Origin of the sequence: Mucilaginibacter sp. R-33, from assembly GCF_049949235.1 — a bacterium.
Taxonomy (GTDB): domain Bacteria; phylum Bacteroidota; class Bacteroidia; order Sphingobacteriales; family Sphingobacteriaceae; genus Mucilaginibacter.
Window position 1 is genome coordinate 2,710,561 of the sequence record NZ_CP188089.1, and the last position, 461,373, is coordinate 3,171,933.

Annotated in this window: 383 protein-coding genes and 3 tRNA genes (2 of these 386 cut by a window edge); 154 read left to right on the forward strand and 232 right to left on the reverse strand. The window is 43.1% G+C overall.

Annotated elements, in window-relative coordinates:
* From ACP26M_RS11315 to ACP26M_RS11325, 3 genes are all read left to right on the forward strand, one after another.
* Nucleotides 1-749 carry the 3' portion of a sensor histidine kinase gene (locus ACP26M_RS11315; protein WP_426588909.1) on the forward strand. 643 nt of this gene lie to the left of the window's left edge, so the window shows 749 of its 1,392 coding nt (coding positions 644-1,392); the start codon falls outside the window, past its left edge; the stop codon is at nucleotides 747-749.
* Between the two features lie 62 nt (nucleotides 750-811).
* Nucleotides 812-1,189, forward strand: coding sequence for a response regulator (locus tag ACP26M_RS11320; RefSeq protein ID WP_426588911.1), 378 nt, complete (start codon nucleotides 812-814; stop codon nucleotides 1,187-1,189).
* Nucleotides 1,189-2,232: an adenylate/guanylate cyclase domain-containing protein gene (locus ACP26M_RS11325; RefSeq protein ID WP_175489916.1), complete on the forward strand. Its 1,044-nt coding sequence runs from the start codon at nucleotides 1,189-1,191 to the stop codon at nucleotides 2,230-2,232. Before ACP26M_RS11320 ends, ACP26M_RS11325 begins: the two co-directional genes overlap by 1 nt.
* Before the next feature lie 302 nt (nucleotides 2,233-2,534).
* Here ACP26M_RS11325 and ACP26M_RS11330 read toward each other — a convergent pair whose 3' ends face one another.
* A complete protein-coding gene (locus ACP26M_RS11330; protein WP_274989141.1) occupies nucleotides 2,535-3,413 on the reverse strand; it encodes a YitT family protein in 879 nt (292 codons plus the stop codon).
* A 12-nt stretch (nucleotides 3,414-3,425) separates the two neighbouring features.
* On the reverse strand, nucleotides 3,426-4,001 hold the full coding sequence (locus ACP26M_RS11335) for an HD domain-containing protein (RefSeq protein WP_426588914.1): 576 nt from the start codon (nucleotides 3,999-4,001) through the stop codon (nucleotides 3,426-3,428).
* 119 nt (nucleotides 4,002-4,120) lie between these two features.
* On the opposite strand from ACP26M_RS11335, the gene ACP26M_RS11340 reads away from it, so the two are divergent.
* Entirely contained in the window at nucleotides 4,121-5,356 is a 1,236-nt protein-coding gene (locus tag ACP26M_RS11340; RefSeq protein WP_426588916.1) for a dicarboxylate/amino acid:cation symporter, read from the forward strand.
* Between the two features lie 54 nt (nucleotides 5,357-5,410).
* Nucleotides 5,411-6,025, forward strand: coding sequence for a trimeric intracellular cation channel family protein (locus ACP26M_RS11345; protein WP_426588918.1), 615 nt, complete (start codon nucleotides 5,411-5,413; stop codon nucleotides 6,023-6,025).
* A gap of 346 nt (nucleotides 6,026-6,371) precedes the next feature.
* Here the strand turns inward: ACP26M_RS11345 and ACP26M_RS11350 are convergent, their stop codons facing one another.
* The 7 genes from ACP26M_RS11350 to ACP26M_RS11380 form a co-directional block, all read right to left on the reverse strand.
* The gene (locus ACP26M_RS11350) at nucleotides 6,372-8,654 is read right to left on the reverse strand and encodes a GH92 family glycosyl hydrolase (protein ID WP_426588920.1); all 2,283 of its coding nucleotides are present in this window, start codon (nucleotides 8,652-8,654) and stop codon (nucleotides 6,372-6,374) included.
* A 103-nt stretch (nucleotides 8,655-8,757) separates the two neighbouring features.
* Complete coding sequence (locus tag ACP26M_RS11355) at nucleotides 8,758-10,260, reverse strand: RagB/SusD family nutrient uptake outer membrane protein (RefSeq protein WP_426588922.1); 1,503 nt, start codon at nucleotides 10,258-10,260, stop codon at nucleotides 8,758-8,760.
* A 25-nt stretch (nucleotides 10,261-10,285) separates the two neighbouring features.
* Nucleotides 10,286-13,687, reverse strand: coding sequence for a TonB-dependent receptor (locus ACP26M_RS11360; protein ID WP_426588924.1), 3,402 nt, complete (start codon nucleotides 13,685-13,687; stop codon nucleotides 10,286-10,288).
* A 275-nt stretch (nucleotides 13,688-13,962) separates the two neighbouring features.
* A complete protein-coding gene (locus ACP26M_RS11365) occupies nucleotides 13,963-15,156 on the reverse strand; it encodes a FecR family protein (RefSeq protein ID WP_426588926.1) in 1,194 nt (397 codons plus the stop codon).
* A 100-nt stretch (nucleotides 15,157-15,256) separates the two neighbouring features.
* A complete protein-coding gene (locus ACP26M_RS11370) occupies nucleotides 15,257-15,853 on the reverse strand; it encodes an RNA polymerase sigma factor (protein WP_426588928.1) in 597 nt (198 codons plus the stop codon).
* A 176-nt stretch (nucleotides 15,854-16,029) separates the two neighbouring features.
* Nucleotides 16,030-16,581 carry a pyridoxamine 5'-phosphate oxidase family protein gene (locus ACP26M_RS11375; protein ID WP_426588930.1) on the reverse strand — a complete coding sequence of 184 codons (552 nt, stop codon included), beginning with the start codon at nucleotides 16,579-16,581 and terminating at the stop codon, nucleotides 16,030-16,032.
* 183 nt (nucleotides 16,582-16,764) lie between these two features.
* Nucleotides 16,765-17,778: a threonine aldolase family protein gene (locus ACP26M_RS11380; RefSeq protein ID WP_426588932.1), complete on the reverse strand. Its 1,014-nt coding sequence runs from the start codon at nucleotides 17,776-17,778 to the stop codon at nucleotides 16,765-16,767.
* Nucleotides 17,779-17,857: 79 nt separating this feature from the next.
* Between ACP26M_RS11380 and ACP26M_RS11385 the strand changes: the two genes are divergently transcribed.
* Complete coding sequence (locus ACP26M_RS11385) at nucleotides 17,858-18,505, forward strand: hypothetical protein (RefSeq protein ID WP_426588934.1); 648 nt, start codon at nucleotides 17,858-17,860, stop codon at nucleotides 18,503-18,505.
* A gap of 326 nt (nucleotides 18,506-18,831) precedes the next feature.
* Complete coding sequence (locus ACP26M_RS11390) at nucleotides 18,832-19,416, forward strand: fasciclin domain-containing protein (RefSeq protein ID WP_426588936.1); 585 nt, start codon at nucleotides 18,832-18,834, stop codon at nucleotides 19,414-19,416.
* Between the two features lie 67 nt (nucleotides 19,417-19,483).
* On the opposite strand, the gene ACP26M_RS11395 is transcribed toward ACP26M_RS11390, so the two are convergent.
* From ACP26M_RS11395 to ACP26M_RS11425, 7 genes are all read right to left on the reverse strand, one after another.
* Entirely contained in the window at nucleotides 19,484-20,017 is a 534-nt protein-coding gene (locus tag ACP26M_RS11395) for a GNAT family N-acetyltransferase (protein WP_426588938.1), read from the reverse strand.
* Nucleotides 20,018-20,031: 14 nt separating this feature from the next.
* Complete coding sequence (locus tag ACP26M_RS11400; protein ID WP_426588940.1) at nucleotides 20,032-20,517, reverse strand: hypothetical protein; 486 nt, start codon at nucleotides 20,515-20,517, stop codon at nucleotides 20,032-20,034.
* A 262-nt stretch (nucleotides 20,518-20,779) separates the two neighbouring features.
* Nucleotides 20,780-21,688, reverse strand: coding sequence for an alpha/beta hydrolase fold domain-containing protein (locus ACP26M_RS11405; RefSeq protein WP_426588942.1), 909 nt, complete (start codon nucleotides 21,686-21,688; stop codon nucleotides 20,780-20,782).
* Nucleotides 21,689-21,735: 47 nt separating this feature from the next.
* Entirely contained in the window at nucleotides 21,736-22,188 is a 453-nt protein-coding gene (locus ACP26M_RS11410) for a DoxX family protein (RefSeq protein WP_426588944.1), read from the reverse strand.
* A 29-nt stretch (nucleotides 22,189-22,217) separates the two neighbouring features.
* Nucleotides 22,218-22,505 (reverse strand): MafI family immunity protein, encoded by a 288-nt coding sequence (locus tag ACP26M_RS11415; protein WP_426588946.1) that lies wholly within the window; start codon nucleotides 22,503-22,505, stop codon nucleotides 22,218-22,220.
* A gap of 10 nt (nucleotides 22,506-22,515) precedes the next feature.
* Nucleotides 22,516-22,998, reverse strand: a complete 483-nt coding sequence (locus tag ACP26M_RS11420; protein ID WP_176624065.1) for an NADH-quinone oxidoreductase subunit B — start codon at nucleotides 22,996-22,998, stop codon at nucleotides 22,516-22,518.
* A complete protein-coding gene (locus ACP26M_RS11425) occupies nucleotides 22,991-23,608 on the reverse strand; it encodes an NADH-quinone oxidoreductase subunit A (RefSeq protein ID WP_426588949.1) in 618 nt (205 codons plus the stop codon). The genes ACP26M_RS11420 and ACP26M_RS11425 overlap by 8 nt, the downstream gene beginning before the upstream one ends.
* Here ACP26M_RS11425 and ACP26M_RS11430 point away from each other — a divergent pair.
* On the forward strand, nucleotides 23,607-24,821 hold the full coding sequence (locus ACP26M_RS11430; protein WP_426588951.1) for an NAD(P)/FAD-dependent oxidoreductase: 1,215 nt from the start codon (nucleotides 23,607-23,609) through the stop codon (nucleotides 24,819-24,821). The genes ACP26M_RS11425 and ACP26M_RS11430 overlap by 2 nt on opposite strands.
* Before the next feature lie 480 nt (nucleotides 24,822-25,301).
* Here ACP26M_RS11430 and ACP26M_RS11435 read toward each other — a convergent pair whose 3' ends face one another.
* Entirely contained in the window at nucleotides 25,302-26,183 is an 882-nt protein-coding gene (locus tag ACP26M_RS11435) for a glycosyltransferase family 2 protein (RefSeq protein ID WP_426588953.1), read from the reverse strand.
* A 192-nt stretch (nucleotides 26,184-26,375) separates the two neighbouring features.
* Here ACP26M_RS11435 and ACP26M_RS11440 point away from each other — a divergent pair, with 192 nt between their 5' ends.
* The 3 genes from ACP26M_RS11440 to purE all read left to right on the forward strand — a co-directional run bounded on the left by ACP26M_RS11440 (nucleotide 26,376) and on the right by purE (nucleotide 28,581).
* Complete coding sequence (locus ACP26M_RS11440) at nucleotides 26,376-26,765, forward strand: hypothetical protein (protein ID WP_090524856.1); 390 nt, start codon at nucleotides 26,376-26,378, stop codon at nucleotides 26,763-26,765.
* Between the two features lie 65 nt (nucleotides 26,766-26,830).
* Nucleotides 26,831-27,970: a 5-(carboxyamino)imidazole ribonucleotide synthase gene (locus ACP26M_RS11445; RefSeq protein WP_091210454.1), complete on the forward strand. Its 1,140-nt coding sequence runs from the start codon at nucleotides 26,831-26,833 to the stop codon at nucleotides 27,968-27,970.
* 113 nt (nucleotides 27,971-28,083) lie between these two features.
* Nucleotides 28,084-28,581 carry a 5-(carboxyamino)imidazole ribonucleotide mutase gene (purE, locus tag ACP26M_RS11450; protein ID WP_426588956.1) on the forward strand — a complete coding sequence of 166 codons (498 nt, stop codon included), beginning with the start codon at nucleotides 28,084-28,086 and terminating at the stop codon, nucleotides 28,579-28,581.
* A gap of 175 nt (nucleotides 28,582-28,756) precedes the next feature.
* On the opposite strand, the gene ACP26M_RS11455 is transcribed toward purE, so the two are convergent.
* Nucleotides 28,757-29,320 (reverse strand): YqgE/AlgH family protein, encoded by a 564-nt coding sequence (locus ACP26M_RS11455; RefSeq protein ID WP_176624059.1) that lies wholly within the window; start codon nucleotides 29,318-29,320, stop codon nucleotides 28,757-28,759.
* 109 nt (nucleotides 29,321-29,429) lie between these two features.
* On the opposite strand from ACP26M_RS11455, the gene pdxH reads away from it, so the two are divergent.
* From pdxH to ACP26M_RS11470, 3 genes are all read left to right on the forward strand, one after another.
* Entirely contained in the window at nucleotides 29,430-30,077 is a 648-nt protein-coding gene (gene pdxH / locus ACP26M_RS11460) for a pyridoxamine 5'-phosphate oxidase (RefSeq protein ID WP_426588958.1), read from the forward strand.
* Nucleotides 30,074-30,571 (forward strand): NADH-quinone oxidoreductase subunit C, encoded by a 498-nt coding sequence (locus ACP26M_RS11465; RefSeq protein ID WP_426588960.1) that lies wholly within the window; start codon nucleotides 30,074-30,076, stop codon nucleotides 30,569-30,571. Before pdxH ends, ACP26M_RS11465 begins: the two co-directional genes overlap by 4 nt.
* Before the next feature lie 192 nt (nucleotides 30,572-30,763).
* The gene (locus ACP26M_RS11470) at nucleotides 30,764-31,960 is read left to right on the forward strand and encodes an NADH-quinone oxidoreductase subunit D (RefSeq protein ID WP_426589716.1); all 1,197 of its coding nucleotides are present in this window, start codon (nucleotides 30,764-30,766) and stop codon (nucleotides 31,958-31,960) included.
* Nucleotides 31,961-32,152: 192 nt separating this feature from the next.
* Here the strand turns inward: ACP26M_RS11470 and ACP26M_RS11475 are convergent, their stop codons facing one another.
* Together ACP26M_RS11475 and ACP26M_RS11480 are read right to left on the reverse strand one after the other, a co-directional pair.
* Entirely contained in the window at nucleotides 32,153-33,244 is a 1,092-nt protein-coding gene (locus ACP26M_RS11475) for a S1C family serine protease (RefSeq protein WP_413321719.1), read from the reverse strand.
* 12 nt (nucleotides 33,245-33,256) lie between these two features.
* Nucleotides 33,257-33,826: an RNA polymerase sigma factor gene (locus ACP26M_RS11480; protein WP_426588963.1), complete on the reverse strand. Its 570-nt coding sequence runs from the start codon at nucleotides 33,824-33,826 to the stop codon at nucleotides 33,257-33,259.
* 327 nt (nucleotides 33,827-34,153) lie between these two features.
* Here ACP26M_RS11480 and ACP26M_RS11485 point away from each other — a divergent pair, with 327 nt between their 5' ends.
* The 3 genes from ACP26M_RS11485 to ACP26M_RS11495 all read left to right on the forward strand — a co-directional run bounded on the left by ACP26M_RS11485 (nucleotide 34,154) and on the right by ACP26M_RS11495 (nucleotide 35,298).
* A complete protein-coding gene (locus ACP26M_RS11485; protein WP_090524841.1) occupies nucleotides 34,154-34,357 on the forward strand; it encodes a hypothetical protein in 204 nt (67 codons plus the stop codon).
* Between the two features lie 178 nt (nucleotides 34,358-34,535).
* Nucleotides 34,536-34,742, forward strand: coding sequence for a hypothetical protein (locus ACP26M_RS11490; RefSeq protein ID WP_090526183.1), 207 nt, complete (start codon nucleotides 34,536-34,538; stop codon nucleotides 34,740-34,742).
* Nucleotides 34,743-34,854: 112 nt separating this feature from the next.
* Nucleotides 34,855-35,298, forward strand: coding sequence for a hypothetical protein (locus ACP26M_RS11495; RefSeq protein WP_426588966.1), 444 nt, complete (start codon nucleotides 34,855-34,857; stop codon nucleotides 35,296-35,298).
* A 77-nt stretch (nucleotides 35,299-35,375) separates the two neighbouring features.
* On the opposite strand, the gene ACP26M_RS11500 is transcribed toward ACP26M_RS11495, so the two are convergent.
* Together ACP26M_RS11500 and ACP26M_RS11505 are read right to left on the reverse strand one after the other, a co-directional pair.
* On the reverse strand, nucleotides 35,376-35,831 hold the full coding sequence (locus ACP26M_RS11500; RefSeq protein ID WP_373614117.1) for a PA2169 family four-helix-bundle protein: 456 nt from the start codon (nucleotides 35,829-35,831) through the stop codon (nucleotides 35,376-35,378).
* Between the two features lie 82 nt (nucleotides 35,832-35,913).
* On the reverse strand, nucleotides 35,914-36,081 hold the full coding sequence (locus ACP26M_RS11505) for a hypothetical protein (protein ID WP_175489913.1): 168 nt from the start codon (nucleotides 36,079-36,081) through the stop codon (nucleotides 35,914-35,916).
* A 361-nt stretch (nucleotides 36,082-36,442) separates the two neighbouring features.
* Between ACP26M_RS11505 and ACP26M_RS11510 the strand changes: the two genes are divergently transcribed.
* From ACP26M_RS11510 to ACP26M_RS11535, 6 genes are all read left to right on the forward strand, one after another.
* Complete coding sequence (locus ACP26M_RS11510; protein ID WP_090524834.1) at nucleotides 36,443-36,667, forward strand: hypothetical protein; 225 nt, start codon at nucleotides 36,443-36,445, stop codon at nucleotides 36,665-36,667.
* A gap of 97 nt (nucleotides 36,668-36,764) precedes the next feature.
* Entirely contained in the window at nucleotides 36,765-38,267 is a 1,503-nt protein-coding gene (locus ACP26M_RS11515) for an ATP-binding cassette domain-containing protein (protein WP_426588969.1), read from the forward strand.
* A 134-nt stretch (nucleotides 38,268-38,401) separates the two neighbouring features.
* The gene (mqnC, locus tag ACP26M_RS11520; protein ID WP_176624050.1) at nucleotides 38,402-39,526 is read left to right on the forward strand and encodes a cyclic dehypoxanthinyl futalosine synthase; all 1,125 of its coding nucleotides are present in this window, start codon (nucleotides 38,402-38,404) and stop codon (nucleotides 39,524-39,526) included.
* Nucleotides 39,527-39,591: 65 nt separating this feature from the next.
* Nucleotides 39,592-40,143, forward strand: coding sequence for an SMC-Scp complex subunit ScpB (gene scpB, locus ACP26M_RS11525; RefSeq protein ID WP_321559630.1), 552 nt, complete (start codon nucleotides 39,592-39,594; stop codon nucleotides 40,141-40,143).
* A 140-nt stretch (nucleotides 40,144-40,283) separates the two neighbouring features.
* Nucleotides 40,284-40,475 (forward strand): hypothetical protein, encoded by a 192-nt coding sequence (locus tag ACP26M_RS11530; RefSeq protein ID WP_426588972.1) that lies wholly within the window; start codon nucleotides 40,284-40,286, stop codon nucleotides 40,473-40,475.
* 85 nt (nucleotides 40,476-40,560) lie between these two features.
* A complete protein-coding gene (locus ACP26M_RS11535; RefSeq protein ID WP_426588974.1) occupies nucleotides 40,561-41,682 on the forward strand; it encodes a GNAT family N-acetyltransferase in 1,122 nt (373 codons plus the stop codon).
* Between the two features lie 23 nt (nucleotides 41,683-41,705).
* On the opposite strand, the gene ACP26M_RS11540 is transcribed toward ACP26M_RS11535, so the two are convergent.
* Nucleotides 41,706-42,047 (reverse strand): helix-turn-helix domain-containing protein, encoded by a 342-nt coding sequence (locus tag ACP26M_RS11540; RefSeq protein WP_426588976.1) that lies wholly within the window; start codon nucleotides 42,045-42,047, stop codon nucleotides 41,706-41,708.
* Nucleotides 42,048-42,357: 310 nt separating this feature from the next.
* Here ACP26M_RS11540 and ACP26M_RS11545 point away from each other — a divergent pair, with 310 nt between their 5' ends.
* Nucleotides 42,358-42,765 carry an Rrf2 family transcriptional regulator gene (locus tag ACP26M_RS11545; RefSeq protein ID WP_321559632.1) on the forward strand — a complete coding sequence of 136 codons (408 nt, stop codon included), beginning with the start codon at nucleotides 42,358-42,360 and terminating at the stop codon, nucleotides 42,763-42,765.
* A 53-nt stretch (nucleotides 42,766-42,818) separates the two neighbouring features.
* Nucleotides 42,819-43,460 carry an NAD(P)-dependent oxidoreductase gene (locus ACP26M_RS11550; protein ID WP_426588978.1) on the forward strand — a complete coding sequence of 214 codons (642 nt, stop codon included), beginning with the start codon at nucleotides 42,819-42,821 and terminating at the stop codon, nucleotides 43,458-43,460.
* A gap of 136 nt (nucleotides 43,461-43,596) precedes the next feature.
* On the opposite strand, the gene prmA is transcribed toward ACP26M_RS11550, so the two are convergent.
* The 6 genes from prmA to mce form a co-directional block, all read right to left on the reverse strand.
* Nucleotides 43,597-44,433 (reverse strand): 50S ribosomal protein L11 methyltransferase, encoded by an 837-nt coding sequence (gene prmA, locus ACP26M_RS11555; RefSeq protein WP_426588980.1) that lies wholly within the window; start codon nucleotides 44,431-44,433, stop codon nucleotides 43,597-43,599.
* A gap of 55 nt (nucleotides 44,434-44,488) precedes the next feature.
* On the reverse strand, nucleotides 44,489-44,959 hold the full coding sequence (locus ACP26M_RS11560; RefSeq protein WP_090524816.1) for a hypothetical protein: 471 nt from the start codon (nucleotides 44,957-44,959) through the stop codon (nucleotides 44,489-44,491).
* Between the two features lie 136 nt (nucleotides 44,960-45,095).
* Nucleotides 45,096-45,860, reverse strand: coding sequence for a triose-phosphate isomerase (gene tpiA, locus ACP26M_RS11565; protein ID WP_426588983.1), 765 nt, complete (start codon nucleotides 45,858-45,860; stop codon nucleotides 45,096-45,098).
* Nucleotides 45,861-45,976: 116 nt separating this feature from the next.
* The gene (locus ACP26M_RS11570; RefSeq protein WP_426588985.1) at nucleotides 45,977-47,161 is read right to left on the reverse strand and encodes a GlmU family protein; all 1,185 of its coding nucleotides are present in this window, start codon (nucleotides 47,159-47,161) and stop codon (nucleotides 45,977-45,979) included.
* Nucleotides 47,162-47,225: 64 nt separating this feature from the next.
* Complete coding sequence (locus ACP26M_RS11575; RefSeq protein ID WP_090524811.1) at nucleotides 47,226-47,474, reverse strand: type B 50S ribosomal protein L31; 249 nt, start codon at nucleotides 47,472-47,474, stop codon at nucleotides 47,226-47,228.
* 276 nt (nucleotides 47,475-47,750) lie between these two features.
* A complete protein-coding gene (gene mce / locus ACP26M_RS11580; protein WP_426588987.1) occupies nucleotides 47,751-48,155 on the reverse strand; it encodes a methylmalonyl-CoA epimerase in 405 nt (134 codons plus the stop codon).
* A gap of 110 nt (nucleotides 48,156-48,265) precedes the next feature.
* Between mce and ACP26M_RS11585 the strand changes: the two genes are divergently transcribed.
* The 3 genes from ACP26M_RS11585 (at nucleotide 48,266) to ACP26M_RS11595 (ending at nucleotide 50,463) form a co-directional block, all read left to right on the forward strand.
* The gene (locus ACP26M_RS11585; protein WP_112655203.1) at nucleotides 48,266-49,477 is read left to right on the forward strand and encodes an IscS subfamily cysteine desulfurase; all 1,212 of its coding nucleotides are present in this window, start codon (nucleotides 48,266-48,268) and stop codon (nucleotides 49,475-49,477) included.
* A gap of 111 nt (nucleotides 49,478-49,588) precedes the next feature.
* On the forward strand, nucleotides 49,589-50,002 hold the full coding sequence (gene iscU, locus ACP26M_RS11590; RefSeq protein WP_426588990.1) for a Fe-S cluster assembly scaffold IscU: 414 nt from the start codon (nucleotides 49,589-49,591) through the stop codon (nucleotides 50,000-50,002).
* A 134-nt stretch (nucleotides 50,003-50,136) separates the two neighbouring features.
* On the forward strand, nucleotides 50,137-50,463 hold the full coding sequence (locus tag ACP26M_RS11595) for a HesB/IscA family protein (protein WP_090526181.1): 327 nt from the start codon (nucleotides 50,137-50,139) through the stop codon (nucleotides 50,461-50,463).
* A gap of 116 nt (nucleotides 50,464-50,579) precedes the next feature.
* Here the strand turns inward: ACP26M_RS11595 and ACP26M_RS11600 are convergent, their stop codons facing one another.
* Together ACP26M_RS11600 and ACP26M_RS11605 are read right to left on the reverse strand one after the other, a co-directional pair.
* A complete protein-coding gene (locus ACP26M_RS11600; protein ID WP_426588992.1) occupies nucleotides 50,580-51,410 on the reverse strand; it encodes a nuclear transport factor 2 family protein in 831 nt (276 codons plus the stop codon).
* A gap of 270 nt (nucleotides 51,411-51,680) precedes the next feature.
* The gene (locus tag ACP26M_RS11605) at nucleotides 51,681-52,277 is read right to left on the reverse strand and encodes a short chain dehydrogenase (RefSeq protein ID WP_426588994.1); all 597 of its coding nucleotides are present in this window, start codon (nucleotides 52,275-52,277) and stop codon (nucleotides 51,681-51,683) included.
* 147 nt (nucleotides 52,278-52,424) lie between these two features.
* Here ACP26M_RS11605 and ACP26M_RS11610 point away from each other — a divergent pair, with 147 nt between their 5' ends.
* Nucleotides 52,425-54,335, forward strand: a complete 1,911-nt coding sequence (locus tag ACP26M_RS11610; RefSeq protein ID WP_426588996.1) for an AMP-dependent synthetase/ligase — start codon at nucleotides 52,425-52,427, stop codon at nucleotides 54,333-54,335.
* Nucleotides 54,336-54,549: 214 nt separating this feature from the next.
* Nucleotides 54,550-55,752 (forward strand): DUF763 domain-containing protein, encoded by a 1,203-nt coding sequence (locus tag ACP26M_RS11615; protein WP_426588998.1) that lies wholly within the window; start codon nucleotides 54,550-54,552, stop codon nucleotides 55,750-55,752.
* Here ACP26M_RS11615 and ACP26M_RS11620 read toward each other — a convergent pair.
* On the reverse strand, nucleotides 55,744-56,277 hold the full coding sequence (locus tag ACP26M_RS11620) for a DUF4142 domain-containing protein (protein ID WP_426589000.1): 534 nt from the start codon (nucleotides 56,275-56,277) through the stop codon (nucleotides 55,744-55,746). The genes ACP26M_RS11615 and ACP26M_RS11620 overlap by 9 nt on opposite strands.
* 444 nt (nucleotides 56,278-56,721) lie before the next feature.
* Here ACP26M_RS11620 and ACP26M_RS11625 point away from each other — a divergent pair, with 444 nt between their 5' ends.
* The 4 genes from ACP26M_RS11625 to ACP26M_RS11640 all read left to right on the forward strand — a co-directional run bounded on the left by ACP26M_RS11625 (nucleotide 56,722) and on the right by ACP26M_RS11640 (nucleotide 62,827).
* On the forward strand, nucleotides 56,722-57,366 hold the full coding sequence (locus tag ACP26M_RS11625; RefSeq protein WP_090524795.1) for a response regulator: 645 nt from the start codon (nucleotides 56,722-56,724) through the stop codon (nucleotides 57,364-57,366).
* Nucleotides 57,367-57,460: 94 nt separating this feature from the next.
* Nucleotides 57,461-59,371: an AAA domain-containing protein gene (locus ACP26M_RS11630; RefSeq protein ID WP_426589002.1), complete on the forward strand. Its 1,911-nt coding sequence runs from the start codon at nucleotides 57,461-57,463 to the stop codon at nucleotides 59,369-59,371.
* Nucleotides 59,372-59,458: 87 nt separating this feature from the next.
* Nucleotides 59,459-61,786 (forward strand): family 20 glycosylhydrolase, encoded by a 2,328-nt coding sequence (locus ACP26M_RS11635; RefSeq protein ID WP_426589004.1) that lies wholly within the window; start codon nucleotides 59,459-59,461, stop codon nucleotides 61,784-61,786.
* A 3-nt stretch (nucleotides 61,787-61,789) separates the two neighbouring features.
* Nucleotides 61,790-62,827, forward strand: a complete 1,038-nt coding sequence (locus ACP26M_RS11640; protein ID WP_426589006.1) for an LLM class flavin-dependent oxidoreductase — start codon at nucleotides 61,790-61,792, stop codon at nucleotides 62,825-62,827.
* Here the strand turns inward: ACP26M_RS11640 and ACP26M_RS11645 are convergent.
* On the reverse strand, nucleotides 62,824-63,609 hold the full coding sequence (locus tag ACP26M_RS11645) for an alpha/beta fold hydrolase (protein WP_426589008.1): 786 nt from the start codon (nucleotides 63,607-63,609) through the stop codon (nucleotides 62,824-62,826). The genes ACP26M_RS11640 and ACP26M_RS11645 overlap by 4 nt on opposite strands.
* Before the next feature lie 99 nt (nucleotides 63,610-63,708).
* Entirely contained in the window at nucleotides 63,709-65,484 is a 1,776-nt protein-coding gene (locus ACP26M_RS11650; RefSeq protein WP_426589010.1) for a glycoside hydrolase family 9 protein, read from the reverse strand.
* Nucleotides 65,485-65,817: 333 nt separating this feature from the next.
* Between ACP26M_RS11650 and ACP26M_RS11655 the strand changes: the two genes are divergently transcribed.
* The gene (locus tag ACP26M_RS11655; RefSeq protein WP_176624006.1) at nucleotides 65,818-66,159 is read left to right on the forward strand and encodes a hypothetical protein; all 342 of its coding nucleotides are present in this window, start codon (nucleotides 65,818-65,820) and stop codon (nucleotides 66,157-66,159) included.
* Between the two features lie 45 nt (nucleotides 66,160-66,204).
* Here ACP26M_RS11655 and ACP26M_RS11660 read toward each other — a convergent pair whose 3' ends face one another.
* Nucleotides 66,205-67,992 carry a beta-N-acetylhexosaminidase gene (locus tag ACP26M_RS11660; RefSeq protein WP_426589012.1) on the reverse strand — a complete coding sequence of 596 codons (1,788 nt, stop codon included), beginning with the start codon at nucleotides 67,990-67,992 and terminating at the stop codon, nucleotides 66,205-66,207.
* 323 nt (nucleotides 67,993-68,315) lie between these two features.
* On the opposite strand from ACP26M_RS11660, the gene ACP26M_RS11665 reads away from it, so the two are divergent.
* A complete protein-coding gene (locus ACP26M_RS11665) occupies nucleotides 68,316-69,866 on the forward strand; it encodes a hypothetical protein (protein WP_426589014.1) in 1,551 nt (516 codons plus the stop codon).
* 90 nt (nucleotides 69,867-69,956) lie between these two features.
* Here the strand turns inward: ACP26M_RS11665 and ACP26M_RS11670 are convergent, their stop codons facing one another.
* The 7 genes from ACP26M_RS11670 to ACP26M_RS11700 form a co-directional block, all read right to left on the reverse strand.
* On the reverse strand, nucleotides 69,957-71,369 hold the full coding sequence (locus ACP26M_RS11670; protein ID WP_426589016.1) for an efflux transporter outer membrane subunit: 1,413 nt from the start codon (nucleotides 71,367-71,369) through the stop codon (nucleotides 69,957-69,959).
* A 67-nt stretch (nucleotides 71,370-71,436) separates the two neighbouring features.
* A complete protein-coding gene (locus ACP26M_RS11675; RefSeq protein ID WP_426589018.1) occupies nucleotides 71,437-74,637 on the reverse strand; it encodes an efflux RND transporter permease subunit in 3,201 nt (1,066 codons plus the stop codon).
* A 24-nt stretch (nucleotides 74,638-74,661) separates the two neighbouring features.
* The gene (locus tag ACP26M_RS11680; protein WP_112655393.1) at nucleotides 74,662-75,807 is read right to left on the reverse strand and encodes an efflux RND transporter periplasmic adaptor subunit; all 1,146 of its coding nucleotides are present in this window, start codon (nucleotides 75,805-75,807) and stop codon (nucleotides 74,662-74,664) included.
* A 416-nt stretch (nucleotides 75,808-76,223) separates the two neighbouring features.
* Complete coding sequence (locus ACP26M_RS11685) at nucleotides 76,224-76,826, reverse strand: TetR/AcrR family transcriptional regulator (protein WP_090524775.1); 603 nt, start codon at nucleotides 76,824-76,826, stop codon at nucleotides 76,224-76,226.
* Nucleotides 76,827-76,967: 141 nt separating this feature from the next.
* Nucleotides 76,968-77,483 (reverse strand): DinB family protein, encoded by a 516-nt coding sequence (locus tag ACP26M_RS11690; protein WP_426589021.1) that lies wholly within the window; start codon nucleotides 77,481-77,483, stop codon nucleotides 76,968-76,970.
* Between the two features lie 95 nt (nucleotides 77,484-77,578).
* Nucleotides 77,579-78,739, reverse strand: a complete 1,161-nt coding sequence (locus tag ACP26M_RS11695; RefSeq protein WP_426589023.1) for an MFS transporter — start codon at nucleotides 78,737-78,739, stop codon at nucleotides 77,579-77,581.
* A 71-nt stretch (nucleotides 78,740-78,810) separates the two neighbouring features.
* Nucleotides 78,811-78,981 carry a hypothetical protein gene (locus tag ACP26M_RS11700; RefSeq protein WP_175489912.1) on the reverse strand — a complete coding sequence of 57 codons (171 nt, stop codon included), beginning with the start codon at nucleotides 78,979-78,981 and terminating at the stop codon, nucleotides 78,811-78,813.
* Nucleotides 78,982-79,221: 240 nt separating this feature from the next.
* Here ACP26M_RS11700 and ACP26M_RS11705 point away from each other — a divergent pair, with 240 nt between their 5' ends.
* Complete coding sequence (locus ACP26M_RS11705; RefSeq protein WP_426589026.1) at nucleotides 79,222-80,388, forward strand: putative sensor domain DACNV-containing protein; 1,167 nt, start codon at nucleotides 79,222-79,224, stop codon at nucleotides 80,386-80,388.
* Between the two features lie 152 nt (nucleotides 80,389-80,540).
* Here ACP26M_RS11705 and ACP26M_RS11710 read toward each other — a convergent pair whose 3' ends face one another.
* From ACP26M_RS11710 to ACP26M_RS11745, 8 genes are all read right to left on the reverse strand, one after another.
* Complete coding sequence (locus ACP26M_RS11710; RefSeq protein WP_426589028.1) at nucleotides 80,541-80,813, reverse strand: hypothetical protein; 273 nt, start codon at nucleotides 80,811-80,813, stop codon at nucleotides 80,541-80,543.
* Nucleotides 80,814-80,968: 155 nt separating this feature from the next.
* On the reverse strand, nucleotides 80,969-83,101 hold the full coding sequence (pnp, locus tag ACP26M_RS11715; protein WP_090526179.1) for a polyribonucleotide nucleotidyltransferase: 2,133 nt from the start codon (nucleotides 83,099-83,101) through the stop codon (nucleotides 80,969-80,971).
* 127 nt (nucleotides 83,102-83,228) lie between these two features.
* Complete coding sequence (gene rpsO / locus ACP26M_RS11720) at nucleotides 83,229-83,507, reverse strand: 30S ribosomal protein S15 (protein WP_090524765.1); 279 nt, start codon at nucleotides 83,505-83,507, stop codon at nucleotides 83,229-83,231.
* Nucleotides 83,508-83,897: 390 nt separating this feature from the next.
* Complete coding sequence (locus tag ACP26M_RS11725; RefSeq protein WP_426589031.1) at nucleotides 83,898-84,854, reverse strand: adenylyltransferase/cytidyltransferase family protein; 957 nt, start codon at nucleotides 84,852-84,854, stop codon at nucleotides 83,898-83,900.
* Nucleotides 84,855-84,961: 107 nt separating this feature from the next.
* Nucleotides 84,962-86,764: a M61 family metallopeptidase gene (locus tag ACP26M_RS11730; RefSeq protein WP_426589033.1), complete on the reverse strand. Its 1,803-nt coding sequence runs from the start codon at nucleotides 86,762-86,764 to the stop codon at nucleotides 84,962-84,964.
* Nucleotides 86,765-86,927: 163 nt separating this feature from the next.
* Entirely contained in the window at nucleotides 86,928-89,588 is a 2,661-nt protein-coding gene (locus ACP26M_RS11735) for a glycoside hydrolase family 2 protein (protein ID WP_426589035.1), read from the reverse strand.
* A 12-nt stretch (nucleotides 89,589-89,600) separates the two neighbouring features.
* Complete coding sequence (locus ACP26M_RS11740; protein ID WP_426589037.1) at nucleotides 89,601-90,455, reverse strand: ROK family protein; 855 nt, start codon at nucleotides 90,453-90,455, stop codon at nucleotides 89,601-89,603.
* 7 nt (nucleotides 90,456-90,462) lie between these two features.
* Nucleotides 90,463-91,701, reverse strand: a complete 1,239-nt coding sequence (locus tag ACP26M_RS11745; RefSeq protein ID WP_426589039.1) for an MFS transporter — start codon at nucleotides 91,699-91,701, stop codon at nucleotides 90,463-90,465.
* Nucleotides 91,702-91,930: 229 nt separating this feature from the next.
* On the opposite strand from ACP26M_RS11745, the gene ACP26M_RS11750 reads away from it, so the two are divergent.
* From ACP26M_RS11750 to ACP26M_RS11760, 3 genes are read left to right on the forward strand one after another with little or no spacing between them, the layout of a single operon-like run.
* Nucleotides 91,931-92,971: an AI-2E family transporter gene (locus ACP26M_RS11750; RefSeq protein WP_426589041.1), complete on the forward strand. Its 1,041-nt coding sequence runs from the start codon at nucleotides 91,931-91,933 to the stop codon at nucleotides 92,969-92,971.
* 5 nt (nucleotides 92,972-92,976) lie between these two features.
* The gene (locus tag ACP26M_RS11755) at nucleotides 92,977-93,909 is read left to right on the forward strand and encodes a cation diffusion facilitator family transporter (RefSeq protein ID WP_426589043.1); all 933 of its coding nucleotides are present in this window, start codon (nucleotides 92,977-92,979) and stop codon (nucleotides 93,907-93,909) included.
* A 35-nt stretch (nucleotides 93,910-93,944) separates the two neighbouring features.
* Nucleotides 93,945-94,268 carry a phosphoribosylpyrophosphate synthetase gene (locus ACP26M_RS11760; protein ID WP_426589045.1) on the forward strand — a complete coding sequence of 108 codons (324 nt, stop codon included), beginning with the start codon at nucleotides 93,945-93,947 and terminating at the stop codon, nucleotides 94,266-94,268.
* A gap of 107 nt (nucleotides 94,269-94,375) precedes the next feature.
* Here ACP26M_RS11760 and ACP26M_RS11765 read toward each other — a convergent pair whose 3' ends face one another.
* The 9 genes from ACP26M_RS11765 to ACP26M_RS11805 form a co-directional block, all read right to left on the reverse strand.
* Nucleotides 94,376-95,497, reverse strand: coding sequence for an XrtY-associated glycosyltransferase XYAG1 (locus ACP26M_RS11765; protein ID WP_426589047.1), 1,122 nt, complete (start codon nucleotides 95,495-95,497; stop codon nucleotides 94,376-94,378).
* A 254-nt stretch (nucleotides 95,498-95,751) separates the two neighbouring features.
* Nucleotides 95,752-96,312, reverse strand: a complete 561-nt coding sequence (locus ACP26M_RS11770; RefSeq protein WP_426589049.1) for an inorganic diphosphatase — start codon at nucleotides 96,310-96,312, stop codon at nucleotides 95,752-95,754.
* Nucleotides 96,313-96,795: 483 nt separating this feature from the next.
* The gene (locus tag ACP26M_RS11775; protein ID WP_426589051.1) at nucleotides 96,796-99,780 is read right to left on the reverse strand and encodes a glycoside hydrolase domain-containing protein; all 2,985 of its coding nucleotides are present in this window, start codon (nucleotides 99,778-99,780) and stop codon (nucleotides 96,796-96,798) included.
* A gap of 189 nt (nucleotides 99,781-99,969) precedes the next feature.
* Nucleotides 99,970-100,986, reverse strand: a complete 1,017-nt coding sequence (locus ACP26M_RS11780; RefSeq protein WP_426589053.1) for a c-type cytochrome — start codon at nucleotides 100,984-100,986, stop codon at nucleotides 99,970-99,972.
* Between the two features lie 10 nt (nucleotides 100,987-100,996).
* Entirely contained in the window at nucleotides 100,997-102,397 is a 1,401-nt protein-coding gene (locus ACP26M_RS11785) for an aryl-sulfate sulfotransferase (RefSeq protein WP_426589055.1), read from the reverse strand.
* A gap of 87 nt (nucleotides 102,398-102,484) precedes the next feature.
* A complete protein-coding gene (locus tag ACP26M_RS11790; protein WP_426589057.1) occupies nucleotides 102,485-104,005 on the reverse strand; it encodes a RagB/SusD family nutrient uptake outer membrane protein in 1,521 nt (506 codons plus the stop codon).
* A gap of 41 nt (nucleotides 104,006-104,046) precedes the next feature.
* Nucleotides 104,047-107,112, reverse strand: coding sequence for a SusC/RagA family TonB-linked outer membrane protein (locus tag ACP26M_RS11795; protein WP_426589059.1), 3,066 nt, complete (start codon nucleotides 107,110-107,112; stop codon nucleotides 104,047-104,049).
* Nucleotides 107,113-107,707: 595 nt separating this feature from the next.
* A complete protein-coding gene (locus ACP26M_RS11800) occupies nucleotides 107,708-109,057 on the reverse strand; it encodes a Gfo/Idh/MocA family protein (RefSeq protein ID WP_426589061.1) in 1,350 nt (449 codons plus the stop codon).
* A 25-nt stretch (nucleotides 109,058-109,082) separates the two neighbouring features.
* Complete coding sequence (locus tag ACP26M_RS11805) at nucleotides 109,083-110,396, reverse strand: DUF3472 domain-containing protein (RefSeq protein ID WP_426589063.1); 1,314 nt, start codon at nucleotides 110,394-110,396, stop codon at nucleotides 109,083-109,085.
* Between the two features lie 417 nt (nucleotides 110,397-110,813).
* On the opposite strand from ACP26M_RS11805, the gene ACP26M_RS11810 reads away from it, so the two are divergent.
* The 4 genes from ACP26M_RS11810 (at nucleotide 110,814) to ACP26M_RS11825 (ending at nucleotide 115,733) form a co-directional block, all read left to right on the forward strand.
* Complete coding sequence (locus ACP26M_RS11810; protein WP_274989221.1) at nucleotides 110,814-111,839, forward strand: LacI family DNA-binding transcriptional regulator; 1,026 nt, start codon at nucleotides 110,814-110,816, stop codon at nucleotides 111,837-111,839.
* A gap of 82 nt (nucleotides 111,840-111,921) precedes the next feature.
* Entirely contained in the window at nucleotides 111,922-113,007 is a 1,086-nt protein-coding gene (locus ACP26M_RS11815) for a phosphotransferase enzyme family protein (RefSeq protein ID WP_426589066.1), read from the forward strand.
* A gap of 115 nt (nucleotides 113,008-113,122) precedes the next feature.
* Nucleotides 113,123-114,982 (forward strand): DNA topoisomerase III, encoded by a 1,860-nt coding sequence (gene topB / locus ACP26M_RS11820; protein WP_426589068.1) that lies wholly within the window; start codon nucleotides 113,123-113,125, stop codon nucleotides 114,980-114,982.
* Nucleotides 114,983-115,121: 139 nt separating this feature from the next.
* On the forward strand, nucleotides 115,122-115,733 hold the full coding sequence (locus ACP26M_RS11825; RefSeq protein WP_426589070.1) for a hypothetical protein: 612 nt from the start codon (nucleotides 115,122-115,124) through the stop codon (nucleotides 115,731-115,733).
* Between the two features lie 66 nt (nucleotides 115,734-115,799).
* Here the strand turns inward: ACP26M_RS11825 and xth are convergent, their stop codons facing one another.
* The 3 genes from xth to ACP26M_RS11840 all read right to left on the reverse strand — a co-directional run bounded on the left by xth (nucleotide 115,800) and on the right by ACP26M_RS11840 (nucleotide 117,942).
* Nucleotides 115,800-116,579 carry an exodeoxyribonuclease III gene (xth, locus tag ACP26M_RS11830; protein WP_426589072.1) on the reverse strand — a complete coding sequence of 260 codons (780 nt, stop codon included), beginning with the start codon at nucleotides 116,577-116,579 and terminating at the stop codon, nucleotides 115,800-115,802.
* Between the two features lie 112 nt (nucleotides 116,580-116,691).
* On the reverse strand, nucleotides 116,692-116,883 hold the full coding sequence (locus ACP26M_RS11835; protein WP_354482021.1) for a hypothetical protein: 192 nt from the start codon (nucleotides 116,881-116,883) through the stop codon (nucleotides 116,692-116,694).
* A gap of 42 nt (nucleotides 116,884-116,925) precedes the next feature.
* Nucleotides 116,926-117,942, reverse strand: coding sequence for a hypothetical protein (locus ACP26M_RS11840; RefSeq protein ID WP_426589074.1), 1,017 nt, complete (start codon nucleotides 117,940-117,942; stop codon nucleotides 116,926-116,928).
* Nucleotides 117,943-118,125: 183 nt separating this feature from the next.
* Here ACP26M_RS11840 and ACP26M_RS11845 point away from each other — a divergent pair, with 183 nt between their 5' ends.
* The 7 genes from ACP26M_RS11845 to ACP26M_RS11875 all read left to right on the forward strand — a co-directional run bounded on the left by ACP26M_RS11845 (nucleotide 118,126) and on the right by ACP26M_RS11875 (nucleotide 126,879).
* The gene (locus ACP26M_RS11845) at nucleotides 118,126-118,974 is read left to right on the forward strand and encodes an ATP-binding cassette domain-containing protein (RefSeq protein WP_426589076.1); all 849 of its coding nucleotides are present in this window, start codon (nucleotides 118,126-118,128) and stop codon (nucleotides 118,972-118,974) included.
* Nucleotides 118,967-119,737: a hypothetical protein gene (locus ACP26M_RS11850; RefSeq protein ID WP_426589078.1), complete on the forward strand. Its 771-nt coding sequence runs from the start codon at nucleotides 118,967-118,969 to the stop codon at nucleotides 119,735-119,737. The genes ACP26M_RS11845 and ACP26M_RS11850 overlap by 8 nt, the downstream gene beginning before the upstream one ends.
* A gap of 11 nt (nucleotides 119,738-119,748) precedes the next feature.
* Entirely contained in the window at nucleotides 119,749-120,156 is a 408-nt protein-coding gene (locus ACP26M_RS11855) for a GntR family transcriptional regulator (RefSeq protein WP_426589080.1), read from the forward strand.
* Entirely contained in the window at nucleotides 120,140-120,877 is a 738-nt protein-coding gene (locus tag ACP26M_RS11860) for a hypothetical protein (protein WP_426589082.1), read from the forward strand. The genes ACP26M_RS11855 and ACP26M_RS11860 overlap by 17 nt, the downstream gene beginning before the upstream one ends.
* A 17-nt stretch (nucleotides 120,878-120,894) precedes the next feature.
* Complete coding sequence (locus ACP26M_RS11865; protein ID WP_426589084.1) at nucleotides 120,895-121,782, forward strand: ABC transporter ATP-binding protein; 888 nt, start codon at nucleotides 120,895-120,897, stop codon at nucleotides 121,780-121,782.
* A gap of 22 nt (nucleotides 121,783-121,804) precedes the next feature.
* On the forward strand, nucleotides 121,805-125,443 hold the full coding sequence (locus tag ACP26M_RS11870; RefSeq protein WP_426589086.1) for a hypothetical protein: 3,639 nt from the start codon (nucleotides 121,805-121,807) through the stop codon (nucleotides 125,441-125,443).
* A 407-nt stretch (nucleotides 125,444-125,850) separates the two neighbouring features.
* Nucleotides 125,851-126,879 carry a LacI family DNA-binding transcriptional regulator gene (locus ACP26M_RS11875; RefSeq protein WP_426589088.1) on the forward strand — a complete coding sequence of 343 codons (1,029 nt, stop codon included), beginning with the start codon at nucleotides 125,851-125,853 and terminating at the stop codon, nucleotides 126,877-126,879.
* A gap of 202 nt (nucleotides 126,880-127,081) precedes the next feature.
* On the opposite strand, the gene ACP26M_RS11880 is transcribed toward ACP26M_RS11875, so the two are convergent.
* Complete coding sequence (locus ACP26M_RS11880; RefSeq protein WP_426589090.1) at nucleotides 127,082-127,846, reverse strand: DeoR/GlpR family DNA-binding transcription regulator; 765 nt, start codon at nucleotides 127,844-127,846, stop codon at nucleotides 127,082-127,084.
* A 151-nt stretch (nucleotides 127,847-127,997) separates the two neighbouring features.
* Between ACP26M_RS11880 and ACP26M_RS11885 the strand changes: the two genes are divergently transcribed.
* Genes ACP26M_RS11885 through ACP26M_RS11895 form a run of 3 tightly spaced genes read left to right on the forward strand, consistent with a single transcriptional unit; the run spans nucleotide 127,998 to nucleotide 131,903 of the window.
* Nucleotides 127,998-129,578: a glycerol-3-phosphate dehydrogenase/oxidase gene (locus ACP26M_RS11885; protein ID WP_426589092.1), complete on the forward strand. Its 1,581-nt coding sequence runs from the start codon at nucleotides 127,998-128,000 to the stop codon at nucleotides 129,576-129,578.
* Nucleotides 129,579-129,632: 54 nt separating this feature from the next.
* Nucleotides 129,633-131,147 carry a glycerol kinase GlpK gene (gene glpK / locus ACP26M_RS11890; protein ID WP_426589094.1) on the forward strand — a complete coding sequence of 505 codons (1,515 nt, stop codon included), beginning with the start codon at nucleotides 129,633-129,635 and terminating at the stop codon, nucleotides 131,145-131,147.
* A gap of 24 nt (nucleotides 131,148-131,171) precedes the next feature.
* A complete protein-coding gene (locus ACP26M_RS11895; protein ID WP_090524686.1) occupies nucleotides 131,172-131,903 on the forward strand; it encodes an MIP/aquaporin family protein in 732 nt (243 codons plus the stop codon).
* A gap of 78 nt (nucleotides 131,904-131,981) precedes the next feature.
* On the opposite strand, the gene ACP26M_RS11900 is transcribed toward ACP26M_RS11895, so the two are convergent.
* The 5 genes from ACP26M_RS11900 to ACP26M_RS11920 form a co-directional block, all read right to left on the reverse strand.
* Entirely contained in the window at nucleotides 131,982-133,817 is a 1,836-nt protein-coding gene (locus ACP26M_RS11900) for an alkaline phosphatase (RefSeq protein ID WP_426589097.1), read from the reverse strand.
* 58 nt (nucleotides 133,818-133,875) lie between these two features.
* On the reverse strand, nucleotides 133,876-135,390 hold the full coding sequence (locus ACP26M_RS11905) for a RagB/SusD family nutrient uptake outer membrane protein (RefSeq protein WP_426589099.1): 1,515 nt from the start codon (nucleotides 135,388-135,390) through the stop codon (nucleotides 133,876-133,878).
* 33 nt (nucleotides 135,391-135,423) lie between these two features.
* Nucleotides 135,424-138,783, reverse strand: a complete 3,360-nt coding sequence (locus ACP26M_RS11910; RefSeq protein ID WP_426589101.1) for a SusC/RagA family TonB-linked outer membrane protein — start codon at nucleotides 138,781-138,783, stop codon at nucleotides 135,424-135,426.
* 110 nt (nucleotides 138,784-138,893) lie between these two features.
* Nucleotides 138,894-139,832 carry a FecR family protein gene (locus tag ACP26M_RS11915; RefSeq protein WP_176623923.1) on the reverse strand — a complete coding sequence of 313 codons (939 nt, stop codon included), beginning with the start codon at nucleotides 139,830-139,832 and terminating at the stop codon, nucleotides 138,894-138,896.
* Between the two features lie 48 nt (nucleotides 139,833-139,880).
* Nucleotides 139,881-140,489, reverse strand: a complete 609-nt coding sequence (locus ACP26M_RS11920) for an RNA polymerase sigma factor (protein ID WP_176623921.1) — start codon at nucleotides 140,487-140,489, stop codon at nucleotides 139,881-139,883.
* 186 nt (nucleotides 140,490-140,675) lie between these two features.
* Here ACP26M_RS11920 and ACP26M_RS11925 point away from each other — a divergent pair, with 186 nt between their 5' ends.
* Nucleotides 140,676-141,329, forward strand: coding sequence for a FadR/GntR family transcriptional regulator (locus tag ACP26M_RS11925; protein WP_176623919.1), 654 nt, complete (start codon nucleotides 140,676-140,678; stop codon nucleotides 141,327-141,329).
* A 56-nt stretch (nucleotides 141,330-141,385) separates the two neighbouring features.
* Complete coding sequence (locus tag ACP26M_RS11930) at nucleotides 141,386-142,618, forward strand: MFS transporter (protein WP_426589104.1); 1,233 nt, start codon at nucleotides 141,386-141,388, stop codon at nucleotides 142,616-142,618.
* A 126-nt stretch (nucleotides 142,619-142,744) separates the two neighbouring features.
* Here ACP26M_RS11930 and ACP26M_RS11935 read toward each other — a convergent pair whose 3' ends face one another.
* From ACP26M_RS11935 to ACP26M_RS11965, 7 genes are all read right to left on the reverse strand, one after another.
* Nucleotides 142,745-143,515, reverse strand: a complete 771-nt coding sequence (locus ACP26M_RS11935; RefSeq protein ID WP_426589106.1) for a 3-keto-disaccharide hydrolase — start codon at nucleotides 143,513-143,515, stop codon at nucleotides 142,745-142,747.
* 129 nt (nucleotides 143,516-143,644) lie between these two features.
* Nucleotides 143,645-145,609, reverse strand: a complete 1,965-nt coding sequence (locus ACP26M_RS11940; protein WP_426589108.1) for a hypothetical protein — start codon at nucleotides 145,607-145,609, stop codon at nucleotides 143,645-143,647.
* 12 nt (nucleotides 145,610-145,621) lie between these two features.
* Nucleotides 145,622-147,457 (reverse strand): family 16 glycoside hydrolase, encoded by a 1,836-nt coding sequence (locus ACP26M_RS11945; protein ID WP_426589110.1) that lies wholly within the window; start codon nucleotides 147,455-147,457, stop codon nucleotides 145,622-145,624.
* Between the two features lie 141 nt (nucleotides 147,458-147,598).
* Nucleotides 147,599-151,168 (reverse strand): VCBS repeat-containing protein, encoded by a 3,570-nt coding sequence (locus ACP26M_RS11950; RefSeq protein WP_426589112.1) that lies wholly within the window; start codon nucleotides 151,166-151,168, stop codon nucleotides 147,599-147,601.
* Between the two features lie 98 nt (nucleotides 151,169-151,266).
* Nucleotides 151,267-153,006, reverse strand: a complete 1,740-nt coding sequence (locus tag ACP26M_RS11955; protein ID WP_426589114.1) for a RagB/SusD family nutrient uptake outer membrane protein — start codon at nucleotides 153,004-153,006, stop codon at nucleotides 151,267-151,269.
* Nucleotides 153,007-153,032: 26 nt separating this feature from the next.
* Nucleotides 153,033-156,233, reverse strand: a complete 3,201-nt coding sequence (locus ACP26M_RS11960; protein WP_426589116.1) for a SusC/RagA family TonB-linked outer membrane protein — start codon at nucleotides 156,231-156,233, stop codon at nucleotides 153,033-153,035.
* 419 nt (nucleotides 156,234-156,652) lie between these two features.
* Entirely contained in the window at nucleotides 156,653-157,939 is a 1,287-nt protein-coding gene (locus tag ACP26M_RS11965) for an esterase-like activity of phytase family protein (protein ID WP_426589118.1), read from the reverse strand.
* A gap of 207 nt (nucleotides 157,940-158,146) precedes the next feature.
* Between ACP26M_RS11965 and ACP26M_RS11970 the strand changes: the two genes are divergently transcribed.
* Together ACP26M_RS11970 and ACP26M_RS11975 are read left to right on the forward strand one after the other, a co-directional pair.
* Nucleotides 158,147-159,709: a M20/M25/M40 family metallo-hydrolase gene (locus ACP26M_RS11970; RefSeq protein WP_426589120.1), complete on the forward strand. Its 1,563-nt coding sequence runs from the start codon at nucleotides 158,147-158,149 to the stop codon at nucleotides 159,707-159,709.
* Between the two features lie 7 nt (nucleotides 159,710-159,716).
* The gene (locus ACP26M_RS11975; RefSeq protein ID WP_426589122.1) at nucleotides 159,717-160,814 is read left to right on the forward strand and encodes an alginate lyase family protein; all 1,098 of its coding nucleotides are present in this window, start codon (nucleotides 159,717-159,719) and stop codon (nucleotides 160,812-160,814) included.
* A gap of 46 nt (nucleotides 160,815-160,860) precedes the next feature.
* On the opposite strand, the gene ACP26M_RS11980 is transcribed toward ACP26M_RS11975, so the two are convergent.
* The 3 genes from ACP26M_RS11980 to msrA all read right to left on the reverse strand — a co-directional run bounded on the left by ACP26M_RS11980 (nucleotide 160,861) and on the right by msrA (nucleotide 163,268).
* Complete coding sequence (locus ACP26M_RS11980; protein WP_426589124.1) at nucleotides 160,861-161,892, reverse strand: class I fructose-bisphosphate aldolase; 1,032 nt, start codon at nucleotides 161,890-161,892, stop codon at nucleotides 160,861-160,863.
* Between the two features lie 249 nt (nucleotides 161,893-162,141).
* Entirely contained in the window at nucleotides 162,142-162,660 is a 519-nt protein-coding gene (gene msrB, locus ACP26M_RS11985) for a peptide-methionine (R)-S-oxide reductase MsrB (RefSeq protein ID WP_426589126.1), read from the reverse strand.
* Entirely contained in the window at nucleotides 162,660-163,268 is a 609-nt protein-coding gene (gene msrA, locus ACP26M_RS11990) for a peptide-methionine (S)-S-oxide reductase MsrA (RefSeq protein ID WP_426589128.1), read from the reverse strand. The genes msrB and msrA overlap by 1 nt, the downstream gene beginning before the upstream one ends.
* A 153-nt stretch (nucleotides 163,269-163,421) precedes the next feature.
* On the opposite strand from msrA, the gene ACP26M_RS11995 reads away from it, so the two are divergent.
* The 4 genes from ACP26M_RS11995 (at nucleotide 163,422) to ACP26M_RS12010 (ending at nucleotide 166,156) form a co-directional block, all read left to right on the forward strand.
* Nucleotides 163,422-163,976 (forward strand): DUF1543 domain-containing protein, encoded by a 555-nt coding sequence (locus tag ACP26M_RS11995; protein WP_426589130.1) that lies wholly within the window; start codon nucleotides 163,422-163,424, stop codon nucleotides 163,974-163,976.
* 12 nt (nucleotides 163,977-163,988) lie between these two features.
* Nucleotides 163,989-164,858, forward strand: coding sequence for an AraC family transcriptional regulator (locus ACP26M_RS12000; RefSeq protein WP_426589132.1), 870 nt, complete (start codon nucleotides 163,989-163,991; stop codon nucleotides 164,856-164,858).
* 70 nt (nucleotides 164,859-164,928) lie between these two features.
* Complete coding sequence (locus tag ACP26M_RS12005; protein WP_426589135.1) at nucleotides 164,929-165,579, forward strand: HD domain-containing protein; 651 nt, start codon at nucleotides 164,929-164,931, stop codon at nucleotides 165,577-165,579.
* A 70-nt stretch (nucleotides 165,580-165,649) separates the two neighbouring features.
* Nucleotides 165,650-166,156 (forward strand): hypothetical protein, encoded by a 507-nt coding sequence (locus tag ACP26M_RS12010; RefSeq protein WP_426589137.1) that lies wholly within the window; start codon nucleotides 165,650-165,652, stop codon nucleotides 166,154-166,156.
* Nucleotides 166,157-166,212: 56 nt separating this feature from the next.
* Here ACP26M_RS12010 and ligD read toward each other — a convergent pair whose 3' ends face one another.
* From ligD to ACP26M_RS12030, 4 genes are all read right to left on the reverse strand, one after another.
* Nucleotides 166,213-168,939, reverse strand: coding sequence for a DNA ligase D (ligD, locus tag ACP26M_RS12015; RefSeq protein WP_426589139.1), 2,727 nt, complete (start codon nucleotides 168,937-168,939; stop codon nucleotides 166,213-166,215).
* 7 nt (nucleotides 168,940-168,946) lie between these two features.
* The gene (locus ACP26M_RS12020) at nucleotides 168,947-169,123 is read right to left on the reverse strand and encodes a DUF3606 domain-containing protein (RefSeq protein WP_426589141.1); all 177 of its coding nucleotides are present in this window, start codon (nucleotides 169,121-169,123) and stop codon (nucleotides 168,947-168,949) included.
* Between the two features lie 496 nt (nucleotides 169,124-169,619).
* Complete coding sequence (locus tag ACP26M_RS12025; protein WP_426589143.1) at nucleotides 169,620-170,915, reverse strand: sugar MFS transporter; 1,296 nt, start codon at nucleotides 170,913-170,915, stop codon at nucleotides 169,620-169,622.
* Nucleotides 170,916-170,946: 31 nt separating this feature from the next.
* The gene (locus tag ACP26M_RS12030; protein ID WP_426589145.1) at nucleotides 170,947-171,591 is read right to left on the reverse strand and encodes a carbohydrate-binding family 9-like protein; all 645 of its coding nucleotides are present in this window, start codon (nucleotides 171,589-171,591) and stop codon (nucleotides 170,947-170,949) included.
* A gap of 252 nt (nucleotides 171,592-171,843) precedes the next feature.
* Between ACP26M_RS12030 and ACP26M_RS12035 the strand changes: the two genes are divergently transcribed.
* Nucleotides 171,844-173,187: an FAD-binding protein gene (locus tag ACP26M_RS12035; RefSeq protein ID WP_426589147.1), complete on the forward strand. Its 1,344-nt coding sequence runs from the start codon at nucleotides 171,844-171,846 to the stop codon at nucleotides 173,185-173,187.
* 88 nt (nucleotides 173,188-173,275) lie between these two features.
* On the opposite strand, the gene ACP26M_RS12040 is transcribed toward ACP26M_RS12035, so the two are convergent.
* From ACP26M_RS12040 to ACP26M_RS12060, 5 genes are all read right to left on the reverse strand, one after another.
* On the reverse strand, nucleotides 173,276-173,692 hold the full coding sequence (locus ACP26M_RS12040; protein ID WP_426589149.1) for an RNA recognition motif domain-containing protein: 417 nt from the start codon (nucleotides 173,690-173,692) through the stop codon (nucleotides 173,276-173,278).
* A gap of 511 nt (nucleotides 173,693-174,203) precedes the next feature.
* Nucleotides 174,204-175,028, reverse strand: a complete 825-nt coding sequence (locus tag ACP26M_RS12045; protein WP_426589151.1) for a DUF4097 family beta strand repeat-containing protein — start codon at nucleotides 175,026-175,028, stop codon at nucleotides 174,204-174,206.
* Between the two features lie 11 nt (nucleotides 175,029-175,039).
* A complete protein-coding gene (locus ACP26M_RS12050; protein ID WP_426589153.1) occupies nucleotides 175,040-175,906 on the reverse strand; it encodes a hypothetical protein in 867 nt (288 codons plus the stop codon).
* A gap of 13 nt (nucleotides 175,907-175,919) precedes the next feature.
* Nucleotides 175,920-176,735, reverse strand: coding sequence for a HEAT repeat domain-containing protein (locus ACP26M_RS12055; protein WP_426589155.1), 816 nt, complete (start codon nucleotides 176,733-176,735; stop codon nucleotides 175,920-175,922).
* A gap of 12 nt (nucleotides 176,736-176,747) precedes the next feature.
* The gene (locus ACP26M_RS12060) at nucleotides 176,748-177,296 is read right to left on the reverse strand and encodes a sigma-70 family RNA polymerase sigma factor (RefSeq protein ID WP_199719685.1); all 549 of its coding nucleotides are present in this window, start codon (nucleotides 177,294-177,296) and stop codon (nucleotides 176,748-176,750) included.
* Nucleotides 177,297-177,477: 181 nt separating this feature from the next.
* Between ACP26M_RS12060 and ACP26M_RS12065 the strand changes: the two genes are divergently transcribed.
* Nucleotides 177,478-177,840, forward strand: coding sequence for a SnoaL-like domain-containing protein (locus tag ACP26M_RS12065; protein WP_426589157.1), 363 nt, complete (start codon nucleotides 177,478-177,480; stop codon nucleotides 177,838-177,840).
* 83 nt (nucleotides 177,841-177,923) lie between these two features.
* Here ACP26M_RS12065 and uxuA read toward each other — a convergent pair whose 3' ends face one another.
* From uxuA to ACP26M_RS12210, 29 genes are all read right to left on the reverse strand, one after another.
* Complete coding sequence (uxuA, locus tag ACP26M_RS12070) at nucleotides 177,924-179,117, reverse strand: mannonate dehydratase (protein ID WP_426589159.1); 1,194 nt, start codon at nucleotides 179,115-179,117, stop codon at nucleotides 177,924-177,926.
* A gap of 636 nt (nucleotides 179,118-179,753) precedes the next feature.
* Entirely contained in the window at nucleotides 179,754-181,424 is a 1,671-nt protein-coding gene (locus ACP26M_RS12075) for a hypothetical protein (RefSeq protein ID WP_426589161.1), read from the reverse strand.
* A gap of 369 nt (nucleotides 181,425-181,793) precedes the next feature.
* Nucleotides 181,794-183,092 carry a sensor histidine kinase gene (locus tag ACP26M_RS12080; RefSeq protein WP_426589163.1) on the reverse strand — a complete coding sequence of 433 codons (1,299 nt, stop codon included), beginning with the start codon at nucleotides 183,090-183,092 and terminating at the stop codon, nucleotides 181,794-181,796.
* A complete protein-coding gene (locus tag ACP26M_RS12085) occupies nucleotides 183,076-184,449 on the reverse strand; it encodes a sigma-54-dependent transcriptional regulator (RefSeq protein WP_426589165.1) in 1,374 nt (457 codons plus the stop codon). Before ACP26M_RS12085 ends, ACP26M_RS12080 begins: the two co-directional genes overlap by 17 nt.
* A gap of 21 nt (nucleotides 184,450-184,470) precedes the next feature.
* Nucleotides 184,471-185,661 (reverse strand): ABC transporter permease, encoded by a 1,191-nt coding sequence (locus tag ACP26M_RS12090; protein ID WP_188831624.1) that lies wholly within the window; start codon nucleotides 185,659-185,661, stop codon nucleotides 184,471-184,473.
* A gap of 31 nt (nucleotides 185,662-185,692) precedes the next feature.
* Entirely contained in the window at nucleotides 185,693-186,928 is a 1,236-nt protein-coding gene (locus ACP26M_RS12095; protein ID WP_426589168.1) for an ABC transporter permease, read from the reverse strand.
* Nucleotides 186,929-186,953: 25 nt separating this feature from the next.
* The gene (locus tag ACP26M_RS12100; protein ID WP_091175395.1) at nucleotides 186,954-187,619 is read right to left on the reverse strand and encodes an ABC transporter ATP-binding protein; all 666 of its coding nucleotides are present in this window, start codon (nucleotides 187,617-187,619) and stop codon (nucleotides 186,954-186,956) included.
* 119 nt (nucleotides 187,620-187,738) lie between these two features.
* On the reverse strand, nucleotides 187,739-189,196 hold the full coding sequence (locus tag ACP26M_RS12105) for a TolC family protein (protein ID WP_426589170.1): 1,458 nt from the start codon (nucleotides 189,194-189,196) through the stop codon (nucleotides 187,739-187,741).
* A 330-nt stretch (nucleotides 189,197-189,526) separates the two neighbouring features.
* Nucleotides 189,527-190,771: an efflux RND transporter periplasmic adaptor subunit gene (locus ACP26M_RS12110; RefSeq protein ID WP_426589172.1), complete on the reverse strand. Its 1,245-nt coding sequence runs from the start codon at nucleotides 190,769-190,771 to the stop codon at nucleotides 189,527-189,529.
* A 452-nt stretch (nucleotides 190,772-191,223) separates the two neighbouring features.
* Nucleotides 191,224-192,006: an NIPSNAP family protein gene (locus ACP26M_RS12115; RefSeq protein WP_426589174.1), complete on the reverse strand. Its 783-nt coding sequence runs from the start codon at nucleotides 192,004-192,006 to the stop codon at nucleotides 191,224-191,226.
* Nucleotides 192,007-192,038: 32 nt separating this feature from the next.
* Entirely contained in the window at nucleotides 192,039-196,229 is a 4,191-nt protein-coding gene (locus ACP26M_RS12120) for a two-component regulator propeller domain-containing protein (protein WP_426589176.1), read from the reverse strand.
* A gap of 317 nt (nucleotides 196,230-196,546) precedes the next feature.
* On the reverse strand, nucleotides 196,547-197,317 hold the full coding sequence (locus tag ACP26M_RS12125; protein ID WP_090524609.1) for a 3-keto-disaccharide hydrolase: 771 nt from the start codon (nucleotides 197,315-197,317) through the stop codon (nucleotides 196,547-196,549).
* An 18-nt stretch (nucleotides 197,318-197,335) separates the two neighbouring features.
* Entirely contained in the window at nucleotides 197,336-198,211 is an 876-nt protein-coding gene (locus ACP26M_RS12130) for a sugar phosphate isomerase/epimerase family protein (protein ID WP_090524607.1), read from the reverse strand.
* Nucleotides 198,212-198,261: 50 nt separating this feature from the next.
* On the reverse strand, nucleotides 198,262-199,155 hold the full coding sequence (locus tag ACP26M_RS12135) for a hydroxypyruvate isomerase family protein (RefSeq protein WP_354481910.1): 894 nt from the start codon (nucleotides 199,153-199,155) through the stop codon (nucleotides 198,262-198,264).
* Between the two features lie 2 nt (nucleotides 199,156-199,157).
* Nucleotides 199,158-200,408, reverse strand: coding sequence for a nucleoside permease (locus ACP26M_RS12140; RefSeq protein WP_090524604.1), 1,251 nt, complete (start codon nucleotides 200,406-200,408; stop codon nucleotides 199,158-199,160).
* Between the two features lie 34 nt (nucleotides 200,409-200,442).
* Nucleotides 200,443-200,886, reverse strand: coding sequence for a c-type cytochrome (locus ACP26M_RS12145; protein WP_090524602.1), 444 nt, complete (start codon nucleotides 200,884-200,886; stop codon nucleotides 200,443-200,445).
* 142 nt (nucleotides 200,887-201,028) lie between these two features.
* On the reverse strand, nucleotides 201,029-202,336 hold the full coding sequence (locus ACP26M_RS12150) for an MFS transporter (protein WP_090524599.1): 1,308 nt from the start codon (nucleotides 202,334-202,336) through the stop codon (nucleotides 201,029-201,031).
* Nucleotides 202,337-202,767: 431 nt separating this feature from the next.
* Nucleotides 202,768-203,820, reverse strand: coding sequence for a sugar phosphate isomerase/epimerase family protein (locus ACP26M_RS12155; RefSeq protein ID WP_176623863.1), 1,053 nt, complete (start codon nucleotides 203,818-203,820; stop codon nucleotides 202,768-202,770).
* Nucleotides 203,821-203,846: 26 nt separating this feature from the next.
* The gene (locus ACP26M_RS12160) at nucleotides 203,847-204,998 is read right to left on the reverse strand and encodes a Gfo/Idh/MocA family protein (protein ID WP_426589181.1); all 1,152 of its coding nucleotides are present in this window, start codon (nucleotides 204,996-204,998) and stop codon (nucleotides 203,847-203,849) included.
* 150 nt (nucleotides 204,999-205,148) lie between these two features.
* Nucleotides 205,149-205,715, reverse strand: a complete 567-nt coding sequence (locus ACP26M_RS12165) for a gluconate 2-dehydrogenase subunit 3 family protein (RefSeq protein ID WP_090524595.1) — start codon at nucleotides 205,713-205,715, stop codon at nucleotides 205,149-205,151.
* Nucleotides 205,716-205,839: 124 nt separating this feature from the next.
* A complete protein-coding gene (locus ACP26M_RS12170) occupies nucleotides 205,840-207,267 on the reverse strand; it encodes a Gfo/Idh/MocA family protein (protein ID WP_176623861.1) in 1,428 nt (475 codons plus the stop codon).
* Nucleotides 207,268-207,303: 36 nt separating this feature from the next.
* Nucleotides 207,304-208,983, reverse strand: a complete 1,680-nt coding sequence (locus ACP26M_RS12175; RefSeq protein ID WP_090524591.1) for a GMC oxidoreductase — start codon at nucleotides 208,981-208,983, stop codon at nucleotides 207,304-207,306.
* A gap of 270 nt (nucleotides 208,984-209,253) precedes the next feature.
* Entirely contained in the window at nucleotides 209,254-210,969 is a 1,716-nt protein-coding gene (locus tag ACP26M_RS12180; protein ID WP_426589184.1) for a GMC oxidoreductase, read from the reverse strand.
* Nucleotides 210,970-210,972: 3 nt separating this feature from the next.
* Complete coding sequence (locus ACP26M_RS12185) at nucleotides 210,973-211,584, reverse strand: gluconate 2-dehydrogenase subunit 3 family protein (RefSeq protein WP_426589186.1); 612 nt, start codon at nucleotides 211,582-211,584, stop codon at nucleotides 210,973-210,975.
* Between the two features lie 180 nt (nucleotides 211,585-211,764).
* Nucleotides 211,765-212,679, reverse strand: coding sequence for a TIM barrel protein (locus ACP26M_RS12190; RefSeq protein WP_426589188.1), 915 nt, complete (start codon nucleotides 212,677-212,679; stop codon nucleotides 211,765-211,767).
* A 16-nt stretch (nucleotides 212,680-212,695) separates the two neighbouring features.
* Nucleotides 212,696-214,225, reverse strand: a complete 1,530-nt coding sequence (locus ACP26M_RS12195) for a TolB family protein (protein WP_426589190.1) — start codon at nucleotides 214,223-214,225, stop codon at nucleotides 212,696-212,698.
* 569 nt (nucleotides 214,226-214,794) lie between these two features.
* Nucleotides 214,795-215,865 carry a fatty acid desaturase gene (locus ACP26M_RS12200; protein WP_426589192.1) on the reverse strand — a complete coding sequence of 357 codons (1,071 nt, stop codon included), beginning with the start codon at nucleotides 215,863-215,865 and terminating at the stop codon, nucleotides 214,795-214,797.
* Between the two features lie 256 nt (nucleotides 215,866-216,121).
* Complete coding sequence (locus ACP26M_RS12205; RefSeq protein WP_426589194.1) at nucleotides 216,122-218,026, reverse strand: tetratricopeptide repeat-containing sensor histidine kinase; 1,905 nt, start codon at nucleotides 218,024-218,026, stop codon at nucleotides 216,122-216,124.
* A gap of 52 nt (nucleotides 218,027-218,078) precedes the next feature.
* On the reverse strand, nucleotides 218,079-218,645 hold the full coding sequence (locus ACP26M_RS12210; RefSeq protein ID WP_274989303.1) for an acyl-CoA thioesterase: 567 nt from the start codon (nucleotides 218,643-218,645) through the stop codon (nucleotides 218,079-218,081).
* Nucleotides 218,646-218,773: 128 nt separating this feature from the next.
* Here ACP26M_RS12210 and ACP26M_RS12215 point away from each other — a divergent pair, with 128 nt between their 5' ends.
* Together ACP26M_RS12215 and ACP26M_RS12220 are read left to right on the forward strand one after the other, a co-directional pair.
* Nucleotides 218,774-221,563: a TonB-dependent receptor domain-containing protein gene (locus ACP26M_RS12215; RefSeq protein WP_426589197.1), complete on the forward strand. Its 2,790-nt coding sequence runs from the start codon at nucleotides 218,774-218,776 to the stop codon at nucleotides 221,561-221,563.
* A 68-nt stretch (nucleotides 221,564-221,631) separates the two neighbouring features.
* Nucleotides 221,632-222,348 (forward strand): hypothetical protein, encoded by a 717-nt coding sequence (locus ACP26M_RS12220; RefSeq protein WP_426589199.1) that lies wholly within the window; start codon nucleotides 221,632-221,634, stop codon nucleotides 222,346-222,348.
* Nucleotides 222,349-222,489: 141 nt separating this feature from the next.
* Here ACP26M_RS12220 and ACP26M_RS12225 read toward each other — a convergent pair whose 3' ends face one another.
* Complete coding sequence (locus ACP26M_RS12225; RefSeq protein ID WP_426589201.1) at nucleotides 222,490-222,993, reverse strand: FKBP-type peptidyl-prolyl cis-trans isomerase; 504 nt, start codon at nucleotides 222,991-222,993, stop codon at nucleotides 222,490-222,492.
* Between the two features lie 12 nt (nucleotides 222,994-223,005).
* Nucleotides 223,006-225,027 carry a thioredoxin domain-containing protein gene (locus tag ACP26M_RS12230; RefSeq protein ID WP_426589203.1) on the reverse strand — a complete coding sequence of 674 codons (2,022 nt, stop codon included), beginning with the start codon at nucleotides 225,025-225,027 and terminating at the stop codon, nucleotides 223,006-223,008.
* 228 nt (nucleotides 225,028-225,255) lie between these two features.
* Between ACP26M_RS12230 and ACP26M_RS12235 the strand changes: the two genes are divergently transcribed.
* Entirely contained in the window at nucleotides 225,256-227,220 is a 1,965-nt protein-coding gene (locus ACP26M_RS12235; protein ID WP_426589205.1) for a M1 family metallopeptidase, read from the forward strand.
* Nucleotides 227,221-227,450: 230 nt separating this feature from the next.
* Here ACP26M_RS12235 and ACP26M_RS12240 read toward each other — a convergent pair whose 3' ends face one another.
* Nucleotides 227,451-228,329, reverse strand: a complete 879-nt coding sequence (locus ACP26M_RS12240) for an IS3 family transposase (protein WP_426589718.1) — start codon at nucleotides 228,327-228,329, stop codon at nucleotides 227,451-227,453.
* On the reverse strand, nucleotides 228,260-228,649 hold the full coding sequence (locus ACP26M_RS12245; RefSeq protein ID WP_426589207.1) for a transposase: 390 nt from the start codon (nucleotides 228,647-228,649) through the stop codon (nucleotides 228,260-228,262). The genes ACP26M_RS12240 and ACP26M_RS12245 overlap by 70 nt, the downstream gene beginning before the upstream one ends.
* 351 nt (nucleotides 228,650-229,000) lie before the next feature.
* Here ACP26M_RS12245 and ACP26M_RS12250 point away from each other — a divergent pair, with 351 nt between their 5' ends.
* Nucleotides 229,001-229,360 carry a response regulator gene (locus ACP26M_RS12250; RefSeq protein WP_373614209.1) on the forward strand — a complete coding sequence of 120 codons (360 nt, stop codon included), beginning with the start codon at nucleotides 229,001-229,003 and terminating at the stop codon, nucleotides 229,358-229,360.
* Nucleotides 229,361-229,370: 10 nt separating this feature from the next.
* Here ACP26M_RS12250 and ACP26M_RS12255 read toward each other — a convergent pair whose 3' ends face one another.
* A complete protein-coding gene (locus ACP26M_RS12255) occupies nucleotides 229,371-229,874 on the reverse strand; it encodes a hypothetical protein (RefSeq protein WP_426589210.1) in 504 nt (167 codons plus the stop codon).
* A gap of 152 nt (nucleotides 229,875-230,026) precedes the next feature.
* Here ACP26M_RS12255 and ACP26M_RS12260 point away from each other — a divergent pair, with 152 nt between their 5' ends.
* The 3 genes from ACP26M_RS12260 (at nucleotide 230,027) to ACP26M_RS12270 (ending at nucleotide 233,367) form a co-directional block, all read left to right on the forward strand.
* On the forward strand, nucleotides 230,027-232,312 hold the full coding sequence (locus tag ACP26M_RS12260) for an ATP-dependent helicase (protein ID WP_373614211.1): 2,286 nt from the start codon (nucleotides 230,027-230,029) through the stop codon (nucleotides 232,310-232,312).
* Nucleotides 232,313-232,479: 167 nt separating this feature from the next.
* The gene (locus ACP26M_RS12265) at nucleotides 232,480-232,848 is read left to right on the forward strand and encodes a helix-turn-helix domain-containing protein (protein WP_373614212.1); all 369 of its coding nucleotides are present in this window, start codon (nucleotides 232,480-232,482) and stop codon (nucleotides 232,846-232,848) included.
* Between the two features lie 219 nt (nucleotides 232,849-233,067).
* Nucleotides 233,068-233,367, forward strand: a complete 300-nt coding sequence (locus ACP26M_RS12270; protein WP_373614213.1) for a hypothetical protein — start codon at nucleotides 233,068-233,070, stop codon at nucleotides 233,365-233,367.
* 27 nt (nucleotides 233,368-233,394) lie between these two features.
* Here ACP26M_RS12270 and ACP26M_RS12275 read toward each other — a convergent pair whose 3' ends face one another.
* Nucleotides 233,395-234,825, reverse strand: coding sequence for a tetratricopeptide repeat protein (locus tag ACP26M_RS12275; RefSeq protein WP_373614214.1), 1,431 nt, complete (start codon nucleotides 234,823-234,825; stop codon nucleotides 233,395-233,397).
* 568 nt (nucleotides 234,826-235,393) lie between these two features.
* On the opposite strand from ACP26M_RS12275, the gene ACP26M_RS12280 reads away from it, so the two are divergent.
* The 6 genes from ACP26M_RS12280 (at nucleotide 235,394) to ACP26M_RS12305 (ending at nucleotide 239,066) form a co-directional block, all read left to right on the forward strand.
* Nucleotides 235,394-235,555: a hypothetical protein gene (locus ACP26M_RS12280; RefSeq protein ID WP_175489905.1), complete on the forward strand. Its 162-nt coding sequence runs from the start codon at nucleotides 235,394-235,396 to the stop codon at nucleotides 235,553-235,555.
* Between the two features lie 229 nt (nucleotides 235,556-235,784).
* Nucleotides 235,785-235,937: a hypothetical protein gene (locus tag ACP26M_RS12285; protein ID WP_426589214.1), complete on the forward strand. Its 153-nt coding sequence runs from the start codon at nucleotides 235,785-235,787 to the stop codon at nucleotides 235,935-235,937.
* A gap of 72 nt (nucleotides 235,938-236,009) precedes the next feature.
* On the forward strand, nucleotides 236,010-237,059 hold the full coding sequence (locus tag ACP26M_RS12290) for a hypothetical protein (protein ID WP_426589216.1): 1,050 nt from the start codon (nucleotides 236,010-236,012) through the stop codon (nucleotides 237,057-237,059).
* Nucleotides 237,060-237,119: 60 nt separating this feature from the next.
* Entirely contained in the window at nucleotides 237,120-237,287 is a 168-nt protein-coding gene (locus tag ACP26M_RS12295; RefSeq protein WP_426589218.1) for a hypothetical protein, read from the forward strand.
* 167 nt (nucleotides 237,288-237,454) lie between these two features.
* On the forward strand, nucleotides 237,455-238,825 hold the full coding sequence (locus tag ACP26M_RS12300; RefSeq protein ID WP_426589220.1) for a dipeptidase: 1,371 nt from the start codon (nucleotides 237,455-237,457) through the stop codon (nucleotides 238,823-238,825).
* A gap of 103 nt (nucleotides 238,826-238,928) precedes the next feature.
* The gene (locus ACP26M_RS12305; RefSeq protein WP_188831604.1) at nucleotides 238,929-239,066 is read left to right on the forward strand and encodes a hypothetical protein; all 138 of its coding nucleotides are present in this window, start codon (nucleotides 238,929-238,931) and stop codon (nucleotides 239,064-239,066) included.
* Between the two features lie 63 nt (nucleotides 239,067-239,129).
* Here the strand turns inward: ACP26M_RS12305 and ACP26M_RS12310 are convergent, their stop codons facing one another.
* Nucleotides 239,130-239,585: an N-acetyltransferase family protein gene (locus ACP26M_RS12310; protein WP_426589222.1), complete on the reverse strand. Its 456-nt coding sequence runs from the start codon at nucleotides 239,583-239,585 to the stop codon at nucleotides 239,130-239,132.
* Between the two features lie 5 nt (nucleotides 239,586-239,590).
* Entirely contained in the window at nucleotides 239,591-240,688 is a 1,098-nt protein-coding gene (locus ACP26M_RS12315) for a mandelate racemase/muconate lactonizing enzyme family protein (RefSeq protein WP_426589720.1), read from the reverse strand.
* Between the two features lie 205 nt (nucleotides 240,689-240,893).
* Between ACP26M_RS12315 and ACP26M_RS12320 the strand changes: the two genes are divergently transcribed.
* The 3 genes from ACP26M_RS12320 to ACP26M_RS12330 all read left to right on the forward strand — a co-directional run bounded on the left by ACP26M_RS12320 (nucleotide 240,894) and on the right by ACP26M_RS12330 (nucleotide 245,005).
* The gene (locus ACP26M_RS12320; RefSeq protein ID WP_090524547.1) at nucleotides 240,894-241,634 is read left to right on the forward strand and encodes a DUF4290 domain-containing protein; all 741 of its coding nucleotides are present in this window, start codon (nucleotides 240,894-240,896) and stop codon (nucleotides 241,632-241,634) included.
* A gap of 267 nt (nucleotides 241,635-241,901) precedes the next feature.
* Nucleotides 241,902-243,209 carry a UDP-N-acetylglucosamine 1-carboxyvinyltransferase gene (gene murA / locus ACP26M_RS12325; RefSeq protein WP_426589225.1) on the forward strand — a complete coding sequence of 436 codons (1,308 nt, stop codon included), beginning with the start codon at nucleotides 241,902-241,904 and terminating at the stop codon, nucleotides 243,207-243,209.
* Nucleotides 243,210-243,442: 233 nt separating this feature from the next.
* Nucleotides 243,443-245,005: an ArnT family glycosyltransferase gene (locus ACP26M_RS12330; protein WP_426589227.1), complete on the forward strand. Its 1,563-nt coding sequence runs from the start codon at nucleotides 243,443-243,445 to the stop codon at nucleotides 245,003-245,005.
* A gap of 99 nt (nucleotides 245,006-245,104) precedes the next feature.
* On the opposite strand, the gene ACP26M_RS12335 is transcribed toward ACP26M_RS12330, so the two are convergent.
* Together ACP26M_RS12335 and ACP26M_RS12340 are read right to left on the reverse strand one after the other, a co-directional pair.
* Nucleotides 245,105-245,479, reverse strand: a complete 375-nt coding sequence (locus ACP26M_RS12335) for an NTF2 fold immunity protein (RefSeq protein WP_426589229.1) — start codon at nucleotides 245,477-245,479, stop codon at nucleotides 245,105-245,107.
* A 116-nt stretch (nucleotides 245,480-245,595) separates the two neighbouring features.
* Nucleotides 245,596-246,957, reverse strand: coding sequence for a cystathionine beta-synthase (locus ACP26M_RS12340; protein ID WP_426589231.1), 1,362 nt, complete (start codon nucleotides 246,955-246,957; stop codon nucleotides 245,596-245,598).
* Nucleotides 246,958-247,127: 170 nt separating this feature from the next.
* On the opposite strand from ACP26M_RS12340, the gene ACP26M_RS12345 reads away from it, so the two are divergent.
* Nucleotides 247,128-253,013: a carboxypeptidase-like regulatory domain-containing protein gene (locus tag ACP26M_RS12345; protein WP_426589233.1), complete on the forward strand. Its 5,886-nt coding sequence runs from the start codon at nucleotides 247,128-247,130 to the stop codon at nucleotides 253,011-253,013.
* Between the two features lie 70 nt (nucleotides 253,014-253,083).
* Here the strand turns inward: ACP26M_RS12345 and ACP26M_RS12350 are convergent, their stop codons facing one another.
* The 4 genes from ACP26M_RS12350 to tig all read right to left on the reverse strand — a co-directional run bounded on the left by ACP26M_RS12350 (nucleotide 253,084) and on the right by tig (nucleotide 257,969).
* A complete protein-coding gene (locus ACP26M_RS12350) occupies nucleotides 253,084-253,941 on the reverse strand; it encodes an AMP nucleosidase (RefSeq protein WP_426589235.1) in 858 nt (285 codons plus the stop codon).
* Between the two features lie 92 nt (nucleotides 253,942-254,033).
* Nucleotides 254,034-255,272, reverse strand: coding sequence for an ATP-dependent Clp protease ATP-binding subunit ClpX (gene clpX, locus ACP26M_RS12355; RefSeq protein WP_090524534.1), 1,239 nt, complete (start codon nucleotides 255,270-255,272; stop codon nucleotides 254,034-254,036).
* Nucleotides 255,273-255,445: 173 nt separating this feature from the next.
* The gene (locus ACP26M_RS12360; RefSeq protein WP_112574025.1) at nucleotides 255,446-256,174 is read right to left on the reverse strand and encodes an ATP-dependent Clp protease proteolytic subunit; all 729 of its coding nucleotides are present in this window, start codon (nucleotides 256,172-256,174) and stop codon (nucleotides 255,446-255,448) included.
* Between the two features lie 436 nt (nucleotides 256,175-256,610).
* Nucleotides 256,611-257,969: a trigger factor gene (tig, locus tag ACP26M_RS12365; RefSeq protein WP_426589238.1), complete on the reverse strand. Its 1,359-nt coding sequence runs from the start codon at nucleotides 257,967-257,969 to the stop codon at nucleotides 256,611-256,613.
* A gap of 241 nt (nucleotides 257,970-258,210) precedes the next feature.
* On the opposite strand from tig, the gene ACP26M_RS12370 reads away from it, so the two are divergent.
* Nucleotides 258,211-258,402: a hypothetical protein gene (locus ACP26M_RS12370; protein WP_176623810.1), complete on the forward strand. Its 192-nt coding sequence runs from the start codon at nucleotides 258,211-258,213 to the stop codon at nucleotides 258,400-258,402.
* 33 nt (nucleotides 258,403-258,435) lie between these two features.
* On the opposite strand, the gene ACP26M_RS12375 is transcribed toward ACP26M_RS12370, so the two are convergent.
* The 6 genes from ACP26M_RS12375 to ACP26M_RS12400 all read right to left on the reverse strand — a co-directional run bounded on the left by ACP26M_RS12375 (nucleotide 258,436) and on the right by ACP26M_RS12400 (nucleotide 263,111).
* The gene (locus tag ACP26M_RS12375) at nucleotides 258,436-259,419 is read right to left on the reverse strand and encodes a c-type cytochrome (protein ID WP_426589241.1); all 984 of its coding nucleotides are present in this window, start codon (nucleotides 259,417-259,419) and stop codon (nucleotides 258,436-258,438) included.
* A gap of 90 nt (nucleotides 259,420-259,509) precedes the next feature.
* Nucleotides 259,510-260,232 (reverse strand): head GIN domain-containing protein, encoded by a 723-nt coding sequence (locus tag ACP26M_RS12380; protein ID WP_426589243.1) that lies wholly within the window; start codon nucleotides 260,230-260,232, stop codon nucleotides 259,510-259,512.
* Nucleotides 260,233-260,348: 116 nt separating this feature from the next.
* Nucleotides 260,349-260,957, reverse strand: a complete 609-nt coding sequence (locus tag ACP26M_RS12385) for a GIN domain-containing protein (RefSeq protein ID WP_426589245.1) — start codon at nucleotides 260,955-260,957, stop codon at nucleotides 260,349-260,351.
* 339 nt (nucleotides 260,958-261,296) lie between these two features.
* Nucleotides 261,297-261,761 (reverse strand): SRPBCC family protein, encoded by a 465-nt coding sequence (locus ACP26M_RS12390; RefSeq protein ID WP_426589247.1) that lies wholly within the window; start codon nucleotides 261,759-261,761, stop codon nucleotides 261,297-261,299.
* Nucleotides 261,742-262,083: an ArsR/SmtB family transcription factor gene (locus tag ACP26M_RS12395; RefSeq protein ID WP_426589249.1), complete on the reverse strand. Its 342-nt coding sequence runs from the start codon at nucleotides 262,081-262,083 to the stop codon at nucleotides 261,742-261,744. Before ACP26M_RS12395 ends, ACP26M_RS12390 begins: the two co-directional genes overlap by 20 nt.
* 428 nt (nucleotides 262,084-262,511) lie before the next feature.
* Complete coding sequence (locus ACP26M_RS12400) at nucleotides 262,512-263,111, reverse strand: GIN domain-containing protein (protein WP_426589251.1); 600 nt, start codon at nucleotides 263,109-263,111, stop codon at nucleotides 262,512-262,514.
* Nucleotides 263,112-263,613: 502 nt separating this feature from the next.
* Here ACP26M_RS12400 and ACP26M_RS12405 point away from each other — a divergent pair.
* Nucleotides 263,614-264,831, forward strand: coding sequence for an IS110 family transposase (locus ACP26M_RS12405; RefSeq protein WP_426589253.1), 1,218 nt, complete (start codon nucleotides 263,614-263,616; stop codon nucleotides 264,829-264,831).
* 240 nt (nucleotides 264,832-265,071) lie between these two features.
* Here the strand turns inward: ACP26M_RS12405 and ACP26M_RS12410 are convergent, their stop codons facing one another.
* Entirely contained in the window at nucleotides 265,072-266,967 is a 1,896-nt protein-coding gene (locus ACP26M_RS12410; protein WP_426589255.1) for a RecQ family ATP-dependent DNA helicase, read from the reverse strand.
* Nucleotides 266,968-267,220: 253 nt separating this feature from the next.
* Nucleotides 267,221-268,357, reverse strand: a complete 1,137-nt coding sequence (locus ACP26M_RS12415) for an alpha/beta hydrolase (RefSeq protein ID WP_426589257.1) — start codon at nucleotides 268,355-268,357, stop codon at nucleotides 267,221-267,223.
* Nucleotides 268,358-268,707: 350 nt separating this feature from the next.
* Between ACP26M_RS12415 and ACP26M_RS12420 the strand changes: the two genes are divergently transcribed.
* The 3 genes from ACP26M_RS12420 (at nucleotide 268,708) to ACP26M_RS12430 (ending at nucleotide 274,436) form a co-directional block, all read left to right on the forward strand.
* The gene (locus ACP26M_RS12420) at nucleotides 268,708-271,722 is read left to right on the forward strand and encodes a SusC/RagA family TonB-linked outer membrane protein (protein ID WP_426589259.1); all 3,015 of its coding nucleotides are present in this window, start codon (nucleotides 268,708-268,710) and stop codon (nucleotides 271,720-271,722) included.
* A gap of 31 nt (nucleotides 271,723-271,753) precedes the next feature.
* Nucleotides 271,754-273,346, forward strand: a complete 1,593-nt coding sequence (locus tag ACP26M_RS12425; RefSeq protein ID WP_426589262.1) for a RagB/SusD family nutrient uptake outer membrane protein — start codon at nucleotides 271,754-271,756, stop codon at nucleotides 273,344-273,346.
* Nucleotides 273,347-273,407: 61 nt separating this feature from the next.
* On the forward strand, nucleotides 273,408-274,436 hold the full coding sequence (locus tag ACP26M_RS12430) for a SusE domain-containing protein (protein ID WP_426589264.1): 1,029 nt from the start codon (nucleotides 273,408-273,410) through the stop codon (nucleotides 274,434-274,436).
* Between the two features lie 280 nt (nucleotides 274,437-274,716).
* Here ACP26M_RS12430 and ACP26M_RS12435 read toward each other — a convergent pair whose 3' ends face one another.
* Nucleotides 274,717-276,003, reverse strand: a complete 1,287-nt coding sequence (locus tag ACP26M_RS12435) for a citrate synthase (protein WP_426589266.1) — start codon at nucleotides 276,001-276,003, stop codon at nucleotides 274,717-274,719.
* A gap of 132 nt (nucleotides 276,004-276,135) precedes the next feature.
* Here ACP26M_RS12435 and ACP26M_RS12440 point away from each other — a divergent pair, with 132 nt between their 5' ends.
* Nucleotides 276,136-279,417, forward strand: a complete 3,282-nt coding sequence (locus tag ACP26M_RS12440; RefSeq protein ID WP_426589268.1) for a PAS domain S-box protein — start codon at nucleotides 276,136-276,138, stop codon at nucleotides 279,415-279,417.
* Between the two features lie 321 nt (nucleotides 279,418-279,738).
* On the opposite strand, the gene ACP26M_RS12445 is transcribed toward ACP26M_RS12440, so the two are convergent.
* Together ACP26M_RS12445 and ACP26M_RS12450 are read right to left on the reverse strand one after the other, a co-directional pair.
* The gene (locus ACP26M_RS12445; protein ID WP_426589270.1) at nucleotides 279,739-280,272 is read right to left on the reverse strand and encodes a DUF3347 domain-containing protein; all 534 of its coding nucleotides are present in this window, start codon (nucleotides 280,270-280,272) and stop codon (nucleotides 279,739-279,741) included.
* Nucleotides 280,273-280,279: 7 nt separating this feature from the next.
* Nucleotides 280,280-281,527, reverse strand: a complete 1,248-nt coding sequence (locus tag ACP26M_RS12450) for an ABC transporter permease (protein WP_426589272.1) — start codon at nucleotides 281,525-281,527, stop codon at nucleotides 280,280-280,282.
* A gap of 261 nt (nucleotides 281,528-281,788) precedes the next feature.
* Between ACP26M_RS12450 and queA the strand changes: the two genes are divergently transcribed.
* On the forward strand, nucleotides 281,789-282,838 hold the full coding sequence (gene queA, locus ACP26M_RS12455; protein WP_426589274.1) for a tRNA preQ1(34) S-adenosylmethionine ribosyltransferase-isomerase QueA: 1,050 nt from the start codon (nucleotides 281,789-281,791) through the stop codon (nucleotides 282,836-282,838).
* A gap of 302 nt (nucleotides 282,839-283,140) precedes the next feature.
* Nucleotides 283,141-283,869 (forward strand): 2-C-methyl-D-erythritol 4-phosphate cytidylyltransferase, encoded by a 729-nt coding sequence (locus tag ACP26M_RS12460; protein ID WP_426589276.1) that lies wholly within the window; start codon nucleotides 283,141-283,143, stop codon nucleotides 283,867-283,869.
* Between the two features lie 41 nt (nucleotides 283,870-283,910).
* Here the strand turns inward: ACP26M_RS12460 and ACP26M_RS12465 are convergent, their stop codons facing one another.
* The 3 genes from ACP26M_RS12465 to ACP26M_RS12475 all read right to left on the reverse strand — a co-directional run bounded on the left by ACP26M_RS12465 (nucleotide 283,911) and on the right by ACP26M_RS12475 (nucleotide 285,032).
* Nucleotides 283,911-284,060: a lmo0937 family membrane protein gene (locus ACP26M_RS12465; protein WP_110585189.1), complete on the reverse strand. Its 150-nt coding sequence runs from the start codon at nucleotides 284,058-284,060 to the stop codon at nucleotides 283,911-283,913.
* A gap of 107 nt (nucleotides 284,061-284,167) precedes the next feature.
* Nucleotides 284,168-284,389 (reverse strand): DUF2795 domain-containing protein, encoded by a 222-nt coding sequence (locus ACP26M_RS12470; protein WP_002996718.1) that lies wholly within the window; start codon nucleotides 284,387-284,389, stop codon nucleotides 284,168-284,170.
* 73 nt (nucleotides 284,390-284,462) lie between these two features.
* Nucleotides 284,463-285,032, reverse strand: coding sequence for a cob(I)yrinic acid a,c-diamide adenosyltransferase (locus tag ACP26M_RS12475; RefSeq protein WP_426589281.1), 570 nt, complete (start codon nucleotides 285,030-285,032; stop codon nucleotides 284,463-284,465).
* 240 nt (nucleotides 285,033-285,272) lie between these two features.
* Here ACP26M_RS12475 and ACP26M_RS12480 point away from each other — a divergent pair, with 240 nt between their 5' ends.
* Complete coding sequence (locus ACP26M_RS12480) at nucleotides 285,273-286,298, forward strand: chitinase (protein WP_426589283.1); 1,026 nt, start codon at nucleotides 285,273-285,275, stop codon at nucleotides 286,296-286,298.
* A 73-nt stretch (nucleotides 286,299-286,371) separates the two neighbouring features.
* Nucleotides 286,372-286,995, forward strand: a complete 624-nt coding sequence (locus ACP26M_RS12485) for a hypothetical protein (protein WP_426589285.1) — start codon at nucleotides 286,372-286,374, stop codon at nucleotides 286,993-286,995.
* Nucleotides 286,996-287,131: 136 nt separating this feature from the next.
* Here the strand turns inward: ACP26M_RS12485 and ACP26M_RS12490 are convergent, their stop codons facing one another.
* From ACP26M_RS12490 to ACP26M_RS12510, 5 genes are all read right to left on the reverse strand, one after another.
* Nucleotides 287,132-288,781, reverse strand: a complete 1,650-nt coding sequence (locus ACP26M_RS12490) for a serine hydrolase domain-containing protein (protein WP_426589287.1) — start codon at nucleotides 288,779-288,781, stop codon at nucleotides 287,132-287,134.
* A 58-nt stretch (nucleotides 288,782-288,839) separates the two neighbouring features.
* Nucleotides 288,840-289,655 carry a helix-turn-helix domain-containing protein gene (locus tag ACP26M_RS12495; RefSeq protein ID WP_426589289.1) on the reverse strand — a complete coding sequence of 272 codons (816 nt, stop codon included), beginning with the start codon at nucleotides 289,653-289,655 and terminating at the stop codon, nucleotides 288,840-288,842.
* A 66-nt stretch (nucleotides 289,656-289,721) separates the two neighbouring features.
* Nucleotides 289,722-290,462, reverse strand: a complete 741-nt coding sequence (locus tag ACP26M_RS12500) for an ABC transporter ATP-binding protein (RefSeq protein WP_426589291.1) — start codon at nucleotides 290,460-290,462, stop codon at nucleotides 289,722-289,724.
* Between the two features lie 140 nt (nucleotides 290,463-290,602).
* Nucleotides 290,603-290,893 (reverse strand): Asp-tRNA(Asn)/Glu-tRNA(Gln) amidotransferase subunit GatC, encoded by a 291-nt coding sequence (gene gatC, locus ACP26M_RS12505; protein WP_176623769.1) that lies wholly within the window; start codon nucleotides 290,891-290,893, stop codon nucleotides 290,603-290,605.
* Nucleotides 290,894-291,029: 136 nt separating this feature from the next.
* A complete protein-coding gene (locus tag ACP26M_RS12510) occupies nucleotides 291,030-291,785 on the reverse strand; it encodes a lysophospholipid acyltransferase family protein (RefSeq protein WP_426589294.1) in 756 nt (251 codons plus the stop codon).
* A gap of 37 nt (nucleotides 291,786-291,822) precedes the next feature.
* Here ACP26M_RS12510 and trpS point away from each other — a divergent pair, with 37 nt between their 5' ends.
* From trpS to ACP26M_RS12555, 9 genes are all read left to right on the forward strand, one after another.
* Nucleotides 291,823-292,818, forward strand: a complete 996-nt coding sequence (gene trpS, locus ACP26M_RS12515) for a tryptophan--tRNA ligase (RefSeq protein WP_426589296.1) — start codon at nucleotides 291,823-291,825, stop codon at nucleotides 292,816-292,818.
* A 127-nt stretch (nucleotides 292,819-292,945) separates the two neighbouring features.
* Nucleotides 292,946-293,560, forward strand: coding sequence for a deoxynucleoside kinase (locus tag ACP26M_RS12520; RefSeq protein WP_188831585.1), 615 nt, complete (start codon nucleotides 292,946-292,948; stop codon nucleotides 293,558-293,560).
* Nucleotides 293,561-293,571: 11 nt separating this feature from the next.
* Nucleotides 293,572-294,306: a 3-deoxy-manno-octulosonate cytidylyltransferase gene (gene kdsB / locus ACP26M_RS12525; protein WP_426589298.1), complete on the forward strand. Its 735-nt coding sequence runs from the start codon at nucleotides 293,572-293,574 to the stop codon at nucleotides 294,304-294,306.
* Between the two features lie 250 nt (nucleotides 294,307-294,556).
* Nucleotides 294,557-295,693, forward strand: a complete 1,137-nt coding sequence (locus ACP26M_RS12530; protein ID WP_426589300.1) for an FIST signal transduction protein — start codon at nucleotides 294,557-294,559, stop codon at nucleotides 295,691-295,693.
* A gap of 3 nt (nucleotides 295,694-295,696) precedes the next feature.
* The gene (locus ACP26M_RS12535) at nucleotides 295,697-297,229 is read left to right on the forward strand and encodes an ATP-binding protein (RefSeq protein ID WP_426589302.1); all 1,533 of its coding nucleotides are present in this window, start codon (nucleotides 295,697-295,699) and stop codon (nucleotides 297,227-297,229) included.
* 196 nt (nucleotides 297,230-297,425) lie between these two features.
* Complete coding sequence (locus ACP26M_RS12540; RefSeq protein ID WP_426589304.1) at nucleotides 297,426-299,036, forward strand: CTP synthase; 1,611 nt, start codon at nucleotides 297,426-297,428, stop codon at nucleotides 299,034-299,036.
* Nucleotides 299,037-299,058: 22 nt separating this feature from the next.
* Nucleotides 299,059-300,906, forward strand: a complete 1,848-nt coding sequence (gene yidC / locus ACP26M_RS12545) for a membrane protein insertase YidC (protein ID WP_426589306.1) — start codon at nucleotides 299,059-299,061, stop codon at nucleotides 300,904-300,906.
* Between the two features lie 225 nt (nucleotides 300,907-301,131).
* Nucleotides 301,132-302,496, forward strand: coding sequence for an exonuclease domain-containing protein (locus ACP26M_RS12550; protein WP_426589308.1), 1,365 nt, complete (start codon nucleotides 301,132-301,134; stop codon nucleotides 302,494-302,496).
* Nucleotides 302,497-302,644: 148 nt separating this feature from the next.
* Nucleotides 302,645-303,181 carry a pyridoxamine 5'-phosphate oxidase family protein gene (locus ACP26M_RS12555; protein ID WP_426589310.1) on the forward strand — a complete coding sequence of 179 codons (537 nt, stop codon included), beginning with the start codon at nucleotides 302,645-302,647 and terminating at the stop codon, nucleotides 303,179-303,181.
* Between the two features lie 100 nt (nucleotides 303,182-303,281).
* Here the strand turns inward: ACP26M_RS12555 and ACP26M_RS12560 are convergent, their stop codons facing one another.
* Together ACP26M_RS12560 and ACP26M_RS12565 are read right to left on the reverse strand one after the other, a co-directional pair.
* A complete protein-coding gene (locus ACP26M_RS12560; protein ID WP_426589312.1) occupies nucleotides 303,282-305,267 on the reverse strand; it encodes a prolyl oligopeptidase family serine peptidase in 1,986 nt (661 codons plus the stop codon).
* A gap of 39 nt (nucleotides 305,268-305,306) precedes the next feature.
* Nucleotides 305,307-307,280, reverse strand: coding sequence for a prolyl oligopeptidase family serine peptidase (locus ACP26M_RS12565; protein WP_426589314.1), 1,974 nt, complete (start codon nucleotides 307,278-307,280; stop codon nucleotides 305,307-305,309).
* Nucleotides 307,281-307,462: 182 nt separating this feature from the next.
* Between ACP26M_RS12565 and ACP26M_RS12570 the strand changes: the two genes are divergently transcribed.
* The 5 genes from ACP26M_RS12570 (at nucleotide 307,463) to ACP26M_RS12590 (ending at nucleotide 312,656) form a co-directional block, all read left to right on the forward strand.
* Nucleotides 307,463-308,611, forward strand: a complete 1,149-nt coding sequence (locus ACP26M_RS12570) for an exo-alpha-sialidase (RefSeq protein WP_426589316.1) — start codon at nucleotides 307,463-307,465, stop codon at nucleotides 308,609-308,611.
* 145 nt (nucleotides 308,612-308,756) lie between these two features.
* Entirely contained in the window at nucleotides 308,757-309,413 is a 657-nt protein-coding gene (locus tag ACP26M_RS12575) for a hypothetical protein (protein ID WP_426589318.1), read from the forward strand.
* Nucleotides 309,414-309,467: 54 nt separating this feature from the next.
* Complete coding sequence (locus ACP26M_RS12580) at nucleotides 309,468-310,388, forward strand: ABC transporter ATP-binding protein (RefSeq protein ID WP_426589320.1); 921 nt, start codon at nucleotides 309,468-309,470, stop codon at nucleotides 310,386-310,388.
* On the forward strand, nucleotides 310,381-311,634 hold the full coding sequence (locus tag ACP26M_RS12585) for an ABC transporter permease (RefSeq protein WP_426589322.1): 1,254 nt from the start codon (nucleotides 310,381-310,383) through the stop codon (nucleotides 311,632-311,634). The genes ACP26M_RS12580 and ACP26M_RS12585 overlap by 8 nt, the downstream gene beginning before the upstream one ends.
* A 95-nt stretch (nucleotides 311,635-311,729) precedes the next feature.
* A complete protein-coding gene (locus tag ACP26M_RS12590; protein WP_426589324.1) occupies nucleotides 311,730-312,656 on the forward strand; it encodes an exopolyphosphatase in 927 nt (308 codons plus the stop codon).
* Between the two features lie 14 nt (nucleotides 312,657-312,670).
* On the opposite strand, the gene ACP26M_RS12595 is transcribed toward ACP26M_RS12590, so the two are convergent.
* The 3 genes from ACP26M_RS12595 to ACP26M_RS12605 are packed head-to-tail and all read right to left on the reverse strand — an operon-like array spanning nucleotide 312,671 to nucleotide 315,142.
* Complete coding sequence (locus ACP26M_RS12595; protein ID WP_426589326.1) at nucleotides 312,671-313,003, reverse strand: hypothetical protein; 333 nt, start codon at nucleotides 313,001-313,003, stop codon at nucleotides 312,671-312,673.
* Nucleotides 313,000-314,397 carry a radical SAM protein gene (locus tag ACP26M_RS12600; protein ID WP_426589328.1) on the reverse strand — a complete coding sequence of 466 codons (1,398 nt, stop codon included), beginning with the start codon at nucleotides 314,395-314,397 and terminating at the stop codon, nucleotides 313,000-313,002. Before ACP26M_RS12600 ends, ACP26M_RS12595 begins: the two co-directional genes overlap by 4 nt.
* The gene (locus ACP26M_RS12605) at nucleotides 314,390-315,142 is read right to left on the reverse strand and encodes a prolipoprotein diacylglyceryl transferase (protein ID WP_426589330.1); all 753 of its coding nucleotides are present in this window, start codon (nucleotides 315,140-315,142) and stop codon (nucleotides 314,390-314,392) included. The genes ACP26M_RS12600 and ACP26M_RS12605 overlap by 8 nt, the downstream gene beginning before the upstream one ends.
* 111 nt (nucleotides 315,143-315,253) lie before the next feature.
* Between ACP26M_RS12605 and ACP26M_RS12610 the strand changes: the two genes are divergently transcribed.
* From ACP26M_RS12610 to ACP26M_RS12620, 3 genes are all read left to right on the forward strand, one after another.
* Nucleotides 315,254-317,239, forward strand: a complete 1,986-nt coding sequence (locus tag ACP26M_RS12610) for a M1 family metallopeptidase (protein WP_426589332.1) — start codon at nucleotides 315,254-315,256, stop codon at nucleotides 317,237-317,239.
* A 635-nt stretch (nucleotides 317,240-317,874) separates the two neighbouring features.
* Entirely contained in the window at nucleotides 317,875-322,572 is a 4,698-nt protein-coding gene (locus ACP26M_RS12615) for a T9SS type A sorting domain-containing protein (RefSeq protein WP_426589334.1), read from the forward strand.
* Nucleotides 322,573-322,588: 16 nt separating this feature from the next.
* On the forward strand, nucleotides 322,589-322,789 hold the full coding sequence (locus ACP26M_RS12620; RefSeq protein WP_426589336.1) for a hypothetical protein: 201 nt from the start codon (nucleotides 322,589-322,591) through the stop codon (nucleotides 322,787-322,789).
* Nucleotides 322,790-322,837: 48 nt separating this feature from the next.
* On the opposite strand, the gene ACP26M_RS12625 is transcribed toward ACP26M_RS12620, so the two are convergent.
* The 6 genes from ACP26M_RS12625 to ACP26M_RS12650 all read right to left on the reverse strand — a co-directional run bounded on the left by ACP26M_RS12625 (nucleotide 322,838) and on the right by ACP26M_RS12650 (nucleotide 326,661).
* Complete coding sequence (locus ACP26M_RS12625; protein ID WP_426589338.1) at nucleotides 322,838-323,503, reverse strand: DUF4136 domain-containing protein; 666 nt, start codon at nucleotides 323,501-323,503, stop codon at nucleotides 322,838-322,840.
* A gap of 265 nt (nucleotides 323,504-323,768) precedes the next feature.
* A complete protein-coding gene (locus ACP26M_RS12630; protein ID WP_426589340.1) occupies nucleotides 323,769-324,341 on the reverse strand; it encodes a Maf family protein in 573 nt (190 codons plus the stop codon).
* Between the two features lie 178 nt (nucleotides 324,342-324,519).
* Nucleotides 324,520-325,041, reverse strand: a complete 522-nt coding sequence (locus ACP26M_RS12635) for a KdsC family phosphatase (protein WP_090524424.1) — start codon at nucleotides 325,039-325,041, stop codon at nucleotides 324,520-324,522.
* 151 nt (nucleotides 325,042-325,192) lie between these two features.
* Nucleotides 325,193-325,435, reverse strand: coding sequence for a Fe-S cluster assembly protein IscX (iscX, locus tag ACP26M_RS12640; protein WP_091171429.1), 243 nt, complete (start codon nucleotides 325,433-325,435; stop codon nucleotides 325,193-325,195).
* A 91-nt stretch (nucleotides 325,436-325,526) separates the two neighbouring features.
* The gene (locus ACP26M_RS12645) at nucleotides 325,527-325,859 is read right to left on the reverse strand and encodes a 2Fe-2S iron-sulfur cluster-binding protein (RefSeq protein WP_090524420.1); all 333 of its coding nucleotides are present in this window, start codon (nucleotides 325,857-325,859) and stop codon (nucleotides 325,527-325,529) included.
* Between the two features lie 19 nt (nucleotides 325,860-325,878).
* Nucleotides 325,879-326,661, reverse strand: coding sequence for a Rossmann-like and DUF2520 domain-containing protein (locus ACP26M_RS12650; protein WP_426589344.1), 783 nt, complete (start codon nucleotides 326,659-326,661; stop codon nucleotides 325,879-325,881).
* An 82-nt stretch (nucleotides 326,662-326,743) separates the two neighbouring features.
* Here ACP26M_RS12650 and ACP26M_RS12655 point away from each other — a divergent pair, with 82 nt between their 5' ends.
* Nucleotides 326,744-327,664, forward strand: a complete 921-nt coding sequence (locus ACP26M_RS12655; protein WP_426589346.1) for an alpha/beta fold hydrolase — start codon at nucleotides 326,744-326,746, stop codon at nucleotides 327,662-327,664.
* Between the two features lie 30 nt (nucleotides 327,665-327,694).
* Entirely contained in the window at nucleotides 327,695-328,411 is a 717-nt protein-coding gene (locus tag ACP26M_RS12660) for a hypothetical protein (protein ID WP_426589348.1), read from the forward strand.
* Here the strand turns inward: ACP26M_RS12660 and ACP26M_RS12665 are convergent.
* The 3 genes from ACP26M_RS12665 to ACP26M_RS12675 are packed head-to-tail and all read right to left on the reverse strand — an operon-like array spanning nucleotide 328,405 to nucleotide 332,011.
* Complete coding sequence (locus tag ACP26M_RS12665) at nucleotides 328,405-329,118, reverse strand: phytanoyl-CoA dioxygenase family protein (protein WP_426589350.1); 714 nt, start codon at nucleotides 329,116-329,118, stop codon at nucleotides 328,405-328,407. The two genes, ACP26M_RS12660 and ACP26M_RS12665, sit on opposite strands and share 7 nt — an antisense overlap.
* A gap of 10 nt (nucleotides 329,119-329,128) precedes the next feature.
* Nucleotides 329,129-331,591 carry a cytochrome c biogenesis protein CcsA gene (ccsA, locus tag ACP26M_RS12670; protein ID WP_426589352.1) on the reverse strand — a complete coding sequence of 821 codons (2,463 nt, stop codon included), beginning with the start codon at nucleotides 331,589-331,591 and terminating at the stop codon, nucleotides 329,129-329,131.
* Between the two features lie 9 nt (nucleotides 331,592-331,600).
* Nucleotides 331,601-332,011, reverse strand: a complete 411-nt coding sequence (locus ACP26M_RS12675; protein ID WP_090524409.1) for a cytochrome c maturation protein CcmE — start codon at nucleotides 332,009-332,011, stop codon at nucleotides 331,601-331,603.
* 203 nt (nucleotides 332,012-332,214) lie between these two features.
* Here ACP26M_RS12675 and ACP26M_RS12680 point away from each other — a divergent pair, with 203 nt between their 5' ends.
* On the forward strand, nucleotides 332,215-332,337 hold the full coding sequence (locus ACP26M_RS12680) for a hypothetical protein (RefSeq protein ID WP_354481778.1): 123 nt from the start codon (nucleotides 332,215-332,217) through the stop codon (nucleotides 332,335-332,337).
* Between the two features lie 62 nt (nucleotides 332,338-332,399).
* Here ACP26M_RS12680 and ACP26M_RS12685 read toward each other — a convergent pair whose 3' ends face one another.
* From ACP26M_RS12685 to ACP26M_RS12710, 6 genes are all read right to left on the reverse strand, one after another.
* Nucleotides 332,400-333,836, reverse strand: a complete 1,437-nt coding sequence (locus tag ACP26M_RS12685) for a Glu/Leu/Phe/Val family dehydrogenase (RefSeq protein ID WP_426589355.1) — start codon at nucleotides 333,834-333,836, stop codon at nucleotides 332,400-332,402.
* Between the two features lie 152 nt (nucleotides 333,837-333,988).
* The gene (locus tag ACP26M_RS12690; RefSeq protein ID WP_426589357.1) at nucleotides 333,989-334,198 is read right to left on the reverse strand and encodes a CcmD family protein; all 210 of its coding nucleotides are present in this window, start codon (nucleotides 334,196-334,198) and stop codon (nucleotides 333,989-333,991) included.
* A gap of 1 nt (nucleotide 334,199) precedes the next feature.
* Nucleotides 334,200-334,874: a cytochrome c biogenesis protein CcsA gene (ccsA, locus tag ACP26M_RS12695; RefSeq protein WP_426589359.1), complete on the reverse strand. Its 675-nt coding sequence runs from the start codon at nucleotides 334,872-334,874 to the stop codon at nucleotides 334,200-334,202.
* A gap of 82 nt (nucleotides 334,875-334,956) precedes the next feature.
* Nucleotides 334,957-335,667: a hypothetical protein gene (locus tag ACP26M_RS12700; RefSeq protein ID WP_426589361.1), complete on the reverse strand. Its 711-nt coding sequence runs from the start codon at nucleotides 335,665-335,667 to the stop codon at nucleotides 334,957-334,959.
* A gap of 79 nt (nucleotides 335,668-335,746) precedes the next feature.
* Nucleotides 335,747-336,931 (reverse strand): carboxypeptidase-like regulatory domain-containing protein, encoded by a 1,185-nt coding sequence (locus ACP26M_RS12705; RefSeq protein WP_426589363.1) that lies wholly within the window; start codon nucleotides 336,929-336,931, stop codon nucleotides 335,747-335,749.
* A gap of 193 nt (nucleotides 336,932-337,124) precedes the next feature.
* A complete protein-coding gene (locus ACP26M_RS12710; protein ID WP_112652098.1) occupies nucleotides 337,125-337,808 on the reverse strand; it encodes a heme exporter protein CcmB in 684 nt (227 codons plus the stop codon).
* A gap of 92 nt (nucleotides 337,809-337,900) precedes the next feature.
* Between ACP26M_RS12710 and ACP26M_RS12715 the strand changes: the two genes are divergently transcribed.
* Nucleotides 337,901-338,386: a methylated-DNA--[protein]-cysteine S-methyltransferase gene (locus tag ACP26M_RS12715; protein ID WP_426589366.1), complete on the forward strand. Its 486-nt coding sequence runs from the start codon at nucleotides 337,901-337,903 to the stop codon at nucleotides 338,384-338,386.
* On the opposite strand, the gene ACP26M_RS12720 is transcribed toward ACP26M_RS12715, so the two are convergent.
* The 9 genes from ACP26M_RS12720 to ACP26M_RS12760 all read right to left on the reverse strand — a co-directional run bounded on the left by ACP26M_RS12720 (nucleotide 338,383) and on the right by ACP26M_RS12760 (nucleotide 348,840).
* Entirely contained in the window at nucleotides 338,383-340,311 is a 1,929-nt protein-coding gene (locus ACP26M_RS12720; protein WP_426589368.1) for a response regulator, read from the reverse strand. The genes ACP26M_RS12715 and ACP26M_RS12720 overlap by 4 nt on opposite strands.
* Nucleotides 340,312-340,339: 28 nt before the next feature.
* Entirely contained in the window at nucleotides 340,340-340,927 is a 588-nt protein-coding gene (locus tag ACP26M_RS12725) for a chemotaxis protein CheB (RefSeq protein WP_426589370.1), read from the reverse strand.
* Nucleotides 340,917-341,747: a CheR family methyltransferase gene (locus tag ACP26M_RS12730; protein WP_175489898.1), complete on the reverse strand. Its 831-nt coding sequence runs from the start codon at nucleotides 341,745-341,747 to the stop codon at nucleotides 340,917-340,919. The genes ACP26M_RS12725 and ACP26M_RS12730 overlap by 11 nt, the downstream gene beginning before the upstream one ends.
* 2 nt (nucleotides 341,748-341,749) lie before the next feature.
* Nucleotides 341,750-345,208, reverse strand: coding sequence for a response regulator (locus ACP26M_RS12735; protein ID WP_426589373.1), 3,459 nt, complete (start codon nucleotides 345,206-345,208; stop codon nucleotides 341,750-341,752).
* 88 nt (nucleotides 345,209-345,296) lie between these two features.
* On the reverse strand, nucleotides 345,297-345,731 hold the full coding sequence (locus ACP26M_RS12740; protein ID WP_176623693.1) for a hypothetical protein: 435 nt from the start codon (nucleotides 345,729-345,731) through the stop codon (nucleotides 345,297-345,299).
* A gap of 9 nt (nucleotides 345,732-345,740) precedes the next feature.
* The gene (gene gldC / locus ACP26M_RS12745) at nucleotides 345,741-346,073 is read right to left on the reverse strand and encodes a gliding motility protein GldC (protein ID WP_090524371.1); all 333 of its coding nucleotides are present in this window, start codon (nucleotides 346,071-346,073) and stop codon (nucleotides 345,741-345,743) included.
* An 8-nt stretch (nucleotides 346,074-346,081) separates the two neighbouring features.
* The gene (locus ACP26M_RS12750; protein WP_090524369.1) at nucleotides 346,082-346,348 is read right to left on the reverse strand and encodes a hypothetical protein; all 267 of its coding nucleotides are present in this window, start codon (nucleotides 346,346-346,348) and stop codon (nucleotides 346,082-346,084) included.
* A gap of 8 nt (nucleotides 346,349-346,356) precedes the next feature.
* Complete coding sequence (locus ACP26M_RS12755) at nucleotides 346,357-347,709, reverse strand: DEAD/DEAH box helicase (protein WP_176623691.1); 1,353 nt, start codon at nucleotides 347,707-347,709, stop codon at nucleotides 346,357-346,359.
* A 246-nt stretch (nucleotides 347,710-347,955) separates the two neighbouring features.
* Nucleotides 347,956-348,840, reverse strand: a complete 885-nt coding sequence (locus ACP26M_RS12760) for an NAD(P)H-binding protein (protein ID WP_426589376.1) — start codon at nucleotides 348,838-348,840, stop codon at nucleotides 347,956-347,958.
* Between the two features lie 80 nt (nucleotides 348,841-348,920).
* On the opposite strand from ACP26M_RS12760, the gene ACP26M_RS12765 reads away from it, so the two are divergent.
* Both ACP26M_RS12765 and ACP26M_RS12770 read left to right on the forward strand, forming a co-directional pair.
* Nucleotides 348,921-349,367 (forward strand): winged helix-turn-helix transcriptional regulator, encoded by a 447-nt coding sequence (locus ACP26M_RS12765; RefSeq protein ID WP_090524359.1) that lies wholly within the window; start codon nucleotides 348,921-348,923, stop codon nucleotides 349,365-349,367.
* Between the two features lie 65 nt (nucleotides 349,368-349,432).
* Nucleotides 349,433-350,767: a dihydroorotase gene (locus ACP26M_RS12770; protein ID WP_426589378.1), complete on the forward strand. Its 1,335-nt coding sequence runs from the start codon at nucleotides 349,433-349,435 to the stop codon at nucleotides 350,765-350,767.
* A gap of 166 nt (nucleotides 350,768-350,933) precedes the next feature.
* Here the strand turns inward: ACP26M_RS12770 and ACP26M_RS12775 are convergent, their stop codons facing one another.
* From ACP26M_RS12775 to ACP26M_RS12790, 4 genes are all read right to left on the reverse strand, one after another.
* A complete protein-coding gene (locus ACP26M_RS12775; protein WP_373614263.1) occupies nucleotides 350,934-351,392 on the reverse strand; it encodes a GyrI-like domain-containing protein in 459 nt (152 codons plus the stop codon).
* A 94-nt stretch (nucleotides 351,393-351,486) separates the two neighbouring features.
* Entirely contained in the window at nucleotides 351,487-351,909 is a 423-nt protein-coding gene (locus tag ACP26M_RS12780; protein ID WP_373614264.1) for an SRPBCC family protein, read from the reverse strand.
* A complete protein-coding gene (locus ACP26M_RS12785; protein ID WP_090524351.1) occupies nucleotides 351,897-352,352 on the reverse strand; it encodes an EVE domain-containing protein in 456 nt (151 codons plus the stop codon). Before ACP26M_RS12785 ends, ACP26M_RS12780 begins: the two co-directional genes overlap by 13 nt.
* A gap of 122 nt (nucleotides 352,353-352,474) precedes the next feature.
* A complete protein-coding gene (locus ACP26M_RS12790; protein ID WP_426589382.1) occupies nucleotides 352,475-353,422 on the reverse strand; it encodes a helix-turn-helix transcriptional regulator in 948 nt (315 codons plus the stop codon).
* Nucleotides 353,423-353,475: 53 nt separating this feature from the next.
* On the opposite strand from ACP26M_RS12790, the gene ACP26M_RS12795 reads away from it, so the two are divergent.
* The 3 genes from ACP26M_RS12795 (at nucleotide 353,476) to ACP26M_RS12805 (ending at nucleotide 355,970) form a co-directional block, all read left to right on the forward strand.
* A complete protein-coding gene (locus ACP26M_RS12795) occupies nucleotides 353,476-353,916 on the forward strand; it encodes a DUF2007 domain-containing protein (RefSeq protein ID WP_090524347.1) in 441 nt (146 codons plus the stop codon).
* A gap of 149 nt (nucleotides 353,917-354,065) precedes the next feature.
* Nucleotides 354,066-355,076 carry a N(4)-(beta-N-acetylglucosaminyl)-L-asparaginase gene (locus ACP26M_RS12800; protein WP_426589384.1) on the forward strand — a complete coding sequence of 337 codons (1,011 nt, stop codon included), beginning with the start codon at nucleotides 354,066-354,068 and terminating at the stop codon, nucleotides 355,074-355,076.
* Between the two features lie 147 nt (nucleotides 355,077-355,223).
* Nucleotides 355,224-355,970: a copper homeostasis protein CutC gene (locus tag ACP26M_RS12805; protein WP_426589385.1), complete on the forward strand. Its 747-nt coding sequence runs from the start codon at nucleotides 355,224-355,226 to the stop codon at nucleotides 355,968-355,970.
* 125 nt (nucleotides 355,971-356,095) lie between these two features.
* Here the strand turns inward: ACP26M_RS12805 and ACP26M_RS12810 are convergent, their stop codons facing one another.
* From ACP26M_RS12810 to ACP26M_RS12820, 3 genes are all read right to left on the reverse strand, one after another.
* Nucleotides 356,096-358,936, reverse strand: a complete 2,841-nt coding sequence (locus ACP26M_RS12810; protein ID WP_426589387.1) for a TolB family protein — start codon at nucleotides 358,934-358,936, stop codon at nucleotides 356,096-356,098.
* A gap of 356 nt (nucleotides 358,937-359,292) precedes the next feature.
* Entirely contained in the window at nucleotides 359,293-359,508 is a 216-nt protein-coding gene (locus ACP26M_RS12815) for a hypothetical protein (RefSeq protein WP_426589389.1), read from the reverse strand.
* Between the two features lie 85 nt (nucleotides 359,509-359,593).
* Nucleotides 359,594-360,859 carry a metallophosphoesterase gene (locus ACP26M_RS12820; RefSeq protein WP_426589391.1) on the reverse strand — a complete coding sequence of 422 codons (1,266 nt, stop codon included), beginning with the start codon at nucleotides 360,857-360,859 and terminating at the stop codon, nucleotides 359,594-359,596.
* A gap of 563 nt (nucleotides 360,860-361,422) precedes the next feature.
* Here ACP26M_RS12820 and ACP26M_RS12825 point away from each other — a divergent pair.
* Nucleotides 361,423-362,283 (forward strand): glycoside hydrolase family 16 protein, encoded by an 861-nt coding sequence (locus ACP26M_RS12825; RefSeq protein ID WP_426589393.1) that lies wholly within the window; start codon nucleotides 361,423-361,425, stop codon nucleotides 362,281-362,283.
* A gap of 110 nt (nucleotides 362,284-362,393) precedes the next feature.
* Complete coding sequence (locus ACP26M_RS12830; RefSeq protein WP_426589395.1) at nucleotides 362,394-362,594, forward strand: hypothetical protein; 201 nt, start codon at nucleotides 362,394-362,396, stop codon at nucleotides 362,592-362,594.
* An 89-nt stretch (nucleotides 362,595-362,683) separates the two neighbouring features.
* Here ACP26M_RS12830 and ACP26M_RS12835 read toward each other — a convergent pair whose 3' ends face one another.
* A complete protein-coding gene (locus tag ACP26M_RS12835; protein ID WP_175489897.1) occupies nucleotides 362,684-362,830 on the reverse strand; it encodes a hypothetical protein in 147 nt (48 codons plus the stop codon).
* 799 nt (nucleotides 362,831-363,629) lie between these two features.
* Between ACP26M_RS12835 and ACP26M_RS12840 the strand changes: the two genes are divergently transcribed.
* Nucleotides 363,630-364,118 (forward strand): VOC family protein, encoded by a 489-nt coding sequence (locus ACP26M_RS12840; RefSeq protein WP_090524326.1) that lies wholly within the window; start codon nucleotides 363,630-363,632, stop codon nucleotides 364,116-364,118.
* A 17-nt stretch (nucleotides 364,119-364,135) separates the two neighbouring features.
* Here ACP26M_RS12840 and ACP26M_RS12845 read toward each other — a convergent pair whose 3' ends face one another.
* The 4 genes from ACP26M_RS12845 to ACP26M_RS12860 form a co-directional block, all read right to left on the reverse strand.
* A complete protein-coding gene (locus ACP26M_RS12845; protein ID WP_112652120.1) occupies nucleotides 364,136-364,345 on the reverse strand; it encodes a hypothetical protein in 210 nt (69 codons plus the stop codon).
* Between the two features lie 12 nt (nucleotides 364,346-364,357).
* Complete coding sequence (locus ACP26M_RS12850) at nucleotides 364,358-364,573, reverse strand: hypothetical protein (RefSeq protein WP_090524321.1); 216 nt, start codon at nucleotides 364,571-364,573, stop codon at nucleotides 364,358-364,360.
* 85 nt (nucleotides 364,574-364,658) lie between these two features.
* Nucleotides 364,659-365,060, reverse strand: a complete 402-nt coding sequence (locus ACP26M_RS12855; protein ID WP_426589398.1) for a hypothetical protein — start codon at nucleotides 365,058-365,060, stop codon at nucleotides 364,659-364,661.
* Between the two features lie 20 nt (nucleotides 365,061-365,080).
* Nucleotides 365,081-365,656 (reverse strand): RNA polymerase sigma factor, encoded by a 576-nt coding sequence (locus ACP26M_RS12860; protein WP_243770747.1) that lies wholly within the window; start codon nucleotides 365,654-365,656, stop codon nucleotides 365,081-365,083.
* A 237-nt stretch (nucleotides 365,657-365,893) separates the two neighbouring features.
* Here ACP26M_RS12860 and ACP26M_RS12865 point away from each other — a divergent pair, with 237 nt between their 5' ends.
* Nucleotides 365,894-366,373 (forward strand): Lrp/AsnC family transcriptional regulator, encoded by a 480-nt coding sequence (locus ACP26M_RS12865; protein ID WP_090524317.1) that lies wholly within the window; start codon nucleotides 365,894-365,896, stop codon nucleotides 366,371-366,373.
* Between the two features lie 6 nt (nucleotides 366,374-366,379).
* On the forward strand, nucleotides 366,380-367,336 hold the full coding sequence (locus ACP26M_RS12870; protein ID WP_426589401.1) for an EamA family transporter: 957 nt from the start codon (nucleotides 366,380-366,382) through the stop codon (nucleotides 367,334-367,336).
* Between the two features lie 161 nt (nucleotides 367,337-367,497).
* On the opposite strand, the gene ACP26M_RS12875 is transcribed toward ACP26M_RS12870, so the two are convergent.
* Nucleotides 367,498-368,505, reverse strand: a complete 1,008-nt coding sequence (locus ACP26M_RS12875; protein ID WP_426589403.1) for an ABC transporter ATP-binding protein — start codon at nucleotides 368,503-368,505, stop codon at nucleotides 367,498-367,500.
* A gap of 172 nt (nucleotides 368,506-368,677) precedes the next feature.
* Between ACP26M_RS12875 and ACP26M_RS12880 the strand changes: the two genes are divergently transcribed.
* Nucleotides 368,678-368,887: a hypothetical protein gene (locus tag ACP26M_RS12880; RefSeq protein ID WP_090524308.1), complete on the forward strand. Its 210-nt coding sequence runs from the start codon at nucleotides 368,678-368,680 to the stop codon at nucleotides 368,885-368,887.
* A 4-nt stretch (nucleotides 368,888-368,891) separates the two neighbouring features.
* Here ACP26M_RS12880 and ACP26M_RS12885 read toward each other — a convergent pair whose 3' ends face one another.
* Complete coding sequence (locus tag ACP26M_RS12885) at nucleotides 368,892-369,779, reverse strand: ChbG/HpnK family deacetylase (RefSeq protein WP_426589405.1); 888 nt, start codon at nucleotides 369,777-369,779, stop codon at nucleotides 368,892-368,894.
* Nucleotides 369,780-370,073: 294 nt separating this feature from the next.
* Nucleotides 370,074-370,538: a hypothetical protein gene (locus ACP26M_RS12890; RefSeq protein WP_139159911.1), complete on the reverse strand. Its 465-nt coding sequence runs from the start codon at nucleotides 370,536-370,538 to the stop codon at nucleotides 370,074-370,076.
* 354 nt (nucleotides 370,539-370,892) lie between these two features.
* Between ACP26M_RS12890 and ACP26M_RS12895 the strand changes: the two genes are divergently transcribed.
* Nucleotides 370,893-372,458: a M20/M25/M40 family metallo-hydrolase gene (locus ACP26M_RS12895; RefSeq protein ID WP_426589408.1), complete on the forward strand. Its 1,566-nt coding sequence runs from the start codon at nucleotides 370,893-370,895 to the stop codon at nucleotides 372,456-372,458.
* Nucleotides 372,459-372,689: 231 nt separating this feature from the next.
* Here ACP26M_RS12895 and ACP26M_RS12900 read toward each other — a convergent pair whose 3' ends face one another.
* The 3 genes from ACP26M_RS12900 to ACP26M_RS12910 all read right to left on the reverse strand — a co-directional run bounded on the left by ACP26M_RS12900 (nucleotide 372,690) and on the right by ACP26M_RS12910 (nucleotide 374,618).
* Nucleotides 372,690-372,827 carry a hypothetical protein gene (locus ACP26M_RS12900; protein WP_167516184.1) on the reverse strand — a complete coding sequence of 46 codons (138 nt, stop codon included), beginning with the start codon at nucleotides 372,825-372,827 and terminating at the stop codon, nucleotides 372,690-372,692.
* 141 nt (nucleotides 372,828-372,968) lie between these two features.
* Nucleotides 372,969-373,532, reverse strand: coding sequence for an RNA 2'-phosphotransferase (locus tag ACP26M_RS12905; RefSeq protein ID WP_426589410.1), 564 nt, complete (start codon nucleotides 373,530-373,532; stop codon nucleotides 372,969-372,971).
* 24 nt (nucleotides 373,533-373,556) lie between these two features.
* Nucleotides 373,557-374,618: a helix-turn-helix transcriptional regulator gene (locus tag ACP26M_RS12910; RefSeq protein ID WP_426589412.1), complete on the reverse strand. Its 1,062-nt coding sequence runs from the start codon at nucleotides 374,616-374,618 to the stop codon at nucleotides 373,557-373,559.
* A gap of 306 nt (nucleotides 374,619-374,924) precedes the next feature.
* Here ACP26M_RS12910 and ACP26M_RS12915 point away from each other — a divergent pair, with 306 nt between their 5' ends.
* The 4 genes from ACP26M_RS12915 (at nucleotide 374,925) to ACP26M_RS12930 (ending at nucleotide 379,185) form a co-directional block, all read left to right on the forward strand.
* Complete coding sequence (locus ACP26M_RS12915; protein WP_426589414.1) at nucleotides 374,925-376,379, forward strand: RtcB family protein; 1,455 nt, start codon at nucleotides 374,925-374,927, stop codon at nucleotides 376,377-376,379.
* A 113-nt stretch (nucleotides 376,380-376,492) separates the two neighbouring features.
* Nucleotides 376,493-377,143, forward strand: a complete 651-nt coding sequence (locus ACP26M_RS12920; protein WP_426589416.1) for a hypothetical protein — start codon at nucleotides 376,493-376,495, stop codon at nucleotides 377,141-377,143.
* A gap of 220 nt (nucleotides 377,144-377,363) precedes the next feature.
* On the forward strand, nucleotides 377,364-378,293 hold the full coding sequence (locus ACP26M_RS12925) for a hypothetical protein (RefSeq protein WP_426589418.1): 930 nt from the start codon (nucleotides 377,364-377,366) through the stop codon (nucleotides 378,291-378,293).
* A gap of 148 nt (nucleotides 378,294-378,441) precedes the next feature.
* Nucleotides 378,442-379,185: an AAA family ATPase gene (locus ACP26M_RS12930; RefSeq protein ID WP_426589420.1), complete on the forward strand. Its 744-nt coding sequence runs from the start codon at nucleotides 378,442-378,444 to the stop codon at nucleotides 379,183-379,185.
* A gap of 20 nt (nucleotides 379,186-379,205) precedes the next feature.
* On the opposite strand, the gene ACP26M_RS12935 is transcribed toward ACP26M_RS12930, so the two are convergent.
* Nucleotides 379,206-379,799 (reverse strand): dihydrofolate reductase family protein, encoded by a 594-nt coding sequence (locus ACP26M_RS12935; protein WP_426589422.1) that lies wholly within the window; start codon nucleotides 379,797-379,799, stop codon nucleotides 379,206-379,208.
* Between the two features lie 309 nt (nucleotides 379,800-380,108).
* On the opposite strand from ACP26M_RS12935, the gene ACP26M_RS12940 reads away from it, so the two are divergent.
* The 5 genes from ACP26M_RS12940 to ACP26M_RS12960 all read left to right on the forward strand — a co-directional run bounded on the left by ACP26M_RS12940 (nucleotide 380,109) and on the right by ACP26M_RS12960 (nucleotide 385,321).
* A complete protein-coding gene (locus ACP26M_RS12940; protein WP_426589424.1) occupies nucleotides 380,109-380,906 on the forward strand; it encodes a hypothetical protein in 798 nt (265 codons plus the stop codon).
* 349 nt (nucleotides 380,907-381,255) lie between these two features.
* Nucleotides 381,256-381,858 carry an NUDIX hydrolase N-terminal domain-containing protein gene (locus ACP26M_RS12945; protein WP_426589426.1) on the forward strand — a complete coding sequence of 201 codons (603 nt, stop codon included), beginning with the start codon at nucleotides 381,256-381,258 and terminating at the stop codon, nucleotides 381,856-381,858.
* A 233-nt stretch (nucleotides 381,859-382,091) separates the two neighbouring features.
* Nucleotides 382,092-382,271 carry a hypothetical protein gene (locus ACP26M_RS12950; protein WP_426589428.1) on the forward strand — a complete coding sequence of 60 codons (180 nt, stop codon included), beginning with the start codon at nucleotides 382,092-382,094 and terminating at the stop codon, nucleotides 382,269-382,271.
* A gap of 80 nt (nucleotides 382,272-382,351) precedes the next feature.
* Nucleotides 382,352-383,791, forward strand: a complete 1,440-nt coding sequence (locus ACP26M_RS12955) for a tetratricopeptide repeat protein (protein WP_426589430.1) — start codon at nucleotides 382,352-382,354, stop codon at nucleotides 383,789-383,791.
* Nucleotides 383,792-384,184: 393 nt separating this feature from the next.
* Entirely contained in the window at nucleotides 384,185-385,321 is a 1,137-nt protein-coding gene (locus ACP26M_RS12960; protein ID WP_426589432.1) for a glycoside hydrolase family 76 protein, read from the forward strand.
* Nucleotides 385,322-385,406: 85 nt separating this feature from the next.
* On the opposite strand, the gene ACP26M_RS12965 is transcribed toward ACP26M_RS12960, so the two are convergent.
* Nucleotides 385,407-385,742, reverse strand: a complete 336-nt coding sequence (locus ACP26M_RS12965) for a hypothetical protein (RefSeq protein ID WP_090524273.1) — start codon at nucleotides 385,740-385,742, stop codon at nucleotides 385,407-385,409.
* A 162-nt stretch (nucleotides 385,743-385,904) separates the two neighbouring features.
* Between ACP26M_RS12965 and ACP26M_RS12970 the strand changes: the two genes are divergently transcribed.
* Both ACP26M_RS12970 and ACP26M_RS12975 read left to right on the forward strand, forming a co-directional pair.
* Complete coding sequence (locus ACP26M_RS12970) at nucleotides 385,905-386,060, forward strand: lmo0937 family membrane protein (RefSeq protein WP_112652139.1); 156 nt, start codon at nucleotides 385,905-385,907, stop codon at nucleotides 386,058-386,060.
* Between the two features lie 124 nt (nucleotides 386,061-386,184).
* Entirely contained in the window at nucleotides 386,185-386,505 is a 321-nt protein-coding gene (locus ACP26M_RS12975; RefSeq protein ID WP_426589435.1) for a hypothetical protein, read from the forward strand.
* Here the strand turns inward: ACP26M_RS12975 and ACP26M_RS12980 are convergent, their stop codons facing one another.
* On the reverse strand, nucleotides 386,506-387,192 hold the full coding sequence (locus tag ACP26M_RS12980) for a DUF2461 domain-containing protein (protein WP_426589437.1): 687 nt from the start codon (nucleotides 387,190-387,192) through the stop codon (nucleotides 386,506-386,508).
* A 190-nt stretch (nucleotides 387,193-387,382) separates the two neighbouring features.
* On the opposite strand from ACP26M_RS12980, the gene ACP26M_RS12985 reads away from it, so the two are divergent.
* Together ACP26M_RS12985 and ACP26M_RS12990 are read left to right on the forward strand one after the other, a co-directional pair.
* On the forward strand, nucleotides 387,383-388,174 hold the full coding sequence (locus tag ACP26M_RS12985; RefSeq protein WP_426589439.1) for an NIPSNAP family protein: 792 nt from the start codon (nucleotides 387,383-387,385) through the stop codon (nucleotides 388,172-388,174).
* A 104-nt stretch (nucleotides 388,175-388,278) separates the two neighbouring features.
* Nucleotides 388,279-388,452 (forward strand): hypothetical protein, encoded by a 174-nt coding sequence (locus ACP26M_RS12990; RefSeq protein WP_426589441.1) that lies wholly within the window; start codon nucleotides 388,279-388,281, stop codon nucleotides 388,450-388,452.
* Between the two features lie 322 nt (nucleotides 388,453-388,774).
* On the opposite strand, the gene ACP26M_RS12995 is transcribed toward ACP26M_RS12990, so the two are convergent.
* The 3 genes from ACP26M_RS12995 to ACP26M_RS13005 form a co-directional block, all read right to left on the reverse strand.
* Nucleotides 388,775-388,848 (reverse strand) — tRNA-Cys (locus ACP26M_RS12995).
* 5 nt (nucleotides 388,849-388,853) lie between these two features.
* Nucleotides 388,854-388,926, reverse strand: a tRNA-Ile gene (locus ACP26M_RS13000).
* Between the two features lie 13 nt (nucleotides 388,927-388,939).
* A tRNA-Pro gene (locus ACP26M_RS13005) sits at nucleotides 388,940-389,013 on the reverse strand.
* A 712-nt stretch (nucleotides 389,014-389,725) separates the two neighbouring features.
* On the opposite strand from ACP26M_RS13005, the gene ACP26M_RS13010 reads away from it, so the two are divergent.
* The 3 genes from ACP26M_RS13010 to ACP26M_RS13020 all read left to right on the forward strand — a co-directional run bounded on the left by ACP26M_RS13010 (nucleotide 389,726) and on the right by ACP26M_RS13020 (nucleotide 393,981).
* The gene (locus tag ACP26M_RS13010) at nucleotides 389,726-391,297 is read left to right on the forward strand and encodes a TROVE domain-containing protein (RefSeq protein ID WP_426589443.1); all 1,572 of its coding nucleotides are present in this window, start codon (nucleotides 389,726-389,728) and stop codon (nucleotides 391,295-391,297) included.
* A gap of 855 nt (nucleotides 391,298-392,152) precedes the next feature.
* The gene (locus ACP26M_RS13015; protein ID WP_426589445.1) at nucleotides 392,153-392,905 is read left to right on the forward strand and encodes a nucleotidyltransferase domain-containing protein; all 753 of its coding nucleotides are present in this window, start codon (nucleotides 392,153-392,155) and stop codon (nucleotides 392,903-392,905) included.
* The gene (locus ACP26M_RS13020) at nucleotides 392,905-393,981 is read left to right on the forward strand and encodes a DNA polymerase beta superfamily protein (protein ID WP_426589447.1); all 1,077 of its coding nucleotides are present in this window, start codon (nucleotides 392,905-392,907) and stop codon (nucleotides 393,979-393,981) included. Before ACP26M_RS13015 ends, ACP26M_RS13020 begins: the two co-directional genes overlap by 1 nt.
* A gap of 214 nt (nucleotides 393,982-394,195) precedes the next feature.
* Here the strand turns inward: ACP26M_RS13020 and ACP26M_RS13025 are convergent, their stop codons facing one another.
* From ACP26M_RS13025 to ACP26M_RS13035, 3 genes are all read right to left on the reverse strand, one after another.
* Nucleotides 394,196-396,505 (reverse strand): GH92 family glycosyl hydrolase, encoded by a 2,310-nt coding sequence (locus ACP26M_RS13025; protein ID WP_426589449.1) that lies wholly within the window; start codon nucleotides 396,503-396,505, stop codon nucleotides 394,196-394,198.
* 144 nt (nucleotides 396,506-396,649) lie between these two features.
* Entirely contained in the window at nucleotides 396,650-397,321 is a 672-nt protein-coding gene (locus ACP26M_RS13030; RefSeq protein WP_426589451.1) for a basic secretory protein-like protein, read from the reverse strand.
* A gap of 342 nt (nucleotides 397,322-397,663) precedes the next feature.
* Nucleotides 397,664-398,695 carry a LacI family DNA-binding transcriptional regulator gene (locus ACP26M_RS13035; protein ID WP_426589453.1) on the reverse strand — a complete coding sequence of 344 codons (1,032 nt, stop codon included), beginning with the start codon at nucleotides 398,693-398,695 and terminating at the stop codon, nucleotides 397,664-397,666.
* A 399-nt stretch (nucleotides 398,696-399,094) separates the two neighbouring features.
* Here ACP26M_RS13035 and ACP26M_RS13040 point away from each other — a divergent pair, with 399 nt between their 5' ends.
* Together ACP26M_RS13040 and ACP26M_RS13045 are read left to right on the forward strand one after the other, a co-directional pair.
* Nucleotides 399,095-400,423 (forward strand): APC family permease, encoded by a 1,329-nt coding sequence (locus tag ACP26M_RS13040; RefSeq protein ID WP_426589455.1) that lies wholly within the window; start codon nucleotides 399,095-399,097, stop codon nucleotides 400,421-400,423.
* Nucleotides 400,424-400,425: 2 nt separating this feature from the next.
* The gene (locus ACP26M_RS13045) at nucleotides 400,426-401,583 is read left to right on the forward strand and encodes a trans-sulfuration enzyme family protein (protein ID WP_426589457.1); all 1,158 of its coding nucleotides are present in this window, start codon (nucleotides 400,426-400,428) and stop codon (nucleotides 401,581-401,583) included.
* 64 nt (nucleotides 401,584-401,647) lie between these two features.
* On the opposite strand, the gene ACP26M_RS13050 is transcribed toward ACP26M_RS13045, so the two are convergent.
* The 21 genes from ACP26M_RS13050 to ACP26M_RS13150 form a co-directional block, all read right to left on the reverse strand.
* On the reverse strand, nucleotides 401,648-403,597 hold the full coding sequence (locus ACP26M_RS13050) for a sigma 54-interacting transcriptional regulator (protein WP_426589459.1): 1,950 nt from the start codon (nucleotides 403,595-403,597) through the stop codon (nucleotides 401,648-401,650).
* A gap of 3 nt (nucleotides 403,598-403,600) precedes the next feature.
* On the reverse strand, nucleotides 403,601-405,913 hold the full coding sequence (locus tag ACP26M_RS13055; protein ID WP_426589461.1) for a tetratricopeptide repeat-containing sensor histidine kinase: 2,313 nt from the start codon (nucleotides 405,911-405,913) through the stop codon (nucleotides 403,601-403,603).
* 289 nt (nucleotides 405,914-406,202) lie between these two features.
* Nucleotides 406,203-407,531 carry an ATP-binding protein gene (locus ACP26M_RS13060; protein ID WP_426589463.1) on the reverse strand — a complete coding sequence of 443 codons (1,329 nt, stop codon included), beginning with the start codon at nucleotides 407,529-407,531 and terminating at the stop codon, nucleotides 406,203-406,205.
* A 1-nt stretch (nucleotide 407,532) separates the two neighbouring features.
* Nucleotides 407,533-408,486, reverse strand: coding sequence for a DUF4157 domain-containing protein (locus ACP26M_RS13065; protein ID WP_426589465.1), 954 nt, complete (start codon nucleotides 408,484-408,486; stop codon nucleotides 407,533-407,535).
* A gap of 7 nt (nucleotides 408,487-408,493) precedes the next feature.
* A complete protein-coding gene (locus tag ACP26M_RS13070; RefSeq protein ID WP_426589467.1) occupies nucleotides 408,494-409,477 on the reverse strand; it encodes a tetratricopeptide repeat protein in 984 nt (327 codons plus the stop codon).
* Nucleotides 409,474-413,058: a DUF4157 domain-containing protein gene (locus tag ACP26M_RS13075; protein WP_426589469.1), complete on the reverse strand. Its 3,585-nt coding sequence runs from the start codon at nucleotides 413,056-413,058 to the stop codon at nucleotides 409,474-409,476. The genes ACP26M_RS13070 and ACP26M_RS13075 overlap by 4 nt, the downstream gene beginning before the upstream one ends.
* Nucleotides 413,055-414,542 carry a contractile injection system tape measure protein gene (locus ACP26M_RS13080; RefSeq protein WP_426589471.1) on the reverse strand — a complete coding sequence of 496 codons (1,488 nt, stop codon included), beginning with the start codon at nucleotides 414,540-414,542 and terminating at the stop codon, nucleotides 413,055-413,057. Before ACP26M_RS13080 ends, ACP26M_RS13075 begins: the two co-directional genes overlap by 4 nt.
* A gap of 9 nt (nucleotides 414,543-414,551) precedes the next feature.
* Entirely contained in the window at nucleotides 414,552-418,742 is a 4,191-nt protein-coding gene (locus ACP26M_RS13085) for a hypothetical protein (protein WP_426589473.1), read from the reverse strand.
* A gap of 18 nt (nucleotides 418,743-418,760) precedes the next feature.
* The gene (locus ACP26M_RS13090; protein WP_426589475.1) at nucleotides 418,761-421,472 is read right to left on the reverse strand and encodes a hypothetical protein; all 2,712 of its coding nucleotides are present in this window, start codon (nucleotides 421,470-421,472) and stop codon (nucleotides 418,761-418,763) included.
* Nucleotides 421,469-424,768, reverse strand: a complete 3,300-nt coding sequence (locus ACP26M_RS13095; protein WP_426589477.1) for a baseplate J/gp47 family protein — start codon at nucleotides 424,766-424,768, stop codon at nucleotides 421,469-421,471. The genes ACP26M_RS13090 and ACP26M_RS13095 overlap by 4 nt, the downstream gene beginning before the upstream one ends.
* Nucleotides 424,769-424,777: 9 nt before the next feature.
* Nucleotides 424,778-425,200, reverse strand: a complete 423-nt coding sequence (locus tag ACP26M_RS13100) for a GPW/gp25 family protein (RefSeq protein WP_426589479.1) — start codon at nucleotides 425,198-425,200, stop codon at nucleotides 424,778-424,780.
* Between the two features lie 3 nt (nucleotides 425,201-425,203).
* Complete coding sequence (locus tag ACP26M_RS13105; RefSeq protein ID WP_426589481.1) at nucleotides 425,204-425,494, reverse strand: PAAR domain-containing protein; 291 nt, start codon at nucleotides 425,492-425,494, stop codon at nucleotides 425,204-425,206.
* Between the two features lie 9 nt (nucleotides 425,495-425,503).
* Nucleotides 425,504-427,255, reverse strand: a complete 1,752-nt coding sequence (gene vgrG, locus ACP26M_RS13110; protein ID WP_426589483.1) for a type VI secretion system tip protein VgrG — start codon at nucleotides 427,253-427,255, stop codon at nucleotides 425,504-425,506.
* Nucleotides 427,256-427,261: 6 nt separating this feature from the next.
* Entirely contained in the window at nucleotides 427,262-427,933 is a 672-nt protein-coding gene (locus tag ACP26M_RS13115; protein WP_426589485.1) for a CIS tube protein, read from the reverse strand.
* Nucleotides 427,933-428,115 carry a DUF5908 family protein gene (locus ACP26M_RS13120; RefSeq protein ID WP_090524169.1) on the reverse strand — a complete coding sequence of 61 codons (183 nt, stop codon included), beginning with the start codon at nucleotides 428,113-428,115 and terminating at the stop codon, nucleotides 427,933-427,935. The genes ACP26M_RS13115 and ACP26M_RS13120 overlap by 1 nt, the downstream gene beginning before the upstream one ends.
* Nucleotides 428,116-428,119: 4 nt before the next feature.
* On the reverse strand, nucleotides 428,120-428,578 hold the full coding sequence (locus tag ACP26M_RS13125) for a phage tail protein (protein WP_091171169.1): 459 nt from the start codon (nucleotides 428,576-428,578) through the stop codon (nucleotides 428,120-428,122).
* A gap of 2 nt (nucleotides 428,579-428,580) precedes the next feature.
* Nucleotides 428,581-429,012, reverse strand: a complete 432-nt coding sequence (locus ACP26M_RS13130) for a phage tail protein (RefSeq protein ID WP_090524162.1) — start codon at nucleotides 429,010-429,012, stop codon at nucleotides 428,581-428,583.
* A 105-nt stretch (nucleotides 429,013-429,117) separates the two neighbouring features.
* On the reverse strand, nucleotides 429,118-431,109 hold the full coding sequence (locus ACP26M_RS13135) for a phage tail sheath C-terminal domain-containing protein (protein WP_426589489.1): 1,992 nt from the start codon (nucleotides 431,107-431,109) through the stop codon (nucleotides 429,118-429,120).
* Between the two features lie 11 nt (nucleotides 431,110-431,120).
* The gene (locus tag ACP26M_RS13140) at nucleotides 431,121-432,575 is read right to left on the reverse strand and encodes a phage tail sheath family protein (RefSeq protein ID WP_090524157.1); all 1,455 of its coding nucleotides are present in this window, start codon (nucleotides 432,573-432,575) and stop codon (nucleotides 431,121-431,123) included.
* 18 nt (nucleotides 432,576-432,593) lie between these two features.
* On the reverse strand, nucleotides 432,594-433,778 hold the full coding sequence (locus ACP26M_RS13145) for a hypothetical protein (RefSeq protein ID WP_426589491.1): 1,185 nt from the start codon (nucleotides 433,776-433,778) through the stop codon (nucleotides 432,594-432,596).
* Between the two features lie 39 nt (nucleotides 433,779-433,817).
* A complete protein-coding gene (locus ACP26M_RS13150) occupies nucleotides 433,818-434,480 on the reverse strand; it encodes a DUF4255 domain-containing protein (RefSeq protein ID WP_426589493.1) in 663 nt (220 codons plus the stop codon).
* A 331-nt stretch (nucleotides 434,481-434,811) separates the two neighbouring features.
* Between ACP26M_RS13150 and ACP26M_RS13155 the strand changes: the two genes are divergently transcribed.
* Complete coding sequence (locus ACP26M_RS13155; RefSeq protein ID WP_426589495.1) at nucleotides 434,812-435,408, forward strand: FMN-dependent NADH-azoreductase; 597 nt, start codon at nucleotides 434,812-434,814, stop codon at nucleotides 435,406-435,408.
* A 276-nt stretch (nucleotides 435,409-435,684) separates the two neighbouring features.
* Here the strand turns inward: ACP26M_RS13155 and ACP26M_RS13160 are convergent, their stop codons facing one another.
* Nucleotides 435,685-436,806 carry a metallophosphoesterase family protein gene (locus tag ACP26M_RS13160; protein ID WP_426589497.1) on the reverse strand — a complete coding sequence of 374 codons (1,122 nt, stop codon included), beginning with the start codon at nucleotides 436,804-436,806 and terminating at the stop codon, nucleotides 435,685-435,687.
* A gap of 142 nt (nucleotides 436,807-436,948) precedes the next feature.
* Here ACP26M_RS13160 and ACP26M_RS13165 point away from each other — a divergent pair, with 142 nt between their 5' ends.
* On the forward strand, nucleotides 436,949-437,470 hold the full coding sequence (locus ACP26M_RS13165; RefSeq protein ID WP_426589499.1) for a protease: 522 nt from the start codon (nucleotides 436,949-436,951) through the stop codon (nucleotides 437,468-437,470).
* A 195-nt stretch (nucleotides 437,471-437,665) separates the two neighbouring features.
* Here the strand turns inward: ACP26M_RS13165 and ACP26M_RS13170 are convergent, their stop codons facing one another.
* The 5 genes from ACP26M_RS13170 to ACP26M_RS13190 all read right to left on the reverse strand — a co-directional run bounded on the left by ACP26M_RS13170 (nucleotide 437,666) and on the right by ACP26M_RS13190 (nucleotide 444,288).
* The gene (locus ACP26M_RS13170) at nucleotides 437,666-438,082 is read right to left on the reverse strand and encodes a TIM barrel protein (protein WP_426589501.1); all 417 of its coding nucleotides are present in this window, start codon (nucleotides 438,080-438,082) and stop codon (nucleotides 437,666-437,668) included.
* Complete coding sequence (locus ACP26M_RS13175; RefSeq protein WP_426589503.1) at nucleotides 437,994-438,602, reverse strand: sugar phosphate isomerase/epimerase family protein; 609 nt, start codon at nucleotides 438,600-438,602, stop codon at nucleotides 437,994-437,996. Before ACP26M_RS13175 ends, ACP26M_RS13170 begins: the two co-directional genes overlap by 89 nt.
* A gap of 3 nt (nucleotides 438,603-438,605) precedes the next feature.
* Complete coding sequence (locus ACP26M_RS13180; protein ID WP_426589505.1) at nucleotides 438,606-439,463, reverse strand: sugar phosphate isomerase/epimerase family protein; 858 nt, start codon at nucleotides 439,461-439,463, stop codon at nucleotides 438,606-438,608.
* Nucleotides 439,464-439,589: 126 nt separating this feature from the next.
* Entirely contained in the window at nucleotides 439,590-443,030 is a 3,441-nt protein-coding gene (locus tag ACP26M_RS13185) for a ThuA domain-containing protein (protein WP_426589507.1), read from the reverse strand.
* 382 nt (nucleotides 443,031-443,412) lie between these two features.
* A complete protein-coding gene (locus tag ACP26M_RS13190) occupies nucleotides 443,413-444,288 on the reverse strand; it encodes an AraC family transcriptional regulator (protein WP_354481593.1) in 876 nt (291 codons plus the stop codon).
* Nucleotides 444,289-444,507: 219 nt separating this feature from the next.
* Here ACP26M_RS13190 and ACP26M_RS13195 point away from each other — a divergent pair, with 219 nt between their 5' ends.
* From ACP26M_RS13195 to ACP26M_RS13240, 10 genes are all read left to right on the forward strand, one after another.
* Nucleotides 444,508-445,737: an enolase C-terminal domain-like protein gene (locus ACP26M_RS13195; RefSeq protein WP_426589510.1), complete on the forward strand. Its 1,230-nt coding sequence runs from the start codon at nucleotides 444,508-444,510 to the stop codon at nucleotides 445,735-445,737.
* Nucleotides 445,738-445,746: 9 nt separating this feature from the next.
* Nucleotides 445,747-446,511, forward strand: a complete 765-nt coding sequence (locus tag ACP26M_RS13200) for an SDR family NAD(P)-dependent oxidoreductase (RefSeq protein ID WP_426589512.1) — start codon at nucleotides 445,747-445,749, stop codon at nucleotides 446,509-446,511.
* Nucleotides 446,512-446,567: 56 nt separating this feature from the next.
* Nucleotides 446,568-447,824, forward strand: a complete 1,257-nt coding sequence (fucP, locus tag ACP26M_RS13205) for an L-fucose:H+ symporter permease (protein WP_426589722.1) — start codon at nucleotides 446,568-446,570, stop codon at nucleotides 447,822-447,824.
* A 391-nt stretch (nucleotides 447,825-448,215) separates the two neighbouring features.
* A complete protein-coding gene (locus ACP26M_RS13210; protein WP_426589514.1) occupies nucleotides 448,216-450,204 on the forward strand; it encodes a GDSL-type esterase/lipase family protein in 1,989 nt (662 codons plus the stop codon).
* Nucleotides 450,205-450,397: 193 nt separating this feature from the next.
* The gene (locus ACP26M_RS13215; protein WP_426589516.1) at nucleotides 450,398-453,715 is read left to right on the forward strand and encodes a SusC/RagA family TonB-linked outer membrane protein; all 3,318 of its coding nucleotides are present in this window, start codon (nucleotides 450,398-450,400) and stop codon (nucleotides 453,713-453,715) included.
* A gap of 25 nt (nucleotides 453,716-453,740) precedes the next feature.
* A complete protein-coding gene (locus ACP26M_RS13220) occupies nucleotides 453,741-455,651 on the forward strand; it encodes a RagB/SusD family nutrient uptake outer membrane protein (RefSeq protein ID WP_426589518.1) in 1,911 nt (636 codons plus the stop codon).
* 48 nt (nucleotides 455,652-455,699) lie between these two features.
* Nucleotides 455,700-456,938 (forward strand): DUF5000 domain-containing lipoprotein, encoded by a 1,239-nt coding sequence (locus ACP26M_RS13225; RefSeq protein WP_426589520.1) that lies wholly within the window; start codon nucleotides 455,700-455,702, stop codon nucleotides 456,936-456,938.
* Nucleotides 456,939-456,965: 27 nt separating this feature from the next.
* The gene (locus tag ACP26M_RS13230; protein ID WP_426589522.1) at nucleotides 456,966-458,195 is read left to right on the forward strand and encodes a DUF4998 domain-containing protein; all 1,230 of its coding nucleotides are present in this window, start codon (nucleotides 456,966-456,968) and stop codon (nucleotides 458,193-458,195) included.
* 95 nt (nucleotides 458,196-458,290) lie between these two features.
* Nucleotides 458,291-459,598, forward strand: a complete 1,308-nt coding sequence (locus ACP26M_RS13235) for an alpha-L-fucosidase (protein ID WP_426589524.1) — start codon at nucleotides 458,291-458,293, stop codon at nucleotides 459,596-459,598.
* 31 nt (nucleotides 459,599-459,629) lie between these two features.
* Nucleotides 459,630-461,373, forward strand: the 5' portion of a protein-coding gene (locus tag ACP26M_RS13240; RefSeq protein WP_426589526.1) for a glycoside hydrolase family 95 protein. It continues 596 nt past the right edge of the window; 1,744 of the gene's 2,340 nt are visible here — the first part of the coding sequence; it begins with the start codon at nucleotides 459,630-459,632; the stop codon falls past the right edge of the window.

Consider the following 461,373-nt stretch of genomic DNA (forward strand, 5'->3'; position numbering starts at 1 on the left):
AAATTCAGAACCCGCTGAACTTTGTAAACAATTTTAGCGAAGTAAGTATCGAACTGCTTGAGGAGCTAAAGGACGAGGTACTTGATAAACTGCCCGACGACGTAAAGGAAGATGCCGGCGATATTATTAACGACATTACCCAAAACCTAAGTAAAATAAACCAGCACGGCAAGCGTGCTGATGCCATTGTCAAAGGGATGCTGCAGCATTCACGTGCTACAACGGGTAAAAAGGAGCCCACAGATATCAATGCGCTGGCAGATGAATACCTCCGCCTGAGCTATCATGGCCTGCGTGCCAAGGATAAATCATTTAATGCCGGCATGAAAACCGGCTTCGACCCCGACCTGGGTAAAATAGAAGCTATTCCGCAGGATTTGGGCCGCGTACTGCTTAACCTGTTTAACAATTCGTTTTACTCAGTAACCGAAAAGAAACGGGTTTTGGGAGAAGGATACGAACCAACCGTAACAGTTAATACCAAAAGGGTAAAATCGCCATCGGGTGTTAATATGGTGCAAATTACGGTGGAAGATAATGGTACGGGCATCCCTCAAAAGGTTCTGGATAAAATTTACCAGCCCTTTTTTACCACCAAGCCTACCGGGCAGGGCACCGGGCTCGGCCTTTCTATGAGTTATGATATTATTACCAAAGGGCATGGCGGCGAACTTAAGGTTGAAACGGCCGAAGGCGAATTTGCGCGGTTTGTAATTTGCATACCTGTTGGCAATATTGCTCAAAGTTAAACGCCCGTAATTTTTGCGTTTAACCAAAATAAAACCACACAAAAATTTAACTTTGAAGTACTATGAAAATACTTGTTGTTGACGACGAGGCCGATGTTCAACCCTTGTTTTTACAACGTTTCCGGAAAGAGATCAAAAGCGGCGGGATAGAGTTCAACTTCGCACTATCAGGTGAAGAGGCCCTTCATTTTTTGGAAGACCACCACTCACAGGTCATACTAATTTTATCTGATATCAATATGCCGGGTATGAGCGGACTTGAACTATTGCGCAACATCAGGCAGCATTACGAAAAACCACCGCCGGTAGTGATGATGATTACCGCTTACGGCGATGATGAAAACTATAAACAATCAATGGAACTTGGAGCCGACGACTTTTTAACCAAACCACTTGATTTTAATAATTTGAAAGACAAACTTAAACACTTAGAACAATAATGGCCAAGATACTGGTAGTAGATGACGAGCAGGACCTGGAATTACTGATCAGGCAAAAATTCAGGAAAAAGATACGGGAAGGCGTGTATGAATTTGTATTTGCCCAAAATGGTTTTGAAGCGTTAACTCAACTGGCCTCCCACCCCGATATTGATGTAGTTTTAAGCGACATCAATATGCCTGAAATGGATGGACTAACCCTGCTTACCAAACTGCCCGATGCTAATCCTATATTAAAAGCAGTGATGGTTTCTGCATATAGCGATATGGATAATATCCGCACGGCCATGAACCGCGGCGCATTTGATTTTGTTTGCAAGCCCGTAAACTTTGAAGATCTCGATATTACCATTGAGAAAACTTTACAACACGTTATCGAACTTAAGAAAACCATGCAGGCCATTAAGGAGAACAATATCCTGCGGATGTATGTGGATGAAAATGTACTTAACTTCATGACCCATAAGGAGTTTGAGAACAGCCTTTTGAGTAATGAAACTATCGAGGCAACTGTGCTATTTATTGATATCTGCGGCTTTACCGCCATAACCGAGCATGTTGCCGCCAATACGGTTGTAGGTATGATCAATAAGTACTTTGATGTAATGGTACAGGAGATCATTGCCCAAAACGGTCATATTGATAAGTTTATGGGTGATGCCGTAATGGCCGTTTTCCGCGGTGAATATCACCTTGACCGCGCTATTGACGCAGCCCTCGCTGTTCGCGATAAAATGCACGAGGCCGATGAAATCCAGGCGGGTGATAAAACTTTCAAGCCTTCTGTTTCTATCGGTATCAATTCGGGCGAGATGATCTCAGGCAATATTGGTTCGGCCACATTAAAGCGGCTCGATTATACAGTAATTGGCGATGCGGTTAACCTGGCCCAGCGCCTCCAAACCGTGGCACAAGCCAACCAGATCATTGTAAGCGCCGATGTTTATGAGCAGGCAAAAGGCTCTTTCGCCCTTACTAAAATTGGCGAAGTAAGTTTGAAGAATAAATTAAAGCCTGTTGAGATTTACGAGGTGATTGATTAATAAAAATAACTACCGCGGGTTTAGCATAGCGTAACCCGTGTAGCATCATTGAAGTTTCCAACTTCATCCATCCCATCACTTAAACTATAGATAACGAACACATGGCGAGAATCGGCCGTTGTTGGTGTTCTAATCTTTTGCGCTTAAGCCGGAAGCTTAAGTAATGCCCACTCCGGGTTACGCTCCGCTAAACCCGATGTAGTTTTGTTATTTAACAGCAATGCCATCCTTTTGGGATGGCATTGCTGTTTTTCGCGGTAAACGCGACTTATAACTTGAAACTAAATACTTAGAACTTCCAATTAATGATCCCTTACCTTCTTCTTCAACACCCCACCTGCGGCTTCCTTAATACTACTTGTAAAAACGAATGCCTTTGGGTCAATGCTATGTACGAGGTTTTTTAACCTGCGTACTTCCAAACGGGTTACTACCGTAAAGATGATATCAACCGGTTGATGAACATCAAAACTTTCTTTCATAAAGCCACGTTCACCTTTGTAAATGGTGATCCCCCGACCGAGTTCCATCACAAGTCTTTCTTTAATAATCTCACTTTGGCCCGAAATGATATTTACAGCCGTATACTCCTCTAATCCGTCTATTACAAACGTTATTGTTCGTGATGCAGTGTAATAAGTTAAAATAGAATATAATGCTGTTTGTAAACCCAACTCAACAGCCGCTATCAGGAAAATAATAATATTGATACCTAAAATAATCTCGCTAATGGTGAAACTACTCCGTTTTAAGGTATATAAAGCTAATATCTCGATACCATCCAACGCGCACCCTCCACGAATGGATAGCCCCACGCCCAGGCCCATAAATACACCACCAAAAATAGACACCAATAGTTTATCCTGAGTTATAACCGGGTATTCTATAAATTGCAAACACAGCCCAAGTCCGATTACGCAGGCAAGCGTTTTTAGTGCAAATGATTTATTAACCTGGAACATTCCCATGATAATAAAAGGGATGTTGGCTATGATGATTACATAAGCTATGTTGAAATGATATAGCTCGTGAAGAAGAAGAGAAATACCGGTTACCCCTCCATCAAAGAAGCTGTTAGGTACTAAAAAACCTTTTAGGGCGAACCCGCAGAATAAAATGCCGATAATTACTGTTACTACGTCTTTTAAAATTTCTTCAATTTTTAAACCCGGTTGTGTCATTAATAGCAGTATTTAAATTTTTGCTGTGATAATTTTCAAATGCTCGTTTTTACCTTCAGCCCTGAGCCTGAGTGCTATTTGGGTGAAGTAATGATGGCTTTGCAGGAACTTCACCTGCTGCCTGTCCCACTCCAATTCCGATTCAAGGTGATCTGTAATTACAAGTTCCGAAAATAACCTTTTACTGAGGATAAAAAAATCATTTCGGCCCAAATAATCCAAATCGGCATCACAAATTATCTGGCCTAAATGATTGTGAGGGTTTTGCGGCATTTTGGTTGCCATAATAATATCGCAAACCTGCTCAATTTCATCATAGGTAAAACCAAATTTCGGCAAATAAAGTCGTGCGTTTTTGCAGGAACCAACCTCGTGATTCACCTGGCCGAACAAAAAACCTGAATCATGATAGTAAGCGGCCGTAAGTAATAAATCCAACTCGCACCCGTTCACCCCCTCGCCTGCTGCAATCTGCTTCGCGGCGGTATAAACGTCAATTGCATGGTCGGCATTATGATAATGAAAATGTTCGGGGAGTTCTTTCTTTATTTTGTCGAGGATAAAGTCCCCGGCTTGTTCTACTTGCATTCAGTATTTATAATAGGCGCTAATATATTAATTTGAGAGATACTGATATTAGCAAAATTCAAAACCGCGAAGACATATTACCATGCCTCTGCGCTGCACAAATTAATTATCTTAGCACAATGAACAGCTGGTTTAAAAACTACAAAGGCATCATCCTATTAATAACAGGCATTATCATTGGCAGTATCGCCGGAGCTGTTTTAGGCGACAAAGTAGCCGTGCTCAAACCCATCGGTGATATTTTCCTGAACCTGCTGTTCACTGCCGTTGTGCCGCTGGTTTTCTTTGCCATAGCATCGGCTATTGCTGCATTAGACAGCTCACAAAGGCTGGGGAAACTGCTGGGCGTTACTTCACTGGTGTTTGTATCAACAGTGATAGTCGCTGCTATCGTGACTATTATCGCCATCTGGATCTTCCCAATCCATCAACACCTCGTGGCCAGCCCAATTACCGAAACCATCACTAAAAAACCTTTTGGCGATCAGCTAACCAGCCTCTTTACCACGAGCGAATTTTACCAGCTGTTATCGCGCAAAAGCATGCTGGCCATGATCATTTTTGCGGTGATCACCGGGTTTGCTACCCTGCATGCGGGCGAAAAAGGCAAAGCGTTTGCCGGCTTTCTGCATAGCGGCAACGAGGTGTTTAAGAATATCTTTAGTCTTATCATGAAAATCGGCCCTATTGGCCTGGGCGCTTATTTTGCTTACCAGGTTGGTGTGTTCGGTCCGCAGTTGTTTGGCGGTTACGCGCGTTCCATGGCTTTATATTACGGCGTTGGTGCGTTTTATTACCTTGCAATATTCAGTCTGTATGTTTTTATCGCAGGTGGTGTTAGCGCGTTTAAGCGATACTGGAAAAATAATATTATCCCATCGGCTACAGCAGTAGGAACTTGCAGCAGCATCGCTACCATCCCGGCCAATTTGGATGCCGCTAAAAAAATGGGAATCTCTGATGCTATTGCAAATATTACTATCCCGCTTGGCGGCACTTTGCATAAAGATGGTTCAAGTATCTCATCTATCGTAAAAATGGCTGTAGTGTTTGCGTTGTTTGGTAAAAGCTTTGACAATGCCGAAACTATTATCATTGCCCTTGCCATGACAGTTTTGGTGAGCCTTGTTGAAGGCGGTATACCCAATGGCGGTTACATAGGCGAACTGCTATTTATTTCGGCCTATGGGTTTCCACCCGAAGCGCTCCCCCCTGCCATTATTATTGGTACGCTGGTTGACCCAATGGCCACATTGTTGAATGCAACCGGCGATACGGCCGCTGCCATGCTGGTAGCCCGGTTTACGGAAGGGAGAGGCTGGATGCCCCCTAACCCCCTAAAGGGGGAACTGTAGATGTTTCAATTATTGTTTATATATTGCCTTATATAAACCTTTAACACTACCTATATGCTTCACATCCTTTACATTATAGCTATTATTGCCGAAGCCATGACGGCGGCACTCTCTGCAGGTAGGCGTGATATGGACTGGGTTGGTGTTTGTATCATAGCCTGGGTTACGGCATTAGGCGGCGGCACTGTTCGCAACATACTGTTTAATCATTATCCCATGAGCTGGGTCGAACATCCCGAATATTTGGTTATCACTGCAGTAGCAGCGATAATGGCCGCCATTATTGCCCGCCTCATGACCAAAATGAAAACGCTGTTCCTGTACCTGGATGCTTTAGGCCTGGTAGTATTTACTATTATAGGTTGCCAGATAGCGGAGCAGATTGATCTGCCCTGGCTTATTATTTTACTAAGCGGTATGATAACCGGGTGTGCGGGAGGTGTGCTGCGCGATGTATTGTGTAATGAAGTACCTTTGCTGTTCCGTAAGGAGGTTTACGCCAGCGCGTCCATTGTTACCGGGGCGTTTTATTTAGGGATTGAACATTTAGGTGCTCCTGCCGGGATATCTATTGTAATAGCTTGTGGTATTGGCCTGGCACTGCGTCTGCTTTCTATCAAATACAACTGGCAAATGCCTAAATTTGTTTACAGAGAGGAATGGCATTAATTCTTGATTTCGGAATTGGGATTTTCGATTTCGGATTTAGCTTTACGTCAGCTGAAAGCTGATACCATAGTTCACCACGGGCTGAAAGCCCGCGGCAGTAGCCGTTTAACAACCAATGCGAGGATTTACCTCGCCTTTGCTGTTTTAAATCTAAAACGTCATTGCGAGTATCCATCAGGGGAAACCTGAAAAAAAACGTGATGACGTGAAAAATCTTACTTGATAACCAGCTATTTACGATCACGTCATTATAAGGTACGAAGCAATCCCCGATTAGTAGAGCGGCTATGCAGATTCCTCTGTATAGTTTGGGATTGCTTCGTTCCTCGCAATGACGAAATATTTATTATTTCTCTGTACTCAACGAATACGGAACATCGCTCACCTTCACACCTCTTGTTTTATTAGGCATAGGCGCCATATTAAAGTTAAGCACCGCGCCTTTTTTAAGCTCTGAGTGGCTTAACCAGGTATAATCATATGGTTTGCCGTTAACAGTTAAACTATTGATATATTTATCAGCCGGGCTGTTGTTAGCTGCATTGATCACTACGGTTTTACCATTCTCCAGGTTAAGGGTAACCTTTTTGAACAACGGTGTACCTAATACATACTGATCACTGGCCGGAGTTACCGGGTAAAAGCCCATAGCCGAGAACACATACCATGCCGATGTTTGGCCATTGTCCTCATCGCCACAATAACCATCCGGAGTAGCTTTGTATAACTTCGCCATAGCATCACGCACATGGAACTGGGTTTTCCATGGTTCACCTGCATAATTGTACAAGTAAATCATATGTTGAATAGGCTGGTTGCCGTGGGCGTATTGCCCCATATTCATGATCTGCATTTCGCGGATCTCATGAATGGTCTCGCCGTAATAGCTATCGTCAAACACCGGTGGCATGCTAAATACCGAATCCAGCTTGGTAATAAATTTCTGACGTCCGCCCATTAAATCAATCAGGCCCTGCATATCCTGGAAAACGCTCCAACTGTAATGCCAGCTATTACCTTCGGTGAAGGCATCACCCCATTTAAACGGGCTGAATGGTTTTTCAAAAGTACCATCCTGGTTTTTACCACGCATCAGTTTTGTTTCCGGATCGAACAGGTTTTTATAGTTCATGGCACGTTTTTTATAAATGCCAATCTCTGATTCGGGTTTGCCCAGTGCCTTGCCTAATTTATAAATCGCAAAATCATCATATGCATACTCTAAAGTACGGGCTGCGTTTTCATTGATCTTAACATCGTAAGGCACGTAACCCAATTTGTTATAGTACTCAACTCCCTCTCTGCCTGTAGCCTGCGGACCGGCATTATTTGCGCCGTGCACCAAAGCTTCCCACAAAGTACTGATATCATACCCGCGTAAACCTTTCAAATAAGCCTCAGAAACCACCGAAGCCGAATTATTACCGATCATCACCGCAGAATACCCCGGGCTCGACCACTCAGGCAACCAACCACCTTCTTTATAATCATTGATGAGGCCTTCCTGCATTTCTTTATTGATGGATGGATAAACCAGGTTCAGGAAGGGATATAGCGCCCGGAAGGTATCCCAAAAGCCGGTACCGGCAAATTTATAACCCGGGAATACTTTACCTGTCGATGCGCTATAGTGTACAATCTTGTTATCCTTATCTATCTCATACAATTTGTTCGGGAAAAATACCATGCGGTAAAAGCATGAGTAAAAGGTACGCATCTGATCAACAGAGCCGCCTTCAACCTGCAGGTGGTTTAGGGTTTTGTTCCAAACAGCTTTTGCCTTTTGACAAGTTACATCAAAGCTGTCTTTACCCTGCTCACGCTCCAGGTTCAACTCGGCCTGTTCAATGCTGATGAATGATGAAGCTACGCGCAAATGAACCTTTTCGCCTTGCGTAGTTTTAAAACCTATCAGAGCGCTTGCATGTTCAGCTTTTAGCTCCAGGCCATCAGCTTGCGTAGTATCGCTGAAAGTATGTGCATAGGTGATTGGCTTATCCACATAAATAACAAAATAGTTTTTAAAGTTTTTAAGCGGGCCGCGCGCATATTTGGTTGAATAGCCTACAATCTTCTTTTGATCGGGCATGATCTTTACGTATGAGCCTTTGTTCAGTGCATCAATAACGATAAAGGAGCTATCAGTTTTAGGATAAGTAAACCTGAACTGTGCCGAACGCTCAGTTGGAGTAATTTCGGTAGTTACATCATGATCGGCCAGGTACACACTGTAATAGTATGGTTTGGCAGTTTCGGCTTTGTGTGAAAACCAGCTTGCCCTTTTATTTTGGCCTACTACTGCATGTTTGGTAACCGGCATAATGGCAAACTGCCCGTAGTCGTTCATCCATGGTGATGGCTGGTGGGTTTGTTTAAAACCGCGGATCTTGTGCGCATCGTAAGTATACGCCCATCCGTCGCCCATAACACCGGTTTGCGGTGTCCAGAAATTCATCCCCCAGGGAAGGGCAATAGCGGGATAAGTGTTACCATTTGAAAGGTCGTAGTGCGAGTCGGTACCCATCAACGGATTGATGTATTCAACAGGATCGGTAACCTTATTTACCTGCTGAGCAAAAGTACCGGACGCCAACAACACTGATGTGATAAGTACCAGGGCTTTCTTCATTGTTTAAATATTTGATTTTTGATGAAACGTTTTACCAAGCCGTAAATATAAAAGACTGGCTTGATATAGCCAGTCTTTTAAGTGTATTATTTGCATTATACAATTACCAACCCGGATTTTGGGTTAATTTACTGTTAGTGCTGATTTCACGCTGTGGTATAGGCCACAGGTAATATTGAGTTTTAAAGGTTACGCCCTGCTCTGTTTGCGAAGCGGTAGGGTCGGCAAAAGTGTTTGATTGCGGCAGGTAGGCCATATGGGTACGCTGCATATCAAAGTATGCCTTATTTTCATAAGCGAGTTCATGGTAGCGCTCCCTCCAGATTGCCTGGCGGAAGGTATCTTTGGTTAAATTACTCAGCGGCGCAAGTTTAGCACGTGCACGGATAGCATTAACCGCGGCATAAGCTTCAGCAGTTGGCCCGCTTACCTCGTTAGTTGCTTCTGCATAGATCAACTGAGCTTCGGGCAAACGCAATAAAGTCCAGTTCTCATCACTTCGACCGCTTTGAGCAGCACTTTCAACATGGAAGTACTTATAAAGCGCATGTTCGCCAAACTGAATGATGTTGCCTGGGTTACCATATTGAGGATAGCTTGAGAAATAAAACTGGCGTTCCTGTGTGCGAAGGTCGCCCGCCTCATAACTTGCCACAAACTGATTGGTAGGGATCATAGCGCCAAGGTGATCTCCATATGCACCAACCAACAGGTTAAACGGAATAGTTAATTGAGGAATAGCATTAGTTTGAGTACCCACCAGGTAATTGATCTGGAATATTAATTCCTGCTGATTTTTGTGCGCATTATCATGCAAGAATGCATAGTCAGAAAACAAAGAGTACCAACCTAAAACAGGCTCAATTTCTGATGCTGCCTTAGCATAGTTTTCGGTTTGTTTTAGCGGGAAGCCTGCTGTTGTTAAGTAAACGCTGGCCAATAAGGTTTTAACAGCCCCCAATGAAACGCGCCCCGAAGCGTCAGTATTCGGCATGCCTGATGCTTCGGCTGCCTGTAGATCGCTGATGATTTGTTTATAAACATCGGCCACAGGTGTACGTGAAGGATACAGATCAGGGCTGCTCACTGTTTGCGACGCGGTAATCAGCGGAACATCGCCATATAAACGCACCAGGTGGTAGTAATAAAATGCCCTGAAAAAGTAAGCTTCACCTATCAGTTTCTTTTTTAAGCCATCATCCATAGGTGATATGCCAGGGATCTTTTCAATGGCAAGATTTGCATTGGCGATACCTTTGTAGCAGTTGTACCATACTGTTTCAAAACCGGGATTAACCGCATCTGTACGCTGATGGATTACGTTACCATTGTTTACGCTCTGTCCTAACGAAGTGGCATGGCCGGCAAACAACTCCAATGTAATAAAAGGGCTTTCACCATAAGCATCTCCATTTTGAAAAAAATACATTACGTTATACAAACCGTTTACAAAGGTTAGGGCCTGGTTTGAGCTGACAAAATAATTATCCTTAACAAAGTTGCTCCTATTTTTTTCATCAAGATATTTTTTGCAACCACTGCCTGTAGCTGCAGCAAGGATAAGTAAAAGACCACCTACCCGGTATTTTTTAAAGTTAAATTTCATAATATGATGTTTTAACATTTTTTAATTAAAGACTAACATTAACACCTAACAGGAAAGTACGTGGTTTTGGATAATCATAAAACTGGATACCCTGTGTAAAGTTGCTTGAGGCATTGTATGTTGATACCTCTGGATCATAACCGGTGTATTTGGTTATCAGGAACAGGTTTTGTGCCTGCGCATAAACCCTTAAACGGCTTAACTTTAACTTTTTAAGAATATTGTCATTAAAAGTATAACCAAGTGTTACCGCCCTGCCGCGAATAAAATTACCGCTTTCAACTTTGGTTGAATAAATTTCGGTTTGATAACGCACATAAGCAGGCCTGCTTTCGGCAATGCTGGTATTTTGGTTAGTCGGTGTCCAGGCGTTAAGTACGGTAGCATAGCTGTTTGCCTGACCAGTGCGGTCCTGGCCCGAGTGGCGGGTAAGGTTCATGATCTGATTACCGTAATTAAATTGCAGATCAACACCCAGGTCAACGTTTTTGTAGCGGAAGTTGTTGCTGAAAGTACCATAACCATCAGGTATTGATTTACCTAATACCACTTTATCGTCAGCGCTAACTTTGCCATCGCCATTGGTATCCTGTATTTTCAGGTCGCCTGGTAACAAGCCATATTTAGCAGCTTCGGTCGCCTCAGCAGTTCCCCAGGTTCCAAGCACTTTGTAACCATAAAAACTACCGGCCGGAAGACCAACCCGCATCAGGTTAAATTGCGAAAGGAAGGTTGGAGCAAGGAAGATATCATCATTAGATGCACCTAACTGCAGGATCTTGTTTTTCAGGAAAGAAATATTAAATGTAGAATTCCAGGTAAAATCCTGTGTTTTTATAGGAGTAGCATTGATCGTGAACTCGAGACCTTTGTTTTGCAGCTTACCTATATTTTTATATACGGTTTGAAAGCCGCTTGTTTCTGGCAGCGGTGCATTTAAAAGCAATGCTTTTGTCTTTTTCAGATAAGCATCTGCTTCAATGTTTAAACGATTGTTAAACAAGCCCAATGAAAAGCCTAAATCATACTCCGCAGTTTTTTCCCATTGCAAATCCTCGTTACCTATCGAGGTTTGCGTAGTACCTACCGCACTGTTGCCGCCAAAGGCGTAGCCAACTGTATTAATATTTGCGAGTGAGCGATATTCACCAATTTCGGAATTACCGGTTAACCCGTAGCTCAGCCTCAATTTCAGATCTGATATAGTTTTATTATCCTTTAAGAAATCTTCCTGAGATACGCGCCATGCAAATGCAGCAGAAGGGAAAAAGCCGTACTTTTTGTTAGTACCAAAGCGTGAGGAGCCGTCTTCGCGCCCCGTTAAAGTTAACAGGTATTTCTCGTTGTAGTTATAGTTCAATCTGGCAAAAAACGACTGCATTTGCCATGCATCATAATCAGACTCTGGTTTATTAGGTACAATACCGGCAGATAAGTTATAATACTCATAAAAATCATCAGACAATGTACCTGTTGATCCTTTTAAACGAAGTTGCTGATAGTTTTGACGTTCGGCACCTGCAACAAGGTTTATAGTATGTACCTTGTTAAAGGTTTTGTTGTAGGTAAAATAGTTTTGCCATTGCCAAAACGTCCTGTTAAACTCCTCTATCGAAGCCGAGCTATAGCTTTGTCCTGCAACAGGGCCGCCAACAAGCCCGCTTTGAGAAGCCGGGTTATAATTAGCAGATGTAGTTACACCCAAAACGCTGCGGAATTCAAGCCCTGGCAATAGGTTTAAATTTAAATAACCATTACCGCTGAAGATACGGTTGCGGGTAAGAGATTGAATTTCGTTAGCTTGTGCTACCGGGTTATCACCGCCTTCAAGGTTAGGATAATCAGTACGTTTACCATAGGTTCCGTCAGGGTATCTAACAGGAATAAAAGGCACCATCTCAATTAACATACGCGGGATGTTGTTACCGCCTGTACCCTGATCCTGGTTGCGGCCATCCTGGTAGTTGTAGTTTAATGTAGCACCAACTTTTACCCATGGTTTTATCTGGTTATCAACCGTTAAACGCACATTATAACGTTTCAGGTAGCTATTAAGGATAATACCTTCGTCATCAGCATAGTTCAGAAACAAGCCATAGTTTACATTTTCGGCGCCGCCGGTAAATGCAACGTTGTGGTTTTGGCTTACCGAAGTACGGGTTGTAGCTTTTTGCCAGTCAACGTCATATAATGGATTTAAATTTTGATCGAACAGTTTACCGATAAGGGCTGTTCTTTGCGTTACCGGGTTACGGTCGGTATAGTCACCTGCAGCCCAGCCGGTAGGGTCATATTTTTTGATATTAGCGTAAGAAACATCTTCTATCTGCATAAACTCTTTTGAGTTAAGCACAGGTATTTCCTTAAACATATGGTTTACGGCCATATACGCATCATATGAAATAGTACCGCCTTTTTTACCCCTTTTGGTAGTGATCAAAATTACACCGTTCGCGCCGCGTGTACCATAAATAGCGGTTGATGATGCGTCTTTCAGTACGTCGATAGTTTCAATGTCATTAGGGTTAATGGCGTTACCACCTTCTGTCCAAACCACACCATCCACAACATATAACGGATCGGTATTGGTATTGATAGAGCTGTAACCACGGATACGGATTTTGGTTGCGCCACCTGGTGCACCTGAGTTACTTGATACGTTTACGCCGGCAATTTTACCAGACAATTCCTGCTCAAGATTGGTTTGCGGGCGCTCCTGCAACTGTTTTGCACCTACGCTACCTACCGAACCGGTGAGGTCGACCTTTTTAGCGGTACCATAACCCACTACAACCACCTCGCTCAATGCTTTTGGTTCTTCTGCCAAAACAACATCAATCTGGCTCCTGCCGCCAATAAGCACATTTTGGGTTGTATATCCTATAAATGTAAATACCAGTGTTCCGTTGGCATCAGGCGCGTTGACGGTATATTTACCATTAATGTCAGTTTGTACACCAACATTGGTACCTTTAACCTTAACCGTAACACCAGGGATAGGGCCTTTGGCATCGCTTACTGTACCCGTTACTTTAATTGGGGCAACAGCTACCTGCGACACAACAGGCTCATCCTTCTTTTTAACAACAATGGTTTGATCAAAAATTTTGTAGGTAAGCGGCTGATCTTTAAAGCATTGATCAAGCGCATTCTCTATAGATACGTTTGCAACTTCAATGTTGATTGCTCCGGCCTTTGATACATCCTGCTTATCATACATGAAATGATAGCCTGTTTGTTTTTCAATTGAGCGGAGTACTTTCTCAACGGTAGTGTTTTTTTGGTGCAAAGTAACTATCTGGCTATAACTTTTGGCACTCACATTGGTAAGGGCCGCAATTATAATAAAGGCAGTTAGCTTCATGGCCAATATAAATTTGCGTAATTGAGGCCATGCCATAGGCGTGGCCTTAGAATTAAAATTCATAAGTTTGTAGAGTTTGGGTTAAACATTAACTTTCAATTCATCGATTGTAGAAATTTGGGACCCAGATGTTTATGCCGGGAACGTACTGCGAATACTTCCCGGTTTTTTCGTATGCTGGTTTTGGAATTTGATACACATGTTTGAACGCATGATAAACCGTTTTACCAATTTGATCCCAAGGGGTCGGGCTAACTTATCTCAGGTATTTCTTCCATCATAGGGTTGTTTAAATTGTTAACAATTGGTTGCTTAATATAGTAGGTATAATAATTATGCTATTGTTGTATGGTAATGCGCTTATCCTCAATTTTAAATTTTACTCCGGCATAGCCAAGCATACTCATTAATTCGGATGCTTTTACATTTCGGGAGATCCGGCCTGTAAATTCGCGCTGCGGTATTTTACCTTCGTAGGCCACCTCAACATCGTACCAACGGGCAGCCTGCCTCATAATGGCATCTATCCCTGCATCCCTGAATTGAAAAATGCCGTCTTTCCAGGCTATTTCATCATCTACATTAACATCGTTAAGTACTTTGAGCCTGCCTGCTTTATTGAGTACAGCCTGCTGTCCGGGTTTTAAAATGCCGTTTGCAGTGCCGTTACTTATTTTTACTGATCCTTCTAATAATGTGGTTTTCATTTCGGCCTCGTCATTATAGGCCATGATATTGAAATGCGTACCTAAAACCTCAACTGTAGTGTTATCGGATTTAACCCTGAAAGGCATCTGCGGATTTTTGGCAACCTCAAAGTAAGCTTCGCCGGTGATGGTAACCTCACGCGTTTTGCCCGTAAACCTGGTTGGAAAGCTTAATGAGGATGCCGAATTCAAACAAACCTTGCTCCCATCCGGCAAAACCAACTGGTATTGACCGCCACGCGGAGTTGAAACAGTATTTATTACCGGAGCATCAACATTAGTACCGGTTTCATAAACCAGCTGACCGTTGCGGGTTTTATTGATCCGGGTGGTACCCTGTTGCGCCAGCAGGCCGTTTTGCGCACTGTCAAGCGTAATAGTTTTGCCATTGGCCAATGTTAAAATTGCTTTGTTGCCACCAGGCAAAGGATCATTTTTAGGATGAATTTTGACAATATTTTTTTTTGCAACAACCTGTTTTTTTTGATTGCTATAGATATAAGCACCAAACCCTACAAGTAATAAAAATGAAGCGGCAACCCCTAACCTTCTCCAGGGGAGGTTATTATTCTTTACCGGTGCAACAACAGATTGTTCGGGATTAGTTCTTAAAATCTGCATGAGCATATCCTCACTTTTTGAGCGGTTAAAAAGCGGCCCATGATCGTCAAGCTTATCCCAGGCATGATGTATGAGCGATGCAAGCTCCGCATCGGTTGCCGATGAGTTGATGATCTCAAATAATTCATCGCGCTCGGCTGGCGTAGCAGTGCCGTTATAATAAGTGTGAAACAAATAATCAAGCCGGGCGTAAAGTTCGCTCATAGTAAATGTTTTTCAGTATAACTGTATAATTGGCTACAGTGAGTTGGGGCAGATCTCATATGTATGACACCTGTGAGATTAAAAAAGGGGGTATTACTTTTTAAAAAAAATAAAAAAAATGAATCAGCGCCATTACTAACGCTATCGCCTCCATATGTTCATGCACATAATCTTTTATGGATGACGTGGCAATTTGAAGGTATTTCTTGACGGTTTCGCGGGATAGCTCGAGCTCATCGGCAATCTCATGATACTTTAAGCGGTTATGCCTGCTCATGAGGTAAACTTTTTGCTGCTGAGGCGGCAGCTGATCAATGGCCTCATCAATCAAATTATAATAATGATCTGTTTCCTGAACTTCGGCATTAAAAGGCACAATGCGGGTTTCTTCCAACTTTTTAAGCTGCATCTGCTCGCGGGCAACTTTGCGCAAACAGTTTAAAGCATGGTTTTTTGAAATTACAAACAGGTAAGCTTTGAAATTATCAACGCCGGTCAAAGTTTCGCGGGTCATCCAAATCTTCACAAAAACATCCTGTACAATCTCCTCAGCCAATTCAACTGAATGCGTAATACGCAAAATATGAATGCCTAAACGTTGATGATAGGCTGAAAACAACAGCCGGAAAGCAAACTCACTACCCTGAGCTACCTGCATAAGAAGTTCCTTCTCATCTGATTGAGTAAATTCAAACATAGGTTGATGTATGGTGTTGCAAATATTATAAAAATCGTAGTATTTGCTGCATTAATAATTTTATCGATGAAATCAACTTATAACTATAAAGAAACTGGAATGTTTTAGCAAAACGCAATAAACTCTCATTCCATAAAGTTGTTTAACTGATAAGCATATATTTAAATAAATGTTTATCAGTACAATGGCGTCGGCAAACCATCTAAACTAACCCGGTTTTTCTCCTGCATATAATCGACCAAACCCTGCTCGCCTTTTTTCTCAGCCCATTTTATAGCATAATCCCGCTCGCCTAAATATTCATAAAGTGGTACGCTAAAACCACATGAGGTTTGTACCATATCGATATCACCCACTATAATTTGCCGGGTGGCTATATGGGCATTAAAATATGATGAAAGTTCACGCCACTCTTCATTACTATCATCGGGTAATATGCTATAGCCTTTGCCATATAACCGCAGGATATTGGGTGGCCCGTCAAAAGCGCAGAACATAAAAGTTATGCGTTGGTTTTCGAGCAGATGGGCAGCAGTTTCATTACCGCTGCCAATGATATCCATATAAGCTACGCGGTTATTGGAAAGAATACGGAAACTGGCATTATCTTTTGGTGAGAGGTTTACGTGCCCATTGGGGCTTAACGGAGCCGTCGCCACAAAAAAGATCTTTTGATGAGCTATAAAATCCTTATGATGATCAAGTATCTCATTAAAAAATTTACCCATAAATAAAAGGTTTTAATTAACGATACTCAAATATAAGCATAATCGTTTTAGCGTTTTGAGGAATAAGGCGCTTCAGCCAAAATTTTGATTTGAATATTCAGGCTGAAGTCCCCGTTATGAATTCATTTTGTTCCAGTGTTCACCGAACTTTTAACCTTTCGATAGCGTATTTAAAGTAGAAATCTATACCCCCTTTAATACCCCTATTGTATATTCAACCTGTTCGGCATGCACATCTAAATGAGTTACAAATCGGATCCGGTTTTTACCTGTATCACTCGCTTTAATGCCTTTATCAGCCAGTTTAGCAAGTACAGCAGCAGCCGGTTCAACAGTATCAAATAAAACAATATTGGTTTCAACCGGAATTACATTGCTTACCCATGGCAATCGGCCCAGTTCCTCACCCAGAATACGGGCATGAGCATGGTCTATCTTCAAGCGTTCAACATGATGATCAAGCGCGTAGATCCCCGCGGCAGCTAAAAAACCCGCCTGGCGCATACCGCCACCCAATACCTTGCGGATACGACGGGCATATTCAATAGTTTCCTTATCGGCTAATAAAACCGAGCCTACGGGTGCACCCAATCCTTTTGACAGGCAAACCGAAATACCATTAAAATATCTGCCATACTCAACCGCAGCGTCACCGGTATGCGTAAGCGCGTTAAAGATCCGGGCACCATCAAGGTGAAGCTTTAAACCTTTCTCCCGGCATAGGTTGGCAATAGGTTTGATATTTTCAAGCGTGTAGCAGCTGCCGCCTCCTTTATTAACTGTGTTCTCCAACACTACCAAACTGGTATGCGGGTAATGGATGTTTTCAGCATTGATTTCCGGCTCTATCATTTCGCGCGTAAGGATGCCCCGGTAACCATTCAACAATCGGGTTGACACTGCCGAATTAAAAGCAATGCCCCCGCCCTCGTACCTGTAAACATGTGCGGTTTGATCGGCAATAAGTTCATCAAGCGGTTGGGTAAAACATTTGATAGCTATCTGGTTGGTCATGGTGCCTGATGGGCAAAACAGAGCAGCTTCCATACCAAACATAGCGGCAGCTTTAGCTTCAAGGGCATTTATGGTTTCGTCTTCGCCAAAAACATCATCCCCTACTTTGGCGCTCCACATAGCTCCAAGCATGCCCGGGGTTGGCTTGGTTACGGTATCGCTTCGGAAATCAACAGTGATCATATTAAAAAGTTAAAATTTGCGTTCTTTGTATCAGAATTCAGAACTCGTTATGCGCTCAATTTTAATCATTTTATTTTTCATGCTGTGTTTTGTATCAGCAAAATCGCAAAAATGGCAACAGGGTAGCTTTACTGATGTAAAGGGCAACCGCGAAACCGGGCTGATCCGCGCTAATCCTTCTGGAAAAGGGCCAATAAAAGGTGAAGGTTTCATTGAGTTTAAGGAAAACGAAAAAACTAATCCATATAAATTAAGCGCCAGCGATTTAAGATCGTATGTTGTTGGTCAGGACAGCTTTGTTGTGGCGCATGCCCCGGCAAACGAATCGTGGACCAAGGAAGAAACCGACTTTGTAAAAGTGGTGCTTGATGAGCCGGTGAAACTGTTCATGGCTAAGGGCGGCAAAGGCGGAGGTGGCAGTGGCTTTGGCATTACACCTGGCGTATCTGCAGGCTATGGCAGCGGAGGCTATGGCGGCGGAATTGGCGGCGGCATCGGTATTAACCTCGGCGGCGGCCGGGGCGGCAGTTCAAAAACAACCTACTATTACGGCGAAACTACTGCCGGCATGAAACGCCTTACCGACGAAAATTTTGAAGATATCATGAGCGATATTATGGGCGATGAACCTGACCTGGTTGATCAGATCCATGAACATAAATTTAATCTAAAGAGTATCGATAAACTCATTTCAAAATTTGATGAATTGCAAAAAGCCCGGCAATAAATCTCTTTATCAAGCGGCAAACGGATAGATGACTACCTGATACATCCGGGTGGTCGTCTCTGTTTATAAGCATGCATAATTTACTTTCCCCAAAACGCTTAATCTCAAATCTTGCGTCTCAAATCTCCTACCTCCCACTCTTTTTTCTCCCCTGAACATCACGTGTTTAACCACAAATGTCAATAAATTAAAAACCATTTAGGGTAATTAAAAGTTATTAAACTATAGTAATTCACCAAATAAATAACTTTTAATTAATTTATATCGACATAAACGGCTACTCATTACATTTTAATTCACTAATAAAAACAGAAAGAAAGATGAACATGAAAAAGTCAGTTTTAATAGCCGTTGCTTCATTAGCTATTGGTTTTTTATCAAACAAAGCAATAGCCCAAACACAGGATACAACCAAAAAGGACACTGCTAAAACAACTGCTGCTCCTGCAGCCACTTCTACAGCTGCCGCATCTGGTGATGTGGTTGGCGTGATGGCAACCTCAACTAACTACGCGCCAATGGCACTTGCAATAAAATCAGCTCAGCTTGACCCAACTTTGCAGGCACCTGGTCCGTTCACCATATTTGCACCAAATGATGTAGCTTTCAGCAAATTGCCAAAGGCACAATTTGATGCCCTGATGAAAGATCCGGCCAAATTTGCTCCGATATTGAAATATCACGTGGTAGCCGGCAAATACACTAAAACCGATATCATTAAGGCCTTAGGTGCAGGCAAAGGCAAAGCCGACCTGAAAACCATCGACGGGCAAACATTGCATTTATCTGTAAATGATAAAAGCAATTTGCAGATCACCGATGCCAAAGGCAACGCTGTATTGGTTACCGCGTTTGACACACAAGCAAGCAACGGTGTTGTACACGGTATTAACGGCGTCATGATGCCTTAATCACAAAATACTTTGTTTAAATTTTAAATCCACGAAAAACCCGGCTGTTGAAGCCGGGTTTTTCCATTTATGACAGGCCTGTTAAGTAATCGGCTTTATTCATTCTAAAATTGAGATATGTGCTGCCAGTTTCCGCATCTGTAAAATCTCCCGTAAGCGAAAAACCTGTTTTCTTCAATAACTTCATAGAACTTTCGTTCCCTTGTTTCGGGCAGGCAGTTATCAATTCAAAATGCTGATCATTAAAACCAAAGGCCAAAACCGCTGAAATGGCTTCCTGCATAAAGCCCTGCCCATGATAATCCGGGTGGAATTCATAACCTATTTCTGCACTTTTATTGGCAGCATTAAGGTTCCAGTAACAAATGGTTCCTATCAGCTCATCCTTGTCTTTTAAGGTTATAGCCCAATAAAAGCCTTCGTTATTACTCACAATAACCTCTATCTTTTTAATAAATGATAGCGCTTCATCAACAGTGGTATTAGCAGCACGGTCAAGGTGTTTGTTCACTTCGGCATTGGAGCGGAGAGCCAATATTTGCGGTGCATCCGACTCAAGTAATCCGCGCAAGCCCAAACGGTCAGTATTTAAAATTTGCATTCCCATCATCATAACTATTTGAATTTCTGGTTTTCTCTATCGGCAATGAAAACCACGGGTAAACCAACACAAATTATCAGCGTTAACATCCCGGTCAGAATAGTACTTACCGGGATATGATATCCCGGCTTCATGGTTATTTTACTCAGCGGCACAACACCTAAATTCATGATGAGCCAGGCAGCTATCCCGTAAGTAACAGCCACGAAATATTTATTGCGCAATCCATTATAAAAGAAGGGATAAAGCAGAAAAAACACCGCGCTGAATATAAAAGCGATCACATAATGAAAAACAATCCCGGCAACTATAATTTCTGCCCCACCTGCAAAAGCCGCTGGTCCGAAAGCGCCGCTGGCAATAAACTTAAAAATAACACCAGGTTTTATTTTATAGTTCAGGATCATGGCTGCAAGTCCATCAAGTGTACCCGTTATAAACCCGGCGAACAGGATATTGACAAGTTTACTCTTCTTCTTCGGGTTTACTTTTTTTAACATGACAGAAATTACAAAAGTTTAAATTTATGCTTTTAGGGTGCTGTTTAAAAAAGAATAGAAATTTTTGTAGAGACGCATAATTGCGTCTTCCGGAGGACAAGCCGATTTAAAGGCTTCTAATCCTGTCGGAAATTGCATGCGGAAGACGCAATTATGCGTCTCTACATTTAAAAACAATCAAATTTAAATAGAAGACTTTTAAGATGCTATAAATTATATATGAAATACATTTTTAACCAATTGGCTTCCCGCAATCAGATTATTACTTCAGATACTCATCCATAAAATAAAACACCCTTTTCCTGATCTCTTCGGCATCAAACATCACCCCATAGTGCGGCGCGTTAGGCACAATGATGAGTTCATTTTTAACTCCCGCAAGTTTAAGATATGAACTTAGCAAAACCGATTGGGTGTAATTGACCGATTCATCCTTTTCGCCCTGAACAATGAGAAATGGCGGATCGTTTTTATCAATGTAGGTAACCGGACTGGCTATATTGGCCAGATCGGGCCGCTCGATAGCATAAGCACCAAGCAGCAGGTTAACCGGGCTTTTAGGATCATTAACATCGGCACCTTTGAGTGAAAGGAAATTTGATGGCCCATAAAAATCAAGCGCCAGTTTTATTTTAAAATGAGGCTTGCTTCCTCCCGGATAAAACTCTTTTATATTATTGTTATTGGATAAAGCCAGTAAGGATGCCAGATGCCCTCCGGCCGAAAAACCGATCACCCCAAACTTATCTCTGTTGAGTTTATATTTTGATGCGTTTTGATAAAGAAATTCAACAGCCTGGTTACAATCCCGGATTTGCGCGGGAAATGGCGCAGTAGTACTCCAGCGATAATCGATAGAAGCAACGGCATAACCATTATCAATAAAGCCCTGAACGGTTTTCTGCATATAGCCCATATCGGCATATTTATCATTCAGCATCCAGGCTCCGCCGTGAATCCAGATAATAACCGGGTAACTATCTTTTGCCGTCGGCGGCAGGTAAATATCCAGCAAGTGTTTCTTTAAAGTATCACCGGCATAATTAACATCACCATACAATATGGTGCCCTTTGGAAAAAATGGCTGTTTAGGACTTGATGTTTGTGCGAAAGCAGATACAGATAAAGCACTTATCAAAATGATCAGCAGGTTTTGGGTTATTTTTTTCATAATTGGTTAATTGCTTAAAGATAATCTATATCCTTAAAAATCAACAACTAAATCGCAACCGAAAAATATAAAACCCAGGCAATAAACAACAATTGCAAAGGGATTCGAAACCACAAGTAACCGGTACCGCTGCCATCATAAGTGGCTTTTTCGAAATTCACGTGCTTCATGGCAGCGTTGATATTGGCAGGCAGCATGACCACAAACATGACGAGCAAAATAATCCCGGCAATAAGCCTTGTAGCGTTAACCACCAGCAAAGGTCCAAGAACTATCTCCATTATACCAGTTAAATAAACTAACGCCACTTTAAAGGGAATAAATGCAGGCATCATCATGACCATCCCTTTGGTAAACATAAAGTGACCCAATGAGGCAAACCAAAGCATCAGCATCATGGCCACGTTACCGCTGAGGATAATATTCCAGTCGTCAACAAATAGACGGGAAATAACGGTCGTAAGGATAAAACTTATGATGAGAACGAGCAGGACTTTCATAAGGATCAAATAAAGATTAGATGGTAAAGTTAAGAGAGTTCCTTTTTTATTAAAGGAATCAAAAAATCGTATTCATTAGCTGGCAGTTTCAACTCGCTTGCAATAGCAGTTACCATTGAATAAAACGCTTTGTTTATCGCAACATCATATTCATGAATTTGGGTTATCACGCAGTCAAAGCTTAATTCCAATTCGTTATATTCAAGACATTCTTTGGCATTCGTTATGTCCTTTTCATTTAAACCTAACTGCTCAGCCAAATTTATCAGTGTCAATATCCGACTCTTTGTTTTTCTTTCTTTTCGCCAGCCAAACATAACGGTGCTATCAGGCTTTTATCAACTGCTCCCCTTCAATCTTCTTCTGTAATTCTAATATAGCACCAATTAAGGCCTCCGGCCTTGGCGGGCAGCCTTGTACATAAACATCAACAGGGATCACCCTGTCAACACCTTTTACCACATGATAGCCATGCTGCCAGTATGGGCCGCCGCAGTTAGAGCATGAGCCCATCGAGATCACATATTTAGGCTCGGGCATTTGCTCGTAAAGCCGTTTAATACGTTCGGCCATTTTAAAGGTTACTGTACCGGCAATAATGATCACGTCGGCCTGCCGGGCGGACGGACGCGGGAAAACGCCAAAACGGTCGAGGTCATAGGTAGAGGCCATAGAGCCCATCATTTCAATGGCACAACAAGCGATGCCAAAGCTGAGCGGCCATAATGATGACAAACGCGCCCAGTTGAGCAGATCGTTCATTTTGGTTACCACTACACCACCGTTCTCACTTGTTATATCGTTACTCATTTGCAGGCTTTTTAAAAGTTGGCTTAAACATAGGTTTGCGGGCGGGCTCTGGTGAGGGAGTGGCAGTTGCAGCAGCACTGGCGGTTGCAGTTGCAGTTGATACTGTATCAGCGTTGAAAGCTTTTACTGTAAACCTGCTTTGTTCCTGGTTCAACTGTTCGTACAAGGATGGCGGAATATGCACATCGGTATGCGGCACAACCGGAGTCGGCTTGATCCAATCCAGATCGCCTTTGCGCCAAACGTATATTAAACCTATAATCAGGATGCCCAAAAACACAAACATTTCGGCAAGTGAAAGCCAGCCCCAGCGTGCGTCCTGTGCTGCAAGCTCATGGCTGCCAAATACGGTTGCCCAGGGAAAAATAAACACCATCTCCACATCAAAAAGCAGGAAAACCAGCGCTATCACATAAAAGCGGGGATTGAATGGCAACCAGGCATTGCCGGTTGGTTCTTCGCCACATTCGTATGAGCTTAATTTTTCAGCGTTTGGATTATTGGGGGCCAAAAGTTTGTTGATAAAAAATATCACGCACACCATTATTATCCCCGTAATAATAAAGATGAGTATCTTTCCAAATTCTGATATTTGCGAAACATCCGTCATGAGTACAAATTTAGTAAAACAAACAGATTTTGACGCTATAATAATTGGCGGAGGCGCATGTGGCCTCATGTGCGCCGTGCAGGCGGGCTTTTTGGGCAAGCGGGTACTGGTACTTGAAAAAAACGACCGTGTTGGCGCCAAGATCCTCATCAGTGGCGGCGGGCGTTGTAACTATACCAACCTTTACGCTACCCCTCAGCAATTTATTTCGCAAAACCCACATTTCTGTAAATCAGCATTTTCACAGTGGACGGTTGATGACACCATCAGCTTTTTTGAAACCTATGGCATCACCGGTAAAGAAAAAACGCTCGGCCAGCTCTTCCCGGTGAGTGACAAGGCCAAAGACGTAGTTGAAGTTTTCACTAACCTGTGCGATGACCTTGGTCAGGAGATCTGGGTAAATACCGAAGTTAAAATGGTAGAAAAAACTGACGATGGTTTTACAGTTCGTGCCGAAGTTAACGGCAGACAGGAATATATAAGCGCTGCCAGTGTAGTGATGGCTGCCGGCGGTTTGCCCATCCCCAAAATGGGCGCTACTGATTTTGGTTTACGAACGGCGCGCAATTTCGGCTTAAAAGTTACCGATACCGCCCCTGCGCTGGTGCCCCTTACCATTACTGGTAAAGACCAGCCCTGGTATGAGCAATTATCAGGCAACAGTATTTTTTGCCGTGTTTGGAATGATAGGGCAAGCTTTGAAGAAAATATCCTGTTTACCCACTGGGGCCTTAGCGGGCCAGCCATATTACAGATCTCCTCCTACTGGAAACCTGGTGAAACCATTAACATCGATCTCCTTCCCAATCAAAACATTGCCGACCTAATTCAACAGGAAAAGGAAACCAACGGCAAAAAAATGCTGCTCGCTTATATAGCATCTTTATATACCCGCAAGTTTGCCGAGGCTTTAAGTGACAAACTCCCAGCCGAAAAAAACATGGCATCACTCACTAAAACCGACATTGAAAATATCAGCGCGCTCATTCACGATTTTAAGGTAAAACCTGCCGGCGATAAAGGTTATGACAAGGCCGAAGTAATGCGCGGTGGTGTGGCCACCGATGAACTATCATCCAAAACATTGGAGGCTAAAAAAGTCCCCGGGTTGTTTTTTGGCGGCGAATGTGTGGATGTTACCGGATGGCTGGGCGGTTATAATTTTCAATGGGCCTGGGCAAGCGGTTTTGTGATAGCGCAGAACATATGACCGTTGATTTTTTTGTGATTACGTTGATGCTATTCTACAAGCTAACCCATCACATTGATGTCTACGGTCGGTGATAACAAGCCAATAAAATCCTCCTTGCAATTGTAACAAATCGGGCGTCTCAATTTTTTGATTCTCCACAAAAAATAAAAAGAAGCCCGGCGTTCTTTTTTAAAAAAGAGGACTGTTCCATTTTTTGAGAGTGAAAACGCGGAACGCTTTAAAAATGAAACACATTGATTATCAGATACATCATGTTTTAACCGAAACACTATTAAATGTCTGACTACCAATAGTTAAAACTTTTAAGAGTAAACGCTTCCGGTTTCACACACGAGCTAAAACACCCTTTTTATTTCGCCTATTTTTAAGCTTTTTTTGATTTTTTTGATATTGGCCGCGCCGGTTAGGAATAGCGCTGACAAAATAGCGCCACCAAAGTTATGAGTGTAAATACCTATTTTTAATAGCGTTTATTATCTACCGTTCCACTATCTTATAATTCCTGTACTCGCCAACGCGCCAGCCCGTAAGGTCTTCAATCTTTTGCAGTGCCTTGCGGCGGAAATCCATGCCAGCCCTTAGTTTTTTGGAGTCAAAATCGATATTCCAGTTGGTGGCTGCAATTCGTTTTTGCATGGGCGCCGGGTGTGTGCCGGTAAAACGGATAAGGCGGTCGGCATTGCTGTAGTCAAACTCATAGGTTTCGGGCAAGTGTTCAGCAAACCAGGTTTCGTCGTGATAAAACTTATTAAAGTTACGCACTTTGTGGGTTAACCCCTGTGGCGGCTTTGCCCAGCCATAGTGGTATATATAAGCATCAATAAGCTTTACGTTGATCTTACGATCATCAAGCCTGAAGCCTTGCGCATCACGATATGAATGGATACCCTTAATATTTTTGAGCAAACGAATTTCGCGGCGGTACCAGCGCCTTGAATGCCCGTAATAGTCATATGAGCCATAAAAATGCAGGTATTTAAACAGTAAGCCTTCAATATTGGGTTTATCTAACGCTTCATGCATTTCCTTTTTAATAAGCGGATGGTATTTTTCATGCACCGCTTCGTCGCCCTGGATATAGAAACACCAGTCGGCATCGGGCGATATCGCTGCAAAAGCCTTATCTGTTTCGGCAGCGAAAACCTTTCCGCCTTCCCTTAATGATTCATCCCAAACCGAATCAATGATTTTTATAACCGGCGAGTTGATGCCCTCAATCAATCCCCGGGTACCATCATCAGAGTTACCTACCACTACAATAAATTCATTGCAAAGCGGTAATATGGATGTAATAGCCTCAACAATGGGATAATCATTACGTACAGCGTTCCTGATAAAGGTAAAACCGGATACTTTCATAAGCGGCGTAAAGATAATAACAGAATCAAGACTTCAGGATACAAGATTCAAGACATCGCTTCCCAAGATCAACAGATTGCAGGTATCTTCAATTTGTGACATTGGGATTAGGGCATTTTGCCTGCGGATGCGTTACTTTGCATTTATAATACACCGCATCATCGGCGGTAATCCATATCAATAAATATCACTATGAAGGCACTCGCCAGGCAACTTTTCAAAACTTTTCTTTTTTCGGTAATCATATCTATAGTAGCAAGTGCGGTTTATTACTCGCTGCAGCACAAAGGTGTAAGCCAGGACCTGAACGGGATACTCCCCTCCTTGTCCGAAAGTGTGGCTTTACTCAACATCTTTATTTTAATAATGACCCTGCCCATGTTGTTTTTAGCCAACCCGGCGTATTACAACAATCTATCTATAAGGCTGGTGCTTTATTTTTCGGGCTCTGTTGTATTTGTCATTACCGCCTTCCGTTTACAGCTAAACCCCGAAAACAAAACGCTTTACTTTATTACGGCCATTAGTTTTATCATAGTACACAGCGTTTTCTATTATCTAATGACCAAAAAACGGCGTTGAGCCATTGTTGTTTAAAGCATTTATAGGCTTTTTGAAAGATTTAGGCTAAACTTGCATCTTCAAATATGAAAGCATTTTACGGAGATTTAAAACTGGGTATTTTAGGCGGCGGACAGTTAGGCCGTATGCTGATACAGCAAGCCATAAACTATAATGTTACTGTTAAAATTCTTGATCCCGACCGCGAAGCGCCTTGCCGCAAACTGTGTGACGAGTTTACCGTAGGCTCATTGGGTGATTATGAAACCGTTTATAACTTTGGTAAAACTGTCGACCTGCTTACCATTGAAATAGAGAAGGTTAACGTTGACGCCCTTGAACAATTGGAAAAAGAGGGCGTACTGGTTTATCCGCAATCCCGCATTATCCGCCTCATCCAGGATAAAGGTCTGCAGAAGCAATTTTTCAAGGAAAACGATATCCCTACTGCCGATTTCCAGATCATATCATCACCCCAACAGCTACAACAAAGTTTAATCCCGTTTCCTTATATCCAGAAACTACGTAAGGATGGTTATGACGGCAAAGGTGTATATAAAGTAATTGATGAAAGCTACCTTGCCGGCGCTTTTAAAGAGCCGAGCCTCATTGAGCAATGGATAGATTTTGAAAAAGAGATTGCGGTAATTGTGGCCCGTAATGAAAACGGCGAGATCAGCACCTTCCCGATGGTTGAAATGGAGTTCAACCCTAAAGCCAATTTGGTGGAGTTTTTGATCGCTCCTTCTACCCTTCCATTCGCCATCCAACAAAAAGCAGAGCAGATTGCTAAAAAGATAGCCGACAGTCTTAAAATTGTGGGCTTGCTGGCGGTTGAAATGTTTTTAGATAAGCAAGGCCGCATCCTGGTGAATGAGCTTGCCCCGCGCCCGCATAACAGTGGTCACCAAACTATTGAAGGCAATGTGGTATCGCAATTTGAGCAGCATTTGAGGGCTATATTTAATCAGCCTTTGGGCGATACAGCCTGCCTTAACAACGCCATTATGGTGAACGTTTTAGGCGAAGCCGGTTATGAAGGACCTGCCATTTACCAGGGTATCGAAAAGATTTTAAAAGTACCGGGTGTATATATTCATCTTTACGGCAAAGCGCTGACCAAGCCTTTCAGGAAAATGGGCCACGTCACTATTGTTGACGCAGATCGTGAAAAAGCGATTGAAAAGGCACGGTTTGTGCAGAAAACACTGAAAGTAATTAGTTAATAAAGAAATAGACACACGTCATTGCGAGGAACGAAGCAATCCCCAATTAGCAGGTTCGCCCTGTGTAGTTTGGGATTGCTTCGTTCCTCGCAATGACGCTTACAAACATAACCATGAGTAATCCAAAAGTCGCCATTATAATGGGCAGCAAATCCGATTTAAATGTAATGCAGGATGCTGCTGATGTTTTAGCCGAATTAGGCGTTGAATACGAAATAACCGTTGTATCGGCCCACCGTACACCCGATAGGATGTTTAGTTACGCCCGTGCTGCTGCCGATCGTGGCATAAAGGTAATTATTGCCGGTGCAGGCGGTGCAGCCCACCTGCCGGGCATGGTAGCCTCATTAACCCATTTGCCGGTGATTGGAGTACCGGTAAAATCAAGCAACTCTATTGACGGCTGGGATTCCATCCTATCCATATTACAAATGCCAAACGGCATCCCGGTAGCCACTGTAGCTTTAAACGCTGCAAAAAACGCGGGGATCCTTGCTGCACAGATCCTGTCAACAGGAGATGAGTACCTGGTGAAAAACCTTATCGACTTTAAAGAAAACCTTAAAAAGAAAGTTGAAGAGTCGGCAAGGGAAATGGAAGGGGAGGAATAGTTGGCGATTTGCAGTGGCAGTTGTTAGTGGCAGTTGCAGCAGCAATCAGATTATAAGAAGTAAAGGGTAAGTTTATGAACATGCCCTTTTATTATTTACTGCTACTAAAAGCTGCCACTGTTACTAAAAACTGCAAACTGCTATTAAAAACTGCTGCTGCCACTAAAAGCTGCCACTAATTCAACGCCGGATTTTCCGGAAAATTGGCGATGTGGGCATAGCGCTGGCCGAGGCTGATCACCACCTGGCGCCAAAGATTTTGTTCATCGAGGGTGAACAGTGTTTCTATATCAAACTTATTAGTCACAATCCAACTGTCTTCTTTTATTTCTTCATCAAGCTGTTGCGGTGTCCAACCAGAGTATCCGGCAAAAAATTTAATTTCTTCGGTACTTAACTGGTAATTGGATACTAAATATTTCACCTGCTCAAAATCGCCGCCCCAATAAAGGCCATCGGCTATTTCAATGCCGCCTTCTATCTTGTCTGGAGCGCAATGGATAAAATGCAGTGTATTTTTGGCTACCGGGCCGCCTTCATAAACAGGCATTTCGGAGTATGATACATCGGGCAATACATCGCCCAATAAATATTCGCTTTGATGGTTCAGGATAAAGCCCATGGCTCCCTCCGCAGAGTATTCTGTTAAAATGATTACTGATCTCCTGAAGTTCGGATCCATCATAAAGGGTTCCGAAATAAGTAAATGGCCTGCCGCGGCCGCTATTGGACTAAGCATAAAGTTTAGCTGTTTAATTACGTAACAAGCATAGTAAAAATATGTTCAATTACGAATAATGATTTACATCATTATATACGGTTTAATTAATTTGTAAGTTTGCATTAAAATGAATCAGCAGGAAATACAAAATTTAAGGCAGGACTATAGTGCCTCTACCCTATCAGAAAACAGCACTAAGGGCGATCCTATTAAACAGTTTGAACAATGGTTTAACGAAGCTTTGGAGGCAAAATTGCATGAACCCAACGCCATGACGCTTTCAACTGCCACTGTAACCGGTAAACCTTCGGCACGGATCGTACTTTTAAAAGGCTTTCATACAGGCGGTTTTATATTCTTTACCAACTACTTAAGCCGTAAGGGCAAAGAGATAGCCAAGAACCCGCAGGGCGCGCTAACATTTTTTTGGGGAGGCCTTGAGCGCCAGGTGCGTATTGAAGGCACTATTGAAAAAGTAAGTAAAGAAGAGTCTGAAAAATATTTCCATTCGCGCCCTAAGGGAAGCCAGGTTGGCGCGATAGTATCGCCCCAAAGCCAGGAAATTGAAAGCCGCGATGCATTGGAGCAAAAGTGGAACCAACTGGAAGCCGAGTATGCTGATAAGGAACTGCCTAAACCATCATATTGGGGTGGATATATCTTAAACCCGCAATTGGTTGAGTTTTGGCAAGGCCGGCCAAGCCGCATGCACGACCGCATCCTTTATAAAAAAACTGATAAAAAAACCTGGAAAAAAGTACGCCTTGCACCATGAGTTTTGATGATATTAAAAACCTGCTCACCGAAAAATTTGGTGACACCGTAATTACCGGCGAAGAAACAGGCGGTCTGCAACCCGCCTTGTTAATTAATCCTGATGATATTACTGCCGTATGCCTGGAGTTGCGGAACAATCCTAAAACTTATTTCGATTTCCTGTCGAGCCTGAGCGGTGTGCATTATAATGACGAAGCAAACCGCTACGGTGTGGTTTATCACCTGGCATCAATCCCCTATAAAACACAGCTTACTTTAAAAATAAGCAAAGCCCATCTAAAAGAAAGTAATGAGCTGCCCGAATTTAAAAGCGTAACCCCTGTTTATCGCACTGCCGACTGGCATGAGCGCGAGGCCTATGACATGCTGGGGATCTACTTTGAAGGGCACCCCGATCTTCGTCGGATTTTGCTGCCCGACGATTGGGAAGGTTTTCCTTTACGGAAAGATTACCAGAACGCCGAATTTTATAAAGGCATCAGGATAGATTAACCTCAAATAAACTTTCCTGGCATTAACGGAGCGGAATAAGCGAAGGTAAGCAGTTTGATCACAGCTTTGTTTACTTCATTTTTACAGCGAAAGTAGCCCACAAATGAAAAAAAAAGCTGATTTTTGGTAGCCGGCTATATACCCCAAGCAATATATGACCGGATATAAATTTAACCGGATATAAAATTGGTCATTACAAACCCCAAATACGAACAAGCACTCCTCAGGTACAATAAAAAGATAGCCGGGGCCAGCGTTGAGGATATGGTACTTAATGTAGGTCCGCAACACCCCTCCACTCACGGGGTTTTACGCCTGGAATTAATTACCGATGGCGAGATAGTAAAAGAGGTGATCCCCCATATTGGCTACCTGCACCGCTGCTTTGAAAAACATGCCGAATCATTAACTTACCAGCAAACCATCCCTTTTACCGACAGGATGGATTACCTGGCTTCTATGAACAACAGCCACGCCTTTGTAATGGGTGTTGAACGGATGATGGGTATTGACAAGGATATCCCTAAGCGTGTGGAGTACATTCGTGTACTGGTTTGCGAACTAAACCGCATAGCATCGCACCTGATAGCCATTGGCACTTACGGCATTGATATAGGCGCCTTTACCCCTTTCCTGTGGTGTTTCAGGGACAGGGAGCATATTATGGGGATGCTGGAGTGGGCGTCGGGCTCACGTATGCTGTACAATTACATTTGGGTAGGCGGTTTATTTTACGATCTGCCGGTTGGTTTTGAAGAACGCTGCCGGGATTTTGTGGAGTACTTTAAACCTAAAATGGTTGAGCTAAACCAATTGCTTACCGACAACCAGGTATTTATTTCGCGCACAGCCAATGTGGGCGTTTTGCCGCTTGATGTAGCTATTAACTATGGCTGCTCGGGCCCAATGTTACGCGCATCGGGCTTAAAATGGGATTTGCGGCGGATTGATAATTATTCGGCCTATCCTGAAATTGATTTTGAAATCCCGATTGGGCAGGGCCTGATGGGTAAAGTTGGCGATTGCTGGGACAGGTACAAGGTACGCGTTGATGAAATTGAGCAATCATTAAGAATAGTTGAACAATGCCTCGACCGTTTGCAGAAAGAGTTAAAGCGCACACCTGATTTTGATCCCCGTGCTAAAATGCCACGCAAAACCATTCCTAAAGCACAGGACTATTATGTACGCTGTGAAGGCGCCAAAGGCGAACTTGGCTTTTATTTTATTACAGACGGCAAATCGGAGATCCCAACCCGTGTAAAATCCCGCGGGCCAAGCTTTAATAATCTTTCGGTGCTGCCCGAGCTATCCAAAGGTGTATTAATTGCCGACCTGATAGCGATAGTAGGCTCTATCGACTTTGTTTTGGGCGAGGTGGACAGGTAACAACAATTATTATGTCATTGCGAGCGTAGCGCGGCAATCGCACGGAAGCATGACCGCCCTGTACGGTATGCGATTGCTTCGTCGTTCCTCCTCGCAATGACATGACACTATTATCAAACAAAAAAAAGAGACCCCTCACGGTGTCTCTTCTCATTTTAATATATTAATTTTTATTGAGTGGGCTATTGATGATTACTGGTTATACACTTTAACCATAAACACATAATTTTTGAGTTTGCTACTCTGTTGAGTACGGCTTAATCCAGCTAATTTATTCTTAGTATTCAAATTAAGCGTTTTCGATAATGAATCGGTTGGGATATTTTGTATCGCTTTTAACAGGTAAGTTGATTTTTTAGCAAAATACGCACCTGCAACCTGGGTTTGACGCGCGGTAATAACACCTATTACGTTTCCTTTTTCATCAAGTAAGGGGCCTCCTGAGTTACCGGGGTTTACCGGAACAGAAATTACATACTCGGTAGTATCGCCCGAATAATTTGCTGCCGATGCTAAATAACCTCCTCCATAAACCATATTATCGGCCGGGTAACCGAGTGTGTATACGCTCTCTCCAAGATCGCCTTCCGCCCTTTTAAGGTTATAAGGTATCGGGCCAAGATTTTTAAATGATGGATCATTGATCTGTAAAATAGCCAGATCATACTGTGGCTCGGTATAAATAACCTTAGCATGAAATGATTCGCCCGCGGCATTCTGCACATAAACCGAATCAGCATTTTTAATCACATGGTAGTCCGTAGCCAGGTAACCATTTGATGTTAATGCAAAACCGGTGCCCCTGAAATTAGCAGGTGTCCTGGTTATTTTGGGTTTTACCGGAGTACGTCCATGGCCTATCTGAGCAACCGTTTTCTCCATGTTGTTGATCTTTTCGCTCAGTTGCTGATATTTTGACTTATCATTATTCAGCTTACCTGTCAGGATCAGGATAGTTAAAACGCCAAAAATAGCAATTGAAGCGGCCACCGATATTTTTGAATGATGATTACGCCACATACGCACAATCCATACCGGATGGATCATTACCTCTTCTTTCAAAGCATGAACATCAATTTCATTATGGATGGCGTTTAAGCGATTCTCAAGCTCAAGGCGTTCGCCGTATTGCTTCAGTAAGCCTATAAATTTAATGTGTTCGGTAACTTTACTTTCAACAGCCGCATCGTTTTTGCGAAGCAGCTCAAATTGAACACGTTCTTCGGCGGTCATGCTACCGTCGAGGTATCGTTCAATAAATTCTGTTAGTTGGTTATCACTCATCTCTTGATCTCCTTATTTCTGCTGAAAAAATAATTTCTTCAGCCTTTGCAGGCATTTGTACTTCTGCGTTTTGGCATTATCCGCATTGGTGTAACCAAACCGCTCACAGATCTCCTGCATCGATCTGTTTTTTATATAAAAGTCTTCCATAATGGTTTTACAGGGTTCGCCTAATAACTGGAGCGCACTCTCCATTTTATCAAACTGAATGTCCCTGTCGTTATGGTTGTCAATTTCTTCTTCAACGGGCAGGTGTTCTTCAAAGTCCCTGATATCGCCACCGTACCTGTTCATTTGGCTTAACCTTTTAAGCCAAAGCCGCCGGCAAACTGAGTATATATATGTTTTAAGCTTACTGTTTAGCTCAAAATCACCCGCTTTAATCTTATTATAAAGAACGATAATGGCTTCCTGGTAAATATCCTTCGCGTCATCCTCATCGCCATTGTTGTTAATGATCAACTGTAATATCATCGGAAAGTAGGTTGTATAGAGCCTCTTCAGCACTATTTCCGAGTTATTAAGTATCCCAAGAACTATTTCACTATCTGTTGGAGCCGAAGCTTTTAAGTCTTTATTCACTCTTAATACTATTTAGGTCAAATTGTAACCCACTATTATCAAAAAAAATCAAACTAAATAAATTAATAACATTGGCATTACATTTCATGACCTGTAACAATTGTGTACTGCATTAATTTAACGTTAATACCGGCAGGTAAACAAGGTAACCTAATGTTAAAAACTATGCAGGCAAATCTGCAATAAAAAAACCGCTTGCAAAAGCCGGTACGTAAACTACCTCCCTATGGAATTTACAAAGATTTAATTTTTATGGGTTACCTTTTCAACTAATGCGTATTAAGTAACAAACGATCACAAAACGTTAACATTTTAAAAATTAAGAAAATGAAAAACACATTTAAATTAGCATTCGTAGCATTAGTTCTGGCAGCTTCTTTTTCAGCTTGTAACGGTGACTCTAAAAAAACTGAAGGTGATACTACTAAAACTACTGTAGTTGACTCAACTAAAGTTGTTACTGACTCTACTAAAACTGACACTACTAAAGTTGTTGCTGATACTACTAAAAAAGACACCACCAAGAAATAATTATTTCTGATAAAATAGAAAGTAGTTAAATATCATTTTTAATCTTTTTCTATTGATTTTTTAGTTATCCATCAATAAAAAAGGTGACTTGTAATTTTTTTTCAAAATTATGGGTTACCTTTTTTTATTTCTGGTATTAAGCTGTAAACTATTAAATCACTTATTAAAAAAATTAAACATGAAAAATTTCAAATTAGGCTTTTTAGCTTTAGCTATCGCTGTTTCTTTCGCTGCTTGTAAAGGTTCTTCATCATCTTCTGCTGCTGATTCAACTAAAGCTGATTCTTCTAAAATGGCTGCTGATACTACTAAAGCTGACACTTCTAAAATGGCTGCTGATACTACTAAAGCTGACACCACTAAAAAAGACACTACTAAAAAGTAATTTAACTTTTTATGTTAAAAAAAATGCCCCCGGTTTTCCGAGGGCGTTTTTTTTTGCTCAAAACCGCCAAACAATTTCTATTGGTATTGCTTAATGTGATACATAATAAAATATGAAATATTCTGAATGGAAAACGCTTAGTGCCGATGAGCGTAAAAGTATTGGCTGGCACCGCCATCCGCATATACGCACTGCTACCCTTTTTGCCATAGTTTTTGCGATAACATTTATTATTGTAGTGCTTGGCATAAGTAAAAACAGCACAATTCATCTTAACCGTAAACCAACTGCAAAGGAAGCTTTTACCATGGCAAAATTATTTGTAAAGGAAAAGCTGAAACAACCTCAAAAAGCGGTTTTTCCTGACAACAGTTTTAAATCGGTTATTGATACAACAATTAATAGCTACGAGGTACAATCAACAGTAAAAATTGAGAACGATAGTGGCAAAATGGAACAATCAGCCTGGGAAGTTAAAATGTTGTATACTGATGGTGACTGGGCCGAGAAAAATAGCTGGCAAGTTAAAAATATAAACATTGCCCCTCAGCCATAAGCCATTTCCTTAACAGTACCCATAAAAAAAGGAGCAGTTATGAAACTGCCCCCGGTAGTTAATTAGTCATTAATAAATTAGTGAACAGTATCACGCAGGGCTTTAATCTCGTCATGAGCATCCAGCAGCTCACTTTCCTGCTGGCTGATCGTTTCGCGCAGGTAGGCTGGTAAATTTTCGTCTTCAAGCGCGGTACGGTATGCTTTTAAAATAGCATCTTCGCCAAATTCGCATTCCTCCAGCACGTTATGGGTATCATGCCCGGTAAACGCGGCTTTAACATCAAGCCAGGCCCTGTGTATTTTGCCACTGGTGGTTGTGCCGGTTTCAATGTCTTTTCCAAAAGCACTAACCTCTGTACCCAAAGCAAGCCTGTAACCCTGGCTTTGGCCAATAAACCTTGTAAAAAGCGATTTCAGTTCGGTGTCGCCATCCTTCAAATCTTTTGAGGCGCGTTGATAGCCCTCAATCCTGTCATTGTTGATCTGGATCAGATCATTTAAAATCTCTACGGTTGCTTGTGTATTTTCCATGATTAGATGTTTTTATATAATATAAACCCCTTTAAAATTAAATTGTTTAATTAATTATATAAAAAATAATCCAAAATGAAAATTAGCTTTTCCCCCTAAATAAAGAGATCACCCAAATAATAATAGCGATAACAATTATTACAGCTATGATACCGGTTACTGCCCCGGCTTTAAAAATATCGCCTATAACCGAGCACCCGCTCATAGTTAATAAGGCAAAAATGAATAATAAAAAGTGTGCGTTTTTCATGGTTAATGTTTGATAAAAAGGCATGCAATAATCAGGCCTTTTTAACCTCAGGCTTATTGTCGAAAACCAATTTCGATAACAGGATATTTAAGCTGATTAACTGTATAGGTATATATACAAAATGCTTCCGGGGGGATAAATAAACTGCCGCCTTTAACCGGAATTTAATCTTCGAAATATTTTCTAAATAATCTCAAATTTTTAAAACCAAACACTGCCATAAAGCGTTCATATACATAAGTTATAAACCAATTAAACATATCAATAATTTATAGAAGGTTACATGTTTACACCGGCTGGCCACAGCAGGTGTGCTGGTTTAGCATAAAATAATTTATTAACAATTTATCTCCAACCAACTATGATAATACCGGTACAACCAAACATTCAATGTGAAAACTGCATTAAATGCGGTAACAGGCCTCATGTTGAACAGCATAAAAAATATTGGGTACTTACATGCCCTAACAAGAGCTGCAAAAATTTTGTAAAAGCGCTCACTATCGACTTTGCCACCTGGAACCGGCTTAACAAAAAGGCCAATGAAATACCGGCTACAACTGAAACCTTAAAACGCACGGCTTAATTACAGGAGAAGGATAGCAAGCGCCATAAATCCACAAAATTTTTTTATGGCTTTAACTCAGATGAGTACATTTACACGCTACTCTACTGGCTAAGTTATGACAAATGCACTTCTATCAATAAATAAAGCAACTGTACGTTTTTTAAACACAACATTATTTACCGGCTTAAGCTTTAATATAAACAAAGGCGAAAGCTGGGCCCTTATCGGCGAAAGCGGATCGGGGAAAAGTGCCCTGCTACAAACCATAGCCGGGCGTTTTAATATCACAGGCGGCGAAATAGTTTATCATTTCTGGAATGATTACTCCAAATTTTTCAAGGCCAATGATATTGCCACGCCACAAAAGCTTATAGCACTGGTTGAGCCTAAACATCATTTCCGCAACCTTTCAAACACTACTGATTTCTACTACCAGCAACGCTATAATTCTTCCGATTCGGAAGATGCGCTTACGGTTGCAGATTATCTTAATACGATACCACACTTTCCCGGCACCGATACATTCTGGACATTTGAAAGAGTGGTTTCATTATTACGGCTCGAACCACTGCTCAATAAACAGATCATCAAACTATCAAACGGCGAAACCAAACGCTTGATGCTGGCAGCCGCCCTGCTTAAAAATCCCGTATTATTAATGCTCGACAGCCCCTTAACCGGCCTGGATGTAAAAACCCGTGAAGAATTTAATGGCATTATTGAGCAGATCATGGTATCAGGTATTAACATCATAATAGCCACCTCCATCCATGAAATTCCAACTGCTATTACCCATGTCGCCGTGTTAAGCAAAGGGGTTATTATACACGAAAGCCCCAAACAGGATTTTAAAGCAGAACTTTTTGAGCAGGATAAAAGCGATACGATTGATACCAACGAGTTGAATGCCTTACTCAACATCGATAAAAACCCGACCGCTTACAAGCACATTGTAAAAATGGATAAGGTACATATTAAGTATGGCGACAAAGTGGTGCTAAATGATATAAACTGGCAGATCAATCCTGGAGAACATTGGGCTTTGTTGGGTCCTAACGGAGCAGGCAAATCAACGTTGCTAAGCTTAATCAACGGAGATAACCCACAGGCTTATGCTAACAACATTATTTTATTTGATAAAAAACGCGGGACAGGCGAAAGCATCTGGGATATCAAAAAAAAGATTGGCTTCGTATCGCCCGAACTGCATCAATACTTCCCTACTGATAGTAGCTGTTTGCAGGTAATCGAGTCGGGCTATTACGACACTCTTGGCTTGTTCAGGCCAAGCAATAAAGACCGTGCAGAAATTGCTTTACGATGGATGAAAGCTTTGGAAATTGAAAAGTACGCTCGCGTATTGCTCAAAAACATCCCGGCAAGTGCACAACGCCTCTGTCTGCTGGCCCGGGCGCTCATTAAAAACCCGGCACTGCTTATTTTTGATGAACCCTGCCAGGGCATGGACGATCATCAGCAACTCCACTTTAAAAACCTGGTTGATACCATTTGCAGCCTGGGCAATGTTACACTTATTTATGTTACCCACTATCAGCATGAAATACCCAACAGTGTTGACAAAGTTTTGAGGTTGGATAAGGGAAAGGTAGTTTTTTAAGCTGAAAGCCAAAAGTTGAAAGCTGAAGGAATAACAAGCTTTGGGCTTTAGGCTTTACGCTTCTTTCTATCTTTTTTGTCAATTATTTAACAGCGCGTAAAATCAAATTACCAACTTGCGTATATTTGCGTGATATGAATACAGCCGATCTGTTGCAGCGCGCGTTGCGGTTTGATTTTTTAACGCTTGAAGAAGGCGTTTACCTGTATAACAACGCCTCTACCGCCGAGTTGATGTACACTGCCAACGAACTTCGTAAAATACAGGTTCCGCATGGCAAGGTTACCTGGCAAATTGACCGTAATGTTAACACTACTAATGTTTGTATAGCCAATTGCAAGTTTTGTAATTTCTTTCGCCGTCCTGGTCATGAGGAAAGCTATATTACTGATATTGAAACTTATAAAAAGAAGATCGAGGAAACATTTCGGTACGGCGGCGATCAACTGCTGTTACAGGGCGGGCATCACCCCGATCTGGGGCTGAAATTTTATACCGACCTGTTTCGCGAACTGAAACAGCTTTATCCGAAATTAAAACTGCATTCATTAGGTCCGCCGGAAATTGCGCACGTTGCTAAATTAGAGGGCATGCCGCATATCGAGGTACTAAGAGCGATGAAGGAAGCAGGCCTGGATTCATTACCAGGTGCCGGTGCCGAGATTCTTAATGATCGCGTACGCCGCCTGATATCAAAAGGCAAATGCGGCGGTAAGGAATGGCTCGATGTAATGCGTGCCGCTCACCAGCTTAACCTGCCAACATCAGCTACGATGATGTTTGGCCACATTGAAACTATTGAAGAGCGCTTTGAACATTTGGTTTGGATCCGCGAGGTACAGGCCGAAAAACCTGAAGGCAACTATGGTTTTATAGCATTTATCCCCTGGCCTTTCCAGGATGATGGTACCCTTTTACGTAAAGTACGCGGTATCACCAATAATGTTACCGGCGACGAATATATCCGCATGATTGCCTTGAGCCGCATTATGCTGCCCAACGTTAAAAATATCCAGGCTTCGTGGCTTACCGTGGGTAAACAGGTTGCCCAAATTTGCTTGCACGCCGGTGCCAACGATTTTGGATCGATCATGATTGAAGAAAACGTTGTATCCGCAGCCGGTGCACCTCACAGGTTTACTGCTAAAGGCATCCAGGAATCCATAAAAGAAGCCGGCTTTGAGCCCCAGCTTCGTACCCAGCGATACGAGTGGCGCGAAATTCCCGTTGAAATTGAAGAACAGGTTATAAATTATTAAGCCCTTAGTAGCAGTAGCAGTGAAAAAATAACTGCAACTAAAAACTGCAATGCCACTGACTAAAAATGGAACAATACATAGAGGCCCTAATTTTTGCATCAGAGCAGGCAATCCGGTTGGAGGAGATCATGTATTGCCTCCAGGCTGCTTTTGAGCGTGATTTTAATATTGAAGAAGTAACCGATGCCATAGGCAGGATCCACGAAAAATATCAGCATCATAGTTTAGCTATTGAGCTGGTTAAAATTGGCAATGGTTATCAATTTCTCACTAAAAAGGAATATCACGCTGTTATTAACCTTTTACAACTGCAGCGGTCAAAGAAAAAACTAAGCCAAGCCGCTTTGGAAACCCTGGCTATCATCGCCTACAAACAACCCGTAACTAAGCCCGATATAGAACAGATCAGGGGTGTAAACTGCGATTATTCGATCCAAAAGTTACTCGAAAAAGAGCTAATAGCTATAATTGGCAAATCAGAAGGGCTCGGAAAACCTATCCTTTATGGTACAAGCGCTTTGTTTATGGACTATTTTGGCATTAACAGTATTGAGGAATTACCTCAACTTAAGGACTTTACAAACAATACTGCTACCATTGGCGAACAATCAGAATAATTTTAATTTCTGTTTTAAAAAAAACCATTTTTCATTATTTTTACTATTGAATCAATAGGGTAAAAGATTTTAGAAACGCTTTTCTTTATCTGATTTTAATTATTATTATTGACAAAGTTTAATTTATAAAATCCATTACAATGGGAGCGCCAAAGAAACCGAACACTAAAAAGATCGAAAACTCAGATAATGATCCTGATGATGATGAGTTTGACCCAAAAGTGAAAAAGAAGGTAGTTGATGACGATGATGATGATTTTGACGGACCATTGGATGATGATCTGGGCAGGGGTTACGAGTCATTCGATGACGACGACGAAGACGACTATTAATTCTTTTTAATACATAACATTTTATAAAGCATTCAGACTATGCCTCTGGATGCTTTTTTTATTATCTACCGGTAGCATACAATAAATGAAAGTAACAGAAGTAAAGGACAAAGCAACAAAAAAGGCTTTTTTAGATGTAGCCCGCATCATTTATAAAGATGACGATAACTGGGTTTGCCCGCTTGATAATGATATTGAAGCTGTATTTAACCCGGCAAAAAACAACTTTCATCAACATGGTAAATGTACCCGCTGGATCCTGACTGATGATACCGGCCGCCTAATTGGCCGGGTTGCTGCTTTTATTAATGAAAAAAAGGCATACAATTACGAGCAGCCAACCGGCGGCATGGGTTTTTTTGAGTGTACCGATAACAAAGAAGCTGCCTTTTTATTATTTGATACCGCGAAAAACTGGCTTAGGGAAAACGGCATGAAAGCCATGGACGGCCCCATCAACTTTGGCGAAAACGACATTTTTTGGGGCTTGCTGGTTGAAGGCTTCACCCCGCCCTCTTATGGTATGAACTATAATCATTCGTATTACCAGGCCTTTTTTGATGAGTACGGCTTTAAAACCCAGTACGCGCAGATCACTAACCATGTTGACGCTCATAAACCTTTCCCCGAGCGGTTTACCAAAATAGCTAATTGGGTAGCCAAAAAGCCCGGATACGATTTCAGGCATTTTGAAATAAAAGAAATAGAAAAATTCGCCGCCGATTTCATTGAGGTTTATAATGATGGATGGAAAGATTTTGAAAACTTTGTTCCTATCACATACGATACGATCATGGAAAGCTTCGAAAAAATGAAGCCCCTGATGGACGAAAAATTGATCTGGTTTGCTTATGTTGATGATGAACCAGCATCCTTCATGATCATTTTGCCCGATGCCAACCAGATGCTTAAACCGCTTAATGGCAAACTTAACCTGATAGGTAAGCTTAAATTTTTATATTACCGTTGGAAAGGTGTATCCCGCATGCGGGCTATTGTGATGGGCACGAAACAAAAGTACCAGAAGCACGGCCTTGAGTCGGCAATGTTTATAAAATTAAAGGAATATGTATTGCCTCTCAAGCGTTATGATGAGCTTGAACTATCCTGGGTAGGCGATTTTAACGACAAAATGATAGCTATCCATGAAGCAGTTGGTGCTACATTTGGCAAAAAGCATTTAACAATGCGTTACATTTTTGATTAGCCCGGCCAAACCGGGCCACCAAATTATGCGGTTACTTTTGAATGTCGAAGTTCTTCAAATAGCTCAATTACTTTTTTCTGCAAATCGATTACTTCAGTTTCACGGTCCATTAAGCGTTTGTTAACCGTTTCCAGCTCGTTAACAAATTTTTGGTCCTGCTCACTATCATTAAATGTAAGTAACTGAACTACTGACATTTCAAACAGGTTTGCTATCTGCTCAAGCCTTGATAAATTAATATCTGTGATCCCTGTTTCAATCTTTGAGAAAGCAGGAATTGAAATATCCAATCTCTTTGCAACATCCTCCTGGCTCCACCCCTTTTGATGACGTAATAATCTGATTTTTTTTCCGAGAGTTTTCATTTGGTTAAATTAATAGTGTAGGTTTCGCAAAAGTTAATTACTTTACAATAATATTTATTATCACGCTAATTATCAACTAATTTGCGTAATTTTTTATTTTAAAGTGTAGTTAATTGTTGCGATTGGCAAATCCCTTAAATTAAAGCAAATAAATCATTCTAAAACATACCTGCTACACGGTATTTTTTTCGAGCAATTTAGGTCTGGATTTTCATCCCATTGTAATTTAGTGCGCAAAAAAGCGCAAAAAATTCTTCTTTTTAAAATTAAAATTTCATTTTTGTACTGTAATATTTTTTATTACAGATAAATGAACGGACAATTTCAAATAGCAACTCATGTATTAACCCTGCTTTGCAAACAGCCGGGCGAGCTACTATCGTCTGACTATGTTGCCGGCAGCATGAACGTAAACCCTGTTCTGGTACGTAAAGAAATGCGCAAATTACGCGCCTGCGGGCTTATTGAAAGCAAGGAAGGCAAAACCGGCGGTTATAGCCTTGCCCTTCCTCCTCAAAAAATAACCCTTGCCGATGTTTATAAAGCTGTAAAACTGCCGCCGGCTTTAGGCCAGGCTAAAAATAAGCCCAATCCTGCCTGCCCCGTAGGCAAACAAATTGGAGCTCACCTTGATCATTTGGCCGATGAGGTTGAAGCAGCCATTATCAAAAAACTAAGCACCATAACCATTTTTGATTTTGTAAATCAATTTGATTAAAAAAATTTAAAATAAACTGTAACAAATTTAATTACAATATAAACGCAAAAACAATGAAAATCGCATTAATTGGAGCCACAGGTTTTGTAGGCAAAGCCGTTTTAAACGAAGCGTTACAACGTGGATACGAGGTAACTGCTATAGCCCGTAACCCGAAAACAGATATTGAAAACCCTAAATTAACACTCAAAACTGCCGATGTATATAACGTTGATGAGTTAACCGAAACGTTAAAAGGGCATGATGCTGTTGTAAACTCATTTAACGCCGGCTGGGGTAACCCTAACCTGTACAATGATTTTATTAAAGGGTCAGAGGCTATACAACAGGCCACTAAACAAGCTGGTGTAAGCCGCCTGTTGGTTGTAGGCGGCGCCGGCAGTCTTTTTATTGCTCCGGGCGTACAATTAGTTGATAGCCCTCAATTCCCCGCCGAATGGAAAACAGGCGCCACAGCGGCCCGCGACTACCTGAACATCATCAAAAAAGAAGAAGATTTAGACTGGACCTTCCTGAGCCCGGCCATACACCTGCATCCCGGCACCCGCACAGGTGTATACCGCACCGGTACAGATGAGCCTGTGTTTAATGACAAGCACGAACACGAAATTTCAGTAGAAGATTTGGCAGTTGCTATATTGGATGAACTGGAAAACAACCAATTTGTGAAAAGAAGGTTTACTGTAGGGTATTAGCCCCCTCTAAACCATATTAAACTGCGTCATTGCGAGGAACGAAGCAATCGCGAACTTTACAGAGCCGCCTTAAAAGCGGCCCTGTATATAGGGGATTGCTTCGTTCCTCGCAATGACGTGATGTATAATAGTTTCTTTACTTTATAAACTTAGCAGCTACCCAGTCTTTATCTTTTTTATGGGTAATGTATTTCAGGCCGTATTTGCGGGCTTCGTCGGTAATGATATCCAGGTCGGGCGATTCATAGAAACCACTGAAGTAAATCTCGCCATCGGTCTTTAACACTTCAGCATAACGCGGCATCTGGTCGATAAGGATATTGCGGTTGATGTTGGCCAGGATGGTATCATATTGCTCATTGGGGATAACTTCTTTTGACCCGCAAAGCGGTTTGATATTACCCACATTATTCAAAGCCGAATTTTCGATAGTGCTTTCATAGCAAACCGGGTCGTAATCAATGGCGGTGATATCATTGGCACCTAATTTGGCTGCCATAATAGCCAGGATCCCCGTACCGCAGCCCATGTCAAGCACTTTTTTACCGGCAAACTCATTTTCAAGCATCAGCCCCAGCATCATAGCTGTGGTTTGATGGTGCCCGGTACCAAATGCCATTTTGGGATCAATCACTATCTCATATTCAAACTCGGGTTTAGGTTCATGAAAGGTTGCCCGCACATAAATCTTATCCCCTATCTCTATAGGTTCAAAATTACTTTCCCACACCTCATTCCAGTTTTTCTGCGGAATGAGCGTTATCTCGTAACTAAAAGTGAACAGGTCTTTATAGGGTAATAATTGCTCATCAAGCGCCTGTTGGTCGAAAACATCTTCGGGAATATAAGCTTTAAAGCCAAGCTCAAGCTCTTCAAAAGTATCAAAACCTATCTCACCCAAAGCATTTATCAGCAGGTCTTGCTGGTAATCTTCGGTGGTGATGGTAGTAAAAAATAATTCGTAGTAATTCATTTTGATTTTTTTCGTTGTTAACCCACACCAGAAATCCGGTCGGCCTGCAGAGAATTTAAGCTGCAACTGCGGGTTCAACCGGCTCGCTATCTGCGCTTGTTCTCTTCCTGTCGAGTAAATACAGTACAATAAAGTTAACAATCCAGTAAACAGCTTGTATTTCGGTCATATACCACCAAAAACTAAACAGGGGGCTATATCCATCCTCGGGCAACCATATAATATAGCTTAGGGCCCCGGCAAATAATATACAAACCAGGGCAATGCAGGCTCCGGCAATAAAGCGCGCCGAAGCTCCTTTATGTTTAACCCAATTCCAAAGTGGTATGATGATCAGGTACTGGGTGAGGATTCCATCTGCAAGCAATAAGGGCCAAAAAAGGCTGAAGTAGGCCATGAGGCTGTACAGGTTACCGTTACCAATTTCGCCAATGCGCATAGGGTGATCGGGCATATTGAGATATACAACCGCCCAAAATACGCCAAAGTCGACCAAAACGGGTAAAAGAACTTTTAAAAGCTTCATGCTTCTCTTAGATTTGAGACGTGAGATATGAGATTTGAGAGTTTACTTTTTTGTAAACAGCACAAACCCTCTTTCTGTTTGAAATTAAGTTTGGGCATTTTCTCGGATCTCATATCTAAAATCTCATATCTAATAATTAATTAAATGTTTTAACGATATCTGTAAAGTCGCGCGATTTCAGGGAAGCACCACCGATAAGGCCGCCATCAATATCAGGCTGAGCAAACAGTTCGGCAGCATTGGTTGGGTTGCAGCTACCGCCGTATAAAATGGTAGTAGCATCGGCAACTTCCTGGCTATATTTAGCGGCAATTTCTTTACGGATGAACTCGTGAATTTCCTGAGCTTGTGCTGATGTAGCAGTTACACCTGTACCGATAGCCCAAACCGGTTCGTAAGCGATAACCAATTTAGCAAAAACGTCAGCATCAAGGTGAAAGATGCCCTCAACCAACTGAGTTTTGATCACATCAAAATGTGTATTGGCTTCACGCTCCTGCAAAGTTTCGCCAATGCAGAAGATAGGGCGAAGATCATTTTTTAAAGCAGTATCCGTTTTTTTGGCAAGCAAAGCATTGGTTTCGCCAAAATACTGGCGGCGTTCTGAGTGGCCAAGGATCACATAAGCGGCACCGGTAGATTTAATCATCTTAGCAGAGATCTCACCTGTGTAAGCACCTTTTTCTTCCTGATGGGCGTTTTGTGCACCAACAGCAATTTTGCTATAACCTTTTGACAATTGCACCAGGCTATGAATGTGGATGAACGGACTGCAGATCACTGCTTCCTGCGTGCCGGTAGCCTCATCTTTTACCATGTTGATGATCTCTGAAAATAAAGCTAAACCTTCATTGTAATCAAGGTTCATTTTCCAGTTTCCGGCAACGATTTTCTTTCTCATGATTTTATTATTTTATTTATTAGTGAATGGTTGATTGGGTTGATTAGGTGAGTAGTTCATAAAGTTCAATTAAATGGTGATATTAACCCACTCACCTAATCAACCACTCACCAAAATCAAAACTGCCTATACTTCTCCGTCTGTTCAAATATGGCTGTTAATAAATTCTGTTCGGTTTCATCAAAATCACGGTGATCGCGGCGGTCGAATACTTTCTGAGCGGTTTCAAACATTTTATTGATCAAATAAACTTCGAAGCCCTGCGCGCCTCCCCATGAAAAGTCGGGCACAAAGTTACGTGGAAAACCTGCTCCAAAAACGTTGGCCCCTACCCCCACTACCGTACCGGTATTAAACATGGTATTGATCCCGCTTTTTGCATGATCGGCCATAATGAGGCCGCAGAATTGGAGGCCCGTTTTACGGAAACGTTGTGTACTGTAATCCCAAAGTTTTACTTCGGCGTAGTTATTTTTCAGGTTTGAATTGTTTGTATCAGCGCCGATATTACACCATTCGCCTAAAACCGAGTTGCCAAGGTAGCCTTCGTGACCTTTTGACGAATATCCCCAAATTACCGAATTATTTATTTCGCCCCCAACCCGGCAATACGGCCCAACGGTGGTAGCACCATAAATCTTAGTCCCCATTTTCACCTGCGAATGTTCGCAAATAGCAAATGGCCCGCGGATATGGGTACCTTCCCAAATTTCGGTATTAGCCGAAAGGTAAATCGGTCCGTTAGTTGTGTTAAATGTCGAACATTCAGCAACAGCACCTTCTTCTGCAAAAAAATCGTCGCCTATAATAACGTTGGTTAAACTGATAGCCGCGCTTGTTCGTCCTTTAGTAAGCAGTTGAAAATCTTTACGAAGCTCAATGTCGTTCTTCCTGAAAATATCTTCAGGGTATTTGATCGATACAAAAAGGTTAGAATAGTTTACCACACCGCCAAAATCAGCATTAGCGTCAAAGCTTTCCGCATTCCCGGCATTAAGTTTAACGGCTATTAGCTGGTCGTTGTATTTAAGCGCCTGCCCGGTTTGCAGTTTATCAATTGCTTCAACCAGGTTTTCATCCGGACATACAGCGCCATTGATAAAAACGTTATCAGCCTCAATATTTACCGGGAACTTAATCTTTAAGTAATCAAGCGTTTGAAAAGAATAAGCGCTTTTTAAATGCCTGGCCCATTTTTCGGCAATAGTAAGCATCCCGATACGAAGATCGGCAACCGGCCGGGTATAGGTAAGCGGTAACAGCGTATGGTGTGCGTTATCGTCAAAAAGGATAATTGCCATGGCGCAAAAATAAAAAAAGTCCCGACTGCAAAGCCGGGACTTGTAAATATTAATTAAACAAAAATTACTTTTTGTTGTAACGTGAGCGGAATTTGTCAATACGACCTGCAGTATCAACCAGTTTCATTTTACCGGTGTAGAACGGGTGCGAAGTGTGAGAAATCTCTAATTTAACCAATGGATATTCGTTACCATCTTCCCATTTAACGGTTTCGCGGGTATCGATGCAAGATTTAGTGATAAAAGAGTAGTCGTTTGACATATCTTTAAATACAACTAACCTATAGTTTGATGGATGCAGATCTTTTTTCATTATATTATATAAACTTACCTTCTGTACTTTACTTAAAAGAGGTGCAAATGTAATAATAAAAGTGAAAACTGGAAAAGCAAATTAAAAATAGTTTATTATTGTTCATAGTTAATAGTTCATGGTTCATAGCCAGGTAAAGAACTATATTTATAAAGCTGGATATTGGACAATTAAACAATCCCTATCCTTTTGTCTGAACCCGAATTTTATTAAATTCAGGAATGGGCAGAATGCCGGACAAATTCGAAAAATTCTTAAAGTTCAACAAACTCGAGTTCAGACACCCATATCCTGGCATAACTCTATCAGCACCCCATTAGCGCTCTTTGGATGCACAAAGCAAACCAGTTTATTGTCAGCCCCCTGTTTAGGCTTATCATTTAACAAAACAAAACCCTCATTTTCAAGGCGTTTCATTTCAGCTTCAATATCATCTACCTCAAAAGCTATATGATGAATCCCCTCGCCTTTTTTCGCTATAAACTTGGCTATAGTGCTATCATCATTAAGGGCCTCGAGCAGTTCAATTTTGTTCGGCCCGCTTTGCAGAAAGGCGGTAACCACATGTTCGCTCTCTACAGTTTCGGTTTTATATACAGGTGCATTCAGCAATTTGGAGTAGATTTCCCCTGCTAACTTAACACTGTTAACTGCAATGCCAATGTGCTCCACTTTGTTCATGTCCAAATATTGTAAATTATTGGTCAGCTTTGGTTATTTGCGAAGGATTTTAGCTGAATTTCAATAAAAACTTGTGTATCTTTGTTTTGTTAATATATTTCAAAAGGACTATGAATATCCCAATTTATTTAGATAACAATGCAACTACACCGATGGACCCAAGGGTACTGGAGGCTATGTTACCATATTTTAACGAAAAATTTGGTAATGCAGCAAGCCGTAACCATGCGTTTGGCTGGGTTGCAGAGGAGGCGGTTGATTACGCACGCGAACAGGTAGCCAAATTGATAGGCGCATCTGAAAAAGAGATCATCTTTACCTCTGGTGCTACAGAATCAGATAACCTTGCTATTAAAGGGGTGTTTGAAATGTACAAAGATAAAGGTAACCACATCATAACTACTGTTACAGAGCATAAAGCTGTACTTGATGCCTGCAAACACGTTGAAAAACTGGGCGGCAAAGTAACTTATTTGCCAGTTAAAGAAGATGGTTTGGTTGATCTTGCAGTTTTAGAAGCGGCAATGACGCCTGAAACCATCCTGGTATCGATTATGTATGGCAACAATGAAATTGGTGTTATTCAGCCAATTAAAGAAATTTCGGCTATTGCCCACAAACACGGTGCATTATTTATGACCGATGCCGTACAGGCTGTTGGTAAGATCCCTGTTGACGTTAATGCTGATGGTATTGATCTTTTGGCTTTATCAGCACACAAAATATACGGCCCTAAAGGTGTTGGTGCATTATATGTACGCCGTAAAGGACCAAGGGTTAAAGTTACAGCCCAAATGGACGGTGGCGGTCACGAGCGCGGTATGCGTTCAGGTACCCTTAACGTACCGGGTATTGTTGGCTTAGGTAAAGCCTGCGAGCTTTGCGGCCAGGAAATGGAAAGCGAAGCAAAACGCCTGTCAGCTTTGCGCGATAAACTGCAGTCGGCTTTAACCGTATTGGAAGAAAGCTATGTAAACGGCAATGTTGAACACCGCTTACCACATGTTGCTAACATTTCATTTAAATATGTTGAAGGTGAAGGCTTGATGATGGCCATGAAAGATCTGGCTGTATCATCAGGTTCGGCTTGTACTTCTGCTTCATTGGAGCCATCATACGTATTGAAAAGCTTAGGCCTGTCTGATGACCTGGCACACTCTTCTATCCGTTTTGGCTTAGGTCGTTTCACTACCGAAGAAGAAGTTGATTACGCAATTGAAGTAACCAAAAAAGCGGTTACCCACCTGCGCGACCTTTCACCGCTATGGGAAATGTTTAAAGAAGGTATCGACCTTAACTCAATTGAGTGGGCAGAACATTAATTTAATTTCGGATTTGGGATTTTCGATTTCGGATTTACCATTTACGAATTGACATATAAGAGTTTTATAAAGACTCAGAACTTATAACTAACGACTTAGAACTTTAAAAAAATGGCATATTCAGATAAAGTAATCGATCACTACACTAACCCCCGCAATGTGGGCACTTTGGATAAAAGCAGCCACAAAGTAGGTACCGGTTTAGTTGGTGCACCGGAGTGCGGCGACGTAATGCGCCTGCAAATCCAGGTTGATGATAACAATGTTATCACCGATGCAAAATTTAAAACTTTCGGTTGCGGTTCAGCAATCGCTTCTTCATCATTAGCTACTGAGTGGCTTAAAGGCAAAAGCATTGATGATGCTATGAAAATCGACAACATGGATATCGTTGAAGAGCTTGCCCTTCCACCGGTAAAAATTCACTGCTCAGTATTGGCAGAGGATGCTATCAAAGCAGCAATCAATGATTTCCGCGTAAAAAACGGCTTGGAGCCAATTGAAAGCGAAAAAGTACATCACTAAAAAGACTTTAAGATGCAGGAGGCAAGAAAACAAGACTTTCCCTTATTTGTATCTTAAATATTCATAGCATGGTACGCAAGAGACGAGTGAAAAATCTTGGCTCTTGAATCTAACAATCTTGACTCTTTTAAAAAATGGTAACTGTAACTGATAAAGCAAAAAGCAAAATAGAACACCTAATGCAGGATGCAGGGCTTGATGCCTCGTACTTTCTGCGTGTATCTGTTCAGGGCGGTGGTTGCTCTGGCTTATCATACAATCTTGATTTTGATAACGAAGAGAAAAAAGGCGATCAGTTTTTTGAAGACCAGGGCGTACGTATGGCGCTTGACATGAAATCGTTCCTGTATCTTGCCGGTACCGAGCTTGATTTTTCAGACGGGCTTAACGGCAAAGGCTTCAATTTCCACAACCCTAACGCCAGCCGTACCTGCGGTTGCGGCGAAAGTTTTTCGGTATAAATTCAACCTTAAAATAATTGAAAAGAGGCGCGATGAGCGCCTCTTTTTGTTTTACCATTTGTCGCTGGCATCCAGCCCGTGGTTAAATATGGCTTCAGCTTTCAGCTGAACCATCATCAAAACATATCCTCCGGTTTAATGCCATCGGGTACAACCTGTTCCACACTCCAGTGTTCTGCAATTTTACCCTTAGCCACCCTGAATATCTCATAAAACACAAACGTTTTGCCGCTCCTGTTAAACTGTAATTGGGCTGCCACGAAATCCCCTTCAGCAATGAGCCTATGAATTTTAACAGATCGATCAGGCCCCGAAAGATAGTCTGCCAATCCCACGCTTGACGCGATTACAGAAGCATCATGCTCAACATAAGCGGCATCGATAAACTGATTAGCCGGTTGTTTATGTACGATAGCTTTGTAAAATTGATCAACAATAAGCCTGCTGTTTTCCGCTGAAGCACGATGATCAATTTCGGTTGCCCCATTGGTTGCAGTAATCGTTCTCCCGTTTTCATCAGGCAAGGCTTGTATAGCATCCCAATGCTCGGTCAGCATACCATCTTTTAACTTAAACAGGTCGATCACAGCCATGTGTTTTCCCATAAACTGAACATCGAGGTGGGTTACAACAAAGTCACCTTCCTGTATTGCCCTTACAATTGGTGATTTTGCATCTTCGGGAGGCGGCGGCAGCGTTTTCATATAATTGATCATATCCGTTATGCCTGCCCTCCCCTGTTTAACGGTTGGGTTGTGCTGCTTATAGTCTTCAGCTATAAATTCGGGGATTAGTTCTGTTTTACGCTGTCCCACTATTTGCTTATAAAATGATAGTACTTTTTGTTTATTGGTTATAGTATCCATATAGATATATGATTTTGCTTCCCGGGCAGCGCATATTAAAATGCAGCATATGCCCAAAGTGAATACTTGAGTAATTTTCATTACCGGTTAAATAAAATTGATTGGAAATTTTGAAACAATACAAAACACTGCCGCGAATGCAGCGTGTCACCAAACCTGTATCAACAGGCTGGGCCCTTAGGCAACCCTTGTTTTATATGTGGAAATAGTAATTATGCAGTGAAGATAGGGAAAGTTTGAAAAAGAAAAAAATGTCATTGCGAGCGCAGCGTGGCAATCGCATGCTATACAGGGTGGCTATACTTCCGTGCGATTGCTTCGTTCCTCGCAATGACATGTAGTTTGTTTTTATCAAAACACCTTGATCACCTGTCCTGTAATGGCCCCAAGTACGCTTTTAATGTAAGCGTTGGCTACCTTATCCATAGCAACGGGTTCATGGCCGGGGAAGTATTCAAAATAACCGGGCGAATCTTCAACAACACCGGGACTCACCGCGTTGATCCGCACACCATTTTGCAATTCAATGGCTGCACCTATTATAAAGGAATTTAGTCCACCGTTAATGGTGCCCAAATTCACGCCGTTTACAACCGGATCTTCCGATAGGATACCTGAGGTAAGCGTAAATGAACCTTTGGGATTAATATAATGCTGGCCTATCAGTACAAGATTTACCTGCCCCAGCAGTTTACTTTCAATACCTTTTTTAAAACCAGCAGGCGTCGTGCTGGTCAACGGGCCAAAATGCCCGGAACCGGTAGTACTAACAAGTGCATCAAAAGGGCCAACCTGCTTGTAAAATGCTTCTATCGATTCGGGTGAAGTAATATCCAATTGAAAATCACCACTTTTTGAACCTGCAGTAATAATCTCGTTTTTGCCTTGCAATGCTTCGGTAACTTTTTTGCCAATAGTGCCCGAAGCACCAATAATAATTATCTTCATAGTATATGTTTTTTGTACAAGTTAATAACTGTTTGCTTAAATGCGCATCATCACAAAGTAAAACGCACCCCGTCTGTCAAATACCTGTGTCAATGCTTGTTTTTATAAAAATAGATTTAGATTTGTTTCCAATATCCGATTATATAAATGAATAAAAATACCGAGCTTTCAACTGTTCCAAGTTTCATTCGCAATACCGTTGCCAAAATCCATCCTTTAGATCATACTTTCCTGCTTCATAAAATTAAAGATACCTGGGTAGAGATCAGCTACGGTGAAGCCTTAGAAAAAATAGACGCGATTTCGGCCTGGTTCCTGCATATTGGTATAAGAAAAGGCGACAGACTGTCCCTAATCATCGAAAACGGCCCGAACTACGTTTATTACGATCAGGCCCTGCAACAGATTGGCGCGGTTAATACCTCCATATACCCTACCCTTACCGAAAATGAGATCGAATATATCCTGAACGATTCGGGTGCTCGTACCATCATTTGCGGCAACCCATTCCTGTTCAGGAAGGTTTTAAAAGTGGCCAACAACTGCCCGGAGCTGATCCGCCTGATCCCGGCATTTGATGATTTTGAAAAATTCAGCGATAAGGTAAGCTTAAATGCCGGCGTAATTGGCTTTGACCAGGTAATTACCGAAGGCAGCAAATTGCTGGAGCAATATCGCCACGCCATTAATGCCGCCCGTGAAGCTATCTTAGCAACTGATACTTCATGCCTCATTTATACTTCGGGAACAACAGGTGTGCCTAAGGGGGTTGTGTTAACTCACCATAACCTCACGCAAAACGCTATCAATAGTTTAATCCAGATTCCGTTTGTTGAAAAAACCGACAGGTTTTTATCATTCCTGCCGCTATCGCATGTATTTGAGCGCACCATTTACCATATAGCTATTTACCGGGGATCACAAATAGCTTTCGCCCAAAGTTTGGAGCTGCTGGCCAAAAACATGGGCGAGGTTAAACCTACTATACTTTGCTGCGTACCCCGATTACTGGAACGCATCCACGACAAAGCCATCAAAAGCGGCACATCGGCAGGTGGCCTTAAAACAAAAATATTTCTTTGGGCATTTGAGATCGGTAAAAAAGTACGCCTGGTGCAGGAAGCCGGTAAATCGCCTAATGTTATTTTAAAGGCGCAGCACGGAATTGCCGAAAAGCTGGTATTCGGCAAGATCAAGGAAAAAACCGGCGGACGGCTGAAATTCATGGTATCAGGAGGTGGCGCACTGCCTAAAAACATCGGTGAATTTTTTGGCGACCTGGGCATTGTAATTTTGGAGGGCTTTGGCTTAACCGAAACATCACCCGTAATGGCGGTTACAGAACGTCACAGGGTAATTTATGGCACCGTTGGTCGTATTATTCCCGGTATTGAGGTGGCCATCCAGAATGTGGATACCAAACACATTTACAGCGTCCAAACACACGATAACTTTAAAGAAGATACCCTTACCGAAGAAGGAGAGATCATTGTTCGCGGGCATTGCGTAATGAAAGGCTACTGGAACAAGCCCGAAGAAACCGCCACTGTTATTGATTCGCATGGCTGGTTCCATACCGGCGATATCGGCAGGTTTTTCCGCGGCAACCTTCAGATTACTGATCGTCTCAAAAATATGCTGGTGAACGCCTATGGTAAAAATATCTACCCTACTCCGGTAGAGAATACCTACCTCAAAAGCCCTAAAATTGAACAGGTATTTTTAGTGGGCGATAAACGTGAATATATTGCTGCCATTATTGTGCCTGCACGCGAGACCCTGCAGGAAACTTTTAACCTCCAAAATGATTTCTTTGAACGTCCTGAAGTGTTCATCGATGATAAAGAAATAGTTGACTGGATAGGCGCCGACATCAGGAAATACAGCAATGAGCTGGCCAAGTTCGAACGCATCAAATCATTCAAGATAAAACGTAACCCTTTCAGCATGGATGAGGGCGAGATCACTCCTACTATGAAAGCCAAACGTAAGGTCATCGAAAAGAAATATGCCGCCGATATAGATGAACTGTATATTGGCGAAACGGAGGAAGATTGACCGTTGATAAAGTTTTGATTACGCTGATCGTATATAGTACGTCATTGCGAGGTACGAAGCAATCGCGAACTATGCAGGACGGATCTGCAAATTGGGGATTGCTTCGTCCCTCGCAATGACGTTTCTTTTAATTTTTAATCCAAATTTCAGAAAAAATCAACGTACTCAGCGAAATCACAAAAATCAACGGTGAGTTTTTACTAACTTTGTTAGCATGAAGCGATCGGGCAGTGCTGACTTACCTTTACATTATGGCTATGTACCACAATGGCTTGCTGAGCGAATGGCTAAGCTTGGCCTTGCAGTGGTGGAAACCATTGTAATGGATTATGGCAAAGATGAAGTGCTTCGCCGGCTAAGTGATCCTTTTTGGTTTCAGAGTTTAGGGGCTGTTATGGGGATGGACTGGCATTCATCAGGCATAACCACTTCTGTAATGGGCGCTTTGAAAAAATCCATCAACCCGCATAGCCGCGAATTGGGCATTTATATTTGTGGCGGTAAAGGTAAACACTCTACTCAAACACCTGCCGAACTGGTTAAGGTTGGCCAAACCACCGGGCTTGATGCAAATTACCTGGTAAAATGCAGCAAGCTGAGCGCCAAAGTTGATAATACCGCCATACAAGATGGCTTCCAGCTTTACACGCATAATTTTATTTTAAGCGATACCGGCAAATGGGCCGTGGTTCAGCAAGGCATGAGCGATGTAAGCCGTACAGCCCGCAGATACCATTGGCATTCCGAACAGTTAAGCTCATTTGTTAATGACCCGCATACTTTCATCTATGGTAAGAACAGCGGCTATATCCTTAACATGACAGATAAGGAAGCGGATGGTTCGCGCAATGGGGTTATGCAGATTGCCGCCGAAAACCCGGGCATCATGATCAACGAGATTAGTAAACTGGTGATGCCCAGCCATCATGAAGTACATGCCAAAGATGTCGACCTGAAACGCCTTGGTGCCGTACTTTGGCTGGCTCATGAAAAACAACCCAAAGATTTTGAAGACCTGCTATTGCTGCAAGGCTTAGGGCCCCGCACCTTACAGTCGCTGGCCCTGGTAAGTGAAGTGATCCATGGCACACCATCCCGGTTTAAAGACCCGGCGAGGTTTTCCTTTGCCCATGGCGGCAAAGATGGCGCCCCATTCCCGGTGCCTACCAAAGTTTATGACGAAACCTTAAGTACCCTGCAAACGGCTATTCAAAAGGCAAAAATGGGCAACAGCGATAAAAATGAAGCTATCAAACGCCTTTCCCAAATAGCCGAAAGGGCTGAAAAAGATTTCACACCCAATGCCAACTTTGATAAAGTTATTGAAAAGGAACGTAACGACTCATGGAAATATGGGGGCCGTACCGTTTTTGGCAAAGCCAAACCACCTGTTGAGCAGCAATTAAAGTTATTTTAATGTACTGCTAATCAGCTTTGCAGTATCTAAATGAGCCTGTAAACCAGGTAACATTTTATTTGCAAAATCGGCAAGGCTTGTATTTTTTCGGTCTTTTCCTGCTGTTTTGTATAACGCTATTTGTTCAGTATGATCGTTTATAACCAATTGGATATAGGCCTTGTCAAACGCGCCGGCACGTTTTGTATCCAAATCATTAATAATTTGCTGATGCATAGGGCTAATAACAACCGAATCAGCAATAAAATTATCGGTCCTTAGTTTTTTGAAATCATCTGCCAGCATAGTATGATCATCAATCATGAGCTTGGCAAACTGAATAACGCGTTGATTTTTTGAATTCGCGATTGCCAAACCAGATGCTTTTACAGAGGCGAGGGTTGATTCTTCCCCACTTTTAATAAACAATAAACCGTTATCATCAACCAGGGCCTTGTTATAATTATTGGCATGCCGGTTACTTTGGCATGATTGTGCCATCACTAAAGCAAACAGGAATAATAAAAAGCTGGTTAATCGGCTCATGTTAATAGTTTAGTGTTTCAATATAACAAAAAAAAGTCGCTGTGGTTTTTTTACTTATTCCGTCTAAATTCAGAATTTAATCATCGTTTAAAACAACTTGTTCACTGGCACTTAAAGTTAATATTTTACTGCCGATGGCGGCCTCAAAAAGAAACGGATTGTCAGTTTAAACATACACTTGGGCTATAAAAAACACATTTGTATTTATAGTTAATCTTTTTTATATTTAAATTAATTCGCATAACAGCTGCAGTTATAAAAATGTAAAAATGCAACTATTTTAGTCCATAATTATAATCAACTCAGCATTAGGGAATTGAATTTTATAAGCCTTAACAATCCTAACAAAATAGAAGCTGCTTTGTAAATATTTAACTACAAACCAACAAGGGGCATCAATGTTGAGGCAATTTAAAATGAACTACTAAACAAAACCTTTACACTATGGCCAGCACCGAAAAAATCACCTGTTATTGCTTTAATAAAGACTGCGCAAACTCCATATATAACGATGCCACCTGCTTATCGATACAAGTGCCACTTGAGGTTGCGTTATCACGTACCTTGAATTGCATTGAATGCGGTACCGAACTTTTGTCTCCGTTACTTATCGAAATCAAAAAAGATATCCTCAATCTTATTAAAGACGATCGGCACCGTTCGGTCGCTATCATTGATGATGACATTATTTTTCATGAAACGGTTAAAATCATATTGAAAGATAATTGGTTAAATGCAAGCTTTTATATGGATCCGGAACCTGTTTACAAAGCATTATATAACAACCGGGATAAACATGCAGAAATACCCAACATTATTTTTCTTGACCTCGATATGCCGGTAATGGATGGGTGGGAATTTTTAAAGTTATTCAATAACATTTACAGCTCATTAGTAAAACCTGTGTCGGTTTATATTATTTCAAACTCTGTTGACCCTGCCGATCAGAAACGGGCCAAGGCGTACCCCTTTGTTAAAAGCTTTATTTCAAAACCATTAACAAGGCATTTTTTGGGTAAGATAAATGAAGAGCTTTCAAGGAATACAATTGCTCTTGAAGCAAAACCGGCACCTAACTGGCAGCAATAAATTGTTAATCAGGAAATGAAAAGGGAAAATTCAAGCTCCCTTTTGTGTTTTATGTGATTACACAAAAGCCGGGCCTAAGCTTTACCTTTGCAAAATGGACTATTTTAAAAAACTGCTCAGTTTACTACAAACTGAGCAGGACGAAGACCGCCAGGCTTACCTCAAACTAACTGAAACATCTTCAACTGCCGAACGCCGGGCAGCAGGGCTTACATGGTACCCCATAGCCATAAAAGGCACGGAAATAGGCCGCGGCGATTACCTTACGGTTGAGGTGGAACGGCCTTCTCACCAGGACCTTAGTCACCAGTTCAGGTTCGGCGCTTCGGCTGCATTGTTCTCCAACCATGATCCTAAAACCGATCGTGTAAACGGCACAGTATCATACCAGGGCGGCAACCGATTAAAATTAACTTTGAACACCGACGAGCTGCCCGACTGGACCAGGAGCGGCAAGCTTGGCATCGACCTGCTGTTTGATGACAATAGCTATGACGAGATGCAGAAGGCGCTTAAACTATCTGCCAGGCTTGTTGATGATCATAAAGAAGGCCACCTCACCCGGGTGTTAACCGGGCAAAGTACGCCGGCTTTTATCCCCGAAACAATTCATCACCCGCTTAATGGTTTAAACGCTTCACAACAACAAGCTGTTCAAAAAATAATTGAGGCACAGGAACTTGCCATAGTTCACGGCCCTCCTGGCACCGGTAAAACAACCACGCTTGTACAGGCTATCAAAGCGCTGATAAAACAAAACAAACAACAGATCCTCGTTGTAGCGCCAAGTAATACAGCGGTTGATTTGCTAAGCGAAAAGTTAAGTAATGAAGGTTTAAATGTACTCCGCATTGGCAATCCGACAAGGGTCTCTGAAAAGTTAATGGCTTTAACTTTAGATAGCAGGATAAATGCCCATAGCGATATGAAGGAGATTAAAAAGCTTAAAAAGCAGGCTTCAGAGTACAAGAACATGGCGCACAAATACAAGCGTAATTTTGGCAAAGCCGAACGCGATCAGCGCAAAGCGCTTTTTGATGCAGCCCACCAGCTCATTAAAGAAGTGGATAAAACTGAACAATTTATTACGGAGGACCTGATTGGTAAAGCGCAGATAATTACGGCAACCCTTGTAGGCGCTAACCATTATACCATCCGCAATTTAAAATTCCATACGGTGGTTATCGACGAAGCCGGTCAGGCGCTTGAGCCCGCCTGCTGGATCCCGATATCGAAGGCGCAAAAAGTGATCTTTGCCGGCGATCATTTGCAGCTCCCTCCTACCATCAAATCTCAACAGGCAGGTAAGGATGGCCTTAGCACTACCCTGCTTGAGAAATGTGTTGCCCTGCACCCCGGAGCAGTGATATTGCTCGAAGAACAGTATCGTATGAATGAAGCAATCATGGGTTTTTCATCAAAAGAGTTTTATGGCAACAGGTTAAAGGCACACTCCACCGTTGCCCACCAGCTGTTATTTCCGAGCGATTTGCCTCTAAGCTTCGTTGATACCGCAGGCTGTGGTTACGACGAGAAACAGGAAGGCACCAGCACGGCAAATCCCGAAGAGGCCGCATTTCTGTTCAAACACCTGCATAAACTGGTTAGCGAACTCACGGGATCTTATTCAACAGAAAACTTCCCAACGATAGCAGTTATTTCCCCATACAAGGAGCAGATCAGGATTTTAAACCAATTGTTACTGGATTCGCCGGAGTTGCTGATTTATGCTGATAAAATTGCCGTGAACACAATTGATAGTTTCCAGGGGCAGGAACGCGACGTGGTTTACATCAGCCTCACACGCAGCAATACCAACGGAGAGATAGGCTTCCTGAACGATATCCGCCGCATGAACGTGGCCATGACCCGCGCCCGCAAAAAACTGGTAATGATCGGCGATAGTTCAACGCTTGCGTATGCTCCTTTTTATGGAGATATGATCAGTTATGCGGAACAGCTAAACGGCTATCAAAGCGCATGGGATTACGCAGGCTACGATTAAACGTCAATTGTTTGTTACATAAGCCTTAGCCCCATTCCAGCATAGGATAATGGTTAAATTTATCCTTTCATCATTATCCACGCCTGTATGAATTTTAAAGCACACTATTTAACAAAACTCATCACGCTCGCAAGCTTTTTTATCTTTTTAGGGCAAACAAACAAAGTATCGGCCCAGGTAACCACCGATGATCCGCATCTGGGCATTATCCCTGCCCCTGCTTCCATTACCAAAAATAGCGGCACGTTTACATTTAGTCAGCTTACAGCAATCAAGGCTGATAATCCGAAAGATAAAGCTGTTTTATGGTTGAAAAGCTATCTGCAGGATACCCGGCACCTGAATATTAAAGTAGCTAAATACAATTCAAAGCTTAAAGCCGCAAAAAGCAGGGGGCTAATCTTAACTGCAAAGGGAGCCGATAAATTGCCAGAGGAAGGTTACAAACTAACCATTACCCCTCGCAATATCATCATAGTTGGTAAGGATGCAGGCTTGTTTTATGGTATCCAAACCTTACTGCAACTTTTCCCGGTTGAAAACGCTGCCGCTTACAAATTGCCTTGCGCGATAATTGAAGATTCGCCTCGTTTTGGATACCGGGGAATGATGCTGGACGTATCGCGTCATTTCTTCACCATTCCGCAGGTAAAAAAGGTGATCGAGCTTATCGCCTCTTACAAACTCAACACCTTTCACTGGCATTTGGTTGATGGCCAGGGATGGCGTATCGAGATCAAGAAATATCCCAAACTTACGCAGGTGGGCGCATTCCGTCAGCAAACCATGTTTGGCAGCAACCGCGACTGGCCAGATTCGCTTAGCTACGGCGGCTTCTATACGCAGGAACAGATCAGGGACGTGGTAAAATTCGCTGCAGACAGGTACATCAATGTCATCCCGGAAATTGAAATGCCTGCACATTCAGAAGCTGCCTTACGTGCCTATCCCGAGTTTAAATGCGATACCGTAGCTGGCCAGAAAGCCCCGCGCGATATTAACAATCTATACTGCCCTACCGAGCAAACTTTTACCTTTTTACAGGATGTACTTACCGAAGTGATGGCTTTATTCCCAAGTAAATACATTCACATAGGCGGTGATGAGGCAGGTAAAGAACCATGGAAACAATCGGCATTTTGCCAGGCTTTGATGAAGGAAAAAGGCTTGAAAGATGAAAAAGAACTGCAAAGCTATTTTATCCAAAGGATAGAAAAATTCATCAATTCCAAAGGCCGCAGCATTATAGGCTGGGATGAGATATTAGAAGGCGGCCTCGCCCCTAACGCCACCGTGATGAGCTGGCAGGGCGAGGAAGGCGGCATTAACGCTGCCCATCAAAAACATAACGTGATTATGACACCGCAAACCACCGGTAATTACTTTGATCATTATCAAAGCAGTTCGCCGCAGGAGCCGGTATCATTTGGCCGTTATGCTACTTTAGAGGAAACTTATAATTATGATCCTGTTTCAAAGCAGCTTACTCCCGACGAAAGGAAATATGTAATAGGCACCCAGGGCAACCTTTGGACGGAGTATGTGCCTACAGTAGCCAAGCTTCAATACCAGATTATGCCGAGGGTATTCGCCCTTTCAGAAGTAGCCTGGAGTAAGCCGGAGAACAAGGACTATACCAATTTTTCCGAAGTAAGGCTGGCCAAACATTTTGCAAGGCTTGATGCCATGAACTACAATTACCGTGTGCCAACCGCGTTAACTACTATTGATACCATGGTTATAGGCCCTCATTTTGTTTACACGCTAAAATCGGTGGTGCCCGGCGCCAGGATCTATTATACTTTGAACGGACGCGATCCCCTGGATACTGATCTGCAGTACGACGGGCCGATCACTTTCTCCATTCCGCAAAACGAAAAACGGGAATTGCGGACAAGGGTAATTACGCCATCCGGTCGCAGGAGTATTGCTACCCGCACTTTAATGTACAATAAAGCGCCACTACCTCCGGTAACCTACACGACTAATAAACAGGGGCTCAAATACAGGTGGACAAAAAATACATTCACCTCACCCGATCAGCTTAGTTATACAGCACCTCAAGATTCGGCTGTCAGCAATAAACTGGATGCTGAAGCTTTGAAAAAAGACAACCCGAATTTTGGTGTAGTTTATGACGGTTACGTGAATATATTGGCCGATGGTACTTATAACTTTACCCTTGCAAATTATGCCGCCAGTCAACTGTTTATTGATGGCGTACAGCTAACAGAAGCTGAATACGCGTTGCCGCTGGCAAAAGGTTTTCATCAAATAAAGGTAAAGTATATATACAACGCGCCGCCACCGCCAACCGGCAGGTACAGGCCCCGCGTAGCGCCGCTTAAAGTATATGTTACTGCTCCGGGAAGTTTTGAAAAGAAAGAGTTGAATGCAGCTGATCTTTATTATTGATACATGGAATTAGGTATTAGCACCTTTGGTGAGATCCACCCCGACGGGAAAAGCGGCAACGCTGTAAACGCCCATAAGCGGGTTCAGGAATTATTGGAAGAAGTAAAGCTGGCCGATGAGGTTGGTTTAGATATATATGCCTTCGGCGAACACCATCGGCCCGATTTTGTGATCTCGGCACCCGAAATATTGATATCAGCAGCAGCGGCTATTACCAAAAACATCCGGCTGTCAAGCTCGGTTACCGTATTGAGTTCGGCCGACCCTGTGCGCACATTTCAAAACTTCGCCACTGCCGATCTGGTATCTGGCGGTCGCGTGGAGATGATAGCCGGTCGGGGTTCCTTTATTGAATCTTTCCCGCTTTTTGGTTTCGACCTGGATGATTACGATGCATTATTTACCGAGAAGCTCGAAATGTTTTTGCAGATCAACAAGCAGGAAATTGTTTCGTGGCAGGGTAATTTCCGGGCACCAATCCGGAACCAGGGCGTATATCCTCGTCCGCTGCAACAGGAAATTCCGGTTTGGATTGGCGTTGGAGGCACCCCTGCCTCAGCTAAACGGGCAGGAACGCTTAACCTCCCTATGATCATCGCTATTTTGGGCAGCGCACCAAAACATTTTGTACCCTTTGTTGAGCTTTATCGCGAGTCGGCAGCCAAAGCCGGGTACGATGTAAGCAAGCTCCAATTGGCCATCAGTTCGCAATTTTATATTGCCGGAACCTCACAACAAGCAGCCGACGAGTTTTATCCAAGCTACGAAGCCCTCATGACCCGCGTTGGCAAAGACAGGGGCTGGTCGCCGATGACAAGGGAACAATTTGAGTACCTGCGCGATTTTGGGCCATTGGTAGTAGGCGATCCGCAACAAGCCATCGACAAGATCATGCAGCAATATGAGCTTTTTGGTAATACCCGTTTCGTAGCGCAGTTAGTTACGGGCTTTACCAAGCACAAGGATATTTTAAAAGCAATTGAACTTTACGGTACCAGGGTTGCCCCTGTTGTACGTAAAGAAACCAGGTCAAAAGTTTAAGCTTTTGCCTTGGTTAAAAATTCTTCAATAATAGCGACAGCGGGGTAATCTCTATCTCCGCGGAGATCCTCAATCTCACCTATATAATCGCCGTGTCCTGCAGGCAAAATACAAAGCTGCGCATCGGGAAGCATGCGGTATAGCTCAAGCGTATGCTCAGGCCTTATCACGTCCTTATCCCCGGCAATAACTAACGCAGGCATGGTGATAGAACGGATAGCATCATCACTCCAATCCTGAAAACCCTGCATCCTATGAAGGTCACGCTTATGCATTACTTCTAAAGCGGCCTGGTCATTGTTTATGGCGAGGAAAGCGTCCTGCAAAGGTTTGGGCATACTGTCAAGGGTCGCGTTCTTCATAAAATCCCAAAACCAGTCATCAAAACCACTGCGTTTATAAAACGAAGAAGCGATCACTATTTTATGAACCAGTTGCGGATGCCTGATGGCTATTTGCATGGCGGTATTACCTCCGTTGCTAAAACCCATAATATCGGCCTGTTTTATATCCAAATGCTTGAGCAAAGCGGCTACGTCATCAGCATCCTGCTCAAAAGAGGTAGGTACGCCCCTGTCCGGCGTACGCCCGTGTGCCTGCAAATCAACCCCTATTACCTGGTGATTTTTCGCAAAGCCCGACAATACCCTGCCAAAAGTAACGCCGATATCTGAACCGCCGCCATGGATTAATACCAGCGGGAAACCCTCGCCGTGAATTTCATAATACATTTTCAGGCCGTTAACAACGGCATAGTTACCCCCAATATTTGTTTGTGCCATATCCATAGGTTTTAATTTCAATACAAACTTAGCAGTATGAAGATAAGGCGCCGGGTAGTAAATATGACAATTTGAGGTATAAAAAATGACAGCTCCGAATTATTGCTGCACAGCCATAGCGGTAACGGCCTGCAAATACCAGGCGGCATGAGGTAACCATTGTTCTGTCCAACGCCATTCGTTGCCGTTGTCTTTTATTTTAAAATCGATACCGCTGCCGTCGGGATTTTCCTTTTTACCGGTGATTCCGTTAGAAATCCCACCCTTGCCCGATCCATGGCCGAAATTTGAACTCATATAAGGCACATTGTTTTTACCATACTGGTACATAAAGCACATTTGATAAGGGTTACAACCCAATATCCAGGCTATCTGGTGCGATGCATACTCTGCCAGTTTTCTTTTTATGCCCCAGCCTCCTTTTTCGGGATATACTAACCGCCCGCCTACTAATGCCGCCGCTGCCAGCGAGCCCAGGCGCGCATTTTCACCTTGCCACCACCAGCCGGTTTCATTTTCATGCGGGATAAAAAAGCCATCTTTTACAGCACCCCTAAACTTAAAAGATTGGCGGGCATAGCCAAACGGATTATCCACATTAGCGGTTACCTCCAGGTTATAATCCAGTGCTTTTCTTATGGTTGATAATGCATTGGACCGCTCATCAGCTTCTTGCTCCTTATCCAGGTACCTGCATAAAGCAATAACGGGTAAGCCGGCATCTGCTGCGTGCCAGAAAGGCCTGTCGCCGTCGTCAGCAATAAAATACCCCGCGGGGCTCATTCGCTTGTTCAAACTTAGCGCGCGTTTTCGGGCTTCATCACGATAAAGGGAACTATCGGTAGCAATCCACAATTCGGTAGCAGCCATCAGGGCACAATAGTCGTCAATGATATTTTCCTTGCCGTCGTCATCATATTGGGTATTGTTTGCCAGCAAGTGCGCGAAAGCCCGTTTGGCAGCGGCAAGATATTCCGCCGACTTAAAGTCACCGTCTTTTTTCAGTTGCGAGATTCGCGCCAACGATGCAATAGCCATCCCACCTCCTTCTCGAAAAGCAGCCTGGTACTCATCTGTTGTAACGCTGTTTGCTTTTAACCCTACAACACGCCTGGCTTTAGGATCTTTATTAAAATAGCTGAATACGATCATGTAAAAATAATCGTCTTTTGACAGGGCGCGCATCATGTAGTCGGCCCCCCAAAGTGCTTCATTCATCATGCCATCATAAATCCCCAGTTTATTTAACAAACCCGGCGCGGTTTGCATTGTATTGATCATTGACCAGGTTACCAACGGTATTTGCTGGGGCGACATAAAATTAGCATAAGCCAAATGCGAAAAGTATTTGCTTACATCGCCCGACGCATCGCACCAGCCGCCGCGCAGGTCAACTGTTTTATCGCTGCCATAAAGCTGAACGGCTGCGTCGGCCTGCAGCTCCGTTGGTGTGTTAGCCCGCTGCTTGTTATAGTAGCTTAATACCGATGGGATGGTAGTTACTGCCAGTGCGTTTTCCTTGATCTGAAACCAATCGGATTGGGAATGAAAATCTTTAGTACCAATGTAAACCCTGTATTTTCCCTCCGCTTTGAATTCCGAAAAGTCAGCCTGGTAAAAATATCCGTCCTTGTCCCATTCCTCAACCTTTAACGGACCATTTAACGGAGCAATATATACAGCATTACCATTTGAGTTTTGTAACGCGAAAAGTATACCCGGCACAAGTTTGGTGTCGCAACGCACAACAACAGTTTTTGCTCCCCGGGCATCATACCCTACCTGGTTCATGTAAAAAACAGGATTCGCTTTACACAGATAGCAAAACAGCGAAAAAAAAGCTGACAGGATAATTCGGCGAACAAATGAATTCATGTAAATGCAGTTTAATGATCAATGCAATTTACAGTATTTATAAACCGACAGTTAGTAACCCTGGCCTAAAAGCGGCAACCATACCCCTAATTTACCACTACAATTTATCCAAAAAACGCTTTATAATTTAATGGGGTATTAAAACAAACTATAACATGCTGCCTGTTTACCCGTTTTATTTAGGTAACTTTGAAACTTATAAAAATTGGCCGTTACATTAAGCTGATTTATTGAGAACTATTAATGACGGGAGGTGTAACAACCTCTTTAACCCGATAACCGAAGCCCTTGTATAAATACTTTACGAGGGCTTTCGCTTTTACAAACACTATTATGGACGAAAGAAATTATTTAAGCACGTGGCAAAAGTACATGCCTGTAATACGCCTGCACTTGAAAAGAAGTCTGCAAGACGAGCAGCAGTTTAAGTTAAATATAACTGATTTTGAAGCGGCCGGCAGCAAGGGGAAATCCGGTTATACCTTTAATATCAATATCGAAAACGGCAAGGTCACCAACAACATCAGCGGATCGGCAGTGGCGCGCGATTTGTACGAACTCCTTAAAGCCGATGAAGCTGTTAAAGCGATTTTAAAGGATAAAAATGTAAAGATAAGCGTTGGCAAATCGTTTGTCCTCAGTATTAAAACTACGCACTTATCTTCGTACAGATAATAATATCCGGAAGTAACTTCAAAAAGGAAATAACCTGTCAGGGGGCTATTTCCTTTTTTTATGAGATGATTTTTTGCTTTTACCTGAAGAAGAAGACTTTTTTGAAGATGACTTCTTAGAGGAAGAATGCTTTGATGAAGAAGAATGTTTTGATGAATGAGAGGTTCTTTTTGAAGACTTTCCATGTCTTCTCCTCGGGCGGTATCCTTCATCTTCTATATTCTGATCTGCCGGTCTCTCCATTTTCCTGATCTTCGGACCAAAATCAATAGCCTCATCATGAAAAAACTTATCAAAAGGATTAAAATAATAGATGTTAGCTGCATCGTAGATTTTGATACTTGCTTTTAAACGGTTATTGAAAGCTTCTTCGTCCTTAAGCTCAGGGGCTGTCCATCCAGCTTCGGCCAAACCGGCTATACGCGGAAACAGCATAAAATCAAGGCGCTTTTCAGAGCCGATCATTTCAGTCCAGACATTGGCCTGTACACCAATGATCTGTTTTGACTGCAGGTCTTCGTTATTCTGCATCTGCCTTTCAGGGAAACCATAAACGCTACCCACGGTATTATACACACCTTTCCACCTGCGGCCCGAGATATGATCAGCATCCTGCACAAAATCAAAATACATAGGCAGGCGCGGACAAAGCACTACCTGGTAGCCTTTTTGAACGGCTAAATGCAGCTGGCCCGGTAAATTTTGCCTCCACCAAAAGATAATAGTTTTATCAGCCGGCAGGTTTGTTCCGGTAGCTTCATCCCAGGCCAATACTTTATTACCTGCGTTTATGGCAGTGTCGGCTACGCGCTTAAAGAAATAACGCTCCAGCTCGCCTACATCGGCAAAATTATTTTTCTGCATAAACCCGGCTATTGAAGGGTTAAGCGACCAGGCTTTAACACCCAAAGCCACTTCATCACCACCCAAATGGATCATTTTAGAAGGAAAAAGCGTGCTGGTTTCCTTAATGATGTTACCAAGAAACTGGTAAGTGCTATCGATTGCAGGATTAAAGGTAAAATTAGGGTATCCTTCAACACTGCCGCCGCTAAACTGCGGATAAGCTTTGTTGGCCGCTGTAGCATGGCCCGGCATATCAATTTCGGGGATCACAGTTATAAACCTTTCCGCGGCATAAGCAATGATCTCTTTGATCTGTGTTTGGGTATAATATTGAGGATCGGCAATTGAATCACTGTAATTACCGATTCCGCCAATCAGTGTCAGCTTAGGATATTTTTTTATCTCCAAACGCCAGCCCTGGGCATCGGTTAAATGCCAGTGAAATTTATTCAGCTTATAGTAAGCCATCCAGTCAAGGATCTGCTTAACTTTTTCCATCCCGAAAAAATGGCGGGATTCGTCGAGCATCAGACCCCGCCATTGATAGCGCGGGGTATCGGTAATGGTTAAAGACGCTAAGCTGATGGTTTCGCCCCGGGGCTGGTCTTTGATCATTTGCAGCAAAGAGATCATCCCATAAAACACCCCATCACGGTTTGACGAAGAAATGGTAATTTCATTGGCAACAATTTTTAAGGAATATGCCCCGGCGGTGGGATCGCCGTTGGTTAACAACAAATGAATAACACTGCCTGCATCTTTATTATCAACGGCAAGCATAAAACCAGCCGACAGGCTTACCTGTTTTTGGAAGTAACGGGCTATTGGCAACAACGAAGCATCATTTACACCAACGGTACTGTGATTACTAAAAGTAAACTGCCCTGTACCATTAACAACAGACTTGGGCTGCGGGATTATATTGACATTTTGCGCCCGTACGTATCCGGAAAACAAAATAAATACAAGTACGATCTTAAATTTCATTTAAAAACAACTCAAATAGTTTGGGGCTGCTATGATATGAATTTTCTTTGAAAAACCCGGTAATTTGTTTGTAACAAAGTGTTTAACTGCTGCAACCAGGCAGGTTTTTATCCTTGAGGTCATGAAATCACCTGTTAATGCGTTCCGGGAGTTGTATAAATTGCTTCACAATTTTTGAGATACGATTGTAGAGTTAGCTATAACAACATGTAAAGCGTTACTAAAATTACCACAGCGCGAAGAACAATCACAAAACGAGCGTTCTGGATAAATTGCAAATTACTAAATTACAGCAATTTACATCAGCACAAGTATTGCATCCTATGAACCAGGCTCGCATCAAAAGGGCGGGAAGGAATATTTCTGGCCTGTTATTCCGCAACAGATATTTCGTTATCGCTTCGGTAGCAGTTGTTGTTTTAGCAGCTTCAGTTTATTTACTTTTTTCATCTCCTAAATACAAAGTGAGCATAGAGTTGGCTGCTTCCGGCGATTGGGAACTATTAACGACAGCAATTAACGAGTTGCGTTCTGAAACCACAATAAAAAAAGCGGCCAACGCGTTAGGGCTCCAGGTTAGTTATTATCATAAGGGAATTTTTACAACAAAAGAGATTTACGGGGATTCATTACCCATCAAGCTTATACCTGGAAAGAGCAACTTCTATACTTCTCCTGTTGAGATCACCATCAATTTAATTAATGGCAACGTTTGCAGGATTGATCAGAATAATGTACTCACAGATGTACCTCTATACCACCCGATTAAACACGGATCTTTACGCTATACCATAATAAAAGGGCCTGCCTTTAAACCCATACAACTACCGCTGATTGTAAAACTCACTTCCTCCGCCGATTTAACTGAACAATTTAGCAATAGTATGCGTGCGAAAATTTTGAGCGATAGCAATTTTGAATTGAGCATAAACGCGAATAATGCTCAAAAGGGGCATGATTTTTTGAATAAGCTTGTAGAAATTATCAATGCCCAATATGCCAAGCCCAGTTCAAACACTAAACCGGCAGTTGATACTGCATTGCTTCTTAAATTAAACGATAGTATAACCTACTATAAAGCAATGGCAGATAAATATCACGAGCAGCAAGCCATACTGAACAACATCAAAAAACCAAGGCAAATGCCAAAGCCGAGAGCCGTACCGATACTGGTGACGGTGAAGACTGCATTGACTGAAAAAGAAAGAGCCGGCTTAAATGCACTTACTGCCGTTAAAACATACGCCTTGAAACCTAATGATGTTTTTGTTATCATACCGGATAATCATCAGGTTGGCGATTACCGTATCGAAGCACTCATACAGGATTTTAATAAAGCGCAACTCAATAAACAGCGGGTAATGCAGGATTCGGACAATGCTGATGCAAGCGTTTACGCTTTCAAACTCGAACTTAATTCAATAAAAGAAGCACTTGTTAACAGCATAACGGCAAAGGAACAAAAAATCAGAAATGCTCATCAAATTAAAGATATCCACCAACTTAAATACATTGATCAACCAAAAGATATTAAGCAATCTCAAGATAGTGTGCAACCAAAAGATGTCGATCAACCAAAAGATTCAAAATCAATAGCATCATTTTTATCGCTGCAATTGAATGATTCTATCGCCCAAATAAACACTATAATTGAAAGTAAGCAACAACAGTATTACAGGCTGTTACATGGCTCAGGCGGGCAAGCCCCCTGGCCAAGGCTCATTATAAATGAAACGTGGCACACGCGGGAATCAATGATCTCCAAATCATTATTAGTATATTTTTTTGCATTACTGACGGGTCTGCTGCTGCCCGTTTTATTGCTGATTATAAATGAATATATAACATCAATCAAAAAAAGGGCGGCGCAATAAAATGCAGGGAAAGGCATATCCCTAACATGCAAAACGGCCGATCAGGATTTCTGATCAGCCGTTTTCCGTTTTCACGGGGGTAGATAAAGCTTATTTCCAGCCGCCGCCTAATGAGCGATAAAGCTCAGCGTTGGCACTAAGTTGAGCCATTTTAATAGATGCTAATTCAAGCTCACCTTGCAATACATTACCTTGCGCAGTAATCACCTCAAGATAGGTAGCAAACCCGTTTTTAAACAACATGCTCGCATTGCTTGTAGCTTGTTGCAATGTTTTAACGCGGTTAGCTGCGATTGTTTGTTGCTCTTTAAGCTTTTGGAGCCTTACCAAAGCGTCAGATACCTCTCCTACTGCATTTAATACAGACTGACGGAATTGGATCACTGTTTTTTCGCGGTCAACTTTGGCAACTTCGTATTGAGTACGCAATTGTTTGTGTTGCAACAAAGGCTGAGCAATACCACCGGCAACAGTACCAAATAATGAAGCCGGAATATTAAACCAGTTGCTTGATTTAAATGAGTTTAAACCACCCTGACCGGTTATAGTTAATGAGGGATAAAGCTGGGCTTTAGCGATACCAACCCTCGCGTTAGCTATATTTAAAGCCAACTCCGAACTGCGTACATCGGGCCTGCGGCTCACCATTGCTGATGGTACACCTGCCGAAAGTGTTTCGGGGAAAGTAATATCATTAAGTTTAGCGCTACGTTCAATGGCGTCAGGTAATCTGCCTGCCAATATGCTCAAGCCATTCTCCTGAACATTGATATCGCGTTCAAACTGAGGAACCAATTGCGCGGCAGCTTCTAACTGGGCCTGTGCCTGCTGAACACCTAAAAGTGTCACCTGGCCGGCATCGTACTGCAATTTGATGATGCGCAATGTACTGTCATTCAGTTTTACGTTCTTCTTAGCTATTTCCAGTTGCTCGTCAAGCATCAGCAAGTTATAGTAACCTTGTGATACACTTGATACGATGTTGGTTTGGATAGCCCTTTTAGCTTCGTTAGTTTGCAGGTACTGGGCCAAAGCTTCACGGTTTTGACTGCGAATTTTACCCCAGATATCAGCCTCCCATGAAAGTGAAAGGTTGGCGTTGTAATCTTCAACATGTTTTGTACCAATGTTAAACTGTTTAATGCTTAGCCCGGTAACACTGTTATCAGATGGACGGTTGCTGCTTGCCGTAACATTTAAACCAACAGATGGTACATAGTTCCATTTAACTTGTTTAAACTGCAATTGCGCAGCTTCGATATTTTTTACGGCCACTTGCATATCGTAATTTTTAACGATGGCACTGTCAATCAGCTTTTGAAGAGCAGCATCGGTAAAAAAGTTTTTCCATTGCAAGTCGGCAATGCTGCTGGTATCGCCGGTGGTAACCGCGTTCCTGAAAGCTTCAGGTTGCGCGTCCTTTGGCGTAGCAACATCTTTTGAAACTTTACAGCCTGCCAGCACTACCAGTGCTAAAGCCAAACTGCCTATTATATTTTTCATTGTTATATCTTTTTTAAACTATCACGGATTTTAAAGGCCGTGATAGTTTTAGTTGATGTTTGATTGATTAAGCTGAATATTCGTTTTCTAAAACTACAGCATCTTTACCATGGTCGCCGGCAGCGGCAAGCGGCTTAGGTTTGCCACTAATGCGTTCCTGCAAGCCCTGGAATATCACGTATAGTACGGGTATGATAAACAAACCTAACAGTACGCCTGAAACCATCCCGCCTGCTGCACCAATACTGATAGAGTGGTTACCCTGTGCAGATGGACCGGTTGCGATACTCATCGGGAATAAACCGAATACGAAGGCCATGGAGGTCATGATGATTGGACGAATACGGAGCTGAGCAGCTTCGATAGCCGACTGAACCAGCCCATGCCCTGCCCTTCGCCGTTGTACCGCGAACTCTACGATCAGGATGGCGTTCTTGGCCAGCAAGCCGATGAGCATGATCAGCGCAACCTGTACATAGATGTTGTTTTCGATACCGGTTAAGCCTAACACAATGAATACCCCGAATAAACCTGTAGGTATCGAAAGTATTACCGCCAATGGCAGGATATAACTTTCATACTGTGCAGACAGCAGGAAGTATACAAACACCAAACATAACAGGAAGATCACAGTCGACTGACCACTTGAAGAAATCTCCTCGCGGGTTTGGCCGGTAAACTCATAGGCAAAACCTTGCGGCAATTGCTCCTTAGCTGTTTCCTCAATCGCTTTGATGGCATCACCAGAGCTGTAGCCTGGTTTAGGGATAGCATTGATTTCGATAGAGTTGAACAAGTTGTAACGTGAAGCAGTTTCTGAGCCATACACACGGGTTAATTTAACCAGGGTGTTGATAGGCACATTTTCGCCCGATTTGTTTTTAACAAATACACGGTCAATTGCCGATGGATCTGTCCTGTCGGCAATATCAGCCTGAACAACCACGCGGTAGTATTTGCCAAAGCGGTTAAAGTCTGATGCCTGTGCGGTACCAAAGTAAGCCTGCATGGTTGACAGGATGTCTTTAACACTTACACCCAACTGGTTGGCTTTTTCGTCATCAACTTCTAATTGTAACTGAGGATAATCAGCTTTGTATGAGGTAAAGGCGAAAGCAACAGCCGGCTTTTGCATCAGTTTCATGATAAAGTTATTGGCAACACCGCTAAATTTATCCAGCCTGCCGTTGGTTTTATCCTGCAGCATTACGTCAAGCGCTTCCACGTTGCTGAAACCAGGAACGGTTGGGAAACTGAACACGAAGAACGTACCACCTGGTATGCCTGCTAATTTGCCCCTAACAATATTCTGGATAGCATCAATATTTTTAACTTCTCCCCTTTCTTCAGTAGGCTTCAACAACAGGAAGATAACACCTGCCGATGGGCTGCTGGATTGTGTTAAGAAGTTAAAACCAGAAAGCGCGGTAACAAATCGTGCAGACGGCAATGTTTTCAACTGATCTTCAGCCAGTTTAAAGGTTTTGTTAGTTCCTGCTAATGAAGTACCTGATGGTGTATTTACTGCTATAGCCACAAAGCCCTGGTCCTCGGTAGGAATAAAGCCTGTTTTGGTTTTGTTTACCATGTAAACTGTAGCAACAACTACTAAGGCAAGGCCGGCCATACTGATCCATTTATTACGGATCAGAACTTTCAAGCCGCCAACATACCTGTTGGTCATATAATTGAAGCCACCATTAAAGCCCGCGTAAAATTTCTCTACAAAGCTTTTCTTAGGTGCGTCATGACCGTTTCCGCTATGTTTATTCTTTAAGAATAGCGCAGCCAAAGCCGGACTTAAAGTTAACGCGTTAACAGCCGATATAATGATAGATATAGCCATAGTTAAGGCAAACTGGCGATAGAAGATACCAGTTGAGCCTGTCATGAAACTCACCGGTAAAAATACCGCAGCCATAACCAGGGTAATGGATATAATTGCACCTGTAATTTCGTGCATAGCCTCAGTAGTTGCCGCTTTAGGAGTAAGACTTGGGTCATGCTCCATTTTGGCATGTACCGCCTCCACCACCACAATGGCATCATCCACCACAATACCGATGGCCAATACCAACGCGAACAGTGTCAACAAGTTAACCGAGAACCCAAACAGGTTCATGAAGAAGAACGTACCGATAATAGCAACCGGAACCGCTATAGCCGGGATCAATGTTGATCTGAAATCCTGCAGGAATATAAATACTACAATAAATACAAGGATGAAGGCCTCAACTAATGTATGCTCAACCTGGTTGATAGATTCATCAAGGTCGGTTTTAGTACGATAGAACTGGTTGTATTTAATCCCGACAGGGAAATCTTTAGATAATTTCACCATCAGGTTGTCGATAGCGATCTGGATTTCGTTGGCATTTGAACCTGACAATTGGATAATACCGATGATAATACCATCGTGGCCGTTCAGGTTACTAACGCTATTATATGAGTATGCACCCAGTTCAACACGTGCTACGTCTTTCAAACGCAATACAGAACCATCTGCATTAGCACGGATGGCGATGTTCTGGTACTCCTCTGGTTTGGTAAGTTTACCTTTATATTTAATTACATACTCAAATGCTTCGTTGCTGCGCTCGCCAAATTTACCTGGTGCTGCTTCAAGGTTTTTGTCCTGTATAGCTGCGGTTACTTCGGCCGGTGTAACATTGTAAGTTGCCATTTGGGTAGGATTTAACCAAACACGCATTGAATAATCCTTAATACCACCAAAAATACTGGCAGAACCTACACCCGGGATACGTTTAATTTCCGGAACGATATTGATCTGCGCATAGTTGGCTACAAAGGTTTGATCGTATTTTTTGGGGTCTTCAGAGTAGATGGCCATAGCACCGATAAAGCTGTTTTGCTGTTTGGTAGTTGTAATACCATATTGCAAAACCTCGGCTGGTAACTGGCTTGAAGCCTGTGAAACACGGTTTTGAACGTTTACCGCTGCCTGATCGGGGTTAGTACCCTGTTTAAAGTAAACGGTAATACCTAATGTACCGTCATTACTGGCGGTAGAGGTCATATAGGTCATATTTTCCACCCCGTTAATCGCTTCTTCTAACGAAGGCGTAACGGAACGTAAAATAGTTTCGGCATTGGCGCCCGGATACACGGCTGATACTAATACCGACGGAGGGGCAATATTAGGAAACCGCTCTAAGGGCAGTTTTGTTAAACCAAGCACACCCACTATCACCAGCAATATGGAGATAACAGTTGAGAGTACCGGTCTTTCTATAAATTTCTGAAACATGACTTTAAAGTTTAAGTGTATGTATTATTTCTTAACTACAGCGGCTACTTTATCTGCAGCTTTTTGAGGCTGGATAACCATGCCTTCCTGTAATTTATCAATGCCCTCTAACACGATCTGGTCGCCGGCTTTAATGGCTTCTTTATCTTTAACCAGGTAGTGATCGCCCGATTTACCAATTATGTCGATAGGTTGTTTTTTCACTTTGCTGCTATCGCCAACTACAAATACAAATACTTTATCCTGCATTTCGATAGTTGAAGCTTCCGGAACGATCAAAGCATCTTTATGGCTCAGGCTTAAACGGATCTTGCCGGTATTACCAGAGCGTAAAAGACCGTCAGGGTTTGAGAAATTTGCCCTTAAAGTGATAGCGCCGGTGTTTTTATCAAACTGACCGTCTACAATATCAATTTTACCTTGTTTAGCATATTCTGTATTATCAGCTAACAATAATGATACTGATGGTACATTTTTCAATTTATCTTTCAGGTTAGCGCCGGGATATTGTTCTTTAAAGGCAACAAAATCTTTTTCGCCCAATGAAAAGTAAACGTGTACATCATGAACATCTGATAATTGAGTTAGTGGAGCAACATCCGCAGGAGCAACAAGGCTACCTTGTTTCTTAGCAAGCAGACCGATATAACCGCTTACGGGAGCTTTTATTAAGGTGTAACCCAAATTGATCTGCGCGGTAGCTACGTTAGCTTTAGCCGATTCGATGTTGGCTTTCGCTACATCAGCTGCTGCTTTAGCCGTTTTTAGCTGGTAGTCAGAAACTACTTTATTAGCTACAAGCGGAGTTAATTTTTCAACTTCCAGTTGCGCATTTACATGTGCTGCTTCGGCGGCGTGTAAGCTTGCTAATGCGTTATTTAAAGCCGCACGGTATGGTTGTTCGTTAATTTTAAATATTGGCTGCCCGGCAGATACGAAAGCGCCTTCGTCAACAAATACTTTATCTAAAGTACCGCTTACCTGTGGCCTGATCTCTACGTTAACGGCACCTTCAATTGAAGCAGGATATTCCTGGTAAGTAGTTTCGGTACCTGATACTATAGAAGCAACCGGTAAGGCTGGCGGTGGAGGTGCTGTTGGAGCCTGCGGTGCAGATGAACATCCGTATAATGTTAAAGCTGCAACTGCTGCTAAAAGGAGTGTTTTCATGAGTGATGATTTTAAGAGTGGTGAATGAATAGGATTAGAAAAAGCCGTTGGGCTTGTGATATATGATGATTTGATTGTTTTCATTGTTTTATTGTTGCCGATCATTTTCAATTGAGATGCCAGCTATATACTCAGCTGACTATCAATTATTTATATTTATAATATTTAATTTCCAATGCCTTATATCGTTATTTTCACGATTTTTCATGACGATATACCGAAACGATGTACGCTAATTACAGCAATTGCATAAATTAGATGTTACAACACCGTTAAATCGTTTAACACTGTTAAATAGATTGCGAGGGTTGTGAGTGAGCTTTTTCATTGTATTAAGAGTTTGTTTTAAAAGTGCTTAACAATTGCCTAACACTGTAAGGTAATTTAACAGTGTAGTTTTCAAGCCGCAGAAAGAATTAATCTTTCATCGACCTGATGATACCGCCTATGGTATCTTTCAAAACCTGGCGGTTAACTTCGTCAGAGAATCCCCTGCTCAGTAAGTTAATGGATACCAACCCGTGTACAACCGACCAAAAGGTATAGTATTTGGTGCAGATCATTTCGTCATTGATATCCTTTATATCCATCAGTTGCATAATAGCCTCGCTAACCATAGTGGTAGGGAGCTGGGCTTCGGGCATTGATTTTACCATTTCGCAGCAACAGTTCATCTGTACGCCAAACATAACCTGGTAAAGTTCCTTATTGTCAAAAGCAAAGTTCCAGTAAGCAAGCCACATGGCCTCCAATTGCTTTTCGGGCAGGCGGTGCTTTTCTTTGGCTTCCTCCATGTCCTTTGCTAATATCAAATAGCCTTTGCGGGTAAGTTCCATTAATATAGCATCCTTATTTGCAAAGTATTCATATATAATGGGCGCGGTGTACTCAATTACATCGGCAATCTTACGCATGCTTAAGGCCTGCCAGCCTTCATGTTTAACTATGTGGAGCGCGGCATCCAGGATATTAACCCGGGTTTCCTCTTTTAAGCGCTGAATTCGTTCTTTACTTGCCATTTTGATTACACTATTAAATCATTTAACAGTGTTAAGCAAAAGTATAACGGTTTTAAGGATTATTTACCATCCCTTTGTAAAAAACGTTTCATCCAATTGTCATGGGTTAAACCTTTTGAGTCAAATCTGGTCGGTAAACGCTTATTTCTTTACCAGGTAAACCAATTGCCCAATATGATAGCCCTGGTGTATAGTACGATTAATCAGGATATTTAATCTGTTACGGTGCGGCTCTTTCGCAAAATCATCTGCTGCAATGGCGCTATGCGGCTTAAACCAGTCTTCGGGCTGCATGGCATTCATTCTTTCGGTTAAAACCTCATTTACTTTAGCCCAATATTGCTTAAGCTCAGCCAGTGAAGGTTTTTCCAAACCAGAATTTTCAGGACTTTTAACAAAAATTTTATCCAGCTGGGGATAGAGCCTTTCGCCCAAACCTAAATAGGTAAACATTCCGTCGCTAACAGCAGTAAGATGACCCAGCAGGTAAATACCGCTGTTTCGGCCGGGAGCAGTTTCGGCAGCAAGAGCTTCGTCAGATAACTTATCGAGTAAACCGTTTAGGCGACTGTTTTGCAGTTCCCAGTTGGAGACTACCATTTTGATAAATAATTCTGTTGACGGCTGTATGCTGGTTTCGGTAATGTTTGTGCTCATTTTTTGCAGATGTTATATCAAACCAGTGGATTTGATGACACAATTATAAGCTAAAACGGGGCTGGCGTAAATACTAAGCAGCTTATTTGACAAAACTATGATACCACGGGCTCATCTTCAATTTTACGCACCAACCATATCATCATGGCAGCAAAGGCGGCAACAACAAAAAAAGCTATTTGCAGGTTGGCTGCCTGGGCAATAAAACCAACTATCGGCGGTACTATAACAAAACCCAGATAACCAACTGTTGATATGGCGGCCAGGGCCTGGCTGCTGTTCATTGTTTTTGATTTACCGGCCATGCTAAATATAAGCGGCACTATACATGACACCCCCATGCCTATCATGGCGTAGCCCAAATAAACGGTTAAAGTATATGGTAAAAACACAGATACCAGCAAACCGGCCAAAACTAGCGAGCTGCTATAAGTTAACACCTTTTTTATACCAATGGCCGATACTACCCTATCGCCCGCGAAGCGGCCAATGGTCATGGTAACCATGTAAACTACAAAGCCGGCCTCAGCGAATGATTTGGTGGCATGGACTACCTTTTCAAAATAAACACCGCTCCAATCGTACGGCGTGTTTTCGCAGGCCATAGAGGCGAAACATATTAAAGAAAATTTAAGCAAGTGTTTATCGGGCATGGAAAACACCGATTTATTGGGTGTTTCGGCAGGCTGATAGTCATATGTTGAGGGATAAAATATTACCGAGAGGATCAGCATCGCAACTCCCACACCTAATAAATGATATGAAGGAGCCACGTTAAATAATACCATTAAATAGCCGACAGCAGCGCCGCCAAAACCGGCCAGGCTCCAGATGCCATGAAATGTTACCATGATCGATTTATCATACAAAGCCTGGATCCCCACGGCCTGCGAGTTCATAGATAAACCTAATATATTACGGGTTGAGCCAACAAAAAATAAAACTACTATCAGTTGCCACATATAAGCTGCAAAACCGGGGAGGCAAAGCACCAGGCTAAAGGCCAGCGCACCTATCAACATCATTATACGGCTGCTGAAATGCTTGATCATTTTGGCCGTTAAAGGCATGGTAAGCATCAGGCCAACAGGCATGGCAAACAGCACAACCCCTAACTGGGCTTCATTTAAATTAAGCTGATGTTTTATGGATGGAATACGCGAGGCCCATGAAGAATACCCGAAGCCCGAAACAAAGAAGAAGACACTGTTGGCAATCCGCATTTTTGATTTGCCCGCAGCCGTTAGCTGATCCATACTTAATAATTAAGCGCAAATTTAGCTATAATTTATAAGTGCGGCTGCCGTTATCTGCAATTAAATGCAGCTTACATACATGGCTGAAGCTCGCCGCAGGGCTGATTGTTTCGCACTGCTTTATGAAAAACTTTATTGAAACCTTGTTGTACGTAAGTTAACCCGAGGTTTAAAAGGGCTGATACCTGCAGTGGTGTGGTATCGGGCAGGGTGAGTGATATGAGGTGTGATATGAGTTTCATGATTACATTATCGTTTCCGGCTGCAAAATTGCTACAATAGTTTCAAAAAAAATTGACCCGGATCAACAACTGACTTTAGGAAGATAATTGATAATGAGTATGATAAACGGTTGACAAACGGCGTACCTAATCCTCTCTTTGGGAGAGAGTTTGGGATGAGACCGGCTCATCCAATTGCAATATTGATGCGTTAGTTTGTTAGCATGTTTTTTTAGCTTTACTTTTGAGATAAGTATTTAAATGAAAGACACCACCAAAACTTTGAGTTCAGGACCTACATATAAAGCAGCCGGTAAAGTAGCAACCATTATCGAAAGGCATTTCAGGCATTTTCACGCCAAAGCCCTCGCCGATAACGATGAGATAGACCTTGCCCCTACCCCCAGCTGCACCACTATTGAATCACTTATCGATATCTCGTTTTGGGCAAGCTTGCGCCGGGAAGAGGGATTTTCGCCAAAATTCACGCTTGCTTTTTTGCCGCCCGAAGCTGCCGGTCAGCCGTTGTTGTTTGGCGGTAAAATTAAACTCGCGCCTAATATCCTCACCAAATTTGCTTCGGCGGTACAACAGCCGGGCATCCATTTGGGCATCTGGATAGAAGATGATGAACTATACATCTGGGGAACCACCCTGGCTATCCCGGCTTACTGTTTTGTGCTGGAAGTAATTGAACCCGGATTATTAGTGATCAAACATCGCCGTATAGAGGGCTTTGGCAAATTTGTAAACATAGCCATATTAAAAGGCGACGATATTAAAGTAGTTGACGAGCACGGCTCCAGCATTTCTGATTGCCCTAATGTACTTTCGGCCATGCTTGATTTTACTTTACCATCCCTATGGAACGATCCGGTAAACGTATTAGTTCAGCTGGCTACCTCCATGCAAGCCCACAAACGTGGCGGCATATTATTAGTTGTGCCCTCCGGAAACGAAGAATGGCGCGAATCTATCATTACCCCGATCTCCTACCCTGTCGACCCTCCGTTTTCGGGTCTTACCGATTTGATGATCCACGAAGGGATCGACCGTTACCACACCTCATGGCAGGAAAAAATGCGCCGCGCGGTTGATACCATAGGCGGATTAACCTCGATAGACGGTGCAACGCTAATAAATGATAAACACGAACTGCTGGCGTTCGGTGCCAAAATAGGCCGCGCAGCAAAAAGCTCACCTATTGAAGAGATCGTAGTGACCGAGCCTATCGTCGGTTGCTCAACCCGGGTGATCCACCCGGCGCAAAACGGCGGTACAAGGCATTTAGCGGCAGCACAGTTTGTCTTCGACCAAAAAGATGCCATAGCACTGGTAGCTTCTCAGGACGGCCGTTTTACAGTATTTGCATGGTCGCCGGTTGTTGGGATGGTGCATGCGCACCAGATTGATATATTGTTGTTGTGAGATAAAATAAGTATGCCATTGCGAGCGTAGCGTGGCAATCGCATACTATACAGGGCGGCCATACTTCCGTGCGATTGCTTCGTACCCCCGCAATGACATGACTTTTTATCTGCGAAATCAAAAAGAAATCCTCCCCAAATCCGGGTTCGGACTTAATCGCAGTTCAACAATAAATCATAATATTTCCGCATCAGTACGGTATCGTAGTTAACCAGCGACTGATAAGCTTCTGAAACCAGCTCATTGAGTATAGATGATCCCAGTTGTCCGCCTCCATTTGGGATGGAGTCGTAATAGACAATGATTTCCTTCACCCTTATTATTTCGTACAGTAACTGCTGAACCAAATCCGTCTGAGTACCCGTCTGCATACCAGCCGAATTGCTATTCAGGAAATCTAAAGGATCGTTAGCAGCAGAGGTCATTTTTTTATCAAACAGGATCGGAATTATGGTTTTATCAACTACGTATTAACAGTTAATAAGTTTAAACATCCGCTTTTTGTTTTAAAAAAATAAAAAAAATTAAAACAAAATAGCAAAACCCTCATAAAGAGGGCTTTGCTACTGTATAAAAACACTTAATTATTTTGCTTTGGCTCGGGCTTAGGTAAGAGAACCTTACGTGATAGCTTCAGTTTACCTTGCTTATCTACGTCAAGCAGCTTAACCCTTACTTCGTCGCCTATCTGGAAGATGCCATCCATAGTTTCAATACGGCGGTGATCAATTTCAGATATGTGCAGCAAACCATCCTTACCAGGCATAATTTCCACAAACGCACCGAAAGGCATAATTGATTTTACTTTACCTTCGTAAATTTCACCCACTTCTGGTTTTGAAGCGATAGCGCGGATGCGGCCTAAAGCGGCGTCGATAGATGCTTTGTTATCAGCAAATACCTGAACGATACCCTGGTTGTCTTTTTCCTCGATAGAGATGGTAGCACCAGTTTCGCGTTGCATTTCCTGGATGATTTTACCACCGGGCCCGATAACTGCACCAATAAATTCTTTGTCGATTTTAATGGTAACGATACGCGGAGCATGTGGTTTGTAATCTGCACGTGCCTCGGTAATGGTTTTAGCCATTTCGCCAAGAATATGTAAACGGCCGTCTTTAGCCTGGTTTAACGCGTTGGTTAATACTTCGTATGAAAGGCCATTGATCTTCAGGTCCATCTGTACAGCAACGATACCGTTTTTAGTACCGGTTACTTTAAAGTCCATATCTCCCAAGTGGTCTTCATCACCAAGGATATCAGAAAGGATAGCATATTTGGTGCCCATTTCGTTGGTGATCAAACCCATCGCGATACCTGATACAGGCTCTTTAATTTTAACACCTGCATCCATCAGTGCCAGTGTACCGGCACAAACTGTAGCCATTGAAGAAGAACCGTTTGATTCCAAAATATCAGAAACTACACGGATAGTGTATGGGTTTTCATCTTCAGATGGCAGTACTTGTTTCAATGAACGCATGGCCAGGTTACCGTGGCCTATTTCACGGCGACCGGCACCCCTGTTAGGCCTAACTTCGCCGGTTGAGAAACCAGGGAAATTGTAGTGTAACAGGAATTTTTGGTAACCGTTAATGAACGCACCGTCAATCATTTGCTCGTCATCCTTAGCACCTAAGGTAACGGTAGTTAATGATTGTGTTTCACCGCGGGTAAATATCGCCGAACCGTGAGCAGATGGTAAATAGCCAACTTCGCTCCATATCGGGCGGATCTGTGTAGTAGTACGACCATCTAAACGTTTGCCCTCGTCTAACACAAGGTTACGGATAGCATCATACTCCACATCGTGGTAATATTTTTTAGCAAGGCCTTTAGTAATATCATCTATCTCACCTAAGGTTTCGATATAGGCGTCACGCACTTCTTTAAATTTAGCACTCCGCTCTTCTTTTGCAGATGCAGCAGAAGCAATGGCGTAAACCTGATCATAAGTAGCAGCGTAGATAGCTTTTTTCAAGTCCTCATTGCTATGCTCATGGCTGTAAACACGTTTTTCGGTTTTACCAACTTCAATGGTCAGTTCTTTTTGAGCTAAACATTGCAGTTTAATAGCAGTGTGGGCAAACTTGATGGCTTCAACCAATTCAGCTTCCTGAATTTCTTTTGATTCGCCTTCAACCATGTTGATATCATGCTCGCTACCTGCAACAATAAATTCTAAAGTTGCATTTTCAAGCTGGCTTAATGTAGGATTGATTACTAACTGTCCGTCAATTTTAGCAACACGTACCTCAGAGATTGGACCGTTAAAAGGTATATCAGATACAGATAAAGCTGCAGATGCTGCCAAACCGGCCAATGCATCGGGCATAATATCTTTATCGGCAGAGATTAAAGAGATCATCACTTGTGTATCAGCGTGATAATCTTCAGGGAACAAAGGACGTAAAGCACGGTCAACCAAACGGGAGATCAAAACCTCATAGTCTGATAAACGAGCCTCACGGCGTAAAAAACCACCCGGGATACGGCCTGTTGCAGCGTATTTTTCCTGGTAGTCAACAGATAAAGGCAAGAAGTCAACTCCTTCTTTAGCTTCAGGCGATGATACAACAGTAGCCAGTAACATGGTATCACCCATTTTTACCACTACCGAACCATCCGCTTGTTTGGCCAGTTTACCTGTTTCGATCTCAATGGTGCGTCCGTCGCCCAGATCAATAACTTTTTTAATTACGTTTAAACTCATCTTTTTTTGTTTGTGATGCACTTTTCATCTTCGGGAGCGCATCGGATTTTATGTGTGTAAATATATGTTGCAAAAGTAAAAAAGCCATCCTAAAATGGGGATGGCTTTTAAATAAAAAAGGAGAGAATTACTTAATGATATCCCTTAGCTGTAAAGCTTTGATGATAGCACGGTACCTTTCAATGTCTTTATTATACAGGTAAGCAAGTAACGCACGACGTTTACCTACTAATTTTTGTAGCGATAATTGAGTTGAAAAATCCTTTTTGTTTTTTTTCAAATGCCCTGTTAAGTGAGCAATACGGGTAGTAAATAAAGCTACCTGACCTTCGGCCGAACCTGTGTCAGCTGCTGATTTACCGTGTTTTGCAAAGATCTCTGCCTTTGCTTCTTTACCTAAATACATTACTTGAATAATATTAAAGCGTTAACTATTTTATTAATTGTGGGTGCAAAGATAGTGATTAATTATGCAAAAGCAAGGGGGCGGATGGATTTGTTTTTGGGGTAATTTGCAAGTGGTTGATTAGGTTGGATTAGGTGAATGGTTACTTAGGTTGGATCAAGTAATGGATTATTGTTGTCTGAGCACCAATTTTCTGCCCATTCTTTTAATTCAATAAATCCGGGTTCTGACGTAAATAAATCCGGAATCAAAGGTCCCAATTCCGAAATCAATTATGGCGTTACCTTCGGCCCGCGCTATACGCTCATACTGCACAGGCGTTAGCCACAGGCCGGTATCCGCTCCTATCGCTAACGCGAATTCATGTAGAATTAAATCAACCACCCACTTCTAAGGCAACAAATAATCCCCCGCCTTACCATACTTCTCCAGTTGCCTGATCCCGGTACTTGAGATGTGTTCAAATTCCATATCGCAAAAAATTGCCGTTACACTAATATTCTTGCCACCCAATTCCTGCAGGTATCGATATTGGTTTAGTTCGTACTGTAAATCCGATCCATTTCGTAATCCCCGGATAATAGTAACGTCATACCCCAAACCATCTACAAATTCGGTGAGTAACCCTTCGTAGGTTTCAGTTTGCCTGTATCTTAATATTTCCGGCAATTCGTATGCGGCTTTATCTTTAACAGGATTAACACCACGGGCTATGATCACCTTATCAAAAATTCGCTCGGCCTTTTGGAGTATATTATAATGCCCTTTGTGGAATGGATTAAAGCTCCCCGGATATACTGCTATACGGGGTTTAAAGTTTTCTACATAGGCTATTAAATAATCCAGGGCCGGATTATCAATGCTTTGTCGCAGACTCTTTAAAATATCCACCCGCTTCTCACGGTAAATCTTATGATCGACAAACTGAAACTCTTTAAAAATCTGTTGCTCATAAATCAGCAGTTTATCAAATGGCTGTTTTAAGATATTAAGATCGGCTGCACTGAAAATCTCTGACAATGCCGAGCCCGGCTTGTGATGTTTGGTATCGAGGATAATATCCGTTACAAGAGCTTTGAGCGCTCCATCCCCCGTAAAAGTTTCGTTAAAATATTGCGCCGAATCTTCTTCATTTGTGCCTGATCTCGGATCGTAAATGATATCATGGAAAATTGTAGCCAGCAATAATACATCATTGTCACTGTAGCCCCGGTTCTCTAATTGTTGCCATACATCGTCCAGATGCTCAAGGGTGTGGTAAAACCGATGGGGCTCGCGGTAATGGTTTAACACTACTGGATCAACCCCTAACCTTGCCAATCGCTCAGCTTTTTCAATGACTTTCATAAGCGTTGAATTGCACGTAATTTTACGAAGTGCCTTACATTATAACAAACGTTATTTCTTAATCTACCATTCACCTGATCAACCCAATCAACCACTCACTAAACCTATTACTTCCCTTCTGTCCAGCTTTTAAAAATAGCCGATTGCAATTGGTCAGGATTAGGCAATGGTGTTATTTTAAATGTCTTTTCCCTCAGCCTGCCCAAAACAATCGTTATGTCTTTCTTTTCGCCGTTTTTTAACAAACCCAATGTTAGGCTATCTCCTGTATTTTTGGTTTCGAAAGCTTTAAAAAGTATATCTTTTGTGGCAGGAGTACCATCAACTGTTAGGATTACCGTACGCCCCCTGATGCCTTTATCCCAAGCCGGCGATTTATAAGCAACAGTATTGATCCGGAGGGTGTCACCCTGCTGCCGCACGTTAAGGCCAGCCCATGATTCCGATACCACTTTAGTAGCAGTATCAACAGCTAGTCCTCCGTAAGCGAAATATTTTGGATAATCAGGCGGTTTAACGGTGGATGCATATTCAAATACCTCGGTTAAAGGTACGCCCGCCATTTTCTCACATTCATTCCTGAATTCCTGTTCTGTAAAACCGCGGTTCAGCTTTTTGTAATACTTATAATAAAGCAGGCGCATTACATCATCAAGCGTTTTTTTATTTTGCGTTGCATGGCGGATGCTGAAATCAAGCATCAGGCCCAAAATCGGCCCTTTATCGTAGTATGAAATGGTTTTATTAAAATCATCGCCCTGCCTGCCGTTTGGCCCGTCATCCCAGGTGTTGTAACTGGCCTGTGTTGCCGATTGATACAAATGGCCCGGCTCATTTTCGTAGTTACGCAGATTATTCTGAAAATCACCAAACATATCCTCGTTATTCATTAAACCGGCATGCCTGGTTATCATATACTCATAATAAACGGTAAAGCCCTCTGATACCCAAAGCATATTGGTATGGTTCTCTTTGGAATAATCAAACGGCCCAAGCTCCACCGGCCGAATACGTTTAACATTATAATGGTGAAAATACTCATGCGCTATAAAGTTGTACAGCTTTTTACGAGCTTCGGTAGTATTAAACCCTTCACCTCCGCTAAAACTTAACGAGGTTGAGTTTAAGTGTTCGATACCGCCGCCGCCAGCGCCTATTGATAAAAAGGTATAATGTGTATAAGGAATTTCTCCTATGATGTTGCTGCCGGTCACTACTATCTTTTTTAGGTCGTTCATAAACGCCTTCCTGTCAAAAGCAGGCAACTTATAACCGATAAAGTTGTGTGGTTTATTCTGCACGCTGAAAGGTGGCAAAACTTCCAGCTCGCCCATTAAAAAAGGGCTGTCATAAAGCACATCAAAATCGGCGGCTTTGTAAACATGATATTGTCCCTTCAGGGTATCCAGCCCGGTTGCTACCAGATCATTCCATTTACTGTAAGGCTTCATTTGGATGGTGACTGGATGGCGTAATTCCTGGTCGAGGTACATGAACAAGCCACCGGGGGTAATGTAGCCCCTTGTTTCGTCAAGGTAAACGTTGCCCACAAACGGCACGACAGCTTTAACATCGTATGAGATCTTTACATCTCCGGCCGAGGGGTTAATAACCTTCCAGGTATCCTTAGTAGGCTTATCAAATTTAAGCGAATTGCCTTTTGCATCGGCAACAGTAAAATTTTGTACAGCTCCGGCAAAATTGATTAGCTGGTAATATCCCGGTGTCCAAACGCACATCTTAAAATCGAGCGTTTTGAGGTGGGTTTTATTGGTCAACTCAACATGATACAAATGGTCGGCCGCCTTTTCCATCGACACCGAATATTGCATATTAACAGGTTGCTGGGCCCAAACGCCGGCACAAAAAAACAGGCAAAATGACAGGGTTAAATTAGATAGTAATTTCATTATCTGCTTGGGTTTTGCCGAATATAATAAACAGCGGTTTATTTATTTCACCAATCACCGGAAATTAGCCCGAAAAATGCCTGTATTTATCCACTGGGGATAAATTTTACCAGATGTTTTAACTTAAGAAAACAGGCCATGATCAGCTTATTTTCCGGATAAACTACTCCTTCGGCAGCCCATCTTCAAACCCACAATCGCCACTGCTTGCAGCTATATCCAGGTTCCAGGCCGAAGTTAGGAAATAAGGCGCTGTACTATCGGCATTCTTAGTGCTATAGGTACATTTAATCACCCTGCTTTCGCCCGGTGCCAGTGAGATATAGTTATCGCTGAAGATCACTGGTAAAATATCGTCACCACCTTGCCCTTTTAAAGCGCGTAGATGTACAAAAAACGCAACTGCACTCCCTGTATTTTTTATAATTACTATATGCGAGGTGCTGTCCCCTTCAGCTTTACCGGTTTGACTAACCACTAATTTAGTTTTGGGTAAAGATTGCAGGGCCGAATAATCCGCATAGGCCGATTGCGGCGTAGTAAACCAGTTTGACTTTTTCCAGTTGAGCTCATCGCTTTTTTTGGAGAGCCAATACCAGTTGATGCTTTCAGTTTCACCGCTTTTATCGTTTAATTCAAGGCGCAACAGATAAGTGTCCGTTAAACCCGTAATGGCGGGCAGGGCGAATAATCTTTTTGACGCATCGGCACCAATATCGGCAGTAGTGGTTTTACTGAATTTACTTGATCCGTCCAAGGTATAAACATCAGCCTTAACTTTTAAGCCAGTAAAGGTTTTTAAAAAGGAGTTGATAATTGCTACCTCATTTGTTTTGTAAGAATACAGCACATGCAGCGGCTCCATCGCTTTTTTCATGCCAAAATAAGTGCCCGCCGGGTACAGGTAATAATCATATGTATGCCAGATAATACCCGGCCATGGATTGCTCAGCATCCATTGAACTACCCCCGTAGCAGTTTGATATTTATTCAACCCGTATGCTTCCATCATAGCGCGGTGGGCTTCATAGTTTTGGGCCTGTGCCTTGGCTACATAGTTTTTGACGGATGCAGTTTCGCCGTAACGGCCGTAAAGCGCTTTGGTGAATACCTTTGTGGTGCCAAATGAGCCTGTACCGCAATGATAGTTCCAGGCGGCCGAGGTTACGTTCAGCGAATCTTTAGGGATAAATTTCACCAGGCTTTCATACGGCGGGATTGACGGGCCGGGCGAAATCTCGGTAGCAAAACTGTAAGTACCGCCATACTTTTTGGCGGCATCGGTTTCCCAATAAACAGGCGGTACCCACTCATACGGGCCGGCCATTTTTACGCCACTATAACCCGATACTTTTGATTTACTTTCATTAGCGGTTGCTAATAAGGGGTTAGGCCATTTTAACTGCTTTTCAATCTTCAGGTAATCGCGCTCAACCGAGGTATCTGTCGGCGGCATATCGCTGCCATTGAGCCATACAAACAAGCTGGCTTTGTTGCGCAGCCAGTACATCACACTGCTATCTGACGCCATGGCAACTTTTCTTTCGGCCGCGTCCCATTTTTCGGGGTGTTGCCAGGCGCCGCAGCACATCCAGCCGTTCATCACCATCAGACCGTATTTATCGCACAGATCGTAAAAATTATCGTCTTCCATTTTACCTTCGGAGCGTACAATGTTCATGTTCATATCCCGTACCAACCGGATCTCCTGCTCCTGCCTTTCGGGCGAACGGCGCTGGAAAATATCAGGCGACCAGGCCGCGCCCCTTAACATGATAGGCTTGCCATTCACAATAAACTCACGCGACTGGTTATTATCAATAATCCTGGATGTAAACTGCCTGATCCCAAAGTTTTCGCTCACCGAGTTGCTCAGCTTTTTATTAACCACAGCCGATACTTCAATGCGGTTGAGGTTTGGCTTACCATATTGCCAGGGCCACCAGACGGATGGATCTTTAATATTAAGCTGCCTAAACTCCAAAGGCGAAAAGTTTACATTCTTCGACTCGTTAGCCAGCAAGTGTACTTTTTTTTCGAAGGATATATTTTCATTGATCCTGCCTTTGATCACCGCATCCTGTGGTTTATTGGTATAGTTAGTCACCTGAGCATCTACTGTTAAATGGGCTACCGCAAGCGAAGGCAGGTCAAAATCTGTTGTAACCAATGGAAACTTCACACCTACTTTATTGTAAGTTCTCACTTCAACATTATTGATGATACCACCATTATAATCCTGCGGATAGGGAATCCAGTCGGCATAATCAATGGCAAGGTCGCCATCACGTTTGTTTGGGGTAAAAGGCCTAAGCACTTCAATAGCTAAAGTGTTGGTGCCGCTATAGTTGATATTTTTGGTGAGATCAAGATCAATGATGCGATATGGGCCCTTCACTTTTGTTGAATCGGCTATTTTAACCCCGTTGAACCAAACGTTGGCTTTATAGTTGATACCATGTAAACGAAGGATCACGTTTTTGCCATTTTCGGCAGCAGGCAGGGTAAACTCCTTCCTGAACCACCATGGTTTATCCAGCTTCGGGTCTGCCAGTTTTTCAAGGTTCCTGCCCATAAATGGGTCGAAATTATATACGTGATTGGCCAGTAAGCCAGCTAAAATGGTTGATGGCACGCTTACTTTATACCAGCCCTGGGTATCAAATTTTTCTTTCGAAACCTCCGTAGCGGCGGCGGGCACTGTAACTGTCGATTGCATCTGCCAGTCATCCTTCATCAGTAAGTTAAAATTCTCCTGCCGCTCCTGCGCAAATGCCCTTGTACTGAGCAGGGCTATTACCGACATTAATAATATTTTTTTCATGGTAGATTGACTTTACTTCTGATTGTCGTAATACAAAGCAGCCGCACCAATGATACCGCTGTTTTGCAGTTCCGAGATCTCGATTTTTATACGTTCAAGCGTTTTTGAGTAGGCAAAAGTTTTCACCTGCTGCCACATGGTATCTTTAAAATATTCAAAAGCCTGGCTTACCGATCCGCCTAAAATAATCAGTTCGGGGTCATAGGCGTACATGATCATTTTTATGGCGTTGCCAACATGGTTTCCTAATTCGGCATACAAACCTAATGCACTCTCTTCGCCGGCCTGCGCATCTTTAAATACTTGTACGCCATCCAATCCGTACACATTGCTAAAGAATGAGCCGCTGCAATAGTACTCCAGGATGTTATCGATATAAGGAAAAAGACCTATTTCTCCCGCACCGCAATTATGGCCTGCGTACAGTTTGCCATTGGCAATAATGCCGGTGCCAAGCCCGGTGCCAAGGGTCACGCCAACCATGCTGTCAGTATCTTTTCCCTTTCCAAAATATAACTCGCCTACGGCAAAACAATTGGCGTCATTATTTACATATACCGGGATGTTGTATCGCTCCTGCATCAGTTTTTTCAGGTGCACTTCCTTCCATGAGGGAATATATTGCACGTCATAAACAACACCTTCGGCTACATCAACTACGCTGGGCACGCCTATGCCTATGGCGCTGGCCCTATCGTTTTGCAGCAGGGCATCAACAACGGCATAAATATCGTTCAGCACATCTTCTACACTGCCGTCGCTTTTTATCCGTTGCGATACAATATTACCGATGGCATTATGATTAACCATCGCGCCGCGGATATTGGTAGCACCCAGATCAATACCTATAACTTTTATATTGCTCATTTATATATTATGCTTTATTATCAAAAATAGTTTTGTTGGTAACCAGCGGCTTAGCCCAAAAACCGATGCTAAGCATGTAGCCAAATGTAATGTACAGGAAAAACATTCCCTGTCTTAAGCCAAACAGGCTGCCCAAACCGCCTATCAGGAGCTGAACCACTGCGCCGCCAATAATCCCTGTAACCAGGATCCCGGCAAATGAACCGTGATCTTCAGCTATCGAACTCAACGCCAGCGAGAATATAATGGGGTACATTACCGACATGAAGAAGCCAACTATTGAAAATGAATACAATGATGTTTGAGCGCTGCCGAACAAGCTAAGCGTGAGGAAAATGAGTGCCAAAATGGTAAAGATCACCAGCAGCTTGCGGCTATCCATCAGTTTAAGTAAAAACAAACCTAAAATGCCGCCGGCGGTCATCAGTCCCCAGAAATAGGCTACCGCGCTGGCACCTGTGGTTTGCGGATCAAACTTGTGGTAAACAAGTAAAAATTGCGACATCCAGTAGGATACGCCCTGCTCGCTGCCCACATAACAAAACAAAGCTATAAAGTAAGCTATAACGACGGGCTTTTTAAAAAGGTCGACGTGGGTTTTCCATGGCCCGGCTTTTTCATCGCTGGCCAGTTCAACCTTCGGAAATTTAGATATCAGCATAATCACGAACATACCTAAACAAATAACTGCAAACAGCCAGTACAGCGAGATCCAGGGCATGGCTGCGGGTACGTGCGCCTCAAGCAAAGGGAAAATACCACCTTTGCTGCTCCCCATGTTTTTAACCATGTATGAATAAACCAGCGGACTAACAAATGATGCCCCGCCAAATATGAGCTGTGCCAATACCGATGTAAAAGCGTAATTTTCCTCCCCGCCCGATGTGCGGAGCAGCGGATTAATCACCACCTGCAGCATAGCCATACCGCAGCCAATTAAAAACAAGGATATAATGGCAGTAAGATAATTAGGATAAACAGCCAATAGTAAAGAGCCAAAGAACGCCACCACAAAAGCAGCAACCATAATGGTTTTTTCATTATACTTTTGAACCAGCATGCTCGACGGAATTGACATAACCCCATAGGCAATAAAAAACGCAAAGGGCAATACCCCTGCCATTACATCGCTCAACTTGAAATCCTTAATAAACTCGGGAGATAACGGCCCGATAATATTGGTTAAAAACGAAATAACAAAAAACGTAAGCATGATCAGCGTTACGATGTAGTAGTTTTTCTTCATCAACTGGAGGGTTATGGTTTTTGGTTCGGTATAAACCTAAATATCGGTAAAAAAGCCGTTGGCGGAATAATTTTACAAAAACTCATTTAAATTGTTACACTTCCTTTTTAAAACATTTTAAAAAGTTTAAAAGCAATCGATCTCAACCTCTTTGGTAATATCTTGTTAACTTAATTCAATCAAAACATTTAGAGTACATGAATGTGTTAATGGAACAAATACCTGCTATATGACCCCAAAAAAAGAGAAAGAGCTTACTTATATCGAAAAAGTATGGCACACTGTTGCTATTGTTGCCTTATTGGTTGTAGTGATACTGATAGCCCGGGTGGCTTTTAACGTACTGCTCATGGTACTTTCAGGCGCACTGATCGCGACTTATTTTCATGGCCTTGGCGACCTGATAGAGCGCAACACGAAAATGCCGAGGCGGTATGCAATGATCATATCTGTAGTTGGTTCATTTTTAATTGTAGCAGGCTTGTTTTATTTAATGGGCACAACCATACAGCACCAGATAACTTTACTTAAAGATACGCTTCCGCATACGGTTAATAATTTTAAGGCTAAGCTGGCTTCAAACCCAACGGGGCAGCAAATACTTGATTATTTTTCGGGCGATAATGATCCCGATAAAGTTGTGGTTACGGTACAGCACTTTTTCAGTACCAGCTTTGGCGTGCTGGGTGATATTTATATCATCCTGTTCCTGAGTATTTTTTTTACTACCAATCCCGATGTTTATAAAAATGGCATTTTAATGCTGCTATCAGATCAAAAAAAACCTTTGGGACAAGATATTATGGACAGGATCAGTCTTTCATTAAAAGGCTGGCTCAAAGGGATGCTGCTCTCTATGGTATTATTGGGCTTGCTGCTTACCACAGGCTTAAGCATTATGGGAATTCCGGCGGCATTGATATTAGCCTTATTTGCAGGCATGTTAAAGATCATCCCTAACCTGGGTTCGGTTATAGCCATGATACCGGGTGTATTACTTGCACTTACCATTGGCACAAATACCGCTATTATAGTGGCACTCATTTATGTTGTATCGCAAACCGTAGTGAGCAATATCGTAGTGCCTATAGTACAAAACCGTATGATCAACCTTCCTCCCGCGCTTACCATCATCAGCCAGGTGGTTATGGGAACGCTTTCGGGGGTACTGGGTATCATATTGGCAGTTCCTATTGTGGCCATTATTGTGATTTTGGTTGATGAATTGTATGTTAAAAAACTTGGCGATGCCGAGGTAATAGCGCATTAAGGAATATGACCTCATCAAAAAAATCGATATATAGCGCACTAATTGCCAACCTGCTCATAGCAATAACCAAATTTATAGCGGGCGTTATAGGCCGAAGCGGGTCTATGATCTCCGAGGGAATCCACTCGGTAGTGGATACCGCTAACGAATTGCTGCTGTTGCTTGGTCTGCACAGGGCCCGCAAAGAGCCCGATAAAACCCATCCTTTTGGCTACGGTAAGGAGCTATACTTTTGGTCGTTCATTGTATCTATCATGATATTTGGCCTGGGCGGAGGGCTATCTATTTACCAGGGAATATTACATATCCGCCAACCCGAACCCCTTGGCGATCCTACGATGAGTTATATCGTTTTGGGATTATCCGTCATATTTGAAGGCTCGTCGCTCATCATCGCCCTGAAAGAATTTAATGCCATAAGGGGCGATCAAACCTGGTGGGATGCCGTAGTTAAAAGCAAAGACCCATCAACCTTTTTAGTGATGTTTGAGGATAGCGCAGCCGTTGCAGGGCTTTTTATTGTTGGCATTTGCATGTTCCTGAACCATCGTTATCACATCCCCGTGCTTGACGGTATAGCATCATTATTAGTTGGTTTAATTTTGGTTCGTGTTTCGGCCATATTAGCCCGGGAGAGCAGGAGTTTGCTTATGGGCGAAGGCATTTCGTCTGAATCGCGGACTAAGATAAGCACCCTCGTTGAACAGGATAATGCCGTTTTAAAGGTGATGCACATGCTGTCAACCTATCAATCGCCCGATGAAATTATTTTGATGCTGATAGTAGCTTTTAAAGAAGACTTGGATACCCAACAAATCAACGAAGCTATCGGCCGGATCCGGGATTGTATTAAGCAGGAGTTTAGTTTGGTGCGCTTTGTATTGGTACAGCCCGAAACATTTTCGGCAGAAATTACTGAAACAGGCAGCGTACTTTAATTGTATATTAGCTATTGATAACAAACACCTATCTCATGGAAGAACAAAAATTTCATTACGCAACGGTAACCGAAGCGATAACCAAATTAAAAGAACAGGGCTATACCCATGAATTTAGCCTGGAAGGTGATCACCTCAAAGCAGGCGCGGAAAATTTCCCGGTAAAAGAATTTGAAATAGTGGACCTGTACCGCTACGAAGGCCCCTCCGACCCCGCCGATGAGGCTATTGTTTACGCCCTTGCTTCAGCGGAAGGTATTAAAGGCACACTGGTAACGGGCTATGGGATCTCGACAGATGAGGCGACTATAGAAACGCTAAAGAATTTACATTATAAGTATCAGCAGCGCCGACAATAGTCTGGCCCTTTAATCGTAGTCACCTTAGTTCCAACACACATTTCAACCTTCACTTTAAAGGAAGGCAACCATCTCGGGATAGTAAATTGACCGAAAGAAAAAAGGAATTATTTTAGATACTCTTCGTAATACTTTGTTATCAGCACCTGCTCATGAAATGTCGTTCGGATAATTTCGCGGCCATGCTTGCGGATGTGATCTAATTTTTGCGTTGCAAGGTGAGCTTCGTTCAGCTTTCCGACAATGTCGACGGTATTTAATGTACAAACCCAGCCCAAGTTATTTTCACCAACAAAATCAGAAAGACCTACATTTTCGGAAATTAAAACAGCTGTACCCATATGCAATGATTCAACCACCACATTCGCGAAGTTTTCATTAAAGGAGGTGAGGACACACAGATCAGACTGGTTAAGCCGTTCAAATTTCTCATCCCGGTTCACCCAGCCTATCCAGTCAATTTTTGAAGCTATATTTAACTCAATTGCAAGTTGTTTCAATTGCTGTATATATGCTTCCTCGCCATCGCCGGCAATAACAAGTTTCAGATTAAAAGAGAGCTTGCTTATAGCAGTAAACAGTTTTTCAAGTCCTTTTTTATGATGAATGCGCGACATAAAAATAACCGTGAAGCATTCATTGCGGGGCGCCTTTATTTCGATATCAGGTAATGATAAAATATTAGGTAATACAAAGCCCTGCCAGCCCGGAATCAACTTCCTGCATTCCATATATTCGGATTGGGCGGTAGCGTGCAGCACGCATTTCTTTAAAATTTTACGGCCACCTAATTTATGGATCAATTTTTTGTAGCTGCTGTTTCCGCTTTCAAATACGTACCCGCTTAGCATGCCGCGGGGCGCCAAAATCACTTTGGTTTTACTGAATAAGGCGATCCGTGCAGCTATTACGCTTAAAATGCTCCACCACGAATGGATGTGGATCACATCATAATGGCCGGCGGTTTTAATAAGCCTGCGCCATAATGCCGGACTAACGTGCGTATGATCACCGGTGATCCGTTTAAAATAAATTACATTAACGCCTTCCACATCCATTACAGCGCCTGGTGTTACATCCAGTTCGGTTTTACCGTTGGCTGTAGTGGTAAAAACGTCAACAACATGCCCATTAGCTGCTAACCCCTCGCAAAGCCGCGATACAGATTCAGTTGGACCTCCGTAGCCGTAAGCGGGTTTATAAGCAGGTATAATGTGCAGTATTTTCATAAAACATCATTAGCAATATGCGAATGCAAATATGCATCCTGCGAAGGGATTATTTAGCCTGCTGCAATTTTAAACCCCAAATTAACGAGGCATAAACGGAGCAAGCAAATCCTGAAGGAAACCAACGGTACTAACTCCTAAAGATTATCTGCGCTGCGCTCCCTGCCGGGACGAAGTAAAAATAAAAAATGTTTAACGCCGCAGCTCAATTAAAAAGAAGCAGAGTTAAACATTTTTTGTTAGACCTTAATATTTTAACCGGCTACTTTGTTTTGGGCAGGTTTAAAATTAACATCATACAATACCATGCTATCTTCAATAACTCGATGCCCATAACTTACGCCCATCCAGCGCTCAACCGTTACATTTTTACCTTCCAATACTTTATAATCTTTAAAGAAACACTCAATCTCTTTAATAGTATGTGGCGGCAGTTCGCTTAAATCATTTATGTAGTTTACCGACATATCATTATTAGCAACAGCAATGATTTTGTCATCCTGTTCGCCATTGTCAACCATATGCATTACCCCTATCACCTTAGCTTCGATAACAGACAACGGAAAAACATCAACCGAGCATAAAACTAAAATATCAAGCGGATCCTGATCATCACAATAGGTTTGTGGGATGAATCCATAATTGGCCGGATACATTACTGACGAAAAAAGAACACGGTCTAACTTTAAAAGCCCGGATTCTTTATCAATCTCATATTTAGCTTTCGAACCCTTAGGAATTTCAATAACGGCGTTTACAATATAGGGGATTTTAGGCCCGGTTGAAACTTCATGCCATGGATGCTGTGTATTCATTGGTAGTAATTCAATATTTTGGTTATTTTTTTATGAAAGTACTAACAATTTACCGATTCAATTAAAATATTTTCATTTTATTTCAAAACGCGTTATTACTCAAATGCTCCAAAGAGCTTGTTACCCTTCAGTTTCAAGGGTTTACGGTTGTTATAAAAATACGGGTAGTATGTATGCTTTTGATACATACTTCAAACTACAAACTAAGAAGCTGTTTAAAAACGATAATTGCCAAATGTAGAGACGCATCACATGCGTCTCCCGTATGCAATTTATGCATGCTCGTCTATTGAACGCGGCTTGTCCTACGGGAGACGTATGTGATACGTCTCTACAAAAAACATTTATTTTATTCGTTTTTAAACAGCTTCTAACATGACAAACCAACAATCGATAAACCGCAAGGGCGACTGGCGGGTTTAAATCAATAATCTACCCATGCAAAAGCATCTGGCGATAAACCATTTTTTATTCATCACCCTGTTATTTAACGATTAGTAACCAGCCTTTACCTTTTTCAACCGGGATCCTGTCGTTCAGGCCAAATGTTTTGCCCTGCTGATAGCTTTTAATTTCCGGAGCGGTAATAGTCGCTTTTGCCGGGTCAATGCCTAATTTTTTCCAGTCGATATTTAACTGAAAATCGGTATCTCCATCTTCCCAACTCGCAACGGCTATCATAGTGGCACCCTCTTTTTTGTAAACAGTTGCTATAACTTTGGCTTTATCGGTTTTTACCGGGTTATCATCAACCCAGTAACCAATCATTTTTGTGCCTTTCATACCAAAATTATCCCAGGCTTTCCAGATCGGCCGCGGATCGGCGCCGTCGCTCCATGGCATACGGTTAGTCATGCCGTAAACCATGCCACGCCATTTGTTACCACCACCCTGCAACATCTCGCCCATCAAACCAAAAGGGATCCCGCTCACTTCAGTCAGGAAAAAATCGGGATCATTTTTTTCATAATCGAAATACTCACCAAACCATAAACGGTTGAGGTAAGGAAAATGCTCCATATACAGGTTAGCGCTGTTGTTAAAACCATCGCTTTTATTGTATTGATTAGCCGAGTGCAGATCTATAATACCTGGATGACCATTTTTAGTCAATACACGTTTAATGCGTTTCATGGTAACACGGTCAAAAGCCACATCATCCAGGTAAATACCGTCGATACCAACGTTTTGAGTTAACCAGTTCATGCCTTCCACGTAGTAATTGTGCCAGCGGTTCATGCCACTGTTGATAATGGCGGCGTCTTTAATTTCAGGTACAAACCATGCGGCTATATAATCATCGCCCACATGCTCCTGTAACCAGCTGAAGCCTCCACCCTTACCCGGCGAATAGATCTCATGGCCCAAACTGCGTAGCGCAAAAGTTTCGTACGCATGGTTGGATAGCTCGCGGATGGTATTATAGATCTTCACCTTTAACCCCGCAGCATGTGCCGAATCATCATAAGCCTTCATTTTTTGCCATGCTATGAACGGGTAGTTAATAGTTGGGTTTATTGCTGTTGCATGATGAATATTGATAAGTGTTGCGCCTGCGCTTTTTATGGTATCAATAGGTTTGTACGAGTGATAAAACCTTGTTGCCCACTGAAAATCGGTATTGATGGTATGGAAAGGCGTTACCAGCAGGGTAAAGTTGTAGTACAGTTCATCGCCTTTTTTCAGGTCGCGCTCACCGCTGTAGTTGTTGGCTAATACTGCTTTACCATCAAACGCTAATTTAATACCACCTTTGTTATCATTACCCCATGAAGTTGGCAGTAACAATGGCTTTTGCAGATAAAAATTGGTATTCAGCGGACGACCATATTTTTCATCCCTCAATGAATATTGCAAACCGCCGTTCACATTACCTATCCAGGCGCCATCCTGGTTTTTATGGGCAACGTCCCATTTCCATTCAAAGTTTTCAGGGCGATAGCCTCCTTTTTGACCAAGGCCCATCATGTATTTGGCGAAATCCTTTTTAAAAGGAATGTGCATGGTAATATCCTTCAGGCTAACATTCTGAAGGGCTTTTACTTTCACGGTATAAGCCATAAAGCCGTCAAACTCCAGCGAGGCGGTTACATCCATCTGTAAACTATCATTAGCGCTTACTGCCGTCCACTGCACTGTGCCTGCCTCTTTTTTGGTGAATTGCACACCCTGGCTTTTCAGGTTTATCTTTTTACCGGCGGCATCAATAAAATGAAAGTGAATGCCCTCGGTAAGCAGGTTATTAGGTGTTGTCGCGTACTCCGTCATTTCCGGGGTAAAGTAAGTCTGGATCTGTTTTGGGAAACCATCTTTATTCACCTCCACTTTACGGCCAAGCAGGCTAATAGTATTGCCGCTTATTTCAAGCGGTGTATATGGCGCAATGACGGTATTTTGTTGTGCCATGGTTGAGTTTAACCAGCCCAGGCGGGTCATTTTATAAGGTTCGCTCACACCGCCATCTTTTGATATTTTGCTGTTTACTTTAACAGATAAAGCAATTGTTTTTGCGGGTTTCCCGTTGATGCTGATGGTAGCTTTGCCGGTATAAACCGAAGGTAATATGGCTGAAGGTACATCTACCCCGCACCATAAGGCCTGGATCTCCCCCTTGGCAATATCTACTACTTTGCTGAGTGGCCTGCCATCGTAGGTGGTGCCACCGGCGTTAATACAAAATAACGCCGAAGCTGGTATAGCCTTACCCGTTGCAGATCTCAAGTCGCTGAATGTTACCTGTATGTTTTTTATATTCTGTAGCGCGTAAATACCCAACTGAAATGCAAAGTTTTCTCCGCGGGCAGCTTCACCGGTATATTTGCTTTGCGGACCAAGTTCTATCCAGCGTTGGGGTAAATCTTTGGTCATGCGGATAGAGTTCATCCTGTCTTCCGGGAAAACCAAAAATGCTTCAGATTTATGCTTGCTCAGCAATGCTTCAGTTTCAGCTTTGGTAGCAATCACCTCCATCGGATAAAAGCTGTTAAAAGCGTCAATAGACTGAAATTCTTTTACCGCAGCTAAAGGCACCTGCTTACTGTTCACGGCACTAAGCCACTCTGTAGAAGCTGTATTTTCGGGTTTGAGATAAACACCTTTAGGATAGTTTGAGCGACCCTCATTTTTATAAGGCATGTAATACACAAAGTAAGTACCCTTACCCGATGTTGGCTCAAAATACAGTTCGCCGCTTTCACGGTTTACGGAACCAACTTTTACATTGGTTATTTTTTGTTTGGTTTTAGCATCCTGAATGATAATCCGCTTGTTTTCGGACTCATTATCCCTGCGCCGCCAGTTGATCACTGCTTTAGCCACTTTACCTGTACCATTAAAGGTTAACACCACACGGTGGTTACCCAATGAATCGGCCAGCCAGCATTTATCGCAATTGGTATAAGGTACTTTTTGCGCCGAAGCAGCAAAGCCGGATAAAAGGAAAGTGAAAGCTAAAAATTGTTTTTTCATGAAATAAATTTAGTCAGTCTTTTTATAATGTTGTTTCAGGAATTATAATTCCTAAAACCGCCGCCGCTCGGCTCCAGCCGAGTGGCAACTATTTCACGGCCTCCGGCCGCAGTGTTAAGCAGGCCAGAGGCCTGGAGATAGCGGTCACTCGGCTGGAGCCGAGCAACGGCATTTGTTATTTATTACTGATTATATAGCAGGTGTAATCCCCTGGCCTTCCCAATAATCAATAATAGGTTTAAAAGGCCCATATTTATGCTGTTGTTCAGAAAAAGGATCTTTAAAAGGCCCTTTATCATAATCAATCGCTTTTTCTTCATAATGCGGATAATCAACCTCTTTCGTAGTTTTTGGCAACGGGCGTTTATGTTTTTTATCGTCATTTACAAAAGCCGCAATATCAAGTGCCTGGGCATCGGTTAAGAAAGGTTTTCCTTCGGCAGTTTTATCGTAAGGCATGTTGCCTTTTAGCCACTGCGCCAGCTTAACAACCCTGTGCATACTTGAACCCGGGCGATAGGCCAATAATCCCCACACCGGCGGGTATTCGTAAGTTACGTTATCAAAACGCATTTTACCTTCGCCGTTTTTCGCATGGCAACGCTCGCAGTTTTGAGCGTATAAAACCTCGCCCCTATCTGATGATGCAGCCACATCCGGCAACTCAACTTCCATGTTTTTTAAACCTTTGGTAGTTTTTGACACATTCGACGAATCGCTCAGAAACTTCAGATAAGCCATGATCGAGATCATTTCCTTTCCATCCAACGGCAGCGGCCTGCCTAAATTAGGACGCATTACGCAATTATTAATGCGTTCGGCCAAAGATAGAATCCTTCCTTCTCTCGCCCTATACTGCGGATAATCGCGAAACGACCTTATCAAGTTAAAGGCATATGCCCTTGTACCGGCATCGCGGTGGCAATTGGTACAATTCATTTTATTGCCGGTATAATGTCCGTTCACACCTTCGGGGCCGATATAGTAAGCAGTATGCAGCATTAACTCCCTACCATAACGCACGGCCGCGCCATATTTGCCGCCCGGCATTTTGGTAGTATCTACAGAAACCAGGTTATTCACAGCCGCTGAATCAGCTTTATTTGCCTCTTCGGCCTTGCTCCCGCTACAAGAAACTAACTGGGCAATGCCCGCCAAAGCGACTAACAACATCAGCAAAGCTATATATTGATATTTCTTTTTCATTTTTAATGATCTACGGTTTTAAAAAAGGATCAAGCTGTTCGTATTTTATAAACCCGGCGCGATAGGTTGGTACTGATGTCTCCATTGTCCATTGTAAAACGCCTTTATTATTTGCCAATACTACAATGTGCCTTTTGGAGCAGCATACCAATGTGGTTGTATCATTGATCATATAGGCACTGCCCATCCTCCCGTTAAAAATTTCTTTAGGTAATTTGATGTGCATGGCAATAGTTGAAGTTTGATTTTTTTCATCAATTTTCATTGAATACACGCCCGACTGGTGTTTTTCCACCCCGTTATCAAAAAACATGAGGTTTCCCTGCTTATTAATGTGGGCTGCGTGGGCCTGGGTAAAGTTGCAGTCGACAGGCATAGCAATGGTACCACCCTCGCCAAATTTGTAAATCACTTTACCATTATGGGCGTCAATCTTCCAGATTTGCCCGTTGTTATAAAAGGACATCAGATAGTTGCCGTCAACATCATAATTTAAACTGTTGGCATGCATCCAGTCTTTTTTTGTTTTCAGGATTTTGGGGTCTTTCAGCGGGTCCATTACATCAAACACACTCCATTTATAAAGCTGCTTGCCGGCTTTATCCATCACCATAATGCCATCTCCGTTAACCGTATCCTGTTTACTTCCCCCTACCGATGTTAGATCTATAATTTTCTTATCCACAAAAATGGTTACCAACTGGCCCTTATCGTTCTTCAATATTTCGTGATGAATGGTTTGCTTGAAATCGCCCTGCCCTTTGGTAAGGTGCAGTAAAGTATCGCCTAACATATTAATTTCCAAGATCTCACTGCCGTAGCTGGTAGGTTCATCATTTCGGCCTAAAATAGAAAGCAGGGTTTTATCCTTCGTAAAATTGATCACTTTAAAACCCAGCCTGTCAATCATGTGGTACCACCTGATTTGCCCTTTAGCGTCAACCAAAAATGCCACACCCGGTGCGTAGCGTTTATTGATTAGCATCAAACCGTCATTAAACTGTGTTGGAAGCGCGGCTTTCGCGGCAACTTTTGCATTGAATTGTTCCTGCAAAAACAGCGGCAACTGGTGCGATTTAAAAGTATGGGTTTTGCCAACTACAGTATCACCGCCGTCAACAGTTACTACATGGTATGAATAAGTAGTATCGGGCAATATATTCAGAAGCACAAGCTTATATGAGTTAGCATTTCCTGTAGTGGTCGATCTGTACTTTACCGGCTGCTTACCTTCTATCCAGTATTCGGCGTACAGATCAACAGGCTTGCTGGTCATAACATCAAGCTTAATTTTTAGCTCGTTATTATTATACAGGCCTATGTGAATTTCTTTTATCAGATTGCCACCCGAGCAACCGCAGATGATCGAAATCAACAGCCCTGTTGCTAAAACTTTAAACCAATCCTTCATCACTAATTTTGTAATACCGGTTAAACAGTAAAGAATATACAACCCATTGAAGGCTGTATACTCTTTACTAATATTTGAATTTTATGCTTATTGCTGCCTGCCCGCATTGCTTAGTTTAGGATTGATATTTACCTGGTTAAGCGGATATGGGAAATACTCGTCGCGCGGCAACTGTACGGTGTTGGTTTGGCCAACACGTTTTAAGTAAGCGTTCACGATCACATCATATTTTCCAAAGCGTTTCAAATCAGCCCTCCTTTTACCTTCGTAATAAAGCTCCCAGCCGCGTTCCTGTAACAATGCATCGCGGAAAGTTGCCTGGGTCAAATTAGCCTGCACCAATAATTTTGCATGTGAGCGGCCTTTAACCTGGTTTACTAATGAAACAGCCTCTGCGGTTGGACCATTCAATTCGTTTAAAGCTTCGGCACGACTTAATAACACATCTGCATAACGTAAAACATCAACACTATGACCATCATAGTAAGTGTTAGCCCCGTTTGGATCGGCATATTTCATGGTTGCAACATCAGGCATATATAAAACACCATCCGGAGCTGTAGCGCCTAAGGAAGGCGCTTGTTTGTGGGTTAAGCCATCAACACCCTGGTATTGGGTAAAGAACATTTTTTTACGGTCGTCCTCATCGCCATAGCTGTTATAAAAATCCCAGGTTACGGCATAATACTGCCATCTGTCGGTTAACACCGGATGGCTTAGCGGCCCAAAGTGGTTTAATAACTCAGTCCCATTAACATTGGCATCGCTTAATACCGAGAAGATATTTTCAGAGCACCAGGTATTTGATTCTTTAAATAAACCTTCGTAGGTTGGATATAACTGGTAGATACCCAGATCCATCACCTGCTTGGTTAAATCAGCGGCTTTTTGCCATTGATGCTCACGCAGATAGATCCTGGCCAGCAGGAACATCGCAGCACCTTTGGTGGCGCGACCAACATCATTAGTTGTGTAGATATCACTTTTGGTATAATCTTTAGGCAATACATTGATCGCATTTTGCAGATCGCTGATCATTAACGCGTCCACCTCCGCAACCGGGCTCGGCGCGGTTTGAGCTTTGTAATCGGGATTGGCTACATCCTTTTCCGTATTCAGGATCACCGGGCCCCAGGCATCTGTAAGATCGGAGTAAGCTATAGCACGTAAGAATTTCATCTCAGCCAAAAACTGATTTTTCTGAGCATCTGTGATACTTTTCATCGCGGCTATATTGTAAATAGCATTGTTTGCATTGGCAACAAGCTTATAGATCTGCCTGTAATCCTCGGCTATCAAACCGTTAGCTGAGTTCCATTGCACCAGTGACAACTGTCCCGGGTCGCCGGCGTAGCTACAGTGGCCTACATCGGTAGTTAAGTCGGTAAGGGCAAAGTGCCTCACTGTCCAATAATCGAAGTTATCGCCAACTGCCGGGCCTTTCAAGCGGGCATAGACTGAGTTAACCGCTGCAATGGCGTCAGACTTGGTTAAGAATGCGTTTTGGCTTGTTAAGCTGCTGTATATTTTAGGCTCGAGGTTGGTTTTGTTACACGAAAACTGTGTAACTACCGCGGCTGCTAAGAGTAGAATATTATATTTTTTCATTTTGACTAATATTTTGTTGATCCCCTAAATGGATAATTTCATTAATGGATAGATGCCTTAATACCAAATGTTATCGTTCTGAATGCCGGGAACGAGTTAAAGTCTAAACCGCCGCCAGTAGCGCCAGAGTGCACGTTAACTTCCGGGTCTGTACCTTTATAGCCGGTAATTGTCCATAGGTTTTGAGCTTCGGCATAAACCCTTATCCCCTGCAAAATTTTCATGTGCTGAAACAACGATGACGGGAAATTGTAAGCCAGCGTAAGCGACTTTAAACGTACGTAAGAAGCATTTTCAACAAAGCGCGAGTTTACATAGCTACCATAAGTGCTCAGGTAATAACCTTCGCGAGGGATAGAGGTATTTTCGTTTTTACCTGCAACAAACCTGTTTAATCCAGCTACACCTGTAGTTGACTCGAGTACCATGGAATTCATGTTGTACAGATAATAATCAAATGCACCCTGGAAGAATATCCCCAGATCAATGCCTTTATAATGAAAATCATTACCAAAACCGGCCATGTAGTGAGGGTTGGAATTGCCCAGGTAAGTGCGGTCGTCCGGGGTAATTTTACCGTCGCCGTTCACATCTTTGTATTTAGGATCACCTGCTTTTGAATTTGGCTGCGGGGTGTATGTTTCGCCGGTTTTCACTACGCCCTCGTAAACGTAGCCATACAGTTCGCCTAACTCAATGCCTGGTACAACCCTTGTAAATTCCTGGCCCGAAACGGTACCACTTGGGTTAGCAGTATTAGTGCTGATCACGGTTACCCCAGGACCTAAATCCAACGCTTTTTGCTTGTTATAAGCGAACGTTACGGTGCTATTCCATGCTAGATCTTTACCCTGTAAATTGTTGGTATTTACCGAAAGCTCAATACCCCGGTTTTGGATGGAGCCACCATTTATCCATTGATTGCTGAAGCCCCATTGCTGGCCGATAGGAATCTGGATGAGCAAGTCAGTTGTTTTTTTGCTGTAGTAGTCGATACTTGCATTGATACGGCCATTGGCAAAACCCATATCCAAACCAATATCAAGCTGCCTTGTACTTTCCCACTTCAGGTTGGGATTGGCCAGTGTTTTAGGCTCGATACCGGTTTGCAAATTGCCGGTTTCATTTAGCACAACACCATAAGGGCTAAAAGTTGAAAGATACAGGCTTGCGGGGATACGGTCATTACCTGTAACACCGTAACTAACACGAGCTTTTAAATTAGAGAACGTATTCAGGTCCTTTATAAAATCGTCATCGGTAAGCTTATACGCTATTGCTCCTGCGGGGAAAAAGCCTGAACGTTTGTTTGAACCGAAGTTTGACGAACGGTCGTCACGATAAGAAAAGGATGCTAATAATTTATCTTTATAAGCGTAATTAAATCTTGTAAAATATGATGTCAACATGGCTTCTGCCTTGCTGCTTCCATAACCATTAACCAATGATCCGGCACTTAGGTTATAATATAAAAACGCATCTGTAGAAAAACCTTTAGCACCCGCGCTCAATCCTTCCGTGACATCCTTTTGATTCGACGTACCTAATAAAACAGTAAAGTCATGATCTTTAGCTATGTTAAATTTATAGGTAAAGTAATTTTCAACTATCCACCTGAAAGCTGATGAGGTTTGCTCGCTGGCAACACCACCCTGCTTAGCGCCGGCGATTGTTGTAGTTGGCAAATATTGCCCGGCTGTAGTTTGGGTATATTCGGTACCGGCAGTAAGATGATAAGTTAGGCCATTGATTATTTTGTAATCCAAACCAATGTTGGCATTTACTAATTTATTGCCGCTATTATTTGTGGGCTCTAATAAGCCCGACAACGCATTGGTTTTTGTACCCTGGGTAACGTAATAATTATAAGTACCATCGGCATTATATGGTTTTACGTTTGGTGGTGCAGTCAATAAACTAAATAATGGCGCGGTTATATCGCCGGAGTATGACTGCAGTGTTGAGCTTGAACTGGCCCCGTAAAAATTAGCGCTGATCTTCAGGTTTTCATTCATGGTTTTCTCAGCACCTATCCTTGCAGTATATCTTTCATAACCCGTATGTTGTAATACACCCACCTGTTTGATGTGGTTACCGGCAACATAGATCTTTGAATTCTGATCGCCTGAGCTTAAACTGATGCTTTGATTTTGAACTGTTGCGTTGCGGGTTGCAAGCTTTAACCAGTTGGTATTAGCCACCTGGAAGCTTGAAGGATATGGTTGTGGCTTACCATCTTCAAGAGCCGTTGCATTTTGGATATCGGTATACTGCTGCCCGGTTAACAGGTCCGGCTGATACCTTAGATATTGTGTACCGCCTGATATATCGGCATCCAAAGAAACTTTGCCATTCTTACCTTTTTTTGTGGTGATCAACACAACGCCGTTACCGCCTCTCGCACCATAAATAGCTGTTGCCGAAGCGTCCTTAAGCACCTGGATATCCTCCACGTCATTAGGGTTAACCTGGTTACCATTATCGCTGATGAAGCCATCAACAACATATAATGGAGAAGTTGAGGTATTAATAGAGTTACCACCCCTCACGGTGATATTGATTCCGGAGCCTGGCGCAAAACTGGCCTGTTGTACCTGCACGCCTGCTGCTTTACCCTGAATGGCCTGTCCAATGTTGGTGGTTGTACCACCAAGCGTCAGGTTATCACTCTTGATTGAGCTGATTGAACCGGTCAGGTCACCTTTTTTAACAGTACCGTAACCTACAACAACTACTTCATTCAGTTTATTCAGGTCTTCCTGCAAAGTGATGGTGATATCAGTTGAGCCACCCACAGATACTTCCTGCGGTTTATACCCTACGTAAGAAACAACCAATATTGTAGAGTTACCCTTTAATGTAATTTTGAACTTACCGGCAACATCGGTTGTAGTGGTATTTTTGACACCTTTTTGGGTAACGGTAGCACCAATTACAGGACCGTCTTTATCTTTTACGCTACCATTAATGGTTGTTTGCGCATTGGCAAGTACTGGCAATAATAGTAGCAGGCAACAGCACATCAACTTAAAAAGGCCGTTGATCTGCCTCCTCAAATAAATGTGTTTGCTGAAGCCCTTGTCGGGGAGTGAGTAAATTTTAATCATACGTTGGTGGTGTTAGTATTAATTAATTGTTAGTTTTTTGTTGTGATTTAGCCTTGTTTTTGAATATTGGAAATTAGAGATACAGGGTTTCGAAAACAAAAAATCGCCCCTCCAAACACAGCGCAAACGTTTGCTTTGGGTGAAAACAGGCTTACGCAAACGTTTGATTCAAAGTATTTTGCAGTGATAAAGCTTGATTCCTGAAAGCTTTTGTGGCATTAAGCGGGTTGCAAACCGGATGATTTAAACGTTAATTTTATGGATTCTGCGTATTTGGAGGATTAAGCTTGAAGAATTTGATTATGAGTTGGTTGGACTAACATTTACAAAATTAATCCACTGCAATATCGGCCACCACTCGGCTGTTGCTCATAGCCGTTGGCTTAGGCCGGCAAGGGGGTTAACAGGGTTAACATACATTCAAATATTTACATATAAACTCCTTATAATCAATTAAATAAAAAAACACGAGTTACACTAAAAAGCTATCGCTGTGCCGGAGCCAAGGGCAGCTATGATCGTTTTAAAAAAGTAAAGCCCGGCTTTTGGCCGGGCTTTACACAAAACATGCAAAAAATATAAACGATAATTATAATTAAAAGCCGCTGTCATCAAGCGCGAAGGTATTTTTGCGCTCCTTCCATTTGCCGCGGGTAAAATCAGGAAACGCTATGCTGGCATTACCTTCTTTTAATGATTTTGTTGATAACGGCGTAATCACACTCATGGTAACAGAATCATAAACATCAATAGGTGTCTGGCGTTTTTGCTTTACTGATTCAACAAAGGCGTTAAACACAAACCAGTCCATACCGCCGTGACCTGCACCTTCGGCAAACTTTTCGTATTTTTTCCAAAGCGGGTGGTCATATTTATCAAACCATTCTTTTGCCGGGTCCCATGAATCATCTTCTTTTGATTTATGGTCGATATAAACACTTTTGTTTACATCCATCCACAAACCTTTAGTACCCTGTACGCGGAAACCTAACGAATATGGGCGGGGAAGGTGCGTATCATGGCTTAGCATCACTGTTTCGCCATTGGCACAGTTGATCATAGTAGTGGTTACGTCACCGTTTTTGTAATGGATCTTAGCATTCGGATGACCGGGCGATAATTCTTCTACATATGCTGCCAAACCCTTTGCTTTGGTGCTAAATGATACCAGGTTAGTAAAGCGGTTACCTGCATTAATATTGGCATAATGCATACAAGGGCCTGCGCCGTGGGTTGGGTAAATATCACCATCCACATCGATATTAAACTGCGTACGCCATTGGGCTTCGCTCAGGGCTTTAGGGCCAAACTCAACGCCGCCGCCATAATATTGCTTACCATTATTGAACAATACACCTCTTAAATTATGCTGATATCCGCCTTCCAAATGAATGATTTCGCCAAACAGGTCCTGGCGCACCATATTTAAAGCAGCCATCACATCACGACGATAACAAACGTTTTCAAGCGTCATGTATGGGATTCCTGTTTTTTCTGAAGTGTTAACGATATCCCAGTGGTCTTCAACCGTAAGACCGGCAATTACCTCACAGCCTACATACTTTCCGGCTTTCATAGCGTCAATAGCCTGTGGGTGATGAAACTGCCATGGTGTGGCAATAATTACCGCATCGATATCTTTATGGTCGAGCAGTTTTTTGTAGGCATCCAGTCCGCCGGTGTATTCCTTTACGGGTGCATGGCCTTTTTTGGCGATGTATTCGCGGCAAATCTTCAGTGAGCTTTCCTGTGTATCACAAATGGCAACGATCTCCACATCATCGCGAAGCAAACCTTCGGCAATATGGCTCATGCCGCGGGCACCTACGCCTATGTAACCTAAACGGACTTTCGCAGGTGCCGATGCAAACAGCCTTCCTGACGGTAAAATGCTAAAACCGGCTGCCGCAATCGCGCTGGTTTTCAGAAATTGTCTTCTTTCCATATATAATATTGAGGTTTTTGGGGGCTTATTTATTGGGTAATTTTTCAAAGTCAATTAAAGGTTTTTGCTTTGTTGCATTGCGATCGTAAGGAGTTTTAAGCGGTACGTAATTGTTAAAAAAACCTCCGTTTTGAAGAAAGAACTTGTCGCCTTCCTTTCCTCCTGCATAATCCTTACGATAGTTGGCATTAGCCGTAGCGTCGCCGGTATAAATGGCATGGGTAAGCTCCTGCCAGTTGTTTTCGCTGTCACCTATCCACTGGTTAGTAAAATAAGCTTTGCGGATCTTATCGCCATTTTCAGGTTCAAAATTTTCCACAAACGAATACAAATGAGTTAAATAAGTGGCCTTCTGCGGGCGGGTAAAGCTGGCTATTAAAAACCATTTCCCGGCAGTTACATCTTTAAAATATGCGGTATAAGTGGTTGTGTATTTTGCATTATCCGGCTCGGCGCTAAGCAAAAAGGCGTAAGCTTGCCCGGCTTTCCATGGGAAACGCATATAACTTTGGCCTCCCGAGCCCTCATTCCCGAACTCACCTATATGCACATTACTGCCACTCTTAACCCGTTTAATGCGCATGCTATCCGGGATACTCTTCGGATCTTCAGTATTAAAAGGGCTCCATACTGAAAATAGCACCCTTCGTTCGGTTGCGGAATTTACCTGCATACCGAAATATCCTTCTCCAAAACCATCTGCCATAAAATAAGAGCCTATCACGTCCTGGCCTTTGGGCACGATAATCTCGTTATAAAACCATTTTACTTTATTCTCTTTGTCGGTGGGGACTGGGTAGCGTAAATGCACAGAAGGCCCCCTTCTGCCAAAATGAAATGAGCTGCCTTTTGCAACATATGAAATATCATTATCCGGCTTTTGCAGGGTAATTACCAGGTCAGATACATCTGCATAAACAGTCCCGGTTTTACTGATGCCTTTTAAACTGATCTTTACATAACCCGGCCGACTGATGTGAACCTTCCCAAAACTGACAGTATCAAAGCTTGTGTTGCTTATTTTTTTGACGACAGCCTTTTTTCCTGCCGATACCAGCAGCGTACTGTTCCCCTGCGGTACCCGTACCACCAGCGCAAGCTCAAGGTCCTGTGCAACACTAACCCTGAAATAAATATTACAGGTTGATTTTATGCTTCTCAGGCCAATCAAACCTTCATCGGTTATAGTATCCGGCGCGCTTACCCAGGCATTACCACCAAAAGGGATAACATGACGCAGTTTTGAAGCATCAATGTGTACCGTCTGTGCAATGGCAGCTTCATTTCCTATGAAAATAAACAATATTGAAAGACAAATTATAGCGGTTTTCTTCATCATGGGTTATAACACAAGTATCGTTTCATAAATGTACTCGCATTAGTGGTTTTAGGAAAAAATAAATACTTCAATTTCAACGCAAACGTTTGAAAAATGGGCATAATTATCCCTTAACTGGCATTAATTGAAAAACAGATATTTATCAAACATTATGGGGTAACGACTTCAGTTTCTAAAATTGGAGGTAAATACGCCTGCTAAACGATTATTTCTTTATTGCAGATAAGCGAGGCTCTCTAAATAAAATTAAAAGGGACTATATGGCATTGCCAATATTCAAATCTCCACTATACTAACCGACCAACCTATGCAAACCGATGATTTAGCCACGCAAACGTTTGCAATGCAGTTAATACAAGCTATTTCATAATAATCGCTTAACTTTAACTATAAAAAAACGACATTAGCCCGTATTTAATGCAAACAAAGCCAACTACTATAAAAGAGATAGCGCAAATTTTAGGCATCTCGGTTTCTACAGTTTCAAGGGCCTTGCATGATCATCCAAGCATAGGACTAACCACAAGGGCGAAAGTTAAAAAACTGGCCGGCGAGTTAAACTATGAGCCGAACCAAACCGCTATTTTTTTGCAAAAGGGCAAAACCCTCACCATCGGGGTCATTTTACCCGAGCTTTCGGAGGCCTTTTTTTCATCGGCCATAAGCGCTATTGAAGATACTGCCTATAAAAAAAATTATACCGTATTGCTGGCACAATCACATGATGATGAGCAAAAGGAAAAACAGCTGGTTGAAAAAATGAAAAACCACCGGGTTGATGGGCTGCTTGTATCGGTAGGGAAAAATACCTCCTCGTACCAGCATTTTGAAAACTTAAAAAAATACAATATCCCGGTAGTCTATTTCGACAGGATCCCGGCCATACCCAACATCCATTATGTAGCCTGTAATATGGAAATCGGCACCATTGAGGCAGTTAGTTACCTGCTAAAAAAAGGTCACCGGGCAATAGGCATGATCAACGGGCCGCAAACCATGGTTGCTACCGGCGAGCGTAAAGAGGGATATATCAAAGCGATGACCAAAAACAGGCTTAAGTACGACCCTTCGCTTATAGTTTCGTGCGATTTGACCGAAGAAGGTACAAAAAAAGCATTAGATGAACTGCTGGCCAGCAAACGCAAGCCAACGGCCATAGTAACCTTTAATGATTATGTAGCACTTTTTGCTATTAAACACGCCAGTAAACTAAACATCAGGATCAATAAGGATCTTGAATTTGTAAGCTATGCCAATTTACCGCTAATCAATTATATGGAGAATATTCCCGCCGCCTCGGTTGAACAATTCCCATATTTACAGGGGCAAAAAGCAACTGATATTTTGATGGACCTGTTGCACCACCAGGGTACCGGCGGCAATGAACCAAGCGCCTTTTACAAGGTGATCATTGAATCGCAACTGGTTGAAAACAAAAAATAAACCTAAACAAAAAACACTCAAACGTTTGCGCATGGCTATCGTTTATGAAATTAGCTATGTTTGATGAGTTAACGTCTATAATATGTTTGATGATATCCTAATAAATTTTGGATTAAACGTTTCTGAATACGATATCCGGCCTTTTGGTTCGGGTTTAATAAACTATACTTATAAAATAAGTGGTGCTAACCATTCCTATATTCTTCAGCAAATCAACGTCGCTGTTTTTAAAAGGCCCGATCATATCGACAGTAACCTTGTACTAATCAAAGAATATTTTGATAAACACAAGCCAGGTTATTTATTTGTAGCCCCGCTAAAGAATCAAAACGGGAAATCGATCATTCAAGCCGCCGACGGTAAGTTTTACCGGCTTTTCCCATTTATTGAAGGATCGCATACAGTAAACTTTTTGCAGGATACAAAGGAAGCCTATAGCGCTGCAGTGCAGTTTGGCCGGTTTACCCGTTTGTTAAATCATTTTGACATCAGCAAACTCGAATACACACTTCCGGATTTTCATAATTTAAAATTACGGGTTGCACAATTTGAACAGGCTTTAAAAACAGCCGAACCCCGAAAACTGGAACAGGCAGCTAAGGAAGTAAAAGCTGCTGATGATCATATCAACATATTGCATACCTATAACCTGTTTACAACCAATAACGAAATCCCGCTCCGGGTGATCCACCACGATACCAAAATAAATAACGTACTGTTTGACAAAGAGCAAAACGCGCTATGTATTGTTGACCTTGATACAGTAATGCCCGGCTATTATTTAAGCGATGTTGGCGACATGATGCGTACCTATTTATCGCCCGCCAACGAAGAGGAAAAAAATCTGGATAAGATTATCATCAGGACAGATTTTTTCAGAGCGATATATAAAGGTTATATGAGTGAAATGAGCAACATCCTTACTGAAACTGAAAAACAGTATTTCACCTTTTCGGGCAAACTAATGATCTATATGCAGGGCCTCCGTTTTTTAACCGATTTTTTAAATAACGATATTTATTATGGTACACAATATGAAGGGCATAATTTGATCAGGGCTAAAAACCAGTTTAAACTACTTGAAGGTTACATCAATGCCGAACCTGTATTTAGTGAAATAATTGCCGGTGTAGATAAAGAATTACTGACCACTGCCAACGGCATTTAACCTGTCGGGCCGCACAATGTTACCAACAAACCTTGCACAGGCCTCGCTAAATTCATACTTTCGACGCCCGTATTGGTAGCAACCGGCCTAAACCGGGGCATGGGAAACAACATTTATGAAAGTTATTATAGCCGAAAAACCATCTGTAGCCAGGGAAATTGCCAAAGTTTTTGGGGCAACTACAAAGAAAGACGGTTATATTGAAGGCAAGGGTTTCACCTTTACCTGGGCTTTCGGTCACCTGCTGCAGCTTGCCGCCCCGCAGGAGTATGGTTATTACGGCTGGAGCGTTCAGCACCTGCCGATGCTGCCTCAAAAGTTTAAGCTCTCTATTCGTAAAGTAAAAACCAAGGATGGTTTGGTGGATGATCCATCAGTAAAAAAACAACTGGATACCATTCAAAAGCTATTTGATGAATCCACTGAGATCATTGTAGCAACGGATGCCGGGCGCGAAGGGGAACTCATCTTTCGCTATATTTACTATTACTTAAAATGCAAAAAGCCTTTTAAAAGGCTCTGGATCTCATCGCAAACTGATGAGGCTATCAAAGAGGGCTTCCGTAACCTGAAGCCCGGCAGCGATTATGATACACTGTTCAATTCGGCCCATTGCCGTTCCCAGTCGGACTGGCTGGTGGGTATGAACGCCACGCAGGCACTTAGTCTTTCATCGGGGATCCGTGGCGCGGTACTTTCATTAGGCCGGGTGCAAACCCCCACCCTTGCCATGATCTGTTCTCGGTACCTGGAAAACAAAAACTTCGTACCCGAAACATTTTACCAGGTAAGCATTCACCCCGATAAAGACGGGCAGGTATTTAAAGCGATATCTGCCGAAAATTATAAAACAAAAGATGAAGCACAGGCCGTGCTTGACAAGGTACAGGATATTGAAGGCGGCTTTCCGCAGGGCGGTCATATTTTACAGGTAGAAGCAAAACCACGTAAAGAACCACCTCCTTTGCTGCACGACCTGAGCAGTCTGCAGCAGGAAGCCAACAAACGCAAAGGTTTCACCGCCGATCAAACCCTTACCATCCTCCAAAACCTTTACGAAAACAAACTGGTTACCTATCCCCGTACCGGCAGCCGCTATATAGGCGACGATGTTTTTGCAGGCGTGCCTGCACTGATTGAAAAGCTGGAACAACATCCGCTGTTTGGCAAACAAGCCATTGCGTTGGGCAGCGCTACGCTTAACAAACGAAGCGTAAATGCAAAAAAGGTAACGGATCACCACGCCGTGCTTACCACCGGCGAAAACCCGCACCAGCTTTCGCCTGATCAGCAAGCTGTTTACGACATGGTGGCCGGCCGTATGCTCGAAGCATTTCACCAGGATTGTATTAAGGAGGTTACCAAAATTGTGGTACAATCGGGCGCTAAATTCAACGCCAGCGGAACGGTGATCCATACTGCCGGCTGGCGTTCTGTATTTAACGATAAGGAAGACGACAAAAAAGATGAAGAAAACGCAACGCTGCCTAAAGTAACCCAGGGCGAAAACCTCCCGATAACAGCCAAAGCCCTGCTCGAAAAGCAAACCAAACCCCGGCCACTATACAACGAAGCCACCCTGCTTAAAGCATTGGAAACAGCAGGCAAAGAGATTGACGACGAAGAGCTGCGTTATGCCATGAAAGACAGCGGCCTCGGAACGCCGGCAACAAGGGCGGCCATTATTGAAACCCTGCTAAAACGCAATTACATTATCAGGGAAAAGAAAAACCTGGTACCCACAACTACCGGCATTGCCGTTTATGAAGTAGTAAAAAATCAGCAGATAGCCCAGGCGGAACTTACCGGAACATGGGAAAAACGTTTGGAAGAGATCCGCTCCGGAGCTTCGGTTACCGAATTCCAGAACGAGATCAAAACCTATACACGAGCTATCACTTCCGAATTACTGGCGCAGGGAAAATCATTAAAAATCCCGACTGTGGAAGCAGCCGGGAGTAAAGCTACAACCTAAAGGATGTTAACATAAATAGCGATAACAAGGTCTTAACTGTAGTTCTTCCGGCGGCGGGTAAAACGTTAAGTATGGATTTTACTTTGGTAACACGATAAATTTGATATTCGTCCGTATAAAAGCTTACATTCATTGCATTATGGATCTAACCACGCTTATTGTTATTACCATTATAGTTTTTATTATAGCATTTGCGGCTTTCAGGTTATTTGATGTTAAGAAGAAAAAGAAGAAACTTGAATTGGAACGATCAGCAAGGATTTTACCACTTTATAAAAAGGCGGAAGCGTCTGCAGGTTTAACCGCCGAAGATGTTTTGCCCTTTGCCCAAAATCTGCTTACCCGCTACGACACCTTTTTGTATTTAAAAGAACTTGAGGAATTACACTTGTTCCCGGAGGCATACCTTACGCTTATTAAAGGAGCGGAAAGCTCACTGGCGCAATGGCTGGAGTTCCCTACCGAATTGGATGCCTGCCCCGACGAAATTGAACATATTAAAAGGGTTACCATTGATTTTGACGGCAGAAACAATTTTATCCATTACGAGGTGTTTAAATACCGTGTAAACCCACCCCATTGGGCTGCTAAAAACGGGTGGATGCTTGGCGTTGTCGGTCCGTTTTTTGACGATAGCAAACCTTATGATTTCCCGGGTGCTACTTTTAGCAGGATAAACAGTACTATTGATAAAGTAACTCCCGAAGAAGAGGCCAAATGGGTGCATGAAAACATTGGCATGCGGCGGTAGGCATAACAAGTTTTTGAACCCAGATTTACGAAGTTTTATAAACTTCGTAAATCTTCAATATCTAAATTAATCAACATCTTTCAATTCAATCCAAACAGGTGCATGATCACTTGTTTTTTCCCAACCCCGTACATCCCGGTTTACACCCGCAGCTACGAGTCGTTTTTCCAGGTGGGGACTCAGTAAAAAATGATCTATGCGTAAACCGGCGTTACGTCCATAGGCGTCGCGGAAATAGTCGAAAAAGGTATAAATCACTTCGGTAGGATAAATTTTGCGGATAGCATCGGTCCACCCCTGCTCTACCAGTGTTTTAAAAGCCTCGCGGGTCTCCGGGCGAAAGAGGGCATCATTTACCCAGCGTTCGGGTTTATAAACATCGAGCTCGGTAGGCATAACGTTATAATCGCCGGTTAATACAACAGGTTTATCGGCGGCAAGTAAACCGGCAGCGTGAATTTTAAGGCGTTCAAACCAGCCTAATTTATAATCAAATTTAGGGCCAGGGGCCGGGTTTCCGTTGGGCAGGTATAAGCAGCCAATGGTAATGCCGTCAACAAGTGCCTCAATATAGCGGCTATGCTCATCTTCGGGATCGCCGGGAAGCGCCCGGCACACCTCTGTAATTTCCCTGTCTTTTGCCAGTATCGCAACACCGTTCCAGCTTTTTTGGCCATGCCAGATAGCTTTATAACCTGCATCAAGTATGGCCTGCTCCGGGAAGTTTTCCTGTGGAGCTTTAAGTTCCTGCAAGCAGGCAACGTCAGGGGATGTTTCCTTTAACCAGCGGAGCAAAACAGGCAGCCGCCCGTTTACACCATTCACGTTATACGTAGCTATTTTCATGATGCAATTTAAACAGTTTAGGTTATATGATGCTCGTCTCAAAATATAAAAAGCGCGGCCATCCCTCGCAAGCAAATTGGTTGCAAGGGCTTATGAAGGACAAATTATTCCTTTACTTTTCAAACTCATCCGGATCTACTTCGGGCTGGCTTGGTTCGGTATCAGGAACTTCATTCGGGATATTTTCCGGCGCTTCTTCCGGCATTTCCGGCTCTCCCGGATCTGTAGGCTGCCTAATCTCCGGCCGTTCCGGATTTACCGGCATTTCATCTGGTTCGTTTGGCATGGTTCTCTTTTTTGACATATCTTAATAACCACCAAGCCCCGGATAGGTTTTCCTGAATGACTATTTAAGGGCCATAATGTGCCTTGTTTCCTGCAAAAACTGGTCTATCTTTTTCGTGCTGGAAAAGCTTTTAATAACTAATGCTTTTTGCTTGTTAGATCCCGGTACCTGGAAATACATATTAATATCGGTACCCGAGTAAACGAAATTATAGGTACGCCTGGTGATTTGAAAATTAATAAAATCGGCAAAGGCAAAAGTCTGATTACCGACACCAAGCGGATTGATCCTGCTTACAGTCTTGTTCGCCGTATCGAAAACTATTTTAGTAAAGGCGGAAAACACAAACGCTGCTCCCCCCAGCAAAAATCCCCCAATAACTAAAACCTTATGAAAAAAGTCCGAATCATGAGTCATAGCTTGATTGATGAATTCATTCAAAGCAAGGGCTATCAAACATAAACCAATCAATAGCCCGCCAATCCACTTACGCTTAATTGCATAATAAGGCGGGTGGGTGTCATAAAATTTATAATCGGTAATAGCTGTATCGGCATAAGTGGGCTCAATGTAACCTGTCGAAAGGAATTGCATAATTACCGGAAACGCTTCCTGGGTTAAGGCAATTGCGTTCGCGTCATCATTCTTTGTATAATTTGCCGATACTACAACCCCTTTTCCATATTTGTTTCTTTTTGGAAAAGCGCGATAATTATAGCCCCCCATGGTATTACGCACAACGCCTATGTTATCCAAATCGTCAAATTTTTCAGAACGGACATTAAGCCAACCAAAAAGTTTTTTACGCATTACCCGTGCACTGCTATCAAAAACCACTGATGTACGGCCAACTCCCCACAATATGCCAACAATAATCGTCAGCCCCAGGAACATGGTTATCATAAGCGATACGGATTGCGAGGGGTCGGGATAAAGTGTTTTACAAAAGAAAATGATAAATGCCGTAAATATTACCGCGAAACCAATGCTGAGTACATTATAAATACGATAAGGATACAATGTCACCCGCTCGCTTTCAATACTCCAGCGGGTTTGTGCAATTTTTTTTAGTGCCATAAAGGTTTAAATTTAGTATCCATTAAACAAGCCTTTCTTAGCAAGGTTTTAACTATGAGGTAATATTTCCAACCCGACTAAACCTTATTGCAATACGCTGTCATGATCCCATTAAAAAACCTCTTGCATTTTAAAAATGTTTAATTACATTTGCAGTGTACTACCACACTAATACACTAAACCATGATTCAAATACATAATTTGAATTTCAGTTACAACAGCAAAAAGCCGTTGTTTAAAAATCTAAACCTTTCATTAAAGGCTGGTCATATCTACGGCTTGCTGGGGAAAAACGGAGCAGGGAAATCAACCCTGCTGAAAAATATCGCCGGCCTCGCTTTTCCGCAATCGGGCCATTGCCTTATTAAGGGAACAAAAAGCTCAAAGCGCTTGGTATCCACCCTGCAAGACCTTTACTTTATTGCCGAAGAAGTTTACGTACCGGCATTAACTCCCGGCCAGTTTTTAGCCCGGACAGCTGGCTTTTACCCTGCCTTCAGCATTACCGACTTTTACAGTTATCTGAAAATATTGGATATTGACCCGGATCTGTTAATGACCAGAATGTCATACGGGCAGCAAAAAAAGATGATCATCGCTTTCGGGCTGGCTACCAATACCAGTGTACTGATACTTGATGAGCCCACCAACGGGCTTGACATCCCTTCAAAAGTTCAGTTCAGAAAGCTGATAGCATCTGTTTTAAATGATGAGCGCTGCATTATTATTTCAACCCACCAGGTGAGGGATTTGGACAGTCTTATTGATACCGTGTTGATTTTGGACGATCACCGCATCGTAATTGAGAACTCGATAGATGAGCTTACCGAGAAATTATTTTTCGGTGTTTTTAAAGACCTTACCGGGATGAATGCGCTATACGAAGAAGAAACCCTCATGGGCAAATACGCTATTGTACAAAACACCACCGGCAAGTACGGAAAAATGGACCTTGAGTTATTATTTAACGCAGCAACAACCAATAGCAGCAAATTACTAAACGCACTAAAACCAAGCACAAATCATGAATAATTACTTCAGTTTAAAGCGCTTTGGCCTGTTGTTTATGAAGCACACTGTAGAGCATTACCGCGCCTATTTAATGTCGGCAGCGGTTTTGGCAGGGGTATTTTTACTTGGCGGTTCGTTTGTGTTTTATATGATCCCGGGTCCGGTAGATGCCGGCTTTCAGATGGCCATGTTTGGAGTACTCATGATTATCGCAGGGCCATTATTTACAAGCACTGTTTTTACTGATCTGGGTGATAAGCGCCGAGCAGTTCCAATGTTAACCCTGCCTGCATCACAACTCGAGAAGTTTATGGTCGGCTGGGTTTATTCGTATGTTATATTCCTTTTGGTGTACACAGGCGTTTTTTACCTGGTATTATTTATCCTGATCAATCTCAAACCCTGGCCGGGGCATCAAATTGAAATACTCACCCTATTTCAGGATAAATTTGTACTGGTGATGATATTGTTTTCCTTGCTGCATGCCGTCACGATATATGGAGCAATCCGGTTCGAAAAATTACACTTTATAAAAACAGGTTTCAGTTTCTTTATTTTTTATGCCCTGCTAATCCTTGTGAATACAGTGTTCGTAAGATTTATTGTTGGCAGGCCAATCAAACCGGTAACGCCTTTTTCATTTCTCAATTTCCAGGATGGTATGAACTTTTACTCCATTGGTTTAAATGCGCAGCAATCTGCCTGGGCTTTTATTGTGATTCCTATTATATCGCTGCTGATCTGGATAGCGGCATATTTTAGGTTTAAGGAGAAACAGGCTTAAAAAAGACGATCATGGAATTTAAAGATAACGAAGCGATATACCTCCAGATAGCGGCTTTTGTGAGCGATCAGATCCTGATGGGCAAATGGCCCGGCGGGCAAAAGATTCCATCGGTACGCGATATGGCTGTTGAGCTGGAAGTGAACCCAAATACGGTTATGCGATCGTACGAATTTTTGCAGGGGCTCGAAATTATTTATAATAAACGCGGCCTGGGTTTATTTGTGGCCGAAGACGGTTTTGATAAAGTAAAAGCTTATCGTAAAGAAAACTTTGTGCGCCAAAACCTGCCCGAACTTTTTAAAAACATGTACCTGTTAGGTATTTCGATAGATGAGATCAGTCTTCAATACCAAAACTTCCAGGCACAGCAAAAAGAAGAACTAAACCAGGCAAACAACGATGAAAACAAGCAATAAATTCTTACTTACCGCGGTATTATTACTGTTAGTTTCGGTTGGGATCTATGACTTTCAGCTGAAAGCAGAATATTTTAAAGGTGAGTATAAAAACCCTTATAATGGCTTTAACAACCTAAATTTCCGAAATTTCAAGGTTATTGAGCTTGGTTCATCGACGGCTATCAATATTATGCTGGTTCAAGGGCCATTCAAGATACTTGCTGACCCTGCCGCCATGGAGTTCATGAAAATTGAACAACGGCACGATTCGCTCTTTATTCGCGCCGCGTTTAAAGATAACTTTCATAATGTACAAGCCCCAAACGTTCTGTACATATCCATGCCGCAATTAAACGCGTTTTACGCCGATGCAAAATATAAGGCAGGCGACACTGAAATTGTCGATACCACTGCCGCGCAAGACTTCAAATGGCGCGCTACTACCATCAGTGGTTTCAGCGGGGACGGGCTCAACATTATCCAGGACCATGCTTCCACTGTCCTGCTAAAAAACAACAAGTTTAATGTATTAAATGCCATTATCGGTAAAAGCAACAATAGCTCTTCAAATCTATCTATTGAAACAGGTAACCAATTCAGTAAAACCAACCTCGATATCCGGAACAAAAGCCGCTTGTGGATCAAGGACGATAGCCTCAGCAATATAACCTATAAACTTGCCGACAGCGCTAAACTCGTCCTGAACGGAAATACAAGGATGATCCGTAATAATAAATGACCAAAACTTAGCAAATCATGAAATTAGTAATCAACTCACTCTCTAAAACCTATGCCAACGGCGTACATGCTTTAAAAGATGTTTCGCTGACCCTTAATAACGGCATGTTTGGCCTGCTTGGCCCAAACGGCGCTGGTAAGTCATCACTGATGCGTACTATAGCCACTCTGCAGGAAGCCGATAAAGGCAGCATTTTTTTAGATGAACTGGATGTACTGAAAAACAAAACCGAAGTTAGACAGCTACTCGGTTACTTGCCACAGGAGTTTGGTGTTTATCCCAAAATATCGGCCGAACGAATGCTCGACCATATTGCCCAGCTAAAAGGTGTTGGCAACAACGCCGAACGCAAAGACCTTGTGCTGCAATTATTAGAAAACGTAAACCTTTATAAAGACCGGAAAAAGCACCTTGGCACCTACTCCGGCGGTATGAAACAGCGTTTTGGAATAGCACAAGCATTAATCGGTAACCCTAAACTTATTATTGTTGACGAACCCACAGCAGGCCTTGACCCGGCTGAGCGAAACCGTTTTTACAACCTGCTGAGTCGCCTGGGTGAAAATACCATCGTGATCTTGTCGACCCATATTGTTGAGGATGTAAGCACGCTTTGCGCTAATTTCGCTATTATTTGCCAAGGCGAGGTTTTATACGCGGGCGATCCGGAAAGCGCAGTAAATGAGTTGAATGGGAAGATCTACAGCAAAGTGATCACCCAATCAGAACTCGGCTTTTACAAAGATGATTACCAGGTAATATCAACGCAGCTTAAAACCGGCAAACTTCATATCCGCGTTATCAGCGAAGCCGAACCCGGCACCGGTTTTATGAGCAGCACGCCAAACCTGGAAGATGTGTACTTCAGCAACATCGCTACACGAATAGATGTAGACACCATTTAAAACCACTATAAACCAATAGTTTATGTTTCTTAAAATATTTCTGTTCGAGATCCAGAATAGGGTCCGCAGGCCAGCCGTTTACCTATATTTTTTGGCAGCACTTGTATTTACGGTGTTCACTTTTTCAACAGGCTCATTGCCTTTAGGCGAAAAAGAGCACATCAACGCGCCTTACGTACTTGCCTTGTGGTGTTCAGGCATCACCATGATGATAACACTTGTAAGTTCATCAATTATGGGCACTGCTTTGTACCGCGATATTGAGTACAACACAAAAGATTATTACTTAACCTACCCTATCACAAAAGCAGGTTATTTCTGGGGCCGTTACCTGGGTTCGTTCGTTTTCATGATCTTTATAGCATCAGCCATTATTATTGGTGCATTTATAGGTACTAAGCTTGGCCCTGCCATGCGATGGACGGATGCGAAACAATACGGCCCTAATAACCTCATTTACTATCTGCACCCGTTTTTTACTATCGGTCTGCCAAACGTGTTGTTCACCTCTTCGTTGTTTTTTGGACTGGTAGCCATTACCCGCAATGTGAAAGTTATCTACTTTGGGGGGATTCTGTTATTCCTGTTTTACTTTATCGCATTATTTTTCCTTAACCATGTTAACAATCCAACAGTAATAAACCTCAGCGATCCATTTGGCATTAACGGCATCAGGATGCAAACCAATTCTTCAAGCACTATTGAACAGAACACTACGCTGTTTCCTGTAACAGGTACGTTTATGCTCAACCGTATAGTATGGGGAGGTATCGGGATAGTTGTTGTAATTTTCACTTATATCAGGTTTAGCTTTGAGCGCTTCTTTAGCGGCAGGCGTGATAAGGCAGCTATTGACGAAGTCGGGGTTAAAACCCAAAATGCCATATCCATTAAACCGGCAGTTAGCTTTACCGGCAAATACAACAGGAATACGCTGCGCAACCTGGTAAAGGTCGAATTGCTAAACATCATTCGCGATAATTATTTCTGGATCATATTAATAAGCGGCAGCTTATTCCTTGGTTTTGTATTCTGGCTTGGCGAAAGCCGCAATGGGGTACCTGATTTTCCGCGTACTGTTGTGTTACTGGGTATTTTTAATGAAGCCTTTCCCTTCTTTATTTTCTTCATCTTGATGTTTTATACCGGTGAAACCCTGCACCGCGACAGGACTACCCGTTATGCCTTTATCAATGATTCACTCCCACCGCCAAACTGGATCCTAAATGGTTCAAAACTTATTAGCTTATTGCTTATCGGTACGGGCCTATCTGTTATTCCTATCATAACTGGTGTTATTGTTCAATTATTAAAAGGATATCATGCGCTGAACCTATCGGCGTACTTTACTTATATAGGCTATATACTGCTGCCTTCCTTATTAGAGATGGTTGTATTTTGTTATACGGTACACGTTATTATCAATAACAAATTTGCAGCCCATGGCATAGGGGTGTTTTTATGGGTCATCTTTTTCTTTTTGCGTAAAACAGGCATTTTTGATTATAACCTGTTGCTGTATTCGTATACGCCATCGTCAGGGATCTCTGACATGACAGGCATGGGCCACATGGCAACGCCTGTTAACTGGTTTAATTTGTACTGGCTGCTGTTTGCAGGCCTGCTCATCATTGTTTCGGCATTGTTTTATTACCGGGGAGTAACATCCTCTTTTAAAGAACGGTTACGTTTGTTGCCCCAGCGCTTTAACAGCAGCACAGCTTTGGTCACTACCATAGTGGCTATAGCGTTTTTAGCTGTTGGCGGGTGGAATTATTATAACGTAAGTTTTTTAAATAGCTACCTTATCAAAAGTGAAAACACGGCAAGGGCGGTGATGTATGAAAAAGCGCTGAAAAAGTATGAGCATCTTCCGCTGCCTAAAGTGACCGGGATAAAAATGCAGGCAGATCTTTACCCGGATAAACAACAGGTAGCCACACACGCACGGATAACCATTACCAATAAAAATAAAGTTGCCATATCACAAATGCTGCTTGATGGCGATGAGCTCACCAATTATTCGCTTAAAACAAATGGTGTATTAGTTCCGTTTACTACGCCGCTGCTTTACCCGCGTGGATTTTTTAACTGGTTCAGGCCGAAGGCTGACACCGCCGACTTTCGTTTATATCATTTTATAAAACCTTTATTACCCGGCGACTCGCTGGTATTGGAGATCAACTCAGAAATAGTACATAAAGGTTTTACCAATGGGATGTATGCTGCAGCTCTCATTAACAACGGTACGTTTTTTAACGGAGGGTTACCGGGCTTAGGTTATGATGAAGATGATGAACTAAGCAGCCCTTATGAACGCAAAAAAGCGGGATTACCCGAAAAGAAGGAAGAAGAAATAAAGCAAGATGATCCCGAGGGTATAAGCACCTTAAAGGCAGGAAGGGCAGCTGACCTTTTGAAATTAGATGTAACCGTTGGCACCCTGGCCAGTCAAACCGCCATCGCTCCCGGCCGGCTTGTAAAACAATGGCAGCAAAATGGCCGCAACTATTTTCACTATGTGCAGGATAAACCGGGCATGTACATGCCAATGGGCATTATATCCGAAAAACTGGCGGTAAAAAAAGCAACTGTTCAATTGGATCATCAGGTAAATATTGAGGTTTATTACCACCCGGAGCATAACATTAATATCGACAGGTATATTGCCGCCTACAAAGATGGCTTGACTTATTACAGCAAGATTTATGGCAATTATCCATTTAATGATATCCGGCTGGTGGAAACTTCTGTTTACGGCCCGCAGGATGCCTCCATGACAACGCTGGATACTTATGCGGAATATTTTGGGTGGAACGCCGATTTCAGGGATCCCAACAGCTTTGATTATTGCTATGCCAATACCACCAGGCTACTGTCACAACAATGGTGGCGGTTCCAGACAGCGCCAAACAGCACTGTTGGAAGTTTAGTGATCCCCGAAGGCCTTTCAAACTATGATCAACTGGTAATGTCCGAACACAAATACGGCAAGGACAACATGCGTTATATCGTTTTAGATCAACTATGGTATTACCTGTTCATCAGGCGGCACCTTAATGAAGACGAGCATCCTTTGATCAAAGCCGATCAATGGTTTTTATGGGGAGGCAAAGCAAGCGTAGCTTTATATGGCCTGCGTGATATGATTGGCGAAGACAGTATAAACGTAGCCCTGCGCGAATTTAAAAAGGCTTACACTTTTAAACCAGATGGCCCTTTTGCCGGCGCCAACAATCTTTACCAATGCCTTCAAAAGCACGTTCCGGATTCGCTGCAGTATTACCTTACCGATACATGGCAAAAGATCACACTGTATGATAACCGGATGGTTGAAGCAGGCAGCAAACCCACAGGCAATAAAAATGAATACAAGGTTACTTTTAAGCTTGACGTTAGCAAAGTCTGGAAGGATGCTAAAAACAACGATATCCCGGCCGTAAACATGAACGACTATATTGATATCGGAATTTTCGGTAAGCAGGTTCAAGGTGCCGGTAACCGGATGGTAAGTAACACATTGTACCTCAAAAAGTATAAGCTGAAACGCGGGCAGCAGCAATTCAGCATTATTGTTAAAGGCCAGCCCGCCTCTGTAGGGATTGATCCATTCAGTAAATTGATTGACAGAAATCCTAACGATAATATCAAGGATCTTTAAGGCAAACAAAGCTGTATCATAAATCGTGATACAGCTTTTTTGACTTATTCGAATACTCAAGCTATATATAGTCTTTGGTTACCCTTGCTGACAAAGGGGGTTAACAGGGTTAACACAATTCAGGGTCAACATTTATATATATAATTCACAATCAGCCGATTGAGTGTTTTTCATGCAAGAAATGTGTTAACCCCCTTTTGTATAAATATTTATCGGCTAAATTTTAACTCGCAGGTAACACAACGCCAGGGGTGGTTAAGTTGATTTATGATACAGCCTCGTTTTTTATAAATTTTTAATGTTACATTATTCTAAACTCAAAAAACACGGGATATTTCATTTTTTAAAAATAACTTAGCCCGTATCAAATATTTCCTGATATTAAAAACCTGCTGCCTCATTAAATTATGTTTGAATCAGTTACCATTAAGGATATTGCCAAGGCTTTAGGTGTGTCAACATCAACGGTATCGAGAGCGCTTAACGGAAGCTACGAAATAGGTACCGAAACCAAAAAGCTTGTCCTTGAGTATGCCGAAAAGATCAACTACAGGCCCAACCCTATTGCTTTAAGCCTTAAAGAGCAAAAAAGCCACTCCATAGGCGTGGTGGTTTGCGAGGTGGCTAATGATTATTTTTCGCAGGCTATTAACGGCATCGAATCCATAGCTTATAACCGGGGGTACCACGTTATCATCACCCAAACGCACGAATCATTTGACAGGGAAAGCGCCAATGTAAAACACTTATTATCCCGGCATGTGGATGGCTTGCTGGTATCATTATCGGCTCAAACAACCGATACATCTCAATATAAATACCTGCTGGATAAAGGTTTTCCTATCGTATTTTTTGACAGGGCAGCCCCTGATCTGAATACCCACAAAGTGATAGCCAATAACTTCCAGGGCTCATTTAATGGCACCGAAGCTTTGATCAATTCGGGTTTTACCAAAATAGCGCACCTTACCAACTCAAACAACCTGCTCATAAGCCACGAGCGCTTTGAAGGCTACAAGGCGGCACTTGATAAACACGGTATCGAGTTCAGGCCCGAATATCTTAAACATTGCAACCATGGCGGCATGATCCATGATGAGGTGGAGATTGTGCTGAAAGAATTGCTGGCATTGGGTGACAAGCCGGAGGCTATTTTTAGTGGCAGCGACAGGCTAACCATCAGCAGTATATCGATCTTAAAAAAATGGGGCTTAAAAGTCCCCGGAGATATCGCGATAGCAGGCTTCACCAATTCGGATGTTGTTGATCTATTTGATCCGCCTTTAACCGTGGTACGCCAGCCGGCCTTTCAGATTGGGCAAATGGCTACGGAGATGTTGATCAAAACCATAGAAAGCAAATGGCCTGTTGAAGAGTTTACCACCGAAAAAGTGGATACGCAGCTGATAGTGAGGGCATCATCGGAGAGGTATTAAGAAGATGAAGAACAACTGAAAATGTTCATGTTTAAACCCCATGTCATTGCGAGGAGCGGCACGGGCAAAAGCATCTGGGGCGACGTGGCAATCTCGTAGCCATGCATATCGGACTGGCATTAGCGACGAGATTGCCGTGTTTCGCTCACAATGACATTTTTTTATTTCAATACCTGCCGCCACCAGCGAATCATGCCTCTATCTAAACAACCGTTACCTTCACACCTTTTTCTTCCAGCATATTGAGCATTGCCGGGCTAATACCGCTATCGGTAATAATTTCGTTGATTTGATCAAGGGCGCAGATCTTCGCCAGGCCCCGCTTACCAAATTTGGTACTATCGGCCAATACAATGGTAGTTTGGGCCGCATTGATCATTTTCTGGTTAAGCCGGGCTTCGGATAAATTAGTAGTAGTCAGCCCTATTTCCGGGTCGATACCATCTACACCTAAAAACAATACACCGCATAACATATCGTCCAGCATCAGTTCGGCATAATTGCCTGTTACCGATGAGGAGGTACTTCGCATTTGCCCGCCCAATTGAACAATATCAACCTGCGGATGCTGTAGAAGCTCGAGCGCTACCGGCAAAGCCGCGGTAACTACCGTAAGATGCCTGTTTGGCTGCATAGCACGGGCAAGGGCAAGCATCGTGGTTCCCGAAGCTATAATCACTGAGTCATTCGCTTCTATCCTTACCGCGGCTTCTGCGGCAATTTTTCTCTTTTCGGGACCATTCAGCTTCTCCTTTTCGGCTACCGGCCTGTCGTTGGCATAAGGGTTTGTTTTGTTTGCACCGCCATGCGTTCTGAAAAGCAGGCTTTTATCCTCCAAAAGTTTCAGGTCCTTTCGGATAGTAACTTCCGAAACACTTAACTGGGTGCTCAGATCCTGTACATTCACAAAGCCGTCGGTATCAACTTTTTGCAGGATAAACTTATGCCGGTCGGTGTTTTTACTCATAGTCGCTAAATTAAAAAGAAAAATTAATTGAAATGGTTGCGAAGCCTTACTATCCTGGCAACTATTCAAATGTAAGCAAACAAATTATTTTTAATTTCATTTAATTTTATTTTATTTCGATTTTATATATTTGAATAAATATCGAAATAAAATGAACTCATTTACAAGAGAAGCGAACCTTAGCCACCTCAACGATACCGAAAAGGTTTGGGACCTAATCATTATAGGAGGTGGAGCTACCGGACTTGGCGCGGCAGTTGATGCAGCCTCGCGTGGTTTCTCTGTATTATTACTGGAACAGGCCGATTTTGCAAAAGGAACGTCGAGCCGTGCTACCAAACTGGTTCATGGTGGGGTACGGTATTTAGCACAGGGCGATATCGGCCTGGTGCGTGAAGCCTTACGCGAACGGGGATTACTATTGAAAAACGCGCCTCATCTTGTAAAAAACGAAAGTTTCATTATCCCCAATTACTCCTGGTGGGACGGTGTTTTTTATACTATCGGCCTCAGCCTTTATGATTTGCTCGCCGGTAAACTAAGCTTTGGCAGAGCAAAGCATATTTCAAAAAAAGACACCATTAAACGTTTGCCCGGCATACAGGAAAAAGGACTTCACGGTGGTGTTGTTTATCATGACGGGCAGTTTGACGATTCGCGACTGGCCATCAACCTGGCACAAACTGCCATTGAACAAGGCGCTACTTTACTGAATTACTTCAAGGTAACCGGGTTAATGAAAGATCCCGCCAATAAAATCACAGGCGTAAAGGCTACTGACATTGAAACCGGCAATGCACTTCAACTAAAAGCGAAAACGGTGATCAATGCAACCGGCGTTTTTGTTGATGACGTGCTTGAAATGGATACCCCCGAGAAGAAGCCCATGGTAAGGCCAAGCCAGGGCGTACACCTTGTGCTCGACCATTCATTTTTACCCGCTGATGATGCCTTGATGATCCCTAAAACGGAAGATGGACGCGTGCTTTTTGCGGTTCCGTGGCATGAGAAATTATTGATAGGCACTACGGATACCCCTATTAACTCGCACAGCCTGGAGCCGGTGGCATTAAACGAGGAAGTAGAATTTATATTAAGAACTGCGGGCAAATACCTCACAAAAGCCCCTACCCGATCAGATGTATTAAGTGTTTTTGCAGGCTTACGGCCCCTTGCCGCCCCACAGGATGGATCGTCAAAAACAAAGGAAATTTCTCGGAGCCATAAACTGATCGTTTCTGCATCCGGCTTAATTACCATAACCGGCGGCAAGTGGACTACCTACCGCAAAATGGCCGAGGATATTGTTGATAAAGCTATTGAAGTTGGCAGGCTTAAAAACGAGCCTTGTAAAACTGCTTCATTAGCTATCCACGGCAGCCGCCCCAACCCCGATCGAACCAACCCCATGTTTGTTTATGGCGTCGATATTGAAAAGATCTTAGCGCTGCAAAATGAAAACCCTGATTGGAGAAACCCTGTTCATCCAAAAAGCAGGTATACCAAAGCTGAGGTGATCTGGTCGGTAAGGAATGAAATGGCGCGCACGGTTGAAGATATACTGGCCCGCCGCACCCGTGTATTATTTTTAGATGCCCGTTTAGCTACTGAAATGGCTCCCGAAGTAGCCCGCCTTATGGCCGGTGAGCTGGGAAAAGATACGGCATGGGAAGCAGCACAGATTAAAGCATTTAACGAAACAGCAAAAAATTATATACTAACACCACATTAAAATAAAATTTAATGTGATATTCAATAAATAAACCAAGGTAAACCAAACCAAATTATGCAGGAATACATTTTAGCGCTCGATCAGGGTACTACCAGCTCACGGGCCATAATTTTTGATCATGCAGGCAAAATTATTGCTTCGGCACAAAAAGAATTTAAGCAGTATTTCCCTAAACCCGGCTGGGTTGAGCACAACCCAAATGAAATTTGGGCAGGCCAGATTGGGGTAGCCGCAGAAGCCATTGCAAAAGCAGGCCTGGGGGGCGGCAATATTAAAGCCATTGGCATAACCAATCAACGCGAAACCACTATAGTTTGGAACCGCAAAACCGGCGAGCCTATTCATAACGCCATTGTTTGGCAGGACAGGCGCACAGCAGCCTTTTGCGATGAGCTAAAACAGGCTGGCCATAGCGAAATGATCCGCGATAAAACCGGCCTGGTAATAGATGCTTACTTTTCCGGCTCAAAAATAAAATGGCTCCTGGACAATGTTGAAGGTGCCAGGGCACAGGCCGAAGCCGGTGAACTGGCTTTTGGCACGGTTGACAGCTGGCTCATCTGGCAGCTAACCCGCAGCGAAGTTCACGCTACCGATGTAACCAATGCCGCCCGTACCATGCTGTTCAATATCCGCACACAACAATGGGACGAGGAGTTGTTACGACTGTTCAATATCCCAAAAAGTATCTTGCCCGAAGTAAAACAATCAAGCGAGCTATATGGACAAACAGCCAATAATTTGTTTGCGCAACGGATCCCGATAGCAGGCATAGCGGGCGATCAGCACGCGGCTTTATTCGGGCAAATGTGTATTGATAAAGCTATGGTTAAAAACACCTATGGCACCGGCTGTTTTATGCTGATGAATATCGGGCATGAGTTTATCAAATCAAAAAACAACCTGCTTACCACCATTGCCTGGAAAATAAACGGCGAAATCACCTATGCTTTTGAAGGCAGCATTTTTATAGGCGGCGCGGTAGTACAATGGCTGCGCGATGGCCTGGGCATTATCAAAACATCCGCTGATGTTGAAAAGCTGGCCACATCAGTAAAAGATACCGCGGGTGTTTATTTTGTGCCTGCTTTTGCAGGCTTGGGCGCCCCCTACTGGGACCCGGAAGTTCGCGGCGCTATTGTTGGCCTAACCCGCGGCGCTACTGCCGCCCATATTTCAAGAGCCGCACTGGCATCAATAGCCTACCAAACCATGGATGTGCTTAAAGCTATGGAGGCTGATGCAGGCATGGAGATAAAAGAATTACGCGTGGATGGCGGCGCAACAGCCAATAACCTGCTGATGCAGTTTCAATCGGATGTATTGAACTGCAAAGTGATCCGGCCCGAAGTTACCGAAACTACGGCACTTGGTGTAGCCTATATGGCCGGGTTGGCTGTAGGCTATTGGAAAGATATAGCCGAAATTCAGCACTTGTGGGCCGCCGAAGCGGAATTTACTCCGGCTGACGATCTTGATGAAGTAAAATCGGGCATTGCGGGTTGGAAACGTGCGGTAAGCACTGCTCAATGCTGGTCAAATTCCGGGCATCCTGTAACAGTTATTTAATATCCATCTTTAAAATATTTTAACATGTCTCCATTTGTAGCCGAACTGATAGGCACCATGCTCTTGATATTATTAGGTGATGGTGTAGTGGCCAACGTAGTTTTAAAAGATACTAAGGGAAATAACAGCGGATGGATAGTAATTACCACTGCCTGGGGATTAGCTGTTTTTGTAGGGGTAGTTGTTGCAGGTCCGTATAGCGGCGCGCACCTTAATCCTGCCGTAACCATAGCACTCGCTATTGCGGGTAAGTTTGCCTGGGCAAACGTTGTGCCCTACATTATTGCCCAATTTGCGGGCGCTTGTATCGGTGCATTTTTAGTTTGGGTAATGTATTATGATCATTTTAAACGCACAAATGATCAGGCCTCGATACTGGCCGTATTTTGTACGGGGCCTGCTGTACGTAATTACGTTTCAAACATCGCCAGCGAAGTGATTGGCGCATTTGTATTGTTGTTTACCATCTTTTACATAGCAGGTGCTGAAATTACTCCTGCTAAAACGCCTATTGGCCTGGGTTCAGTAGGTGCCATCCCTGTAGCATTACTGGTTTGGGTGATAGGCCTGTCATTAGGTGGCACTACAGGCTATGCTATCAACCCAGCCCGTGACCTTGGCCCACGCTTTATGCATATGCTGCTACCGATAAAAGGCAAAGGAACCAGCGATTGGGCTTATGCATGGATCCCGATTATCGGCCCATTGGTTGGGGCTTCCATTGCTGCTTTATTGTATCTTTCAATTAAGCTATAAATCTCATCAAAACAGCATTAGCCTAACGAAGTTTTAAGGGCTTCGTTAGGCTTTAAAAGCTCAGTTAAGCTACTGCAGCTACTGCAACAACGACTTAATCTTGTTAAAGATCTCGGTATTACTATAAACCCCTCTGAAATCCAGGGAATGCGGGCCGTAGCTAAATACCGGAACAGGGGTACCGGTATGATCGTTGGTGCTAAAATCGCCCCATACATAACCGTTGTTGATACTGCCATCAAGCAGGGTTAAGCCGCCTGTTTCATGATCGGCGGTTACAATTACCAGGGTTTCGCCATCTTCATCAGCAAACTTCAGGGCGTCGCCAACTACACGATCGAAGTCGCTATTTTCGGTTATTACTTGTTTCAGGTTATTTGCATGGCCGCCATGGTCTATCTGCGAGCCCTCAATCATCATAAAGAAACCTTTGGGAGCATTTTTGAACGTTTGGGTTACTTTATTAAATGCCAGCGGCAGATAACTCCCCCTGCCTTCCATTTTCGGGCGGGTTACGCTGTCATCCATCAAAGCCAGGATTTTTGGGGCCGAGCTATTCAAAAACTCATCAAAGTTGCGAATTACCGTGTATCCCCTCTTTTTCATTTTATTAACAGGGCTTTCACCATTTACCGGCCAGATAAAATCTTTGTATCCCGAGCCCAGAAAAATATCAATAGGCGATGAAGTAATTTGATTGGCAATGGCCGTAGAGTGGCTCCGTTCCGAGTCGTGCGCATAAAAGGCCGCGGGGGTAGCGTCTGTCAATTCACAGGCCACAATATCGGCAGTCTTTTTGCCTGCTTCGGCGCTGTAATCAGCCAATGATTTCAATGGTTTGCCTGACGGATCAACACCTACTGCCCTGTCGTTAGTTTTTTGGCCCGATGCAAAAGCGGTGGCGCCGGCCGCCGAATCAGTGATATAAGCATCGGCAGAATTAGTTACTGAAAAGCCAATGTTGAGTATCTGGAAAATATTCAACTGGCCTCGGTTGGCGGTATAGGTCGAATAGATCTGCGATAAACCCATACCATCGCCGATACACAAAATGATGTTTTTAACTTTCTTAACCGCGCCGTCCGATTTATAAGTTGGCTTATAAATGCCATACGCTTGTGGCGCGGTATATTCACTTGTTGGCTTCTTGTTCAGGAAATCGCCAAGCTCTTCTATTTTATCGGTGCCAATTACATCAACGCCTAAACGGATTAGCGCCAGCCAACTGCTTTTGGTATCCGGCGTTTCCCAAAAACGCACCTTTTTACCGGAGTTATGTACGCTATCGATGCCCGCTTTTATCCTCGCGATCTCTTCGTTATTCAATACACCTTTACCGTTCCAGTGCATATATTTACCAAACGGAAAGCTTACCATGCCAATCTTTTTCCATTGCGCCGGTGTAAAGCCGTTCATATGGTCAACATCAAACGAGATCCAGGCCGGATAATTGGTCATCTCTGCCGCAGGGGGTACTGCTCCTGTCATAACTATAGATAGCCGTCCCGGGTGACCTTCATAATTAAAATACTGTTCTAACGGTTTCAGTTCTTTGATCACCAAGGGCAATACCGCCTTATGATCTTCCTTAATTTCGATAAGCAGCCTTAAATGGCGCTGTGGGTCGCGTTTAAATTTTTCAATCAGCGGATCGATGTACAAGATCTTTAACGACCGCTTAGCGTCAATCTCCTTTTTATCGTGAGCCACCATCAACTGCCCGTTAACGGCATAACAGTCGGCCTCGATAGAACCGAAACCTTTTTCATAAGCCCTGTAAAAAGGAATGTTGTTTTTGTAATCATTGTGGGAGTGTGCGTCGGCTACGGTGTAGTTTTTAACCTGCGCATTGGCCGTTAAACCAACGTTTGCCAGCAGCGTCGCCAGCGTAATTAGGGTAGTACTTTTTTTCATTTGGTGTAGATATAGCAAAACCGGGCTGAGCCCGGTTTTGTAAGTTTCAATATGTCAATTACCAGCCGGCATTCTGTTTCAGCTGGCCCTGGCTTATCTGGATATCTTTTGGCGGAATTGGCCAAACGTTATCCCTTGCCGGGTCAAAGTTACGAGCTTTCCATACAATTGAGCCATCCGAACCGTGTAACGGTTTTGCGTAAATTGCCTGTGCATCGCCCCAGCGTACCAGGTCAAAGTTACGATCACTCCACTCACCTGCCAATTCAACACGACGTTCGTGTTTGAGGTTTGCCATTGTGGCATTAGTAATCGGAGGCAATCCTGCACGTACACGCACCTGGTTAAGCGCGGCATCACCGTTTTTGCCCTGCATGATCTGCGCTTCGGCTTTAATCAGCAGGATCTCGGCATAACGCAACAATGGTACGTTTAAATCTGTAGAAGGCTCATCGCCGTTAGGACTTACGTGAATGCCGCCTGCATAGCTAAATGGCTCCATATATTTATTAAACTGGTAGCCGGTTAAGCTGTTGCTTTTACCACCAATTGGGTAAGTATAAGTTTGACCGAAATACTGGAAGCTATCGCCTTTTTGCAGGATAGTAGCCGGAAGCCTTTTATCGCCGGCCTCAAACTCGTCAACAAGCTCTTTAGTTGGCTGATAGTAACCAAAACCATTATATAAACCCCAGCCTTTGTTCTCTAACATAGCGCCCGGTAAAATGCTTTGACCATTCAGGTTACTTGCTACCGACCAGATATACTCAGAGCTGTAGTTATTAGCGATCTTAAATACATCCGCATAGTTACTTAGCAAAGCATGTTTTCCGCTGAGGATAACCGAGTCGGCATATTTTTCGGCGTTAGCGTAATCCTTAGCATGCAGGTAAGTTTTAGCCAAATAAGCATAAGCAGCAGTTTTATGAGCACGGCCTTTATCGGCAGCGGCAAGCTTATCAAAGTAAGGCAGTAAAGAAGCTGCCTTTTTCAAATCAGCCTCGATATAAGCGTAGTTATCTTTAACTGAAGGCAATTGCGCCGGGAACGCTAATGGATTGGCGCGATTTTGCAAAGGAGCGCCTTGTTTGTCTGATCCGTATAGATCGGCAATTTCCAGGTGCATTACAGCATGAATAAAGTAAGCCTGGCCCAAAATAAAGTTTTTGGTAGCTGCATCCATGTTGATGTTCGGCACGTTGTTGATCACGTCATTAGCACGTTTCATCACAACAAAGTGCAACTGCCATGGCGCGTAAATACTACTCTCGTTACCGGTACAGATAAAGTTTTTGATATTTTCCCTGTCGGCAGATGTACGGCCAACAACCATGTCATCGCTGGCATTAATGAACCAAAAGAAACCGCGGCCATAAAGGTCTTCGCTGTTACTTTGTTTTTCATACAAACCATTGGCCGCTGCCTGGGCATCATCAGCAGTTTTCCAGAAGTTGGCGGTAGTTGGCGAACCTGCTGGTTTAATATTATCTAAAGTACCTTTTTTACAGCTTTGGGCCAGTGCAATAATCATTACACCCATTAAGCCTTTGCTAATTATATTTTTAAATTTCATCTCTGTATCTCCTTAATTATGGTTCCTGATTTTTTATAAACCTACGTTAACACCTACTAAAATGATCCTTGATTGTGGATACAAGCCTAAATCAACACCATTTTGGTTGATACCAACTTCCGGGTCAAGACCTGTGTATTTGGTAAATGTGGCCAGGTTTTGCGCATTAGCGAAAATTCGGGCACTACGCACACCAATTTTAGTCAATAGTGCTTTTGGTAAGGTATAACCCAGGGTTACATTTTTAATACGCATGTATGAACCGTTCTCTACATAAAAGTCAGATACGTTGCCAAAATTGCCATTTGCATCACTTGCCGACAGACGTGGAATATTAGTGTTGGTATGGCTTGGTGTCCAGGCATTTTTTGCATCAGCCAGCAGGTTATAGTTTTGAATAGATGCATTAAGGCCGGTGTATTTAACTGCATTGAACAATTTATTACCTGCTACACCCTGCAAAAACACACTCATATCAAACGGGCCGTAATTAAAGTTGGCTGTAAAACCATAACTAACTTTAGGAAACGGTGTACCCATGTACGTTTTATCTGCTTCGGTTATCTTACCATCATGGTCCGTATCCACGAACTTAATATCGCCAGGTTTCGCATTTGGCTGAATAAGCGCTCCGGTTGGACCTTTGTAGTTATTCACTTCATCCTGCGATTGGAATAAACCCGCAGTTTTGTAACCAAAGAAAGAATACATCGCGTAACCTTGCTTCAACCAAACAGGCACCAGGCTGCCCCTTACGCTTGGGTCAGCAAGAATGGTTTGTTGGCCAGGTAAAATGTCATCAATTTTATTTTTGATGTATGAACCATTGGCAATGAAATTGTAATGAAGTTCGCCTACGTTACCCTGATATTTGATAGATAGCTCAATACCTTTATTCTGGATCTTTCCACCATTAACATACGGCGGGTTTGATACACCATAAACAGCTGCAACTGGTGGATGAAATATAAAATGAGTATTTGTTTTTACAAATGCATCAGCTGTAACATTCAGCTTGCCGTTCATCAGGCCTAAATCAACACCAACGTTGGTTTGTGCTGCTTTTTCCCAAATGAGATCAAGATTAGCTAAACCATCAACAGCTGCACCGGTAACTCCTGTAGCTGGGTTTCCGAGATATCCGGATGTTTTTGACACACTAACCGAAGTAGGGAAGTAGGTATTAAGCCCTGCAAGGTTACCTGATTGACCGTAACTTGCCCTTATTTTGGCAAAAGACACTAAGCCGTCTTTAGGGAAAAAATCTTCTTTGCTAACTATCCAACCACCGGAAACCCCCGGGTAGTTTTCAACTCTGTGCTGCGCTGCGATGCTTGAAGTAGCGTCACGACGAAATATCCCATTAATAAAATATTTTCCTTCAAAATCGTATCCTACCCTTCCAATGTAAGAAATTAAACCCTGCTCAGATTTTGCTCCCTGTAATGGCAAACCTGTAGGATTAAGTGTGCCATTAATGATATAACGAACCGCTGGATCTTCGCTCTGATAATTATCAGTATTAACGCTGAAAAACTCGTTCATATCATCCTGATAAGTATAACCTGCCAATGCCGATATGTGATGTTTTTCGCCAAATGTTCTGTCGAAGTTTAAAGTTTGTTCGGCGAGAATGGTACGCGAGTTGTTCTGCTCCTGGAACAGGAAGTTGTCAAAAAACTTTTTACCCGGCTCCAATATCCTTGTGCTGAAGTTTTTGATAGTTTCTGAGTTTTTGGTAATACCTAAATTTGAGCGGAATTTTAAGCCTTTGATCAGGTTTATTTCAACATAAGGGTTAACGTTGAAGCTGCTTACACCATCACTGTTATCTAAACGTTTCAGGTAAGCAACCGGGTTAATTACGTCGCCGTAAGAACCCGCGTAGTCAGCCGGCACACCGCCAAAACTACCATCGGCATTGTAAATAGAAGCGTTTGGCGGATAAAATATAGCTGATAAAATAGCACCGGTATAAGCGCTTGTTGTGTTAGCGCCCTGGCCATTATTGTAAGAGTAGGACATACTTTCACCAATTTTTAACCAGTTGTTGATTTGGTGATCAGAGTTTACGCGGAAGTTATAACGAATAGCATTGGTATTTAAAAGAATTGCGTCGTTTTTTCGATAACCGCCCGAAATGTAAAAAGTAGATTTTTCGCTGCCTCCGCCGATGTTCAGGTTATAATCCTGGATGTAGCCTGTCCTAAACAAGGCGTCAGTCCAGTTAGTACGGGTGATGCGCGAATCGGGATTTACAGTAGCATCAAAGGCCGGCAAACGCTTTTTGCCTGCATTATCATAAGCAGTGTTGATCGCATCTGCATAATCAGCGGCATTTAAGGCCTGTAATATTTTCAAGGCGTTTTGTACGCCGCCTTTTGCGGTAATATCTAAATTGGTTTTACCTTGTTTACCGCGTTTGGTTGTGATCAGTATTACGCCACCGGCAGCTTTGGCACCGTAGATGGCGGCGTATGAATCTTTCAATACGTCAATTGATTCGATATCGGCCGGGTCAATAGGGCCACCATTATAAACGGTTCCATCAACCACAATCAGCGGGCCTTCAGTATTAAAAGAGCTTTGACCGCGTAGCCTGATGCTTGGGCCCGAAGTTGGATCGCCGCCCTCGTTTAGTACAGTAACACCTGCAATTTGTCCCTGCAGCATTTCGGTCACCGAACCTACCGAACGATCTTTAACATTACTAACTTTTAACGAACCTACCGAACCGGTTACATCGGTATTTTTTTGAGTACCGTAACCTACCACTACTACGGCATTTAAACCCGTAACGTCGGCCTCCAAAGTAATGCTAAGCGGCGATTGACCGGCAGTAACTTCGCGGCTTTTGTAGCCGATAAAGCTAAAAACCAGCACCTCGCCCTTTTCAACAGTAATTTTAAAATTACCATTAACATCGGTTGAGGTAGCGGCAGTTGAAGTTTTGCTGCGTACAGCCACGCCGGCCAGCGGACCGTCTTTATCGGTCACTGTTCCGGTCACCGTAATTTTTTCGGGTGCACGTACCACCTTTTTGTGCGAGATGATAATAGTGCCGTACTTTTCGCGGTACTCCAATTGCGTATTGGCAGTTAAAGCGTTAAGCACATCTTTTAATGGTTTGTTAACAAATGAATTTGCCTTTACTTTTACCACGGCCACATCATCCATCTTGTAGTTAAATGCAACGGTATTTACCGCTTTTTTGAGTTTCTCGAGCGAGGCGTCCATGGTTTCATCGGCAAACTTTACGGTTACCGGCTGATCCATCAGCGACACACTACGCTCGGCGAAGGCGCGTGAGGGCAATACTGCCGTCAGGGTTGTTACCAGCAACAAAATTGCTGAGATTAATCTTCTTGAAATCCGGGTTAAAGATTTTTCCATACATTTGTTTTTAAAGTGATTAGTAACTGCCTGTTGGCTTTTAGTTTTGGCAGCTACACTTAATTGAGCCAGTGCCTGTTGGAGCAGGCATTGGTTTTCCTTTTATATTGTTATTTAATATTTACTGTATCTCCGTTTAACTTATACTTTCGGCCATCAATAAACTGAAGTATATCCAGCACCTGCCTGATATTCAACTTATTTGAAAACCTTACCGAGTAGTGCTGCTGCGCCAGCCGTTTTTCATTGTATTTAAAATTCACGCTGTAGCGGTTTTGCAGGTAAACGGTGATCTCCTTAAATGACGCATTATCCAGTATCAACTCCTCATGCATCCAGCTTAGGGAATGATCGGCCATTAGTTCCTGGTGTGTAAAGCTTTCATGCTGTTTATTATAGGTTAGCTGCTGCCTCGGTGTATAAAAACCCAATGTATGACGCTGATCATGCACCTCAACCTTGCCGCTGTTCACATAAACCTGCAGGTCGGGCAGCTCTTTATAAAATTTGATATTGAACGATGTACCAAGCACCTGAGTAGTAACCTTAGCGGTGTGCACCATAAAGGGCCTTTTAATATCATGCTTCACATCAAAAAAGGCTTCTCCATTTATCAGCGTTACTTCTCTTTTTGAATCGCCAAAGCTAACCGGGAATTTTAATGATGTACCCGCGTTTAACTGAACAGTTGAGCTATCTGGCAGCATTACCTGTTTCATGCAGCCTTTAGGAGCGGTGATTACCTGGTAAGCAATTTGCTCATTTTTGTGGGTGGCTAATTTTGAGTAGAACAGTCCGGCACATACAGCTACCAAAACAGCAGCGGCAACTTTCAACCAGGTGGTATTTAGCCTGCGGATTTTACCTCTTTCTATGGTTTGTTTTTCTATCCGCTCCCAAAGCGGTTGCTTAAGGGCTTTAACATTGTCGCCGGTTTTGGCATCCGTGTCAAGGTTATGCATCAGTTGTTGTAAAAGCTGCAATTCCTCGTCGGTACATTTGCCGGCGTTAAACTTATTGAGTAGTTTTTTTATTTCTCTTTGATTCACCTAACAGGGGCTTTATACCTGATAAGTGACCCGAGACGGAGGAGTGTACTATAACTTTTTGAAAAAAATTATCAACAGCAAAAATCTGCTGTAATTATCAAAGGGGATGACATCGTAATACTTCTGAACAGATTTCTTCAACCTGCTTAAAGCATTACTAATTTGGTTGCGCACGGTTTGATGCGATAAGCCTAAAAATTCGGCTATTTGCGGGCCGGTCATATCCTGCTCGCGGCTACACAAATAAACCTGTCGCATTTTCTCGGGCATATCCGCTATTTCCTGGTCTATCAAAAAGTGCAATTCGGCAAGGGAAAGTTTTTGATCGGTGCTGTGTTCATAAGTTTCCTGTATTTCGGAAACATCATCTAATGGCCGTGGTTTGATGCTTTGCTTTTTGTACCACTTATAGCTCATGTAGTTAACAGAAACCATGAGGTAGGCTTCAAGCGCTCCATTTACCTGGATGGTATTACGATTTTTCCATATGGAGAGGAACAGCTCCTGTACCATATCCATCGCTTCATCCTCGTTTTGGGTTTTCTTTAACGCGAAGGCAATCAACCTATCCGCATAACGCTCATAAATTTCCTGGAATGCACCATCGTTACCGCCCTGCAGTTCAAGTAGAAGTTGTGCATCCGAATATTGTTTCACAAGGGGTATTTTTATGGCATCAAAGTAACGGCACTAATGTTAAGCTAAATTTAAATATATATTAATGCTTTAGAAAACACAGGCTAATAATTGGCACTATTTTTTAAAAATAGATTTTGCCCCCAAAATAACTTTTATTTCTCAAACAAACCTATACCTTTGTAATTCATCTGATGATTTACACAAATGAGTAAAATTATTAAAAGGTCGCTGGCTGAAGAGATTGCTGAGAAACTGAAGGAGCAGATTGCCGGAGGAAGGTATCAAATAAATGATAAACTACCAACCGAACCGGAGCTTATGACCGAGTTTGGTGTTGGCCGCTCAAGCATTCGCGAAGCAACAAAAAGCCTGGTACAATCAGGCCTGCTTAGGATCCAGCAGGGTGCGGGTACTTTTGTAGAGCGCAGTACTGTTAATCCGGAGCCAATGGAAGCCCGTATTAAACGCGCCCGGTCACAGGACCTTGACGAAGTGAGACAGTTACTGGAGATGAAAATAGCCGAGAAAGCTGCTATAAACCGCTCGCAAAAAGATATTTTTAACATGAAAAGCCATTTAGAAACCCGAAACAGAACTGCCGAAGCCGGGCTATTGGAAGAGTGTATTGACGCTGATGTTAAATTTCACATCGCTATTGCCGAAGCATCAAAAAACGAGATCCTGAGCGATCTATATAAAACGGCAGCCGTACATTTAAAAAACTGGTTCACTGAAATCCACCCTGATACGCGCATTTTTATCGAAACTCAGCACCTGCACGAAAAGCTCCTGAAAAACATTCTCGATTGCGATTCGAAACAGGCCTGGAATACCGTTATCGAAATTCATCAATATTAAAAAATTTCATCAAATTCATCTGATGATATAATGTTTTATAATTTAATCTGTCGCTAATGGAATCTACATCGCCAACAACTATTATCCCCGAACCTAAAAAATTGGTTCAGCAAACAGTGTATTCAATTTTGTTTACAATAAGCCTTGCACACTTTATCAATGATATGCTGCAATCGGTTATACCGTCCATATACCCGCTTATCAAACAACGGTTTAGTCTTAATTTTACTCAAATAGGGCTAATCACCTTCACCTATCAAATTACCGCTTCTATTTTGCAGCCATTTGTAGGCCTTTATACCGATAAAAAACCCAAACCATATTCATTGGCAATTGGCATGGGTTTCACTCTATCCGGACTGATGCTTGCCTCTTTTGCCGGCAACTTTTCTATTATGCTGATGGCCGTAAGTCTTATTGGTATTGGCTCATCCATATTTCACCCGGAGTCATCCCGGGTGGCACATTTAGCATCGGGAGGAAAAAAAGGACTGGCTCAATCTATTTTTCAGCTGGGTGGTAATGCCGGCAGCGCAATTGGACCGCTGCTTGCAGCTCTTATCGTGATCCCTTACGGACAATCAAACGTGATCTGGTTTTGCCTTATCGCCTTCGCCGGAATTTTGGTACTGCTGCGGATAGCCAAATGGTATGCCGAACGTCTGAGCATAAACGCAAAAAACAAAAATGCCAAAGAACCCACCCTTCTGAACATTTCCAAAAGACGGGTAATATTCTCCCTGGGTATTTTGCTTGTGCTTATATTCTCCAAATATTTTTACCTGGCCAGCATCACCAGCTATTATACTTTCTTCCTGATCAATAAGTTCCACTTAAGCATTCAGCAATCACAAATTTATTTGTTTATGTTTTTAGGATCCGTAGCAGCCGGAACTCTTTTTGGCGGACCATTGGGTGATCGCTTTGGCCGTAAATACATCATCTGGATTTCGATATTGGGTGTAGCGCCCTTTACCATGCTCCTACCCTACGTGTCATTGTTTTGGACCGGTGTTTTATCTGTGTTTATAGGCCTGATCCTTTCATCAGCCTTTTCGGCTATTTTAGTTTATGCTACAGAACTGGTTCCGGGAAAGGTAGGTTTAATAGCGGGCTTATTCTTCGGCCTGGCTTTTGGCATGGGCGGTTTAGGATCGGCTATATTGGGTAAAGTTGCTGATATGACCAGTATCAACTATGTGTTCAAGATTTGTGCTTATTTGCCGCTGATAGGTATTTTCACTGGTTTGCTACCTAATATTGAAGGGAAGAGGGCGGTGAAGGGTTAAACAAAACAACATAGGCTAATTCAATGCGTCATTGCGAGGAACGAAGCAATCCCCTATTAGCAGAGCAGCTATACAGATGTCTCTGTACAGTTTGGGATTGCTTCGTACCGCGCAATAAACTTCCTCTTATAATTCCCTTACCCAAATATTACGATAGCTGATCGGCTCACTTTTATCGCCATGAGCTTGCAGCTTAATTGGTGAAGCGCCATGTTTACGATATTCGGGTTTGCCAATATATGGGGTATCACCTATTAATGAAGTATTGTTTTGAACCAGCACACCATTATGAATTGCGGTAGCGCGAGCCGCTGATTTCAGTGAACCATCCTCATTAAAACGGGGTGCTGTCCAGATTACGTCGTAGGTTTGCCACTCGCCGGGTTTGCGACAAGCGTTTGCCAGGGGGATGGCTTGTTTGTATAAACTGCCCACCTGCCCATTCACATAGGTTTTATTATTATAGTTATCAAGCACCTGCAACTCATAACCACCGGCTCCCCATGGCAGAGCTGCCAGGAAAATGCCGCTGTTACCGCGTGCTTGTCCGCTGCCGGTTATGTTTGATGGGATGCGATATTCGATATGCAACTGAAAATCCATGAATTTACGTTTGGTTTGGATATCGCCTGCGGTTTTATCTACCGTAATAATTTTATTATCAACTTTCCATTTATGGTTTGACGTACTATCGTTGGTGGCAACCCATTCGTCTAGGTTTTTGCCATCAAACAAAATGATCGCATCAGAAGGGGCATCTCCCAAAGTTTTACCAGGGGTAATTACAGCCGGCACCGGCGACCAGATCTCGGTATCCTCCGGCTTGGCATTTTGCTGCGCGAATATTGTTAAAGAACAACCTGCTAATAAAGCAGTGAAAATAAGTTTGCGTTTCATTTTAAAACAATTGATCAGGGTTAAATAATCAGATAACTATTCATGTTTAGCTGAAAGCCTAAAGCTAAAGGCTGAAAACTTTTAATACTGGGTCTTTAGCTTTTTGCTTTAAGCATTCGGCTTTCAGCTTTATTTAGCCAGCGATTTGATCCATAAAGCTATCTTACGAGCCTCTTCCTTAGGAACCTGCGGCATAGGTGGCATAGGCGTTGAATAATCTGGCCAGTGCTCGGGCTTCGGGCTCCGGATCAGCTGGATCAATTCGGCCACACTATATTTGCGTTTAGCTACATCCACGTAAGCCGGGCCAACCTGTCTTTTTGTAGCGTTATGGCACGAAAGACAGGTATTTTTCAGCAGGATCGGCTGCACCTCGGCATAAGTAGGAACCGCGTTTAACCCAGCTGCAGATTTTACTGCCGCAGCTTTTTTACCGGCAACGCCTTTTTTCAGATCGGCCGCGGCTGCAGCTTTGGCAGAGTTTACTGTACTTACCTCCGTCATGGAAAGTTTTTGCCCTTCGGGGATATTATTCAACGTATAATAAGCCGTTGGGTGAACTAAATTGAAATAGTTTTCCTTATCACGAATACCTGCAAGCGTGATGGTGTGGATATAATATTTACGCAGGTTATTCACAATCAATCGCGCTTTTAAACCATCTGCAGATACCTTCACACCTGCTATCGGGCATTTTTCGGTATTTACCGGCGGGCTGCCGTACACACCATGGTATTTATAGATATAGCTTTCAACAGAGTATGAAGCAATGTCTTCAGCTACTTTCTTATCAACCGGCTTGGTAAACTCTATCTCAAAACCATCAGGCATTGCACGGATAGCACGCATCTCAAACGGAACTTTATTGTTCCATACCAATCGCTGCAATCCCATAGTGGCCTCCCCTGCAGATCCCCAGCCACGATTAGTTTCGCCTGTAGCCAATGAACCATCAGGTAACCAGGCCAGCCTTACTATGCCCGATTGGAAACCACTTCTGAAAGCCCAGGCCGCGCCCTGGTATTCGCCATTAACCTTCTCTAAAAACACCCTGTCGACCATACTTTGGCCCTGGTCGCAGATCAGTAATTGCCCGGCAAAAGGGCCGAATGCGCCTTCCGGGATTTTAACAATTTCGGAGTTGGAGATCCCTAAGATACCATGCGGTAACCAAACAGCAGGCAGCTGTAATTCAGGGATTTCTTTTTTAGCCTCAAACTCCGTTTTAAATTTTTCATTAACAATATCTTGTGGCTTTACAGGTTGACCGTTTTTATCAAATTCTATCCTCGGGTTGTTTTTGGCAAAGAATTGCTCGGATGTGAGTTTTAGCGGCGAGTTAGGTAAACCCGTCCAAACCAGGCTTGAAGGATGCCCCATAAAAGCCCCTTTTTTGATCGGCATGATACTACCTGAACCAACCCAGTCGCCCTGGTTATCTGAATACCAAAGTTCGCCATCAATCATACTAATACCGCAAGGCGAACGCAAGCCCGCTGCCCATGGCGTAACAGTGCCATCTTCCTTAATATTTAAAGCCCAGCCCCGGTAAGGCACAAAGCTTTTCGGGTGCCACCAATCGGGCGGGAAGCCGAGGTTCAAAGTCACAAAGAATGAGCCATCGGGCGCTATTTTAGGCCCGAAACTATACTCATGATAGTTACCAGATAATGGCCATGCATAAATGGTTTCAAAAACATCGGCCTTACCATCCATATTGGTATCAACCAGCTTGGTCAATTCGCCGCGCTGAACAACGTACAACGCCCCATCTTTCCAGGCAGCTCCCAGCACCTCATGCAAGCCAGAAGCAAATTTACGGAAGAAAGGGTGCTGGCCTGTAGGGTTTTCAACCATAAAAATATCTCCGCGACGGGTGGTTACTGCCAGGGTGCCATTAGGCAGCGTACACAAACCGCCAACTTCAAGGATAGTACCCTCAGGCGCGGGCACTTTCATGATCTTAAAAAAGTCATCTTCTTTAGGCGATTCGGCCTGGGCAAAGGTATTTTTGATATCGCTTAACAGCGCGATAATTACAAGCGTAAATAAAAACGTGCCTTTGTTTATCATTTGTTTTAAAGTATTGTTCATGATCAAGGCAGCTTAAAAAATGATAGAATAGGTTAATTTCTTTTGAATAGGAATGATAAGCTCCTGCTTCCCTCCCGCATCCCGAACGACAGGTTTGGCGCCTGCCGCATCATCAATACGGATATAATAGGATTTATCATCAATGACATATAATCCATTGCCCAGCGTTTCGATATTGCCGGATGCCAGATGATAAAACAGGCCGTCAACTGCATTGGCAAGTGTTACTTCCCGGTGAATGCCTTGCCCTTTATCCATCACACTGCTGGCATCATTTACCGAAGTGCCATAAATATTGTACTTAAATGCAGGAACATCGTCGGCATTCAAAACATAGCCTTTTGGCCTGTACCCTGTACCGGCAGTATCCAAAGCCCAGGCGGCATTTGCATCGCTCAGCTTTCCGATAGCAGGGACAGGTTTGCCAAGATATTGTACAGACCCAGCCGGGCGCGATGAGCCATCGCCCCTGTCATGCCACATGGGTGTGGCATCTAAAAAACCACCACGCCAGATCTCAACAATCATTCCTTTATCCAGATCATAAGTGTAGTGTAACAGTTCGGGGCTGCCTACATTTACACCATGGGTAACCCTGATACCTCCGGGCAAATCAGAAAAGCTCCGTAATATAGTATTTGAAGTTGCATTAATCAAAATAGGATCAACAGGATCATTGTTACTTACATTGGCATCGCTCAATAAATATTCACGGATGCCAGGGCCTGATACCGTAAGCCCTAAAGCCGGTCTGGCCCAGTCGACAGTTTTTGAGTAGAATAATTCAAACGGATGATCACCGGGTTGTAACTGAGTCTTGCCCTCACCCTTGTTTTCGGTTAACGTAACCGCGTCGGCGCCGTCAATACGCAACTTGCCTTTACCACCCGGTACATTTAGTTTAAAAACGTATTCGCCGGCTTCTTTAATTTGAATACTGCCCGTATAACGGATTAGGAAATCATTGGTAAGCTTACCCTGGTTTGATGATAATACAGGCGAAGTTCCTTCTGATTCGGGTTTTAGTTTCTTATAACTATCTCCCTCAATAATCCCATCTTTATAAACCCCGTATTTCAGGTTTGAAAGTGCAGGGTGAGGCTTGTCAAAACTGGTTATCCTGATATTCCTGAAAGCTACCGGACCATGATCACCCTGTAAACGCAGCGGACCGGTGGCGGCCTCCTTAGTATCAAAAGCTCCGCGGGTTGGTCCGGCAAGCTCCACATTATCCTGGATCAAAACACCATTGAGCCAGATGTAAAGAACCTTGGCGTTACTAATCTTTTGGCCGTTGCCATCAAAGCGCGGCGCCTGGAACGAAATTTTCATGTGCTGCCACAAACCCGGCGCACGGCTGGCATTTTGCCTCGGCGCATGGCCATCATAACCTTGCTGACCTTCGGGCTTGCTATCGTCCCAGCGCTCATAAATACCGCCATTATCGCCCGATTTTGGGTTTACCGTTCCCCAGCTATCCAACAACTGGATCTCGTAACGGCCCTGCAAATAAATACCCGAATTGGAACCCCTGGCCATCATATAATCAAGCTCAAGATCGGCATCTCCATAAGTGGTTTTGGTAAACAGGTCTTTCGCATCCTTTTTGCCGGGCAGATTTACCAAAATCCCGTTACCGTCTTTAAGGGTTAAAACTTCATTCTGCGCAATATCAGCCTGTACGTCGGCCGCTACTTTCCAGTTAGGTGATGGATTATCAAAAAAAGAAAGATCATTAAGTGATACCGTGTTTTGCGCCCTGAGTTGCTGGCAACCCAACAGGCAAACACATGCTACCCAAAACTTTTTTCTGCCGAAGAGTTTAGGAGATTGATTAAAGCAATGCATTGATTTTTAATTATAATATGGTTTATTGGCTAAGGCGCATAGTCGACCTTACATTAGCACCGCAAGATAATTAATTTACGCAATCGATTACGAAAATATTTCAATCATTTTCGGGTGTAATTTCACCCGGAGGCAAAACACCTAATTTACAAGCCTTTGGTTACCCTTGTTATCAAAAACGGTAACGCTTAATATTTTGTCATTAAGCTGTATAAACCTTGCTGATTGCGACAAAAAAGATGAGCCAAAATAAAATTCCTGCCTTGAGGTATTGCCGTTCTTATATTTAATCAGTGCATAAACATCATTGGCCTTAACCGGGATAGTTTTTGTTTTATTTTTTGATCTGAAAACTTTTAAAACATCTTTGTGTTGACTGGCGGCCAATATTACCTGCCCATTTTTATCGCGGAACTTAACCAGGGCCTTACCATCTCCCGGAATATAAATACCGCTTTGCACAATGCTTAATGGCTTAAAGTTGCCTTTGCCGTCACCACTCAGTATTAAACCGTTAAGAGCGTCATAACGCCCTATAGTAGCATCACTGCCATAATCGTTGCCATTGATAACTACATCGAGGTTTCCATCTCCGTCAAAATCTCCGGTTTCCATACCGTTTAATACCGATACCTGGGCTTCAACCGGCAGCGGGATAGCTGTAAATTTACCATTGCCATCATTCCTTAAAAAACATGATTGTAAGGTATTAGCTTTCAGCTTCAACGCCCCGCTCCTCTGTTCGGGTGAAAGCACCTCATCCATAGTTGCCAAAGCGTACGAGCGATAATTGGTAAACTTTTTTCTCATGCTGATCATTTGCTTCAGCATATCATCGCGACCGTACATTGGGTACTCTTTTTTGTCCCCGTTTTGATCGGGTAGGAAAATAGACGGAATCGCGCTGTAGATGCCGCTCTTATCAAATTCTTTAGCTGTAATGTAAACAGGATATTGGTCACTGGCTTTGATCAGGCTATTCTCGCCCAAATTCCCGACAATATAATCCGTACGGCCGGTATGCCTGAAATCTCCGGCTACCAATGAGTTCCACCAACCCAGCTTATTGCCCAAGCCGGATTGAACTGTGGTATTAACAAACTTACCATGTTCATTTTTTAGGAATGTTACCGGCATCCACTCGCCGGCCATGACCAGGTCGGGCCAGCCGTCGTTATCATAATCGGTAAACAGGGCATCACAAATCATGCCTATGTTTTTCAAAGCCGGAGCTACCTGTGCTGTAACATCCGTAAATTTTGCGTGCCCAGTTTCACTATCGTTCCGCAAAATAAAACTCGAAACAGGGTTGGGGTATTTCCATGGCTCAACTCTTCCTGATACAAACAGGTCGGGCTTGCCATCTTTATTATAATCACAAGCCCGTACACAAAGTTTGCTGGTGAGGTTTGAAGGCAAAGCATCCGTTGTAAGCGTAAAATTGCCTTTGCCGTCATTGATATAAAGCCTGTCCTGGTATTCTGGACCATTTGCTGCAAATTCGTAACCTCCACTGGCCGCATATAAATCGAGCTTGCCATCACCATTAGCATCAAAAAGCAACAAACCTTCATCTTGAAAATTATGGACAGGATTAATATTACCTGTTAACAGGTTGCGGCGGTTAAATTTGCCATCGGGCATCTGGAAAAAAACCTGCGCCTGATCGTAAGCGGTGCCGCCAATGATCAAATCATCAAAGCCATTGCCGTCGATATCACCCGCGGCTAAAGCCGGATTATACTCCGAAAGTTTGTGCGGGAGTAGTTTCTGGATATTAAAATCAAGAAAACCGCTTCCCTTGTTGGTATAATGGATCCCTATGGAATCTGTTATTTCTTTAAATAAAGCGTTCGCGGCTATTTGCGGCTGAACAAAGGAATAAGGGTCTTGAGCATTTTTTATATCAACCTTTATTAACTGATCTGCTTTTAGCTTTGTCAGCTTTTCTCTTTTGCCATTGGGCCATTTGATCAAAACCGAATCTATTGCGGTAACTTTACCCAAACCGAAATGCGCTATACTTTGTACCGATGAAATATATCCCCGGTAGGGATCATTTTCATATACCTGTGTCTTATCCTTATCGTAAAATATCTCGGCCGTAGCACCTAAGCCGTTAATATTTTGCCTATCACCTTTAAAGCTGATTTGCAGGTAGTGCGTTTTATCGAGGTTATTTTTATCATCGCGAGATGTGTTGCGATAAACTAAAGCTTCATCGTTGATATTGTTAACCACCATATCCATAGCCCCGTCATTATCCAGGTCCACGTACACTGCACCGTTTGAAAAAGTAGGCAGGCTTAAGCCCCAATCCTTACTCACATCGGTAAAGGTGAGGTTGCCGTTATTCGCAAAAGCATAGTTATGCAGCTTAATTTCGGGGATTTGATCCAAAACTTTTTGTTTGGAAGTAACGGCATAGGCCTGCTCACGGTAAGTCATAAAATCATGGTCAGACACATCCTTAGGGAAGCCGTTGGTTATGATCATGTCCCGATAGCCGTCATTATTAAAATCGGTGATCAGCGGTGTCCAGCTCCAGTCGGTTTGAGCAATGCCACTTAAAAAGCCTATTTCGCTAAAAGCAGGGGCGCCAATAGCACCATTCTGTCCTAAACGCGGCCCCTGGTTTAATTGCAGCGTATTGCGTACATATTGATATTGTGTACCATAAATATCAAAGTTTTGATAAGTTTGGTAACTATTGGGACCGAGGATCATCTTTTTGCGATAGTTATCCTCCGGATTCATGTCCAGTTCAACAACATCGGGCAAGCCATCGTTATTGACATCGATAACATCCTGCCCCATAGCGTTGTAGGATGTGTGTTTAAAATATTCTTTGGTACGATTGGTAAAGGTACCATCGTGGTTGTTGATGTAAAGGATGTTGTTTGATATAAAATCATCCGATACGTAAATGTCTTTCCACCCGTCGTTGTTAAAATCGACCGTTGTGGCTGCATGGCCGTAACCATCCAGGTTAATACCTGCCTGTGCGGATACATCATGAAACACGCCATGATGTAATTTTTCATCCCAATCGTTACGGTACAACCTGCCCCGGCTATGATTTGCCGTATAATTTGAGTTACCGAATAAATTAGGGTTGTAACTTGCGGTGGCGCTGTTCACGGTAAGGTACATATCCAGGTCGCCATCGTTGTCATAGTCAAAAAAGCTTGCCATGGTTGATTGTGCGCCTGCTTCCAAACCATATTCTGAAGCCTCATCTTTAAAATGAGGAATACCATCGTTGCCTTTCCCCTGGTTAACGTATAGTATATTCCGCCTTTTCAGCGAGTCTTTGGTAATGGTGTTGCAAATGTAAAGGTCCGGTAAACCATCATTGTTGATATCAACTACCGCAACACCCCTTCCCCATCGGCCCGCGCCATTTACACCCGCGGCATCGGTAATATCATCAAACTTAAAATCACCTTTATTAAGATATAGCTTACTTGCCACCATATTACCCGTAAAGTACAAATCGGGCAGGCCATCGCCATTAAAATCGCCAACCCCTACGCCGCCGCCATTGTAAATATTCACCAGGTCTAACGGGTTAATCGAATCGTTTTCGATGATCTCATTTTTAAAATGAATGCCCGAATGAGATGATGAAACCTGCTGAAAAAGTGAAGTTTTTTTACAGGAGAATAAGGCAGATGAACATAGTATAACGATGGATAAAATTTTCTTCATCGATTAGGGGATTGGTTTATTTTTTAAAGATAATATTTAACACAGAAAAGGCTTTCTCCCTTCGGGAAAAGCCTTTTCTGTTAAATGATAACAATATACTAATTACCGTATGCCGGATTTTGAGTTAAGTTAGGGTTTAGCCCACGCTCAAGCTGCGGAATAGGATAAAGATCACGACCTACCGGAAGTGATGTATTATACAAGCCATGAAGCTTTAAACCGTTATCTGCATCAAGCTTTGCATCTGCAGTGTTAGGGTTAGGGATCATGTTTGTATTGTTGTCGACTGTACCGTAAGCTTTTTTAATGAATTCGGCAGCTACACCAGCCCTGCGTAGGTTATAAAACACAGAATACTCACCCGAAAGTTCATGCCTGTACTCGCTGTAAACCATTTGCAGTGGGTCTGTGATTGGGCTTGAAGCCGAACCGTCATAATTTGCACCATCCTGCATTACAGCCGGAGCAGTGCCGCCCCACGCGCGGTCCCTTACCTTTTTAATCGTGGCCAGGCCACCTGCTGCGTCACCTGTACGGATCTGGCACTCGGCTTTATCAAGCAATACTTCGGCATAACGTAACAGTATTTGATTTTGAGCGCCAAAAATTGTTGAATTACCGGAGTTAGCATCAAGGTTGGGGTCACGCCACATTTTAGCACAGTAGAAGCCGGTACGTAAGCCATCACCGTCAGAACCATACCATGGATTGGCATGGGTACCACAGGTATTGATGATTTTACCGTCATCCCCGGTGTATTTAGCTTTTACCTTAGGATCGGAGCTCGCAAAACCTGCTACTACTAAAGGATAAACTTTAATGCCACCCCGACCTATAATTCCCGGACTAATGTTCTCATCGCCCGGGCCAATCACTGTTGCCAGTTTACGTTTGTCACCAGCCTGATATGAATAATATAATCCCGGATTGGCATAATCATAACCGAAGTTTGAAACCTCCTCCGGCCAGCTAAAATCCGAAATCCAGGCTACTTCATTACCTGCACCCCAACTTTGGGTACCTGCTACTGTGAACTGCACCTCAAATATCGACTCAGCATTATTTTGATGATTGTATTCATTTACATCTATAAAATTAGGCATCAGTGAAAAATGCCCATCCAACTGGTTAAAGTTTGTCAATGCACCGGCGTAATCTTTATTCCACATTTGCGCGGCGCCTTCATAAGCTAAAGCAGCACCTTTTGTTGCCCTTCCAAGTTCGGAAGCCGGCAAATCTTCCCTCCATGGTAATAAAGTTGCCGCTTGCTTGGTATCGGCAATTACCTGTGCAAATACTTGCTCTTGTGTACTTCTTGCGGTTAAACCATCAGTTACTGATTTAAGCTCCAGTGGCACACCGCCAAAACTACCCGCCAGGTAGTAATAGGTCATTCCGCGTAAAAAGTAGGCTTCACCAAGCAATCGGTTAGCTAAACTTTCGTCAAGAATCCCTTTGGCTTTCATTTCGGGAATGATTTCAATTGCAGAGTTAGCCCGAGATATGCCCACATAAGCACGTTGCCAAAAAGTCCTGATCGGGCCAAAATCTGTAGTTATTGCGTAGTAATTATAAAAGCGGTCATTTCCCCAGTTAAAAAAATCATGGGTTTGAAAGTTAGCATAATACCAGATCGACTTTTTTAGCAAGTCGGCATTTTGATAGGTATCATAAATTGAGTTTACAAGCGCTATACCGTCAGATGCTTTATTAAAATAAGCATCTTTAGTGAGCTGTGTATAGCTTGTTTGGTCAAGAAAATTCTTTTTACAGCTCAATGGAACCATAAGTGTGGCACCGAGAGCAATTAGTGTGATATATTTTTTATTGATTTTCATTTCTTTACTGTTTTATCGCTGCCCAATTAGAAAGTTACATTTAAACCAAGTGTATAAAACTTAGATGAAGGGTAATTACCCGCATCAATACCAGATGCTGTTGCACTTCCATTAGCTGTGCCAATTTCAGGATCCAGACCTTTATACCCGGTTATAGTAAACAAATTCTGGGTAGAAAAGTAAATCCTCACTTTTGATAGGGTTAACCTTTTGGTGACATCAGACGGCAATGTATAACCCAGGGTAAGGTTCCTTAAACGGAGATAGCTACCATCTTCAACATACACACTTGATGGTACATTATTTGCGCTGGTATCATCATTATATGTAAGCCTTGCGTAACGATTTGATGGATTACTTGGAGTCCAGTGATTAACATAATAATCGTAACCTACGTTTTCAACACCAACAAAACCCGGGGCCTGAAAGCTTTCAAGCGTCCTTTGCTGATAATTCAGGATCTTATTTCCGTAAGAGCCGTAGAAGTATGCGTTAAGATCAAATGCCTTATAGGCAAAATCGAGGTTTAAACCGCCATAAAATTTAGGGATCGGACTACCGAGGCTTGTCCTGTCTGAAGGGGTAACCTGTCCGTCGCCATTAGTGTCCGCATAGTAACGGTCTCCGGGTTGGGTAACGCTTTTCCAGTAATATGGGTTACTTGGGAATTTAGCTGCAGCCGCGGCGTTTAAAGCATTAATTTGCGCCTGCGACTGAAAAATCCCCAGCGATTTATAACCGAAAAATTCACCTACAGCCTGCCCGATATTGGTTTCGCTGAATTGGCCCCAGCCATTACCGTTAAGACCGGTAACCGTAGTAAGGTTATCAATAAAGGTTAAGCTTTTGTTAATGCTAACTAATTTATTCTTAACTGTGGTAAAGGTTAAACCCAAACCATACCTGAAATCATTTACAGTATGGTTATAGTTTACGGCAAATTCAAAACCTTTGTTATTGATTTCACCAACATTTTGGGCCAGGTTTTGGCTAAAGCCAGTTTGTGACGATACAGGAAGGTTTAACAAAAAGTCTTTCGATCTCCTGTTATAATAATCAACTGTAAAAGTAAGCGCGCCATTCAGGAAGGCAGCATCCATACCAATGTCAGTTTGGTAATCAGTTTCCCATCTGAGGTCGGGGTTGGCAGGTTGTGTTGGTGCCAAACCGGGTTGATAAACCTCTCCTGACGAACCATTTTTACCAAATGGATAGCCCACGTTTGTGCCGGTAGTAGCTGCACCACCTGATGAATATAAGGCATTATATTGAAATAATGGAATAGAGCCCTGATTACCAACTTCGCCATACCCTCCTCTGAACTTCAGATCAGACAGCCATGCAACGTTTTTCAGGAATGATTCTTCTTTAGCTTTCCAGGCTACGGAACCCGAAGGGAATACACCATATTGATGCCCGTTAGCAAATTTCGACGAACCATCGCGCCTAACGGTACCTGTTACAATATATTTGTCATTGTATTTATAGATTAACCGTCCAAATTGTGAAGCAAAAGTTGTTGTATACTGGCTGCCTGTAACAACAAGATCATTAACCTGCGCCAGATCCCGAAGGGCATTATTGATCAATTTATCTCCGGTACCTGTCATATACCGATAGGTATTTGATTGTGCTGAAACACCACCAACAAAGTTAATAGCATGCTTTCCGAAGGTTTTATCATACGATATGGTATTTTCCCATAACCACTCAAAAGTGTTATTAGCACTTTGCGAATAAATAGAATTTTGGTTAGCGCCGCTTAAACCATATTGCTCCTGCCAGCGAAGATCTTCCGGTTGAAAGAAGTAACCCGAATAGTCGCTTACATTTAGGCCCGCATTGGTTTTGATCTTAAGCCCGTCTATAATAGTAGCCTCCAATGAGCTACTTGCCAAAAGGTAATTATTTAGGTTTTTATAATCGTTTTTTTCAATAGTATATAATGGATTGTTCCAGCTTTTTGTATAAATATTGATCGGGTTATAAAAACCATAGTTCCCATTTTTGTCTTTTATCTGGTTGGTTAACTTATTACCACCATCAAGCGTGGGGATAAGCTCGGTTAATTGCTGTAACGATCCTGAACCAAATGGGTTATTTTGATCCTGCCTTGAATACTTAGCACTGGTAGATGATTTAAGCCATTTACTTACGGTATAATCAATATTCATACCCAGGTTTAACCGCTTAAAATATGAACCTAAAACAATGCCCTTTTGGTCATAATAACCAGCTGAAAAGGCAGATTGAATTTTTTCGTTGCCTCCACGTATACCAAGGTTGTAGCTCTGTTTTGCCCCCTGGCGATAAATTGCATCCTGCCAGTCAACACTGGTTAATGCCGAAGGGTTTGCCCATTCAGGCAATTCTGTAAAATTACCTTCAGATGCGTGATCTTCATTGGCCAAGGTTGCCCATTGCTGCGCGTTAAGAACTTTATACTTTTTTGGTTTTGATTGCAATGAACCATAAGCATCTAACGATACCTGCACCCCACCATCCTTCCGGCCTTTTTTTGTAGTAATGATAACAACGCCGTTTGCCGCTCTAACACCATAAATAGCTGTTGCCGAAGCATCTTTCAACACATCAATATTAGCTATATCATTAGGATTAACGTTATTTAAGCCTCCGCTGATCGGGTAACCATCAACCACATATAGAGGCTCATTACCATTTGTAGCCAAACTACCTACCCCCCTGATCAATACACTCACGCTGCTACCGGGTGCGCCATCATTATTAGTAACCTGTACACCCGCTGCCCGGCCTTGCAAAGCCTGATCAACGCTGGTCACAGGTACTTTACCTACCTGATCGGCGTTGATTGAACTAATAGCCCCGGTTAAATCTTTACGCTTAGTAGTACCATAACCCACAACAACTACCTCGGTCAGTGTTTTATTATCGGGCACTAATGATACGTTAATAACCGATCGGCCGTTTATGGCAACTTCCTGGTTTAAGAAGCCAACAAAGCTAAAAACAAGTGTTTCATTGTTACCGGCGGTTATTGAGTAGGTACCATCGGCCTTTGAACCCGCAGCCTGCGTGCTCCCTTTTATCTTAACGGTAACACCCGGCAAAGGTAGTCCGTTGTCCGAACCGGTGATCTTACCGGTAATCAATTTACTTTGGGCATGCCCCGACAGGCTTATCAACACGAATGATAAGCTTGTACAGATTAAGGCCACAACTTTTTTGATACGTAGTTTTCCTCTCATACGTTTTACTTTAATTTGTTAAAATTGGTTTAAAGCACATGATCACCTCTTAACAGTTGTTGCCAAAGAGAGATTATATGCTAAGTAAAAGTAGCCAGAGGTAACAATCGATTGTAATACGATATGAGTGGTTTTTTGTATTATTTTAACATAAGCTAAAAATAGAAATTAAAAATTTCAAATAATTAATTATCAATAAGTTAAAATTTAAAAACAAAACCAAAAGTCAATATATTATCGCCATTGTGATAAAATAATACATATCAATGTTAAAATTAAACCACCGAATAAATGTTATTTTAACAGTAAAATTGATTTTGATTTTAAAACATTACCCTAACGTTCTGCAGGTTGTATAAACAAAAATGCCTCCTGGTTAACACCGGAAGGCATTGGTCATTTTTAACTTTTTAAATCCCCTATTTTAGCTTCACAAAATAGATCCTGTTCCTGTCAACCGAATTGGTAACCGGTAAAATCTTAGCTGCAAAACCATTCTTGCCATTATCAACAACGCCAAAGTCATCATCGTTAGATATGGCAAGGATATTGCCGGGTAGTAAGGCCAAACCTTCGGCTTTATCATGAGGGTATACCTTTGGCAAATCTTTAAGTAAATCGAGCACCAATGTTTTCGTAACCGGGGCAATGCCGGCCGCCTGCAAACCAGCGGCGTCATTAAGCTCTTCAACAGTTTTGCCGCCATATAATTTACCGTTGGCACCATTGGCCGGGTCAGAAATATCAGTTGCGTTGCTTAAATCTATTTTGAATACTTTTTTAAACGTAGCAGGATCGGTAGATGCACCTCCAAACTTACCATCGCGTTCAATGGTTAAAAACGTGGTTGCATTAACAGCCGTTATGTCACTTACCCCGGTTAACGAAGTGTTATCCATAAGGTAAGCATACTGTTCTGTATTGCCCGTTGCAATATCAAATGTAAGGATGCGCAATACAGTTGAATTAGCAACCTTTGCTTTAGATGGGTTATACATTGGCGATTGCATCATGCCCACCAATGTTTTGCCATCGGGTGTTATGGCCAACCCTTCCATACCGCGGTTTGCTCTCCGGGTAGCAAACACAGCCGGGATTTTACGGCCGCCGGTTCCTGATCCATACGGGTTGATGCGTTCAATGGTTTTGCCATTGGCATCAAAGTGCACTATATGCGGACCGTATTCATCGCTTACCCAAAAAGTACCGTCGGCTGCTAAAACCAAACCTTCCGAGTCGATCCCATCTGCACTTGGCGACAGTTGATTCCCGCTCAGATCAAAAGGAGTTTCCCCCGAGGCCCCCATACCGGCGGGGTTTGGTAAACCATTTAATTTCCCGCCGTTGGCATTTTTCAACTCTATGGTTTGTTCCAGTACCAGTTTATCATCCTTTAACCTGAACTTACCTATCTGCGGATCAAAATCTGGTTTACCGATGATGATGGAATTGGCTGTCTGCCCGGCGACGTTTGAACCACGGTCGGTAAGCATGTAAAATACATCTTTCTGGTTTGGATCTGCTGCCACTGCCGATCCAAAGCCGCCGTTATAGACCTTTACACCATCAGCAGTGGTGAAAAGGATAGCCGGGTTTTGCGCCTCGGCCACATCAGGATAGCCGAAAGGATTTATCTTATTATCATCATGGCAGGAAGAAAGGATCGCCGCGGATACCGCGATGACGCTAAGGAATTGTTTTTTCATTTGATAAGTGATCGATTAGTCTTACAAAGGAATCGGCCACATGTAAACCTACTGTTAATTCTATAACAATAATTTAACCTCCAGGAACAAATTCTATTGAATCTTAACATATCAACAACTCAACATTTTGCAATAATTATGTTACTTACCAATAATCATTTAAGATAAAACGTATTACCTCGCCTGCTTTTTTATATTTTTAACCTTATGAAACATATTTACCATTATACCTGCAACAACCTTTGGAACAAGGCAAAGCCCCTTGTACTTGGCATGCTGCTTTGCAGCAGCATCGCTCGGGCACAATCAACTAATCCGGTTATAAACAGCATCATGACCGAGGAAACCAGCAATTCACAATTGGAAAAACTGGCACATGAACTATTTGACGGTATTGGCCCCCGTTTGGTTGGTACTCCCCAAATGAAACAGGCTAACGATTGGGCCGTTGCCAAATACAAAAGCTGGGATATTCAGGCTAAAAATGAAAAATGGGGCGAATGGCGCGGATGGGAACGTGGGATCTCGCATATTGATATGGTATCGCCAAGGGTAAAATCCTTAGAAGGCACGCAACTGGCCTGGAGCCCGGGCATGGGTAAAAAGACCACCACTGCCGAGGTGATTATTTTACCGGATGTGGCCGACTCGGTTGCATTTCAGCAATGGCTGCCTAATGTTAAAGGTAAATTTGTAATGATCTCCATGCTTCAGCCAACCGGCAGGCCCGATTATAACTGGCAGGAGTTTGCCCTGAAGGAATCATTTGATAAAATGAAAGCCGACCGCACCGCCCAAACCGATGCATGGAAAAAACGCATTAGCAAAACCGGGTTTACCAATAAAACTTTGCCCATAGCATTAGAAAATGCCGGCGCGGCAGGTATCCTGACCAATAACTGGTCGGCAGGTTTTGGGGTTGATAAGATCTTTGCTGCCTATACCAAAATTGTACCTACGGTCGACATTGCATTGGAAGACTATGGTATGCTGTACCGCCTGAGCGAATCGGGTAACAAACCGGTGATCAGCATCCATTGCGAATCAAAAGAACTGGGCGTAGTGCCAACCTTTAATACCATTGCCGAAATCAAAGGAAGCGAAAAACCCAACGAGTATGTAATGCTGAGCGCTCACTTTGATTCGTGGGATGGCGGCACAGGTGCTACCGATAACGGTACAGGTACCCTAACCATGATGGAAGCGATGCGCCTGCTTAAAAAATTCTATCCGCATCCAAAACGTACCATACTGGTAGGCCATTGGGGCAGCGAAGAGGAAGGCCTGAACGGCTCACGTGCCTTTGTTGAAGACCATCCAGAAATTGTTAGCAATCTGCAAGCCCTGTTTAACCAGGATAACGGCACCGGCCGCGTGGTAAACCTTACCGGCCAGGGCTTTGTGGAAGCTAAGGATTATTTAAGCAGATGGCTTGCCGCTGTACCGGATACTATCAAAAACCGGATCAAAACTGTATTTCCTGGTCAGCCCGGCGGTGGCGGGTCTGATTTTGCATCGTTTGTAGCTGTTGGTGCGCCTGGCTTTTCTTTGGGTTCACTTAACTGGTCGTACGGGTCATATACCTGGCATACTAACCGCGACACCTATGACAAAGTTGTTTTTGACGATCTGAAAAACAACGCCATTTTAGCCGCCATCATGGCTTACATGGCAAGTGAAGATCCACAAAAAACCGTTAATACTAAAACCGAAGGCATTAAATGGCCGGTACAGGTTAAGGCAACGCGCCGGGGCGGATTGGATAAGTAGACTGAGGATGAGATATAATAAAACGGCCTTATTTACATTCCTGTTGCTGCTCTTTAGCTTTAGTTTGCAGGCACAGGAAAACAATAAAACCAGATTTGTGCACCCTGGTATTTTAAATACCAGGGCCAGTTTGGACCTCATCAGCGCACAACTGAAAGCAGGTGACACCATGCGCACCGCAGCCTATCAAAAAGTGCTGGATTTTATTAAAGATCATGAAAACCCCACTTCGTTCCCGTCAACCATTATAGTTGGTTCAAAAGGGGCTACTTCACCTTCAAAAACCCAGATCAGGAAGGATTGTGAACTGGTTTACGCCTTCGCACTGGCCTGGGCCGCCACTGGTAACTCCGATTATGCAAAAAAGGCAATCGGTTTACTGAACGGTTGGGCTTATGCCTTTAAGGATTATGGCTTGCTGCCGGGAAAAACCAATCCCAACCAGCCCGATCTGGAAGCATCATGGACAACACCAAGCTTTGTTGCTGCTGCCGAGATCATCAGATATTATAAGATAAAGGGTAAATCTGCCGGATGGGCTGCTGCTGATATTCAACAATTCAGTAAATATCTTATCAACGTAAAAGATGATTACATCAACAAGATCCCCGATTATAAAAACAACTGGGATGCCTCTGCAGGATATGCAAAGATGGCTATCGGTGTGTTTTTAGATCAGGATTCGGTTTATCGGGCTGGGTACGATTTGCTGGTAAAAGAATTGCCAAACATCATTCAATCGGATGGAACTTTGCCCGAGCTTTGCGTACGTAAAGACTGCGTGCATTACCAATATTCGTTAACAGCTTACGCATATGCTGCTGCTATTGCCCAAATACAGGGAGATAATAGTTTATGGAAACTCGGCCATAAAAACATCAGCCTTGGCTACGATTTTATGCGGAAAGCTTACGAACAAAAAACGGGCTGCGACTATTGTAACTTAAACAGCAGGATTTTCCCGGGCGTTGAAGTTGCCTATGGTTACTACGATACCGGTAACTTAAAATATCTGAGGAGTTTGCAAGCACCGCTTGGCGTCCCTATAGACAATACCTTTTTAGGTTTTACCACCTATACCCATTGTAAAGTTAAGGGGCTATAAAAACAACCCAACAAAAACGCCGTCCGAAAAAGGCGGCGTTTTTGTTTTATGCTACCGGATGCTTCTCCAACTCCGGCGTATATTTGCCATCCCGGGCAATGGTGTTGATATGCGCGCGTTCATATAATAATCTTTGGGCCTCTTCAATATTTTCGTCCTTACCACCCCATTTTTCAAGGGCCGGTTGTTGTACAGCGCGGGAGTATGAAAATGTTAAAGCCCATGGCATTTTGCCTTTAAAGCGCACATGCATAGCATTTAACCGTTCGGAAGCCAACTCGGGAGATTGCCCGCCAGAAAGAAAAGCGATACCGGGGACAGCCGCAGGCACACAGCGTAAAAAACAATTGATAGTAGCGTCGGCCACCACATCAGCGCTATCCTGCTGCGCAGCCTTAATTCCGGGAACTATCATATTAGGTTTTAATATCATACCTTCAAAATTTACCCTTTGCTGATACAGTTGGTTAAACACAGCGTGTAAAACCTCATTGGTTACATCGGCACAGGTTTGAAGTGAGTGATCGCCGTCCATTAAAACTTCGGGTTCCACAATGGGCACAATGCCTGCCTCCTGGCAAATAATCGCATAGCGGGCCAACAGAAAAGCGTTGGCTTTGATGCTTCCACTTGTTGGAGTATTTTCACCTATGGTTATAACAGCACGCCATTTGGCAAAACGAGCGCCCATTTTATAATATTCGGCCAGGCGCTCCGGTAAACCATCCAACCCCTCGGTTATTTTTTCGCCGGGAAAACCTTCCATGTCCCTTGCGCTTTCATCTACCTTAATACCCGGGATAATTCCTTTCTCCTTCAGGATCTCGACAAACAGTTTACCGTCCGGAGTGCTTTGCCTTATGGTTTCATCAAACAAAATAGCTCCGCTAATGGCTTCTTCCAGCCTCGGCGTGTTCACGATCAGGTCGCGGTACTTACGGCGGTATTCTTCCGTTTGAGGGATATTGAGCGCTTTAAAACGTTTGTTACAGGTTGCGGTACTTTCGTCCATTGCTAAAAGGCCTTTATTACCGGCCATCAGCTGTTTTGCGATATCTTTCAGGCTTTGCAGTTCCATAAGTAATTTGCTTGGTTGTTGGTGGATAACACAAGTTAATTCATACTTGTTTTGAGCGGCGCATGGAATATTGCAGCTTTACTTGTGGATGACTTTAGATGATAAATTGATGTGCGAAAAGCCGCGAATTCAAAGCGCAATGATTTTTTATATCGATCATTAAAAAAATTCATTGCCGTTGACTAAAGTGACTGTTGCACAACATTAAAGTCCACGGCAATGAAACAGAAAATTAACGTTTCAAACGATTTACAACCCAAACCCTTCAGGCACAAAATCAAGCGACACAGAATTCATGCAAAACCGTTTATGCGTTGGCGGCGGACCGTCATCAAATATATGCCCCAAATGCGAATCGCAGCGGGCACAGATCACCTCGGTGCGCTGCATACCATACGAGTTATCTTCCTTATAGATTACACTGTTTTTGCGTACAGGCTCATAAAAACTTGGCCAGCCACAATCGCTGGCAAACTTAGCATCCGAACGGAAAAGCTTGTTCCCACATACCGCGCAATAGTAAGTGCCTTTGGTATCCTTGTTCCAATATTTACCGGTAAATGCACGCTCTGTTTCCTGCTCCCTTGCTGTAGCATACAAAGCCGGTGGCAGGATCTTTTTCCACTCGGCATTTGATACATTTAAATGCTTGGTATCGGTATTGGAATAATAAGGATTGTTTTCGTGCCCCTTTATTGTTTTTGCCTGCTGCGCAAACACGCCTGTTGTTAAAAACAATAGTGCCGCTATCATATATGCCACTTTCATTATTGCTTCAGTTTATCTTTAAACACTTTTTTAAACTTTTCCAGTTCGGGCTGGATCACATATTTACAGTAAGGCTGACTGCCGTTCTGGTTAAAATAGTTTTGATGATAATCTTCGGCCTTGTAAAAAGCTTTGTATGGAACTACCTGCGTTACTATCGGATCTTTATAAGCTTTTTCGGCATTCAGTTTACTGATATAATATTGAGCTTTTTGCTTTTGCTGAGCATTGTGATAAAATATGGCCGAGCGATATTGCGTACCTACATCATTACCCTGCCTGTTTAATTGTGTCGGATCGTGCGCTACAAAAAAAGCGGCCAGCAATTCATCATAAGTGATCTTAGCCGGGTCATAGATAATATTACAGGCTTCGGCATGGCCGGTTGTGCCGGTGCAAACCAGTTCATAAGATGGATTAGTCACATGCCCACCAGAAAAACCTGAGATCACTTTTTCAACACCATTCAGCTGCTGAAACTTAGCCTCGGTACACCAGAAGCAACCGGTAGCGAAGGTGGCTGTATCCAAACGTTTTTTAGGGGTTGATGCAAAAACAGAGAAACAAGCCGTTAACAGCACGGCTATTGAACAAATTATTTTTTTCATGTATATCAAAATAGCTTTAATACGATGCGTATTTATAGCAACTAACGTAAAAAACATAGTTAGCGTTGAACAAAGTTACCACTTTAATGCTTTGTGATAGTTGTTTGACAAAACGGCTTAATTTCGTTTTATAGCTTATACTAACTTTACCCCATGGAAACCCTTAAACTGTTTATGCTTATGCTGGGATGCAAACCACCCGGCAGACACATTGAACAACATGATATATTCTTTGGGATAGCTTCATCTCTCCGTGACCTTGTACCAGAGATCCGCGCGTTTTGGCCCGGGGCTGAAAAGATCCATATTGATGCATGGCGTGAGGTAAATACAGTTGATGGTTATGCTGTCAGGATTGCTCCACGGAGCGATAATAATTCTCAAAGCAGTAAATTATTCTTCATCAATCTTGGAGGCTATCAGCCCGATAAATTTGAAGAGCAGCATTACGTAGTGCTCACAGTTCAAAATGATTTTGCAGCAGCATCAAAAAATGCCAAAGAAACATTTTTCTTTAAGCAGAACCATTTTAAAGGTGCCAACTCACACATTGACGACAAATATGGCGTTGATGTTGATGATATTTATAATGTAGAAGACATCCTTAGTCCTGCTCAAAAAGGGCAATACCAGATCGAACTTATTCCGGGAGCCGATATTCCTGAAGATAAGATCGTGCTTGGTTATTTTAAATTAAGCAATTTGTAAAAGCAGCTACCCATGAAAAAATCAGCAAACGCACTACTGAATATCATTGCCGATAGGGATATCAAAGAATCTTTCTCTGTAGAAAACTGGGACGAACAGCATTTCGATGATCAAAGGGTGCACAGGGCTACTTATAACCGGATATTTTTAATTACTTCAGGTTCGGGCCAGGTTGTTATTGATGATTCCTCCTACCCTGTTACCGGTAATCAATTATTGTTGATAGCAAAAGGCCAGCTGTTTACCTTGTCTGCCGATGCTGTATTAACCGGATATGCCATTTGTTTTGGCGATTGCTTTTGGGAAAAAACACCGGAAAGCGCCAGCAATTGTAAAGCTGTATTATTCAACAATGCATCAGATAACCAGCAAATCCCATTAACAGCCAATGATATACAGGAAATTGATCCACTTTTTAAAACGTTGCATATAGAGTTTCTTAAGCCTGGCTACATCAATAAGCCGGATGCTATGGCGGCATACCTAAAGATCATCATGATCAAAACGGCCAATATAAATGCCTCACTTAGCAAAGGCTTTGATAGTCATGATAACCAGCTTTACCGCCAATTCCTGGAGTTGGTTAGTCGCCAGTATCAAAACACGCATGAGGTTGCTGAATTTGCCAGGCAAATGGGAATTTCAACACGAAAACTTACCGAGCTATGCAACCGTTGTGCCGGCAAGGGCGCAAAAGACATCATTAACGGACAGCTAATTTCAGAAGCGAAGCGCTCCCTGCAGTTTTCGGCAAAGCCCGTAAAGGAGATCGCCTATTACCTTAACTTTTCAACACCCGAGCAATTCAGCCATTTCTTTAAAAAAAATACGCTGGTATCACCCTATCAGTACCGCTCACACTTTGTACATATTGGCATGTGATTAACCGGTTTTAACATTTTTAGCGTGCGGAACCGGCATAATTTTGAGGGGTATTAATTCCATTAAAATCATGTCAATAAACAAAGTAAAAACCATAGCCGGAATCGCCATTCCCGACAGCGCTATCGCTAATCACGCCACCGAACTTTTATTAGAGCACGGCACCGAATTTATTTATAACCATTCACTCAGGGTATTTATCTTTTCGTCTCTCAACGGCGAACGCAAACAATTAAAATATGACCCTGAATTGCTGTTTGTAAGCTCCATTTTTCATGATCTGGGCTTAACACCTCATTACAGCAGCCCCGATAAACGTTTTGAGGTAGATGGAGCCAATGCCGCCCGCGATTTTTTAACAAGCTATGGTTTGCCTAAAGATCAGCTTCAACTGGTGTGGGATACCATTGCCTTACATACCACCATTGGCGTAGCCGAGTATAAAGAGCCTGAAGTTGCCCTGATGTATTCGGGCGTTGGGCTTGACGTTATGGGCGAGGGTTATGAAAATTTAAGCGATGCCAACAGGGAGGAGATCATTACCGCATTTCCGCGCAATGATTTTAAAAAGAAGATCATCCCAACGTTTTTCGGAGGGTTTGAGCATAAAACCGAGACCACTTTTGGCAATATTAAGGCCGATGTTTGTGCTTATATGATCCCTAATTTTCACCGAAAAAACTTTTGCGATTGTATCCTGCATTCGCCCTGGAAAGAATAACGGAATTTTAAAACATTTTGCGTTTTTGGTAATTGTATCATTATCAATTAACCAATTAAAAATTTCCGTTATGAAACATGCATTCATTTTTGGGACTACCATTTTTTTAAGCGAACGAAACACGCTCACTTATAGTGATGGGCTTAGTAATATTGAGTTTTTGAGGATCCTGTCATTTTATGACAACCAAAAAGGCAAGGTACTTACCATTGATGCCAATATTAACGCGCCGAACGGCGAAGTCATCAGGATAAGCGCCAATAACAATGAAAACAATGCTAATGTGCAGCTTGATATAACCGGCGGCCGTATTAAAGTATTTCAACCCGGCCATGCCGAGCCGGTGCTGGATGTTTATGAGCTTGATCCTCATGAATTTCACGGTCTTTCAAGTCACGTACTTAATGAAATTCACGCGCAGCACCCCGATTATGTGGTAACCATTAAAGGAAATTTCTTTGTAGGTGGGGCACACTTCCTGATAGAAAATGAAAAGATGTTCATCGATAATAATGGCTATGCCAACGGTGTAGAGAATGCGCATAATGGCGTGATCCTTTCGGCGGCGGTAGCTTAGTGTAGTTTACTACAAACACGTCATTGCTTCATACCTCGCAATGACGTGTTTTTTTCCTATTCAAACACACTCTTCGCCTTTTTTATCGTTTTCTCAAGATCGATCCCTTTAGTCAGCACTCCTTTAAAAAGATCGCCGGTTTCCTTTAGGCGATCGATAGAATTAAAAATGGTAAAATCTTTCATGGTGAGCCCTGGTTTAACCTCATCCCAATGCAGGGGCATGGAAACCGTAGCACCTGGTTTTGGCCTTAATGAATAAGGGCCGGCAATGGTAGCTCCCGGACGGTTCTGCAAAAAGTCAAGGTACATTTTACCATTTCGTTTGGCAACCATGCGCTCCAGACTTGTATAATCGGGAATTTGCTTGTGAACGATGCCCACCACGAGCCTCGCAAACATCTGCGATTGATCATAATCATACTTAGCACCCAGAGGGATATAAATATGCATGCCTGTTGAGCCCGATGTTTTGCAATATGACGGTACATCCACGGCATCCAGTACCTTTTTCACCTCCAAAGCAGCCTCGATAACCTGATCGAACGTGTTTTTATCGGGATCGAGGTCGATCACGCAATAATCAGGGTTATCCGGCGATTTTACGCGACTAAACCAGGGGTTCATTTCAATGCAGCCCAATGAAGCCATCCACAATAAATAAGATTCATCAGAGCCTACCAGGTACTCTTTGTGTTCGCCCTCGCTTGTAGTGTAAGGAAATGTTTTGGTGATCCAATCGGGAGCTTTCCCTTTTACATCTTTTTGATAAAAGCTTGGCCCATGTATACCATTGGGGAACCTGTTGAGTGACATTGGCCTATCCTTTAAATAAGGCAAAATATAATCGGCAACCTGGTAGTAGTAATTGAACATATCCCGCTTGGTAACACCATCTTCGGGCCAGTAAACTTTGCTCAGATGGGTAAATTTAAGATCGTGCCCGCAAATTTTACGCACCTGCGTTTCGTCTTTAGGGTTAAGCAGGGTTTTACGATCGGTATTTTTCACAGGCTTAATGGCTTTAGCATGTTTATCATTATCAACACTTTCGGCTTCTTCCACCGTTTCGGTGGTGTCTTTTGGGGTTTCAAGCACTACATCCTTTGCTTTTTTATCAGTACGCATCCCTTTAAAAGAGGCTTGTCTGAACACCCCGTCTCCGGTTACTTCGGCAAAGGCGACTTCGCAAACCAATTCGGGCTTAAGCCAGGTAGGTTTTGCACCCAAGCGCTGCGGCCTGAACCGCGATGGCTTATCTACATCCGGCTCTACCTCAAACGGGCTTTTATCAGTAATAAGGGGCTTAAATTGCTGCATCATTTCTTTTTGCAGTTTATCAGAAAAGCCCGTGCCTACTTTGCCGGCATACTGTAGATTACCCTTATTATCATATAAAGCAAGTACCAATGCGCTAAACGACTTGGAAGTCCCGGCGTTTTTGGTAAACCCGGCTATGATCACCTCCTGCCTGCGGTGCACTTTTATTTTGAGCCACTCCTTTGAGCGGAGATCAGAAGTATAAACACTGCTTGCTTTCTTAGCGATAATACCCTCGAGGCCGATCCTTTCAGCGGCATTAAAAAATTCAATGCCACCCGTATCAAAAACTTTGCTTTGACGGATGCGCTCATCATTGGTGGGAAGAACCGCACTTAAAATAGCCTGGCGTTGTTTAAGGGGTAATCCCATCAGGTTTTTGTCCTCGTACCAAAGGATATCGAAAACGTAATAAACCAAATTGCCATCGGCCTCGCTCCGCCAGTTTTGCAGCGCTCCAAAATCGGAGATGCCTTTGTCATTCAATACCAGGATCTCGCCGTCAATTACAGCGTTGATCTGCCACTCCTTTAGTAATTTATTGATGGGATAGTATTTATCGAAAGGTAGATTATTACGTGAGATGAGCTCAGCTCCTTTTTTGTCTATTATTGCGATAGCCCTGTACCCGTCCCACTTAACCTCATATAGCCAATCGGAATCATCAAAAGGCTCATCAACAAGGGTAGCCTTCATGGGTTTGATGTTAGCGGGAGCTTTTGATTTTGGTGCTTTTTTCAGCAGGGTTTCAACATCAAAATCCTCAGTAGCCTTGGTATCAACTTTATCTTCCAGTTGCTCAACCGGTTCGTTCAGGACTTTTTTTTTACCTGCTTTTTCAGGCTTTTCTACATTCTCTTCATGGCCGTGCTGCCAAACCTTTTCGCTGGTTTTTTCCATACTTTCAATGGTTTTGCCAGAAAGAATAGATTTATCTTTTTTGGTAATATCTTTAACCGAGGCAAATTGATCATTGTGCTTAATGAGCAGCCAGCCGTTTTCGCCCATACCATGGGTTTTAACAAGGGCGTATTCACCCTCCAGCTTTTCGCCATGGAGCTTGATCTTTACCGAGCCCGCTTCGAGTTGTTTAAGCAGGTGTTTTTCCTGCGCTTTTTTGCCTTTGATCTCTTCAATGGGTTCATAAGTACCCTCGTCCCAAACTATAACGGTACCACCGCCATATTCACCTTTGGGGATGAGGCCTTCAAAATTCCGGTAGTCAAATGGATGATCCTCAACCATCATAGCAAGGCGCTTGACTTTAGGATCGGTTGAGGGGCCTTTGGGTATAGCCCAGCTTTTAAGCACGCCATCCATTTCAAGCCTGAAATCATAGTGTAAACGCGAAGCATCATGCTTTTGGATCACAAACATCAGGTGGTCTTTGTCTTTGCTCCTCCCCGCTTTGGGTTCACGGGTTTTGCTAAAATCGCGTTTTTCTGCATACTTTTCCAGGCTCATAATGGTGCTATTTGTTGTTCAAAAACTTGGCTACTGCAGCGGCTGAATTTCCAACGGCACGTACCGCTGTTTTTAATCTTTCCGGGCGAACACCAAATTTGTTTGCCCAGTACTCAACCTCATAACTTTCGCTAGTATTGATTAGGCTATTGTCATGCAATGCGGCTTTGTTCCTGTTGTTCATGATTAGTTTTATGATTGATATGTTAACAGATCGGCCAATTAAAGGTTTGATTATTAATTAATAAATTATTGTAATAAAATTTATTAATCAGCAGATGTTTACTCCCACCCATCACTTTGGTCGGCGTAGCTTGGCATTATCATGTAAACCAGTACAGCAAGGCAGGCAAGCAATACCAGACGGGTTACCCAGAATATAAACGTTTCCATAGTTATTTTTTTAGATGTTTTTAATTCGGTTTTCGGTAAAACTTACGCATACTGCGTGCCATTTACTAACTATTTAAATACCAGTAAATTATATCTATACCACTACATTAAAACTAACTATATTTCGAGCATTGACGATTATATAGTGATTATTAGTGGTAAACAACCAATCGTTTACCGGTGCTACAAACAATTTCTAAATCGCATTCAAGGCAGTTTCAAACAACAAAGCCTGAGAAGGTTCACTTCTCAGGCTTTTAGATAAAACGCTTAAAGGAATGTTACGATCAGGCTTTTATGTTTTGCCTGCCTACCTTATGCCCTATTGTGGAATAATAAAGGATAAACAGATAAATAGGAATGAGTAAAATATAGGCAGACTGCGCCGAAAATTTTTCAGAAAAATAACCGTAGAGCGGGGGTAAAACAGCGCCGCCTGCAATACCCATAACCAATAATGAAGATGCTATTTTAGTAAAGCGGCCTAAACCGGCCAGTGCCAGCGGCCATATAGCCGGCCACATTAACGAATTGGCCAAACCAAGCAATGCAATACAAAATACCGATGCATAGCCGTGGGTTAACAATGTTGCAATAGTTAAAATGATACCCAAAATTGCCGAAGCTACCAACGCTTTTTGTTGTGTGATCAGTTTCGGGATACAGAAAACGCCAACCAGGTAACCAACGATCATGGAGATCAAAGTACAGGATGTAAAAAATTTAGCTGTTGATAACGGGATATGTTGAGAAGTGCCGTATAGTGAAATTGAATCGCCGGCAATAACTTCGGCACCTACATAAACAAACAAGGTTGCTACGCCAAGCATTAAATGCGGAAACTGTACAATACTTGTTTTATTGGTATTTGCGGCAGCTACGGTTTCGTCTTCATGCTCGGTGTTGATCTCGGGTAATGATGAAAAATAAATAAGGATGGCCAGCAAAATCAAAACTACCACCATGATGCTATAAGGCATAATCACTCTTGATGCCAGCTCATTTAACTCCAGTGCTTTTTCTGTTGCACTTAAAGTTTTAAGCTTTTCTGTTATCGAATCAATATTGGCGAGTACTACCGTACCCAAAATAACGGGTGCTAAGGCGCCGGCAATTTTATTGCAGATCCCCATGATACTAATTCGCCTCGCAGCTGTTTCGGCGGGGCCTAAAATAGTAATGTATGGGTTTGACGCCGTTTGCAATACAGTTAAACCTGTACCCTGAACAAATAAACCTATTAAAAATATACCGTAAGTGCGGGTCATTGCCGCGGGTATAAATATCAATGCCCCAATTGCCATTACAAACAAGCCAATAGCCATGCCGTTTTTAAAGCCAAATTTTTTGATGGTTTTACCCGCAGGAATCCCCATAACAACGTAGGCAATGTAAAAAGCGGTAGTTACAAAATATGCTTCTTTAGTAGTTAGCTCACATGCTATTTTTAAATAAGGAATAAGCGTACCGTTCATCCAGGTTACAAAACCAAAAATGAAAAACAAAGCACCGATAATTACAATGGGGTTTATCGCGGATTTTTTTACCGGCGATTCGATTACTGAACTTGTTGCCTGGGCCATAGTATGTTATTTTATTTAGAGGTATTTTATTTTAAATGAACTTTACCGTACCAAAAAACTGCGACAAATGAAAATCAGGCACGGGGCTATCTATGTTATTCCAGCTTATAAAATGCGGTTCGGGCAGATCATCGCCGCATTTAAAAAAGTTTGCCTTGCCGGTAATCCCGTTCAATGTTTTAATGTCGTGATAAATGAAAATGGAGAAAGGGACTAACAATGTTAACTCCCAAGTGTTAAAACCGGTTGGGTCTTTTGCCCAATTGATATTACTTAATGTTTTTATACCACTCACCGTATCATCAGGTACCGCTTCTCTACTGTTACGGTCTTTACCAAAGCTAACCAACGCGGTTCCGAGAGCATTAAATTCCAGGTTGTAGTAATTGTCATCCCTGCCAAAACCTATAAAAAACTCTACGCAGCTATCTTTATAAACCGGATCATTTACTGTTTTATAAGTTGCCTGTGTATACTGCTCCTCTACAAAATATTTTAAGGCGATACCATTTTCGGTATGACCTATTGAAAAATTAACTGATGGAAAATATCCGGTATCGCTCCATAAAAGATTATCGATAGCGTACTTTTCTCCTTTTTCGAGCAAAACCGATAGCTCATCAAGGTTATTTTCATTGTAAGTACCCGGAATAAAGGGGGCGTAAACTTCCTTCACTGTTATTTTATAAAATGTTTAGTTTCAATTTACTAAAAGCGCATCCCAAATCAATGATTCATGCAGAATTAATACGCTAATGTTAATTTTTCTACCAAAATAAACAAAAAGTTTATAAATTATTTAATAATCTCTATTTACTTATTAAAAAAATATAAAAACTTTTCAATCCTTGTACTTACCGGAGAACCACCTGCAATTTCTCTTTCAGTTCTGCTTAATAATTAGCTACCTTGTACTAACCAATTTGTTATGAAAAGAAAAACTTTCATTCAATTAAGTACTACCTTAATGGCATCTCCCCTATTATCATCCTTCGAATCATTCGCGCAACAACCTCGCCTGCAAAACTGGTCGGGCAATTTAACTTATAGCACGGGTAATGTATTTTATCCAAAATTGGTTGAAGAGGTACAGCAACTCATTAAAAAACATGATAAAATAAAAGCATTGGGTACCAGGCATTGCTTTAATAACATCGCAGACAGTAAAGATAACCTGCTATCAACCCGCGACCTAAACAAAGTGGTATCTATCGACAAGCAAAACCATACCGTTACTGTTGAAGGCGGCATAAAATATGGCGAGCTTGCTCCATATTTACATAAAGAGGGGTTTGCGCTGCACAATCTTGCGTCGTTACCGCATATATCAGTAGCAGGCTCAATTACAACTGCAACACATGGTTCGGGCGTAAAAAACGGTAACCTATCAAGCGCGGTGGTGGGCCTGGAAATTGTTAAGGCTGATGGCAATATTGTTCATCTTTCGAAAACCAAAGATGCAGCTAAGCTAAACGCTGCTGTGGTGGGGCTTGGAGCATTAGGTGTAATCACCAAAGTTACGCTGCAAATACAACCAACTTACATGATGAAACAACATGTATTTACCGGCTTGCCTGTGAGCGAGCTAAAGCAACATTTTGAAAAAATTGTATCGGCCGGCTATAGTGTAAGCCTATTTACCGACTGGCAAAGCGACCATATTAACGAAGTTTGGATAAAGAGCCGGATAGGTACAGATAAAGACGAAAACCTGAAAGAGTTTTACGGAGCAAAGGCAGCCACAAAAAACCTGCACCCAATTATAGGACTTTCTGCCGAAAACTGTACTGAGCAGATGGGCGTTCCGGGACCATGGTATGAGCGGCTGCCGCATTTTAAAATGGGCTTTACCCCAAGCAGCGGAAAAGAGCTCCAATCGGAGTTTTTTGTTCCGTTTAACCACGCTGTTGAAGCAATTGAGGCAGTGGCAAAATTGGGCAAACAAATTGGCCCTCATCTCTTCATCACCGAGATCCGCACCATTGCTGCTGATGATCTGTGGATGAGCCCCGCTCATAATCAAAAATCGGTAGCTATCCATTTTACCTGGAAACAGGAAACGGAGGCAGTAATGAAACTACTCCCACAAATTGAACGGGAACTTTCGCCATTTAAAGCAAGGCCACATTGGGGTAAAATTTTCACTATGCCGGCCAAAACATTAGCGACCCGGTATGAAAAGATGGATGCTTTTAGAGCAATGGTAGCCGAATATGATCCGCATGAGAAATTCAGGAACCATTTTTTAGCAAACGAACTTTATACCTCCTGAAATGAGTGGGCTAAGGCTGCTGTGAATTGAAAAATCAATTTATTAGCTTTTAGCCTTATGCATTTTGCTTTAAGCTTTCAAAAAAAGCTTATGGTTGCTGCCTGCGGGGGCGTTTTGCCCGTGCCGGGACTGCAGCTTCCTGCTGCTCAAACCTGTTGTTATTTTCGCGCGGAAAACGGGGTTTGTTGTATCCCTGTGGCTTTACTTTATTAAAGCCAGGCTTAGTTTTTGCAAATTGTTGCTGCTTTTGCTGGGGCTGATGTTTTTGCTCTGCTATTCTTACGCTTATTTCACGCTCATCAATAGTAGCGCCATTCATAGCGTCAATTGCCCGCTGGGCTCCTGCCTCGTCGGTCATTTCTAAAAAACCATAACCTTTACTAATGCCACTGTCTTTATCGGTGATTATCCGCACGGTGCTTACCGTGCCATAAGCACTAAACAGTTCAACAAGTTCAATTTCTTCCATGTCTCGCGGAAAACCCACGATAAAAAGTTTAACCATACTATACTTTGTAATTGCAACAGGTAACCAGTGAGCAAATATAGTGCACAAAAATGGTTTGGCCTATTGTTCAACGGTCAGTTGGGTGCTTATTTGAAAAAAAGCGTTCCGTTTTTTGTAACGGAACGCCAGGTTTACACAAATTTGTATAAATAAACTGTGTTGAGTTAAGTCCTATTCTGACCTAATTTCTTCAATTTATTATTTCACCTCATATTCAGGTACTTACTTTTAAGTGATCGGGCTACAATTTAAATATAAACAGGTATCAATACCTTTCGGCATTATATGCAACAGATGGATATGATCAGCCTGCCGGTCATAGTATTGTATGCCGAATGTCATTTACAAACTTGATCGTTCTATTTTATTTGAATGTACTCTTAAAACTTTGAATGATCAGGTATCTACCCAAATTCGCCGACAAAATTCCCCACAGGTTCCCCAAATCCTTCTTTTATCATTTTTCCTTTCAGGGCCTTGTATTTAAATCATTTACAACACCGTCCCATTATTTTGCCTTGCGGATATAGATACTGCCGAAAGTAGTTTTCATCAACAATTCGGGACCGCCGCCGGCTATTTTTCCATAAACCCAATCTTCCATCTTCAAACTATACATTCCTTTTTCACCGGTATTTTTGGTAACAACCGGTTTACGTTGCTCGGTAACCACATCAAAGTCAGTAAATATTTCGCCCTGGTCTGATTTTAACTTTACGTTAGCTTTAAGACTTGCCGGGAACGTAACATCAACCTTACCGTTAAGCGTTGAAAATGCCATGGCCGCTTTTGCATCAATACTTTTAAAGCTAACCTCAACATTGCCGTTAACCGTATTGGCTACAACAGATCCTGATATATTATTTAGTTTGATATAGCCGTTAACATTCCTTATTTCGAGGTCGCCGCCAATGTTGCTTGCATTGATATTCCCATTATTTACGGTCGACAGCTTAACGCTGCTGCTATTCATGGGTACTTTAATAGTTAGATTGGTGGTTTTATTAGGACTGCCATGAACGTTTACCTGATTGTTATTTTCCTGGGCTTGCACATCAAGGTTGCCCCCGGTTGGTAAACGCCTCATCCCGCCCGGCGCCGCTTCCTTTTCACGGTGCTTTCTTTCTTCACCCTGGGCATCAATAATGATATCTTTTCCCTCGTAACCTGTAATTGTTATTGAACCATTGATCAGTCCCACTTCCAGTTTATACGGTTTCCCGGGATCACTTAATGGTACAACTAACTGTCCCTTTTCTCCGTCCTGCGCCCAAAGCCTCGCGCTTAGGAGCATAGTTAATATTAATGTTCCTGTAAATTTTATCGTTTTCATGTTGTTATCTTTTATTGTTGTTTTTTGATATAAATATTGCCGTTAAGGGTTTCAAACTTAAATAGCTTTCCTCCCGCCCCTATCCGTACACTGTTATTTTTGCTCAGCTTGTAGGTGGTACCGCTGCCGCTTTTAGATTCAGTTTTACTAACCTTTGTCGGTAGTACTTCTGCATCCGGAAAATCGGTATAAAATTGACCATTCATGCTTTTAAATTCCAGATCCGCGGCCAGATTACCGGGGTAAGTTACTTCGAGTTTACCATTAAGTGTATAGTAACTTGAGGCGTCCGGTGGTACCGAGAGGTAAGTTACATTAAGCGGCCCGTTAATAGTGTGCGCGCTGGTTGTGCCTTTAGCATTGGCAATAGTAATACCGCCGTTTACGTTATTAACTTTTAACGTACCGTAAACATCTTTAACTTCAACATTGCCGTCATTTACAGTTGATACGCACAGGTTCATACCATAAGGTACTTTTACCGTATATTCCAGCTTCACACTGTAATGAATATGTCTGTGATCTTCATCCCTGTTCCAATTGCGGCGCGGGCGGGTATCGTAGGGTTCAGCTGTGTAAGCGATTATGCTATCAGCTTTTTGATCAAATCCCAGTTTAACTTCTTTTTTCCCCTGTTCTACATCGGATGACTCTTTACCCCTGATGGTTTCATCTACCTCAATAGATACCTGGTTGCCCGAATATCCCTGCACAGTTATAGAGCCCCAGATATTGTAAATGGCCAGTGTAGTGCCCGAAGCCGCTCCCTGCAGGGTAAATTGCTTGCTAACATGTTCCTTAAAATCCTGAGCATGGGCCGAAATTTGAGCAAGGCAAAGCCCCAGACCTGTTAAAACAGGTAATAGTGATCTTTTCATGATTTGGTTTATTTTAAATAAGTTGGGTTATAGTTTGTTTGATTTTATCGCGAACGCCATGATCAAGGTCTTTTTGTTTCAGCAATTCTTTAAATGATTTTACTGATCGTTTTTCCTGCAGTTTCAGCATCACATCGGCAATGGCCAGTTGCATCAGCGGCGAATCCTGCTCAACTATTGATTTGATGAGGCCTTCCCGTACTTCCGGATGACCGGCAAGCTGAGTAAGCGCGTCAAGCGTGCTGAGGCGCACATTTACATTTGGATCGTTGTTCAGCGTAGCCAGTAGGGCGTCTATTACCTGCTTATCTGCATGTTTAATCTCGCTGGTATAGCTTACCCCCCTTATGCGCTCAGATGCTGAAGGATTTTCAAGCAGGGCCAGCATCATGGTTTGTTTAAGCTCATGCACCTGTGAACTTAGGGCTTTCAGTTGCTTATCCTGATCATCGCTTTTATATTTTCCAAAAAACAGGTAACCAGCTCCTACTAAAAGCACCACCATGGCCAGGTTATAAGCCATTGGCCAGCGGGGCTGCCACTCCCAGATCCGGCTTACCTGGTATTTAATATCAGCCCATAAACTCCTTTGCTCTTTCACCGATTCCTTGTAAGTATCCAGCATGGCATAAAACTTCACGCCCATATTGGCCGATGGTTCGGGCGTTTCGATTTGACCCATTGTATCCCACATTTGCTGAAGTCCCTGCAGCTCTTCGCGACAATTGGCGCAGCCTGCAATATGGCGCTCTAAAGCCCCACTTTCTTCAGGACTTAATTCTTTGTTTATCCAACCGGTAAACAGCTCCTCATATAACTCACATTTCATCTTATTACTGTTTTATCGTTCCATTTTTACATAAATACTTTTAAGCTCCTGCATAGCGCGATGGATGCGCACTTTTACCGTACCTTCGGTCATGCCCAGTATTTCGGCTATCTCCTGGCATTTCAGTTCCTGGAAACGGCTCAGGGCCAAAATTTCCCGCTGGCTTTCACTTAGTTTTTCCATGGCCCGGTGCAGTTCGGCTTTGGCTTGCTTTTTTTCAAATTGCTCATCGGGCACAAGGCCTCCGGCTATGGTTTCGGCTGCTTCCACGCCCTCATGCTGTACCTGCTGTTTGTTTTTTCGCCAGTGATCTTTTAACACATTGCGGGCGATAGAGTACATCCAGTGGATATATTCGCCGGTGCCGGTAAACGTGTGCCGGTATTTGAGCATTTTGTAAAAAACCTGCTGTACCATGTCTTCGCTCAGCTCGCGCTGATAGGTCATGTGGAACAGAAAACCGTACAACTGCCGATTGTAGCGTTCAAAGAGCATACCCATCCTGTCAAGGTCGCCGGCTTTCACCTTTAGCATAATGGCATTGTCTGTAAGCGTGTTCAATCAGTTTGTAATTATGTAATATACCTTAAGTACTTCGGCGGCGTAAAATGGTTACAGAAAATTTTATTTTTTTTCGGAAGATGCAATTGCAGATCAAACTTAACAGAAATTTAAACCAAACAGGCAATTGGTTTGAAGTGTTATTAACTAACTTTATATAAACAATTAAAACCATAAGATCATGACCACCACCGAAGTAGCAGAAAAATTAGTGCAGTATTGCCGCGAAGGCAAACATACCCAGGCTATTGATGAGCTTTATGCAGATAATATTGTGAGCCGCGAGCCAAAAGGTTCGCCGATGGAGCTTACCGAAGGTAAAGAAGCAGTTAAAGGCAAAACAGAATATTGGTACGCTTCGGTACAGGAGATTCACAGCAGTGAGGTATCTGACCCAATTGTTACCGGTAACTTTTTCGCGGTAACCATGGACATGGATGTTACCTATAAAGAAGGCGGCCGTATGCCAATGAATGAAATTGCGGTTTATGAAGTAAAAGACGGAAAAATTATAGCCGAGCAGTTTTTTTATAACATGGGCTAAGCGCACCTAACCAATAATAAATGACAAAGGCCTTCGCTCTCCGCAAAGGCCTTTTGTTTTTATCTTCGGAGCAATAAAGATCACTATTCCATTGAGCGTATAATTCCCAGCTCAAGGCCTCTTAGTTCGGCAAGACCGCGAAGCCTGCCAATAGCCGAATAGCCGGGGTTAGTTTTCTTTTTAAGGTCGTCAAGCATCTGGTGACCATGATCGGGGCGCATAGGGATACTTAATTTACGTTGCTTCATTACCTGTACAAGCTCTTTTACCACGGCGTACATATCCACATCGCCTTCAAGGTGGTTATCCTCATAAAAATCGCCAAACTCATTGCGGCGGGTGCTGCGCAGGTGGATAAAATTGATCCTGTCGCCAAATTGTTTTACCATGGCAGGCAGGTCATTATCCGGTCTTACGCCGTAAGAGCCTGTGCAGAAGCATAAACCATTGTTTAATGATGGTACAGCCTCAATAAGCGCATGGATATGTTCGGCGGTGCTCACTACCCTTGGCAGGCCCAAAATAGCATACGGCGGATCGTCCGGGTGGATGACCATTTTTATATTATTGGCATCGGCAACCGGGATAACCTGCTGCAGGAAAAAGATCAGGTTTTGCCTCAGCCTTTTCGCATCAATGCCGTCATAGGCAGCAAGGGCATCCCTGAATTTATCCAGCGTAAAGCTTTCTTCGCTACCGGGCAGGCCGGCTATAATATTACGCTGCAGCAGTTGCTTGTCGTCATCGCTCATGCCATCAAAACGGGCTTTGGCACGGGTAAGTTCATCGGCGGTATATTCCTTTTCGGCACCTTCCCTTTTCAGCATAAATACATCGAAAGCTATAAACGCTGCTTTTTCAAAGCGGAGGGCTTTTGAGCCGTCTTCAACTGTAAAAGCGAGGTCGGTACGCGTCCAATCAAGCACGGGCATAAAGTTATAGGTAACGATATGGATCCCGCAGGCGGCCAGGTTTTTTAGGCTTTGTTTATAGTTTTCGATGTATTGCAGGTAGTCGCCGGTTTGGGTTTTGATGGCTTCGTGCACGGGTACGCTTTCAACTACATCCCAGGTAAGCCCGGCAGCTTCGATGATGGTTTTACGCTCGTTAATGGCCTCAATTGTCCATACCTGGCCGTTGGGTACCTGGTGCAGTGCGCTTACTACGCCTGTACACCCCGCCTGCCTGATATCGGCCAAACTTACAGGATCATTAGGGCCATACCAGCGCATGGTATTGATCATGCTGAAGGTATTGCTTGTATTGGTATCACTCATTTTATATAGTAGTAGATTTAATATTCAAAAACAGGGTGTTCAATTTTAAAAAGGTTGAACACTTCAAAAAAAACCAATATTGATAATCAAGCACTTAAGTGTTCAAAGCATCACGGCAAAATAACTAAAACACTAATAATCAATAAAATAACATTTAACAACTTATTTTATTGAACACCTGATTTTTAAAAATTGAACACTGACACAGCCATGTCAGTAAACACATATCAAGCTGCAATTTATCACGCGCCAATAATCGTTATATTTTTTTAATCGATTAACAGTTAATTGCAAATATTTTGAGTTACGAATACATAAAGGGATTTCTTCACGCATTCCCCGGACAGGTTAAGAAATGATCGCCACGGGTTTGGGAATTCGGCAGGTTGAAAAGTGAATAAGTGAAACGAGGAAAGACTTACGAAGTTTTGAAAACTTCGTAAGTCTGGGTTCTACAGCTTATTATGAGTAATAACGAAACATCCTTCTTGCCCTGTATAGCAGTGCTGCATATTGAAGAAGATCCTTCGCTAATCAGAAAAAATGGATGTCATGGATAGCCAGTCGAAGCATGGTGGGCAAGGCCTTGGCGCGCGCCCCTTCGACTGGCTCAGGGTGACAAGCCCCCCTCTTGGTTTACGCCCAATCAAAATCAACCACCCTGCCGTTTAGTTTCCATTTGGTTGGCAACATGGTTTCTATCCAATCTAATGGCTGGCCCAATGGCTGTACTTTAGCGGCTTGTGCAAAGGCTGTTTTTACCGCTTTCTTTTGTTCTTCGCCCATGGCTTCGGGCTGACCGGAGATGAACAGCGGCGCGCCGCTTTCGGCTAATAATTGCAGCCACTGCTTGTTCCTTTTCCATTCAATATCTTTAGTGAGACCCACGCAATCGCCATCTACCGCATAAAAGGCATTGTGCTGCGGCAGGCGGAAAGCGAGCGTGTTAACGCCCATTTTACGGGTACGCGCCCATTCATGACCACTGGTATCATCGCCGATACGGCAAAGTTCAAATACCCCGGCCGACAGGTGGCTCATCGTATTACAGCCAATCACATAAATGCCATCACCCGCGGCTTCACGGATGGAGCGGTATAGGTGCAGGATGATCTCGGCATTGGTCTTGCTCCTATCGTTAAAATGCCAGCCCGGCGAAGTAAAGCTATCCTTCATATCAAAACCCCAGCGACCGGAGATATCATAAGTTGAAAAATCGTGCTTCACCATTTCGTAGCCCCATTGCTTGTATACATCGAAGTTATGTTGGATGCGTGCTATATTTTCGGGGATAGTTGGGTCGAGCGTTGGGTTTTTAGGATCATCACGGCCGGGAATCTTTGGCGAAAGCAAGCTGGCTTTTTCATCGTGCCTTGCGCAAAGCGGGCGCATCCATAAGCCTGGGCGCATACCTAATTTTTTGATCTCATCGCCCAGCGCATGCATATCCTTAAACTTATCATTGGGCTTTGAAAAATCATCATTCCAGCCACCATCACCGGGCAATAATGGCGAATAAGTGGCCCAACCGGCATCAATTACCGAAAATGGTTTGTTGCTATGATCGGTAACCAGTTCGGCCATCATCGCAGTGGTTTTTTTGATAAGTTCGGCCGAGTTGTTGCCATAGGCAAAATACCAGTCGTTAATACCATATACCGGTTGTTTGGGGATCCGCGGCTTTTCGCACATTAGTTTACAAAAGCGATGGGTCGCGGCAAAAGTATTCTCTCCTGTTTTAGCATTGGTAGTTATGATATCGGCAGCATGCAATTGCCTGTCGCCCAGCAACACACCTACCCCACCCGAAGTTGTATCCAGGGTAAGTTCAATGCTGTCATTATTTACGCCCCACCAGCAAATACTATTAGCACCGGTTTTTACCCCGAAGCATGCCGTTTGTTTATCGTCGTGTATAATTACATACCACGGATTTTTAATGCCGGCAGCTATGGTTTTCCATTGCAGGTCCCCGTAAGATCGCTCCCAATGATCGCCCAGGAATTTAGCTGAAGCGGCGGTATTGTGCTTCCATTTTAACCTTAAGCTATTTAGTTCCTGCTTCGGTGATGAAGCATACACACCAAGCGCATTGCCATTAGTTTTAAGAGTTACGCTGATTTCTTTATAGTTGTAATGCGAGCCGTTTGATGGGTTAAGCTTAACCCAATCGGTACCGGATTGAGCCCAAACCTCATCAGGAGCGTTCATCATCACGGCACCGTTTGAGGCCGAATAAGTAAGTTTGCTGAAAAGCATGGCAGCCGATGTAGCCGCAGAAATTTTGATAAAATGCCGTCTTTGCATAGTAGATGTAATTGCAGTGATTATCTGTTAAGGTAACATTTAAATTGGTTTACAACATTACTAAAAGGATTAAGCAAAAACTAATACAATGTTGAATTTTTATTGACAAGGCACAACCCTCTTCCCTGGCCGGCTTTTGCCACGGCGGCCGGAGGCCGCTTGATAGTTGCCACTCGGCTGGGGCTGAGCGGCGGCGAAATGCAATTCGATTTTTTGGGTAGAGACGCATAATTGCGTCTCTCGTAGGACAAGCGGCTTTCCTCGTCGTTTTTTTACTTGCCGTAATTTGCATTCGGGAGACGCAATTATGCGTCTCTACAATTAAAAACAATTGAATTAAACAGTTTATCTGTAAAATATAAAAGCCAATCAAAAATAAACCACAAACTCCGTTTGCCTTTCGGCAACAGTTTTCAGCGAAAACTCAAATCCATGATTCAGCATGATTTCGCGCACCAGGGTTAGGCCTATGCCCTGCCCGTCTTTTTTGGTGCTGAAGAATGGGGTAAACAGGTTGGCATTTTGTTCGGGGCTAATGCCCTTTCCTGTATCGGCAATAGTAAGTTTTTTTTCTTTGGGATTGATGGTAAAGGTCACCGCCCCCTGGTCATCAATAGCCTCAATAGCGTTTTTTACAATGTTGATGAATGCCTGCTCCAGTTGTTGTTCATCAGCCATGATATTAACCGGTTCTTCGGGTAGATGAAGGACTAACGCCACATTTTTTTCTTCAGCACGGATATTCATCAGCTTTACTACCGAAGCTAAGAGCTTTTGCAATACAACCGGTTGTTTGTTGGCCGGCGGCAGCTTCACCAAATCGGCAAAATTGCGCATGAACAGGTTGAGGTTTTGGTTCCTGTCCATTGCAACCTGCAGGGCGTCTTTTATCGGGTCGAAATCATGACCAGCCCAAAGCTTGTCGGTTTTCATGGCCGATTGCATGATGGAATTAACCGGGCCGATGGTATTGTTCACCTCATGCGCCATCATCCTGATCACTTTACCATAAACCTTTTTTTCGGCTGCCAGGATCTCAGCGGTCAAATCCTCCAGCATAATAAAATGGCGCGAAAATCCCCGGTCGATAAAGTGCGATTTCTGCAGTTTGAATGAGTTGATTCCATCCAGCTTAACCACCATAGTTTCGCCCGATTTAAGGGCTTTGATCTGTGCGAAGAGCGGGTGTTTCAATTCTCCGATCAGTTCACCTATCAGGTCTTTTTCGCTCATGTTCAGCGCCTGCAGCGCTTTAGGGTTTACCTGTTGTACACGGTCATCAAAATCAAGGATGATGATCCCCGTTGGCGAAGTATGGATCAGCTTTTCTAAAAAGAAATGCTGCTGCTCCTGTCGTGTCCGTTCGGTTCTTAGCTCGTCCATCATTTGGTTATAAACATCAATCAGCGCGTCAACCTCGTGCTTACCTGTTGAAAGGAATTTCACATTAAAATCTTTGTCTTTAATAGCCTCAACGCCCTGCATCAGCATTTTTAGTGGCTGAATGAGTTGCCGGTAAAGCTGCAAGGCGATTACCGAAGAGATGATCACAACCACCTCCGATATGATAAAATAGATCTTGTTATCTTTGAAAATAAAATAAGTAAGCACCAGGGTTAGCAGGTGCAGGATCACTACGAATAAAATGTATTTAGTCCTCAGCTTCATCGTACGGGATCTGGTATTTCTCGAGCCGCCGGTACAGGGCGCTGCGCGTAAGCCCCAAAGCAGCGGCTGCCTTGCTTATCTTGTTTTTATGATGATCTAAAGCCCGTTTTATCATCTCTACCTCAACCTCTTCTAAAGTTAATGTGCCCACGCCCGGCAACTGGATACTCCCCTTTTTTATGGGCGACATTTCCAGCTGCGACCGGAAGTCATCAATGCCCAGTTCATCCCTGCGGCTCACCAAAATGGAGCGCTCCACCAGGTTTTTCAACTGCCGTATATTGCCCGGTAAAGGCAACTGCTGTAACCACTTCATAGCCGATGGTGCTACCGACAAATTGGGCCGGTTATAGATCTGCTTTAAGTTATTAATAAAAAAGCTAACCAGCAATGGGATATCCTTTGGCCGCTCGCGCAGGGCGGGCAGGTAAACAGTGATCAGGTTGATTCGGTACAGCAAATCCTCGCGAAAAGTACCCCGGGCCACCATCTCGTTAAGGTTTTTATTTGTGGCGCAAACAACACGGGTATCAACGGTTTTGGTGCGACTGCTGCCCAATACTTCATAGGTGCGGTCCTGCAATACGCGGAGCAGCTTTACCTGGCTGCCGGCATCCAGGTCGCCTATTTCATCTAAAAAAATGGTGCCTTTGTTGGCCATTTCAAAGCGGCCTACCCTGTCAAACCGGGCATCGGTAAAAGCACCTCGGATATGACCGAACATTTCGCTTTCAAACAACGATGTTGAGATGCCACCAAGGTTTACTTTAATAAACGGCTTATTACGGCGCAGGCTATTTTGGTGAATGGCCTCGGCTATCAGCTCTTTACCTGTGCCGCTTTCGCCCATAATCAGCACCGATGCATCGGTTGGGGCTACCCGGCCAATGGTTTCCAGGATATCGAGCATCCGGGGATCTTCGCCTACAATATTTTCAAAATTGTAGGTTTTATCCAGCTGCTTACGGGTATGGTGTTCGGTCTTTTTATCCTGCAGATCGAGCAGGGTTTTAACCGATTGAATAAGGTACTCGTTATTCCACGGCTTATTGATGAAATCATTGGCGCCCAGTTTCATACCTTTAACTGCCAATTCAATGCTCCCCCAGCCGGTGATAAGAATCACGGGGATAGCGCTGTTAAAAGCTTTGATCTTTGCAAGCAGTTCCATTCCCTCCTGTCCTGATGTATCTATCGAAAAATTAAGATCTAAAATGACCAACTCAGGAGCCTTTTTCTTAATGATCTTAAGGGCTTCGGCAGGCTCATCGGTACCTGCAATATCATACCCCTCGCTTTTTAGCAGCAGGATAAGCGAGGTGCGTACGGCAATATCATCATCAATAACCAATATCATAACAAGCGGTCAATATCGTAATTATTCTTCGTGTAAAGCAACAGCCGGGTAAATAGCCGCAGCCTGTTTGCCGGGATACAATGAGCAAAGAAGCACCAGTGCATAAATAAAAACAACCGACAACAAAATAGCCATAATGTAAACGGTGGCCGGCATATCAAAAACATTCATCAGCGGGAACTGCACCGCAAAAAACGAACCCACAACTAATGATATTGTAGCTAATATCAATGATTCGCTCACCAGTTGCCATGATACCGATTTACCAGTTGCGCCAATTGCCCGCCTTAGCCCGATCTCCGAGCGGCGCTTGTTAATATTATACCATAACACACCAAACAAACCCAAAGCTACATTGATAATCAAAAAAGTAGCCACTACAAGCAAAATGATGGCCGGTACAATGGATACCTGATTTATCTTTTTAAGTTTATTATCTAAATGCTCTATTTCTACATTTGACTCTTTCATGGCGTTCGATACGGTTTTGTACAAACGGCTTTCAAAAGCAGCGTCGGCAGTAGGGCGCACCTTTACCAGTATAGTACCTATCCACTTGAATGAGCCGGTATCTAGTCTATTATAAAGGCCAAGGCCGGCAGGTTTATAATCACCTCTTATTTTCATATCGGCCACTACGCCAATAATGCGCATTTTATCGGCTTCTTTATCTTTTTCATTACCTAAAATCTTACCTATAGCGCTTTCTTTTCCAAATACCTCTTCCTTAAGCGATTGATTAATAACCACGGGCTTATTTTTGTATACTATATCCTGTTTGCCAAACCAACGCCCTTCAAGTACTTTAACTTTCACAACATTTGGATAATCATTATCCGCTGTAAAAAAATCAACGCTATTAAGATGTCTCTTTTTATATTCAACTCCGCCATTGCTTTGGTTAAACGAAAAGGGCGAGTTACTGCTTACAAAGCTCGCATCCTCAATTTGAGGCATTGATTTTATAGTTTGCTTTAAAGTTTCATAAAACAAGCTCAATGAATCGGCACGGGTTGATTTGACAGAATTACTATAATTAATTACCCAAACCTTGTCATAGTCAAAGCCCATAGCGTTTTTGTAGTTACTGTAGTAATACACAACCAGTGTGAATACTGCGAAAATCACCATAAAGGAGATCAGCATCTCGGAAATAAGTAGAAAGTTTTGTTTCTTTTTATTCCAGATTAGTTTAAATAAATGCTTAAACATAATATTTAGATTAAAATGTCAATTGATTTTATTACGCCTTTAAAGCCGTTACCACGTTGAGCCGCGACATGCGCCAGGCCGGATATACGCCCGATAGTAGTCCGAAGAAAATACAGGTGAGCAGGCTGTAAAACAACACGGTAAAGTTTAAAGTAAGTTCAAGATGGGCTATAAGATTGGCCCCGTTAATTATTTTTATAACAATAACAGATAATACCACCCCGATAAGCCCACCTAAAAATGTAAGAATAATATTTTCGATAATAAACTGGTAAACCAGTGTTTTTGACGAAGCACCAAATGCCTTACGAACACCAATCTCCGACGAACGCTCCATAATGCGGGTGATGTTGATATTCACCAGGTTTAAGGTTGGCAGCAGTAAAAACAGGAAAACGAATATAGATATGATGACAACGAACGTGGCCATCCCGGAATTCTCCTTTCTACCGGCCATAGTACGCACGAGCGTGTTAAAATAACTATCGGCATAACAATACAGGTGGTTAAACTGCTTGTCTTTCATCGAAATGCGAGAGATAACATTTGCGAACTCGTTTTTCATTTTGGGAAGATCGTCTTTTGAATTTCCCATTAAAATAGCCGAATAGTTGCCGCCGAAATCTTTATTCCTGTAATCATTTTTAGATACGGTATACGGCAGGTAGATATCTGCATAAAGGGTAAACAAAGTTGCAGGAACATCTTTAACCACGCCTAAAACCCGGTATTTAACATTATCTGCCTCGATGTATTTACCAACTACTGATGGTATATCGCCAAAGTAATCCCTCCGTGTATCTTCAGATATAACTGCTACCTTTTCGGCATTATCAATTTGCTGTTTTGTAAAGGGCCGTCCTTCTAAAAATTGGTAATCAAGCACATCCCAATAATCGGCGTTGGCAAATTTCAGGCTGATACTGATCTTTTTATTATTCACATACGTATTGGTAAAAGTGAACATTGATGAAATGGCGACCTTTGCCGGTGTTTTCATACTGGCCGCATAGTGATTGAGGAAGTAAAACGACATGGGCCCTTTATTCATCCCCTGCGTTTTATCATCAAACTCCTCATGTTCAATCACATATAACGACCTATCGCGCTTGTTATCCGGGTAATTAGGACCAAACATCTTATCGGCAAAAGAGGTAACTACCATTAATATGGTAAGTGTAAAGCTGATGCCAAACAAGCTGATAAACGTAAAAAACTTGCGGCGCTTAAGTACCGCTATGGCTATTTTAAAATAATTTTTAAGCATAACTTCTAATGTTAAAACCGGTTAATTACTGAACCTGGGCGCCATCAAACAGGCGTACCAAACGGTGGGTTTTATGGGCCATATTTTCATCGTGGGTTACCATTACTATCGTAGTGCCGTCATTGCGATTAAGGTTCAAGAGGATCTCCATAATTTCGTTGCCCATGGCGCTATCCAGGTTGCCGGTAGGCTCGTCGGCCAAAATAATTTCGGGCTTGCCTACAATGGCCCTGGCTATGGCCACACGCTGCCGCTGACCACCAGACAGTTGTGTAGGAAAATGTTTCAAACGGTTAGCAAGCCCTACCTTTTCCAGTGCTTCGGCAGCCAGCTCACGGCGCTGTTTGGCGGTGGTATCGCGGTAAAGCAACGGCAGCTCTACATTGTCAAGCACCTGCAGGTCGTTAATAAGATGATAGCTTTGAAAAATGAAACCCAGCTTTTTATTGCGGAAAGCTGCCAGTTGTTTATCATTCATACCTTCTGTTTTTTGATCGTCAATCCTGATTTGTCCTTTTGAGGGCGCGTCGAGCAGGCCCATGATGTTAAGCAGGGTGCTTTTGCCACAGCCCGAGGGGCCCATGATGGATAAAAATTCGCCTTTGGCAATGTCAAGGCTTACGCTGTTCAGGGCCAGGGTTTCTACGGTATCAGTACGGTATACCTTTTCAATGTTTTGTAAACGTATCATGAGTGATTAATTATTGATTTAATGAATTAGTGATTTAGTGATTTAGTGATTTAGTGATTTAGTGATTTAGTGATTTTTATCGTTTATGTGTTTAGATTTTTGTTAAATAAATTATTGATTTAGTTATAAGTTATTTTCTTGTTTGTTTCAAAATCATAGAGCGAAAGGTAACGCAACTGGTAGTAAGCTCCCCAAAAATCACGGAGGGCGGCTACATAATCGCGCTGGGCCTGGTCATTTTCGCGGAAGGCAATGCCAAGGTCGGTAATGCTCAGGTCGCCTAAAACATAGCGTTCACGTGCTATCTGGTATTTTTCGGCGGCTATGCTATCGGCCTGCGCGGTATAAACCAGTTGCTCTTTCATTACATTAAAAAGCGATACCTGGGTTACTATCTGCTGTTTAAAAGTTTGTTTATCCTGCTCAACAGCATACTCGGTAAACTGCTGGTTGGCCAAAGCCGTTTTAGCACGGGACTTGGATCTGCCCCAATCCAGTATCGGTATAGAAAGCTGTACCTGCAGCAATTGCTGGTTTTGAGGGTTCTTGTATACATCAGGAATATTGGTAGCTGTATTTGAAAAGCCCAGGCTGGCGGTAAGTGTGGCGGTTAAACCATTTTGCCCTTTGGCTTTAGCCACATCGCGTTTTGCTTCTGCAATACGGCGTGAAAAAGCGATTGCATCCGAGCGGTTGGCGTAAGCTTCGGCCAGCACTTTATCTGATGAAACGGTCATCTGACTAATATTTTTCGGTACTACCAGCACTATCCGCTCACTCCCCTCCTGCCCCGTAAAACTGCGCAGGTTCAGTGTAGCAATCTCCATATCGCGCCTCGCTGTACCAACGGCTTTCTGCGCGTTGATCTTTTCCAGCTGCAATTGCAGGATTTCGTTTTTAGATACCTTTCCTAACTCGTACTTGAGATTGGCTACCTTTAATATCCCCTGGGTATTAGTTAAGTTGGTTTCGGCAATCTTGAGGTTTACCTGGGCCAGCAGCAGGTCGAAAAAGTACCCTTCCACGTCAACAGCAATCTTTTCCTGGGCTTCAATGTAAACCTGTTTGCTTTCATTAAACTTTAAAGGCTCAATTTTTTTATCCCATTTAAGGCTGTTGAACTGAAACAGCGGCTGTGAATAATTTATACCGTAAGGGATACCGTTATACAATACATTATGCCTGTCAAAATCATCAAACCGCTGTAATTGTGTAGTACCATAAATAGTACCGCCGGTAGCAGTAATACTTTGGCTAAAGTTAAGCTGTAATGATGAGTTATCGTTATGAATAGGCTGGAAAAGTATAGTACCGTCAGGCTGCTGCACCTGCGAAAATGTTTTAGTATATCCAGGTAAAGTACCGCTTAATGCCAGCTGCGGCTGGTAGTTTGATTTGTAGGTGCGGTATTCCCAGTACTTGGTTTCGCGTACAGTAGCAGCCTGCTTGGCGGCTATTGAATTGGCTTTGGCCATGTCAACCACCTGCTGCAGCGTTAGCCGCAGGGTGTCGGCGCCACTGTGAGCCAGCGCTCCTGTGGTTATGGTTAATAATAATATGGTGTATAGAAATTTCATTACTTATGTCATTTTTCAACCGTCATTGCGAGGAACGAAGCAATCCCCGATTAGCAAATCCGCACTGTATTGTTCGCGATTGCTTCGTTCCTCGCAATGACGGGTTCGTTTTTAATTTGTTATGGTTACCCTCGCCGTTGTTGGTGTTGTCACCAACAACTTTTTACCCCAATAATTTTGTAATCACGGAAAACCGTATTCAAAAGCCTGGCGTAGAGCTGTTGGTGACAACACCAACAGCGGCGAGAGGAACGAAGCAATCCCAAACTGTGCAAATCCGCTCTGTAAGTCGGGGATTGCTTCGTTCCTCGCAATGACGTGGTTGTTTTATTATTTCACTGTCACTTCCATCGAGTTTTTATATTCGCTCATATCGGATGTGATCACCACATCACCGGGTTTTAAGCCGTCCCGGATCTCCACATAATCAAAATTGGTGAGACCGATATGTACCGTGCGGCGTTCGGCTTTACCATTGTTCAGCACAAAAATGTCCTGAACAGAAGGGCCTTTAAATGCCGGGCCATTAGCCACGCGCATAATTTTATTATGTGTAGCCGTCACCAAAAAAACGTCGACTTTCATATTGGGCCGGAGCAATTTGCTGGCCCGGTCGTCCAACTGTACATCAAAAGAAATGATGCTGTTTTGTACCGATGGGGATACGTTGCTTACATGTCCCCTTAACTGATCATCATTGATCCGTACAATAACCGGCAAGCCGCTATGCAGCTGATCAGCAGAGTTATCAGAAATACTGCCCTGGATCCTGAAACTGCCCAGGTCGGCGATACGGGCCAGGGTTTCACCTTCGTGGATATTGGCGCCAATATTTTTGTTCACATAGGTGATCACCCCTGCCCGTGTTGCCACCACATTGGCCAGGTCAAGTTTGCGTTGTAATTCTTTAAGATCATTCTGCTGGATATCTGCAGCTATTTCGGCTTCTTTAATCTCCAGCTGCATGGTTTGCTGCTTGCTTTTGATCTCGTTTTCCAGTTGCTTTTTTTCAAGCTGTGCAACTTTGAGGTTAAGCTCGGCCTGTTCAATATTTTCGCGGGTACCGCCGCCGGCTTTATACAGGCGTTTGGCATTTTCAACGGCATCGGCAAGGTTGCTGATGTGGAGTTGTTTAATATTATTATTGGATTGAATGTCGTAGAAGCTTTTGTTCAGATCGAGCTTGAGTTTGCTGATCTCCGTGCGTTTGGTTTCGAGCTGAAACTTTTGTTTTTCAAAATCGGTTTGGGTAGCCGATTTATCCAGCGTTAATATCGATTGGCCGGCTTTAACCTTATTACCGGCATCCATCAGCGCACTTTTGATAGAAGCATTTATCGGGCTAGTGATAATTTCTTCAAACTCAGGCAAAACCTCGCCAGTGGCGTTTATGGTATTTTCGATATTGCCGATTTCAACTTTGGCGGTTGTAATTTCGGCCCTGGTAATGGTTGATTTAATATATCCCCGCAAAAGCATTACGGCAAGCACCAAAACAGCTATGCTGACAATGATGACAACCGCGCTTTTTTTGCGTTTGGCAGCTGTAACTTCAAGTGTAATTTCCTTATCCATTGTGATAAATTTGGATAAGGTTTTGCAAGAGCTATACCAATGTTAAAACATTAACTATTAATAAGTTACATGTTTTTAATTTTGAAAAAGCGATCGATATCGGACAAAATATTCAATACCGACCGTTGATTGATTTTTGATTGCGTTGATGGCGCTGATTTATTTTTATACCGTTGAGTTGTTCCAGACGGAGATGTTGTGTAACCCTGGCACACTAAAAATGCAATTCATTTAGATGCTGTTTAAAAATGAGAGGAATCTCTTTTGTAGAGACGCATAATTGCGTCTCCCACATGCAATTTAAGATACTGCATTTGATCTGACCTGATTTGCAACCAGGAGACGCAATTATGCGTCTCTACATTCAAAACAGTCATTTTTAAATAGACTCTTAGATACTACAAACCTTTTGCACCTCTGGTGCAAGTCCATAAGTTGAACCTGCCGGCAACCTAAAAATCAGAGTAATCTGCCGGACGGAGAAAGATAATATCAGCATGGGAAACGTTATGCTGGTACTCGGCTTTAGCCGAAAGCGTTTTCCAGTAAGTATCTTTACCAAAAGTGTCCCAATGTTTGTCCCGGTCTTCTTTACTGTTAAAAGTGGTCATGTACATTAAATTAGGCATATGACTGCCCGCAATAACCTCCGAATAAAAAACGGCATTAAAACCAAGCCGTTTAAACAGGCCTATTTCATCGCCCACATTAAACATGGTTACCTTATTGACATTATATTTTTCGGTAGGACTTTCGTAGCTGCGCAATTCATAAACCCTATCGGCTTTGTTAGCGGTCAAATTAGGCACCGCTGTTGAAGGCATGCCCGGAAAAGCCTGCAGTATAATTGTTTCCAAACGGGTATAAGGCTGCTCATTATAAGCGGCGTCAATGTAATCCTTTCCATCGGCAAGATACGCCGCATCGGCCTGTAACTTTTGATCGATACCCATTAACTTATCCCATGATTGAAAGGGTGTAAATACATATAACAGCTTCGCGGTATCTACCTGGCTTATGGGTTTAAATACGCCTACATTTTTAATACCGGCCCGGTGCAGCGCAGGTATATAGGCTTGTTGTAAATATTTTTCAATGGTACTTTCCTGTGCCTGGGTTTTGTAGTGATATATTTTAAGCTGATAATAGTTGCGCGCGGGCGCATTTGCCAATGCCACTGCAGCGATAAATAAACAGGAAAAAAAAGCGATAGATGATTTAACAAAAAGGTTCATAATGGCCTGGTATTTTCGGAGTAAATATAATGTCAATTCATTAAACTTGTATTATGTCCGTTTATATATTTACCCCATCTTTCAAGCATCTCCATTAAGTCAGAAAGTTTCATGGGCTTGCTCAGGTAATCATTCATGCCGGCGTCAATACAAGCCTGCTTATCTTCGGGCATGGCGTTAGCGGTCATGGCAATAATTACCGGCTGGTCCTGCATGTTACTACGGATAAAGCGCGTTGCTTCCAAACCATCCATATCGGGCATTTGTACATCCATCAAAACGAGGTTGTAATGTTTTGTTACCATAGCATTTAACGCAGCATGGCCATTTTCGGCAATATCGGCGCTATAGCCCATTTTACTTAACATATGCATAGCAAGTTTCTGGTTTATTAGGTTATCCTCGGCTATCAGGATGCTCATGGGGTAATTTTTAGCAAAATCTTTCGAAAACGCCGTTTGCACCTGGTGGTACTCAGTTTTAATACTGCTGCCAGCTTTTAACTGCTCAACTATATGCTTATGTAACAGGTTATGCTTTGTTGGCTTAGTTAATACCGCATTAAATACATTGTCTTCCCGCTTACTTTGTTCGCTGCCTATCGAGCTTAATAACACAATAGGCATTTCAGGAAATTTCAGTTTTACTTCTTTAGCCAGCTGCAGGCCATCCATTTCGGGCATGCTCATATCTGTTATCAGCAAGTCAACATGCTCATCCTGATCGTTAAGCACTTTCAATGCCTCAGTTGCCGATGCCACAACTACAGGCTCATATTTCCACTGCCTCAGTTGCGTGTCAATTATATCGCGATTGGTAGCATTGTCATCAACAAATAAAATACGCTTGTTTTCAAGCTCGGTAAGGTTAAGGTAAACGTAATTTCGTTTTACCTTTTGTCCCACTTTTGATTTTATGGTGAACGAGAAAGTAGTCCCTCTGCCTATTTCGCTTTGTACGCTGATTTCGCCACCCATTAGCTTCACCAGTTTTTCGCTTATAGCCAAACCCAAACCGGTGCCCCCATACTTACGTGTGGTACTTGAATCAACCTGCGAAAACGGCTTAAACAAACGCTCCAGTTTATCCTCGGCAATGCCGATGCCTGTATCCCTTATTTTAAAGATCAATTCCAGGTCGTCATCTTTTTGCTCTTTTACCCCTACCAGTATAAAAACTTCGCCCTGGGTTGTGAATTTTACCGCATTGCCTACCAGGTTAATCAGGATCTGTCGAAGACGTATCGAATCGGAAATAATTTGTACCGGCACATTATGCTCAACCTGGTAAACCAGGTCAAGATTTAACCGCGAAGCTTTCTCAGCAAAAACATCCAAAACGCCTTCTATACAATCACGCAGGTCAAAATCCTCTTCATCAAGCTCCATATTGCCCGATTCAATTTTAGAGAAATCAAGAATGTCATTGATAACCGTTAACAGGGCGTCGCCGCAATTTTTTATGGTTTCGGTATACTCCTCCTGCTCACTGGTAAGCCGGGTACTGGCCAGCAATGTTGCCATACCGATAACACCGTTCATAGGTGTCCGGATTTCATGGCTCATGGTAGCCAGGAAAATACTCTTGGCTTTATTGGCGCTTTCGGCTTCTTCACGGGCTTTTTCTGATGCCTCGCGGGCCAGGCGTTCATTCGCTGTCATTTTTACCAGGCTTTCGGTACGTTCCTTTACCTGGCGCTCCAGTACGGTTTTTTGTGCCTTCAGAAATTTAATCCGGTATTTAAAAATAAAGTATACCAAAGCAATTATGGTTGCCGCGGCAATTAATTTAAACCACCAGGTTAACCAAAACGGCGGCACAATGGTAATTTTTAATCCCGCTGAAGGCGGCGACCATAACCCTGACGTATTCTGATACTTTAATTTAAATGTATACTCGCCCGGTGGCAAATTGGTGTATGAAGCAGTATTCCGGCTTCCCACGTTGTTCCAGTCTGTGTCGAAGTTTTCGAGTATGTAACTGTACTTCTTTTTATCCGATGAAGAGTAATCAAGCGCCGCATACTGTAATGTAATTACAGATTGAGTATAGGATAATTTGATTGATTTGGTATCACTTATATCTTGTTTCAAGGGAGATGGGTCATCCTTGCCGAGAGCAATTTTCACGGTTTTATTGAACAATTGAAAATTGGTGATAACCAGGGGCATAAAGGCGGATGGTTTTAAAATCTGTCCGGGTGTAAAGGAATTGAAACCGTTAATCCCTCCAAAAAAGATCCTGCCATCCTTAGTTTGCAGGGCCGAATGTGATTTAAACTCTTCATCCTGTAAACCATCTTCAATAGTATAGTTTTTAAAGGTATTCTTAACCGGATCATAGTTGGATAAGCCATTATTGGTGCTAACCCATATGGTGCCCAACTTATCTTCGCGCACAGCATAAATAACATCGCTTGGTAAGCCATTTTTGGTTGTAAACGCGGTAAAATGTTTGGTAACCGGGTTAAATAGATTAAGCCCCGAAAGTGTACTAATCCAGATGCGGCCTTTACTATCCTCAAACAAATCGGGGACGCTGTTATTGCTGATGCTGTTACGCCTCTCGTCGTGCTGAAACCGGGTGAAGGTACCTGTTTTCCTATCCATCAAATTGAGGCCGGCATCAAAAGTGCCGACCCAAAAATTGCCGTTATGATCCTCAAGCAGGGAATAGATCCTATCGCTGCTGATACTTTTAGGATCATTAGGATCATAATTAAAAGCCGAAAATGTACTTGACTTTTCGTCATACAGGTCGAGGCCGCCGTTATAGGTGCCTACCCAAATGCGGTTATCGCGGGTTTGGGTAAGGGCATAAACATTATTATTACTTAAGCTGCCGGGTTTTGCCAGGTCATGTTTAAAGCCGGTAAATTTGCCCGTGGTGGGATTAAACCGGCACAAGCCATCAGCCCAGGTACCTATCCAAAAGTCACCCTTAAAATCCTGGATGATGTTCAATACATAATTTCCTGTCAGGCTATTGGCATTAGCCGGATCATTCATATAGTGTTTAACGGTACCATCCTTGTTAAACACATTAACGCCGCCCCCGTCGGTACCTACCCAAATATTACTATCCTGATCTTCATGCAGACAAAGTACAAAATTATTGGCCAGGCTGTTTGGCGATGAGCTATGCCTGAAATGCGAAAAGCTTTCGGTACTGCGCTTATACAGGTTAATGCCGCCACTAAATGCCCCCAGCCACATATTACCCATCCTGTCCCGGCAAATACTGTAAATGGAATTACCATTCATACTGCCCCTGTCAATATCATCATGCTTATAGCCTGTTATTTTTCCGGTAACCGGGTTCAGGATATTAACGCCATTATTTTCGGTACCTACCCACAAATTACCGTTCAGGTCCATGCTTAATGCCAAAACAGTATAGCCCGAGATGGTGCCCGAATCTTTTTTATTCTGGAGGTAATGTTTAAATGTGCCTTTTCCCGGGTCAAATAAATTAAGCCCGCCATCTTCGGTTCCTACCCATAACCTGCCCGCAATATCTTCATAAATAGTACTTACATACCCTCCTGAAATGCTGGCATTTACTCCCGGCTGGCTTTGATATCGTGTAAAAGTTTCCTTCTTTCTTTCAAACAGGTTAAGGCCGTGGCCCAGGGTACCAACCCATAAACGGTGTTTGGAGTCTTCCTTTAACGCGGTAACATCATCGTCACTTAATGACGACAGGTCGGCCTCGTTGTGTTTGTAATGGGTAAATTTATTTTGGTAGATATCAAACCTGTCGAGCCCGCCTTTTTGGCTGCCTATCCATAAAATACCATCATGATCAAATATCAGCCTGTTTACAAAATTACTTGAGATGCTGTTTGAATTGGCGCTGTCATGAAAGTAATGTATAAACTTACCTGTTTTACGGTCGAGTTTATTTAGGCCAAAAAGTGTAGCGAGCCATATGTTGCCCTCTTTATCTTCGGCAATATCTGATATCAGGTTACTGCTTAATGAATTATCATCCTGGATACTGTGTTTATATATCACAAAGCTGTACCCGTCATACCGGTTAAGGCCGTCGCGGGTACCTATCCACATAAAACCCCGGCTATCCTGAATTATGGTACTTACATTAATTTGTGATAAGCCCTCCCGGGTACCGATATGTTCAAACTTAAGGTTCCTATCCTGCGAAAACCCGTTTCGGGCACTCAGCAAGGCAACCACAACAAACAAATATTTATAGATATTCAAAATAACAGGCTGTGTTGAGTTTTAATGTTCCTGAAAATCCGCTCCTTAAAAAGAGAAACAGAAATGGTTTATAGTTAGCTTATACGGCTATAATATTTATAAGTTTAATGTAGACAAAAAAAACCAATCACATAAAACTGAAAGCGGAATGCACCAAACTAAAGCTAACAAACGGATTAGCAGATAGCGATATATAAACGAATACAGCGTTAAGCATCCGTAGATTCTGCCTTTAGAATATTAAATACGGTACCATAAAAAAAGCCTCCCGGCATTACCAGGAGGCTTATCATATGTTCAAAAATTAGTAGCGTTGCTTACAGCTCTCTTACCCAAATATTGCGGAAGCTAAGCGGCTCGCTCTTATCGCCATGGGCCTGTAACTTAATTGGCGACGGGCCATGTTTTTTACCTTCATAAGATGGTTTGCCGATGTATTGAGTAGGACCAAGCAGCTCAAAGTTGTTTTCAACCAACACGCCATTGAAAAACACGGTAGCTCTTGCTGCCGATTTCAATGAACCGTCTTCGTTAAATACAGGAGCGGTCCAAATTACATCATAAACATTCCACTCGCCGGGTTTGCGACCAGGGTTTGCCAGTGGGATCACTTGCTTATACAAGCTGCCTGCCATGCCGTTAACATAAGTTTTGTTTTCGTACGAATCTAAAACCTGTAGCTCATAACCTGCATCACCTTTACCTATCGAAGCTAAGAACACGCCGCTGTTGCCGCGGGCCTGCCCGCTGCCTGTAATGTTAGCAGGCACTTTCCACTCAATATGCAATTGGTAATTGCTGAAAGTTCTTTTGGTTTCAATATTACCGGTAGCTTTATTTACGGTAAGTACATCACCTTTAACCAGCCATTTAGCCGGGGTTTTATCTTCAACAGAAACCCACTCGTCAAGGCCTTTACCGTTAAACAAAATAATTGCGTCTGAAGGGGCATCGCCTAAATTTTTGCCCGGCGTAACTACTTTAGGTACCGGTTCCCAAATCTCGGTGTCTTCAGGTTTGGCATTTTGCGCGTTTGCCATGAAGCAGCTTCCTGCTAAAAGGGCGGTTAGTATTAATGGATATTTCATCTCTCTAAAATAATTGGTTTAAACGTGAAGCGTATTTTTCAGATATGAAGCGCTTTTTGCAATGCTCACATACGGATCAATATTGGTATAGTTTTCCTGCTCAACAATAAAGTGCTTAATGCCCGCAAGTTTAGCTTTACCCAATATGGTTTTGAAGTCGATATCACCGTTACCTATTTCTGTATTTAATTCGGCATTGGTTTTATCCCTGTCTTTAACATGCACAAAAGCGAAACGGCCGGGGTGTTTTTCAAAAATCTCAACCGGGTTTTTACCGGCGCGTACTACCCAGTAAAGATCCATTTCCATGGCCACCAGTTTAGGGTCGGTGTTGTTAAGTACTACATCGTAAAAAGTAGTATCACCGACAGGCGCCCACTCAAAGTTGTGGTTATGGTAACCTAATTTTAAGCCCGATGCTTTCAGTATCTCGGCAATCTTATTCATTTTCTCGGCAACGCCTTTGCAGTCGTCAACCGTTTTAATAAAGTTGTGGTTTAAAGAAGGGATAATAATGTGCGACTGGCCAATGGTATTGGCAACCTCAATGTATGCGTTCAGGTCGTCAGTTTTACCAGAGCCAAAGTATTCGTCCAGTCCGTAATGACCGCTTGGAGTTGTTAAGCCATTATCTTTTAATAGCTGACTAAATTCTTTACCTTTTAATCCCCAATATCCTGTTTCTTTGTTAAAGCCAAAGGTTTCAACCTCATTATAACCGGCTTTTGCCACTTGTGCAATAACACCTTTTACATCTTTGGGTAATTGATCGCGCAGGCTATACAATTGCAGGCCCACTTTATTTGAAGCTTTCGCCGATACCAATTTCGGTGCAAGCATTGCGCCTGCTGCCATTAATCCGGCTTGTGCTAAAAATGTTCTTCTGGTTGTCATGTATTTGTTTTATTAGTTTAGCTTTTTAGAGTGATAAGGTGATGTAAGGTTTAAACATCACAAATATGCACCGCCTTTTTAAGCGAAGCTATTTTATCTTTCTGTTTCGGGATGAACTCCTGCGCTACAAAACCCTTATGCCCTACCTCAACAATGGCACGCATAATGGCCGGATAGTAAAGTTCCTGTGTTTCATCAATTTCGTTACGCCCCGGAACACCGCCGGTATGGTAATGAGCGATATACTGATGATTAGCGCGGATATTGCGGATCACATCGCCTTCATCAATTTGCATGTGATAAATATCATACAGCAATTTAAAGTTTTCCGAACCGAGCCTGCGGCAAAGTTCCGCGCCCCACTCTACCCTGTCGCACTGGTAATCTTTATGGTCAATTTTGCTGTTCAGCAGTTCCATTACCAATATTACGTTGTGTTTTTCGGCAAGGGCTACCATAGGTTTAAGGCCTTCAACGCAGTTATTCCAGCCTTCCTCGTCGGTTTTACCGCGACGGCTGCCGCTAAAGCAGATCAGGTTTTTATAACCGGCTTCTGCCACCAGCGGGATCATTTTGGTATAGTTTTCATGCAGCTTGGCATGAAACTGTTTATCGCCAAAACCATCGGTAAGGTTGATCTCGGCACCGTTGCACATTGAGGAGAACAAGCCATATTTTTTTAGTGTAGGCCAGTCTGAAGGGCCAACCAGGTCGATCCCTTTTATGCCGATATCCTTAGCGGCGGCACAAAGTTGATCTACCGTAAAATCGCCGTAACACCAGCGGCATACAGCATGGTTAATATTGCCTTTGAGCTTATCATCAGCCTGCATATGTTTTTCAGTTTCGGTGGTAAATGAAGATAATACACCCGACGCGCCAATTGCGGCCGTGCCCGCGATCATGCTTTTAATAGCCGACCGCCTGTTTTGATTAGATCCCATAATTATATTTCGGTTTGTGCTGATGGTTCCTGAATATCCAAACCTGGTTTTGTGGCCATGCTTGTTTTATCTTTAAATAAAGCGAGGAATAATATCAATACCACAGCGGCAATACCCGCAGGTATAAGCCAAATGGTTTGCCAGTTATGTGATGTATCGGATACTTTCCAATGATCAACAATAGGGCCTGAAATGTACGAGCCTATAAGCATACCTACGCCATAAGTAGCTAAGGTAATAAAGCCCTGTGCCGCGCTTTTAAAACGCTCGCCCGCTAAATTATCGGTATAGATCTGCCCGGTTACAAAGAAGAAATCGTAACAGATACCATGCATTACTATACCCGCAATAAGCATCCAGTAGCTTGAACCTGCGTCGCCGTAGGCAAAGAATATATACCGCAGTACCCAGGCCAGCATACCGATAGCCAGCATTTTTTTTACACCGAACCGCACAAAAAACAAAGGCATCGCTGCCATGAACGCCAGCTCGGATACCTGCCCCATGGCCTGTACACCGGCAGCGGCTTTAACGCCCACTTCATTTAAAAAAGGGTTGGTAAAGTTGTAGTAAAACGCCAATGGTACACATATAGCTACCGACGCCAAAAAGAAAATTAAATACGACCTGTTTTTTAACAAGCCGATTGAATCTAAGCCAATGATATCGCCAAATGTGGTCTTCTGCCCTCTTTTTACCGGAGGGGTATCAGGCAATGTAAAGCTCAATAAACCCAATATGAGAGATGCTATTGATGCCATTTTGAAGGTGAGCACAAGCGTTCCGCTTTTCTCCCATCCTAATAAGCCGATAACTATCCCTGCAACGATCCACCCGGCTGTGCCGAACACCCTGATTAAAGGGAACTCCTTACTGGGGTTTTGCATCTGCTTAAATGAAACCGAATTTACCAGTGCCAGTGTTGGCATGTAAATGATCATGTAAAACAGGATATTAGGGTAAAACTTATCAAAATCAGCTATGGTAGTTGCATAATAAAGTGAGGCAGCGCCCAACAGGTGCAGTACACCCAGGATCCTTTGTGCCGAAAAGTATTTATCAGCAATAAGTCCGATCACAAAAGGAGCGATAATGGCACCTAATGATTGCGTTGCGTAAGCACCAGCATTTTGCGTTCCGGTAGCTTTTAACGTAACCGTTAAATAAGTGCCCATTGTTACAAACCACGCGCCCCAGATAAAGAACTCCAGGAACATCATTGTTGAAAGTTTTACCCTAATTCCGATAGTCATAATTATACTTTAAGGTCGGATTTAATTACCCTTATTATTTTTTTAATGATAAAATGTACTGTACAATTTCTTTGGCATCACTTTCAGGTAATGAAGGGTGCGGGGTCATGGCTATGTTGCCCCAGTTACCGCTGCCGCCACTGATGATTTTTTTGGCAAGCATATCGATATTAGCCTGTGAAGCATCATATTTTTTAGCGATATCCTGGAATGCAGGGCCGATAACTTTGGTATCAACTTTATGACAGGTACTGCAATCTAACGTTGCTATTAATTTTTCGCCGGTTGCTGAACCTGCAGAACCGCCTGTTGATTCGGTACCGGTTTTAGCTACAACTGTATCTGCATCAGAATTTGCCGCTTTAGCAGATTGATTTGCACCCTGGGTACTGTCGCTGCCACCGGTGTTTTTTGATGAATTTCCGCCACAGGCAGCAAAAGCCGCGCTGATACAAAGAATAACGAATACTTTTTTCATAAGAGTTTAATTGTTGTTTTCGATGATAACCTAACAGAAAATCTGTTCCTTAACAAAGCTCCTGCTATTTTTCATCATGTAATTTTAATTGGGTTGGTTAATGAGGCGAAAATTACAATTTTTTATCATAATTAAAACCCTATTAAACCGATATAGCGCCTAATGAAGCAGTTTTTTTACGTGAGCGCATGTAAATTACCAATCCTATAAATGCCACGATTAATACAACCGGTATAATCAGGGTTGTGTTTAACACTTCCGGACCGGCCGCCGACCGTGCGGCATCGAACGCCTTCGCCATTTCAGAGCCAGCCGGCGCCGAACGGTAAGCATCCAGACTGGCACCTGCCGGTAATTTCGAAGCCATTATTTTATCGTAAAAACCGCCCATAAATATCATATAAATAGACACTCCGAACATGCCCGCGCCGCCCATCAGGTTTAGGCCTACAGCACCGGTACGCGGCAGGTTTTCGGCCACAAAGCCTATCATGCAAGGCCAAAAGAACGCTACCCCTAAACCAAAAACTACTGCTGCGAAGTAAATAGCATCACCATGCAGGTGTACCATCAGATAAATGCCCAATGCCGATAATATGGCCGAGATTAGCAGCACTCCCTGAGGTGCCAAACGATGAACTATCGGGCTTGCAAACGCGCGGCCCAATACCTGTACCGAGGCAACAAAAGTTAAAATAAGGATGGCGTTGTCCGTAACTGTTTTGAATAAAACGTCAGTCCACTGGTTGGTGAATAATTCGGTAATAGCTGTTCCGAACATACAAATGATCATGAACAGGAACAACGGGTTGATCAATGCCTTATACATATCCTCGGTACTTACACCGGCTGATACACGCTCGGTAACCGGGAAATCCAATTTCGAGAACAGGTAACCATAAGCAATGGTAGGGATCAGCATCAAAGCAATTTCAACCTGCGAGATCCAGTATGGTTTGGGCGATACGCCATGGGCCAAAGTGGTATCCAGTCCGAACACGATGAGCGTACCGATCACGATGCCCGCCGGAAACCAGAGGTGAAAGTGATTAAGCTTTGTAGTTTTATTATCTGTATATAGCGAAGCTACAAGCGGGTTACATGAAGCCTCAACCGTACCATTAGCAATACCAATCATTAAGGTAGAAAGGAACAGCGTCCAGTAGCCATTGGCAAAAATGGTAAGCAGTATCCCAACCAGGTGAAATACAAAGGCAGACACCAGCAGCTTTTTCATACCGATGATATCGACAATAAAGCCGCCTACAATGATAGCCAACGGAAAGCCCCAGAAAGCGGTTGCTGCAATGGTGCCCAGTTGCGAAGCATTCAAATGGAATCTTACGCCCTGGTCATTCAAAATCCCGGCACGGATACCGAATGATAATGAGGTTACCAGCAACGACAGGCAGCTTGCCCTGAATAGCTGTGTACGGTTAATAGTTTGCATTTTAAATTATTTAAGGTTATTTGATAATTGGTTAATTGGCTGTATCAAAATGCTTTTACTGAATTGCGTCAGCTTTGTATTTACCAGCTTTGCAAAGCTCAAAGTGGCAATTTCAAATTACGTCATTGCGAGGAACGAAGCAATCGCGAACTATACTGAGCGCTTTGCATAGCTGCTCTGCTAATCGGGGATTGCTTCGTACCTCGCAATGACGGAAAAACAATTTTAGAATCCAGACTTACGAAGTTTTAAAAACTTCGTAAGTCTGAAATAATGTCGTCATGCTGAACTTGCTTCAGCATCCCACTTGCCAGGCAGCCATGCTAAGCACTCGCATACCTATCTTATGGGGTGCCGAAACAAGTTCGGCATGACGCGTTTTTTAAATTCAATAAATCCGAAATCGAAAATCCGAATTCCGAAATCGAAAATTAGATCCCTAACGTTTTCCTGTTGAAAGCATCATCAGAACCTGATGCTGCGAAATCATCAAAAGCACGTTCAGTTACACGGATAATATGATCTTTGATGAACGGAGCACCTTCTCTTGCACCATCTTCCGGATGTTTAAGCGCGCATTCCCATTCAAGCACCGCCCATCCCTTATAATCATATTGTGTTAATTTACTAAATATCGATTTAAAATCAACCTGCCCATCACCTAATGAGCGGAAACGGCCGGCGCGGTTAACCCAGCTCTGGTAGCCGCCGTAAACACCCTGACGCCCGGTTGGGTTAAACTCAGCATCTTTAACGTGGAACATTTTTATGCGCTCATGGTACAGATCGATATATTCCAGGTAATCCAAACATTGCAATACAAGGTGCGACGGATCATACAGCAAGTTAGCACGCTTGTGGCCTTTTACATGATCAAGGAACATTTCGTAAGTGATACCGTCATGCAGGTCTTCGCCCGGGTGAATTTCATAGCAAAGGTCGATGCCGTTTTCTTCGTACACATCCAGTATCGGTGTCCAGCGTTTAGCCAGTTCACCAAAAGCGGTTTCAACAATCCCGGCAGGGCGTTGCGGCCATGGGTATACCATAGGCCAAAGCAGGGCGCCGCTAAAGGTAACCGAAGCATTTAAACCTAAATTTTTTGAAGCCTGCGCAGCATATTTCAATTGCTGCACAGCCCATTTTTGCCTTTCGGCCGGGTTACCACGTAAATGCTCGGGTGCGAAACCGTCGAACAGATCGTCATAAACCGGGTTTACCGCTACCAGCTGGCCTTGAAGGTGGGTTGATAGCTCAGTGATCTCTAACCCCGCGGCATTAACTATACCTTTAATTTCGTCAGCATAAGTTTTGCTCTCGGCTGCTTTTTGCAAATCGATGAAACGGGTATCATTTGTTGGCAGTTGCACACCTTTGTAGCCTAAACCCGCTGCCCACTGGCAAATAGATTCCAGGCTGTTAAATGGTGCCGCGTCGCCTATAAACTGTGCTATAAATATGCCAGGTCCTTTTATAGTAGTCATGTTTTTTGTTTTAAATAGATGGTGGATTAAATAGTGAAATCAGTCCATTTAACGTCCGATTTACCTGATGCTATCACATTTTCGATAAAGGCCATTCCCCGAACGCCTTCTTCGATACCCGGAAAATCAAGTTCTTCGGGAGTGGCCTGCTTACCTTCTAAACCGGCTTTAACAGTCAAAGCAAAATTACGGTACAGGTTGGCGAATGCCTCCAGATAACCTTCGGGGTGACCGGCAGGCGTACGTGTATTATGCTGCGCGAATGAGCTGGTATAACCACCACCGGTGCGCCAGGTTTCGGCAGGTTTATCAGTATACATCACCGTAAGCGAGTTAGCATCGCTCTGGTGCCATTCCAAACCGCCTTTTTCACCATAAACCCTTATCTTCACATTATTTTCTTCGCCGGCTGCAATTTGGGTAGCCGTGAGCACGCCGCTTGCACCATTGTTAAATTTTAACAACGCCGCGCCGTCATCATCAAGCTTGCGGCCTTCAACTACGATGTTAATATCCGCACAAATTTTAGTAACCTGTAAGCCGGTAACATACTCGGCCAGGTTAAATGCGTGTGTACCGATATCGCCCATGGCACCTGCAATCCCGCTTTTACCCGGATCGGTACGCCATGAGGCTTGCTTGTTATCTTCTCCTTCTAAAAAGCTGCTCAACCATCCCTGCGGATATTCAACATAAACTTTTCTAACGGTTCCTATCTTACCTGCTTTGATCAGTTGCTTGGCTTCTTTAACCATTGGATAGCCGGTGTAAGTATGCGTAAGGCAAAAAAGTTTACCCGATGCACTTACTACTTTCTCCAGTTCTTTAGCTTCTTCAAGTGAAAAGGTCATCGGTTTATCAAGCACCACATGAAAACCATTTTCGAGTGCCATTTTGGTTGGGGCAAAATGCACATGATTAGGCGTTACAATGCTGATCACCTGCACACGTTCGTTCTCGGGCAGTTGTTTTTCTTTTTCGATAAGTTCCTGGTATGAGCTATATGAGCGGCTTGCCGGTAAACCAAGCAAAAGGCCGCTGGCTTGCGATTTTTCGGCATTACTGCTAAAAGCGCCGCAAACCAGTTCATATTCGCCATCAATACGGGCAGCTATGCGGTGTACGGCACCAATAAAGGCACCTTGTCCGCCGCCTATCATTCCTAATCTTAATTTCATTTGTTTTTGTTGGGGTTGATGTTTTTTGATGATTAAACGCTTCTCAATCGATTGTATACATCAAAAACAGCATTATTACATAATGCTGTTTTTGATAGCAATTCAAATTTTATAAAAATCAAAGGTATAATCAATTGATATTGCAATTTTTTAGGTTGCCCAGGCTTTATCACCTTTTTTGTATGGCAGGTTACCGTCATATTTACCAGGAACGGCTATATAACGTAAGGCCTGTGTGGCACCCGGTTTTGAAGTGAAGAAACCCAGCAGGGTTAATTCCTTCAGCATCCTGAAGTAATGGTTAGGATCTTCCGGTTTTTTTGTTTTGGTATAGGCTTTTTGCTCTTTGTCAAGCTCGGTTAACAGTTCTGTACGTTGCTCGGGAGTAGCCTCCAAAAACTTTTTACCAAATTTCTTGTCGCTTGCATCATTCAGGTCTTTAAGGCCTTTGGTGAAAATTTTCTGATCATCGGCAGTATAGCAATCCTGTACCATTACCGTCATAAATTTGCCAATTTCGGCAGCTTTAGCACCCGGGGTTGAAGTTGCAGGTAAAATGGTTTCACCAATTTCATCCATCAGGGCCACATCATCCTGTGTAAAAAGGTCGTTTACTTTCGGCGAAGATGGTTTACATCCGGAGATGAAGAACTCGGCGCCGATGATGGTACCGCCAAGGATCAAACCTACCCTGCCTATCGCTTCTCTTCTATTCATGTTTAATTATTGATTTACTGAATTATTGAATTATCGAGTTATTTGATTTTCCAATTATTGATGAATTATGAGTTAGCAATTAAATCAATAATTCGCTAACTCAATAATTCAATAATTTAAAAAGCTACGCTTTCAACACGAAACCTTCGCGGTAATCGCGTTTAATATATTGGTTAACAGCATCAAAGTTGGTAACTTTCATAGCCTGGTTATCCCATACCAGTTTTACCCTGCCACCATTTAGCTCATGGCCGCGAACCGCAAGGTTAGCCATCAATAAAGCCTCAGTAAGCGGGCCAGCCTTATCAAATGATGAGCTTAGCTCTGTTTTACCGTAACCTGCTATACAGCCTTCAACCCACTGTGCATAGTGACCATTGGCGCCGCCCGGTACACGTGCCCATTTTTGAGGTGCTTTCGCGTCTTTGGTAAGTGATTTTGGCAATAACGTAGGCGCATCAGAATAAGTACTTGCGTACATTTTTCCTTTTGTACCGATGAATAATGTACCGTTACCTTCTTCACCACCGAAGTTTTCGCTTGCTAACAATTCGATTGGCCTTTCAGGCTGGATACCACCGTCCATCCAGTGCAGGGTAACATCGCCTTTAGTTTTGTCAGTTTTAGGGAACGTTAATGTGATGTGGCTTGACGGAGGGCAGCTTTCAGGGAAATGACCTTCTTTAAACTCGTCTACATAAACACTGCCAACGCTGGCCTGTACATCTTTCGCATACTGGATCCCCAATACTCGGAAAGGTGCTTCTACCAGGTGACAGCCCATATCGCCAAGGGCGCCGGTACCGTAATCCCACCAGCCGCGCCAGTTAAACGGAACCAGTTTATCAACGTAATCTTTTTTAGGCGCAGTACCCAGCCACAGGTCCCAATCCAATTCTTTAGGAATATTTGGTTGTGGCGGTGGCCATGCAATACCTTGCGGCCAAACGGGGCGGTTTGTCCAGCAGTAAACGGTGTGCACATCACCAATCAGGTCGGCATCATACCATTCTGACAGTAAGCGTGTACCATCATTTGATGAACCCTGGTTACCCATTTGTGTAACCACTTTATATTTTTTGGCAGCCTCTGTTAATAAACGGGCCTCCCAAATATCATGCGTCAGCGGTTTCTGAACATACACGTGTTTGTTCAGCTGCATAGCATTATAGGTAATAATGGCATGGTTATGATCGGGTGTTGAAACCGATACCGCGTCAAAATGCTTGTGTTCTTTGTCAAACATTTCGCGCCAGTCTTTATAATACTTTGCCTTAGGAAAATCGCTGCGTGATCTTGCCGCTCTGCGGTCGTCAACATCGCACAGGAAGGCGATCTCGGCTTTGCCGCTTTTGTAAAAATTAGCAATATCGCTTTGCCCTTTACCACCGGCACCTACGCCGGCAATCAATAACTTGTCGCTTGGAGCTATAAAACCTTTACCGCCCAAAACATGGCGCGGAACTATCATAAAACCAGCGGCTGCGATAGCGCTGCTTTTAATAAATTGCCGTCTCGACGGGTTTGGGGTTTTGTCCTTTTCTTCAGTCATAGGTGTTTTTATTAGGTTGTTTTTATGTGATGTTGGTTAAATTTCACCTTTTTTAAGGATCTCAACAGCATGGTTGGCTGCACGTGCGGTTAATGCCATATACGTGAGCGACGGGTTTTGGCATGCAGCCGAAGTCATACATGAGCCATCGGTAACAAATACGTTCTTAGCATCCCAAACCTGGTTCCACTCGTTCAATACTGAAGTTTTTGGATCACGGCCCATACGTGCGGTACCCATTTCGTGAATACCACGGCCAAGGAACGGATTAGTGCTTGAAGTTTGTACATCTTTAGCGCCAATGGCTTCCAGCATTTCTTTGCCGTCTTTTTCCATATCGATACGCATTTTCAGCTCATTCGCTTTCAATTCGGCATCAATGGCAACAACAGGCAAGCCCCATTTATCTTTTTTGGTTTTGTCGATGGTAACCTTGTTTTCATGATAAGGCAATGTTTCGCCAAAAGCGCCCATACCTATATGCCATGAACCTGGCTCGGTCAATGCATCCTTAAACGCACCGCCAATGTTCAGTTCGGCAATGTCACGGCTCCAGCCTTCGCGGCTTGCCGAACCCTGGTAACCGAAACCACGGATGTAATCACGCTTTTCGCCGTTAAGGTTACGATAACGCGGGATATAGAAGCCATTTGCACGGCGACCGAAATAATATTTATCCTCATAACCTTCAATCCGGCCATAAGCGCTAACATTAAGGTGGTGGTCCATCAGGTTATGGCCAAGCTCACCGCTGCTACTGCCCAAGCCGCCTTCCCAAACGTCGGTAGCTGAATTCATCAGGATCCAGGCCGAGTTAATGGTTGATGCGTTTACGAATACGATCTTAGCGAAGTATTCATAAGTTTTATTGGTTTCAGCATCCAATACCTCAACGCCTTTGGCTTTTTTGGTATCCTTATCGTACAATATTTTGGTAACGATAGACCATGGGCGAACGGTTAAATTACCGGTAGCCATAGCCGCAGGCAATGTAGCCGATTGTGTGCTGAAATAAGCACCGAACGGACAGCCCAACCAGCATTTGTTACGGTACTGGCAGTTGGTACGGTTGTTATGCGGTACAGTGATATTAGCCGTACGACCAATGATCATGTGACGCGCTTCTTTATAGAATTCTTTCAAGCGTTTTGAAACGTCTTTTTCAACCACGTTCATTTCCATAGGCGGCATAAAATCGCCATCAGGAAGGATAGGTAAACCATCTTTATTACCAGAGATCCCGGCAAATTGCTCGGCGTAGCTATACCACGGAGCGATGTCTTTGTAGCGGATAGGCCAGTCAACAGCGATGCCATCCTTTAAGTTGGCTTCAAAATCAACATCAGCCCAGCGGTACGATTGGCGTCCCCACATCAGTGAGCGGCCGCCCACGTGGTAACCACGGAACCAGTCGAAACGTTTAATTTCTGTATAAGGACTATCTTTATCACTTGCCCAATAGTCAAGGTTGGTTTCATTTAAAGGATAGTCGCGTTTAAGAACCGGGTAATCATCAATCATTTTCTGGGTACGGCCGCCTCTGTGCGGAAATTCCCATGGATCTTTGGTTGCGTTTACGTAATCTTTAATGTGCTCAATATTACGGCCACGCTCAAGCATGATGGTTTTCAAACCCTTTTGTGTTAGTTCCTTGGCAGCCCACCCGCCTGAAATTCCTGAGCCAATGACTATTGCGTCATAAGTGTTTGCAGACATACGAATAATATGATTAGTTTAATTTGTTTACTACTTGGTTATCTCGTTAAATGTATGAATAAAATTCATTTTCCAAATATTACATTGTGTTTTTTTTACACGAAGCCTTTAGTTGTAGTAGCACTGGTAGTAAGTTTTAGTAGCAGTAGCACTGGCAGTTGCAGTTAATTTCCCCTACATATTTGCTGTTTTCTACAACTTTTACTTTTAAATAGCTGCTACTTTTAACTGCAACTGCTACTATTTAAATAACCGCCACTCAAAACTACACTATATATTCCCCTTTTTCATCTCGCTCATGGCATAATCGGCGGCCCTTGCGGTAAAGGCCATATAAGTTAGTGACGGATTTTGGCACGAGGTTGACGTCATGCTGGCGCCGTCGGTAACAAATACGTTTTTAACGCTGTGTACCTGGTTCCATTTGTTTAATATCGATGTTTTAGGATCATTACCCATACGTGCGCCACCCATTTCGTGGATGTCCAAACCTGGTGCCCTTCTATCCGTACTGGCTTTGATGTTGGTAAAGCCCGCGCTGGTGAACATCTCGGTTAACTGCTCCACATAATCCTTCTTCATCTTCTCATCGTTATCGTCGTAATCAATGTTCATCTTTAATAATGGTACGCCCCAGGCATCTTTTTGCTTGTCATCAAGACTTACAAAATTGCTTTCCTTCGGGATGGTTTCGCCCATCATGTGCGACCCTACACGCCACGGGCCAAGCTCTTTGTTAGCCAGGTTATCTTTCAGACTGCTACCTACGCCGTCCCAACTACGCTGCGGGGATCTGTAAGCGCCAAAGCCTGAAGCATAACCGCGTAAAAAGTCGGTTTCTTGTTTGTACACATTCCTGAACCTTGGGATATACCCCCCACCGGCAGGGTTACGGCCATCTGTTGTCCATTCTTTAGCGCCATCATACTCGGCTCCAATATGGGCCGAATAATTATGGAAAGCTACATATTTACCCAGCACACCGCTATCATTGCCCAAACCATTAGGGAAACGGTGCGATTTGGAATTAAGCAATATCAGGTTGGTATTTAACGCCGCGGCATTGACAAATATTACTTTGGCGTAATAGTCGATAGCTTCTTTAGTATTGGTGTCAATAACCCGCACACCGGTAGCTTTGCCCAGCTTATCATCATAAATAATAGATTCCACTACCGAAAACGGCCTTAATGTGGCGTGGCCGGATTTTAAAGCCCAGGGGATAGTGGTAGCGTTAGCGCTGAAATAGCCACCAAAGGGGCAGCCACGCTCACAGATCGTTCTCCTTTGGCATTGTACCCTGCCCTGATCAAGGTGGATTTGATTAGGGGTTGACAGGTGGGCGCAACGAGCGCTGATCACATGTCGGTTTTTATACTTACTTTTTACGTGATCTCTGAAATATTCTTCAACAGTATTTAATGGGAATGCGGGTAGGAACTCACCATCCGGCAATTCGGCAATGCCATCACGGTTACCCGAAATGCCGGCGAATTTCTCTACATAACTATACCATGGTGCAATATCTTTGTAACGGATAGGCCAGTCTACCGCGAAACCATCGCGGGCGGGGCCTTCAAAATCAAAATCGCTCCAACGCTGGGTTTGACGTGCCCAAAGCAGGGATTTGCCGCCAACCTGGTATCCGCGGATCCAGTCGAAGGGTTTATCCTGAATATATGGGTGCTCTGCATCTTTAACAAAAAAATGCGCGGCGCTTTCTCCAAAAGCATAACAGCGGTTTACAATAGGATTGGCTTCCTGTACCGCCATCGGCAATTCGCCCCGGTGTTCAAACTCCCAGGGGTACATATTGGTAGTCGGGTAATCCTTAATGTGCTTCACATCGCGGCCACGCTCCAGTATCAATGTTTTTAACCCTTTATCTGCAAACTCTTTAGCAGCCCATCCCCCGCTCATGCCCGAACCAATTACTATCGCGTCGAAAGTGCGTTCTTTAACGCTGTCGATATTTAAATTAGCCATTACTTATACTGCTTGCTTTTGTTTGTAAGGGAAATGCGCATTGTACCTGCCCGGCACAAGCTCATATTCCACCTCTTTAGTCATAAAATATTTTGAATTGGTATAACCGTTTATGGTTTGCCTTTTTACTATGCTGTAAAACCTCTTAAGCTCGGGCGAATACTTGCCTGCAGGAGGAGTGGCAGGTGCAGCATCTTTTTTATCACTGTTTTTCCTGGCCGCCTCTTCTTCCGCCTTGCCCTCCTTTTCTATATCCAGCAAAAATGCTTCGCGGATTTTAGCATCCAGTTGGTCAAACGTTTTACTATATATTTTTTGAGATTGATCTGCGAAATGGCCCATGCCAGTTACAAATGCCTGCTGATCTTCCTTTTTATAGCAGTCATCCACCATTTTCAACACAAATAAATGCAGCTGCAGGTCTTTGGCACCCGGCGTTGTTGTTTTAGGAATAAAAGTTTCCGAAACATCACCTATCAACTGTTCCTGATCGGCAGTGATATCGATATTTTTGAGTGCAACCTTCGACTTTGCTTTATCCTGCGAACAGGCCGGGAGCAATGCAGCCCCTCCTATTATTAAAGCCAGGTTTTTAATGACGGTACGCCGGTCCATTGTTTAAACTAAATTGTTTTAGCTAAGCCCATTTATCTGCCACAAAACTTTCAACTTACTGAACAGGTAACGAGAAAGGCTTAATATGATTTATAACGTGTTCCCAAACTTAATAATTACAATTCAAAATAAAAGACTGTAAAAATTAAATCTTCACGGGTGTAAGTTAGTCTTATACTATTAATAGCCCCATTTTTTCATGATTTGTAAATCAATTTTTACACAATCGATTGGGTCTTTGCCCTGGTATGCTTCCTGCTCAATAATGAACAACGAGGTGCCGCCTTTTTTTGCCCCGGCCTTTACAATATCCCTAACAGGCAGGATCCCCGCGCCTAAAATGGTACTTTCAGTATCATCGCCACCATGAGGCGGTACTTTAATTTCGTCCTTTACGTGCATGGACTGGAAACGGCTGGGATATTTATTGATAAACTCCAACGCTCTGCCACCAGTAGTGTACATGTTGCCGATATCTATTTGCTGGGCCACCAAAGCTGGATCGGTATTTTGGATGATATAATCATAAAGGGTAATATCCCCTACTTTGGTACTGATCTCAAAGTTGTGGTTATGGTAGCCAAACATCATGGATGATTGCTTGCAAAGCTCACCGCATTTGTTAAACTGCTCCATAGTGCGTTTCAGGGCATCGGTATCTGTACGTACCTTTTCATCAAGCCAGGGGCTTATCACAAACTTTTGCCCCATAGTGGCCGCGTCTTCAACAGTATACTTCCAGGCATCGGTAAAATCATTTTTGGCTGCATCCCAGTGCTGAGGTGTCATTACGGTATGGCCGCTTGGCATTTTAAGGTCAAGATCGGCCAGGATCTTTTTAAATTCTTTGGCGGTATAGCCGTAAAATTTTCTGTCGATGTAATTAGCATGCTCCACATGTGCATAACCTGCGTCAGCTATCTTTTTAAGCGTTCCCTGCGGATCGGCCTTCATGGCATCGCGTACACTATAAAGCTGCACCCCTACCCGTTTAAGTTTATTATCCGTAGCGGCAAATAAACTATCAGGAAGTAGCGCCGCCCCGGCTACTGCCATTGCGCCGGTTTTTAAAAATGATCTGCGTGATGTATACATGGTTATATGTTTAAGGTTATTTTGCAATAGGAAATACAGGGAACAATAAATCAGAGTTACTTACAAATGCCAGGTGCTTGCTATCCGGCGCCCATGACGGGGTGTTGATAGTACCCTGGCCACCGTACAGGTAGGCTACTACTTTTGACGGACCGCCATTAACCGGCATTACCCGTAAGTATACGTGTTTATAAAAGGGGTGATCGCCGGGAGATACTTCGTTTTTCAGGAAGGTGATATAAACTATCCATTTACCATCCGGCGAAATATGCGGGAACCAGTTGTTATAGTCATCGTTGGTTAATTGCGTTTGTTCACTGCCGTCGGCTTTCATGCGCCAAACCTGCATCAGGCCACTGCGTACAGAATTAAAGTAGATGTATTTTCCATCGGGCGAATATTCGGGGCCATCATCCAAACCGGGCGTGTTGGTAAGGCGCTCTTCGGGACCACCAGCGGCGGGGATGCGGTAAACGTCAAATTCCTTATTGCGCTCACCACAAAAAACGATGTACTTTTTATCAGTCGACCAGCCATGCATATAACTTGCGCCGTGCCCGGTTTGGGTTACCCGTGTAGCCTCGCCACCGGCCGAAGAAACTGTATATCCTATTGATGGGCCACCATCGCCGCTGCTGATAGCCAGCATTTTGCCATCGAAGGAAAGCACATGGTCGTTATTATTATTTTTAGCGATGCCGGTATTGAGTACCTTCGGTGTATGCGATTTAAGATCGAATTTATACAATGAGCCTTCGCTGTTATAAATGAGTGATTTGCCATCAAGCGTCCAGTTTGGTGCCTGAAGTGATTTTGGTGATTGATAAACCACCGTTGCATTCTGACTTTCGAGGTCAAGCAACTCAATGGCGCTGCCTAAATATTGTTTATAAGGAATCAATGAGGCCGGTGCGGGTGTAACTATACGTACGTTATTGAATACAGCTTTCTCGGTAACATCCGCATTGTGCGAGCAGATGAAAATGCCTACATAAACGTCGTCGCCCAGGTCAAGACCGGTTACTTCCTCGCTCACAAAGAGATCGCCTTTGCGGGCTACCGACATAGTATAGGTATTACCTTTGCGTTCCAGCTGGATCACATCGGCCGCAGTGATGGATGCCTTCTTTTCTTCGGTAATGCCGCTTACCGTTTTACGGTATTGCAACGAGGTTAAGCCATCGCCATGCACAACGGCATTGATATGTTTTGAATTTGAATCAAGCGTGGTGCGAACCATTAGTCCAACCTTGCGATGCGCTTCAACACCTTTGCCTATAAATGCAGCGTTGGTGCGAAGAATGAAATCCCCTTTCATTTTCTTCCACACAAAGTGAAAATCATCATGCGTAGCCCAGATATTCTGGCCCGAACCAATAAGCGTATATTGCTGTAATTTAGTATCATATGCCCCACTACCCTGATGCTTAACCGTACCAACATCGGTTTGGCCTTCAAATATTCCTACGTCCTGAGCACTAACCCGGGCAGAAAACAAGGCAATGCAAGCCATGCATAACACAACATTTAATATTTTACAGCGCATTGGTTTGGTGTTTAGTGTACACTATAATCGGTTCACTAAGGTATATAATCAATTCGCTATTAAGATAGTACTATTTTAACAATTCTCCACATTTTTGATATATAGCCAGATTTTTACAAAGTGTAATTTTAACACGGAGTGGAGGTTAAAACAGGACGCTGTTGTTATTGGTATTGTCACATTGCCGTTGTTGGTGTTGTCACCAACAACCACCAGATAGGTTAACGCATCGGATGACATAGAGCGGAGATCACCAGTTGAATTGCACAGCGCATAGTTGTTGGTGACAACACCAACAACGGCAAAAGTTTTTCAATTCCCTCCCCTGGGAGGGGTGTGATGGAAATGTGTAATGGCAGGGAGGGGTTCATCTGCTATTTCCGGTATAGGCACGTCGACGAAACCCCTGCCTACACCCCCCCAGGGGAGGAAATCGCACAATTCCACGCCTTTTCTTCTTTCCACAAGATGACGATGACATTACTAACAGCAGCCAAAGTGGCGGCAAACCAAACAAAAAGGCCACAGCACTTATCTTGCTATGGCCTTTTAATGTATTTAATAACAGCTTATTCCGCCGCTACCAATATTTCAGCAACTGGTATAGCCGCCGGCGCTACTACCGGTACCGGCGTACAATATTCCTTCAAAAAATCAGCTTTTGAATCGCGGTATGAGCTTACAGCTCCCAGCATACTCATCATTTTAATATAACACCAGGCCAAATCAAACTGATATGGTTTAAAGCCAGAGCGGGCGCTTTTAGGATATAAATGGTGGTTGTTATGCCACTCACCTGCTACATAACCCGGCCACAACTGATTGATTGACATATCCTCGCGGTTATGGTCGATACCTTCACGGCGCATATCTTTTCCTTTACCATGACCTTCGTAGTTAAATGTACGTACGCCAACTGCCCAAATGCCGGCAGAGCCAAATACAGCACAAGCCAAAGCCGGTCCGCCTAAAAGGTAGAAAGCCATAAACCAAAAGCCCCAGTTCAGTATAATACCAATGATGGTGCGGGTTGGATTAGCCAGGGTGCCCCATTTTTGATACTGCTTGTAAGTATTTGTATTTACCCCTGTATGTTTCATCAGGTTAACACATTTTTTGTAAGTGGCTTCGTCCATGTTTCGTGCTATTGGCTGGTGGTTAACATCAGCTAAAAAGCAATACATAAAACCGCCTTGTGCATTGTAAGGATCGCCGGGTTGATCAGATAACGCATGGTGCACATGGTGCGATACAGCGTAGATTTCTTCAGGGATAATTTTAAGCGTAAGGTTTTGAGTAAAAAACCGCCAGAATTTATTTTTAAAGGTGTAAGCTCCGTGAGTGCAATACCGGTGGTGCCAGATTGTACCATGGGTGCCCATAATGATCATACTGTATACGAAAGCAACAATAAGCCCGGTGATACTGAAATATTTAAAGATGAACAGCCCCAGGAACGGCACTAAAGCCAGCACCAGCGACCAGCTTAAAAACGAAAGCCAGTTTTTTTTATCCCTGAATACATTTAGCCGTTTAAAAAATTCTTTTACAATTTGTGTGTTAGTAGGTTTTGACAGGTTGCCAAGTCCATCTGTCCAACCATATGCAGGTGGTTCGAGCACAGTGTTTAAAAATGCCATTAAGTGTTTGGGAGATTAGTTTAAAATTGTCGGAGAATTGTTATAATTGTCACAATATAGTAAAAAGTACTTACTGCTTATACGTAACAACGGGATAAATAGATTTAAATTACCCAACAAATGATTAAAACTTTTTCAAAATAATTAAATTTCTTTATAAGAAATTATAAAAGTTAATATCAGCTACATATTACTTAATAAGCATTAACGTATAGCAAACCGCTAATTTTAAATAGGAATAATTTTTGAGGAAAACTTAATCCGTTACCAAAGGAAGACTAAAGCTGAAGGTGCTGCCCCTGTTTAATTCTGAATTTACCCAAAGCCTGCCGCCGTTAAACTCAATAAGCTCCTTGCATAAAAACAAACCAATGCCGGTGCCTTTCTCGCCGGAAGTGCCTGTGGCTGTGTATTTCGTATTAAGGCTAAATAACTTGCTAAGTTTTTCTGCAGGAATACCGTTGCCGGTATCGTTAACACTAATCACCAACATGCCTTCGTCAACTGTGCTTAATAAACTAATTATGCCGTAATTGCCCGTAAACTTAATAGCATTGCTAACGAGGTTACTTAAAACTACTTTTACATGCCTTTCATCGGCCTGTACACACATCCCGGGTAAAGCCATGTTTTCAAACCTGATATTTTTTTGCTGAAAAAGGTAACCAAAGATCCTGTCGATTTCATTACCAACTAAATAAATGTCGACCGCTGATGGCTCATGATTAATTCCCTTAATCTGGCTGCCTGCCCATTCAAGCAGGTTTGAAAGGGTTAATTCGGCACCCTGTACTACCGGTTCTATTTCCTTCATCAAGTCCTGAACTTCATCATCGCTTAAAACACGGGTGTTGTATAAACGTAATATAGAATTCAGATTAGCGAGCGGTGTGCGCAGATCATGCCCTATTACAGCCAGTAACTTATCTTTAAGATTATTAATATTTGCCAGGTTTACCGATTGGTCTTCTATCAGTTCTTTTTGAATTAATAAGGCTTTATGCTGCTTGCGCATTCGGTTATTTAAAACCCGCTTTTGTTTATAAAGGTAATAGGTAACCGACAAAGCCAATATTACAACCAGCAATGAAATAAGCAGTGTAATGATTATAACCTTTTGCAAATGAATTTTTTCGCGGTATTGCCCTGCCTTTTCCTCAACCGCGGCAATAGCATTAAGACGGCTGTTGAGCTCAAAATAACTCTGTATGAGCTCCGTACTTTTACGCTTATTGGCAGCACTAAGGCTATCAAGCGCCTGGGTATATTTTTTTTGATAGGCTAACGACTGCACCATATCGTGCTTTTGCTCAAAGCTATAGGCCATGGTTTTATAAGCCGACGAAATGCCATCCATAACACCGATGCTATCGGATAAAGCAGCACCTTTTTTTGCAAGGTTAATGGCTTTGTCGAACTGGTTTAACGAATTATAAATAACAGCACGTTCAATAAATGAGATAGCTCTTAAACGCCTGTTATTAACAATATAACTCATTTGCAGGGCAGTGTCTGAATAAGCTACGGCCTGTTGATATTGTCCCTTTAACCGATTAGCATTAGCCAGCCGGCTATATAATATACATATTGCGGGCTGGTCATTTACCGTACGGCTAAGCTGCATAGCAAGTTTGGCAAGAGTAATGCCTTTATCATATTGTTTAAGCCTGGCGTAAATAAATGAACGTTCGTTATAAACTTCGGCAAGCATTTTAGGATCATGGCCAGCAAAGCGGGCGGCTATATCTAAATTTTTCAAGGCCTTACTGTAATTTTGCAAATCTGTATAAGCCCTGCCCATGGAGCTATAACAGTGGGCCAATAACAGCGGCTTGTTTTTGGGCAGATAATTTAAAGCCGAATTAAAATAAAACAAACTGATAGGATAGTATGACTGCGACCAGTACACATGTCCTAAATTTAAAAAAGCGGCGCCGGTACCTTCATTATATTTTATTTTTTCCGAAAGCAGCAAGGCATGCTCAGCTCTTACCCTTGCCTCGTAGGGGGCACCAACATAGGTTTCCTCAACCAATTTGTTAAGGCTGTCGATGGTTTTGATTAACGCCGGCGATTTTTCCGGCTCAATTCCGCTTGTTTTTTGCGCATAAACAGTACTATGCATTAATAACAGCAATAATAAACCAAGGGGCCTTGTCATTCGCTAACAGTTTCAGACTGCAATCTAACAATAAACTTAATATAGGCAATAGCTATCCGGCAACAATGCACCGCTCGCCCTGCAGCAGTTCAATACAATTCTCGTAGTTATCGGGCATTTGAATTTGTTCAACCTCTTTCATATAACTCTGCTTAATCTCTTTACGGCGGCGGGCTTCAATAAAACGTCTTACCTGTTCCCGGTTTTCCAAAACCAGGCCGGGCACTTTGGCCGGCTTGTTAAATTCGTCTTTGGCTACCATGGTAAAATAGCTGGTGTTGGTATGTTTTACCGAATGGTTTTTGATATTTTCAGATATCACCCGAATCCCTACCACCAGCGAAGTATTACCTACATAGTTTACCGATGCCATGAGTGATACCAGTTCCCCTACTTCCACGGGCTGTAAAAAATCCACCGTGTCGATAGATGCTGTTACACAATAATTACCGGCGTGTTTGGCAGCACATACATAGGCTACCTTGTCCATTAGCGAAAGCAAGATCCCTCCATGGATCTTTCCGCCAAAATTAGAATACGAAGGGATCATCAGTTCGGTAATGGTGGCCTGCGAAAATGCCACGCTTTTATAGCCGTCTATATCAGGTAAGGGGTTCATAATATATGGTAATATAGTATAAGGTTAAGCACTAAAATACAATATATGCAACATTAGTATTACATAGGGTTAAATAGTTAAACCTTCGTTAAACTTTAATGGTCAATAACCTAAATTGACCCTAAACTATGAAAAAACACTTACTGCTCGCGTTTATCGGTATTCTTTTTTTATCAACTGCCTATGCCCAGCAAGCCCGCGAAGTGCGCGGTACGGTAGTTGACAGCGTGGGAGCCGTACCCGGAATTACGGTAAAACTAATCTCCGATAAAGACAGCGTAGTAGTAGCAACCAGCACTGCCGGGGCATTTTATTTCCCAGCCGTTGTCTCCAAAAACTTTAAACTCACCATTAGCGGAATCGGTTACCAGCCCTTTACCCGCCGTTATGTAATGGATAACGATACCAAACCCATTAACCTCGATCCCATCAAAGTAAAGGTGCAAACCAATATGCTGAACACGGTGGTAGTTTCGGCTGTGATCCCCATCACCATAAAAGAAGATACCGTTGAATACAAAGCCAGCGCCTATAAAGTACGGGAAGGATCGCCGGTGGAAGATTTGCTCAAAAAGCTGCCGGGCGTAAGCGTTGATAAAGACGGCAATGTAACCGCGCATGGTAAACAGGTTACCAAAGTGCGGGTTAACGGTAAGGATTATTTTACCGGCGATGTGCAAACCGCAACCCAGAACCTGCCTGCCGATATTGTGGAAAACATACAGGTGATTGACGATTACGGCGACCAGGCCAACCTTACCGGCATCAAAACCGGCGACCCGGACAAGATCCTGAACATCACCATACAAAAGGGAAAAAGCAAAGGCAATTTTGGCCAGGGCAGCGTTGGCGTTGGTAATGACGACCGATACCAAGCCCGTCTTTCGGCCAATTCATTTTATGATGCAAGGCAGCTGGCGGTTATAGGCACCTGGAATAACAATAACACCAATAGCTTCAATCTTGGCAGCAGCGGTGGCGGCGGAGGCCGGGCAGGGCGTGGAGGTGGCGGCGGAGGCAGCAGCGCAGGCGGGGTGAGTACGGCTAACGGTATTACTACCAACCGCTCCTTAGGCACCAATTACCGCGATGACTGGGGCAAAAAAGTAACGGTTTATGGCAGCTATAGTTTTGCCGATAAAGACAGGGATATCAACAGCACAACCCTGCAGCAAAACCTTTATCAATCGGGTAATATCATCAATATGGACAACAGTACTAACCATAACCATGGTATCAACCACCGCTTTGATTTCAATATCGAATACAAAATAGATACATCTAATTATATCAAAATAAACCCGGGCTTTTCATATGCCACCGCCGAAAACATGAGTACCGACACCTTCAGCAATACCCGTAACCAAAGTTTAGTTACCGGCAATGAGCTGGCCCTCACCAATAACTCATCGCAAACAGGCAGCCTTAACGTGCTTTACAACCACAAGTTCCATAAAAAAGGACGGAACTTCAGTGTTAATGCCAATGTAAGCTATTCTAAAAACGATCAGGACCTGAGCGATAAATACACCACCCGGCAGGATACCGTGGTAACACCATTGTTTCAGCAGATCAACTCTGATAATCAATCGCAAAGGGTAAGCCTGCATTTTTCATACATCGAACCTGTTGGCAAAACAACTTACCTGGAAAGCAATTACAGTTATAATTATTCGAACACCGATAATAACCGCTACAACTACCGGGTTGATCCTGCAACAGGCAATCAAACCTACGTTGATTCATTGAGTACGTTGTATAACTACCAGTTCATCACCAATCGTATCGGTTTAAACCTTCGCGGGATACAACCTAAATATAATTATACGCTGGGCCTGGCTGTTCAGCCTTCAAAGCTCGAGGGGGAATCGCATAACTTTCATACCTCCACATCTACCTTTAATATTATCCCTACGGCAAGGTTTATCTATAACTTTTCAAAAAACCACTCGTTTTCATTTAATTACAGTGGCTCCAATGCCCAGCCATCATTTAGTCAGCTGCAGCTTCAGCCCGATTATTCAAACCCTCAAAACAGGGTTTATGGCAACCCTGACCTGAAACCCGAATTCACCAACAGCTTTAATGTGCGTTATAACCAGTTTGATATTGCCAGCGGCAATTCATTGTTCGCCAGTTTATCATTTGCCGAAACCCAGGATAAAATAGTTACCAATTCGGCCCCCGTTACTGATAGCACCCAAAGCGCAAAAGGCAACAATACCATACAGGCAACCCGCTATATTAACACCAACGGTTTTTATAATGTAAATGGCAACTATTCCTTTTCAAAACCATTTGCCGAACGCAAGTACACCGTATCCTTAAACGGCGGCGCAAGCTACAACAACAACATTTCATATATTGAAAATCAGCGCAATGAGGGAAAAAACTGGGTGCTTAACCAGGGTGTTAAACTTAGGGTTGATCTTGACAGCATTATGGACAGCGAGATCAGCGCTAATTACAGCATTAATACTACCCGTTATAGCCTGCCGTCCTCATTAAATACCGATGCCCAAACCTGGACATTAGGGCTCGACGGCCGCAATTATTTTTTTTACAGCTGGGTGCTTGGTTACAGCTTAACTCAAACCATCAATCACGGTTTCAGTAGTACCGTGAAAGCGAGCCCTACTCTGCTGAGCAGCTACCTGGAATACCAGTTTTTAAACAAGCATATAGCCTCGCTCCGGTTCCAGGCTTTTGATATTTTTGACGAAAACAAAGGTATAACACGCACTGCCGTAGGCAACCAGATCATTGATACACGTACCAACCGGCTGGGCAGGTATTTTATGCTCAGCTTTACCATCCGGCTTCAAAAATTTAGCGGCAGCCGTCCACAGGGCGGGCGTAACGGCGGCGGTAAGGGCTTTGGTGGCTTTGGCGGCGGTCGCCGTGGTGGCAGAGGATAATTTGTATCCTGCTTTTTTTGAAAAACGTTAAGCGCTGTTATATATTTACAACAATCTATATCCCTGCATTGAGAAAACTTATTTTAACCTTTATATCGATACTATATATCGGCTGTGCCATTGCACAAACCAAAGATGCCACCGAAAAAACCGGCCCGGAAACAGTGGTCCAAAAACATCGTCTTACCGATTCGGTAGTTGAGCGGTTCAGCGTACTTAAGAGTAATAAGGGTATCCGGCAAGGTTTATACCAGGCCCTTTATCAAAAAAACTATGCATTGGCCAGCGGCTATTACGACAACAACAAAAGGGCGGGCGTATGGCACTTTTTTGACAATCGCGGGCACCTGGTACAAAATTTCGATTACAGGACCAACCAGATCACTTACGAAGCTCCTGAAGACAGCACATCAAACCTGCAGTATTTTGTTGATGTAAAACTTAATGACACAGCAAAAACAACCAAACCACTTAAAGTAGGCGGCAGATTTTTTGGCTACCTCCCCTATCTGAACTTATTTAAGCTTCCGCCCGATTTAATGAACCTTAATCCAAATGTATCGTTTGGTGCGGTAGAGTTGCTGGTTAGTCCGCTGGGGAGGCTTGCATCATTCAAGGTACATGTATACAGCGGTTCGTACGAAAAAACCTTTAATATGAGCATTGATGTACCCGATCCTGCCGATAAGATCTTTGTGCCGGCTACTGTAAACGGCGAAGCAGTTGGTTGCCGTGTGCTTATTAAGTGCGCATTCAGAAACGACGGGGGGCTGGAGTTCTATTAAGCATCCATACTTCCTCTTAAACCAAAAGCGTCATTGCGAGGTACGAAGCAATCCCAAACTATACAGGGCGGACCTGCTAATCGGGGATTGCTTCGTACCTCGCAATGACGCTTAATTATATAGCTACGCTATTAATGGGGCTTAGTGATCGTGATGACCATCCGGACCGTGCGCGTGGCCGTGCGATAACTCTTCGGCTGTTGCAGGGCGTACGTTAAGGATATTGCCTTTAAAGTGCAGTTCCTGACCGGCCATAGGGTGATTAAGATCAACAATAACGGCATCTTCGGCAATTGAAACCACCATAGCCTGGAAACGGTGGCCCTGGTTATCCTGTAAAGGCAAAATGCTGCCAATTTCAGGGATTTCGGTGCCCTGAAACATTTCTTTTGGCAGGTTGGCTACTGCTTCTTCATCATATACGCCGTAAGCATCTTCGGGAGATAAGCGAAACTCGTAGGCATCACCTGTTGAAAGTGTGCTCAGGTTATCCTCAAATTTAGGCAGCATCTGTCCTGCACCAAATAAAAAGGTAAGCGGCTGTTCCTGGGTGGTACTTTCTACCAAAGTTTCGGTACCGGTGTTTTCACGGTCTACGTACAAATCGTAGGTTAATGATACTACGTGTTGTGGTGCAATTTTCATTGTAAATTGTTTTTAGTTGTAAAATCTGGCTTCTACCTCATTAAGGGCATCTGCCGGGTTATTAGCAGGTAATCCGCAGGTTTTATCTATACAAATGAAAATTTGCGTTGATGCACCAAACTTATCCTGCAGCAAAGGTAAACTTCCTGTATTACCGCCCAACATAATTTTATTGGGGATGTAATTATTTTCCATTTCCTTTCTGAAAGTTTCCGCTCCGGCTCCTGTTATCGCAATTTCGTTTATTCCAAACACCTCATCCAGCAAAAGCATCACCCAGTTTGAATAAGCCGAACCATATTTTGCCAGCTGCGGCATTACATTGCGTAACAACTGTGCCGAAACCTCAATGTAACTTTCGTTATCAAAAAGCAAGCCTAACTTTTTAAGCACCCGTGCCATAACCGAATTGGAGGCAGGGATCACCCCATCCATAATTTCAGATTTGCGGGCAATCAGCTGTTCATCATCATCGGCAGTGAAAAAGAAAATACCCTTTGTTTCATCATAATAGTGGGCTATGGCTGTATCGGCAAGGCTTTTGGCCTGCTGCAGCCAATGCTCATTAAAGGTAACCTCATATAAGGCAATGAGCCCATCGATGATATTGGCATAATCATCTAAAAATGCTACAGGCTTATCCTGCGACGATGTGGCACTGTAAACCCGTGATAACCTGCCATTTTGACCAAGCAGGTTATTTAAAATAAACCCGGCATTGTTCAGCGCAAGCTCAAGGTACTCTGGCTTATTAAACGTGCGGTAAGCATCGTTCAGGCCTTTCAGCATAAGGCCATTCCAGGATGCCAGGATCTTGTTATCCAATCCCGGGCGCACGCGTACACTGCGGGCTTCAAAAACTTTTTGACGGGATGCAGCTATTTTAGCAAGCAATTCATGAGCAGGCAAACCTAATTTTGCGGCCAGGTCTTCGTCACTATCCTTGCGAAATAAAACATTCGATTCCTCCTCTTCCCAGTTGCCATCCTCCGTAATATTGTAGTAGATACAGAACAAACCGGCATCATCGCCTAAAATCTCTTCAATCTCATTTTTGGTAAAAATATAGAATTTGCCTTCCTTTCCTTCACTATCCGCGTCAAGCGCCGAATAAAAGCCATACCCGGGCGACATCAGCTCACGCGTGCTGAAAGTGATGATCTCGTCAACTACCTGTTTGTACAATTCATCCGGATGCCAGATATAAGCTTCGGCATACAGGCTAATGAGTTGGGCGTTATCATAAAGCATTTTTTCAAAGTGCGGCACATGCCAGCGCCCATCAACCGAGTAACGGGCAAAGCCGCCGCCAACATGGTCGTAAATGCCGCCGAAAGCCATTTTATGCAAAGTAAGTTTCACTTGCGCTGCTACTTCATCATCTTTCATTAAATAGCCATAGCGCATTAAAGCCTGCCAGTTATTTGGCATCGGGAATTTGGGCGCGTTGCCTGTACCTCCCTCCTGCTTATCAAAATATCGTTTCCAGTTGCTTACAATAGCTTGCAGATCGTCCCGCGTATGTTCTGCCTGTGCCACCACAAATTCTATCGACTCATATTTTTGAATGCCCTCGGTAAGACGAACGGCGTAATCTTCGGCCTCTTCGGGTTTTTGCTTATAAAAATCGGCCAGGTTAAAGAGCAGCGAAGTCCAATCGTTTTTGCGGAAATAGGTACCACCGTAAATAGGTCTTTGATCGGGCAGGCAGATACAGTTTAATGGCCATCCGCCTCTGCCGCTCATGAGCTGTACGGCACTCATATAAATCTGGTCAACATCGGGGCGTTCTTCCCTATCTACCTTAATACAAACAAAATATTCGTTCATAACGGCGGCTACAGCTTCATCTTCAAAGCTTTCGTGCTCCATAACATGGCACCAGTGGCAGGCCGAGTAACCGATGCTTACCAGGATGAGCTTATTTTCGGCTTTGGCTTTATCAAGGGCTTCTTTGCCCCAGGAGTACCAGTTTACCGGGTTATTGGCATGTTGTAATAAATAGGGCGATGTGGAATTGGCCAGGCGATTCATATAGCTGTGTGTTTGCTGCAAAAATGCAGATATAATTGCACCTGTAAGTTAAATGGAATTTATTTAGAAAAGTTTTAGGTAAAAGTGGTTATTCGTATCAGACCAGTCTCATTTTTGAATTTTTAATAATAAGTCAAAATCACTTATCTCCAACCCTTTCAGTCCTAAAAATTATCAAACTCACAAATTATTTCCCTTTATTTGCCCCCTTGTTATCAAAAATTTAAGATGAACTGTTTAAAACTGAATTATTTATTATGCGCCGTGGCGCTGATGCCGTTAACGCGACCGGCATCGGCCCAAACTACCGACACCACAAAATACAATCACCAGGACCTTTTTGGCCCAATTACATGGCCCGTTACCAGTGGCGGAACGCGCTCGGCTGCAGGCAAACCCTCACCAAATTACTGGCAAAACCGCGCTGATTACCAGATCAAAGCTTCCCTTAATGAAGGCAAGGATACTACCATAACCGGCGAAGTAACCATTACCTATACCAACAACAGCCCTGATAAGTTGGATTACCTGTGGCTGCAACTGGATCAAAACCTTTTTAAACCAGATTCGCGCGGAGCGGCGGTAACTCCGTATACCGGCGACAGGTTTGACGTTCGTGGTTTTAGCCGCGGTGGTTATCATATTGCCTCTGTTGATGTTACTTACAAAGGCGAAACCTACAACGTTGATCCTGTCATTACCGATGCACGGATGCAGTTACGCCTTAATACCCCAATGGATGGCAAAGGCGAAAAAATAGAGATCAAGGTTAATTATGATTTTGCAATCCCATTTTATGGCGCCGACCGTATGGGCCGCAAGAAATTTAAACAAGGCTATGTTTACGAAATTGCTCAATGGTACCCGCGCATGTGTGTTTACGACGATGTGGAGGGCTGGAACACCCTGCCATACATGGGCTTAGGCGAGTTCTATTGCGAATACGGCGATTTTGACTATTACATCACCGCTCCTGCCAATAAAATAGTAGTTGGCTCGGGCGATTTGCAAAACCCTGAAGAGGTACTTACTCCCACTCAATTAAAACGACTGGAACAAGCCCGCAACAGCGACAAAACAGTAACCATCATTAGCGCTGCGGAAGTTGGCAGAGGCTCAACCCGGCCCTTTAAAGGCACGCTTACCTGGCACTTTAAAATGCAGAATACCCGCGATATTGCATTGGGCGCTTCTGACGCTTTTATCTGGGACGCGGCAAGGGTTAATTTCCCATCTGGCCGCAAGGGCATTGCCATGTCGGCCTACCCGGTTGAAAGTTCGGGCAATGACGGCTGGGGCCGCTCAACCGAATACCTAAAAAACAGCATGGAGATCTATTCAAACCTATATTTTGAATATCCCTGGAATTCGGCAGTTAACGTATCGGGCGTGGCATTAGGCATGGAATATCCGGGCGCTATCTTCTGCCTCAGCAACCTGAAAAAAGGACAGCTTTGGGGCGATGTTACCCACGAGATAGGCCATAACTGGTTCCCGATGATAGTTGGCTCAAACGAGCGCAAATACATGTGGCAGGACGAAGGTTTTAACACCTTTATTAATGAGTATGCTACCGAAAAATTTAATAAAGGCGAATATGTTGAGAAAAGTGGCTCGGCGCAAAATGTACTGGCTGGCTACCGCAACAGCAAAGACCCGCTCATGACCGCTCCTGAAGCCATAGGGCTCAATGATTATGGCCAGTATTATACCAAAACCGCGTTAGGTTTGGATATATTACGCAACGTAGTGCTTGGCCCAGAGCGCTTTGATTATGCCTTCCGCGAGTATGTTAAAAACTGGGCGTTTAAGCACCCGCTTCCGTACGATCTTTTCAGGGCTATGAATGATGCCACAGGCGAAGATCTGAACTGGTTTTGGAAATCATGGTTCTTCACCACCTGGAAGCTTGACCAGGCCATTACTTCGGTAAGCTATATCAAAGGTAACCCGGCCGATGGCGCGCTGATCACACTTACCAATAATGAAAAAATGGCTATGCCTGTTGATCTTAAAATTGTTCAGGCTAACGGCAAAACCGAAACTATTCACCTGCCGGTAAACATCTGGCAGCGCGATGGTGTTTGGAAATTTAAATACCCCTCAACATCGGCTATCAAAAGCATGGAAATAGACCCTGATCGTCAACTACCTGACGTTGACCTGAAAAACAACGTTTACAGGGGAGAGTAGTTTTGATTTCGGAATTTGGATTTTCGATTTCGGATTGCGGCGAGATTAGAGATTAGAGATTAGAGATTAGAGATTAGAGATTAGTGTCCTGTCCTGAAAAAAGTAGACATTATTATTGTTTATTTGAGCTGTTAATAAGTCGGCAACTCGGAGAGTTTCCGACTTATTAACAGCTTTTCTTTTTTTGCTTCTTTTTTTCTTTTAAAAAGGAGCTTGTTTTTGTTGATAAGTCAAGCTGCCATGTGTAGCTGTTGTGGCGTAGCCAGGTTTAATGACCAATGCGGCCTGCTCATATTATAAAAGCCAATCGCTTCTTTTACTGCCTTTATTGCATCCTTTGCTGAATCGAACGTGCTATCAAGGCCATATTCCTGTTTCAGTATCCCATTCACCCGTTCTGCCATGGCATTCTCGTAACAATGGTTCTCTTCGGTCATACTAATGCCGATCTTAGCCTTTTTTAGCAGTTTTGTATAATCATTGCTGCAATACTGGATCCCCCGGTCTGAATGATGGATCAGATTATCCGCAGGCTGCCGTTGCCTGATGGCCATTTCCAGGCTACGGATAGCCCCTTCAATTCTAAGGCTTTCTGATAAATACCAGCCTACCACCTTTCGCGAATATGCGTCTGTGATCAGAAACAGGTATACAAAGTCTTTTGAAGTGCGGATATAGGTAATATCTGATACCCAGCACTGATGAGCGCCCGTAAGCTGCCTGTCTTTCATCAGGTTCCTGTAAACTCTAAACCGATGGTAAGAATCTGTCGTAGATACATACTTACGACGTCTTTTTACCAATAGCTTATTCCTGCTTAACAACTCAAAGAACATATCCCTGCCCATTCTTATTCCTGCTTTACTTATATCTTTTTTTAACAGGAAATACAGTTTCTTGCCCCCCAGGCGCGGATGATACCGGCGCACCTCGTGAACCAACGACAATACCATCGTCTCATTTAATGCTTTCCGGTCCGCTGCAGACACCGCCTTGTAGTAGCCACTCCGGCTTACCTCAAAATAACCACATAGTTCGCTTAATCCATATTTCGACCGGAGTACCCCGATACTTGGCCGCCAAACTTTTTTTTTAAATCCTCTCCATATAGCTTACCTGCCTGTTTGACAACTTCCTCCGCACAATCCCTGGCCAGGTAAGCATCAGCCAAAGCCAGCTTTAACTTTTTTACCTCTTGTTCCAATTCCAATAACCGATCCTGCTCTGCTTTCGTTTCCACTCTGATTACCTTGTTTTGTAAATATTGTTTTCCTAAAGCCCCAAGCCACCTGCTTACTGTTTCAGCTCCGCTGATCCCATAGCGCCGGCTTGCCTCTGCCAGGCTAAGACCCTCTTCCTCTATCTCCCGCACTACCTTTTGTTTAAAGCTAATACTGTACCGAACTACTTTTACACTTCTTTTTGTCATGTTTCCTGCCTTTTTGTTAACCTTTTTTTGTCAACCTATTTCAGGACAGGACAAGAGATTAGAGAGAACTTCAAAAAGCGATGGGTGTTTGGGCTCATCGCTTTTTTTGATAATTGTGTTTGCTTAACTGTGAGTTTTTTTATCGCGGTCAGTGTAAAATTATGCACCCTTTAAAAAACCATAAAATATCCTTAAAAAAAACACTATATCCACCTGTTAATAAGCAATATACCCACTAATACAAACCTATATCGACTTCAATTAAACACTTGAAAATATTTTTAATTATAAAACATTTTGTTTATTTTTAATATTAAAGGCTAATAGCAAATTACAATTAGCATGTTAACTATGGCAAGAAATATACTCATAATTGAAGATGACGCTGAAATTTTACGGGTACTTGAAACAGTGCTCACCTTTCATGATTTTGAGGTTACCGGTCTTGACCGTACTGATGATATTATTGGTGCTGTAAAAGCGTACAACCCCGATCTTGTATTAACCGACTATATGCTGCCCGGCCTTAACGGCGGTCGTATTTGTCAGCTTATTAAAGGCAACGAAGATACCCGGCATATCCCGGTGATTCTGATTTCAGCTTACCATGAACAGGCTATTGCCCTGGTTAATTTTGGATATGATGCCTTTGTACCCAAGCCTTTTGATATAAATAAGCTGGTGAAAACGATTAACAAGTTTTTGAATTGATGGAAGGAAGTTAGATAAGATCTATCCCATTAGAGATTATTTTGAAGCCATTTTGTTTCCATTGCTTCATAATCACCCCGAGATTATGCCATTTTTTGCCTGAATTAATAACGAAGCGATATTCGATAGATTCTCCGTTCTTTTTGGAGATTTTGATCTTGTTATAAGTGCCGTCATTTCTTAACCTTCCGGGCTTACCTACATAATTATGGCAATCTATTTCTACCAGTTTCAGATCATTTAAGATAAATACAGTGTTATTCAACACAACCCTATCTTCCGCAAAAAACAACTCTCCTTCTTTTGTATAACTCGGCATACTCGACCAAAACAAGTTCACAAAATAGCCGATAAAACCCAAAAAGAAACATGAAATCATTATGAATAACAAAGGCCCATTTAAATTCCTGGCAAAGGGAGCCATTACAAAGAAAATCAATAATAAAACCGCAGGTATCTGCATCATTTTATAAATGAGCGGACGGCGGGTATAAGTGTCGAAGATTTCTGCCATTTTTAATATTAGTTACAATTCTAATGAATATTTATTACCGACAACGATTAGTCATTACTATAATTCCGAAATCTCAAATTCGATATCCGAAATTTTTCCCCCTTTCGCCCCAAAACCTTAATTTCGCTGCTTCAAGAAAAGAGGAAAAGATTTTGGATTACTTACAGGGATTAAACCCCGAACAAAGGGCAGCGGTTGAACAAACCGAGGGGCCGGTGATGATCATTGCCGGTGCCGGATCGGGCAAAACACGGGTTATTACCTATCGCGTGGCGCATTTGATACGCAAGGGTGTTGATTCATTTAACATACTGGTACTTACATTTACCAACAAGGCCGCCCGCGAAATGCGCGAGCGTATTACCCATGTAGTTGGCGCGGAAGCTAAAAACATATGGATGGGTACGTTCCACTCGGTGTTTGCGAAAATATTACGGGTTGAGGCCGAAAAAATCGGTTATCCAAGCAACTTTACCATTTACGATACCGACGACAGCAAGAGCGTTTTAAGGGCCATTTTAAAAGAAATGAACCTTGATGATAAGCTTTATAATGTAAACTTTGTACTCAACCGCATTTCGGCATCAAAAAATAACCTGATCTCCTGGCAGGAATATAACAAGAACGAGCAGATCCAGGCCGACGACTTTTCGAGCGGCCGCGGGCAAATGGGCAAGATCTACGAGATGTATGCCACCCGCTGCTACCGTGCTGGAGCAATGGATTTTGACGATTTGCTGTACAAAACCAACGAGCTGCTGAAACTCCACCCCGACGTACTCAATAAATACCAGCACAAGTTTAAATACCTCATGGTTGATGAGTATCAGGATACCAACTTTTCGCAGTACCTTATTGTTAAAAAGCTTGCCGCTGTTAACGAAAACCTGTGCGTAGTAGGTGATGACGCCCAAAGTATCTATGCCTTCCGTGGTGCCAACATTCAGAATATCTTAAACTTTGAGAAGGATTACCCCGATCTGAAAGTGTTTAAGCTGGAGCAAAATTATCGCTCAACTCAAAACATTGTGAATGTAGCCAACAGCATCATCCGCAATAATAAAGACCAGCTTAAGAAGAACGTATTCTCCGAAAAAGAATCGGGCGATAAGATCAAAGTTATGCGGGCCTTCAGCGATAATGAGGAAGGCAAAATAGTAGCCGAAGCTATTATGCAAGACCGCAGCTCAAACGGGCTTAAATGGTCGGCATTTGCTATCCTTTACCGCACCAATGCGCAGTCGCGGTCTATGGAGGAGGCTTTGCGCAAGCTGGGCATCCCATATAAAATATATGGTGGGCTTTCGTTTTATCAGCGTAAGGAAATTAAGGACCTGATAGCTTATTTCAGGCTCACCTTTAACCCTAATGATGAAGAAGCTTTAAAGCGCGTTATCAATTACCCTAAACGTGGCATTGGCGATACCTCGGTTGATAAGATCATTGTAGCTGCCGATCAGCATGGTATAACGCCCTGGGAAGTTATTGTTGAACCGGGCAAATACCTCGAGGGTAAAATATCGGGGGCCGTATCCACTTTTGCTACCATGATCCAAAGCTTCCAGGTGCTGACCAAAACCAAGTCTGCCTATGAGTCGGCTTTATATATCGCGCAGCATTCGGGCTTATTGAAGGACCTTTATGAAGATAAATCGGTAGAGGGGCTTAACCGTTACGAAAATATCCAGGAGCTTTTAAACGGGATCAAGGAGTTTTCAGAGCGGGAGGATATTGAAGAAAAAGGCCTTGATGTTTTCATGCAGGATGTGGCCCTCTTAACTAACGATGATAATGATAAAAACAAAGATGCCGATACGGTATCGCTTATGACCATCCACTCATCAAAAGGGCTTGAGTTTCCGCAGGTTTATGTTGTAGGACTGGAAGAAAACCTTTTCCCGTCGCAAATGTCGCTTAACTCACGCAGCGATCTTGAAGAAGAGCGACGCCTGTTTTATGTAGCCGTTACGCGTGCCGAAAGCAAGCTCCATATTAGTTACGCCACCTCGCGTTTTAAGTTTGGAACCTTGATTAATTGCGAGCCAAGCCGCTTTTTGGATGAAATTGACGCGAAATATCTTGAACTAGACTATACCGCCAAACCCGCTTCTGGCAATAATCCATTTTTTGATGATGAGCGTAAAGCATGGAGCAGGGATAAACAGCCCGACACATTTTCGCGGCCAAAACCGGCAGCTGCAGCACCGGTAAAAACCACTTCGATACTGGCCAAAGCGCACGTACCTTCAGCTAATTTCAAACCTTCTGATACATCCGGTTTGCAAGTGGGTATGGAGGTTGAACACGAACGTTTCGGCTTTGGCAAAGTACTCGCTCTTGAGGGTAATAAGCCCGATATAAAAGCCACAATCTTCTTTAAGGAGATTGGTCAAAAGCAGTTGTTATTAAAATTTGCGAAACTTTACATAGTTCAGTAAACATAAACCAAGAGTTAAAATCCCTACTTTGAGGAATTGATTCCCCAAGCCCCCGCCACGGTCCATCATTAAATCGCCTTAATAACACTAATTTAAAGGTAATTTAATGATGGCATACCATTTGGATTGCATAAGTATCCCCTTTCCTTAATTAATATTTAATTGATATGAGCGATACTATTAAAAAGCAAACAAACAAATCCGTTGGTAAAAACATCCGGGCATTACGCCATCAGCATGGATGGAGCCAGGAAGATGTGGCTAACCGTTTGGGCATCTCTATTCCTGCGTTTTCAAAAATTGAAACAGGAGTAACCGATATCAACCTCTCGCGTCTTGAACAAATTGCCAATATTTTCGATGTAAACGTGGTGAACATACTGGCCCTCGATACTGACGAAACTGATATGAAGCCGTCGAGTTTAAGCCTTGCACAGAGAAAACTGATAGATCGCGAATCAGAAATCGCCAGTTTACAACGTAAGGTCATATTACTTTATGAAGAGCTGCGCAATAAGGCCAGTGTAGCCATCTAAAGGTGTGCAGTAAACATTACAATTTACCGATAGTGTACATTGTTTGCTTCGCATCAGTGTCCTGTTTCATACGTTACATTAAATAGTAGTTAACAATATTTAACAAAAGGAAATTTGAAAAAAAAGCCCCCCATTGTATGGGCTAATTTATCCATAATGAGCGTTTTATAGCCATTTTGGAGTAATAATTGTGGCACGCAGTTTACTAAAGCAAATTGTATGTCAAATTATCTTATTTCCATATCAAAAAACGAAACCTCGAGCGACGGTATCATCCATGATCCTAAAAGTAAGCTAAAAGTTAAAGCGTTTGATTTGCTGCGCGCACGTTTTAAACCGAGCAAAGGCGAAGTAAGGTTTTTTGTAACTGCCGGCGATGAAACAACACTGGCTTTTGAAACACAGGGCTATAATAAACACAGACAGCTGCTGGTTTTACAAATGATATCGTGGTATTGTATTTACCTTGGGCTTATGGAAGCGCAGATCCACTCCAGCCTGCCTGTACACTTTAGTTAAACCTGGAGAGGGAGGATCGGACGAAAGTTAAACTCTCGGCGGGTTATGCAGCATGTCGCTCATCTCGATGATCTTTTCATCAATTTCGGATACGCATTTATCCATCATATCCAAACATTCGGCCTGGTCAACCAGGCCTTCTTTTTCGAGGTTGATCAAGCCGCGTAACGTAGCTATAGGCCCCCTGATTTGATGCGACAGGTATGACGAATGCTCAGAAAGCTTTTTATTTTTTAACTGCAGATCTTTGGTACGCTCGTCAATGATCTCTTCAAGATGATGATTTATCCTATCAAGATTATCTTTTTGCCGGGATACCTCACCGTTTAGCAATGTAAGCTGTGCATTGGTTTTGGCTTTACGTTTTACATTGCTGATCAGCAAACCAATTACTACAAGCATCAAACCCGCAACCACGGTCACCGCCCAAAACTTCGACCGGTCGTAAGCCTGGCGCTCTGCAATTCTTTCGTTTTCTTTCAGTTGCTCTTCCTGCCGGCGTTTGGCCTCAACCAGGTTCATTTGCGCCGATACGTTGGTTTTATAGGTAACACTATCCTGGGTATATATTTCCCTTAGTAAATTTACCGCACGGGCAAAATTCTTTTTGTTATATTCCAGTTCGTATGTAGTGTATTTATAATCGTAGTCAAGCTTAGGGTCTTTTACTAACTGTGTATAAGCAGTCCCCTCCTGCACCATCTTTTCCGCATTTTTAAAATCGCCTTTTGTCATGTAAAGCGCTGCCAGCGTAAGGTCAACACTGGCTACTGACTCGTTCAGGTCGCGCGCTTTTGCACCGGCATTAGCCTCCAGCAGTAAACCCAGGGCCTTATCGTAATCCTTAAGTTTAAAATAAATAACGCCACGGTTTTGCAAACATTGGATCAGGTTTACCGAGTCGCTCAGTTTCTGAAATATGGGAAAACTTTTATCATAAAACTTAAGCGCCATATACAGGTTATTTTTACGCGTGTAAACGTTACCGATATTTAAATACAATGAGCCTACCAATTTAGTATCATTTATTTTTTGTGCTATTTCCAGCGATCGGTTAAGATAGGTAAGGGAGCGTTCGTAGTCATGGTCACGGAACAAGATCCCGATATTATTATAAACCTTGGCTTCGCCCCTCAGGTTATTGTTGCGGGTAAAATATGAAAGGGAGTTCAGGTAGTTTTCAATAGCCTTTTCAGGCTGATCAAGGTAGTATTTACCAATACCGATAACCCGATAAGCTTCTGCAATACCATTAATATAATTGAGTTTGGTGGATAGCTTAAGCGCTTTGGTAGCGTCTTCCACCGTTTGTTCGGGGTTTGTGAGCCTGTTTGTATAAGCGCTGGTATTCAGGCTTATTACCTCATTAGTATCTTTTGCAGCAACATCAATTATATCATTCGCGTATACCGACAGCGATAATAAAAAGAATAATATAAATGTGCCGATTTTTTTCATTAAAACACTTTTACGTTCTGTTGGGGTGAAAGTTATAAAATAATGCTGAATTATATTTAATGTTAAGAATAAAAAACACTGTGGAAAATTATTTTCATATGTTTTTTATCCCTATTAAAAACATATCTATATTTGCATTGTTAAATATCTGAAATACAATATATTAAATACAAAGAACATCCTATACAATATCGCTCCCAATATATTGCAGCCAATTACAATAATATTGCAATATATATCCTGAGATTTACAATATAATTATAGTTTGTACATCAAATAAATGAAATAATGTAAAAATCGTGCAATAAATTGTATACCATACCGGTAAGTAATCTGGATGATATTACATTTAAAATTAGTAATTTAACGCCATAATTAATAGTGTAAAAATACGAAACAGAGAATCTTTTTTAAAATTTTAGAAAAACAGGGTTTTTAAAAAACAGAGAGTAAAATCAACTTTTTAAAATATTTGTGATAAGCTTTAAATAAGCTTGACGGATTTTATTAAATATCAGATATCGTATTAATTTAAAAAATATAATATTAAATACAATAATTAATCAATATGAAAAAAGCAGTGTTTTTTGTACTCCTTACCATAGGCGCCGGGGTGCTCTCATCGTCATCAGTTTTGTCATCATCGGCAAAAAAAGATGTACAGCCAACAGCTGTCAATTTCAACAAAACGCCGGCAGGTTTTAAACGCGACCTGGGAAGCGCCGATTGAAATCCAATTAAATCATACAGAAAGTTCAACATCGATAATATAACACGGTCATGAAAAAAATAATCACCATCGCTTTAGCAGTTCTGTTCACTGGGGCCATTTCGTCCTGTAAAAAGGAAAGTCCAAAAGTTGAGTTTGCTAACCTTCACTTATTCGCAACCGGTTACAAAAGAGACCTGGGAAGTGCTGACTGATTTAACTATTCAAGATCAATAACACATAAAACAACATGAAAAAATTCATCCTCATAACAACAGTAGTGCTTAGTGCAGGAGCATTATCATCAGCTACAAACAAAAATGAAAACAAAACGAAAATGGTGATTACACCAGTGAACTCGCTGACAACCGGTTTTAAAAGAGACTTAGGCAGCGCCGACTAAAAAACAGACAATAACAAACAAAAGATTTAATAAACAAAAAATATTTACGTACCCCCACATTAAAAAAACATCATGAAAAATTTAACACTGGTAGCAACTTTAGCATTAAGCACTATATTATCGACCGCCACATTAGCAAATGCCGCTAACGGCCCTCAACCAAAACGTGATTTAGGTTCTGCTGATGCTCGTGGCCCTCAACCAAAACGCGACTTAGGTTCTGCTGATTTTGCCCGTGGCCCTCAACCAAAACGTGATCTCGGTTCTGCTGATTTTGCTTTCGGCCCTCAGCCAAAACGTGATCTTGGTTCTGCTGACTTCGCCTTCGGCCCTCAACCAAAACGTGACTTAGGTTCTGCTGATTTCGCTTTCGGCCCTCAACCAAAACGTGACTTAGGTTCTGCTGACTTTGCCCGTGGCCCTCAACCAAAACGTGACTTAGGTTCTGCTGATTTTGCTTTCGGTCCTCAGCCAAAACGCGACTTAGGTTCTGCTGATTTTGCCCGTGGCCCTCAACCAAAACGTGACTTAGGTTCTGCTGATTTCGCCTTCGGCCCTCAACCAAAACGTGACCTGGGTTCTGCTGATTTCGCCTTCGGCCCTCAACCAAAACGTGACTTAGGTTCTGCTGATTTCGCCTTCGGCCCTCAACCAAAACGCGACTTAGGTTCTGCTGACTTCGCTATGTCTGGTCCTGGTCTAAAAAGAGATTTAGGCTCTGCCGATTTCGCAGTATCTGGTCCTGGCCCTAAAAGAGATTTAGGCTCTGCTGACTTCGCTATGTCTGGCCCTGGTCCAAAAAGAGATTTAGGCTCTGCTGACTTCGCTATGTCTGGTCCCGGTCCAAAAAGAGATTTAGGTTCTGCTGACTTCGCTATGTCTGGTCCCGGTCCAAAAAGAGATTTAGGTTCTGCAGACTTCGCTATGTCTGGTCCTGGTCCAAAAAGAGATTTAGGCTCTGCTGATTTCGCTATGTCTGGTCCCGGTCCAAAAAGAGATTTAGGTTCTGCTGACTTCGCTATGTCTGGTCCTGGTCCAAAAAGAGATTTAGGCTCTGCTGACTTCGCTATGTCTGGCCCTGGTCCAAAAAGAGATTTAGGTTCTGCTGATTTTACCGCATAATCAACAACACTTCCATTATAAAATCATATGTTATAAACTAAAATTTGAATAGTTAACAACATGAAAAAATTCATCATTGCAGCAGCGGTTTTAATAGCTACAGGTCTTACCGCTGTATCATTAACTCATAAAGGAGCAAAAACTGAAGTTAAAGTAAAGGTTGAGAGAGCTGAGTTTTCAAATCAGGTCCCTAATTCGCCAAAACACGACCTCGGGTCTGCAGACTGACTAAAAACTAAAACCGGCATTAATTTCGTCGAATTGCACGAATTATAAATCTGGTTAGCTGAGGAGCTCTTCATCTATTATATTGTACATGCTGAATGACTCAATGACTCAATGACCTAATGACTGCAATGACCTAATTAGCTATATTTGCTGCAAACAATAATATTATGCAGCACATAAAGCAATATGTTGAGCAAAACAAACAGCGTTTACTTGATGAGTTATTTGACCTGTTACGTTTAGCATCGGTTAGTGCCGATCCAAAATACAAACCTGAAGTATTAAAAACTGCCGATTATGTGGCAGCAAAGCTCCGCGATGCCGGAGCCGATAATGTTGAAATATGCCAAACCGCCGGCTACCCTATTGTATACGGCGAAAAGATCATAGATTCTTCCAAGCCTACCGTATTGGTTTATGGCCATTACGACGTACAACCCCCAGATCCGCTGGAACTGTGGAAAACACCGCCATTCGAACCAACTGTTCGGGATGGAAAAATATATGCCCGCGGTGCCTGCGATGATAAAGGACAGTTTTACATGCATGTAAAAGCCTTTGAGCTGATGATGCAAACCGGTACACTTCCTTGCAATATTAAGTTTATGATTGAGGGCGAAGAAGAAGTGGGCTCATCCAACCTGGGCATCTTTGTAAAAGCCAACAAGGAAAAGTTGAAAGCCGATGTGGTGCTGATCTCTGATACTTCGATGATCAGCATGGAGCACCCTTCGCTTGAAACGGGCTTACGTGGCCTCTCTTACCTCGAAGTTGAGGTAACCGGCCCAAACCGCGACCTGCATTCGGGCGTTTACGGCGGTGCGGTGGCTAATCCCATCACTATACTGGCGCAAATGATTGCCAGCCTGCACGATGAAAACAATCATATCACCATTCCCGGTTTTTATAATGATGTAGTACCTTTGAGCGAAGCAGAACGCAAAGCCCTGAACAGCGCGCCTTATGATGAAGCCGGGTACAAACAAGACCTTGATGTAGCCGAGCTTTGGGGCGAAAAGGGTTACAGTACTTTTGAGCGTACAGGCACCCGTCCTACACTTGAGCTAAACGGCATTTGGGGCGGCTATATCGGCGAGGGCGCCAAAACAGTGTTGCCTTCAAAAGCCAATGCCAAAATCTCTATGCGTTTAGTACCCAACCAAACGTCTGATGCTATAACCAAACTGTTTACCGACCATTTTTTAAGTATTGCACCTCCCTATGTTAAGGTTAAGGTAACTCCACATCACGGCGGCGAACCGGCTGTAACCCCAACTGATAGCGTGGCTTATCGTGCCGCTCAAAAAGCCATTGCCGAATCATTTGGTAAAGAGCCCATCCCTACCCGTGGCGGCGGCAGTATCCCTATTGTTGCTTTGTTTGAAGCTGAGCTTGGTTTAAAAACTGTATTGATGGGTTTCGGGCTTGATAGCGATGCCCTGCACTCGCCTAATGAGAAATATGATATTTACAATTATTATAAAGGCATAGAAACCATTCCGTTGTTTCACAAATACTTTGCGGAGTTATCAAACTAATGTCATGAAGCATTAATTTGCGCGATAAGGGTAGTTATTTTTTGATTTAGGTAAAACAAATAATATATTTATGATATTATCTAACTATACAAAAATCAAAACCATGGCAACTAAAGAATTGGACAAAGAAAAGACCGATGCATCTAAGCAGTTGCGCGATCTAAAATCATCAAAACAGGAAAAAACAAAAACAGCTAAAGCTTTAAGCGAAAATAAAATGAAGCGAAAGCCTCTGTTATAAAATATGTATAACACCCCCACGAGCCGGCAAGGGAAACTTACCGGCTCTTTTTATATAATTCCATTACAGCCTTATCCGCATTTCGATCATACGTTTTTTAAATCCAGCCTTTTCATAGGCTTTAATGGCTCCAATATTATCGTTATATACTTCAAGCCTGATTTCGGCAAGTCCCTGATCTGCCACCCATTTCTTTAATCCCTCAATAATTGTCTGGTTTACGCCCATTCCCCGATAGGCCGGTAAAACATACATAAAACCCAGATAGGCATATTTTTCAAAGTCATAGTACGCATCCGGGTTCTTTTTAATACGGGCATATCCGCTGCCCGCTATCTCTCCGTCAATTTCGGCTACCAAAACCTGTACATCTGTTGAGGTTATGAACGCCTTCAAATCATAATAACTGATAGGATCGGGTTTAAGCGTGCTATCAAAAGGACGTTCGGCAGTAATTATACCCTGCTCAAATTGAAGCAATACGGGCAGGTCTTCAATGGTAGCTTTTCTGATCAGCATATTTGTTAAATAGTAAATCGTTCGCAATCGGCCAAAAATACTTCATCGGCATCGGCGCCTATGCCTGGCGCGTCGTCGATGGTTAAATGATATCCATCATATATGGCCCCGCCAACGCAAGGGTCAACCAAATGCCCCAGTTTACAGGTATCCATGTCATAAAACCGGATATTTGGACTGGCATATACAAAGTGTAATTTGGCGCTTAATGCTATCCGGCTTTCCAGCATCCCTCCCATCATACAGGGTATCCCGTATGAAGCAGCAACGTCATGGATCCTTTTAGCCTCATAAATACCGCCCGACTTGGCCATCTTTATATTAATATAATGGCAGGCGCCCGCGTTGATCTGCTTGCGGGCATCGTGGTGGTTATATACGCTCTCATCGGCCATGATCTTAACAGGCGATAGCTGCATCAATTCAGGTAACCGGTCGTCATACCAGGTACGTATAGGCTGTTCGCAAAATTCAATATCATATTGCGCAATTGACTGCAAGGCAAAAACCGCTTCGTTAAAAGTCCAGCCCTGGTTGGCATCAATACGGATTTTCATACCCGGGCCAACAGCTTCACGGATCTGTTTAATGCGCTCTACATCTTCCACTACATTTTTGCCCAGCTTCACCTTTAATATATTAGCACCGGAAGCTTTAAAATCAAGCGCTTTTAAAGCCATGGTATGATGCCCGGCTATGCCTATCGTAATATCCGATTCAACAACTCGTTTTTCGCCACCCAAAAACTGGTATAATGGCAGGCCTGCATTTTTTGCAGCTATATCAAACAGTGCATTATCAAAGGCGCTTTTTATAGTGGTATTACCGGCAGTAAAACTGTGGAGTTCGCCAAGCCGGGCTTCGATATCAAGCGCATCCTTGCCTTTCCATAAGCGGGCAAACTCACGCGCCATAATCAGGCAGGTATCCTGTGTTTCGCCAACAATCATCGGGAAAGCCGAGCATTCCCCTACACCGTAAAAACCGGCATCGGTATGCACACGGATAAAAACATTTTGGGCGTGAGATAATGTTCCGGTGGCAATGGTAAACGGCTCCATCGGGATGCTGAAGCGGTAGATCTCTGTATGCGTGATGGTAATTTGCTGATTTTCCAAATTGTAGATGTTTAAAGCTAAAATAAAACAAATATTTGCAACAATTAACCAACGTAATTTGCGTATTATAAGTATTAGTTTATATTTGCACTACTTCAATACAAGTAACAATTCAATTTTAGCCTCTTTTGCCCTTCCAATCAGGGAAATTTGCCTGGCTAACTTTCAACTTTCTTAAAAAATTATTACCATGGCTAAAGAAAACACGCCTGCAAATTTTGATTATAACTCAACCAGGAATAAACTGATCCTGTCTGAATATGGCCGTAACGTACAAAATATGGTTAAATATATTGTAGCGCTGCCAACTAAAGAAGAACGTAACCGCTACGCACAGGTAGTTATTGACCTGATGGGTTTCCTTAACCCCCACCTGCGCGATGTGGCCGATTTTAAACACAAACTGTGGGACCACCTGCATATCATATCTGATTACCAGATTGATGTGGATTCACCGTATCCCAAACCATCGCCGGATGCTGTGCATATTAAACCAGCACCGTTAAACTATCCTCATCAGCGTATCAAATACAAGCACTATGGCAAAACCATTGAGCTGATGATTGAAAAAGCTAAAGCCATTGAGGAACCTGAACGTAAGCGCCACATGATCCAGGCTATAGCCAATTTCATGAAAATGGCCTACGTGCAATGGAACAAAGATTCGGTAAGCGACGAAAGCATCCTGTCAGATTTATATGCTTTATCGGGCGGTACATTGAAACTGGAAGAGAACATTAACCTTAACCGTGTTGATTTCCGCCCTAATAACTTTCAGCAAAACAACACCAATAATAACAACCGCGGCCGCAACAATAACCAAAACAATCAAAACCGTGGTGGCGGTAATGGCGGCAGGCAAAACAATAATCAAAACCGCAACAACAACCAAAACCGCAACCGTAACAACGGCGGCGCAAAAAAATATTAACCCCGGGTACTTCCGAAGGGCAAAAAGAGCGTCATTGCGAGGTACGAAGCAATCCCCGATTAGCAGGTCCGTCCTGTATAGTTTGAGATTGCTTCGTACCTCGCAATGACGTTTTTGTATTAATATCATTAATGATAAATCCCTCCTGGCTTTTATTTTATCTGCATTAATTTTCTAATCTTTGCCCCATATAAATTATTTGGCAAAACCGATCATAGCTTTTTACAGTTTATCATTGGTGATCATATCAATTATCCGAAACTCCGCATGACTAACGCATTTGTAATAAATGGCGGCAAACCGCTAAAAGGTGAAATAACCCCGCAGGGTGCAAAAAACGAAGCTTTACAGGTTATATCTGCCGTATTGCTTACTGAAGAAAAAGTAACCATCAGCAACATTCCCGATATTAAGGATGTAAACAAACTGATAGAGCTGCTTGGCGATATGGGCGTTATTGTTGAACGTATTAACGAGCATACTTACACATTCGAAGCCAAAGACATCAACCAGGATTTTTTCCTGTCTGAAGCTTTTAAATCAAAGGGCGGCGGCTTACGTGGTTCCATCATGATAGTTGGCCCCTTGCTGGCCCGTTTTGGCAAAGCATCTATCCCTAAACCAGGTGGCGATAAAATCGGTCGCCGCAGGTTGGATACCCACTTTTTGGGTTTTGAAAAACTGGGTGCACAATTCAATTACAATCCCCAAAACGGTTTCTTTAATGTAGATGCCTCTAACCTGCAGGGTACTTATATCCTGCTGGACGAAGCTTCTGTAACAGGAACGGCCAACGTGGTAATGGCCGCGGTATTAGCCAAAGGCACTACTACTATTTACAACGCAGCCTGCGAGCCTTACCTGCAACAGCTTTGTAAAATGCTGAGCCGTATGGGTGCTAAGATCAGCGGTATTGGCTCAAACCTGTTAACCATTGAAGGTGTTGAAAAACTGGGCGGCACAGAGCACCGCTTATTGCCCGACATGATCGAGATCGGTTCATTTATTGGTCTTGCAGCCATGACGGGATCTGAGATTACTATTAAAGATGTTCAATACAAAGAATTGGGCATGATCCCCGACGTTTTCAGGCGTTTAGGTATTAAACTGGAGCTTAGAGGTGATGATATTTTTATCCCGGCCCAGAAACATTACGAAATAGAGACTTTTATCGACGGCAGTATCATGACCATTGCCGATGCACCCTGGCCTGGCTTTACCCCCGATTTATTAAGTATCGTGCTGGTTGTTGCTATCCAGGCCAAAGGTTCGGTACTGATCCATCAAAAAATGTTTGAGAGCCGCTTATTCTTCGTGGATAAGCTGTTGGATATGGGCGCGCAGATCATCCTTTGCGACCCGCACCGTGCAACAGTTATCGGCCTGGATAACCAGGTTAAACTGCGCGGTATCTCTATGACCTCGCCAGATATCCGCGCCGGGGTTTCCTTATTGATCGCCGCACTTTCGGCACAAGGCCAGTCAACCATTTACAATATTGAACAAATTGAACGCGGCTATCAGCATATTGATACCAGGCTTAAAGCTTTAGGCGCTGATATAACCCGGATCTAAGTTTTAGGTTAAAGGCGAAAGGTTAATGGTTAAAGGTAGCTGCACTTAGCAAAGCCTTTAACCTTTTTTTATTTTAGAACTTTTTCTATCAAAATATAGTACTTAAACCGGGGAATACTTAAATCGTTGCATATAAAGGGGCATTAATAATTTACTTTTTAAAGACCTTTCGCCTTTAACCTTTTACCTTTCACCTCAAAAATACTACCTTTAAAAAAACCATTCTATAAACAATGCCTTACAAAAACCGGAAATCTACCTACGTTTATTTTGTACTGATATTTGTATTTATTAAAGTTGTTCTTAATCTTTTCGCCATATCGCATTTTGGTTTCCACAGGGATGAGTTTTTGCACCTTGTACTGGCCGATCATCTGGATTGGGGATACAAGGAAGTACCGCCATTTATAGCCATCCTGGCAAAAATTTCTATAACTTGTTTTGGCAACTCGGTTTTTGCTGCGCGATTGTTCCCTACCCTGTTTGGAGGGCTTATTGTGCTGCTCACCGGACTTATAGTAATAGAATTTGGCGGAAAGAAGTTTGCCATAACCCTTGCGTGTTTATCGCTCATTTTTGCGCCTGCCTTTGCAGCAAGTGACTATCTTTTTCAGCCTGTAGTATTCGATCAGTTTTGGTGGGTATTAACCGTTTGGCTGCTCGTAAAATACCTCAACACTACCGATGTAAGGTACCTGTACTGGCTTGGCGCAGCCGTTGGCTTTGGCGTACTTACCAAGTACACCATGCTGTTTTTCGCGGCTTCGCTCGTTATCGGGATCCTTATTAGTAAGCAGCGTAAATTACTGTTCAATAAGCATATTCTTGGTGCTGCCTTGATAACAATAGTTATCGTACTGCCTAACCTGATATGGCAGCTAACACATCACATGCCGGTATTTACGCACATGAAGGCCCTGCGTGAACAACAGCTTGACTACATAACCCCGACTGACTTTATTAAACAGCAATTACTGGTTAACGGTGTAGCGTTATTTGTATGGCTTAACGGACTGGCGTTCCTGATATTTTCGTTCAGGCTGCGTAACTTCCAGTTTTTGGCATTGGCTTATGCACTTATCTTCTTTTTTTTACTGATGATGGATGGCAAAAGCTATTACATTTTTGGTGCTTACCCTATGCTGTTTGCTGCAGGGGCCTTTGGTTTTGAGCGTTTATTAAAAACCACCGGCTATGTTTTGCGTACTGCCCTGGTAATATTGTTTACGTTGCCCAATGCGTTGTTACTGCCTATTTTATTGCCTATTTTGCCAATGGACCAAACCCTGGCATTTTTTCGGTTTGTCGATAAACACCTCCCCCCTGCTCGTTTTTCGATGACCTGGGAAGATGGTAAAAAACACGCTACCACCCAGGATTATGCCGACATGCTGGGCTGGGATGATATGGCAGCACTGGTTGATAAAGCTTACAAAAGCCTTAGCCCCGATGATCAGAAACAAACTATGGTCTATGCCGATAACTACGGTGAAGCCGGTGCAATCCACCATTATCGTAAGCAATACGGTTATCCCGATGTAATATCACTGAACAGCAGCTTTACCTTTTGGGCGCCCGATAGCCTCAAAAGCAAATACCTGATTTATGTAGATGAAAACGGCGGAAAAAATATTAAAGAATTTGTGGCCGGAAATATGATAGGCAGTTTTACGAAAGTAGGCGAAGTAACTAATCCGCTTGCGCGCGAAAAAGGCACGGCTGTGTTTATTATTACGCCAAATTATCGGTTAAATGAACGGTATAGCCCGGAATTGGCGAAGAAGAGGTTGGAGTAAACGCCCCTCCAAATCTCCACTAAAGGGGAGACTTTAAAAATCAGGTAGACAAATTAATTTTTTTAATAACACTGATCATACATGACCTTTTATTAAAATTCACTTACCGTGAGAGAGGTATATAACCCATCCATTCCTTGCCGAAAAAATAATTTCAAACGTACCTCCATGATACCCCCTCGGTAAATTACCCTCCAGTATCCAATAACCATCAACCAAATCAACTGAATAAGGCTTCTCATCTTTTATATTGTCTTCTCCAAAAATCCCAAACAAAATTGGCTCCGCAAATTCAATCGCTTCGTCCTCAGTTTTTATTTCGTGACCTGCAACAAAATCATACCTCGTTGGCATCTCAAGTGCCGCACTAATCAATTTACGACCTTCTTTAATTCGTACCTCTTTAGGAGGCCAGTTATTACAGGATAATAAAAGCATTGTGAGGATTATTACATAAAGATATTTCGTTGTCATAAGGGTTCAGATATTCATTAGGCCGAACTTAAATATCGCAATAAAACACCAAATAACAAAAGGTGCCATGCTCACCGCACAACACCTTTCAAGCTTTTGGCCTTTAGCTTTTAGCCTTAGGCTGATATAGCGTTTATAATATCATACTGGGTAATAATCTCGATTTTACCCTCCCCGTCTTCAACAAGCACAGCAATATTATCTTTATTGATCATCGCCGAGATCCTGTCTATCGAAGTATTCAGATCAACAAAGGGGAACGGAGCTGTGGTAATGTTTTTGATCGGCTGCGATTTGATCGAAGGGTTCTCGATCAGCGAATCAAGGATATCACTCTCGGTGATCTTCCCAATTACCATACCTTTTTGCGTAACCGGGATCTGAGAGATATTGAGCGATTTGATGGTATTGATAGCCTCCAGCACGCTCTTTTCACAATCAATGGTAATAATTTCCTGCACATCTTTTTTGCTGATGATATCGCGGGCGGTCAATTTTTCGTCTTTCAGGAAACCGCGGTCGCGCAGCCAGTCATCATTATACATTTTGCCAAGATAGCGGGTACCATGGTCCGGGAAGATGATCACAACTACATCGCCCTCTTTAAACTTATCCTTCATCTGCAGCAAACCTGCAACTGCTGAACCTGTTGAGTTACCAGAGAAGATCCCTTCTTTGCGGGCGATCTCGCGGGTCATGAGGGCGGCATCCTTATCGGTTACCTTTTCAAAATGATCTATCAGGCTAAAATCAACGTTTTGCGGTAGGAAATCTTCGCCGATACCTTCGGTGATATATGGATAAATCTCGTTTTTATCGAATACGCCTGTCTCTTTGTATTTTTTAAATACAGACCCGTAAGTGTCAATACCCAAAACCTGGATAGCCGGGTTCTTCTCTTTCAGATAACGGGCGATGCCTGAGATAGTACCACCGGTGCCTACACCTGCAATAAGGTGGGTGATCTTGCCCTCAGTTTGCTCCCAAATTTCGGGACCGGTACTTTCATAGTGCGCCTGCGAGTTGCTCAGGTTATCATACTGATTGGGCTTCCATGAGTTAGGGACTTCCCGCTCCAGGCGTGATGATACCGAATAGTATGATCGTGGGTCTTCAGGCTCCACATTGGTTGGACAAACAATTACCTCGGCACCAAAGGCGCGCAAGGCATCAAACTTTTCTTTTGATTGTTTATCGGTACTCGTAAAAATACATTTGTAGCCTTTTATAACTGCGGCAATTGCCAGGCCCATACCGGTATTACCTGATGTGCCTTCAATGATAGTTCCGCCGGGTTTTAGTTTGCCGCTTTTCTCGGCGTCTTCAATCATTTTAAGGGCCATACGGTCTTTAATGGAGTTGCCGGGGTTGGTTGTCTCTATTTTAGCTAAAACGGTAGCAGGGATATCTTTTGCTACTTTATTCAGTTTTACCAGCGGCGTATTGCCAATGGTATCGAGTATGTTGTTGTACCACATAATTTAAATCTCTACTAACCCGGTATATAAAGCAGGGTTACGCCTCAAAAATAAGTTTCTTAAATGATATTTCTTTTATGGAAAAGTAAATAGATCTGCATCCTATAAACACACAAGCATAAATGTAATAAATTTAAACCGGTGGTAATTACCACAAAACATACCTAAACATGCAGGCAACACTAAAAAGATCGTTATTATTTTTCAGTTTCTTAAGTTTTTGTATAACTGCTGCATTGGGGCAAAAGCCGCTTACCCCAAGCCGGCAAAGCAGTTATTATACCTACATATATAAAATAACGGATGGTGATGTGTTTAAATTTTACCGCTACCCACGTAAAAAACCTGATGAGCAATTATTGCACAACCCCATTGATTCGTTTAAAACAAACGATAAATGGAACAATACCCTCCCTCCCGGCAACTATTTGAAAGTAGTTGCCAAAAAGAACTTGCTAAGCTATTCGCTCATCGAAAACCGATCGGCCAATTTAAAGCTGCTGGCTAATAACTATGACCTCCGCTTTATTTTAGTTGATAAAGAAGGCAAAGCCATTAGCAACGCTTTAGTGCAGTTTAACGATCATACCGTTACTTATGATTCAAAAGCCGGCTTGTATATGGCCAATCCTTCAAAAAGGGATACTATACTAAAAGTTGATTACGCGGGCGTAACCAATTACTACGCTATAAAAAAACAGCAGCGCTCATCTTATTATCATTATAATCCGTACCGGCATATGAGCTTTTTTAAAGCTACCTGGAAAAGATTTAAAAGCCTGTTTAAGGGGCACGATAAATATTACAGCCGCCAGCCCGCAGATAATTACGAAGGCTTCATGGTATTTAACAAGGCCATTTATAAACCACATGATACGGTAAAATTCAAGGCGATCATCTTAAATAAAAAATCAAAACAACCTGTAAACGCAGCTCAGCTTTTGGTACGGCTCAAAGAGCGGTATGAGGATGACGGTAAGATCATAGGCAAAGTAAACAGTTACCGCGACGGGGCTTATGAATATAGTTTCGCCCTCGCAGATAGTCTTGACCTTTCACTTGACGAAGATTATACCATCTCGCTCGAAGATCCATCAAGCGAAAAATACAAACTTGATGATTATGATGGCGATGACGACCAGGGCTTTTTAGCCAAACGCAAGGTTTTTCTGACAGGCCGGTTTAAATATGAAGAATACGAGCTTAAATCAATAACCTTCAGCACCAGGATTGATAAAGAAGAACACGGGCCCGGAAATCCGGCTACATTATATTTAAAAGCAGTTGACGAAAATAACCTGCCGGTTACGGATGGCAGGGTTACTGTTACATTCAATACCCGTGGCACCGGTATGCGCAGGCAAAACTACACTTTTGTGCCCGACCAGCTTTGGACACACCAACTACAGCTTGACCCGGTTGGTGAAACCAAGCTAATTATCCCCGATTCCATCTTTCCTAAGGCAGATATTACTTATACCATTAATTCAGAATTTCTGAACAGCAATAACGAACAGCAATCGGCCAATAACGATATGAGTTACCGGTACAGCCGATTTAGTATTGCCGCCAAGTTAAACGGTGATACACTAATCAGTAACGCCTTTGACAATGGCAAGGCCATACAAACTATGGCTACCATCAGCGCCCTTAACGCAAAGTATGATACCATAACCAGGGTCAGGGTAATGCTCCCGGCAAAAACCATTATTAACCCGTATGCCGATAGCTACGACATTGAAACAGACAGCGCCTATGCCGATCTTGCCCTAAAAGATAATAACGCCGGCATCTCGCTATCAGGTTATCGAACTGCCGATTCGGTGTTTGTAAAGGTTGAAAACCCGCGGCACCTGCATTTTTGGTATTCGGTATTTGGCGGCAACAAATTAATTGATGCGGGGCAGGCCAATAACCTGTTTTATGTACGTGCTTACAATGATCAAAACCTCGTAAACTTCCAGGTGCATTATATCTGGGCGGGTGAAAGCAAAACCGAAGCCACCGATATCATGTACCGCGATAAGTTGCTGACCATCAACGTTCGTCAGCCTGTGTCCGTTTATCCCGGGCAGCAAGCCAAAACCGAGATAGTGGTTACCGATGCCAAAGGCCAGCCTGTAGCCAATGCTGATTTAACGGCCTGGTCAATGACGAGTAAGTTTGCCGACTACAAGACACCCTATGTACCCTACCTTGGCAAAGGCTTTGCATATCGCAAGCAAAAGGCGGGCTTTAATACCACCGGCAGTGCAAACAGCGATGGCTCACTACAGCTCAACTGGAAACGCTGGAGCAAGGAAATAGGGCTTGACAGTATTGCTTACTACCAGTTTACTCACCCCGAAAAAATTTACAGGGTTAAAGAAGATGCTAAAGACTCGTTAACCCAAGTAGCGCCTTTTGTGATTAAAAACGGCGATGTACTGCCCGTACATATCCTCTATATTGACGACCGGCCGGTGTACTTTGACCAAACACAACAGCTTAAACGCTACAGTTTCGCGGTGTCGCCGGGCAGGCACATGTTCCGGTTCAGGACCAGCCATCAAAACATTTGGGTAGATAGTGTAGATGTACAAAAATCGAAAAAGCTGATCTTCAGCATTAATGCTGATAATGCGCACTCAACAAAGGTTTTGGATACATTGAGTACCTATGAATGCGATCTCATCAACCGCTACCTGATTACCGTTATCAATAATTTTGGCTGGAAGATGGCCCTCCTTACCCAAAACGAAAAGGTATTCATGATCAATCCCGACCCGAACTATGGTTACCGGAACAACAGCGTACTCATAGGTCCGTCGGCCGACAACTTTGCCAATTTAGATGTACAAGGCAGCGGATCACGACGTTTTGTTGCCGAACCAGGCTATTCATTTCAGTTTGAGCCCGGCCTTATTAAACAAAAAAGTATCCCTACTACTTATCCCTTCAACCCCATACTATCGTCATACCAGGGCCCGGCCGATGATTATACACAACAGGTACTTACCCAACCCGAGGCCGAAAGTATCTGGCAGCAATATCTTGACCTGCGCAGCAACACGCAATCGCTTTTTGTAAACCCTACCATCACCGGCGAAACAGGTAAACTAAGTATGAGCATCGATCAACCTAAAGGCAAAAAACTGCTGATTAAAAACGTGATCGTTTATAAATATGATGACCCGGACTTTTTAATGATCTATCCCGGCAACACCACATACATTAATAAGCTAAACGCCGGCAGCTACAGGCTTTTATTTTTGCTTAAAGGCGATAGTTATGATATTAAAGAAAATATAACCATAAAAACAGGCGGCACTAATTTCTACAACTTTACGGTGTTGCCCACGCATGGCAAAGATTCGGTAGGTGTCCGGATCAGCAACATTATCAATAACAGGACGGGCAGCTATAATCACGGTGACCGGGAAATAGAAAACGATGCTCTGAAAATAAAAGAGGCCTTTAATGAAAAATACTTTAATACAGATAATTTCATTGATGGTATGAGCGGCATCGTGATCGCCAATAGTGATAAACAACCACTACCGGGGGTAACTGTAAAGGTAAAAGGGTCTGCAATTGGCACTACAACCGATATGCACGGTCATTTCAATATTAAGGTACCTAAACGCGGCAAGCTTTTCATTGGCTTCATTGGTTTTGAAACTCAGGAAGTAAATATCAATCCGGGCACAAGTGTAAAAATAGCCTTAAAAAAGAGCTTTAAATCCTTGCAGGAGGTTGTGGTAGTAGGATATGGAGTGCAACGAAAAGCAGACATGACGGGATCGGTCAGTACCGTATCTTCCTTAGAGGGCAAGGTTTTCGGTTTGAGCATAGGAGATGGTAGTCCCGGGGCCAATATCATGATCAGGGGCGTTGGTTCATCACCCCCGGCCCAGCCCCTTGTTGTGGTAGATGGAGAAATCGTTGATAAACTATCTGACATAAATAAAGATGACATTGCAGAAATTAGTGTATTGAAAGACGCTGCTGCCACGGCAATATATGGTGCCCGCGGAGCAAACGGCGTCATCGTGATCAGAACCAAAGCTAAACCTGGTTTGGCCGGAGACCAAAGAACCGATAGTACACAAACCGGCAGCACGCAATCCATGCGTAAAAACTTTTCTGACTACGCCTACTGGCAACCTAAGCTAACTACCGACGAGCATGGCAAAGCCAGCTTTATGGTTACATACCCCGACGATATCACCAACTGGCGGACGTTTATTATCGGCATTACCGGCAATAGGCAAACCGGCTTTACCGAAAGCAGAATCAAATCATATAAACCGTTAAGTGCCAATTTCATTGCGCCGCAATTTGCCGTTGCCGGCGATGAAATGAACCTGATTGGTAAGGTAATGAACTACAACAATACCTTCGCAAAGCTTACCCGCATTTTTAAATACAACGGACAAACCCTGAAGCAGGACGAACTGGAAGTTAAAAACTCCAAAATTGACACACTTGCTATTACTGCCGCTGCTACTGCTTCTACCACTCCTACCGACAGCCTCACTTTTGAATATACTATTAAACGAGATAACGGTTATTTTGACGGCGAGCAGCGCAGGATCCCTGTAATACCGCAGGGGATTAAAGAAACCAAAGGAGTTTTTGAAGCACTTGACCGCGACACCACAGTGAACATGAAATTTGATCCGGCTTTGGGCCCTGTTACTTTCCGGGCAGAGGCTTCTGTATTGCCTGCGTTAACTGAAGAAACCCGCAAGCTGAGAGAATACAAGTACCTGTGCAACGAACAGCTGGCATCAAAACTGAAAGGCCTGCTCATGGAACGACGCATCAAAAGGTTCCTGGGCGAAGAATTTAAGTATGAAAGAAACATAAAAGAGGTGATTAAAAAACTACAGGAAAACCGCAAAAGTAACGGTACCTGGGGCTGGTGGAAAGATAGTAACGAAGAACTCTGGATTAGCCTGCATGTGGTAGAAGCATTGATAGATGCGCAAAAAGAGGGTTACGCTGTTGAACTGGATAAACAAAAATTAACCGACTATCTTGTCTTTCAGCTTGAAAGTTACAAACGCAGGGACAAAATACTTTGCCTTGAGTTACTTCATAAACTGGGAGCGAAAGTTGATTACCAGAAGTATGTAACAGACATTGAAAAAGAGCAGGCTAAGGATCAAAAAACCTTCGATTATAAGTTATCAGGCTATGATAAGTTAAGAATGATGTTATTACGGCAGGAATCGGCACTACCCATAAAAATGGACAGTTTACTCAATACACGCAAACATACTATGTTTGGTAACATATATTGGGGCGAAGACGGTTATCGTTTTTTTGACAATTCGGTACAATTAAGCATATTAGCCTACCGCATTATCAAAAACGATGGCAGGCATCCCGAGCTACTGGCCAAAGTACGCGGTTACTTCCTCGAACAACGCCGCCTTGGCGATTGGCGCAACACCTATGAGTCGGCGCTGATCCTGGAAACTATCCTTCCTGATCTGCTGACAGAAAACAAGGAGGTTAAGCCATCGCAGATCACGCTTACAGGTACAGATATAAAGACGATCGATAAATTCCCTTATTCGGCGACGCTAACTGATAAAACGATCAGTATCAGCAAAACCGGCAGTCTGCCTGTTTATATAACCGGCTACCAGCAGTTCTGGAACAGCAAGCCTGAAAAAGTAAGTAAAGATTTTACAGTAAACACCTGGTTTGAACGTAACGAAAAAACAATAGCCACCCTGAAAGGCGGTGAACCTGTATTATTAAAAGCGGAGGTAACAGCCCGCGGCGATGCTGATTTTGTGATGATAGAGATCCCGATACCTGCCGGATGCTCGTACGAGAGTAAGGAGCAGCAATGGGACAACAATGAAGTACACCGCGAATATTTTAAAGAGAAGGTAAGCATATTTTGCCGCAGTTTGAAACAGGGCAAATATACATTCACCGTAAACCTTATCCCCCGTTACAACGGTAAATACACCCTAAATCCGGCCAAAGCCGAAATGATGTATTTCCCGGTATTTTACGGCAGAGAGGGGATGAAAAAAGTAGTGATTGGAGAGTAGTTGATTAGGTGAGTGGTTGTTAAGTTAGTATTGAGTAACCATTCACTTAATCAACCCAATCAACCACTCACTAAAACTTAAGATGTTTAACCGTTAACCCGTTATTAATTAACTGCTTTAACGATTCGATGCCGATATGCAGGTGTGTTTCAACAAATTGCTCGGTTACTGATGAATCGCTTTCGGCGGTTTTAACACCTTCCGGGATCATCGGTTGATCTGATACTAACAACAGCGCGCCCGTAGGGATCTTGTTGGCAAAGCCGGTTGTAAAAATGGTAGCGGTCTCCATATCAACAGCCATGGCACGCAGATCTTTCAGGTATTTTTTAAATACTTTATCATGTTCCCAAACGCGGCGGTTGGTGGTGTAACAGGTACCGGTCCAGTAATCACGTGAATAATCACGGATGGTAGTTGAGATGGCTTTCTGCAGTGCGAATGATGGTAAGGCAGGGACCTCTGGCGGTAAATAGTCATTTGATGTACCTTCACCACGAATGGCTGCTATCGGCAGGATCAGGTCGCCTACGTTGTTCTTTTTCTTAAGGCCTCCGCATTTACCCAAAAATATGACAGCTTTAGGGTGAATGGCAGTGAGCAGGTCCATAACAGTAGCCGCAACCGAACTTCCCATACCAAAGTTAATAATGGTAATACCGTTTGCTGTAACGCTTTGCATTGGTTTTTCAAGACCCATGATAGGCGCGTTATCATTCCATTGCGAAAACAGCTGGATATACTTTGAAAAATTGGTGAGGATAATGTACTCGCCAAATGCCTCAAGCGGCCTGCCGGTATAGCGTGGCAGCCAGTTAGCAACAATTGCTTCTTTTGTTTTTAATCCTGATTTTACGGGCGATTGCACTTCTTTCACCGGCGGTGGCAAGGCATCTCCGTCCTTTTTAATGTTTAATTCTTCGTTCATATGATTTCTTTTTATACAGCAAACCCCGGTATGAGAACCAGGGCGCGCTTTATTTTTTTAATAAATATAAGTGTTTGCTTATATACTGTGCGTTAAGCTACTTTTAACTTTTTCAGATCAGATTTTTCAAACTTCTCGCGTGCGTAATCCAATGTTACGTTCAACCGTTTCACATCCTTTTTAGACGGAAACTCAAACATAGCATCGATCATGATAGCTTCGCATATTGAGCGTAAGCCCCTTGCGCCAAGCTTAAATTCCATTGCTTTATCAACAATAAACTCCAATACTTCGTCTTCAAAATCAAGCTTTACACCTTCATATTCAAACAGTTTTTTGTACTGTTTCAATAATGAGTTTTTGGGCTCGGTTAAGATGTTGTGCAATGCTTCCCTGTCAAGCGGGTTAAGGTAGGTAAGTACCGGTAAACGGCCTATTAGCTCAGGGATCAAACCAAAAGATTTCAAATCCTGCGGGGTGATATACTTGTAGAAGTTTTTGGTATCGATATCACCTTCATCGTGTTTGAATTTGTAACCAACGGTTTGGGTACGCAGGCGATTGGCGATCTTTCTTTCAATACCGTCAAATGCACCGCCGCAAATGAAAAGGATGTTGCTGGTATTTACTGTGATCATCTTTTGATCGGGGTGTTTACGGCCACCTTGTGGTGGTACGTTAACCATGGTGCCTTCTAATATTTTCAATAACGCTTGTTGTACACCCTCGCCGGATACGTCGCGGGTGATAGACGCATTATCGCTTTTACGGGCTATTTTATCAACCTCATCAATGTAAACAATACCTTTTTCGGCAAGGGTTACATCGTAATCGGCAGATTGCAGCAAACGGGTCAGGATACTTTCAACGTCCTCCCCTACATAGCCTGCTTCGGTTAGCACGGTAGCATCGCAAATGCAAAATGGAACGTTAAGTACTTTGGCGAGTGTTTTAGCAAGCAGGGTTTTGCCCGTACCTGTTTCACCTACCATGATGATGTTTGATTTTTCAATCTCAACCTCATCTTTATCAATACGCTGATTTAAGCGTTTATAATGATTATATACAGCTACCGAAAGTATCTTTTTGGCATCATCCTGCCCAATAACATACTGATCAAGATGTGCCTTCATTTCTGATGGCTTAAGCAAGGCCGGCGCCAGAGGCGATGACTTCACTTTACGTACCTTCAACTCCTCAGCCAATATTTCATTGGCCTGGTTCACACATTTATCACAAATATGTGCGTCAAGTCCTGCTATCAACATCAGGGAATCCTGTTTACCGGCACCGCAAAATGAACACCTGATCTCTTTGCTGTTTTTATTCATCTGATTTGTCTTCTTACTCAAAGTTAAAAAATTAGTGGCAAAAAAAAAAATCCTGCCCGTAAGTCGGGAAAGTGAGCAAGTCCGGAAGCAGCTCAGCTTCCGGACTTTAATAACTTTTTAACATTCCAAACATCCGGACTTTCCGACTTATCGGACATCCGGACTTTCGAGAATTATTTTCCTTTGTTACCTTTTAAAATCTCGTCAACCATACCAAATTCTTTGGCTTCTTCTGCAATCATCCAGTAGTCACGGTCAGATGCATCCCAAACTTTTTGGTAAGGTGCACCGCTGTGATCGGCAATGATCTGGTACAGTTCTTTTTTCAATTTAGTGATCTCCTGATAAGTGATCTCTATATCCGACTGCTGGCCCTGAGCACCGCCTGATGGCTGGTGGATCATCACCCTTGCATGCGGAAGTGCTGCCCTTTTTCCTTCAGTACCGGCTACTAACAATACGGCAGCCATTGACGCCGCCATACCTGTACAGATGGTAGCCACATCATTTGATATAAACTGCATAGTATCATAGATACCTAAACCTGCATAAACCGAACCACCTGGTGAGTTAATGTAGATCTGGATATCGCGTTTAGCATCAGCCGACTGTAAGAAAAGCAACTGAGCCTGGATAATGTTTGCAATATTATCATAAATAGCATCGCCAAGGAAAATGATACGGTCCATCATTAAACGTGAAAACACGTCCATGGCCTGTACATTCAGCTGGCGTTCTTCAAGGATGTATGGTGTCATGCCGGTTGGTACGGTTGTGATACCGCCTGTTGGCATATTGCCCCTTTCAACACCTGCAATATATTTGTCTACATAAAGGCTGTTAATACGGTGATGCTTAACAGCATATTTTCTGAATTCGTTTTTATCGATATTACTGCTCATGGTTTTTGTTTGTTGTTCGTTAGGAAATGCGGGCGTCTTACCCGCGATAAATATAGTTTTTAGTTCAATAGATTTTTTGCAAGATAGTTTTTATTACGTAATTTTTTGATGAGGGCGCAGTGACGAAACTTGATTTTTTTAGTCAAAACTAACAGTAGAGTGGGCAGGAAGATGTTGGTGACAACACCAACATTGGGCAGGAACATCAAAATCGGACAGCCCCGACATTACCATCTTCACCCGTCATTGCGAGGCACGAAGCAATCGCGAGCTATGCAGTTCAACTTGCGTAGTTACTCTGCTAACCGGAGATTGCTTCGTGCTCGCAATGACGCTCGGTTTAGAGTAAGGCATATAAAACACCAAAAGCAACCCGATGAGTTGCTTTTGGTGAATATATTATAAAACCCACCCATATAAGGGCGATTAAATCTGCTTACTGTGCTGCAGATACCAATGCACTGAAATCAGTGTAAAGGATATCCTGCTTATCTAAAGTGATCACATTTTTGATATAATCAAATACCTTTAATGCTTTTACCTCTTCAAATATTTTGTTAGCGTTGTCTTTGTTTTGCAGGTACTGAACAGTGTACTGGCCTAACTGATCCTCAGGGATAGCAGTCGGGCTGTACATCCTAAACTGCTGATCTAAACGGATCTTAGCTAATTCAAACACATCTTCATATTTAATTTCGATTGTGTTATCAGTAATAATCTTGTTTTCGATCAAAGTCCATTTCAGGTTTTGAGCAAAATCGTTGTAACCGCCTTCCAATTCCTCGTCGCTCAGTTTTTCGTTAGTTGCTTTTAACCAACGTTTCAGGAACTCATCAGGAAGGGCGAAATCAACTTTAGCGATAGCCAGTTTGTACATGTCGTCCTGCAATTTGCGGTCGGCATCCTGAACCATCATGCTTTCAAGTTCTTCAGTAATTTTAGCTGTGAACTCCTCTTCGGTAGTTACAGTACCTTCACCAAATAATTTGTCAAAGAACTCCTGGTTAAGATCGCTTTCTTCTAAACGGTTAACGTTTTTAACAGTTAATTGGAAATCACCTCTTAAATCAGCTGCATCGTCTTCTTCAATTTTCAATAAACCGGCAATTTTAGCTGCGTCGTTATCAAAAGCTTTACGAATATCGAATGTTAACACATCGCCTTTTTTCAAACCGATCAGTGAAGCTTTGATTGCTTCATCCTTGATCTGATCTAAACGTACAGACGCTGTATTGGTTATTCCACCCTCAAAAACACTACCATCAGCCGAAAGTTGAACCAATTCGCTGTAAAGAACGTCATCATCTGCCGATACGTCAGGATTTGTCATTTTGCCATAGCTACGGCGGATGTTTTTGATCCTTGAAGCCAGCGTTTCGTCATCAACTTTGATTACGTATTGGGTTAATTTATCTTTTGATGAAAAGTCGATGCTGAACTCAGGAGCCAGGCCTAATTCATATTTGAACTCAAAGTTATCGGCAAAATCCCAGTTGTATTCTTTGTTATCATCTGCAGCAGGCAATGGCTGACCCAATACCGCCAGTTTTTGCTCGTCGATATAGTTATTTAAAGTATCTTGTAACAGGTTGTTGATCTCATCAACAAGGATGCTTTTACCGTACATTTTTTTGATGTGCGATGCAGGCACCATGCCCGGGCGAAAACCAGGAATTTTTGCTTTTTTAGCGTTTTCCTTTATAGCTTTTTCAACACGTGGCTGGTAATCTTCAGGGTTGATGTTAATTTTAACAACTGCGTTCAGGTCATTAATTTTTTCCTGTGTAATATTCATCTTTTTACCGGGTATTTAATTTAATCCTTTGAAATATAGCCTAAAACCTAATCCGTGCTATACAAAATTCGAGGCGCAAAAGTATGAATTTATTTTTAATTAGCGCTTGATTTTATATTGTTTTCAAGGAAAATGAAGCAGCTTTTAAACGGGTTGAACGGCAAGGCAACATGATAACAGCATAAATATTTGTCTGAACCTGTGTTTGTCTGAACCAGAATTAAACAATTTTTTAAAGTTGATGAAAACATTGAACTTGCATATCATTTCTGGTACATTCTTTAATTCAATAAATTCGGGTTCAGACAATAATATGGGCGTTGCCTGCGGCCCGGGCTTTACGCTGCAAGTCCTCGCCTTTCTTGCCCGCAATCCAACACTCGCTGCCGGCTTTACGCTTCAATCCCTAACGCGGCTAACGCACTATCCGTAAAACCGGGCGTTAAACCCAACCAACCTCTAATCTCTATTTCCAATTCCTTTCAAATTTTACAACATGGTTACTGATGGGCTTTATTGTTTTCAAATAAGCATAAATTGCTTCCAGATCAGACACTTTCATGCTGCCATATCTCCACCACGGCATAATGGTTTGAAATTCGCCCGGTTTTACCGGTGTCGGCTGCATTTTACCATTGGCAAATTGAGTAAAGCGACTTACAAATTGCTCTTTTGTCCAGCTACCAATACCTGTTTCCTTATCGGGCGTAATATTAGCTGAAAACACTTTGCTTCCACTGGGTACTATATAACCTTGTCCGCCGGCAAAGGCCATAGCCTCATTTAATTTACCTTTATCCGATTGCGTGTGGCATTCTTTACAGGCCGCTGCATTTAATAAATAAGCTCCATATTTAACAGTATCTGCCGGATTTGGGATATTACCCAACGCAGCCTTTTGCGGCATGGTATGCACAATAACATTCAGCGGAAAATCGAGCTGATGACCCGGATAATTTTTGCCGCTCGGTTTTAAGGTGCGTATATAGGCTATAATGGAATAAAGATCTTCCCTGTCCATTTTTGCGTAATAAGGCCATGGCATTATCGGAAATATAGCCGACCCATCTTTTTTAACACCAGTGGTCATTGCTCTGAAGATTTCGCCATCTGTCCAGTTACTTAGGTTTAAAGGAGTAATATTAGGCGAATAAACCGTGCCGGGGAAACCTGCTGAAGCATCAAATTTTTCACCGCCGGCACCGGAAACTGCGGAATCTGAAGGGCCTGCAAATTTATCCCAGCTACGGGTAGAATGACAATCCAGACAAACCGTTACATTATTGGCCAGATACTTGCCGCGGGCAATACGTTGCGACGTGGCATCAACTTTAATGGCTTCGGGTTGGCCCACATTGGGCAATGCCAGGGTTATGTAGGAGATGCCGGCAACAGTGACAAGAACAAGCGCTATAATTGCATAGGCTGTCCATTTTAAAAACTTTTTCATTCAATTTTTTAATAGTGATAGGTTGTAAAATCAAAAAAAGCCGCGAATTAGTTATATCCCCGGCCTTTTCGTTAATTATTATAAGGTCGATCAGTCAACTTTTTTGATAGATGAAGCACCCGATTTATCGTTATTCACGGTAGACGGAGAACCTTTATATTGAATTTCGGACGCACCACTGGTGTGCACGTTCAGCGTTTTAAGCACATTGATCTTGCAATGTCCAATGCCCGATGTTTCGATATCATAGTCACCAACAACAAAATCAAAGGCTTCTATTTTACCGGCGCCGCTCAGGTCAATTTTGTGAGCGGCAGCCTGACCTGTAAGGCGGACTTCTGTTGCGCCGCTACCCTCGGTTGATACATTGGCGGCGTTAAGGTCAAGCGTAACTTTAGTAGCACCTGAAAGATCAAGCTTGAAATCTTTAGCGTTGAGCTTGCCGTCAGAATTAACTTCAACCGCGCCCGAAGCTTTAATTTCTTCAAGGTTTTTCACGCCGACGTTGATCACCATATCACCGGGATCGCAGAAATTCTTTTTTGATTTAATGTGTAATACACCACCTTCAACCGAAGTTGAAATATATTTGATCAGGTTATCATCAGCTTTGATATCAATAGTCAACGAACTATCCTGTTTCAGGTGTACTTTAAACGCGCCCGAGATCTCAACTTTTTTAAAGTCTTCAGCTTTGCGTTTTTCTGTAGTCTGGTTTCCCGAACCATGTACGCATCTGTAATTACATGATGATAATATGGCTGTAGTTATTAACGCGCCTGCTATAGTGAAGGTAAAAAGGTATTTTTTCATAGTATGGTTGTTATGACGCCGAATGGCAGTTTAGTGTTACATCAAAATTAAAAAAAGCTATCACATTTTAGATGATAGCTTTTGAATATATGATGGACTTTTGTAAAAGTAAGATATTAAAGGCCAGCAAACTCATTTTCAACAGTGTATTTGGCAGGAGCGTTAGTTACCTTATCGGTGAAGCTTGCTGCGGCGAAAGCGTTATTGTTTACAAATGATTCGCGGGTGTGGTTCAGGGTATAAACGTCGGCTGTACCGGTAAATTCGGCTTTAGCTTTGTCATTAACGTTTACTGTAGCGGCGTAAGCCTCAACGTTTAATTTAGCAGATGCATTATCGTAAAGATTAACGTTAAGCTCAACGGCTGCAAGTTTTCCGAATGATTTAACTTCGGCATTGTCATAAGCATTGATCGCTTTAAGATCATTTGCAGTTACCCAAACTACCAGTTTTTTGTTTTTGTACGAGGTGATACGTAAGGTACCGTTGTTGTTTTGTACCAATGCGCTTTCTGAGTAATATTGGTTATAAACTTTAACATTGTCATTCTCTCCTGCTGATACATATACCTCAACATTACCGCGAACTTCGATCTTATTGATCTTACTTACGTTGTTTAAAACTACGGCTGCGCCGTTATCTTTTTTGGTTGCTGCGTTAGCTGCAGTTGATACTCCAAGTGCTAAAATTAAAGAGGTTGCGATTGTTAATATTGTAGTTTTCATGATGATTAATATTTTGATTGTCAATTATTTGTGTTTCTATTTCATTTAATACACAGATAAGACGCCCCCATTTTTAAAACGTTACAGCGGTTTCGGGCAAATTAGATGTACAGCAGGTTTTAGTCGGCGAATGGGGGATTTATATCGGTAAACAGCGGAAGAATTTTTGATTATAAATGTGCAGATTTCAGATGTGCAGATGAAAAGTGATGACGGCAATGTTATTAATGCCATTCGAAACCTCTTTAATTGGGGCTGCTATAAACGCAAAAAGCGTTATTGTTCAATAACGCTTTATACATTAACAAAAGAAGATATCTATGTGACTTCCGATAGAGTTTATCCCTTCCTCACATCTTTTAAATACAGGTTCAGCTTTTCGATGTTTTGCTTTAAGCCTTCATCAGCTTTAAATGTTTTTACTACCTGTACAAACTGCTCATGCGTTTCAAAAAGCATGTGCCAGCTCAGGAAAGTTTGCTCTGCCCGTTCTTCAAACTCAATAGTTGCAACAAATTTTGGACTGCTGACATGCTCGTATACTATCTTTTTAAGTGGAATAACTTCTTTAAATACACTCTTATTTTTATAATCTGTCCCATCGGGGCCATGCATCACCAAATCCCACTCTCCTCCTGGTTTAATTTCCATTTTACTAATGGTATTAGTGAAGCCGTTGGGCCCCCACCACTGGGCAATATGTTCGGGTTGGGTCCAAACTTCCCATACCAGCTCAACCGGGGCATCTAAAGTTCTGGTTAAGCGCAGTTCACGATCTGCAGTGCTACTTTGATTGTTTTCCATTTCTTTCATTTTTTAGGTATACTACATATTTCTCAAGATTATCCAATTTATTTTCCCAGTGCTGGCGATACTGATCAACCCAAACTGATATTTCGCCAAGCTGATCAAGCCGGGCTTCGCAGACCCTATCGCGGCCCTGCTGTTTAACGTTTATCAAACCGCAATCGGCCAGGATCTGGATATGCAGTGAAATTGCCTGCCGTGTAACATCAAAGTTTGCAGCTATCGCATTCACGTTATGCGGCTGTGCAGCAATCATATTGATAATCGCTCTTCGGGTGGGGTCGGCTATCGCCTGGTAAACATCTCGTCTGGCTTTCATAATTGCGCAAGTAAGTACTTGCAAATATAAATGCAAGCATTTACTTGCGCAAGTATTTTTTGAAAATAGTTTTATTCAATAAAAAACAAAAAACGTCGCCACCCTATTAAAGGTAACGACGCTCCTGAAAACAATTTGAGGTCAGTTCAATTTACCATGAAAGTTCATCGCCAAAGGCTGATCGAGGCAGAGCAGAAAGACTTTGTTGAGATCATCAATAAGGGTGTTGCAGATGGCGAATATCGCCTGAAATAAACGCTGCCTATTATTGAAACAAGTTCAACATAACAATAACTTTTTAGTTATCTCATTGGTAACAATAGTAAAGCATCTTTTAACACGCGCCCGTTTGCAACGCAAAAGCACGCAAAAAAGCCGCCCCTTTCAAGGCGGCTACACTATATATAATTGACTCAAAAAAATGGCTGTTATAAAGTTGCAAATTGATCAACCGCTGGCTTGGTTTCTTTATTCAAAGTTTCGGTAGCGTGAGTGTATGCAAGGCCGTTGCTGTTCACATTTGAAGTTGCGTTACGGGTTAAGCTATACTCATTGGTGTTACCTTTAAGCTCGGCTTTGGCATTACCGCTTAGGGTGATGCTGGCGCTATAAGTATCCAGGTTAAGATTGGCAGATGCATTGTTGTTTAATTTAACATCAAGCTCGATGCCTGAAAGACTGCCGAATGATTTAATATCGGCATTATCATAAGCATTAATGGCGCTCAATTGGTTTGCAGTAACCCAAACTACCAATTTTTCGGCCTTATATGATGAGATGCGCAATACGCCTTTTTGTGACTGAACCAGAGCGTTTTCAGAATAGTAGCGGTTGTAAACTTTTACCTGGTCGGCCGGGCCGCTTGATATGTACAGCTCAACGTTGCCGTAAACTTCAATTTTGTTGATTTTGCTGATATCGGTTAAAACGACACCGGCATCATTTTTAGCAGTGTTTGCAGATGCAATGTTTGCGAAGCCAAGTACCATAAACAATACGGTAGCGATGGCGGTTAATGTAGTTTTCATGGTATTAATATTTTGATTGTCAAGTGATTATTATTTTATTTCATTAAATACATACATATGACGATCTCAAATAAAAAACGTTACAGCAGGTTTGGCCTAATTAGCTGTAGGGCAGGTTTTTGTCGGTAAAGGGGTGATTTTTCCCGGTGAAATGGGGGAGAAAATTTGAGGAAAAGAAAGATAAATTAGATCGAAGCACGACACAATTAAAAATGGGGTCATGCTGAGTGTTTAAACCCGGAGGCCTCTGAAGGTTAGATGACAAAGAGGGCCTGTCAGTCTGAGTGTTTAAATCCGTGGCCTCTGAAGGTGAAATGACATAGATTTGCTGAACCGTGCAGTGTGGCCGACCGAGTTATAGTGCTTATTGCCTGTTGCTGAGTATGGTTCCGAAGCAAGAGTCTGAAGGTATGGTACGATCCCTTGTGTGGGTGATTTGTCCGATGGGTAGCCTGTCTTTTCTTTAAACTCCTTCGGGCACGGTTTAAAAAGCGTTATAAGTATGGAAAAGATGCATTTTCATGCGGCAGGTATAGATATTGGAGCCCGCAAGGTATTTGTGGGTCTTGAAGGCCAGCCGGTTCGTTCGTTTGAGACTTTCACCAGTGATCTGGTATCACTTAAGAACTTTTTATTGGAGCATAAGGTAAGTACAGTGGCAATGGAAGCCACAGGAGTATACTGGTATGTACTTTACGATATTCTTTTAGATGGGGGATTGGATGTGTGGCTTGTTGACGGAAGACAGACGCGCCAGTTACCAGGCAGGAAAACAGATGTAAAAGATTGTCAGTGGATACAGCAATTGCATAGTTATGGCTTGCTGAACCGCTGTTATGTATCCGAAGGTCATATCAAAGAATTGCGTAGTTATCAGCGCCTTCGTGAGGATCATCTTCGGAGTGCGGCCATGCATGTTCAGCACATGCAGAAGGCCTTAATAGAAATGAATATCCGTTTGCCGGAGGTATTAAGCCAGGTCCATGGAGTAAGCGGGATGGCGTTAATCGATGCGATACTGCAAGGCGAGCGAGATCCTGATAAGTTGTTTTCACTTTGCCATAAAAAGATCAGGGAGAATAAAGGGGAAGAGCTATTGAAAGCCCTGCAAGGTCATTATACAGCGCAAGGGCTTTTTGCATTAGGTCAGGCCTATAAGGCTTATGGTTTTTATCAAGGTCAGATAATGGAATGCGACAGCCAGATTGATAGTGTTTTACAACGGATCAACAGGGATAAGAACCTGCCGCCGGGAATAAGCGAAGGAAAACGCAAGGCGATCCGTCACAACAAACCTCATATCAACAACCTGGGAGATCATCTGTTAAAAATATTTGATGGTAAGGATGCAACTAAACTTCCGGGTATTACAGATTACAACTGGTTACAGTTATACACAGAGGTGGGTTCGGATCTTAGCCGATGGCCAAGTGAAAAACATTTCACAAGCTGGCTTGGTTTATCTCCCGGCCAGGATCGTTCAGGGAAAAAGAACAAAAGTAAAAGTAAGGGTAAACCGGCCGTCGGGCAAATATTCAAACAAATGGCCCATGGATTATTGAACAGCAAGTATATCGGCTGGGGTTCATTTGCAAGAAGATTAAGGAGCAGAAAAGGTCCGGCAATAGCTATTAAAGCAACGGCCAGAAAACTGGCCGCTCAATACTGGCGTTTAATTGTAAAAGGAGCCGACTTTGTGGAAAAAGGGCTGCAAGCCTAGGAAAACATCATTAAGGAACAGAAACAAAGGCGATTAGAGAAACTCGCCTTTGAATTAAATAGGGAACTTGTACCTGCTTAAATTATTATGTCATGGGTAGGCACTCGAAGCATCGTGGGCAGGCCTCTGCGTGCGACCCTTCGACAGGCTCAGGGTGACAGGCCCCTTTTTTATATTGTCATTTCTCCTTTAGAGTTTCTGGGCATGATGGACGGGTGAAAACCCTTGTTATACAACCTATCAACTTAAATAATAAGCCTCACCATCAGTTTTAATCTTTCCTGCATCGAGCAGCAGGCGTACGGCCTCCATTTTTTCTTTTTCGGTACCGATGTTGATCCCGGTTATCAGTCCGCCGATATCGGGGTTGCTAATACTGAGCAATTGTACTATTTCGGTGGTGATGTTGTCGAAAATTTCGTCTTGATTTACCCTGCGTTTTTCCTCAAGGCAAACATCGCAGATCCCGCATTTACGGCCATTTGGTTCATCAAAATAAGCCAGCAACATCTGGCTCCGGCAGCGTTTATGAATGGCGTAGGCAAACACAGCTTCCATTTTTTGACGGTATACTTCTTTGCGCTGCTCAATATATTTCCTGTCGATAATGAGGTGGCTTCCCTGTACCCGTGGTTTTAAATAGGTAACCTGGGGCTTATCTGTTTGCTGCATATAGCTTATCAGGCCGTATTGCTGCAACTGTAACATCCCCTCAATAACCTGCTGAACGCTTAAACCTGTTCGCCTTGCGATATCAAACTCCTTGATACGCACATAATTTTCAAACGCGCCACCGTATGAGCGCAGCAGGGTTTTGATAAACGGGTCCCAGCCGGCGTTCTGGATCTGGAAGTTGTATAGTTGCTCGTTAACTACCTCAAACTGAAAACGCGAGGGCAAAAATACGCTTTCGTTAAAAGCCAGGTATTCATCGCGCTCTAAAAACTTAAGGGCGTTGAGTGTTTTAATAGCATCGAGCTTAAAGCGGCTGCAAAATTCGCCAAGGTCGAGATCAAAGCTTAAGCCTTCGCCGGCCTCATAAGCCACCTGGTAATAATTGGCCAGGTTATGGTATACCTGCTTAATCTCCTCAACCGATGGAAAATTAAGCTCATACATCTTTTCCTGTTTCAGCTTATCGGCAGGGTTATATAGCAATACGCCAAAAGCTTTATTACCGTCGCGGCCACCCCGGCCGGCTTCCTGGTAATAGGCTTCCAAACTTTCGGGAACATCCTTGTGGATCACAAACCGTACATCCGGCTTATCTATCCCCATACCAAAAGCATTGGTAGCCACGATCACCCGTACCCGGTTATTTTTCCAGGCCTCCTGCTTTTCGGCGCGCTGGTCAACAGTAAGGCCTGCGTTGTAATAATCGGCCCGTATACCGTTATCTATCAGGAACTTTGCTATCTCAAAAGTCTCCTTCCTGCTCCGTACATATACAATGCCGCTTCCCTTAACACCGCGTACGATCTTGAGCATTTTACGGAACTTATCTTCTTCATGCTGCACCACATAACTGATATTGCGTCGTTCAAAACTTTGCTGGTAAACTACCGGGTTTTTGAATTTTAGTTTCTCCTGAATATCTGCCTTAACATCGGCGGTAGCTGTTGCTGTAAGGGCAAGCACAGGCACGTTAGGGTGCAGTTCCCTCAAATCGGCAATATGCAGATACGGTGGCCTGAAATCATAACCCCATTGCGAAATACAATGCGCCTCATCAATAGCAAACAGGTTTACTTTCATGTACTTCACCCGCTCGCGCACCAATTCGCTCAGCAGGCGCTCGGGCGACAAGTACAAGAATTTCACGGAGCCATAAATGCAATTATCCAGCGCCAGGTCAATTTCGCGATGCCCCATGCCCGATACTATCGATATCGCGTTGATGCCTTTGGCCCGCAGGTTTTCAACCTGGTCTTTCATGAGCGCAATAAGCGGCGACACCACTATACAGATCCCCTCTTTAGCCAACGCCGGCACCTGGAAACAAACTGATTTACCGCCACCGGTAGGTAACAGCGCCAAAGTATCATTTCCTAATAAAACAGACTGGATGATCTCAGCCTGCATGGGCCTGAACGTATCATGGTTCCAGTATTGTTTTAATATTTCTTCGATGGTCATGGGTAAACGCTGACCTCAAAACTATTAAATTTAAGGGAAATTTGGGCGGGTTATGGATAGAACGTTAAGGTCGGAATCAGAATTTATAGAATTAAGGGTTTACAGATGCAAAGGAAATTCGAAATCGGACATCCGAAATCCCAAATTAACATTGTGGGCGTCACCTTCGGCCCGCGCTATCCACTCATACTGCGCAGGCCTTAGCCGCTTGGCCGTTATCCGCTACTATCGCTAACGCAAAACAGTTAGTTAATTAAAACTCCATCAACCATTTATAAAACCCAGGCCAGTCGCCGTTCCATTGCTTTTCATTGTGGCTTGCGCCTTTGATTACCGTGACCGGCGCATTTTCGGGTTTTACCCCTCTTGATTTCATCAAATCGGCCATCTTTTGTATATCGGCTACCATACTGGCGCTTTCTGCATCACCGCAAACAAAATAAAAACGGCTATTTTTATTTACTACAGCCTGTTGTGCCTGGTCATAAATTTGCGGCGCTATCCAGAATGCGGGCGAAAATATCCCTGCATTTCCGAACACCCCGGGATATTTAAGTGCCGCATACATCGAGATAAGTCCCCCCATGGAGCTGCCCGCAATTGTTGTGTGCGCGGCATCAGTTTGGGTACGGTAATGAGCATCAATATATGGCTTAAGCTCTTTAATCAAAAATTGAACATAATCGTCTCCCCTGCCTTCACCATATTTTGAATTATACGGGTCATACTCGGTTATGCGGTACTCGCCACCATGATCGATACCCACTATGATGCTTTCCTGTTGAACAGGTATCCTATCCATGAGCTCATCAATCCCCCATTCGCCATAGCTTGAGGTGTATTCATCAAAAAGGTTTTGCCCATCGTGCATGTAAATTACCGGGTATTTCTTTTTGTCTGCCTCATAACCTGCCGGTAAATAGATCCAAACCCTCCGCTGTCTGCCTAATTGCGGCATCTCAAATTGTTCGCTGATTACATACACCCTCTCTGTAGCTGTGTGCTTCTTTTCAGGCTGTGCAAAATTATCCTGCCAGCCAGCTATATCAAGCCGAACAGTTGTATCACCTTGTATCTTGAGAGTTCTGTTTTCGATGGCTTTGCCTGTGGCGTCACATTCTACTGTATTCCAGTTGCCGCGGGTTACTTTAAAATGGATAATGCCGGCAGGTAATTGCTTGTTTAAGGTATAACTTCCCTTGTTGTTTTTAACAAGTTCCCAGGTCTTATCGGCAGGGTTCCAGCCATTAAAATCACCTGCCAGAAACAGGTATTCAGACGGGCTTTTCAGGGCTGCAATTTTGGCGGTAAAAAAAGAGATTTTCACCTGGCTAAAAAGCAAAAAATTTTGGCCAAAAAGCAAAAACGCGCAGAAAAATATTTTTTTCATCATCATAAAAAGCTAAAAACCGGGAACGTTGCCGGGAACGTTCCCGGAATTGAGTTGCATAAAAGTAAAATCACCTATTGTGTACACCTGACACTTACTTATTTCACAAATATGCGTTTAAATCTAAATTTCGCATAAAAACAATAATTTTTTCCCACTAATTTAACAAACTTCAATATTTCGTTAAAGTTAAAAAAGCCTTAATTAAACGCTTTAAAATTATCTTTTATATAAAATTTGCAATTGATATTTGTAAATGTAAATTAGTCGCATGCTGTTTCGGCCACAATAATAAACCAATTATAGACGGCAAAATAAGCCTTTTTTTATTCATAAAAATCAATAAGTAAATGAGAAAAAATTACTCAAAAAAGTATGTTCTTCTTTGTGCTTTCCTGATGATGTCATTCATGGCGTTTTCACAAACCGGGAGTATTAAAGGAAAGGTATCTGACGAAACCAACCAGCCCCTCCCCGGTGCTACGGTTACTGTCGATGGTACCACTATTGGTTCAACTACCGACCCTAATGGTAACTACGCCATTAACAATGTTAAAGCCGGTACTTACACCCTAAGTGTAAAATTTATCGGTTATATTACCATCAAAAAAACAGTAACCGTTAACGGCACAACGGTCGAAAACTTCAGCCTCGCTCCCGAAAGCAAAAGCCTTAACGAGGTAGTAGTTATAGGTTACGGTACCCAGCGTAAAAAAGATCTTTCAGGCTCTATCACCAATGTAACCGCTAAAGATTTTCAAAAAGGCGTTATTACCACCCCCGAGCAATTAATTGCCGGTAAGGTTGCAGGTGTATCCGTAATATCAAACAGTGGCGCGCCTGGTGCAGGTAGTACGATTCGTATCCGTGGGGGTGCTTCATTAAGCGCAAGTAACGATCCGCTTATTGTTATTGATGGTGTGCCTATCAGCAACAGCAGCATATCCGGTGCAGCTAACCCTCTAAGCCTCATCAACCCTAACGATATCGAATCGTTTTCGGTATTAAAAGACGCTTCTGCATCGGCCATCTATGGTAATAGGGCATCAAACGGTGTTATTTTGATCACAACCAAAAAAGGCAAAAGCGGCAAACCGGTTATTGATTTCAGTTCACAGGTTTCGGCAAGCAAAATCCCTAAAGAAGCATCGGTGCTGACCGCCGACCAGGTACGCGACTATGTTAACACTAACGGTACGGCTGCTCAAAAAGCACTTTTAGGTACTGCAAGCACCGACTGGCAAAAGCAGATCTACCAAACAGGTATCACTACTGATAATAATATCAGCATATCAGGCGCGGCAAAACACCTGCCTTACCGCGTATCGGCAGGTTATCTTGACCAGGACGGTGTTTTAAAAACCAGTTCAATGCAACGTATAACAGGCGCTATCAATTTAAGCCCAAGCTTTTTTACCGATCACCTGAAAGTTAATTTAAACGCCAAAGGCGCGCAGGTTAAACAAAGGTTTGCCAATGAAGGCGCTATAGGCTCGGCTGTAAGCTTTGACCCTACCAAACCGGTCTATTCAGGCAACGGCCGTTTTGGCGGTTATTGGGAATGGCTTAATGACCCTACAAAACCAGGCGGCGGCTTAAAAGACCTTGCTACCTTAAACCCGCTCGGTTTATTGGAGCAGCAGGACAACCGAAGTACTGTTTACCGCAGCATCGGCAACCTGCAATTAGATTATAAATTCCACTTTTTGCCGGAGTTACATGCCAATGTTAACTTAGGTTATGATGTTTCAAAAGGCACAGGGCACGTTATCATTCCGGATAGTGCTGCTTCTAACTACAAGGGATTTCTTGATGCAAAAGGTGTTACGCGCCGTGGCTTAAATAACCAATACAAACAAACGCAAAAAAATACCATATTTGAAGGCTACTTAAGCTACGCTAAAGATCTGAAAAGCATAGCGAGCCATATTGATGCCGTAGCAGGTTACTCATACCAGGATTTCTCGATCACCAACTACAACTTTGGCAATTTTGCCCATGATGGTACTGAGCAGCCGGGCACTAACCCCATCTATGCGTTTGATAAACCCGAAAACAGGCTGATATCAGTTTACGGTCGTTTAAATTATGTATTTGAAGATAAATACATTTTAACCGGTACTGTACGCCGTGATGGTTCATCAAAATTTAACCCCAACCAAAGGTTTGGTACGTTCCCTTCAGTTGCATTTGCATGGAAACTGAAAGAAGAATCGATGTTTAAAGGCATAACAGCTTTGTCTGATCTGAAAATACGTGCGGGCTATGGTGTTACGGGCCAGCAGGATGGTATCGGTAACTATGATGTCATCTCATTCTATAACCTGAGTACCAACACAGCACAGTACCAATTTGGCGATGCCTTTTATAATTTATATCGTCCGGGTGGTTACTATGCACTCCGTACCTGGGAGCAAACAGCTTCAACTAACTTAGCTATTGATTTTGGTTTCTTAGATAATCGCATTACAGGTACTATTGATTATTATCACCGTAAAACATCAAAGTTATTAAACAAGATCCCTCAGCCGGCAGGTACCAACTTTACTAACTACATTGTAGCCAACATTGGCGACTTAACCAGCAATGGCATAGAGTTAAACCTGAGCGCTGATGTGATCAGAACCAAAGATGTTACCTGGAATGTTAACCTTAACGCTACTTACAATACCAACAAAATCACCAAATTGACACTAGCCCCTGACCCAAGCTACCCCGGCGCACCAACCGGCGCTATATCAGGCGGTACAGGCAACACCATCCAGATCAACTCTGTTGGTTACCCGCGTAACTCCTTCTACGTTTATCAGCAGGTTTACGGCAGCGACGGCCGACCTTTAGACGGTGTATACGTTGACAGAAATAAAGATGGCATAGTTAATGAAAACGATCTATACCGTTACAAAAGCTCCGACCCTAAAGGCTATTTCGGTTTAAGCTCAAATGTTAACTATAAAAAATGGTCGGCCGGTTTTGTTGCAAGGGCAAGCGTTGGCAACTATGTTTATAATAATGTATTCGCGGGTTCTGGAACTCAGCTTAGCATATTCAATGGCATAGGTATCTTAAACAATGCCTCAACCAACCTGCTTGAAACCGGTATGACCGGCTCTTTTGATAAAAGCAGGCTATCAGACTACTACATACAAAATGCTTCATTTATCCGTATGGATAACGTTAACGTAGGTTATAATTTTGGTAAAGTATTTCACAACACAGGTAACCTTAGGTTAAGCGCTAACGTGCAAAACGTATTTGTGATTACCAAATATAAAGGCCTTGACCCTGAGGTTAACAACGGTATCGATAACAACTTTTATCCGCGCCCGCGTACTTATGTGTTAGGTCTTAATCTTTCATTATAACATCGTTAATCAACAATAAAGAAAAATTAACATGAAAAGACATTCAGTAAAATATATAACAACTGCGGCCCTGATTGCAGGCGGACTTACATCGTGTACTAAAAAGCTCGATCTGCTGCCTACCAATGATGTTACTTCAGCACAAGTTTACAGCACCCCCGAAGGTTATAAACAGGCATTTGCCAAAGTTTATGGTGCATATGCATTAACCGGGAACAAAGGCCCTGCCGGCGATGATAATACCAAGGATATCCAGGGGATTGATGAAGGTACTTCTGATTTCTTCCGGCTGTATTGGTGCGCCGAAGAATTACCCACTGATGAGGCAGTTGTAGGCTGGGGCGATGTTGGCTTGCCGGATTTTCACAGCATGACCTGGTCATCAAGCAATACTTTTTTAACCGGCTTATATTACAGGTGTATGTACCAGATTACCCTGGCGAATGATTTTATTCGCCAATCGTCTGATGCGAACCTGAGCAGCAGGGGTATTAAAGGTGCTGATGCCGATAAAGTTCACCAGTATGTAGCGGAAGTCCGCTTTTTAAGGGCTTACCAGTATTCAATTTTGATGGACTTGTTTGCTGCCCCTCCATTTGTTACAGAAAACGATCCGCTGGGCGGTCCGCTGCCAAAGCAGATAAGCCGTAAAGATCTGTTTACCTATATTGAAGGCGAGCTTAAAGCAATTGATGGAGGACTCGCTGATGCCCGCACTAACGAATATGGCCGCGCGGATAAAGCAGCTGCCTGGGCTTTGTTAGCAAGGATCTATCTTAATGCTGAGGTTTATACCGGTACAGCTAATTATGCAGCAGCCGTAACCTATTCAAAAAAGGTAATTGATGCCGGTTATACCCTGGTTTCAGATTATACCAAGTTAATGCGTGCCGATAACAACCTCAATAAAAATGAGTTTATCTTAACCATTAACTATGATGGTTTGCATACACAAAGCTATGGTGGCGCCACATTTATGACCCATGCTCCCGTTGGTGGCTCAATGCCTGCCGCTGATTATGGTATTGCAGGCGGATGGGCTGGTTTACGTACAACCAAAGCTTTTGTAAACCTGTTTCCGGGAGGCGCCTCGAGTGCCGATAAACGTGCCCAGTTTTACACCGATGGCCAAAACATCGATATCAACACCATAAGCACCTTTACCGATGGCTACGCTATCAGCAAATTCAAAGATGTTAAGATAAATGGCGGTGCCCCGCAAAGTTTGGATTATGCAGATATGGACCTTCCTATTTTCCGTTTAGCTGAACAATATTTGATTTATGCCGAAGCTACTACACGCGGCGGTGGCGGCGATGCCGCACTTGCTTTAAGCTATATTAACAAATTAAGGGCCCGCGCTTATCAAAGTGCTACCACCGGCCAGTTAACCGCTTTAACAACCGACCTGTTGCTTGATGAAAGAGGACGTGAACTGTACTGGGAAGGTTTCCGCCGTACCGACCTTATCCGTTATAAAAAGTTTGTTGAAGCTACCTATTTATGGCCGTTTAAAGGCGGTTCAAAAGATGGAAAAGGCGTTGAAAGCTTCCGCACGGTATATCCGTTACCATCGGCAGATGTTACAGCCAACCCTAATCTGAAACAAAATACAGGATATTAATAATATACCGGGAGATAACTTTAAAGCATCTCCCGCAAAACCATAAAACCTAAAAAAGGATATGAAAAAAATATTTACCACGCTCCTCGCATTTGGCGGTATCGCACTGCTGATGCTGGCGTCATGTAAAAAGGACGAAGTAAAGGTTGTAGCAAATGTGGGCAAAGTGGGTGCTTTAACTTCAACAACAACCGCCCCCGCACTATCTAAACCCAATGCTAATAATGATGCTATTACCTTTAGCTGGGCTGCAACCCCGGTAACAGGTTACAATGCTCCTATTACCTACACTATACAGTTAGACGTAAAAGGCAATAATTTCAAAAACGCGAGGGAAGTAAGCACGGATAAACTAACCCAAACACTAAAGGTAGGTGCACTTAACGATATGTTAACCGCGCTGAAATTATCTTATGATAGCCCGTCGCAGGTTGAAGTGCGCATCAAATCATCGGCTGCTCCAAACCTGGCTGCCACTTACTCAAATGTTATTACGTTAACCGTATTGCCGTACCAGGGTACAGGCTATATTTATGTTCCCGGCGCTTACCAGGGATGGGACCCCAAAACTGCCGACAGCCTCACTTCACCAAATAATGATGGTGTGTATGATGGCTATATCGGTTTCCCTGTTGGTAAGCTTGAATTTAAACTTACTCCTAAAAAGGTTTGGGACGTAGCATACGGTGATGCAGGCAGCGGAAAAATAAGTACTACCGGCGGTAACCTTTCGGTACCTGCCGCAGGATACTATGCATTGCATGCTGTTATTGATCAAAACGATAAAACAAAAGGCACATTTACTGCTACCCCTGTATTTTGGAGCATTATTGGCGATGCTACTCCGGGCGGCTGGGGCACTGATACCGATATGCTTTATGACGCTACCACCAAAACCTGGAGCGTTACCGCTGCTTTAATTGGGGGCAAGGATATAAAATTCAGGTTTAATCACAGCTGGGATTTAAACTTAGGCGGTACGCCAGGTGCACTTACTCCAGGCGGAGCTAATTACACCATTACAACCGGCGGCACGTACAAAATTGTATTAAATGCCAACGCCAACACTTTTACTATTACTAAGCTTTAAGCTTAAACATTGTAGTTGATTGATTTATTTATATGGCCCCGCATGGTGAAAACCTGCGGGGTTTCTTTTTGACCGTTGATTTTTGACGAATGATCACGCTGATTTCGTTGATTCCCTCGTTTAGTATTATCAAATAATAAGATTAGCAAATCAGCGTAATCATATTAATCAAAATCAAAAATCAGCGGTCAAAAAAAGCGATGAAGTCATCCCCCATCGCTTTCTATTTTTATATAATTTCTTCTATGAACTATGATCCATAAACCATAAACCAAAAAAATTACCGTTTTGCTATCTCCACATACTCTTTAGAGGTGGCGCCAACGTAAATCTGGCGCGGACGACCGATAGGTTCTTTGTTTTCTTTCATTTCTTTCCATTGAGCAATCCATCCAGGTAAACGGCCAAGGGCGAACAGTACAGTAAACATATCTGTAGGGAAGCCTAAGGCGCGGTAAATGATACCCGAGTAAAAATCAACATTAGGATAAAGTTTTCGCTCAACAAAGTATGGATCTTTCAGGGCAACTTCTTCCAGTTTTTTGGCTATTTCCAGTACCTCGTCATTAACTCCCAGCTTTTCTAAAATATCGTCGCAGGCTTTTTTAATGATCTTTGCACGCGGATCAAAGTTTTTATAAACGCGGTGACCAAAACCCATTAAACGGAAAGGATCGTTTTTGTCTTTAGCCTTGGCAATCCATTTATCAGTATCGCCACCATCTTCTTTGATCTTCTCCAGCATTTCAATTACAGCCTGGTTGGCGCCGCCATGTAACGGGCCCCAAAGCGCAGAGATACCTGCAGATACTGAAGCATAAATATTAGAATCGGACGAACCTACGATGCGAACGGTAGAAGCAGAACAGTTTTGCTCATGATCGGCATGTAAAATCAACAACTTGTTCATAGCGTCAATAACCACCGGATCAATCTCCACCTCCTCTGTACGCTGACCAAAGGTCATGTGCAGGAAGTTGGTAACGTAATCGTATTTATTTTGAGGATAGATAACCGGGTGCCCTAATGATTTTTTATAGATCCATGAAACCACGGTAGCCATTTTAGCAAGCATTTTAATAATGCTCTGGTTAAGCTCTTCGGTGGTTTGGGATGGCTTTAATGATTCGGGATAAAAAGCCGATAATGCAGATACCAACGACGACAGCTGTCCCATCGGGTGCGATTTTGATGGAAAGCCATCAAAAAACTTTTTCATATCCTCATGCACCAAAGTATGGCGGCTTAGCTCATACTGGAATAATTTTAGCTTTTCGGCAGATGGCAGCTCGCCATAGACCAGCAAATAAGCAACTTCAATAAATGATGATTTTTCGGCTAATTGCTCAATTGGATAACCACGATATTTAAGTATTCCCTGCTCGCCATCTAAAAAAGTAATGGCGCTTTTGGTAGCGCCTGTATTTTTGTACCCGATATCAAGTGTTACATAACCGGTTTGATCGCGAAGCTTAGAAATATCGATTGCCTTTTCACCTTCAGTGCCCTCAATTACCGGGAGCTCAAATGTTTTATCACCAATTTTTAGTTGTGCTGTTTCCGCCATAGAAATTTGTATCTGCAACAAATGTAAATAAATCTGCGTATTAATAACCGCTAATATAATTTACTGTTTGTAAAAATTTTCGGCCAAATTTATTATTTTACAACCTGTATTTATGCTTATAGACGTTAATAATTGATTAAAAAATTACTGCAAAACATGTCGTTAAAAGGTAACTCATTGGTAATGATCCAAAACCAAGCTACCGTTTACCGCCTTTTACTCATAGGGTTATTTATTGCAAGTCCTTCGTTACATTATCTTTGCCTCAACAATTCTTATGATCCTTTTTGGCTAAGGGCTATAAACTGTTTTTTTTGTGCTATCACACTATTTTTTTCTTTCATTAACAATAAGGTTTTTTATAAAACAGGGGTCTTTGCTACCGTATTGTCTTTCCTGGTCATAAATAACTGCATTTTACTTGGCAAAAACGGGTTTGAACATGTGTACCTGTTTAGCGCAATTACCATTTTTATTGCCTTAACCCTTTTTTGCAAAAAAAGCAGGGAATTCATAATTATCTGCGAAGCTAACCTTGCAGCTATTATAACCGCCTATTTTACCGCGCCCAGGCTTGCCATTTCGCCCGCAGTGCTGATAGTACTTATTTTGGTTTTCACTGTAATAGCCTATGTCTCATTTTTAGTGGTGATGGCTTATCAATACCAGCTAAAAAATGCTGTTAATAACGTGATGAAGCTTAATCAAAGCCATATGGTTAATGACGCCAGGCTGCGTGAAAGTCGTAATCATCTCAACGCGCTCATTAACTCGCTAAACGACATCATTTTTGAGTTTGATGAAAGCAAAACCTGTATTAATGTTTGGTTTAATGAAATGACCGAGCGCATAGTTGATCCGCGGATAGCGATTGGCAAAACACTCGATAAGGTAGTGGGCCCGCAAAAAGCCGAAAAGTATGACAGCGCTTTAAACTACGTAATAGAAAACCGCAAACCCATATCAATAGAGTTTTTATCTGATTACGACAGCGGACATTCCTTTACAGCTAACTTTACTCCTGTTTTTGATAAAACAACAGGTTATACCGGCCGGATCTCGGCTTCGGTGGTGGATATAACCGAGCAAAAGAAATATGAACGGGCCCTTAAGGAAAACGAAGGCTTGTTACTTGAAGCTCAAAACATTGCAAAAATAGGCAACTGGTGGTACGACCACGAGACTAAGGAAACGTTTTGGTCGGCCAACCTTAATGATCTGCTCGGGATTGAAGATATTCCTGCCGGCATGAACCACTTTCAATATTACATAAGCCTGGTACATCCTGACGACAGGGAGAACGTTTTTGAATACCTTGCGTCCATCCGTACAACAACACAAAACCAACTTGAGCATAAATTTATCACACCTACGGGCAAGTTAAAATATATCAGGATCCAACGAGGCGAAAAGAAATTACTGTCAGATACAGTTACACGCACATTTGGTATTATCCAGGATATTACCGAGGCCCGCCTTGCCGATAAAGCAGTTAAACTAAGCCAGCTTGAATTGATGGAAGCCCAGGCCATTGCTAAAATAGGCAACTGGAAATATGATGTGGCATCGCATCGCCTGTCCTGGTCGGAAGAGTTGAACAGCATTTATGAGCTTGACCAGAATACATCTTCGTGCCAGCGCTGTTTTGTAAAGTTACTGCTTAAGCATGTACATCCTAAAGACAGGTTTATTGTCAGGAGCTTATTGCGTAACGAGTTAAGCAACATGGATTCATCCTATGAATACCGCATCATAACTTCTGGCGGCAATATTAAGCACCTGGCCATTATAGCCGGCAAACGTCTTTATAATGAAGATGGCAGTGTGCGTAAAATTATAGGCACCCTGCAGGATATTACGGATCGCAAACAGGCCGAGCTTGATTTCAGAAACGTCGAAAGCAAGTACCGGCAGGTATTAGAAACCGTTAATATGGTAGCCATAACGGTTAATGGCAGCGGTATTGTTACCTTTTGCAATAAATACCTGGCAAACCTGGTAGGATATACCCAAGCCGAAATCATTGGCATGAATTGGATGGACAATTTTATCCCCGATGATCTGAAAGATTTTTTAAAGAGCTGGTTTATAAATGACAGTTTTTTACCGCATTATATTAATCCTATTATTTGCCGTAACGGCGAGCAACGGATCATAAGTTGGCAAAATACGGTATTTTATGATGATAACGGTATTTTTAAGGAGACCACAGCGCTTGGCGAAGACATAACAGACCAGGAGAAAGCACGGCAGGACCTGATCTGGGCTAAGGAAATGGCCGAAAAGTCGTCAAAATTCAAGTCGGAATTTTTATCCATCATGAGCCATGAGATCCGTACGCCGATGAACGCGGTTATTGGCACAACCAACCTGCTGCTTGACGAAAACCCTAGGCCCGAACAGATGGAATACCTCAATACGCTGAAGTTTTCGGGCGAAAACCTGCTGGCCATTATCAATGACATTTTAGATTATAATAAGATTGAGGCCGGCAAGCTGGAACTGAATAACTCGAGGTTCAACATTCACCAGTTAATCCATAAAATAAAGCAATCTTTTGAGCCAAAGGCGGCCGAAAAAAAGCTAATACTTGAATTGATAGCAGATGATACCATTCCCGGAGATTTAATTGGAGATGCGATGCGGCTGAGTCAGATACTTAATAACCTGATCAGTAATGCCATTAAATTTACACATGCAGGTAAGGTTATTATCCGTTTGGATAAGGATGTGATAACCCCAAACACCGTTAATATTAAATTTGCGGTTACCGATACAGGTATAGGTATTTCGCCCGAAAGCTTCAACATTGTTTTTGATCCTTTTATGCAGGACCAACAGGTAATTGATAATGATTATGGAGGTACTGGCTTAGGCCTCGCTATTACCAAACGACTGGTTGAGCTGCATAAAGGTACAATTGCTGTATCAAGCGAACTGGGTAAGGGTACTACATTTAGTTTTGCTATAAACTTTACCCTCGCTCCTGAGGCCGCTGCTCTGAAACAGGTTGCTGTTACGGCGAATGCGCCAGATAACAACTTACTGGGTATGAATATTTTAGTTGTTGATGACAACAAAATGAACCTGATGATAGCCGGCAAATTTTTGAGGCGCTGGAATGCCCAGGTTCAGGAAGCATCAAATGGGCAAATAGCTGTCGACCTGGTTAACCAAAATTCTTATGACCTTATTATTATGGACCTGCAGATGCCGGTTATGAACGGCTTTGAAGCAACGGCGGTGATTAAACAAACTCAGCCCGACTTGCCCATCATAGCCCTCACGGCCGACGCTATGCCCGAAACCTATCAACAAGCACTCGAAGCGGGTATGTGTGATTATCTGACTAAACCTTTTGTTCCTGAAGTACTGTACAGCAAGTTGGCAAAACATATCAAACTATCAGTGTAATTTCTGATTTCGGATGTTCGATTTCGGGTCGAGGCGAAAGGTAAAAGGTTAAAGGCTGAAGGTTTAAAAACCTCCGCTATTCGAAGTCCCCGTTATTCGAAGCCTATGACTTCGAATAAACTATGCCTGGAGTCACATGCATAAATCGTCCGTAGACGAAGTCTACGGGCAGCGAAGCGATCAGTATGCAAATACTCTTTAAAATATCACAAAATCCTTCAATCATGAAAATCATGGTTAAAAATAAAAAAGCGACAGGTATTGCCTGTCACTTTAAAATATCATCAACGCAATCAGCGTAATCAAGAAGGATCGGCGGTCTTAGTTAATCTGTTCCTTCACAGTTCCGCACTCTTTCATGTGTTCCGGAAAATACGGGTTTACGATAGGTTTTGTTGACGAAAGCCAGTATCCCCCTTTCCCCCCATCGGCCATCGGGCAAAAGTCAACATAAATTGGCGCCGACTTGAATTTCGCACCTTTTACCAAAGCGATAACATCTTTACTTAATACCAAAAATGCCTCGCGCTGGGCTTTGATATCCGCTGCATTGCTTATCTGGTGCGCCACAGTAGCCGTTTCGCTGCAACCTTTTATACCCGAAAGCTTACCTTCTAAAGCTGTAGCGGCTGTTTTTATGCCAGCGGGGTCTGATTTGATGAACTCATCTTTTAAAGCGATATAAGCCTTAAAAACATCATTGGTGTTACCTGTATCCGCAACCTGGGCTTCCGCTGCAGGCTTAGCAGCAGCAGTCGTATCCACTTTAGCAGTATCCTGTTGTTTGACAGGTTGATTACATGCAGCGGCAACAGCCAATGCCGCTAAAAAACAAAATCCTTTAATTATTTTCATATTACAATTAGTTTGTGCGGATAGCTTCTACCGGGTCCAGCCTCGAGGCTGAATACGCGGGAATAATACCAGCTATCACCCCTATTATAATTGAATAGCTTAAGCCCCGTGTAACGTTAGCAGCATCAAGTATTACCTGTACATCTAAAGCGGCCTTTACGGCAAACGTGGCCAGATATACAAAAAACAACCCGATGATCCCGCCCACAAAACAAAGCAACACCGATTCAATTAAAAACTGCAATAATATGAAATAGTTTTTAGCCCCTAATGATTTTTGTATCCCAATGATATTGGTACGTTCCTTTACCGACACGAACATGATATTGGCTATACCAAAACCACCAACTAAAATCGAGAACCCGCCAATGATAGCACCGGCAATGTTAACCACTTTAAAAAGATCGTCGAGCTGCTGGGTGATCATGGTTGTACGGTTTAACGAAAAATTATCATCAGCTCCGGGTCGCAGCCTCCTGATAGAACGCATCAACCCTTTGATCTCGCTTTCAACATCATCGGTAGGGATGCCTTTTTTACCACGGACAATAATTGACGGACCGTATTTTGAACTTTGGATATCAATTAAGTTGCGCGCAAAGTTGAGGGGCAGCAGCACCTCCTTATCTGTAGAGATACCAAGCATATCCTTCCCCTGTTTTGAAAACACGCCTACAATGGTCACATACCGGCCCATCACCTTGATCTGCTTGCCTACTGCATCGCCATCGGGGAAAAGGGCCTGGGCTATATCATAACCTATATCGGTTATAGGCGCTCCGGTTTTTGATTCCATTTCAGTAAAGTAACGACCGCTCTCGAGGTCAAAATTCCAGGTTTTGTCATGATCCTGCGATGCAGCATCCACCTGCGCGCCTTCAACCGTGTTGCTTCTATACTTTATAGTACGGTTATCAATATTTATTTCGTATGATAGTGCCTCGGCTGTTGTGATACGGCGCGAAAGCTCGTTAAAATCGCGAAGGTCAGATTCGGGCCTTTGCAGGTATTTCCACCAGGGGAAATCGCTCCCGCCTACCCAGGGCCACTTTTGCACATATATACTGTTATTACCCAGCTTATTAACACTGTTTTGCAGGTTATTACGCAGGGTATCAACTGCCGATTGTACAGCTATGATAGTAAATATACCAATTGTCACCCCAAGCAATGACAGCAACGTGCGTGTTTTGTTCTGCCGCAGGGCATCGCCGGCAAACAAAAAACTTTCCCTTAAAAGTTTTAAAAAAAGCATATAACTTATTTTGATCTTACTTGTTAATCAATTTTAATTGCACGGTTAAAGCGTGGAGGTAATAGTAATATAACGGGCGTTTTTTATTACTGATACGTTAAGCCGCCTGCTCATATTTTTTTAGACAACAGTACATGATTTAAGTTACAGTATTTTGCAACTAATATAACGGTAGTGTAATTAAACTGCTTCTTAAAAAAATCTGTTAAATTAACAAAAAAATTCGTACATTTGCGCCCTTGAAAATTCATAAAAACAAGCATGAAATTATCTCAATTTAAATTCAACTTACCTGAATCCCTTATCGCCCATACACCCTCTGCCACCCGCGATGAATCACGTTTAATGGTTTTACACAAAGATTCGGGCAAAATTGAGCATAAAATATTTAAAGACGTGCTGGATTATTTTGATGATAAGGATGTAATGATCCTTAATAATACTAAAGTTTTCCCTGCCCGTTTATATGGCAACAAAGAAAAAACCGGTGCTACCATCGAAGTATTTTTGCTGCGCGAATTGAATAAAGAACTGCGTTTATGGGATGTACTGGTTGACCCGGCCCGTAAAATACGCGTAGGCAATAAATTATATTTTGGCGATGACGATTTGCTGATTGCAGAAGTTGTTGACAACACCACTTCACGCGGCCGTACCATCCGCTTTTTGTTTGACGGTACCGACGAAGAATTCCGTCGTAACGTTGAAATTTTAGGCGAAACACCACTGCCTAAATACATTAAACGAAAAGCTACCGCCGAGGATAAAGAGCGTTACCAAACCATTTTCGCTAAACATGAAGGCGCCGTTGCTGCTCCTACTGCCGGTTTACACTTCAGCCGTGAGCTTATGAAACGCCTTGAATTAAAAGGTGTTGAATTTGCTGAAGTTACTTTGCACGTTGGTTTAGGCACATTCCGCCCAGTTGAGGTTGAGGATTTAACCAAACACAAAATGGATTCGGAGCAATTTATCATTGAGCAAAAACAAGCAGATATTGTAAACCGCGGTATTGAACGCAAAGCACGGATCTGTGCAGTTGGCACAACTTCAATGCGTGCCATTGAATCGGCTGTATCGGCAAACAAAACCCTGAAAGCTGCTAACGACTGGACCAGCAAGTTCATCTTCCCGCCGTATGATTTCAGCATTGCCAACTCAATGATCACCAACTTCCATACCCCTGAGTCAACACTGTTGATGATGATTTCGGCATTTGGCGGTTACGAACACGTAATGAATGCATACGAAATTGCAGTAAAAGAAAAGTATCGTTTTTACAGCTACGGTGATGCGATGCTGATCATCTAACTTTTTAGATGTGAGATATAAGATTTGAGATATGAGACCACGATTTCATATCTCATTTTTTTGTAGTTTATTAGATCTGAGACATTCTATTTGTTTTCATATCTCATTTTTTTTGCAGGCAATTTTATTAGATATTCATGTCCCCTCAGGGGATCTCGCAGAGGACACTGAGGTTCATCTCGTTCTAAGTGTCTAACAGGATAAATTTAGAATAGCGGATATGAGATTTGAGATATTAGACAATAGTCTAATATCTCATTTTTTTTGCAGGCAATTTTGTTAGATATTAGTCGAATAAAGTCATGACAGCCTCCAATCTCACATCTCATATCTCACATCTCACAACTCAAAACAAAAACTACGTTATCATAGTAGCAGGAGGTTCGGGCAGCCGGATGCGATCGGCGGTACCTAAACAATTTTTACTGCTTAACGGTAAACCCGTATTAATGCATACCATTGAAGCCTTTGAGCAATCGGAGGCGAAACCAGCCATTATACTGGTTTTACCAGCAGCTTATCATGCTTACTGGCAGCAATTGATTCAGGAATATTCGTTTGCCATTCCTCACCGGTTGGTTACGGGCGGAGAAACCCGTTTTCATTCGGTTAAGAACGGGCTTGACCTGATTACCGATCAGGAAGCCCTGGTTGCTGTACAGGATGCCGTACGGCCGCTTACTTCATCTTATATTATTGATGAAGCTTACCAATGCGCCGCTAAGCACGGTACAGCCGTAGTGGCCGTCAAAAGCCGCGATTCGATACGCCAGGTAAAAGAAGGCCGGTCCGTAAGCCTGGTCAGGGATGAGATTTACCTGGTGCAAACCCCGCAAACCTTCAGGGCTTCGCTATTAAGAAAAGCTTATGAACAACCATTTGATACCAGGTTTACAGATGATGCAAGCGTTGTTGAGCAATATGGCGCCGAAATAAAACTTACCGAAGGTGATCACAGCAACATCAAGATCACCTTCCCCGAAGATATCGCCATTGCCGAACTGCTTTTAAGCAAAAAGCCACAGCTATAAAGTCTGCGGCTTTTTTGATTTGCAATACAAGGTTAAATTTGTTATGCCCGTCTGATTACACCTAAAAGTACAGCTATGATAGCTATTACTAATAGTATGTGAATCAAACCACCCCCAAATGGGTGTATAAATGCTCCAAACAGCCATCCTATAACCAGGATAACAGCGATAATGTACAATAAGCCTCTCATTTTGTTACGTTTTTAGTTAAGTAAATGTGTAATTACCTATACCAAAACCATTCCAAAATTAGCGGTTAATAAAAAAACCCTCATTGCTAAGGGTTTCACTATCGTGTTTAGTACTCGTCTTCATTAAAGAAGAAGTCGTCTTTAGTCGGATAATCCGGCCAGATCTCTTCTATGTTTTCGTACGGTTCGCCATCGTCTTCAAGTGCCTGAAGGTTTTCGATAACCTCAACAGGAGCGCCTGAACGGATAGCATAATCAATTAATTCATCTTTAGTTGCGGGCCATGGTGCATCTTCCAGGTGCGATGCCAGTTCAAGTGTCCAATACATCGTTTTTATTTATATTTATAATTATCAGTAAAATTTACTTTTTCGCAAAAGTATAACATTTTCAAATTGAATATCAATATTTTTTTTCAATTTTTTGAACCCGTGGTATCCACTGATTTTCAGCTATTTTATTAGCATTAGCAATTTTGCGGGCCAAAGTGAACAGGTAATCACTCAACCTGTTCAGATAAATATTCACTTTTTCATCAACTGTACTTTCTTCGGCAAGCTGAACGGTTATCCTCTCGGCACGGCGGCAAACACATCTTGCAATATGGCAAAATGAAATCACATTACTGCCACCCGGTAAAATAAAATGTTTAAGCGCCGGCAGGCTTTCATTCATGGTATCCATTTCTGTTTCCAGCATTTCCACATCACTCATGTGCAGGTCCGGAATAATCATCCGTGACCGCTCAGGGTCAGCTGCCAGTGAAGAGCCGATGGTAAACAATCTGTCCTGTATCTGCTTCAATACCTCCTTATCATGTGCATCAATATCCTGATCACCAATAAGCCCGATGTACGAGTTAAGTTCATCAACCGTACCATAGCTTTCAATGCGGATATGGTGCTTGGGCACACGCGTACCGCCAATTAATGAGGTAAACCCTTTATCGCCCGTTTTAGTATATATTTTCATACTTAATTTAACAAATAAGCCTCCAATAATCAGACTGCAAAAAAGTTAACATTGATTATCAGGCAATTTAAACCAAGTCCGACAAATCTTTTTTTCATGATTAGTGTTATTTCAAATCTATCATCTTAAATTTTGTATTTCATAATACTTTAGCATATTTTTTGCCAATGAAGTGTAATTTTTAAAATGTTACTTAAACTTGCATCTGTGATATCATCAAACATACTTAGCGTGAAACTCATGAAACCGATCATATTATCATCCAAACTGCTCTCCTTATCGCTTATCATCCTGCTTTCAACCGGCTTTAGCTGCGGCGGCAACAGTAAAAGTAGCAGTGGCAGCGACAGTAACAAGGCCGTGGCAGATAAACCGGCCCCTCCTAAAGTAAGCATGGCCAGTTTGCTAAGCGAAAAACAATTTAATGATCTTTTTCCGCAACGCGATAAATTTTATACGTATGCTGCCTTTATCAAAGCAGCCGATGAGCTTGGCATGATCAGCATAAAAGTAACCCGCCGGGCAACATCCGTTTACCAGTTGATACGTACCGATAAAAAAACAGGCAAAAAGGCCGTTGTACGCCAGGATGTTGATTGGAACGAAGAATGGGCCAAAGCCAAACCGGATAGTACCTACACCATTGATTATGGCAATTTTTGCACCGAATACAGTGCCGATGTAAATAAAAAGGAACTCGCGGCTTTTTTTGCGCACATTGCCCACGAAACCCGTCATGGCATGAATGCTTCTTATACCGATGGGCTCATGCTGATCCACGAAAGTAATACCAGCTTGCCTTACATTGCCGAAAATGATGAATACCCACCCGTGGCCGGCAAAAAATACTATGGCCGCGGACCAATGCAATTGAGCTATAACGGCAATTACGGCTATGCTTCGGATTGTATTTTAGGCGATGATAAAATATTGCTCCAAAATCCCGAGATGGTAGAAACCGACCCGGTAATGGCTTTTAAAACCGCCATCTATTTCTGGATGACGCCTCAAACCCACAAACCATCGGCGCATGCTGTAATGACAGGCAAATGGCAACCCAATGCAGAAGATAAAGCCGAAGGCCGCACACCTGGTTTTGGTATGACCATTAATATCGTGAACGGCGAAGTAGAATGCAATAAAGGCGAAAACATGTATAATATGAACGACAGGATTGGCTTTTACCAGTTTTTCCTGAAGAAATTAGGGATTACTGATGCCAATTGCGCTTGTTCATGCGGTAAAATGAAGCCTTATCATTATTAACGGCTGTATTTTTGAATTTCAAAGCAAAAAAGTTATTATTGTATTAGCATTATACAACACTAAACTTTAACATTTGGAATCCACTATTGAAAACGCCGGTTTGTATCCCCCGGCAACCGACCAGTTCGGTGATATCCTGGATAGCCTGAAAAACAGATTCAGGATTGAACAAACCGGGCATATTGATTTTCATTTAGAGCAGTTTAGCATTTTCAAAGACTATCTCGACATTAGTGTAAAGGAATCATACGCTATAAAAAATAAAAATAACGACAGCTATATGCTGTTCACCGAATGCCAGTCAAAACATATTCGGCATCATCACAGCAAGGCTGTAACCTCCACACCATATCAAACCTGGGCACTGGCTTATTTAAAGCATGATTTTGGCCGGGTACTCATCAGGCGCGAAACATTGGTTGACAAGATCATTGAACTGATCCACCCGGTTGAGCTTGATTTTGCCGAAGACAAGGCTTTTAGTGACACTTTTTATATGCTGGTAAGCGACCGCCAAAAAGCAATTACCGGTGCCGACCGTAATTTCCGCAATGTGGTAATGGATATCAGGCTGGATGATTTTGTAATAGAGATTGTTGAGCATACCCTCATTATCGGTAATACCCACGCCGTATCTGCAGAAAAAGCTATGCACCTGGCAGAGTTTGTTTCGAGGTTATGTACCACCTGCGATTGAGCATACAATTTAGATGTGAATAGTAATAACAGCAGCAGATAAAATAATTCCCGTTGTTTGTAGAGACGCATAATTGCGTCTCCCGCCACCTATCCTACCCATATATTCAGAGACGCAATTATGCGCCCTACAGAAATCATTTCAACACCGCCGGTAAAATATAATCTTTCATCATTCTATCAACCTGCGAATGCGCGTAGGGCGTGTTGTAGGCCTCGGCGGTTATAACAACTACCAGTGGCTCATCGGTAAAAACAAAGATCTTGTTGCCGCCATTGCCTGAGCAGTAGTAAGTTTCGTAAGCTTTGTTGTTTACCGTATAGGTTTTGTTCCAGAACAGGTAACCGTAAAAGCCCTCACCTACCACATCTTTTGGTAACGTAAGATGTTTGGTAAATGATTCCTTAACCCAGTTTTGCGAAATTACCTGTTTGCCATTCCATACACCGCCATTTTTATACAATTGCCCGAATTTGGCATAATCAAGCGAGCGCATTTGCAGGCCGCCCGCGGTATTGGGTACATTCTGTGGTGTGTACTGCCAGCGATAATTACTGATGCCCAATGGCTTGAACAGCTTTTCGGCCGAATATTTATCAAGCCCGCCGGGCACTGATTTATTCAGGATATCGCCCAATGCCACCACGCCGGCTGTAAAATAATTCCATTGTTTACCTGCCCTTTTATTGCTGTCTGTTTTAAGGCTGAGGGTAAATTTAACCCAATCATCGGTGGGGTACATATTTTCTTCGTTCCCCGGCGAATCACTTTGGTTGTCATCCGCATCAAAAACGGAGCTCATGGTAAGCAGGCTTTTTAGCGTTACATTTTCTTTTTGAGGCGAGTAGTTACTGAACTTTTTAAGGTCATAAAACTCCTTTAAGGTTTGATCAACGCTTTTGATATAGCCATCATGAACTGCTATCCCCATCACGGCCGAAGCAAATGTTTTACCAACCGAACGGGGATTGTGTAATGAATCGCGCGCGCTGCCGTTAAAATACTCCTCAATTAGCAACTTGCCGTTCCTGATCACTACCACGCTGGTGATCTGTTTAAACCTGTTGCCGGCAATAAGGGCATTCATCTCCATGATCTTCCTTTTATCAAAATCATTTTTTGATACCTGCCAGCCGCTGCGGGGCTTTATGGGCTGCAATTCGGCATCTTTTGGATCAATTGCCGGTACGGTAAACCTGATCTCACCCTGTGCTATCAGCTCGCCTACTTTCAAATCAGGAACAGCAACATAGGGCCTTACTTCAATTTTGAGCTTGTGCGTACCTGTTGTAAGCGCATCTTCCCCGCCATGGGCCATAAACCGTCCCCATAAAAAACGCCCCCATGAATCTTCTCCCCGGCTACTGATGAACGGAACAAAAATGGTGGTCTTTGTATTTTTTACGATGGGCAAATTGGCTCCTTTATGCAGGTTTTCCCGGTAAACCTGCCTGCCATCTACATAAAAAACAAACTGAAAATTACCCTGGTTCAGTTGCTCAACACTTAACGACGGCGCTAAGCTATGCTGGTAATTGGTTAATGAATTGGCCAGCAAAAGCCGCATGTACAAATTATTGGCAGGTTTAGCCTCATAGCTTGTTAACAGATCGGTTTGTTCCAGTTTTTCAAGCGGGATAGTATCCGCACCAAAAACAACCTTACCCATATTGCCTTTTTGAAGGGCGGAAGTTATCGGTTCAGGTTCGATGATATTGCCTAACTGGGCGAATGTTTTACAGGCGGTTGTAAGTATAATGGAGATTATGAGTAAATAACGTTTCATTTTAATTGTTTAGATATTACAAATCTGCTTCTATCAACACTTTTAAAATAGAACAGAATTAACATGGCCTTAATAAAAACTTACGATATGCCGACGGGTTACTGCCGCCAAACTGTTTGAAGCAACGTAAAAAATGGCTTTGATCGGCAAATCCGCAGGTAAAGGCGATATCTGTTAAGGATAACCCGCCATCTGCCAATAAAGCGAACGATTTTTCAATCCTGAGCTTGCGGATATATTCGCCCATGGTACAATTGAAATACCTGGAAAAATCACGGGATAAATGAACCGGGTGGAGCTGTAATAGCCCGGAAAGTTCGGAAAGCGTATGCTTCCGTGCAGGATCATCGGCCAGCAACATTTTCAGCTTGCCAACCCATGCAGGAATTTGTCGTGCCATGCCGGCGTTGTTTACCTGCATTTTATTAAGCGTTTGCAGTAATAATATTTCTACAGTCATTGCGGTCTGCTCGTCACAAATCTTTGATTCTTTAAAGATTCGGTATAAAAGAAATTTTACATCCGGGTCCTGAATGGCAAAGCTGCCTTCCAGTTTATTCTGTTTCAAGTCCAAATTATCGAACCAGCACTTTTGCAATTCAATATGAAAGCCGCGGGTAAAGCCTTTGGGCTTGATATTATAGTGCGGATCATGCCAGTTATGAAACAGCAGAGTACCTGCTGGGCAATGATAAACCTCCTTTTTATTGCCCTCAATAACATTCCCGGCCAATATAAAAGTGAAGTAGGCATTTTCATGGTAGTGCCAGTCCACCTTATCAAGGGTATATTCGGTATCAGTTATGGTGATACCCTGTAAATGTGTTGTTTGATTTGTTTGCCCGTAGAAGCTGCCTGTTTGTAGTTGTTTCACGGAGATAGATTTGCATTATACGGTAGATAATAAACACTATCACTCCCCCTTTAGGGCCGGGGGGCCTTACACCTCCTCTACCCTGCGGTCAACGGTTTGAACATTGGTATTAACGTAGTCATTTTCTATCAATCCATCGCGCATCCTCACTATGCGGTGGGCATGTAAAGCAATATCTTCTTCGTGTGTTACCAGGATAATGGTGTTACCTTTGGCGTGGATATCTTCGATAAGGCCCATGATTTCGATGGATGTTTTGGTATCAAGGTTACCTGTTGGCTCATCGGCCAGTATAATGGATGGATCATTGATCAGCGCCCTTGCCACAGCAACACGCTGTCTTTGCCCGCCCGAAAGCTCGTTTGGTTTGTGATCCATACGGTGACCAAGACCAACATTTTTCAATGCATTGCCGGCACGTTCCTTACGTTTTTCTTTATTGACACCAGCATAGATCAGTGGCAGCGCTACGTTATCCAAAGCGGTATTACGGGGCAGCAGGTTAAAAGTCTGGAACACGAAACCAATTTCCGAGTTACGTACTTCGGCGAGCTGGCTATCGGTCATGTGGCTCACATCTATTCCGTTAAGGATATACTGTCCTTTGGTTGGGGTATCCAAACAGCCCAAAATATTCATGAGGGTTGATTTGCCGGAGCCGGAAGGCCCCATTAAAGCCACAAATTCGCCTTTGTTGATAGAAAGCGAAACAGATTTAAGTGCGTGGATCACCTCGGCACCTATTACATATTTACGCCCGATATCTTTTATGGTTATTAACGGCTTGGCAGTATTTATTGGCTCCATGAATTATTTTTTGTTTGGACTGCACTGGGGTACCGAATGTTACAGCCGGGAAGTCGAAAGTCTTAAGTTTTTAGTCGAAAGTCGTTTTTTATTCTAACTTTCGACTGAAGACTTCGGACTTAGAACTTCAGACCTGGAACTTATTTCTCAATCACCTTGGCTACTAAAAAGTAATCATCATCATGTTTTGGGGCATTTTCCAAAGCTTCTTCGTGGGTAATTTGTTGTTTAACTACGTCCTCTCGCAGCACGTTGGCACCGGTGGTCATGTAAACCAGCGGTTCAACACCTGTGGTATCCACCTCGTTCAATTTAGCCATAAAATCAAGGATCTTGCTCATATCCTTCATTGCATCCTGTACTTCCGCTTCGGTAAGTTCAAGGCGGGCCAGGTGGGCTACTTTTTCAACGGTTTCTTTATCAATGGTCATGCCTGTTGTTTTTTATTTTATAATAGCGTGATCCTCATCTCGCAAAGCGCCGGCATTATCCATGCTTAAATGGGCCGCTTCAATGGGTTTATGCACAAATATATTACAAATTCCCGGTCTGCTGTCATATTATTGCCTAAGCCAGGGTAGAAACAGCGCCTTCAAACTTTAAATCATTGTTCATAATTTCAAATACCTCATCCCGTAAAGCATCGGCATCGTCAATACTCAGATGTGCGGTTTCAATAGGCTTATGAACCTTAAATTTAGAGACCCCTGGCCTGCTGCCGTGCTTAATGCCGGTATCCCAAAGTATTTGCCAGGTATTTGCCGACGATACCGGGATGACAGGTATTTTCAGCTCAATAGCCAGCCTGAAAGGACCATTTTTAAAAGTGCAAAGCTGCGGAGGATAATGATCTGAAATACCGCCTTCGGGGAAAATGATAAGAGAAATGCCCTCCTGTAATTTCTCGGATGCTTTTTTAAACGCCCTAAACGACGACATTTTACTATCGCGATTAACAGGAATATCTACTGTACGGAAAAACAGACCAGTTACCAGGCCATCTTCCAGCTCATGTTTGCCCATAAAACAGCAATTGCTTTTAACCAGGATACACATAGCCGAAATATCAAGGTTTGAGGTGTGATTAGGACAAATGATATAAGGCCTGCTCCAGTCAATCGGTTGCTCATATTCAAAATGGTAAAATATGCCTGCAAAAGCAGAACTCACTAATCCCCAAACCCTTCTGAATGAATTGAGCGTATGATAGCGTTCGGGCTTACGCGAAAAATAATAGAAAAAAGGCCATAATATAACGTAGCCCAGGGCCACGCTCACAATGTAAAGATATACGTGTACTTTTCTCAATATCATTTTCATCATTACCAAAAATAGAAAAATTCCTTACTTTCGCCACACTATGGAGACTGTTGTTAGTGGCATCCGTTCGACCGGAAACTTACACTTAGGAAATTATTACGGGGCGTTGCAAAACTTTATAAAAATGCAGGATGAATACAACTGCTTTTTCTTTATTGCCGACCTCCACTCGTTAACTACACACCCTACGCCTGCCAACTTACATGGCAACGTAAAACAGGTGCTGATAGAATATTTAGCCGCGGGCATCGACCCTGAAAAGGCTACCATATACGTGCAATCCGACGTTCCGGAGGTTACTGAATTGTACCTGTACCTGAACATGAACGCTTATTTGGGCGAACTGGAACGCGCAACTTCTTTTAAAGATAAAGTACGCGCCAATCCCGAAAATGTGAACGCCGGCTTGCTTACCTACCCGGTTTTAATGGCTGCGGATATTATTATCCACAAAGCTACTAAAGTGCCTGTAGGTAAAGATCAGGAGCAGCATCTTGAAATGGCCCGCACTTTTGGCAACCGTTTCAACAGGCTATATAACCATGATTATTTCCCCGAGCCTTTTGCCTTTAGCTTTGGCGAAAGTTTGGTAAAAATTCCGGGATTGGATGGCAAGGGAAAAATGGGCAAATCAGAAGGCGAAGGCAATGCTATATTTTTGGGCGATACACCTGAAGCCATCCGCAAAAAAGTAATGCGCGCGGTAACCGATAGCGGCCCTACTGTTGAAAACCAGCAAAAACCACAGGAGATCCAAAACCTGTTTGATTTAATGAAGGTTGTTTCCACCCCTGATACCCTCGCCCACTTTGACGGGCTTTATAATAAAATGGCTATCCGTTACGGCGATTTAAAGAAACAGCTTGCCGAAGATATGGTACTGGCAACAGCCCCTATCCGTGACAGGATCAATGCCATTGCCAACGACGCTGATTACCTGCGTAAGGTAGCCGAAATGGGTGCCGAAAAGGCCCGCGAAAGCGCTTCAAGAACGATAAGAGAAGTTAGAGAGATCATCGGCTTCCGGAAATTTTAAATAGCGGGCTTTGATAGTTCATAGTTCATAGTGTATATTAGTCGGAGTTCATTTCAAAACAGCGGGTGTTCTTCGTCAAAAAAACATCAGCTATGAACCATGAACTATAACCCATGAACTAAAATATATGCACATAGCTATTGTAGGAAATATAGGCGCCGGAAAGACCACCCTTACCGAAATGCTCACTAAAAATTACGGGTGGGACCCTTTGTATGAAGCTGTAGATAACAATCCCTATTTGGAGGATTTTTACAGCGACATGAAACGCTGGAGCTTTAACCTTCAGATCTATTTCCTGAATAGCCGTTACCGCCAGATCATCGATATCCAAAAAAGCGGGCATAATATTATACAGGACCGCACCATTTATGAAGATGCCTATATTTTTGCCGAAAACCTGCATGATATGGGCCTGATGACCACGCGCGACTACGAAAACTACGAATCAATTTTTCAAAATATCACCGAGTTTATTAAACCGCCCGATCTGTTGGTTTACCTTAAAGCATCTGTGCCTACCTTGGTAAGCAATATTCAGCGCCGCGGCCGAGAGTACGAAATAGGCATCCGTTTAGATTATCTTTCTAAACTGAACGAAAAGTATGATAAATGGATCAACAACTATAAATTGGGCAAACTCCTCATCCTTGATAAAGACAATCTTGATTTTGCTAACAATACCGAGGATATGGCTACCATTGTAAACTTGATTGAAAGGGAGATTAACGGGTTGTTTTAAAAAATCACTCAATGAAAATCTTAGGCATTATCCCAGCCCGTTATGCATCGTCCCGTTTTCCCGGTAAACCATTGGTTGATATCGGTGGTAAAACCATGATCCAACGGGTATACGAGCAGGCAAAAAAATGCCGGAGCCTGAGCGAGGTTATCGTGGCTACCGATGATGATCGGATCTTTAACCACGTAAACGGTTTTGGCGGCGTTGCGGTAATGACAGGTACCAACCACCAAAGCGGCACCGACCGTTGTGCCGAAGTTGCCCGCCTGCACCCCGGGTATGACGTGATCATCAATATCCAGGGCGATGAGCCTTTTATTGACCCTGAGCAGATCGCCAAACTAACAGCCTGCTTTAACGATCCTGGTACCCAACTGGCCACTCTGGTAAAAAGGATCCTGACCGAACAGGAACTGCATAATACCAATTCGCCCAAGGTGGTGATCAATAAATTATCCGAAGCTATTTATTTCTCCCGCGCTACCCTGCCCCATATCCGCGGCCAGGAGCCCGAGAACTGGCTCGAATTTCACACCTTTTTTAAACACATTGGCATTTACGGTTATCGTGCAGATATATTGCAGGAAGTTACCAAACTACCGGTATCCCCGCTTGAAAAAGCCGAAAGCCTGGAGCAGCTTCGCTGGATAGATAATGGTTACCGTATCAAAGTGGCCGAAACCGAGCTGGAAACCCATGCCGTTGATGTGCCTGAAGATCTGGAGAGACTGAAGTTTGACATATAGTTTCTGATTCAACCCTCCCAATAGACTAACACTTCCCGTACTGATAACCTTGTTATTCTTAATACGTATAAGATCAAGCGTACTGTATTAAAGTCCAATTTAAACTATTAAAACACAATTCCAATATTTATAATTAATGAATTTTCTGTAAACAATAAGCTGTTTAATACTTTCATATTTCAAGCAATTTTTGTTTCTTAATTTATTAACTTCATCTGTAGCATCACCATATTATTAACCTAAAATCATCATGAAGATAAGGCAGCATCATTTTGTAAACAAGGGTTGGATAAATTACTTTACAGACCCTGAATTTAGTGCTGAAAAATGTCAGTTGGTACTTGCTTTCGGTGCACCGAAATTAATTACCGGTCCTGAAATTTATGATTATCTTAAAAAGAGCTATCCTATTGCTAATGTTGTTTTTGCCTCCACCGCCGGTGAGATCATGGGTAGCGATGTATATGATGATAGCATTGTAGTAACCGCAATTGAACTGGAAAAATCATCCATAGCGTGTACAACTACCCATGTAAACAAACAGGCCAACAGTGCCGAAACAGGGGCTTTCCTGATGGCGCAATTGGATAAAAAAGGCTTAAATTGTGTTTTCATTATATCCGATGGCACTTTTATAAACGGAAGTGAACTGGTTGACGGCTTTAACCGCGATAATCCCGGTAAGGTTCCCGTAACCGGAGGGCTGGCCGGCGATGCAGCGCGATTTAACAGCACATTTACCAGCCTTAATGCTGTCCCCGCGCAAGGTAATGTGATCGCCATAGGCTTCTATGGCGATAGCCTGCATATCAGCCATGGCTCAAGCGGGGGCTGGGAAGAGTTTGGACCTCAGCGAAGCATTACCAGGTCGGATAAAAATGTACTTTTTGAGATAGATGGTAAAAGCGCGCTCGATCTTTACAAAGAATATTTAGGTGAGTATGCTAAAGAACTGCCCGGTTCGGCCCTGCTGTTCCCTTTATCATTAAGCATTGAAGGCTCTGACAAAAAACTGGTGCGAACTATATTGAGCGTTAACGAACACAAAAAATCAATGACCTTTGCCGGCAATTTGCCCGAAGGGAGTAAAGTACGCCTGATGAAAGCCAACTTTGAAAAACTGATCGGTGCTTCTTCATCGGCCGCTGCCGACGCCGTAACCGGGCCGGAGCATGCTGATCTGGCCATATTGATTAGCTGCGTGGGCCGAAAACTGGTACTTAATGATCGCACAGACGAGGAATTAATGGCAGCCAAACATATTTTCGGCAATAAAACAGCTATGGCCGGCTTTTATTCGTATGGAGAGTTATCTCCTCTCAATAAAGGGTCGAACTGCGAATTGCATAACCAAACCATGACCATCACAACCTTTACCGAACACTGATTTATGGAGTACCATCACTTATTGGATAAGCAGATAAAAAAATTGCTCCCCGAACAATACCTGGAAGATGGCGCTATTTTGCAGTTTTTAGATGCAGTAAACAATAGCTTCAAAAACTTTGAAAAATCGATAAAGCTTGCAGACCATGCCTTTAATGTAAGTGAGCGTGAATACGTAACCGTTACTGATGACCTGAGGTTGCAAAATGACATCAAACAGCGTTCTATCTCTCAGCTTAAAGAAGCCATCAGGGCACTTAATCCCGATGTGGAGTTAAACATCTCTGACTCAGACGATGACCTGATCCATATCATCAGCTTTTTGCACGAGCGCATAGCTAAAGCTAAAGAACTGGAAGTTGCCCTGATCCATTCAAAAGAACTTGCCGAAAAAGCGGCCATGGCCAAGGCGCAATTCCTGAGCATTATGAGCCACGAGATCCGCACGCCAATGAACGCCGTTATTGGTTTTACTCACCTGCTCATCCACCAGGATCCCAAACCCGAGCAAATGGAGTTCCTGAACTTCCTTAAGTTTTCGGCTGAAAACCTGCTGGTGCTCATCAATGACATATTGGATTTCAGCAAGATAGAGGCTGGCGGTGTTGAGTTTGAAAGCGTTGACTTTAGTCTTACCGATCTGATCAAAAATATCCGTCTTGCCCTGCTGCAAAAGGCAAACGAAAAAAATATCCAGATAAAACTGATGATGGACCAGGATTTGCCTAATGCCATTATTGGCGACCCGGTACGTTTGGGCCAAATCCTCACCAACCTGATGAGCAATGCTGTTAAATTTACCCATAAAGGAAAAGTAACGGTAACCGCATCGTTAGCAAGCAACACAACTGACTCATCAACCATTGATTTTGAGATATCCGATACCGGGATAGGTATAACGCCCGATAAAATTGATCATATTTTTGAAAGCTTTAACCAGGCCAGTTCAGATACAACCCGCAAATACGGCGGTACAGGCTTGGGTTTAACTATTACCAAACGCCTGCTCCAACTGCTTGGCAGCGATATTACCGTTGAAAGTGAATATGGCAAAGGCTCGGTATTTAATTTTACCCTTACCTTTAAAAACAGCAAAAAACAATTAAGCAGCACAGCCGATAGTGATGAGTTTTATCGCTTAAAAAGTCTTAAGGGTACAAGGCTGCTAATTGCCGAAGATAACCAGATCAACGTAATACTGGCCAAACAATTCATGAAGCAATGGGATGTTGAATGCGATGTGGCCGAAAACGGCGAGATAGCTCTGATGCTGGTGCAAACCCACGACTATGATATGGTTTTGATGGACTTGCAAATGCCTGAAATGGATGGCTACCAGGCTACCCGCGCTATCCGTGAGCTGCCTGGCGATAAGTACAAAAAACTGCCTATCATAGCCCTTACTGCATCTGCCATGCTTGATATCCAGGATATGGCATTTACCGTTGGCATGAACGATTACGTGAGCAAGCCCTTTAACCCTAATGAATTGCACCGCAAGATTGAACTGTATACCAGGCAAAGGGCAAGCGTGTAACATAGCTTTCGTTTTGACACACCTGTTCAAAAAAACGCACATAATACACTCTGTAAAAACCAATTACAAACAAAAGATATTTACAGTTCCATTTTTTAAAAACAGATACGGCGAAGCGTGAAAATTTTCTTACTTTTGTATCCCGTACAGAAACAATTGGTCGCGGTATAAAGCCAGGCCATTTTCAAAAAAAATCATGACTAAATATATTTTTGTTACGGGCGGTGTTACCTCATCGTTAGGAAAAGGTATAATCTCTGCTTCTTTAGCCAAACTCCTTCAATCGCGCGGTTACCGTGTAACCATCCAAAAGTTTGATCCTTATATCAATATTGATCCGGGAACGCTTAACCCTTATGAGCACGGCGAATGCTATGTTACCGAAGATGGCGCCGAAACCGATCTTGATCTTGGCCATTATGAGCGTTTCCTGAACACTCCTACTTCAAAAGCCAACAACATCACTACCGGCCGCATTTACCAAAATGTAATTAATAAAGAACGTGAAGGGGCTTTTTTAGGGAAAACTGTACAGGTAGTACCCCACATTACCGATGAAATAAAAAGGAACTTCCGCATATTGGGCGAAAGCGGCGATTACGATATTGTGATCACCGAACTTGGCGGTACTGTAGGCGATATTGAATCATTACCATATATTGAGGCTGTAAGACAATTCCGCTGGGAAATTGGATCGGGCAACTCATTGGTTATTCATCTTACGCTGGTACCATTCCTTGCAGCGGCAGGCGAATTAAAAACCAAACCTACGCAGCACTCTGTAAAAATGTTATTAGAGTATGGTATCCAGCCCGATATTTTGGTTTGCCGTACCGAACACCACCTTACCAATGATATCCGCAAAAAAATTGCACTATTCTGTAACGTAAATATCAACGCGGTGATTGAATCGATTGACGCGCCAAGTATTTATGACGTGCCTTTGTTAATGCTGAAAGAACAGCTTGACAAAACCGTATTGACCAAATTAAAACTTCCGCACAAAAACGAGCCAAACCTCGAAAACTGGAAGGAATTTCTTGGCCGCCTCAAAAACCCGACCGCCGATGTACGTATTGCGCTGGTTGGTAAATATGTGGAGTTGCCGGATGCTTATAAATCCATTACCGAAGCCTTTATCCATGCAGGCGCTAAACAGGAATGTAAAGTGCGGATTGAATATATCCCTTCGGAGCAGCTTACGCCAGAAAACGCTGTTGAAAAATTAAAGGGCATACACGGCGTACTGGTTGCCCCAGGATTTGGCGAGCGTGGTTTTGAAGGTAAGATCCAGGCTATCCGCCATGTACGCGAAAATAATATCCCTTTCTTTGGTATCTGTTTAGGTATGCAATGTGCGGTAGTTGAGTTTGGCCGTAATGTATTGGGCCTTGAGGATGCTAACAGTACCGAAATGAACGCTGAAACACCACATCCGGTTATCGGCATGATGGAAGATCAGAAAAATATCACCCTGAAAGGCGGCACTATGCGTTTAGGCGCTTATCCCTGCGATATTAAAAAAGGCACTAAAGCAGCTGCTATCTACGGCAAAAACCACATTTCGGAAAGGCACCGTCACCGTTATGAGTTTAATAACGAGTACCTTAAGCAATATGAGGCCGCCGGCCTTACCCCATCTGGCATAAATCCTGACAATGGCCTGGTGGAGATTGTAGAGCTTAAAAACCACCCGTTTTTTGTCGGTTCGCAATTTCACCCAGAATTAAAATCAACAGTTGCTAATCCGCACCCACTTTTTATTAACTTTGTCGCCGCTTCGCTGGCTTATGCCCGCAAAAAATAAGTAATTGTACGATAATTAGATAATGGATAAAAATACGTTTACAGGATTATTCCTGATCATGGCGATCATTGCCGGCTCGATATACTTTTTAAAGCCATCGGAAGCCGACCTTAAAAAAGAGCGCGAAGTACAGCACCAGGATTCGCTGAAAAAAGCTGGTGCCGCTGTAGCTGCCGCTGCTGCTAAAACCACAGCTAAGTTTGATACCGCCAAAACAGCCAAAGTTGATTCGGCTTTATTGAAAATGCCTTTTGGCGCCGCATCTGTTGGTAAAGAAGAGTTTGTTACTATCGGTAATAAAGAGTTGCTTATTAAATTAAGCACCCATGGAGGCAAGGTAGCTTCCGTTGAGTTAAAAAACTACAAAACTTTTGATAAGAAGCCCCTGGTGCTTTTCAGCGGCGACAATAACCAATTTGGATTGAAGTTTGCTGCCGGTGTTGCCAATATCAACACCAACAATTACTATTTTACCTCAAGTACAAAGGAACTTAATATAGCCGAAAAAGATTCCGGTTCGGTTACTATGCGTTTAAGCTACAGCCCTACCCAATATATTGATTATATATACAGCTTAAAAGGTGATGGTTTTAAACTTGGCTTAACCATTAAGCCTACCGGCCTTGACGGCGTTATTGCCAACAGCAGCACCATTAACCTTAACTGGGCCACCAGCCTGCACAAACAGGAAAAAGACATCAAAATGGAGCGTCAGTATTCAACGGTGTACTATTACAATACCGATGGAGACGCTGATTACCTAAGCGAAGGCAAAGACGATCAAAAAACTATCAGCGATAAAAAAATGGCCTGGGTTGCTTTTAAACAGCACTTCTTTTCAAATGTGTTGATAGCTAAGGGCGGCATTACTAAAACAGATATTGCTGTTGCTACTGATTTTAATGATACCACCGATGTAAAACAAATGAAAGCCGACCTGTCGCTTGCACGCAGCGCTGATGGTTCTTTACCTTTGGAGTTTTACTTTGGACCTAACCGTTTTAATACGCTTAAAGACCAGGGGCATGACCTTGATAAACTGGTTAACCTTGGCTGGGGACCATTAAAATACATCAACCGTTTCGCGGTATTGCCGGTATTTAACTTCCTTAACAAGTTTAACTGGAACTATGGTTTGATCATCCTGGTATTGACTGTATTGCTTAAGCTGGTATTATCACCTCTTACTTACAAGTCATACCTTTCAATGGCCAAAATGCGTGTGCTGAAGCCCGAAATGGATGAAATTAAAGCTAAAGTTGGTGAGGATAACCCTACATTACTACAACAGGAGTATCTTAAGCTTTACAAAAAAGCAGGTGTTAATCCATTGGGTGGCTGTTTACCATTGCTCATCCAAATGCCGATAGTTATCGCGTTCTTCCGCTTTTTCCCGAGTTTGTTTGAGCTAAGGGGCGAAAGTTTTCTGTGGATGCATGACCTTTCAACTTATGATTCGGTTATTAAATTTGCTCCAATAGCTTTCCTTGGCGGTGTTAACCACATTAGCTTAATGTGTTTACTGATGACCATTTCAACGTTGATCTATACTTATTTCAATAACCAGATCTCCGGTGCTACAGGGCAAATGAAATACATTGGCTACATCACTCCGCTGGTATTCCTGTTCACGCTTAACAGTTACCCTGCCGGTTTGAACTATTATTACTTTTTGGCCAACATGTTCACCTTTTTACAGCAATACCTGATCAAATTCATGGTTGATGATAAAAAAATCCATGCCCAGATCCAGGAGAATAAAAAGAAACCTGAAGATACCAAGAAGAAAAAATCAGGCTTTGGTGCCAAAATGGAAGAGATGATGCGCCAGCAACAACAGATACAGGCTAATAAGAATAAGAAGTCTTAAGTCTTTAGTCGGAAGTCCGCAGTCGGAAAGTCCGAAAGATATTTAAGCCCCTGGGAAAGTTTCTCAGGGGCTTTTGTTTTTTACAATCGTCATTGCGGGGTACGAAGCAATCGCGAATTGTCAGGGCGGCTCTGTAAGTCGGGGATTGCTTCGTTCCTCGCAATGACGTTTTTTTACATTTCATCACTAAAATAATTAGCAAATTTGTATTACATTTGAAATATCATGTATGCAATTGTCGATATAGAAACTACAGGGGGGCATGCCAGCGCTAATGGTATCACTGAAATAGCCATATGCATACATGACGGTAAAAAAGTAGTAAAGCGGTTTGAAACACTTGTTAACCCGCAGCGCGAGATCCCTATTTACATCAGCGCCTTAACAGGTATTACCAACGAGATGGTAAAGGATGCCCCCTCTTTTGAGGATGTGGCAGCTGATATTTACCACCTCATTCACGGCAAAATCTTTGTAGCGCACAATGTAAATTTTGATTTTTCTTTTGTCAGATATCATCTTGCTGCCGCGGGATATGATCTGCAAACAAATAAGCTTTGTACTGTAAGGCTTGGGCGTAAGATATTGCCAGGTTTGCCTTCATATAGCCTTGGCAGATTGTGTAAACATTTGGGTATAGATAATCAAAGCCGCCACCGTGCCATGGGCGATGCTGAAGCTACTGCCGAGCTGTTTACCTTATTGCTGAAAAGCGATACAGAGAACCACATCAAACAGTCGCTTAAGCAAGGTTCAAAAGATCAGGTGCTGCCACCCAACTTATCCAAAAAAGACATTGACCAGTTGCCATATACACCGGGCGTATATTATTTTCATGATCAAAAAGGCAAAGTGATATATGTAGGTAAAGCCAAAAACGTTAAAAAAAGGGTAAGCAGCCATTTTACTGGCAACAACCCGGGTTTTCAGCGACAGGAATTTTTGCGCAATATTCACCAGGTTAGCTATCAGGTTTGCGGCACCGAACTCATTGCTTTTGTATTGGAAGCCATCGAGATCAAACGCCTGTGGCCTAAATACAATCGCTCATTAAAACGTTTTGAAAACGCTTTCTGTCTTTACGCTTTTGAAGATCAACGCGGGTACATTCGCCTTGCGGTTGATAAATACCGTAAATACAGCGACCCGATATACACCTGCAATTCCCTGCTTGATGGCTATAACCTGCTCAACAAACTGATAGAAGCATTTGATTTATGTCCTAAGCTTTGTTTTATACAAAAAAACAATGAGCCCTGCCTCAGTGCAGCCGGAAATACCTGCGCCTGCGAAGGTGTTGAACCTCCAGACAGTTATAACGAAAAGGTCAACAACGCCATCGATCAGCTTAAACAGGCTTTACCAACTTATGCAATCAGGGATGAGGGCCGTACCGGCGATGAGCACAGCTGTATTTTGGTGGAGAAAGGCCAGTTTTATGGTATGGGCTATATCTCCCATTATTTTGATGCCAATAACATACAGCAACTCAAAAGCTATCTCACACCTTATCCGGGGAATGACTATATCAAAAATATTGTAGCAACTTATGCTTCAAAATATCCGGACAGGATGGTGGTGTTTGGGTAATGATTAATATTAACTTACGAAGTTTTAAAAACTTCGTAAGTTAGACCACCATTTCTAACTAAATAATTATCTATTAAGTTAAATAAATCCACACAATTGAGTTTTTGATTGGTTACCCTTATAACATTTACCACAAAAACTTGAAACAATGGATAGTATTAATCAACAACAGCCCGAGGATAATATGAAGGACTTGAATGGACCTGAAGCCCTGGCCAAGATCAAAGAACTTGCCGAAAGCGCAAAAAGCTGCTTCTTTGTGAGCAGTCTTAAAACAGGCGTACCTGCTTCAGTGAGGCCAATGTCGGCACAGAAAATTGACGATGAGGGCAACTTTTGGTTTCTGAGCGCTAATGACAGCCATAAAAATGAGGAGTTAGCTAAAGACCCCTTTGTCCATCTGCTTTTCCAGGGTTCCGGATATTCTGACTTTTTAAACCTTTATGGGATAGCCACCATTACCGAAGATAAAGAAAAGATCAAAGAACTATGGGAACCGACACTCAAAGTGTGGTTTACCGAAGGTGTCGACGATCCGCGCATCAGCGTTATTAAAGTTGAACCAACCGAAGGCTATTATTGGGACAATAAACATGGTAATGCCGTTGCTTTTGTAAAACGGCTCGCCGGTGCCGCTATTGGTAAAACCATTGATGATTCGGTTGAAGGAAAGCTGGTTGTCTGAAATCAGAATTTTCAGAATTATTGATTTTACAGAATAAAAGAAAAGGCTCAGAGGTAATTATCTGAGCCTTTTTTAAGTTGCCTATCAAAAAGCTCCCGCTTTAGGGGACCTGGGGGGCCAAATATTTATCAAACCATTCAATATAGCGCTTCAGTCGGTCAACCTGGTAGCTTGGTACGGTAATACCGTGATACTGGCCGGGATAAAGTACCAGTTGCGTTGGCACACCCTGCGATCTCAGCGCTTCATACATTTGTTCGCCCCCGCCGGTGGGCACGTTAAAGTCTTTTAAACCCGACATGAACTGGGTTGGCGTTTTTATTTTATCAGCATGAAAAAATGGGTACGACAGCTTAATGTACTTATCAGCATTTTTCCAGGGTGCCCCCAATTCATTATCGTATTGCATCACCCATTGATCTGATCCATAAATGGCTAACTGTAAGGCACTGCCCGCCCCGCTTGATGCTGCTTTAAAGCGGGGATCAGTAGCTATGGTATAATCGGTAAGGATGCCTCCGTAACTCCAACCGCCAATTCCCAGGCGGTCTTTATCGGCTATACCAAGTTTAACCAGTTCATCTACAGCACCCAGTAAGTCTTTCACTTCCTTATTGCCCCAATCGGCATAAATAGCTTTGGTATATTCGATGCCGCGCCCGGTACTGCCGCGGTAATTTACAGCGGCTACAGCATAACCGGCGCAGGCCAATGTTTGCCTGATCTCATCAAACTCAAACTCGTCCTGATCGGTAGGGCCACCGTGAATGTAAAGAATGAAAGGCATTTTCTTAGTAACTACGCTATCGGGCGTATAAAGTATCCCCGAAACCAGTGTGCCATCGCTGCTGAACGACTGGAAACCTTTCACATAGGCCAGCTTAACTTCGTTCAGCCACTTTTCCTGGTGAAAAGTTAAACGGCGGATTTTTCCGTTTTCAATCGCCACCAGCTCATGCGGCATGTATGGCGTGGTCATCTTCCCTACCCATACACCTAACGAATGGCTCATTATATCAGCAAAACTGCATTGGTTCCCTTTATACACCAATACCGATTTACGGGTAAGCAGGTTATACCTGTTGATATAACGGATCCTGTCGCTGCTTACCAGATATTCCAGGTCTTTGCTGTTCCGGCTCCATGCAATATTGCTAACAGGCCTGTCCAATTGATCCGTTAACGAGCGATTATTTTTCCCGTCGGCATCCATCAGATATAAAACATCGTGCTGATAGATGAAATAATCTGCATCGCTTGTTGAACGGAGGTAAGCAATACGCTTGCCGTCCGGGCTCCACAGCGGGTTAATGTCATGGCCGGTAAAAGTGGTAAGCTGTTGTGGCTCGGTACCGGGTTTAGCTTCTATTGTAAAGATGTCTGTGTTTTCATTCCGATCCGGATCGGCTGTATGGTTACTTACGTAGGCAATCTTTTTTCCGTCTGGGCTCCACTGTGGCGAGCTATCGTCCATAGTACCACTGGCCAGGGTATCCAGCTTTTTTGCGGCCACATCATACAAGTACAAATGCGAATGCCGGTGTTGCAGATACCCTTCAATATCCTGCTTAAAATGGTAACGGTCTATTTTTATAGGAGGAGTAGTTTTGGGCGTTTCCTTTCCTTTGTTTTCGGGATCTTTAATGATCAATGCCAGCCTTTTGCTATCCGGCGACCAAACATACTCTTCGAGTTCACCTTTAATATCGGTCAGCTTGTGCCCCTCGCCACCGCGCCTGTCCATCAGCCAAACCTGCCCGCCGTTCTTTGAATCCTTTTCGGACAGATAAGAAATAAACTTACCATCAGGGGTCCATTTAGGAGTGGATGCCGGCTCATCGCCATAAGTAAGCTGAATAGATTGCTTGCCGTCAAAACTCTGCATCCACAAGTGCGATACACGCTTATCCTTAGCTGTATCCACCTCAGATAATTCGTAAACCACCCATTTACCATCCGGAGAAAGCTGCGGCGCCATCAGCGTTGGCTGTTTATACAGATCGGTAGGTTTAAGTGGCTTTTTCGCAGTTTGAGCAATCAACGGTAAAGAAGCCAATCCGCCTAAAATCAACAGGACATATTTCATAAAATACGATAAAAAAACCGTTTCGAGGGCATAAAAATATTATTTTTTTAAATACCTATCATACCATTCCACATAGCGCTGCAACCTGTCAACCTGGTAGCTTGGTTTGGTAAGGCCGTGAAACTGATTGGGATATAATATCAATTCGGTTGGGATACCTTGTGTGCGTAATGCTTCATACATTTGCTCACTGCCGATGGTCGGCACGTTAAAGTCTTTCAAGCCGGACATAAACAGTACCGGGGTCTTTATTTTATCAGCATGAAAAAACGGGTACGAAATCTGGATCCATTTATCAGCATTTTTCCAGGGTACGCCTATTTCGTTTTCGTACTGTAACACATATTGGTCGCTACCATAAACCGAAAGCTGCAGCGCACTGCCAGCTCCGCTGGCTGCTGCTTTAAAGCGGGTATCAGAGGCTATCGTATAGTCGGTAAGGATGCCGCCATAACTCCAGCCGCCTATGCCCAGCTTATCAGGATCTGCGATGCCTAATTTCTCAAGTTGATCGACAGCCCCAAGCAAATCTTTTACCTCCTTATTGCCCCAATCGGCATAAATGGCTTTACAATAATCCAACCCGCGGCCATTACTGCCCCTGTAGTTCACAGCCGCTACAGCGTAACCGGCAGCAGCCAGCGTTTGCCTTGTAGCATCAAAACCAAATTCATCCTGCCCTACCGGGCCACCATGAATAAAAAGGATCAACGGATATTTTTTATTGGGAACGCTGTCGGGTGTTAAAATGATACCAGACACTTTTGTACCATCAACACTGGTTGATTCAAAACCTTTGACATAAGCCAGCTGTACAGTGTTTAACCAGGCCTGATGGTGGAAAGTTAACCTGCGAAGCTTCTTATCTTCCAAAGCGAATAATTCTGCAGGGGTGTACGGGTCGGTTTTTTGTACTACCCAGTTGCCTGAAAGATTGGTGTTTATATCGTTGAAAACATAATCACCCTTATTAATCGGTGTGATTTTGCCACTGTTGATATTGATATTGGCCAAATAGCGGGTACGATCGTCCGTTACGATAAATACGATGTTCTTACTGTCTTTGGCCCAGGTTTGCGCCCCGGCGGGGCGATCAAGCTGCAGCGTAAGCGGTTTGTTATTTTGCCCCACAACATCCATTATGCAAACCACATTTTGATCGTACATCATATAATCAGCATCGCTGGTTGAGCGCAGGTAGGAAATATACCTGCCATCTGGGCTCCATTGCGGGTTACCGTCCCTCCCCTTCCAGGTGGTTAGCTGCAACATGCTGGCGCCTGGCCGGGCATCAATGGTAAAAATATCGGTATTTTGATTTTTATCGGGATCGGCACTGCGGTTACTCACAAATGCAATGGTTTTGCTATCAGGCGACCATACCGGCGAACTTTCATCTTTATCGCCCATGGTTAATGTATCCAGTTTTTTTGTGGTTACATCAATTAAATACAGGTGGTTATGCAGGTGCTGAAGGTAACCAACTATATCCTGTTTAAAATGATAACGGTCAATAACTATGGGCTTGGGGGTTTTAGGTTCTTCCTTGCCTTTATTTTCCGGGTCGCCTATCACCATTACCAAACGCTTGCCATCAGGGCTCCAGGCGTAGTCACTCAAATCGCCTTTAATATTGGTCAGTTTTACTCCTTCGCCACCCCGGCGATCGATGAGCCAAACCTGTGAGCCTGTTTTTGAATCGCGCGAGGAAAGGAATGATAAATACTTACCATCCGGGCTCCAGCGCGGCGACGAGGCTGCCTCCTCACCATGGGTCAGTTCGATAGACTCTTTGCCATCAAAACTCTGCATCCACAGGTGTGATACACGGCGGTCTTTTGCAGTATCAACTTCAGAAACACTATAAGCCACCCACTTGCCATCGGGCGATAACTGGGGATCGCTTACCGTTGGGATCCGGTAAACATCAGCAGGTTTTAAAGCTTTTTTCTGTTGGGCAGATACATTAACGGCGGCAGAAAGCGTAAGTATAAGGAATAAGGCTCGCTTCATAAATGATGTATGTTGATAGAGCCTGTAATTTAGTAAAAGAACCTTGATTTATGGGATAAAAGGATTGCCACGATTTTGTTATAAAATTTTCGCATATTAATAACGATGATTTTTCTGGACAAACAAACGCGGGCACCTCAACTCCACTTTCACTTACCGGATAATTTGCGTTAATTAGGATCATGTCTGCAAAATTCAAGCTACTCTTTGTTATCTGCTTTTTTTTATCCATTCTTAATACCCATGCTCAAATCCCGGCTATTCGCAACAATTACCAAACCGAAGCCGGAGTGCCAAAGTTAACCATCGAACGATCAATGATCTATTCGCCGGATAAAGAGTGGCTTTACAACCATCATGCTTCTATCATTCATTTTAAAGACCGCTTTGTGGCAATATGGAGCAACGGAATGATTGATGAGGATTCGCCGGGGCAAAGGGTGGTTTATGCCACTTCTAAAGATTTTAAACACTGGTCGGCATTAAAAACCTTAGTCACTCCAGGCAAAGTCAACGATACGCTCACGGTTCTCACCGCCGCCGGGCTTTATCAATATAAAGGAACTTTGGTAGCCTATTACGGCGATTACGACAAACATCGCAATAACACCCACTTGTGGGCCAAAACCAGCACCGACGGCGAGCATTGGAGCGAACCGCTTGATATGCATTTGCCAGTTGTACCAAACCACGGCCCGGAGGTTACCAATAGCGGAAAGCTGATCATCAGTGGTAATTTCACTTTCCCTTACACAGATGATCCCCGCGGACTTTCGGGCTGGAAGCTGAGCAGCTTTTATCCCGATTCACTTTATAAACAGGATAACCCTGCTATGTTTTATGCGCCTGCCGCAAAATCAGGTTTACCGCCGCTTTGCGAAGGTTCGTTTTTCCAAACAAACGACAATATACTGCATATGTTGCTCAGGGTAACCGGCAAAGGCTGGAAAGGACATTTATGGCTTACAGAAAGCAAAGACAACGGCAAAAGCTGGTCGCGGCCGGTTGAGGCCCCCTTTTCGGACAATGACAGTAAATTTCATTTCGGTCGGTTACCGGATAAGCGATTTTATTATGTTGGTATTCCTGATATACTTCATCATTATGACCGTAACCCGCTGGTGTTATCCCTTTCTGCCGATGGCAAATCATTCGAGAAAAATTATATCATAGCTAATGAGTTGTACCGTCTAAAAAAAGAAGGTTTGTGGAAAGGCGGGCAATACGGTTACCCGCATACCATTATTTACAATGGCTATATGTATGTAATCATTTCGAGGCAAAAGGAAGCTATTGAAACCTTACGGTTCAGTTTAAAACAATTAAAATAAATCCGCAGGCTACATAATTAAACAAACAACGTATTTTGTACCAAAACAATTACACCGTTTTTTAATTTCAATAAACGGCCATACCTTATTACCGGTTAGGCTAAATTGTTATACCGTTCACTTTAAATATAAACCTGCCCTGCTCATGAAACCAACCCGTGATACTGCCTATCTTACCATTGCCACATCAGTAATAAGTGCTTTGGTATTATTGCTAATGCATGCCATGCAAACCATTTCATTTACAGTTCCGGAAAGTGTCAGGCATTTATTCTCATTTATTCCGGTCATCTGTTTTGCGTGGCTGATGATATTTGTGATAAGTATTTTTAAGTATACCAATGAAAAACCTTTTATAGTGAATGCATTTATCATTTACGCGATCTATAACGTGATATGGGGCTTAGTTAGTGCGGCTATCGGCATTTTCCAAATCAATGTACAATCATTAATCATCTTTTACCAGGTTAGCGGTGCTATCAATTTCCTGATAATAATATGCATCGTGATCATGACTTTTTTGCTACGCCCAACAGAATTCAGGCTGCCATTGCGGCTTTTTGCCCTGGGCGAGCTATTTATCCCGATATTTTACACAATTGTACCGTTAGTATTTACACTCATCGGAAATTCCAGTTATATTTTTTACATCCGTTATCTCGGACTTGTGTATCTGATAATTCCTGCTATTGGAATTTACATAGCAGTAACAGCCTTAAATGTTATCAATAGCAGGCAATGGCAAAAGCCGTTCTATGAAATGGATAACCCCAACCAGCCATATGATAAACCGGAGCTGTAACTTTTATTGGTTAAATCCATCTAACAAGCAAAACAGATACATAAACCTTAATAAATGCTAAGCATCCGCAATATTGTTAAACAATACGCCGGTCACCGTGCACTCAGTGATGTAAGTTTGGAAGTTGAAAGCGGGCAGATTTTCGGCTTGCTTGGCCCTAACGGCGCCGGTAAAACATCCCTTATCCGTATAGTTAACCAAATTACAGCTCCCGATTCGGGCGAGATATATTTTAACGGCGAAAAACTTAATCAATCGCATATCGAACGTATCGGTTACCTGCCCGAAGAACGTGGCCTGTACAAAAAGATGGAGATTGGTGAACAAATGATCTATCTGGCCCGGTTAAAAGGCTTAAACCGTGCTGAAGCTCAAAAACGCCTCAAATTTTGGTTTGAGAAGCTGGGGATGGAAACCTGGTGGAAAAAGAAGATAGAAGAGCTTTCAAAAGGCATGCAGCAAAAAGCGCAGTTTGTGGCAACCGTACTCCATGAGCCCGATTTGATCATATTAGACGAGCCTTTTAGCGGCTTCGACCCAGTAAACGCCGAACAGATTAAAGACGAAATATTGGAATTAAATAAAAAAGGCGCTACTATTTTGTTTTCTACCCACCGCATGGAATCAGTTGAGGAGCTTTGTGATGCCATCGCCCTTATCCATAAATCGCACAAGATACTGGATGGCAAGGTTAAACATATCCGCAACTCATATCGTAACGAAACCTACCTTATTGAATATGCCGGCGAACGTATTGCATTTGATGGCAGCCAGCCTTTTGAAATAATGAGCGAGGTTATTGCCGATGATGACAATCACAATATCAAGATAAAACTAAAGGAAGGGCATAATTCCAATGATGTATTGCAATACTTAATTCCTAAAACGCGGGTAAATATGCTGCAGGAACTTATCCCGAGCATGCACGAAATTTTTATTGAAAAAGTAAACCTAAATTCCACCGGCCATGAATAAAGTATTACTCATCATACAACGCGAGTACCTTACCCGTGTACGAAAAAAATCATTTATCATCATGATATTCGTGGTGCCGCTGCTGATCCTGGCCATGGGATTCGTTGTTACCATGGTAGCTAAAGACAGCGATAAATTATCTTCTTTGCAAACGGTTAACGTTATTGATAAAAGCGGCGATTTCGCCAATAAATTCCATGATGTTACTAACGTTAAGTTTACCTATGCCCTCACTGATCTTAAATCGTCAAAGCAATTATTAAAGGACAGCGAAGGCATCTCTATTTTATATATCCCTGCAAACTATACGCAAAGGGATTCGGTGCAGATCTTTTCAAAAAAGAAAGCCTCTATCCCTCTTTCCGAGGAAATTGAAAAGCAGATGAGCGATATTGCTTTTTCAAATAACCTCATCCGGCACCATATTGATACAGCCCTGTTACGCAGTATTAAAAGAACTAACATATCATTAAACGCCATTGAAATTTCTGACAAGGGCGATAAAAACGCCAATATCGGCCCCAATATTTTAATTGGTATTGCCTGCGCTATCCTCATTTATATATCCCTGTTCATATACGGCGGACAGGTAATGCGCGGGGTAATTGAAGAAAAAACCAATCGTATTATCGAGGTAGTCATATCATCAGTAAAGCCGTTTCAATTGATGTTGGGCAAGATCATTGGTGTTGGTTTAGTTGGCTTAACCCAATTTGGTGCCTGGATAATTTTATCTGTAATATCTACCAAAATAGCCGGCCACGCGCTTAACTCTCCAACCAGTCCTATGATAAATGCGCTTGCAGTGTTACAAACCATTCCGTTCGGGTATATTATGAGCTGCTTTATATTTTACTTTTTAAGCGGATATCTTTTATACGCTGCCCTGTTTGCTGCCGTAGGCTCGGCAGTTGACAGCGAAACCGAAACCCAGCAGTTTATGTTTCCTATTACCATGCCCTTACTATTCACTTATATTTTGTCGGTATCGGTATTATTCCGTGCACCGGACAGCCCCTTGGCAGTATGGCTTTCCATGATACCCTTTACAGCCCCCGTTGCCATGATGGTACGGATCCCGTTTGATCCGCCGGGCTGGCAGATTGCTTTATCGATGAGTTTAATGGTTATTGGCTTTTTATTTACCACGTATGTTGCCGCGCGGATTTATCGTGTTGGCGTATTGATGTACGGCAAAAAAGCAAGCTATAAAGAGCTGGCTAAGTGGTTTTTTTATAAAGAATAATTTTTATTTCGGATATCGGATGTTCGATTTCGGATTTACAGAATAAAATCCCCGGGAATGGTTAAACAATTTCGGGGATTATTTATTTTAGCCGTATGAGTAAACGCGTTGCAGTAATGGATTTGGGTACCAATACCTTCCATTTATTGATTGCCGAAGGTGAGATCCATAACTACCAGGAAATTGTACATATTACTGAAGCTGTTAAGTTAGGCGAGGGAGGCATTAATAAGGGTTATATTTTGCCTGATGCATTTCAACGTGGCATAAACACTATGCAACACTTTAATGAGCTTATCCACGCCAACAATGTTACCGGCATTAGGGCAATAGCAACTTCGGCTCTGCGGAATGCCTCCAATGGTAAAGATTTTATTAAAGAGGTTAAAACACAAACAGGCATCGCTATCGAAATCATTGACGGAGAGCAGGAAGCCGTTTTTATTTATAATGGCGTAAAGTTAAGCGGATGCCTATCGGCTAAAAACTCGCTCATTATGGATATTGGAGGCGGCAGTGTAGAATTTATTTTAGGCAATACCGATAAAATCCTGTGGAAACAAAGCTTTGAAGTTGGCGCGGCACGCCTCATGGACCAGTTCCACCATACAGACCCTATCCCCCCTGCCTCTATCGAGGCCATGAATTTGTATCTGGAGGATACACTGAATGATCTGTTCATTGCCACCGCCGGTATTGAAATTAATACCCTTGTTGGCTCATCCGGCTCATTTGAAACTTTTGCCGGGCTCATAGAAACCGAAAAAGCAAAATCATTTGACCTGAAGGACATCCAGCATTACGATTTTGATGAAGAGGAATTGTTAACCATCACTAATAAACTCATCCTTTCAAGCCATAAAGAAAGATTGGGTAATCCGGGGATTATACCCGTCCGGGTTGATATGATCGTAGCTACCTCCTTAGTTACCCGTTTTATTATGCATGCGCTGGATCTTCATAAGGTGATCATGTGTACTAATTCATTAAAAGAAGGAGTTTTGGCGGGGATGTTAGGCTAAATCACAAATCTTCTTTAAAGTCCCCCACCTAAATTCCCGATACCTACGCAAGTAGAAAATCCTATTATTAAAACCATCAATGCGCTTAGCAGCCACATCCAGCTTCGGAACGCAATAGCCAAAATTATTCCAATAATTACATGGGCAAAAATGAATAATGCATCAAATATAACTCCACCCTGTTTAGCCGACAACGCAAATATTATAGTGTAAGCGGCCAGTGCAATCATATTATAGCCCACCACCCCCATTTTAAACTTTTTTGTAGGCTTATCATCCCCGGAAAATTTATTTACATTTTCGTCACCCACATTGTGCGGCAGGTTATTGTTGTCTTCCTCTGTCATACCAAAATTTCTCCTCTTAATTGTTCAAGATATTCCCGCTTATCATCCCTGTAAAAAATGTTCATCGTTTCAAAGGGGATGATCTGCATATCTTTATTTACGATGTGTACACATGATTTTTTGATAGCCCGAACATCAAAATTCTGCGCATCTATAAATTGCATAATGATCACCCTGAACAGGTTATCATAGCTTAAACTTGGCGCGTCAATTTCAGGCAGGCAGCATAACAACGAGTGCAGGTGTTCTTTAGCTTTATCAACCGAATTACCGGTGCTGAACATATTGAGCAGATGCCCTTTCAGGCGCTCATCATTTTCATAAACAATGGTATTTTTTGAGTTATCTAACAGGTCATCCGGGTTTATCATCCGGGTTAGCGGGATCACTTCCCCTCCCAATTTAAGGGCATAACCCATCACCAACGCATCCGGGTTGCAGGGTACCGGGATCAGGTCGTTTTTATTGAATACACTGGTTTGTTCAAGTATCGCGTTACGTACTTCGGTTAGGGTGTAACGGTCGGTTTGTTCATTAAAATTCTCTAACCTGCCGGCCTGCTGGGTAGGCTGGAAGGTCACGCCACGAACACAGGGTTGCTGTAAGGCATATTCAATAATTGTCCCTAATTCATCGGTATTTAAACCTTTTTGCAAAGTAACTACCAATGTCGTGGACAAATTGTACTTGTTAAGATTTTCAATGGCCTTTTGCCTTACTTCGCGCAAATCCTCACCGCGCAACTGCTCAAGTGCCTCTTTTTTGAAAGAATCAAATTGCAGGTAAATCTCAAAATCGGGCATGTATGTGGCCAGCCGCTTTACAAAATTTTCGTCCTTAGCTATGCGGATACCATTAGTATTCACCATTAAATGTTTAATGGGCTTTGTTTTGGCAATATCCAGGATCTCGAAGAACTGCGGGTGCACCGTTGGCTCTCCCCCGCTGATCTGTACCACATCCGGTTGGCCTTCATTTGCTACTACTACGTCCAGCATCTGTTCTATTTCGGTCAAAGTGCGGTGCCTGCCATAGGTAGGCGACGACATGGCATAGCAGGTAGGGCAACTTAAATTACACCTATCTGTAACCTCCACAACAGTAAGGCATGAGTGCTGCTCATGGTCTTGGCACAGGCCGCAATCATACGGGCAGCCATAATGTGTTTTGGCGTTGAATTTAAGCGGCATTTCACTTCGCTTGGCATAGTTGCGGCAGTTTTTATAATATTCCACATCTGTGGCAATCAGCACCTTTTCAAAACCATGCCGGCGGCAGTTTTTAAGCATGTAAACCTTATCATCCTCAAAAACGATCTTGGCATCAACCCTTCGTAAACAGGTGGAGCAAATGCTTAACGTAAAATCATAGTATATATACGGGCGTTCAGGCATGGTTTACAAACAGTTTTTTGGGATATAAAAATACTTTATAATAATACAAAATACCGGCGACAGAAACTAACTGAATTACCGATAAACCCAAACCGAAAAAGTAATCGGGTTTGATAAATTCAACCAGTAGCCTGAAAACGAGGTAGCTTGCCATGAATACTTTAAACCTTGCACCATCTGCAAAACGGTGGTTTTGTTCTATGAGTTTGAGTATACCCCAAAGCATTACCCAAAACACAATTTCATATAAATTGGTAGGATGCCTGCGGATACCATCGCCAAAATCGACAGCCCAGGGCAGGTTGGAGGCTATACCGTAAGTACCATCTTCCAGTCCGGCCAAAAAGCACCCTGTACGACCAATAACCATAGCCAGGATGAGCGGGTAAACCATCAGATCACCGGACGACGCGGTTACCCCCAACTGTTTTTTGGTAAGCTCGACACCTATCAATCCACCAAGCATCCCACCTACTATGGTTTTATTGCCCATAATATAGATGATATTGAAATGCGAAAACAGCAAAGGCGGATTTTCAAAGATCCCAACCAGGTGTGAGCCGATAAACGCGCCTGCCGCGGCGCCGATAAAGATGATGAGCCTGTGTTCAGTACTGATCTTATCAGCAGTATGTTTCCGCAACCAGGCATAATACCTGTAACCTAAAAAGTACGACAGCGTTTCGCAAATAAAGTGCACCGGAATGGATGACGGACCTAAAGGTATATTTACGGGAAAGTGCAAGTTTAGTTTTTATAGGCACTAAAATAGTTTTTTTATTACGCCGATAAGTAAATATCTATAAAATCAAATTTTAGTCCCATCCTTTGTATATTGGGTGCTTAATTGCACACCATGAAATTAAAATTTATCGGCATTGGTTTACTGTCGGTTTTAGCACTCGGCGCATTCGCGCAAAAAAGGATACTCAATCCAAACGATACATCATCAAACTATAAGCCGGCGGAGGCTTTCTCGCCTATGTTTTATACCGAAAAAGGTAACGATTTCCATTCGGCCAATGGCGCGCCCGGACCAAGGTACTGGCAAAACCGGGCCGACTATAACCTGAAAGTTGCCCTGGATACCGTAAAGAAAACAATCAGCGGTACTGTGGTGATTAACTATACCAATAACAGCCCGGATGCATTGCCTTACCTTTGGCTGCAGCTTGATCAAAATACTTATAAACAGGATGCCCGCTCTAACTTTTTTACAGATCATACACCCGGCGCCGACCAGCATACCAGCGGTTACCAGATAGAATCCGTATCGGTTGATAATGGTGATGTGGTTAAACCTGTACCTTTTGTAATTACTGACGCCCGCATGCAGGTGCGCCTTGCACATCCGCTGCAAAAAGGTGCAATAAAGCTGCGCGTCAATTATCATTATACCATTCCGAGTGCCTTTGGTGGCCGTACAGACTATTGCGATACTAAAAATGGTAAGATCTACGAAATTGCCCAATGGTTTCCGCGGATGTGTGTTTATGACGATAGCCACGGCTGGGACACCCTGCCATTTTTGGGCAGCGGCGAGTTTTATTTAGATTATGGAGATATAGATTATTCGGTAACCGTACCATGGGATATGATCGTAGCAGGATCAGGAGAGTTGCTTAATCCTAAAGAAGTGTTGACAGCTAAACAAATAGCCCGCTTAGATCAGGCCCGCAACAGCGATAAAACCGTTATGATCCGCGATCTGGCCGAGGTTAATGATCCGGCCAGTCGCCCGGTTAACAAGGGCACGCTTACCTGGCATTTTAAGATGCTCAACACCCGCGATGTAGCCTTTGGCGCATCAAAAGCTTACATATGGGATGCAGCGAGGGTTAACCTGCCCGGCGGTAAAAAATCATTGGCCATGAGCGTTTACCCTGCCGAAAGCTATGGTAACGATGCCTGGGGCCGCGCTACCGAATATCTCAAAAAGTCCATAGAATACTTTTCGGAAAAGTGGTTTGTATATCCTTACCCGGTTGCTATTAACGAAGCCGGTATTGCCGGCGGCATGGAGTATCCGGGTATTGTGTTTGATGGCATTACCGATAAAGGCAGCGTACTTTACTGGGTAACCGCGCACGAGATAGGCCATAACTGGTTCCCGATGATTGTAGGCTCAAATGAGCGCCGCTACGCCTGGATGGATGAAGGCCTGAATACTTTTATTGACATATACGCGTCAGGCGCTTTCAATAAAGGTGAATATGCACCCAAGCGTGATAGCGAGTATGCACCCGGTGGCGGTAACCCTGCCGATGAGATCATCCCCTCGCTGCTTGATCCGCAATCGCCAAGCATTATGACGGCCCCTGATGCCATCCCCGAAAAATACCGTCACCCTCTCACGTACTATAAGCCAGCCTTTGGCCTGGTGTTGCTGCGCGAGCAAATAATAGGAAAAGACAGATTTGACTACGCCTTTAAAAATTACATTAACCAGTGGGCCTTTAAGCACCCGCAGCCTGATGATTTTTTCCGTTCGATGGAGAATGGGGCGGGCGAAGACCTTTCCTGGTTTTGGAAGGGCTGGTTTTACAATAACTGGCTGGTTGATATAGCGCTTATCGACGCGAAATATGCAGGTAAAGATGCATCCAAAGGGATCACCATCAAAGCGGTAAACAAAGAGCAGTTACCCATGCCGTTTACTGTTGAGGTAAAATTTAAAGACGGCAATAAGAAACGCTTTTACCTGCCGGTTGAAACCTGGCTGCAGGCCGGGCAAATCACTTATACACTGCCCACCACACGGGAAGCCGAATCGGTGACCATTGATCCCGACAACGCCTTGCCTGATCTTAACCGCGGCAATAACGTACAAAAGATTAAATAAAGCATATAACGCCAGGTGTTCAATTTTTTAATGTGGAACACCCGGCGTATTTTTTTAAATAAACAAACACTGATTATCAACTACTTGCATTCTCCATAAAATACAAACTGAACACATATACATTGACAATCAGGACATTACAATTATACACTACAAAAAGTTGAACACCCGTTTTTTTAAAAATTGAACACTTATCCCAAGCCGCTCTGAAATACCCCTGCAGCATGTAGTCATCGTCACATTAACCGGCATTCGGTTGACTAAAGTCAATGATGATGATTGTTACAGGACACATAATCCCCAATCAAATCTGAACAGTTTTTTATCAGCAACAAAAATCCTCACTCCTAACAGGAATATTTTTTAAATATTTATCGTTGACCGGTGATTAATCAGCCCTTACTGTAAGTTAACAACCTGCTTATTGATTAAAAGCATAGTGGAAAATATTCCCCAAAACGTGTAAACAATAATCAATAATTAACTTCTCTCAATTTTCCATTTTTTCAATAAAAGACATCGCAACTGATGCAATTGGCAGCACAAACCCACATCTGAGTTGAAATTTGTACTTTAATCCGGTTTTTATTGAACCAGCATCATTATTGACATTATTCGCCCGAAACCCTATTAATTTGAAAACACAATTACGCTGCGTTTTATTTACCGGATATCTGCTATGCCTGATCAGTGCAGCTGCGGCCCAGGAAACCAGCGATAACCTTACCTACTATTACAATAACTTTGAAACTTCCTCTGCTGGTACTATAACATCATTAGGAGCAACCGGGGTTGGTAATGCCACCCGCACAAGTTCCTCGGTTACCATAGATGCATCAACTACAAGTCCTTTAAACGGCTCGGTAAGCCTGAGATCGGCAGTACCGGCCACCAACGCGATAAGCGCCATCAGGTGGGATTTTGTCGGAAGCGGCACATCAGGGAGCGTAGATCTTACCGCTAATGATTTTGAGTGGAACTTCATTTATAAAAACAACAGTAGTACAGGCCCCTCTGATCCTGACGTGATGGCTGTTGGTAACAATACCTGGCGTTATTGGCTTATCGCAAACGATTATACTACCAATAACATGCAGGGTATTTATATAACCCATACGGGCACGACACTCAGCTTGCGGTACAGGTATGACAATGGCACGAACTCGGGCCATTATAATGAGCTTCTTAACGCTACAATGGCCAATGATCAGCAAACATATATGATCAAGGTACAACGTTTAAAAAACGGCCGCTGGGCAATTTTTAAAGATGTTTTTGTAGCAGGCATGACCACAGCCAAAACCCTTGTTGCTTCAAGTACAAGCACAACGGGCGGCAGCTACAGCACTTACTATTATTCCTATCTCGAATCAACGTGTACTACTGCCGGCCGCTTTCAATGGGATAATTTTGATATGTATACCCGTGTGCTTCAATTTACCACCACCGGGGCAAACGATGCAGCTAATAATGTAACACAACCTGCTTATTATGAAAATGAAAGCGTAACCCTTTACGGATTAAAAATAATATCAAGGGGCAACTTTATCATTAATCAACTGGTAATGAATACCTCCGGGGCAGGCTTCGAGGGCTACTTCAATAGTTCGGGGAGTTTGTACCGATCAGATGATTCGTATTATTCTACATCGACAGACGCGCTGATAAGTTCAGTAACTTACACTGGTAACGCTATACAAGATTATAGTGTAGGCGACCTTATCTCAAGCTCGGGCAATACAGATGGATCCTACTCTGTCCCCGGCTATTATTTTTATACAGGTACAGTAAAAAGCCAGCTAAACTATGGCAGCAGCCCTACAGGTACCATTACCGTCACCAGTATTAACACCCTTACAGGGAATGGAAACAGCTCTGCTATTACTTATACCGGCCCCTCGTCAAATGGTAATATCATAACTTTTGCAAATGCAATTGACTGGACAGGCGCGTCGGACAATAACTGGAACAATACCGGTAACTGGAGCTCCGCAACGGTGCCAACTTCTACCAATGTGGCACGCATAGGTGTTGTTTCATTTAAAAACCAACCTATTGTTCAAAGTAGTGTACCCAGTATAGCATCCATGGTATTTGGCCCTTTAACCAGTACACTATTCGGGTCTCCGTCAATTACCTTAACCATCAATAACACCTATTCACTTACGGTAAACGGCGCCATCACACAAAATCACAACAGCAGCAGCGGCGATGTAACAACAACTATTACAGGTACAGGGAATGCAACATTAAGCTGCAACTCATTTATAGTGGGCGATAATACAACGCCACCGGCACCAAACATATTTACCTCGCCAACATCAAATACAACCACTATCAATACAACAGTCCCCGTATTTAGTATCACCAATTCGTTATCATTAAATACCACGTCTTCGGCAATTGGCTACTACGCCTTAGGGTTCCTGCAAAACTATTCGGTAAATAATGCGGCATTTCATCTAAATTCCGGATCATTAACTGCAAGCAGCATAGCCACTACCAATTTAAACTATGTAAACAGGAATGATGGTATAGTAACTGTAACCAATGCTGCATTAATTGATATGGATACCGGTACCGGTGCCTCCACATTAACTTTAACAGGCAATACCCCAATAAGTGCCGCTACCGGTGGTACTATTGATTTTACAACCGGCGGAAGCGGTACAGGACTTGTAAATTATGCGGCAACTTCGGGCACGCAAACGGTATACGCTACTAATGACAGCTTTATAGGTACAAACCCCTCCAACTATGATAATCTTACCTTATCAGGGGCGGCAGCCAAAACTGTTGACGGAGGCGCGCTAACCGTAAGCGGAAACTGGATCACAAGCGGCGGGGCGGTAAATCTTAATACCAATAACCCTATTATAACTGTTGCAGGAACCTGGACCAATTCAGCAAACGTAACCCAGGGCTCGGGCAATATCAGTATTACGGGCAACACTACTAACAGCGCCGTTATTACAGGCGGCTCGGGCACATTTACGTTTAATGGAGATTACACCAATACAGGTACATTTACAGCAGGTACCGGAACAGTATTTTTTAGTAAAGCAGGTGCTCAAGCCCTCACAGATAACAGTACCAACGGCACAAAATTTAATAATGTTACTGTAAATGGCAGCGGCACCAAAACCATGTCGGGCACCGGTAAATTCGCGGTATCATCATCGGGTATCCTTACTATGGGTGGTACAGCTACCCTTGCCGCCGGCGGCGTTTTAACATTAAACTCCGATGCCGCTGGTTCGGCCACCGTAGATGCTATTCCTTCGGGAACAGCAATTACAGGCAATGTAAATGTACAGCGTTTTATAAGCGGCGGCAATTCATATAACAGGGGGTACAGGTTACTTTCATCACCTGTTAATACCGGTTCAGCAGCCAAGGTAATCAGTGTAAATTACCTTAAAAACTCATCATGGATAACCGGTACTACAGGCACTACAGGCGGCTTTGATAAATCGGGCAATCCCACAATTTACTGCTTCAGGGAAAACATAGCCTCGTCGCAGGCATCATTTACAGCCGGCAATTTCAGGGGGATCAACAACATTAACTCCTCGCCAACTTATGTTTTTGATACCGACGGCTCACATACCATCCCTGCCGGCAACGGCTTCCTTTTCTTTTTCAGGGGAGACAGGACAGCCGCCGACCTTGCAACTTCAACAACCGCAAGCTATGTGCCTACCAACACCACTTTAACAACAACAGGTACATTAAATACAGGTAACATTACAGTAAACAACTGGTACAGCGGCACAACCAGCCTCTTGTTCAGCAATACAACAGGCAGCCAGGTAAAGGGATATAACCTAATTGGAAATCCTTACGCGGCCACCATCAATTGGGAAAAATTTAACCGCAGGGGCACAACAACAACAGTTTCCGCCACATCCTCAATTTACGGAGCAGGTTTCCCTTCTGAGGTATCTTCGGCTGCAACCCTATCGGCTCCGGGCAAAATATGGGTTTACAACCCAAAAACAAAGCAGTATGCCAGCTATATGCAAAAAGCGACTGCTATATCAACGGCAGATACGACTACCAATATCAACCCCGGCATTTCAAGCGATGGCTATGCAAGCAATATGATAGCCAGCGGACAGGCGTTTTTTATACAGGCTACCTCGGCTTCGCAGTCATTAACCTTCAGGGAATCGGCGAAATCAACAACGCAACCAACAGCTTCAAATTTGATAGCCTTATTAAGTGCCCCTGCTGATAAAGGGCTGCAAAAACTGGCTGCCACCGCTGCCAACATGGGCATATTGAAAGCAGCTACAGCACAATCAGCAGCATCACAACAAAATGCATCATCATCGGCCGAACCGATATTGAGGCTACAAATGATAAAGGATTCCATTAATACCGATGATATTGTGCTTGCGTTTAACAACGACGCCAGTACAGCGTTTGAAAATAGTAAGGACGCGGAAGACCTCGGAACCAATGGTGCACAGATAGCCTTGTCGGCCCTGTCAAGCGATAGCGTTAAAACCGTTATCCATCACCGGCCTTTCCCTAAAAAACAGCAGGAGATCATCCCTCTAACGTCTGACGCTACCTCATCCGGGCCATATCAATTAAAACTAAGAGCGCTTAGCAATGTACCTGCCATTTATGAAATATGGCTTAAGGATAACTTTACTAAAGATTCGCTGGATCTTAAACACAACAACATTTACAGCTACAATATTGATAAAAGTACCCCGGCTACTTTTGGTAAAAAACGTTTTCAGCTGATATTGCGCCAATCACCTGTATTGGGCCTGCGGCTGCTTGATTTTAATGCAGTAAAAGCAGCCGGCGGCGCTAAAACAACCTGGATTGTTGAAAATGAGGCCAACTACACCACATTTACACTGCAGAGAAGCACCGATAACGGCAAAACCTGGGACGATCTGGATGTGATAAAATCGAACGGTTTGGGAACTTACTCTTATACCGACCCTAACCCGGCAAAAGGCTTAAATAATTACCGTGTTCAGTTAACTGATTTAAACAATGATATCAGCCTGTCAAAAGAACTGCCATTAATGTATGCCAATACAAAAAATAACATAAGCAATAGCCTGCTTACGATATATCCAAACCCTGTAACGGAAACATTAAACCTAACCATAGGGCAAACCAACGCTTCAGCAAACTATAACATTCAGTTAACTAACAGCAGTGGCGTGATACTGAAGGCAGTAAATATCACACAGCTTTACTGGAAAAACAACGTAGCCGGTTTGGTACCCGGAACATATATTATAAGGGTTACCGATAACAAAACCAAGCAGTTGATTGGCACCGGTAAATTTTTAAAACAATAACAAGCGATTTGCGCATATGAAAAAAAAGTTCTTTTTAACCGCTCTTGTTTTTGCGGCCGGCACCTTAAGCTGTTTTGCCCAGTTAGATAATCCATGTGATAATGCCGATGGCGACGCTACCTGCCCGCTTGATGGCTGGGTTATTGTTTTAGCCGTAGCTGCCCTTACTTTTGCTGTAACCCATTTATACCGCAAACAAAAATCCCTCCAGGCTTAGCGCCCGAAGGGATTTTTGCATCAGTTCAATAATCGATCAGCAAATTTCTTATGCTTTTTTCATTGGCACCTGGTCTTGCTGTACTTGGTTAAGCTGTAGTTGCTCAATAATGCCGTTAACTACTTTTGGCAGTTCCTTTACAGTTTTTTGCGGGTTGTGCAGTTCGCCAACACCAAAACCACGCCATACCAGTTTACGCGATTTGGTATCCATAATGTCAATAATCAGGGTACCTTCTTTGTAAGGCACGCGGGCATAACCGCCGCCGCCGTAACCGTAACCATAAGGATATCCCCAGCCCCAGCCGCCGTAACCATAAAACGGACGATAGCCCCAGCCACCGCCCCAACCCCAGCCAAATCCTAAACCGAAGCCCGGGTAACCGCCATAGTAATAAGGATAAAACTCAGTTTTCATTCCCCGGCCGGTAACTGTGGTATAACTTACCAGTAAATCGGGGTTGTTTTCCTGAAATTTTAACCCTTTGTTTTCCAATGCCGAAATAGCCGCGTCCTTAACCCTTTCATCAGCCACTTCCTTTTTTACAACTGCGCCGGCTTTATTGGTCATGGTTGCAGGAGGTAGCCAGGCAAATGTACGGTAAGCGGATAAATCTGTTTTGTTTCGGGCTGCGGTGTAATAATTGTAACTGCTGCATGCAGACAAGGTGGCCACCAGCAGTAACACCAGCCCTGTATTAATAGTTTTTTTCATGACAAATTACTCCCTTTATTTAATACGTTAGACTATGCAGGAAACAAAGGTTTAAATTAAATAATTATTTATTTAATTGTACCGGAAAAACAAGCTTTATCAAAAAGTAACGATGTTTAGCGAAACTGCAACGACGAATAAAATATTTACCAGGAAAGGCACCAGTCATCCGCCCTCATGCCAGCCACACATTGCGAAAGGCACAAGTAATCCCCGCACGGACAGCCGCCCGATACTTACGCCAAGGCGGGTAATACCGGGACATCTATTTGCTTAAGCTGCGCAATTGCGCATAAACCTTTTGGGTAGGTAAGCCAACAACGTTGGTATATGAGCCTTCAATCCGTTCGATGCCTATGAGGCCTATCAGTTCCTGGATGCCGTACGATCCGGCCTTGTCAAGCGGCTGGTACTTATCTACATAATTACTGATCTCGGCATCAGAAAGCTTACGGAAGAACACTTCGGTAAGATCATAGAAATTGTTATAACGCCCTTTATATAACAAACATACACCGGTAATAACCTGGTGTACACGGCCCGATAGCATTTGCAGCATTTCGATAGCATGTGCGCGGGTTTCGGGTTTACCCAATATCAGGCCATCAATACACACTATGGTATCGGCAGTAAGCACAACCTCGTCTCCTACCGTTTCATCAAATGCTTCTGCTTTTTTGCGGGCTATATGCAAGGCCACCTCTGTTGGGATAAGCCCATCAGGAAATGACTCATCAACCTCTTTAAGCACAACCCTGAAATCAATATCCATAAGCCGGAGCAGCTCTTGACGCCTTGGCGATTTTGACGCGAGAATTACGGGTGGGATGATGTTCATATTTTTAGTTCATGGTTGATGGTTCATAGATCATGGTAGCTGCATTGATTAGTTCGTAGCAAATGGTTCATAGATCATAGTAGCAACAAAACTATTTATAACCATGATCTGCCGGGTTAATTCCATGAACCATGATCTATGGACTATCGACTATAGACTATGGACTATGGACCAAACCCTACCAGCTATACGCCTGTTTGCTCATCCATTTATCCTGAACCTTGAGCACTTTTTCAATGATATCGCGGGCACAGCCTTTGCCTCCGCCGTAGGGCGATACGTAGGCGCTAACTGCTTTGATCTCTTCAACAGCATCGGCAGGGCAAACAGGCAGGCCTGCAAGCTTCATCACTTCCAGGTCGGGAATATCATCGCCCATGTATAAAACGTTGGTGGCGATTATGCTTTTTTCTTCCAGGTAAATCTTGAACCTTTGCGATTTGGTATGTGTGCCCATATACACGTCCTGGATGCCAAGGCTGTTTAACCTGTACATGGCACTTTTTGAGCGGCTGCCCGATATGGCGCAAACATTATAGCCGCATTTAACAGCTAACTGCAGCGCGTAGCCATCTTTAATATTAAAGGCGCGGCTTTGTTCGCCAGCTTCCGTTACAAAAACAGATCCGTCGGTCAAAACGCCATCCACATCAAAAATGAGGGTAGTAATATCTTTTAATTTATTCAGGAATGATTCCATGGTTGTGATTACACCGATTTTGTTTCGTGATTACACCAATTTGTTGAGGTGATTTTCACCGATTTTTTTGATTATAGAATGTTTGCTTCGTGCTAAACTGCTAATGGCAAATTTAAAACTGCAAACCGCCAGCTCAAAACTGCCAACTGAATTATTGATTATCCCGCCACTCGTATACCCAGGCCGATTGGATCTGCTCCAGGTGCCCTTCGTTTGATTCGGCACGGGTACCGGCAAAATTAGGCAGGCTCAATACCCATTCCAGCAGTTCGGTAAAACGGATGCGGTATATTCTTGATTCGTCAAAATCGTCACCAAACTTTTCATAAAGTTCAATGGCAATATCTTCATAATCATTCCAGTGAATTGGTAAGGCAAATTTATTATCGCTCATTTTTGTTGATTTTACGTACTACCCGGGGGTTACGCTAATACGTTGTAAATTATACGTTTTATTTATTGTTTTAAACGGATTAATGCAAATATTAGTGGCCTAAAAACTGCGACTGATCCGGCAGGGTAACTTCAATGTCGCCATCAACAATCACACACTGACAACCCAGCCGCGAATTAATGCGCGGGTTAACAGCCCTGTCAATAAAATCCTCTTCTTTATCGGATATCTCCTGGATGTTATCCATCCCCTTGTTTACATAAACATGGCATGTGCTGCATCCGCAAACACCACCGCAATTGTGCTGTAGTTCAATGCCATTCTCCAGGCATACGTCTAATACAGATTCTCCTTCGGCTATAGGTAACTCAACGCTTTCGTGCCCTTTTTCCTCGAAATTGATCTTTATTTTATAAATGTTCATTTAAGCAAAAGTAACAAAATTACTCGGGTGCGGTAAACCCTTTATTGTTTTTGATAATACCCTGACTTAATAAAGTATAAACTTCCTGTAACATAGGCATCTCGCTTAGCATCTGCATGTGCATGGCCATAGTGCCTTCGTCATTACGCACTGCCGGGCCGGTTTGCACATTGCGCGGCTCCTGTTCAAGCACTTTTTGAGCAGTTTCCAGGATCAGGGGGCGCAGCAGATTAAACTCCATCTGATTTTGCGCCAGCAGGTCCTGGGCAACCCCGTACAAATAATTGGGAAAATTACAGGCAAATACCGCGGCAAGGTGCAATATTTTGCGCCGGGCGGAGTTAACGCTATATACATTATTACTGATGGTAAATGCCAGCTGCTTTAAATCAGCAAGTATACCGTCGTCAGCACCTTCAAGACAGAGCGGGACAGATCGGAAATCAACCTCTCTTATCTTGCTAAACGTTTGCAGGGGATAAAATACACCGGCCTTCGGGGTAAAAGCCAGTAAACTGTTCAAATCGGTTGAGCCCGATGTATGTACTATTAACTTTTTATGGGCCGATAGCGCTTTAACAACAGTCGTTATAGCATCGTCCTTAACCGAAACAACAAACAATCCTGTATCGGGATTAATATTGTCAAGGTTATCTATCGCTTCGGCAGCTACATGGTAAGCCAGCAGCGCGGCATGCTGCATATTGCGGCTGTATACCTGTACAATGCGGTGGCCGGCATTTTTAAACGCTGCAGCCATATGAGTAGCTACATTGCCCGAGCCTATTATGGTAATGTTCATATTATCTTTACAATGGAGTAAATTATTTAACTAACTGTAGTATAAATATTTCTGTATTTTAGGAACCAACATCTAATACCGCATGAAAATACTTAAAGTAAGCATAATAATTGTGATATTTCTTGTCGGGGCCGCGTCATTAATCCTTTACGGCTTCTATAGATATAACAATAAGGAAACCAAAACCTTAACCGATGCCAGCCGCAAAAACATCCCTGGCAGCTTTATCAAATTAAGTCAGGGCGTAACCCATTATCAACTTGAAGGCCCTGCTAATGCCGAAGTTGTTATTCTTGTTCACGGTTTTAGCGTACCCTATTATATCTGGGACCCAACCTACGATTTTTTGATAAAAAAAGGCTACCGGGTATTACGCTATGACATGTACGGCCGCGGCTATTCAGACAGGCCAAATGTTCCTTACAATCAGGATTTTTACAACACCCAAATTCTTGATCTTATCAATCAGCTTAAATTAGGAAACAAAGTAAATTTAGCAGGTGTATCATTCGGCGGTGCGGTAATAACAAACTTTACCTGCAGCCATCCCAACCTGGTTAATAAAGTAATTCTTGTTGACCCTGTATATGAACAAAAGAAACCGGTAGCACCGCAATATTTCACCCTTTACAACGAAACTGTAAATTCCGGCGAACGTGCTAAAGGGCAAATGAGTGACTTTCTTCATCCAAAAGCTCATCCGGAATGGATAAAACGTTATCTGCCGCAAATGAGATATAAAGGTTTCGGGAAGGCGCTGGTTTCAACCATGTACAATTACAACCAGGACGGTAAACAAAGTAATACCTGTTTAAATAGTGCCGGTAAAAACGTACTGCTGATATGGGGTAAAGCAGATAAAACCCTGCCAATACGTTTTAGTGATTCCATCCGCAGTGTATTAAAGACCGACTTTTTCCCGGTTGATGGTGCAGCGCATTTACCCATGATCGAAAAAGCAGATACAGTGAATGCTAAAATCCTTTCGTTTTTGAAGGGGTAATAAAATCATTTTTATCTTTAGTTTTAGAAGATGAAATTCAGATTTATTACCTGCTTATTATTATTAACAAACCTGGCATGTTACGCAAATATCAATTACCACCCCTCTTATTCGGCGGATACTACAATTCATAAAAAGGTTAAACGTATTCAACGAAAAGCTGTATATCACGTAACATATCCGCGTGAAAGCATCAAGGGCTATAAGCCTGCATTCGACAACTGCTTCTATACAAACAGATTTACTGCCACCCAGCGGTTAAAGAAATTTCCTTTTTCAGTTGCAACTAAAATTTTAGCAATATCATATGTTGGCCTACCAAAGAATCCTAATATAACTATTGATTCGGCAGGTTTTCCTAAAGCATCAGAAGAACCGGATAGCATTGGAGGCATTATTATAGAAAATGGCCAATTAAAATACGACAATGTTAAGCAGTCAAAAGTCTTAACGCGTGAACAACTTGAAAAGGTCTCTGATATTATTTTCAACTATGGCTATAGCGGTATGAAAAACTACCTGATAACAGCCCTGCCGGGTTGCTTCGAACCACGCAATTCGATCGTATTTCTTGATAAGAATGATAATGTGATTGACCATCTTGATATTTGTTTTGCTTGCAAGGCGAGTGAGTCCGGTTCGGAAAAAATAAGTATAGGAATAGATTGTAAACAGAAATACGATATGTTGAAAGCGTTCTTCATAAGTGTCGGGGTACCTTACGGAACAAGGAAGTATGATCAATAAACCCTTTCCGCCCAATCAATCTCATCAGCAAGCGTTACCCTGCTAAACTCAATATGTGCTACCCTACGTTTTTTGTTATTGGTGGTTCGGCTTGAGGCGTGCATGAGCAACGGCCGCATGATCATGATACCACCGGCCTGTACATTACAACTCACTTCAGTTTCTTGCTGCCAGTCGATGTTTTCGGGGCGATATATTTCTTTAAGGTGTGAACCGGGTAATACATTCAATGCACCATTATCTTCATTGGTATCATCCAGATGAATGCGAACAGTGAAATTATCCTGCAAAATATGGAGCGGAGGCTGTACAGCAAACTGGTTTTGCTTAACCGTCCAGGGACCGTAGCCTGTTATATCAATTTTCTTATCCACAGAGATAGTCAGGTCCTGGTGCCAGGCCACAAACCAGTTTGATGATCCGGGCTTATCAAAATAGATTGATTTTACAACAAAGTAGTCATCGCCAAAAATAGTGGAGATAACACTTTTTAACTTGTCATTCAATAAAAGAGGAGAAACATCCGGAACAGCCTTCAGAAACTGCCTTATAGCAAATACATCCGCTGTTTGGCGGAAAAGCGGGCCTGATCTGTCAGCGGATTCTATGACGTTAATTACGGTATTAACTTCGGCACCGGTATAAATATCATCCATAACGGTAAATCCGTCATGAGCTATATGATACCGGTGCCCGGTTAAATCCATCTAACAGAAATTAAACAGTTTTAAGTTCTTTATTACGTCTTTGAATTGAAAGCAGGAAGCCAATCACCATAATGATAGTACCGCTCCAGAAGAAGTTGATATACGGGAAGCTGATAGCGCGCATCACAATCCATGGGCGTTTGTTTTGCGGCTGCTGGTAAACAGTGATTTCTACTTTTTTATTCTCAGGGTTGATCCTTGAAAAGCGCAGTTTTAATCCGGCGTCCTCAACCTTGCGGGCAAAATCAAACACGTTACCGCCCCTGATCATGAACACAGGTTCGGCGGTATACACCTTGCCATCATGCGCATGAACCTCGATATTAGCGCCGATAGCCACATCGTTGGCAGTAAGCGGGATATTTTGTACGGTAGCCTGTTTGTTTAATGATTTAACCAGCATAAAGCCGTCGCGATACCTGATGGTATCACCAATGGCAACTTCATGGGCTACAGGCTCATCGTAGTTTTTATCATCGTTACCTTCATCATGACCGGCCTCGCCCTGCATAGCAAAACCTTCGCTTGGGATAGCGGTGACATGGGTATACAAGTCATTTAACAAGTAATGTTTAGTATCGGGCGATGAAGACATTCCCGCATCGCGACTGGCCTGTACTTTGGGTTTAAGCACAAAGTTTTCAAGCACTTTGCCGTTAGCATCAAACTTTTTATAATCAACCCTGTAAAAATGGTAAGGTGATGATACCGAGTCGCCAAGGTAGGTAACTGTATAATCGCCCATTTTTACCGGGGTGTTTTTGTAGATCATGATATTTTCGCGGGCATTGCCAGCCTTAGCGTCAAAACCCTGCACATTAACTACGCCACTCGCGTTTTCAGAAACTACTTTACTGGTGCCTGCTGCTATTACCGCGCCCACCATCAACAAGCCAAATCCTAAATGCGCTACGGCCGAGCCGGCCAGTTTAAACTTGCCCTTAAAGGCATCAACCAAAACTTTAGCATTGGCAATAACCGAGTAAACCGAACCGCACATCACCAGATTAAACACGAAATTAAGGCGATAAACCCCGGTTAAGTAAACAACAAGCGCTGTTACCAGTATGGCAAACACAAGGTAAACACCGGTAGTTATAAAGAACCGGGTAATATCGGTCTTTTTATATTTCAGGAATTGCGTAAAGCCAGTAAGTAAAGTCACCACAAACGCAAATGACGACTGGATCACGTTATAATGTTTAACAGCATCAGAAGGAGGTGCAATCTTGGTACCAAACATGGCATTCCATACAGGTACCGATGTTACTACAATAAGGTGAAAGCATGATAACCCTAAAAACACTGAACCTACAAACATCCAAAACTCGCGTGAGTATGTTTCTTCATCTTTTTTGGTGATAGGCAGTTCTTTCCATCGCCATACCAAAACCCAAACAGATAAAACAAGGAATATCAGGATGCCGATAACCAATTGCCAGAACATACCTAAATCGGTAAACGCATGAACTGAGCTTTCGCCCAGGATACCGCTTCTTGAAAGAAATGAGGTGTACCATACCAGTACAAAACTCAGCAATACCAGCAGTGTAGCTGTAAAATATGAATGGCCTGTATTTTTAAATACAATAAGTACGTGCAATGCCGCGACCATGGTTAACCACGGAAATATCGAACCGTTCTCAACCGGGTCCCAGGCCCAAAAGCCACCGAAGTTTAACGACTCATAAGCCCAAAACGAACCCATGATCACACCGGTACCCAATATCATAGACCCAAATAAGGCGTATGATATGGCGGGCTGTACCCACTCTTTATATCGCTTTTGCCAAAGCCCGGCCACCGCGTAAGCAAACGGAACAACTATTGAAGCAAAGCCCAGGAACAAGGTAGGCGGGTGAATAACCATCCAGTAATTTTGCAGCGATGGGTTCATTCCTTGTCCGTCTTTTATAAAGTCGAGGTAGTTCGGCTGCGAGAATATAGGCGCTTCGATACCTGAATTACGCAACAACAAGAATGGCGAGCTGCCTATCCGCTGACCGAAAATATCGATACCCAGTACCATGGTTCCCAGAATAACCTGCGACAGGGCAACAACAGTCATTACCGGGCGCTCCCATGATTTAGCCCTTGCAATAAGTACGTTACCTAAAACGGCCTGCCAAAAGGCCCAAAGCAAAAAGCCGCCCTCCTGCCCGTTCCAGAAACCCGATACCAGGTAATAAACAGGCAATGAGCGCGAGGTATAAGCCCAGGCATAATGATACTCGAAATAGTGATTATAAAGCACATAGAACAGGCAGGTGCCCATTCCTAAAATAGAGATAGAATTTACGTAAAAACCTAAACGGCCTAAACGCTGCCAGCCGCTGTCGGCCTTACCGGCATCATCTGTAGTAGCAAAATAGTAACTTATAAATGACAGCAGGGCTGCACCAAACGAAAGAACAATAAAAAACTGGCCGATTTGTCCCGGTAAAAGGTGTTCGCCCTTAAAAACTGTATTCATCAAAAATGATTAAATGCTGGCTTGTTTAGCCTTCGCTTCTGTAACTTCTAACTTATCCTGGGTGTATTTGGATGGACATTTCATCAGGATCTTCGATGCATGAAACTCACTTCCAACCATCTGGCCGGTAAGTACCAGTTGCTCCGAGCGCTCAAAATCTTCCGGCTTGGTACCGGTAAAAACAACTTTACGTTCTTCTCCCTTATTATCTTTCATGTAAAATGAAAAATAATTGGCATCCTTAGTAGCGTCATAAACCATCTCCTTTCCCTTGCTGAAATGGCCTATTACATGCAGTTCGCTGCTGGTTTGCTGCGCCTCGGCAAAGGTAGCATAGGTGCTTGAGCTTGAATAAACACTAATGATAACCGCTATGGCTATAGCGATAACAACAAGACCAAAAATTGCACTTTTTTTCATCCGCGGTTTATATAATTAAAATAACGATTTGCAAAAATACAAAACATGCAGCGAATAATGTTTATTACAAGACATATGTATTATTTAGAATCATTCTTGATTATATAAAACCAGCGTTATTGCGAGGAACGAAGCAATCGCGAACTATACAGGGACATTTACATGGCTGCTCTGTAAAGTCGGGGATTGCTTCGTTCCTCGCAATGACGCATCTTTATTATGGTATTTTTGGCGATGCCTGCGGCCCGGGCTCTACGCTCATACGCCTGCAGGCTTTACGCTCATTGGCCGGTATCCGCTACGATCCCTATCGCGAAAAGTTTTAAACCAAAACGAGGCCGGCTTTTTCAAACCCACCTCGCTATATATAAAACTATTAAATCCTTAATTATGGCCAGATACCCAAATTTTGATAAGATACCGCTATTTTATTAATTGCGCCAACCATGGCCGCGTTACGCAGGGTACCGATATCGGGATTGTTTTTGTAGATCTCCCTGATCTCGTGGTATGAGCGGATCATGGTATCTTCCAGTCCTGAGTTTACCAGTTCAAGCTCTGATGCACCTTTAATAATGGTTGAGCGCTGTACCGGGGTTAAAGCTACACCAGTGATCCCTTCAACCATGTTTACCAGGTTAAGGTTGGAGTTTTCCTCAAACCTGCGGTTCATACGGCCGAAAGCTACGTGGCTCAGGTTTTTCAACCATTCAAAATATGATACGGTAACACCGCCGGCATTGGCAAACATATCCGGAACTATCATCCCACCATTGGCGTAAAATATAGCCTCAGCCTCGGGTGATGTTGGGCCGTTTGCGCCTTCAACAATAATTTTAGCTTGTATGTTACGGATATTTGATTCAGTGATCTGGTTTTCAAGAGCTGCCGGCACTAAAATATCGCATGGTTGTTCAAGCCCTTCCATGGTATTGGTAAATTCCTGTATTGCAGCCGCATATCCCAAAATAGAACCGGTGGCCTTACGATGCTGGAATACAGCCTCGATATCTAAGCCGTTCTCGTTATAAATAGCGCCTTCAAACTCGCAAAGGCCAACTATTATAGCACCCATTTCGGATAAAAACTTAGCCGAATAGTAGCCTACGTTACCAAGGCCCTGTACAATTACCCTTTTGCCTGATAAGCCTGGCAAAAGGCCAATCCTTTGCATATCCTCGCCAACGCTTACGCACTCGCGGGTGGCAATGGCTACTCCACGGCCGGTTGCTTCCCTCCTGCCGGCAATACCGTGCAAGGCGATAGGTTTACCGGTTACAGCGCCCATAGCATCCAGCTGACCGGGGTTCATGGTAGCATAAGTATCTGCAATCCAGCTCATTTCGCGCTCGCCCGATCCATAGTCAGGTGCCGGCACGTCAATGCTTGGGCCAATAAAGTTCTTTTTGATTAACTCAACGGTATAACGGCGGGTGATGTTTTCCAGCTCGCTTACGGTATAGTTTTTAGGATTAATTTTGATACCGCCTTTGGCGCCGCCAAACGGAACGTTAACAATGGCGCATTTGTAAGTCATGAGCGCGGCGAGGGCCATCACCTCATCCTCGTTCACCATTTCGCTGTAACGGATACCGCCTTTAGTGGGCGATTGGTGGTGCGAGTGCTCCACACGCCAGGCGTCAATTACCTCGAACCCGTTGCCCCTGCGGATAGGAAAACGGAAGCGGTAAACACTGTTACATGATTTAATTTGATCAAGCAAACCGGCATCATGTTTGGTGAATTGGGCAGCATAATCGAAGTTTTTACACACGTCGCTGAAGAAGTGTGTTTCCTGGTCGGCAATCAAAATATTCGTAGCCATAACTATTGTATAAATATTAATCTCTTAAAAAAGTGAGCAAATTTGGTACAATTTTTATCAATATTGCAAATATTTCTTAGTTAGTGTGCCGTATACACTACCTAACACCGCCATGAATAATATGTTTAAATTGTTTAAACATATTATTTGAACTACTTATCGTTTTCGACTTTTTTTAACCGGCGGTCTATAGTAAACAGGTAAATAGCCAGTCCAACAAAAATTATGGAAATAGTTGCTACAACCACGTAAATTTTTCCCGACTGGCGCAGGGCATCGGCCATTTCAACCTGCTGCCCTGGTTGTGCAAAAACAACGGTACAAAACGTAAGCAGCAACAATAAAAGCGTTAATTTCTTCATCTTAATTTATAGCGTTCTTCTTATTCTCAATTAAACGGATACGGTAACGGATAGTTGCTATCCAAAGGGCAATAAAACTCCAGCCTAACATAGCCGGATAAAAGGCTATCTTCATACCGTTATCAAGGTCGTATTTACCAAATGCAGGGTTACCGCCGCTGCCGGGGTGTAATGAATCTGTCATGCGGGGCAAAACAAATATCAGCACGATCATAATCGGGAAAGCAAAGATATTGTAGATAGCCGAGATCTTGGCCCGCTTCTGCTCCTCATCAATAGAGTTACGAAGCACCAGGTAAGCACAGTACAACAAAAATGCAATGGCGGCACTGTTTTGTTTTGGATCACCGCTCCAAAACTCGCCCCAGGTAAATTTTGCCCAAAGCATACCGGTTAAAAGGCCCAAGGTGTAAAACAGCAACCCGGTATTAACGCTCTCAACAGCAGCAAGATCGTGTTCTTCTTTACCCGTTTGCAGGTATTTGATACTGAAGTAGACCGATACCACAAAAACAGTCAGCATGCCCATCCACATAGGTACGTGAAAATACAAATTACGGATGGTTTCGTGAATAATTGGCAGCCTCGGCGCTTTGAGAACCAGGCCGGTGTAAAAGGTAGACAGCACCAGCAAAACAGCCGCAACCTTCCACCATGTTTGATAAATAAACTTCATATGATTTATGGCGGTAAATGTAACTAATTATTTGCTCATTGATTCGACACTAAGTTTAGGCAAACATAAAGTATTACACATTTTAGTGAATCTCTCTTATAACTGGTGCGGACTTAAAATTCTCCTGACCGGCACTCTTTATTACTTTCACAGTATTACTTACATAAAACGTTGACAGCAATTTGTTATTGGAAATATCTAATTGGGATACAGCCGTTGAAAGCAGTCCAATGTAAGTGAGAGCAACGTTTGGTCTGATGTCAATAGTCTTTAACGCCTTATTATCTATCAATTCTAATACGCTGAGATTAGTCAGGTTTTCCAATTTGATGTTTTTAAACGCATTGCTCTGTAAATAAAGTTGTCTGATGCTATCAGTGCCATTTAATTCGACTGTTTCCAAGTCATTATGGGCCGCCGCCAAAACGGTCAAATTTCTGAGATTCTTTAGCGTCAACTTTTTTCCGAGAACATTGCCTCCGATATAAATTTCCTTAATCGTATTATTGTCAAAAAACACATCCAGGTTCGCAATCTGGTTAGACATTGCATAAACCCTTTCTAAACTTTTAAAATATTTTAAATCATCTAACAGCCTAATATCACTTTTGGCAATGTTTAAATTCACCACAGTGTCAATTTCGGATACTTCTATTTCGCCGTTTTTATTAAAATCATAGCCTCTTTTAAGTAAAGCCGATTTTAAATTTTGGTCTTTAAATACTATTTGTTGTGCTGAAACTCCCTGCGCAACAAAAACAACAGCTAACACTAAATAGCTTATATATTTCATAAAGGATGGTAACAAGAATTATATCTGCGATGGTGGCGGCAAATATAATTCGAAATAAGCAAAGTCTTCCTGAAATTAATCAATCCCCCGGCTCATAATCAACCGGCAGCAGATCGCCAAGCTTAGCCTTCGACCATGAACCTTCATAAAGCGGACTTGGGCTTGATACCACAATACCGTTCATATCAAATGCGATATAGCCCGAATATTTGGTCATGATACTGGTTTCGTAGTTAGGCATATCCAGCGGATGATAAACGTCCTTAAACTCGGTAGTCTCTTCGCGTTTGGTATATACTACATATAAAAAGTGCGGAAAGGTAAGGGCATAAATCCCATCCTGCGGTGTTTTCCTCAAGATCTCAAACTCCTGGTAAGGCAGCTTCGCGAGGTTTTCCCGGTACCATTTGGTCATCTTCGACAGGTTGTAATACCGCATGGCCGAATCGCGCGGCCCCTCCCGGTACTTTTTCATCTTCTGCATCAGCACGGCTTCTTCCGGCCGCTCCGGATTAATTTGCCTCGTAAAATCATGCGCTTCAAACCCTTCTTGTTTTAACGTTCCTTTATAAAGCGAGCGGTAAAAATGCTGGGCCGATCCATAATAGGCCTGTTCGCGTTTCTGCTTCCAGAGTTTCTTCTGCGCTGCGCTGCCGGGCAGGTTCTCGAACAGGGCACTTCCCGAATAGGATATGGTATGCTCAATAGCATCATACAAAAAGTTTTTGAGCAAAAATTTGGTACGATAGCCTAAGGCCAGGTTCTCTACCACCAAAAACTCATCGCCAGAGGCCTCCAACTGTTGTTTACCTCTATGATAAATGATATTTAAAATATGTGGATTGGTTACCTTACATTCCTTTCCGTTTTCGGTATCACCAACAAATTCCTTGCGGAACAGTTCGTAATTTTTTTTCCAGTCGGCACTGCTGCTGATCACTACTTCGCGCAGCATCAGCACTTTTTGATTAACCTCGATACTTAATTTTGCAGGTTCACGGCCAACCAGCACCGTTGTGGAATATTCTTCAATGCTAACGCCGGTGACGACCAGTTGGTATTGTCCTGGCTTCACGCCAGCCAGGGTAAAAGTACCATCCTCGGCAGTAGAGGTACCGTAGGTGGCATTATTTAAAAATACGCTGGCATTGGCTACCGGGCTTTTAGTATCGGCCCGCACCACCTTACCTGTAATAGTACCGGTTTGTGCCGAAACGATGAGCGGACATATAAACGCGATAAGCAAAAACCAATAAAAACGCATTAATTAAAATTAGGATATTTTTTCAATCTGCTAAAAAACACATTTTTTATGAACGGTTAATGAATTGCCGGTGTATAATTTTTGTTGCGGTAATGTCTGAACCCGAATTTATTGAGTGAGAGAATTTATAGAATTTTAATCTTTTTAATTCAGCCTGTTTCTTGATTCTTAAATCCAGTTCGGCCAATTCAAATTAGTCCCTCCACAGATAGGGGAAAAGCAACAACGCGGTAGCTATTACAATGGCATTGATAGCGCACAAAACGCCTATGTTGCCGTAAAAGAAACTTCGGTCTACCCCATCCATAGCGCTCTTGCTTAACTTAATAAGCACCAATATAACAGGGATAATAACCGGGAAGCTTAATATAGCCATTAGGGTACCGTTATTACCGGCTTTTGACGCGATGGCCGAGATCATGGTGAACACGGTGGAAAAACTGACGCTCCCCAGCAACACCGCCAGGAAATAATATAGTGGGTCGCCAAGGGCATTGGGGAAAAATACTTTATAGATAATTAATGCCAAAGTGCTCAGCAAAGCCATCAGCAAAATATTATAGATTGTTTTTGATAGGATAATTGCCTGCGGACTGGCAATAGAATAATAATAAAGCAGCCGGCTTTTACTTTCCTGCATAAAGCTTTTGGCTATGGCATTTACCGATGCAAACAGCATAATGATCCAAAACAACACGTTCCAAACTATGGGGTAACCGCTGCTATTGGAAAAACCGGGATTTAAGTTGAGGGAGATATAACAAACAAAAACCGTTGAAACCACATACAGCAAAACGCCATTAAAAGCATATTTGGACCGCCACTCCAGCAAAACTTCCTTTTTGAGCAGGTACCAGGTTTCGTTAACAAGTTTCATCACCGCAAATGTAATAATTACCTGCGAGTGAGTAAGGACATTTGACAAGCTAAAAAAATTAGCTTAATTTTGAATATAACATACCAATTACCATGCCTGTAGCTTATTTCCGCACACCGGTTGGCATTGCCCGCATAGCCGAAGAAGATGGCTTTATAGCATCAGTATCGATACGCGATGAGGAATATGAGATTGCTCCTGCTCCTACCCCGCTGCTGCAAGCTGCTATTGATGAGTTAAATGAATACTTTGCCGGTACAAGGAAGCAATTTACCTTTCCTATAAAGCAGGAAGGCAGTGAGTTTCAACAACAGGTTTGGGACGAATTGATCCAGATCCCTTACGGAACAACCATTACTTACGCCCAGCAGTCAAACCAAATGAATAATCCGTTGGCTATAAGGGCAATAGCATCTGCCAATGGCCGTAACAACCTATGGGTTGTAGTGCCCTGTCACCGGGTAATAGGGTCAAATGGCAGCTTAACCGGCTACGCGGGCGGTATATGGCGCAAAAAATGGCTGCTTGAGCATGAGGCAAAGGTAATGGGCGTTGGGCAAACCAGGCTGGAGTTTTAAACGCCCACCTTCAATAACATCGACATTTTTTCATGCAGTTGGTATGGCTGAAACGGCTTTGAAAGCACATCGTTCATCCCTGCCGATAATGCTTCCTGCTGCTCATGGTCATAACTTGCTGCCGAAAGCGATATGATGGGAATACTCCGTTTAGGCTCCTCAAAATCAACCCTGATGGTTTTAGCTGCCTGGTAACCGTTCATTTCGGGCATATGTGTATCCATTAAAACAATGTCATAGTCTTTATTAGTAAGCCTCTCAATAACCTTACGGCCGTTATCAACCATCTCCACCTCTACATTCCAGTCCTTTAATATTTTGGAGAGCATAAACTGGTTAACCATGTTATCTTCAGCTACCAGCACCCGTACATTATTAAACGGCGGCAATATTTTATCAGTTTTGGCAGTTACCTTAGTTTTGGGTTTAATACTGATGGTATACCAGCATACAAAGTTGAAAGTACTGCCTCTGCCTACCTGGCTGCTTACGGTAAGTTCGCCTCCCTTTAGCTCGGCAAGCTTTTTCACAATGGTTAAACCAAGCCCGGTACCACCGTATTTGCTTACGGTATCTTCTTCGGCCTGTTCAAATGAATCAAAGATCCTGTTAAGCCTGTCGGCCGGGATGCCGATGCCCGTATCCTCAACACTGAATTTCAGCTTTACCTTATCATTGTGTTTTTGAAGTACGGTAATCTTCAGCTTTACATAACCCCTTTCGGTAAACTTAAGCGCGTTGCTCAGCAGGTTCATCAATATCTGGTTCAGGCGTAATGAATCTACCATGAGGTATTCTGGTACTTCATCTTCAATATCCAGCAAAAACTCAATATTATTTTCGTCGGCTTTAAATTTAAGCAGGTTAAAAACCGAGTTTACAATGTCATAAACATTATTGGCCGCTCGGATGATGCTGAATTTACCAGCCTCAATTTTGGAGATATCAAGTACATCATTGATCACACCCAACAACGATTTTGATGAGGTATCAAGCAAATCAAGCATCCCCACTTGCTGATCGGTAAGATCTGTTTTACGCAAAAGCGAAGTGATACCTATTATGCCATTAACCGGTGTACGCAGCTCATGGCTCATATTGGCCAAAAAGGTTTCTTTCACCTTTTTGCTGTATTCCGCGTTTTCTTTCGATTTGATGAGCTGCTCCTGGTAACTTTTTTGCGGAGAAATATCGCTGATATTAATAAATATGGTTTTGTTGCGGTATGCCGCGCGGCACTCCACCCAAATTACCCTTTTATCAAAGGTTTCAAACTTAAATTCAAAAATGGCATAGGCCAGGTTGTCTTTTATGATTTCACCCAGTTTTTTGCGAAACGGCGGCTTATGATCGTCTATGGCCAGGTCAACAATACTTTTACCAATAAGCTCATCAGGCCTGAAACCCATTATTTTTTCGACGGTTGGATTGATATTGTCAATGCGGAGACTTTGCGCGTCGACCGATGTGATAATATCGGCCGAGTTTTTTACAACTATGGCATAGTTCTGCAGCTCATCGTTCTTTTGTTTTATTTCGGCCTGGGTGCGGGCCAGTTGTACAAATGAATCAACCTTGGCCGATGTAATGTAAGGATCGAGCGGTTTGTAAAGATAATCTACAGCGCCGGTACCGAGGCCTTTAACAGCATACTTGGCTTCTTTTGAAATAGCTGTAACAAAAACAACCAGGATATCTTTGGTACGCGGGTTTGATTTGAGCATTTCCACCAGTTCAAAGCCGTCCATTTCGGGCATCTGAACATCAACTAAAGCAATGGCAATATTGGTTTCCCAGGCAATTTTAAGAGCTTCATTTGGCGAGGTAGTAGAAAATATTTTGATATCATCGCGTTTAAGCAATGCCTCCAGAGCAATGATGTTCTCTTCTCTGTCATCAACTATAAGAATATTAACAGGGGTCATTTAATATTAATTAGGGGGGGGGTGATTGTCATGAAAGTAAAAGTTTAAAAATCTCATCCTGTGTTAAAACATAATCGGCAGCACCTAAATTTATAGCTGCCTTTGGCATTTCGGCCATTTCCGCGTCGCTGGGCTCCTGCGCTATGGTAAGGCTGCCGCTTTTCTTTAATTTTAATAAGCCTTCGGCGCCATCCTGGTTGGCACCTGAAAGTAATATCGCCATGCACCTGTCACCATAAACCTCGGCGGCGCTTTCAAAAGTAACATCAATTGATGGCTTTGAATACCATACCGGCTCCGAAACATCCAGGCTAAAATAACCGCCGCGTTCAATTAAGGTATGATAGTTTGCCGGGGCAATATACATAGTATCCGTTTTAAGAATATCCTTGTCCTCAATTTCGCGCATGTACATACGGCTGTTCTCGGCAAATAGTTTTTCTATTTCGCTGAAAAAATTTTTTTTCCTGTGTATGATAAGAATTACGGTTTTCCCCAGTTTTTCGGGAAGATCTTTTATGATCTTGAATAAAATTTTGAACGAGCCTGCCGATCCGCCCAATAATACGATCTGGGCGGCATGCCATCTTTCCAGTAACTTTTTATCAGGTCCCAACTTTTTGGTAAATGTTTTCTTTTTGGTTGATCACCTTAAACTTACTCTTAAACGTATCTGACCGGATGGTTTCTTTACTGCCAAGGCATAAATAACCCAGCGGGCAAAGGCTTTTATAAAACAGGTCAAGAATCCGTTCCTGCAGGTATGTTTCAAAATAAATAAAAACATTCCGGCAACTTATCATCTGAAACTCATTAAATACGGTATCAGATATTAAATTATGTACCGAAAACAGTGTATTTTGTTTTAACTCATTGTGTATCGACGCGGCATCGTACAAAATGGTAAAATGATCTGTAATTGAACCTTTTAAATCAGTGTATTGATAATTTTCCGCATAGCTTTTTATATTACGCAAACTGTAGATCCCTTTACGGGCCTCCTTTAAAACCTCGGTATTGATATCCGTGCCGTATATGAACGACTTTTTTCCCAAACCAGCTTCGTTCAGCAATATGGCCATAGAGTAAACCTCTTCGCCCGTTGAGCAGCCTGCACTCCAGATTTTGACGTGCTGATAAGTTGAAAGATACGGAACAACCTGTGAGTTAACCGCACGATAGAATGAAGGATCGCGGAACATTTCGGTTACGTTAACCGTAATTTCTTCCAAAAAGCCCTGAAAAAAGTCTGCGTCATTAATAAGCACATGTTTAAGGTCATAAAACTCAAACTTGTTGAGCAGCATAATACGGGTTAACCTCCGTTTTAATGAAGCTTTGGTATAACCCGAAAAATCAAAGCCATGAACCTTTCTTACAATATCAATAAGCTCATGAACCTGCGCATGTGATATAATTCCCTGCTCTGTATCCATAACTAATTTTCAAGCCAAAGCTGCATCAGCGAAATCAGCCTGTCCATATCAACGGGCTTGGTGATATAATCATTGGCGCCGGCCGCTATACATTTTTCGCGGTCGTCTTTCATTGCTTTTGCAGTTAATGCTATTACGGGTAATTTAGCCCATTTGTTTTGCTTACGGATATGCCTGGTAGCTTCATAGCCATCCATTTTTGGCATCATGATGTCCATAAGCACTATATCAATATCCTTTATATCCTCAAGTTTAGCTATGGCTTCTTCACCGTCATTAGCTATCTCTACATTGAGGTCATAGCTTTGCAGGGCGCTGCTCAGCGCAAAAATGTTGCGCATATCGTCATCAACAATGAGCACTTTTTTGCCCTTAATAGCATCTTTGCCTTTAGTTAATGATTTAGGCTTTGCAGGAACTGCAGGTGACACCTGTTGTGGCTGTCCATTTGCCGTTTCGCTGATCTTGTTCAGGAACAGGTTAACCTCATCAATCAGCCTGTCGGATGATTTATTGGTTTTAACCACCATGGCGTTGGCATAGTGCATTAGTCTGTTAACCGATGTTTTATCAAGTTCCATTGCTGTATTTATGATAACAGGCAATGAAGCAAAGCGATCAACCTCTTTGATCTTATCCAGCAAATCCAACCCTGAAATATCAGGCAGGTTAAGGTCAAGGATCACACACTGGTACTCGTTTTCATGCAACAACCTGAATGCCGATTCGCCGTCAAAAGCCTGGTCGACGGTAATCCCCTGGCCCTGCATAAGGTCTTTCAAGGCCTGGCTTTGGGCCTTGTGATCTTCAACCAGCAGGATCTGTTTAAACCTGGTGCCGCTTTGTACCATGATATCGGCGAAAAGCTTATCCAGCGTTTCGGTATTGATAGGTTTTTTCATGAAGTTGATGGCACCTTCGCGACGTACACGGTTTGCGGCAGCATCCCCGGCCGACATCAGGTGGACCGGAATGTGCATCGTATCCTCATCATTTTTTAACTCCTTCAAAATCTGCCAGCCGTCTTTACCAGGCAGCATAATATCCAGGATCACGGCATCAGGTTTGGCTTCCTTCACAATTTCAACCGCCCGGGTACCCTCATACACCATGATTGATTTATAACCATGATCGCGGGCATAATCCTGCAATATGTTTGCAAAGTTTTTATCATCCTCAACAATTACAACCAAAGGCTCTTTACCGGGGTCGCGCGGGGCAGCTTTAACCGGGCTCAGGAACTCTGTTACAGGCTTAAAAGTTTCGGCAGTTGGCAAAGCCTCTTCAATTAAGGCGGCGGGTGTTAATTTAGCTTCAAAAGGCACAGTAAGTACAAATTCGCTGCCTATGCCCGGCTCACTGCTCAGGGTTATGCTGCCGCCCAAAAGGAAAGCAAGTTCGCGGCTTATAGATAAACCTAAACCGGTACCGCCATATTTACGGCTCGTTGAACCATCGGCCTGCTGAAATGCCTCAAATATTACTTTTTGCTTATCCGCAGGGATCCCGATCCCCGAATCTTTGATAGCAAAGCTGATGGTTTTATCTTTAATACCCGACTTTACAATAATGGCGATAGAACCATTTTCAGAAGTAAACTTAAACGCGTTGCTTAATAGGTTTTTGATCACCTGCTCTATACGTACCTTATCGGTAAATATGGTTTGCGGCAGTTGCCTGTCTATACTTGTTGTATAATTAATTTTTTTGTTGCTGGCTACTTCGGCAAACAGCATTTCCATATCGCCAACAATATCGCTTACCTTAATATCTTCATTTTGCATATCCAGCTTGCCCGATTCAATTTTTGAAAGGTCGAGGATATCATTGATCAAAGTAAGCAGGTCATTACCGGCGTTGAAGATAACGCTGGCATATTTGATCTGGTCTTCAGAAAGATTGGCAGGCTTGTTATCTTTAAGGATCCGCGCCAGTACCAGGATACTGTTAAGCGGTGTGCGCAGCTCATGGCTCATGTTGGCCAAAAACTCCGATTTGTATTTACCCGTGGTTTCCAGTTCTTCAACCTTAAGGTTAATAGCCTGGCGGGCCTGTTCAATGGCCTGGTTTTTTTCTTCAAGCAAACTGGCTTTTTCTTCCAGTTCGGCATTGGTGGTACGCAGTTCTTCCTGCTGTACCCGGAGCTCTTCTTCTGAGGCCTGCAGCTCTTCAGTTTTTTGAACAAGCTCCTCGTTGGTAACCCGCAACTCTTCCTGTTGTGCTTCCAGCTCTTCGGCCTGCTGCTGGGTTTCCTCGTACAGGTCGTTCATAATAGTACGTGCCTGCGATGTATTAATAGCTATACCTATATCATTAGCGATTGCTAAGATGTATTCCGATTTATTTTTCGAGATCCCTTCATTAAAAGCAACCTCCATTACGCCTTTTAGCTTTTTATCAAAAAAGAAAGGTATGATAAATGATTCGGCCAGTTCAGTTTTTAATACCGATGATGAAAGCTCAAGCTTATCGTTCAGTTTACCTTTTACAACCGCAGCTTTGCCATCTTTGGCTACCTGGCCAAGCCAGCCCTCGGTCATTTGTACCGACTTCTTAACAAAATCAGGATTGTGGAAGGCGTATGAAGCATAAAGCTCAAGCCTGTTGTTTGCTTCGTTATACAGGTAAAATGTACCTGCTGCGGCATTGGTGTAAGTACAAACTTCAGACAGAATATTATTTGACAGTTCCTTTTCAACCTGTTGGCCCTGCATCTTCTCATTCAATTGGCCGGTACCTGTAAGCAGCCAGTTTTTAGCTTCGTTATCGGCAAGTACCTTACCAAGTTCAATATTGGCAACACGCACCTCCTCTTCCGTCTTCCTTTGCTGATCAAATGTTTTTTGAATATAGAAGAACAACATCAGGATAATGAACAGGAAGACCAATGATCCGCATGCAATTACGATCTTAGCAAATGTAGATGCTTCCTGCGAGCTTTCCTCCCTGTTGGTAAGCAATCGCTCTTCAGCGTTGGTCATATGGTCAATAAGCATACGGACCTGATCCATATTCTCTTTGCCATTTAAAAACATGCCCCGCTGCACCATGTAGTCAAGCCCCTGGCTTCCGCGTGTTTCAACGTTTGTTTTGAGTATCAGCAATTGCTCCTTTACCAGTTTATTTATCGAATCAATACGTTTTATCTGCACAGGATTGTCCTTCACTAAATCCTTCAAAGTGGCAATGCCATCAGCTATTTTAGGCAAAGAGGCGTTATAGGGTTCAAGGAATGCCTTGTTATTGGTAGCACCATAGCCACGCATGCCTGTTTCGGCATCTACCAGATCCTGCAATAAACTTGTTGATGTATGAATAACCTTCTGGGTATGATCAATTAAGACATTATCCTCCTCGAATTGGCGCAGGCTGTTATAAGACAAGATGCCTACCACAAAAACAAGAATGATTGATACTACAAAGCCAGCTAAAACCTGCTGGCGGAAGGAAAACTTTGACATTAGGTATCCGTATTAATCTGAATTACAAATATGTTTAAAAAAAGCTGTAAAGTAAACGTTACAGCTTTTTTTAAACACCCGGGGAGTATTAATTTGCGGCAGGATCTGCAGTAGTTGGCATAAAAGTTTTTGGCTTACCGCTTAATGCACCAATTAAAGCCAAAACCGGGCCGGCAAACATTACGTACCACCCCCATTGAAATTTAAGCTGGCTGGTTAAAAATCTGTTAATACCTTTAAACGGAATAAAGCTAAATGCCGAATTAACCTTCATAATAGCGGCAACCAGCAGCAATACTACAAGAGCCACCGAAAGCCAGGCAGTCACACGCATAATTTTAGCCTGGTTAAGGAACGATACTATGATCCCGACAACAGCTACCAGTAAAAGCACCAGCCCATAAGGTTGGTTAAGCTTATAAATATTCCAGCTGGTTACATGGAATACCCGCAGCAACGGGCAATAGGTTGCAACAAATAACAGGGCAAACCCTGCGAATGATAAAATTGAGCTAAGGCGCATATTAGGTTGTTATTTTTGAGTTATCTCCATCTTATCGGCAAAGTGGGCGCAATAATCGCGCAGGTCCTCAACAATATTCTTTTCGCCGGTAGCGCGTAAAAAGCTGTCGCCCATGGTTTGCAGGGTTTCATAAAAAAAGCGCTTCATTTCGTCAACAGGCATATCCTTTGTCCAAAGGTCAATGCGCAGGGTATTTTTATAGCTTTGATCCCACAGGGCAAGCATCATTGATTTTACAGGCAACGCCTCCTTGTTGGTTGAGTCGGTTGATTCCCAAAGGATATGTTCAGGAACGTTATTATCATCAAGCGTAACGGTAAGCTTTATTTCAGCAGTTTTCATTTCAAAATTTATTTAACAAGTAAGAATATAATTATAACCAAAACAATGAAAAATGTCTCTACCATCCATATTTTTTTGGTTTCAATAAAAAAATTGCGGAACATGATATCAATCACAAAAACCACAAAGGCAAACAGCAAAAAGATCCAACCTATGGTACCACCCCAATGTTCAAGCGGGCGTCCGGCCATACCAGCCCCGTAAATAAAAACATAGGCTGCCACCGCTACCAAAAAAGCGGTAAAAAAATTTAAGGGGGTAAATCTGAATTTCATTGATGGGCTTAGTGTCTTTTTTTGCTTTTGGATGATCGGCCTGAACCCTGCCTTGCAGCCTTTGAGCCATATTTGGCCTTGTCTTTATTGGCATCAAACTTTTTACGTTGGTTAAGGGATTTCTTTTCGTGGAAGGCGCCTTTAAAATCGGGGTCTTCTTTGCGCTTTTGCATATCTATCTCCCGGGCCTGGTCCTGGCGTTCCTCATAAGGGGTTTCCTCAATAAACACATCGTCGGGAACATGCTCAACAGGAATAGTTTGCTTGATGAGTTTCTCAATCTTGCGGATATAATACTCTTCGGATGGTGTAGCAAAAGTAATGGCCTCGCCCGATTGCAGCGCCCTGCCTGTACGACCAATCCTGTGTACATAATCCTCATACACCACCGGTACATCAAAATTAATGACATGGCTTACATCGCTCACATCAATACCACGCGATGCCACATCGGTAGCCACAAGGATCTTCACATCATCGTTTTTAAATGAGTTGATGGAGTTGATGCGCGTATTTTGCCCTTTATTGGCGTGGAGCACTTTCACTTCTTCTTCGCCAAATTTGCGGGTCAGAAATTTGAATACATCCTCGGCCACCGCACGGGTTTTACAAAATACAATCAGCTTAGTAATGTCGCCTTCATTATCAAGCAACCTTTTAAGCAGGTTAATTTTGGTTTTGATATTGGGTACATGGTATAAATGCTGGTTAACCGTTTGCGCGGGCGTTGCTTGCGGGGTAACCTCAATAACCGTAGGGAACTCCAGGAAATTAGCCGAAAGCTGGTGCACCTTCTCGCTCATGGTAGCCGAAAAAAGCAGGTTTTGTCTTTTCACAGGTACCACTTCCAATATGCGGTTTATCTGGGGCATAAAGCCCATATCCATCATTTTATCAGCTTCATCCAAAACCAGCACCTGCAATGTTTTGGTTACGATATGCCCGGCAAGGTAAATATCCATGAAACGGCCCGGAGAAGCAACAATAATATCAACCCCTTTGTTGATCTGTTCAATTTGTGTTTTAGGGCCGATACCGCCATAAAGCACCACCACACGTAAATCGGTATTGGCGGCGAAAATTTTCACGTTCTCTTCTATCTGCATGGCCAGCTCGCGCGTGGGTGAAATGATAAGCGCGCGTGCATGCTCACCCTGAGCATATTTAAGCTTCATGATGATAGGTAATACGTAGGCGGCCGTTTTACCGGTACCCGTTTGCGCTATGCCCATTACATCCTGCCCGTTCAATATCGGTGGAATGGCTTTTTGCTGGATAGGCGTAGCTTCGGTATAACCGGCATCTGCTATCGCGTTCAAAATTTGCCGGTTAAATTTAAAATCTTCAAAGGTTACTGCCATGCCGCAAAGATAGGCTTTTTGTTGAAGTAGGAACAATGCGGAAAGTGCGAGTCAGGAAAGTAAGAACCAGGAAACAAGAAGAGCGTATCGTTCACAAGTGATCGTTGCGGGGTACAAATCAGTGGAACATCTCTAAATTTCCCAAAAGTGGAGCCTTCAAAAAAGCATCCAACCCTCACCTGAGGTGGGGGTTGGATGAGGCCACCTACTGCTTTCTCAGCAATAATGACTTTTACATGAGAAAATTTAGCTGTTATATACCGCAGCAAACTCCCTGGCAAAATCCTGCAAACTCACCTTACCGGACGATGCAGGCCTGTGCTTATCATAATCCTCCCAGATTTTTCCGCTTTTTACCGCAGTGCCCATCTCAACAAAATTGCGGGTCATTTCAAGTGGAACACCTGCCTGTGATAAGCCTTCGGCAAGCTGTTCATCAGTAAATTCAATCCATGGCAAGTTAGGGTTGCCGATTGCTTCACCTAAAACGGCTGCAACCCCGCCGGATGTTGACTCATCGCTTACAATGTAGCGTATGCTTTTACCCGTAAAATCTTTTTGCAACTCTTCAGCAACTGCTGCCGCAATATCTGTCGGATGCACCATGATCAGCCTTGTATTTGCGGGATAATTTGACCCAAGGATCCCCTGGTGCTTGATAAGCGGGATGTTACTGAAAAAATTGATATAGAAGAACGGTGCACGGATAAACTTAACGGCCACACCATCTAATCCGTTCAAAATCCCCTCAACATCATGGATGCCTTTTATAGGGCCTACACCGTTATCCAAATGCGCCCCGATGCTGCTTAACGCAACTACTTTTTTTATACCCGACCGTTTAATGGCTTCGGCATAGCTTTTACCTGTTTCGTTTTGGTATGCCCTTAAGCTTTCTGCACCAAAGTTTGGCGGCACCATGGCGTAAAGCGCGTCGGCTCCGGTAAATGTTTCGGTCAAAAAATCGGCATCTGTTAGCGAGCCAATTGCAGCTTTAGCCCCTAATGATTCTATCTCTGCTATCTTATCGGCATTGCTGCTAATCACTGTCACGTTATGCCCTGCGGCTGTTAAAGTTTGTGTTAAAGGTTTGCTTATATTGCCTGTTGAACCTGTTACTATAATTTTCATAATGTTTTTGTTTTTATTGAAAGCAAAGGTATTTTTGTACTTACTTTTTTACAAGTACTTACCCTAAAGTATGTATCACCATGACAGCAATAAAAGAAAGCTCAACCATACAGGAAAACAAACAAGCCGCATTTAAAGAATGCCCGGTAACTTATGTTATGGAACGCATAGGCGGGTACTGGAAACCGATCATTTTGTTTCACCTTTTAGCCGGAAGCAAGCGTTACAGCGAGCTAAAAAAATCTATTCCCACCATTACCGAAAAAATGCTGATCCAGCACCTGAAACAACTGGAAGCTGATGGTATCATCATAAGGGAATCAAAACCTGTTGTGCCCCCCTACGTAACCTACCGGCTCAGCGAATCGGGCATGGAATTGCGGCCGGTAATGTACGCAATGGCAACATGGGCCGTGAAGGATAGTGAGGCAAATGGTACTGCTATTTATAAAAGTTTGGGACAATTCCCGATAGAGCAGGAAATAGCCGCCGCTATTGAAACTTACGAAATTTCAAAAACTTCGTAAGTTTGACCTGTTATAAGCATCATAAATAAATTCGAAATCGAAATTCCCAAATCCGAAATCAACACATGTCTACAATTCTGATAAAAGCAGCCACCATAGTTAACGAGCATAAACAATACGTTGCCGATGTATTGATCAAAGATGGTTTGATAGATCGTATCGATCCGGTAATTGACGCGCAAGCCGATGAAATCATCAACGCAGAAGGCCTGCATTTGCTGCCCGGCTGCATCGACGACCAGGTACACTTCCGCGAGCCGGGCTTAACTTATAAGGCCGATATTTATTCAGAATCGAGGGCTGCTGTTGCAGGCGGCATCACTTCATTTATGGAGATGCCCAACACTGTTCCCAACACTTTAACGCAGGAACTTTTGGAGGATAAATACCAGATTGCGTCGCGCAATTCGCTGGCTAATTATTCATTTTTCATGGGCGCTTCTAACAACAATTTAGATGAGGTTTTGCGCACCGATATCAGTAAGGTTTGTGGTATCAAAGTGTTCATGGGATCCTCTACCGGGAACATGCTCGTTGATGACCCGCACACGCTCGAAAAACTGTTTGCACAATCACCAATGTTGATCGCTACGCACTGCGAAGATGAGGCTACCATCAAGAGCAATCTTGCACACTACAAACAACTGCTTGGTGAAAATATTCCGGTGCGGATGCATCCAAAAATCAGGAGTGCTGAAGCTTGTTATTTGTCGTCATCAATGGCCATTGAGCTTGCAAAAAAACACAACACCCGCCTGCATATTTTACACATTTCTACCGAGCGGGAGACTCATCTTTTTGACAACATAACACCACTAAAAGATAAACGGATTACTGCCGAAGCCTGCATCCATCACTTATGGTTTACCGATGCAGATTATGAAACAAAAGGCAACTATATTAAGTGGAACCCGGCTGTAAAAACAGAGGCAGATCGTGATGGTATTTTACGTGCTGTTTTGGATGGCCGCATTGATGTTATTGCCACCGATCATGCCCCGCATACTATTGAAGAAAAAGAGCAGCCTTACCTGCAGGCACCATCCGGCGGACCGTTGGTTCAGCATGCTTTGCCCGCTATGCTTGAGCTATATCATCATGGCAAAATAAGCCTCGAGCAAATTGCAGAAAAAATGGCGCATAACGTAGCTACCCTTTTTCAAATAGAAAAACGTGGCTTCATCCGCGAAGGTTACTGGGCCGACCTTGTACTTGTAGATTTAAACAAACCCTGGAACGTAAATAAAAGTAATATCCTGTATAAATGTAACTGGAGCCCATTTGAAGGCAATACCTTCCGCTCGCAGGTAGCTTATACTTTGATATCGGGAAACCTGGCATATGCGAATGGAAGTCTTATTGAAGGTAAAACCGGCAAACGATTGATTTTTAACAGGTAATATCAATTACAATTTATAGAATTTTAGAAATTACAGAATTTTCTGGAGTCTAAACGCTATATTCTTTTAACTAAAAAGTCATGCCGAATTTATTTCGGCACCTCACAAGCAAGATTCCAGGCGGCTCTTCTGATGGGGTGCTGAAACAAGTTCAGCATGACGATGATTAGTTATTCACCCCAACAAAAACCTCTACCTCGGCATTATCAGCATTTTGTGACCTTTCTCCATACACATCAAAATCAGCCATATATCTTCTGTCGATATCACTTGTCCAGATCTGGTGCCAGGTTTCCCCTACTGATTGCGGCAGTGCACCTTTGGCAATATAACGGTTATAGTTTCCGGGAGGCACAGTAATGCAGATCAGCCCTTCAGGGATATTGTCTTTAGTAGCTACCTTACAACCCAGTACTGCGGTATAAAAGCCATCCTTATCGCTTTCATAATCAGTGTAAACACAATAAATATCATCGCTGACACGGTTCACCACCTGCTGTAAAACGTGCTCGCTCATAAACCAGTTCCAGAGCCCGGCAATGTCCTTCATCGCCTGGCCACCCTGATTGGTGGTGCGCACCGAAATGCCGACCAAAAAAAAGCCTTTTATTGTTACTTTATCCATACCTGGAGCTATTACTATTTGTTATATTGATATATAATTAATTTTTATACAGTTAATTATAATGATTATATAAATTATTAGTTTATAATTATTACTATTCAACCAACTTCTTCAGTCCCTCAAAAATCCCTTTCCAATTTTGCTCTGAATGCGTTTTGGCTTCCTCATTTTTTACATTATCCTGGGTAATGGTAAGCTCGGTTTCGCCATTATTCCCGGTTAGGTTATAGGTAATATTAGCATAGTTTTCGGGCTTGTCTTCGGTACCGCTCATGCTGCTCCAGTAATTATATTTTACAAATATACCGGGATCAATGTCCAGTATAGTTCCATGGTCTTCATACTTTTTACCATCCCACTCCCCGCTGAATTTTATGGGCTCCCCTACCCTCCAGCTCGATTCAAGATCGGTACCAAAAAAATATTTTTTTACCATAGCAGGATCAGTCAGGCCTTGCCAAACTTTAGCCATCGGGGCTTTAAATTTTACCTGCACATTTACTGTTAATTTTTCCATAACGTAGCTTTATTTAATAGTGGTTGTTTTGCAGTGATCATTTGTTCCTTTATCTTCTTAAAATCTGCGCCGGGAACTTCAAAAAATCCAAACCTGAAGTTGTAACCCCACGCTTTTTTGTTGGTGATAAAATCGAGTTCGTCAATCATCGGGGCTATCGGAACTTCGGCACATTCGTAGTAATTTACATTGCGGCGGTATGGGATAAAATCAATAGCCATTTGCTTCTGATAAATATCCTCGTCACGCACCTGGCCAATGGCTGTAAAAGCCTGTAAAGGCTCATTGCCGTTCATCTTTTGTTTGGGCGAATATACCGCCACCCAGTCGCCAACCTCCATACGTTTAAGCGGCGCCAGTTTACCATGATTGGCCTGAATAAATCCCCCGGAAATGCCGCGGCCAATGTGATCTTTTGATACTACTATTATCCAATGTTTCATAAGTGTATGGTTTAAATTACCCGCAAAAACACGACCAATAAAAGCCCTGCCCCTGCCATTATGAAACAAAGTAACAACGCACTGGTGACAGCCTTATGTCAGCAGGAAAAAAAGAAAAGAAATTAATTTATTTTTTGGGCTATGGTCGCTGTGATCTCCCGTACACGTTGCAGCAGTGTATCTGGTTTAATGATTTCAGCGCGGTCGCCAAAGGTCATATACCATCGGGCAAAACCTTCTAATGAAATGGTCAAAAAAGTCATCTCAATTTTGTTGCCCACAGTTTTCTCAGATACAAAACCGCCATAGTATTTTTGATGGTCAAGATAACTATGGATCTCCTTATCAACTTTGATCACCACCTGCTCAAGCTGCTTTTCGCAAGCCATTTTATCAATATAATCCTTTAGCGTAGGGTGCTTGCTGTTGATATAACTTTTATCTGTTACCATCAGCTTTTTAATGCGGTCTATCCTAAAGTCGCGGTAATCACTGCGCAAGCGGCAGTAAGCTATCAGGTGCCAAAAACTATCCAGGAAAAAAACGCCCACGGGCTCAACTTCCCGTTTGGTATTTTCCTGCGAGTGGGCGGCGAAGTAGTCAATGCTCATGATCTTCTTACAAATGATACAATCAAGTATGGTTTGGATATGATCAACATTACCGGCCCGCTTTTGGCTATGGCTTTTCAGTACTTCAATACTACCATCAAGGTTTTCCAAAGCATCCTTTTCTGATGATTTAAGAATGGCCCGCACCTTATACATGGCCGATTGGTACTGCGCCATTGTTGAGGTATCTGTAAGCTTTTCAACAAACTTTTCGGCAGTTAAAAAAGCGGTGGCTTCCTCGCGGGTAAACATTACCGGGGGCAGTCGGTAACCATCCATAATGGAGTAGCCAACGCCGGCCTCGCCTATGAGCGGGATGCCCGCCTCCTCAAGCGTTTTAATATCGCGATAAACCGTACGCAGGCTAATATTGAACCTATCGGCAATATCACCGGCCTTTACTACCCTGCGCGATTGTAGTTGGATCAAAATGGCTGATATTCGGTCGATGCGGTTCATGGCGTCCAAATTAAATAAAAAACAATTTACCTTTGATTAATATTTATCTACATATGGCCGTTCAACCCGAAGAAAAGATCATAACATTTGAAACTTATTATGATGTGATGCTTGCACATATCATCCGCACCAAACTGGAGGGTTATGGCATTCCCTGCTTTATTGCCGATGAAAACACCATAGGTTCAAACCCGCTTTACAACCAGGCTGTAGGCGGTATTAAACTAAAAATATTTGAGCGCGACCTGGAGCGTTGCCGTGAAATCTTAGCTGCCGAAGGTGACCTGCACGACCAGGACCATATTGAAATTGATGACGAAACGCTTAATGCTGTGATTTGCCCTTATTGTGGCTCAACCAATGTACGCTACGGTTCTGCAACCGAAAAAAGGGTTCATTGGCTCACTGCCATCATCTCATTTTTATTGATGATATTCCCGTTTTATAGCCGTAAAGCCTGGCATTGTTTTAATTGCCAGCGGGATTTTGAATAGCTTTTTTCAAAGTCGAAAGTCTTAAGTCGCGGGTCAAAAACCTTCATTTTTATAACCTGACAGGGTCTTAACTTAAAACTCAAGAGTTACGACTTCAGACTGAAGACTTAGAACTTACGACTTAAAACTGTTTTTCATATATTAGCGGTATGTACAACCGCCGTAAGTTCATTAAATTATCTGCTGCAGGTGCTTCATTTGCAGCGTTTTCTAAATCTGCCATCGCAAAAACTGTCATATCAAAGCCCGAAGGCGGTTATCCTATCGTAATTTCAACCTGGGATTTTGGCATTATAGCCAATAAAGGTGCCTGGAAAGTATTATCAGCCGGGGGCCGTGCGCTCGACGCCATTGAAGCCGGCGCCCGCATTCCCGAAGCCGAAGATATTACCAACCATACCGTAGGCCGCACCGGCTTGCCGGATCGTGACGGACATGTAACCCTCGACTCATGTATCATGGACGAGTTTGGCAACTGCGGCTCGGTAGCAGCCATGGAGAATATAGCCCACCCTATTTCGGTGGCCCGCTTGGTGATGGAGAAAACCCCTCACGTAATGCTGGTTGGCGAAGGTGCTACCCAGTTTGCCGTTGAGCAGGGTATGAAAAAAGAAAAACTGTTAACCCCCGAAACAGAAAAGATCTGGAAGGAATGGCTTAAAAAAGCCCAGTACAGCCCTGTAATGAATATCGAAAACGGCGGTAAACCGGGTAATAAATACAACCACGATACCATCGGCATGCTGGCTATTGATGCTAAAGGCAATATCTCCGGCGGTTGCACAACCAGCGGCATGGCTTTCAAATTACATGGCCGCGTTGGTGATAGCCCGATTATAGGTGCAGGCCTTTATGTAGATAATGAAGTTGGCGGCGCAACATCAACCGGTGTTGGCGAAGAGGTGATCCGCAATGTGGGCAGCTTCTTGGTGGTTGAATTAATGCGCCAGGGTTTATCGCCCGAGGATGCCTGCAAAGAAGCTGTAAACCGCATTATTAAAAAGAAACCGGAAATAGCCAAAAAGATCCAGGTAGGCTTTTTAGCCATCAACAAAAAAGGTGAATATGGTGCGTACGCCATACAAAGCGGTTTTTCATACGCCGTTTGCAATGCGCAGCAGCAGGACCTGTTAATACCGGGCAAGAGTTATTATAAATAATTTAGTCCATGGACCATAGTCGATAGTCCATGGCTTAATATTGCAGAATATAGTTAACTTAACAGTAGTAGTCTATGAACTATCGACCATAGGCTATGAACAAAAAGGCTATGGACTATCTACCATGGACTATGGACTTAAAAGAACATGCAGGTATCACTCGAAGTTTGTGCTAATTCGGTAACATCGGCCCTGGCGGCCCAGGAGGGCGGCGCTGTGCGTGTTGAACTTTGCGAAAATTTGAAGGACGGCGGCACCACCCCATCGCACGGCACCATATTAATGGCCCGCAGCCTGCTCCATATCAAGCTTTATGTACTGATCCGTCCGCGCGGCGGCGATTTTTTGTACAACGATATGGAGTACAAGCTCATGATGGCCGATATCAGGTATTGCATTGATGCCGGCTGCGACGGCGTTGTGATAGGTATCCTTAAAGAAGATGGCTCCATCGATATAGAACGCTGTACCGAAATGGTACGCCTTGCCCGGCAATGGGGCCTGGGTGTAACTTTTCACCGGGCTTTCGACATGTGTGCCGATCAGCATAAAGCCCTGGAACAAATTATTGAAATGGGCTGCGAGCGGATCCTGACCTCGGGTGGTAAAAGCACGGCTATTGAAGGCGCCAGCAACTTAAACCGACTTATTGAGCAGGCGGCAGGCCGTATCAGTATTATGCCCGGGAGCGGCGTAAGCGAAGTTAACGTAGCCGACCTGATCCATTTTACCGGCGCTACCGAAGTACACTCATCGGCAAGGATAAAAATTGCCAGTAAAATGAAGTTTCATAACGATCATATACTCATGAGCAACGAAGCCGGCGATGAATACAGCATTGATGTTACCGGCGTTGACCGGGTTAAGGAACTGATCAGGCTGGCGAACAGTTAAACACCTTAAATGGCTTAATATAAAAGTCGTCATTGCGAGGTACGAAGCAATCTCCAATTAGCAGGTACGCCCTGTATGGTTCGCGATTGCTTCGTGCCTCGCAATGACGATTCTTTTGATATCTCTTAAAAAAACGTCACCGGTAAAACCAGCTCTATCCTGTTTCTCCCTATTCCGCCAAAGAAATCCTCATCCAGTAGCCTGCTGTACCTGATGCCGAATGTGATACTGTTTTGATTAAAGAACTTGGTATCGAAATACAAGGTACCGCCCACCGACCTGAAGTTTTGCTTAAAGCTGCTGCCATCCGTAAAAAAATTTGATGCGCTGGCATGGGTATAATCAAAAAACAACGCTGTACGTAAGCGTAACAGGTAAAACAGGTTACCGAAACCTGCATCAGGATAGGCTATTGGCATATGATAGGTTAAGCCAATCTTATTCATATTATCCAGGTTTTCGGCGGTATAACCTTTGGAGAAAGGGAAATCATTAGAGAAACTGATCACGTTGTCCTTCCCTTTTTGCTGGTGCGCCAGGCTGATGACAAAGTTGTGGTTCACAAACAAGCCAGGGAAGTAAAACGACCCGGTTGTTAACAGTTGTGTTGCTCCCGAACCTGAAATTGCCGATTTATAATTAACGCCAATGCTTTGCGCAAACCGGGGATAAATATTTTTCTGTGCCTGTTGCGTTTGATTGCTAAAGCTGAAATAATTATTCAAATAGCTATATGACCGGTCGGCAAAACTGCTTTTGTAGGCTTGTTGAAAGTTGATACTGTTAAAATACAGGTCGCTGCCAAAGGTAAGACTGGTTAACCGCTTACCCTCACTAAAATTCAGGGGAACCCGCAAGCCACCATGCACAGCAGTCTCGTTCCAGTAAACGTATTGGCCTTTATAAAAGCTCCGCCTGTCGAGTGTATAATCGGCCCCGGCCGAAATATAGGGGAATAAAGCCCCGTAAATGGCATCGAAACCAAACTGTTTGTAGCCTTCGTTGGTATTATAATCAAAAGACAATTCGGACTGAAAAGTATTCAGCACATTTTCGCCTGTGATAGCGAATGAATAATTAGGGTCGCTGATGTTGGGGATGATACTGTGAAAATTAAACAATCCATGCGCTTTGGAATAGTTGGCAACCTGCAACGGCTTATCAACTATCCCTGTTACTAAATTGGCAGCCGAATCTTTTTTGAGTGCGGTGATCCCCAGGTCGGGCAGGTAGCGGGCATAATCCCCCCCGGCGGCTATCCATTTCAAATCTTTTTTATTGGCCTGGTTAATCCGGTAACCATCGGCAGTAAAACCTACCCAGGCCAGTTTATTATCGCTTACGGCAGGTTGGTAATAACCTATACCACTATCGTTACCGGTAGGCAGCATCTCATAAACACTTTTATCGCCGGGCATCATTACAAACAGGCGGTCGTTTTTGCCATCGGTTTGGGTAAAGTAAAGTGTATCTTTTTTCAGGGCGATAAAACCTATAGGGCGATAACTCAGTGGCGTTAAATATTCTGTTTTACCGGTAGCAATCTCGGTAAGGGCTATCCCCATTTTACCATCCTTATTGCGCGCTGCCGACAGCAGTTTACCATCGCCATAAAACTTAGGATACGTATAAAACAGCCCCCGCGGATTTGGAATTTCCTGTTGCAGTTCCCCTGCTGTGTCTAAAATATGCAGGCGGCTTGCACCTGATGGATCAACCTGTACAGCAACAATACTTTGGCCATCGGCACTAAAAGCAGGCGAAAAGTATTTTGCTTTTGATGTGATCCGGTGTTCCTGCCCCGTTTTTGTATCAAGCAGCATCAGTTCACTATAATTACGGTAGCCCCAGCGTAAATCCGGCCGATAGGATGTATAAATTATTTTACCGTTGTGATAATCAAAATAACTATCCAATGAATAGGAACGGGTGCTGAGTTTTACCTCTTTATCACCGGTTTTAATAACAAAGGCGGGCAAATGATCGTAAGTATTTTTTGCATAGATGAGCGTACTATCGTTCACAAAAGCCGGGTATTGCCGGTTGGCCTCAAAATGTTTCTTCCGGTCGGCAACGGGCTGATTGTTATCTTCGGCAAATTGCTGTTTGAAATAAGCAAACCCGTTATTGGAAAAGGTTTTGAAACTTTCGCCGGTGTATTTTTTAACAGCCCATTGAAAAGGATAAAAGTCACCGCGATAAGCCGCGGCGTCATGTGTTACGTTTTTCCAAAGTTCGCTGCCATATTTTTCGCGGCCGTATGCTACCATCATGTAGCCGAGCGGGTAATGATCGGGCACATAATCGCGGTACGAGCCATTGCGAAGCTTCATATAGCTGTAGTTTTTATCCGCCGCCCACAGCGCACGGTAACCGGTAAAAAAATAAGGCAACCGGCCCCTGCCCTGTTCGCTCACCAGGGTTTCGTTAAAAACAGCGTCTCCCTCAAAAAACCAGTTGGGTACAGCCAGATCGTTACCCAACGCCTGCCCGCCCTCACCAAAAATTATACGGAGTAAATGCGACAGGCCTACATTAAAATTATTGTACTGCTGCACATGCCTGTACTCGTGAATAGCCAGTTGCTGCGGCCATGGCAGGCTGCCTATATCAAAGCTATTTTGTTCGGGAGTTAAAAAAAACTCGCTCCTGAAGGGGGCCAATCCTACATAACCGTTGGCTACAGTAGTTTGATTTTGCAATACAATACTGATTTGTTTTTGCTTAAAACCGATTGTTGGCCGGATCAGGCCGTTCATTTGCTGCACGATATTGGCAACCCTTAATCCCGCCGAATCCAACCCAGCCGGGAATATTACCCGCGCGGGTGGTGTGTTTACCTGTTTCCACTTTATAGATGGCGGGTTACCGCCAAACACCTGCGCTTTTGATAATGTAGCAGAAAGTAACAGCGCCGGAAGTATTAATTTTTGAAGCGTTTTGCAACCGGTAAACAGATGATTCATTGAGGGTGAAAGTAAGTACAAATTGTAATTTAAACAACAAGCTATTTACTGAACGCTTATGAATTTGAACTGGTATAAAACAAAAAACACCCATCAAACTGACGGGTGTCAAGACAAGGTTAAAGTTAAGGTTTAGGTTTTAAATATTATATCAATTATTATTGAAGGCAATATTAGCAACCCGTGATAGGTAATGGCAGTTCTTGTTTTGCATGATTTAATCAACGCTTAAATCTCGCCATTTAAAAACGGTCCCGCAACCCGTGAAAACACGGTATTTTATTCCGTTTAATAACGGTAGATAACCAGTACCGGATTACAAAAAAGCCCGATATGGATATACCGGGCTTACTATTTCATATTTTGATGATCTTACCGCCTTTTTGCCCGGAAGGTTTAGGCGAATCAGGTTTGGGAATATGTTTTATAATGTAGATAAGCGTATGGGCTATCGCGCTTATCGCTTTCATACCAAAATGCACAAAAGGCTTCATCACTTGCCAGGCATTGCTATGCTGATGCTGTACCTGCGGACCGTTTTTGCCTATCCTTTTTATATCGTTGGTTGCCATAATCTTAGTTTTAATGCTTCATATAAAAAGCATAAAAACCTTGCCACAAATCAGGCCCGATAAATCAAATCCGTATTTTATAACGTTACACTACCTTTTTCTTCAGCTCAATAACCGTAACCTCAGGCCAAATACCTAATCTTCCAGAAAATGCCAGGAAACCAAAACCACGGTTTACGTACAGGTAACGGTTCTTTTCATTAGCTAGGCCGGCCCAGTCAACATAGCGGTATTTTACCGGGCTCCACCTAAAGCCGGGGATCTCTACACCAAACTGTGCGCCATGGGTATGGCCCGATAAGGTAAGATGGATGGTTGTTGGGTTATAACGAACCTGTTCTTCCCAATGGGTAGGATCATGCGAAAGCAGTATTTTAAAGGCATCCGGAGGTACGCCCTGAAGCGCCTTATTCAAATCGCCTACCTGAATGAAACCTCTGCCCCAGTTCTGGACCCCGATGAGGGAGATCTTTTGTCCGCCTTTTTCAATGGTTACATTTTCATCCAGCAGCAAACGGTAGCCTAAGGCTTTGTGATATTGTTTAAGTTTATCGAGATTGGCTGCCTTTTCCTGCATGTTATCCCAATGGATATAGTCACCATAATCGTGGTTACCTAAAATGGAAAACTGTCCGTAAGGCGCTTTGATCTCCCCAAACCTGCCAATATAAGGCTCAATTTCCGATGCTGCATTATTCACAAGGTCGCCGGTAAAAACAAACAGGTCGCTTTTTTGCGCTTTAGCCAGGTCGATACCGCGTTGCATAGCCTCGGTATTATCAAAGCTTCCCGAATGGATGTCAGAAAGCTGGGTGATGGTAAAGCCATCGAAGGCGTCGGGCAAATCATCAAAATAAAGGGTGGTTTTATGCAGCTTATAATCGTACTTACCTTTAAGCATGGCATAAAAAAACGAAGTAAAAGGCACGGCAGCCGCCAGTACCGCTATTTCACTGATAAACTTACGCCGGCCCGGAAAAGCCGATTGCCCGACGCCCCCGCCCGAACCACTGATCAAATTGAATACACCTACGAAAAACCTCCCGAGATCGCCAAGAGATAATACGATTATGAAAACCAATTTGGTAATAAAAAACGTCAGGAACAGGCTTAGCATCCACTCATGAAACGGGCGCATGCCGCTCGCCGTACTAAAAGCGCCAAAGCCAAGTAAAAACAAAGCAGTTACGCCTACAGATATGATCAGATACCCCCATAAAACAACATTGCGCCACAGGTTTGATTGCCAGTCGGCAGTTAAGGTTTTAAGGCCCGAATGGATGTACCAATCAAACAACAAACTAATCAACGCAATAATTGCGAATACCTTCAAAAAACCACTACTGTGCATATAAATACGTATAAGATTGCAATTTAAAAAAGTAAAGGTAATTAGAGGGTAAAATTGCAGATGCAGGCCAGGTTCAAAAATTTTAAGAAAGACGGGAACTTACTTCATGAAAAAATAGAGACCAATAACTAATAGTAGTTGGATACAAATTGCCGCGAAAAGTCGTTTAAAGCCATTTATTTTGAATGGGCCCAATACATATACCGCCCAGGATAGCAAAAATAAAACCAGTGCCAAACCCCCAACTATTAAAAGATTTGGGCCTTCAGGGTCATTAAAAAGAAAGAACAGCAGCCTGGAGCAAATGATAGCCGTTACCGCCAACATTATTAATGAAACCTGTTTCGACCTGAAATATAAGTTTGTTGTGTTATTACCCATAACCTTAAGATGAGTATTACACAAATATAACAATGTAAGCAGAGATTCTTCATCTGTTTATTTGTCAATGTATTTTAGTTTCAAACCGGGACGCTGCTGTAAAATTATGATCGCAATTGGTAAAGACTAAGTTCCTCTCATTCAATTTATCTACCTTTAAACCCTTATCTCACACACCACTAATGAAACTAAAACACCTGCTGCTATCAGTTCCGCTTTTATTAACGTTACAGGCATTCGCTCAAACTAACACTAAAACCGATACTGTTTTTTTCGAAGATTTTAACAACCCCGCCCTCAACAGGAGCAAATGGAATGTTGAAGTTACAGGCAATACTGTTAACGACGAGCAGCAGGCCTATGTTGATTCGGCGGCTACCATTTATATGATAGATGGTAAAGCCGAAGGTGCCGAAAACGGCGCACTTGTTTTAAAGGCTTTATTTAAACCCGGCTTTACCAGTAAACAGCAGCGTAAATATGATTTCATTTCAGGCCGCATTAATACCCGTGCTAAAATGGAGTTTACATATGGCACGGCCTCATGCAGAATGAAAATGGCGGCAGGCGCAGGCTTATGGCCAGCCTTTTGGCTGCTTGGAAACGGTAAATGGCCCAATTGCGGCGAAATTGACGTAATGGAAACCGTAGGCGACTCAAGCTGGGTAAGCCACGCTTTGCATGGCCCCGGCTATTTTGGCGATACGCCGCTTGCAAAACGGGTATTTTTCCCGGCAGGCATTGATGTTACCCAGTGGCATGTATATTCGGTAGACTGGCTGCCTGAGAGCCTTGTTTTTAAGGTTGATGGCAAAATCACCTATACGGTAACAAAAGCAATGGTTGAAAAATATGGCCGCTGGGCTTTTGATAACAAAAAATTCATCATCCTTAATTTTGCATTAGGCGGGGGTTATCCCGGTGGTGTTAACAAGGTTACCAAACCCTATCATGGTTTATCAGAAAATACAGTTAACAAAATCAAAACCGGAGATGCCAAAACCATTGTAGACTGGGTACTGATAACTAAAACCGTGAATTAATATTGTTGATACATTTGTAAAATAAAGGTTATTTAAATTTTACTTTCATAAAACATTGGGTAAATTTTATTACCATATTTTTGAATTATTAAAAATAACATCATCTACCCATGGCAATATTAACCGTACAAATACCCGACTCAGAGATCTTTACTTTATCAAGTATAGTTGAACAGATATCAGGCAGCATCATCAAAGTTACTGCCGAAGAAGACATCAATCAGGGCGATTGCATTTTGCATAAAGACGACCTTATAATTAAAAACAAACTGGAAGGCAGCCTTCTTTCACGGCACCTCTGGAACGATTGATTTTACCATAAATAATCCCGGTTTTTAAACGCCATAAACAAAACAGGCCGTGCTGATGAAGCACGGCCTGTTTTGCTGTATTTACCTGTTTAATTATGTATAACTACCCGTTCGTGTACACGAACCCTTTCGTCATGTCGTCGCCTGTGTCGTTCCCGGTATTCGGCCGAACAGCTTGTAAAGCCCATTGCTACTAATATTAATAATGAAATTGAGCGTGAAACAGTAGTTTTCATAGCAAATGATTTATTAGTTTTCGATAGATAAACTATGGCCAAACACTTATCATGCCATAAGAGTGCGGCAACAAAGCGGTAAAAGGAATGTTACAGTGGAATAATCATCAGTCGACAACTATTTCAAGCTACAACTCAGGAACTCCGTCGCGCCATGGCCCGGTTAATCCAAACAAACAAAAAACCGATAGCCAGAAAGGTTATAAGCATCGATAATGATATTGCTCCATAGCTGTTTGCAGCGTTAAATTAATATAAAACGGCACAGTAAAATACAAACAAACTATTATTATTCTCTTAAATAAATAATAATCTGCAAAGGACAGTAACATAAATTCAGTTTCATACGTATTATATTTTTATGGAGGATTTTATTCTCATTTAGCATTTTTTTAATTTTTGAGGATAAAATACGAGTACTTCAACAAAGTTGATTGACCTGATAACTAATCGCAATTAAAAACTAATTAAACGCCGGATGAAGTATGAGGGGCTATGTAAATATACCAGGATCGGTTGATTGTAACTGCTGCAAGGTTTGCGGTGCAAGACCAATAATTGTGCTGATTAAAGATATTGGATATGTAGTAAAATGCCCTGTTGATGACAGTCATTACAGGACCGATGCGGGCCTTATTGATATTAATGACTGGAATTTACACAATATCAATTGTGTTAATCCCCTGGACGAAAGATTGATATTCAGTTTTCATTGAATGCTTGTGTAATTTATTTGTGCATTACTTTAACCATAATGCTAAACCTATATCTTTAGGCATTTAAATTACTAATCCTAACAATGAGATCTTTATCAATAATTTTTAAAACAGCCAAACTAACCACGTTGCTGCTGGCAATAACTGTGCTTTTACCTGTGGTTTGCAAAGCGCAAAACGGTACCGATATCTCACCGGTAATTGATCATATCGCCATTACTACCGGTAACCTTAAAAAAAGCACCGAATTTTATACCAAAGTATTACACCTTAAAAAAGTTGCCAACCCCTTTGCCGATACCGTACACCAATGGTATAGTCTTGGCAATAATGTAAAACTACACGTTATACAGGCCGAACGGAACGAAAAACAGGTTAAAGGCGTACATCTTTGCTTCACTGTTTCGTCGGTAAAAGAGTTTGCAAAAACGCTTGATCAAATGAATATCCCCTACTCAAACTGGAAAGGCGACAGTAAAGAACCTACCTACCGGGCCGATGGCGTACTACAACTATATTTCCAGGATCCGGACGGCTACTGGATTGAAATAAACAGCCCGGCTAAAAAATAAGCCGGGCTGCCAAACAATCACTTAACTAAATTTTTGTATTTCTTTTTAAACCAATAGCCTTTCCACAGCCAGAAGCCCGAAAGTACTATTATTGGGAAGAATACCCATTTTACCGCCGCAGCCGCGTTAGGAATTTGAGCCACCGGGCCATAAATATACCCTACAACTGGGATGCTTAACAAGATATGGACCCATCGGATCAGCTTACGTTCAAGCGAGGCTGTCATTGTAAACAGGTATTAATAATCAAGCTCCTGGCAATGGATGCCGGCCTTTTGTAACAACGATTCGATATAACGTGGTGAAAGATCCTCAGCCTCCACCCGTAAAATATTATCGCAGTCTTCCAGGTCAAAGTTCCATTGGGCTATGGCAGGTATTTTGGTTAATAAATTTTGTACCCGGCTCACCTGCCGTCTCTGCCGTACACTTGTTGCAAATACCAGTACATCCATTGTTATGTTATTTGAGGTAGATAAATATTTATTTATAAAGCTGAAAGCGGAATGCACAAAGCTTAAAGCCGGACATGCTGATTGCTTACTCAGTCTTCTTTTCTTCGTTTGTGGTAGTCTTAAAATCGTCCCAGTCACGGCTAAACCTGCCATGCCCGTGGCCTTTCCATCCGCACATGCGGTCCTCCCACTGAGCGCGGAATTTATCTCTGTCTTCTGGGCTCATATTTTTAAAACGCTCGGCCATGCGTCCGCGCATCCAAGGGGCACCTCCTCCGCCTTTAGAGCCGCCTTTCCCAAAACCAAACAAAATCTTGCATAAAATAAATATGCCAACGGCCTGCCAGTAAGTAATAGTTGTTACATGTAAAATATCCGGCAATAAATTATTCCACAGCTGCATTACCACAAAGCTGATGACGGCCAGGCAAGCGAGCACCCCAAGCGGGATGAAAAAAAATCGCCTTTTATAAAAAAATGGTTTCATGATATATAATGTCTTAATTTTTAATATTCAGTAATTTCCGTGTAAAGCTGGGCAAGCCGTTTGCGCAAGTGTAGTACGGCGTAACGTTTTCTTGATACCAGCGTGTTGGTATTTAGCCCGGTACGTTTGGCAATTTCCTCAAAGGGGATATCTTCGAGCTCATGCCAAACAAATACCTGTTTTTGTTCTTCGGGCAATTCATCCAGCGCAAAAAATAACTGCTCCCAAAAAAGGTTGCGCAAATACTCGGTTTCGGGAGTGGTAGCTTCGGTAAGAAGTATGGCTTTAAAGTCCGGTGCCTCATCGTCATAATCCTCATCATCGGCCAGCATATCATCAAGCAGGGTTTCCGTCTTTTTTTTATGCTTATCAGTTATTTTGTTCCGGGCCACCCGGTATAGCCAGGCGCTGGTTTGTTCAATCGGTTCAGAATTAATAACAGCGCTAAACTGGTACCAAACATCCTGGAGTATATCCTCGGCGTCGGCATCGTTTTTTACCCTCCGGCGAATAAATCCCAACAGGCTTTTACCATACGAAGCAATTGTTTGTATGATATGGCTGTTTTTGTCCTGGGGCATTATCGCTGTTGTCAATTTCTTTATCCTTTTTAAAGATAAAGACGATTGTGATTTAAAAACATTTTAATTTTTTTTCAAAAAAATCTATTGCCTGTCAAAAAGCCATTTCAGACAGCTAAAACAGTATTTATTTGATTGCAGAAGCGGCTTAAGCAACTGATGTTTAAACATCATAAAGATAGTTTTGTCGAATTAAATTCATTTTAATTAAAAATATTTGAACTTTATTCAATTTATACCGAATATTACTGTATGATTAACGAACCGGAAATTATTTTAGATAAAACCGACCTGCATATTTTGCGATTGATGCAGGAAAATGCCCGGATCTCTAATGCCGACCTGGCCCGTGAGCTTGGCATGGCGCCATCCGGCATACTGGAGCGTGTAAAAAAACTGGAACAAAAAAATGTGATCCAGCAATATACAACGCGCATCAATCCGGCGGCCCTGCAGCAAAAAATGCTTGCTTTTATATTTATGAAAGCGGCCGATGGGCCAGGAAGCGATGCTACATCAGGCGAGCTGGCCAAGATACCCGAAGTACAGGAAGTGCACCACATAGCCGGCGACGATTGTTATTTAATAAAAGTGCGTACTTACGACTCCGCCTCGCTAATGAATTTAATGCGCACTCACTTCAGTAAAATACCCAATATTTTGAGCACCCGCACCACCATAGTGCTCGAAACCAAAAAAGAACAACAACAATTGGTTATACCCGAAAAATAATATATCATGGCACCTACTACTGCAAAATCCACTTCGCCCATATTAGTTATTATAGCTTTCGCCACTGTTTATATAGTGTGGGGCTCTACCTACTTTTTTATAAAAATTGCAGTAGCCGGTTTTCCGCCGCTGCTGTTGGGTGCGCTGCGCTTCTTCACAGCGGGTTTGCTGTTAATGGCGTGGTGTGCAATTAAGGGTGAAAAGATTTTTGTAAAACAAAACATATTACATGCAGCAGTAAGCGGTTTCCTGTTGCTGGTAATAGGTAACGGTGCAGTAATATGGGCCGAACAAACTTTACCAAGCGCTATGGTGGCCATTATGGTAACATCGCCGCCAATTTGGTTCGTGCTGCTTGATAAACCCAACTGGAGCACCAACTTTAAAAGCAAAAGCACCATTGTCGGCCTCGTCATTGGCTTTATAGGTGTGATACTTTTATTCCGGGATCAGATCGCGGACGTATTGGGATCATCGGCAGGTCCATCAAAATTACCAGGAATGATATTGCTTTTACTTGGCACACTGGGCTGGGCTTCCGGATCATTATATTCAAAACATTATAACACAAAAGGCTCCGTATCGGTAAATACGGCCTGGCAAATGCTTGGAGCCGGCATATTTTTTATTCCTGCAAGTTTTTTAAACAACGAGGTACAAACCGTACAATGGCACGCTATACCGGCACAAAGCTGGTATGCTCTGGCTTATCTCATTATATTTGGATCGATAGCGGCATTTAGCGCTTATGTTTGGCTTTTACAGGTGAGACCGGCTACCCAGGTTGGTACCTATGCCTATGTTAACCCGGTGATAGCCGTATTATTGGGGGTAATTTTTGCAGGCGAACATGTAACGCTGATCCAGGTTATTGGGCTGGTTGTAATATTGAGCAGTGTGTTGCTGATCAATCTATCAAAATACAGAAAGGCGAAAACAGGAGAATTAGCGGTAGCGAAGTGACGACAAGCGCCGGAACGAAAAAAAATAAAAACTATGTCATTGCGCAGCGCGGCAATCTCGCAGCCAATACATGGCCGGCTTGCATAGCTACGAGATTGCTTCGTCGTTCCTCCTCGCAACAACATTTTTATTAAAAAGTCCCAAAGAGACAAAAGTATAAATCAACTCTCCCACTTCCCAAATTCAAAATACTTACTGATACTAATGCTCACTTTACTACCAACGGGGTACTTACGCCTGTCGTAATTGAGTACCCGCAGTGTTAAACCATCTTTTTCAACAATAAGTTCTTCAAAAAAACCTTTGAACAACACCATTTTCACCAGCCATTTGCTGCCCAGGCTACTTATTTTAATATGCTCCGCGTAAACCACTACAACGCTGCGTTTACTTTTTATGCCGCAAATTTTTGCCTGGGCCGATGTTAGCCGGGTGCAGCTGGCCAGTATTTGCGCTGTGTACATTAATTTAGGCGAATGATATAACTGTTCGGGACTGCCATTTTCCACTATTTCGCCTTCTTTAAGTACAATCAGCTCATCGGCCATAGAAAGAATTTCGGCAGGGTCATGCGATACCAATACTACTGTAACTCCCCATTCCTTTACAACATACCTGATATCGTGCTGTAAACCTTCCCGATAGGTGGCATCTACCTGGTTAAAGGGTTCATCAAGCAGTAAAACTTCCGGGCGGCTAATCAATGCTTTGGCAATGGTTACGCGCTGCTTTTCACCACCGCTTAATTTACCAAAGGGCATTTCCCTAATGGTGTAGATATTTAAAAGGTTCAAAGCTTCGGTAACATGATGGATAGCCTGACTTTGATCTTCGGCCGGCAAACCTTCACATATGGTGTCCCATACCGATATTCGCGGATCAAGATCGTTATCGTGCTGCGCTACCATCCGCATAACCTTGTGGGCATGCTGAATACCTTTTTGCCTGCTTAATACCTGCTCCTCCTTAAAAAACACCTCACCATGGTCGGGCTCCAGGGTACCATATAACAGGTTAAGCAAAGTGGTTTTCCCGCTGCCGCTTTCACCTACTATCGCTGTTATCTTTCCTTTCGGAATAAAAATGGTAACGTTATTAACCCCAGAAGACTTATCCCCAAAAAAGTTTTTGGTAACCGATATGGTTTCCAGTATCAGATCATCTCGCATCTACGGTAATTAATTTTCAGGATGTTATTGGAAAACCATTCACCCCGGATCCAGGCTTCTAATCTAAAGAAAAGTTGAAAGCAAAAAAACTTAATATGTCAATCTGAACGACAAGCGTAAAACAAATAGTAACTAAAAGCTATTTATTATAAAATAACCAAATTATATAACCATGAACAAAGCCATAGGGATCGTACTCATTATTGTAGGCGCGGCCATGCTCATTTGGACAGGCTTTACTTACACCAAAAAAGAAAAGATCATTGATGCCGGCCCTATACAGGTATCGGCCGACAGGGAAAAAACCGTTAACTGGCCGCCCTACCTTGGTGGATTATTAGTTATAGGCGGTATTGTCGTAGTTGCTACTTCAAAAAAATAGGTACTTATTTATTATCTGCCGCTTTAAGTACGCTAATATCCTTACCGGCAATCAGTTGCTGATAATTGATCATCTGAAACTTTTTGCCCGTCATTGCTGCAAACTCGGGCGAGAGCAAGGCATTAAGTTCGGTTTGGCGGTGCAAACTGGTAAGGGGCTTACCCTCTTTTGAGTTCATCATGTTACTGTTCATATCTACCAGCACATCCATCTCGGGGCTCGGAGTAGCGGTATGCAGCACCATCATATTTGGCTTATCGGGATTAAGCTTACCTACATAAGCTAAAAACGCCGCTTTTTTTGTAGCAATAGGTTCACCCCACATTTCTTTATAGGTTTCGCCGAAATAAGTTATGCTGCTTAAGGTTGATAAGGCCAGGTTATATTTACGAGCCAGTTTTTCGGTAAGGGCACGCAATTCGGGCGTTGAAAGCGCTATGCCCATATGCGGATCGATATAGGTTATTTTTAATCCTGATGCCTGCGCCCTTTCAATCTGGGCCGACAACTCGGTTTCAATTTCGCTAAGTTTATAGCCGCTTTTAGCAAACGCCCGCGTTGATTGCGGAAAATACCCGTTTGAATCAACCAGGCTCGGAACAGCCGTACGGCCGGTTACAGGCCCCCAGCGATAATTTTTCCATTCGGAGGTCAATGTAAGATGGACCCCAACCGTAACATTAGGATATTGCTTTAGTATTTCAACTGCTTCCTGGTACCAGGGGCATGCAAACTGCACCGAAGCCGAAAGCGGCATGCCTGTTTGAGCAGCCTTAAGCAAAGCCATATTTACAGAATGGTTCATGCCGATATCATCCAGCCTGATGAGTAACCGCGGCAAATTACCATTTACCGCCTGTGCCCTCGCGTCCTTGTTTCCTAAACAAGTCATCAGCATAAGTAAACAAAACAATATCCGTTTCATCATTTTTATCTTCAATAAAAAAAGGTTTACAAACGTCAGGTTGGCGGAAAACCGGCTCCTACTCAACATTATAAATATCTTATTATGAAGCTTAATAAAACAAACTAAATTGAACATGATAGCATATTGTTACATAGAGTCGAAGCGCTCTCAAACTTTAAAAGAAAGACCAGTCATATCATTAAAATAATTATAAAAAAGAAGGCCGCATCATTTGTTTTATGATGCGGCCCCTGGTGTGCAGTACTCAGCAATTTAATATCATTGGGCCGAAACCAGGTCGGGATTATGGTTTACCTGGCTAATGGTGAGGGCCTGCTGAATGTTGAGCCCGGCACCCTGCTGGTCCGACATCCATTTTTGGATCAGTGCATTTAACGTGTTCAGCTGGCTGGCATAAGCATCGGGATTGGCGCCTTTCAGTTTTGCTAAATAAGCCACCGCGTCGGCTATTTTTTGCGCATCTGTTTTGCCATCTTCCTGTACAGCCCAGTTTAAATCGGTAACCACTTTAGGCAGCCATAATTTAATGCCATTCACAATTACTGCTGATGCCGGCACCAGGGTTTCCAGTGTCGTTTCCAAAAACTGGCCGGCCTGGCTTGCTTCAAGGTTTTTGAGTCCGTTAGCAACTTTGTCGGCTACGGTAATGATTTCATGTACAACGTCTGAAGCGTTGTGGAACAGGGATTTTACATGATCCCACATTTTTGATAAAAAAGACATAGGTTGTAGTTTTAAGTTTATATAATTTGATTGTTGGTTCACAAACATTTAAAGCCTATACAGGCGGCCCGAACACTATAAATACTATTGCTTCAAGCCATTTGCTGATTCAGAAAACTGCAAATAGCCTCCGGGTTAAATGGCTTTAATTAGAGAAGATAAAATTGACGATAAAAACACCCGGGTAACATAGTGTTTATACGCTTTCGGGATGCGGGTTTTACGTTATTTAATGAATATCAGCGGTATTACCAATGTTTATTGTGTTAACTGCACGGCTTAGTCCAGGTTTTACCCTCTCTTATTTATGTTTTTCAAACTAAAAGCCTTATATTCAAATCTAAAACCCTCACTATGAAATATATAAAACGCAATTTTATTTTCGGCGCGTTGTTGCTTGCCGGTACCGGTAGCTACGCCCAGCAGGAAGTTATTGATACTGCAGCTTTCAGTCGCATCCGCAAGGCAGAGCTTAGCAGTTCCCAAATTCCGCAGATAGCGCATTATTTAACCGATGTATCCGGTCCGCGGTTAACCAATTCGCCGGGTTATGCCCGCGCAGCAAGCTGGGCGGTTGCCACCATGAAAAAATGGGGAATGAGCAATGCCGCTACCGAGCCCTGGGGCACTTTTGGCAAACAATGGGAAGTGCAGGACTTTAGCATGATGATGCGCGCACCGTATAATGCACAGATCAGGGCTTATCCTAATCCATGGAGCCCGGGCAGCAAAGGCCTGCTGCAAGGTGAAGTTATGGTAATTACATCGGCACAGGCTATAGATACTACTTATCTGAATAGTCACGCTGCCGGGATTAAAGGCAAATTTGTGCTGGTTACCGGTGATGCGGCTGATTACAAAAAGGACTTTGAGCCATCGGCCGAAAGACTGGCCGACACCGCATTGGCCAACCTGAAGGATACTTATATGGTGTCCCGCTCCATGATCGACATGTATACTACTAAATACCTGAAAATCTTTAAAACCGCAGACCGGATACTGAAAGACGCCGGTGCGCTGGCATTCATTAGCGCGGGCCGCGGTAATGTTAACGGAACCGTTTTTGTACAAGGCCGCTACGGCTATAAATTAACTGATCCGGAAACTGTACCACAAGTTACTATGGCCTCAGAGGACGGGCAGAAGATCAAACGGCTGATCCAATCGGGCCAAAAAGTTGAGCTGGCCATGAGTTTTACGGGCAAAACATCTACCGAAGATACAAACGGCTACAACGTAGTAGGTGAAATCCCCGGCACCGACCCCAAGCTAAAATCGCAGCTGGTGATGCTGGGCGGCCATCTTGATTCATGGCAGGCAGCTACCGGTGCAACCGATAACGCGGCAGGCTGCATTGTAATGCTGGAGGCCGTTCGCCTACTCGATTCGCTTGGGCTTAAACCAAAACGCACCATTCGCATTGCACTTTGGAGCGGCGAAGAGCAGGGTTTGCTCGGTTCATTCGGCTACGTTAAAAAACATTTCAGGGATGGCGTTAAATTTACTGTAAAGCCCGAGCAGGCTAAAGTATCGGCCTATTTTAACCTGGATAATGGTACCGGAAAAATCAGGGGGATTTTTGCGCAAAACAACGAAAAAATGAAACCGATATTTGAACAGTGGCTAAAACCCTTTAATGACCTTGGCGCCACAACGGTAACTATGGCCAATACCGGGTCGACCGATCACCTGGCGTTTGATTGGGCTGGCATACCGGGTTTCCAGTTTGTGCAAGACCCTATTGATTATGAAACCCGCACACATCACAGCAATATGGACGACTACGACCACCTGATGATAGACGATCTGAAACAGGCCGCCATCATCGTAGCCTCGTTTGTGTACCAGGCCAGTATCCGACCTGAAATGCTGCCAAGGAAACCGCTTGTAAACGAAACTTTTGTTTTTGATGGATTTTAGCAGAATAGCAAACGTCAGCGATTAAATAAGCGCACTGAGACGCAAAGGCAAAAAAATCTATGCGTCTTAGCGAAAAATATCTTCCTCAACGTATATTTTAATACAGGCTTGTTTAAACTTCAAAAAAACGACGGGTGATAAACAATATGAGCATCAGGAGATATCGATGCTTTGCAGAGCCGGCCCCGCTTTGATCACAGGGCCGGACTTCTTAATGGGTTTGAAAAATAGTTAAGAACGGTTAACGGGTTTCAGGATCCGCCGGTCTTCAGCTTTTTTGTTTAACCTGTTTTTAACAAATGAGTTGACCATAATAACCAGGATACAACAGGCAACCAATACGTAAATAATTAGGATGTGTTTTGGCATTTCAGTTTATAATTTCCTAAATGTAACAGGTTTGCTACTTAACCTGCAAGCGTTTTTTAAAATAAAGTTTCGACTAATTTGGTACAAAAGTCAAAAAAATGTCATTTTCCAATTTCGGAATTCGGATGTTCGATTTCCGATTTATCCTGCCTGAGAAGAATGTTTTCCGATAAAATCTGTCGGTACAAAATCGGTAAGCCACACCTTGTTTTCCGACAGGTAGAATTTATGGCCCAGCCGGTGCATTTTGCCTGCTGCAACGGTTAACACCACAGGTTTACCATGGCGTTGACCAACCTTAACAGCCGTTTCCAAGTCGTTGCTTAGGTGTACGTGCTGCCGGCTCCGCTTTTCGAGCCCGGTTTGCAAAATCGCCTCAACCGACTGGCTCCCTGTGCCATGATACAGCACATCCGGTGGTATCTGTGCTTCATAACCCAGCTCAACCTCAACCGAATGCCCCTGGCTGGCTCGGATCTTCTGCCGGGCATCATCAAATGCGAAACGCTTTTTGGCGTTAGTTTCAACTATGTGGTTCAGTATTTCAAGAGTTATGGCTTTACCATGCGCAGCCGCTTTCAGCAGCAACTCATCAACGGCTACCCAGCCCTGCTCATCAAGTTTAATATTTATTACTTCGGGCTGATGACGTAATACCAGGCTTAAAAATTTGCTTAGGCCGGTAGTTTCTTTTTCGCTTATCATTAGCACTAATATAAATGCTTTACGTCACGAATTTAACAAACTGCTCAAATTCTTTCCCTGCGGTACAGGGCTATCCCCAGCATAATGCTCCAGTGATTTTCGGTACAGATCCTTCATTTGTTTAACCAGGATCCGCGGACCAAGCACTTTCAGTTTAGGCCCGAAACCGAGCAGCTCACGCTCCAGCTCGAAGTTCATGATCACCCTGATGCTGAATATTGTTCCGTCTGCCGTAACTTTTAATATTTTTTGCGTGTGGTGCAGTGGCTTGGTAACAACGTACGGCGCATTTTTATCATCTACCCAAAAAATAACCTCGCCATCGCGCTGCCCCGGCGATTTGGTAACACCAAGCACATCATTATAATAAGTAGCGAGATCGATCCTGGTGTTTTCAATATATTCATCGGCATGTACTTCAACAGTCTGGATCCTGTCGAGCGCCAGGGTAAGCAGCGGCTTATTTCTTATGTGCGATATACCCAAAACAAACCATCGGTTACGGTACTCCTTCAACAAATAAGCGCTGAAACAAAATGTACTGGCCTCCCTGGCCTTAAACGACTGGTAGCTAACACACAGCGTGTTTTTAGCTACAATAGCCTTGCGGATGATCTCAATCCATTCCAAACCTTTCAGGTTATCGTTTTTTTCAAAATCAACCACCGGTGTGCTGTGCGTCTTCTGGCTGTAGATCTTGTCTTCCAGTTTGGTTACCATTTCGTTAAGGTCGGCAAAATGCCCCAGGCCTTTAAACTGGCCCAGCAAACCGGCTACCTCGCTAAGCACCTGCATGTCCTGGTTATTGAGGGGGATGTTATTGATGCTGTAATTCTTGTCGGAGTAGGTGTAATACTTTTTATCAACCACTACAATAGGCGCTTCGTACCCCAGCTTATTACTGCGCATCATTTCAATATCGGCCTGTACGGTGCGGCGGCTCACCCCGCTGTCTATCCCCTGGTACTCGTACAAAGCTTCGGAGCAGGCTTCAATCAGGTCGTCAAGCCTCCATTGCCTGCGGCGGTTTTGCAGGCAACTGTCAATGGTTCGGTAACGGATAAGGGCATTGCGGTTTACGGGCATATTTTGATTTCGGATTTAGGATGTTTGTCAACACCCGTCATTGCGAGGTACGAAGCAATCCCAAACTTTACAGGGAGATCTGCATAGCTGCTCTACCTATTGGGGATTGCTTCGTACCTCGCAATGACGGTCTTAATAAATGAATAGCGGATTAAATACCAACTCCTCATTTTTTTTATAATATTATTAAATTATTTTTTACTGCGCAAATACATTGCGCAGTTGCAATTTTACTTTGTATCGTTAAATAACAAAAGCAGCTAATTAAGAAACCCCTCCGCCAATTGGCGGAGGTTTAAGAGCGCTATGGAAAAGATAAAAATAAGCAACAACGAATTAACCTCACTAGGCATTAACGACGTAAAGATATTAGAGAACTTTAGCCGTGTGGCCAATGGCCTGTTAAAACACGGTGTAATGGATAAGGAACAGATCCTGGCCAACCTTGAAGCCCTTATTGATGACCCGATGCCTTACGCCCTTAAAAAAGGCGGTAAGTTCAAGAACCTGGCCGAAGCGGTAATCGACTTACGAAAAGAAGGAAAATTCCTGAAACAGCCCCGAACCAATTTTGCCCTGAAACAGGAAATTGCCGACTTCCCGGTTTACGGTCTTGAGCATATTGAGGTGGGGGCACTTGCACAGATGAAAACCGCGGTTAAATTACCCATTGCCGTGGCAGGGGCTTTAATGCCCGATGCGCACCAGGGTTACGGCTTGCCTATTGGCGGTGTACTGGCTACAACCGCTAATACCATCATCCCCTTTGCAGTTGGAGTGGATATTGCATGCCGTATGTGTTTGAGTATTTTTGATTTGCCCGCTGGTGTAGTTGATACCGAAACAGACATGCTTAAAGGGCTTTTGCTTGATCATACCAACTTCGGCATTGGCGGGGTTACCAAAACGCATTTTGATACTTCGTTGTTCGACAGCCCTGTATGGAGCGAAACCAAGACAATCCGGAACCTGAAGAATAAAGCCTATTCACAATTGGGTACCTCGGGTACCGGCAACCACTTTGTTGAATGGGGTGAGCTTACCGTTGCCGAAGGTGCGCTTGAGGGCATCCCGGCCGGTAGTTACCTCGCTTTATTGTCGCACTCAGGTTCGCGCGGGTTTGGAGGGAGCATTGCCGATCATTATTCAAAAATTGCCATGAGCAAAACCAAGCTTCCGCAGGAGGCCAAGCATTTGGCATGGTTAAATCTGGATAATGACGAGGGGCAGGAATACTGGATTGCCATGAACCTGGCCGGCGATTATGCCAGTGCCAACCACCACGAGATCCATAATAAAATAGCACGTGCGCTTAACCTTAAACCGGTAATGATGATAGAAAATCACCACAACTTTGCCTGGAAAGAGCAGCTTGCCGATGGTACCGAAGTAATGGTTCACCGAAAAGGCGCAACACCGGCAGGTGAAGGTGTACTGGGGATCATTCCCGGCAGCATGAGCACACCTGGGTTTGTGGTACGTGGTAAGGGTGATGCGGCTTCTATCAACTCAGCCTCACACGGTGCAGGCCGTTTAATGAGCCGAAGCGCCGCCTTCAAAACTGTCGACCCGAAAGCGGTAGCTGCTAATCTCGTAGATAAACGCATCACCCTGATGGGAAGCGATTTGGACGAAGCGCCGATGGTGTACAAGGATATCCATGCTGTGATGGCCGCCCAGCATGATCTGGTTGATGTATTAGCCAGCTTTCAGCCGAGGATAGTGAGGATGGCGGACGCTAAGGAAAAGCCGGAGGATTAGGTTTTGGTGCAACATCTAGGCACAGTCAAACAAGCATATATCATTTATAGACAGGTGTTGGATATCTGGCAACTTCTTAATAATTAAAATTACTTCAAAACATTCACATTAAAATGAAAAATCAAGAATTAGCATTGTCATTGTGGTCGCTTGCCTACAAAGATTATATTGCCAGTAGGGTGTTATTAAATAAAAACTATCCAATTCAGGGGCTTACTCTGGCAAGCTCTTCAATTGAAAAATATTTTAAAGTTATACTCGCCCTACACGGAAATACCAAAAAAAATATGGGCGTCCATATGGATAATTGGGGCAAGTTAAAAGGACTGTTAACCGAATGCTACACTGATATAAGCATTCATCTTGACAATCGTTTTTTGGAATTGTTAGGCAAGATTTATCAAGCAAGATATTATGACAATTTAGCAAGCCCACTAATGATTAGTTTCTTTATAAACCAAGTAATTTGCGAAATGGATTTTACTGTGAATTTTATGGAGCAAATTATGACTATGACGGATGGCAATGGAAATATTGTTAAATCTGCTTACAAAAGAAATGTAGAAAAGAAAAACGCAGATCTATTAGATAACAACTATTTATTCCTTAATATTTCCAAAAAGGAATTTATGGAACAGCCCGACAATGGCTACGGAGTTTTCATCGATAATATTAATGGATTCAAAGAATTTGAAGTCATTGGCAAAGATATCAAAAATCAATACAATGGTTTCATCAATGATATTACTTTGAATTTCAAATAATCAAACGCTACCGCAAGTCTCCTCACTTGTGGCTCACGTGAGACGATCCGCTCGCATAACTTAGCGTGTATCGTCCTAAAAAAACTTACAGATTAAAAGCTAAATCCTTATACGTTTACAATGATGCCCACAAGCGAAGACACTTACGGGAGCGGAGGGAGAAACCTTAGTTTATGATAACTGGCAAATAAAATGTTCGAAATAATAAGTTACTTATAAAATGAAGAAACAATATTATGACATAGTGGATCGGCAAAAGGAATTTGACGAAGTCATAAAAAAAATCCGCAGGCTTGAGTTAGGAATAAGAGCTATAAGCCTCATGTATGATGAACACTCTTCTGATAAGAACTCAAAAGCAAACATCTTTAGGCTTAAAGACAATATTTATTATAGGCTCTCCTCCGCTGGACATATGTATAAGTTGTTACTTAAAGAATTAATTGAGGCAGAGAGGTTTTGTAAAGAACACGAAATGCATCGAACCAACCACATTGAATTATTAAGTCCCAATCCTTACTTTGAAATGCTTGAACGTAATATATCTGCGGTTTTCGACAGTGTCGTTTTCAATCTTGTTTCTGTATTTGATTATTTTAGTCATATAGTTTGTTATATATGTAATACTCAGAAAACTGACACCGTATATTGGACTAAGTTAGCTCGAACAGTAAGAAATCCTATGAATGACTTAGGTAAAAGCTTCAGTTCTAAAATTATCGATGAAGCTGACAAAGATTTCGTTGGAAGACTCTATGATTATAGGTCAAATTTAATTCATCACAAAAGGGAGAGTCGTGATTATTCAATTGAACGTGATCCAAAAACTGAAAAATTCAATGTAAAAATATCTCTTAAAAGCTCTGAGATGAAAGACTTTAAATTGATCTATAAAGATCACGACCTCGATAAATTATTTACTTTATCCTATTTGACGTCTTGGTTAATAAATAAATCTTGTTATTTTATTGAACAGATCTTAGAATCACTTATAGATGACATAAAAGATAAGTCCGTTTATTATGACAATATCAGAGGCGCAAATGGCAAAGGGGCTTTAGTGTTTATGAATGTGAACCCAGACACAAATAGAGGCGAGCCTGTTTCTGAATTATTATGGAGACAATTTAAAGAGCAGAAACTCAATTAAAAAAACTAAATCTCAACGCTGCTGCAGGGGTACGCAAGTCGACAGCACAGGATTAATTAATTAAGGGTTGAGTATGCGTGACTTTTGAATTGCCGCTATAAGCCAGCACTTGTTATCATCACCTCCAAACCCCTATCTTTACCCTACTATGGAAGCCAAACCTTTTCTCCAGGAGATCCAACTGAAACGTGACACGGTACCATCTTTTGATGCCTATCCATTTCACATCCCTTCCATTAGGAGCTTGTCGTCATTAAAGTTCCATCGCGATGTTACTTTTATCATTGGCGAAAATGGTTCGGGGAAATCAACGCTGGTAGAGGCCATCGCTTTGCATATGGGTTTCAGTATCGAGGGAGGCTCAAAAAACGCGCAGTTTCAAACGCATAATAATTCATCGCAACTTTTCAATTATTTAACCGGTATAAAAAGCTACAAAAAGCCAACCGATTATTTCTTTCTCCGGGCCGAAAGCTTTTATAACGTAGCCACCTATATGGAAAACGTTTATGAAAACGACAAAGGCACGTTTGCACGGCAATATGGAGTAAAGTCGCTTCATGAATGCTCACACGGCGAATCGTTCATGGCTACGCTTACCAACAGGCTTACCGGCAACGGGCTTTATATATTTGATGAGCCCGAGGCCGCCTTATCGCCAAACAGGCAAATGGCGGCACTCTCGCTCATCAATACGCTTGTGCATGAAAACTCACAGTTCATTATAGCCACCCACTCCCCTATTTTATTAGCCTACCCGGGCGCAACCATTTACCAACTGGATGGTTTGGGCATCAAACAGGTTCGTTACGAAGAAACGGAGCATTATATGGTTACCAAACATTTCCTGAATAATTATGAGGAAATGACGCGGATCCTTTTTGGGGAATAAGTAACTCACTCCAAAATCTTTTAAGCTCCCATATTACCGGTCTTAACCTCCCCGGCGCGTTTGTAATTAACAAAGATCACTCCGCTTGGTGTAACGGTGCTTTCTGTTACCTCCAAAGTCGTAGGCACGGTGTCCTCACTGAATATGGTTTTCCCTTTGCCAAGAAGTACGGGATATATTTTAAGCCAAAGCTCATCCACCATGTCATGTTTCAGTAACAACTTAACCAGTTCCCCGCTGCCCCAGACTTTAATATCCGAACCTTCTGAATCTTTCAGTTTTTTAATATCTTCTATGCTTGTAAGGAACACGCTGTTGTTCCAATCGGATTTATCCTTTGTATTGGATAACACATACTTGGTTACATCATTAATACCTGGCCAGTAATCTGCATGTTTAGGCCAATACTCCTCAAAAATGTCGAACGTTTTCCGGCCCAGCAGAATATCTGTTGCTTCCATCTGTTTCTGCATAAGTTTACCAGAAACCTCATCCATAAAAGGTGCCGACCAGCCGCCATATTTAAAACTGCCTGACTGATCTTCTTCCGGGCCACCCGGTGCCTGCATTACGCCATCTAATGTCATGAATGTTAAAACGATTATCTTTCTCATAAGGATTTTAATTTGATGTTTAACTTATTGTTTTTGTGATGATACAAATCTCCATAATAAGCCTATAACGCCTGCGGTGCAGATGCGACAAATGATAGGGCAAATGCGACAGATCATATTATTATCCGAAGGCTTCACTTAGGCCTTTCACATAATATGTTTAATTACAGTCTTAAGAATTATAAACGTGCAGATCATGGGACTATGTTTAAATTTAAATGTATTTTATTGATAATCAATCCAATAGATACTACTTAATTACGATGAGTTTTATTTAAATTTATTCACACTAAACACACCAATTTCACGATGGGTATATTTGATTTTCTAAAAAGCCGAAAAACGACTTCTGAGCTGAATACGATCACCCGATATGATCCACCGTCCGTTGATCCAAATAGCGCAGCATTTAACCCAAATGAGCTATCAGAAAGAGATCAGTTAGTATTGATTCTTATATCAAAAACGTCAATAAGTAGTCCATATACATTAATGATGCGATTGGATAGATGTGACTTTCCAGGAAACCCGAAAAATAATCTATCTCAGTTAGTAAATAACCATTTATTATATGTTGCTGAAGCCAATGGATTTGGTCATCCCGTAAAATATGCTGTTACCAAACAGGGAGAGGAATTCATAAAAAACCATATTGACCAGGCTAAAATTATTGAGCATATTAAAAAAATGCAAAACCCTGATTTTATGTTGGAATTGGTACAGTCCATTTTTGACAGGATGATAAAGACATCGAAAGAAAATATTGTTACCCCTATAGCACCAGATAGCTCAAAATGGACTGGCAAGAATTTTGAATTTCTAATAACTGGTGATTTAGAAATAACGGCTGAAAATCATGATGAGATCATGACGCCAAATTCCTTTGAATGGACCAAAATTCAAAAAGACAATTGGCCTTACTATCAAGTTGGTCAAGATGAGTTCAGCTATTCGTGGGAGCCGCCAGGTATACAGATGACCTTTAATGATGATATAACATTTCAAAAAGCTAAAAATATAGCAGATGAAATTATGGAAAACATACAAAAGACAGGTCAGTTCGCTGAATTAGTGATTTTAGAATCAGGGAAGATATATAAATTTTAATACGTGCCCCGACCGCTAAAGTGGCTTTATTATGCGTTAAACGCACTTTATAAAATCAACTAAAAAAACAAAACCTTCTTTAAATTGCTTTTAAAAGGGTTTTACAATTCTGTGTCCGAAGAGAGACTCGAACTCTCAAGAGTTATAGATTGCCGTGAAACTATAAAGTGTGCCCAGAACGAGATTCGAACTCGTATATCCCGAACCTAATCGGTAGGAAGCAGGTACAAGAAAATCCAAGGATTTTTAAAAGTAATAAATTCCTTCCATCCGCAAATATCTTTAAACAATGATTTTATAATTTCTTTACCCCGGTTATATCAGCTGTTAGCTATATTGCAGGCACCATATGAAAAAGAACTATATCGACCTGCTTGAAAACATCTATGCCCTGGCGCAAACCGGTATCAGGTATACCAAAAGTCCTTTCGATATGGAGCGTTATCAAAAACTGTTGGATATAACCACACAGGAGTACAGCGAATTTACCGGCCTGGAAACCGTAGTTTTAAAAGAACGCTTTCGCAAAGACCTGGGATATGCCACTCCCAAAGTAGGCGTTAACGGCATCTTGTTTGATGACAATGGCCGCCTGCTGGTTGAGCACCGCAGCGACGACTTTTTATGGGGACTACCCGGCGGCTGGGTTGATATTGGCGAAGACCCGGAAACAGCCATGAAACGTGAGTTTTGGGAAGAGGCCCGGCTAATTGTTGAACCGGTTGAGATCATTAAATTCTTTGCTGTCCCCGCCGGTCAATTTCAGCAGCCTCATAGTTCGGTAGTAGTGCTTTATTTATGCAAATACATTAGCGGCAATATCGAAACATCCATAGAAAGCCTCGAAATAAAATTTGTTGATCCGGCCGAAATAACCAGCTGGCATAAAAACCACGGGGAATATGTAAAAGAGGCCTTACTTCATCGAAAAAAAGCCATGTCGCAAGTGTAAATAAATTTGTTTCGGTCACTTCTATTTTATCCACTCCTTTATGAGCTGACGGTTTCTTTTTTTCAGTCTCATTTAATATACTTTCCGCAAAACCGGCAACTATCCGCATAAAACGGCACTCCATTTCACATAAAGCGTAAAGATTTGACCATCAGTAAAATATAAATGTATATTTATGTACCTGCTCGCTTAGCAATTAACTGAACTCAAACTGATTTTTAAACATTAAAGCCATGAGTACATCAACCAAAGCATTCGACAAAAACACCTCTATGGGTTTTAGGGACAAAAATACCTCAATGGGATTTGCTGATGATGAAACAAACCTTGAGCCTGAAAACGAAGCTGCCGACGGGTTTGTAGCTTCACCCGACCCGGATGATGCAACTGAAGAACCGTCGATGGATAGTTAGGAACTGTTTTACCGGGCCGGTACCATTACCCTGTATATCTGTACCCCCTAAAACTGGGGCTTTGTTTTATTTTATAATTTATGCTAAACCACATACTAAAGGGAATGGTTTGCGTATGCCTTTTTACCGGCATGGCCACGGATACCTATGCTCAAAAAAACATATTAAATCAGCTAAGATCAGAAGCTGCCCAGCATAAAAATGATACCGCAGGTGTTGAACCTTTACGCCAATTAAGTTTACAATTGCAGGCCACGCGGCCAGATAGCGCACTGATTTATGCACAGCAGGGGCTTGAGCTGGCCCGCAAATTCTCGTTCAAAAAAGGCGAGGCCGATTGCATGAACCGCCTGGGTGTGGTTTTATGGAAAAACGGCAAGTATGACCAGGCCCTTTCTTTTCTGCTCAACTCACTAAAAATACGCGAAGAAATTAACGACCGCCTGGGTATTTTAAAAAGTCTCAGCGATATAGGCATCGTTTACTCCGACCAATTGGATAACGTAAAAGCCCTATCCTACCATTTTAAGGCTAAAGCTGTTGCCGAAGAACTGCATGAAACAGCGCGCCTGGGTATTATTCTGGCCAATATCGGCAACTGTTACATCAAGCTTAACAAGGTTGATTCGGCTTTAAACTATGAGATGCAGGCTTATGCCATAAAGCAAACGTTAAAAGATACGGCTACCATGCCAAACACCTTATCCATTTTAGGCGACATTAACTATAAAATGGGACACACCGCCCTGGCGCTTGATTATTACCGGGTGAGTATAAGTTATGCTGCAAAAGTAAACGACCAAAACAGCCTTGCCGACAGCTATAACAGCGTAGCGCAACTCTATAAGCAAAAAGGCATGACCGACTCAAGCATCTATTATGCAACGCTGGCCCTTAATGCTGCAAAAGCCGCGCTATATCCCGAGGGGATTTTTCACGCCAGTAACCTGCTTACCGATGTGTACCGGGGCAAAAATGAGCACCTCGAACTGCTTTATTTAAAAACCGCCCTCGCTGCTAAAGACAGTATGTTCAATGCAGAAAAAATTAAGCAGATCCAAACCTTAAGTTTTAACGAAGCAGCCCGGCAGGAAGAAATTGCCGAAGAAAAGCACCGCGAAGAAGAGGCGCGGATAATTAATCTGCAAATGGTAGGCATAGCTGTTTTTATCCCGACATTTTTTTTGGTAGTGTTACTGCTGAGCAAAAGCCGTACCCACCGCAAGGTGATTGAGTTTATGAGCGTGTTATGCCTGCTGCTGGCTTTTGAATTTCTAACCCTGTTTATTCATCCTTTTGTGCAGCGCCTCAGTAACCATTTACCCGTACTTGAGTTGGTGATCCTGGTATGCCTGGCCTCCGTGCTGGTACCATTCCATCATAAGCTTACACACTTCATGCATGAGCGGCTGGTACATGGGCATAAACCTCAACAGCCCCCAATTACCGCGGCGGTATCTTCGCCAGAGAAAAAGGAAAGTAAACCTCCTGCCGCAAAACGTAAACCTGCGCAAGGGTAAGACAAAACGACATCTCCATAGTATACAGCGTGTTCTTGTCCCATCAGGGTCCTCTGCGAGAGACCCTTAGGTATTCGCCGTGCAGACCACTCTGCTTTTAACCACAAAAAACAGTAATTTCAATAAACGTTTGCTTTGCCGCCGTCTTAGCAAATGGGGTGTTGAAACAAGTTCAACATGACGAAGTTTATTATGTCTTACGTAAAAACGCCCCCTCAACCGGTTAAAATCACGGTTAAAAATTGGGTTAATGATTTTTTGTTGGTTAAAACCTTAGTCAGCACACATTTTTTGGCCTATAATTGCTTCGCGAGCGATCAACTAACCAATAATTAAAAACCTTATTACACTACCAACCATAGCCAAACCCGTTACCAACCAACATTTATAATTATGAAAAAACCTATCTGCTTTTTAGTCCTAAGTTTGTTTATTACAATAGTAAGTTGCAGTAAGGGCAAAGAAGTAACACCCGCTGCATCGAAGCCTGATACAAATACGACTACCCCAACCGATAATAGTACCGGTTTTAGCAGCGCCGATGCCGACCTTGCCTATACAGCATTCAATAACGCCTTTTACGATTCAAATAATAAGCTATACTTCAGTACCACAAAAAAAGATGGCGTTGCAGCTATATGGACGCAGGCTATTTACTGGGATATGGCCATGAATGTTTATGAGCGTACCAAAACCCCTGCACAGCTTACCCGCATTGGCGATATATATCAGGGTAATTATAATTATTACGATGGCTACAACTGGAACAACACCACTGTTTGGTTTATTTATGACGATATGATGTGGTGGGTTATTGCCCTGGCACGCGCCAACCAGCTTACCGGCAATGCCACTTATCTTGAAAAAGCAAAATCCGGGTTCGACAGGGTTTGGAACGGCTCTTATGACCCTATAGATGGCGGCATGTTCTGGGATTTTCAGCACAGCGGAAAAAACTCATGTATCAACTTCCCTACCGTTATAGCAGCTATGAAATTGTTTAATATCACTAAGGATGTCTCTTATCTTAATAAGGCCAAGTCTATCTATGCCTGGTCGAAAACTAATTTGGTGGATGCATCGGGCAAAGTGAACGATAACAAAATAGGCAACAACCCTCCGGGTGGTCAGGACTATACCTATAATTCTGGTACCGCTATTGGCGCAGCCATGGCCTTATACAAACAAACCAACGATGCAGCTTACCTTAACGACGCCAAACTATATGCCGATTATGTAAAAAACAATATGTGCACCAACGGTATATTACCTGCCGAAGGGGATTTTAACGAACAGGGTGTTCTGAAAGCTATTTTCGCGCAATATATAGTGCAACTGATCAACGAGGGTGCCCAGAGTCAATACCTGAGCTGGATCCAAACCAACGTTAACACCGGCTGGAAAAACCGCGATGGCAGGAACCTTACTTATCGTAATTACGCCGTGCCTACCCCAACCGGCGATATTCAATCATATGAGGCCAGCAGCATTGTAACTTTTATGCAGTTGATACCTCCAACTAAGAAATAAGCATTACGCTCTGCTATTTCCCACAAAACACGAATGCGCTAAAAATCATTTAGCGCATTCGCGTTTGTCCGCGTTTATACATAATTTAAATAATCCACAATTGCGGCGTATCCCTGAAATGATTGATCTCCTCAATCACTTCCAGTACCTCATCGGGCGATAGCTCATTTTCGCCGTCGGCAACGTAACTAAAAACTTTTCCGGGTTGCTCAAAAGTAATATACCCCAGGTAATCGGGATTATTCTTTTTATTTACCTGCAAAAGCTTATCAGGCTGGTTAAGCTTGCCTAAAGTTGATTTATCGCGGCGATAAATACTATAAGTATAGGTTAACACCGGGTGACCGTCTGCATGGGCATCACTGTCCGGTATTATAAGAAGAGTTAAATTTTTAGCTATAGTAATAAAGAATGGTTTCATATGTAGCGTTAAGTGCAGCATCAAGATATAGCAAGAGAGATGCCATAATCCTTATTTCGATAAAATTAATTTACTTTCAATATAAACAATATTTTTCAATAAAGATTGAATTATGGCACGATTTTTAAAGTGTTATATATAACAAACTAAATACATCAAACTATGAGATCATTATTGTATATCATCGCAGTTATCCTGATAATAGGATGGGCGATCAGTGTGTTTGCCTATTCGGCAACAGGTTTAATCCATGCTTTATTGGTAATTGCCGTAATTTCATTTTTACTTGGCATTATCAGAAGCCCTTCAACAGTTTAAAAACTATTTTTCTATAAGAAAACAGAACGCGGGCCGCAAGCCCGCGTTTATTGTTTTGGGATTTAGCTAAAAATGTCACACAAACTTTAATAACGTTTGTAGTGTTATTATAAGTTTTACTACGATGACATTAAGCGACGAAGAATTCAGGGAAGAATATAAACCACTGCACATCCCTTCACATTTTGATCCGCAGGATACCCAGCAAAATAAAGCCATATATGCGCTGGCGCAAATTGGCGAAGGTACGGCAGACAGTGTACTGAAAGAACTGGAAACCCTGCAGCCCGGCATTGTGAACGAACAGGTTACCGCGCTGGTTAAAACCACTCTTGTCGGCCTTTACAACAAAGGTCTTATTAAAGGTGAAGAACATAACGGGCAAATGCATTACAACCTCAGTAAGATCACCGAGGCTAATGACGGCTCAACGAGGCACGAATAGTTAATCTTCCTCGCCGTTTACATTTGCAGTGAGCACATCGCTCATATAATCAAAAAAGGGGCGCATATTCTTAAAAGTATCAGAAGCTTTTATGATGAAATCCGGGCGTAAAGCCTCCTCATCGGTAAAGCGCCGTCTTACTAAAAACTGTTTATAACGCAGCAGCTCAATAGCTTCATGATCTGTAGCGTAACCTTTGGGGGCTGTTTTTAGTTGTTCGCCTTCCAAAACACCAAAAGTTTTTGTAAACTCCTTACTGCCGATGATTTGCTTCAACGGCGAGGCATCAAAAGCGATATCATCGCGGATCCGCTTAAGATCGGGCGTATCCGGGGCCCAAAAGCCACCTGCTATAAATGTATTGCCTGGTTCCAGGTGAAAATAATAACCGCCGCGGCGGTGCTTGCCCGCCCGTTTAAAATTCCCGCTCCAGTTAGTTTTAAAAGGCGTTTTATCTTTCGAAAAACGGATATCCCGATAAATGCGGTGCAGGGCCTTTTTTGCGCTGGGCGTTTCGATAACATCATGCGTATTGAGCAGGTTCAATAGCCCAGCAGTAAAAACCTCCACCAGTTCAAGCTGCTGTTGATATGGCTCTTTATGTTGAGCAAACCAGTCGCGGTTATTGTTCTGTTTCAGTTGCCTCATAAAATCAAAGGTGGAGGCGGGTAGTATTAGCTGGCTCATAATTAAAATAACCTGCAAAAAGCAGGAAAGCCAAATTAGAGAAATTTGCAGGCTGTCCAAAATTGAATCCGCCTGCACTGTTTAATAATACATTCGGATGATGCTTAAGCACCGGATTTCCCCTCAAAACAAAAATGTGACACTTGTTTTTTGCCGAAAAACCTATCTTAGCCAAACAATCAAACCTGCTATGAAAAGGCGCTCCTTTGTTAAATCAACCCTGTTAACCGGTGTAACCGCAACTGTTTTACCTGCCATGAGCAAAGCTACAGAAACTTCCCCCAAAGCTGCCGAATACTATGAACTAAGGGTATACAACCTTAAAAATTCGGAACAGCAAAAACTGGTAGAGGACTTCCTGAAAGATACTGCTATCCCTGCCTTCAACCGGTTAGGTGTAAAACATGTAGGCGTATTTACCGAAATGAAGCCCGAAGGCCAAACCAGGCTTTTTGTGCTGGTGCAGTTTAACAGTCTTGCCCATTTCGCAACAGTGACCGATAGTTTCGCCGGCGATGCAGAACTGCAGGTCAAAGGCGCTGCTTACCTTAATGCCCCGGCCGCCGCCCCGGCTTATGAACGGATAGAAAGTTCTTTGTTAAAAGCATTTGTACACATGCCGCACCTGGAAGCACCTGAAAATAAAACGAGGATCTTTGAGTTGAGGCAGTATCAAAGCGCAACTGAAGCCGCGGGTAAAAAGAAGATTGAAATGTTTAATGATGAAGGCGAAATAGATGTATTTAAACGCCTCGGTTTCAAGCCCGTTTTTTGGGGTGAAACCGTAATAGGTTCACAAAGGCCTAACCTTACCTATATGATCACCTTTGATGACCTTGATGCCAAGAATGCTCACTGGAAAGCTTTTGGTAGTGATCCGCAATGGAAAAAGATCAGCGCTATGCCCGAATATGCCGATGCCCTGCTGGTGAGCAAAATAACATCAACTATGCTGATGCCAACAACTTACTCACAGATTTAATTTTTACAGACTTACGAAGTTTTGGAAACTTCGTAAGTCTTGCTTATCAACGGCCTTTTCGAATTATCATACAGCTTATTTTTCATAAATTTATTAGCCACGATATGGAGAAAAACAGGCAAACACTCAGCGAGGCTGAGACTGAACTTCTGAAAGAAGGATTGAAACGAAGTTATAAAGAGCGCTTTCAAATGGCAACCCGTTTGTACAAGATACAACAAACCATGAACAAGGCTTCGATAGTAAATAAACCATTATCAGCAAATAATCTGATGTAATTGACGAGGAAATATTAAGCCTTTCCAAAACCCATATTCCCCCCTACATTCCTCTACTGCCTGTTTCAACATTTGTTTTAAACAGATATTACCTTAGTTAAGATCAAAAGACCTTTGGTTTTGAGAAAGGCCAAAAAGAGCGCGCAATTTTTGCTGAGGCTTATGACCTTTTATCAACCATTACAAAGTCAAAAATATTCAATAAAATATCATTAAAAATACTATTAAATAAATAAAAACAATAGTTACCCATACCCGGTTCTGCGCCGAGCTTATGAAAGTTAAGGCCTGCATAATGCTATTACGCAGGCAAAAATAAAAGAGGCCGGTACAAGATTCGAACTTGCGAGCATTCCTTTTGCAGAGGACTCCCTTAAACCACTCGGGCAACCGGCCATGTGTGGAAACAAAAGGACTTGAACCTTTAACCGACACCGTATAAGGGTGCTGCTCTTACCATTGAGCTATATTTCCAGCTGTAAATCAGTAGGGTAACCCGGACTTAAACCGGGAGTCTCCACATCCCAAATGTGGTAATCTGACCAATTGATATACTACCCTGTAAAGCAAAAAATCCCCTTAGTTTTTATCTAAGAGGATTTTTTAATGTTGTTATATACTTACTATATATACATAGCTATCTCCTCTGATAAATCAGTATGGGTGATGGACACTGTATACATATTGTTGTTTTCATAATGCAATGATACAAAAAATATTAAAATAAAAATAATTATGAAAATATTTTTTTCTTCGCAAAGGCTGCGTTAGCGATAGTAGCGGATACCGGCCAATATGGCTAATGCCTGTACAGTAAGAGCAGATAGCGCGGGCCATAGGTAACGCCCTTATTGATTTCGGAGTTGAGATCCTCGATTTCGAATTTGTTTTAATATCATACCTGAGCTAAATGAACTAAGGATTTTTTTATTGGTTTAGCATTCGGTCAATTCTCAAATTCTGTAAATTCTGACTCAGACAATGGCGTTGCCTGCGGCCCGGGCTTTCCGTTGCAAGTCCTCGCCTTTCCTACCCACAATCCAACCCTCGCTGTGGGCTTTACACTGCAATCCCTAACGCTGCCCCCCCGCACCGAAAGTTGAAAATCTAAAATAGTCTTCGTTTATACCCACTTTTCAAAGGTTGTAAGAAGCTAACAACTGCCCAGCGTAATAATAAATTAAAAAAAATAAAAATATTTTTCACTGCGCAAATACACTGCGCAGTAGCCTCCAACCTTTGTATCAACAAAACGAAATAAAGGAGGTTCAAAATGAAATTCAACCTGTTAAGCAGAGTAAAAACCAAAACGGTAAATCATGAAGGTGCAAAAGCCTTTACCATGAGCGCCGAAATGGAATTGTACACCACGGTAGTAACCTGGAGCTTAAACGACACCTTTTATGAAAAAGAACAGGCACGCATGGAGCGCCTGCGCAATTTAATAGCTAAATGCAACCCGGTATTTGTTGGTAAACTGGCAGTTTATGCACGTACCAAAATGTATATGCGTTCGGTACCGCTGGTTTTGGTTACCGAATTGGCTAAGCTGCACTCGGGCAACGATCTGGTTGCCCGGGTTACCGACGGGGTTATCGGCCGTGCCGATGAAATCACCGAACTACTGGCCTGCTATGAAACACTGAACCAGCGTAAGGGCACTAAAAAGCTCAACCGCTTGTCAAAACAAATGCAAAAAGGTTTATCACAAGCATTTAACCGCTTTGATGAATACCAATTTGCTAAATATAACCGCGATGGCGCCATAAAAATGCGCGACGCCTTGTTCCTGGTACATCCACGGGCTAAAGACGATCTGCAGCAACTGATCTTTAACAAGATAGCGGCAAACGGATTGCAAACGCCTTACACCTGGGAAACAGAACTCTCGGCCCTTGGTCAACTGAATTTTGACAGTGCTGAAGCAAAAGCAATAGCGTTCCGCGCCAAATGGGAAGAACTGATTGATAGCGGTAAAGTTGGCTATATGGCCTTGCTGCGTAACCTGCGCAACATACAGGATGCAGGCGTAAGCTATGTGCACTTTAAAAAAGTGTGCGCAACCATTGCCGATGGCGAACAGGTGGCTAAAGCCAAACAGTTTCCATTCCGCTACCTGGCGGCTTACCGTGAGCTGATAATGCCGGCCTCGGTGGTACAAAATATTGCGAGGGCAGCCAAAGCAGCCATAACCGGCAACAAAGGCTACACCGGAGAACTGCTGGATGCATTGGAAAAAGCGGTACAAGCAAGTGCTGCCAATATCAGGGGCTTTGATGAAAACACCCGCGTATTGCTGGCCTGCGACGTGTCTGGTTCTATGCAGAAATCGATCTCGGCAAAGTCAAAAGTGCTGTTGTATGATATTGGTTTAATGCTGGCCATGTTGTTACAATCGCGCTGCAAAAATGTGGAGGTGGGTATGTTTGGCGACCGCTGGAAAACTATTACAGTACCACGCGGTAACATTTTGGGCAACGTGCAGGAGTTCTATCGCCGCGAAGGTGAAGTGGGTTACTCGACCAATGGATACCTGGTTATTCATGACCTGAGTACCCGCCGTGTGCAAATGGATAAAATAATGCTGTTTACCGATTGCCAGTTATGGAACAGTAACGGTGGCAGCAATCACATCCAGGAGCAATGGGTTTATTATAAACAACATGTAGCCCCACAAGCAAAACTGTACCTGTTTGACCTGGCAGGTTATGGCCAGGCACCATTGCAGCTATTGCAAAACGATGTGTATTTAATTGCAGGCTGGAGCGATAAAGTTTTTGATGTGTTAGCAGCAATTGAAAACGGGAGCTCGGCACTGAACATTATTAACAATATAGATTTATAAACGTGCAGGGAGGCTAACTTCCCTGCATTTAAAAAATAAAGATGCCGTAGGCAAGGGTTACTTCGCAGCCAATAATGGGGAGGGCATTGTGGCGAAAGCCGTGATGGAGGTTCGAGTCCTCGCTTGCAGCCCCCAGATCTCTTGCCGCCTTTGCTCTTTATAAAAGGAGGTGTCGTAAATAAGTAATACTTCGTCACGGACCCGTTGTCGGGCTTGTCTACGAGCGGGAGAAAAAGAGACTTATTGATTTTTACCCTCCTTTAAAATATTGAAAATAAATAAGGTGCCGTAAATGTGCGCTACTTCGTATCGCCGGTTCGAGCCCGGCTTCCGGAGCAACCCGGAGTAGCTCAGTTGGTTAGAGCAGAAAACAGCATTGCTGAACGTATGTTGACAGTAGCCCTTATTTTTAAAATGAACAACAGGTTAAAGTGCCGTAAATAAGTATTACTTCGCTTTTTAACCCCAGGGTCGCCGGTAAAAATCCGGCCTTTAGCCGCAAGCTAAGGTAGCTCAGACAGTTTGGAGCATGGGACGACTGAACCACTTGTTAGTCATTGCCTTCAACCTGTTGTTCATTAACTTTTTATACCTAAACCTGTTGCAATCAGGAATAAAGATGCCGTAGATAAGCATTACTTCGCCTGTCAAGCAAAGCGCTACCATTCATCGCTCTTTATTCCCTGATTTTTAAACAAAAAGACTTCTCCCGTCAGGGATAGGCAATGAAAGATGCCGTAAGCGGGTGTTACTTCGCTGGTTGAAAAGCATGTAGCAGTACATGCCTGCCGGTTCGAATCCGGAATACACCTGCTGCCAGTAGCTCTTTCATTTTTTACTTTAACATTAAATCTCATGACTGAAACTATATTACAAAAGCTGCTTGAAGTGGAGCAGTCTGAAAACATAAAAATACTTTACGCCTGTGAGTCCGGAAGCCGGGCCTGGGGCTTTGCCTCGCCCGATAGTGATTTTGATGTGCGTTTTATATACGCCCGTCCTGTAAACTATTACCTCGGCATAACAGATATGCCCGATTTTATAGACCTGCCTATAAATGATGTATTGGATATACGCGGCTGGGATATACGTAAAGCGTTAAAGCTATTCCTTAAGTCAAACATATCCTTGTTTGAATGGATACAATCACCTATAGTTTACCGTGAAGCCAGTGATTTTGCCAATGAGATAAGGAATATAATGCAGGAATACCTTTCGCCAAGGGCATCAGCTAATCACTATTCATCATTGGTTTTTAACACCTTACGTGATGATTTGCAGGAAAGCGAAGTAAAACTGAAACGTTACTTTTATGCTCTAAGATCAACATTGGCCTGTCTTTGGATAGTGGACCGCAAAACAGTGCCGCCAATGGAGTTTAGTAAATTGAGACGTTTGATAAGCGACACACATTTTCAGGATACCGTAGATGACCTGCTTGTTCAGAAGCAAATGGCCGATGAAAAAACGTTGATACAACCGGTACCGCTATTGCAAACCTGGCTGGAGGATACGCTTGCTTATTGCCAGCAGCAGATACCGCTGCTTCCTTCAGACAGAAAACAGCCGGATGAATTGAACCAATTGTTCAGAAAATATATACTGTAATGACCTTTGATGATCTGCAACAAAACCCGAAACTGCTCCTGCTTGATTGTATCAGCGGGAGCACTGCTTATAACCTCAACGTTAAAGGCTCAGATACGGATAAGAAAGGCATATTTATCATGCCTCAAAGGCAGCTTTATGGCTTTACGCAAACCGATCAGGTTGCTAATAGCACTAATGATGAGGTTTATTTTGAGATCAGACGTTTTTTGGAGTTGCTTACCAAAAACAACCCCAACATACTGGAATTGTTAAGCACACCCGGCCAATTTGTATTGTACCGCCACCCGTTGATGGATTTAATAAAGCCAGAAGATTTCCTGTCGAAACTTTGCCTGGACACCTTTGCAGGTTATGCACATTCACAAATAAAAAAGGCCCGCGGTTTAAACAAAAAGATCAACAAACCAATAGACGAGGCGCGTAAGACCGTGCTGGATTTTTGTTATGTGATCCATGATAATGGCAGTGTTACGCTAAAGGAGTGGCTTCAGGTAAACAACTTTCAGCAGCAGCAATGCGGCCTGGTAAACCTGGATCATTTCAGGGATGTATACCTGCTTTATCACCAAAAACAATTGAAGGCAGGCTACTTCAGGGGAATAACATCTGGTGCTGACGCTGATGATGTACAGCTAAGCTCCGTACCAAAAGGGGTAGCACATTTGGCTGTAATGAATTTTAATAAAGATGGCTACTCTGTATACTGCAAGGAGTATACAGAATACCGTGAGTGGGAAGCAAAGAGAAATGAGGTCCGCTATCAAAGCACGTTATCGCACGGCAAAAGCTACGATGCCAAAAATATGATGCACACTTTTCGCCTGCTCAATATGGCCGGAGAAATAGCACAATACGGCCAGGTAATCGTAAACCGGCCGGACAGGGATTTTCTGCTAAAAATCCGTAACGGCAAGTTTGAATTTGATGAGTTAATGAAAATGGTTGACGAAAAAATGGAGCAAATCAATGAACTATATCGAACCTCTGCTCTGCCCAACAAACCGGACCTGCAAAAAGCTGAAGATATCTTATTGCAAATAAGAACCGAATTTTATGAAAACAGCCCGCTATAGTCCACTGCCATATTATATGTAAAGGCTGTTTAAAACATGAAAGCACGAAACGATCCGATTTGCAAAGCCGTTTTGTAGAGTTTGGCGTTTCTTTGGCATGTTGCAATCGTGAGCTATCCTCCAATAAAGTCAAACACAAAAGGGCCTTCCAATACGGAAAGCCCTTTTTTAACTCCGAAATCGGAAACCCGAAATCCGAAATCAAAACCAATCTCTATTTGTGCTTCGAACTCATATAAAAAGTAATCTCGCCGCCATTCATGATCTCATTGTGACTGATGAATAGCTTATCAAGCGGTTTGCCGTTCAATATCATCTTTTGCACATAAACGTTTTTAGCGCTTTGATTTTTTACGTTGATCGTAAACTTTTTACCGTTATCCAAATTGATCACCGCATGGTCAACAGCCGGACTACCGGTTGAATATTGATCTGAACCCGGAGCAACCGGATAAAAACCAAGTGAGGTGAATATGTACCAGGCGCTCATCTGGCCGGTATCATCATTGCCCCCTAAACCGTCGGGGGTTGGCTTGTACATCATCGGTAAAATCATACGTACGCGCTCCTGTGTTTTCCATGGCTTATCTGTCCAGTTGTACAGGTAGGCTACGTGGTGCGATGGTTCGTTACCATGCACATAGTTACCGATAATACCGTCGCGGGTGATATCTTCTGTTTCGGCAAAATATTTATCAGGTAGGTTCATGGTAAACAATGAATCCAGGTAACGTACAAAGCGCTTATCGCCGCCCATCAGCTTAATCAAACTTTCAGGATCTTGCGGAGCGAACAAGGTATAGTTCCAGCTGTTACCTTCAATAAAACCTTCGTTAATGGTGCTCAAAGGATCAAATTTTGTTCTGAACGAGCCATTAGCCAGCTTAGGGCGCATAAAACCAACTGCAGGGTCATAAACGTTTTTATAATTTCCCGAGCGTTTAATGAATTCCTCGTAAATGTCATTCCTGTTCAGTTTTTTAGCAAGTTGAGCAATTGCCCAGTCGTCAAAAGCATACTCCAGGGTTGAAGATACCGACACACCACTTTTCTCATCAGAGATGTATCCTTTATCCATATACTCGCCAATGCCTTCATAATCCCGGTGGCGGGCGGTGGTAACGCAGGCATCAAGTGCTTTATTAGCATCAAAATTCACATTACCTTTTATTACAGCATCGGCAATTACAGCAACGCTGTGGTAACCGCTCATACACCAGTTTTCATTACCCGAGTTTGACCATACCGGCAGCATATGCTCAGGACTTTGATCAAAGTGGGCCAGCATCGACTGGATCATATCCGCGTTACGTTTCGGCTCAATGATATTGAACAGCGGGTGTAATGCCCTATAAGTATCCCAAAGCGAAAATGTAGTGTAATTGGTAAAACCATCAGCCTTATGTACATTTTGATCAAGGCCTTTGTATTGACCATCAGCATCCATGTACAACGTAGGATTGATCATGGTATGGTACATGGAGGTATAGAAATTTTGTTTGGTTTCCTTACTTCCGGCTATCTCAATTTTATGCAGTTCCTGTTCCCAAAGCTGCTGACCATCGTTTTTCACTTTATCAAAGTCCCAACCCGGCGCTTCGGTGCGCATGTTATTCAGCGCGCCGTCCATACTTACAGAAGATATGGCAAACTTAATTTTGATCTTCTCCCCTTCTTCTGTTTTAAAGTCAAAGTAGCTGCGGATCTGCCTGCCGGCAATTTCAGGAAAGTTTTTGGTTTGATTGAATTTACCCCAAAAACCGCCGTACACCTCGCGTTTATCGTACTTTTTATAGCCATGCTGATAAAAAGGTTTTGAAAAACTCATAGCGAAGTACAAAGTACGTGTGCGGGCCCAGCCATTGGTTTGGCGGTAGCCTATAACTGTTGAATCGTTAACTACCTTAAGATAAGTCCATACATTTTTGTCGGGGTAGTTATAAATCCCGGCCATCAGGTCGAGTATAATGTGCGACTGATCCGACTTAGGGAAAGTATATTGATGAAAACCAACCATTGCTGTGGTAGTTAGCTCGGCAGTAATATTATTAGCGTCAAGTTTTACTTTATAATAGTTGGCCCCGCTAACCTCATTCTGATGCGAAAATGCCGAACGGTAGCCACTGCCGGGCTTATCGGCCACACCTGGATTGAGTTTCAAAGCCCCAACGGTTGGCATAATTAAAAAATCGCCCAAATCTGAGTGACCGGTACCGCTGAAGTGGGTATGACTAAAGCCTACTATCGTTTTATCGTCATACTGATATCCTGCACAATATTTGTATACATCCGGATTGTAATGACCGTCCTTTTCATAGCTGGCAGTGTCTGTTTCGGGGCTTAATTGCACCATACCAAAAGGCACCGTTGCCCCCGGATAGGTATGCCCCATGCGTTGTGTACCTATAATAGGATTAACATAATCAACCAGCTTTTCTGTTTTGGTTTGAGCCTGGCTATAAACGGCCGTACCTATTAATAATGCTGTAAGTATTCTTCTCATTGTAATCTTAAGTATATTCATTGTTTCCTCTCATATATGAGGAAATTCTGCGTCGCGGCCCCTGGCCTCATAACCTCTTTTTAACAAAGCAACTAATTTATGTAAAGCAGCCCGCTAAATATGGGAGTACGTGGTATTTGTTACAGATACCTGTAAAAAAACGGTTTAAACCGCGGGATTTGAAGCGTAAGCGGCCCATAGCTCATCCACTGTTTTACCTGTAAGGCTTTTCCAGCTTTCGTTTGTGAAAGTATGTTCACGCAGTTGCTTATCAAGTATTTTTACCAGATCGGGCTTCGAGTTTTTTTCTGCCCAAAGCAAAAAACGTGCAGTTACACGGTAAGCATTATCATAATTTTGGGTTGATTTAAATGCGGGTAATGCCCATTTGGCCCCGGCGTTGTCAACACCAAATTTAAAACGGGCATAATCGGCAATCCCTTCGGTTAACCAGCCGGGGCCGTCGCTGTTGCCATAAGCCTGTACAATGTGCATTACTTCGTGAGTAACCACGTCAATATCGCCGGGATGTTTGGTCATGTATTTCGCGCTGAATACTACAGTGTCATTTCCGGTAGCAGCCACGCCGTCATAAGCAGTATCGATAACAAACGTTACTTTTTTAGATGTTTTTTTATTGTACTCCTTTGCAAGCTTTGGATACACTTCAAAAAAGGTTTTGATCAGTCTGTCTTTCAAATCTGTGCTAAATGCAGCATCCTTGCTGATAAAAGTTACCTGGTAGCCTTTTTGTTTAAAAACTTCCTGCGCATGGGCATTCAACCCCATGAACAAGCCCGAAATTAAGAATAGTGAGAAGATAAATATTTTTTTCATGAATAGTTTTGGTTTTTGCGATTGATAATGATTAAACCAGCCAAATATAGATAAAACGTTTTATCATTAAAACAGATTCCTCTGTAATATTATTAATAGTTTTCCCTTTCAATTTGTTCAAAAACAAACGCCTGTTACTCTTCAAACAACAGGCGTTTTATTAATTAAACAATATTATCAAAAAAGAACTATGAAGCAGTTGAATTATTGTGGAGTTATCCCCCAACTACCCCAACCGGCTCTAACTAACCAGGTGAGCAGTATCAGTGTTCAAAGCTACTTAAATAAAACGTTTTACCAAATGATTTTTAAGGATATTCGTGCACCAATACTAAACTATTGTCACGCTGTGGCCTTCGACAGGGTCGATCCCCGCTCGATCAGTTTCGATGGGATCTTCAGATCAATTTTTGAAGCATCAAGTTTGTGGGTGTTGATCTGCGCCATTAAAATATCAATTGCCGATTTTGCAATGTCATAAGTAGGTTGTTGTATGGTAGTAATACCCGGCGGGTATAGGCTAAACACTTCGTTATCATCAAAACTTATCACGGCCAAATCATCGGGGATACTAAGCTTAAGATCTTTGATGGCCTGCAAACCCATGGTACCCAAATAATTGGTGGTAAAGAAAACAGCATCCATTTGTTTTTGCTTTTCAATAAATGCTTTAACGGCCTCAACCCCTTCATTCTTGTCCATATCAAAAGGAACCTTTAAAACCATCTTACTGCTCTCTTTCAGGTTATTATCTTTTAAAGCAGCTTTGTAGCCCAGGCTCCGGTCGTTTAGCTGGATCAGCCCGAGGTCGGCGGTTACCATCCCGATATTCTTATATCCCGATCGTACAAAACAATCAACCGCGTTGTAGGCGCCTGCATAATTATCAACCAGCACATGAGGGATGCTTGTCCCGGGGAAATATCCGTCAATGAGCACTACAGGCTTTTCATTATCAACCAGGTTCTGGATATCTTTTTCCAGCCCTTTCATCGGGGTAATAATATAACCATCAACCAGTTGCTGACTCAGCATCCTGATCATGTCCTTACCTTTTTGCAGGTTATTGTTGGTACTACAATATATAATACGATAGCCGTCTTTTTCCGCTTCCTCTTCAATTACCTTTGCCATCTCTCCAAAAAACGGCCCGCCAATGCTCTCCACTATCAGCCCGATAACTTTTGAAACACCCGTACGCAAACCAACCGCCATACGATTAGGTTCATAACCATTTTTTTGGGCCGCATCCAATATTTTTTTACTGATCTCTTTGCTAATACGGCCCTTGCCATTTAAAACAAATGAAACAGTAGTTATTGAGGTATCGGTAAGTTTGGCTATATCCTTAATGGATATCTTTTTTTTTATCATCGTTTTTAAATTCAGGTTTAAGGTTTAGTATGCCCGACATCTTAAAGTCTTATCAATTTTTAATGTTAAACCGGTAATTAGTCAAACAGATATCTCTGTCAAAAATTCAACTTTGTGCCTTTTTTCAATCAAACCCGGCAAGTTAATTCTGCTAATTGCCAATATTTTAACCTTGTGATATAAACATTTAAAACCGGACTGGTAAATATAGCGTATGGCTTCGATTTTCGACCTTTTTGATGACAATTTATTACAAAATAGTCACAAACTTTCATTAAGATCATTAAAAAATTAAAATGGAAGACCAGTGTATAAAAGATTTCTTCATATCAATTGATAACAAATTAATGCTAAATTTAGATTTTGTGTTTTCCCTGATTAATTGGTATTTATAATTTCATGAGTATAACGCCGAAACTCAACCGCTTTGATCTTTCAATGATTGTTGTGAGCCTCGTAATAGGCATGGGCATTTTTGCAGCGCCGGCAGAAGTAGCAAAAAACTCAAGCACACCTCTTTTGTATTTCGGGGCCTGGCTGCTTGGGGGAGCAGTAAGCCTGTGCGGGGCGCTTACCTTTGCCGAAATTGGTGCCCGCTACCCTACCACCGGTGGCTTTTACAAAGTTTTTTCGTACTGTTTTCACCCGGCTTTTGCCTTTATGATCAATTGGGTACTGGTAATAAGCAACGCGGCCTCCGTTGCCGCCGTAGCGCTTATAGGCGCGGAATACATTAACCCCATTATTATGCCACAAAGCCTGCAAAACGATGCGGGCATCAAAATCATGACCATAACTTCCGTAGTTGTTTTATATATCATCAACTACCTGGGCATTAAAATGAGCGCCCGTACTCAAAACGTACTTACACTTTTTAAAATTGGCATGATCCTGATTTTATGTGCCGCGGTGTTCAAAGGCAATATACATACCGCCAAAGAAGTTATCGCTTACCATAATAATAACAACATAAGTGCGTTCGGAATAAGTTTGGTAGCTGTATTTTTTACTTATGGCGGTTACCAGCAAACTATAAATTTTGGAGGCGATATTATAAACCCGAAGATCAATATCCCCAAGGCTATTTTTTTTGGAATAGCCACTGTGATATCATTATACATGCTTATCAACTTTGCCTATTACTCAGTTTTAGGCATTAGCGGCCTTCAGCATAAAACAACGCTTGCGGCAACACTTGCAGGGGTTTTATTCGGTGCTGCCGGATATAAAATAGTATCGCTGCTGATGTTTGTTTCTGTATTGGCCTTTGTCAACGTAAATATTATGGCCAATCCCCGTGTTTATTATGCCATGGCCGAAGATGGTATATTACCTGCCCGCTTTAAACGTGTAAACAGCCAAACCCAGGTACAGGAATTTGGATTGAGTTTTTTTGTGGGCGCGGTGCTTATCGTCTTATTTTTTGCTAATTCGTTTCAAACCATATTAAATTATGTAATGTTTTTTGATACCATTGGCCTATCAACTGCAGCTATAACGATCTTCATTTTACGGAGCAAAACCAAACATCTCAATAATACCGGTATCTATATTATGAAATGGTACCCAGTTATACCTGTCATATTTATTACTACTTATTGGTTTGTTACTATCAGCATTTTTATTGAAAACCCGCAGGCTGCTTTAATATGCATTTGTGCTTTTATTGCCGGCCTCATTATTTACTATATCACAAAACGAAACCAAAAACCTAACACTATACTTTAATTATGGATTTGTCATTTATTTTAAATGAGCTTGGGGAGGAAAGAGAAAACTACTTTAATGCCGTTTCGCCGCCAATTATGCAATCAAGCAACTTTTGTTTTAAAGATGTTGCGGCACTTAGGGGGGCAATGAATGATGAATTCGAAAGCAGCCTGTACTCAAGGGGGCAAAACCCCACACTCACTATACTCAGAAAAAAACTTGCCGCGTTAGATGGCGCGGAAGACGCCCTGCTGTTCAGCAGCGGTATCAGTGCTATAAGTGTCCCCATTTTATCGCTGTTAAAATCCGGCGATCATATTATAGCCGTGGATAACCTGTACAGCTGGACAATTAAATTATTTAAAGACTTTTTACCCAAATTTGGCATTACCACCACATTTATTGACGGAACAGTTTTTGAAAATTTTGGACAAGCCGCAACCCCGCAAACACGCCTAATTTACCTCGAAAGCCCTAACACATTTTGCTATGAGCTGCAGGACATCAGGAAAGTGACCGATTTTGCGAAATCAAGAGGTATCATAACCATGATTGATAACAGCTATTGCAGCCCCCTTTACCAGCAACCAATATCTATGGGGGTTGACCTTGTGGCGCAATCAGCTACCAAATATATTGGTGGTCATTCGGATGTTGTGGCAGGTGTGCTTACCGGCAGCAAGGCTATGCTTAAAAAAATCTTTGAGCACGAGTTCATGAATACCGGCCCGGCGCTGTCGCCCCATTCGGCATGGCTGCTTTTGCGAGGATTAAGAACGCTCCCGCTGCGGCTGCGGCGCAGCTTTGAAAGTACCCGGATCATTACAGAATGGCTTGTCTCTCATCCGGCTGTACAGGATGTGATCTGGCCTTTTAGTCCCAAATTCAATCAGGCCGATTTGGTTAGCCAACAAATGCAGGGCTGCGGAGGTTTATTTAGCCTCGTATTAAAGCACAGTTCATTTAGTAAAATTGAAAAGTTTTGTAACAGCCTGCAACATATTTTACTTGCTGTGTCGTGGGGAGGCCATGAAAGTCTTGTTGTGCCAGCCATTGCCTCTTTTAGCGAGGATGAATATTCGGCGGATAACGATCACCATCAATTAATCCGGATGTATATTGGTTTGGAAGACCCTCAATATTTAATGGCGGATATTAAACAGGCTTTAGAAAAGTAAACAGTCCCGGCCTGCGCCGGGATTTATTGTTTTTTAGAAATAAAGACTGTTTAACTTCAAACATTTACTCCCACTTCTTAATCCCCAGCTTTTGCATTTTTGAATGCAGGGTTGATGGCGGCAAACCTAATTTAGATGCGGCCCCGTCCTTGCCGCTTATTTTGCCATTGCAACGTTTTAGCACGTCTAAAATATGGTCGCGGGCGTGTTCATCAATGGTTTTTAATCTGTCGGTCGGCATTTCGGCATAAACAGGGCTTTCCTTTTTTCCCTGCAGCTTGGGCAGGTAAACGTCTTTTATTACCGGGCCATCCGTTAACAGGATACTGCGTTCAATAAAATGCTCCAGCTCGCGCACGTTGCCCGGCCAGTGGTATTCAAGCAGTTGGGCCATTACGTTTGCTGAGATCCCCGTTACCGCTTTACCGATCTTTTGCGCGTAACGTGCCAGGAAATGATTAGCCAATACCGGGATATCATCTTTACGTTCCCTTAAAGGTGGAATGATGATCGGGAACACAAACAGCCTGTAATATAAATCGAGCCGGAAGCGGCCTTCTTCAACTTCTTTTTCAAGGTTGCGGTTAGTAGCCGCAACTATGCGTACGTTGATCTTCACCGGGCCTCTGCCGCCAATGCGTTCAATCTCCTGCTCCTGTAAAACACGTAATAGCTTAACCTGTAGTTCGGCCGGCATTTCCCCTATCTCATCCAGGAAAATAGTACCACCATCGGCCAGTTCAAATTTGCCGGTACGCTTTTCAACAGCTCCTGTAAAAGCACCTTTTTCGTGCCCGAACAATTCGGACTCAATCAGTGTAGCCGGCATGGAGGCACAGTTTACCACTACCAAAGGCTTGTTTTTACGGGGCGACAGATAGTGGATACTCTTAGCTATCTGCTCCTTACCTGTACCGCTTTCGCCTAAAACCAATACCGATGTATCAAGCGGAGCCACTATACCAATGTGGTCGAGTACGGTGAGCATCTGATGGCTTTTACCGATAATATCTTTAAAGCCCGCTGCTTTGTTTTTTTCACTCAATTGATTTTGGCCTAATTTATCAACCCTCGTTAGTGAGGGCTCAGGTACATCAAATGGGATGATCTCCTCTACCGTGCTCAGTAATAATCTGTGCAGCCGATCTAACAAGATCAAATGATCATGGGTATAACAATCGGTTTTGCGGCTGTAAAACGAAAAATGAATAACATCCCCTCCAGACGAAAGCAAAGGTAATCCTAAAAACGATTGCATATTAAAAACCTGGGCAATAAGCTTTTTAACGGGAAACTGCGGCCAAATCTTAACAAAATTGCCTGCATTATAAAAATCAGCCTTGGTTACCTGCGGACTGTCATCCTGCATCTGATTAAGCTGTTTTTTATTCGTTTTTGTGATGTTTACCAATTCATCCGGGCCTATAACCTGGTATTCATCAAATCCGGTACGCAAAAATGAAATGGCGTTGTCAGGAAAACCCGCACCATTTTTCATGGTAACAGTTAAATAATCAAACGGTACATGCGGCTGGATACTCGTTGCTATTTTCAACAACTTTTGTTTCCAGTTTATGGGCTCAGCAACAATATTTTTAAATACCTGCTCCAGGGCCTGCTCCTGGCGCAATTTGGATTCAATACTGTTTTGATGACGATAAAATGCCACGTCAAGGGTTATCAATAGTTCTTTTTCGCGGAATGGCTTTACCAAAAAACCATAGGGCTGCGTAGCCTTTGCCCGTTCCAGGATACTTTCCTGAAAATTAGCCGACAGGTATACAAATGCTATATTTTTTGAAGTAAGCACCTTAGCAAGGTCGATACCGTTCAGGTTGCCCTTTAAAAATATATCAAGCAATACCATTTCAGGCTTTTGCTCATCAATGATCTCCAACGCTTCGGGTACAGAATCTGCAATGCCGCAAACTTTATAACCGGCACGGGTTAATATTAATTTCAGATCATACGCCACCAGCGACTCATCCTCAACTATTAATATCTTTTTGTTCATATTTTAATTAGCTGCAAAAGTTTTTCGTTCAATATTATTTAACATCTTCTCGGCCCGGAATTCCACAGTAATTATCGCGCCGCCGTAATTTTCTATTTTAAAACAACCGCCCAGTTGTTTACTTAATGCTTTCATCATTTCCATCCCCAATGAGCTTGCTTTTTGGATGTCAAAATTAACAGGCAAGCCTATTCCATTATCGGCTATGGTGAGTATAATGGTTTCCTCGGCCAGTTGTAAGGCTACTTTAATTTCGCCCCGCTGCGCAGGGAAGGCATATTTTATGGCGTTTGTAATGGCCTCGTTTAGTATCAGGCCTACGGGTACGGCCTGGGCAACGTCAAGCTTAACGGGCTGTATCATTTGCTCAAAACGAATTCCCCTGCCGCCAGGATCATAACAATCAGCCAGATAATTGATCAGCTCATTAATATAAACCGACATATCGATATAAGCCACATCCGAATTACTATACAGCTTTTGATGAATAAGCGCTATGGCCTGTACCCGGTTTTGACTTTCCCGGATTGCGGCAAGCGCCGCGTTGTTCTTCAAAAATGCCGATTGAGTATTAAGCAGGCTCATTACAATTTGCAGGTTGTTTTTTACCCGGTGGTGCACTTCTTTTAACAGCCAGTCCTTTTCATCTAACAGGCCATCCTTTTCATTAAGCAGGATTTGTAACGATAGGTTCTGATTATTAATTTCCGTTTGTTTTAACTGTAATTGCTGATTGCTCCTTTGCTTGTGCCGGTAACCGTTAAATGCCAAACCTGCTATAATGATAAGCGTGGCCACACCGCCAAAAGTAATGTTACGCTGCATGTTTACCTTTTGCAGTTCGGCTTTTTGATTCTTACTTTGTTCCTGTAAAAACCTTATCGACTGCTTGTTTTCATTAGTCCTATATCTGATATCAAGCTCCTCTATCTGCTTGTTTTTGATGGCATTAAACAACGAGTCATCAAGGCGTTTATGGATCTCGAAATGTTTTATCGCAGCTACATAGTTGCCCGATGCAGAATCGACCCGAAACTGCATGCGATGGATCTTGGTGAGTGTGATAGGCCTGATGGTATTTGATGGCAGCGACAAGATCTGTTTTGTATAAATGCCAGCCTTTTTATATTGTTGGGTAAGCAGGTAAAAGCCGGCCATGGTTTCGTTGTAATGAACAAAATCAGTAACCATTTGCTCGTTGGTGGTATAAAAGTCTTTACTAAAGTTAGTAACCTTATATATGTCCATCATTTTCAGATAGTATCGCTCGGCTTCCGGGTAATCTTTCAGGGCAACGTAGATATTGCCAAATGCCTCATACATGTCAACCTTTTGCGCCAGGATCTTTGGTGGTACATCTTTTACCGCCTGTTTCAAGTATGCCAGTGCTTCTTTAGGCCTTTTAGCTGTTATGAAATCATAAATAATGAGGCTCAGGTACCCATAAAAATCTTCGTATTGTTTTCTATGCTTTAGTATCTCTGCCGATTTAAGAATATAGATGAGGCTTTGGTCATATTTATTCAGATCGGCGTATACCAATGCAAGTTTGGCGTAATAAAAATCGGCCAAAGCCGTATCAGCCGTGGCGTTCATACTTTTTATTACCTCGTGGCGATATAAAAGCTCGTTATGCAAATCAACCTTTTGCTTGCTTATCTCGGCAAGGGAGTGATAGGTATAATGAAGTTTTTTGTAACCTATTGCTTTGTACTGTGCCAGCACCTGGCGCAGTTCGGTTTCGGCCAGATCAAGTTTTTTTTGGTTGAGGTGGATATCCGCTATATTCTTGTTCATATCGGCTTCTTCAAGTTTATGATCTGTTTGCCGAAATAAAGCACGGGCTTGCTCATAACTATTTATTTTGCCGAGGATGGCATCTTTTATATCGATGGATATATCATCGCCCAAACGGGCCCAGGTTTTGCCTTCCTGGTATTTATCGCCAATTTTACGGTAGTAGTTAATTACATCCATAAAAATGGACTTGCCCTGTTCCAGGTTATTTCGCCTGATATATGACGCGCCTTTTAGCATCATGGCCTCATTAAGCCATTTTACCGAATGGATGGCAACACTCATTTGTATGGCTTTATTGAAAGCGGTGATGCCGCTATCCAGCACCTCTTTGTGGTCGCCTTGCTTGTTGAGATAATAGCTGCCTAATTGTATTTGTAGTTTAATAGTATTGGTGTCGGCTTTGTTTTTTTGGTTATCGAGGTTTAGTTTAATGGTAGCAATGTCCATCTTTTTTTGCCCGGATACGTTTGGGGCAACGATAGCAACAATAAAACATATCAATATATATTTAAGCATACACATGGCATTTTATTGCTTCAGAGACAATTACAGACAAAACCATAACAAAATCATCTCCTGTGAATGCCACAGAATTGTGATAGGCGATGACTTGCTAAATTTATTCAATTTTATGCAAACGGCATCAATAAGCAGAAAGCTAAATTTTCTTTATTGCTGAAATAACCAGGATCCGGACCGGCATAAAAATCCCGAACGCTGCTGAACCGGTCAATGTACAGATCATGGATTCCATTGTACAGATTATAGATCGACGGAAAATTTCGGATTTATATCCCGGAGGTTCCTACCAAACCCGGTTCTCTTTAGTGTACTCTCTCTCTATACCTTCCAATATTAGTTCAGAGGTTATGCGGCTTTCCTTGCGGGCCAGCATTTGCAGGCAGGCAAATTGTACTACATTCAAGATCCCGGAACCACTGAGCTCATATTTACGCGAGATCTGCTCAAGGTTAATGTGCCCGTTGAGGTTGGCTTTAGGCGGAAATGATTTTTGCCAGATAGTATAGCGTTCATCGGCATTAGGCAGCGGGAAGTTAATAACCGACTGGAACCGGCGCATAAAGGCCTCATCAATGTTATTTTTAAAATTGGTTGCCAGTATTACCAGGCCATTGTGTTGCTCAACACGCTGCAGCAGGTACGATGCTTCCTGGTTGGCATATTTATCGTGTGCATCTTTAACGTTAGTCCGTTTGCCAAAAAGCGCATCGGCTTCGTCAAAAAACAGGATCCAGTTTTTATTATCGGCCTTTTCAAATAATTTGGAGAGATTTTTTTCCGTTTCGCCGATGAATTTTGATACGATCATTGACAGATCGATCCTGAAAACCGGTTTGCCGGTGTATTTGCCCAGCAGAGACGCGGTAAGTGTTTTACCGGTGCCCGGCGGGCCATGAAATAAGGCGCGATAACCGGGCTTCAGTTTTCGTTCCATACCCCAGTCGGTCATTAATACTTGCTGGTAGTTCACCCAGTTTTCCAGCTCGGCAATTTGCCTGCGGGTGGTATCATTGAGTACAAGGTCATCCCAGTTATAGGTAGTTTCCAGGTGTTGTGCCGGGAAGTTCATACTTAGTTTGGGAATAGATTCGGTACCACTGATCAGAAGTTCAACATATTCGGGTTGTAACAATAACCGGCCGGATAAGGCAGGCTCACCTTCGGGCACATCCTCCAGGTATAAAATGTGCTGCTTCGCCAAATTACTATGATGATGAAACAGATCAGCTATCTCCAGCCGCTTTTCCAGATCATCGCATGCCAAAACAAAAACCGCTGTTTGACCGGTTGGCAAAAAGCTGCGCCCGTTACGGCTCCTAACACCACCAATCTGCTGAAAGTCCCCCGATTCACGCATGTAAGGCTGAATAATTTCATCAAAAAACTCAACTTGTAAATGAGGTACCAGGGCCATCATTAGTATAATAACCTCATTGCTGTTCAAGCCATGATCATCAATTAATTTCTCAAGCACACTACCATTTCGCTCTAACTGGGGCAGCAGTGGAGGCAAATAAGTTGCGTCGTTACCAAATACAGTTTGCAACCTGGCTTCAACACAACCGGCTGTATACTGCATTAATGCCTTTAACTGTTTAATATTAGTATCCATATTACTTACGCGGACCGTTTTGCTGTACAACATGAGTTAATTCGTGTGCCAGCAGGTTCATACCCGCAGTGCTTTCCGGATCAAACTTAGCGGCGTTAAAATAAATATCGTTGCCATGTGTGAAGGCCTGCGCCTTTGAAAGATTACAAAGTTCAACCGCCTGCTGCCCGGTGTGGATTTTCACCTGTTCAAAATTGGCGTTCATCTGATGCTCCAATTGCGTACGTACTTTGGCAGGTAAGGGACTGCCTCCACCTTTACTTTCGTTCAGCAACCTGTCGAACTTTGCTTCCGGGGGTTCGGGCCTGCCTTCGGTTTTTTCTACACCGCCGCCTTTTTCTTCCTTTTTTTGTGCAGCAGCCTTATCGTCTTTTTCTTCGCCTTTTTCTTTTTTCTGAGGCTTGCCTTCGTCCTTTTTATCTTCTTCGCCTTTTTTTTGCGGCTCCTTGTCTTTCTTGTCTTCTTCCTTCTTTTGCGGTTCTTTGTCCTTTTTCTCTTCCTCTTTTTTCTGAACCCCTTCTTTATCCTTTTTATCTTCTTCTTTCTTTTGGGGCTCTTTATCTTTTTTATCCCCCTCTTTCTTCTGAGTTGGTTTCTCTTCTTCTTTCTTTTCGTCTTTTTTCTGCGGCTTACCCTCTTCTTTCTCGTCCTTTTGCTCTTTCTTTTGGGTCCCTTTAGCATCCTTTTCCTCATCAGCTCCTTTTTTCTGAACGCTCATTTGTCCCATCCGCTGTGATGAATTAGCAGTTGCCTGCTGTGACATGGTTACTTTATGTGCTACCGCATCGGCCTCCTGCTCGAGGGCGCTATCCTGGTTACCATCAATTTTCCTGGCCTGGAAAAAAGCATCTCCATCCTGCTTGCTTTTTTCGCGGCTGCCATTAAAAAAGGGCTTATCTGCTTTATCCGCCTGTTTCTGACTAAGCGGTTGGCGTGTATTATGGATGTATTTCATAGGAGGTTTAGTTTAAATTGTTTAACAGATCCAATTGCTTTTTGGCATGGGCGGCCCATTCGCCGGCATCATGCAGCAGGTCTTCAAAAACCTGTTTCGCTTTATCTTTCTCGTTTAAATTAGCCAGAGCTATCCCCCGGTAAAGCTGTCCTTTCTTATTTTCGGGGTATTGTTCAAGTAATAGGTCAAGGTGTGCCAGCGCATCATCAAAACGATTGAGGCCGAGGCAAAGCACCCCAGTATTTAATCTTATCTCTTCGTTTCCAGGGTCATATTCCAGGAGCCGCTCGTATTCTGCCGCCCCTTCATTTAACCGGCCGCTTTGCAAATAAGCAACGGCCAGGTGGTTACGTACCGCAATATCGCCAGGAAACAGCATCAAATACCTGATCAGGTACCCTGCAGCCGACGCATAGTTTTTTATCATTAATTGGGACAGACCCGCAGTTTGCAATGCCCTGCTGTTTTGCGGATTCTCTGATAAAACATAGTCCGCCATTTCAAAAGCCTCATCATATCTGCCGGTTGAAAGATAAACCTGTGCCAGTCCCATCAGTAAATTTAGACTTGTGGGGTTAAGCTCAACCGCTTTAAGCCAGCATGTTTCAGCGCTTTCCATATCTGCCGATAACATATACAGTTTTGCCAAGCCCTCCCAGGCCTCAAACTGATCGGCCTTAAGCGTAATGGTTTGCCTGAAAGCGTTTAAAGCCTTATCATACTGGCCAAGCAAAACCTCTGTATTGGCAAGGTTAAGCCATGCTGTAGCATTTTGTTCATCAATTTCCAACGCACGTTCAAACAGCGGCTTTGCTTCGGCAAATTTATTTTGCTGGTAAAACAACATTCCCCTGTTATTAAGCAGGGTAACATTGGGCTCATTTAAATCGACAGCTTTGGCATAATAAGCCTCGGCAGCTTCAAAATTGCCGTTAAGCTGCTGTATAGCACCAAGGTTTATCAGTTCGGTTAGTTGGCTTCGGTTGCTCATAACATCTCTTCTTTTACTTTATCTGCTATACCACCTGCTATATCAGAAATGCTGATTTCAGGATAGGTAACTTTAATATCATCGGTTTTCACATCAAATGGTTCGCCGTCTTTATAGTGGATTGGCAGCGAAACTTTAACCTGCAGATCAGGGCCATAACTAAATGACGCCAGGTTTTTCGTCCACTCTTTTGAAATATCGGTAACCAACAAATCAAGTTCGGCTTTAATGAATGCATTCACATCAAACGTGAACTTAGGGTGTACCTCAATCTCACCCAAAGCGTTAAACTCAAACCCGGTTGTGGGCGACCAGGCCAGGTCGGCAGCCGCGCTTGCCTCACCCTCCAACCCTAATCCGCCGACTATCTGAATACCACCGGTAACGCTGGCCGGGCCGATACTTAAACCAATACCAAGCGCGGCTTTTAATTTTAAACCGGCATGCGCCGGGATCACAAATTTTGCCCCGCCGCTAATGCGTGTATTTTCCGGGTGTGAGGGGTTAAATTCTATCTGTCCAAAAACGTCTTTGAGTTGGCCGGGGCCTACAGCTGCATCAAAATCAAGGCCGCCATCAATAGTGGCCACAATACCGATACTCTTAGGCCCAAGCGGGATGGCGAATATGGGAATCTGGATGGTTGGTACTTTGAACAGCTCTTTATTGATGCTCTTTTTAGGGAACACATCAACAGCCGAAGGAAGATCCAAACGGCCAACAACTTCAATTTCGCCGGCTGGGGTTACCCTCACACTTGCTGATGCCTGCAGCCAATCGGTAACTTTAAGCGTTAACTTACCCGATCCATAGGCGGTAAACTTATCTCCTGCCGGGCCCGATGGTGTACCATCAGCGGCAATAGCTCGATTGGTTGCGCCAACAGTGACTTCGCCTGATACCCGGTCAGCAACGTAAGATGCCTTGCCTTCAATGGTCAGCGCGCCATCGTCATAAGAGATTGACAGCTCGGTATTGATCTTCGGTATTTTAGGTATCGCCTTACCATTGGCTTTTACATGGTAAATTTCATCCGGCCCCCGGGTAACTTCAACATTCCCGCTGCCGCTTTGGATGCCCGGCATATTTTCGTCAAGAACGAAGCTGCCGCCGATAACCAATGTTTCGTTTCCATAAGTAACGTGGATCTCGGCGCTTTTTACGCCTTTGATATCAGGCTCGGCTGTTCCGGAAGCATTAAATATGTTGTTGGCATAATTTATATTGATATGCGCCGATTTAAGACCTTTTATTTTACCGGCAGGAATGCCAATATCTCCCGAAGCGCTAAATTCTCCATTACGATAGGAGGCTTTTATTTGTGCCGGATTGAAGGTTTTTGAGTCAAAATCAAAAGACCCCTCAAGCGCAAACTCTCCCGACGTGTTGGCCATAGCGCCAACTTTACCTTTACCCAGCTTCTTTATTTCAAAATTAGCTTCTCCCTTTATGCCGATTCCTGAGGTAGCTGCGTATACTTCAAGCGAAGTATTGGTGATTTTAAAAGGCGGTGGTACCTTGATCTCTCCCGAATTAAATACCTTACTTATTTTGATACCATCTTCATTAAAAACAATATCGATAGCGGAACCTCCGATAATCGGAACATCGGTATTGATCTTGCCGAATCCTATCAAACCAGACTCACCGATATCTAACTCCGTTATTGTTATGGGGCTTAATCCCTTTGCCTTTAGCCCTGCACTTAAAGCCTGTTTTACAGCTACACCACTTAACCTACCGCCGTATATACCGGGCACTGGTTCAATTGGTTGTGTTGTGGATATCCCCGCCACAAACGCGTTATTCATGAATACTTCAATAGTAGCAGATCCTTTTGAACCCGCACTGAGTATCGTGGCATTGTCTTTATCTTCATAAGAAATCTTTCTTATTTTCAGATTAGCACCGTTTCGCTTTATATGCCCTACCTGAACATTAACATCTTTCTCGGTTGTTTTACCCGCTTCCGGGGCCCATTTAATATTTTGTGTTGCTCCATATCTTTCGCTCGTTATCAGGGAAAGATTAGTGCTATCTATAAGTTTTGCTCTCGCTTTATCTGTATCTGAGAGAAATACCAATTTTTTAAGATGGTCGCCAGCCTCAATTTCACTTAACTCCCAGGCCTCTTTACCGCCGCTAATAGGCAAGCTCCCGTCAAGCGTACCGGCAGTAATGGTATATTTACTCATTACCTCGGCTGCACCCGGCTTGGTTTGTCCGTTGGGCATGGTGGTAATGGCATTCAATGCTGCTTCAACTTTTGAGGTGATCTCTGTATTGATATTTGAACCAGACGACCTGTTTGCTGCGGCCTCAAGCATCCAAAGATTGGAGATGCCATCTTTTCCACCTAATTGTAACTCAACTTTGTGATCAACATCATAGCCATTATTTATTTCATGACCTTTATCGTTCCAAAACGGGCGTGCAAAAGTAGTCTTGAGCTGGGTAATGGAGCCGGTAAAAAGGTGCTTCAGGTTAGTAAGTTTTTTTTCCGACTCAAGCGTCATGAAAAAATTGGAGGCGTTAGCCTCTTTGGGGATCTCGGCCGTTTTTTTATTATTGAAAACGGTATCAAAACCAGCTCCTTTGGTTGCAGCGTCGTTCCAATCGGCAAGGTGTTTGCCCGACCTCTCAGTTTTTTTGAAAGAATAATTAGTTGTTGAGCCAGGCATAAGGCCAAGTTTTAGGCCTGGTATGTTTATTTTAGGTACAAAAAGCGATTCCTTTGATGCTGTTGTATCAATCGGATTTTCGGCGGTGGCAACCTGACCTGCATTACCCGATACATCGCCCTTAGTTGGTTTACGCTGTATTTTCTTTTTTACTCCACTCCCCTGTTGTACCGTATGTGCCACTTCATGCGCCAGCAGGTGCTGCCCGGCCTGGCTCCGCGGATCATATTTACCCGCCCCGAAATAAATATCATTGCCGTGGGTAAACGCCTGTGCTTGTAAGTCGTTACTTAAACCGGCGGCTTCACTGTTGTTATGGATGCGTACCCCACTCAAATCCCTGCCCATTGCTCCTTCCATTTCCTCGCGGGTATTGGCAGGCAATGGTTCGCCGCCGCCTTTGCTGCCTTCAATTTTTTGCTGGGTTTGCGGTGATACATCCGGCGCGGCCGCCTGGCTGCTGCGTTTTAGCGTATTGCCCTCGTTCGGGTCGCCATCGCTTTCAAAAACAGGGCGGCGCTGTAATTCTTTATCGGCCCCGTTTTGTTCTTTCTCCTGTTTATCCTCTTTTTTATCTTCCTTCTTTTGTACGGCAGAGGTAGTTGCAGTGGCAGGACCAGTTGCAGTAGTAGAACCAGTTGCAGCGTTAGCTGCGATTTTAGGCTGATTAATATGCTGAACAACTTTATCAGCCACCTGGTCGGCTTGCCGTTCAAAATGATCGCCAGGTTCATTCACCATCATTTTACGCTGAACCTTATTCCCTTCAAAAAAGGGCGCTTCCTGCACCTGTTCAACATCATGAGCGGCAGAGAAAAAAGGATCTTTCCCTGCCCCCTGCTTGTTTGCGGGCTGGTTTTGTTTGGTGTTTGCAGGTGCTGCCTTTTGCGGTGTCTTCATTGCCATTCCACGTAAAAAGGTTCATTCATCCAGGGCAGTTTAACTACGCCAATGCCCCATGGCAATGATGAAAGCAGGATATCCAGGTCCATCCGCTCTACAATAAGGCGGGCAGGCTGTTCTGCTTCAATCAGTTTCCCGTTGCGAATTAAGAATGCCTCGCGCAAGCCGCCGGGCGAGGTGTTTTTTAATGCTTTCCAGTATTTTATCACGGTGCGGAGCATATTGTCGCCTTCATCAAGCATACGCTGTGGTATTTCAACTTCACGTTCCAATGGCTCGTCAAGTGGCCACCGGCATAAAAATTTTTCAAAATAAAGGTCATATTCAAAAGTGTTCACATTACCGGTACCTAAATAGTGCAGCAGGTGAACGGCCAGTTGTCTTGCGGGCAGATCAACAAAATCGTTATCCTGCAGCAAGCCAAAATCTTTAAAGAAATACTCCAAAAACGGGTGCAGGATCACCAAACCGGCCTGGTTTACATACGTTCCGGCAATTTCTTCTTCTTTTTTTGAGCTTGTTTCCGGAGTATTATCGGGCGTGGTTATGGGCTTATTACTTTGTAGTAGCGGTTTATTTTCTGTTGATTGGATAACTGTTTCGGCTATTTGAATGAGGCTCATCGCAGAAATTGAAACAGAAGCTTTTAACTCTCCGGTTATTAAAGCGGTTAGCTTTTTCAGGATTGCACTATCACCAGCAAATTCACTATGGCCTGTCCGCAGGCAAATCATCAGCAAGAGCTTTTCAATGATCTGCCGCCCGGAGTCGCTATTAAATTCCGCCGGTAAAACCTCTTTAATGTTAGCGTGTATGTTTGTTGCTGATTCACCAGTTATCAAACGCCTGATTTCTTCAACAACAGCGTCGACCTTTTTTTGAAATCCATAAGTCTCGGCCTGAAGTAAAACCATTGCCAGCTTTTTAATAAAAGCCATACCAAACTGGCTGAATAACCTGGCTGCCGCAAGAGGTGAGCTCTTAAAAAGATTGATAAGTTTTGATTGATAAACGTTATCATTGATCAACTGCCCCGATAATTTATTTAACCAAACATCTTCCTGCTGTAGCCACTCTGTTGCAGCAACAGCATACCATGGAAGCTTGCCCGTGTTAAGGAAATAAATAAATACATTAAAAGCCTGCTGTTCATCGGTAAGTAGTGAATAATCAATGACATTATCCGGCTCATCTCCGTCGGGCAGCAAACCGGGGTTTAAAGCTGGCTCAAGCGCCTTCGATAACCTAAATTGCAGTTGCTCAAAAACATCTTCCATTTTACCCGAACCCAGATCAATATCAATCTTATCTATCAAAACATGACCAGGCAGATCCATATCATCCAGCAATTGCTCCAGTTTTTTGAGCAGCACCTGTTCAAAGTACCGCACGGCCTCGTCCTGCACCTTTTGGGCAGTGCTTCGGTGTGATACTTCAATATCAAGTATCAGCTTATGGATGATATGTGTGCTACCTGCCATAGCTCAACATTATTTAACAGTGCCCGGATCTGTAGTACCCGGATCTTTTTTGATAATCTTCGGAGCTATTTTTGGTGTCACAGGAGTTACAGCCGGATCTGCCGGCGGTGTAGCCGCCGGTGTTACAGTTGTACTCGTTTTAATCACAGATGGTTCTGCTTTTGGTGTTACAGTTGGTGTTGGCGTTACCGATGGTGTTACCGCAGGTGTATCCTTAACTGTAATCACCGGCGGTACAGTAGTACCCGTTGGCGGTGTAGTAATCACAGGCGGAACCTTAGTAACTACCGGTGTAGTGGTTTCCGGCGGCAAGTGGGTAAGTACCGGAGTGGTGGTTATAGGAGGCAAAGCAACAGGCGGCGTAGGCGTAAACACGGCACGACACTTCTCAAACTTACCATTCACTGCTGTAAGTGTAATAACTGTATTACGGCCTCGTGGAAACTGGCGCATATCAAACACTTTGACCGTGTTTACCTCATTGCTGGTAGTTCCATCGTCAAATGTCCATGTAAACTTAAAGCTGCCGGGATTAGGTGTTTTATTTATTAAAGTAACAGTGGCAGCACCTTTTTCATTATCCATAGTTACCTTATAGTCAAAAGAGGCCTGCGGATGCTCATGGATTATGAGCGTACAAGCAGGAACCGGTTTGCCGTTCACCATAAAGTCGTTGATGCTGACATCATAAGGACCTTTGGATGGATCAACCACCCATTGGCTCCCCAATAATTTTACTGCATCTCCCGCTATTTTTGAGGTGATAATCCCTGTTGCAGGTTGTACGGCAGTGAAGTTTATATTACCCTGATCTGAACAAACTTCGCCGGCGGCTAACTGTAGGTCTACCGGCTCCTCAGGAATCTCTACTGTAATAGTAACCTGTTCAGAATCGGTACAATCATGGTTATTGGCAGACAAGGTGAAGGTTAGTTTACCATCAGGGAATTTGGCACGAAGATCAGCATATTGGAAGGTAATGTTATCATCCGGCTTAGCCAGATTAGCATGTACCTGCCCGTCGGGCATTGTCCATGTGTAGGCAAATGTATCACCTGCTGCCTGATTGATTGTAGCCGTTAGCTGAATAAATACGGCAAACTGCGTGGTGTCACTTATGCTGGCCGCAGGTTTAACAGCCGGATGTTTGAATACGGTAATGGTGCAATCGGTTGGCTGATCATTTACAGTAAATTTAATCTGCTGGCCAAATGTACCGTCTTTGACTTTAGTTGTATCAAAATAGGTTATAGCGTCTTTAGTTACAACTGTAGTTTCAAAACCAGCCGAGGCTTTGATAACGCCATCAGCCGGACTAACTTTAAACTGCAGCAACCCTTCGTCAGAACATGCTACGGCTTTAGGTAAACTAAGTCCTACCTGTGGCTTAGGCATGATAAATGCTACCGGCGGACAATCGGAACAGCACATATACGGCAGGCAAAAATCAGCAAATACGATATCAGCAGGCACATCAGGGTTTGCAGTTACGGCCCTTGATTTTCCCAGCTCGAGTGCCAAAGCCTGAGTTTTCTTGATAACCTCGGCCTCATTTGTCGGGGTATATTTACGTTTCGACCGCCTTTCATAATATTTTACAGCATCGGCAATGTCATCATAGTCGGTATTTTTGGCGATATAAGCCATCGCGTCGCTATCGCTTGCAAAACCTTTTACAAACTGCTGTTCGCTTTCAAGCGCCTTTAACCTGTCTTCGAGCGGAGATTTGCCTGAAGGGGTGGTTGGACTGGGTGCAGCTACCGCGGTAGCATAAACCATTACAAAGGTACCACCCGCCGGCACACCTGCCAGGTGTTCTAACCCGGTATGATTGGCGGCATAGGCCGAAAAGGTAAGCTGTTGCAGCAGCTTGGTTTTGCGGTCCTGTATTTCCTTTAATATTACGGCAAGCGCCTGGCCTGCACAGCAATTTTCAGATAAGCGCCATAACTGTAATTCATAATCATCTTCGTACCCTTTGCGTACATAGTCGCTTTTAGCAAAAATCTGGCGGCTTTTTTGAGCAGCCAACTTTACTTCATTGCAAAGGTCATCCAGGCGGGCTGTAAAATTATCAATGGTATCTTCGTCAATATCAACCAGCCTGTCGGGTAGCCACTGGCTTATGTTACGGGTACCGGCTATCATACGCACAGGGATATCCACAGCAATAGCTTGTTCATATGAACCTGTTGCAGAGGTATCCACAGTTTTGCCTGCGGCATCTGCATAGTCAGAAATACTGATGGCCCCGCCCTGCCTGCGGATCTGATCTACATAATAACCTATACTGCCTTGAGCAATATTGATATTATTGTCAACCGCGTCGATGCCGCCGTCCATCACATATTTATCGGTGCTTTTATTGATCGCAAATCCGCTGCTTACCTGCTCACGTGCAGTTGCCTGTATTTCGCCGGTATCCGCTGTTTTGGCAGCAGCCATTCGCATTTTAGGTGTGGCTGCTTCTTCCTCATTGGCCAATTCCAGTTTCTGCTGGGCCGCCTGATACCGGATCTCATTCGCCACCGAATAACCTGTTTTGGTATTAAAGCTTGAAAAAAACTTGCTTACATCACCATAAAGGCAATTCTGCTCTGCCTGGAAAGCTTTTAATGTAGCCTCCAGATCATTAAACTGGCAGGCATAATCATCGATATCAATATCACTAAGGCTTACATCCCCCAAACGGATGGCAACCACATCAAATGGCAGGTTACTGTCTTGCCTGATCTTATCAACCGCCGCAATAGCCTCGGTATATTTCTTGCCGATATGCCCTTCAATCCTGAAAAAATTATTGGAGTCGATTGAATAGGCGAGCGGATTTACCACCATATCATTTGCGGGCGAATAAGCTCCGGCATTATAACCAAGGATCAGCTTATCTGTGCCCTGCAGCCACCGGTTATAACTCCACTTTTGAGCCAGGTCGACCGGTTTGCCGTAATAAAAAGGGATAGCCCTTGCCTCTAAAGGTTTACTGTTATCTGTAGATGGTGTTATTTTCACCACCGGGCTCGGAGGCAGCGTAAACCCGCTGCTCATAACGTTCAGCCTGTCGAGCAGGTTAATGGCAATGTTCAGCTTATCTTTATTGGCGCTGATAGCCGGCGAGGCATAAAATTTATGGCGATATGGCGTTGGCTTGGCCGTAGGCGTAACATTTAAAGCACCCAGCATAATATGTTTGGGGAAAGCATAAATATTGGGGCAGCACTGGTAAATGATATCCGAAAGTATAGCCCTCAATTCATTATACCCGGTTAACAGATCTTTGTAAAAATCATACAGATATTGCGCCTGCATTGGGGCTGTAGCTTTACTCAGCGTTGTATTGATATTGGCAACGATACTGGTAATAGGATAAACAGATTGCGGATCGAGCGCGAATTTGAATGTGTTGTAGAGCGTTTGAACAGCACTTGATAAACCACCGGCACCATCATTTGCAATTTTTGAAAAGGCAGCGGTAAGCGCTGATGATGAAGCGGTAGTCTGCTTATTGAAAAACACCCGTTTTGCCGCCAGCACAGGGGCATCAAAGTACGCGTTATAAGCATTGAAATACTTTTTGTAGATATCGTCATAAATAACCTCCGAACCGGTTTGCTCAATGATCTGGTTCATATCTGCCTGTGCAATAAGCAGCACTTTGGGTTTGGCTACCTGCTTGCGGCCCTGATTGTCGCAATCAATAGCCGTACAGGCATCCGGATCTTTAGAATAATACTCCAGGTAAAGCAGGCCGTACATTTCGGTAAGTTCCTTACCAGCCTTTGATTTAAAATTGGTGAGGGCAAAACTATCAACCGGGAAAGCGCCTTTATCATCGGGTGTTACCAGCTCCCATAAAGCCATTTGTGCGGCATCGGTGCCCATGGGATAAAACGGCGGGTATTTGATCAGCGAATTATCATAGGCCCTGAAGTTTTTATAGGTTGTTTCGGGCATGTAAAGCAAATCGCCGTCGGTAGTTACGCCGCAGCCCTTGCCTATGGTTATGCCGTTGGCATCGCCTTTGAAACTTAAGCCGCATACCAGGCCAACACCAATTAAACAGGTACGGGTAAGGCGCTGCTGATCTTCAAAAAACTCTACAATATCATTCAGCTGTTTGGCTGTAAGCACCTGGCTGTCAACAAAGGAGTTATACTCTAAAGTTATATCGGTGAGCTTTATGTTGGTTACTGGTGGCATGGCTTTTTCATTTAGGTTTTAACTGTTATTATTTGTGCCGCCCTGCAAGGTGCCAAGGCTGGTTTTGTTCAATATTATCGGGTTGGTTTCCTGGGTATCATCGTCGCAATCGCTTAGCTGGCCCTGCTGATAAACAGTGTATAGTTTTTCAAGTACATCAATAAATTTGCTGTTCAATACAGGGTCTATAGGCGTATCGGTACTTACCGCTATGTGTTTGGCAGCAAGCCAATCTTTATAAACCGCTTCAAAACCAACCATCTGATCATGCCCGATGAAACAGATGCGCGGCAACACATGGGCCGGTGTTTCGGTGCGGATGAGCCGCTCGGCATAGGTTCGGAAGGCTGTGTTTCGCAACCTTACGCTGTACCCCGGCAGTATCACACAAATCCGGAACGAATATGGATCAAGCGGCTCGCAGTACACACCGTTAGGATCAAGGCAAACCGGCATAAACTGGTGGTGGGTACTATCATCGCCGGTATAATCAAATGGCGGGCGCAGCAGAATATTTTCTATCACATACATACCCTCCATCTTGAAATCGTTTTGCATAAACTTGATGACAAATGCAATTTCGGTTTCGATGGCAGCAGCGCTAAACTCCATATCATTATGGGTAACCAAAGTACCAGCAGAGTTGGCTATGTTATACACGTACTTGCCGGCAGTAGGACCCGGACTTAAACGATAGTTTTCCCTGTCGCAAGCCAGTACAGATACCAGGCCCAGGTCTTCATAAGCATCAATCTCCTTCAGGAAGTTGGCATTGCCTTTAAATTTAACTACGCCAAGCTGCGATATTGTCCAGTTATAATGCAGGGCATCGGCCTTAAACAAAAGGTAATCCTCAACACTTAACTGCTGCATTTTATAGTTAGAGAAACCGAGCAGCATCGAGATCCGTTTTTCCATGCCCGATACATTCACCAATTGCTGATCGGGTGTTTTGGCATTGTACAGATCCATCCCGCTGCCGCGGCAGATGCTCATCTGGTCATAGTCTTTCAAAAACTTAACCTTATGCCTGATGATATTGCGCTGATAATCTTCGCCGTAAATGCGGTACATTAAAAATACGTACTCGTTAAACTGCTCGGCAAAACGGGCCAGCAAATGATCGAGGAATTTATTTTTCCGTTCGGGATAGTTATCCTGCCCGGTTTCTTTAATTACATCATCAACCGTTTTCTCCCATTGGGCATAACCATCCAACAGCTTTTCCGCATCGCGGATGCCATTTACCGCATTACTGAAATAGGTTTTGCGGATACTATCGTCGGCAGTAAGCAAAATCCGGGCGTTTGAAAGCTGGGCAAAATAATTAGCCAGCACCTGATCATAAAACAACAGGTACCCTTTAAGTTGTAAAGCCAACGACCTTTGTTCAGTTGTAGCAGTATCGGGCAAGCCCAGCGGCGAGATACCGTAATTTTCAGGAAACTGATTTTGCAGGGTTTCATAGTGCCCTATATCCCTGTAATCGCCTTCGGGTACCGGCAAATCAACTATCTTTTTTGCCTCTACATTGTCCTGCCAGTCTTTCCGAAGCTGGTTAAGATCTGCCTGGGCTTCGGACTGTTTCAGTTCGATAGGCACCACATCCTTATAAAATGTGAATGATGAATTGGTTTCGCATAAAACAGGTTTATGGCCATCCTGTACACAAAGTAGCCATTCGTTTGATTTATAGATCTTATCGGCAACCTCGCTCTGCGGCGCGGTACAGCCACAAAAACCAAAGGAAATTCTTTTCACCAATCGTACACCGTCAATTTCCATGATAATGCGGTACAGATCAGACAGGCGCACCTCTGTACGCAATTGCGAGGCCGCAAGTTCGGTCGGGATGATAAACCCTTGTTTAGCAAATTTGGCATCAATACCCTGCAGGTTTTCAAAATCAAGTACCGGGCCCTCAAAGATCTCGTCGGTCTGCATGCCTTTATCCAGCAATTCTTTAAGCAGATAAAATTTAATATCGGGTGTAAGGTATTGCTCAATATTAAACATGATCTGCGCCCAGATCATTTCAGGATCGGCCTGGGGCTGAAGCTCAATTTCGGCACAGATAACTATTTCCTGGTTTTCAACGGCCTTTACCTGGTCAAGATCCTCACACAATTCGCGGAAGTAATGGTATACTGATTTTATTTGTTTGATGATGTCATCCTGTTTCGCTTTGATCTTAGCCGCATCACCACCCAATTCAGGAAAATCCTCAAAATCAATCAGGATATCGTTGATACCTTTTAGATCGAATTTTACTTCTTTACCGGTTAGGGCATTTTCGCCGGGTTTGGCATAACGCAGCAACGGTTTACCATCAGGTTGTTTATAGTTGGCTATGATACTATGGGGCGATTTTTTGATCCAGGCATTCCGCACACCATCTATCCGCACAAATAATTGACGGTAGTCGTCGGGGGTAACCGGGTAAGTGGGCAATATTTTTATGGCAGATAAGAACTGCTCATGCATACTGGTGGTATTGTCATGATCAACCGCTAAAATATTTTCAACGGGCAGGGTAATGCGGTAGTTCAAATCAGTGAGTGCATAGCAAAGCATCTCCAGCGTGGTAATACCTGGGTCATGCACGTTATAATCCGACCAAATGTCACTGGCCAGGTCGCGGATATGCTGCATACCTTCGGTGCGCAAAGTATTATACTCGGGCCCAAGGCTGGTATCAATTTGTTTCGGTATGGTTAACTGATCAATCATGGGCATGTAGGTATGGTTTTGGTATCAATTAAATGTTGCTTTGCCGATACAAGGATTGCCTTTGAATTGCCTGCCTCCAAAACATCGGGGTTTGCAGGCCCCGATGCTGTGAAGTACATCTTAAAATCGGCTATATAATCAACATAGGGTAGTTCTTCAATAAAGCGGATCACCACACTTTTGTACAGGATGCCGCCAAAATCAATATCGGCATTACGGTTAAAAGCCCAGGGCGACAGGTAATTAATCACATCGGTATTCAACTTAGCCGCGTATAGGTTTTCATCCAGTCCGAAGTAAAATTTCACCTTAAAATCAAGGATTACCTCTTCATAATCAGGATTAATAGCCAGCAGGTCAACATGCATAGAGTTTAATCCCGACAGATATTTGGTGATCTCGCTCAGGGTATTTTTGCTTACGCGAGGTTTAAATGGATCAAAACTGATCTGGTTACGGATATCAGGTATGGCTACCACCCTTACGCTGCCCGGGGCAACTTCAATATTATCGTTGGTATGGTTAAGGCATTTAACCCTGAATACCTGCGGAAACTGCGCCATTACCAGGTGCTCATAATCCCAGATGGTGACAGCCCGGTGTTTATGCCTCAGCCGTTCACTTACCCTCAGGCGGAAAGCGCCGTCATCTTCCGGCAGTAAACCGCCAAACGAGGCATATGGCTGAGTAACCGATTTGATTTGCGGCAGCCTGTCGAGCAGTTTGCTGATGGTACCTGCAGGCAACCCGGTTTCCAGGTGCGAAAGTTCATTATCATTATCGGCAAATTCGGCTTCGGCAGCCTGGATATGTACGTTGATGAATTTACAAACCGAATCTATCGTTACTGCAGTTGGCAGTTCAACCCCAAGCCAGGTGAGGCTTTGGTTTAGGAATGTATTGTTGGTTGTAGCGCCTTCGGGGATTAAAAACTTGATGATCCCCGAGCGTAAAAAATCATTGGTATCATCGCTGATGATATTGCTTTTATCCAAAGCAAGCCATTCATTGCCCGATAAATAATACCATTTAGGTTGAATAGTATCCGAGAACGAGGGAGCAAGCGCGTCTTCACTGCCCTCGGCTACCTGGAAAAGAATACTGGCTACAGACCCCGTTTCAATACCCGCAATGCCTATGTAAAAAGCTGCTAGATCTGGAGCTTGCGGTATAGCAGTAATATTCCCGTCGATAAGCCCGTGATATTGTTTTTTGAGGAAAGCATGCTGTTCGGCCTGGCCAAATGGTGTTTCGTGAAAAAATTGAACGTTATGGTTCACGTAATCAGCCAGCAAACCAGGGTTATCATTACTGCCGGTCAAATCGTCAATCTTATTTTTAGCCGATGCCTTGTAATCGAGCTTGAGCGATGCTATTTCGGGAGTATAGGGTTCTTTAGGGATAAGCGCGGCCCTTGTTGTATCTGTCATGGCAGCGGCAAACAATTGCGGATATATACTATGCAGAAAATCCTTTTCAAGGCTTATAAGGATATAATTATCCTTAACTCCTGCTGAGAAATTTTCGGTTTGTGTTTGAAGTGTGGTAGCAGTTTGCTGAAAACCAACAAAACCCAGCACCGGGAAAAACATCTGCATAGGTTGCACATACTGTTGCACCAACGCCTTTTCGGCCTGCGGCCAGCTACCCTGTTTAAAAGAGCCCGATACATTAAAATACAGGTATTTATTAATAAAATAAGGTGCGGGATTTACCGCTTGCTGAACGCCATCCGGCTTAAGTGTAAAGGTATTATCGAGCACATTGATCTCGCTGCCTTCGCTTGGGAACAATGCACCATTTTTGATATAGGCTACTTTTGCTTTAAAATCACTTTTGGCAGTTATCACCCTCGAGGTCCCCGTAGTATCGGAAGCCTCATTACTGGCGTTAATGTTATATGCACCGGGACTTAATGTCGACTTGAGATAATCTGTACGATAAGCCGTATAATAACTTTTCAGATCATCAGGTACGCCTTTCCAATCTATATGAGGCGTAATTTCTGTCCACTCTTTTTGAAAGATCTCAGTACTGCCGATGTATAGGGTTGAGCCAACTTTTGGCAGTGCGCCAAAGGCAAAGAAGGGCTTTGATGGGTCAACTTTACCGTTATCATTTTCAACAGCCAGGTTTTTCATGCCCTTCACAGTCACATCTATCTGCACATTATTGAGCTTAGCTTTACTCAGCGCAACATAAACAGGATAGGCATTATCCTGAACACTCATCAGCAGGCGGATTACCGGGAAATCGGTTTTATAATTTTCTTTATGAATAGCCTGATCATAGGGCACAACAGCCTTAGCCTTTGCCGGTATATTTACTGTAATAATAATTTGCTGCTGATTAACCTTAAAGGCATCTGTAGTTGGAAAATCGGCCTGCAGCCACTCTTTTTCGGATGTTAAAAAAACCTTAAACAGTTGGGCAAGCAGTGCAGGATCAATAGTAGTACCAAGCCCCGAAAAGTTGAGTGTTAAAGTTATGGTACGGTCACCCTCGCTCATGAGCAATACTTTTGATGCAAAAGCAAAGCCCATTGATGCTGTTGGCCAGCTCTTGCTGCCAAAAGGATTCCACTTAGGTACATCATCTTTAAAAGGTGTACCCAAACCATCGGCCGAAAAAGTAACATCGGCATAGGCTACCTTTTTATCCGCCGGCGATTGGTACCAGCTTTTCATGGCCGCTATAGTGGCGCTGTTTACAGCCAGCTCTGCGTTTGTTTTAAAAACAACCGGTTTGGGTTTGGGGCTTTTATCTTTACCGGCATCAAGTGGTGTGCCTTCCGGCAACAGGAAACCGGTGAGGTTACGGGCCAGTTCAAATATAACGTGTACCTTGTCAGGTACTTCGGGGCGGTTACGCAGTTGCAATACCCGCTTAAAGTAAAAATCAAGGTGCCGGCCGGTAAACTGGTTCAATGCGTCTTCTGAGTGTTGCAGCAGCATAATAAAACACATGAACAGCGCCAGGTGTGGCTCTACATCGCTTTTAATGCTTGGGTCGGGAAAACCCAGACTGGCATTCTCCATTTTAACCTCAACCTGCTTCAAAAAATCCTGCAGCGCTTTTTTATCCTGGATAAAAAACGATTTCCAATCGCCCTGGGGGTAATTGCTGTCTTTCAGGGTATAATAGTTTATTTTATCGGCATAAGCAGCCGCGAACGTCAGCCAGTCTTCCATGCCCAATTCCTCAATTGGGGCGTAGGCTGGGTCAAGCGCTTTCAGGAAGCGCTGTGACTGGCTTGAGCCATCACGTTGAAGCGGATTTTTATCGTTACAGGCCATGGTTAGTTCTTATTGGTTGGTAGTTATGCTGGTAACATCATTTTTATAATAAGGGAACACGTAGTTGTACCTTGAATTGGTGGTACGTACCGTGTAATTGAGCTTAATAAGCAAAATCCCTTCGTTATCCATACTGGTGTCAACCTCGGTGCTGTTTAGCGTTATCCTGGGTTCAAAATACAGTATGGCGGTTTCAATCAAATCTTTGATATAGGTTTTGAGGGTAAGGTTCACAGCTTCAAAAACTATCTTTTGTAAATCGCACCCGAAAGTTGGCTGCATAATGCGCTCGCCGAGCCGGGTGCTGAACAGTATGCCCAAACTGCTCTCAATATCGGCCTCGTCGGTAAGCATTTCAATTTTACCGGCAGCCTTGTCAAAGCTTGGCGGGAAGCTCCATCCCCTGCCTATAAAAGGTATTTTTGGTTCCATTGATCAGCCTCCGATTATTACTGTTGGGCAGCCTAACACTATTGATCCGCCATGGGCTGTGCTATCGCCCATGCGGGCGGCGGGTTTCCCCCCTATCAGCACCGTTGCCGAACCCATGATTATCGAATCGGGCGGACCGGCGCAAGTACATATATCGCCCACGCATACGGCCGGCATACCGCCAATAAGCACCGTTGGTACCCCCGGCCCTATTACCGGCCCGCCTACGTGAGGTGAAGGCCCGTTGAACATAGGGCATACGTGCATATCGCCTATCCTTGCTGCTGCTGCCATTTTTTGTTATTAGTTTATTTGTACAATTGAGCCTTTCAGTGCCGCCGTACCGCTTGATTTTACTTCCACACTGGCCGATCCTTCGGCCGAAAGGGCGGTATTGGCTTTCAGACCCAGGTTCATTCCTTCGGCGTTAAAATCCTGCTGAGCCTTAAGTACAAGTTTGCCCTGGGTTTCGATGGTGATGCCATCGCTGTTCATTTTTATCGAGTTGTTGTTCTCATCCTTTAACTCAATCGCCCCGGCATCCTCGTCCATGATGATCTTTTTCCCGGCCGGTGTTTCGATGGTTACCGATTTTTTATCGTCATCAAAAATGAGCTTCATTTTGCTGCGGGTTACAAAACCCTTTTGGTTGTTGGCGTCGGCCGCGGTTAAAGGAGCGTTTTTATTACTGCTGTTAAGCATGCCCAGTACCACCGGTTTACGAGGATCGCTGTTTAAAAAACCAACAATTACCTCATCCCCAACTTCGGGCAAAAAGAAACTTCCGCGTTCCTTGCCGGCATCCAGAGTTGCTACACGCGCCCAAATCCCCTGATCATCAGCGCTGATCACCGGCATACGTACCAGTATGCGGCATTCACCATCAGGATCACTTTCCAATTGGGTTACAACGCCAATCTGCAACCCGGGCACTGCCTGGATCAAAGCCGAAGCGGGCTTTATACTGGTTTCAAACTTTTCGGTAAACCACTGCGGATCCAAACCAAACTGTACTTCCAGTTGCCAGTCACCGGCTGAGATATGATGCTGAATGTGGCTTACAAAGGTGTTGCCGTTAAACCTATCGCTCAGGTTACTGAGTTTGATGATCATCCCCGGTTTCACTGTATGGATGCCTTTAAATTTCACCCTGCCCCTCACTTTTGAAAGCACCTGTTTTTGCTTGAGCGATGTTGCCCAGGCCTGCAATTCGGGCTGCGAAAGCTTACCGCTATGATTGAGGTGATAGTTGCTTTCGTTAAACACCCCTGCCAGGTCATCGGCTGTCAGGTTACCATTCAGCTCGCCCGATGGCGGGTTAGCATCAACCTTTTCAATTTCCTGCGATGCCGGGTTCCAGGTGCGGCCGGTTATGGAAGGGAACTGGATCCTTGAATCAATCTCGGCATCCAACTCTAGCATGGTAGCGCCAAATGATAATTCCACAACCGCGGGGCCGCTTATTTCCGGCTTTTTGATGGAAAGGGTATTATCATCGGTATAAACCAGCATCCCGTTCAGTTCAGCGCGGCCGGTTATGAAATCCCAGTCGGTGGCTTCGTATTGCACCAGGTCGCTGGTGGTGATATTCATATCGGCAACATCGGTGCTTAAACCGCTGTAAGTGCCAGCTATAGTAGTTATAGCATCGCTGTCCTTCACGTTTTCGCCAAAATACTTGCTATGGCGGGCAAGGGTCATGGCAATGGCCTTATCGCGGCATTCGATAACCAGTTGCGAGCCACTGTTGCGCAGCTTGATACTATGTTTGATAACCACCCCTTTAAACAGTGTGTAGTTATCTGATTCATAACCACAAAGGATCTCGATGTTTTTCCCCGGTATAAATAAGTCGCCGTTGCTGGCATCAAACTTTTGGGCCGAGGTATCACCATCAATAATTACCAGTTTAGCAGCAGCAATACGGTTTACACCTTTATCAATCACCATAGCCTCCATCTGCATGGTGCGGGGTATCTCGGTACCCTCAATTTTCACAATCGGGGTAACAACGGTACTTGGCCGGGTGGTTTCTATGGTGCGGCTATCTGCCATGATCTGTTATTGATTTAATGGTGGAAATTTGAGCTTTGTGCCTGTTTTAAGGTACCTGAAATCGTTGAGGCTGTTTGCCCGGGCTACTTCTATGTAATACTTTGAATCGCCGTAGATCTGGTAGCAGAGCAGCGGCAATGTATCCCCTTCGTTGATCACCCTCACTTTTGTTAAATCGGGCGACTGGGCGTTTTCTTTTGCAACGCGTTTTTTATCCTCAACCGAACCAATGAACGAAGCTTTTACAATGGCCCTGAGCGGGCGGCCCTGGCTATCAAACAGTTTATAGCTGATATCCATTGTTTCCAGGGCGCCGTCAAACTGAAGCGTTCCCCAGTAGATACTTACAAACCTTGGCCGGTGCTTATCGCCCTGGTATTCGATGATGAGCTTTTGTAGGTTATCGATATCTTCATCAACCCCTAAATCGCCGGCTGTAGCGCCATTGATAACCCCGGTCCTGTCAAACATCAGCTCGAAATCCATCTTCTGCGGTTCGATTTTGGAAAACTTAGGCAGCTTGCCCGATGTTCCCTGCGCCTGCTTGTCAGAATACTTGATCTCAATCTTCTGGCTGTAGCTTTCGGGGTTGACCTGCACAAACATAGAGCCTTCTTCATTTTTGCTCTTCGGATCGGACCAGGCCACGATCTTCATTTTGGTTACGTTATCGGCCATCAGCGTTCGTTTTTATTTTTCAAAATCTCCAGTATCTGCTCCACGCATTCGGCAATGATCTCATCTTTATCACCGCCTCCACCGCCACTACCGCCACCGACACCCGAGGGCTTTGAATCCTGTTCGGCAGGGCTTTGATTTACGCTCACGCGGATGTTCAGTTCTCTGATCTCAATTGGCATAACATCAGGTTTGAAGGGTGTAATACTGGTATTGCAGCTCAAAGCTTTCAATTGCGATGCTGTTTTGCTCGGCATTCAAATCGCTCAGGCTCCATTTTTTTGGCCAGGCCTGCACTACATTCCAGGTTAAAAGCGGGTCATGTTCTTCATTGAGCAGGCTTACGGTCAGGTCTTTGGGTTCGATAATAAAATTATTGAACACGTTATTGCACCAGTCCATCAGCAGTTTTGATTCGGTAATGAGCCCTCGCTTCAGCACCAGTGCCGGAAACTTGGCCCTTACCGGCAGCGCGTGTTCAAAACGGTTTTCGCCGCCCTCCTTTTTGGATTCTGTTTCCATCTCCATGGAAAGGCCCGATACGTTCTGGAACCGGCTGTCGATTTCTTCATCGCCAATGCCTGTAAAAACCACCTTAAAGTGAAAACCTAAAGGCGGATAACCCGATTTAGCGTCGAAGGCCATGATTAGCCGTTTTTGATGGTTAAACCTTCGTGTGCAACCTCAAGCGTTTCAATTGCGGCCTCGTTGGCATCAGCCTTCAAATCGGCCGACTGGATCTTAACCGGGAATGCATTTTTTACCGACCAGGTAACTACCGGCTGATGCTCTTCGTTAAGCAGGTTAATAGTAAGGTCGCGCCGATCTATCTGGTTTAGTTTTACGGTGTTCATCCAATCATAAAACTCGTTATCATTAGCAAATGTGCCGCGTTTTAGGGTGATGTTACCGTATTTGCGCATGCCGGGCATTTTTACCTTATTGTATTCCTTGCTGCTGCCTTCGCGGTATTCAACCACTTCGGTTTCAATTTGTAAGCCAGTTACTTCGGTAAAACCGATGCGTGTGCCACCCCAGTCAACCTGGAAATGGAATTTGGGTAGAGGATAATTTGCCATTTTATTTGTTTTAAATGAAATTCATTGATTTATATAGAACCTATTAATTAGCTTCAAATCAAGTAATTAATAGCTTTATGCACTCCGCTTTAAGCTTTTATATAATTAACTCTCCTGCATTTTGTGTGAGAACCGGAGGATGATGAACTCGGCAGGCCTTACTACAGCCATACCAATTTCAACTATCATACGGCCCTCCAAAATGTCGAGCGCGGTCATGGTTTCGTTAAGGCCAACGTGTACAAAAAATGCGTCTTCGGGTTTAGCGCCCTGTAAGGCACCGGCACGCCATTGCAGCGTTAAAAAGTTCTGGATCATTACCCGCACCTTTGTCCAGGTGTTGGCATCATTGCTCTCGAATACAAAAGGATAAGTAGCCTTTTTAACTGATTCTTCAACCATGATAAAGAAACGCCTGACAGGAATATAGCGCCATTCATTATCATTACCTGCTAAGGTACGCGCTCCCCAAACCAAAGTTCCCCGACCCGCAAAAGCCCTGATAGCATTGATTGATTTACCGGTGGCAGTAACATTCATATCGTCCTGGTCGCTGTTGTCAATTTTCACAGCGGGACCTATCACATTGTTAAGGCTTACGTTGGCAGGTGCTTTCCAAACACCCCGGGTACCGTCGACATTGGCATACACTCCTGCTATTGCCCCTGACGGCGGAATAGTGCTCATTTTTAGCGTTATTGCCGAGTTGGCGGCACTAAAAAATACATTCCCCGAGAATAAAGCCTGCTCGGCAAGGTTTTCATAAAACAGGGCACCGTTTATTAATGCGCCAAAACCAGTTAAAATGGTGGCAACGGTATCCTGTAGTGCCTGTACGATGGAAAGCGCACCGGCTGCATCCTTGGTAAAGTTGTCTGCATTGGCAGCTACAGCCGCATAGTTTGAGTTGGCTAACCAGGGTGTATTATCCAATACCGAATAAACAGGCGCTGGATTGCGGCCGGCGGTTGTATTAGCAGCCACCTTGGCATTTTTTTCGTAGGCAATGAGGTTGGTGACGGCAGCGGCAAGTTTTGCATCTTTGCTCAATGCGTCAATATCTTTGCCATACAACGCACCAACAGCGGGTGCATCTTTAGCCTTTTTACCCGCGGTAACAATGGCGGCCAACAAATCGAGGTAACTGGTTAGCTGTACATCGGGAGTTATGTTTTTGGCAATATTATTTGCCAGTGCGGTTAACTTTGCTTTAACGGCATCAATGCCACCAACCCTCAACGCAGTTGCGTCAGCAGCGTTGCTAAATACAGATCCGATTACTTTATCAGTGTCCTTGATAGCATTTTGCAGGTTGGTTACCAGCGCCTTTTCATCAGTGCTTTTTGAAAAGCCATCATAATTGGTGATCTTGGCCGGTACCCCTGCATTATTCCAAAATTCCATCTGCCTGAAATCAACATTGACATCATAAATGGTTATAATCCAGGGATAATAAGCCGCGCCATAATTGAGGTTGTTGATCCCTATCGAGCTCCGGAAGTCATCAATAGGCTTATTGCTAACATCCTGGCGTTTATCGCCCTGCAGCACATCAAGTATCGAAAACCTATCCTGCATGGAAGCGCACAGGCCCAACGCTTTGGTTTGCAAACCGCTAAAAGCAACAAGGTCGGGGTTACCGCCGCTTACCAGCTCAACCGCATCAGGAAACAGGATCAGTGTAGGCTCATCCTCGGCCGATAGGGTATCGATACCTCCTGATAAAGGCGGCGCTGTTACTGCAGATGAGAAATCTCCCACCGAAACGATATAGCATGGCCCGCCGCCATTGTCAAAATATTGCCTGAGTGATACATACAAATGAAACCGTTTATCGGGTACTACGTTCAGGATCTGGTTTGTAGCCGGGTTAACCGTAACCTTTATGGTTGCCGGTACATAGCCGCCGCCAAATAAACTTTCAAACTCAAGCAATGATTTTATACGGGTTGGCACATTTACCAATGATTTGCCTTCGGGGGTTAATGCAAAAGCTGTAAAACCAATAAAGGCGGGTATAGCGGTTTCAACCTGGGCAACTGATGGCGGAAACAGTGCAATTTCCTGCACGTAAACTCCGGGTGTTTTATAAGCCATGACTAATTGATTTAAGATTGAACCATTTTATGACTGAAACGAAGAATGATGAATTCGGCCGGGCGAACCACGGCCATGCCCACCTCAACAATGAGCCTGCCCTCCAGTATATCCAACGAGGTCATGGTTTCGCCAAGGCCAACGTGTACAAAGAAGGCATCCTCGGGCTTGGCGCCCTGTAAAGCGCCTGCCCGCCATTGCAGTATTAAAAAGTTGGCTATCATACCACGTACTTTTGCCCAGGTATTGCCATCATTTGGCTCAAATACAAATGGTTGTGTCGAATTTTTAACCGATTCTTCAACCATATTAAAGAAACGTCTTACCGATATGTAACGCCATTCGTTGTCATTACCGGCCAGCGTACGTGCACCCCAAACCAATACACCCTTGCCCGAAAATGCCCTGATAGCATTTACTGATTTACCGGTACTGGTAACGTTCATATCTTCCTGGTCGGCGTCATCAATTTTAACCATTGGGGCCACAACCATGTTGAGACTTACATTTGCCGGCGCTTTCCAAACACCGCGGGTATTATCAACAGAAGCGTATACGCCTGCTATTGCCGCTGCCGGAGGTAAAATAACCGAGAACAGGCTGGTTTGCTGTTTGATATAATTATACAGATCGCTATTTAAGTGATAGATAGAATTGGCTGTATTGGCATCGTCGCGCAGAACGGCAGTGGCCGGAAAATCCGTTGGTGTAACGCCTGTTCCGGAAACAATCAACTGTTTGCTTTCATTGCTGAAATAGTTGATGCTGGTTTGCAGCCATGGATAATAGGCAGCACCATAACTAAGGTTATTAACCCCGATAGCCGTACGAAACGCAGTTGCAATATCACCAAACGCTTTTTTCCCTTTATCGGCGACTGCCACATAGGGGTCAATAAGTACCACCCTATCCTGCAGAAATGCAGCCTGGGCCAATGCCGCGGTAAACAAGCCATAATAATCTGCAGGTGCGGTAAGGGTTACGGCATCGGTAAACAGTAAGATTGTGGGCTCGTCTTCCTTTTGAACCGCGGCAAGCGCGTTACCAAGCAAAGCTTTGTCAACATTAACAGCTGCACCAGTTTGGCCTGCCGAAACAATGTAACAAGGGCCGCCGCCATTGGCAAAGTAAAGCTGCAGGCAATAGTACATCCTGAATTTCAGGGTTGCGTAAGGATCGTCAACCGCGGCATCAAATGAAAATACACCCGCCGCCTTTTTGATCTTGATACCGGTTGCCGTTCCGGTAGTGGTGAACAAGGTATTCTCGGCAAACCCAAAGATCTGCTCATACTCTTTAAGCGATTTGATCCTGACAGGGTTGTACTGCAGCGAGGCCCCGTTATAGCTAATATTTTGTGTATAGCCTATAAAGGCCGGGATAGCCGTTTCAACCTCGGCTACCGATGGAGGTAGGAGCGGAATTTCTTCCACATAAACACCCGGAGTTTTGTATGTTGTTGCCATATTACTGTTTTTTACTTCCTAAAAAAATATGTCTGAAAAAATCTGATTAGTTTCTGGTTTAATAAGTGATGCCGTTGCATTGGGCAGGTCGATAGTGGTGGGATGATTATTTTTATCCTTCACTTTCACAGCTATAAAACCCTGCCGGGTAAGGGGCAGCGCGTTATCAGTTACTGATGCCGCCCCAAAAGCCTTACCTATATAGCGCCAGTAGGTTGCCCGGTTTTTAAACCGTAAGCTAAACACCGGCGATTTAAGCGTAGTATCCGCCTGTAACAGGTTATAAGTTGCACCGCTTGTTTTAACACAGATATCAATAAAAGCCCAGGCCGATGAGTCCATACTATAGTAAAAAGGAAAATCGTCAGTATAACCTGTAGTTGCCAAATGGGCGGTATATAAACCTTCCGGCAAATTGCCCATATCAGCTTTGATGATATTCAAAGGCCCGGTTTCGACACTGCCGGGCACGTTTACCACATTGCCAAAGCGATCTTTTATAGTGAGTAGCGGGGTTTTATTTGCCACCGTTACCTGGTAAGTAAATATGCGTCCAAACTGGCGGATCAAATCGTTGTTACTTGCGTAGGCCAGCGGTTTTCCGCTTACCAGCGGATCAGTTACCCAATTGCCCGCCGGGGTAGCGCCTGCTGCCGGGTCAAGGTTATTCTTTTTTTGGGCGATAAATAATTTAGTTGGCGCAGCCTGGTTGTCAACCAACATATCGCCGGGGTAGTAGTCGGTGGCAGCGTTGTACACATTTGGTGTCGCCGTTAAAAACGGCGCCACACGCGGCGAATACAAAGGGTCGTTGGTAAAAAAGTATACCATACCATCCGGCGCCTTTAAAGGCAGTGAGCTATAGTTCGCAAAAAGCCCGTCGTTAATAGCCATACTAAAGCTAAATACGGTGTTATCCGGCGGTACTATCTGCGGCTGTTCCTTCGTGCCGTTTAAAGTATACGGAATGCCGGTAATAATGCCGGTTTCGGTCTGTTTATAAACCATGTGCAAGCCTGCGAACTTTGCCCTTGTAGCTTTAGTAGGCGTTACGCTCATGAAACTGCCTATATCATAACGCTCCAGCATGGCCAGGCGCGCGTCGGCACTCAGCGTGTCAAAGAGTGTGATCCCGTCATCCAGGTGATAATGATGACGGATGTCAACCTCAAAAAGCGTTTCGTAGTTCAGGTCCAGTACCATCGGGTTTATAATTTACAGGTTAATCGCCGGCACTAATCGTTAGCTCAGTTTATCGCTCAATTCTATCTTTTTAATGATGCCTCGTGTTTCGGTCACATTATCGCGCAGTATTTCAATCAGCCTGACGCGGTACAATACATATGGAAATTGTTTGCCGCCCAGTGTGCTCCACAGGTAATTGGCCTGCTCAAATGTGGGCGAGTAGATATCAAGTATGAGGCGAAAATCGCCGAGGCCTACTTTCGTGGTCGGGCTGTTTTGTTTGGTAAAAGTGCTCTTCCCCTGAAAAAATTCGACGATATGAGACAGGAAGATCAGTGATTTTTCATAAGAAGAATGCAAACAAGCCGAAAACAAAACATACAGGTTAAGGTACATTGGCGCGTTGCGATAGTTAATATCATCGCCGTTGCGTACATAATTGGGTATGTTTTTCATGGTAAACTCTTCGGATATATTTACCAGCGTTACCAGGATATTTTCAAGTCCTTTGATCTCATCATCGCTCAGGTGGGCCACGTTTTTAAGCTGGGTGAAGCTTGAGCTGAGCCCGCTGTTCCCGTCGGTTGTTTTGAGATAGTTATTTAACTGCTCGGCTAAAAAACTTACGGTTTGGTAAATCATGATAATTAGATGTTTATAGGTGGTTGCAGTCCCGCTGCTGATGTTAATCCAAAGTTGGGCATCAGGCTTTAGTAACATGCAAGTGTATGCACGTTAATTACCACGTATTTATACGCAATTAAAACACGTATAAATACGTGGTAATGAATAGGTTAAAATAACACAAAACCTTTAATCTATAGTTAAAACGGGCTTTTTCTGTTTACGCATTTTTCCGCCAAACAGCCCTAAGTTTAAAAACAAGGAATTTTGGCGATGCGCGGATCTGCACATTTCCGGTACTCCTGAACTTCAGATAATTCTCCGAAAGGCAAGTACTACTATCCTGAAGGATACCAGTATCCTTTAGGATAGTAGTATCTTTTTGATAGTTATTCAAGGTAATTTTGCTGCTACAAAATATACAGCAATGAAAATATTACATCTAATCAGCAGCCCCCAGGGCGAAGCATCATTCAGCGTAAAGTTGGGCAATGCCATTGTTAGTGAACTGCAATCGCACAACCCGGATCATACTTTAATCACACACGATTTAACAGCCACGCCATTCCCGCACCTGGAAGAAGCACACCTCACCTCTTTTTATACTCCTGAAGAAAAAAGGACACCGGAGCTTGCTGAAGCAGCAAAAAATTCGGACGAGGCAATTGCCGAACTCATGAGCGCAGATGCTTTGGTTATTGATACACCGATGTACAACTTCGGTATTCCATCAACCTTAAAAACGTGGATTGACCACATTTGCCGCGCGGGCAAAACTTTCAGCTACGGCGAAAAAGGACCCGAGGGTTTGGTTAAAAATAAAAAGGTATACCTGGCCATCTCATCAGGCGGTGTATACTCCGAAGGCTTTATGAAACCATACGACTTTACCGAGCCTTATTTAAGAACAGTTTTAGGCTTTTTAGGAATGACAGATGTAAAAACCTTCAGGGTTGAAGGGGTAAAAGTGCCAGGTCTGCAGGAAACAGCTTTGGATAAAGCGATAGAAGCTATTGAGCTTTAATTTAAACAAAAACGGGAGGCTTTAGCTTCCCGTTTTTGTTTAAACTTATAAATGAAGCTATCATTGCCGTTGACTTTAGTCAACGGTGAAAGCAAAAAGCAAACGGGCTTTAGCCCAATTATAAGGCGATATTCGGCTAAAGCCTTCGCATACTGATTATTTGTTCCGTCGACTAAAGTCGACGGCAATGAATAAAATTGATTTGGAGATGAACGACCCCATTGCTTTGCCAGATGCGAATTGGATATGACGAAAGAGTGATCATTGTCTCAACAATCAAATCTTCACAACAAAGCTATCCGTTAAAACAGCTGTATTTTCGTCCTCATCAGCTGCGGTGTAATATTCACCGGTTAAGGTGAGCCCATTGTTAATCTTTTCAACAGCGATCTTTAAAAAACCATGACGGGTATCGCAACTGTATTCAAGGCTAACCCCATCAAACCTGGAATCTTCGGCAGTAAAACCCGTATTGTCGGTCAAAGCAATTGGATGCAATTCATCAAAGCCTCCGGTGCCGGCAACAATATAAGGCATCATGGTTAAGTCATCATATTGCTTACTGAAACGCTGGTAATTGTGCACATGCCCGCTAAAAACCATATCAGGCCTGATGCCGGTTTCTTCAAAAACACCTTCCAGGAAATCAATCATTGGTAAACTGGCTCCATGATTGATATCTGCCGAATAAGGGGCATGGTGCATACAAAGGATAATTGTCTTATCTGGCCGCTGCATATCGGCTGATCGCAGTTCCTCCATAAACCATTCGCGCTGCTCGCGGGTAACAACGCCGTATTTAGGTACATTGGTATGTAAACCGACGATGATTGCCAGCGGGGTGTCCATTGTCCAATAAATATTGGGCTGCGGCATGCTTTTGCGGTCTATCCGTCGGCTCAGCATTACAGGGCGCGAAATAGTATCACAAAAAACGGTTGTAAAAGCATCAAGGCTTTGACACGGCATCGCAGCAGCAGGATTTACATCACTATCATGGTTACCGGCTATCGCGAATATCGGCCCCGGATAAAGGCTATAGGGTTCAAAAAACTGTTCATAATAGTTTTGAGCCTCTCCGTAGTTGTAAACAACATCACCTAAATGATACAAAAACTTAGGCTTATCAGCTTCGGAAAGCGCTTCATACTGTGCAGCCATTAAAGCTGCTATGCGCCTTTGCGACCCCGGATTACGGATGCTGCCGGTATCCCCTACCATATGAAAAACCATTTTGTCATCAGCAATGCCGGGCACTACATCATGTATGGATAGGTGATAGGGATAACTGCCGGAAGGTTCGGGCAGGGGCTGAAATTTATAGCTGTCATCCGGCTGATCTTTTTTGATGACCGGGCCGGTGTGTTTTAATGAAGAAATTAAAGCCATCTGCTCCATGATGTCAACAAAATTACGCAACCTAATATTAAGGCAGGATTAAATTGGGGTTTAAGGTTTAACAGGGCCAGCCTGAAAGCCTGAAATCACGGGTTCAAAATTCTATCAGGCCAATGGTAATTGAAGTGCTTACCTTTGCGACATGAAAAACTACAAAATAATCTTATCTGCAACCCTGCTTACTTTATCGGCATGTAGTGTTAATCATGTTAAAAACACATCTGCCGGTTCTGATTCTGCTAAAAATCAAAGTTCTGCCCCTGCTATAAGCGCCAGCCTGTTTGCCAAAATGCAAATAAAGCCCACAATTAAAATTGGAGAAGTCGTTGAGCTAAAATTCACCGTTTACAACGATGCCGACACTGCCCGTCAATTTTGCAAATGGCATACCCCATTTGAGCCATTGATGAGCAAATACCTCGACGTAAAAGATGCAAGTGGTCAGGAAATGCTGTACAAAGGCGCAATGGCCAAAAGAATTATGCCGCCCCCGCCCAGCGGCTATATTAAAGTTAATCCAAAGGATAGCTTAACGGCTACTATTGACCTGCTAAAGGCTTATGATATCAGTAAACCATCAAAATATACTGTTATTTACGTAGGGCAAAATATGAGCGGGCTTATAGCGAAAGACAGTGTAACGTTTGTTTATGAAGGGAAGTAAAAAAGGAAAGATTTAATATTTGGTGCTTATTTATGCTCATCGATGGTGAGCTTTTAAAATCCCCTCTTGAGAGGGGGCGCGGGTAAATGAGCGGTAGCAGGGGTGTGTTTCTGCGGTAGACTTATCAAAGCAGAAACACACCCCTCCGCCCTCTCAAGAGGGGAATCACACAATCCCACCTCTTTTATATTTTTTTCAAGAGACCACCTCCTTCATTTTCTTCAATGCTGTTTTAGCCACCGTTAAAGCATCCTGTGCATAATAACTTTTATTAAAAACCTCGAACGAGATCACCAGCGGCCGTTCGGGGTTTTTAACTATTTGCAGGATCTGTTTAATCGGGGCGATACCATCTCCGCAATAGATTCTGTCGGGTTCGGAGATGAGCTCAGGACTGATACCTGCCGGATAGTCATTTACATGAAAAATATCCAGTGCGTGATGGCCTACATAATTGAGGCTTTCCGCTGCCGACTGGCCTTTAAAAATGTGGAATACATCGAGCAAAATGCGGGCATCCGATTTACCGCATTGCGTAGCTACATAAAGTACCTGGCTTATGTGTTTCAGATTTTGTGAGCCGCCCCCACATTTCCAGTTGAGGCATAACACCGGTTTGTTCGCCCATTTTCAGGATGGTAAGATATCGTTCGGTTACCACATCCAGATCAAGTACCGGGCCTTTGGTAACGCCCGCCGGAGGGGCTGCAATGCGATGGCAATCTATCTGCGCCAGCATGTCCATTTCCCGTTGAAGCTGCTCCAGCGCTTTTTTACGGGTAGATTCATCATCAGCCAGCCATGGGGCAAAACCTATGGCATCTTCAATTTTAAGGCCTAAGCCCTCGATGATCTTTTTGGCTTCAGTCAATGACCCGCCGCTTTGCAGATAAGTTTGCAGGGTATCTATCCAGATCTCTACTGAGGTAAAACCGGCTTTGGCGGCTACTTCAAGCTCCTTAACAAAGCCAAGATTATGCCCGCGTATGGTACTCATATTTAACGAGTAAACAAAGCCGCCGCCAGCTTTTGGAGCTATGGGCGCTGCTACCGCCCCTGCTTCACCCAATACGGCAGCCCCCGCTGTTAAACCTATAGCCTTTAACACTTGTCGGCGGTTTAAATTACTCATATATTAATCCTTTAAACCTTTCAGATAGGCAATGGTAACAGGCAATTGCTGACTGTACGACGGACTTTCATCCTCGATAAAGTAGTGTTTAATTCCGGCCTTTTTTGCAGCTTTCAACACTCCGGGGATATCAATTTGCCCGGTACCTAAGGCAACATCATTTTTGGTATCGGTACCGCCGGTAAGGTCGTTAGCTACACCCTTCCGAATGTCTTTCAGGTGCATCAGCTTCATACGCGAAGGATATTTATTAATAAGCGCGGCAGGATCCTGTCCGCCGTGGAACGACCACAGGATATCTATCTCAAATGAAACATACTTGGGATTAGTATTCTGGGCGATATAATCGAACAATGTACCATCATTGTAAGTGCCAAATTCGTAACCATGATTATGGTAGCAGAAAGTTAACCCGGCTTCGCTCAAGATCTTACCTACACGATTAAAATCTGTAACAGCTTTTTTGGCATCATCCAGAATAAACTCCTTGCCATGCGGAATCCAGGCAACCATCACATATTTGGCGCCCAGTATTTTAGCCAGCTTGATCACACTACCCGGATCATTAACAATTGCGTCATACCCCGCCCCGGTTGATGGGATGCTGATACCGCGGTCATCGCACATTTTCCTGAACTCTTCGGGTGGCATCCCTTTCGGCCCTTCGCCTTCAATTTCAGTGATGCCCAATGATTTTATAGTATCCAGTACGGCAGAGGTAGCTTTTGGCATACTACTGCGAAATGTGTAAGCCTGCACCCCTATCGGGCCGGTAAATAATGGTTTGCCTTGTGCTGAAGCTTTGTTTTGTCCCAAAGCCATGACGGCTACGAGGGCTATAAAAATGGTTGATTTTTTCATGGTTAAAATTGGTTAACGATTAATAATTGCAGAATCCAGACTCACGAAGTTTTTAAAACTTCGTAAGTCTTTAGCTGCTTTGTCATTTCACTTTCAGAGGTTGCATATTTTTGCGCTTCGAAATCGTTACTCAACAAACTGAATATCCTTCAAATTTAAAATACCGTCACTCGGCTTAGAATGTTTTATCGCGAAGAAATACACATCGTGCTTTCCGCTCACGGGCTTACTTAAAGTCCCGGTTACTTCGCCGGTTTTATCCCAGGAACCCGTGGTTGAATAAGCCACAGAACTGATCACCGGCCCGGCCTGCGAATCGAGCCTCACCTCTATCTCCCCGTCATAATCCTTCGAGGCATATTTATAAGCAAACTTGCTAATGTTGGTCAGGTCAATATTCCTAAACAGTACATATGATTTATGGTTACCTGCCGACAGGTCATCTTTAAATCTATTAAAGCCTTTCAACTCATCGGCATAAACAGCCTTCTCTGCAGCATTCCGCAACACCACCATATCCGTAGCTTTCAGCGGACCAACAACTTTACCGCCCTTATCGGTATAAGATGCCAGCAGTGTGTATTCTCCGCGCGGTTCGGCATCATTAAATTTCAGATTGAGTGTTCCGGTTAAGGGCAAAGGCAATACCGGGCTCTTTTTATCCGTAAGCGAGAAAATGTATTTCACAATTTCTCGCGTATCGGCATTTGATAGTTGCGGATGCGCACTCATTACATGCTCGGTACCCCAGCTACCCGCGCCGCCCGCAATTATCTTTTTAGAGAGCTGATCAATAGCTCCCTTTTGTGTTTTGTACCGTTTTGCAATAGCTAAAAAGCTTGGCCCAACGGCAGTTTTGTTAATAGTATGGCAAGATTTGCAATCACTATTAGCCATCAGCCCCTTACCTGGATAGCTGACCTCGGTAGTTGACAAAGCCGTTAAGTTTTGTGTGGTGCTATTGGCCGAGGGCTGCGGGTTATAGATATAAAATAATTTTACCCTTTTGGAATCTATTTTACCGTCCTCCTTATCACTAACCACTACATGGTAGCGGAAAGGTTTGCCTTTCCAGATGAATGATTTATTATCAGCACTGGCTATGGCCACTTCGGGTTTGGTATTGCCAACCCTTACAATTACCGTATCCCTACCGGTTAAGCCCCCCTTATCCGTTACTTTTAAAATGGTTTTATAAACGCCCGGCTTAGTAAAAGTATAACTTGCCGATGGTGTGGCAGCCCCAACAGTTTTACCATCAAACAACCACTGGTAAGTGATCCTATCATCGTCATCTAAATCTTTACTGTTCTGGCTGCTAAAGCTTACCTTAAGCGGGGCCTGGCCGGCTATTTCCTTTTTAACAGGAAACTCTTTTAACTCCGCGGTTAAAAACCTGGTTTTGGCGAATTTATTAAATGCCGCTGTATCCGAAATACTGGCTTTGGCAATCGGCGCACGGTTGCCGGTATTGTACTCAATCTTAACCAACCGGGCATCTTCATTTTGAGCACCGTAAACCGAGCCATACTCCAGCATATACAAGGCACCATCCGGCCCAAATTCCATATCGATAGGCCGGCGGAAATCGCCGTTAGCTGGCATGAAGGCTTCGTTACGTAAATAATTCTCATCCTTATCAAACCTCAGGTCTATCACCCAGTTGCGCATCCAATCGGCCACAAACAAGGCGCCGTCATAATATTCAGGGAATTTGTTCGGGTTTTTAATATGCTTATCAAACTCATAAAAATCGCCGCCAATGGCACAGCGGCCACCCATACCCAACTCGGGAAACTCATCGGAAGCAGCATACGGATACCAGATCATGGCCGGGGTAGCAGGAGGTAGTATGTTTAAGCCGGTGTTATTCGGCGAATTGTTTACCGGTGCTTTAGGATCAAAATTTGGCCCTGGCCTGGCATTCACAAAATCCCAGTGCGAGTAAGCAAAGTTGTTGCCCACAAAATATGGCCAGCCAAAGTTGCCTGCTTTGCGCGCCTGGTTAAACTCATCGTACCCGCGTGGCCCGCGCGGTGAATCTTTACCTGCATCGGGCCCAATCTCGCCCCAGTATAAAACCGAGGTTTTGGGATTTACCGCAATCCGGTATGGATTACGGCAGCCCATAACATAAATTTCGGGCTTGGTTTTAGCCGTACCTTTCGGGAAAAGGTTTCCTTCGGGGATGGTGTACGTGCCGTCAGCCTCGGGGTGGATCCGCAGGATCTTGCCTTTAAAATCGTTGGTATTGCCGGCGCTCCGCTGCGCGTCAAGACTGTAATGCTCTGTTCCGGGGCGCTCATCCAGCGGTGCATAACCATCAGAAGGAAAGGGGCTTGAGCTATCACCTGTTGACAAGTACAGGTTTTTATCCTTATCCCAGGCCAACGAGCCACCATGGTGAGCGCCGCTCACCTTTTGTACCGGTACTTTAAGCAGGATTTTTTCTGATTTAAGGTCGAGCACATCCGCCGGACTTAACTTGAAGCGCGAAAGCTGGAAATTAAGCGGTTCGATGGTTTGCCCGGCGGGCATGTAATAAATATACACAAACTGGTTCCTGTCAAAATCAGGGTCGAGCGTGAGGCCGATAACACCCGTACCGCCTTCATAGGTGATCGGGAATTTATGGATTAATTTAAATTTATTGGTTTTGGTATTATAAACCGACAAACTGCCCAATAACTGGGTGAAAAACACACGGCCATCCTTTGCCGCCGCCAGTTCCATAGGCGAGGCAATGTTACTCACCAGCACAGTTTTGATAAACCTGGTTTGATCGGGCGCTACTTTAGAATATGATTTACCATAATCAAGCGGTTTGCCACTGCCCATAGCGTATTTGATCCCGCCGAGCAATTGCCCCAAAAACAGGGGGTCACTGTAGCTTTCGTCGGTATGGCCACAGCCTGTATAAAATGCCCGGCCGCCATCAAATTCATGATACCAGGTTATGGGATGATTGGCGCCATTGGTACCCCCATCGTAAGTGTTTTCATCGAGGCTTGCCAGCACATGGATACCGCTGTAAATAGATTTGTAATTGTACCATTCATCAGTACGCTCCCACCTTGTGGGCAGGTTAGCAGTAGCCGGCTGGCTTTTATCGGTTACATCTATTGTTGCCTTGCGAATGTTGGAATTATTGGGATGGCTTGAAAAATAAGCCCCAACCAGCTTGCCGTACCATGGCCAGTCGTACTCGGTATCAGCCGCAGAGTGTACGCCCATAAAACCACCGCCTGCCTGTATATAACGTTCAAAAGCTGCCTGCTCAACCGCATTAAGCACATTGCCTGTAGTGCAGTTAAATATTACTGCCCGGTATTTCTTCAGAATATCGTCATTAAAATTAGCAGAGTTGGTGGTGGTATCCACATCAAAGCCATTCTCGTTACCTAATTTTTGAATGGCCGCTATCCCAAACGGGATGCATAAATGGTGCCAGCCTAAAGTTTTTGAAAACACCAGCACACGCGGCTTGTCAGACGGCTTTTTAAAGGAATAGAGCAGGAAAGTTAATCCTGTCAAAAAAACGAAGGTGAGTTTTGTTTTTAATGACATGTTTGAGGTTATTATTGGTTTACATTTAATGAACAGCCATAAAAGCAGCATTAATCCCATCGCCTTGCTAAAAGGATTTATGTACAAGGCAAAAAAATATGAAATACAGTATCGCTAAAAAGGCTGTTCAACAATTGGCTAACACAATATTACTATTTAAAAAACTCACTGTGTATTAATTACACTTTTATTTTTGGCAAGAATGGGTTTGTAATTGAATTGTTACTACCATCAATACAAGAGGGGATCTGCCGGGTGCGGCGGCGCATAGGTGAGGCTTCACGGCTTCGTTCTGAAGATACGGTAAGGGATATTTTTAAGGGAATAAATTACCTTACAGCGAAAGCTCACTTCGCGGCAAGCGGCAAGCAATAACCAGATACTAAGACAAAATCTGGTTCCGGTACTGGCGCGGGCTTACCTTTTTAATCACTTTAAAAAAGCGGTTAAAGTTTGATACATTATTAAAACCGCACTCATAGGCTATATCTGTAATACTGTTATCTTTATTACTTAGCAGTTTGCAGGCATAACCAATTCTTGTTTCATTTACAAACTGGGTAAACGACTTTTGGGTACGCGCCTTAAAAAACCGGCAAAAGGCAAATGTGTTCATGTTAGCCACATCGGCAATGGTATTTAGTGAAATATCCTCCCTGAAATTATCAAAGATGTACTTAAATACCTGATCCATGCGCTTACTATCATGGTATTGATAATAGTTGATATAGTTGATACTGGCCAACAGGTTATGCTCCGGGTCTGCACTCATGATATTGAGGATCTCGAGCAGGGTGATGATCCTTTGCAACCCTTCCTGCTGTACTATCTGGTACATCAGTTTTATTACCATATCACGGCTTTTACCCTTTAGCTCCATCCCTCTTTGCGCCTTACTTAAAAACAACTCCACTTTGCGTATGTTACCAAATGCCGAAAGATTCATGAGCAATTTTGACGGATTGAAGTGAATAGATAATGAATGCGCATAATGTTCAGGGTCATCCTCGTTGGGTTGTTCCTGGGTATTATGCCAAACATGCGGAATATTTGAACCAAGAAAAATAAGCTCCCCGCTTTCAAAATAATCAACCAGATCGCCGATGATGCGCTTGCCCGAGCCTTTTACAATGTGTACCAACTGGCATTCTTCATGAAAATGGAACTCACTTGAGAAAAAAGGAAGCTTTACTTCCCTGGCAACAAACAGGTCTTCTGACTGTACCCCGTCAGACAATACGGCTAAAATTGGTTTCATTTTAACAAAACATGAAGAGAAAAGCTAAATATAAGCAAAAATACTATCGAAAGTTGCCAATTAAAGTGAAAGTAAAAAATCAAACCGCGCTAATTTTACAGCATCATACCTTATCCGGAAAGGTATAATAAACCGATTTATAAACACAAGGAACAAGATTTCATTACGGCTTTTCGGCATAGAACGGCCTGAAACTATTTGCAAAATATATTTACCTACATGTACATCAATAAAATTGAAGTTACCGACAAGCGTTTTAATTTAGGCAATGGCGCCGGTTCTGATGCAGTAAACGATTCAACCCAGTATGCTTATGCCATTTGCGAACTGCATACCGATAGTAGCGTAAAAGGCATTGGCCTGGCCTTTACCCTTGGTGCCGGTAATGACCTGGTATGCAAAGCCATACAATATCTTTCCGAAACATTAAAGGGGCGAGAAATTGAGGAACTTATGGCCGATTTTGGTTCAGTTTACCGTTCGATACTGGATTCGCCCACCTACCGCTGGTTGGGTCCGCACAAAGGTGTAATGCAGCTGGCGCTGGCAGCCATAGTAAATGCTTGTTTCGATCTTTGGGCCAAAAGCCGGCAGGTACCGCTCTGGAAACTTTTGCTTGATTTAAGCCCGAAAGAACTGGTAGCCACGCTCGACCTGAACTATCTGGAAGATGTATTGACCGTTGATGAAGCAGAAAACATTTTAAAGGGCAATTTTACAGGCCGCACATTACGCAATGGTGTTTTACAAACAGGTTATAAGGCGTATGATACATCAGTAGGCTGGTTTAATTATTCGGATGAGAAGATCAAAGAGAACGTAGCACGCGCCATTGACCGGGGATTTACCGCCATGAAGTTAAAAGTTGGCTCAGATGATCCGCAACGTGATATCCGCAGGGCAAAGCTGGTTAGAGCCGAAGCCGGCGACAAAACAACCATTATGCTTGATGCCAACCAAAAATGGAACCTGCCTCAGGCTATTTCTATTTGTAAAGAACTGAGCAGCATAAACCCTTACTGGATAGAGGAACCCACCCACCCTGATGATGTTTTGGCGCATCAAACATTAGCTAAAGAAATTGCGCCCCTTAAAATCGCTGCGGGCGAGCATATCCCTAATAAAATCATATTTAAAAACTTTCTGCAGGCCGGCGCCATGGATTTTTGCCAGGTTGACTGTGTGCGGGTGGGCGGTGTATCTGAGTTTTTGACGATAAGCCTGCTGGCAAAAAAATTCAACATACCGGTAGTTCCGCACGTTGGCGACATGGGGCAGATCCATCAGCACTTAGTGCTGTTTAACCATGTGGCTATTGGTCACGAAAACTTATTTTTGGAACATATACCGCATTTGGCCAAATACTTTAAAAATCCGGCTAATATTAGCGGGGGCTATTACGCCGTACCTGCCGAAGCGGGCAACAGCAGCGACCTTGTAACCAGCTAAAAACCAAAAATGAACCAATTATTAAACAAAATAATATTTATTACCGGAGGGGCATCGGGCATTGGTTTGGCCTGCGCCGAAGCTTATATCTGCGAGGGAGCAACCATTTTTATAATGGATGTAAATGAGCGTACCCTTTATAAAGCGCTCGACCGTTTTGGAGGTAATCATGAAGGTATTCCGGGCGATGTATCAAAGGCGGCCGACGTAAAAGCAGCTTTCGATGCAATAAGGAAACATTATGGCAAACTCGATGCTATCCATAACAATGCAGCTATAGCGCATCCATCAAAACCGGTTGATGAAACCGAAGAGGATGAATGGGATGCCCTTATGAGCATTAACCTCAAAAGCCTGTTTTGGACAACCAAATATGGCATTGATTTACTTAAAGCCTCAAAAGGCTGCATTTTAAATACCAGCAGTATGGCCGGCGATATTGGTCAAAGCCTGCATGCTGCTTATACCGCAACCAAAGGCGGCATCAATGCTCTTACCAAATCAATGGCGCTCGATTACGCGCGATATGGTATCAGGGTAAATGCTGTTTCGCCGGCCGGCGTATGGACACCATTGCTTAAACAATGGGCTGCCGAACAGCCCGATCCCGGATCAATAGAAAAATACCTTAATGAAATTCATGCATTAGGTTACTGCCCAGAGGGCGATGTAGTGGCCGATGCCGCAGTTTTCCTGCTTTCGGACGCGGCGCGGTTTGTAACCGGCTGCATTATGCCCGTAAGCGGCGGCGCCGAACTTGGATACAGACGATAAAACAAGATCTTAACCATGAACAAAACCAACAGTAACGCATCAAATACCTGGCTCCGCTGCTGATAGTGATGAGCCTGATGTTTTTCTGGAATTTGAGCCGCAATATTAATGATGTACTCATCCCCCATCTGAAACGGGCCTGCCAGCTAACTGATCTGCAATCGTCACTGATCCAGTCGGCATTTTTTGGCGCTTATTTTTTGATGGCTTTGCCTGCCGGTCGCTTTATCGAAAAAATGGGTTACAGAGCAGGGATGCTTACCGGTTTGATTTTGGCGGCTATTGGCGCCGCCATATTTTATCCGGCAGCAACCACCAGGTATTATCCTGTGTTCCTGCTGGCATTGTTTACCATGGCATCAGGCTTTGCCATACTGGAGGTTACGGCTACTCCCTATATTTCAAAACTTGGCGACCCGGATCATGCATCCAGCCGGTTAAGCCTGGCTGCAGCCGTTGGTTCAATGGGCGCTACAATAGGGCCCTTCATCGGCTCTAAGTTTTTATTGCATGAAAAGGATATCCCGGCAAGTCTCATCCAGTCATTTACCTCAGAGCAACTTAAGTCGTTTTTAAACAGCGAGGCGCACCTTGTGATTCCTCCTTACCTAACACTGGCGGGGTTGTTTATTGCCCTTTGCGTGGTACTTTATTTTTTGAAGTTGCCAGTAATTCATGAAGGCAACAGCAGGCAAAAACTCTCCGGAGTATTTAAATTCAGGCATACCATATTGGGCGTATTAGCAGTTTTTGCCTATTTAGGCGCGGAAGTTGGCGTGGTGAGTTTTATTATTCGGTATACAAAGTCCTTAAATATTACAGGTATTACCGAGCAAAAATCGGCCTTGTTTATTACACTTTATATGGCGTTGGTTTTAACCGGGCGCTTGCTGGGAGCGTTTTTGCTTAAGCAGGTTAAACCCAATAAAGTGCTTACCCTATGCAGCATAGGTGCGTTTACGCTGATATTGGTATCGGTACTTACTGGTGGTTATGTATCCATAATTTCTCTGTCGATAGTAGGGCTATTTACCTCCGTGATGTATCCTATCATATTTACGCTCAGCATCAAAAATATAGGCGATTATACAAAGGTTGCTTCGTCATTACTTATTATGGGAGTGGTAGGCGGTGCTATTATCCCGCCAATAATGGGCTTGATATCAGACCATTCAGGCATCAGGATGGCATTCATTGCGCCGCTGGTGTGCTATGTATACGTATTATATTACGGACTGAAGGGTTATGTTGTAAAAAACAAGCTTTATTCCGACGAGCCGGAAGAACCTCTGTTGACAGTAATTGGACATTAACTTTACCAAACTTACGAAGTTTTACTTCGTGAGTTTCTGAACCTTCATCCCTCTTGATGCCATGAACCATCATCAATGAACCATGAACTAAAAAAGCAACTAATACCATATTACGCAACTTTTTGCATTTCAATATTATTTTGTTGTGAAAACTACACTTAATACAACTAAATTGTTTCAGCAAGTCGCCTTTTTCCCAAAATCAAAAAATCGATGTCAAAATAGTATCGAAACAAATCAATTTAAGTGCAATTTATTGTTAATACCCTCCATATTTTTACCCTGATTATAAACACCAGCTACTAAAAGTTTACAAAACATTTTTAATCAAAAACCACAATCCAAAAAAAGGACGAAGTTTTTGAAGTGGAATTTTTATATCCAAAATTGAATGATTAAAGCTTTACTAATTACGCTATTATTGGGGTTCACAGCTGGTACTGTCTTAGCTCAAAACCAACAAATTGACGACACAGGCAATGCCCCTGCCTTATATACTATTCAACATACAGCTAATGATAGCTGGAAAGGTTTTGAACGTGTCAATATTACCATAGGCGCTCACAAAGCCTACTATGTAAAACCTGAAAAGGCGCTCGAAGGTAATCCATGGGTTTGGCGGGCTTCATTTCCTGATTGGCATACCGATATCGACAGCATCCTGCTAACCAAAGGCTTTCATGTCGCTTTCGTAAATGTTAATGATCAATATGGCAGCCCTTATGCTTTGCAGGTTTGGGATGCTTTTTATCAGTATTTAACAACTAAACAAGCTTTCGCTGCCAAAGTTGCCCTTGGAGGCGTTAGTCGTGGCGGTTTATATGTATATGGCTGGGCCAAACGCAATCCTGATAAAATTAGTTGCATTTATAATGAAGCCCCTGTTTGCAATATTCAAAGCTGGCCGGGAGGTAAACTAAGTGCCCCGGGCGATGCCGCTTTGTGGAAACAGCTGCAACAGGTGTATCACATTACCGAACAACAAGCGCTTGATTACAAAGACAATCCTATTGATAACCTTGATGGCCTTGCTGCTTTTAAAGTACCCGTTATGCACATCATAGGTATAAACGACAAGTTGGTACCTAATGCCGAAAACACCAATATCCTTGCTCAACGCTATAACGCGTTAGGCGGGCCGATGATGATATACCCGGTAACTGCCGGTCCGCAGGAGTTGAACGGGCACCACTTCCCTATTGAACATCCTGAACGCTGGGCTGATATGATCATGGGCTACAGTTATCCGGTAAAAAAAGTGCTGCCATATACCGATTACTTTATAACCCGTAGCGGCTTGGCCAACAGTCTCAGTGTATTCAGTGCAGGCAAGAAAGCTACAGTAGCTTTTTTAGGCGGATCAATTACCTATAACCCCGGTTGGCGCGAAAAGATAAGCCGCTACCTTATCGAACGCTTTCCTTTAACCAGTTTTCATTTTATACAGGCGGGGATTCCCTCGTTGGGTAGTGTACCGCATGCCTTCCGCTTACAGCGGGACGTACTTGATTCGGGCAAGGTTGATTTGATGTTTGTTGAAGCCGCAGTAAACGATAACGTGAACGGACTGGACAGCCTTACCGAGGTACGTGCACTGGAAGGCATCGTAAGGCATGCAAAAAAAGCAAATCCGCTGATGGACATCGTCATGATGTCATTTGTTGATCCGGATAAGATCAGGGATTACAACAATGGCAAAACCCCGCTGCAAATCAAAAATCATGAATTAATTGCAGAACATTACGGCTTGCCGTCCATTAACCTGGCCAAAGAAGTTACTGATAAACTTAATAACCAGGAATTTTCATGGCAATATGATTTTAAAGACCTCCACCCGGCCATTTACGGGCAGGAGCTTTATTTCGCAACCATAAAAAGCCTGCTTAATTCATGTTTTGACAAACAGCAGATTGCTGCTATTAAAGCCAATCCATTACCCAAACCGCTTAACGCGCTTAACCTCAACAATGGCCGCTATTACAGCATTCAAAATGCAAAAAATTTAAACGGCTGGGCCATCAACCCCGATTGGGCACCAAACAATAACCTGAGCACCCGCCCTGGCTTTGTACACAAACCGATGCTTATCGCTACCAAACCAGGCTCATCATTAACATTGCCCTTTACCGGCACGGCTATTGGGATGGCCATTGTATCCGGACCGGATGCAGGTATTATCAACTACAGCATTGACGGAAGCACCGAGAAAACGATGGACTTGTACACAGAGTTCAGTTCATGGATTTATCTGCCCTGGTATGTAACCTTTAGTACCGACCTCAAAAAAGGCCAGCACACGCTCAGCCTGAAAATTGACACCGATAAGAATAAAAACAGCAAGGGGAACACGTGCCAGGTACTCTATTTCTTAACCAATTAATTTTTTTAAAAAACAGCAATACGCTGTAAACGCAGCTCAAAACTTTTAATTGTCAACTTAACATATTTAAAAAATGATTAAACCTTTTACCACTGGAAAAACCTTTTACCATCTGCGCATTTAAATGGCACTTAAAACAAATAAACCCATCAACCAAATCTCAAAAACAAAAAACCATTATCAAACCAATTTTATGAAAGAATTTTACCTACGGATCAAAACCCGGCGGGAGCTTAGACGGTCTCATAAGTCTGCACCGGGTTTTTATTGCTTTGTATTATTATTGCTGAGCTTTATTTGCTCGGCGCAATTTACACACGCGCAAAGTAAAGTAACCATTACCGGCCTCGTGACCGACACACTGGGCGGTAAAATTGCAGGCGCCAACATTGTGGCTATCAACCGCAAAAACCTGGGCACTACTACCGACATTAACGGCAAGTTTGTGATAGATGCCGAGCCCGGTACTATCCTTAAAGTATCGTACGTAACTTTTATTGATCAAACCTTCACCGTTTCGGCCGGCAAACTGGTAGTAAACATTGTACTTAAAGAATCAAAACGCGGCCTCGATGAGGTTGTGGTATTGGCCTACGGCAAAAAAGAACGAAAGGAAGCCGTGGTAGGTTCGGTAACCACCGTTAAACCCGCCGACCTGAAAATACCTGCCAGTAACTTAACCAACGCGCTTGCCGGCCAGGTGGCGGGGATCATCGCGTTTCAGCCAAGCGGCCAGCCCGGGCAGGATAATTCCAGCTTCTTTATCCGCGGGGTAACCACCTTCGGCTATAAAAAAGACCCGCTTATTTTGATAGATAATGTTGAGCTTTCTACAACCGACCTTGCCCGCTTACAGGTTGATGATATCGCCAGCTTCTCGATCCTGAAAGACGCGAGTGCCACCGCGCTTTATGGCGCCCGCGGTGCCAACGGTGTAATTTTGGTAAGCACCAAAGAAGGTAAGGTTGGTAAGGCCAAGATCAACGCACGTGTGGAAAATTCCATATCACAGTCTGCCAAAACACTGCAGCTTGCCGACCCAATCACCTACATGAAGTTGTTTAACGAAGCTACCATCACCCGTGATCCGTTAAGTCCGCTCCCTTTCTCTCAAAATAAAATATTAAATACAGAAGCCACCATACGAGGCGACGCAGGCAGCAACAAGTATGTTTATCCCGCTGTCGATTGGCTGGATATGCTTTTCAAAAAACGCACAGCTACGCAGCGTGCCGACATGAGCGTAAGCGGCGGCGGTGATGTAGCCCGTTACTATGTATCAGGCTCATATAATGTTGACCATGGCATCCTGAGGCAGGATATTGCCAATAATAATAACAACAACGTAAAGTTTGAAAATTACCAGCTGCGTTCAAACATCAATATTAATTTAAGCAAAAGCACCGAGCTTATTGTAAGGCTTGCAGGTTCGTTCAATGAGTATAACGGGCCCCTTACAGCCGACGCTTCATTCTCGACAGATCTTTATAATGTTGCTGTGCATACCAGCCCTGTATTGTTCCCGGCATATTTCCCTGCCGATTCGGCCAACCGCAATGTTAAGCACATCCTGTTTGGTAACGCAGCACCTGCCAACGCAGGCTCAGCATCAAACGCCATTGCATATAACAACCCATATGCTGCATTGCTACGTGGCCATAAAAATTATTCAGAATCAAGGTTATCTGCCCAGTTAGAGTTAAATCAGAAACTGAATTTCATAACCGACGGGCTTAACTTTCATGGCTTATTTCATACCAACAGGTATTCATACTTTCAGTCGCAAATGGGGTATTCGCCATTTTACTATAATGTGAATACTTATGATAAAGCTACTAACCAGTACACCTTAACGTGGCTTAACCCACAGCCAACCGGCAATAACGTAGCCACCGAGTATTTGAGCTATTACCGCGACCCAAGCACTGATAACTTGAATACCTACATCTATTTTCAGGGTGTATTGGATTATAATCACGCCTTTGGCGATCATAATGTGAGCGCATCATTGATTGGTACGCGCCAGCAAACAGTTTATTCAGCAGCTAAAGATCCGGTACTTGACAGGCCAACCCTTCAATATTCGTTGCCTTACCGCAACTTAACCCTTGCAGGCCGTGCTACTTATTCATTTAAAAGCCGTTATTTCCTGGAGTTTAACTTTGGTTATAACGGTACCGAGCGCTTTTCGGCCAATCACAGGTATGGTTTCTTCCCTACCATTGGCGGTTCATGGATCGTATCTGACGAAAAATTCTGGGGTCAGGGCCTTTACGATGTTGTCACCCGCATGAAGTTAAGGGCCAGCTATGGTTTGGTTGGTAATGACGCTATCGGTTCGCAACGTTTCTTTTTCCTTTCGGATGTTAACCTTAATGGCGGAAACCCTGCTTCGTTCGGCACTTACAATGGTTATAGCCGTAACGGTGTTTACATCAACAACTACGAAAATCCTAATGTAACCTGGGAAACTTCGCGCCAGCTAAACCTTGGCCTGGAGTTTACTATGTTTAAAAACCTGAATATAGTAGCCGAAGTTTATAAATATCACCGTTATAATATTCTTCAAACACGTAGTTCGCTCCCTACTACATTGGGACTTGAAGCACTTAACCAATATGGAACTCCTAATGTTACTGCCAACATTGGCACGGCAGATACTAAAGGTATCGACCTGCAAATGGATTATAAGGCGGCTATTAATAAAGATGTTTGGCTGCAGGGCCGCGGCAACTTTACTTTAGCAAGCAGCAAATATGGCAACTATGAAGAGCCTCAGTATAAAGAACCTTATCGTTACCACAAAGGGCAAGAAATAAACAGGCAGTACGGCTACATTGCCGAACGTTTATTTGTTGACGATAATGAAGCTAAGAACTCTCCTTCGCAGATCTTTTCAACCAATGGTATCGCTCCGGGCGGCGGCGATATCAAATACCGAGACCTAAACGGCGATGGTAAAATTGATGGCGCCGATCAAACATTTATCGGCTATCCGACAGTGCCCGAAATTGTATATGGCTACGGTTTATCAGCCGGGATTAAAAACTTTGACATTTCCTGCTTTTTCCAGGGCCAGGCGCGTGTATCGTTCTTTATTGACCCCAGCCGTACCAGCCCGTTCATTCAAAGCCCCGATCCGTACATATATGGCAATACCCAGCTAATTAAAGCTTTTGCCGACAGTCACTGGAGCGAGGAAAACCAGGATTTATATGCAACCTATCCAAGGTTAGGTGTAACCGGGAACCAGATCGAAAACAACCGCCAAAACAGTACCTGGTGGATGCGCGACGGTAGTTTCCTGAGACTTAAATCGGTAGAGATAGGTTATTCGTTGCCGCCATCAATTTTAAAGCGCCTTAACGTAACCAAATGCCGCATTTACTTTAACGGCTTAAACCTGTATACCTGGAGCGCCTTTAAACTTTGGGACCCTGAGCTTGGTGGTAATGGTTTTGCCTACCCAATACAAAAGGTGTTCAACTTAGGCATAAACGTTAACCTATAATTTTTACAGATCAATACTTAGTATTATGAAACAATATTATAAACTTTTATTACTGGTAGGGCTTCTGGTTTCGGGCGCATCATGTAAAAAATATCTTGATGTAACACCAGATAATACCGGTACCCTCGAATACGCATTCAGGAACCGTAACGAGGCCGAAAACTACCTGTTTACCTGCTACGCAACCTTACAGCAGTTTTATGACCCCACTTCAAACATAGGTTTCACCACATCATCGGAGATCATTTATCCCAACAACCTCACCAACCACCCGCTTAATGAAAATGGCTTTAGCCTTATCCGTGGCACACAAAACAGCGCAAGCCCCGGTGTAAACTGGTGGGATGGTGAAAATGGCGGGCAGGCATTGTTCCGTTCTATCCGCAGGTGTAACATCATGCTTGAAAACATTGACAAACCTGTTGACCTTTCACCGGCTGAAAAAGCAAGATGGATTGCCGAGGTAAAGTTCCTTAAAGCATATTACCATTATTACCTGTGCCGCTTGTATGGGTCGGTACCGCTGGTAAAAACCAATATCGATATTACGGCCAGCACCGAAGAGGTAAGGGTAAAACGCTCACCGGTTGATTCGGTATTTAATTATTGTGTCCAGTTGCTGGACGAAGCCATTCCTGATCTGCCGCCGGTTATCACCAACCAGGCAAAAGAACTTGGCCGCATTACCCAATTAACCGCCTTATCAATTAAAGCCGAAATGTTGGCAACACAGGCCAGCCCGTTATTTAACGGCAACCCTGATTATGCCAGCATGAAAAATAAAGACGGCCAGGCGCTGTTTTCCAGCACCGTCGACCCGCAGAAATGGAAGCGTGCCGCTGACGCCTGTAAAGCGGCCATTGATGCCTGCGAAGCTAACGGCCTTAAATTATACACATTTGTATCGCCTCCAACGGTGGGGTCCCTGTCAGATCAGTTGCGTAATGAATTGACCATCCAAAACGCCGTTACCGAAAAATGGGATGTAAACCCCGAACTGATCTGGGCCTTAAATCCAACGTTCCCATGCCAGGGCTATGCAACGCCAAGGTTAACGCCAAAATCGGCGGTCAATATATTCTCAAACCCCTCAACATTCGCTGTTCCGATTTCAACACAGGAGCTTTTTTATACTGCTAACGGCGTACCGTTAACAGAGGATAAAGATTATGATTATGCCAACCGTTTCGCCCTGAAAACAGCAGGCGACGCCGATAAATACTACATAGCTCAGGGTTATACAACCATTAATGAGCACTATGGCCGCGAAAGCCGCTTTTATGCCAATATCGCTTTTGATGGTAGTATCTGGTATGGCAACGGCATTTACAACCAGGACCAGGCCTACCATGTTGAGGCTCGCGGTTCGGGTTCACTGGCAGGTCCAAAAGATTTGAACACGCTAAACATCACCGGCTATTGGCCTAAAAAGCTGGCTAATTACCTTTCTGTTTATGATGATGGTTTTCAGCCAATTGAATTTCACTTGCCGCTGATGAGACTTGCCGGTTTATATCTCTTATATGCCGAAACCCTGAACGAAGCGAACGGCCCAACTGCCGACGCCTACAACTATATTGATAAAGTAAGGGCAAGAGCAGGTTTAAAAGGCGTGTTGGAATCATGGTCAGCCTATTCAAAAACTCCGGGCAAACCAACAACTAAAGAAGGCTTACGGGATATCATACACCGTGAGCGTCGTATTGAACTATGTTTTGAGGCGCAAAGCGGGTGGGACCTTCGCCGCTGGAAAGAAATTCAAAATGTATTGAGCGTACCGCTGCAGGGTTGGAATATTTATGAGTCTGAAGCTGGTAACTACTACAGGCCACACACAGTGTTAACGCCGGTTTTCGGGCTAAAAAATTATTTCTGGCCTATAAAGGACAATGACCTGATTGTTAACAACAACCTGGTACAAACCACCTACTGGTAGGCGTCCCCCTCCATTTAAAAATGAATTAATTCAACATAAATAAGAATTATGAAACGCATTAAAAATTATACGATAACAACACTGGTGCTTGCAGTAGCGTTGTTTATGGCGTGCTTAAATTCATGCAAAAAGAACGACGGTTACGTTAAGGAGGTTTCGACCGATATGACCAAGCCTGCCGTGGTTACCAACGTAAAAGTTAAAAACTTTAACGGAGGTGCTTATATCACCTATGATCTGCCAAACTCAGATAACCTGCTGTACGTGCAGGCCGAGTACCGCATTAACGATAAAATTACACGCCAAACCAAATCGAGCTATTACTCAGATACCGTTACAGTTGATGGTTTTGCCAAAAGCCAGGAATACGAGGTAACGCTTTATTCGGTAAGCAGGGCCAATGTTAAATCTGATCCGCTGGTGGTTAAGGTGCATCCTGATACTCCTTTTTATAAGCTGATAAAACCTACACTAACTATCACGTCTGATTTTGGCGGCGTAAACATCAAGGCGATGAACCCTAATCAAAAAGATATAGGTGTTATTTTATTGGCCTTTGATAAATCAACACAGGCACTGGAGGTTGTAGATCAGCATTATACCAAGGTTGATACCATTAACTATTCCATCAGAGGATATCCGGCGGTACCGCAAAAATTTGGTGTATATGTAACGGATAAGTTTGGCAATATATCCGATACTTCCATCGTAAACATCACCCCAATATTTGAAACATTATTGGATAAGAGCAAATTCTCCGTATATAAAACCCCTACCGACAGTCCGACCGCATACGGCTGGGAAGTACCATATCTTTGGGATAACAAAACCGACGGTTACTCAAACGGCTGGCACACTGCTCCGGGAGCACCCGCACCCATACAGGTTACCTTTAGCCTGGGTGTATCGGCACAGTTAAGCCGCTTTGTATTATGGGAAAGGCCAAATCAGTATGCCTACGCGCATGGTAACCCTAAAGATTTCAGCATTTGGGGATCCAACGTTAATGCACCGCAGGATATAAGGCTCCCTGATTATGCTCCTGTAGGAACTGTAGTTGGCGACTGGGTTAATATCGGTAACTACCATTATCCAAACCCGCCATCGGGCCTTACACCTGGCTTCACCAATGCTGCCGATGCTGATTTTGTCGCGGCCGGGGTTAACTTTAATATCCCTCCGGGTTCAACACCTATTAAGTACTTCCGCTTCATGGTGCATGACACATGGTCAAACGGTGACTTTGCACACATGATGGAGCTTTCAATTTATGGTAACCCACAATAGGTATTAACTCATTTAGATTAAACGAACATGAAAAATATTGTCAGAATAGCTGCTTTCTGTTTGCTTGGATACCTGTTGTATGGTTGCAACAAGCAAGACACACAGTTTGAATCATACTTAAACGGTCATGAAGTTAAGTATCCGGGCACAGTGGCCAATGCCCACTCCCGCCCCGGAAATTTACGTGCCGCCCTTACCTGGAACCCGAGCTCCGATCCCAGCATAACCCGTTACGTGATATACTGGAACAATAAGGCTGATTCCATCATTTACAATTCCACCAACCACAATACGTCGGATAGTTTAACCGTTGTTATACCAAACCTGAACGAATACATTTATTCGTTCACTGTTTTCTCCTACGACTCCAAAGGCAACCGCTCTATTCCGCTTGATATCAACAATGTGAGAGTTTATGGGCCTATTTACCAATCGGGCTTATCAAACAGGGGGTATAATGTTACCAATCCATATGGAATTAGTGCCGATGGAAAGCTCACACTTAATTTCTTAAAGGTTGATACCAGCGCTCATAATGTGTTCACAAACATAAAATACACTAACAAAGCCGGGAAAGAAAGTTTCGGAAAACTTAGTGCTGATAGCATGTCGGTTACCCTTGCAGACTATAAGGCGGATACGAAGATCCAGTTCCTGTCAGCCTTTAAACCAACGGTAAATGCTCTTGACGCCTTTTATGTAGCTAACTATGAGGATTTCCCAACCATTAATTCTGTTGCTGTTTGCGATAAAAAGCTTTTCAAAAAAGTATATCTACCTAACGATGCTAAGCCTTATGAAGGAGATACTGATATCGACAGACTCTGGGATGGCAGTACAGGGCCGCAGGGCTTTCCTAACATTTTCCATAGCGATGGCAATGGCCCGTTGCCGGTAGTTATTACTTTTGATATGGGTGCGGTTTACAAGGGCCTTGTAGCCATTGAAGAAACAGGCCGCAACTGCTGTCATAATCCCGATGATTTTGAAGTATGGGGCATAGCGGATATTACCAACGCTGCTACTACCCTAAAAGCTAATGATGCGGGCTGGACTGCAGAGGCAACCGCCAAAGGCTGGAAACTGCTTAAAGAGGTTAAAAGGACCGACGACGGCAGCGCACCGTTAAAGGTAAACTTCGATCCTAATCCGCCGCCGGTACGTTACATCCGTATCAGGATCAAACACAACTCAAACAACGAAGGCAATTACACCAATATGAGTGAGCTTACCTTCTGGAATAACGCACTACTATAATAACACCCCAATGACCGGGCTGCCTGGCGGCCTGGTCATATTTTAAAAAGTATAAAGACCAAGACCTCTATAATGTTCACCCCAAAAATTCCGCAATGAAAAAACCGGCAATTATTCTCCTTTACCTGTTTTCTGTAATCAAACTCAGCTTTGCTCAGCAAACTGCATCTGTAAAAACGCCCAAAGCGGTTTTGGATGATTTTATGACCAAACGCTTCGGCATGTTTGTACACTTCGGCCCGGTAACTTTACGCGGCACCGAAATTGGCTGGAGCCGCAACAAAGAAGTAGCGCAGGATAATTATGATAACCTGTACAAGGAGTTTAACCCGGTTTTATTTAATGCCGATGCTATCGTAAAAGCAGCTAAGGATGCAGGCATGAAATACCTGGTGATCACGGCTAAACACCATGACGGCTTTGCTTTATGGCCGTCTGCTTTTACTGATTATAACATCAGCAAAACACCGTATAAGCGCGATATGGTGGCAGAATTGGCCGCAGCCTGCAAAAAGCAAGGCATACTTTTTTGTATCTATCATACCGTGCTCGACTGGCACGACCCTAACTATCCTATCCACAACCCTTACGATTCGACAAAGAATATTAAGGGCGATATGGTAGCTTTTAAAAAGCAAATGAAGAATGAGTTGAAAGAACTCATCACCAAATATCATCCCTACCTGCTTTGGTTTGATGGCTACTGGGAAAAACCATGGACCAATGCCGACGGGCAGGAGATCTATTCGTACATTAAAAGTATTGATCCAAAGGTGATCGTAAACAACCGCTTAGGCAAAGAAAGCGAAAAGCTGAACGATCAATCGGTAGGTGATTACCTTACGCCCGAACAGCGCATCGGTCAGCTGAACATGAACGAACCATGGGAAAGTTGCATCACCATTTGCCAGCAATGGGCATGGAAACCTAATGATAAAATGAAAACAGTGCAGGAATGTATCCAAACGCTGGTGAAAACTGCCGCCGGTAATGGGAACCTGTTGTTTAACGTTGGGCCAATGCCCGATGGCCGCATTGAAGCACGACAGGTTGAAACCCTGCAGCAAATGGGCTTATGGTTAAAAAAATACGGTGAAAGCATTTATGGCACGAAAGGCGGGCCCATTGCCCCTAATGATAACTATGCTGTTACACGCAAGGGAAACAAGATCTATTTGCACATATTTCAGAAAAAAGGTAATAAAATTGCACTGCCTAACCTGCCTGACATTAACATAACCAATGCCTACGTGTTGGGCGGAGCCAAAGTAAATTATAAGCTGGATGCGACAGGCTATAGTATTGACCTGCCGCAAACCTTACCCGATGCTAACAGCAATGTGATTGTATTGGAATTGAATAAAAACGCCGAAGAAATCCCTGTAATTGCCGCAGGTAAATAAAATAAAAACAGAAAACCTAATTAACATAAACATGCTAAAAAGAACGCCCCTGCTAATAACTGTAATAATAACAGGTATTACAACGTTTACTCACGCACAAACAAAACAATTAAAACTTTGGTACAAACAGCCTGCACAGCGCTGGGAAGAAACCGTTGCACTTGGCAACGGAAGGTTAGGGATGATGCCCGATGGCGGTGTTACTGCCGAAAAAGTAGTGTTGAATGATATCACCATGTGGTCGGGTTCGTCGCAGGATGCCAATAACTACGAAGCTTATAAAAAACTGCCCGAAATAAGAAGCTTGCTTGCCGCCGGTAAAAATGTGGAAGCGCAAGCCATTATCGATAAATCATTTGTATGCACGGGAAAAGGATCAGGCGGGGTACCTTTCGGTTGCTTCCAGATGCTTGGCGACCTTAACCTGAACTACCAATACAAGGGCATTGAGGGCAAAGACATAAAATACGATAACTACGAGCGCGAGCTATCATTAAATAACGCGCTTGCCAAAACTACTTACCAGGTAAACGGTGTCACTTACAAACGTGAGTACTTTACCAGTTTTGGTAATGATGTAGATGTGATAAAACTAAGCGCCGACAAGCCGGGAATGCTTAACCTGAGCATTAATATCAGTCGCCCGGAACGTGGGGCTACCAGTACAGCAGGTAACGAGCTTGATCTTATCGGCCAGTTGGATAATGGTACCGACGGCAAAGGCGTAGCTTACAAAGCAAGGGTAAAGGCGCAACTAACCGGCGGTTCATTAAGCAGCACCCCTACTTCGCTGGTTATTAAAGACGCAACCGAGGTGATCATTTATATATCGGCGGGTACAGATTTTAAGAATCCGCAATATCTCAGCAAAATGGACGGCGCACTAAAGGCCGCTATGAAAAACCCTTATGCTTCAGAAAAACAGCAGCACATAGCCAACTTTCAAAAGCTATTTAACAGGGTGAACATTGATCTTGGCACTTCAAAAGCCGAAAAATTAACAACAGACCAACGACTTATCGCTTTTCGCAACAACCCTGACGCCGATAAAAGTCTGCCGGTTCTGTTTTACCAGTTTGGCCGCTATTTGAGCATCTGCAGCACCCGTGTAGGCCTGTTGCCACCCAACCTGCAAGGTTTATGGGCTAACGAAGTGCACACCCCGTGGAACGGCGATTATCACCTGGATATTAATATTGAAATGAACCAATGGCCGGTTGAAGTTTCTAACCTGTCAGAACTGAACCTGCCCCTTGCCGACCTGGTTAAAGGGATGGTGCCACATGGCGAAAAAACAGCCAAAGCTTATTACAACGCCGATGGCTGGGTAGCACACGTAATTACCAACCCCTGGGGCTTTACCGAGCCTGGCGAAAGTGCATCATGGGGCATTTGTAAGGTAGGTTCGGGCTGGCTTTGCGATAACCTGTGGCAACATTATGATTTTACAGGCGATAAAAATTACCTGAAACAAATTTATCCGATACTGAAAGGTGCCGCCCAATTTTACAACAGTATGCTGATCAGTGATGCCAAAACAGGTTGGTTGGTCACCTCACCTTCATCATCGCCCGAAAATAGTTTTTGTCTGCCCGATGGCACACATGCCAGCATCTGCTTAGGCCCTACTATCGATAATCAGATCATCCGCCAGTTGTTCAACAATGTAATTACTGCAAGTAAAGTACTGGGTAAAGACGAGGCATTCAGCAAAACACTGGCTGCTAAAGTGAAAAAGCTCCCGCCGCCGGGTGTTATATCTAAGGATGGGCGCA

Bases quoted from the DNA above. Each gene is read 5' to 3' on its own strand.
- ACP26M_RS11320 (WP_426588911.1), top strand. From the start codon at position 812: ATGAAAATACTTGTTGTTGACGACGAGGCCGATGTTCAACCCTTGTTT.
- ACP26M_RS11325 (WP_175489916.1), top strand. From the start codon at position 1,189: ATGGCCAAGATACTGGTAGTAGATGACGAGCAGGACCTGGAATTACTG.
- ACP26M_RS11330 (WP_274989141.1), bottom strand. From the start codon at position 3,413: ATGACACAACCGGGTTTAAAAATTGAAGAAATTTTAAAAGACGTAGTA.
- ACP26M_RS11335 (WP_426588914.1), bottom strand. From the start codon at position 4,001: ATGCAAGTAGAACAAGCCGGGGACTTTATCCTCGACAAAATAAAGAAA.
- ACP26M_RS11340 (WP_426588916.1), top strand. From the start codon at position 4,121: ATGAACAGCTGGTTTAAAAACTACAAAGGCATCATCCTATTAATAACA.
- ACP26M_RS11345 (WP_426588918.1), top strand. From the start codon at position 5,411: ATGCTTCACATCCTTTACATTATAGCTATTATTGCCGAAGCCATGACG.
- ACP26M_RS11350 (WP_426588920.1), bottom strand. From the start codon at position 8,654: ATGAAGAAAGCCCTGGTACTTATCACATCAGTGTTGTTGGCGTCCGGT.
- ACP26M_RS11355 (WP_426588922.1), bottom strand. From the start codon at position 10,260: ATGAAATTTAACTTTAAAAAATACCGGGTAGGTGGTCTTTTACTTATC.
- ACP26M_RS11360 (WP_426588924.1), bottom strand. From the start codon at position 13,687: ATGAATTTTAATTCTAAGGCCACGCCTATGGCATGGCCTCAATTACGC.
- ACP26M_RS11365 (WP_426588926.1), bottom strand. From the start codon at position 15,156: ATGAGCGAACTTTACGCCCGGCTTGATTATTTGTTTCACACTTATTAT.
- ACP26M_RS11370 (WP_426588928.1), bottom strand. From the start codon at position 15,853: ATGTTTGAATTTACTCAATCAGATGAGAAGGAACTTCTTATGCAGGTA.
- ACP26M_RS11375 (WP_426588930.1), bottom strand. From the start codon at position 16,581: ATGGGTAAATTTTTTAATGAGATACTTGATCATCATAAGGATTTTATA.
- ACP26M_RS11380 (WP_426588932.1), bottom strand. From the start codon at position 17,778: ATGATCACTGTTGATTTCCGAAGCGATACCGTAACCAAGCCAACCCCG.
- ACP26M_RS11385 (WP_426588934.1), top strand. From the start codon at position 17,858: ATGCTGTGTTTTGTATCAGCAAAATCGCAAAAATGGCAACAGGGTAGC.
- ACP26M_RS11390 (WP_426588936.1), top strand. From the start codon at position 18,832: ATGAAAAAGTCAGTTTTAATAGCCGTTGCTTCATTAGCTATTGGTTTT.
- ACP26M_RS11395 (WP_426588938.1), bottom strand. From the start codon at position 20,017: ATGCAAATTTTAAATACTGACCGTTTGGGCTTGCGCGGATTACTTGAG.
- ACP26M_RS11400 (WP_426588940.1), bottom strand. From the start codon at position 20,517: ATGTTAAAAAAAGTAAACCCGAAGAAGAAGAGTAAACTTGTCAATATC.
- ACP26M_RS11405 (WP_426588942.1), bottom strand. From the start codon at position 21,688: ATGAAAAAAATAACCCAAAACCTGCTGATCATTTTGATAAGTGCTTTA.
- ACP26M_RS11410 (WP_426588944.1), bottom strand. From the start codon at position 22,188: ATGAAAGTCCTGCTCGTTCTCATCATAAGTTTTATCCTTACGACCGTT.
- ACP26M_RS11415 (WP_426588946.1), bottom strand. From the start codon at position 22,505: ATGTTTGGCTGGCGAAAAGAAAGAAAAACAAAGAGTCGGATATTGACA.
- ACP26M_RS11420 (WP_176624065.1), bottom strand. From the start codon at position 22,998: ATGAGTAACGATATAACAAGTGAGAACGGTGGTGTAGTGGTAACCAAA.
- ACP26M_RS11430 (WP_426588951.1), top strand. From the start codon at position 23,607: ATGAGTACAAATTTAGTAAAACAAACAGATTTTGACGCTATAATAATT.
- ACP26M_RS11425 (WP_426588949.1), bottom strand. From the start codon at position 23,608: ATGACGGATGTTTCGCAAATATCAGAATTTGGAAAGATACTCATCTTT.
- ACP26M_RS11435 (WP_426588953.1), bottom strand. From the start codon at position 26,183: ATGAAAGTATCCGGTTTTACCTTTATCAGGAACGCTGTACGTAATGAT.
- ACP26M_RS11440 (WP_090524856.1), top strand. From the start codon at position 26,376: ATGAAGGCACTCGCCAGGCAACTTTTCAAAACTTTTCTTTTTTCGGTA.
- ACP26M_RS11445 (WP_091210454.1), top strand. From the start codon at position 26,831: ATGAAAGCATTTTACGGAGATTTAAAACTGGGTATTTTAGGCGGCGGA.
- purE (WP_426588956.1), top strand. From the start codon at position 28,084: ATGAGTAATCCAAAAGTCGCCATTATAATGGGCAGCAAATCCGATTTA.
- ACP26M_RS11455 (WP_176624059.1), bottom strand. From the start codon at position 29,320: ATGCTTAGTCCAATAGCGGCCGCGGCAGGCCATTTACTTATTTCGGAA.
- pdxH (WP_426588958.1), top strand. From the start codon at position 29,430: ATGAATCAGCAGGAAATACAAAATTTAAGGCAGGACTATAGTGCCTCT.
- ACP26M_RS11465 (WP_426588960.1), top strand. From the start codon at position 30,074: ATGAGTTTTGATGATATTAAAAACCTGCTCACCGAAAAATTTGGTGAC.
- ACP26M_RS11475 (WP_413321719.1), bottom strand. From the start codon at position 33,244: ATGAGTGATAACCAACTAACAGAATTTATTGAACGATACCTCGACGGT.
- ACP26M_RS11485 (WP_090524841.1), top strand. From the start codon at position 34,154: ATGAAAAACACATTTAAATTAGCATTCGTAGCATTAGTTCTGGCAGCT.
- ACP26M_RS11490 (WP_090526183.1), top strand. From the start codon at position 34,536: ATGAAAAATTTCAAATTAGGCTTTTTAGCTTTAGCTATCGCTGTTTCT.
- ACP26M_RS11495 (WP_426588966.1), top strand. From the start codon at position 34,855: ATGAAATATTCTGAATGGAAAACGCTTAGTGCCGATGAGCGTAAAAGT.
- ACP26M_RS11500 (WP_373614117.1), bottom strand. From the start codon at position 35,831: ATGGAAAATACACAAGCAACCGTAGAGATTTTAAATGATCTGATCCAG.
- ACP26M_RS11505 (WP_175489913.1), bottom strand. From the start codon at position 36,081: ATGAAAAACGCACACTTTTTATTATTCATTTTTGCCTTATTAACTATG.
- ACP26M_RS11510 (WP_090524834.1), top strand. From the start codon at position 36,443: ATGATAATACCGGTACAACCAAACATTCAATGTGAAAACTGCATTAAA.
- ACP26M_RS11515 (WP_426588969.1), top strand. From the start codon at position 36,765: ATGACAAATGCACTTCTATCAATAAATAAAGCAACTGTACGTTTTTTA.
- mqnC (WP_176624050.1), top strand. From the start codon at position 38,402: ATGAATACAGCCGATCTGTTGCAGCGCGCGTTGCGGTTTGATTTTTTA.
- scpB (WP_321559630.1), top strand. From the start codon at position 39,592: ATGGAACAATACATAGAGGCCCTAATTTTTGCATCAGAGCAGGCAATC.
- ACP26M_RS11530 (WP_426588972.1), top strand. From the start codon at position 40,284: ATGGGAGCGCCAAAGAAACCGAACACTAAAAAGATCGAAAACTCAGAT.
- ACP26M_RS11535 (WP_426588974.1), top strand. From the start codon at position 40,561: ATGAAAGTAACAGAAGTAAAGGACAAAGCAACAAAAAAGGCTTTTTTA.
- ACP26M_RS11540 (WP_426588976.1), bottom strand. From the start codon at position 42,047: ATGAAAACTCTCGGAAAAAAAATCAGATTATTACGTCATCAAAAGGGG.
- ACP26M_RS11545 (WP_321559632.1), top strand. From the start codon at position 42,358: ATGAACGGACAATTTCAAATAGCAACTCATGTATTAACCCTGCTTTGC.
- ACP26M_RS11550 (WP_426588978.1), top strand. From the start codon at position 42,819: ATGAAAATCGCATTAATTGGAGCCACAGGTTTTGTAGGCAAAGCCGTT.
- prmA (WP_426588980.1), bottom strand. From the start codon at position 44,433: ATGAATTACTACGAATTATTTTTTACTACCATCACCACCGAAGATTAC.
- ACP26M_RS11560 (WP_090524816.1), bottom strand. From the start codon at position 44,959: ATGAAGCTTTTAAAAGTTCTTTTACCCGTTTTGGTCGACTTTGGCGTA.
- tpiA (WP_426588983.1), bottom strand. From the start codon at position 45,860: ATGAGAAAGAAAATCGTTGCCGGAAACTGGAAAATGAACCTTGATTAC.
- ACP26M_RS11570 (WP_426588985.1), bottom strand. From the start codon at position 47,161: ATGGCAATTATCCTTTTTGACGATAACGCACACCATACGCTGTTACCG.
- ACP26M_RS11575 (WP_090524811.1), bottom strand. From the start codon at position 47,474: ATGAAAAAAGATCTGCATCCATCAAACTATAGGTTAGTTGTATTTAAA.
- mce (WP_426588987.1), bottom strand. From the start codon at position 48,155: ATGAACAAAGTGGAGCACATTGGCATTGCAGTTAACAGTGTTAAGTTA.
- ACP26M_RS11585 (WP_112655203.1), top strand. From the start codon at position 48,266: ATGAATATCCCAATTTATTTAGATAACAATGCAACTACACCGATGGAC.
- iscU (WP_426588990.1), top strand. From the start codon at position 49,589: ATGGCATATTCAGATAAAGTAATCGATCACTACACTAACCCCCGCAAT.
- ACP26M_RS11595 (WP_090526181.1), top strand. From the start codon at position 50,137: ATGGTAACTGTAACTGATAAAGCAAAAAGCAAAATAGAACACCTAATG.
- ACP26M_RS11600 (WP_426588992.1), bottom strand. From the start codon at position 51,410: ATGAAAATTACTCAAGTATTCACTTTGGGCATATGCTGCATTTTAATA.
- ACP26M_RS11605 (WP_426588994.1), bottom strand. From the start codon at position 52,277: ATGAAGATAATTATTATTGGTGCTTCGGGCACTATTGGCAAAAAAGTT.
- ACP26M_RS11610 (WP_426588996.1), top strand. From the start codon at position 52,425: ATGAATAAAAATACCGAGCTTTCAACTGTTCCAAGTTTCATTCGCAAT.
- ACP26M_RS11615 (WP_426588998.1), top strand. From the start codon at position 54,550: ATGAAGCGATCGGGCAGTGCTGACTTACCTTTACATTATGGCTATGTA.
- ACP26M_RS11620 (WP_426589000.1), bottom strand. From the start codon at position 56,277: ATGAGCCGATTAACCAGCTTTTTATTATTCCTGTTTGCTTTAGTGATG.
- ACP26M_RS11625 (WP_090524795.1), top strand. From the start codon at position 56,722: ATGGCCAGCACCGAAAAAATCACCTGTTATTGCTTTAATAAAGACTGC.
- ACP26M_RS11630 (WP_426589002.1), top strand. From the start codon at position 57,461: ATGGACTATTTTAAAAAACTGCTCAGTTTACTACAAACTGAGCAGGAC.
- ACP26M_RS11635 (WP_426589004.1), top strand. From the start codon at position 59,459: ATGAATTTTAAAGCACACTATTTAACAAAACTCATCACGCTCGCAAGC.
- ACP26M_RS11640 (WP_426589006.1), top strand. From the start codon at position 61,790: ATGGAATTAGGTATTAGCACCTTTGGTGAGATCCACCCCGACGGGAAA.
- ACP26M_RS11645 (WP_426589008.1), bottom strand. From the start codon at position 63,609: ATGGCACAAACAAATATTGGGGGTAACTATGCCGTTGTTAACGGCCTG.
- ACP26M_RS11650 (WP_426589010.1), bottom strand. From the start codon at position 65,484: ATGAATTCATTTGTTCGCCGAATTATCCTGTCAGCTTTTTTTTCGCTG.
- ACP26M_RS11655 (WP_176624006.1), top strand. From the start codon at position 65,818: ATGGACGAAAGAAATTATTTAAGCACGTGGCAAAAGTACATGCCTGTA.
- ACP26M_RS11660 (WP_426589012.1), bottom strand. From the start codon at position 67,992: ATGAAATTTAAGATCGTACTTGTATTTATTTTGTTTTCCGGATACGTA.
- ACP26M_RS11665 (WP_426589014.1), top strand. From the start codon at position 68,316: ATGAACCAGGCTCGCATCAAAAGGGCGGGAAGGAATATTTCTGGCCTG.
- ACP26M_RS11670 (WP_426589016.1), bottom strand. From the start codon at position 71,369: ATGAAAAATATAATAGGCAGTTTGGCTTTAGCACTGGTAGTGCTGGCA.
- ACP26M_RS11675 (WP_426589018.1), bottom strand. From the start codon at position 74,637: ATGTTTCAGAAATTTATAGAAAGACCGGTACTCTCAACTGTTATCTCC.
- ACP26M_RS11680 (WP_112655393.1), bottom strand. From the start codon at position 75,807: ATGAAAACACTCCTTTTAGCAGCAGTTGCAGCTTTAACATTATACGGA.
- ACP26M_RS11685 (WP_090524775.1), bottom strand. From the start codon at position 76,826: ATGGCAAGTAAAGAACGAATTCAGCGCTTAAAAGAGGAAACCCGGGTT.
- ACP26M_RS11690 (WP_426589021.1), bottom strand. From the start codon at position 77,483: ATGAGCACAAACATTACCGAAACCAGCATACAGCCGTCAACAGAATTA.
- ACP26M_RS11695 (WP_426589023.1), bottom strand. From the start codon at position 78,739: ATGGATCAGCTAACGGCTGCGGGCAAATCAAAAATGCGGATTGCCAAC.
- ACP26M_RS11700 (WP_175489912.1), bottom strand. From the start codon at position 78,981: ATGAAACTCATATCACACCTCATATCACTCACCCTGCCCGATACCACA.
- ACP26M_RS11705 (WP_426589026.1), top strand. From the start codon at position 79,222: ATGAAAGACACCACCAAAACTTTGAGTTCAGGACCTACATATAAAGCA.
- ACP26M_RS11710 (WP_426589028.1), bottom strand. From the start codon at position 80,813: ATGACCTCTGCTGCTAACGATCCTTTAGATTTCCTGAATAGCAATTCG.
- pnp (WP_090526179.1), bottom strand. From the start codon at position 83,101: ATGAGTTTAAACGTAATTAAAAAAGTTATTGATCTGGGCGACGGACGC.
- rpsO (WP_090524765.1), bottom strand. From the start codon at position 83,507: ATGTATTTAGGTAAAGAAGCAAAGGCAGAGATCTTTGCAAAACACGGT.
- ACP26M_RS11725 (WP_426589031.1), bottom strand. From the start codon at position 84,854: ATGAAAGTCATTGAAAAAGCTGAGCGATTGGCAAGGTTAGGGGTTGAT.
- ACP26M_RS11730 (WP_426589033.1), bottom strand. From the start codon at position 86,764: ATGAAATTACTATCTAATTTAACCCTGTCATTTTGCCTGTTTTTTTGT.
- ACP26M_RS11735 (WP_426589035.1), bottom strand. From the start codon at position 89,588: ATGAAAAAAATATTATTAATGTCGGTAATAGCCCTGCTCAGTACAAGG.
- ACP26M_RS11740 (WP_426589037.1), bottom strand. From the start codon at position 90,455: ATGAGCAATATAAAAGTTATAGGTATTGATCTGGGTGCTACCAATATC.
- ACP26M_RS11745 (WP_426589039.1), bottom strand. From the start codon at position 91,701: ATGAAGAAAAACTACTACATCGTAACGCTGATCATGCTTACGTTTTTT.
- ACP26M_RS11750 (WP_426589041.1), top strand. From the start codon at position 91,931: ATGACCCCAAAAAAAGAGAAAGAGCTTACTTATATCGAAAAAGTATGG.
- ACP26M_RS11755 (WP_426589043.1), top strand. From the start codon at position 92,977: ATGACCTCATCAAAAAAATCGATATATAGCGCACTAATTGCCAACCTG.
- ACP26M_RS11760 (WP_426589045.1), top strand. From the start codon at position 93,945: ATGGAAGAACAAAAATTTCATTACGCAACGGTAACCGAAGCGATAACC.
- ACP26M_RS11765 (WP_426589047.1), bottom strand. From the start codon at position 95,497: ATGAAAATACTGCACATTATACCTGCTTATAAACCCGCTTACGGCTAC.
- ACP26M_RS11770 (WP_426589049.1), bottom strand. From the start codon at position 96,312: ATGAATACACAGCATCCATGGCATGAAGTTTCAACCGGGCCTAAAATC.
- ACP26M_RS11775 (WP_426589051.1), bottom strand. From the start codon at position 99,780: ATGAAAAAACAATTTTTAGCTTTCACTTTCCTTTTATCCGGCTTTGCT.
- ACP26M_RS11780 (WP_426589053.1), bottom strand. From the start codon at position 100,986: ATGAAAAAGAAATATCAATATATAGCTTTGCTGATGTTGTTAGTCGCT.
- ACP26M_RS11785 (WP_426589055.1), bottom strand. From the start codon at position 102,397: ATGAAGGATTGGTTTAAAGTTTTAGCAACAGGGCTGTTGATTTCGATC.
- ACP26M_RS11790 (WP_426589057.1), bottom strand. From the start codon at position 104,005: ATGAAAAAATATAATATTCTACTCTTAGCAGCCGCGGTAGTTACACAG.
- ACP26M_RS11795 (WP_426589059.1), bottom strand. From the start codon at position 107,112: ATGATTAAAATTTACTCACTCCCCGACAAGGGCTTCAGCAAACACATT.
- ACP26M_RS11800 (WP_426589061.1), bottom strand. From the start codon at position 109,057: ATGGAAAGAAGACAATTTCTGAAAACCAGCGCGATTGCGGCAGCCGGT.
- ACP26M_RS11805 (WP_426589063.1), bottom strand. From the start codon at position 110,396: ATGATGAAGAAAACCGCTATAATTTGTCTTTCAATATTGTTTATTTTC.
- ACP26M_RS11810 (WP_274989221.1), top strand. From the start codon at position 110,814: ATGCAAACAAAGCCAACTACTATAAAAGAGATAGCGCAAATTTTAGGC.
- ACP26M_RS11815 (WP_426589066.1), top strand. From the start codon at position 111,922: ATGTTTGATGATATCCTAATAAATTTTGGATTAAACGTTTCTGAATAC.
- topB (WP_426589068.1), top strand. From the start codon at position 113,123: ATGAAAGTTATTATAGCCGAAAAACCATCTGTAGCCAGGGAAATTGCC.
- ACP26M_RS11825 (WP_426589070.1), top strand. From the start codon at position 115,122: ATGGATCTAACCACGCTTATTGTTATTACCATTATAGTTTTTATTATA.
- xth (WP_426589072.1), bottom strand. From the start codon at position 116,579: ATGAAAATAGCTACGTATAACGTGAATGGTGTAAACGGGCGGCTGCCT.
- ACP26M_RS11835 (WP_354482021.1), bottom strand. From the start codon at position 116,883: ATGTCAAAAAAGAGAACCATGCCAAACGAACCAGATGAAATGCCGGTA.
- ACP26M_RS11840 (WP_426589074.1), bottom strand. From the start codon at position 117,942: ATGGCACTAAAAAAAATTGCACAAACCCGCTGGAGTATTGAAAGCGAG.
- ACP26M_RS11845 (WP_426589076.1), top strand. From the start codon at position 118,126: ATGATTCAAATACATAATTTGAATTTCAGTTACAACAGCAAAAAGCCG.
- ACP26M_RS11850 (WP_426589078.1), top strand. From the start codon at position 118,967: ATGAATAATTACTTCAGTTTAAAGCGCTTTGGCCTGTTGTTTATGAAG.
- ACP26M_RS11855 (WP_426589080.1), top strand. From the start codon at position 119,749: ATGGAATTTAAAGATAACGAAGCGATATACCTCCAGATAGCGGCTTTT.
- ACP26M_RS11860 (WP_426589082.1), top strand. From the start codon at position 120,140: ATGAAAACAAGCAATAAATTCTTACTTACCGCGGTATTATTACTGTTA.
- ACP26M_RS11865 (WP_426589084.1), top strand. From the start codon at position 120,895: ATGAAATTAGTAATCAACTCACTCTCTAAAACCTATGCCAACGGCGTA.
- ACP26M_RS11870 (WP_426589086.1), top strand. From the start codon at position 121,805: ATGTTTCTTAAAATATTTCTGTTCGAGATCCAGAATAGGGTCCGCAGG.
- ACP26M_RS11875 (WP_426589088.1), top strand. From the start codon at position 125,851: ATGTTTGAATCAGTTACCATTAAGGATATTGCCAAGGCTTTAGGTGTG.
- ACP26M_RS11880 (WP_426589090.1), bottom strand. From the start codon at position 127,846: ATGAGTAAAAACACCGACCGGCATAAGTTTATCCTGCAAAAAGTTGAT.
- ACP26M_RS11885 (WP_426589092.1), top strand. From the start codon at position 127,998: ATGAACTCATTTACAAGAGAAGCGAACCTTAGCCACCTCAACGATACC.
- glpK (WP_426589094.1), top strand. From the start codon at position 129,633: ATGCAGGAATACATTTTAGCGCTCGATCAGGGTACTACCAGCTCACGG.
- ACP26M_RS11895 (WP_090524686.1), top strand. From the start codon at position 131,172: ATGTCTCCATTTGTAGCCGAACTGATAGGCACCATGCTCTTGATATTA.
- ACP26M_RS11900 (WP_426589097.1), bottom strand. From the start codon at position 133,817: ATGAAAAAAAGTACTACCCTAATTACGCTGGCGACGCTGCTGGCAAAC.
- ACP26M_RS11905 (WP_426589099.1), bottom strand. From the start codon at position 135,390: ATGAAATTTAAAAATATAATTAGCAAAGGCTTAATGGGTGTAATGATT.
- ACP26M_RS11910 (WP_426589101.1), bottom strand. From the start codon at position 138,783: ATGGAAAAATCTTTAACCCGGATTTCAAGAAGATTAATCTCAGCAATT.
- ACP26M_RS11925 (WP_176623919.1), top strand. From the start codon at position 140,676: ATGAGTAAAATTATTAAAAGGTCGCTGGCTGAAGAGATTGCTGAGAAA.
- ACP26M_RS11930 (WP_426589104.1), top strand. From the start codon at position 141,386: ATGGAATCTACATCGCCAACAACTATTATCCCCGAACCTAAAAAATTG.
- ACP26M_RS11935 (WP_426589106.1), bottom strand. From the start codon at position 143,515: ATGAAACGCAAACTTATTTTCACTGCTTTATTAGCAGGTTGTTCTTTA.
- ACP26M_RS11940 (WP_426589108.1), bottom strand. From the start codon at position 145,609: ATGAACAATACTTTAAAACAAATGATAAACAAAGGCACGTTTTTATTT.
- ACP26M_RS11945 (WP_426589110.1), bottom strand. From the start codon at position 147,457: ATGCATTGCTTTAATCAATCTCCTAAACTCTTCGGCAGAAAAAAGTTT.
- ACP26M_RS11950 (WP_426589112.1), bottom strand. From the start codon at position 151,168: ATGAAGAAAATTTTATCCATCGTTATACTATGTTCATCTGCCTTATTC.
- ACP26M_RS11955 (WP_426589114.1), bottom strand. From the start codon at position 153,006: ATGAAAATCAATAAAAAATATATCACACTAATTGCTCTCGGTGCCACA.
- ACP26M_RS11960 (WP_426589116.1), bottom strand. From the start codon at position 156,233: ATGAGAGGAAAACTACGTATCAAAAAAGTTGTGGCCTTAATCTGTACA.
- ACP26M_RS11965 (WP_426589118.1), bottom strand. From the start codon at position 157,939: ATGAAAAAACAATTCCTTAGCGTCATCGCGGTATCCGCGGCGATCCTT.
- ACP26M_RS11970 (WP_426589120.1), top strand. From the start codon at position 158,147: ATGAAACATATTTACCATTATACCTGCAACAACCTTTGGAACAAGGCA.
- ACP26M_RS11975 (WP_426589122.1), top strand. From the start codon at position 159,717: ATGAGATATAATAAAACGGCCTTATTTACATTCCTGTTGCTGCTCTTT.
- ACP26M_RS11980 (WP_426589124.1), bottom strand. From the start codon at position 161,892: ATGGAACTGCAAAGCCTGAAAGATATCGCAAAACAGCTGATGGCCGGT.
- msrB (WP_426589126.1), bottom strand. From the start codon at position 162,660: ATGAAAGTGGCATATATGATAGCGGCACTATTGTTTTTAACAACAGGC.
- msrA (WP_426589128.1), bottom strand. From the start codon at position 163,268: ATGAAAAAAATAATTTGTTCAATAGCCGTGCTGTTAACGGCTTGTTTC.
- ACP26M_RS11995 (WP_426589130.1), top strand. From the start codon at position 163,422: ATGGAAACCCTTAAACTGTTTATGCTTATGCTGGGATGCAAACCACCC.
- ACP26M_RS12000 (WP_426589132.1), top strand. From the start codon at position 163,989: ATGAAAAAATCAGCAAACGCACTACTGAATATCATTGCCGATAGGGAT.
- ACP26M_RS12005 (WP_426589135.1), top strand. From the start codon at position 164,929: ATGTCAATAAACAAAGTAAAAACCATAGCCGGAATCGCCATTCCCGAC.
- ACP26M_RS12010 (WP_426589137.1), top strand. From the start codon at position 165,650: ATGAAACATGCATTCATTTTTGGGACTACCATTTTTTTAAGCGAACGA.
- ligD (WP_426589139.1), bottom strand. From the start codon at position 168,939: ATGAGCCTGGAAAAGTATGCAGAAAAACGCGATTTTAGCAAAACCCGT.
- ACP26M_RS12020 (WP_426589141.1), bottom strand. From the start codon at position 169,123: ATGAACAACAGGAACAAAGCCGCATTGCATGACAATAGCCTAATCAAT.
- ACP26M_RS12025 (WP_426589143.1), bottom strand. From the start codon at position 170,915: ATGGCCCAGGCAACAAGTTCAGTAATCGAATCGCCGGTAAAAAAATCC.
- ACP26M_RS12035 (WP_426589147.1), top strand. From the start codon at position 171,844: ATGAAAAGAAAAACTTTCATTCAATTAAGTACTACCTTAATGGCATCT.
- ACP26M_RS12040 (WP_426589149.1), bottom strand. From the start codon at position 173,692: ATGGTTAAACTTTTTATCGTGGGTTTTCCGCGAGACATGGAAGAAATT.
- ACP26M_RS12045 (WP_426589151.1), bottom strand. From the start codon at position 175,028: ATGAAAACGATAAAATTTACAGGAACATTAATATTAACTATGCTCCTA.
- ACP26M_RS12050 (WP_426589153.1), bottom strand. From the start codon at position 175,906: ATGAAAAGATCACTATTACCTGTTTTAACAGGTCTGGGGCTTTGCCTT.
- ACP26M_RS12055 (WP_426589155.1), bottom strand. From the start codon at position 176,735: ATGAAATGTGAGTTATATGAGGAGCTGTTTACCGGTTGGATAAACAAA.
- ACP26M_RS12065 (WP_426589157.1), top strand. From the start codon at position 177,478: ATGACCACCACCGAAGTAGCAGAAAAATTAGTGCAGTATTGCCGCGAA.
- uxuA (WP_426589159.1), bottom strand. From the start codon at position 179,117: ATGAGTGATACCAATACAAGCAATACCTTCAGCATGATCAATACCATG.
- ACP26M_RS12075 (WP_426589161.1), bottom strand. From the start codon at position 181,424: ATGCAAAGACGGCATTTTATCAAAATTTCTGCGGCTACATCGGCTGCC.
- ACP26M_RS12080 (WP_426589163.1), bottom strand. From the start codon at position 183,092: ATGAAGCTGAGGACTAAATACATTTTATTCGTAGTGATCCTGCACCTG.
- ACP26M_RS12085 (WP_426589165.1), bottom strand. From the start codon at position 184,449: ATGATATTGGTTATTGATGATGATATTGCCGTACGCACCTCGCTTATC.
- ACP26M_RS12090 (WP_188831624.1), bottom strand. From the start codon at position 185,661: ATGTTTAAGCATTTATTTAAACTAATCTGGAATAAAAAGAAACAAAAC.
- ACP26M_RS12095 (WP_426589168.1), bottom strand. From the start codon at position 186,928: ATGCTTAAAAATTATTTTAAAATAGCCATAGCGGTACTTAAGCGCCGC.
- ACP26M_RS12100 (WP_091175395.1), bottom strand. From the start codon at position 187,619: ATGATACGTTTACAAAACATTGAAAAGGTATACCGTACTGATACCGTA.
- ACP26M_RS12105 (WP_426589170.1), bottom strand. From the start codon at position 189,196: ATGAAATTTCTATACACCATATTATTATTAACCATAACCACAGGAGCG.
- ACP26M_RS12110 (WP_426589172.1), bottom strand. From the start codon at position 190,771: ATGGATAAGGAAATTACACTTGAAGTTACAGCTGCCAAACGCAAAAAA.
- ACP26M_RS12115 (WP_426589174.1), bottom strand. From the start codon at position 192,006: ATGAACCTTTTTGTTAAATCATCTATCGCTTTTTTTTCCTGTTTATTT.
- ACP26M_RS12125 (WP_090524609.1), bottom strand. From the start codon at position 197,317: ATGAAATATCCATTAATACTAACCGCCCTTTTAGCAGGAAGCTGCTTC.
- ACP26M_RS12130 (WP_090524607.1), bottom strand. From the start codon at position 198,211: ATGACAACCAGAAGAACATTTTTAGCACAAGCCGGATTAATGGCAGCA.
- ACP26M_RS12135 (WP_354481910.1), bottom strand. From the start codon at position 199,155: ATGGGATCTAATCAAAACAGGCGGTCGGCTATTAAAAGCATGATCGCG.
- ACP26M_RS12140 (WP_090524604.1), bottom strand. From the start codon at position 200,408: ATGACTATCGGAATTAGGGTAAAACTTTCAACAATGATGTTCCTGGAG.
- ACP26M_RS12145 (WP_090524602.1), bottom strand. From the start codon at position 200,886: ATGAAAAAAGTATTCGTTATTCTTTGTATCAGCGCGGCTTTTGCTGCC.
- ACP26M_RS12150 (WP_090524599.1), bottom strand. From the start codon at position 202,336: ATGCAAACTATTAACCGTACACAGCTATTCAGGGCAAGCTGCCTGTCG.
- ACP26M_RS12155 (WP_176623863.1), bottom strand. From the start codon at position 203,820: ATGACTACTATAAAAGGACCTGGCATATTTATAGCACAGTTTATAGGC.
- ACP26M_RS12160 (WP_426589181.1), bottom strand. From the start codon at position 204,998: ATGAAATTAAGATTAGGAATGATAGGCGGCGGACAAGGTGCCTTTATT.
- ACP26M_RS12165 (WP_090524595.1), bottom strand. From the start codon at position 205,715: ATGAATAGAAGAGAAGCGATAGGCAGGGTAGGTTTGATCCTTGGCGGT.
- ACP26M_RS12170 (WP_176623861.1), bottom strand. From the start codon at position 207,267: ATGACTGAAGAAAAGGACAAAACCCCAAACCCGTCGAGACGGCAATTT.
- ACP26M_RS12175 (WP_090524591.1), bottom strand. From the start codon at position 208,983: ATGTCTGCAAACACTTATGACGCAATAGTCATTGGCTCAGGAATTTCA.
- ACP26M_RS12180 (WP_426589184.1), bottom strand. From the start codon at position 210,969: ATGGCTAATTTAAATATCGACAGCGTTAAAGAACGCACTTTCGACGCG.
- ACP26M_RS12185 (WP_426589186.1), bottom strand. From the start codon at position 211,584: ATGGACCGGCGTACCGTCATTAAAAACCTGGCTTTAATAATAGGAGGG.
- ACP26M_RS12190 (WP_426589188.1), bottom strand. From the start codon at position 212,679: ATGTATACATCACGCAGATCATTTTTAAAAACCGGCGCAATGGCAGTA.
- ACP26M_RS12195 (WP_426589190.1), bottom strand. From the start codon at position 214,225: ATGCGCTGTAAAATATTAAATGTTGTGTTATGCATGGCTTGCATTGCC.
- ACP26M_RS12200 (WP_426589192.1), bottom strand. From the start codon at position 215,865: ATGGCATTTTTAAACACTGTGCTCGAACCACCTGCATATGGTTGGACA.
- ACP26M_RS12205 (WP_426589194.1), bottom strand. From the start codon at position 218,026: ATGACAAGGCCCCTTGGTTTATTATTGCTGTTATTAATGCATAGTACT.
- ACP26M_RS12210 (WP_274989303.1), bottom strand. From the start codon at position 218,645: ATGAACCCCTTACCTGATATAGACGGCTATAAAAGCGTGGCATTTTCG.
- ACP26M_RS12215 (WP_426589197.1), top strand. From the start codon at position 218,774: ATGAAAAAACACTTACTGCTCGCGTTTATCGGTATTCTTTTTTTATCA.
- ACP26M_RS12225 (WP_426589201.1), bottom strand. From the start codon at position 222,993: ATGAAAATTGCACCACAACACGTAGTATCATTAACCTACGATTTGTAC.
- ACP26M_RS12230 (WP_426589203.1), bottom strand. From the start codon at position 225,027: ATGAATCGCCTGGCCAATTCCACATCGCCCTATTTATTACAACATGCC.
- ACP26M_RS12235 (WP_426589205.1), top strand. From the start codon at position 225,256: ATGAACTGTTTAAAACTGAATTATTTATTATGCGCCGTGGCGCTGATG.
- ACP26M_RS12245 (WP_426589207.1), bottom strand. From the start codon at position 228,649: ATGACAAAAAGAAGTGTAAAAGTAGTTCGGTACAGTATTAGCTTTAAA.
- ACP26M_RS12250 (WP_373614209.1), top strand. From the start codon at position 229,001: ATGGCAAGAAATATACTCATAATTGAAGATGACGCTGAAATTTTACGG.
- ACP26M_RS12255 (WP_426589210.1), bottom strand. From the start codon at position 229,874: ATGGCAGAAATCTTCGACACTTATACCCGCCGTCCGCTCATTTATAAA.
- ACP26M_RS12265 (WP_373614212.1), top strand. From the start codon at position 232,480: ATGAGCGATACTATTAAAAAGCAAACAAACAAATCCGTTGGTAAAAAC.
- ACP26M_RS12270 (WP_373614213.1), top strand. From the start codon at position 233,068: ATGTCAAATTATCTTATTTCCATATCAAAAAACGAAACCTCGAGCGAC.
- ACP26M_RS12275 (WP_373614214.1), bottom strand. From the start codon at position 234,825: ATGAAAAAAATCGGCACATTTATATTATTCTTTTTATTATCGCTGTCG.
- ACP26M_RS12280 (WP_175489905.1), top strand. From the start codon at position 235,394: ATGAAAAAAGCAGTGTTTTTTGTACTCCTTACCATAGGCGCCGGGGTG.
- ACP26M_RS12285 (WP_426589214.1), top strand. From the start codon at position 235,785: ATGAAAAAATTCATCCTCATAACAACAGTAGTGCTTAGTGCAGGAGCA.
- ACP26M_RS12290 (WP_426589216.1), top strand. From the start codon at position 236,010: ATGAAAAATTTAACACTGGTAGCAACTTTAGCATTAAGCACTATATTA.
- ACP26M_RS12295 (WP_426589218.1), top strand. From the start codon at position 237,120: ATGAAAAAATTCATCATTGCAGCAGCGGTTTTAATAGCTACAGGTCTT.
- ACP26M_RS12300 (WP_426589220.1), top strand. From the start codon at position 237,455: ATGCAGCACATAAAGCAATATGTTGAGCAAAACAAACAGCGTTTACTT.
- ACP26M_RS12305 (WP_188831604.1), top strand. From the start codon at position 238,929: ATGGCAACTAAAGAATTGGACAAAGAAAAGACCGATGCATCTAAGCAG.
- ACP26M_RS12310 (WP_426589222.1), bottom strand. From the start codon at position 239,585: ATGCTGATCAGAAAAGCTACCATTGAAGACCTGCCCGTATTGCTTCAA.
- ACP26M_RS12320 (WP_090524547.1), top strand. From the start codon at position 240,894: ATGGCTAAAGAAAACACGCCTGCAAATTTTGATTATAACTCAACCAGG.
- murA (WP_426589225.1), top strand. From the start codon at position 241,902: ATGACTAACGCATTTGTAATAAATGGCGGCAAACCGCTAAAAGGTGAA.
- ACP26M_RS12330 (WP_426589227.1), top strand. From the start codon at position 243,443: ATGCCTTACAAAAACCGGAAATCTACCTACGTTTATTTTGTACTGATA.
- ACP26M_RS12335 (WP_426589229.1), bottom strand. From the start codon at position 245,479: ATGACAACGAAATATCTTTATGTAATAATCCTCACAATGCTTTTATTA.
- ACP26M_RS12340 (WP_426589231.1), bottom strand. From the start codon at position 246,957: ATGTGGTACAACAACATACTCGATACCATTGGCAATACGCCGCTGGTA.
- ACP26M_RS12345 (WP_426589233.1), top strand. From the start codon at position 247,128: ATGCAGGCAACACTAAAAAGATCGTTATTATTTTTCAGTTTCTTAAGT.
- ACP26M_RS12350 (WP_426589235.1), bottom strand. From the start codon at position 253,941: ATGAACGAAGAATTAAACATTAAAAAGGACGGAGATGCCTTGCCACCG.
- clpX (WP_090524534.1), bottom strand. From the start codon at position 255,272: ATGAATAAAAACAGCAAAGAGATCAGGTGTTCATTTTGCGGTGCCGGT.
- ACP26M_RS12360 (WP_112574025.1), bottom strand. From the start codon at position 256,174: ATGAGCAGTAATATCGATAAAAACGAATTCAGAAAATATGCTGTTAAG.
- tig (WP_426589238.1), bottom strand. From the start codon at position 257,969: ATGAATATTACACAGGAAAAAATTAATGACCTGAACGCAGTTGTTAAA.
- ACP26M_RS12370 (WP_176623810.1), top strand. From the start codon at position 258,211: ATGAAAACATTGAACTTGCATATCATTTCTGGTACATTCTTTAATTCA.
- ACP26M_RS12375 (WP_426589241.1), bottom strand. From the start codon at position 259,419: ATGAAAAAGTTTTTAAAATGGACAGCCTATGCAATTATAGCGCTTGTT.
- ACP26M_RS12380 (WP_426589243.1), bottom strand. From the start codon at position 260,232: ATGAAAAAATACCTTTTTACCTTCACTATAGCAGGCGCGTTAATAACT.
- ACP26M_RS12385 (WP_426589245.1), bottom strand. From the start codon at position 260,957: ATGAAAACTACAATATTAACAATCGCAACCTCTTTAATTTTAGCACTT.
- ACP26M_RS12390 (WP_426589247.1), bottom strand. From the start codon at position 261,761: ATGGAAAACAATCAAAGTAGCACTGCAGATCGTGAACTGCGCTTAACC.
- ACP26M_RS12395 (WP_426589249.1), bottom strand. From the start codon at position 262,083: ATGAAAGCCAGACGAGATGTTTACCAGGCGATAGCCGACCCCACCCGA.
- ACP26M_RS12400 (WP_426589251.1), bottom strand. From the start codon at position 263,111: ATGAAAACTACATTAACCGCCATCGCTACCGTATTGTTTATGGTACTT.
- ACP26M_RS12405 (WP_426589253.1), top strand. From the start codon at position 263,614: ATGGAAAAGATGCATTTTCATGCGGCAGGTATAGATATTGGAGCCCGC.
- ACP26M_RS12410 (WP_426589255.1), bottom strand. From the start codon at position 266,967: ATGACCATCGAAGAAATATTAAAACAATACTGGAACCATGATACGTTC.
- ACP26M_RS12415 (WP_426589257.1), bottom strand. From the start codon at position 268,357: ATGAAAAAAATATTTTTCTGCGCGTTTTTGCTTTTTGGCCAAAATTTT.
- ACP26M_RS12420 (WP_426589259.1), top strand. From the start codon at position 268,708: ATGAGAAAAAATTACTCAAAAAAGTATGTTCTTCTTTGTGCTTTCCTG.
- ACP26M_RS12425 (WP_426589262.1), top strand. From the start codon at position 271,754: ATGAAAAGACATTCAGTAAAATATATAACAACTGCGGCCCTGATTGCA.
- ACP26M_RS12430 (WP_426589264.1), top strand. From the start codon at position 273,408: ATGAAAAAAATATTTACCACGCTCCTCGCATTTGGCGGTATCGCACTG.
- ACP26M_RS12435 (WP_426589266.1), bottom strand. From the start codon at position 276,003: ATGGCGGAAACAGCACAACTAAAAATTGGTGATAAAACATTTGAGCTC.
- ACP26M_RS12445 (WP_426589270.1), bottom strand. From the start codon at position 280,272: ATGAAAATAATTAAAGGATTTTGTTTTTTAGCGGCATTGGCTGTTGCC.
- ACP26M_RS12450 (WP_426589272.1), bottom strand. From the start codon at position 281,527: ATGCTTTTTTTAAAACTTTTAAGGGAAAGTTTTTTGTTTGCCGGCGAT.
- queA (WP_426589274.1), top strand. From the start codon at position 281,789: ATGAAATTATCTCAATTTAAATTCAACTTACCTGAATCCCTTATCGCC.
- ACP26M_RS12460 (WP_426589276.1), top strand. From the start codon at position 283,141: ATGACAGCCTCCAATCTCACATCTCATATCTCACATCTCACAACTCAA.
- ACP26M_RS12465 (WP_110585189.1), bottom strand. From the start codon at position 284,060: ATGAGAGGCTTATTGTACATTATCGCTGTTATCCTGGTTATAGGATGG.
- ACP26M_RS12470 (WP_002996718.1), bottom strand. From the start codon at position 284,389: ATGTATTGGACACTTGAACTGGCATCGCACCTGGAAGATGCACCATGG.
- ACP26M_RS12475 (WP_426589281.1), bottom strand. From the start codon at position 285,032: ATGAAAATATATACTAAAACGGGCGATAAAGGGTTTACCTCATTAATT.
- ACP26M_RS12480 (WP_426589283.1), top strand. From the start codon at position 285,273: ATGAAACCGATCATATTATCATCCAAACTGCTCTCCTTATCGCTTATC.
- ACP26M_RS12490 (WP_426589287.1), bottom strand. From the start codon at position 288,781: ATGAAACGTTATTTACTCATAATCTCCATTATACTTACAACCGCCTGT.
- ACP26M_RS12500 (WP_426589291.1), bottom strand. From the start codon at position 290,462: ATGGAGCCAATAAATACTGCCAAGCCGTTAATAACCATAAAAGATATC.
- gatC (WP_176623769.1), bottom strand. From the start codon at position 290,893: ATGACCATTGATAAAGAAACCGTTGAAAAAGTAGCCCACCTGGCCCGC.
- ACP26M_RS12510 (WP_426589294.1), bottom strand. From the start codon at position 291,785: ATGATGAAAATGATATTGAGAAAAGTACACGTATATCTTTACATTGTG.
- trpS (WP_426589296.1), top strand. From the start codon at position 291,823: ATGGAGACTGTTGTTAGTGGCATCCGTTCGACCGGAAACTTACACTTA.
- ACP26M_RS12520 (WP_188831585.1), top strand. From the start codon at position 292,946: ATGCACATAGCTATTGTAGGAAATATAGGCGCCGGAAAGACCACCCTT.
- kdsB (WP_426589298.1), top strand. From the start codon at position 293,572: ATGAAAATCTTAGGCATTATCCCAGCCCGTTATGCATCGTCCCGTTTT.
- ACP26M_RS12530 (WP_426589300.1), top strand. From the start codon at position 294,557: ATGAAGATAAGGCAGCATCATTTTGTAAACAAGGGTTGGATAAATTAC.
- ACP26M_RS12535 (WP_426589302.1), top strand. From the start codon at position 295,697: ATGGAGTACCATCACTTATTGGATAAGCAGATAAAAAAATTGCTCCCC.
- ACP26M_RS12540 (WP_426589304.1), top strand. From the start codon at position 297,426: ATGACTAAATATATTTTTGTTACGGGCGGTGTTACCTCATCGTTAGGA.
- yidC (WP_426589306.1), top strand. From the start codon at position 299,059: ATGGATAAAAATACGTTTACAGGATTATTCCTGATCATGGCGATCATT.
- ACP26M_RS12550 (WP_426589308.1), top strand. From the start codon at position 301,132: ATGTATGCAATTGTCGATATAGAAACTACAGGGGGGCATGCCAGCGCT.
- ACP26M_RS12555 (WP_426589310.1), top strand. From the start codon at position 302,645: ATGGATAGTATTAATCAACAACAGCCCGAGGATAATATGAAGGACTTG.
- ACP26M_RS12560 (WP_426589312.1), bottom strand. From the start codon at position 305,267: ATGAAATATGTCCTGTTGATTTTAGGCGGATTGGCTTCTTTACCGTTG.
- ACP26M_RS12565 (WP_426589314.1), bottom strand. From the start codon at position 307,280: ATGAAGCGAGCCTTATTCCTTATACTTACGCTTTCTGCCGCCGTTAAT.
- ACP26M_RS12570 (WP_426589316.1), top strand. From the start codon at position 307,463: ATGTCTGCAAAATTCAAGCTACTCTTTGTTATCTGCTTTTTTTTATCC.
- ACP26M_RS12575 (WP_426589318.1), top strand. From the start codon at position 308,757: ATGAAACCAACCCGTGATACTGCCTATCTTACCATTGCCACATCAGTA.
- ACP26M_RS12580 (WP_426589320.1), top strand. From the start codon at position 309,468: ATGCTAAGCATCCGCAATATTGTTAAACAATACGCCGGTCACCGTGCA.
- ACP26M_RS12585 (WP_426589322.1), top strand. From the start codon at position 310,381: ATGAATAAAGTATTACTCATCATACAACGCGAGTACCTTACCCGTGTA.
- ACP26M_RS12590 (WP_426589324.1), top strand. From the start codon at position 311,730: ATGAGTAAACGCGTTGCAGTAATGGATTTGGGTACCAATACCTTCCAT.
- ACP26M_RS12595 (WP_426589326.1), bottom strand. From the start codon at position 313,003: ATGACAGAGGAAGACAACAATAACCTGCCGCACAATGTGGGTGACGAA.
- ACP26M_RS12600 (WP_426589328.1), bottom strand. From the start codon at position 314,397: ATGCCTGAACGCCCGTATATATACTATGATTTTACGTTAAGCATTTGC.
- ACP26M_RS12610 (WP_426589332.1), top strand. From the start codon at position 315,254: ATGAAATTAAAATTTATCGGCATTGGTTTACTGTCGGTTTTAGCACTC.
- ACP26M_RS12620 (WP_426589336.1), top strand. From the start codon at position 322,589: ATGAAAAAAAAGTTCTTTTTAACCGCTCTTGTTTTTGCGGCCGGCACC.
- ACP26M_RS12625 (WP_426589338.1), bottom strand. From the start codon at position 323,503: ATGAAAAAAACTATTAATACAGGGCTGGTGTTACTGCTGGTGGCCACC.
- ACP26M_RS12630 (WP_426589340.1), bottom strand. From the start codon at position 324,341: ATGAACATCATCCCACCCGTAATTCTCGCGTCAAAATCGCCAAGGCGT.
- ACP26M_RS12635 (WP_090524424.1), bottom strand. From the start codon at position 325,041: ATGGAATCATTCCTGAATAAATTAAAAGATATTACTACCCTCATTTTT.
- iscX (WP_091171429.1), bottom strand. From the start codon at position 325,435: ATGAGCGATAATAAATTTGCCTTACCAATTCACTGGAATGATTATGAA.
- ACP26M_RS12645 (WP_090524420.1), bottom strand. From the start codon at position 325,859: ATGAACATTTATAAAATAAAGATCAATTTCGAGGAAAAAGGGCACGAA.
- ACP26M_RS12650 (WP_426589344.1), bottom strand. From the start codon at position 326,661: ATGAACATTACCATAATAGGCTCGGGCAATGTAGCTACTCATATGGCT.
- ACP26M_RS12655 (WP_426589346.1), top strand. From the start codon at position 326,744: ATGAAAATACTTAAAGTAAGCATAATAATTGTGATATTTCTTGTCGGG.
- ACP26M_RS12660 (WP_426589348.1), top strand. From the start codon at position 327,695: ATGAAATTCAGATTTATTACCTGCTTATTATTATTAACAAACCTGGCA.
- ACP26M_RS12665 (WP_426589350.1), bottom strand. From the start codon at position 329,118: ATGGATTTAACCGGGCACCGGTATCATATAGCTCATGACGGATTTACC.
- ccsA (WP_426589352.1), bottom strand. From the start codon at position 331,591: ATGAATACAGTTTTTAAGGGCGAACACCTTTTACCGGGACAAATCGGC.
- ACP26M_RS12675 (WP_090524409.1), bottom strand. From the start codon at position 332,011: ATGAAAAAAAGTGCAATTTTTGGTCTTGTTGTTATCGCTATAGCCATA.
- ACP26M_RS12680 (WP_354481778.1), top strand. From the start codon at position 332,215: ATGACGCATCTTTATTATGGTATTTTTGGCGATGCCTGCGGCCCGGGC.
- ACP26M_RS12685 (WP_426589355.1), bottom strand. From the start codon at position 333,836: ATGGCTACGAATATTTTGATTGCCGACCAGGAAACACACTTCTTCAGC.
- ACP26M_RS12690 (WP_426589357.1), bottom strand. From the start codon at position 334,198: ATGAAGAAATTAACGCTTTTATTGTTGCTGCTTACGTTTTGTACCGTT.
- ccsA (WP_426589359.1), bottom strand. From the start codon at position 334,874: ATGAAGTTTATTTATCAAACATGGTGGAAGGTTGCGGCTGTTTTGCTG.
- ACP26M_RS12700 (WP_426589361.1), bottom strand. From the start codon at position 335,667: ATGAAATATATAAGCTATTTAGTGTTAGCTGTTGTTTTTGTTGCGCAG.
- ACP26M_RS12705 (WP_426589363.1), bottom strand. From the start codon at position 336,931: ATGCGTTTTTATTGGTTTTTGCTTATCGCGTTTATATGTCCGCTCATC.
- ACP26M_RS12710 (WP_112652098.1), bottom strand. From the start codon at position 337,808: ATGAAACTTGTTAACGAAACCTGGTACCTGCTCAAAAAGGAAGTTTTG.
- ACP26M_RS12715 (WP_426589366.1), top strand. From the start codon at position 337,901: ATGCCTGTAGCTTATTTCCGCACACCGGTTGGCATTGCCCGCATAGCC.
- ACP26M_RS12720 (WP_426589368.1), bottom strand. From the start codon at position 340,311: ATGACCCCTGTTAATATTCTTATAGTTGATGACAGAGAAGAGAACATC.
- ACP26M_RS12730 (WP_175489898.1), bottom strand. From the start codon at position 341,747: ATGGATACAGAGCAGGGAATTATATCACATGCGCAGGTTCATGAGCTT.
- ACP26M_RS12735 (WP_426589373.1), bottom strand. From the start codon at position 345,208: ATGTCAAAGTTTTCCTTCCGCCAGCAGGTTTTAGCTGGCTTTGTAGTA.
- ACP26M_RS12740 (WP_176623693.1), bottom strand. From the start codon at position 345,731: ATGCGCCTTAGCTCAATTTTATCATTCGCAGGGTTTGCCCTGTTATTT.
- gldC (WP_090524371.1), bottom strand. From the start codon at position 346,073: ATGAAAACTGCTGAAATAAAGCTTACCGTTACGCTTGATGATAATAAC.
- ACP26M_RS12750 (WP_090524369.1), bottom strand. From the start codon at position 346,348: ATGAAATTCAGATTTACCCCCTTAAATTTTTTTACCGCTTTTTTGGTA.
- ACP26M_RS12755 (WP_176623691.1), bottom strand. From the start codon at position 347,709: ATGGCAGTAACCTTTGAAGATTTTAAATTTAACCGGCAAATTTTGAAC.
- ACP26M_RS12760 (WP_426589376.1), bottom strand. From the start codon at position 348,840: ATGAAAATTATAGTAACAGGTTCAACAGGCAATATAAGCAAACCTTTA.
- ACP26M_RS12765 (WP_090524359.1), top strand. From the start codon at position 348,921: ATGACAGCAATAAAAGAAAGCTCAACCATACAGGAAAACAAACAAGCC.
- ACP26M_RS12770 (WP_426589378.1), top strand. From the start codon at position 349,433: ATGTCTACAATTCTGATAAAAGCAGCCACCATAGTTAACGAGCATAAA.
- ACP26M_RS12775 (WP_373614263.1), bottom strand. From the start codon at position 351,392: ATGGATAAAGTAACAATAAAAGGCTTTTTTTTGGTCGGCATTTCGGTG.
- ACP26M_RS12780 (WP_373614264.1), bottom strand. From the start codon at position 351,909: ATGGAAAAATTAACAGTAAATGTGCAGGTAAAATTTAAAGCCCCGATG.
- ACP26M_RS12785 (WP_090524351.1), bottom strand. From the start codon at position 352,352: ATGAAACATTGGATAATAGTAGTATCAAAAGATCACATTGGCCGCGGC.
- ACP26M_RS12790 (WP_426589382.1), bottom strand. From the start codon at position 353,422: ATGAACCGCATCGACCGAATATCAGCCATTTTGATCCAACTACAATCG.
- ACP26M_RS12795 (WP_090524347.1), top strand. From the start codon at position 353,476: ATGGCCGTTCAACCCGAAGAAAAGATCATAACATTTGAAACTTATTAT.
- ACP26M_RS12800 (WP_426589384.1), top strand. From the start codon at position 354,066: ATGTACAACCGCCGTAAGTTCATTAAATTATCTGCTGCAGGTGCTTCA.
- ACP26M_RS12805 (WP_426589385.1), top strand. From the start codon at position 355,224: ATGCAGGTATCACTCGAAGTTTGTGCTAATTCGGTAACATCGGCCCTG.
- ACP26M_RS12810 (WP_426589387.1), bottom strand. From the start codon at position 358,936: ATGAATCATCTGTTTACCGGTTGCAAAACGCTTCAAAAATTAATACTT.
- ACP26M_RS12815 (WP_426589389.1), bottom strand. From the start codon at position 359,508: ATGGCAACCAACGATATAAAAAGGATAGGCAAAAACGGTCCGCAGGTA.
- ACP26M_RS12820 (WP_426589391.1), bottom strand. From the start codon at position 360,859: ATGCACAGTAGTGGTTTTTTGAAGGTATTCGCAATTATTGCGTTGATT.
- ACP26M_RS12825 (WP_426589393.1), top strand. From the start codon at position 361,423: ATGAAACTAAAACACCTGCTGCTATCAGTTCCGCTTTTATTAACGTTA.
- ACP26M_RS12830 (WP_426589395.1), top strand. From the start codon at position 362,394: ATGGCAATATTAACCGTACAAATACCCGACTCAGAGATCTTTACTTTA.
- ACP26M_RS12835 (WP_175489897.1), bottom strand. From the start codon at position 362,830: ATGAAAACTACTGTTTCACGCTCAATTTCATTATTAATATTAGTAGCA.
- ACP26M_RS12840 (WP_090524326.1), top strand. From the start codon at position 363,630: ATGAGATCTTTATCAATAATTTTTAAAACAGCCAAACTAACCACGTTG.
- ACP26M_RS12845 (WP_112652120.1), bottom strand. From the start codon at position 364,345: ATGACAGCCTCGCTTGAACGTAAGCTGATCCGATGGGTCCATATCTTG.
- ACP26M_RS12850 (WP_090524321.1), bottom strand. From the start codon at position 364,573: ATGGATGTACTGGTATTTGCAACAAGTGTACGGCAGAGACGGCAGGTG.
- ACP26M_RS12855 (WP_426589398.1), bottom strand. From the start codon at position 365,060: ATGAAACCATTTTTTTATAAAAGGCGATTTTTTTTCATCCCGCTTGGG.
- ACP26M_RS12865 (WP_090524317.1), top strand. From the start codon at position 365,894: ATGATTAACGAACCGGAAATTATTTTAGATAAAACCGACCTGCATATT.
- ACP26M_RS12870 (WP_426589401.1), top strand. From the start codon at position 366,380: ATGGCACCTACTACTGCAAAATCCACTTCGCCCATATTAGTTATTATA.
- ACP26M_RS12875 (WP_426589403.1), bottom strand. From the start codon at position 368,505: ATGCGAGATGATCTGATACTGGAAACCATATCGGTTACCAAAAACTTT.
- ACP26M_RS12880 (WP_090524308.1), top strand. From the start codon at position 368,678: ATGAACAAAGCCATAGGGATCGTACTCATTATTGTAGGCGCGGCCATG.
- ACP26M_RS12885 (WP_426589405.1), bottom strand. From the start codon at position 369,779: ATGACTTGTTTAGGAAACAAGGACGCGAGGGCACAGGCGGTAAATGGT.
- ACP26M_RS12890 (WP_139159911.1), bottom strand. From the start codon at position 370,538: ATGTCTTTTTTATCAAAAATGTGGGATCATGTAAAATCCCTGTTCCAC.
- ACP26M_RS12895 (WP_426589408.1), top strand. From the start codon at position 370,893: ATGAAATATATAAAACGCAATTTTATTTTCGGCGCGTTGTTGCTTGCC.
- ACP26M_RS12900 (WP_167516184.1), bottom strand. From the start codon at position 372,827: ATGCCAAAACACATCCTAATTATTTACGTATTGGTTGCCTGTTGTATC.
- ACP26M_RS12905 (WP_426589410.1), bottom strand. From the start codon at position 373,532: ATGATAAGCGAAAAAGAAACTACCGGCCTAAGCAAATTTTTAAGCCTG.
- ACP26M_RS12910 (WP_426589412.1), bottom strand. From the start codon at position 374,618: ATGCCCGTAAACCGCAATGCCCTTATCCGTTACCGAACCATTGACAGT.
- ACP26M_RS12915 (WP_426589414.1), top strand. From the start codon at position 374,925: ATGGAAAAGATAAAAATAAGCAACAACGAATTAACCTCACTAGGCATT.
- ACP26M_RS12920 (WP_426589416.1), top strand. From the start codon at position 376,493: ATGAAAAATCAAGAATTAGCATTGTCATTGTGGTCGCTTGCCTACAAA.
- ACP26M_RS12925 (WP_426589418.1), top strand. From the start codon at position 377,364: ATGAAGAAACAATATTATGACATAGTGGATCGGCAAAAGGAATTTGAC.
- ACP26M_RS12930 (WP_426589420.1), top strand. From the start codon at position 378,442: ATGGAAGCCAAACCTTTTCTCCAGGAGATCCAACTGAAACGTGACACG.
- ACP26M_RS12935 (WP_426589422.1), bottom strand. From the start codon at position 379,799: ATGAGAAAGATAATCGTTTTAACATTCATGACATTAGATGGCGTAATG.
- ACP26M_RS12940 (WP_426589424.1), top strand. From the start codon at position 380,109: ATGGGTATATTTGATTTTCTAAAAAGCCGAAAAACGACTTCTGAGCTG.
- ACP26M_RS12945 (WP_426589426.1), top strand. From the start codon at position 381,256: ATGAAAAAGAACTATATCGACCTGCTTGAAAACATCTATGCCCTGGCG.
- ACP26M_RS12950 (WP_426589428.1), top strand. From the start codon at position 382,092: ATGAGTACATCAACCAAAGCATTCGACAAAAACACCTCTATGGGTTTT.
- ACP26M_RS12955 (WP_426589430.1), top strand. From the start codon at position 382,352: ATGCTAAACCACATACTAAAGGGAATGGTTTGCGTATGCCTTTTTACC.
- ACP26M_RS12960 (WP_426589432.1), top strand. From the start codon at position 384,185: ATGAAAAAACCTATCTGCTTTTTAGTCCTAAGTTTGTTTATTACAATA.
- ACP26M_RS12965 (WP_090524273.1), bottom strand. From the start codon at position 385,742: ATGAAACCATTCTTTATTACTATAGCTAAAAATTTAACTCTTCTTATA.
- ACP26M_RS12970 (WP_112652139.1), top strand. From the start codon at position 385,905: ATGAGATCATTATTGTATATCATCGCAGTTATCCTGATAATAGGATGG.
- ACP26M_RS12975 (WP_426589435.1), top strand. From the start codon at position 386,185: ATGACATTAAGCGACGAAGAATTCAGGGAAGAATATAAACCACTGCAC.
- ACP26M_RS12980 (WP_426589437.1), bottom strand. From the start codon at position 387,192: ATGAGCCAGCTAATACTACCCGCCTCCACCTTTGATTTTATGAGGCAA.
- ACP26M_RS12985 (WP_426589439.1), top strand. From the start codon at position 387,383: ATGAAAAGGCGCTCCTTTGTTAAATCAACCCTGTTAACCGGTGTAACC.
- ACP26M_RS12990 (WP_426589441.1), top strand. From the start codon at position 388,279: ATGGAGAAAAACAGGCAAACACTCAGCGAGGCTGAGACTGAACTTCTG.
- ACP26M_RS13010 (WP_426589443.1), top strand. From the start codon at position 389,726: ATGAAATTCAACCTGTTAAGCAGAGTAAAAACCAAAACGGTAAATCAT.
- ACP26M_RS13015 (WP_426589445.1), top strand. From the start codon at position 392,153: ATGACTGAAACTATATTACAAAAGCTGCTTGAAGTGGAGCAGTCTGAA.
- ACP26M_RS13020 (WP_426589447.1), top strand. From the start codon at position 392,905: ATGACCTTTGATGATCTGCAACAAAACCCGAAACTGCTCCTGCTTGAT.
- ACP26M_RS13025 (WP_426589449.1), bottom strand. From the start codon at position 396,505: ATGAATATACTTAAGATTACAATGAGAAGAATACTTACAGCATTATTA.
- ACP26M_RS13030 (WP_426589451.1), bottom strand. From the start codon at position 397,321: ATGAAAAAAATATTTATCTTCTCACTATTCTTAATTTCGGGCTTGTTC.
- ACP26M_RS13035 (WP_426589453.1), bottom strand. From the start codon at position 398,695: ATGATAAAAAAAAAGATATCCATTAAGGATATAGCCAAACTTACCGAT.
- ACP26M_RS13040 (WP_426589455.1), top strand. From the start codon at position 399,095: ATGAGTATAACGCCGAAACTCAACCGCTTTGATCTTTCAATGATTGTT.
- ACP26M_RS13045 (WP_426589457.1), top strand. From the start codon at position 400,426: ATGGATTTGTCATTTATTTTAAATGAGCTTGGGGAGGAAAGAGAAAAC.
- ACP26M_RS13050 (WP_426589459.1), bottom strand. From the start codon at position 403,597: ATGAACAAAAAGATATTAATAGTTGAGGATGAGTCGCTGGTGGCGTAT.
- ACP26M_RS13055 (WP_426589461.1), bottom strand. From the start codon at position 405,913: ATGCTTAAATATATATTGATATGTTTTATTGTTGCTATCGTTGCCCCA.
- ACP26M_RS13060 (WP_426589463.1), bottom strand. From the start codon at position 407,531: ATGGATACTAATATTAAACAGTTAAAGGCATTAATGCAGTATACAGCC.
- ACP26M_RS13065 (WP_426589465.1), bottom strand. From the start codon at position 408,486: ATGAAATACATCCATAATACACGCCAACCGCTTAGTCAGAAACAGGCG.
- ACP26M_RS13070 (WP_426589467.1), bottom strand. From the start codon at position 409,477: ATGAGCAACCGAAGCCAACTAACCGAACTGATAAACCTTGGTGCTATA.
- ACP26M_RS13075 (WP_426589469.1), bottom strand. From the start codon at position 413,058: ATGAAGACACCGCAAAAGGCAGCACCTGCAAACACCAAACAAAACCAG.
- ACP26M_RS13080 (WP_426589471.1), bottom strand. From the start codon at position 414,542: ATGGCAGGTAGCACACATATCATCCATAAGCTGATACTTGATATTGAA.
- ACP26M_RS13085 (WP_426589473.1), bottom strand. From the start codon at position 418,742: ATGCCACCAGTAACCAACATAAAGCTCACCGATATAACTTTAGAGTAT.
- ACP26M_RS13090 (WP_426589475.1), bottom strand. From the start codon at position 421,472: ATGATTGATCAGTTAACCATACCGAAACAAATTGATACCAGCCTTGGG.
- ACP26M_RS13095 (WP_426589477.1), bottom strand. From the start codon at position 424,768: ATGGCCTGTAACGATAAAAATCCGCTTCAACGTGATGGCTCAAGCCAG.
- ACP26M_RS13100 (WP_426589479.1), bottom strand. From the start codon at position 425,200: ATGGAACCAAAAATACCTTTTATAGGCAGGGGATGGAGCTTCCCGCCA.
- ACP26M_RS13105 (WP_426589481.1), bottom strand. From the start codon at position 425,494: ATGGCAGCAGCAGCAAGGATAGGCGATATGCACGTATGCCCTATGTTC.
- vgrG (WP_426589483.1), bottom strand. From the start codon at position 427,255: ATGGCAGATAGCCGCACCATAGAAACCACCCGGCCAAGTACCGTTGTT.
- ACP26M_RS13115 (WP_426589485.1), bottom strand. From the start codon at position 427,933: ATGGCCGATAACGTAACCAAAATGAAGATCGTGGCCTGGTCCGATCCG.
- ACP26M_RS13120 (WP_090524169.1), bottom strand. From the start codon at position 428,115: ATGCCAATTGAGATCAGAGAACTGAACATCCGCGTGAGCGTAAATCAA.
- ACP26M_RS13125 (WP_091171169.1), bottom strand. From the start codon at position 428,578: ATGGCCTTCGACGCTAAATCGGGTTATCCGCCTTTAGGTTTTCACTTT.
- ACP26M_RS13130 (WP_090524162.1), bottom strand. From the start codon at position 429,012: ATGGCAAATTATCCTCTACCCAAATTCCATTTCCAGGTTGACTGGGGT.
- ACP26M_RS13135 (WP_426589489.1), bottom strand. From the start codon at position 431,109: ATGGCTTATAAAACACCCGGAGTTTACGTGCAGGAAATTGCACTGTTT.
- ACP26M_RS13140 (WP_090524157.1), bottom strand. From the start codon at position 432,575: ATGGCAACAACATACAAAACTCCGGGTGTTTATGTGGAAGAAATTCCG.
- ACP26M_RS13145 (WP_426589491.1), bottom strand. From the start codon at position 433,778: ATGGTACTGGACCTGAACTACGAAACGCTTTTTGAGGTTGACATCCGT.
- ACP26M_RS13150 (WP_426589493.1), bottom strand. From the start codon at position 434,480: ATGTTACTAAAGCCTGATGCCCAACTTTGGATTAACATCAGCAGCGGG.
- ACP26M_RS13155 (WP_426589495.1), top strand. From the start codon at position 434,812: ATGAAAATATTACATCTAATCAGCAGCCCCCAGGGCGAAGCATCATTC.
- ACP26M_RS13160 (WP_426589497.1), bottom strand. From the start codon at position 436,806: ATGGAGCAGATGGCTTTAATTTCTTCATTAAAACACACCGGCCCGGTC.
- ACP26M_RS13165 (WP_426589499.1), top strand. From the start codon at position 436,949: ATGAAAAACTACAAAATAATCTTATCTGCAACCCTGCTTACTTTATCG.
- ACP26M_RS13175 (WP_426589503.1), bottom strand. From the start codon at position 438,602: ATGAGTAATTTAAACCGCCGACAAGTGTTAAAGGCTATAGGTTTAACA.
- ACP26M_RS13180 (WP_426589505.1), bottom strand. From the start codon at position 439,463: ATGAAAAAATCAACCATTTTTATAGCCCTCGTAGCCGTCATGGCTTTG.
- ACP26M_RS13185 (WP_426589507.1), bottom strand. From the start codon at position 443,030: ATGTCATTAAAAACAAAACTCACCTTCGTTTTTTTGACAGGATTAACT.
- ACP26M_RS13190 (WP_354481593.1), bottom strand. From the start codon at position 444,288: ATGAAACCAATTTTAGCCGTATTGTCTGACGGGGTACAGTCAGAAGAC.
- ACP26M_RS13195 (WP_426589510.1), top strand. From the start codon at position 444,508: ATGTACATCAATAAAATTGAAGTTACCGACAAGCGTTTTAATTTAGGC.
- ACP26M_RS13200 (WP_426589512.1), top strand. From the start codon at position 445,747: ATGAACCAATTATTAAACAAAATAATATTTATTACCGGAGGGGCATCG.
- ACP26M_RS13210 (WP_426589514.1), top strand. From the start codon at position 448,216: ATGATTAAAGCTTTACTAATTACGCTATTATTGGGGTTCACAGCTGGT.
- ACP26M_RS13215 (WP_426589516.1), top strand. From the start codon at position 450,398: ATGAAAGAATTTTACCTACGGATCAAAACCCGGCGGGAGCTTAGACGG.
- ACP26M_RS13220 (WP_426589518.1), top strand. From the start codon at position 453,741: ATGAAACAATATTATAAACTTTTATTACTGGTAGGGCTTCTGGTTTCG.
- ACP26M_RS13225 (WP_426589520.1), top strand. From the start codon at position 455,700: ATGAAACGCATTAAAAATTATACGATAACAACACTGGTGCTTGCAGTA.
- ACP26M_RS13230 (WP_426589522.1), top strand. From the start codon at position 456,966: ATGAAAAATATTGTCAGAATAGCTGCTTTCTGTTTGCTTGGATACCTG.
- ACP26M_RS13235 (WP_426589524.1), top strand. From the start codon at position 458,291: ATGAAAAAACCGGCAATTATTCTCCTTTACCTGTTTTCTGTAATCAAA.